This is a genomic window from Nocardia sp. N2S4-5, from assembly GCF_044628355.1.
Lineage (GTDB): Bacteria > Actinomycetota > Actinomycetes > Mycobacteriales > Mycobacteriaceae > Nocardia > Nocardia wallacei_B.
Genome location: NZ_JBIUPM010000001.1, coordinates 4,720,285 through 5,175,411, shown reverse-complemented (window position 1 = coordinate 5,175,411; position 455,127 = coordinate 4,720,285). Strand labels below are relative to the sequence as shown.

Genomic DNA, 455,127 nt, shown 5'->3' with positions numbered 1-455,127 from the left:
GATCCGGGCGATGGATTCGGTGCAGCGCCTGATCGCCGACGGCCGTCCGTCGACGGGACTGGCGCCGACGTTGCTCGCGCAGGGCATCGGAGTCGTGGTGCTGCGCAACGATCTCGACCCCGAGACCTCGCGGTCGACCCGGCCGATGCTCGCGCACCAGGCCGTCGAGCACTCGCCCGGTCTCACCAAGGTGGCCGAGTTCGGCAGCGACATCGAGGTCGGGCACGGGGACGGGCTGGTCGCCGACGGCGATCTGCGACCGGCGTATCCGGCTGTCGAGATCTACCGGGTCGAGGCCACGCGGCCCGGGATGCCCGCGGAGGTGCGCAGCGGACCCGGTGCGCCCCCGGCGTTTCCGGGCGCGTACAGCGTGCCGCTGGATTCGGTGCCCGTCGTGCAGGGCGGCCCCGAAGCGCTCGAGCGACTGCGCCGCGGTGAGTCGCGGATTCCCACGTTGCTGGCGTCGGACGCCGCGCGGGCCGGTTTGTCCGGTGGTGCGGTGACGGTCACCGATACCCCGATGGACCGGGAGGCCGACTTCGGCCGCGTCGACAACCACGACTCGGCGCTGCGCGCGCCCACCGACGCGCGGCGCACCCACAACCTGGTGCCGGACTATCCGGTGCCCGGCGCGGCCCCGGTGGTGGGCGAGTGGTCGGGGGCGACCGTCACCGCCTCCAGTTCCGCCGCCGACGCCACTCAGCTCGGTGGCGCCGCGCCCGGCAGTTCCACCGCGGCGGCGGTCGACGGCGACACATCCACGGCCTGGCTGAGCAACAGCGCCGAACACGCTGTGGGGCAATGGCTTCGGCTCGATCTCGACCGGCCGATCCGCTCCGGGTCGCTCCAGGTGACCACCACTCGGGCCGCGATCGGGGATCCGGTGAAGTGGATCGAGGTGCGCACCAACAACGGGACCGTCGCGGCACGCATCTCCGAACCCGGTGTGCCCGTGTCCGTTTCGCTGCCGCCGGGGCGCACCGACTGGCTGCGCATCATGGCGACCCGCACCGAGGGCGGTACGGCCGGCGGCCAGTTCGGCATCAGCGAGTTCGGGCTCACCGACTACTCGAATCCGGACGTGCCGGTGCCCGTCGACATCCGGCACCGCACCGTGCTGCCGCCGACGCCGGTGGGCGCGCCGGTCGCGGGATGGTCGCTCGGACAGGAATTCCCCGGTCGCAGTGGGTGTTTCGACGCGCCCGACCGGGTGCGGTGCAGCAAGGGGCTGGCGCTGTCCGCGGAGGAACCAGGGGCCTTCCAGCGCACCCTCGACGTTCCGGCGTCGACGGATGTGACGCCGCAGCTGACCGTCCGCACCCGGCAGGGTCCGGCGCTGGAGGCGCTGCTGACCGATCCGGACCGCCCGATCGCCCGCGGCCAGGCCGACGTCGGCGACCTGCGTGGTTCCGCGTTCGCGGCCACCGACGGCGATGTGCGCACCAGTTGGACGGCGCCCGAGGAGACGGTCCGCAACCCCGCCGGGCCGAAACCGACGCTCACCCTCGAGCTACCGCGACCCGAGCTGGTGACGGGTCTCGAGGTGACGCCGTCGCTCGGCGCGCTGCCCGCTCCCCCGACCTCGGTCGCGGTGAATCTCGGTGACGGACCGCAGGTTCGCGAGATCTCCGACGACACCGAGCCCGGCACGCCCGCGACACTGACCCTGCACCCTCGGGTCACCGACCGCATCGAAGTCAGCATCGACGCCTGGAAGTCGGTACTGGACCGCAACGCCCTCGGCTTCACCCAGCAGCAACCCCCGGGCCTCGCCGAAATCTCCGTACTCGGCCCGGACTACCCCCCGCCCGCCCCGCCCGACCGCCCCGTCACCGTCGACTGCGCCCACGGTCCAACCCTGGCGGTAGCGGGCAAAGTCCTCCACACCACCGTCACCGCCACCGCCGACGAACTCCGCTCCGGCGCCCCGGTCCCTGCCCAGGTATGCGCTGTGGACAACGTCGAGCCGGCCCGGGGGGATGATTCCGCGACAGAGGACCACCGCTCGACGGAACCGGGTGGCATGGGAGACCTTGTCGGGGAAGGGGATACCTCGCCGGACTCGGGTGATGTCGCCCTCCCCGGCGGACGGGTGGACGTGGCTGTTGCTCCTACCGATCTGTTCTCGGTCGATGAACTGCTTCTGAATCGGAGTGATGCCGTGCCGCAGGCGGTTTCGGCTGCGCCCGGCACTCGACTGTTGGTTCTTCCGTTGAGTTCGAATGTGGGCTGGCGCGCGCATACCGCCGATGGGCACAGTTTGCGGCCGGTCGTGGCGGATGGGTGGGAACAGGCCTGGCTGGTGCCGCCGGATGCGCGCGGCGCGATCACCGTCGAGTTCCCCACCGACCGCTGGTACCGCCTCGCCATCTTCGGCGGGCTGCTATTACTGCTCCCGCTACTGGCGCTGGCGGTTCCGTGGCGCGGTCGTGGCGCGACACCCGAGGCCGCCGATCGGCCGCCGCGTCCATGGCAGGGCCGGGTGCCGGGCATGGTCGCGCTGACCGCGGCGGTGCTGGTGATCGCCGGCCCGATCGGAATCGCCTTGGCCGCAGCCGGTCTCGTCGCCGGACGATTCGCGAGCGGGATCATGCCTCGCGTACTGGTCGGCGTCGCGGGCGCCGGGACGATGCTGTCGATGGCGGCACTGTCCACCGGCCCCTGGCGCTCGCCCGAGGGCTATCTGGGCGGTTCGGTCTGGGTCCAGCTACCCGCGCTGGCCGCGGTCGTCGCGGTCGGTATCGCCGCACTCCCCCCGCGCCGTCGCGACTGAGCGATCACCCGAAGCGCTGCTTCACCCAACGCCGGACAGGCTCCTCGATCAAGGCGTAACTGGCGGCCGCCAGCGGCAGCGTGAAGGCGACGGTCAACGCGAGTACATGCAGGAAACTGCGCTGGAAGGGGATGAAACCGAAGATCGGGAACACCATGGCGAGCACCGCCAGATGCCAGATGAAGATGCCGTAGGACCAGCGTCCGATCGTGGCCGCCACCCGGCTCTCCAGCAGGCGATGCGGCCGACCGCCCAGGACCAGCGGCGCCAGCAGCCCGAATCCGACGATCGCGCCCAGCCCCATCTTCATCGCGTACTGCCACGGCGCACCGCGTTCCAGCCCCTCCGGCCCGGCCAGATCGGTGGCCGACAAGAGGAAGGCGATCAGCGCCGATGTCCACATGACCCAGCGGTTTCCGGTGATCCGCCGCCACCTCGCCGCCGACGGCCGCACGGCACCGCCCTCGACCAGCTCCGCCAGCAGCATCCCGACCACGAACCACGGCAGGTAGCCGGGCAGCCAGTTGTCGGAGTGGATGGCGTCGGGCGTGGGCACGGGAAGGAAGTTCCATCCCAGACTCAGCACTCCCAGCGCCAGCACCACGGGTATTCGCCAGTGCGCCAACGGCCCTCGCAGTCGCAGCACCGCGAACGCCAGGATCGGCAGCACCAGATAGAAGGCCACCTCTACCGAGAGACTCCACATCTGGGTCAGCCCGTCGGTCAGCGTCAGCGGCACGAAGACTTGCAGCAGTGCGAGATTCGCGCCCCACACCCGCCACCCGGCCGAATGCGCCGCCGACGGCAGCAGGATCAGCACCGCGCACACCACCACCCAGTACGCGGGCAGAATGCGGGCCGCGCGATGCAGGAGATAGCGACGAGCGGACGGAGCCGTCCCGAGCCCGCGCGCTGCCGCGGCGTGTGGCCGCCACAGCAGAAATCCGGACAGCCCGAAGAACACAGCCACCGCCATGTCGAACCGGCCCCACACCCGGCCGAGCACGGGCATGCCCGTCGCCCCGGTCTGGAAGGCGACATGGGTGAGCACCACGCCGAGCGCCGCCAGCCCGCGCATTCCCTCGAGGGCGGGCACGAACGTCCGGCGTCCCGCGGGCGAATCGTGTGCGGCCGCAGGCGTCTCCGATGCCGCTGCCGCCGGGGAGTCGACGGCAGGAGACCCGGTATGCGGTGTCACGGACGTGCTCATCGGGCTCCAGTCTGCCGCCTCCGCGCACGCGGCGATATTCCGCCGTAGGATTCACCAAATTTCGGGCCTCAGCTCGGCAGGCGAACGGACCGGACTGTTAGTGTCGGGGCTCACGAACGCCGCGCGCGGCCGTAGTGTTCCCGGAACGACCTGTTCGACGACGAGGAGAGTTTGCATGGCACTCAGTGCCGGAACCAAGAGGACGGTGGCCTGCCTGCTCGTGGGACTCGGCACGCTGCTGATCGTGGCAGCGCTGCTGGTCCCGACCTACGCCGTCGGCCAGCTGGCCAAGACTCCCCTCGACATCGAGATCACCACCATCGCGAAGAACAAGGCCGACGCGCCCAGCGAGGTCCTCGACTCCAAGTCGCTGACCTCGGGCGACGGCGCCGCGAAGGTCGATCAGAACGTCCGGCTGCTCTCGCAGCGGTTCCTCACCGTCGAGGATCCGTCGGACAAGTCGGAGATGACCATCCAGGCCGGTCAGACCTTGCGCAACATCGACAAGCAGGGCGACACCGGCCTGCTGAGCGCCACCATCGACCGCGTCACCGTGGACCGCAAGACCGGCGAGCCGGTCGACACCGACCCGAACGGTTCGATCGCGTCGACGGTGAACAGCAAGGGCGAGAGTGTCGCGGAGCCGGTGCAGCACACCGGTTTGCAGTACCGGTTCCCGATCGGCACCGAGAAGCAGACCTACCCGTACTTCGACATCAACGCGCGCAAGACCTTCGACCTGAACTTCGTCGAGGAGACCGAGATCAACGATCTGAAGGTCTACCACTTCCAGCAGCAGATCCCGGCCACCGATCTGGCCAAGGTCGCCAACTCGCCGACCAACCGGCTGGCGCTGCCCGCCACCAAGTGGGGCGTCGAGGGCGGCGACCAGACGATCACCATGGACCGGTACTACACCAACACCCGCGACATCTGGGTGGAGCCCGAGACCGGCACCATCATCAAGGGCTCCGAGCAGCTGCACATGTACTACGGCCGCACCGAGAAGCCCGAGGTCACCGCGTTGAAGACCACCCTGGTCTTCGATGACAACACGGTCACGTCGCAGGTCTCCGAGGCGAAGAAGTACATGGACGAGCTGTCGCTGTACCGCCGCATCCTGCCGATCGTGTTCGCCGTCGTGGGCGTGATCGCGCTGATCATCGGTCTGGTGCTGGGCCTGCGGGGTGGCGGTGACTCGGGTCAGCCCGGACGGCTGGTGCAGCGGCGCCGGCCGAACGATCCGGGGCCGGGGGCCGATGTCGCCGACGCTCCGACGCAGCAGATCAATCTCAGCGGGAACCAGTAGGTCCTTCCGCTCACAGGTGGCTCCCCGTGCGAATGCCGGGGAGCCGCTTCGTTTTCCACGCCCGGCGGCTGTGGAATCAGTGGGCGGGATGGGGATCGCGGCTTCGGGCCGCGCGGAGCACGACCGTGACGATCACCGCGGTGGTGATCGCGGCGACCGCGGTGGCCGTGCCGATGAGCGCCGGTAGCGAGCGCGCGAGGGTCAGCATGATCGCGATCTCGACGGCCAGTCCGGCCCAGGTGACGGCGGCGGGCGCGGTGCGGTCGGCCGCGATCGCCGACAGGAGCGCGCCTTGCAGGAGAGCCAGCAGCGCGCCGTCGAGCGCGAACAACCACAGCCAGTTCTCGATCGGCGCGTAGTCCTGCCCGGCGAACAACGGAGCCAGCGGCGCACAGACGGCCGCGCCGATCACAGCCACCACGCCGATCGCCGACAGCACTCCCAGCGCGTCCCGCACCGCGCGAGTGGAATGCCGCGGCTGCGCCATCCGCGGATACAGCACCACCCCCACCGCCTGCGGCAACCAGAACGCGATCTTGGTAGCGATCGCGCCGAACGCGTACCGCCCGGCATCCGCGTCGTCCAGCACAATCCGGGCCACGATCAAATCGGCCGAAGACAACGCCATCAACGCCGCCTGCACCTGCGCGGCCCGCAGCACGGGCAGCACACCACCCCATCCCCCGGACCCGGAGTCCGTGGGCAAGTTCATGTTCACGGCAGCGCGTCTTGCGCCGACGGCGGCGGCCGCCAAGCCCAACGCGGTACCCCACAGGGCGACGGCCGCAGTACTTCCGAGGGCCAAAGCCACCAGCGCCGGGGCGACCCGGGCGATCCCCGCACCCCCGAGAACCATTGCCAGCGAACGAAACCGCCGCCCGCCCTGCAGCACACCCTGTTCCCCCGACAGCAACACCAACATCGGCGCCGCGGCCAACGCACCGGCCGCGGCAACCCAACTCACGTGCAGCACCACCGCGACAACGGGAACCAGCACCGCGGCGATACCCGCCACGATCGCCGCACACCGCCACCCCAGCACCCGTACCACCGCAACCGGCGCACCCCGCACCAACTCCCGCGCCACCACATTCTGCAAAGCCAACGCCGGGACGGCACAGAGCAACTGCACCGCCAGCAGACTCGCGAACTCGCTGTACCCCCCGACCCCGAGCCACCGCCCCGCCAGCAACTGCAACAAATACCCGGCAACATTCGCCGTCATCGCCCCCGCCGTAACCAACGTCAAATCCGCAACCACAGGCAGACGACGTTGACCAAGCATCCCGCCATGCTCCCACCCGCGCCCCACCCCCAACATCCGACCCGTCTTGGCCGACCCCCGCGGCCATACACCACCTGCTCCCTCTGCTCGAGGTCGGCATGCGTCGCCGCGCTCGAGCGGGCGGTGGCGATGCGATTACCGACGCGCACTCGCCGACGCAAGCGCGGCGGGTAAGACCCAGGCGCGCTGGGTATCGACCGGCACGTAGGGTGGCTGAGCGTGATCGCGGGTGGCTGGGTGCGGGGCGGGCGGATCGTGCCCGCTGCCTACAGTCTCGTGCTGGCCCTGATCGTGGCCGGGCCATTGCTCGGGCCTGGCTATCTGTTGCTGCGGGATGCGGTGAGCACGCCGCGGTCGTATCTCACCGATTCGGCGCTCGGGCTGGGGGATGCCGCGCCGCGAGCTGTACCGCAGGACGCGCTGCTGGCCGTGGTATCGACGGTCGTGGATGGCGGTATCGCGGTCAAGGTCATCCTGGTGGCGGCGCTGTGGGCGGCGGGCTGGGGCGCCGCGATCCTGGCCCGCCGACTCCTCCGGGTGTCGACCGCACCCCAGTTGGTCGCGGCGACCGTGGCGATATGGAATCCCTACGTCGCCGAGCGCCTCCTCCAAGGGCACTGGAGTCTGCTGACCGGATACGCCGCCCTTCCCTGGACAGTGCTCGCGGCTCAGCGCATCCGGTGCAGGGCAGATCTCCGCTCCCCTCGAAGCGGCGAGTCCGGCGCCTCCGAGGCCATCTCGACCACCGCACAAGGTCATTCGGACAAGACGACATCTCGTCCCGCTGCACGAAAACTGGTGGTTGAGGGCACTCCCGCGGTTTATGCGTGGCTGGGGTTGGGGGGCTGTCTCGCGGCGGCCGGGTTGACCCCTACGGGAGCGGTGCTTGCGGGGTGTGTGGCGCTTGTTGTGGCCGGGTGGCGAAATGCTGTTGGGGTGCTGGCGATTTGGTGTGTTGCCTCGGCACCGTGGCTGGTGGCGACCGCGTTGTCTGGAGCGGGGGCAGAGCCTTCTGATCCAGCGGGGGTTGCGGCGTTCGCGGCACGGGCCGAGCCCGGGTTGGCGACCGTGGGAAGTCTCGCCGGGCTGGGCGGGATATGGAATTCGGATGCCGTACCTTCCTCGCGCACAACGTTGTTCGCGCTGGTGGGGACGGCCGTGTTGCTCGCGGTGGTCGCCGTGGGTGCACGGCGGGTGGCCGCGGTAGGCGACGCCGGCACTCGGCACGTTCGCCGGGCGCTGTTGCTGGTGGCGGTCGTGGCCGTGGCGCTGCCCGCGCTCGGCGCCACCGGCTGGGGATTGCGCATCGGCGAGTCGCTGGTTACCGGGATTCCCGGTGCCGGATTGCTCAGAGACACACAGAAATACGTCGCCTTGGCGATGCCCGCCTTCGCCCTGTGCGCCGCGGCGGGATGCCGAACCGTCGCCGGCCTGGGGCGGCGTTGGGGCGGCACCCTCGGAACACCCGCGACCGCAACATTTTTCATTGCCGCACTGGTACTCACACTGCCCGACCTCGCCTGGGGTGTCGGGGGCGAGTTGCGCCCGGTGCACTATCCGCCGGGCTGGCAGCGCGTCGCCGGGCTGGTCGACGGGCCGGGCGATGTCGCGGTGCTGCCGGGCGGCATGTTCCGAAAGTTCCCCTACAGCGGGCATGCCCCCGTACTCGATCCGGCCCCGCGCATGCTGCCGCAGGACGTACTGCAAACCGGTGAGCTGCCGGTTCGCGGTCGCGTGGTCAGTGGTGAGGGCGACCGCGCGCACGAGGTCGAGCGGTTACTGCTGCACGGCGGTGCGGCGCCCGACCTGGCCGCCCGCGGAGTCGGATGGGTGCTGGTCGAACGAAACACGCCGGGGCCGCTGGGTGATTCGAAAACCACGCTTGCCCAACTGAATCCGGTCTACGCTGACGCCGATCTGGCTCTCTATCGAGTTCCGGGCGCGATCGATCCCACGACGAACTCCCAAGGCACGCACCGGCATATCGCCGCCGCGGCGCATCTTCTCTGGGCGCTGCTACTCGTCGTCGGACCTGCGCCCCTGGTCGGTCGGCGAATCCTGCGCCGTTTCCGAAATCCCTCGGCCCCGTCGGCGCAGACCCGAACGCGCACGTGAAGCCCGAGCGATGAGCTAATCCGGATCTTCCGAACGCCCGCCGACCAGACCCGACACATATCGCCCGCCGACCGCCGCCGCGAGCACCTCGAACACCCCGTTAGCCGTTTGCTCCCAGGAGAATTCGCGGGCACGAGCACGGGCCTTCTCGCCCATGACGGTGCGGGATTCGGCGGAGTCGAGCAGTTCACCCACCGCCTCCGCCAACTGAGCGGCGTCGTCGACCAGCATGCCGGTGACACCGTCCACCACCGAATCGGTGAGACCGCGCGAGCTGCGATAGCCAACCGTCGGTACGCCGTGCTGAGCGGCCTCGATCACGGCCAGACCCCAGCCCTCCTTGCGCGAGGGCAACACGTGAACCCAAGCGCGAGAGAGCAATTCATGTTTGCGGCATTCGTCCACATGACCGTGGAAGGTCACCGCGTCGGCGATGCCTAGTTCGTGCGCGCGACTCTTCAGGTTGTCGGCCCACCAGCCGTCGCCGACCACATCCAGCCGCAAGCCCGGAAGGGCGGGGCGCAACTCCGCCGCGACGGCCAGCGCGTCCTCGATCTGCTTGTGCGGCACCAGCCGCGACAGCACCACGATGCTCGGATGGGCGGTCCGGCTCCCCGGCGCTCCGGTCGGCGCCTGCCGCGGGATGGGCTCGGCGCCGTTGCGCACCACCGCGATTCGCTCCCGACCCACGCCCAGCCCCGCCAGTTCCTCCGCCGAGGGCAGCGACACCGTCAGATACTGGTTGCGCCGATGCACCCGCGGGGACATCCGCGACTCGATCCACCAGCCGATCCGCCCCACCAGCCGCCCCGCGACCGGCCATTGCTCGCGGTGCCCGTGATGCACGAGCACGACCGACGGCGCGCGGGTCGCGATCCGAGCAAAGAAGGGAATGCCGTTCTGCGTGTCGACCACCGCGTCGGGTCGCACCCCATGCAGCGGTCCGATACCGAACCGCCCCGCCACCATCGCGACCAGCGCCCGCGGATACACGGTGTAGCGCCCTCCGGCCCGGCTGATATCGATCCCGTCGACCCGCTCACGCCGCGGAGCGCCCGAGTAGCGAGCGGTCCGCAATGTCACCTTCACCCCCCGCGCGGCCAGGTGCGCACCGACCTGCTCGAGATACCGCTCGCTCCCCCCGCCCTGCGGATGCCCGGTGTCCCGCCAGCACAGCAGCAACACCTCACGCACGCCCGAGTCCCCCGCCGCGCCCCGATCGACCCCACTGGCGCCACGCCCGCGCCCGGATGCGCCCCGCGCAACCGGATCGAGTTCGCGGGAGCCGGTATCGCGCACGGCACATCTCCAGGTGGTACTCGCTCGGACGTCTGACAGTTCGCTCCACCCTATAGCCCACTCCCAAGATCAGTGCGATCACCAGGGCGACCAGTCCGCACCGCGTCATCCACGCCTCACCGACGTACCGGCGTCCGGCGAGCCGCGCGACCCGATGATGTCGTCGTGGTCGGGAAGTGGGATGGGCGGGTGTTGTGCGAGACTGATCCGCTGTGCGCGGGCTAGTGGGGATGTGGAGTACGGGGGTGCGGTTCGCGCGACGGGCCACCTTGCGGCGATCACTGCGGCTGCTCGGGAGTTTTCGTCATGAGCAGACCGATCCCGCATTGTTCTACGGCGGCATCGCCGTCGACACCGTCGAACTGACGCGAGATTTCTACGCCGATCTGACCGGCCGCGACCTCACCGGCACGACGGTGCTCGACGTGGGCGGCGGACCCGGCTACTTCGCCGACGAGTTCACCGCCGCCGGCGCGCGCTACATCCCGGTGGAACCCGATCCCAGCGAGATGCACGCCGCCGGATTGACCGTGCCGGGCGCGGTGCGCGGCTCCGGGATGGCGCTGCCGTTCCGCGACGACGCCGTGGACATCTGCCTCTCCTCCAACGTGGCCGAGCATGTCCCGCAGCCGTGGCTGATGGCCGACGAGATGCTGCGCGTGACCAAGCCGGGCGGGCTGATGATCTTCTCCTACACGGTCTGGCTGGGCCCGTTCGGCGGACACGAGACCGGCCCCTGGCACTATCTCGGCGGCGAGTACGCCGCACGCCGCTACCGGCGCAGGCACGGCCGCGAGCCGAAGAACCGTTTCGGCCGTTCACTGTTCGTCGTGACCGCCGCCGAGGGCATGCGCTGGGCCGACCAGGCCCGCGACCGGGCGCGGATCATGGCTACCTTCCCGCGTTACCACCCGCATTGGGCTTGGTGGCTGGTCCGGACGCCGGGACTGCGGGAGTTTCTGGTCAGCAACCTCGTCGTGGTCGCGGCGAAGCGCTGAGCCGCTAGTGGGCCGGCCGCCCGCGCCGCCAGAAGCGGCCCGTGCCGGTGTGTGACGGCTCGTTCCACGGTGGCTCCTGCATCGCCAGCCCGACCGTCTCCAGCGGAGTGAGCCCCACCCGGCCGGCCAACGCGCGCACGGCCGAGACCGCTTCGGCCGCCTGTAGCGCCGCGGTGGCCTGCTCCAAGGTCAGTGTTCGGCCCGGGAGGAACGAGACGACCCAGCCCCCTTGGCCGACACACCTCGCCTGATGTGGGGTCTGGTCGCTGGTCATCAATGACCGCCCGACCACTTGCACCGCCATGATTCGGACTCCCCTGCGATTGCATTTGAAAAATCAAACGGGCGAAGCAGATTGCTCTAAGCATGCTCTGCGACCGTCCGGAATGCAATAGTGCGTTCTGCGAAAAGCCAACCGGCAGGTAGGGTTTCGATATTCGGGTGTCTGCTGTGAACTGGCGTGGCGAATGGTGCGCGTCAGTCCTCGGGCATCCGGATCCGCAGCACGGGCTCCGGGCGGCGCCCGGCGCCCCGCGGCACATCCACGACCTCCACCCACCAGCCCGGCGGCAACACGTCCTGCAAACGGCCCGCAGCGCGGTGCAACGGAGTACTCGGGGCGTCCAGCCGAAGACCGGCTACCTCCGGGACAACCATGGCTTCGAACGTCGGATCGATCATGCCCACCACCCACCTCTCCACGTTCAGCCCCGTGCGACCGCGGCGGGGACCCCTCCGCGAGCAACCTCGAGGCTACCGGTGCAGTCGACCAGTCGATATCCGGCAGTCGAAACTGGTCAGTCCTGAGACGTAGAACACATCCAGGATAAAGCAGGCAACCGCGATTACCCCACAACGATTGCGGCACGGCGTACGAAACCGCCCGCCCCGTACGAACGACGGTGCGGGCGGCGGAGTTTCGCGATCGGCCGGGAATTACCCCAGTCGCTGCTTGAGCGCCTCGAACTCGTCGCGCACGCCGGAGGGCAGCTTCTCACCGATGAACTCGAACCATTCCTCGATGAGCGGGATCTCCTTGCGCCACTCGCCGATGTCGACCTTCAGCGCCTCGTCGACGTCGGCCGGGTTCACGTCCAGGCCGTCCAGGTCCATCTGCGCGGCGGTGGGCACGTTGCCGATCGCGGTGGCCTCGGCGTCGGCCTTGCCCTCGATGCGGTTGATGATCCACTCCAGCACGCGCGAGTTCTCGCCGAAGCCCGGCCACAGGAAGCGGCCGTCGTCGCCACGCCGGAACCAGTTGACGTAGAAGATCTTCGGCAGCTTGTTCGCGTCCGCGTTCTTGCCGACGTTGATCCAGTGGTCCAGGTAGTCGCCCACGTGGTAGCCCATGAACGGCAGCATCGCCATCGGGTCGCGGCGCACCGTGCCGACCTTGCCCTCGGCCGCGGCGGTCTGCTCCGAGGACAGCGTCGCGCCCATGAACACGCCGTGCTGCCAGTCGAACGACTCGGTCACCAGCGGCACCGTGGTCTTGCGACGGCCGCCGAACAGGATCGCGGAGATCGGCACGCCCTGCGGGTCGTCCCACTCCGGCGCCAGGATCGGACACTGCGACATCGGCGTGCAGTAGCGCGAATTCGGGTGGGCGGCAAGGGTTTCCGTCTCGCGGAGGTACCAGTCGTTGCCCTTCCAGTCGATCAGATGATCGGGCTCGCCCTCCAGGCCCTCCCACCACACGTCGCCGTTGTCGGTCAGCGCGACGTTGGTGTAGACGGTGTTGCCGGCGTCCATGGTGGCCATGGCGTTCGGGTTGGAGCTGTGGTTGGTGCCCGGCGCGACGCCGAAGAAACCGTATTCCGGGTTGACCGCGTACAGGCGGCCGTCCTCGCCGAATCGCATCCAGGCGATGTCGTCGCCCAGGGTCTCCGCGCGCCAGCCCGGCACGGTCGGCTGGATCATCGCCAGGTTGGTCTTGCCGCAGGCGCTCGGGAAGGCGGCGGCCACGTAGTAGTTCTTGTTCTCGGGCGAGATCAGCTTGAGGATCAGCATGTGCTCGGCCAGCCAGCCCTCGTCGTGCGCCATGGCCGAGGCGATGCGCAGCGAGTAGCACTTCTTGCCCAGCAGCGCATTGCCGCCGTAACCCGAACCGTAGGACCAGATCTCGCGATCCTCCGGGAAGTGGGTGATGTACTTGGTGTCGTTGCACGGCCACGGGACGTCGGCCTGGCCCGGCTCCAGCGGGGCGCCGACCGAGTGCAGCGCCTTCACGAACGGCTTATCGGCGCCCAGCTTCTCCAGCGCCGCCTTGCCCATGCGCGTCATCACCCGCATCGAGACGACCACGTACTCCGAGTCGGTGATCTCCACGCCCAGCTTCGGGTCGGCGGCGCCGAGCGGACCCATGCAGAACGGCACAACGAACATGGTGCGGCCCTTCATCGACCCGCGGTACAGGTCGGTCATGGTCTTGCGCATCTGGGCCGGGTCGACCCAGTTGTTGGTCGGGCCGGCGTCGGCCTCGTCGCGGGAGCAGATGAAGGTGCGCGATTCCACCCGGGCCACATCGGACGGATCGGAGAGCGCGAGGAAGGAGTTGGGGCGCTTGGCCTCATTGAGTTTCTTGAAGGTGCCGGCCTCGACCAGCTGGGTGGTCAGCCGGTCCCACTCCTCATCGGAGCCGTCGGCCCAGACGACGCGGTCCGGCTGAGTGAGTTCTGCGACCTCCTGCACCCAGGCCAGCAGTCCTGCGTGCGCCGTCGGTGCGGTGCCATCGGATCCGTGAAGACCAGGAATGGTCACTGAGGTCATGAAAACTCTCCTGAGACGGGCGGCTCTGAGGGGTGGATTCGAGGGCTGTGGCACAGCCCGCGACGCCGGGGGAGCCACCGTTGGCGGTGGGTACCCGCTCCGGCTTGCCGAAAGCACGCCCCGGCTGGGCGGCGTACAAGGACGAAAGCGGACGCCCAGGTTCCTTGATTAAGAGGTTAACGCGATGTGACCCCAGGTACGGAATGGGGTCGCTCACTCGGTACCCGGTCGAGATGCCCGGCAATCCTCCATATCGGAGGTGTGGACGGACGGATACTGATCGGTAATGCCGCACTTCCGGGGCTCATAGGTGGTCCGGGCCTATTAATAGGCGTCACGGCATCCGTACAGCGTGTGATGCGTCACACACGGGTACGCCGGCGTGGGGAGACCGCCACACGCCCTTTCGCGTCTCCCCGTATCGATCCTTGTTTACTCCGGGAAGGCTTTGTCGATAACGGCCAAGTCGCGTTCGCACGCGGCCACTTGGGCGGGCTGCTGGGCAGAGAGTTCGCGCAACTGTCGTTCCAATTCCGCGACCCGGCGATCGGTTTCCAGCACCCGCACGGTGGTGGCTCGCACCACCTGATCGGTGAGCCGGGATTCGGCCTCCACCAAGGCGGTCGCCACCCGCTGCTCCAGTTGCGCCTTGACGTTCACCAGCGCGTCCGACACCCATTGCCGCAGATGCGCGCGATCGGCGAGGTGGCCGCGCGCCCGGACGACCCAGTACGCCACGCCGCCGCCGAGGGCCAGGGTCACCGGGACGGTCGCGTAGTCGAGTTCGGGTACCAGGGCCAGCGGCGCGACGACCAGCCGTCCGAGCCCGAAACCGGCGGAGGCGCCGAGGGCGATCATCAACGTGTCCTCGAGGCCGCGATGCCGGGGCTCGAGGTCGGGGCCCAGGCGCGGCGGCGGATCCGATCGCGATCGGACGGGCTCACGGGCGGATTCGGCTGCCGGGCCGCCGGACTCCAGCTGGCGGGTCAGTTCCGCCAGGCGCTGCTCGACCACCGCATCCAGCTCGACGGTCAGCTGGTTCACCGACTGCTGCAGGTCGTCCGGGTATGCGCGGGCCGATCGGCGGGCGAGACGTTCGACGTCGGTGCGGGCCGCGGCGTTCAACGCCCGGATCCGGGCGCCCACATCGTGCAGCAGATCCACCCGGGCCAGGTGCAGGCGGTTGCGCAGCGCCGCCATGGCCTGCGCCCGGCCGCCGTCGCGCGCGGCCAGCAGAGTGGCGCGCTCCTCCCGCAACTGCGTCACGGACGCGCCCGAGCGCAGCGTTTCGGCCTGTGCGCGGATACGCCGACGGGTTTCGCCGAGCACTTGGGCGATGATCGCCGCCGCACGACCCTCGCCACCGGCCCCGACGGCCCGGGTCAGATACGCGTGCAGGGCGCCGAGACCCGACCGGTCCAGCAGCGCGGCGTCGCCGGAACCACGGGCGGCCACCGCGAGCCGCGCCGAAACCGCCACCAGGTCCGGGTCCGCGGCGAGCACCGGAACCAGCAGCGCCCGGTTGCGTTCGAAATCCGTACGCCAATCCGGATGAGCGTGAATCCCGTTCATAGCGAACACAATTCGCGTACCTCCGGTCCGCAACCGCCCCACCAGATCCAGCAGCGCGGCCCCGAGCGTGGTACCGGCATCGATCAGGACCAGCGCCACCGGCGGCGGCGCGACCAGCACCGCGGGATCGGTCTGCGGCTCGGACAGGTCGATATGCGGTTCGAACCGCGCGAGCTCGGTCCGTAACAACGTGGTGTTCGTATCAGCGGGCCCGATCAACGCGACCGGCACCGAATGCGCGACCTCCGGCGCCCCCGAAACCGGCACCGACTCCAACAACGCACTCCCCTGCGGATTCCACCGCGCCACCACCGCAGCCACTTCCAACGGCAACACCGGCTCCTCCCCCGCCCCGTCACCAGCGAGAGTCGATGCCCCAGCGGATGCGCCAGTCGACGGCACTGCGGACTCCGCAGGTGCGGAAGTCGATGGCCCAGAGGCTGACGGACTCGACGGCCCAGCATGAGCCGACTGCTCAGCAGCACCACCGGGACGCGGTGCTGCGGCCGGTACAGCCGGTGGCGCAGCTGCCGGCGAATCGGCGGGAGGCGCTGGTGCGGAAGACGAGTCCCCGGGCCGGAGTGTTGGCGGCTGGGGGTCGGGGGGTAGGGCGGCGGGGGGTGCTGGGTGGGTGGGGTCAGAGGCCGGCACTGCTCATTCGCTCCCAGATGCGGACGTAGCCGTTGTGGACTCGGACGGCGGCGCGGCGGGCGGGTGCGGGCATGTCGCTGGCGACGACGGCGCGCCAGCGCTGGGCTCGGGCCAGGGCGTCGTCGGCGTCGGCGGGTTGCGGGGCCGGGTAACCGGTTGCCAGGTGTTGGACGTCGGGGCAGGCCAGGCCGGCTTGCAGGCCGAGCCACAGGGCCTCGTCGCCGGCGAGGTAGTCCTCGATCAGGTCGCGGCCGCGGGTCGCGCTCGCGGAGACGCCCGGTACCGAGCGCGCGGCCAGGCGAGCGAGTTCGTCGAGGAACGCGCCGCCGCGCTGGGCGCCGATCTGCTCGTAGCGCCGATGCAGCAGATCGTGCACCGGATCGATACCGCTGACCGCGTGCAACAGCTGCAGCAGTTCGCGCGGGCCGAGTTCCGGCTCATAGCGCAGGGCCGCCAGCGCGCACGACACCCCGTACAAGCCCCAGCGCTGAAGCACCTCGGTGCGCTCGGCCACGTCGGGACCGGCGGCGGGGGCGGTGAACAGTTCCGGCGACAGGGTGAAGTTCGGATCGGTGTTGGCGGCGTGGCGACGCAGCGTGCGCAGATCGTCGTCGCTCGGCGTTCCGGCTCGGGTGCGCACCGCCAGCGCGGAGACCAGCGGCAGGACCGGCACGCCGAGGCCGTAGGCGATCTGGTCGGCGGTCGTGACGGCTTCGGACCACTGGGAACCGATCGCGTCGGCCTTGTTGAGCACCACGATCGTCCGGTCTCGGGGCAGTTCGGCCAGGATCCGGCGGTCGGCGGCCTGCAGCGACGCCGACACCACATACACCACGAGATCGCCGTCGAGTACGGGATCGGGACGGCCCGGCTCGTCCACCGGTTCGGTCTCCACCGCCGACATCAGCGCCAGCGCCTGCAGCAGCGTCGTCTTGCCCGCGCGGGCGCGGCCGGTCACCTGGATGCGCGGCGGGCGACGCCACTCGCTCGCGGCGGCCACGAGCTGGTCGGCGATCTGCGGATCGTGGCCCGCGCCGACGCGCAGGCCGGCGATCAGCTGATCGAGTTCGGGTGCGGGACCGCCATGATCGTTCACGCGCCCCGATGCGGTGGGTGTCGACACGAGTAACCCCCTTCCGCCGCGCAATTCTGTCAGAAACGGAACCGGTTGTCGGCATCGACCGCCGGGTTCGCCGGGAATGCGCGCGGGCCTCGCGGCCCGGTCCGCGCGCACCGTGTCAGCGCGAGCGGGCGATGCGCGCGTTGACGGTACGAACGACCCAGTTGGGAGCGTATTTCCCGGCCGCCGCAAGGACTTTGGCCTGTGCGCCGATCGAGTAGTGCACCCGCGGCAGCAGGCCGCGTCGCCGGGTGGCGTGCCAGATCCCTTCGGCCACATCGTCGACGGTCAGCCGCACACCCAATGATCGAGTCGATCCGGTCTGGACCCCCGCGAGCATTCCGGTCGCGACGAACAGCGGCCACACCGCCAGCACTCGGATGTCGTGACGACGCCACTCCAGGTCGAGGGCCTCGGTGAGGTTGCGCACCGCGGCCTTGCTCGCGCCGTACGTCGCGAGTTCGGCCTGGCCGTAGATCGCCGAGGCCGAGCACAGGTTCACCACCTGCGCCCCGGGCGTATCCCGCAGGTAGGGGAACGCGGCCTGCGTGCCCGCGATGACGCCGCCCAGATTCACCGCCACGATCCGCTGGTGCGCTGCCGAGTCGATGGTTTCGAACGGTCCCGCGCGCAGCACACCGGCGTTGTTCACCAGAACATCCAAACGACCTGTGCGGGAATGGAATTCGCCCAGCCGCTCGGCCCATTGCGCGCCGTCCGTCACGTCCAGCACCCCGACGTCGACCGTGCCCCCGGCCGCACGAACCTCCCCTGCCAACTCCCGCAGCCCCGCGTCGTCGAGGTCATAGGCGCCGACGTGATACCCGCGCGCAGCGAACAGCAATGCCGTCGCACGCCCGATCCCCGCGGCCGCGCCGGTAACGAAGACCACCGGTTTCTCCATGCGCCGCAGCATATGCGGCCCCGCCCCACCCCCGCCCCGAACAGCCTCCGCAAACCCGCTTCCCGCACCCCATCCCCATTCCCGCACCCATTCCACCGACGCCCGCACCCGCTACACCCCGCACCCGCACCGTTCCGCCCGCACCCGCACCCATTCCGCACACCCGCATCGTTCCGCCCACGTCCGCACCCGTTCCACACACGGCCGCACCTCTCCGCCCACGTCCGCACCCGTTCCACACACGGCCGCACCTCTCCACCCGCGCCCGCGCCCGTTCCGCCCGCACCCGCACCCGCACGGCCGCATCGTTCCGCCCACGTCCGCGCCCGTTCCACACACGGCCGCACCTCTCCACCCGCACCCACTCCACATCCATCCCACGCCCCCATCGGAGCAGCCGACCGATGCTGTGTGTCCACTCACATCGACCCTGGTACGGCTATGGCGGGCAGCGGGCGGCAAACGTATCGTCGCAGTTGGGAAGCCTGTGCGGAAGTCGGGAAGGCCCGCCGCACTGTGATGGTTCCCATTGTGGCACAGCACAATTGGCGGGTCATCCGCTGTTTGTGTGGGCGGTGGTCACCTATTCTGGAACGATCGTCCGCCGGTGTGGCGGCGGGGTCGGCCGACCTCGGGATCGCGCGCGCTCGCCGCCGGCCGTGGGGACAGTGAGGAGAGTGCGATGACCGTCACCGGCGTCGTCGAAAGAGTCGGCGGCATCGCGATACCCGGCGTCGCCACGCTCGCCGGATTCGTCAGGACCATCGGCCGCATCGATGCGGCTCGCCGGGGGACCGGAGTCGGCGGCGACGCGGACATCCGCGAGACCACCCGCCCCCTGCTGCCGTCGCAGGACCCGTTCCGCCACGCACCCGCCGACCTGGCCGACTACGCCCCCGGCACGATCCTGCGCAGCCGCCCGGTGCAGGTCGCGCTGTTCGGCCTCATCCCGCAGCGGGTCCGTGCCTGGCAACTGCTGTACCGCAGCACCGATTTGCACGGCGACCCCGAAGTCGCCGTCACGACGGTGCTGCTGCCCGCCGACGATGACCCGGGCACCACCGAGCGCCCGCTGCTGGCGTTCCAATCGGCCATCGACGCGGTCTGCGAACAATGCGCGCCGTCCTACGCCCTGCGCCGTGGCGCCTTCGTGCCCGGCTCCATCACGCAATTGGAATATCTGCTGGTCGCCAACGCACTGCGGCGCGGCTGGGCGGTGAGCATCGCCGACCACGGCGGCCCGAGCGGACACTTCGGCGCCCCGCGCGAGCCCGGCTACCGTTCGCTCGACGGCATCCGCGCGGCCCAGCGCTTCGCACCCCTCGGCCTGCACACCGGCACGCCGGTCGCGGTGTGGGGCTATTCGGGTGGCGGCATGGCCAGTTCGTGGCTGGTGGAGATGGCACCGACCTACGCGCCCGAACTCGATATCGTCGGCGCAGCGATGGGCGCGCCGGTCGGCGATCCCGGCCAGGTCTTCGTGCGGCTCAACGGCGGCCGCTACGCCGGTTTCCCGGCCATCGTGATCGCGGCGCTGCGGAAGATCTATCCGGTGCTGGGCCGGATCCTCGACGAACACCTCTCCCCCGAGGGGCAGGAGTTGGTCGACCAGGCGGCCCGGCTGACCCCGCTCGCCGCGTTGCGCGCACTGGCCCGGCGCAACGTCTCCGACTACCTGACCCGCCCGCTGGAGGAGATCCTGGCCGAACCGGAAATGCGCGCCGTCTTCGACGACCTGCGCCTGGGCACCGCCGCCCCGCGCTGCCCGGTGCTGGTGACACAGCCGGTGCACGACCGCATCATCCACGCCGACGGCGTCGAGGCCCAGCTCGACCGCTACCGCCGCGGCGGCACCACCGTCATCTACCTCCGCGACCGTCTCAGCGACCATTTCTCGCTGCTGCCGCTCTCCACTCCGCTCAGCCTGAACTGGCTCGCCGACCGGATCGCGGGCGTCCCGGTGACGGACACCACATCGCGGACTGTCTGGTCGGTGCTGGCGACTCCGGCAAGCTGGCGGGGCCTGCTCGAAATGGCAGGTACGGCAACACGAGTCGTCCTCGGCCGGCCGCTGCGCCAGCGGTCCGAGCCCGTCCTGCGCCGCGCCGACACCTTGGCGGCCTGAATGCAGCGCCACAGCCGTCGGTGCGGTCGATTGCTGCGCTAATCATCGAATACTGGACAATGGACGCCGTGAACGACGCCGCGAACCCCAACGCCGGGAGCGACGGGCCCGTGGGCGGCAGCCTGCGCCACGACGAGGGGCCCCGCGGACGGCGCATCGACACAGCCGGGAGCGACGGCCACCCGACCGGCTCGCGCCTGTATCCCCGGGTCACCAGTTTCCGCTCGCGGCGGGGCGCGCTCACCCCGTCCCAGCAGCAGGCGTGGGAGCGGACATGGCCGCGCATCGGCCGCGAGGTGTCCGACGACCCGCTCGACGCCGCCGCCTGGTTCGGCCGCGAGGCGCCGCTGATCGTGGAGATCGGCTGCGGCACGGGCACCGCCACCGCGGCCATGGCACAGGCCGAACCGCAGTTCGACCTGATCGGCATCGAGGTCTACAAGCCGGGCTTGGCGCAGCTGGTGCAGCGTGTCGAGCGCGAGCGCATCGAGAACATCCGGCTGCTGCGCGGCGACGCGGTCGACGTGTTCGAACACATGATTGCCAAAAATTCGCTCACGGGCGTTCGAGTCTTCTTCCCGGATCCGTGGCCCAAGGCGCGGCACCACAAGCGGCGATTGCTCCAGCCGGACACGGTGGCGCTGATCGCCGGCCGCCTGAAGACCGGCGGCGTGTTGCACGTCGCCACCGACCACGCCGGATACGCCGAGCACATCGCCGCGGTGGGTGCCGAAGAACCACAGCTCATCGGCATGAACGAGGCCACCGGCGGGGATCCGGAGCGATTCCGAGCGACCGCGCCGATCGGGTTCGACCGCCCCGTGACCAAGTTCGAAAGCAAGGCACATCGTGCCGGTAGCGCCATCACCGAGCTCATTTGGGGGAAGATCGACTTATGAGCGTGAGCGAGATGGCCCACGAGGTCATGGATGTTGCCGGAATAATGCACGGCACCTCCTCGGAGGGGCACGCGGGCGCACCCGGATCGGGTAATACTTCGGACGTGCGCCGGGTGCTGCTCGTCTGGGACGCCCCGAACCTCGATATGGGCCTGGGCGCGATTCTCGGTGGCCGGCCCACCGCGGCGTACCGGCCGCGCTTCGACGCGCTCGGCAGATGGCTGCTGGCCCGCACCGCCGAGCTGTCGGTGGGCAGCGTGCAGCGCGTCGAGGCGGAGGCGACGGTGTTCACCAACATCGCGCCCGGTACCGCCGACGTGGTCCGCCCGTGGGTGGAGGCGCTGCGCAACGTGGGCTACGCGGTTTTCGCCAAGCCCAAGATCGACGAGGATTCCGACGTCGACAGCGACATGCTGGCGCATATCGAGACGCGCCGCCGCAATGCCGGACTGGCCGGCATCATGGTCGCGTCCGCCGACGGCCAAGCCTTCCGCGAGCCGCTCGAGGAGCTCGCGGCGAGCGGAGTTCCGGTGCAGGTACTGGGATTCCGCGAGCACGCCAGCTGGGCGGTGACGTCCGATATCCTCGAGTTCATCGACCTCGAGGACATCCCGGGTGTGTTCCGCGAACCGCTGCCCCGGGTCTCCCTCGACTCGCTGCCCGAAGAGGGAGCCTGGCTGCAGCCCTTCCGGCCGCTGTCGGCCCTGCTCACCTCCCGCCCCGCTCAAGGAGTCGCTTAGTGTTCACCCGCTGGGGCGACCTGGTCTACAGATTTCGCTTCCTCGTTCTCGCCGCGGTCGTGGCCGCGCTGCTCGCCCTCGGCGGGTTCGGCTTCGGCATCGAGAAACACCTCAGCGCCAGCGGCTGGGACGACCCGACCTCGCAGTCGACGCAGGCCGCGCAGCTGAAGGACGAGGCGTACGGCCGCGACCACACCGGCGACGTGATTCTGCTGTACACCGCGCCGGACGGGAAGACAGTCGACGATCCCGAGTTCAGCCAGAAGATCACCGACAGCCTGATCAACCTGCCGAAGCAATATCCGGATCAGATCGACAAGGTCAACGTCGCGTACTGGCGGGCCACCGGCGGCGCCCAGTGGACGACGACGGGCGTCGCCTCCCCGGACAAGAAGAGCACCTTCGCCACCCTCGCCGTCAAGGGCTCCAACGACACCGAGATGGTGAACAACTTCCGCGAGATCAAGGATGTTTTCGACATCCCCGGCGTGGAGGTCCAGGTCGCGGGCATGCAGGCGGTCTCCGGCACGCTCAACGACACCATGGCGCAGGACCAGAAGCGGATGGAAGTCATCGCCATCCCCGTGGTCGCGGTGCTGTTGTTCTTCATCTTCGGCGGTGTCGTCGCGGCCGCGCTGCCGCTGATCGTCGGCGGTCTGACGGTGCTCGGCGCGAACGGCATCGTCATGGCGATCACGAAGTTCACCGAGGTGAACTCGTTCGTCAGTCCGGTCGTCTCGATGATCGGGCTCGGCCTGGCCATCGATTACGGCCTGTTCATGGTCAGTCGTTTCCGCGAGGAGATGGCCGAGGGGTACACCACCGCCTCGGCGGTTCGGCGCTCGGTGATGACCGCCGGCCGGACGGTCGCGATGTCGGCCACCATGATCATCGCGGCCAGCGCCGGCATGCTGCTGTTCCCGCAGGGCTTCCTCAAGTCGGTCGCGTACGGCACCATCGCGACGGTGCTGCTCGCGGCGCTGACGGCGCTGACCGTGCTGCCCGCACTGCTCGGCATCCTCGGTCGCCGCGTGGACATGCTGGGGCTCAAGTGGTTCCGCAAGACCAAGACCGCCGAGGAGATCGAGAACGGCTTCTGGGGCAAGAGCACGCAGTGGGTGATGAAGCACCCGCTGAAGGTGGCGATCCCGCTGTGCATTCTGTTGCTGCTGTTGATCATTCCGGTCAAGGACCTGAAGTTCGGCGGTATCAGCGAAACCTATCTGCCGCCGGACAATCCGACCCGCGTCGCACAGGAGCAGTTCGACCAGCTGTTCCCGCAGTATCGGTCCAACCCGCTGCAACTGGTCATGGTCACCGACAACCCCAGCGGCATCTACAACATCCTGAAGGAAGCCAACGAGGCGCCGGGGCTGGCGACCAAGTTCAAGACGCCGGATTCGCCGCCGGGCGACTCCAACGTGTGGGCCACGCAGGCGACACTGGTCGATGCCGACACCACGACCGCCGACGAGGCGATCGACTATCTGCGCACGAATATCTCGGTCCCCGACGACATGCAGTTCTTGGTGACCGGGCAGCCGGCCATCCAGAAGGACAGCATCGACGCGCTGCTGTCCCGCATGCCGCTGATGATCGCGCTGGTCGTGCTGGTCACCACGCTGCTGATGTTCCTGACCTTCGGTTCGCTGGTGCTGCCGATCAAGGCCGCGCTGATGAGCGCGCTCGGCCTCGGCTCCACGCTCGGCATCCTGACCTGGATCTTCGTCGACGGGCACGCGGCCGGACTGCTCAATTTCACGCCACAGCCGATCATGTCGCCCGTGCTCGTGTTGATCATCGCGATCATCTACGGCTTGTCGACCGACTATGAGGTTTTCCTACTCTCCCGCATGGTCGAAGCGCGCACGATGGGGGCGAGTACCACCGAGGCGGTCCGGATCGGCACCGCCCAGACCGGCCGCATCATCACCGCGGCCGCGCTGATCCTGCTGGTGGTGACGGGCGCGTTCGCGTTCTCCGACCTGGTGATGATGCAGTACATCGCCTACGGCATGATCGCCGCGCTGTTCATCGACGCGACCGTGCTGCGCATGCTGTTGGTGCCGGCGACCATGAAACTGCTCGGTGACGACTGCTGGTGGGCGCCGAAGTGGATGAAGAAGATCCAGCAGAAGATCGGTCTCGGCGAGCCCATTCTCGACGACGAGCGTCCGGGCACCGACGAGCTGGTCGACCTGGTGAAGACCACTCCGGTCACCGATCCGGTGACGCTGCAGATCCCCGTGCTGGCCGACGGCACTCCGGCCAAACCCGCGCGCAAGAAGAAGCCCAAGCGCGCGCGGTTCATCGGCGGTGTGGACGGCGAAGCGCCGACGCAGCGGCTCGGGGAAATCCGGACCGAGCCGGGGCGGCCGGGGGATACCGGCAATCTCTCCGGTTCTGATGCGGGGCAGGAGGATTCGGGTAGCGGCTCGGCCGGTGCCACCGCATTGCCATCCGACTCCACGCCGCAGTCGTCCGGTGCCAGGTCGCTGCTGAATCTCGGTACCGAGCACGACGATTCGGCCGGAGATGCTCCGGACGAGCGCTCCGCGTCGCCGGATTCGGGTACGACGCAACAGAATCCGACCACGCCGCGACAAGAGAGCCGCGGCCCGCAGCCGGGCCCGTTCGCGCCGCAGACCACTCCGCAGACCAACCTGAAACTACCGCGCGCCATCGAACCCCAGTCGGGCGTAATCGGCGTGACTCCACGCTCCGAGGGCATGCCGACGACCCCCGTCCGTACGCGGCCCTCCGCGCCGACGCCCCCGGACTCGCCCCGATCCTCCACGGAGACAACGCCGTCGAGGCCCGCTGCTCCGACGCCGATTCGGCCGCCGCTTTCCGGGCCGATTCCGGAGCCGCCCTCGGCCTCGGTGCCTTCCGTGTCGACTCCCTCGGTGTCGACGCCCTCCATCTCGACGCCGCAGACGGCGCGGCCCCCGCTGCCGCCACGGACAATCCGGTCGCAGGACCAGACTCGGCCTACCGAACCGGCGAAGCCCGCCGCGCCCGGTGAGCCGACGCAACCCACCGCACCGGTAGGCACCACACCCCGGGTGCTGCCGCCCCAGCCGAACGTAGCGCCGCATCCCGCCAGCCGCGCGCAACTGTTCCAGTCGAGCCCCGGCCACGAGACCGCTTCGCCGACAAAGGATTCCGCGCCGGCCCAAGAGCAGGCGTATCCCGGAACAGAGCAGTCGTTCCCTTCCTCGGAACGGAAGTTCACGGAACCTGAGCAGTCTTCCGGCGCAACGGAAGAGACCTACGGCTCCTCGGTAAACCCTTACGCCGGACCGGAACATCCGTTCCCTGCCTCCGAGCGCAAGTTCACGGCACCCGAGCAGCCTTCCGCAACGCCGGAACTGCCTTACCGCACGTCCGAAAAGCCTTACGCCGCACCTGAACAGTCGCGCGCCTTCGAGCGGAATTTCACCGCGCCTGAACAGGCTTCTCCGATGTCGGAACAGTCCTACGGCGAGTCCGAAGCGGCGGAAGACACCTACGACTCACTCGGAAACGCTTCCGCCCCGGAACAGCCGTACCGGCCAGCAGGGGATCCCTATGGTTCGCCCGAGTCGTCGCACACCACACCCGGGAAGCTGTACCCCGCTCCCGAGCGCACCTACAGCCCGACCGACGGCGCTTACGAAGCATCCGAACAGTCCTACGAGACAACCGAAAAGCCCTACGCCGCACCCCAACAGCCCTACGGCCCGCCCGGCACGTCGTTCGCCGATTCCCACCAGGCCTACAGCGCAACCAGCGAGCCCTACCCGGCCCCCAGCCAGGACTACAACGCGGCCGACGAGCCTTACTCACGCCAGCAGAGCCAAGGCACCAGCGAGCCCTACCCCGCACCTGAACAGGGCTATGGTTCCGCCGCCGAGCCCGACACCGCCACCGAACAGCGCTACGGTGCCGCCGAGCCCGACACCGCCACCGAACAGCGCTACGGTGCCGCCGAGCCCAACAACGCAACCGAACAGCGATACGGCGCCGCCGGCGAACCCAGCCACGCGACCGAGCAGAGCTACAGTCCCTCCGGCGAACCCAACACCGCAGCCGAACAGCATTACGGTGCGTCTGGCGAACCCAACATCGCGTCCGAGCAGAGTTCCGGCGTCTTCGGCGAGTCCCGCACCGCCTTCCAACAGGATCATGGGTCTCCCCGCGAGACCTACTCCGCGCCGGCACAGGACTACGGTGCCTCAGACGAGTCCGAGCATGGGTACCGTTCGGCCGACGAGTCCAGCACCTCGCCTGGGTACGGTGCCTCCAGCGAGGCCTACTCCGCATCCCAGCAGGGATACAGTGCGCCCGGCGCATACACCGCGCCCGAGCAGTCGTATGCGGCTCCCGAGCACCAGGACTACGGTGTGGCGGATCAGTCCCCCAGCGCGCCAGAGCAATCGGCGAACCCGAGCGAAGCGCCGGACGCCCCTGCCGACAACCCGCCGGACGACTCCGAGCGCAACACCATCGAACGCTGGATGGCCGACCTCCGCTCCTCCCGTCGCCGCCCCGAACACCCGGACCCGGACGAGGGCAAGCACTCCGGCGGCGCGGGCCGCACGGTCAGCGTGAACGAATTGCTCCGCCGCCAGAACCGGGACTGACCCCCGCCGCGGTCGCACTACGGGCCGGATATCCCGGCCCACCCGGTAGCGGCCACGACCTCGCGCGCGATATCGATGACGCTCCGCCCATCCGTCGCCACGCGTACGACCCCCGGAGGTACCCGCAAGTCCAGAACCCTTGCGGGCACTTCCGTCCAGGCTCAGCATGCCAGCGGGCGATCACTCCACGCGATCGGTTATCGGTCCGGCCGTGCGATCCCAGCCCGTCACCACACCCAGCCCCCGAGTTCGGGCTCAGCGCGAATCACATTGTGGGTCAAGGCGATTATTTCGATGCTGCTTGCCGTTCGGCCGCGTCGAGGGCCGGAGTGAGGGGCATGAGGGCGGAACGCAAGAGATCAGCGAGCGACCCGGATACCACCACCAGACTGCCGCTCGCGGGCTGAACCCACTGTTCGAGGGCGATGCGGATGGCAGCAGCGACCCCGGCCGCCAGTACGCGAGAGGTGAGGCCGGTGGGGTCGTCGAGGCGGGTGGCTATTACGGCGGTCAGCGGTTCGGTGATCACAGTGGTGGTTCGGAGGAAGGCTTCGCGTAGGGCGGGGGTGCGGGTGATCAGGAGTAGTGCCTCCCGGGCGGTGTCGGCGGGGGCGGTGTACTGCTCCACGATCGCTTCGATGACGGCCTCGGCAAGGGGGACCTCGGGCGGGCGGGCGGCGACGGCTGCCGCGACTCGTTCCTCGCGTTCGGCGGTGACGGCCGCGACGATCGCCTGTTCGCGGCTGGAGAAGTAGTTGTTGTAGGTGCGCGGCGAGACACCGGCCGCCTCGGCGATGTCGTCCACGCGCACATTGTCCGGTCCGCGTTCCATGGCCAGCCGCAGTGCCGCCGCGCGCAGTGCCTCGCGCGTGGCCTGCTTCTTCCGCTCACGCAACCCTGCCACGGACCCAGCTTTCCATGAATTGATGCACGCACGCAAACTTGCGTGCACGCAATTTTTCGTCTTACTCTGATCCCGAACCATCCGCATCAGAAGGGACAGCACACATGCGCGGCAAAGGAATGACCTACGACACCGGCTTCGTGCGCGCGGGCAGGATTTCCAGAACGGACTGGAATCCCGAGACCGTCGCACGCGAACTCACCATCATCCGAGATGACTTGCACTGCAACGCCGTTCAGGTCATCGGCGGCGACCCGGAGCGGCTGGAACTGGCCGCCCGCCACGCCGCCGAACTCGGTCTGGAGGTCTGGTTCTCGCCGTACCCACTGGATCTGACACCCGAGGAGATCCGAGCCTTGTTCATCGACTGCGCGGAGCGAGCAGAACGCCTGCGGCAGCAGGGAACCGAAGTGGTGTTCGTCGCCGGAGTCGAGCTGACCATCATGAACAAGGGCTGGCTACCTGGCGCGAATGTGGATGAGCGCCTGCGCCTCCTGCTGGCCGACCCCGACGGCCGAGCCGAGCGGCTCGCGGGCGTGAGCGCCCGTCTCGACGACTTCTTCGCCACGACCCTGCCCGCCGTGCGAGAACACTTCCGGGGCCGAATCACCTACTGCGCCATACAGTTCGAGCGAATCGACTGGACACCGTTCGACTTCGTATCGCTCGAACTCATTCGCTCCGCCGAAGTCGCCGATCGGTTCCGCGAGGGCGTGCGCGATCTCGTCGCCCAGGGAAAGCCGGTCGCCATCACCGGCTTCGGCACGGCGACCTGGCACGGCGCGGGCGACGTCGCACCACGCAGCATGGAGATCGTCGAATACGACCCCGAGACCGGCGACCCCGTCCGGCTGAACGGCGAGTACACCCGGGACGAGGCCGGGCAGGCCACGTATCTGAGCGAACTACTGGAGATCTTCGACTCCGAGGGCGTCGACAGCACTTTCGTCTTCCTCTTCGCGCTGTACAACTACCCGCACCGCACCGACCCCCGCACCGATCTGGACCTCGCCAGCCTGGGCATCGTGAAGGTCCTCGAGAACAGCCACGGCCACACCTATCCGGACATGAACTGGGAACCCAAGCGGGCCTTCACCACAATCGCCGAGCACTACGGCCGCGAACTACCGGCCATCCACCCGTAGCACCGATGTCAGGCCACGTCTGCAAGGTGGGTTACCCGAGCTGGTCGCGGCGACGGCTCAGGTAGGCAGTCTCCGCGGTGTTGCCCGCCAGCTCGATCGCTTTGTCGTACGCCGCGCGCGACTGCCGACTGCGGCCCAGCCGGCGCAGCAGGTCGGCCCGGGTGGCGTGGTAGGCGTGGTATCCGGCCAGCTTGTCCTCGAGGCGGTCCACGGCGGCCAACGCGACCTCCGGACCGTCCAGCTCAGCGAGGGCGATGGCCCGATTGAGGGCGACGACCGGGGAGGCGTCGAGGCGGACGAGCTGGTCGTAGAGGGCGAGGACCTGCGACCAGTCGGTGTCGCGGACGTCGCGGGCGGAGGTGTGCACGGCGTTGATCGCGGCGAGAATCTGATAGCGGCCGGGAGCCACTCCGGCGGCCAGACGCTCGCGCACCAGCTGGTGCCCTTCGGCGATCAGCGCCTTGTCCCAGGCGCCGCGGTCCTGCTCGTCGAGGGCCACCAGTTCGCCGCGGGCCGAGACCCGGGCGGTGCGGCGGGCCTCGATCAGGAGCATCAGCGCCAGCAGCCCGGCCACCTCACCGTCCTCGGGCAGGAGGGCGCGAATCAGGGAAGTGAGCCGGATCGCCTCGGTGGTCAGGTCCTGCCGTACGGGCTCGGTGTCGGAACCGGTGGCCAGATAGCCCTCGTTGAAGACGAGAAACAGCACGCTGAGCACGCCGGTGACCCGCGCCGGGAGATCCTCGGCGGACGGCATCCGATAGGGGATGCGGGCCGCCGAGATCTTGGCCTTGGCACGCGTGATCCGTTGCCCCACAGTGCTTTCGGTCGCCAGGAAGGCTCGTGCGATCTCGGGGACGGTCAGACCGCCGACCATGCGCAACGTGAGCGCCAGGCGGGCTTCCATTGCCAGCGCCGGGTGGCAGCAGGTGAAGATCAGCCGGAGCCGGTCGTCGTCGATGGCGCCCAGCGGCTCGGGTGGGGTGTCGTCGTACACGATCCGAGCCTCCTTGTGCTTGTCGTCGCGCTTGTTCTCGCGCCGGATCCGGTCGATGGCCTTGCGGTTGGCGGTAGTGGTCAGCCAGGCGCCGGGGTTGGGCGGTACGCCGTCGCCCGGCCATCGCTCGACGGCGGTCGCGAACGCCTCGGCCGTTGCCTCCTCGGCGATATCGAGATCGCCGAAGCGCCTGGTCAGGCTGGCGACCACCCGGGCCCACTCGCCGTGGTGGGCGCGGGTGATCGCCTCCTCGATGTCGTTCACTGAAACGGCCGCACCTCGATCTTGCGATCGCAGACCTTCGACGCCTCGGCGGCGAGCGCGAGCGCCACGTCCAGATCGGGGGCCTCCCACACCCAGACACCGGCGAGGTATTCCTTCGACTCCACGAACGGCCCGTCGCTGAACACCGCCTGCTCGCCGCGGTTATCGATGACCGTGGCCGTATCGGTGTCCGCGAGCCCGCCCGCGAAAACCCAATAGCCCTCGGCCATCAGTCGCTCGTTGAACTCGCTGATCGCGGGCTGCCGGTCCGTGCTGCCGGGATTGCTCTTGTCGTCGATGACGGAAACCAGATACCGCATGTGAAGATCATCTCCTGTTCGTCGAGGTGGTGTGGTCTATCGGTCGGCAACCGCGCCCTGGTCCTTCCGGGGCTGCGGCCCGACACCCTCGGGAATCTTGCCGTGCACGTGCGGGATGTACACGAGCTTCTGCGTCCGGCCGTCGAGCACCGTCGACTCGACCAATTCCAGATCCAACTCCGCTCCGCCGTGCAGCAGGCCCGCTTCGCCGGCGCGGCCCGAGACGGCGGGGAACATGATGACCTCGAGCCGGTCGACGAGGCCGGCGGCGAGCAGCGCGCGGTTCAGCGCGATGCTGCCGTGCGAACGCATCGGAACGTCCGTGGTGCGCTTCAGGCGCTCGATCGCGGTCACCGCGTCCTCGTTGAGAACCGTCGAATTCTGCCATCCGAGCGGCTCCTCGAGCGTGCTGGAGAACACGATCTTCGGCAGTTCGTTCAGGCTCTGGTAATACGGCTCGTCGAACGCGGTCACGAAGTGCCGGAACTGCCGGAACGTCGTCGCGCCGAAGACGAGCACCTGGTCCTGCGCGAAGGTGCGCACCCGGTCCTCGACGACCTCGGGCCCTTCCTTCCCCCAGTATCCGGGCCAGCCCTTCGCCATGCCGTAGCCATCGAGGCTGCAGAAGAAGTCGACAGTGAATGTGGTGCTCATGGTGTTCTCCCTGGTTCGCGCCGCCCCCGCTGGGCGGCCTCACTACTGCTACGAACGCCACCACCCCGATCCGACACCCTGCTCAAATTTTTTTCGAAAAACTTTTCAGCAACTCGCCCTGCCGCCTCCACCATCGTCCGCGCTGAGGTTCGCCCGAGGCGCTCAACGCGTCACCCAGGCACAGCATGGCGTCCGCGTTCGCGTTCTGCGCGCCGTATCCAGAACGTGGAAGGCTTCGTCCGTGTCGTGCCGCCACAGCAGCTGGGCCAGGCCGACCACCGCCTCGGAGCAATGCGGCGACCGCGAGTCCCCAGTGCCCCAGCGGATATCCCAGGGAATCACCGGATTTGGCCACCCTGGTGAACTCGCGGGCGGCGAGATCCGACTCTCCGCTCTGCAGCGCCAGTGCCCCGACCGCCACCAGGGCTATGCAAGCCGGGAGCGGCTTCTACCGATGACGCTTCGCATGCTGTTCGATCGGACCCGAAAGATCTTTTGCGGTCAGCAAAAGCATTGCCAGCGAACGAACCTCATTGAGGTTCAGGTCCTGTGACCATATGCCCCGCGGCGACCTCGTGCCATTCGCCACCTCGATGACGATTCGGCGCGGGTCGGGCCTCGGCATGAACAGCGCGCGTAGTGCCTCGGTGGTGAGCGTCGCGTCGGGATCCTCGAAGGTGAGCGTCAGGGCGTAATCGTCGCTGAGCGCGTACTCGATCTCGGGCTGTTCCTCCGCCAAGCAATCATTCGATCGCCCCACCCGAACCACCAGGCGCACACATTCGATATTCGCCGCCCCGCCGGATCCCTCGAATCCTAGGTGTGAGTGGGGATGCCATACCTCTTCCGGGATTCGCTAGCCGGGGAGGGTGGGGGTGCGGCCGCGGGTGACGGCGGCTCGGATCTCGGCGGCTACCAGTTCGGGTGCCTCGAGCATCGGGACGTGTCCTACGCCGGGAAGTGTTTTCGATTCGATGGGTGGAGTGGCGGTTGGGGCGCTGTGCAATCGCGGTGGTAGTACGTGGTCGTGCTCGCAGTACAGGATGGTGATCGGTACGGAGATCTCGTCCAATTTGGTGAAACCTGTTGTGAGGGTAGGGTCTTCGGCGAGATCTTCGACAATGTCGCAGTAGGCGGGGGCGGTGGCGACGGTGGTGGCGAGGCGGTGTGGCACGGCGGCGGGCCGGTGGGCCAGCAGCGGAATCACCAGGCTGCGGGCCATGGGGCGGGGCCTGCCCGTTCCGACTCCGATCACCGGAGCGAAGGCGCGGTACTTGCCGAGCAGCCGGGAGGCGGTCCGCGCCCCCTCCTCCCACATTCCGCCCGGCGCGATGGCAGTTACCGAGCGGGCCCGGCCGCGCGCCGCCAATTCCAGGGCCAGCCAGCCGCCCAGCGAGTTGCCGACCAGATGTGCTGTGCGCCAGCCTGTTTCGTCCATGGCCTGCTCGACGGCATCGGCCAAGGCGGCGAAGGTGGCGGGGCGGCGCAGCGCGGGGGCGCCCCGATGTCCGGGCAGCGTGAGTGCGAAAACCTCGTGGTCGTCGGACAATTCGTCGAGGACCGCGCCCCACGACTCCCACGTGAGCAGGAGCCCGTGCAACAGCAGCAGCGGTTCGCCCTGTCCAGCACGGTATTGCGGCTCCGGTTCGGTCGTGCCCGCCACGCCATCGGCCATGGCCCGACCTTACCCGCCGGTCAGAAACCCGACATCAGACGCCGCCACTGCGCGCCGAACGGCTGTTTGGCCGTGACGGACCCGAACCGCAGCCGCCCGCTGACGACCAGATGCAACGGCCCGATCGGCGGACCGGTACGCACCTTGTTGTTCGCGCTGGAACCGATGAGGTCCAGGCCGTTGAGATCCACCGTGGCCTCCGCGGGCACGATCAGGTTGAGCGAACTGCAGAAATCGTCCACCCGCAACTCCACCACCTGGGTGGACATGATCGCCTGCGTGAAATCCAAAGTGACGCCGGACAATTGGGTGTTCAGGTAGAGCACCGGCGGCACCTGCCATCGCCCCTTGCGGGTAATGCCCGACAGCCGGGACCGAATCCTGTCGCCGGAGGAGGCTCCCGCCACCGGACGGGCCGCGCCGAACGACGGCGCCTTCGCATGGGGCGGCGGAGCCGGCTGCGGCTGACCCACCATCCGGATACCGGGCAGATCGACCAGCACGGCGTTCAGCTCGCCGCGCGTCTTGGCGGCCAGCGCGGTATCCATCCGCTCGGTGAACTCACCCAGCGACAGCATGCCCAGGCCCACGGCCCGCTGGAGCAGCATCCCGACGTGCTCGCGCTCGGCATCGGACACTCGCAGGTCGCGGTCGCCCACCGCGCCGCCGGGCTCCGGCGCCGATCGCGTCCCAGGAGCCGAAACCGTCTCACCACCCATGCCGTCGAGGGTACCGACGGCGGCGTTCCCGCACATCAGGGCAATCCCTGATGTCGAATACGCCTTCGGGAGCAGCCGCGGTCTACTCCAGGCCCTGCTCGATCGCGTACCGGGTCAGCTCCACCCGGTTGGCCAGCTGGAGTTTGCGCAACGTGGCCTGGACGTGGTTCTCGACGGTGCGGTGACTCAGGCCCAGGCGAGTGGCGATCTGCTTGGCCGACAAGCCCTTGGCGACCATGCGCAGCACCTCGGTCTCGCGGTCGGTCAGCGCCGGGCGGTGCGGTTCGTCGCGGTCGGGGGGCGCGCTGGCGATGCGGCGGTACTCGCCGAGGACCAGGCCGGCCAGGCCCGGCGTGAACACCGCCTGCCCAGCGGCGGTGGCGTGCACCGCCGCGACGAGTTCGGCCACCGAGGCGCTCTTGACCAGGTAACCTGTGGCGCCCGCCTTGATCGCGTCCAGCACGTCGCCGCGTTCGGCCGAGGCGGAGAGCACCAGCACCCGGCTGTGCGGCGATACCCGCAGAATTTCGGTGGTGGCCTGGGCGCCGTTGCCGTCGGGGAGTTGCATGTCCATCAGCACCACCGTGGGGCGCACGGCCGCGGCGCGTCGGGTCGCCGACCCGACACCGTCGGCGGTGGCCGCCACGTGGAATCCGGCCTCGGTGAGATCGCGCGAGACGCCGTCGCGCCACATCGGGTGGTCGTCCACCACCATCACCGAAATACCTTCGGCGGCACCATCTTCCGTTCGTTCGCCAGTGCGGTCCTCGTCCGGCGCAGCGTCTCCGGTCATGATCGTCTCCTTTCCGGCCGGTCGCCCGCACCAGTCCGATCTTTCGCACCGGCCCCGATCCTCCGCACCTCCATACCAGCGCCGGTCGCCCACACCGGTCCGGTCTCCCCCGCCGGCCGTGCCACCGCTACTCGTTGCGGGGGCCGGATATTCGCGCCCTCTACTTCCGCCACGACGGCGCTCACCATCCGGCACCGGCGGTACGGGGCACCCGGAACTCCCATTCCGCGCCCTCGTCCGTGGTGAGCAGTTCCGCCTCGCCGCCGAGAGCCTCGATGCGGCCGACGATGGAGCGCGCCACACCCATTCGACCCTCGGCGGCCGCGTCGGCGAGCCGCCCGGGGGCGATGCCCGGACCGTCGTCACGAATGCTCACCACCAGAGCATCACCCATATCCTCCAGCAGCACATACGCTTTGGCGTCGGTTCCGGCGTGCAGTGCGGTGTTCGACAGTGCAGCCGCCACGGCCGCGGCGATTTCCCGGGCGGTCCATTCGCCGATTCGCACCGGGTCGCCGGGTGTGGAGACGAAGACCGACGGAGACGCCTGCGCGGTCAGCCAAGGGCGCAGATCGACGTGGGTGCTACTGGATTCGGAGCGCGCGCCCTGCTCGGAGATCAAGACCCGCAGGGCCACCTCTTGTTCCCCGGCCCGCTGCGCCAGTTCGGCTGTGCCGCCGCCGATCTCGCTGCCGCGACGCTTGATGTAACTGAGCACTTGGAGCACACCGTCGTGCACCTCCCGCGCCAGCCGCTCGCGCTCCTGCGCCGCCGCCGTCAGTCGCATCGCGGCCTCCAGTTGGCGCTGCGCTCGGCGCGCGGTACTGGCCGCGAGGCCGATCGCCAGCCCGACCGATACCAGCACCGGCGCGGTGGCGTCGTTCCACAGATCCAGTTCCCACTGCTCCCGAACGGCGATACTCACCGCCGAGATCAGCAATCCGGACAGCACACCGCCGACCGGACCCCACCGGATGGCCGCCGACATCACCGCGTTCGCGGCCCACAGCGTGGTGGGCAGCGTCTGGTGCCCGTGATACCAGTCGTAGTCGGCGACCAGCCGGGTCGAGGCCATCAACGCGATCACCACCGCGTGGTCCCCGAGCACCACCGCGGTGTGCCGCCGCGCCGATTCGGGATCGGCCCACTGCGACAACAGGATTGCCGACACCACCGACCAGACCACCAGTACCCCGATGAGCAGCCAGCTCAGCCCGGGCTCCCGATACGAATCCACCGAAGCGATCTGCTGCCCCACCGCATACAACACCGTGACCAGCCGAAACGCCTGCGCCGCCCGCCACAGCGGAGCCGTCGCCGCAGCATCGTCCGCGCGCCCAGCGGCCATCATCGCCCTCCCGCCGCACCGCGCCCGCCCCGGCGCCACGGACGACCGACGCCCGTGAAAACCGTTGCGGCCGCGATAAATTCGGTCCGCGCCAGGGTCGACATCGTCGCCCGCGACTCAGCCGTCGCCCGCATCGTCGGTCTTCTCCCGCTCCTCCGCGGCCGCCGCTCCGGCTCCGCCGCCGGGCGCGGGCAGGGAGTAGCGGCCCTCGTCCGGCGTATCGGGTTCGGCGTGGAACATCGGCTCGTCGGGATCGCCGGTGTTGAGGTCCTGATACAGCTCCTCCGGCGTGTCCGCCAGCAGCGATCGGACGGCCGTGTTGAGTACGGCGACGAACGGCACGGCCAGCAGCCCGCCCGCGATGCCCGCCAGCACCACACCGGCGGTGATCGCCAGCACCACGGCCAGCGGATGGATCCGAACCGCCCGGCCCAGCAGCAGCGGTTGCAGCACATGGCTTTCCAGTTGCATCACCGCGATCGTGATACCGAGCACGATCAGGGCGGTGACCAGACCCTTGGTCATCAGCGCCAGGAACACCGCCACCGAACCGGCCAGCACCGAACCGACGATCGGGATGAACGCGCCGATGAACACCAGCGAGGCCAGCGGCAGCGCCAGCGGCACGTTGAGGATCCCCAGCCCGGCCCCGATACCGATGGCGTCCACGCCCGCCACCACCACGGTGGCCCGCACGAACCCGATCAGCGTCCCGAAGCCCAGCTGCCCGGCTTTGCGCACCCGCTGCCGCTGCTCGGTCGGAATGACCCGGGTGACGAAATGCCAGATCTGATCGCCGCCGTAGAGGAAGAAGATGGTGATGAACAGCGTCAGGAAGATGCCGGTGAGGAATTCCCCGATCGCCGCCGCGGTGGTGAGCGCGCCGCTGGTGAGCGAATCCTGATTGGATTCCAGGGTTTTGATGATGGTGTTGCCCGCGTTGCGGATCTGGTCGTTGCTCAGGTGCATCGGACCGTTGATCAGCCAGTCCTGAATGGTATGGATGCTGGTCTTGAATTCGTCGGTCAACTGCGGCAGGCCGTTGACGAACTGCTCGATGACGAAAGTGAAGACCCCCGCCAGCAACCCGAGCGACCCGATCAGCGCGACGAGCACCGCGACAGAGCGGGGCAGCCCCATCCGCTGCATCCAATCCACCACCGGCGACAGCAGCGCCGCCAGCAACAACGCGATCGCCAGCGGAATCACCACCGTGGTCAGCCGATGCGCCAGATAGGCCACGGCCAGCACCGCGACCAGAATGATCAGCAACCGCCAGGACCATTCGGCGGCCTCCCGCACCAGCGGATGCACCGCCTCCGCGGCGCGCCGAGCGGACCGTTCCCGAACCGCCGCTCCCCCGCCGCCACTCACCGCCGGAGCCGAGGCGCCCCCGGCCGTATCCGCACCGTCGTCGCGGCTGCTCCCCACGTCACTCACGCCGCGAGCCTAACCGCACCGGCCGCTACCGGCACGTGTGCGCGCGGGACCGCACCGGCGCGAAACGCCGGATCGATGGCACGAATTCACCGTCCGGGTGCACGTTCGGCCAAGTACGAGCCTCTACCCCTGTGACAACACCGGATCGATGGAGGAGCGAAGCCGATGAACCTGATGCTCGCCGGCCTGACCGCGGGCCTGGTAGGAAACGCGTCGGCCGTCGCGGCCCTTTGGCTGCGGCTGCGATGGAAGACCTTGCAGCAGAATGGACACCGGATGCACATGGCAGAACTCGCCCGGACTCTGCCGGAGCACAGCCACGTGGATTCACACGACGGTCCTGGTGGTCTGCACACGACCTTGACAGTGGGCCGGGCGAGAGGGCAGCGATGAACGAGCCCGACCCGACCGGCGCCGACTTGCGCGTCCCGGCACGTCCACGCCCGACCGTCGCATACGTCGATGCCGAAGGCCTGGCAGAGTTCGGCGCCTTCTACCGCGAATTCACTCCACCGCTGATGGGATTCCTCATCCTGCAAGGCGCGCGGCCGGCCGACGCAGCCGACATCGTCCAGGAGACGATGGCCAAGGCGTGGCGGGCTTGGTCCACGATCACCTCGCCCAAGGCCTGGGCACGACGGGTCGCCGGGCGCGAGCTGGTCCGCCGCGTCGCCGCGCTCGACGAAGACCTCATTGCCGAACCCGAACAGTCGAGTCTGCTGCCCACGTGCTCCGACATCGACGAATGGATCCAACAGGACGACTATTACCGCGCGCTGACCGCACTCCCACCGCGGCAGCGACAAGTCATGGCCTGGACGATGGAGGGCTACAAACCGGCCGAGATCGCCGCCATATTGCGACTACATCCGGCCACCGTGCGATCGAACTTGTCGAAGGCGCGCCGCGCCATCGCGATTCACCTGAGCGGAGGTGCACAGCGATGACCTCTCGTTCGCAAGGAAACGACCGCTGGCTGACCACCCACCGCCGACGCTTCCTCGACGGACTGGCCGAGCGGCTCGATCTGGACGCCGGTTTGCAGGATGCCCTCCTGACCGAGCGGCACTACGGTCTCCTCGACGACCTGCGCGGCCGACTCGATCTCGAGGCTGGGCTGGCCGCCATCGTGCCCTCGACTCCCCCGTCGATCCCGTCCGGCACCGAGACCCCGGAGATCGGCGGTTCGCTGGAATGGGCCTCGCGCACCCTCGCGACCATGCCGCTGCGGGTCCGCCTGGAACTCCGCGCCTGCTACGCGTTCGAGCTGGGCGCCGTTGCCCGGCATGCGTCCTGGTCCGCCACGGCGGGCTACGTCACCGTGGAGCAATTCTCCGAGATCCGTGCGCAGTTCAACCGGCTCGCCCCGGTCGAGGGCAACGGTGGGGACACACTGTTCGAATTGGGCACGACCGTTGTGGATCCCGATTTCCCCTGCCGACGCGACCAGATCCGGATCTACCTGGTCGAGAGCGGCCGCGATGCCCTCGACCCTCGCAGCGACGATCCCGCCTCGACATTCGACCGGAAAGGACGGAACAACAAGCTGCACGCCGACGGACAGAACCTGATCGCACGTCTGCAAGCAGCCCTGTCAGGGAGGAGGGTGATGCCGAGCAGCGAGACACGCGACGCCGTGAACGATTGGATCCGCGTCGTCGGCGACTTCGCGCGCCGACGGCTCGACGATCTCGAGGATCTGGTCCTCGGGCTCCGCAGTCCGGAACAGCAGCTCGTCCGGCTGCGCAAGTCGCTGGGTGAACTCGCCGATCACTTGGCGTTCCTCGAACAGATGCTGAACGACTTCACCCACGCCGACCTGAGCGACGTCGAGCTGACCGGCATCCACCTCGACGGCGTCCGGTGGTCGATCCGGACCACGCGATGGCCTGAGAACTGGCGCGAGCAGATCGAGCACGACTCCGTCCCGCTGGGCGACGACATCTACGAGATCCATTACGGCACCGGCGCACATCAAGGCCAGGACACGCTGGTGTAGGCAGCGCACCGGGCCGCCGCGGGCACGTGCTCATATTCGCGAAACGCTAGATTGGTCCTCGTGTCGGCGCCCTTGGAAGCGGTCAAACAGACCATGCGAACGCGCTGGCCGCTGTACCTCGCATCGATGCTGGCGGCCAACGCCTTCGGTGCGATTCTGGTGTACGCGTTCATCCAGTACGGCCTGCCCTCGCCGGAGGGTTCGCCTACGGGTGTGCGGCGCACCGGCCTGTTGATTCCGGTGACGGTGTTCGTCGTCGGCGGCGCGCTGAGCGTGACCGCGTCGGCGCTGATGCTGCGCCCGGTGATGCGCTGGCAACTGCGTGGCGGCCCGCCGAGCCGGCAGGAGCAGATGGCCGCGCTGCACGCGCCGCTGCGGCAGGCCATCGTGCATCTGCTGTTGTGGCTGGTCGGCGGCGGCGTGCTGGCGGCGACCATCATCGTCGACACGCCCGAGCTGGCGGGTGCGGTCATCGTCACCGAATGTATGGCCGCCACCATCGTGTTCGGCTTCACCTACATGCTCGGTGAGCGCATCCTGCGCCCGGTCGCCGCGCACGCGCTGTCCACCGGCACCTTCGACCACACCCTCACCCCGGGCGTCGGCACGCGGATGGCGATGACCTGGGGCATGGGGACCTTCGCGCCGACCATCGCGATCGTGCTGCTGTGCGTCACCCAGATCACCTCGCAGGTGCAGTTCTCCGCACGGTCGCTGGCGGTGTCGATTCTGCTGCTGTGCGGCGTGGTGATCATGCAGGCGCTGGCGCTGTCGATGCTGACCGGCTCGAGCATCTCCGATCCGGTGCGCCAGCTTTCACGCGCCATCAACCGCGTCCAGGAAGGTGCGCGCGATGTGCAGGTGGAGGTGTTCGACGGCAGCGAGATCGGCCTGCTGCAGGTCGGCTTCAACCGAATGATGGAGGAGGCCGCCCAGCGCCGCGAACTACAGGAGCTGTTCGGCCAGCACGTCGGCGAGGAGGTGGCCCGGCGCGCGCTCGAGTTCGGCACCGAACTCGGCGGCGAGACCCGGTTCGTCGCGGTGCTGTTCGTGGACATGGTCGGCTCCACCGCGACCGCCGCCGAGCGGCCGCCCACCGAGGTGGTGAGCCTGCTCAACGAGTTCTTCCGGGTCGTCGTCGATGTCGTCGATCGCAACAACGGCTTGATCAACAAATTCGTCGGCGACGCGGCGCTGGCAATTTTCGGCGCACCACTGGATCGCCCGGACGCACCGACGGCCGCCCTCACCGCGGCCCGGGAACTGCGTGAGGCCCTGCGCGAGGTACCGGGCCTGGATATCGGCATCGGGGTGTCCGCGGGCCTGGCCGTGGCCGGAAATATCGGAGCCGCAAATCGTTTCGAATACACCGTGATCGGCGATCCGGTCAACGAGGCTTCCCGCCTGACCGAACTGGCCAAGGAACATCCCGGCCGGGTGCTCGGTTCGGGCAGCGCGCTGTATTTCGCCGATGCGCGGGAGCAGCAATTCTGGGAATCCGGCGACGAGGTGCAGTTGCGCGGCCGACGCCGTAAAACCCGTCTGGCCTGGCCGAAACCGCTGGGCAACCACCTCACCGAGGCCACCGGCGCGGAGGCCGAGCTGCGCCCCGATTCGATAGTGGACTGAACGGTCTGCGTGCGCGGCGCGAAACACGTGCCGAAACCAGGGGGCTGCATCCCAAAAGGACCGTTCGTTAGGCTGACGGACGTGAGGGCCCATGGTGAACTAGCCGGCGACTCCGAGTCGCCCGCCGAGCCGGGCCGCCGGGGGCGGTTCTGGTGGGCGAAATGGGTTCTCGGGGTGGGCCTGTCGGCGCTGCTGATCGCCGAAGGTGTTTATCTCTGGCCCCGTTTGCATGATTCGTGGCGAAATCTGACAGAAATCCATTGGGGCTGGGTCGCGGCCTGCGTCTTCGTGCAGGCAGTGTCGATGAGCGGTTTCGGGCGGATCCAGAAACAGCTGCTCCGGGCCGGTGGCGTGGCGGTGAGCCAGCGCAAATCCGTGGCGGTCGTGTACGGCGCCACCGCGATGTCGGTGACGCTGCCCGCCGGTCAGGTTTTCTCCACCGCCTTCACCTATCGCCAGACCCGGCGCTGGGGCGCGAGCCCGATCGTGGCGTCCTGGCAGCTGGTGATGTCCGGTGTGGTCGCCGCGGCCGGCATGGTGCTGCTCGGGGTGGGCGGGGCCGTGCTGGTGGGCGATCAGGTCGGGCCGTGGAAGCTGGTGCTGCCGGTGGCCGCGGTGATCGCGCTGATCTGGGCGGGCAACTACGTCTCGAACAACCCGGGCACGCTGGAGTCGCTGGTCCGCCGGATCCTGCGCCTGGTCAACCGGATTCGCCACCACGCGCCGGACAGCGGCATGGACAAGGTGCACGAGATCCTGCACCAGCTGGAGTCGGTGGAGTTGGGGCGGCGCGACGGTGGCCTGGTCGCCTGGTGGGCCGTGGTGCACCGGTTCGGTGACGTGGCCTGCCTGGGCGCGGCCTGTTACGCCGTCGGCGCGGAGCCGCGACTGGCCGGATTGCTGATCGCGTTCAGCGTCGGCAAGGCGGTCGGCACCATACCGTTCGCGCCCGGCGGCATCGTCTACGTGGACGCCACCCTGGTCTACAGTCTCACCGCCGCGGCCGGGCTGCCCGCCGCCCAGGCGGTCGCCGCGGCCTTCGTCTATCGGATGGTCAGCTTCATCCTGGTCGCGATCATCGGGTGGATCGTGTTCGCGTTCCTGTTCCGCAAGCCGCAGGCCGAGGACGCGGAGTTCGAGAAGGAGTTCGAGCGCCGCTCGGCCATCCTCGCCGAACAGCGTCTTTTGAACGAGAAGCGCCCGCGCGAGGGCGAGCTTTCCGAGTCCCCGGACAAGGCAACCCCGGCACCGGCCGAGGGCACACCCGCCGAACGCCCCGACGAGGGCTAGTACGTCGGGCGGGAACCTCGGAAGAGAGGCGTCACGCCGTCCCATTACCCTGTCCCGCGTGAGGAAACTGGCTCCGTTCGTGGTCGACCTGTTGCTGGTGATCGTCTTCTGCGCGATCGGGCGGCGCAGCCACGACGAGGCGGTGCTCACCGGGTTGCTGCGCACGCTGTGGCCGTTCGGCGCGGGGCTGATCGTCGGGTGGTTGCTGGCGGCGTGGTTCACCGCTCGCCCCGGAATCGCCGATGCGCCAAGGCGTTTCGATCCGCTACCGCTGTGGCCGACGGGTGTCGTGGTGTGGCTGTCGACGCTGGTGGTCGGCATGCTGCTGCGCGTGGCCAGCGGTCAGGGCACCGCGGTCAGCTTCATCATCGTGGCGGCGACGGTGCTGGCGCTGTTCCTCTTGGGCTGGCGACTGGGTTGGCGAGTGGTGCGCTGACCTCTATGCGCCATCCGGCTCTTTCGTGACACCAGCGCTCCGGCCCGCTTACTTGTCGTCCGGGGCGGCGAGGGCTTGCAGCATGCGGGCCGCCATGCGCGAGGTGGCGTCTCCGCTGTCTACGTTGTCGATGTGGATCGCGAAGGCCAGGTCGCCCATGTTCGCCAGTAACCAGCCACTCGTTCCGGCGGTCGCGGCGTAGGCCGTTACGCCTGCGTATCGGCGTAGCGCGGCCAGCTCGGGGCCGCCGGCGGCATCGTCGGTGAGCATGCGGCGCAATTGTTGCAGCACCGGGTCGGGCAGCGGCGACAGTTCGGCCTCGGTGGTGGCGGGGCGGCCGATCTCGATCATCGGCGGCGCGACCGAACCGCGGGCGATGGTGGACGCGGCGATGGCCATCCCGAACGGACTGGCCAGGATCGGGTCGGCCCCGCCCTGCCGCACCTGCTCCACCCCGCGGCCGCCGATCGGCAACCGGCCCGTCGTCTGTTCCAGGCCCGGCACCTTGAAGCCGATGCCCACCCCGAGCGTGGCCGCCACCTCGGCCGCGTCCTGCACCGAAACATCCTGCGGCGCCTTCTTCTTCGCGATCGCCGCGGCCTGCTTGAACAGCTCGATCATGCCCCCGGCCGGGTAGGCGCCGGTGAACGCGACCGGACCCTGCTCACTGGCGTAGGTGTTCTGCGCGGCGGCCACCACGGCTCCGGTGGAGGGCTGCACGGCCACGATCGAGGCCGCCGTCCCGGCACTCACCACCGCGTCCTCGGCGGCTCGCTGCAACCGTTGATCCAGCGTGGAGGCGATATCCGGACCGGCCGGTCCCTGCTGCCCGGCCAGCTGCGTCACCGCACGCCCGTCGGCCTCGAACAGCTTCACGCCCCAGCCCGCGTGGTTGTCCCGATTCTCCTGCCACACCTTGCGGAAGGCGTCGGTCAGCGGCGAGAAGATCCGGCGATCGGTGACGATCAGCCGCGGCTCCTTCTCCATGACCACGCCGGGAATGGGCGCCATCCGCGGCTCCAGGATCGCGAAATCGTCCTCACGCAACTGCACCGCGACCACCGGTTTGCCCTGCGCCGTTGCCAATTGCTGCATCAGCGACGGTCCGGTGATCAGCGGCGCGACCGGAGCGATGGCGTCGGCCAGCGCGTTGGTGGAGGCCACCGGGTCCGCGGTCTTGGCCGGATCGAGCTTCACCACGTTGATCACCTGTTCGGTCATCAGTGTGTTGCCCGCGTTGTCGTTGACCTTCGGGGCGGGGGCGTCGGTGCGGACGAGCTTGATACTGCGCTGGCTGTCCAGTTGCGGGGCCACCACATTGGGCTCCCAGGAGATGCGCCAGCCGATTGCGAGCTTGCGAATAGTGCCTTGCAGATCGTAGGTCCAGTCCTTGCCGGGCCCGAAGTTCCAGTCGGCCTTCAGGTTGAACATGCCCGAATCGCCGTCGAGGCCGATGTACTGAGCAACCTCGTAATCGGGTTTGCCGGGATTGAGCCCGTCGAACAACTTCTGCAGCGTGGCTTCCGCGCCATTGGGATATGAGGTCAGCTGGGCGGCGCTCTCGGCGTCCCGATCATCCAGCAGTTGAGTGAATTTCTCGACGATGGCTTGGGGGCTGTCCGGCTTGTCGTCCAGGCCGCACGATCCCAGCGCGACCACCAGGGCGACCGCGCCCGCAAGAGCCGCTGCGCCGCGAACGCGAAAGCGGCGGGATCCCCACACATCCATGTCGCCCACTCTTCACTCTTGTCACTCCAGTAACAAGACCAACGGTACCCGAATAAATCTGTCCCGGCGCCGGCTTGGCGCCGCCCGCATTCTCCATGCTCAGAGACCAGAATAGTGCCCGAACCGCGACATCCGGCGCATAGGGCGCCCAATCGTCTGCCGTGTTGATCATGCGTCCGTCTCGCAGCCGTTCTCCGACAGCGGAATTCATCAGGCGTTGCACGGCGTAATCTTGTAATCACTGTTACAACGCATCTAGCGCAAGCGAGGTAAGACCATGAGACACGGACCGCGTGGCCGGGCATTCGGACGTCCCGGCGGTTGGCAACAGGCCGATCTCCCCGACGCCGCCGACGCACCGGACTGGTTCGCCGGGAGGTTGCCGAGCGAGTGGTTCGAGGGCCCGCCGACGATCGAAATCGACCGCGACGAGATCATCGTCATCGGCGAGTTGCCCCTCCCCACCCCCGAATCCGATCAGCCCTCGGATCCCCAACCTGCCGCCGACCAGCCCACCGACCCCCAATCTGCCGCCGCGAAGCAGGCAGGCGACGAGCCGTCCACGACCGCAGTACCCCGCGCCACCTGGGAAGGGCTCGTCGCACGCTTCCGCGAATCCACCCGCCCGGCGCGTATGCAGATCGCGCAGGAGGCCCAGGGCCGCTACGGCCGCAGCGTCGCCTGGGGCGTCTCGGTGCAGGGCGAGCGAATCCTGTTCACCCACTCCGCGGTTCCCGTCATGACCCGCCTGCGCCAGCCGGAACGCAAGGTCCTGGACACCCTGGTGGACGCCGGCGTAGCCCGCTCCCGAGCCGACGCCCTGGCCTGGACGGTCAAACTGGCCGGCCAGCACGCCGAGGAATGGCTCGAGGAATTACGTTCGGCCATGCGCAAGGTCGAGGACCTCCGCGCCGAGGGTCCACGCGGACTTTGAGCCGCGCGGGCTCGAGCGAGAGCTGAGCAAGCTTCACGGCGAGAGCCATGCGGAACGCCCGAGGCAGGCTTGCGCCTCTCGTCAATCGGCACGCCAGCGATCGAGCGCGCGCCTGACGAGAGCACGGGCATCGTCACCGTAGACGGCCTGACGGGAGAGTATCGCGAACGCCTTGGCGTACATCCGCACCTCACGCGGCTGCGTGATGGTCAGCTCCGCAGTCGCGGTTTCCACCTGAACCATGCGTTCGTCATACATGAGGAAGCTGGTTGTCGGACAAAGGAATTTGGCCGCGAGGGGGACAATCCCGATCGAGAGTTTCTTGTTGCTCATGGCTTCCGACAGGTCCTCCAACTGTGCCGTCATAACCGTGGCGTCGGCGACGACTCGATACAAGCATTGCTCGCTGAGAAGGAAAGCGAACCGCTGAGCACTGCCCGGTTCGAGTACGCGCCGGCGCAGCATGCGGGTTTCGACGGCCTGATCGAGGTCGTCGGGTATCTCGCTGAAGTCGATGCAGACTGCCAGCACGCCACGGGCGTACGGTTCGGTTTGCAGCAGACCAGGGATGAGTTCGTTCTCCCAGCCGCGCACCAATCGCGCTGCACCCTCGATCTCCACCGACTGCTGCTGGCGACGGCTCAGGCCGGATGCTGCGATCCGTTGCCATTCGAGATACGCGGCGCGTACGTTGCGAACACTCGCGATCAGATCGGATGCGTGCAGGTTCGCGCCGGTGAGTCGGCACCACGTCTGGATGTCGTCCTCGGAGGGAATCTGATGGCCGCGTTCTATGCGGCTGATCTTCGCCGGATGCCACCCGGCGAGACCGGCGAGCTGCTGGCCGTTCAGCCGAGCGGCTCGCCGGAGTTCTCGAAGGCGGGCACCGAGATCGCGCTTCGCGTCGTTTACTGCTGTCACTGTCGGGTCGCGTACTCGCTCTGGACGTATTCGGCGTGCGGGATGGCCCTCGGCCAAAGCCGGTCGCGGACGACGCGACACCGCTCCACAAGGACGGGATCGCCGGTTACCGCAGTGCCAGCGAACCGGCCACTCGGCTCGAAAATAGTGAACCCGAGCAGGTCGTCGTCGAACAGCCACCAGTCGTCGAGGGTGTATTCGTGGGGCGTTACGAAATGCCTTGGCAACCAACGAATATCCTCGCCTGCCGCGATGTTCGAGTCCGACACAGCACACAGCCAGCGCGTGTAGTCGCTGTTCGGCACCGACACGATCCGCACGCGCTGAACCGCGACACCTCGGCGCACCGTCGTGGCCATGAGTTCGTCCCAGTCCGAATACCATCCGGTATCCGGATCGGGCTCGCCCGCCAGCCACCGCCGCAGCGGCTCAGCCTCCTCCGGTGTGCTGTAGACGTCCTGTGTCTCCAGGTGGAACGCACGCGCCTTCGTATCGCGGAACAACTGGTTGAACTCTTCGTCATGCAGGTACTGCATCTGGCCTCCGTTGGTCGCCGATAGCGACGACGATCGCGATCTCGTGCGCGGGAATCTGCAACTGCTCCAGAGCCTCCCGATCCGACAGAATCTCACCGGACACGAGGAAAGTGCCGTGCCCGGTGTCGTGCAGCAGCGAGCCCAGGCAGGTGTCGGGCTCGAGATATCCGAGGAGTCCGTGCGGGACCTCGATCGTTTGGGGTCTGTCGGTCAGCCAGCCCTGCACGACGTATCGACGCTCGTCATCCGCGATGAAGAGCTTCGGTGACCCGCCTTGCTTCGTATCGGTGCCCACTTCGAGAAGCGGAGTCCGAATTCTGATGGAGGACATCATGAGAATCCGAACCTTCACCGTGACTCTCGCCGCGGTGGGCATGCTGCTGGGAGGTGCCACGTGCCCCTTGGGCGCATCGCCTGTCGCCGAACGTGGTCCTTGCCTGCTCGGACATGTCGACCCATCCGACCCGAACAGCGCGTGCCGCCTCGGCGGTTCGCCGACACCGTCGGAAGCGGACCCGAACGGCCATCCGAGCCTGTCGTGCAGCCGTCTCAATGAGGGACAGAAAGTCGCGACCGAGGACGCCGACGGAGGACAACACCACTGGGTGTGCCGACAGTACAAGGATGCCTGGGGCCACACCTACTACGAGTGGACCGAAATCCTGGCGATGTGACAATGAGCGGAGGAGGTATCGCTATGGCCGACGACATCAGACGGGCCCCCGCGGTCGAGGAACTGCTCGCCGCCGCCGAGCAGATCGCCCGCGACCGCGGGGAGGACTGGGTCGGTGTCGAGCACCTACAGCTCGCGATCCTCGGAGACCCCCACGCCGCACCGGCATTCGAACTGCGGTATCGGATGGGCGTCGACACCGCCGAGTTCGCACGGCGGCTGCACGAGTTCCTCGACGCGCCGATCCCGGGCCCGGACGAGTACCGAGTACGGCCACTGGAGGGCCCAACGAGCGTGCGTCCACCGAAGACCTGAGCAAGGTCGCCGAGCCCTGAGACGGCGAAACGCGTCCCGGTCCGTGACAGGACCGGCACGCCCCGTACGGACGGGGCAGATACGCTCGACATCGACCCGGTCCGCCCCGGCGGGGCGGGTCTCGGCGTACCGACCGATCTGTCGGGCTAGGGTGGCGGGATGGCACCGATCCTTGTGGTCAACGGCCCGAATCTGAACATGCTGGGGACTCGTCAGCCTGAGGTTTACGGGTCGGACACGCTCGACGATGTTGTTGCGCTGTGCCGTAGGACGGCTGCGCGATTCGAGCGTGAGGTCGTGTCGTTTCAGTCCAATTCCGAAGGTGCGCTGATCGATCGCATTCATGCGGCTCGGGGGGCCGAGGGCGGCATCGTGATCAACCCGGGTGGGCTTACCCATACCTCGGTGGCGCTGCGTGATGCCCTGGTGATTCCGGAGGTGCCGATCGTGGAGGTGCATATTTCGAATGTGCACGCCCGTGAAGAGTTCCGGCATCACTCCTACATCTCGCCCATCGCCACCGCCGTGATCGCGGGCATGGGCATCCAGGGATACGCGGCCGCCGTCGAATTCCTCTGCACCACAACGTAACCGGTACGGAGCCTCGCGAGGTCCCGAAATTCCCTTGTTCGCCCCGAGATGTAGTAGATATGCTACATCCCATCTCTAGTGTGCTACGGAGGGTGGGATGACGGTAGGCGACGACGTGGTGCTCGATGTCCAGGGTTTGCGGATGCGGTACGGCAACCGGGATGTCTTGCACGACGTGACTTTTCAGGCCCGCGTGGGTGAGGTGCTGGTACTGCTGGGCCCCAACGGCGCGGGCAAGACCACCACGATCGAGATTCTCGAGGGCTTCCGGATGCGTTCGGCCGGAGAGGTTTCGGTACTGGGCATCGATCCCGCGCACGGCGACGAGGCGTGGCGGGCGCGGCTGGGTGTCGTGCTGCAGTCCTGGCGCGACCACGGCCGCTGGCGCGTGCGGGAGCTGCTGTCCCAGATCGGCGCGTACTACGCGCCGTACTCCACGGCGGCGATCGAAAAACCTTGGGACACCGACGAATTGATCGCGACCGTCGGACTGACCGAACATTCCGACGCCAGAATCAGCAGCCTGTCCGGCGGCCAGCGCCGCCGCCTGGACGTGGCGATCGGCATCGTCGGCCGCCCGGAACTGCTGTTCCTGGACGAGCCCACCGCCGGTTTCGACCCACAGGCCCGCCGCGAATTCCACGACCTCATGCACCGCCTGGCCGACGACGAGCAGACCACCATCATGCTCACCACGCACGACCTCGACGAGGCCGAGAAGCTGGCCGACCGCATCCTGATCCTGGCCGGCGGCCGCATCATCGCGAACGGTTCGGCCGACGAGCTGTCCCGGCGGATCGAGGGTGAGGCCGAGGTGAAGTGGACCCGCGACAACCAGCGGTTCGTCCACACGACGACCGAGTCGACCAAATTCGTCTACGACCTGTTCCAGCAGTACGGCGCGGCGATCGATGAGCTGGAGGTCCGCCGCGCCTCGCTGGAGGACACCTACATGACCCTGGTGCAGCGCTTCGAATCCGGGCAGACCGGCGCCGAGGTCCACACCCTCGAGGAGGTCACCCGATGACACCGATGGCGGCGGCGGTCCGGGCGGGCGCGACCCGCGGACTGATCGAGTTGCGCCAGCTGCACACCAACGGCCAGGACCTGTTCATGCAGTACTTCTGGCCGGTGCTCATGCTGGTGGCGTTGTTCTTCATGCGCGACGGCCAATTCGAGGGAACCGGAATCGGATTGGGTTCGCTGGCGTTGCCGAGCATCCTGGGCCTGCTGGTCGCCTCCACCGGGCTGATGGGCATCTCGCAGTGGCTGACGATGGACCGCGAAGACGGAACCCTGCTGCGCGCCAAGGTAACTCCCAACGGCATGGTCGGCTACCTGATCGGCAAGATCATCACCACCTCGGGCACCGTACTGGTGCAGGTGGCGGTGATGCTGGTGGCGGGGGCGGCCGTCGTGGGCGGAATACGCCTGGACAGCCTCGTCGGCTGGTTCACGCTGATCTGGGTACTGGTACTGGGACTGCTCGCGACGCTGCCGATCGGTGCGATCATCGGTTCGGTGTTCGAGAACCCGCGCGGTGTCGGCTTTGCGTCGATGCCGATCATGGGGCTGGTCGCGGTGTCGGGGATCTTCTATCCCATCACCTCGATGCCGGGCTGGGTGCAAGGGCTCGCGCAGGTGTTCCCGATCTACTGGATGGGCCTCGGCATGCGCTCGGCGCTGCTGCCGGACGAGGCGGCGGTGGTCGAACTCGGGCACTCCTGGCGGCACTGGGAGACCTTCGGCGTCTTCGCCGTCTGGGCCGCGATCGGGCTGGCGATCGCGCCGATCATGCTGCGGCGCATGGCTCGTCGCGAGTCTGGTTCGAGCGTGGCGACGCGTCGCGAGAAGGCGATGCAGCGTGCCTACTGAGGTCATCTACAACCGCATCGCGATGCTGCGCGCCGAGCGCGGCATCTCGCGGCGGCAGCTGGCCGAGGCGCTGGGCGTGCACTACCAGACCATCGGATATCTCGAACGCGGCGAGTACAGCCCGAGCCTCCATCTCGCCCTGCGTATTTCGGAGTTCTTCGGGGTAGCGGTGGAGGTGGTCTTCTCCACCACGCCGTTCCCCCGATTGGGTTCCGAATCCGAATCCGCTTGAGCCGCAACGCCGGAGGGACGCGGGTGTGCGCCGTCAGAGCTTCGCGAGACGGTCCTGTTCCTTCTGGTACGCGCGCCACGCCTGCTGAGTCGGGGTCGGCTTCGTGGTGAGGGCCGCCCAGTCGGTCGAGCGGACGAAGTTCACGACCATCAGCACCGGCACGAAGAAGGCCTGGAAGAAGATCAGGTAGCTGCCACCCTCGAATATGAACGCCAAATATGCCGCGTAGCCGAGGAATCCGGCACCGAAGGCGGCATTGAACCACTGGGCCGTCTCGCTCTGCCCACCCTTGACGACAGCCATCACGATCATGACGATGCCGCTGAACGCGAGCATTCCGACGTACCAATGGAACATGGTCTTCCTTCCGACACCTGGTGCGACCCGCTGTCAGCACCCGATGACCGAAAGGAAATCCCGAAACCCTTGGCAGACGCTTACCGAGCCCTTGCACCGCCGGAATCCCCTTGCAGCAACGGCCCTGATCCGAGGAACCGGATCAGGGCCGTCTGCTGTCGCGAAAACGCTTGCTGTCAGGGACGATCGAACTCGCCGTACCGCACGTCCGCTGTGAAGGCATCCCACTCGCCCGGCGCGAAGACGAGTGCCGGACCGGACGTGTTCTTGCTGTCGCGCACCCCCACCAAACCCTCATCGAGGAACGCGACCTCGACACAATCCTTCGCAGCCGAACTGCGAGTGCTCTTGAACCACTGGGCTTTGGTCAGGTCTACGTTCACTCGGCGAACTCCTTTGCGATCTCCAGGATGAGCGCGCGGCTCTTTGCCTCATCCAGCGCCAGACGCTCGATGTCAGCGCATACTCCACGATACTGCCGAACCTCGTCCGGCTGCTCCAGATACAGATCGCCGAGGAAGCCCTGGACGTAGACCACCGGCGGCATCGTCAGCTCGGCCTTCGGATGTGGCGGGAAGTCCAGTATCACGAACATCCCAACGACAACGGCACGATAGATGCCAGCCGACCAGGGGACCACCCGAATCGAAACGTTGGGAAGCATCCCGATCTCCGCGAGGTGTCGAAGCTGCGCCTCCATGATCGGCGCGCTACCGGCCACGCGACGAAGGACAGTCTCGTCGATAAACGCGTCCATGGTCAGCGGCCTGTCTTTACGGGTAAGCCGATCTTGGCGTTTGGCACCGACCTCCAGAATTCGCTCGAGTTCATCGGTCGGCTTGTTGGGGAACTCGACCCAGCTCAAAGCGCGACGGTAATCCGTTGTGTGGAGAAGTCCTGGCAGTAACGAAGACTGGTACGACGTGATTCGGTCGGCCGCATCCTCCAGACTCAGGAACAGCCCGAACTCCTTCGGGATCGCATCGTCGGCGAAGGCCTGCCACCAGCCGCTCGCCTTGGTCTCCTTGACGAGTTCGGTGATGACCCGTGTTTCCTTCGGGGTCAGTTGGTACAGCTCGCAGAGGTGTTGCATCAGGACCGGGTAGAGGCGGGCGTTCTGGCCGGTCTCGATCTTCCAGAGGGTGGATCTGGCCAGGCCGATCGCGTCGGCGGCGGCCTCGCGGCTGATGCCCGCCTGCTTACGCATGGCCTCGAGGGTGAGGCCGAGCATGCGGCGGGCGATGTTCGTATCGGTTGTCGGTGACATCGAATGGGCCTCCGGGGCGGCTCGTTTGAGAAAACGTGTTTTTACTCGAACAGAAATTCACCGGCTACTGAAACGGAGCCGGATTTCTGCCGAACATTCGTGCCCGAGCATTGCGTAGAAACCTGCGCGGGTGTGTTCTAGATGCACGCCCGACACCGACCGGACGTACCAGATCGCCACTGCAAAAACACTTTTCGGAGGTGCAGAGTGCTCGGAATCCCAGTCACCGATCAGAATGCGTTGCCCCCGGACGAGATAGCAGCCAGCGTACACCCGAACGCCCCTGTGCCGCATCAATTCTCGAACGCGAAACGAAAGAAGTGCGACGAATTCCCCACTGCCCCGGATGAATCACCCGCAGTGGACGAACCATCGCTGCGTACCCTGCGAGAAATACTCGACAAACTGTCGGAGCTGGCACAGCCGGAGCCAGGCACGCTCGACCACGACCGGCCGCCCCGGGAGCGGGATGTGTGAGCGCCGCACCGAAGCCGGGGAATGGCTGGCCGTCTGGCGGCTCGACCATTGGCGCATCCGCGTGCTGCTCGTGTGCGGTCGCGCCGGGGACGAGCGGCCGTTGCTGCGGGCACACGCACCGGCGCACGCGCCGGATCTCGCGGAGGTCCGCGAGAGATTTCCGGACCTGTCCATGCTGTGGAACGCGATCCGGCACGAATACTGGACGGAAACGATTACACCGCAGGCACATTCACAGAGGACGATTTGAACGACACGCCTACCGACGCCGACCGGGTAGACGCGATCACGACGCGCGCCGAACGGGCCGGCTACCACCTCGAGCACACGCCCGGATATTCACACGAATGGCAATTGCTCGACGCCGAGGACGGCACACCGCTCTATTCGTCCACCACCCTCACCCGGATAGAGCAGTGGCTCGACGAATAGCCCGGCGGCCGTGCCTCGGCGTCGGAACCTCATCGACGGGACGGTCAGGCCGTGCCGCCGCGCATGAGTTCGAAGATCGACACCGCGCGACCGGCCTGCTCGCTGGCGGCAATCGCCCTGCGCCAGAAGGCTTGTGCGGTGTGCGAGAGGGTCGCGTCCACGCCGACCTCGGCGCTGGCGTCGATAATGTGCTGCGCGCCGGCGTCCATCATCCGGAACGCGGACTCGTCGCCCCAGCCGCCCGCCTTCGCCGCGGCGGCGTACTCGGCCATGAAGAACGGGAACGCCTCGCTGGAACGCTGTGCGTACGGCAGGAATTGGTCGATGTCGTGGCCGGACCGCTGGATCACCGCCAACGCCTGGTCGAAGGCCAGCATCCACGGATGGAAGATCACGAGCAGGGCCTGGTAGAACACCTGCGCCACACCGTCATCCGCGCCGAGATACTCTTGCGGGCTGAGCGGGCGCAGGAGTTCGGCGTGCCGGTCGAAGACCTCGCGGGGCCCGCTGTAGAAGATGTACGAGGCCGGGTGCGTGATGTTGTCGCCCGCCGACATGAAGCCGCCGGACAGGAACTCCGCGCCGTGCGAGCGCACCCAGGCGGCGCCCGCGCGCGCCTTCTCCGGCGAATCGGAGGACAGGTTGACGATCACCTTGCCCGGCAGGTGGTCGGCGGCCGGGCCGAGCACGTCGTACATGGCGGCGTAGTGGGTCAGGCTGAGGACGATCACGTCGTTCGCGGCGAGCGCCTCGGCGACGGTGGCGGCCCGCTTCGCGCCGAGTTCGGCCATGGCTTCGGCCTTTTCGGGGCTGCGGTTCCACACCGTCACCTCGACGCCGGCCTCCAGGAACTGCCGCACCATGGCCCGGCCCATGGGCCCGAGCCCGACGACGGTGACGGAACGGGTCTGCTGAGACATCTTGCATCCTTCGCTGTGCTGGTCTGGTCGGGTTTCGGCGCCGGTTCCGATGGTCGTCGTCGCAGGTAGGCTCGGGAAGAGCGCACGTCGAGGTCGGGTTGCTTACCTCGAGGTTCGGAAACCGGTCAGGAGGTCGCAGTGGAAACCAGCCGTGACGCAGATCACGATGTGTGCGGGATGTCGATCGCGATCAATGTCGTCGGCGGTAAGTGGAAGCTGCATCTGATGTGGGTGCTCGGCGCGGGGCCGCAGCGGTTCGGTCAGATTCGGCGGATGCTGGACGGGGTGAGCGAGAAGGTGCTCGCGGAGAATCTCCGGCATCTGGAGTCGGCGGGAGTCGTGCACCGCGAGATCTACCCGGAAATTCCACCGCGCGTGGAGTATTCGCTGACTCCGCGCGGGGAGGAACTTCGTCAGGCGCTCGTCCCGCTGGAGATATGGGGCGACAGGCACCGTGATCATGTGTTGGGTTGCGAACTCAACCCTGTGTGAGACGCGCTTGACCTGAAGTGTGGTTCGGGTTTCAGGATGTTGTAGTGACTGACGATGGAATCATCCTGATCGACACGTGGGAACTGCCCGAGGACCGGATCGATGAGTCCGTGGCCCGCTGGCGCGAGCGTGTGGGACTCATCCACACCGCACCCGGTTTCCGGGACGCGCGGATGCACCGCAGGCTCGCCCCGGAGTCTCGGCTCGGGCTGGTCAACGTGGCGCACTGGGACAGTGTCGAGGCGCGGGACGAGGCGCTGTCGAATCCGGCCTTCACCGCCTCGGCGGCCACCACGACGAGCTATGCGACCGTGCACGGCGGGTGGTACCACGTCGCGGCCGAATTCGGCACGGCGGGAAGCGATGACGGCCCCGGCGTCACCTTCATCAATGCCTTCGAGATCGCCGCCGACCATATCGACGAATTCCTCCCGCACTGGCGTACCCGCGCGGAACTGATGAGTGCGGCGCCCGGGTTCCGCGACAACCGCCTGCACCGCGCGGTCGACCCCGACACCCGCTTCCAACTGGTCAACATTGCCCACTGGGACAGCCCCGAGGCCTGGGGCGCAGCGCGCACCAATCCCCGCTTCCAGCAACGCCTCTCCGCCGCCCCGGATTTCGCCACCGCCAACCCAGCCCTGTTCCGGGTAGCGGCCGAGTTCTGAGGCGGCGGGGAAGCACCTCCCTCGTCATCCCGGCATGGTGGGTCGGTGCTGAGTGCGCGTGGAGGGTCAGTGGTTCAGGTAGCGGGTGGCCAGGTCTGCGCCGACGCGTTTCAGCAGCGGGGCGGCTTGGGCGATGGAGCGGGCCGGGTCTGGTTCGAGGTCGGCGAGGGTGAGGGCCGATTCGAAACCGGCTGCGCGTAGGTCGGTTTCGGTGAGGAGGCAGCGGCCCGCCACGGCGATCACCGGGATTCCGGCGGCGCGGGCGGCGGCGCACACGCCCATCGGGGCCTTGCCGTGGAGGGTCTGCTCGTCCAGTGAGCCTTCCCCTGTGACGACCAAATCCGCTCCGCGAATATGGGTTTCGAAATCGATCAGGTCCAGCACGACGTCGATACCGGGGCGTTCCACCGCGCCGAGCACAGCCATCGCGCCGAAGCCCGTACCGCCCGCCGCGCCCGCTCCGGGCCGGTCCGCGCAGTCGGGGTCGATCAGCTTTGCCCAATTGGTCAGGGCCGCTTCGAGAGTCGCCCGCTGGTCGGCGTCTGCACCCTTCTGCGGCGCGAAGACCGATACCGCCCCGTGCGGGCCGAGCAGCGGGTTGTCCACATCGCCGGCCAGGGTGAACGAGGTGTCGGCCAACGCCGGATGCAGGCCGGACCGCTCCACCCGCACTGCCCGTGCCAGCGCCGCACCGCCCGGGACCACCTCGTCTCCGAACGCATCCAGAATCCGCAGGCCGAGCGCCTGCAACAGGCCCGCGCCGCCGTCGCTGGACGCGCTCCCGCCGACGCCGAGCACGATATCGCGCACACCACGATCGAGCGCGTGCGCGATCACCCGACCCAGCCCGAAAGTGCTCGCGCGCAATGGATCCGGCCGCCCGCCGGGAAGCCTCACCAACCCCACCACACTCGCCAACTCGATCACCGCGGTACCACCTCGAACCGCATACACCGAATCCCCCACCACCCCGGTAGGCCCCTCCGCCCGCACCGGCACCCGCTCCCACCCAGCGGCCAGAAACGCATCGACGGTCCCGTCCCCACCATCGGCCACCGGCACCCGCACCACCTCCACCCCCGGCGCCACCCGCCCGATCCCCACAGCCAGCGCCCCGACAACCTCGGGCGCCGCCAACGACCCCTTGAACTTGTCCAACGCCAACACCACCCGCCGCCCACTCGTCATCCCGCCATTCTCCGACGCCAACCACTCCCCCGCCGCCCGAAACGCGCCCGCACCGCTCCCCGGAACAGAGGGCGCATCACGACCACGGCCATGACGTCGAGCTCGTACACAGCAGTACAGCTCTGCCCACCTTCTCCGACGGCAGTTGTTCGAATCTCGAACGGCCCAGCGGCAGTAGCGGACGTTCCTTTACAGGTCAGGCGCTGTCTCGGTGAGCCCACGCGCGGACGGTGGGCGGGGCATACAGCCATCGGCGTTCGTCTGCCAGCTCCGCCCGCGCAGTGGCAATCACCTCTGGTGGAACACCGAGATCGACCAAGGTGTCGTGTGCCTGTACCCAGGTGAGGTTCCACATGCGCGCCATCGGTGAGCCTCCGCGAAACATCGGAATCTCCGCCTCGGCGTGAACATCGACGAGCCCGAGTGCCTCCAGCTGCGCGGGCAGGTTTCGAGCCCACGATTGGCTCGCGCCGGCGATTTCGGTCGAGCGTGCGAAGGCCCGCCAGACTTCGCCGAATGCACCGGGCATTTCCTCGAGTACGCCGAGCCCGTCGCCTTCTTCGAGCAGGAGGACGCCGCCCGGTGCCAGCGCTCGGGCCAAGCGCTCCACGGCGATGTCCCGGTCGGCAATGTGCAGCAGGACGAATCGGGTGTGGACGAAATCGAATGCGCGTTCAGGGATGTCGTCGGCGAAAAGATCGAGCTGGGCGACTTCGCCACCGAGGCCAGGCAGGTCGGCGAGGTGGGCGATACTCCCCGAGTCATAGGCCGCGCCGAGCAGCGCAAGCCGTTCGTCGGCGAAATCCCATTCGTTCGGCAGCGTGTAGTGCCGGTCATCCGGCGAGGAAGGTGGTGAAGACCAGCTCATGCCAAGACGCTAAGCCCGGTGACATGAGCCGAAGGTGGGTTCACCGATCTTATCCAGGCCTCCGGCCTCGGCGGACACAATTCGCGCCGGGACGGCGAAATATGCCGCTACGAAGGGATTTGTGACCGCTCAGGCCGATCGCGGCGGCACCCGCGACCATGACCAGCACGGCGGGCGGGTAGCAGCGTGGTCAGTTCCCTTGCGGTCGTGGTCTTTCCGGCACCGAGGGTCCGTTCAGCCAGACGATCATGGGATCGAGCGTATCGGGCGCGGGGGGACTCCAGGCTCGGTCTCAGCCCACTGCTGTCATTGCCCTCCACGCCTTTCTGGAACGTGAGCGGATCCGGGGTGCGGCGTATTCGATTCGACGGCGTGCCTCGGAGGCGCTGATTCGCAGTAGGTCGCTCAAAAGGTCTGCGGTGTCTCGGTAGCCGGTGTCGGCGGCCAGGCCGCGGCGCTCGGCTTCGGCGACGGCCGCGACCATGGCCGCGCCCAGGCGACGCCGGTGGCGTTCGGTTTCGACGAGGGTGCGCAGCAGGTCGACATCGGCCAGGTCCGACCATCTCCGTGCCGGAGCATCCGGTGCCAATGCAGTCGAATGTGTCTTCACGCGAGGCAGTCTAGCGCACTCTCGAACGTATGTTCGATGTTCAGTTCATCGGGGCCTGGTCGGCGTGGTCGATGGGGACCGTGCCGGTGCGGAGGTAGGTGAGGACGGCCTGGTCTACGGCGGGGTTGTTGCGGCCGAAGGTGCCGTGGTCGCCGCCTTCCACGGTGATGAGGGAGCCGTGCAGGGCGGCGGCCATGGCGGGGCCGCCGTCGTATTCGGTGACCGCGTCGTGGCGGCTCTGCAGGACCAGGGGCGGGGTGGACAGGCCGCGGCCGGCGATGGGCACGGGGGTGGTGACCGGGTCCCAGTCGGCGCAGGCCACGCCGGAGCGGACGAGATCGGCGCGGGCGTCGAGGGCGTTGCCGCCGGAGGCGACGGTGGCCGCGGCCGAGCCGAGCAGTTCGGGGCGGCCCGGCACCGCGTTCTCGTTGCAGGTGACGGCGGAGAAGACGTTGCGGCCCGTGCGGTCGATCGCGGCGACGCCCTCGATCGCGCGCAGTTGCCGGGTGTCGGCGGGGTTCGCGTCGGCGTCGGCCATGGCGCGGGCGAAGGTCGGCCAGAAGGAGCGGGTGTAGGTGGCGACCGCGGTCGCCGCCAGCAGCGGCACCTGCGCCGACATGCCGCCGGAGGCCAAGGTGCGCACCAGGTTCTGCAACTGTCCGATCTGGTCGCGGCCGCCGTTGAAGCCGTCGCGCGCCAGCTGTGCGATCGGCTCGGGCAGCTCGCCCGGCAGGTCGGCGGTCGAGGCCGGGGGCGGGGTCAGGTTGGCGTACCAACCGCCGCCCTGGCCGACCACCAGGCGTACCCAGTTCTCGTACACGCGCAGCGGCGTCGCGCCGAGGTGGTAGTCGCCGTCGTGGGCGGCGATCCAGGCGAACAGGTCGTCGAGGCGCTGCTTGCCCGCCAGCTGCTGCTGCGCGAACTGCTCGTTCCATACCCAGTCGGGATGCACGCTGGAGTCGAGCACCATGCGATCGATGCGCTGAGGGAACAGGGTGGCGTAGACCGCGCCCAGATACGTGCCGTAGGAGGTGCCGAAGAAGTCGATGCGGTCCAGGCCCAGCGCGGCGCGCACGGCGTCCATGTCGCGGGCGGTGTTCTCGGTGGTGACGGTTTCGACGTAGCCGGGCTGCGCGCTGTCGCAGGCGGCCTTGGTGGCCCCGCGATCCTGCGCGCCCGCGGTCCCGCACTCCAGCGGCGTGGCCCAGCGCAGGCCGCGCGGCTGCACCGCGATCCGGTCGTAGTGCTCGCTCAGTTCGGCGGGCAGGTCGGGCGAGCGCCGCGCCCAGTAGTCGAGGGCATCGGCGCCGGGCCCGCCCGGATTGGTGAAGAGGGTGCCGTACCGCTCCCCGGAGGCTCGAATTCGGCTGACGGTCAACTCGATTCGTGGCCCGTCGGCCGCGGCGTAGTCACGCGGCACCGCGATCACCGCGCAGTCCGCGCCGCGATCCGGCGTCACCGCGCCGTCGGGGCAGGCACCGAATACCGGCCGATCGTCGGCGGCGGCGAGACCGACCGGCTGCACCGCCAGGAATGCCGCACACAGCCACGCGACCGAGCGCGCCGTCCGTCGAGTCATCATCCGCGTCTTCTCCCCGATCCGGCCGGCCGACGATCGGCCGCGCTCGCATCCGACGTGAAGCATTCTCGGCGGCCGGGCCGCCGGTCACAACTCGACACTCCCCCGGCGGGAGAAAGCCGATAACCGTCACATTCGGCCACATTGTGCCCGAGACACAGTAGCGTCGAGCCATGTCGACCGATGTGCGCAACAACACGCAGCTCGATCGTTTCGAGATCTACGTCGACGGCGGACTCGCCGGCATCGCGGAATACCAGGACACCGCCGCCGAGCGCGCGTTCGTCCACACCGAGATCTACCCCCGCTACGAGGGCGGTGGCTACGGCCGGGCACTCGTGCAGGGCGCGCTGGACGCGAGCCGCGACGAGGGTTTCGGCATCCTGCCGATGTGCGGGATGGTGCAGCATTTCATCGAGACGCGGCCGGAGTACCAATCGCTGGTGCCGCAGTGGGCACGGGAACGTTTCGGCTTGCAGCGCTGAGCGATTCGGGCCATCAGTAGGCCGCGACCGCCCCGTCGAGCGCCAGCTGGAGTCGGTCGCGAACCACGCGGGCGATCTCGGCGGGCCGCGCGGGCAGTTCGGCCATCGGTACCCCGAAATGGAAGCTGGCCGATTTCACCTCGTCGGCGGTCGGTTCCACGGACGGGTCCGGCCGCGGTCCGTAGCTGAGCCCCAGGCTGACCAACGCGGGCCGGGCACCGAGTTTCATCGCCCGGAACGCGATATGCCCGATCCCGCTCCCGACCGCCTGCACCCGCGTCGGATCGACGTCGTTGCAGGTGCCCTCGGGAAATACCGCGACGCTGTCGCCGCGAGCCATCCGCTCGGCACAGATGTCGATCATGCGCTGCCCCGCCGCGTTCACCGCCCGAATACCGTGGTCCTTCCCGCGGAACACGGGAATCCCGCCCATCATCTCGACCTTGCGACGCTGATCCGGATCGATGAACAACTCGTCTTTCGCCAGCACCCGTGCCCGCCCGATCACCGGCCGCAACCCACTGCGCCACGCCGCGGCCGCCACCGTATAAGGATCCTGCTGCGACAGATGATTGATCGCGATCAGCAACGGCCGCCGCCGAGAGGTCAACTCCCGCAGCCCCTCCCGAGCCCCCACCGCATAACTGATCCGAGGCCGATACCGCCGCGCCAGCAACGCATAAGCACCCATAGCCTGCAACCGATTCTGCCGATGCTCCCGATAGAAGTCATAGACGGCGTCGCAATTGTCCAGAACCACCTCAGGATGCAGCATGCCGAAACCCTAGCGACCCGCACACAGCCCCCCAAAGCACCCTGTGATTTGCATTACACCCAACCCCAACCCCACCACGCCCAACCCAACGCAACCCCGCCCGGTTTTCGGCGCGTCTCGGTTTTCGGGTGCCGTTGCAATGCGACGAAGGAGCCAGCAACGGCACCCGAAAACCGAGACCAAGGGCGCCGAAAACCCGCCGGAGCGAAGCGGAGGCCAAAATTCCAGCCTCGAACTGCAACAAGTAAACCGAGCCATACACCTCCCCGCGGTGCGATGATGTCGTGGTGGCACGCGCAGAGGAACACGGCGACCGCTCCAGACGGGAATCCCGGCACGAGGAACAGACGGTGCGTCCCGGCACGCTGCTGGTCTCGGCTACCGAACTGACCGAGCCGTCGTTCCGGCGCACCGTGGTCTACATCGTGGAACACAACGACGCGGGCAGCCTCGGCGTCATCATCAACCGCCCCAGCGAGACGGCCGTGCAAGACGTGCTGCCACGCTGGGCCGATCTGGCGGCGGCCCCCGGCGCGCTGTACCTCGGCGGCCCGGTGAAAAGAGATGCCGCCCTGTGCCTGGCGACGGTCAAAGTGGGCACCGCCATCGATCGGTCGGCCGGCCTGCGCCGGGTCGACGGTCGCGTAGCGCTGCTGGATCTGGATTCGGACCCCGACGTGATCGGCCCGATGGTCGAGGGCATCCGCATCTTCGCCGGGTACGCCGGGTGGACGTTCGGGCAGCTGGAGGGTGAGCTGGAGCGCGGCGACTGGATCGTGTTGTCGGCGTTGCCGTCGGACCCGATCGCCCGTCGCACGGACCTGTGGGCCCAGGTGCTGCGCCGCCAGCCGTTGCCGCTGTCCCTGCTGGCGACGCATCCGATCGAACTCGAGCGCAACTGAGAACGTATCCCCCTGGTGTGGGCACTACACCCGGATCTTTGATCCGACGATCGACCTGGTGAGCAGATGGCGCGTTCACCCCGCTACCCCAGTGACGGAGCCGATACGCGGCCGTCGCGCAGCCGCGTTCCCGCGCTGCCCGTCGACAACGGTGATCCGGTCCAGGCGGAGTTGCTGCGGGCGCTGTACGACGAGCACGGTGCGGCGCTGTGGCGCTACACCTACAGCCTCGTCCGGGATTCGGGCCGCGCCGAGGACATAGTGCAGGAGACGCTGTTGCGGGCCTGGCAGCGCCCGCACGTACTCGACCAGTCCACGGCGTCGGCGCGGGCCTGGTTGTTCACTGTTGCCCGCAACATGGCGGTGGACGAATATCGCAGCGCGCGGCATCGGCGGGAGTACCGCACCGACAAGCCGCCCGAGCAGGCGACGCCGGACCAGGCGGATCGCGCCCTGGACGGCTGGTTGATCGCCGATGCGCTGGCCCGGCTGAGCATCGACCACCGGGACGTGATCGTGCGCGCCTATTACCGTGGCCTGTCGACACATCAGATCGCGACGGAATTGGCCATACCCGAGGGCACCGTGAAGTCCCGGATGCACTACGGCATGCGGGCGCTGCGTTCGACGCTGACGGAGATGGGGGTGACGAAGTGACGGAGACCGCGCACGCGGCGGAGCCCGAGGGCGACGATTACGCGACGTGGGACGGCCCGTATGTGCTCGGCGCCCTCGGCCGCGACGATCGGCTGGAATACGAGGAGCATCTGGCGGTGTGCCCGTCGTGCCGGGCGGCGGTGGCGGAGCTGGCGGGATTGCCCGGACTGCTCGGCCAGGTGGATTCCGGTGTGGCGATGTCGTTCATCGATCCGATCGCCGGACATCCCGAGCGGTCCGGCGCGGCGGCCCCGGCGCCCGAGATCCCGGAAGCGCCGCCGGTGGCACTGGCCCGGCTGGCTGATCGGACGCGGCGGCAGCGGCGGCGCGGGCGGTTGTTCGCGGTGACGGGCGCGGTGGCCGCGGCCGCCGCCGCGGTGGCCATCACGATCCCGGTGACGGCCTCGCTGAACGAGCGCGCCGAGCCGGCGGTCACGGCCGAGGTGGTGGCCGAGCGCAGCATGGTCGCGGTGGTGCCGTCGCCGATCACGGCCAGTTTCCGGTTGGTCGCGGTGCCGGACGGTACCCGGGTCGAGATGTCGTGCAGTTACGCGCCGTCGGATACCCAGTACACCTGGCAGGGCTCGATGTGGGTGGTGCATGCCGACGGCACCCAGTCGATGATCGCGCAGTGGACCGCCCGGCCCGGCGAGACGGTGGCTCCGGACGGCACCACCGCGGCCCCGCCGGACCAGGTCCGCTCGGTCGAGATACGTTCGGCCGCAACCAATCAGGTGATGCTCAGCGGTACCCTGTAGCGCCGCTGCCGATCACAGCAGGATCAGGCTCACGCACAGGGACGCGACCGCGAGCGCCTGCAGGCCGACCCGGATTCCGAGGATGCTGTCCCATTTCTCCTGCAGCGCACGGGCATCGGCGGGTATGACACCGGACTGCGCGGCCGCCGTCTGGACCGTATTGATCGGCTTGGCGATCCGGACATAGCAGCCGAGCCACACCACCAGCGCGATCAACGCGACGCCCGCCGCGATCGCCGCCGGTACCGCGCCCGCGAGCACGGCGGTCACGATCGTCAGCGCCGTGGCGATCACTCCGCCCGCGCCCGCGAACGGCATCCGGCGGTCGCCGTAGTAGTGGCCCCAGCCCGCGAACTTCGTCATCGTGGCGTCGTCGAAGTGCCGAAAGACCGACCGGGTGATGAGCGCCGCCGACGTGTCGGTGCCGTAGACGATGCCGTTGCCGAGTACGGCGACTACGGCCAGGACCTGGGCTGTGGTGGTGAGCATGTGCTTCTCCTACTCCAAAATCTAGCAGCGCTAGGTGATGGAGATGAGCGTAGCAATGCTTGGCTAGGTTGTCTAGCGATGCTAGATATCCTCGACGGCCCCACCTTCGCCCGGATCGGACGGCACGGTCAGCGCGCACAGGCCGCTGTCCTCCCCTGTCAGGCGACGCCGCTCGCCGTGCATCGGCGATTCGCCGAGCGCGCGGCGGACCGCGGCGTCCGCGGCCCGATCGCCGACCGCGATGCGGGCGCTGCCGTCCGGGAACGTCTTCGCCGCGATACCCGCGCGGGCCAGCTTGGCGGCGACATCGGCGCCCGGCAGATAGAGGAAGTTCGCGCGGCTGCGCGGCACTCGAATTCCGCTGCGCCGCAGTGTGGTCCGCAACAGCTCGCGTTCGGTGGTGATGCGCAGGACCCGCTCACCCAGCTCCATCCGCGCGGCATACGAGGCCGCCACGGCCACCACCGCCGACTCGGGCACGCCGAACGGCAGCTGCAACCGGCGCACCCGGCGCACCAGATCCGGATGGCCGAACGCGTAGCCGATGCGCATCCCGGCCAGCCCGTACGCCTTCGAGAAGGTGCGCAGCACCAGCACATTCGGATAGCGTGCGATCAGTTCCGCGGCATCGAGAATGTCTGTGGCGCCCAGGAATTCGACATAGGCCTCGTCCAGGATCACCGGCACGTCGCGCGGGATACCGAACAGGAAGGCCTTCAGTTCGCTGGCGGAGATCACCGTGCCGGTGGGATTGTGCGGGCGGCACACCGTGACCAAGCCGGTGCGGTCGCCGACCGCACGACCCAGCGCGACCAGATCCTGCCGACCGCGTGAATCCAGCGGTACCGCAACCGATTTGAGTCCTGCCATGTCGGCCAGAATGGGATAGCCGTCGAAAGTCGGTGTCGCGAACACCATCTCGTCGCCACGGCGGGTGAGCGTCTGCATGATCTGCAGCGCCACCCCGGTCGCTCCCGAGCCGACCACCACCTGATCGGTCCGCACGCCGAGATGCTCGGCGATGAGCCGCGGCAACCGGTGCGGCAGGAACTCCGGATACCGGTTCGCCCGCGACAGCGTGCGCTGGACCGCGTCGAGCACCGAAGGCAGTGGCGGGAACGGGTTTTCGCTCAAGGACAGATCGAACCGCACCGACCCCGGCTCGTGCCGCAGCGCCGCGCGCCACTCCGACAGCGCCGAAGGTTCCGCGCGCCGCAACGATATCGATCGACTGCCACTCATCGGGCGGCTCCCCAGCGCACGGCCGCCGCGGCGGCGAAGTCACCGGCGTGTGCGAAGGCCGACAACAGCACCACCGAGCCGTTGCGCAGCCGCCCCGCCCGGTTCTCGGCGTCCAGCGTGACGGGAATGCCCGCGCCGAACAGGTTTCCGCACCGGTCGAAGGTATCGGGGTGGCGCTCGGCGGGGAGCTCGAGCGCATCGTGCCAGTTGCGCAGGAACAGCCGGTTGGGCTGATTGGTGACGAAGGTGTCGATGTCGCGGCCCTTCACTCCGATCCGCTCGCACACCGCCAGTGCCACCTCGGGTACCAGCCGGTTGCCGCGCGCGAACACCTTGGTGATCCGGGATTCGCTGAAGCTGACGCAGCCCTGGCCCTCGCCCGGCTCCCAGTACTTGCGGTCGGAACCCGTGGAGAAGTCCATGTCGCCCGCGAATTCGGGGTAGGTGCGGGCTTCGATGTCCAGGATGGGCGCCGAGTCGTTCTTCAGCAACAGCCCCACACCGCAGCCGTCACCGGGAACCGGCGCCTGGGCCAGCCCGCGAATCTCGGACTGGGTGAACACCGGCCCCGCGGTGTTCTGCACCGTCGCGATCAGCGCGCTACGGGCGTCCGTGGTCTGCAGGATCATCCGGGCCAGCGACATCATGTGGACGAACGCCGCGCAGCCGCCGTTGTGCACGTCGAACACCCAGCCGGGCCGCATGCCGAGCCGCCGCGCCACCTCCGGGCCCGCACCCAGCACCGGGTTGGTCGGCAGCTGGGTATGGGTGATCAGCACATCGATATTCGAGATCGTCTGTGCCCCATGACGTTCCGCCAGCGGGGCGACCGCCTGCTCCACCATGTCCACCGCGGTCTCGTCGCGTCCGGCGTGGTGGCGGGCCTTGGGCGCCCGGAACATCACGTTCTTCGCCATGCGCTCGGAGCGGGAGAACTGCGTGAAGTATTCGGTGCCGACCGGATCGCCGGGCAGGTAGGAGGCCACATCGACCAGGCTGACAGGGGGCAGAGCGGGTGCGGTTGCGGTGGATTCCATCGGCGTGCCTCACTTCATCCAGTCGGGTTTGATCGGCAGCTCGTGGGCGGCCCGGTACTCACAGATCGCCTTGAGGTTGTCGATTTCGAGCTGGTGGCCGGCGGCGAACATCTCCCAGAAGTCGCCGACCCAGACCGGGCGCTTCGGTGGCGCGGCCTCGGGGTAGGGGTTCTCGTCGTAGAACGGGTGGTGGCAATTCGTCCACAGCACTACCGAACCAGGCTTGTTGAACACCACCTGCGCGTCGACCACGCGCATCAGATAAATCATCCACAGGTGCTGTCCCTGGTCCCAGGCGCAGTGGTAGTCGACGGTCATGGCGTCGGGGTTGGCGACGGTGCGGGTGAAGATCTTGGTCTCCGGTCCCAGCCGGTCGTAGGCCAGCCACAGTCCCGGCTCGTCGGTCGCCACGAACCCGCGCAGGCTGTAGGTCCATTCCTCGAGGCTGCGGGTGTCGGCGAGGTATTCGTACACCGCGCGCGGCGGCGCGTCGATGTAGGCCTGCACCGGGCAGTAGTCGCCGAAGATCTGGTCGTGCGGATACACCGACCGCAGCATGTCCATGATGATCGGCGTGGTCGCCTCGCGATCGGAGTTCTCGATACGCAGCACGCCCGGCAGTTCGTGCTCGGGGATATCGGTGAGCGCGGGCAGGGAACTGGTGGTCACGGGTTCCTCCTCGGAGTCGACAGAAACGGGGTGAACGGCGGGATCTCGTCCGGATCGCAGTCGATCGAGACGAACGACGGCCCGGGGGTTTCGAAGCAGTCGCCCAGGACGGCGGCCAGTTCGGCCGGGTCGGCGGGCGAGTAGGAGGGCAACCGCGGGAACATCGCGGCCAGGCCCGCGCCGAGATGGGCGGGGTGAAAGCGATTGAAGCTGTAGCGGTCTCCGTAGTACAGCTGTTCGCGAGTTATGCACATGGCATGTGCGTTGTTGTTGAGAACTATGAAGGTCACCGGCAGCTCGTGCTCGATCGCGGTGTGAATTTCCATGCCGTGCATGAAGAAGGCACCGTCTCCGGCGATCACCACGGTACGGCGTACCCCACCGTCGGGGCGACGCCGCCGCGCGCAGGCCGAGCCGATACCCGCCCCGAAGGCGTATCCCATCCCGCCCATCCCGAGCGCGACGACGAACCGGCCGTCGCGGGGAAGGCGCAGGTGGTGCACCACCGACGCACCCGTGTTTCCGGCATCGGCGAACACATCGGTCCCGTATTCCAGTGCGGTATTGAGGGTTTCGACAATCTCGCGATAGCGCAGGCCGGGACCGGTGGCGGGCGGCACGTCCAGCGCGGTGAGAAGGCTCGGCGGCGACGGAGCCGGGACGGGCGAGGGGGCCGGGGCGTCGGCCGGCGCACCCACGAGTTCGGCGAGGGCGACCCTCAGGTCGGTGGCGGTGGCGTGCAGCGCGTTCGGGTACGGCGGCTCTACGCCCACGCTCGCGACCACCGTCCCCGCGAGCACGTCGTCCAGCCCCGCTCGCGCGGTGACCGGCATCCGGGTGCCGACCAGCAGGCACAGTGCCGAGCGGCGCACGGCGTCGACCAGTTCGGGGTGGCCCATGCTGCCGGATACCCCGCAGAAACCCGGCTCGCTCTGGTCGTAGACGTCCTTGGCGTCCGGGGCCACTCCCACCGCGGCGTCGAGAATCGTTGCCAGCCGGTGTAATTCGACCCTGGCGTCGTCGCGGGCGACCTGGTCTCCGGCGATGATCGTGATCTTGCCGGTCGCCCGCGCCGCTTCCAGCGCCGTCCGCACCCGGTCGAGACCCGCCTCGTCGCGTGCCTGCGCGGGCAGCGGCGGGCGGAACGGCGGGATATCGCCGACGTCTGCCTGCTGCAGATCCTTGGGCAGCAACAGCACCGCGGGACCACCGTGCCGCGCGGCCGTCACGGCCCGGCTCAGGTGCCAGGGCAGCGCCTCGACGGTGTCCACCCGTGCGCAGTAGTGCGATATCTGCTCGAAAAGCCTTGCCGCGTCGAATGTTCCGGCGAGCCCACTGGTGTCCTGGAAGGCGCCGTGACCCTCCAGCACGGTCGGCGGCTGCCCGACCAAGGCCAGCACCGGCACTCGCGAGGCAAACGATTCCGCCAGTCCCGCAACGAGATTCATCGCCCCGCCGCCGGAGGTGGCGCAGACGACGCCGAGCCCTCCGGTGCTGCGCGCGTAGCCGTCGGCCATGGTGGCGGCGGAGAACTCGTGCTTGGCCACCACGCCCGTGATGTCCTGCGGCGTATCGAAGATCGCGTCGTAGAGGTCTTCGATATTGGCGCCGTCCACGCCGAAGATGTGCCGAACTCCCAGCGCCCCTACGGCTTGCACCAGATAGTCCACCGTTCGTGACGGCATCGAGACTCCTTTCGGCCGAGGCACGCGAGCGCCCGATAATCAATGCGCTCTGCCCGAGATACGAGCGGCACCACCCGATGGTTCATGTCTTGCGCCGCGGATCGATCCCTGATCCCGAATCGGACGACCCCTATTGCGCAGCGGCCGGGTGGTCGTTTCCGGAGAAGCCCCGTCTTGTGTGTATGTATACGTCTACGTATAGTGGAGCCATGCCCAACAAGACGGTCTACGTATCCGATGATGATCTTCCCCTGTTCCAGCGCGCGCAGGAGCTGGTCGGCGGCAATCTGTCGGGCGCGATCGTGACGGCGCTGCGCCGGTTCATCGAACTGGAGGAGGGCCGGCAGGAGGGCTTCGAGGAGGTCGTCCTGCGAGTCGGGCACAACGGCGCCCGGCAGGTCCGGTTCTCCGGCGCGCTGCTGGGCGAGATGAGCGACCTGAACGACCAGCACCAGCAGCACATCCGCGTATACCGCAGCCGTAAGGGCAAATTCGTGCTGCACATGCGTACCTCGGCCTGGGAGGACTACCCCACCGAAACCAGCTCCAACTGGATCAAGGACCTGACCAACTGGCGCAAGATGCTCGGCGTCGGCGATCCGGAATGGGGTGAGTTCACCATGGACCTCTACGACTCGGTGACAGATCTGAAGGGGAGGATCCCGAACAAGCTCTATCAGCGCGTGCAGGACATCGTCGAGCATCCGCAGATCGAGGATCTCGACATCTGACATAAGCCCCGCCGGTACGCGAACCGGCTCCCGCACAAGCGAATACGACCTCACACCTTGATCGCCGACATTGCGGTCACGGCGCGGTCGACGCATGCATTGATAAATATCTGTTGATGAGAGGACAGTTATGAAAAACGGATATCCCCCGCCGGCCATATCGGTCACCGGCCTGCGGAAATCCTTCGGGGATCAGGTCGTGCTCGACGGCATCGACCTCACCGTCGGCGAAGGCACGATCTTCTCGCTGCTCGGCCCCAACGGCGCGGGCAAGACGACGACTGTGCAGATCCTGTCGACGCTGCTGCGCGCCGACGGCGGCGAGGTCCGGGTGGGCGGGCACGACGTCGCCGGTGATCCGGATTCGGTGCGCGCGGTCATCGGCGTGACGGGCCAGTTCTCCGCCGTCGACGAACTACTCACCGGACGGGAGAACCTGCTGCTGATGGGCGACCTGAACCATCTGCCGCGCAGCGAGAGCAAGCGCCGCGCCGACGACCTGCTGACGCGATTCGACCTGGTCGAAGCGGCCGACAAGGCGGCGAGCGCCTACTCCGGCGGCATGACCCGGCGGCTGGATCTGGCCATGACGCTGGTCGGCGATCCGCAGGTGATCTTCCTCGACGAACCCACGACCGGGCTCGACCCGCGCAGCCGCCGCGCCATGTGGGAGATCATTCGCGAACTGGTCGCCGGCGGCGTCACCGTCTTCCTCACCACCCAATATCTGGAGGAGGCGGATCAGCTCGCGGATCGGATCGCGGTGCTCGATCACGGCCGCATCGTCGCGCAGGGCACTCCCGAACAGTTGAAGCGGCTGGTCCCCGGCGGGCACATCCGATTGACCTTCGCCGATCGCGCCACCCTGGACATCGCCACGCAGTTGCTCGGCGGCGTGCCACAACCCGAGGACCCGGCGCTCGCGATCCCGGGCGACGGCAGTGTGCGGACGCTGCGCGCGCTGCTGGACCGGCTCGACACCGCCGGGATCGAGCCCGAGGGCCTGGCCGTGCACACCCCCGATCTCGACGACGTATTCCTCGCTCTCACCGGACAATCCGTTCCCGAAAAGGAAATCGCGCAATGAGTACCGCTACCTACGCGCTGGCCGACACGGCCACCATGCTGCGCCGAAACATCGTGCACGCCAAGCGTTATCCGGCCATGACGGTCATGCTGGTCGCCATGCCGGTGGTGCTGCTGCTGATGTTCAACTATGTGTTCGGCGGCGCTCTGGAGAAATCGCTCGGCGCGGGCGAGAAATACATCGACTACATCGCCCCGGGCATGATCCTGATGGTTCCGGCGCTGCTGGTCACCTCCGTCTCGGTGTCGGTGGCGACGGATATGACCAAGGGCATCGTCAACCGCTTCCGCACCATGTCGATGTCGCACTCGTCGATACTCACCGGTGAGGTGCTCGGCACGATGATCCAGGGGTTGCTGGGCGTTGCCCTCATGATCGGCATCGCGCTGCTGCTGGGGTTCCGCCCGAACGCCGACCCGATCGAATGGGTGGTCGCCTTCGGACTGCTCGTGGTGGTGCTTTTCGCGTTCAACTGGCTCGGCGTCGGTTTCGGATTGTCGGCCGCCAGCCCGGAGGGCGCGAGCAACACGCCCACGCCCGTGGTCTATCTGCCGATGCTCGGCAGCGGCCTGGTGCCCACCGACACCATGCCGACGGGCGTGCGCCAATTCGCCGAGTACCAGCCGTTCACCCCGATCACCGAAACCCTGCGCGGCCTGCTCATGGGTAGCGAGATCGGCAACAACGGCCTCATCGCCCTCGCCTGGTGCGCGGGCATCGCGGTGGTCGGATACCTCTGGGCGAAAACCACATTCCGCCGCAAGACGGCCTGAGTCAGCAGATTTCGGCCCGCGCGAGCCAGTGCGGGAAGGCGGTCAGGTCGGGCAGGACGACGTCAGCGCCCGCGGCGCGCAACTCCTCGGCGGTGCACGGGCCCGTGGTCACGCCGACCGAGTACGCGTCGGCAGCCCGGGCGCCGCGGACGTCGCCGATATGGTCGCCGACGTAGATGCTCGCGCCCTCCGCTCGGAGGGCGCGAGCTTTGCCGTCGGCCCACAGGTCGCCGATGACGGCGTCGGCGGCAATGTCGAGGTGCTCGAGGTGCAGTTCGGCGTTGGGCTGGTACTTGGCGGTGACGACGATCGCCCGGCCGCCCGCCGCGTGCACGGCCTCGATCGCCTCCCGCGCCCCCGCCATCGCGGAGGTTCCGGTGACGGCGTGGCTCGGGTACATCTCGCGATACAGGTCCGCCATCGCGGCGACGCGCGCGGCGGGAAACCAGTTCGCGAGTTCGTCCTCGAGCGGTGGGCCCAGACGGGTGACGACCAGATCGCAATCGATGTCGGCGCCGGTGCGCTCGGCCAGCGCCACGTAGCAGGCGCGAATGCCGGGCCGGGAATCGATCAGCGTCATGTCCAGGTCGAAACCGACCGTGAACGGCCGCATCAACTCGCGGGCTGGCAGGCGTCCCGCAGCGAGCAGGCCCCACAGGCCTGGCCGCAGCCACCCGCCTCGGGCGCGAGCCCGGCGATCGCCCCCGCGGCGGCGTTCACTCCCGCACCGAGAACGAACACGGCGATCACCGCGGCCAGCAGCGCGCCGACCATCCCCACCACGCCACCGGCGAACAACGCGATGACGCCACCGGCGGCCAGCAGCACTCCGGCCCCGAAGGAAGTCGGCGCGGCCACCCGATTGGCGATGCGAAAGGACTCCTCCGTGCGCAACGCCTCGTCGGTGTGCACCCCGAAGAAACGATTGCGAGGCAGGGAGCCGGACAGCCCGAGTACCCCGGTGACAACGGCCACCACCGCCAGCACGAACAGGATCAGCGCCACCACGAACACCTCACTCACGCTACCCGGTGTGAAATGGCCGCGGCCGCCCGCGGGCGCATGATGGCCCCTTTTTGGGCTCTGACGTGCGCACGCTCTACGCTGGTTGGCAACGTTCACCCCGGGGATATGGCGACAAGAAGGCAGGATCGTGCAGGACACTCGTGCAACCGACCAAGCCGGTGCGACCGCGACCGGTGACAGCGACGTGCCCGCACACCGCTACAACGCCGACCTGGCCGGACGCATCGAGCGCAAATGGCAGCAGGCCTGGGACGAGCGCGGCACCTTCTTCGCGCCGAACCCGGTGGGTCCGCTGAGCGGCGAGACCCCGGCCGACAAGCTGTTCATCCAGGACATGTTCCCGTATCCGTCGGGTGCGGGCCTGCACGTCGGGCATCCCCTGGGCTACATCGCCACCGACGTGTTCGCCCGCTATCACCGCATGCGCGGCCGCAATGTGCTGCACGCGCTGGGCTACGACGCGTTCGGCCTGCCCGCCGAGCAGTACGCCGTACAGACCGGCGCCCACCCGCGCGTCACCACCGAGGCCAATATCAAGAACATGCGGCGCCAGCTGGACCGGCTGGGTCTGGGCCATGACCGCCGCCGCTCGTTCGCCACCACCGATCCCGAGTTCTACAAGTGGACGCAGTGGATCTTCCTGCGCATCTACAACGCCTGGTACGACACCACCGCGAACAAGGCCCGCCCGATCGCCGAGCTGGCGGCCGAATTCGATTCGGGCGCAAGAGACATCGGCGACGGCCGGGTGTGGTCGGAGCTGTCCGAGACCGAGCGCGGCGCGGTGCTGGACTCCTATCGCCTGGTGTATCAGTCCGATTCGGTGGTCAACTGGTGCCCGGGGCTGGGGACGGTGCTGGCGAATGAGGAGGTCACGGCCGAGGGCCGCAGCGAGCGCGGCAACTTCCCGGTCTTCCGTAAGCGCCTGCGGCAGTGGATGATGCGCATCACCGCCTACTCCGACCGACTGGTCGACGACCTGGACCTGCTGGACTGGCCGGACAACGTGAAGGCCATGCAGCGCAACTGGATCGGCCGGTCGCGCGGCGCGCAGGTCACCTTCACCGCGGCCGACCGCGCCATCGAGGTCTTCACCACGCGGCCCGACACGCTGTTCGGCGCAACGTATGTCGTGCTGGCGCCGGAACACGAGCTGGTCGATCAGCTGGTCGCCGCGCGGTGGCCCGAGGGCGTCGACCCGCGCTGGACCTTCCACGCCGCCACACCCGCGCAAGCCGTCGCGGACTACCGCGAGTCGATCGCCGCGAAGTCGGATCTGGAGCGCCAGGAGAACAAGCAGAAGACCGGCGTCTTCCTGGGCACGTACGCCACCAATCCGGTCGACGGGCGACAGGTGCCGGTATTCATCGCCGACTACGTGCTGAGCGGTTACGGCACCGGCGCCATCATGGCGGTGCCGGGCCACGATCAGCGCGACTGGGAGTTCGCCACGGCGTTCGGGCTGCCGATCGTGGAAGTCGTTGCGGGCGGCGACATCTCGACCGCCGCGTACGCGGGCGAGGGCGCCCTGGTGAACTCCGGCTACCTGAACGGGCTGGAGATCGAGGCCGCCAAGGCGAAGGTCGTCGAGCAGCTGGAGGCCGACGGCCGGGGCCGGGGCACCGTCCAGTACAAGCTGCGCGACTGGCTGTTCGCGCGGCAGCGGTACTGGGGCGAGCCCTTCCCGATCGTCTACGACGAGGACGGCCGGGCGCACGCGCTGCCGGATTCGATGCTGCCGGTGGAGCTGCCCGACGTACAGGATTTCGCCCCGGTCACCTTCGACCCGGACGACGCCGACTCCGAACCGTCCCCGCCGCTGGCCAAGGCCACGGACTGGGTGCATGTCGAACTGGATCTGGGCGACGGCCCCAAGACCTACCGCCGCGACACCAATGTGATGCCGCAGTGGGCGGGCAGCTCCTGGTACCAGCTGCGCTACACCGATCCGACCAATACCGAGACACTGGCCGCGCCGGAGAACGAGCGGTACTGGCTGGGTCCGCGCCCGGCCGAGCACGGCCCGAACGATCCGGGCGGCGTCGACCTGTACGTCGGCGGGGTCGAGCACGCGGTGCTGCACCTGCTGTACGCGCGGTTCTGGCAGAAGGTGCTGTTCGATCTGGGTGACGTGTCCGGGCCGGAGCCGTACCGCCGCCTGTTCAATCAGGGCTACATCCAGGCGTACGCCTACACCGACAAGCGCGGCGCGTATGTGCCCGCCACCGAGGTCGAGGAGCGGCTGGGCAAGTTCTTCTGGACCGACGGCGCCGGCGTCGAGCACGAGGTGTTCCAGGAGTACGGCAAGATCGGCAAATCGCTGAAGAACGCCGTGTCCCCGGACGAGATGTACGACCTGTACGGCGCGGACACCTTCCGCTTCTACGAGATGTCGATGGGCCCGCTGGACACCTCGCGGCCTTGGGCGACAAAGGATGTCGTGGGCGCGCATCGGTTCCTGCAGCGCGTGTGGCGGCTGGTGGTCGACGAGGAATCCGGTGGGGTGCGGGTCACCGAGGGCGAACCGTCGGACGGCACGCTGCGCCTGCTGCACAAGACGATCGATGGCGTCGACGGCGACTATGCCGCGCTGCGGGACAACACCGCCGGGGCCAAGCTGATCGAGCTGACCAATCACCTGACCAAGGAGTATCCGCAGGGTGCGCCGCGGTCGGTGGTGGAACCGCTGGTGCAGATGCTGGCGCCGCTGTCGCCGCATATCGCCGAGGAGCTGTGGGAGCGCCTGGGGCACAGCGTCGCGCTGGCGCACGGCCCGTTCCCGGCCGCGGATCCCGCACTGCTGGTGGAGGATTCGGTCGAGTACCCGATCCAGGTCAACGGCAAGGTCCGCAGCCGCGTCAGCGTCCCGGCCGACGCCGACACCGCGACCGTGGAGACGCTGGCGCTGGCCGACGAGAAGCTGCTGGAGTTCCTGAACGGCAAGCAGCCCCGCAAGGTGATCGTGGTGCCGGGGCGTTTGGTGAACGTGGTCGCCTAGCGGGCGATCGGGCGCAGCACGATCTCCGTCGGATGGGCGTCGCGCGGTGTGTGCACCGCGTTGCGCACCGCCCGCGCCACCGTCTCGGGGGTGAGGAATTCGTTCGGGTCGTAGTCGCGGCCCTCGCCGGCGACGATGGCGCGCTGCATGTCGGTGTCGATGCGGCCGGGGTGGATCGAGGTGACGCGCAGGTCCGGCTCCTCGAGGCGGAGGGCGTCGCCGAAGGCGCGCAGGGCGAACTTGCTGGCCGCGTAGACGCCCCAGCCCGCGTTCGCCCGCAGGCCCGCGCCCGAATTGATCAGCACCACATGGCCTTTCGCCGCGCGCAGCGCCGGGAGCAGCATCCGGGTCAGCTCGGAGACCGCGATCACGTTGGCCTCCAAGGTGTTTCGCCACTGCTCGACCGAGGAGTCGGCGAAGGCGCCCAACTCCGCGATACCGGCGTTGTGTACGAGTACCTCGAGCCGCTCGATCGGCGCGGTCGCGCGCTCGACGGCCGGGTAGTCGGTCAGCTCCACGGGCCATCCGGTGGCACCGGGCAATTCGGCGAGGACGGCGGTCAGCGACTCCGCGGAGCGGGCGCCGAGCAGTAGGTCGTGGGTGGGCGCCAGCTCCCTGGCGATGGCGGCGCCGAGCCCGCGGCTCGCCCCGGTGATCAGCGCTGTCGGTCGGGTTCCCGCGGAGCTGAATACGGCCATGCGACAACCGTAACCGGGTTGGTGCGTAACTCCGTGGACCGCGGCGGCGATGCACAGCATGGCCGCTGTGAGCAAACAGTCACTCCCCGGAGTGGCGACACCTGAGCGGCCGGGTGTATCAATCTCGGCAACCCGGAATCACGAACCGAGGCGGACAGCGTGAGAACTGCCGAACAGCGGCCGGCACCACAGCGGACGGCGGACGGTGCGCCCGCGCAGCGCGCATACCTGAGGGTGACGTCGCAGAATGGGGGGATGAACGGGCCCGGTTTCACCCCGACACAACTGGCGGCCCGAGCCGCGTACCTGCTGCGTGGCAACGACCTGGGCACCATGACCAGCGCCGCTCCGAAGCTGTATCCGCACATGTGGAGCTGGGACGCGGCGTTCGTCGCGGTCGGTTTGGCGCCGCTGAGCGTGGAACGCGCGGTGGTCGAACTCGACACGCTGCTGTCGGCCCAGTGGAAGAACGGGATGATCCCGCACATCGTGTTCGCCAACGGAGTGGACGGCTACTTTCCGGGCCCGGCCCGCTGGGAGTGCCGCCGCCTGGCCGCCAACGCGCCCGACGGCCCGGACACCTCCGGCATCACGCAGCCGCCGGTGCACGCGATCGCCGTGCAGCGCATCCTCGACCACTCCCGCCGGCACGGCCGCACCACCCGCGCGGTCGCCGAGGAATTCCTGAACCGCCGCTGGGTGGATCTGATGCGCTGGCATCGCTGGCTGGCACACGCGCGCGACACCAAGCAGAACGGCCGACTCACCCTGTACCACGGCTGGGAATCGGGGATGGACAATTCGCCGCGCTGGGACCGCGCCTATCAGAATGTGGTGCCCGGCGACCTGACGCCCTACGAGCGCGCCGACATCACCCTGGTCGACGCCTCCCAACGGCCCAGCGACCGCGAATACGACCGCTACATGTGGCTGGTCGAGCAGATGCGCCGGTGTGGATACGACGATTTCCAACTGGCCGCGACGATGAGCTTCGCGGTGGAGGACGTGTTCGTCACCGCCATCTTCGCGCTCGCCTGTGAGGTGCTGGCCAATATCGGCGAGGACTACCGCCTGCCCAATGCCGATGTGCGCGAACTGTACGAATGGTCGGACTACTTCCGCGCCGGCGTCGTCGCCACCACCGACCCGCGCACGGGCGCGGCCCGCGATTACGATGTGCGCCTGGGTCGCTGGATCACCACCGAGACCCTGGCCATGTTCGCGCCGCTGCTGTCCGGCGGTCTGCCCCGCGACGCGGAGCGCAGCCTGTTGCGGTTGTTCGAGGGCCCGCGCTTCTGCGGCCATCCGGATCTGCGCTACGCGCTGCCGCCGTCGACCTCGCCGGTGGCCAAGGACTTTCGCGCCCGCGAATACTGGCGCGGTCCGGTGTGGCCGGTGATGAGCTGGCTGTTCTCCTGGGTGTTCGCCCGCCGCGGCTGGGCGGAGCGGTCGTTCATGCTGCGGGCGGAGGGCCTGCGCCAGGCCAGCGACGGCAGCTTCGCCGAGTACTACGACCCCTTCACCGGCGAGCCGCTGGGCAGCATGCAGCAGTCCTGGACGGCGGCTTCCGTACTCGACTGGCTCGGCTGACTAGTCTCATAACCATGTATCGACGCACCGTGGCTCGTCCGAAAGTTCGTCGCACGCTTCTGGCCCTGCCCGCCTTGGCGGCAGTCGGCATCCTTTCAGCAACTACCGTGTCCGCCGAACCGAGCGGCCCGGACGTGTCGTCCTGGCAGCACATCGACGGCCGGATGATCAACTGGTTCGAGGTGAAGGCCGCAGGCAATCACTTCGCGATGGTGAAGGCCACCGAGGGGCTGAACTACGTCAACCCGTACTTCGTCCCCGACAGCGTGCTGATGCGCGCGGCGGGCGTCGCCCGGGGCACCTACCACTACGCGCATCCGGAACTGCCGCCGGAACCGCAGGCCGCGCTGTACGCGACGGTCGTGCTCGGGCAGAACGGCCCACTGGACCTGCCGCCGGTGCTGGACCTGGAGAATTCCGGCGGCCTGCCGCCGGCCGCGCTGATCGACTGGACCCATCGCTATCTGAATACGGTGCAGGCCCTCACCGGCCGCGCGCCGATCGTCTACACCTATCCGAACTTCTGGCGCACCGCGATGGCCGATACCAACGAGTTCACCGGCTACCCCCTGTGGATCGCCGATTACCGCGGCAACGAGCAGCCCGAGGTGCCCGGCGGCTGGCCCGCCTGGACCTTCTGGCAGACCACCGATTCCGGGCAGATCCCGGGCATCGCGGGCCGCACCGATCTCAATGTCTACAGCGGGGCGCAGGGCGATTTCGCCCGCTTCGCCAATATGCCGTCGTCCGGTAGCGGGTAGTTCCCGTTCAGTGCTCGTCGTAGTGGCCGTTGTGGGCGGCGTGGCGGCAGCCGTCGTGGACGTAGTCCACATGGTCGCCGTGCGGGACGGCCACATGTCCACAGCCTTCGCCGTGCACGTGGTCGTGGCCGCTGTGCTCGCGGTGCCCGGCCGGCTCGCACTCGTCGAAGTGGCCGTCGTGCTCGCGGTGCAGATGGCCGTCGTGCACATAGTCGACGTGGTCGCCGTGGGGCACCGACACGTGTCCGCACCCCGCGCCGTGCACATGGGTGTGATCGGTATGCGTGAGGTGTGCTGTGGTCATCGAGCTGTCCTCTTTCCTGTGGAGTGTCCATACCGAAAGGCATGTGTGACGATAACCACACATTAACAGGTGCGCATTAATCCACAGATCGAGCGACGCGCCCCGGCCTACACGCCGATGGTGCCGCCGTCCTTCCACACCGCTACCACCGACGGTCGCGGCTGCGCGGAACCGCCGTCGGGCCAGTGCGACGCGGGCTTGTCCGCCGAGGCGCCGTCGACCTCGCCCGGATGCTGCACGCAGACCATGACCCGCTTCTCGGTCACCACCGGTCCACAGGTCTCCGCCCCCTTGGGCACGGTGAGGAATTGCTTGGTCTCACCGCGCCGCTCGCCCTCGAGCACCACCGAGAACAGGCCGTCGTTGGATTTCAGCGCGTTGCCGTCGGTGGATATCCACAGGTTGCCGTAGGGGTCGAAGGCCAGGTTGTCCGGGCAGGAAATGGGGCTGACCTTGGTCTTGTCGAAGCCCGCGAAGTAGGTGTCGGCCGCCTGGGGATCGCCGCAGACCAGCAGCAATGACCAGGTGAACGCCGTGCCCCGGTGGTCGTCGGTGAGCTCGAGGATCTGACCGTTCTTGTTCTGGTTGCGCGGGTTCGCCTCGTCCGCGGCGGCCTTGCCCTCGGCGCCGCGGTTGCTGTTGTTGGTGAGGGCCACGTACACCTTGCCCGTCTTCGGGTTCGGCTCGAAGTCCTCGGGGCGGTCCATCTTGGTGGCGCCCACCTTGTCGCCGGCCACCCGGGTGAACACCGCGACCTCCTCGGCGGACATGCCCTCGACCAGCGACGTGCCCTTGCCGTCGGCGGCGGTCTGCAGGATCGGAATCCACCGGCCCTTGCCGGTGAATCCCTTGTCCGACGGCATCTTTCCGCTGCCGTCGACCTGATCCGGGTGATCGCCGGTCAGTTTCGCGACGTAGAGGGTGCCCTCGTCGAGGATCGTCATGTTGTGCTTGCGGGTCGCCGCCGTGCTGCCCTGCTGAATCTTCTTGGCGGAGACGAACTTGTACATGTACTCGAAGCGCTCGTCGTCGCCGGAGTACGCGACCACGGTGCCGTCGGGCGTGACGTAGATGTTGGCGGACTCGTGCTTGAACCGGCCCAGGGCGGTGTGCTTGATCGGCGCCGCGGTCGGGTCCCAGGGGTCGAGTTCGACGATGTAGCCGAAGCGGTTCGACTCGTTGGGTTCCTGCGCCACGTCGAAACGCTTGTCGAAACGCTCCCAGTGCCGGGGCATCTCGCCCTGGCCCGCGCCCGGATGCCCGAGGCCGTAGCGCTTGCCGCGGTCCTGCGCGACCGGGTCGGCCAGCACCCCGGCGAAGTACTGGTTGAAGTTCTCCTCGCCGGACAGCACCGTGCCCCACGGGGTGACTCCGCCGGAGCAATTGTTCAGTGTCCCCAGCACCTTGGTTCCGGTCGGGTCGGTGGAGGTCTTCAGCAGGGCGCTGCCCGCCGCCGGACCGGTCACGGTGAATTCGGTGGTGCCGGTGACGCGCCGATTGTAGCGGCCGAGCACCGGGGTCAGCTTGCCCGACCCCGACTCGCCCTTCACCTCGACGACCGAAAGGCCGTGCGCCGCAAGGCATATCTCGAATTGCTCGCGGGTCGGCGCGTCCGGGACGTAGCCGGTGAACATGTGCGGTTCGGTGGTGTATTCGTGGTTCACCACCAGCAGATAGGAGTCGGACTGCCCCTCGATGGGCAGCAGTGCCGCGAAGTCGTTGTTGTAGCCGAACTGCTCGGCCTGCGCGGCCGCGGTCTGTTTACCGAAGTCGAAGGCCGGCGCGTCCGGGAGCACGGGATCACCCCAGCGGATGACCACCGACTGTTGATAACCGTCGGGGGTCACCACCGCGTCCTGGGTATTGGGCGCCACGGCCGGGAAAGCCGTGCCCGTGCCGGGACTGCTGTTCCCGGCGGGCTTGGGCTCGTCGTCCCCGCAGGCCGCGAGGACCGTGCCCGCCCCCGCGGCCAGCACGACCGCCGCACTGCCCCGCAGCAACCGCCGGCGCGAGATCGACGCGACGATATCGCCGAAGTACTCACCGTCCGAGGTGTTGGGCACCTCGTGGAAACAGGCGTTTCCACACTTGTAGGCGCAGGTGGTCGAGGAGCGCGACGAGCGGCCGTCGTGCGTCACGAACAGAGACAAAGGCTTGAGATTCACAATCGCTCCTCGAATGGTCCGGCGATGCGCACGCTAAACGCATCGCGCGAGCCGCAGGAGACGAACGAGTGAACTTCCGACCAATTAGGCGACCCTCAGATCACAGCACCTGCGAGAGGAACTGCCGCAGCCGCGGGGTCCCGGCGTCGTCGAAAAGCTGCTCCGGCGCACCGGATTCGACCACGGTGCCCTGATCCATGAACACCACGCTGTCGGAAACCGAGCGGGCGAAACCCATCTCGTGCGTGACCACGATCATGGTCATGCCGCCCGCCGCCAGGTCCGCCATCAGCGCCAGCACGCCCTTGACCAGTTCGGGATCCAGCGCCGAGGTCGCCTCGTCGAACAGCATCAGCTCCGGTTTCATCGCCAGTGCCCGCGCGATGGCGACGCGCTGCTGCTGGCCGCCGGACAGATTGCCCGGGCGGGCGTCGGCGCGGGCGGCGAGGCCCACGGTCTCGAGCTGTTCGACCGCCACCGCGCGCGCCGCGTCCTTGGACAGGCCGCGCAGCTTGCGCGGGCCCAGCGCCACGTTGTCCACGACGGTCATGTGCGGGAAGAGGTTGAAATGCTGGAACACCATGCCGATGCGCTGGCGCAGCTTGTCCGGATCCTCGCCGAGCACCGAGACGCCGTCGATGAGCACATCGCCGGAGTCCGGCTCGTGCAAGCGGTTCAGTACGCGCAGCAGCGAGGACTTGCCCGATCCGGACGGGCCGATCACGGTGGTGGTCTTCCCGGCGGCGACATGGATGTCGACGCCGCGCAGCACCTCGTTGCCGCCCAGGGTGAGACGCAGATCGGTACCGGTCAGGGAGGAACTGCTCATGCTCCGCGTCCTTCCGTGACGACGGCCTGTTCGACGGGTTCGGCCGGATTCTCCCGCCGCCCGGTCCGCAGCCTGCGATCGATGTAGTTCACCAGATGGGTCAGCGGAATGGTCAGCAGCAGATAGACCAGACCGGCGGCGACCAGCGGGGACAGGTTGCCGGTCTGCGCGTTGAGGTCGCGCCCGACGGCGAACAGTTCGCGCTGCGAGGCCAGCAGGCCCAGGAAGTAGATCAGCGACGAATCCTTGATCAGCGCGATGAACTGGTTCATCAGCGCGGGCAGCACGCGGCGCACCCCCTGCGGGATCACCACCAGCGTCATCGCCTGCCGGTAGCCGAATCCGATGGCGCGGGCGGCCTCCAGCTGTCCTGCCTCCACCGACTGGATGCCGGACCGGAAGATCTCGCCGATGTAGGCGGCGGCCAGCAGTGCCAGCGCGACCGCGCCGAGCCAGTACGGGTTGTTGCCGGTGAGGTTCTTGACCACCGGCCCGATGCCGAGCCCGATCAGCAGGATGATCACCACCGCGGGCAGGCCGCGGAAGATATCGGTGTAAATCCTTGCGGGCCAGCGCAACCAGCGTGTCCGCGAGATACCGGCGACCGCCAGCAGCATGCCCAGCAGGGTGCCCAGCACGCCCGAAACCAGCGCCAGGATCAGGGTATTCGGCAGACCGGTCTTGACGAGGTCGGGAAAAGCCTTGCGGTACAGCGACCAATCGAAGAACGTGTCGCGCAGTTGCGCGAACGTCGACTTCGGCGCCGACTGCGCGGTGGCGGTGTTCTGGTGCTCGGCGGCGATCTTGTCGAAGTCCGGCAGCTGCGGCAGCGGGGCCGCCTTGGAGCCCGGCTTCCAGCCCGGCGGGAAGGAGCGCGGCGCCCAGTCGGAGTAGAGCCTCGCGTAGGTCCCGTCGGCGATGACCGCGTCCAGGCCCGCGTTGAGGGCGTCGATGAGGGGCTGGTTGTTCTTGCGCACCGCCCAGGCGGTGAAGTTGTCCAGGCTGAAGGTGTTCTGGACGATCGAGGTCGAGTCGTCCGGCTTGACCGCGCCGGTGGCCTGCGCCGACGGCGCCACCCACGCGTCGATCTGCCCGGATTTCAGGTTCGCGTAGGCGGTGTTGTAATCCGGGAACTTCACCGGATCGAGCTTCAAGGTGTTGACGACGTATTCGTCCTGCACCGTGCCCTGCACCACGCCGATCCGGACGCCGGATTTCAGATCCGAGAAGCCCTTGACGGGGCTGCCGTTCTGGACGACCAGCGAGAAGTACCCGAAGTCGTAGCCGTTGGTGAAGCCGACCAGCTGGCGGCGCGCGTCGGTGGTGGTGATGCTCGACGAGCCGGCGTCGAAGCGACCGTTGGCCACCTGAGCCAGCAGGCCCGCGAACTCGGTGCCGGAAAACTCCACCTGCAGGCCGAGTTTCGCGCCGACCGCCTTCAGCAGCTCGTTGTCGAATCCGGTGAATACGCCCTGGCCGTTCACGCAGATACTCGGCGGGGCGTCCGACAGGGTGCCGACGCTCAGCTTGCCCGGTGTGAGCAGACCCAACTTGCCGATGTCGATGCCGTCCAGCGGGACGGTGCGCTCGGTGGTGAACCGGTCGGCGCCCGCCTCGGGACCCGTGGCCAGGTTGGCCGGAGCCGCCGAGGCCGACTCGACACCCGGCGGGGCACACAATCCGCTGCTTGCCGATGAATTGCTGCTATCCGAGCCGCAGGCCGTGAGGAACAGCAGACTCAGCACCGACAACACCGCTAGCAGCGCACGGGATCGCGACACGGACACACGGACCATAGGCGAAAACATTAGCCGGAAACCCTACCCATCAGTCGACCACGCCCCAGTGCAACACCCGCACGGTGAACAGCACCAAACCCAGCGACACCGTCGCCACCACGACCAGCCCGACCACCGCCACCGCCAGCGGCCGCCATCCGCTGCGGCCGAGTTCACGGAAATCGGTGTTGAGACCGACCCCGGCGAAGGTGAGCAGGAACGCCCACTTCGACACATTGCCCAGATTCGCGAGCTGCGGCTTATCGATCCAGTGCACCGTCGCGAGCGCGGACACCGCCAGGAAGCCGAGCACGAACTTGGGGAACTTCGCCCACACGAACGCCGCCTTGGCGCGCAGTCCCGGGGCCAGCGTGTCGGCCTCGCCGCGCGCGGCCCAGTACAGGGCGAAGCCGAGCACCACGAACCCGATCAGCGCGTTGCGGGTCGATTTCACCAGCACCGCCAGCTTGCCCGCGGCGTCGGAGTAGGCGTAGCCGGTGGCGGTGGTCTCGGCGGTGTTGTCCACGGCCAAGCCCGCCCACAGGCCGAACTCGTGATCGGTCAGCCCGAGGCCGTGCCCGATCGCGGGCAGGGTGAACAGCGCCACCGCGCCGAGGGTCAGGATCGCCGCGATCGCGTAACCGACATCGGCGTTGCGGGCCCGGATGGCGCCGCGCGCGGCCACGATCGCCGACACCCCGCAGATCGAAGTGCCCACGGCCAGTAGCGAACCCAGCTTCCCGGACAGGCCCAGCAGCCGGGCGACGGTGAGGATGATCGCGCCTGCCACCGTCATATTGATGAGGATCAGCACGAAGCTGGTGCCGCCGAGTTTCGCGACGTCACCGAGCACGAAGCGGGAACCCAATGCGACGATGCCCACTTTGAGCCAGAACTCGTAGGTACCGATACCCGGCTTGAAGATCCGGGGCACGCCAACGGTATTGGCGATGATCAGCCCGAAAACGATGGCCCACAGCACGTATTCGATGTCGGGAAAACGCCAGTGGTGGTCGTGGGCCAGGTCGTTCACCCAGGTCTGGGTGTACTTGCCGAGCAGACCGACGGCGATCAGCAGGACGATACCCGGCAGATAGGCCAGTGCGCCGCGCAGTGCTCCGGATTCCGCTGCCGGAGTGGAGGTTTCGGTGGTCATCGAGTCACCACGGGAGCTTCGGCAGCATGTCGGCGACGGCGAGCAGCACGACGACCCCCGCGACGATCACCGCCCACCAGTCGACGCCGATCCGCCGCCATACCGAAGCGGACGCCGCCGCATCTTCCGGCGCGGGCGCAGCACCCGGTTCACTCATGGCCGAACTCCCTCATCGCGGCTGATCCCGGTGCATTCCCGCGACCAGCCGCCATGATGAACCGCATCACCTCCCGGGGGAAGTGATGGAATCAGCCCGATTCGATCGCCGAATCAGGCGATGCCGGTGACGGACTCGGGGTTGAATTCGTCGCGCCAGCGGATGGCCTCGACCAGGGTGGAGAGGTCGTAGTCGGGACCGTCGGTGCCCACGGTGAAGGTGGTGGCGCCCGCGGCCACCAGGGCCGGGGCCTTGTCGGCGCCGGGCCAGTCCACCGAGCGCTCGATGTCCTCCGGGTCGGTGCCGACGGCCGCGCAGTGGTCGGCGAGGATCTTCGACTTGCGTTCCAGCACATCGAGATCCGCGAAGGTGTGCCAGATGTCGCCGTACTCGGCGACCAGCCGCAGCGTCTTCTTCTCGCCGCCGCCACCGATGAGGATCGGGATGTCGCGCACCGGCTGCGGATTGAGCTTCTTCAATCGGCTGTCGATGCGGGCCAGGTATTCCTTCAGCAGGTTCAGACGCGTTCCCGCCGTACCGAATTCGTAGCCGTACTCGTCGTAGTCCTTCTCGAACCAGCCCGCGCCGATGCCGAGGATCAGGCGGCCGCCGGAGATGTGGTCCACGGTGCGGGCCATGTCGGCCAGCAGATCCGGATTGCGGTAGCCGCCGCCGGTGACCAGCGCGCCCAGTTCGACCCGTTCGGTCTGCTCGGCGATGGCGCCGAGCATGGTCCAGCACTCGAAGTGCGCACCGTCGGGGTCGCCGTAGAGGGGATAGAAGTGGTCCCAGTTGAACACGATGTCGACGCCCGCATCCTCGGCGCGGAGCACGGCGTCGCGGATCAGTGCGTAGTCGGGGGCGTGCTGGGGCTGTAGTTGAACTCCGATCCGAACGGGTCGGGCCATAGCTCCTCCTCGCGGTGTCGATGCTTCGCAGGCGAGGCTACCCGTCCGGGCAGTAGGATTCCCGACTGCGGCCGCGCCGCACCACCCCTCTACTCGGATCGTCCGGCACGTTCCTGCCGGTGAAGGGATTGATTCACGATGGCCACGGTCACCTTCGACCGCGCGACCCGGCTGTACCCGGGCGCCACCGAACCCGCCGTCGACCAGCTGAACCTCGAGATCGCCGACGGCGAATTCCTGGTCCTGGTCGGTCCGTCCGGTTGCGGCAAGTCCACCTCGCTGCGCATGCTCGCCGGGCTCGAGGACGTCGACGGCGGGCGCATCCTGATCGGCGACAAGGACGTCACCGCGGCCGAGCCCAAGGAACGCGACATCGCGATGGTGTTCCAGAACTACGCGCTCTACCCGCACATGACGGTCGCGGACAACATGGGTTTCGCGCTCAAGATGGCGAAGGTGGCCAAGGCGGAGCGGGACCAGCGGGTGCGCGAGGCGGCCGCGCTGCTCGATCTCGAGCAGTATCTGGACCGCAAGCCCAAGCAGCTGTCCGGCGGCCAGCGCCAGCGGGTGGCGATGGGCCGGGCGATCGTGCGGCAGCCGCAGGTGTTCCTGATGGACGAGCCGCTGTCGAACCTGGACGCCAAGCTCCGCGTGCAGACCCGCACCCAGATCGCGCAGTTGCAGCGGCGCCTCGGCACCACGACCGTCTACGTCACCCACGATCAGGTGGAGGCGATGACCATGGGCGACCGGGTGGCGGTGCTGAAAGACGGTCTGCTGCAACAGTGTGCGACGCCGCGCGACCTGTACCGGGATCCGGCGAATCTGTTCGTCGCGGGGTTCATGGGCTCTCCGGCGATGAACCTGTTCACGCTGCCGATCGAGGACGCGGGGGTGGTGCTGGGCGGTCACACGCTGCCGGTGCCGCGCACGGTCGCCGACGCCGTGCGGGAAACCGTCGTGGTGGGCATCCGGCCGGAGCACTTCGACCTCGCCGGATCCGGTGACGGTATCGCGATGGAGGTCGACGTGGTCGAGGAACTCGGCTCCGACGCCTACATCTACGGCCGCACCCTCGGCGCGGACGGCGCCACGGGCACCGGCGAGACCATCGTGGCGCGGGCGGACTGGCGCAATCCGCCGGCCAAGGGCGAAAAGCTCTCCCTCACAGCGACTTCCGAGCACATCTACTTCTTCGCGCCGGAGGACGGCAGCCGCCTGAACTGACCCTCGAACACGCCCTCGACGCCTCAGAGCGTCGAGGGCATTTCCCGCCTCCGCGCCGCTCGCCACTTCCGGTTGACGCGGATGCGGAGGTTTTCCAAGGGCACCTCGTTGCCCGACGCGCTGCGCACCTCGACGCGCACCGGCTCGCCCGTGGCGTCCTCGAGGCGCTCCAGCGGGGGTTCGCCGTCCTGGAGGTACTGGTCGCCCCACTGCCACAGCGCGAACACGACCGGTAGCAGGTCGCGGCCCTTGGCGGTCAGCACGTATTCGTCGCGGGTGCGCTTGCCGTCCTCGCGATAGGGCTGCTTGCGGAGCAGGCCGGCCTCGGTGAGCTTGCGCAGGGCGGCCGACGCGGCGGCGTCGGTGATACCCACACGGGCGGCGAAGCCGTCGAAACGCGTGGTGCCGTAGATCGTCTCCCGCAGAATCAGCAGCGCCGAGCGGGTGCCGACGATATCGAGCGCCTTGACGATCGAGCAGTCGTCGGGCTTCCACGACCTCAGGTCACGCAAGGGTCCTTCCAGTACAGCCGCCATGAGATCGATCATAGCAATTCTGACTTGTGGCAACTATTGCCAGCTCGTAATCTGACTATAGAACGGTTTAGTTAGAAGATCGTTCGGTGGAGACCGCGGCGTCGCGGCACTCGGAAGGAACCGTCATGAGAGACGCAGTCATCGTCGAGGCAGTGCGCACCCCCATCGGCAAGGGCAAGCCGACCGGCGCCCTGCACGACGTGCATCCGGTGGACCTGCTCGCGCACAGCCTGCGCGAGGTGGTGCGGCGCAGCGGAGTGGATCCGGAGCTGATCGACGACGTGATCGGCGGCGTCGTCACGCAGGTCGGCGAGCAGGCCGTCAATATCACCCGCCGGGCCGCACTGGCCGCCGGCTACCCCGAATCGGTGCCCGCGACCACCGTCGACCGGCAGTGCGGCAGCAGCCAGCAGGCCATCCACTTCGCGGCGCAGGGCGTCATCGCGGGCGCCTACGACGTGGTGGTCGCCGCCGGACTGGAATCGATGAGCCGGATCCCGATGGGCGCGAGCGTGCTCGGCGCCACCGATCTCGACGGGGTCGCCTTCCGCGAGCGCTATCCGGAAGACCTTGTGCCGCAGGGCATCAGCGCCGAGCTGATCGCCGCCCGCTGGGGGATCAGCCGCACCGCCATGGACGAGTTCTCCCTCGCCAGTCACGAAAAGGCCGCTGCCGCAACGAAGAACGGATCGTTCGAGGCGCAGCTCGCCCCCATCGCCGGGCTGACCACCGACGAAGGCATCCGGGTCGGCAGCACCCTGGACACGCTCGCGGGCCTGCGACCGGCCTATTACAGCGAGGCGTACGCAGCCCGATTCCCCGAGATCGGCTGGAATGTCACCGCCGCCAACGCCAGCCAGATCAACGACGGCAGCGCGGCCGTACTCATCACCACCAGCGAGAAGGCCGCGCAGCTCGGCCTCACCCCGCTGGCTCGGCTGCACAGCTTCGCCGTGGCGGGCGACGATCCGCTGCTGATGCTGACCGCCGTCATCCCCGCCACGCGGAAGGTATTGCAGCGGGCCGGTTTACAGCTGTCCGACATCGACCTGTTCGAGATCAACGAGGCGTTCGCGTCGGTGGTGCTGGCGTGGCAGCGCGAGACCGGCGCGGACCTGTCGCGGGTCAACGTGCACGGCGGGGCCATCGCGCTGGGACATCCGCTCGGTGCGTCCGGCGCCCGGCTGGCCACCACCCTCGTGCACGCCATGCGGGAACGCGACGCGCGGTACGGGCTGCAAACCATGTGCGAGGCAGGAGGATTGGCCAACGCCACCGTCTTCGAACGGTTGTGACGCGGGCCGGGCAGCGCGTCGCGTTCAGCCGGTGACCTGTCCGGCCAGCAACAGGCCGGTGACGAACGAGGCGGGCACCAGCAGCAGCGCGAGCGCCGCCCACCACCACATGTACCAGCGCTTGACCGCCGCGACGACCACCATCACCAGTCCGCCGCCGAGGGCCGCCGCGGTGCCGCCCCATGAGACCAGGATGCCCCAGGTGGCGAACTCCTCGCGGCATCCGGTGCCGTAGCCGCACGGGTCGGTGGCCATGACGAAGAACGGGGTGAACGACGCCGCGCACACGCCGACCAGGGCGGCGAGTGAGTACAGGACGATGGCCAGCACCAGATCCCACGTCCGGAGGGGCCGGGGCGCGGGCCGCATCGGCATCGGCATCGGCGGGTAGGCCATCGGGTCGGGGTAGGTCATCATGGTTCCAGCGTGGCCGACCGGCGGCGTTTCGGGATCCGCAGAACTACTCAGTCCGAGAACCGGGCCGAGGAGTTGCGGCTCGGCGCTGGTTAGGCTGCCGGGGTGAGCGATCTGCTGGATCCCGAGTCCGCCTTCGTCTACGCGATTCCGCTGCGGACGCGCTTCCGCGGGATCACGGTGCGGGAGGGGATGCTGGTCGAGGGTCCGCTGGGGTGGGGTGAGTTCTGCCCGTTCCCGGAGTACGACGACCGGGAGGCGGCGAACTGGCTGGCCACCGCGGTCGAGCAGATCACCGAGGGGTGGCCGGCGCCGGTGCGGGAACGAATTCCGGTCAACTGCACGGTGCCCGCGGTCGGGCCCGAGCGGGCGCACGAGATCGTCGTCGGATCGGGCTGCCGCACGGCGAAGGTCAAGGTCGCCGACCATCCCGACGCCCTCGCAGAGGACCTCGAGCGAGTGGCGGCGGTCCGCGACGCCCTCGGGCCCGGCGGGGCCGTGCGGATCGATGCCAACGCCGTGTGGGATGTGGATACGGCGGTCGCACACATCCGTCGAATCGACCGGGCCGCAGGCGGTTTGGAGTACGTCGAACAACCCTGCCGGACCATCGAGGAGCTGGCGGAGGTGCGCCGCCGGGTCGACGTCCGCATCGCCGCCGACGAATCCATCCGCCGCGCCGAGGATCCGCTGCGGGTAGCGGTCGCGGGAGCCGCCGACGTGGCCGTGCTCAAATGCACTCCGCTCGGCGGCGTGCGCCGCGCGCTGCGGGTCGCCGAGGCCGCCGGACTGCCCTGCGTGGTCTCCTCAGCACTGGAGACGAGCGTCGGACTGGCCGCTCAGCTCGCCCTCGCCGCCGCCCTGCCCGAGCTCGACTTCGCCTGTGGGCTGGGCACATTGCGCCTGTTCGACGGCGACGTCACGGCACAGCCTCTGCTCCCCGTCGACGGATTCCTCCCGGTACCGACGGCGCCGCCGCGGCCGGACCCCGAACTGCTGCAACGCTTCCGCCATCCGGACGCGGACCGGGTGCGCTGGTGGCGCGACCGTCTCGACCGCGTCCGCCGCCTATTGCCCTAGCTTCCGGCCGCGGCGGACACAATTCGCGCTGGGACGGCGAAATATGCCGCGACGGAGTGATTCGTGACCGCTCAGACCGAAGGCGATCTCAGCACCAGGAAGCGTGCGGGCGGCAGACCTGCCAGCCGGTACCGTCCGCGTTCGGGACCGCCGTCCAGGTGGAGGCGCCCCTCTCGGTGCCCAGGGCGCGTTCGGGCTGCTGGGGACCGTTGTTGCCCCGGCGATACTCGCGCCGGTTGTCGCGGATCTCGTTCTGGCGGAGCTGATTCGTTTCGAGGTGGTGGTAGCCGCGGGGGTCGATGTGCCGCCAGCCCGTGGTGTCGCGCGGGTCGGCGGGGCCGCGGTCGGAGTGGCCCGCCCGCGCGCCCGGATCGGCGGTGGCGGCGCCGGCGGCGACCACGGAGCCGAGCGCGGCGGCGCCCGCGATCAGGGCCAGTGCGGCCGTCCGGGAAGCGCGGCGACCGGCCGTCGCGCCGGGGTGAGGACTTCGGTCCGTCGCCGGATGTCGCCTCGGAAGTACACGTCGCATTGTCGGCCCCTTTGCCTCGTTGCTGTCGTGCGCCCTGTTCACCTGTACGCCAGAGCCCATCTACGTAGATTAATAGTACGTAGTTCGATCGTACGTACTTCGAACGTAGATCGCTCGTGGTTGTGGCTCGGGCCATAGGGGGAGGAAGGTCAGCCGAGGCGGACGCCGCAGCCCAGCATGGTGGTGCGCAGCAGCAGCGCGGCTTCCGGGCCGATCACGCCGTCCACCAGCTCCACGTAGCGAGAACAGAATTCGGGCCCGTGCGCGGCCGGTTCGGCGCCGCCGGGCTCCAGGTGATGCGCCACCTCGTGCAGGATCACCAGCTCCCGCAGCGCCCACGCGGCGCCGCGGGTGTGCAGCGGCACGGCCAGTACCGCGGTCTCGACCTCATAGTGCGCGGCCGACGCACCCGCCCGGGCCCGGACGGTCAACGGCCGTTGTGACCTTTCCCATTGCGCACGAACCCAATTCAGTGACAAGACACGATCTACGTAGGTCTGCACCGATTCCACCGAGGCGAAGCGCCGCTCGATCGGCAGGGTGAGTTGCGAGCCGTGCAGATCCACCGTCCGGGAGCCGTACTCGTCGGCGCGATCGAACATTCGCCGCACCAGGCCCTCGGCGTCATAGACCTTGGCGCGCTGGGCATCTCGCGCACTCACCAGGCAATCCCCGCCCGCCCGCTCACCCGTCGCCCGAGCCGAGTTGCCCGCGAGCCGCGCCCAATTCGGGCGACGAACCCAGTCGCGCCGCGCGCCCCGCGCGGTCCCCGGCACGTCGGGCGGCGGCGGAGTAGCCCGCCGACTCCTGCGGGCCGCGCCAGGTGCCGCGCGCCTCCGAGGTGCGGGTATAGAAGTCGTGCAGCTCGAGTTCCTTGTCGCGCAGGGCGAGTTCGGTGCCCGGGGCGGTGGTCGGCTCCGCGCGCACCTCGGCCTCCACGTCCGCGCGCACCTCGGCCAGCCGCTTGCCGACCCGGGCGGCGAAGGCCATCTGGAAGTTCAGCCGGGCCGTCACCGCCGCGACCGGGGCCTGCACGCGGCGCTGCACCTTACGGCCCCAACGGTTCTCGACGACGATCTTCTCCACCGTCGCCGACTTGTACCGGCCCGACTTGATGTACTGGTCGGAAGCCCGCACCATCTGCACCAGCAGGCTCGCGTACAGCGCCTCGCAGGTGGCGATGTCGGTGTCGAAACCGTAGGCGTACACCTGCGTGGACGAGCGGGCCACATCGCAGCGCACATCGTTGGCCGCCGCGATCGCCACGAACAACTGCACGTAGGTGCGCAGTCCGCGCTTACCGGCCGCGCCGATCGCAATCACCTTCTGCGTCGGCGTTTTCCGATGCTCACGACCGGCGATATGGGCGCGCGCCACCGTCAGGTCGATCGACGAACGGGTCGCCAGGCGCTGTGCGGCGGCGAGAAACGCCTCGGCCTCGTGCTCGTTGTCGGTCGACTCGGCCTGGCGGAGCAGCCCACCGATCCTTGTGAGCAGTTTGTCGTTTGTCAGCTGGGTCGACATCGAAGCCCAGGATAGAAGAACCGGCCGACACGACTCGCGCCGAACAATGTATCTTGCCTTGTGCAACCGGCTGAGTGTGCTGGCGCTCACGAGCACTCCTCGCTGGCGTTCGGCGTCACTCGTGCACCGGAGCGCGCTGTGTCGATGGTTCGCTCGCAAGCTCGCTCACGTCTCGACCCTGGAGTATCGATGGCTTTGAACAAGGTGTCGTCACGACGCTCGTCCCTGGTGTCACGCGCCGCGCTGGCCGCTGTTTCGGCCGCGCTGCTCACCGCGACCTTCACCAGTGCGTGCTCGAGCGGTGGGGGTAACGACGCCACCAGTCAGAATTTGAGTGGCCGCGGGCCCATCACCTACGTGGAGGGCAAGGACACCACCGAGTCGGGGGCGGTGAAGCAGCTCATCGAGCGCTGGAATGCCACGCACCCCGACGAGAAGGTGACATTCAAGGAACAGTCCAACGACGCCTCCCAGCAGTACGACGACCTGGCCCAGCACATGCGGGCCAAGCAGTCGGACTACGACGTGATGGCGCTGGACGTGCCGTGGACCGCCGAGTTCGCCGCGAAGGGCTGGATCCAGCCGCTGCAGGACTCCTTCGCCATCGACACCGCCATGCTGCTGTCGCCGACGGTCGCCAGCGCCACCTACAAGGGCACGCTCTACGCGGCCCCGCGCAACACCAACGGCGGGCTGCTGTACTACCGCAAGGACCTGGTGCCGAACCCGCCGAAGACCTGGTCGGAGCTGCTGAACGACTGCGGCGCCGCGCGTGACCACCAGATCGGTTGCTACGCCGGGCAATTCGCCCCCTACGAGGGCCTCACCGTGAACTCGGCGGAGGTCATCAACGCCTTCGGCGGCACCTTCGTCGGCCCGGACGGCAAGACCCCGACGGTGAACAGCCCGCAGGCCCGCGCCGGGCTGCAGGTGCTCGTCGACGCCTACAAGAACGGGGAGATCCCGAAGGAGGCCATCTCCTTCAAGGAGCCCGAGAGCCAGAACGCCTTCGCCCAGGGCAAGCTGCTGTTCCTGCGCACCTGGCCGAACTTCTACGGCGTCGCCAACGCCGACTCCTCGGTGGTGAAGGGCAATGTCGGCGTCGCGCCGCTGCCGGGCAAGGACGGCATCGGCGCCTCCACCCTCGGTGGGTACAACGCGGCGATCAGCTCCTACTCCAAGCACAAGGCCACCGCGCTGGACTTCCTGCGCTTCATGATCAGCGAGGACGCCCAGCGCATCGTCGCCGAGGGCGCGTTCCCGCCCGTGCGCCAGTCGATGTACGACGACCCGGCCCTGATCGCGAAGTTCCCCTACCTGCCGGCGCTGAAGGATTCGATCGCCAGCGCGGTGCCGCGCCCGGTCACCCCCTACTATCCTGCGGTGTCGAAAGCCATCCAGGACAACGCTTATGCTGCGTTGACCGGAGCCAAGTCCGTCGACGACGCGATCACCGGCATGCAGAAGGGCATCCAGGCGGCCGGATCGTAGCCGCCGGAGAAGCACCCACCGAGCCAGCCCCGTAGGAGAGAAGAACGTGTCAGATCCTTCGGGAGCGACCGACCTCGCGCCGCCCGCCGCACCGGCGGAACCGACTCCGAGTCGGCGGTCCGGATCCCGAAGTATTCCGGCGCGGCCGTGGTTGTTCGTCGCACCCGTACTCGTGGCGCTGGCCGTCGTCATCGGCTACCCCGTGGTGCGGGCGGTGGTGATGTCCTTCCAGAAGGACTCGGGGCTCAACGACGCCACCGGGATGTTCGAGGACGGCGGGTTCGCCGGGTTCGGCAACTACACGCACTGGCTGCTGCAGCAGTGCACCCTGCCCGGCGGGAGCTACGAGGCCTGCCCCACCGGCAACCTGGGCTCGCAGTTCTGGGCGGCCATCGGCATCACGCTGCTGTTCACGGTGGTGACCGTGGCGCTGGAGGCGACCATCGGGCTCGGCATGGCCGTGGTGATGGGCAAGACCTTCCGCGGCCGGGCGCTGCTGCGGGCGGCCGTGCTGATTCCGTGGGCGATCCCGACCGCCGTCACGGCTCGGCTGTGGGAGTTCATGTTTCAGTACGACGGGGTGGTGAACCGGGTGCTCGGCACCCACATCCTGTGGCAGACGGACCCGTGGTGGTCGCGGTTCGCGGTGATCATCGCCGACGTCTGGAAGACCACGCCGTTCATGGCGCTGCTGATTCTGGCCGGGCTGCAGGTCATTCCGGGCGATGTGTACGAGGCGGCGCGGGTCGACGGCGCCTCGGCCCGGCAGCGCTTCACCCACATCACGTTGCCGCTGCTGAAACCGGCGCTGCTGGTCGCGGTGCTGTTCCGCACGATGGACGCGCTGCGGCTCTACGACCTGCCGGCGATCATGACGCAGGGCAACCCGGCGACGCGGACCATCTCGATCCTGGTGGTCGACCAGGTGCGCCAGGGCCAGAACAGTGCCGCGGCGCTGTCGGTCATCACCTTCCTGTTGATCTTCGCGGTCGCCTTCGTACTGGTGAAGGTGCTGGGCGCCAATGCCGTCGCGACCCAGGAAGAACAGCGGAAGGCGCACTGATGACCACGCTTACCGACGCGCCCACCGGCGCCACCGCCGCCGCCCCCGTGCCGTGGACGAAGCGCCTGCGTTCGGCGCGGGTCTACGTCGGCGCGCTGATCGTGCTGGTGTGGGGGCTGGGACCGTTCTACTGGATGGTGGTCACGGCCTTCCGGGATCCGGCCTACACCTTCGACAACACGCCCTGGCCGACGCACGTCACGCTGGAGAACTTCCGCAACGCGTTCGACACCAGCCGCGGCAACGATTTCGGGCGGGCGGTCACCAACAGCATCATCATCGGCCTCGCCACCGCGGCCATCGCGCTGCTGATCGGGATGCTGGCCGCCTATGCCCTGGCCCGCCTCACGTTCCGGGGCAAGACCCTGGTGGCCGGGCTGGTGCTGAGCGCGTCGATGTTCCCCGTGGTGGTGCTGGTGACGCCGCTGTTCCAGCTGTTCACCGACATCGGCTGGATCGGCCACTACCAGGCGCTGATCATCCCGAACATCTCGTTCGTGCTCCCGCTGACGGTCTACATCCTGGCGTCGTTCTTCGCCGAGCTGCCCTGGGAACTCGAGGAAGCCGCGCGCATCGACGGCGCCTCCCGCTTCCAGGCCTTCCGCCTGATCATGCTCCCGCTGGCCGCGCCCGCCGTATTCACCACCGCCATCCTGGCCTTCATCGCCGCGGTGAACGAATACCTGCTGGCCCGCCTGCTGTCCTCGGACTCCACCGAACCCGTCACCGTCGCCATCGCCCGCTTCTCCGGCAACGACCCCCTGGTCCAGCCCTACGCCGCGATCATGGCCGCCGGCACCATAGTCACGGTCCCCCTCGTCATCATGGTCCTGCTCTTCCAGCGCCGCATCATCTCCGGATTGACCGCAGGCGGCGTCAAGAGCTGACCCCCGCGCGCGCTCTCCCGCCGCAACCACAACGGTTTTCGGCGCGTCTCGGTTTTCGGGTGCCGCTGCAAAGCGACGAAGGAGCCAGCAGCGGCACCCGAAAACCGAGACCAAGGGCGCCGAAAACCCGCGCCGCCGAAGGCGGCGCCAAAAACACAGTAGTCTGTGTTTCGATTGGGGTATTTGCGGTAGTTCGATCGTTGTTGCGGTAGTTCGAGCTTTGTTCGGGTAGGTGTTCGTGCAATAGGTCCGGCATCTCAGGAGATGATCGTGAGTTCGATCCGTAAGCGACGGCACCACGACAATCGGAACGACGCCCCGTACGCCTCGGTCGCCGGATGGAACGATCCATCGAGTGGCACGGCGCGGCGGCAGCGCGAGCAGCAGTACCGGCTCCGGCGGCGGGGGCGGCCGCCCACTCTCGAGACGCCGCAGGACCGGCCGCCGCGCACGCGGGCGCAGCGGGTGCGGCGGCTGCTGCTGGCGCTGTTCGTGATCTTCCTGGTGTTCCCGGCGCTGCTGGCGACGCTGGCGTACTGGAGCGCCGAGATCCCGGATCCGGCGGCGGTGCAGACCAATCAGATCGCCACCATCACCGCCTCCGACGGCACCACGGTGCTCGCGAAAGTGGTTCCGCCGGAAGGCAATCGGACGCCGGTGCCGCTGTCGGACGTACCGCAGCCGGTCCGCGACGCGATGCTCTCGGCCGAGGACCGCAACTTCTACACCAATCCCGGCTACTCGGCCTCGGCGTTCCTGCGCGCGGCCCGCGACAACGTGCTGTCGCGCGACGACGCCGGCGGCGGGTCGACCATCACCCAGCAGTACGTCAAGAACGCCTTCCTCAGCTCCGAACGCACCCTGTCGCGCAAGATGCGAGAGCTGATCATCTCCGCGAAGATGGCGCGGCAGTGGAGCAAGGACGACATCCTCGCCGCCTACCTGAACACCATCTACTACGGCCGCGGCGCGTACGGCATCGCGGCGGCGGCCAAGGCGTATTTCGACAAGCCGGTGCCGGAGCTCACCCCGGCCGAGGGCGCGGTGCTGGCCGCGGTGGTGCGCACGCCGTCGATCCTCGACCCGGAAACCCATCTGCCGCAGCTGAAGTCGCGCTGGAACTACGTGCTCGACGGCATGGTCGAGATGGGCACGCTGCCGGCGGCGGAGCGGGCCGCGCTCCGGTTCCCGGACATCGCGCCGATCACGGTCGCGGCCGACGATGCCGCGCGCGGCCCGGCCGGACTGGTCCGCACCCAGGTGCTGCGCGAGTTGCGCGCGGCCGGGGTGAGCGAGCAGGAGATCAATACCGGGGCGCTGCAGGTGGTGACGACCATCGACGCGCGCGCCCAGCAGTCCGCGGTGGACGCTGTGCGCAACCGGCTCGGACCGCAGCCGCCGGAGTTGCGCGGCGCGGTGGTGTCGATCGATCCGCGTTCGGGTGCGGTGCGCGCCTACTACGGCGGTGACGACGGCGTCGGCTTCGATTTCGCTCAGGCCCCGTTGCAGACGGGTTCGTCGTTCAAGACGTTCGCGGTGCTGGCCGCGTTGCAACAGGGCGTCTCGCTGTCGTATCAGCTCGACAGCGGGCCCGTGACCGTGAACGGTGTCAAGGTCACCAATGTCGAGGGTGAGTCGTGCGGAACCTGTTCGCTCGCCGAGGCTTTCAAGCGCTCGCTGAACACCAGTTTCTATCGGCTCGCCGATGTGGTGGGCCCGCAGGCCATCGCCGATGCCGCGCACCTGGCCGGGATCCCGGACCAGATTCCGGGGGTGCCCGGCAAGACGCTCACCGAGGAGGGCGGCGGCACCCCGACGCCGTCGATCGTGCTGGGCGTCTATTCGGTGCGGCCCATCGATATGGCCTCGGCGTACGCGACGGTCGCGGCGTCGGGGGTCTATCACCGGCCGTACTTCGTGCAGCGCGTCGTCGCCGGTGACGGCCGGGTGCTGCTGGACCGCGGCGCGCCGGGGCAGGGCCGGATGCCGCAGGGCGAACAGCGGCTGCCCAAACACGTGGCCGACGGCGTCACACAGGCGATGCAGCCGATCGCGGCGTATTCGAACCGGCACGATCTGGCGGGGCGGCCGTCGGCGGCCAAGACGGGCACCACACAGCTCGGCGATACCGGCGCCAACAAGGACGCCTGGATGATCGGCTTCACGCCGTCGCTGTCCACGGCGGTGTGGGTGGGAACCGAACAGTCCCAGCCGATCCGCACCTCGCGCGACGCCCCGATCTACGGCTCCGGACTGCCCGCGGACATCTGGAAGCAGACCATGGACGGCGCGCTGGCCGGCAGCCCGGTCGAGCAGTTCCCCACGCCCGGTCCGGCCGCTTCGGCGGGCCCGCTGTTCGGCGGCCCGCCGGCGCCACCGACGGAGGCGCAGGGACCGTTCGATGTGCTCGCGCCGCCGTCGGAGGGGCCGCCGGACCCGGTGATCGTGTTCCCGCCCGCACCCCCCGAGCCGGCGCCCGCACCGCCGGAACCGAGACAGGTCGAGATCTTCCCCGGTTTGAGCATCCCCGTGCCGGGCTGATGCGGAGGACACGCCGCATCGGTTGTGACAAAACGAATCCTCGTTGTGCGACCGTCGGCCAGTCGCCGCCGATAGGGTGGAGCCGGGTGCGAACCCGGTGCGCAGACCGCGTGACCGCCGCCGCGAACGGGCAGGTCTCGCGGAATCGATGACATGGCAAGGATCCGCCCGGATGATCATGGATGGTCCGAAACGATTCCGGATGGGTCGATATCCGACGGCGATGGCAGGATGCAGGAGGATGTGCGCACAGTGAGTAACCAGTCCGGCGTCGGTCCGAGCCGCGCGGGACGGCACACAGCACGAGACATAGGGGCGACACCGGTGGATTTCAATGTCGTTGACCGCCACGAGACGCTGGTGGCGGGGACGGTGCTACGGAGCCCGGCGCTGGCGGTCGAAGGACCGCGGCGGTTGCGGGTGGAGGAGGCGTGGAAGCGCAATCTGGCGCGCCCACTACCCGGCCCGCCGGCGACCGCGTACGTGGACCACGCACCGGAGATCGGATCGTATCTGACCCACATCGTCGGTTATCGCTGCGACAGCCTGGCCGATCTGCAGCCCGGTGACGTGCTGGCCCGGGTGCCGGCCGGCCGGTTCGCGCGGTTCATCCGCACCGGCGACGACCTCGGCGACACCATCGTGTCGGTGTGGCGCGCGGTGTGGGATCTGGAGGCGGCCGGTGCGCTGGTGCGCGCCTACACCGGCGATTTCGAGCACTATCCGGACGTGCGGACGGTCGAGGTGTTCGTCGCCCTGAAGGACGACGGCACGACCGGCGACGGCGACAAGTAGAGGGGGCACATCGTGGACTTCGAGATCGTCACGCTGGACGAGAGCCTGGTGGCCGGCCTCACCGTCCCGCTGGCGGGCCGCGAGGTGACCGCCCGCGACCTGGACCTGGTCAACTTCACCTGGGACCGGTACCTGTGCCGGGAGAAAAGCGTGCCCCGGGTGGCGGCCTACATCGGCCAGCACGACCACGCCGTCGCGGTGCTCGGCTACGCGCTGGATTCGCTGGAGCAGCTCGATGTCGGCGATGTCATGACCCGCATACCGGCCGGGCGCTACGCCAAGTTCGTCGTCTCCGACAAGCCCTACGACCTGCTGCGCACGGCGTGGGCGCAGGTCGCCAAGGCGGAGAGCGCCGGAACCATCACCCGCTCGCACACCGCGGAGGTCGAGCGCTACACCGGGCCGACGTCGGTCGAGGTATACGTCTCGCTGGACTAGTAGGGCGTAAAGCAAAGCCCGGCCGAATCATTCGAGCCGGGCTTTCCCTCGTCGCCGATACCGCTGTCGGCGGAAAAGCGGCTGCTATTCCGCTCCCACGATGAACGTTTCCAGCTCCGTGCGGGCGACGTCGTCGGCCATCTGCTTCGGCGGGGACTTCATCAGGTAGGCCGAGGCCGGGAGGATCGGGCCGCCGAGGCCGCGGTCCTTGGCGATCTTGGCCGCGCGGATGGCGTCGATGATGATGCCCGCCGAGTTCGGCGAGTCCCACACCTCGAGCTTGTACTCCAGGTTCAGCGGCACGTCACCGAAGGCGCGACCCTCCAGCCGCACGTAGGCCCACTTGCGGTCGTCGAGCCAGCCGACGTGGTCGGACGGGCCGATGTGCACGTCGCCCGCGCCCAGCTCCTTCTTGAGGTTGCTGGTGACGGCCTGGGTCTTGGAGATCTTCTTGGACTCCAGCCGCTCCCGCTCGAGCATGTTCTTGAAGTCCATGTTGCCGCCGACGTTCAGCTGCATGGTGCGGTCCAGCTGTACGCCACGATCCTCGAACAGCTTGGCCATCACGCGGTGGGTGATGGTGGCGCCGACCTGGCTCTTGATGTCGTCACCGACGATCGGGACGCCGGCGTCGGCGAACTTCTTCGCCCATACCGGGTCGGAGGCGATGAAGACCGGCAGCGCGTTCACGAACGCGGCGCCGGCGTCGATGGCGCACTGCGCGTAGAACTTGTCGGCCTCCTCGGAACCCACCGGGAGGTAGGACACCAGCACGTCGACCTTCGCGTCCTTCAGCACCTGGACGACATCGACCGCCTCGGCGTCGGACAGCTCGATGGTCTCCGCGTAGTACTTGCCGATGCCGTCCAGCGTCGGGCCGCGCTGCACGCCGACACCGCTCGGCGGCACGTCGGAAATCTTGATGGTGTTGTTCTCGCTGGCGAAGATCGCGTCCGACAGGTCGAATCCGACCTTCTTGGCGTCGACATCGAACGCGGCGACGAACTTCACGTCGCGCACGTGGTAGCGACCGAACTTCACGTGCATGAGGCCGGGGACGGTCGCTTCCGCGTCCGCGTCCTTGTAGTACTGCACGCCCTGGACCAGCGAGGAGGCACAGTTGCCCACGCCCACGATGGCCACGCGAATCTCGGTGTCGGATGCGGCGCTCGCGCCGTGCTCAGCCGTGTTGACATCACTCATGGCCGATATTTCCCTCTTTCTGTGGTGCCGCCTTCATTGACTGCTCCGCTGCAATCAACTCGTTGAGCCAGCGCACTTCGCGCTCGCTTGATTCGAGCCCGAGCTGGTGGAGCTGGCGGGTATAGCGATCCAGGGTTCCGCTGGCCCGTTTGATCGCCTCCCGCAGACCTTCTCGGCGCTCTTCGACCTGCCGTCGTCTGCCCTCGAGGATCCGCATCCGCGCCTCGGCGGGAGTGCGGCTGAAGAAGGCGAGATGAACGCCGAAGCCGTCGTCGGTGTAGTTCTGCGGACCGGTGTCGGCGAGCAGTTCGCTGAACCGCTCGCGACCCGGTGCGGTCAGTTGGTAGACCCGGCGCGCCCGTCGGGTGACCGCGCCGGCGGGACTCTCCTCCGCGATCAACCCGTCGGCCTGCATGCGGCGCAGGGTCGGGTAGAGCGATCCGTAGGAGAAGGCTCGGAACGGTCCCAGCAGGCCCGTCAGCCGCTTGCGCAGCTCGTAGCCGTGCATGGGCGACTCCAGGAGCAGCCCGAGAATCGCCAACTCGAGCACGGGCCTCACCTCCTGACTGTTGTCTGCAGACCTAACCGGTAGATGCGATTCCAAACTATATCGGAGCGATACATTGCGCGATAGGTTTGTGTGCAACGACTCCCCCGCGCGCTCCGCCGGGAGGGCAAACCGAGCGGTCGGACGGTGTTGGAGCCCACCCGTACGCGGGGCGCTCGATCGAACAGCGCGGCAGCGCTTGTCCGGTGTCCCCGCTACTCTGGGATGCGTGCGAATTCAGCGGCAGGTAGTGGACTATGCGCTCCGGCGCCGGTCGCTGCTGGCCGACGTCTATGCGGGCCGGGTGGGCGTCGCCGAGGTGTGCGATGCGAACCCGTATCTGCTGCGGGCGGCGAAGTTCCACGGGCGGGGGAGCGAGGTCACATGTCCCATCTGCAGGAAAGAGCAGTTGACTCTCGTATCGTGGGTCTACGGCGAGGGACTGGGCCCGGTGGCGGGTTCGGCCCGCACGCCCGAGGAGTTGGTCCGGTTGGCCGAGTCCCGCGAGGAGTTCACGGTGCACGTCGTCGAGGTGTGCCGCACCTGCAGCTGGAATCATCTGGTGCAGTCCTACGTACTCGGGCATTCGCCGACGCCTCGTCGCCGGCGTACCGGCACCCGTCGGACCGCCGCCGAGTGATGGGCACCGCCGACTGAAATGCGGAGCACAGGTGTGCCCGCCCGCGATCGATCGCCGGGAGGCGTAGCAGGCAGCGTGCGTAACCGCGTAGGCTCCCGCTTCGATCCCCAATCGAGCAGCGCAACGATCGCAACGAGCTACCCGGACCGTTTCGAGTTATGGAGATCCAGGCTGTGACTTCGCCCCACGACGATGGCCCCCACGGTGAGCGACCCCCACGCGGCACGCAACCGCGGCCCGGCGGCTACCCGCCGCCTCGGCCGTCCGGCCCGCCGCCCGGGCGTCCGCTACCGCCGGTCCGTCCGGGGCAGGGTCCCGGCCCGGCGCCCCGCGGCACGGGTGGTCCGCCGCCCCGCCGCCCCGGACCGCCCCCGCAGGGCGAGCCCCGCGGCCCGCAGCCGCCACGCGGACCGGGCGGCCAGCCACCGCGCCGCCCGGCGCCACCGCCGGGGCCGCGCTCCGGCCCGGTGCCGGTGGACCCGGCCCGCGCCACGCAGAAGATCAGCCGGCCCGACCAGACCACCAAGAAGATCTCGGCGGGCTCGCTGAGTGAGGCTGTCGCCCAGCGCAATCAGCGTTCCGGCACGGCCACCCGACCCCGCCCGGACCGCGAAGGCGGCCGCCCGGCCTCCGGCCCGACCACCGGCGGCCACCGCGCGGCCGACCGCCCCGCACCACCGTCCGGTCCCCCACCCCGCAAGAACGGGGGCAGCGGCGGCTCCGGTCCCGGTGGCCGCCGCCCGCAGGCGAAGAAGAAATCGCCGTGGCGGATCGTGCGGCGCGTGCTCTACGTGCTGGTGGCGCTCGCCATCGTGGTGCCGAGCGCGGTCTTCCTGATCGCGTACACCACGGTGTCGGTACCCCAGCCGGGCGATCTCAAAACCAATCAGGTCGCCTCGATCCTCGCCTCCGACGGCACCTCGGAACTGGCGAAGATCGTGCCGGACGACGGCAACCGCACCGACGTCACCATCGACCAGATCCCGCCGCACGTGCGCAACGCGGTGATCGCCGCCGAGGACCGGGACTTCTACACCAACCCCGGTTTCTCCATCTCCGGTTTCGCCCGCGCCGCGCGCGACAACGTGCTGGGCAAGGAGAGCGCCGGCGGTGGTTCGACGATCACCCAGCAGTACGTCAAGAACTCGATGGTCGGTAATCAGCGCTCACTCAGCCGCAAGATGCGTGAGCTGGTGATCTCGGCCAAGATGGCGCGCCAGTGGAGCAAGGACGACATCCTCGCCGCCTACCTGAACACGATCCCCTTCGGCCGCGGCACCTTCGGCATCGACGCGGCGGCGCACGCCTACTTCGACAAGCCGGTGCAGGAGCTGACCGTCGAAGAGGGCGCGATGCTGGCCGCCACCATCCAGCAGCCCTACGGCCTGGACCCGGAGAACAACCCGAAGGGCGCCGAGGCGCGCTGGAACTACGTCCTCGACGGCATGGTCGGCGCGGGCTCCCTCCCGGCCGCCCAGCGCAAGGGCATGGCGTATCCGCAGGTGCAGCCGTCGACCAAGGCCGGTGAGGAATCGGCCGGTTCCGGTCCCGAGGGCCTGATCAAGCGGCAGGTGCTGGCCGAGCTGTCCGAGGCCGGAATCAGCGACACCCAGCTCAACACCGAGGGCCTGCAGATCACCACCACGATCGACGCGAAGGCACAGCAGGCCGCCGTCGGCGCCGCCCAGAAGAACATGCAGGGCGAGCCCGAGAACCTCCGTACCGCGGTGGTGTCGGTCGATCCCAAGACGGGCGCCGTGCGCGCCTACTACGGCGGCGAGAACGGCCAGGGCTACGACTTCGCCAACGCGGGCCTGATGCCCGGTTCGTCGTTCAAGGTGTTCGGCCTGGCGGCGAATCTGGAACTGGGCAAGCCACTCTCGACGATGTACGACAGCTCGCCGCTGACGGTGAACGGCATCAAGATCACCAACGTCGAGGGCGAGCAGTGCGGCACCTGCACCATCGCCGAGGCGCTCAAGCGGTCGCTGAACACCAGCTTCTACCGCATGGAGCTGGACATGGGCCAGAACTCCGGCCCGCAGAAGATCGCCGCCATGGCACACAAGCTGGGCATCCCGGACACCATCCCGGGCGTGGGCAAGTCGCTGGTCGATCCCGACGGCGGCCCGCCCAACAACGGCATCGTGCTCGGTCAGTACCAGGCCCGGCCGCTGGACATGGCCTCGGCGTACGCCACGCTGGCCGCCTCCGGCGTCTATCACAAGCCGCACTTCGTCTCGAAGGTCGTGACCGCCGACGGGCAGGTCCTGCTCGACCGCGGCGAGGTCGCCGGTGAGCAGCGCGTCCCCGCGGCCATCGCCGACAACGTGACCTCCGCGATGCAGCCGATCGCCGGGTGGTCGCGCAAACACGACCTGACCGGTGGGCGCGCCTCGGCCGCCAAGACCGGTACCGCCCAGCTCGGCGACACCGGCGAGAACCGCGACGCCTGGATGGTCGGCTACACGCCGCAACTGTCGACGGCGGTGTGGGTCGGCACCGAGGAGGGCGAGAAGTTGCGCAACGCCAGCGGCTCCATGATCTACGGCTCCGGCCTGCCGGCGGACATCTGGAAGGACACCATGGACGGCGCCCTGAAGGGCACGCCCAACCTGAACTTCCCGAAGCCGGCGCCGATCGCCGGACAGGCGGGCGTGCCGTCGTGGACGGCGGCCTACACCCCGCCCTCGACGACGCAGGAGTACGTCCCGCCGGTAGTCGTGACCCCCTCGCAGATGGAGATCCTGCCGGGCATCACCATTCCGGTGCCGGGCCTGGCGCCCAACCAGCGCTCGCAGCAACAACAGCAGCAGCAAGGCCAAGGGCAGCAACAGGATCCCGGTGCGGGTCCGCTGCCGGGTCAGCCGGTCGCGCCGTCCGGGGAACCGGGCGCCCCCGAAGGTAATCAGCAGGGGACAGGAAACGGTACGTCGCCGCGGCAACGGTAGCCTCGGACGGCGTGATCGAGCAGCAGCTGGTGCATCCTCCGGCCACCGGAGACGCGAGCCCCGACAACGTCCGTGGCTACGCGTCTCCGGCGCCGGTGGCACCGGATCCGAGATCGGCCGACCGGCGGGACAAGCCGAGCCGGACCGATTCGCTGACCTCGCAGTTGTCCACCGTCATCGGCGGACCGGTCGGTGACCACGCGCTGATCGGCCGCACCCGGTTCTGGACGCCACTGCGGGTGCTGCTGGCGATCGCGGTGGTGTTCCTCGCACTGAGCTGGGCGGGCAAGGCGGGCTGCATCCAGCAGACGTCCGACGGCGAGGGCGGCCTCACCCTGGACTGGAACAACGGCCGCCAGTACGTGGCCATGTGCTATTCGGACACCGTGCCGCTCTACGGCGCCGAGCACCTCGACGAGGGCGCGTTCCCGTACAAGAAGCAGTGGACCGAATTCGGTTCCGACGGCAAGCCGCAGGCCCGGTACATGGAGTATCCGGTGCTGTCGGGTCTCTACCAGTACGCGGCGATGGAGGTCGCCACCGCGTGGGAGCAGTTGCGGTTGCCCGGGGCGCTGCCCGTCGTGGTGTATTTCAACGTCGCCGTGGTCGGTCTGGCGATGGCGTGGCTGGTCACCGTGTGGGCCTCGGCGCGGCTGTCCGGGCGCCGGGTGTGGGACGCGGCGCTGGTGGCGGCGTCGCCGCTGGTGCTGGTGCACGCGTTCACCAATTTCGACGCGCTCGCAACGGCTTTCGCGGCGACGGGTCTGCTGGCCTGGGCGCGGCGGCGGCCGGTGCTGGCGGGCGTGCTGCTCGGCCTCGGCGGCGCGGCGAAGCTGTATCCGCTGCTGCTGCTCGGCCCGATCCTGGTGCTGTGCCTGCGCTGCGACGGGCGGCATCGGCTGATCGGCCTGCGTGAACGACTGCGGCACCGCGCGGGACCGTGGCACGGCCTGCGGGAGTATCTCGCCGACGCGCAACTGAGCCCGCTGCGGTCCGCCGGGCTGGCCATCGGCGCGGCGGCCACCTCCTGGCTGCTGGTGAATGTGCCCATCCTGCTGCCGTTCCCGGACGGGTGGCGAGAGTTCTTCCGGCTCAACACCGAACGCCACGCCGACCCGGATTCGATCTACAACGTCATCACCTCGTTCACCGGTTGGGCGGGCTTCGACGGACCGCTGAAAGCGACGCAGACGCCGACCGTGCTGAACCTGGTGTCGCTGTTGCTGTTCGCGGCCGCCTGCGCCGCCGTCGCCTACATCGGGCTGACCGCGCCGCGCCGACCGCGGGTGGCGCAGTTGATGTTCCTGGTGGTGGCGGCGTTCCTGCTGACCAACAAGGTGTGGAGTCCGCAGTACTCGCTGTGGCTGGTGCCGCTGGCGGTGCTGGCGCTGCCGCATCGCCGAATCCTGTTGGCGTGGATGACGATCGACGCCCTCGTGTGGTTCCCGCGCATGTACTACTACCTGGGCACGGACAAGAAGGGCGTGCCCGAGCAGTGGTTCACCGGCACCGTCGTGCTGCGCGACCTGGCCGCGATCGGCCTGTGCGCGTTGATCGTTCGGCAGATCTATCGCCCGGCGGAGGACCCGGTGCGCGGCGACGGCGTCGACGATCCGGTGGGCGGCGTGCTGGATCGCGCGATCGACCCGCTGCTCCCCTGGTTGCCGTCGATGCTGCGTCCCCGTCCCGCCGCGGTCCCGGCCGCGCGGGGTGGTTCGTGATTTCTCGGGGCAGGTGGACCTGGCCTCGCGCGGGGCTGCTGGAAGGATCATGGTCATGACGACTCTGAGCGACAAGGCCACCACATTCCTCGCCCTGCACCGGCCCGGCGACCCCGCGGTACTGCCGACGGTCTGGGATGCCTGGTCGGCGGGGCTGGTGCAGGAGGCCGGGTTCGCGGCGCTGACCATCGGCAGCCACCCGCTGGCGGATTCGGTCGGCAAGGCCGATCAGGAGGGCATGGACTTCTCCGGCGACGTCCTGCGCCGGGTCGGCGAAATCACCTCGGCCGTAGACATTCCCGTCTCCGTCGACCTGGAATCCGGTTACGGCCAGGAACCGGCGCGGCTGATCGAGGGGCTGCTCGGCGCGGGTGCGGTCGGCTTCAACCTCGAGGACACCGTGCACGCCGAGGGCGGGCGGCTGCGCGCACCACAGGAGCACGCGGACCTGGTCGCCGCGCTGCGCCAGGCCGCCGACGCGACCGGCGTGCACGTGGTGATCAATGCCCGCACCGACCTGTTGCTGCGCCAGATCGGCGACGCCGGGGACCGCCTCGACCGCGCCATCGCCCGGCTGCGCCTGGCCGCCGAGGCCGGCGCCGACGTGCTGTACCCGGTCGGCCGCCACGAGCCCGACGACCAGCGCCGCCTCTGCGCCGAACTGCCCTTGCCGGTCAACGCCATCGGCCTCCCGGACCAGGACGACCCGAAGACCTTCGCCGAACTCGGCGTAGCCCGGATCAGTTTCGGCCCGTTCCTCCAGCGCACCCTCAACACCGAGGTGAACCGGCTGCTGGGGCGCTGGCGGTGAGCCCCTCTCCTACGCGGCAGAGGTGACCGTGCCGTCCCAGGACGGGTAATCGGTGTAGCCCTCGGCGGTGCGGCCGTAGAGGACGTGCTCGCGGATCGGGGCCAGCGGCAGCGCGTGGGTGATCCGGTGCACCAGATCGGGATTGGCGATGAAGGCGCGGCCGAACGAGACCAGGTCGGCGTGGCCCGAACGCAGCGTCTGTTCGGCGGCCGCGGCGGAGGTGGGCGCGCGGTTCTCCCCCACATTGGCGATCAGCGTGCCGTGCCAGCGCGGGCGCAGATCGGCGAGCGCGGGGTAGTCGTCGCTGTCGGTGAGATGCAGGTAGGCCAGCTCGCGGCGGTCGAGTTCGGTGACCAGCAGGCGGTACAGCGGCGCCGGATCCCGTTCGCTCATACCGAATTGCGGATTTCCGGGCGAGAGCCGGATCGCCGTGCGTTGCGAACCCGCCTCCGCCACAACGGCATCGGTGACCTCCAGGGCGAAACGCAGCCGATTGATCGGGGAGCCGCCGTAGTCGTCGTCGCGCAGGTTGGTGTTGTCGGCGAGGAACTGGTGCACCAGATAGCTGTTGGCGGCGTGGATTTCGACACCGTCGAACCCGGCGGCGACGGCGTTGCGCGCGGCCGCCGCGTAATGCTCGACGGCCGTGGCGATCTCGGCCCGCGTCATGGCGCGCGGCACGAGCGATTCGGCCTTTCCGCCGTCGATGAGATGCAGCACGTCCCCGTCCGACACCGCCGACGGACCGGCCGGCAGCGTCCCGTCGATGCGGGCCAGCGGATGTCCCTTGCGCCCACCGTGCATGAGCTGGGCGAAGATTCGGCCGCCGGCCGCGTGCACCGATTCGGTCACCCGTCGCCAGGCCACCACGTGTTCCGGCGTTTGCAGGCCCGGCACCCAGGCCTCGCTCTGCCCGCTGGAATGCGGCCATATCCCCTCGGTGACGATCAGTCCCGCCGTCGCGCGCTGCGTGTAGTAATCCACGACGTCCGACGTGGGCGAGCCGTCGGGATGCGAACGCAGCCTGGTCATGGGGGCCATCACCACCCGGTTCGGCAGGGCACGGTATTCGGTCAGCAGCTTCATGCGCGTACCGTAAAACCTGACATTGATGTCAGGTGCAAGGATTGATTCATGCGAATCGGTGAACTGGCGCACCGGACCGGAGTGAGCGTCCGGTCGCTGCGCTACTACGAGAGCCGCGGCCTGCTGGCCGCCACCCGCACCCCCGGCGGCCAGCGCGACTACCCGGAATCGGCGGTGGACCGGGTGGTCCGCATCCAGGAACTGTTCGCCGCGGGCCTGCACAGCGCCACCATCGCCGAAATGCTGCCCTGCATCCACGACGGCGACGGGACGCCCAGCGCGCTCGCCACCCCGTGGCTGACCGAGACGCTGACCTCCGAGCGCGCCCGCATCGACGCCTGCATCAAGGACATGCATCGCGCCCGGGAGGTCCTCGACGGTGTCATCCGCGCGGCCGAGGGCTCCCCGGCCGACTAAGTCCGGGTGCCGAGTCGCACGGGATCGGCGGCGTCATCGGCTCGCGACAGACTCTGCCGCATACCGGTTTTCGCTTGCGGGCGCGGCGTGCGAGTCCTTCCGACCGGCGCGCCGGGACGCCAGCACCATGCCCAGCACCCCGACCGCGAGACCCGCGATCGTCAAGGGCCGCAACGGTTGTCCGATCAGCAGCCAGGCCATGACGGCGGTGACGGCGGGCGTAGCGAAGAACAGCTTGCCCACCCGGGTGGTGTCCCAGCGGCGCAGCATGGCATTGAGCAGCAGGAACGCGCCCATCGAATTGATCAGCACCATCCAGACCATCGCACCGGCGAAGCGGCCCGGGTCACTGATGTGAAAGTCGTTGTGCAGCACGGCGATCAGTCCCGCGACGGGCACGCTCGCCAGCACGTGCACGGCCGTGGAGCTGCGTGAGTCGATGGTCGGCGTGAAGCGCTTCTGATACACGGTGCCCAGGCTCAGCCCGAGCAGCCCACCGACACACAGCAGCAGCCCCGCGAGCGAGAACGCGGACTGGTCCGCGACGGCCAAAGCCACTCCCACGCCACCGATCCCGAACCCGAGCCACTGCCGCGCGGTGACCGTCTCCCCCAGCACGCGCCCGGCGAACAACGCGATCACCACCGGGTTCAGCCCCTGCACCAGCGAGATCACCGCTGCCGAGACGTGGTCGGCCATCGCGGTGTAGAACGCGCCGAACTGGATCAACTGCATCAGCAGCCCGGCGACGATCGCGTGCCCCAACTGCCTACCGCGCGGCCACCGCGCGCCCACGAACCGCGCGTACAACGCCAGCGCCACCGCGGCCGCGCCGAATCGGACGAACAGCACCAGGAACGGCGGCGCCGCGCCCACGCCGATGATTCCGGCGATGAACGCGCTGCTCCACATCACGACGAAGGCCGCGGGCGCGGCCGTGTCCATCAGACGATTCTGCACCGGACCTCCCGAGGTAACCATCCAGACCGGTTACTACCGTCGCAGTCGCGGACGTAACCTGTCAAGGTGGTTACTATCGGTGGGGTGTTCACCTTCGTCAGCGGCAACCCGGCCTTGGACTTCGCCGGCACGGTCGCCGCCCGGACCACCGATCACCTGGATCGGCTGGTCACCCCGGCGGATCTGGCCCGCTGGCTGATAACCGCCGACCTGCTCGACGCGGTGCCCGACTGCGACGAGGCCGCCCTGCGGCGGGCCGTGGCGGTGCGCGAGGCCGTCTACCGCCTGGCACTGGCCGCGCTGCGGGGCGAGCCGTCCGACGAGTCCGACCGCGCGCTCGTCAACGACACCGCACGCGGCGAGCCGCCGCTGATCGCGCTGCTACCGGACCACACCGTGCGCCGCACCGGCACCGTGGATTCGGCCCTCGCGGCGCTGGCCCGCTCGGCCGTCGAACTGCTCGGCGGCCCCGACCGCGGGCGAATCAAGCAGTGCGGCCGCGACAACTGCACCCGGCTCTACATCAATACCTCGCGCGGCGGCACCCGGCGCTGGTGCGATATGGCCCGCTGCGGCAACCGCGCGAAGAGTGCCGCCTTCCGCGCCCGGCACGGCGGATCGTAGTCAGCGGAATACCGAAACCAGTTCGCCCCGAGGGTAATTGGGCACCGGCACGGGCTCGCGACGGCGACCGCGTGGCTCGGCCCACAGGAAGACGAAGAAGAACACCACGAGCAGCAGGGCCCGTCCCCACACGCCGAACTGCACGACATGCTTCTCGATATCGGCCGGGTCGCCCGACCCCAGGGCATAGAAGTAGCGGAAGACCCCGATCCCGATCGCCGCGTCGGCGAGCAGATACCCGCCCACCGCCGCCCACGGAACCCGCAGCAGCACCAGGAACGGAATCAGCCACAGCGTGTACTGCGGGGAATGCACCTTGTGGAACAGCAGGAATCCACACAGCATCGCGGCGCTGACCCCGACCCACGGGAAGGCCGCGCCCGCGCTGTACCGCTTCCAGCCCAGCCACACCGCCAGCAGGAACGACACCAGCACGAGCACCGGCGACGCCGCCGATACCACCTCCTGGAACGACTCCTCGCTGCCCGGCGCCTCGCCGAACAGGGGTCGCAGTCCCCAGTACCAGATCGAGTTGGTGGTGATATCGGCCTGCCGCAACTGCTGGAAGGTGATCGAGGCGCGCCAGCCCTCGTAACCGGCCAGGGCGAAGGGCAGATTGATCGCGACCACCGTGCCCGCCGCGGCGGCGGCCACCGCGAGCGCGCCGCGCACGTCGTAACCGCCGGGCCGGTCCGCGTCCTGCTCGTCGCCGCCCTGCCCGGCGCCGCGGGTCAGCACGTAGATCAGCAGCGGCAGCACGAAGATGCCGGGATACAGCTTCAGGCAGAAACCGATGCCCAGCAGCACGGCGGCCGCGATCGCGCGGGCCCGCAACGGGTATCGAGTCAGCGCGGTGACCACATAGACGGCCGCCACCGACGTCCACACGACCGGCAGCTCCCAGTTGTGGAACGCGTAGAGCAGCAGCGGCGGGCCCACCGACCACAGCAGCGCGGCCGGACCGGACAGCCGGCCCAGCATCCACGCCGTCGCCAGCGCGAACGGAGCCAGCAGCAGCGCCGAATGCAGCAGGAACACCGCATCGTCGGTGGCGCCCGCCGCGCCGAGCCACATCAGCAATCCACTGAGTACCGGGTATTCCACCGCCCCGCCGGTCAGCGTGCCGTCCGAGGTGATGCCGCCGCTGATGTACGGAAAGACGTGCTCGTTGATGCTGCGGCCGAGCCACAGGAACTGGATGTCGGAGTAGCAGACCTCGGCATCCTTGATCTTGTCGAACATCTCGCTGCGGCCGTCGGCGTCGAACGGGCCGACCGCGCAGCGCGCCTTGTTGAAATAGGCGAACACCAGCATCACGCCGCACAGCAGCGTCGCTGCGACGGCGGCGGCCCGGCCTCCCGGGCGCGCGGTATCCGCTCGGTTCGACATGGGACCACGATATGTGGCGCACCCCGTGCGCGTCCGCATTCCTTTTCGGACGGAGATCGATTTCGTCGGCGAACACCAGCTCATGTAGCCTTGGCGGGTTGCTGACGCGACGACCCTCCTGCCCACGGAACGTCCGTGGGCCGTCCTTAGTCCACAGGAGGTGATGGGTTCCCGTGCGTCAATACGAAGTGATGGTCATTCTCGATCCCAATCTGGATGAGCGCACCGTCGGTCCGAACCTGGACAAGATGCTCAGTGTGATCTCGCAGCAGGGTGGCAAGGTCGACAAGGTCGACATCTGGGGCCGCCGCCGGCTCGCGTACGAGATCGCCAAGCAGAACGAAGGCATCTACGCGGTCGTCGATCTCACCGCCGAGCCCGACACGGTGAGCGAGCTCGATCGCCAGCTGGGGCTGAACGAATCGGTGCTGCGCACCAAGGTGCTGCGCAACAACAAGAAGTAAGCCCCTCTCGGAGAGCGAACCGCACTCGTAGTCGTCGGTGCCTGTCTCTAGGCTCTAGCGCAACACACGAGTGCACGGCGGACTGCACCGAAGAGCAGGAGGAACCATGGCTGGCGACACGGTCATCACCGTCATCGGAAACTTGACGGCCGACCCGGAACTTCGATTCACGCCCGCGGGGGCCGCGGTAGCCAATTTCACCGTGGCATCGACACCCCGCGTGTTCGACCGTAATACCAACGAATGGAAAGACGGCGAGGCGCTTTTCCTGCGCTGCAACATCTGGCGTGAGGCTGCGGAGAATGTCGCCGAGAGCCTGACCCGAGGCTCGCGCGTGATCGTGAGCGGACGGCTCAAGCAGCGCTCCTTCGAAACCCGCGAGGGCGAGAAGCGCACGGTCGTCGAGCTCGAGGTCGACGAGATCGGTCCCTCCCTGCGCTACGCGACCGCGAAGGTCAACAAGACCTCGCGCGGTGGTGGTGGCGGTGGCTTCGGTGGCGGCTCCGGCGGTGGTGGGGGCTACAACAGCGGCGCCAACGGTGGCGGTCGCGGCGGGCAGCAGCAAGGCTCCGCCGGCGGCGAGGACCCGTGGGGCAGCGCTCCCGCAGCCGGCTCCTTCGGGGGCGGCGCAATGGACGACGAACCGCCGTTCTAGAACGGCTTTCATCGGGGCCCACGGGCTCCCAGGCATGACGGAGTAGAAAACAATGGCCAAAGCACCGGCGCGCGAAAAGGTGCTGAAGAAGAAGGCGTGTGCCTTCTGCAAGGAAGCGAAGAGCGGCACCGTCCAGATCGATTACAAGGACACGGCAATGCTGCGGAAGTTCGTGAGCGATCGCGGCAAGATCCGTGCCCGCCGCGTCACCGGCAACTGCGTGCAGCACCAGCGTGATGTCGCCGTCGCGGTCAAGAACAGCCGCGAGGTGGCGCTGCTGCCGTACGTGTCCACGGCTCGCTGAGAGGGAGGCACACGACGATGAAGCTGATTCTGACTGCCGATGTGGACAACCTCGGTGCGCCCGGCGACACCGTGGAGGTCAAGGACGGTTACGGCCGCAACTTCCTGCTGCCGCGCGGCCTGGCCATCCCGGCCACTCGCGGTGCGCAGAAGCAGGTCGAGGGCATCCGCCGGGCGCAGGACGCCCGCCGCGTGCGCGACCTCGACCACGCCAACGAGCTGAAGCAGGCCATCGAGAACCTGGAGTCGGTGTCCCTCGCGGTGAAGACCGCCGGCACCGGCAAGCTGTTCGGCTCGGTCACCCCGTCCGACGTCGCGGGGGCCATCAAGGCCGCCGGCGGCCCGGTCGTGGACAAGCGCAGCATCGAGCTGCCGAAGGCGCACATCAAGAGCACCGGCAAGCACGGTGTCGTGGTGCATCTGCACCCGGATGTGGCGGCCAAGTTCGATCTGCTGGTCGACGCCTCCGAGTAATACCGTTTGTGGGAAACCACCTCCGCGCCGATCGGTGCGGAGGTGGTGTTCCGCTGCGCGGGTGTCTGCGTTTGCTATTCGTTAGCTATTCTTGGGGCGCGCAGGCCTGGGTACGGTCGGCAGATATTCCGTATCGCTTTAACCCCAGTTCGGGATGGTTTGGGGAAAACTCGGCAAACCGACCATTCGCAATGTGATCCACGCCATATCCCGATAGAGCTCTGTTAACCCAACACGCCCGGCCGTTCATCTTGGCCGACACGCCGATGCACTGTTAATCCACAAGTGCACAGGCGCTATAAACGGTTCCTACCTGTGTGGTATCGGATATCCGCGCGCACTTTCCCCAGGTAATACACATGGGCTGCACAACAGCGGGTGAACAGTCCCCAGTTTGTCCACAGGTGGATGCACAGGGCGGTTTGGTAGTCCACAGTTCGGTCCCTTAGGTTCTTCCCGGTGTCGTGATCCCACGCCCCGTACACCGCGATTTCGCGAGCCTCGCAGAACGCTCCATCGGTTTGCTGATCGCCGCCCGCGAACTGCGGCAACCCCCGGCAGCGTCGCCGCGCGGCAATCCGAACGTGTCGGTGCCCGGGCGTACAAAGGGGGCTCGATACTCTCGGTGCCGCGAGCGTGATGAGAGAGGACGGTCGAGTCGGGTGGCAGTCGTCGATGATCGCGGGCACTCGGAGTACTCCGACTCGCAAGGGGAGGATTTCGGCCGCCAGCCGCCGCACGACATGGCGGCCGAGCAGTCGGTGCTCGGCGGCATGCTGCTGTCCAAGGACGCCATCGCCGACGTCGTGGAGGTGGTGCGCCCCGGCGACTTCTACCGCCCCGCCCACCAAGCCGTCTACGACGCCATCCTCGACCTGTACGGCCGCGGCGAACCCGCCGACCCCGTCACCGTGGCCGCCTCGCTCGACCGCCGCGGCGAACTCAAGCGCATCGGCGGCCCCCCCTATCTGGTCACCCTGACGCAGACCGTCCCCACCGCCGCCAACGCCTCCTACTACGCCGAGATCGTCGCGGAGAAGGCGATCCTGCGCCGTTTGGTCGAGGCCGGCACCCGCATCGTCCAGTACGGCTACGCCGGCTCCGACGGCCAAGACGTCGCCGAGGTGGTCGACCGCGCCCAAGCCGAAATCTACGAAGTCACCGAACGCCGCTCCAGCGAGGACTACATGCCGCTGGAGGAACTCCTCCAGCCCACGATGGACGAGATCGACTCCATCGCCAGCCGCGGCGGCATGTCCCTCGGCGTCCCCACCGGCTTCACCGAACTCGACGAGGTAACCAACGGCCTACACCCCGGCCAGATGATCATCGTCGCCGCCCGGCCGGGCGTCGGGAAATCCACGCTGGGAATGGATTTCATGCGGAGTGCTTCGGTGAAGCACGGGTTGGCGAGTGTGATCTTTTCGCTGGAGATGAGTCGGACCGAGATCGTCATGCGGTTGTTGTCGGCGGAGGCTCGGATCAAGCTCGGGGATATGCGGTCCGGGCGGATGAGTGACGACGACTGGACTCGGTTGGCGCGCCGGATGAGTGAGATCAGCGAGGCGCCGCTGTTCGTCGACGATTCGCCGAATATGACGATGATGGAGATTCGTGCGAAGGCGCGGCGGCTCAAACAGCGCCACGATCTACGCCTGGTCGTGGTCGACTACCTCCAGCTGATGACCTCCGGCAAAAAGGTCGAATCCCGCCAGCAGGAAGTCTCCGAATTCTCCCGAAGCCTCAAACTCCTCGCCAAGGAACTAGAGGTCCCCGTCGTAGCGATCTCCCAGCTGAACCGCGGCCCCGAACAACGAACCGACAAGCGCCCCATGGTCTCCGACCTGCGCGAGTCGGGTTGTCTGCCCGCGTCGACGCGGATTCTGCGGGCCGATACCGGTAGCGAGGTCACGCTCGGCGAGTTGATCGCCAGTGGCGAACAGCCTTTGGTGTGGTCGCTGGACGAGCGCATGCGAATGGTCGCCCGCCCGATGGTGAAGGTCTTTCCCAGCGGCCGGAAAGAAGTCTTCCGCCTGCGCCTGGCTTCCGGCCGAGTCGTGGAGGCGACGGGCAACCATCCCTTCCTGACCGTCGACGGCTGGATTTCGCTGGACAAGCTGCGAGTCGACGATCGCTTGGCAACACCCCGCCGGGTGCCCGAACCGGCACACACCGAGCGGATGCCCGAGGCCGAGGTAATTCTGCTGGCCCACATGATCGGCGACGGGTCGTGCGTGAAACGCCAACCGATCCGTTACGCGAGTGTCGGCGGGGCCGACCTGTCCGCCGTCGTCGCGGCGACAACGCATTTCGAAAAATATGTGCCCGCACGAGTATTCGCTCTACCGAACGACCAGGTAGCGCTGTTCCTCCGACACCTGTGGGCGACGGACGGTTCGGTCCGATGGGATGAGAAGGGTCGTCAAGGCCGGATCTACTATGCCTCCACCAGCCGACGTCTCATCGATGACGTCGCGCAGTTGCTGCTTCGGCTCGGTGTGCAAGGTCGAATCAGGCGAGTCACGAAGCCGGGCTACCGGGACTGCTGGCATCTGAGCATCGACGGCGCGGAGAATCAGGCGAACTTCTTACAGGACATCGGTGTACACGGCGCCCGCGGCATACTCGGCGAACAAGTACTGCGGGAACTCGAGTCGATGATCCGCAATACGAACGTCGACACGGTTCCCAAGGAAATCTGGAACAAGGTCCGAGACCTGCTCGCCACGCAGCACATCACGCACCGCGATTTCTCGGCGGCCATGGGGTCCCGTTTCTGCGGCTCTGCCATGTGGAAGAAATCCCCCAGCCGATCCAGACTGGCCCGGGTCGCCGCCGTCCTGGAAGACGCCGAGATCGAGATGTACGCGACGAACGACGTCTTCTGGGATCGGATCGTGGAGATCAGCAGCCTCGGCGAGCAGGACGTATACGACGGAACAGTCCGCGGGACGCACAATTTCGTGGCAGACGGCGTCTCCGTCCACAACAGCCTCGAGCAGGATGCCGACATGGTTATTCTTTTGCATCGGCCCGATGCGTTCGAGCGGGACGATCCTCGGGGTGGTGAGGCGGACTTGATTCTCGGTAAGCATCGAAATGGGCCTACCGCGACCATCACCGTGGCGCATCAGCTGCACCTCAGCCGTTTTGTGGATATGGCGCGCGGGTGAGTGGTTCTGTCGTTGGGCCAGGACGGCTCTCTGGTTCCGTCCGCTGACTGGAGCGGAGGGCTGTCAGTTGGTTGCGATCGGTGTGATGACGGGGATATGAAGCTGTGTTTCGATCGGGGTGTAGAGGTCTATGTGTTGTTCGGTGGTGGTTAGCGAGATTAGTAGTGCGTAGCGCACAGCGGTATCTCGTCTGTCGGGCGATTTGCTGTTCTTCCACCAGCCGCCGACGGGGTATACTGCGATCGAGTTGCATTCGGCGAGTTCGCTTGCCAAGCCGTGCCATTCATCTTGATGCAGCGAACCGAAACAGCGCTGTTGTTCCCCGAGGAGCCATCGGTCGGACTTGGGGCTGGTTCTGGGTGCGCCGTCTTCGTCGGATTGTGCATCTCGATTGATGCGTGCGATGAAATCGCTCCGCTTCTCCAGCGGTCCTTGCAGGTCGAATCGCAAAGAGTGTGATGGGTAGGCGTACCTTCTGCGCCAGCCCCGGCGCGACGCTGAAGGTTCTATGAAGTAGGACAGCGTTATTCGTAGGCGGACATCGGCAGCCGCGATTGCTCGGAGTGCATCGGCGGGCCAGGGCAGGGTATGAAGCCGGAACTGGCGCATGGTGTAGTCGTCGCCCTCGAACGGCACGAATTGGTCCTGGGTGACCATGGTGACAGCGCGATGTGTTGAGTTCAGGACCGCGTCTTCGGTCGGGACGCCCCATCCGTAGCGGCGAAGCAGTTGCAGGCGAGCGTTTTTCAGTTGATCGGCCTTCACCTCCTCACTCATTGCGGACGTCCATTCGGCACAGTGAGGGAGCAGCCCTCGCACGGTTTCGGGCCAGTAGTCGGGATAGCGGCACATGGCGAGAGACGCGAGCCGGGAGGCCTGCGCGGTAGCCGCGCTTGTGGCGTTGGCCGAGGTCAGTGCGCTGTCGTGGGCGTGGCCTGTGGTCCGCAGCGACAACAAGGCGTGTCGTGGTTCGAAGGTCTGTGCTCCGTCGGTGAGGACATTGCCGCCTTCCATGCAGATATCGGGTTTGATCGGCCACTTGCGTTGGTTGAACATCACCGACGTGCGGCTGTGCGGCGACAGCTGCCCGGCGCCCGCCATCACCGTCCAGCCGTCGTATTGTGGATGAGCCGGAGTCGCTGTCAGGTCTGTGTACGCGCCGACAGTCAGGGCATTCCACGCTTGCCCCGGGTCTTCGATCGCCGAGGTGTCGCTATTGACGCGGTGGTCGAGGTCGTACCGGTCGACGTTGCCGGCGGCGACGATGATTAGCCGCGCTGCATCGGGGTCCGGTGCGGAAAGCAGCCGGAATTGCTCGCCGACATGGGTCGAGTCGCTACCGACCGCGAGCGCATCGACCGCGGCCGACCACAGGGTCGGTTCGCCTGGGTTGTCGGGTTGTGTACTGAGTGTGAGGCAGAATACCCGTCGTCTGGGGTTGGTGATCTCGGGAAGCGTAACTGCCTGCACGGTGGCACTGCCGAAGTCGATTGGGGCGATAGCTCTTTCGTGCGGTGCCGGAGCCATTCGGACCGATTCGAGGCGATGCTGAAGTCTGATGACGCTGTTTCCGGTCAAATGTGGTTCCAGGTTTCCGAACAGCGCGAGGCCTGCCATGGACGTGCCATGCCCCGACGGGTGCACGTCTGTTCCGGAGGTGCCGAGGATGGTGTGGTGGTCGTCTTCGGACAGTGAGTCGCGCAGCAGTACGTGGCTCCGTAGCACCCCGGTATCGAGATGACATACTGCGGGCGCGTCATGAGGTGCGGCAGTCACTCGACTTGCCAGGTCCTGCACGTATTCGATGGTCTCGTCGGCAGAGAGGTCTTCGACGGTGTCGATAAACTCGGGTGAGCGGATTTCGGCGAGAGGGATGCGGGTGTAGGTCAACAGTTCGAGTTGTTGCCAGGTGGCTTGTACCCACACCACGACACGGTCGCGGAGAAGGATGGACCGATGGAGGGAACGCAGTCCGTTGGCTTCGACGAACCGGTCCAGGTCTTGCGCATGTTCGGAAGTCGCGTCGAGCCAGATCTCCCACCAGGTGGTTCCGTGCTGCGGGGGTGTGCCTGCTGAGGTCCATAGGTCATCGAGTACGGCACGGCGGATCCTGGAGATGTTTGCCACCAGTTCCCGGTTCTTGGGATTTCCTTGAGACGTTTCGGCGTCGAGGTAGTCCTGAAACAGCTTGAGGAATTGCTGGCGGTAGGCGTCAGCGACCCAGACCGTCGCCTGCTCGGGGGTATCAGGCGTCGCCGGGTGCACCGACAGCAGAATCCATCGTGGCCTGCGCTCCCGGTGGGAGGTTCTGCTGGTCAACGATTCGACCTTCAAGGGGTAGTCGGTGCCGGGGCTGCCTTCCAGCACGACGATTGTTCCCAGTGCCCGCAACTCGACATCGCTGAGGTTCAGCAGGTCGCGTTCGGCGTCGAAGGTCGCGAATGCCTGACCCGCCTCGCTCTTCAGTTTGCGACCGTGACGGCTTCGCCCGACAGACTGTACTTTGGCCTTACCTCCGCCGGAGCGTCGGAAGCGTTCGGATGCAGCGTGCCCGGATATGTAGAGGTGGTCCAGGTACTGGGGTTCGTCAGCCAAGGCTGGCCGTTCGCCGCGCGATGAGAGCAGCGATGATGTCTTCGCGTCCAACCTGCAATTCACGACGCATCAGCACGGCCTTCGCTGCTGACTCGGCGGCTTTCACCAGTTCGGCGTGGCTGAGCCCGGCCGTGTAATCGCCGAGCTTGTTCATCGCCGTCCCTGTCGCGAGCGAGCCAAGGCGAGCGCGGATGACTGCGGCAGCCTGTCGTGAATCGGGTAACGAGTAGGTCAGGACCACGTCGAAACGACGGAATAGAGCCTTGTCGAGGATCGCGCGGTGATTGGTCGCAGCGATGACGATCGACTCTGGACTGGCTTCCTCGAGGAACACGAGAAACGAGTTGAGTATGCGACGTGCTTCCCCCACGTCGTTGCCCGATCGGTCGGCACCCAGCGCGTCGAACTCGTCGAACAGATACACCGCCCGATGCTGAGAAACCGCGTCGAAAACGATTCGCAACTTGCCGGCGGTTTCTCCCATGAACTTTGACAGCAGGCTGTCGAGCCTGACGGTGAACATCGGCAGGGACAACTCGGTAGCGAGCACCGACGCTGTCATCGTCTTCCCGGTGCCTGGGGGGCCTTCGAGCAGCAGGCGGTGAGCTGGCGCAAAGCCATGATCGAGCAGGTTCTTGCGCTGACGTTGTTCTGCGATGACCTGTTTGATCTGGGTGAGCAGATCGTTCGGTGCGATGAGGTCACGGAGATGAACTTCAGGCCGGGACGTCTCGACCAGTTCGGCTAGCTCACCGCGGGACGGCACCAGTTTGGTCACATTGGCCAAAGGCGTCCGCTCGCGGGAGGCGTCGACAGCCTTCTTGATGTCGCCTGCGAGGACGTGATGGCCTCGCCGAGCTTCCCGGGCAGCTATCTGGAGCGCGACCGAGTAGAAGGCGGCGTCGTCGCCGGAGGCATGGCTACGGACCATGGCAGTGATGTGATCGCCTGAGGCAGCCACGCCGTCACCTCCTGCCTCGACGTTTCGTTTACTCTATTGTCCCTCATTGGAGTCGGGCCTCATCTTACGATGCCACGACAGCCAGAAACACAGCCTTCCGCTCGCAGTGGCCTGTCCGGTTCTTCACGCTGACTCCGGCTGGTGTCCGTGGCTGCGGTTCGGGGTCGCCTCAGGCTTTGTCGAGAGGCTCCAGATGCCGAGGAAATGCCACCGTTTTGAGACTGGAGGCGATGGCGGCCGCGTGAGACTGAACGTCAATCCCAGGTCACAGCATCGGGAGATGCCACGACTTTTGAGACCCTACAGTTAAACCGCAATGGCTACCGTTCGGTGAGGCGGCGCATGCGGGTGTTGAGGTATCGCTGTTCGGGGACGCTGGCGGTGAGTTGGGCGGCGCGGCGATAGCTGGCGATGGCCGCGGGGTGGTCGCCGATCATTTCCAGGAGGTGGGCGCGTACCGCGTGGGTGCGGTGGTGGCGGCGCATCGACGGGTTGTCGAGCAGGGGTGCGATCAGGTCCAGGCCTTGCCGGGGGCCGACGGCCATGCCGAGGGCGACGGCTCGGTTGAGGGTCACGATCGGGCCGGGTGCGACGCGGTCGAGCATGGCGTAGAGGATGCTGATCTGCCGCCAGTCGGTGCTCTCCCAGGTGGGGGCCTCCGCGTGCACGGCGGCGATCGCCGCCTGCAACTGGAATCGGCCGACATGGCCGCGCGGCAGCACGCGCTCCAGGATCGCGACGCCTTCCGCGATCAGGTCCCGGTCCCATCGGCTGCGGTCCTGTTCGCCGAGCGGGATCAGGTTGCCGTCCTCGGTGCGGGTCGCCGCTCGGGAACTGGTGAGCAGCATGAGCGCGAGGGCGCCGGCGACCTCGTCGTGATCCGGTATCGCGCAATGTAATTGGCGGGTGAGTCGGATCGCTTCATCGGTCGCGCTCCAATCCACCAGCGCCCCACCGGCCGAACGGGTGTGGCCCTCGGTGAACAGCAGATGGCACACATCGAGCACGGACGCGATGCGCGAGGGCAGTTCGGATCGGCTCGGGAGTTCGAACACCGCACCGGCCGACCGCAGCGTCGACCGGGCCCGGGTGAGACGTTGCGTCATGGTGCGTTCGGGAACGAGGTAGGCGGCGGCGATCTGAGCGGTCCCGAGGCCGCCCACGGCGTGCAGGGTCAGCGCGACCTGCGAGGAACGGCTCAGGCTCGGGTGGCAGCAGAGCACGAACATCCGCAGCACGTCGTCTTCGTCGCCCACCGCCTGGTCCGCCGGCGGCGCGAAGCGCGAGTCGCCGGGCTGTGCGGCGGTCACGGCCTCTTCGCGCCCGGCCCGTGCCCGGTCGGCTCGCAGCCGGTCGATCAATCGGCGCGACGCCACGGTGATCAGCCAGCCGCGCGGATTGGCGGGCTCCCCGTCGCGGGGCCACTGCGCCGTGGCCGCTTCGGCCGCCTCCTGGGCGGCGTCCTCGCAATCGCCGAGGTCGCCGTGCCGGCGCAGCAGGGCGGCGAGGACGTGCGGCGACTCCTGCCGCCACACGTCCTCCACCACGCTCATTGGTCGTCGCCGCCCGGCCACATCGCGGGCCGCAATTCGACGGTTTCACCCGGACCGGCGAATTGCGCGGTGATCTCCTCGGCGCGGGCGTGGTTCTCCACGTCGATCAGGAAGAACCCCGCCAGATGCTCCTTGGCCTCCGAGTACGGACCATCGGTCACCAGCGGTTTCCCGTCGGCCCACCGATACAGCCGCGACGACTCGGGCGCACCGAGGGCCTCGCCCGTCACCAACTCGCCCCTCTCTTGCAGCTCGCCGAGCAACTTCTCGAAATCGGAGTTCACCCGGTCTCGTTCCGCCTGCGACATCGCCTGGTACTCGGGCAGGTAGTCGCCCGTCGGATGTCCCCAGGGTTGCGGATTGGAGTGAATCAGGATCACGTACTTCATCACGGCTCCTTCACGATCGAGGATGCGCCCGGATGACCCATCCTTACCCGAAACGTCGGAGCGCACCTCCCGATGTCGACATCGCCGTCGCGATCGCCTGGACGAGTCGGGTTCGACGTGGGCCGTCAGGTGCTGTGCAGGAACAGTTCCAGTGCGGTCAGTAGTTCGTGGGGTGTGTCCTCGGGGGTGAAGTGGCCGGCGTGCGGGAGTTCGATGACGGGGGCGTCCGGGTAGGCGAGCCGGAAGGCCGGGATGATGTGGCGGGGCAGTAGCGCGGTGTCCCGCATGCCCTCCACGAGAATCGCGGGCTTCGCGCGTAGTGCGGCGACGGCCTGGGGATCGGGCGGGGTCGGCGCGGCGGCGGGGTCCGGGACGACCAGTTGCTGGGGAAAGCGGAGCACGCCTTCGCAGTCGGCGCGGCCGCCGAAATGTTCGGCGTAGGCGCGGATCCAGGTGGGCGTGACGATCTCCGGCCGGGCGATCGTCTGCAAGGCGAGCATGAGGTGGCAGACCGTGGACCCGGCATTGCCCAGAATCTGTTCCAGCGCGCCGGTTTCCTGGGAGGACATGGCCCACCGGAACCACGTGCTCTCGGCGAGGTTGGCGGCCATCAGCTCGTCGTATCCGGGAAAGCCCAGCGGCACAACGGTATTGGTGGCGAACAGGCGCGCTACCCGGTCGGGGTGGCGCAGCGCGAACCCGGCGCCGATGGGACCACCCCAGTCGTGCATGACCAGTGTGATGCCGGTGAGGTCGAGTTCGTCGGCGAGCAGCGCGGTGAGGTTGTCGATGTGCTCGTCGGCGAGATAGCCGCGGCCGGCGGGGGTGGCGCTCTTGCCGAAGCCCATGTGGTCGGGCACGACCACGCGGTGGGTGCCCGACAACGGGCCGATGAGGTGCCGCCACAGGTATCCCCAGGTCGGTTCGCCGTGCAAGAGCACGATCGGTGCACCGTCGCGGGGGCCGACATCGACATAGTGCTGCCGGAATCCGGCCGATTCGGTGAAGCGAGCGGGGAAAGGCCAGGTGCCGTCGAACGTTTCGGTTGCCGCGATCATTCGTTCCTCCGTGGTCGTTTCGGTCGGGACACACGGTAGGAGCGGGTCACTGACAGGTGCTGTCAGTGAAGGGCGCGGATGTTGAAGGAACTGTCGGTGGCGGCCGCCAGACTGGGGTGGTGCGAGCGAGCAGATTGCTGTCGATCGTGTTGTTGTTGCAGGCGCGCGGCCGAATGACGGCCGGACAGCTGGCACGGGAGTTGGAGGTGTCGGACCGGACGGTCTATCGCGACATGGAGGCGTTGAGCGCCGCGGGCATTCCGCTCTACGGCGAGGCCGGGCAGGACGGCGGCTACCGATTGCTGGACGGCTACCAGACCCGCTTGACCGGGATGACCGCCGCGGAAGCCGAGGCCCTGTTCCTGTCCGGACTGCCCGGTCCGGCGGCCGCGCTGGGGCTGGGCGCGGTACTGACCACCGCCCGACGGAAGCTGCTGGCCGCACTGCCGGAGCCGGTACGCGCCCCGGCCGAGCGCATGACGCAGCGATTCCACCTCGACACCGACCGGTGGTATGCCCGCCCGGAGGGTCTCGCACACCTGAACGACGTGGTGGCGGCGGTGTGGACACAGCACCGCCTGCACATCGAATACCTGCGCTGGGCCGAGCCTCGATGCGTGCGGCGCACCCTCGACCCGTACGGCCTGGTCCTCAAGTCCGGCCACTGGTATCTGATCGGCGCCGCCGGAGGGGACATCCGGACCTACCGGGTATCGCAGATCGTCACGCTGCGGGTCCTCGACGACACCTTCGAACGCCCCGCCGAGTTCGACCTCGCGCGGCATTGGCAGGACTCGCTGGGCGAGTTCGACGCCCGACGCCGGCGGGGAACGGCCACCGTGCGGATGTCGGCACATGTGCTGGACCGCCTCGACCATCTGCTCGATCCGGATCTGGTGCGTGCCGCGCGCGATACCGCCCGCCTCGAACGCGACGGGTGGTCCGTTGTGGAGATCCCGCTGGAGACCCTCGAGCACACCGCGGGACTGTTGCTGCGCCTGGGCGCGGAGGCCGAGGTGCTGCACCCGCCCGCCCTGCGGCGGTACCTGGGCGAGGTCGCCGCCGCGTTGGTCCGCACCTATCACCCTGGCCCTGAGGAGCCCGTTCATGTCGAGAGTTGATGCGACAGCCGGCGGACGAACTCGGTGGCCATCACCGCTTGGCCGGAGGTGGAGAAGTGAATCCGGTCGGCGCTCAACAGGTTTGCGCGGTCGTTGAAGGGGTGATCCCACATGTCGATGACCACGGCCTCGTATTCGGCGGCGAGGCGACGGGTCATGGCGTTGATCGCGCGGATGCGCTCGGACCAGTCCGGGAAGGCCGGGACGACGTAGGCGCGGCCGAGAGTGAAGGTCGTCAACAGGGCGCCGGTCCCCGCCGCGAGGTCGTACATGCGGCGCATCGCCTTTTCGATCATGTCGAAGTCCGGGTCGCGGCGCAGGATGTCGTTCGGTCCGCTCGGCAGGTGCAGCAGATCGGGGGCGAATTCGAGCATGCGGTCGAATTGGCCCGCTACGGTCCGGGCGGTGGTGACGCCGTTCTCCGCGGTGTTGAGGTATCGCAGGTCCGGGCGCACCCGTCGCAAGATGTTCGCCACCCGGTCGGACCAGCCCTGGTCGGCGTAGCCGGGCGTGGGGTCGCCGGTACCGGCGGACAGGCTGTCGCCGACCACGCCGAACCGGCGCCACGGGGCGTCGAACAGCAAGGCCGCGGAGGTCAAGGGCGGCAAGCAGAAAGGGTCGGTTTCTTCCGTCGATGTCGACCAGGTCATGATCATTTACCCGAGTTCGTCCGGGGCCTGATGCCGAAGGCCGTTATCGCGCTGACGGCGGCCGCGAGGGCGACAAACCACCAGCCGTGCCGGAAGGCGGTCAGCATCCGGTCGGAGGCGAGCGACCCGACGAGGGCGATCAGAACGGCGACGCCCAGGACATAGCCGAGCTGGCGGGCGGTGTTCACCACCGCACTGCCGGTCGCCGACCGGTCCGGCGGCAGATCGACGGCGGCGGAGGCGATCATGCTCGGCAGCGCGAGACCGATGCCGACACCGGAGATCATCCACCCGGGCAGTACCTCGGCGGCGTACCGCACGGGCATGGCGGCGCTGGTCGATACCAGGAGCACGCCCCCGGCGAACAGCAGATTTCCCACGGCGACAACGGTTCCCACCGGAATTCGCCGGATCAGTCGCTGGCCGACGGCGGCGAAGATCGGCACCATGATCGGCCCCGGGACGATGGCGAGCCCGGTTTCGATGGTGCTGAAGCGGGCCCCGTTCTCCAGCCACATGGCGATGCTGAGGAACCACGCTCCGAACGCGGTGCAGAACGCGAGCACGGTCACGTTGGCCCACAGGAACGTCGGCACCCGGAACAAGTCTGGCGACACCACCGGCTCCGGATGCGACCGCATCCGCAGCACGAACAGGACCAGGCTCGCCCCGGCGACCACGAGCGCGCCGAGCGTCGCCGCGCTGGTCCACGACCATTCGCCGCTCTGCACCAGACCCAGCGACAACGCGCCGATCGCGACGATCAGCAGCGCTACTCCGAGCAGGTCGGGCACCCGCGCCGACACTTGCGGGCGCAGGTCGGGCACCAAACGCAGCGCGGCGATTCCGGCCGCCAGACCGACCGGCAGATTGACCAGGAACACCCAGCGCCAGGACAGCTCCACCAGCGCGCCGCCGACCACGGGTCCGAACGCCGCGGCGAAGGAACTCGTTGTGGCCCAGACCTTTACGGCGCCCGGCACGCGCGCCGGCGGCAGCACCGTGAGCAACAGCCCCAGACTGGCGGGGGTGAGCGCGGCGGCGCCGACCGCCTGCAGCACTCGGAACGCCACCAGCGCCCACAGCGTCGGCGCGACGGCACAGGCCAGGCTGGCCAGCGTGAAAATGGTGAGTCCGACCAGGAATCCGGTTCTGCGTCCCCATCGGTCCGCGAGCCGCCCGGCCGGAATCAGCAGTGCCGCATAGACGATCGCGTACCCGTTGAGGACCCAGCTCAGGTCGGCCAGCGAGGAACCGCGGTAGGACTCGCCGATCGCGGTGAACGCCACGTTCACGACGAATACGTCCAGCATCGCCATGAACGCGGCCGAGCACAGGATCCACACGATCGCGGTCGAATGATCCCGTCCCGGCCGCTGTGCCGTGGGTTGGTCCGTCGCCGCCTCGGCCACTACGTCATCCATCAGGCGTCCCTTCTCGTCCGCGCCGTTCGTCGGCCAGCAAAGCATACGACCGTACGTACTTATAAAGCAACGGGCGATCAGTCGCCGAGAAAACGCACCAGCTCGTCGGTGACGAACCGCGGGTTCTCCTCGACCAGCCAGTGCCCGGCATGCGGGACGTCGACCGCGCGCACGATGGCGGTGATGCGCGGGGCCACGGTGGCCCGGACGGCGTCGAGTTGCCCCTGGGCGGTCATGAGCAGTGTGGGCGCCCGGGTGGGTGCCGCCGCCACGGTGTCGCGGACGTCTCGGTCGAGGGCGCGATACAGCTCGAACCCGCCCGCCAGGGCCTGCGGCGCGCTGTATGTGCGCGCGTACTCGTCGATCTCGGCGGGCGTGAACGGGGATCGGTCGGACGTTCCGCCGAATGCCGTGCCGCCGAAGGAAACCTGTGGATAGAACAGTGCCAGGTAGTCGCGGACGTCGTCGCCCACGACCGCCTCGGGCACGCGGCGCTGCGAGTGAAAGGCGATGTGCCAGCTCATGTTCCGGTATGTGGCGGCATCGACGGCCGGCCCCGGCAGCGGCAGGTCGAAGTAGCCCAGACGCGTTGTGTCCGAAGGGAACCGGCTGGCGTACTGGAACGCCACCGCGGCGCCGAAATCGTGCCCGACGACGGCCGCGTCCCGAATACCGAGCCGCTCGGCGATCAGCGTGTGCACGTACCGCGCGAGCGTGGCCTTGTCGTATCCGGTCGGCGAACCGGTGCTGTCGCCGAGGCCGGGCAGATCGACCGCGTAGACGGTGTGGTGTTCGGCGAGCGCGGGCATGATCGGCCACCAGCCGTACCAGGTCTGCGGCCAGCCGTGCAGCAGCACCACCGGACTGCCGGTGCCACCTGTCACGTAGTGCATGCGCACCCCGTCGACGTCGGTGAACTCGTGCCGAAAAGTGTTCTGGAACTGCGGATCAGCCCGGGTGGCGGCGGCGTAGGGCGCGACCCGTTCCGTAGCCGGTGCGCCGCATGCCGCGGTGCCGATCGCCACCAGAATGGCCACCAGCACGGTGACCGGAGTGCGTGCGGATCGAAGAGGGCGTGGTCGCGTGGTCATCGAGGCTCCTTCTGTCGGATGCGCTCGAGTCTCGCCAGACCCACAGCTATTTGGCACGCAATCTTGCGGTTTCGGCAACTCGCCGACCGCCGCGGATGTCAGCGTGAGCGGCGCAGGCCCGCGACGAGGAGCCCGACCAGTCGGCGAGCGTCGTAGCGCGGGTTGTTGCCCGAGCCCGCGCACAGACCGCCGATGCCGCGCATGAATTCGTACGCGTCCTGCCCGGCCTCGATCTCGCCGGATTCGGCCGCCGCAGTGAGTAATCGGGTGCACACCGGGACGAGCCGATCGAGGAAGTAGGAGTGCAGCGGGTCGAAACACGGGTCGTCGGACTGGAGTACGGCGGCCAACCCCTGCTTCGTGATCACGAAGTCGACGAACAGGTCCACCCAATGTTCCAGCGCCGCATACGCGCTCGCACTGTCGCGCAGCAGAGCGGGGCCGGTCTCCGCGAGGGATTCGACCTGATGCCGGTAGACGGCGACGATCAGGTCGGCTCGCGTCGGGAAGTGACGGTAGATCGTGGCCGTCCCGACACCGGCCCGCGCCGCGATATCGCGGATCGGCGCCTCCACACCCGAGGTGACGAAGACGGCCGCGGCCGCGTCAACGGACGGAGTACGAAACATGTCGACATATCTGCTGGTCCACGGGGCCTGGCACAGCGAGCAGTGCTGGGCTCGGGTGGTGCCGATGCTGGGGGCGGCCGGGCATCGGGTGAGCACGCCGACCCTGACCGGATACGGCGACCGGCGGCATCTGCTCGGCCCCGAGGTCGGGCTGGACACGCACGTCGACGACATCGTCACGCTCATCCTCGAGGAGGATCTCAGCGAGGTGATACTCGTCGGGCACAGCTATGCGGGACTGGTCGTCTCCGCCGTCGCCCACCGGGTTCCGGACCGGATCGCGCATCTGGTGTACCTCGACGCCATGGTTCCCCGGGACGGTGAAACCGCCGTCGACGTGCTGCCCGTCACTCAGGCGATGATCGATCGGGCGCTACGTTCCGGCAGCGGCTGGCGCGTGCCCCCGATGCCCGAGTTGCCGCCGCCCGCAGGGCTTTTCGGCGTCACCGAGCCGGGAGATGTCGCCTGGCTGCGCACCATGCTGTCCGATCAGCCGGTGCGCTGCCTGCAGCAACCGGTGCGGCTGGACAATCCCGCCGCCGACGCCATCGCGCGCACCCACATCCATTGCACCGCAGGCGGTTCGGGCGTGGAGCGCCGTCCAGTGCCCGCGACCCAGCCCAACGGCGCCCCGGCGGTGGTGTGGGAACTGCCGACCGGGCACGATTGCATGATCACCATGCCGGCCGAACTCACCCAGCTGCTGCTGAAGCTCGGCTGACCGGCGGCCCTGTGGTGGCAGAGGCAATGTGTGTCAGGTGTTCTCGGAGGAAGGCGAGGATCTCCGCGCGGGCGGACTTGGCCTGGGGCACCAGGCCGGGGAGGGCGAGGAAGGCGTGCGGGGCGCCGGGGTATTCGGTGCGGCGGGCAGGGGTGCCCGACTCCAGCAGCCGTTCGGCGTAGCGGCGGCCCTGGTCGGCGATCGGGTCGAGGGTGGGAATGACCACGAGGGCGGGCGGCAGGCCGCCGAGGTCGTCGGCATACAGCGGGGACACGGCCCGCGCGTCGGAATCGGCCGGGACGGCCAGGCGGTGGAACAGGCGCATCTTGTCGACCGTCAAAGTCGGGCTGTTCCCGTACTTTTCGAACGAGGGATAGTCGAGCATCGTGTCGGTCAGATCGGTGGCGGGATTGACCAGCACCTGCGCCCGCACGGGCAGGGCGGCGGCCTTGGCGCGCACCGCCACCAGCGCGCTGACCAGCCCGCCGGTGCTCTCACCGGCGATCGCGATCCGGGCCGGGTCGATGCCGAAGTCCGCGGCGTTTCGCACGAGGTGCCGCAGCACGTCCCAGCCGTCGTCGACGACCGCAGTCAGCGGGACGTCCGGCGCGAGCAGGCGGTGTTCGACCGACACCACGACCGCGGGCAGACGCGCGGCGAAATGGCTGTTCGCCCAGTCACATTGGGCCGCCGTGCCGACGAAACCGCCGCCGTGCACATGCAGCACGAGCGGCAGTGCGCCCGGCCCGCCGCGCTTGGGCCGGTACACGCGGATGCGGAGTACGCGATCGGGCAGCGTCACGTCCTCCCACCGGATCGTGACACCACGTGCGGGCAGCCCGGTGACCACCCGGAACAGCCGCGATCCCGCCTTGCGGTTCGCCGCCTCGCGGAAGGTGACCAGTTCCTCGGCCGTCATGTTCAGCCAGTCCGGGTCCTTCTGCAGACGAGACACCCACACGATGCCGCGTGGCATCCGCCCGTCACCGGTCGCGTCGTTCATGAGTCCTCCTCGATCGCCCCGCGCCGACCGGCACACGGGCCGCGCCCACGCGAGTTCCACACATGCCCGCCAGCATGGCCGGACCCGCCGGCCGCCGTCTTGGAGAAATGTTCCCGGCGCGCCGGGTCTACGGGCGCGGGGCGTACTCCGGGGCGGACCAGGCGACCGGGTCGACCTCGAGCCATGGTGCGTGGGCGATGGCCGTGGGGGTCAGCCCCGCGAAGGACATGACCTCTCGGTAGAGGTGGGATTGGTCGGTGTAGCCGCCTTCCGCCGCGACGGTGGCGGGGCTGTGGCCGCCGGCGAGGCGGTGGGCCGCGTGGTCGAAGCGGATCAGTTGGGCGGCGCGCTTGGGGGTCAGACCGACCTGGGACCGGAAGCGGGACCACAGTCGTTTGCGGCTCCAGCCCGTCTCGGCCGCCAGGCGCTCGACCCGAATCCTCCCCTGGCTCAGCGCGATTCGCTGCCAGGCGAAGGCGACCTCCGGGTCGACCGCGCGACCGGCCGCGGCGCGGCGGGTGAGGACGGACTTCGCGAGTGCGAACCGCTCGTCCCACGAGGCGGTCGCGTGCATGCGTTCCTGGATTCGCGCGGCGTCGCCGCCCCACAGGTCCGCGAGCGGCACCACCGAATCACCGAGATCACCGGGGACGCCGAGTATTTCGTGCGCGACCACGGGCGACAGCCGCACCTGCAACAGATCGATGACTCGCCCGGATCCGCGCATGCCGACGGGATGCAGACCGATCACGGCGCTGCCGCGCCGGCGCACACCGCCGGACGCATCGATGAACGACGCGTCGCCGAGATCGAGGAAGATCGTGAGGGCCGGGTACGGCACCACCGGAAGTTCGGCGCGGTCGCTCGCCCGGCCGCGGAACCCGGCCATGCTGATCCCCGCCATGCGGTTCGATCGCGCGGGAACCGCGATATCCAGCACGGCTCCCGCGACGTGAACCGGCTCGACGGGCATGTCGTCATGATACGAGCCGATCAGGCGGCGGGCTCCCACGCGAAACCGTCCGGGTCGACCAGGGAGCCGAGCCCGCCGGCGATGGCGAGACGGTGCGCACCGGCGCCCTCGGCGGAGACGCCCGCGTCCTTGGCGGCGGCGCGACGCCCGTAGAGCGCCAGCTTGACCGCGGACCCCGTGGTGTCGAACTCGACGTACTTGCTGCCGAAGCTCTTTGCCACGGTCAGGCCGTTGTCGAGGTAGAACTGCTTGGTCGCCTTCACCTTCTCGACGCCGAGGAGCAGCACGAACTCGTCGATCTCCCGGGTCGCGGGGCCGGTGTCCTTCTTGGCGGAGGTGGCGATCTTCCAGAGGGTGCCGTCCGGGGCCTGGACGACGGCGCCGTAACCCCAGAAGCTCTTCGTGGCGGGCTTCACCACCGTCGCGCTCGCCGCGGTCGCCGTGCCGACGAAGCTGTCGACGGTGCTCGGCTGCGACACCACGAGCGACAGGACGAAACCCCGGAACCCGGACGTCGGCGCCTCGGAGGCGCGCACGCGCAGTGTGTCGCCGAGGCCGAAGGCGGCGGTATAGAAGGCCGTGGCGGCGGCGGGGTCGGGCGATTCCAGGATGATGGCGTCGATAGCGGCCTGATCAGTGCTGATGTTCATGTCTGCAACGTTAGGCGGCGCATACCCGGCGGCGCTTCTCGATTCCTGACCGGCTGCGCGGGGCGGCGCGTGGCACAGTGCAGACATGTCTCTCGTACCGCAGTTCGAGCTACAGGCGAAGGCCTGCGCCAAGCTCGGGTCGCCGTTGTATGCCCGGTTGCTGAGCGAGATCGCGGCGGATCTCGCGGACGGCGGCGTCTGCGCCCGAGCGCTCTCGGGATACGAGGACATGCCGATGGTCGCGGCCGCACCGCTGCGGTTCCTGGGAGCCGTGCACGGGCTGGTGCTGACCGGGCGGGCGCCCGAACTCGCGGCCTACTATCCGAGCGCCACCGCGCCGGCCCGCGACGACGCGGACGGCGGGGCCTGGCGAGCCTTCCGCGAGGCCGTCGATGCCCATCCGGAGTGGATCCAGGATTGGATGTCGCGGCCGCCGCAGACCAACGAGGTGGGGCGCGCGGTGCCGCTACTGGCCGGACTGCTGGCCGCCGTCGCCGCGACGCCGCTGCCGGTGCGGCTGCTGGAGTTGGGCAGCAGCGCGGGACTCAATCTGCGGGCCGACCACTTCCGCTGGCACAGTGGCGATTTCGGCTGGGGTCCGATGGATTCGCCAGTGGCACTGGATGGTGCGTGGGACGGCCCGGTGCCCGGGTGGCTGGCCGAGGCGGTGCGCCGCTATCCACGCCTCGAGGTGATCGAGCGACGCGGCTGCGACCCGACGCCACTGAACCCGCTCTCTCCCACCGACGCACTGTCGCTACGGTCCTACGTCTGGCCGGACCAGCCCGAGCGCGCGGCCCGGTTGAACGGCGCACTGCTGGTGGCGCAACGGGTTCCGGCCGAGGTCGAGGCCGTGGGCGCGGCGGAGTTCCTGGGCGGTATCGAACCGATGCCGGGCACGCTCACCGTCGTGTGGCATTCGGTTATGCGGCAATATGTTCCGGCGGACGAGTGGGCGAAGGTCACCGCGGAACTCGACCGGCTGGCCGCCACGTCCGGGCCGGACGCGGCGTTCGCGCACATCGCCTTCGAGCCGGTGGCGCGGAGCGGCAGCGGTTTTCCGCTCACCGTCCGGATCGGCACCGGCCCGGCCCGCGTACTCGCCCGCGCCAAACCGCACGGAATCCCGACCTTCGACGCCGCGTGACCACCGCGCCGGTGACCTGTTGTCGCACAGGGAATTCAAGCTCGCTCGTGCAACAGCAGCAGCGAGTAGGCGGCCAGGGTTCCGGAGTCGGTGATCTCGCCGGAGCGAATCATTCGTTCGAGGTCGGCGCGGGCGAACCAGGCCGAGCGCATGTCCTGCTCCTCCGGCTCGCGTTCGGGTTCGCCGGGAGTGAGGTCGGTGGCGAGGTAGACGCGGCCGCGCTGGCGGAGGGTGGCCGGGGCCGCGTTCAGGGGGCCGAGGAGGGTCAGCCGGCCCGCGCGCAGGCCGGTCTCCTCGCGCAGTTCGCGGTGCGCCAGATCGTCCGGGTCCCCGACCGCGCGATCGGGCAGGGTGCCCGCCGGAAATTCCCAGCAGCGTCGTCCCACGGGATATCTGAACTGCTCGACCAGATGAAAGCGCTCGCCGTCGCGCGGCACCACCAGCACGAAATCGGGCCGATCGACGACACCGTAGATGCCGGTGGAGCCGTCGGAACGGCGAATCGTGTCCTCACGCACTTCCATCCAGCGATTGGCGTAAACCGTCTGCGAGCCGAGCGTCTCCATACCCCGGATTGTGCCGCACCCGCCCCTATGCGGTGCTCGAGCGTCGGCCCAGGAGTCAGTGCGCCTTGGACAGGTACTTGACCGTCGGTGGCGTGGCGTATCCCATCCGCCGCAGGAACCACCGCGTCATGGCCAGCCCACGACCCTCCGGCGGCACGCCGCCCATGGCGTCCATGATGCGGTTGATGGCGTGGAACGCGACGCTGATGCGCACCGCCTCCGTGAGCGCCTCGTCGGTGACGCCCGCGATGCGCACCCGCGCCACATCGACCGGGGACACCTCGTCGGGCGCGTCGGCCAGCTTGGCCAGAAAGTCCAGCACCACAACGACTTCGATGCGCTGACCGGACTCCGCGGGCCGCTCCAGCGCCCGGACCACCAGCTCGCGATCCTGGTAGCTCTCGGCGACGACCTGGTGGCAGGCGCGGCAGAACTCGCACTGGTTGCGCGCGGAGGTGAACGTGGCGAACAGTTCCCGTTCGCCGATGCTCCACGCCGAGGGGCCGCGCATCAGATCCTGGAGATAATCGCTGTAGGGAGTGCTGAAATAGCGGTGCCGGTACAGCAGCACCTTGATCACGTCGGGCACCTCGGTGCGGCCGAGAACGCGCATGACGCGCAGGGTCCAGCGGCCCGGCCGGTCGTGGCCGCGATCCACCACATCGAGCCTCATGCCTCGCCGCCCATCGCGCGCAGGGCGGCGCGGAGCCGGCGGTCGGCGGCCCCGACGGCGGCGACCACGGTGGCCTCGAACACCTCGTCCTCGGACCGGTGCTCGGTCAGCGCCGCGACCTGCTTGTCGGTGACGCGGTAGGCGTGCCGGGCCACGGTGTCCACGAAACGCTCGAGATCGGCCGGGACCGTCGCCGACTCGTCCCCGGCGGCCGCCCGGAATATCGATCTGCGGGTCACGGCGGGCAGGGCAGCGGGGGCCGCTTGCAGGTGCTCGACGAAGCTGTCCCAGTGCTCTGCGCGTGAAGCCATGCGCCCATGATGCAACACGGACAAACACCGCGAACCGCGTTCCGGCGGAACATCTTTCGGTGAACGGTCACAATGGTCCGATAACACCGTAATAGCGCAGGCCGCGAGCGGTCCGGCGGTTCGAGCGACCCGGCCGGTCGATGACGGCTATGAGACACCGCCCGGCCGGATTCGTAGACTTCCGGCGGTGACGGAACCGGAAGATGTGCGGCGGACCCGCCGCGGCTACGACGAGGTGGCCGAGCTGTACCACTCGATGTTCGAGCACGCGCTCGCCGCCAGCCCGTTCGACCGGGCGATGCTGGGCGTGTTCGCGGAGCGGGTGGGTGCCGGCGCCGTCGCCGATCTCGGCTGTGGACCGGGCCGGATCACCACACATCTGGCCGCGCTCGGGCTCGACGTGTTCGGTATCGATCTGTCCCCGGAGATGATCCGCCTGGCCCGCGCCGCCCGCCCGGACCTGCGCTACGTGGTCGGTTCGATGGAGAACCTGGCGGTGCCCGACGCCGCGCTGGCCGGAATCGTGTCGTGGTACAGCGTCATTCACACGCCGCCGGTCCGGGTGCCGATCATCGTCGCCGAGTTCCGCCGCGTGCTGACTCCGGGCGGGCAGGTGGTGCTGGCGTTCCAGACCACCGAGGGGGACGACGTGCGGACCCACGACCACAAGGTCGCGCCGAGCTACCTGTGGCCGCCGGACCGGGTCGAGGAACTGCTGGGCGAGGGCGGGTTCCGGACCGTGGCCCGGCTGGTGCGGGAGCCGGACGACGAAGCGCATCCGCAGGCGTACCTGCTGGCGGAGAAGTCGTCGGCGAGTTGATCGCCACGGCCCGCGGCCGCCGTGATATCCAGGGCAGATGCAGCCCACACGTGCCTCCTACGAGGTCGTCGTCGCCGGTGGCGGCCACAACGGGCTGGTCGCGGCGGCCTACCTGGCCCGCGCCGGACGTTCGGTGCTGGTGCTCGAACAGCAGGACCACATCGGCGGCGCGGCCGTGTCCGAGCGGGTGTTCGACGGCGTGGACGCGCGGCTGTCGCGGTACTCGTATCTGGTGAGCCTGCTCCCGCGGCAGCTGATCCGGGAGCTGGGCCTGCGGTTCGAGACGCGCCGGCGGCGGATCTCGTCGTATACGCCGGTGGGCGATACGGGACTGCTGATCGATACCGCCGACGAGTACCGCACGCGGTCGAGCTTTCTGCGAATCACCGGTTCCGAAGCGGACTTTCGGGCTTGGCAGGAGTTCTACGGCCGGACCGGACGGCTCGCGCAACGGGTGTTCCCGACGCTGACCCGGCCGCTGCCGACCCGCGCGGAACTGCAACGACTGGTCGACGATGCCGCCACCTGGGAGGCGATCTTCGAGCGTCCCCTGGGCGAGACGATCGAGGCCGCGTTCGCCGACGACACGGTGCGCGGCGTCGTCCTCACCGACGCGCTGATCGGCACCTTCACCCACGCCCACGACCCCACGCTGCGCCAGAACCGCTGCTTCCTGTACCACGTGATCGGCGGCGGAACCGGCGACTGGGACGTGCCGATCGGCGGGATGGGCGCACTGACCGACGCGCTGGCGGCGGCCGCTCGGGCCGCGGGCGCAGAACTGTGCACCGGCCGCGCGGTCACGGCCGTCGAAACCGACGGTGACACAGCGGAAGTCCGCTTCGACGGCGGCGCGGTCGGGGCGCGGCACGTCTTGGTGAACGCCGCGCCGCGGGAGCTGGCGCGCCTGCTCGGCGAACCCGTGCCGGAGCGGCCGGAGGGCTCCCAACTCAAGATCAACATGCTGCTCCGGCGCCTGCCGCGGCTGCGGGATTCGGTCGACCCCGCCGAGGCGTTCGCCGGAACCTTCCACATCGCCGAGGGATACGGGCAGTTGGATCGGGCCTACCTCGAGGCCGAGAGCGGCCGGTTGCCCTCCGCGCCGCCCGCCGAGATCTACTGCCACACCCTCACCGACCCCTCGATCCTCGCCCCCGAGTTGGCGGCACAGGGCGCGCACACCCTGACGCTGTTCGGTGTGCACACTCCCGCAAGCCTTTTCCTCGACGACCCGGACGAGACCAAGCGGCGACTGGTGACCGCCACCCTGGCACAGCTGGATTCCGTACTCGCCGAACCGATCCGGGACTGCCTCGCGGTGGACGCACAGGGCCGCCCCTGCCTCGAAGCGAAGAGCCCGCTGGACCTGGAACGCGAGATCGGCCTGCCCGGCGGCCACATCTTCCACCGCGACCTGGACTTCCCGTTCCGCGCCGACGACGCCACGGACCCAGCGGCGCGCTGGGGTGTGGCCACGGGTCACCGCAACGTGCTCCTGTGCGGCGCGGGCGCCGTGCGCGGCGGCGGAGTCAGCGGAATCGGCGGGCACAATGCCGCCATGGCGGTATTGGAAAGCTAGCGCGGTGCCGGGTCAGCGGGGGCCGTCGACGTGGGTGGCGGCAGTGCAGCAGTCGACGAAGCTGTGTACCAAGGGATTCGAGTCGGCGACCGCGGGCCATGCGACGCCGACGACCATCGGGCCGATACCCGTCACCGGCCGGTACTCCACGCCCGGCCGGGGGTAGTAGCGCGCCGAGGAGGCCGGGGTGAAGCTGATTCCGAAGCCGTTGCCGATCGCGGTGAGCCACTCGTCGGTGTTGTGCGCGAGCGCACCGACGACCACGGTCTCCGGCGGCCGCGAGTCGGCGCCGATCCAGAAATCGCGCCAGGCACCGCTTTCCGGTGGCGCCGCGACGAACGGCTCCTCCCACAGGTGCTCGAACGCGATCTCCGGGCGGTCGGCCAGGCGGTGGCCGGTGGGCAGCGCGATCCAGCGCGGTTCGGTGAACAGCTCCCGCAGCCGGTAGGAATCCTGGTCGGGGAACGGCAGCCACACCAGTGCGACATCCACGTCGCCGGTCGCCAGTCCCGCGCTCGGCTCGATCCAGCCGAACTGCCGCATATCCACCTGCCAGTCCGGATTGCGCCGCCGGAATTCGGCGACGATCCCGGCGGTGTGCTCGTTCGCCGCGCTGGCGATGAACCCGACCCGCAGCACCCGGGCTGCCCGCGCGGCGCCACCCTTGGCCGCCCGCAGTATCGCGTCCCAGTCGGCCAGCAGCCCCGGAATCCGTTCGGCCAGCACGCGTCCCGCCTCGGTCAGCGTCATCCCGGTGTGCGAGCGCTCGAACAGTTCGACGCCGAGCCTGGTTTCCAACTGCCTGATCTGCTTGGTCAACGCCGGTTGCGACACGTAGAGCCGCCGCGCCGCACGAGTCAGATGACCCTCCTCGGCCACAACGGCGAAGTACCGCAGCAGACGGGTGTCGATGTCCATGGCATCGATCGTGGTCTATCTCACCGGACGACAGGTAGTCCCGCGCCGGGTTCGGAGAGCCACAGCAGCCAGTGGGGGACGATCAGGGCGGCGAACTCCTCGTAACCGGCGGCGCTGGGGTGGTAGCCGTCGCCGGCGGAGACCTCGCGCATCCAGGTTCCGCTGTTGCGCAACGCCTGATGCACGCGGACGTACGAAACGCCTTCGCCGTCACAGGCTTCCGACAACGCGGCATCCAATTGCCCGGTGCGGTCGTTGTGTTCGTCGTCGTCCACCGGCGGCGGCGCGACGACCAGCGTCGGCCAGCCGTGCGCGCGGGCGCCGCGCAGCATGCCGGTCAGGTGGGCCACCGATTGCTCCGTCGGCAGCGGTGACCGGCCGTCGAGCAGCAGGGTGTCGTTGACTCCGAAGGAGAACACGACCCGGCCGTCGACGCCCGCCGGTAATCGGCGCGCGCATTCCGCCTCCCAGCGCTCCGCGATATCCGCGGAACTCTCCCGCCGCACACCGAGGTTGTAGTAGGTCAGCGGCTGACCGGCGCCGGCCGCACGCGCCGCGAGACGGCCCGCCCAACCCAGGCACTGGCGGTCCCCGAGGCCGGCCACCAGCGAGTCACCCACGAAGCAGATACGGACATCTCGAACCACCGTGTGATGGTTTCACGCCGCGCACCGGTTGTCGGGGCAAAGGCCGGAATCCACGCACGACGCGCACGCAATAAGATCGCGGTGGTTTGTCCGGGAGGGAGTACGTATGGCAACGGAGGCGCCGCTACCGCGGTGGTTCATCGATCTACTGGCGCATCGCCGCTGGATCCGCCGGACCCGTCCGTTCCCGCACGTCTATGTCCGTGATGTCTTCACCGAGGTGTTCTACCGGCGGCTGGCCGAGGAATTCGAGCGGGTGCACCGGGAGCCGGGCCGGTTCACGCCGGTCGCCGACGACTACAACGCGACCGGGCTGAGCCTGGCCGCCGTGCGCAACGGCCCCCTGGAGGTCTTCCTGTCCCGGGCGTGGCACGACGTGATCGAGCGGGTCGCGGGCGTGCGGGCCAGCGGCGACGTGGAGGGTTCGCTGCACCACCACGCACCGGACGGCCCGCCCGGCCGACCGCATCACGATCTGGCGCCCGCCTGGTTTCCGGGCACGCCGCCCGGACCGACCGCGGTCGGCCTGCCCGACAGCTCGATCGATCTGCGCACCGGCGCCCGGCCGCCGGGGACGCCGGCCCGGGAGCTGGTGCGCGCGGTCGCGGTGCTGTTCTATCTGAACAATCCGCAGTGGCGGCCCGGCCATGGCGGCGAGACCGGACTGTTCGCCGATATCGGCGCGGCGGATCCGCGAGCCACCCTCGCCGTGCCCCCGCTCGACAATTCGATGGTGGTGTTCGAGTGCACGCCGCGGTCCTGGCACACCTTCCTGGGCGCCAACACCGCCGCCCGCAACAGCGTGGTGATGTGGCTGCACCGGCCCAGGGACGAGGCGGCGCGCCGCTGGGGAGGAGACCGCATTGCCGAGTGGTGACAACCGCCGGGTGTGCCTGCTGACCGGAGCCGGCGGGGTGCTGGGCGACGCCTTCTGCCGCGCCTTCCACACCCGCTACGACATCGTCGCGGTCTGCCGCACCCGGACACCGGCGGCGCCGTCGCAGGAGGAGTGGTTCATCGACCCGCTGGAGCCGTCGAAACCGCTGCCGGACAACGACTCCCGCGTCTTCGTGGTGCGCGCCGACCTGACCCGCGACGGCGAGGTGGAGCGGGTGGTGGACCTGGCGCTGGCGAAGTTCGGCGCGGTGGACCTGCTGGTCAACAACGCCGGGCACGCCCGGATGCAGCCCCGCGGCATCGTCGACGGCGACGCCGCGCTGGACCAGTTCGATCCGCACTTCGCGCTGAATGTCGGTGTGCCGCTGCGGTTGTCGGCTCGGCTGGCGCAGCGCTGCTGGCTGCACAGCGACGCGGACAACCGCGCACGCAATCGCAACATAGTCAACGTGTCGAGCATCTCGGGTTCCCGCGTGTACCCGGGCGGGCAGGCCGTGTACGCAGCGTCGAAGGCGGCGCTGGATCAGCTGACCCGGCACCTCGCCGCCGAGTTCGCCGAGTTCGGGGTGCGGGCGAACGCGATCGCGCCCAACTCCTTCCCGGCGCTGGTGCCGACCGAGCAGGTGGCCGCGGCCGTCGCCGAACTCGACGCGGGCGACATGACCGGCGGGGTCTACAGCGTGGGCGTGCCGGACGCGGCGACCGGACAGCACGCCCGCACGGTGGCCGAGCGACCGGGGTGAACGGGGAAGGCGACGACGACCGGCGCGCTGCCCCGGACGCACCCGGCCGACGGCGTGTTGGCACCGGGCGCCCGGCAACGCTCCTGCATACTCACACCCGAGCCGACCCCGGGACCGCCGCTCCCTCGATCCGAAAGTTCCGATACGACATGCGAGTCGACGGGCGGGAGATCCCCGTCTCCGGCAGCCTGCTGCAACCGCGGATCCGGCGCACCAGCGACATTCTGCGCGTGGTGCTGTCGGCGCTGCTGGTGGCGCTCGTCATCGCCGGCTCGCTGATCACCCGGCCGCGCTGGGAGGCGCTGGAGCGCTCGCTGTCCGACATCGTCGGCTTCCTGACGCCCGAGCAGTCGAACCTGGTCTACCTGCTGTACGGCGTGGCGATCGTCGCGCTGCCGTTCGCGATCCTGGTACGGCTGATCTTCCGGTGGCAGTGGACGCTGCTGTTCGGCTATCTCGCCGCCGGGCTGATCACGGTGGTGCTGCTGTCGATCACCGGCACCGGGATCTCGGCGCCGCAGTGGCATCTGGTCGTGCCCGAACAGCTGGACACGTTCCTGTCGCAGTTCCTCGACGACCCGCGCTGGATCGCCATGCTCACCGCCATGCTGACGGTGGCGAGCCCGTGGCTGCCGGTGTCGTGGCGGCGCTCGTGGTGGGCGCTGCTGCTGGGTTTCGTGCCGCTGCATCTGTTCGTGAGTCTGGTCGTGCCGTCGCGGGCGATGTTCGGCCTCGCGGTCGGCTGGTGCGTCGGCGCGGTGATCGTGCTGCTGGTGGGCACGCCCGCGCTGGAGGTGCCGTTGGACTCGGCGGTGCGGGTCCTGGCCAAACGCGGTTACACCGTCACCGGCTTCACCGTGCTGCGTCCGGCCGGGCCGGGGCCGCTGCAACTGTCGGCCGAGACCGGACCGCAGCATCGGCTCGTCGTGGAGATCTACGGCCAGAACCAGCGCAGCTGGGGCATGTTGCGGCAGCTGCGCCGCTGGCTGACCTTCCGGGCGGGCGAGCGGACGCCGGCCTTCGCCTCGCTGCGGCGCGCGGTCGAGCACCGGGCGCTGATGGGCATCGCGATCGGTGATCTGGGCCTGGCGAGCAACAAGCCGCTCACCGTCGCCGCCCTGGAACGCGGCTGGACGCTGTACGCGCACACGGTGCCGCGCGGAACCACGCTGTCGGCCACCGACAGCGAGGCCGTGCTCACCAATGTCTGGTACGCGCTGCAGAACATGCACCGCGCCCAGATCTCGCACGGCGACCTGCGCGCCGAGGAGATCCGGGTGGTCGAGGGCCGGGTGCTGTTCGGCGGGTTCATGTCCGCCGAATTCGGTTCCTACGAGCCGCGCTTCTCCTCCGACGTGGCGCAACTGCTGCTGTCGACCAGCGCCCTGTTCGGCACCGAACTCGCGGTGCGCACCGCGATTCACGTGCTCGGCGCGGACGCCGTGCTCAATGCCTCACGGCGGCTGACGAAGTCGGCGCTGCCCGCGCACGTGCGCAAGTCGGTGCCCGATCCCGGGCGCCTCATGAAGCAGACCCGCGAACAGGTGCAGCAGCAGACCGGCGAGGACCGCATCGAGGCCGCGCGGATCACGCGGTTCTCGCGGGGGCAGTTCATCCAGCTGGTGTTGCTGATCGCCCTGGTCTACGTCGCCTACCCCTTCATCAGCCAGGTGCCCACGTTCGTCACCGAACTGCGCACGGCGAACTGGTGGTGGGCGCTGCTCGGGCTGACGGTCTCGGTGGGCACTTATATCGGGGCCGCCATGGCCCTGTGGGGTTGCACGTCGGAGTCGGTGAACTTTCCGAAACTGCTGCTCGCGCAGGTGGCCAACACCTTCGCCGCCACCACGACGCCCGCCGGCGTCGGTGGTCTCGCGCTGAACGTGCGGTTCCTGCAACGGAACGGGCTGGGCGCGGTGCGCGCCACCGCGGCCGTGGCGTTGCAGCAGTCGGTACAGGTGATCACGCACGTCGTGCTGCTGCTGTTCTTCAGTGTGGCAGCGGGGGTTTCGGCGAATCTGGGGCACTACGTCCCCAGCGCCACCACGCTGTACCTGGTGGCGGGCGCGCTGCTGGGGCTGGTGGGTATCGCCATGTTCGTGCCGACGGTGCGGCGCTGGCTGCGCACCGAGGTCCGGCCGCAGCTCGCGGAGGTCGTCACCGAGTTGCGCGCCCTCGCGCACAGCCCGACCCGCCTGGCGATGATCGTCGGCGGGTGCGCCGCCATCACGCTCGGCGCGGCCGGGGCGCTGTGGGCCAGCATCGAGGCGTTCGGTGGCAGCGCCACTTTCGTGACCGTGACCGTGGTGACCATGATCGGCGGGACGCTGGCGTCCGCGGCGCCGACGCCCGGTGGGGTCGGCGCCGTGGAGGCCGCGCTGATCGGTTTCCTCGGCGCGTTCGGAATCGACCTGTCGATCGCGGTGCCCGCGGTGCTGCTCTACCGGGTGCTGACCTGCTGGCTGCCGCTGTTCTGCGGATGGCCGATCATGCGCTGGCTCACCGCGAATCAGCTGATCTAGCGGCGGCGGTCGGCGGGGACGCCGAGTTCGTCCAGCGCTTGCTCCGCGGAGAGGCAGCCGGCGGTGGTGAGCCCCAGGTTCGCCAGTGCCGCCTCGTGGGCCTCCGGTGTGGCGGCGGTGACACAGTCCGCGATCGGATGCACCGTGAAACCGAGGTCGGTGCCGTGCCGGGCGGTCTGCTCGACGGTGAGATTCGTTGCGACACCGGTGATCAGCAGCGTGTCCAGGCCGCGGGCGGCCAGCCAGTCCGGCAGCGCGCTGCCGGCCAGGCCGGACAGCTTCTGGTTGTCGAACACCGCACCGCGCTCGGCCTGGTCGGCCATCGCCGGAATGACCTGCGACCCCGGCGCTTCCGGCCGGAACGCGGTCTGCGCCGCGGCCACCGACCGCATGAACCCGGTATTGCGCACCAGCCCGCCCTCACCGACGGGAATGGTGAACCTGGTGAACACGACCGGTAGTCCGGCCTGTTGCGCGGCGGCGTGAAACACGGTCGCGTGGTGCACGACTCCGCTGGTGGCGACGGGTTCGGCCAGCATCGGCCCGAAGAATCCTTCGGACTCGATGACATTGACCTGCCAGTGCAGGGCGAGTACCGCGGTGCGGGCGCTGTCGAGGGGCATGAATCCCATACTGCCCCAACTACATCGCCCGCGGCGGCGGAGCCGTCAGGACGAATACTCTTTGCGCAGTTGCACCTTGACGACCTTGCCGCTGGCATTGCGCGGCAGCTCCGGGACGAGCACCAGGTCCTTGGGGTGCTTGTAGCGGGCCAGGTTCTCGTTGAGGAACGGTGTCAGCTCGTCGAGGGTGAGCGTGTCGTCCGGGTTCGCCAGGGCGACAACGGCGACCGGCACCTCGCCCCACTTCTCGTGCGCGCGGCCGACGACGGCGGCCTCGTGAATCTTCGGGTGCGCGAACAGGACGTTCTCCACCTCGGCGCAGTAGATGTTCTCACCGCCGGAGATGATCATGTCCTTCTTGCGGTCCACCACGTAGACGAAGCCCTCGTCGTCGGTGCGAACCAGGTCGCCCGAGTGGAACCAGCCGCCGGCGAACGCCTCCGCGGTGGCCTCGGGCTTGTTCCAGTAGCCCTGCATGAGAGTCGGTCCGCGATAGACGATCTCGCCGATCTCGCCGGGTGCGACATCGTTCATCTCGTCGTCGACGATGCGGGCCTGGATGGTCGGGATGGGGCGGCCCACCGAGCCCAGCTTGCGCAGCGCGTCGCTGCCCTCCAGCACGCACGTGATCGGTGACATCTCGGTCTGGCCGAACACCGCGACGTTCTGGGCGTCGGGGAAGCACTCGGCCATCGCCCGCAGCACCGTGTCCGACGCGGGCGCCGCACCCCAGCTGAGCATCTTCAGCGCCGTCTTGCGCTGCTTGACCGTGGGCTCCTCGCAGATCAGCTGCCACTGCGCGGGTACGCAGAACGCGGTGGTGGCCTGCTCGGCCTCGACGGCGTCGAGGAACTGGGTCGGGTCGAACGCGCCCAGCGGATGCAGCACGGTCTTGCTGCCGAGCTGGAAAGCCGGTGCGAGACTGCCCAATCCGGCGATGTGGAACAGCGGCGAGGTGCAGAAGCCGACCGACTCCGGGGTGAGATCCATGGCCCGGATACAGGTCAGCGCCTGCGCGGTCAGGTTGGCGTGCGACAGGATCGCGCCCTTCGGGCTGCCGGTGGTGCCCGAGGTGTACATGATCAGGCAGGGCGTGTCCTCCGGAATGTCCAGCGGCACATGGGGTTCGCCCTGCTCCGCCAGCGCGTCGTCGTAGCCGAGCACACCCTCGGCGCTCTGCCCGCCGATCACGACACAGGTCTCGAGCGCCGGGGACTGCGCCATCACACCGGTGGCCAGTGGCTGCAGCACGGCATCGGTGACGACCGCCTTCGCCCCCGAGTCGGCGACGATGTAGGCCACCTCGGGCGGGGTCAGCCGGAAGTTGACCGGCACGGCGATGGCGCCGAGCGCGTTGATCCCGAACACCGCCTCCAGATACTCGGGGTAGTTGAGCGCGAGGATCAGGACGCGATCGCCGAACCCGACCCCTCGGCGGGCCAGCGCATCGGCGAACTTCAGCGAACGCTCGTGCAGCTGCTTCCAGGTGGTGTCCTGCCCCCGGAACCGGATCGCGACGCTGTCCGGGCGCATCAACGCGTGCGTGGCCAGCTGGTTGTTCCAGTGGTTGCGCCGCGACCGGATCGGCTCGTCGAGCGATTGGGCACCGGTGGTCATGCTGTAGTCCTCTCAGGCCGTCGGCTGAACATTTGCGAGAATACCAACTAACTTTTCACCGTGACAAGGGTTACAGAGAGGAATCGGCAGCGTGTTTCTCACCTGATCATACTCCAGTTCAGAGGGCAAATATCTGGAGATGAGGACAGCCTACGCGGCCGACAGGGCATCAGCGTCTGTCAGGCGTTTAGCAAACTGCGACTTACATCGAGGTTGAACTCGGCATCGTACCCGTGCCACCATCGAGCCCAACCGCGAGCGCGTGTGCCCGCGGGCGGACAGCAGGGAGGACAACCGATGTTGCGGACCAGGTTCACCGAGGAATTCGGCATCGAGCATCCGATCGTGCAGGGCGGCATGATGTGGGTCGGCCGGGCCGAACTGGTGGCGGCCGTCGCGAACGCCGGTGGCCTCGGCTTCATCACCGCGCTCACCCAGCCCACCCCCGACGATCTGCGCAACGAGATCGCACGCGCCCGCGAACTCACCGACAAGCCGTTCGGCGTGAACGTGACGATCCTGCCGTCGATCAACCCGCCGCCGTACGAGGAGTACGTCCGGGCGATCGTCGAATCGGGGGTGAAGATCGTCGAGACCGCGGGCAGCAACCCCGAGCCCTTCCTGCCGTACTACAAGGACGCCGGGGTCAAGGTGCTGCACAAGTGCACCAGCGTCCGGCACGCGCTCAAGGCGCAGAAGATCGGCGTGGACGGCGTGTCCATCGACGGCTTCGAATGCGCCGGACATCCGGGTGAGGACGATGTGCCGGGCCTGATCCTGATCCCCGCCGCCGCCAAGGCCCTGGAGATCCCGATCATCGCCTCGGGCGGCATCGCCGATGCCCGCGGGCTGGTGGCGGCGCTGGCGCTGGGCGCGGACGGGGTCAACATGGGCACCCGGTTCCTGTGCACGCAGGAGTCGGCGGTGCACCAGAAGGTGAAGGAGCGGATCGTCGCCCACAGCGAACGCGACACCCAGCTCATCTTCCGCACCATGCACAACACCGCCCGCGTGGCCGACAACGAGATCAGCCGCAAGGTCGTCGAGATCGAAGCGGCCGGCGGCACCTTCGAAGACGTCCGCGACCTGGTCGCCGGCGCCCGCGGCCGACGGGTATTCGAGGAGGGCGATCTCGACGCCGGGATCTGGTCCGCGGGGCAGGTACAGGGGCTCATCGACGACATCCCCACCTGCGCGGAGCTGATCTCCCGCATGGTCGCGGAGGCGGAGGGGCTGATCAACGATCGGCTCGCGTCTTTCGTGGGGTGAGCGGACCACGCCCCTACGCGCGGGCGAGTACCGCGTTGTAGTCGTGGCTGGCGATGACCTCGATGCCCGCGGGTAGCGCGTGCAGGCGCTGGACGGTTTCGAAGGTCTTGTCGCGGTCGGCGTCGAAAAGCCTGCCCGGCATGGGCGCCTTCTCTCGAATCAGCTCGATCTGCACGGTGTTCCAGATGGCGTCGCCGACCAGCAGGACGCGGGTGCCGTCGTCGACCGCGAGCAGCACGCCGATGCTGCCGGGGGTGTGGCCGGGCAGGTCGACCAGGATCACCGCGCCGTCGCCGAACAGGTCGTGGCTGCGGGTGAAGGTGAGCACGGGCGGACCGTCGAGTTCGATATTGCCGATCCGGCGGTCCCGCAGGGGCGCGCGGACCACGCCGTAGGGCGCGGTGTCACCGTTCATCGCCCATTCGTATTCCATTGCGGGAACGCGCAATTCGAGCGACTCCGGCATGTCGAGCAGGCCGGAGATGTGGTCCCAGTGCAGGTGCGTCGCCAGCGCGAAATCGATGTCGTCGCCGGACAGGTCGCGACCGGCCAGCGCGTCGGCGAGGCCGAGCACCGGTTTCTCGGGCGAGACCAACAGGCCGACCGGGAACGGCATACCGGGCAGTACGCGCTTGTGCACGGCCGCGCAGATCGCCGGGTCCACCAGGAACCGGGCCCGCGGATGCTCGATCAGGAAGGCGCCCATCGCCATCGGCAGCGAGCGCAGCGTGCGTAGCCCCTCCGCGACGACGGCGGCCGGCGCCGAGGTGCGGGCCTGCACCAGCGCGGTCAGCGCGACCTTCGCGCGGGCCGGCGGCAGCTCGGCCGCCGTCAGACTCGCGAGGAACACGGGGTCCGGGCGGCGCGGCCGCAACAGGCGACGCGGGGTCGCGAACAACGCGGAACAGCAGTCGGCCAAGGCGTGTGCGGTGGCGGGTCGCCCGGCGGCGAGGTCCGGCTGGATGGTCGGTTGGTCCACAGCGCCACGTTATTCGATCGGCGCGACGCCCCGGAAGCCTCTTCTCCGCAGGGCAAGTTCTCGGCATAATCGCCGGGGGACACCTGACGGCCGGTGATCTCCACCGGATGCGGGAGGGAGCACCCAGATGGGTCACAGCAAGACGATCGAGCCTTACGCGACGCCATGACGGAGCCCCCGCCCAGCCCGTCCACCGCACCCGCCGCAGCGGGCCGGAACGCGGCGCCAGCACCCACCGCCCCTCCCCCACCCACCTCCGCAAGGCCCCGGCAACAACCCCGCACACGCCACGTACCGCGGTGCCGCACTGTCACATTCACCGAGCAACGGCCGGACGGTGACCGGCGGGAAGTGCGGCGTCAGGCTTTGCCGTGCAACGGTTTTCAGCGCTGGGTCGGTGCGCTGTCACGGCGGTGGCCGCTGCGCGGTGGCTGCCCGGTGGTGTCGGATGAGGTATGCGGGGCGTATTGCGGGGCGCTGGGCCGGACGGCTGCCGGGGTGGGGCGATGAGTGGGGTGTTGTTTCTGTTCTCCGGGCCGGGTGGGGAGCAGGGTCGGATGGGGCGGGCGCTGGCGGCGCGGTATCCGGTCTTCGCGCGGACGGTGGATGCCGCGACGGAAGCCGTGGTGCGGGCCGGTGGTCGGCGCGTGTGGACGCCGCGGCACGGGTTCGCGAAGAGTCTGGAGACGGCCGATGCGGTGCAACCGGCGCTGTACGTCTATCAGCTCGCGCTCGCGGAGCTGGTGCGGGCGTGGGGAATTCGTGCCGACGCGGTGGTGGGGCACGGGGCGGGGGAGGTCGCGGCCGCGGTGGTCAGCGGTGCGCTGACACCGGCCGACGGCGCGCGTGTCGTCACCACCCGCGGGCACACCTTGGCGCGGCTGGCGGACCCGGGGGCGGCGGCCGTGGTGGAGGCGGCGGCCGAGGATGTGCGGCGGTTGGTGGAGCCGATGCGGTCGGCGATCTCGATCGCGACGGTGAACGGCCCTCGTTCGGTGGTGGTGACCGGAGTGCCGCGCTACGTCGAGACGCTGGTGCGGCGCGCCCGGCGGCGCGGACTGCCCGCCCGGCTCAGCACCGTCGACCCGCTGACACATGTCCGCACCGACCAGGATGCGCTGCCGGAGTTCGCCTCTCGGCTCGACGGGATGCTGGCGCGCACACCCCGCGTACCCTTCTACTCGACCGTGCGCCGCGGGCACGTCAGCACCGACGCCGACCTCACCGCCGAGTACTGGGCCGAGAACGCCTCGGGTGCGGTGGAATTGGACGCGGCGCTGGCCGCGGCCGCCGCGAACGGCCTGTCGACAGTGGTGGAGATAGCTCCCGACCCGACACTCACCTCCGCCGTCCGCGACAACCCGGCCTTCGCCGACTCGACATACCCCCTCGTGGTCGGCGACAACGAGGCCGAGTCCTTCCTGGAGGCAGTGGCCCGGCTGTACGCGGGCGGTCGGCTGACCGCACCCGCGCGCATCAGCACCGACATTTCTCCGGCCGATTCCCAGACCACCGAGCCCCGCATTCGGAGTGCCGACACCCGAGCCGACGATGGCCGAACCGACATTCGTTCGGCCGACTCGCGCGCCACCGACTCACGGGACGACGATGCTCGCACGGCGGGAGCTTCGTCCGCCTCGGGCTCGGAGGGCATCCGGCCGGTCGACGCTCGCTCCTCCCTCACGGAACCAGCGGCGGGCGAAAGTGCCGAAATGCCAAGGCATTCGGCCGATACGACGGAGGCTCTGCGCGGGGCGGCCGTATACGACCCCACGGTGGCGACCGCTACGGAGTGGGCGGCATCGATTCTCAACGAGGAGTGCTGGGTGCCGGTCGAGCGGTCGGATCGGGGCGTGCCGGCGGATCCGCCGTTCTATCAGGGACTCGTGGTGGGCGAGTCCGCGGCGGCGGCGGGACTCGAGGAGCACTTGAGTCGCCGCATTCCGGCGCTGCGGATCACGCGTGATCCGGTGGACGCCGGGCCGATCGTCGCGTCGATGCTGGCCGATCACGCGGTGCCGACGGCGGTAGCGCTGGTGTGGTCGACGCCGGAACTGCCGGGACCGGTGACCACGGGCGTCGCCGGGGCGCTCGATGTACTGCAGCGACTGCAGGACAGCACGGCGGTCGCGACCTTGACGGTGGTGCTGACCGATCGAGCCTCGCTGACACAGCACGCGATCGCCGGTCTGGTCCGGTCCCTGCAATTGGAGTCGCGAATACCGACCCGGCTGATCTGGACCTCCGACGACGACCCCGCGCCGGTGGCGGATCTCGTGCTGGAACCCGCTGGGCCGCAGGAAGTTCGGATCTTCGAGCATACGGTCACCGCGCGGCGTTTCCGGACCGCGCCCGGTGCTCCCGCGCCGATCGGCGTGCGGCCCGAGGGCACATATGTGGTGACCGGTGGTCTCGGCGCGCTCGGTTCGGTGGCCGCGCGCTGGCTGCTCGACGCCGGCGCCCGCGACCTGGTGGTGCTGACCCGCACGCCGCGCCCGCTGCCGCAGCTCCTCGAAGGTCTGGACGACCGGATCGTCGTGGTCCGCTGCGACGTGACCGATCGCGCCGATCTGGCCAACGCGCTGTTCGACATCCGGGCGTGCGGATCCACCATCCGGGGCGCGGTGCACGCGGCCGGTGTCCGGCGCGACGCCGAATTCGCCACTGTGACACCGACTCTGCTGGCGGAGCTGTTCGAACCCAGAGCCGGTGCGGCCCGCCATCTGATCGATCTCACGGCGGCCGATCCGATCGATTTCGTGCTGCTGTCCTCCTCGGCCACCGGTGCGCTCGGCGCGCCGGGGCAGGCCGCCGACGCCGCCGCGCACGCCGCCCTGGACGCGCTGGCGCGCAACCGCGTCGACGACCGGGTGCGCAGCATCGGCTGGGGCCATTGGATTTCCGGCCCGGTCACTCCCACGACCGACGCGCGCTGGCGCCGGGCCGGTGTGACGCCGTTCGACGTGGCGCGCGGCACCGCCGTGTTGTCCGTCGCACTCGCCCATCGCACGCCGACCCTGCTGGCGCTGGACTACACCCCGACCGGCGATACCTCACCGATGGCAACCAGACTGCGTGACGCGATCCCCCAACGCCCGGCCCACGTCCGCCCCCGCAGCGTGGCCGACGACCTCACCACCCTGCCCGGCCGCCCGCCGGTCGCCTCGCTGAGCGCGGCCCTCGCGGAGAACATTCGCCCTGCGCGCCACCGCGATTCGCCTTGACCGGGTCCAGCCGTAAGGAATGCCTTGGGTATCGCGGAATTATCGGCAAGGCGACATGCGCACAGCGAACCCGATCAGTCCGGATCGCGGCCGAGTAGGCGGTCCGTTTCACGCCGTTCGCGTTTGGTGGGGCGGCCGGAGCCGCGATCGCGGCGGGGCATGGTGGCGAGGATTTCCGGCGCGGGCGGCGGTGGGGACTTGTCGATCAGGCATTGGGCGGCGATGGCCGCACCCACGCGCTTGGCGATGACGCGTTCCACGACGACGATGCGTTCTACGCCGTGCACTCGCACGCGGACTTCGTCGCCGGACTTGATCTGGTGAGCGGGTTTGACCGCGACGCCGTTGACGCGGACATGCCCTGCTCGGCAGGCCGTCGCGGCCGCCGATCGAGTTTTGAACAAGCGCACCGCCCACACCCAGGAATTGATCCGGGCGGTGCCGAGTGTCTGATCCGTCTCTCCGCGCATACGTTCAGAAGATTACGCGCGGGCGGAGCGAGGCAATAGGTCAGGCGACGCGACGCGCGGTGACGATCGTGTCGGGGTTCAGGTGCGAGTACTCGACGGGCTCACCGGCCTGCGGCGCGTGCAGGATCTGACCGTCACCGGCGTACATGGCCACGTGGCCGCCGCCGTTCTGGATGATCAGGTCGCCCGGCTGCAGGTCCTGGAAGGCGACCGGCTTGCCGACGTGCGACTGCTCGAAGCTGGTGCGCGGCAGGTCGATTCCGGCCTGCTTGTAGGCCCACTTCACCAGGCCGGAGCAGTCGAAGCCGTTCGGGCCGTTGCCGCCCCAGACGTACTGGGCGCCGATCTTGCTGCGCGCGGCATCGAGGGCGATGTCGCCGTTGCTGTTCGGCTTCTGCTGGTCGAACAGGCCGCCGAAGCCGGGCGCGGCCGGGCCGGGCGCCATGGCCTGCGGCGCCGCCATGGACTGCTGGAAGCCCTTGATCTCGTCGGCGTGGTCGGCGAGTGCCTGGTTGGCCTGAGCGACCTGCTGGTCGTACTCGGGGCCGAGCGGCACGTCGAAGTTGCCGAAGCCGGGGACGTTGATGGTCGCTGCCTGCGCCGAAATGGCCGGCATAGCACCAGTGGAAGCGGCGACGGCGCCGAAAACCAGCGCACCCTTCACGGAATTCGGGAGCCGAGATTCCCGCTGCAAGCTGTGTTTACCCACCGAGCTGAGTCTCCTGTTTCTTCCTGCCCACCCACCGACCGGGTTAGCTGACGGGTTCGGGCCGGGAAGTTCGGCCCTACCCTTCGACCGTGTGGCCGAAAGGGATTCACCCCACAAACCTGGGTCCCCGGCTCGGTGATCGGGCTGCCCACCCGGCCACCGATTAGGCGGTAACTCGATGGGCCGCCTCGCCTGCGAAGCGACTGACTCCATCGGGTCACGAAGAGATTACGACGAGCGCGCCGTGTTGTCCACCCCACAGCGCAGCGTGTTCGGCAGCGTCCGCGAACCCCCAGGACAGCTTTCGATTTCGCGTATTCGGGCCGGTGATAACGACTCCGCATCACTGCTGGCAAGGGTGTTATCGAACCGAGAAGCGCCGGCGTTACCGTCCCGGACGCGCTCAGTTGTCCGAACCGCCACGCGTCTGCAATGTCCGTTCCAGCGCGCTGATCCGTTCGCGCGCCTCGGCCAGTTCGACCTCCAGCCGTCCCAGCGCCATCACCAGCGGGCCGACGGCGAGATCGGCGACCAGTTGGGGATCGTCGAAGCCCTGCGCGATCGCCGACAGGATGTTGCGGCGGATGTGAGTGGCCACCGGAGCGTTCTCGGGCACGTTCCAGGATTCGACGACCTCGACGACGGTGGGGACGGGTTCCTCCGACATGACTCTCCCTGCGCTGGGACCGGTTTCATGACATTCTCCAGCGTAGGTAGCCGTTCTCGATGCGCGCATGCCGGACGATAGCTATCTCTAGGGCTTTCCGTAGATGCCACGAGAATGTGGTCACGAGAGGCTACGGTGTACGGGCATGGACCCCGTGCGGAATCCGTATGCCCCCGGCGCCGGTCAGCGACCGCCCGAACTCGCCGGACGCGCCAAGCAACTCGACACCTTCGACATCGTGCTCGAGCGCGTCTCGCGCGGACGTCCCGAGCGCAGCGTGATGCTCACCGGACTACGCGGCGTCGGAAAGACGGTCCTGCTCAACCAGCTTCGTTCCATCGCCCGCTCGCGCGGTTGGGGCACCGGCAAATTGGAGGCCCGGCCCGACCAGGAACTGCGCCGGCCGCTGGCCTCCGCGCTGCACATGGCGGTGCGGCAGGTCGCCGTGGCGCACCGCAATCCGGAGATGGTGGACGATTTCCTGGGCATCCTGAAGGCCTTCGCCCTGCGGGCCACGGCCGACAAGGGCATGCGTGAGCGGTGGCAACCCGGCATCGACGTCCCGGCCGTCACCGGGCGCGCGGATTCCGGCGATATCGAGATCGATCTGGTGGAGCTGCTGATGGAGGCCGGTCAGCTGGCGCAGGACAGCGGCGTCGGCATCGCGATCTTCATCGACGAGATGCAGGACCTGGGCCCGGCTGACATCTCCGCGATCTGCGGCGCGTGCCACGAGCTGAGCCAGGAGGCGGCGCCGCTGATCGTGGTGGGCGCGGGCCTGCCGCATCTGCCCGCGGTGCTCTCGGCGTCGAAGAGTTACTCCGAGCGACTGTTCGGCTACCACAAGATCGACCGGTTGGACCGTGAGGCCGCCGACCTGGCCCTGATCGCGCCCGCCGAACGGGAACAGGTGAAGTTCACCGAGTCGGCACTGGATGTGCTGTACCACAAGGCCGATGGCTACCCGTATTTCGTGCAGGCCTACGGCAAGGCGACCTGGGATGTGGCGGCGCAGAGCCCGATCGGCGCCGAGGACGTCGAATTGGCCGCGCCCGCCGCCGAAGAGGAATTGGCGGTCGGCTTCTTCGGCTCCCGGTACGAGCGGGCCACCCCCGCCGAGCGAGAGTACATGCGCGCCATGGCCGATCTGTCCGGCGACGACGGTCCGGTGGCAACGGCGGCGGTCGCCAAGGAGCTGGGTCGCAAGCCCGCCTCGCTGTCACCGGCCCGCGACGGGCTGATCAAGAAGGGATTGATCTACTCCGCCGAGCGCGGCACCATCGGCTTCACGGTTCCGCACTTCGGGCGCTACCTGCGCAGCGTCAGTACCTAGACCGGAATCACGGCAGGTGGACGCAGCGCCCGTCGAAGCCGCCGTCGGATTCCCGGAATACGGGCCAGCGCAATGCCTTCGAGCGCGTTTCCGGCCCGTAGATGCCGTCGACCGCCGCGCCGGATTCGGTCTGCCGATGCTGCACGGCATTGCGGGTCGCGTTGTCGTAGGCGCTGCTCACGGTCAGCGGGATGTGCTGGCACAGCGTGAGCGCCTGCTGCAGGGCGGCCACCGAGTCGCCCTGGTCGCCGACGCCGAGCAGGCACCTGCCGTCGTCGTGATCGGCTGCGCCGCTGGGCAATTGCGCGTACGCGCCGCCGCCGACCGGGACGCGGGCGCGCCAGAAGCAGTGCTTGCTCGTCACCGGTGCGGCACTGCTGTGCGGCGCGCCGGACGACCCGGCGGGCTTATCCGGTTGTGCGACAAGGGCTCCCACGACACCGGCGACGGCCGCCGCGGTGACCGCACCGGCGATCGCCGTCCAGCGCGACCATCGCCGGGCACGGCTCGGAGCCGCCGTGCCGCCCGGCGCCGCACCACCGCGCAGGACCGTGGTCACCGCCGCCGCGAATTCGGTGCAACTCTGGAATCGCGCATCGGGGTCGTCCGCCATGGCCCGCGCGATCACGGCGTCCAGTCCGGGCGGCACCTCGGCCTGGGCGCGGGTCGGGGCGTGCGTGGCGTCGTCGGGCCGGGTGGACCTGGCCTCCGGGCGCGGCGACCGCCCCGCCGGGTGCCCGCCGGTGAGCAGTGCGAGCAGGGTGGCGCCCAGGGAGTAGATGTCGGCGCGCCGATCCGCGGAGCGGCCCGCGAGCACCTCCGGGGCCGCGTACGCGGGAGTGCAGTCCAGCCAACCGGTTTCGGTCACGGTGGCGTCCGCGTCGACGGTGCGGGCCAGCCCGAAATCGACGACCAGGATCCGGTCGCCGTCGTCACCGTCGGCCACCAACAGGTTCGACGGCTTCACGTCGCGGTGCAGCAGGTTCTGATCGTGGGCGTGCTGCAGTCCGCGCGCGGCCGCGCAGACGATGCCCGCGGCGCGTTCGGGGGCCAGCCCGGCGGGCTCGCGGCGGATGAGCTCACCGGCGTCGGTACCGGGCACGTACTGCATCGCTATCCACAGCGCGTCGTCCTCGGCGCCGCGGTTGTACACCGACACCACGTTCGGGTGATCGAGCCGGCACGCCATCTCCGCCTCGCGGCGAAACAGGCTGCGGTAGCGGGGATTAGCGCCCAGTCGCTCGTCCAGCACCTTCAACGCCACCCGCCGCGGCAGTTCGGGATCGTCGGCGAGGTACACCGCGCCCATACCGCCCGCACCGAGGGTCCGCACGATCGTGTAGCCCGCGAATATCTGCCCTGGCCGCAACAACATCCCGCCCTCCGCTGGGAACCGGTCGTCTCACCCGAACACACTGCCAGCACTCCACACCCGGCCGTCCCCTGTCAAGCGGCGGCACGGCGGGTGATGCCGGTTGCCAGGGCTATCTACAGCTATCTAGCAAAGTGCACAGATTGGCATAGAAAGACATCTCCACGTTCTAGGACGGAAACGTTCCTAGTTGATTTCTACCGTTGTTGCCATGAACAGCACGGAGATTCAGCCCTTCCACATCGACATCCCGCAGTCGGACGTCGATGACCTGCGTCGGCGGCTGGCCGAGACCCGCTGGCCCGCAGAGCTTCCCGGCTCCGGCCGCAGTCGGGGCGTGCCTGTCGCCGAGGTCCGCGAGCTGGCCCGGCACTGGGGCACCGCGTTCGACTGGCGCGCACAGGAGCGGCGGCTCAACGAGTTTCCGCAATACCGCACCGAAATCGGCGGTACCGCAGTGCATTTCCTGCACGTGCGCGCCGCGGATCCGGAGGCGCTGCCCCTGGTGCTGAACCACGGGTGGCCGAATTCCATCGCGGAATTCACCGAGCTGATCGGGAGACTGACCGATCCCCACGGCGACGCCGCGGCGCAGGCCTTCCACGTGGTGGTGCCGTCGGTCCCGGGATTCGGCTTCTCCGACGCGCCACACGACACGGGCTGGACCGTCGAGCGCGTCGCCTCGATGTGGGCGCGGCTGATGGCCCGGCTCGGCTACGACCGCTACCTGGTGCAGGGCGGCGACCTCGGCAGCTATGTGGCCACGGCGCTGGCGGAGGCGGCGCCGGAACATGTCGCGGGGCTGTATATCACCGGCGGCCTGGGCTTTCCGACCGAGGCCGACGTGCCGGAGCTGACCGACGCGGAGCGCGCGGCGTACGACGCCATGATGTCGGCGGACTGGGTGAACGGCGTCGACCACCACGCGCTGCTGCGGTCGGCGCCGCAGACCTTCGACTTCGGCTGGAGCGATTCGCCGGCGGCGGCGCTGGCCTGGATGTGGCAGAAGTTCCACGATTTCAGCGCCGCCGGCGCGCTCGCCGACGCGATAGACCGCGACGCCATCCTGACGAATCTGAGCGTCTACTGGTTCACGCGCTCGTTCGGCACCTCGGCATGGCCGTATTACGAGAGCACCGGCTTCGCCTGGCCGCGGGGTTCGGCGGCGGCGCCGACCGGCGTGTACAGCGGCCCGCCCGGCATCCGGCGGCTCGCCGAACGCACCGCGAAGGTCGTGCACTGGCCGGAGGACAACCCGTCGGGCCATCACTTCATCACCATGGACCGACCCGACGCGTACGCCGCCGACCTGCGGAGATTCGTCGCGGCCAGCGGGTAACCGGCCGTCGCGAGGTAAATCTTCCTATATCTAGTCAGATCATTAGATATAGGAAGATTGCCCTACGGCGCCGCCCCCGCGCGGGTCGACGGCAGGAACGGAGTCAACAGGTTCTGCTCGGTGGACGGGCCGAACTGCCATTCGGCGATCCACGGGCCGGTGCCCTCGCTCGGGTCGGACACACCCTCCTCGAGCCATTGGTACCGGCCGTCGAGCACCCCGCGGGCCACCGCGGTGTCGGCCTCGTCGGTGTTGTCCCACAACTCGTCGAACAGGCGCTCGATGCGCAGGCGCGACTGCTTGCAGAAGGTGTCGGCCAGTTCCTCGGCCGCCGCGGCCTCGGCTCCGTCCGCCACGCGCAGCGCCCGCGCCCGGACGCAGGCCGCCGACATCGCGAACAGTTCGGCGCCGATGTCGACGATGCGCCCCAGGAAGCCTTGCCGGTACTCGAGTTTCGCCTGCCAGCGGCCCATGGCGTACATCAGCGACCGGGCCTGCTTGCGCGACATCCGCTCGACGAACCGGACATGCTTGGCCAGCGGCCCGAACTCGGCGTAGGTCGCCGGCACCGACCCCGCGCCGACGGCCAGCTGCGGGAACCACTTGGCGTAGAAGCCGCCCGCGCCGACCGCCGCCTTCGCCTTGGCCTTGAACTCCGCGTTGCGGTCGACCAGGGCGCCGGCGGCGGCCATGTGCGCGTCGGCCATCTCGCGGGCGATCAGCAGCCGCATGATCTCGCTGGACCCCTCGAAGATTCGGTTGATCCGCAGGTCGCGGACCAATTGCTCGGCGGCGACCGCCCGCTCGCCGCGCGCCCGCAGCGACGCCGCCGTCTCGTAACCGCGCCCGCCGCGGATCTGCACCAGCTCGTCGGCGATCCGGCAGCTCATCTCCGAGGCCCACAGCTTGGCCAGCGCGGCCTCGATGCGGATGTCGTTGCGGTCCTCGTCGCACATGGTGCCGGACAGGTCCAGCGCCGCCTCGAGCGCGAAGGTCGTCGCGGCGATGTAGGACAGCTTCGCGCCGACCGCGGCGTGCTCGCCGACCGGGCGGCCCCACTGCACCCGGGCGGCCGACCATTCCCGGGCGATCTTCAGCGACCACTTGGCCGCGGCCGTGCACAGCGCCGGAATCGCGAGGCGGCCCGCGTTGAGCGTGGTGAGCGCGATCTTGAGACCGTCACCCTCGCGACCGATCAAGTTGGCCTTGGGCACTCGCACGTCGTGCATGCGGGTGACACCGTTCTCGATGCCGCGCAGGCCCATGAACGCGTTGCGCCGTTCGACGGTGATGCCGGGGGAGTCGGCCTCGACCACGAACGCGGAGATGCCGCCGCGGCGTCCTTCACCGCGCGGCACCCGGGCCATCACGACGAGCAGTTCCGCGACCACGCCGTTGGTGGTCCACAGCTTGACGCCGTTGAGCAGGTAGGCCTCGCCGTCCTCGGTCGGCGTCGCGGTGGATGCCATGCGGGCCGGATCCGAACCCACATCGGGCTCGGTGAGCAGGAAGGCGCTCACCGCGCCGCGCGCGCAGCGCGGCAGGAATTCGCGCTTCTGCTCCGGCGTGCCCGCCAGCTTCAACGGCTCCGGCACGCCGATCGACTGATGCGCCGACAGCAGCACGCCCAGGCTCGGGTGCGCCGACCCGACGACCATCAGCGCCTTGTTGTACCCGACCTGCGACAGGCCCTGCCCGCCGTACTCCTCGGGAATCTTGAGCCCGAAACAGCCGAGTTCGGCCAGGCCGCGGACGTATTCGGCGGGGATCTTCGCCGTCTCCTCGATCACGTCGCCGTCGATCGTGTCGACGTAGGCGCGCAGCCGGTCCAGATAGGCCGCGGTCTTGGCGCTGTCCTGCGCCGACGGCTGCGGGTACGGGTGGATCAGGTCGAGCCGGAACCGGCCGAGGAACATCTCCTTCGCGAAAGACGGCTTCGCCCAGGTGGTTTCGCGGGATTCTTCGACGAGAGCGCGGGCCTGTTCTTCGGTGGCGTCTACTTTCGCGGTGGCCGTCATGCTGTCCTCCATCGGACGTGATCAGAATCACATTCGAGTGTAGGAGGGTTTGTTACCCGCCGGTAGAGGTGCGAACGGCACCGTTTCGGCATCGTGTACATAACGGCAGGTTCGCGCGGTTAACGCGCTGGAAATCCCTATCGACAACCGGGCAGGAACGGATTTCCCCGGGAGACATGATGTCCACGATCGCACTACGCGCCGCCAACTTCGACGGTCACCATGTCACCGTCTGCGCGGACGACGGCACACCGCTCGCCGCGCGCGTGTTCGGCTCCGATACCGCACCGCTGACCGTCGTCTTCGTGCACGGCCACTGCCTGCGCACCGAATCCTGGTCATTCCTGCGGGAGCAGTTGCGGCGGCAGTGGGGCGAGGGCACCCGCATGGTGTTCTACGACCACCGCGGGCACGGCGAGTCGGGCTCGGCCGATCCGGACACCTACACCATCGATCAGCTCGGCCACGACCTCGACGCCGTACTGCGCACCGTCGCCCCGTCCGGTCCCGTGGTGCTGGTCGGGCATTCGATGGGCGCGATGGTGGTGCTGGCCTACGCCCGGCTGTTCCCGGCGGCGGTGGGCTCCCGCATCGTCGGCATCGGACTGCTGGCCGCGGCGGCCGGCGGCCTGACCACCGTGGGCTTGGCGCGCTTCCTGAACCGGCACGCGGTCAGCTCGCTGCGGGCCGCCGTGCGCCGCGCGCCGCGGCTGATGCAGACGTCGAAGCGGTTGTCCCGCAGGATCTTCGAGCCGATGGTGCGCGAGGCCGGGTTCGGAACGCGCAAGGTGAACCCGCACATGGCCGCGATCGCGACCGCGATGCTCAACGACACGCCGCTGCTGACCATGACCAGCTTCCTCGACTCGCTGATCCGCTTCGACGAGAACGCGACCCTGCGGCTGCTGTCCGATCTGCCGACGCTGGTGCTGGCCGGGTCGGCCGACATCATGATCCCCTTCGCGCACTCGGTGGTGCTGGCCTCCCAGCTCAGCGGCGCCGAACTGGTCCGCCTGGACGGCGCCGGGCACAGCGTGATCCTCGAACGCGCCGAGGAGGTGGCGGCCGCGGTGGCGGCGCTGGTCGAACGGGCCGTCGGCGTCGACCGCGCGGCCTATGCCGCAGCGGGCTGAAACGAACAATTTTCGAATTGGCACGAGCGCTCTCGCCGAAGATCACGTACTGTGTTGTAGATCACGATGTGCGGTCTGTCACACGGGCTCGAGGAGGTTTCGATGACACGCAGCGAGATTGCTGAGCTGCACTTCGCCGTGGGCCAGCTCCGGCAATGCCTGGGCGCACTGCGATCCCACTACGGAGACGCCAACTCCGTGCGGCGACTGGAGAACGACCTCGAGCGCCTCACCATAGACGCGGACGAATTCGAGAAGTCGCCCCCGCCCGAGGTCGCCGAGAGACGCGAGCAAGAGGTCATCTACGTCCCGGACAGCAAGTCCGACGAGGCCGCCTGGATGGGCGCACAGGACGAGGGCCTGGGCTTCCACTCCCGCCCCCGCACCAAGTAGTCGTTCGGAAGCCGCTGTTTCAGGCGCGGTGACGGCCCGAGCGGCGGCTCCGCAGGCCGTGGAATCGCGCTCCCCTGGGGGTATTCGCCGCCGGTGCGGCCGCCGACGACTCGAACAGCATCGCGACCCCGCGGTCAGCCGCCGAGTCCGCGGCGACCAGAGCGTACGCGCCACCGCGCCGGGCCAGCTCGTGCAGCAGGGTGGCCGTCATCCGAGCGCCGGTCGCCGCGCCCGGATCGCCCAGAGCCAGCGCGCCGCCGTTGACGTTCACCGTGTCGAGGTCGTGCCGGCCGAAGTGCCGGGTCAGCGCGAGCACCTCGACCGCCGACCGCTCCGCCACCTCCAGCAGATCGATGTCGTCGAGCGAGAGGCCGTTGCGCGACAACAGCTTCGCGACCGCCGCGGCGACGGCGGGCGTGCTGCCGTCGGTGCCCGCCGCCACCCAGTCGGTCACGTAGGCGAGCGGCTCCAGCCCGAGATCGACCAGCCGGTCCTCGGCCACCAACAGGCAGGCCGCGGCGCCCGCGCCGGGCACGCTGACGGCGGCCGCGGTGAGCACGCCGCCGGGCAGCAGCGGGGCCAGGCTCGTCAGCGCGCGGGTCGACATGTCGGCGCGCGACTGCTCGTCGCGACCCACCAGATGCGGTACGGCGCCTTCGGATCGGTGCCGCAACTCGTCCGGCGCGGCGGCCACCACCGGAACGATCTCGGCGTCGAAGATCCCCTGCCGCCAGGCGCGGGCGGCGCGGCGACGGCTACCCAGCGCGAACTCGTCGGAGTCGGTGCGCTCGAGGTGATACCGCACGGCCAGGCGCTCGGCATGCGCCGGATCGGCGGCGGCGAGCGCGGTTTCGGCGGGAACGGTGTCGTGCACGCCCCCGGCGACCACCACGGCCGCGGTCTCGGCGTGCACCATCGTGGCGGCGACGATCAGGGCGGACAGGCCGTCGCCGGATCCCACCTCGAAACCGGCCAGGGCGGACGGCAATCCGGCCCCGAGCGCGGCGGGGCGGGCGACGCCGGGCGGACCCGCCAGCACCACCTCGTCGACGCGGGCGACGTCGAGTTCCGCGCGACCGACGGCACCGGCGATCGCGGCCGCGGCCAGTCGCCACGGCGGCACGGCCGCCAACGCGCCACCGGCGAACCCGCTCGGCGTGCGCACCGGCGACACGATCGCCGCTCTCCTCATCGACTCTCCTTCTCGCGCCGCGCTGCCGACAGCTAACTGCCACGCGGCGGTGATCGCATCCGCTGACCGGCGACGCCACCGCGCCGAGCGCCCGGCAACCACCGCCGAGACGCGGCCGGGCAGGGGCGGCCGGGCCCGCCGGACACGCAGCCCACCACAGCGTTGTTGCTGGTATGTGACGTCGGGACCAGCGCCGACGCGGTGTGAAACGACCCAATTCCGAACATGCGGTGAAAGGCCCTGTGGTCCAGGACAGTTCGTGAGGGTTGCTTACGGTTCACTGTCGAGACCGCCACGCCACATGATCAGAAAATGTGGCGCAAATCATAGCCGTCCAGGCGGGTCGATATTGCCGGGACCGGGCGCGGGTCATAGCAGGGGTGACGTATGGTGCTCACCATCACATTCGATGCCGGAGGTAACGATGACGTTCCACGGGGTAGATCAGCGAGGCATCCTGCAGTGACCGCAGCACCGACACGCGCACCCGAACCGGGCACGGGGGTCTTCAGCGCAACCCGCGCGGCCATTTCCGACCGGACGCTCCGCACCGACCGATGGTGGATCCCACCACTGATCACGGTAGTAGGGCTGGGCGCGTTCATCATCTACGCGACCGTGAGAGCCTTTGTGCGCTCGGCCTATTGGGTGGCCGACTACCACTATCTGACGCCGTTCTACTCACCCTGCGTGAGCACCTCGTGCGTCGAGGGCTCGGCACACTTCGGGCACTGGGTGGGCGCGCTGCCGGTATGGATCCCGCTCGGGTTCCTGGTGCTGCCGTTCCTGCTGCTGTTCCGCCTGACCTGCTACTACTACCGCAAGGCCTACTACCGGGCGGTGTGGTTCTCGCCGCCGGCCTGCGCGGTGGCCGAGCCGCACGCGAAATACACGGGGGAGACCCGGCTTCCGCTGATCATCCAGAACGCGCACCGCTACTTCTTCTATGTGGCGTGCATCGTCTCGGTGGTCAACACCTACGACGCGATCGTCGCCTTCCACGGCAAGTCCGGCGGCTTCGGGTTCGGGCTGGGCAATCTGGTGCTGCTGCTGAACGTGGTGCTGCTGTGGGCGTACACGCTCTCCTGCCACTCCTGCCGGCACATCGCGGGCGGGCGGCTCAAGCACTTCTCCGCGCATCCGGTCCGGTACTGGTTCTGGACGCAGGTGTCGAAGCTGAACACCCGCCACATGGCGCTGGCCTGGACGACGCTGGGCACGCTGGTGCTCACCGACTTCTACGTCATGCTCGTCGCCAGCGGCACCCTCACGGATCTGCGCTTCGTCGACTGATCCCCGACCTCCCACAACCTCAGCATCTCCCTCTGTCTCCCAGGAGTATTCGGTTCCATGCCTGAAGTCGAACGGCACAAGTACGACGTCGTCGTGATCGGTGCCGGCGGCGCCGGCCTGCGCGCGGTGATCGAGGCGCGTGAGCACGGTCTGTCGGTGGCGGTGGTGTGCAAGTCGCTGTTCGGCAAGGCACACACCGTGATGGCCGAGGGCGGCTGCGCGGCGTCCATGGGCAACGCCAACGAGAAGGACAACTGGCAGACGCACTTCAAGGACACGATGCGCGGCGGCAAGTTCCTCAACAACTGGCGCATGGCCGAACTGCACGCCCAGGAGGCTCCCGACCGGGTGTGGGAACTGGAAACCTATGGGGCGCTGTTCGATCGGACCGCGGACGGGCGAATCAGCCAGCGCAACTTCGGCGGCCACACCTATCCCCGGCTCGCGCACGTCGGCGACCGCACCGGCCTCGAGATCATCCGCACCATGCAGCAGAAGATCGTCTCGCTGCAGCAGGAGGATTTCAAGGCGACCGGCGACTACGAGTCGCGGATCAAGGTGTTCGCCGAGTGCACCATCACCGACCTGCTCAAGGACGGTGACCGGATCTCCGGCGCCTTCGGATACTGGCGGGAATCGGGCCGGTTCATCCTGTTCGAGACCCCCGCGGTGGTGCTGGCGACGGGCGGAATCGGCAAGTCCTACAAGGTGACCTCGAATTCCTGGGAGTACACCGGCGACGGCCACGCGCTGGCGCTGCGGGCCGGGGCGACGCTGATCAACATGGAGTTCCTGCAGTTCCATCCGACCGGCATGGTCTGGCCGCCGAGCGTGAAGGGCATCCTGGTCACCGAGGGCGTGCGCGGCGACGGCGGGGTGCTCAAGAACACCGAGGGCAAGCGCTTCATGTTCGACTACATCCCCGGAGTGTTCAAGGGGCAGTATGCCGAAACCGAAGAAGAAGCCGATCAATGGTTGCGCGACAACGATTCCGCGCGCCGCACCCCCGATCTGCTGCCCCGTGACGAAGTGGCCCGGGCCATCAACGAAGAGGTGAAGGCCGGGCGCGGTACCCCGCACGGCGGCGTCTATCTCGACATCGCCTCGCGACTGCCCGCCGCGGAGATCATGAAGCGGCTGCCGTCCATGCACCACCAGTTCAAGGAGCTGGCGGACGTGGACATCACGAAGGAACCGATGGAGGTCGGGCCGACCTGCCATTACGTGATGGGCGGGATCGAGGTCGACCCGGACACCGGCGCCGCGACCGTCCCGGGCCTGTTCGCCGCGGGCGAATGTTCCGGCGGCATGCACGGCTCCAACCGGCTCGGCGGCAACTCGCTGTCGGACCTGCTGGTCTTCGGCCGCCGGGCCGGGCTGGGCGCTGCCAGTTACGTCGAACAGCTCGGCGGCGAACGTCCGGCCGTCACCGACGGCGACCTGGCCGACGCCGCGAAAACCGCACTGGCGCCGTTCGATCCGCCGGGCACCGGCGCGGGCGAGAACCCGTACACCCTGCACACCGACATGCAGCAGGCGATGAACGACCTGGTCGGCATCATCCGCAAGGAGCACGAACTGCGGGAGGCGATCGAGAAGCTCGGCCAACTGCGCGAGCGCTTCGACAGCGTCACCGTGGAGGGCCACCGGCAGTTCAACCCGGGCTGGCATCTGGCCCTGGATCTGCGGAACATGTTGCTGGTCAGCGAATGTGTCGCGCAGGCGGCGCTGCTGCGCACCGAGAGCCGCGGCGGACACACCCGCGACGACCATCCGCAGATGGACCCGGCCTGGCGGCACCGGCTGCTGGTGTGCCGGGTGGACCCGGACGAGGCCGACCGGACCGTGCCCGCGGTGACGGTGACACCGGCGGACCAGGATCCGATGCGCGACGACCTGCTCGCCCTGTTCGACCTGAACGAACTCGAAAAGTATTACACCTCGGAGGAACTCGCCGCCCATCCCGCGGCCACCACCTCCGCGAAAGGGGATGCGTAGCAATGGGTTACGACGCCCGGTTCCGAGTATGGCGCGGCGACACCGAGGGTGGCGAGCTGCAGGACTTCACCGTCGAGGTGAACGAGGGCGAGGTCGTGCTCGACATCGTCCACCGCTTGCAGGCCACCCAGGCGCCCGATCTGGCGGTGCGGTGGAACTGCAAGGCGGGCAAGTGCGGTTCGTGTTCGGCGGAGGTCAACGGCCGTCCGCGGCTGCTGTGCATGACGCGGATGTCGACCTTCGACACCGACGAGGTGATCACGGTGACCCCGCTGCGCACCTTCCCCGTGATCCGCGATCTGGTGACGGATGTGTCGCTGAACTATCGGAAGGCGCGCGAGATCCCGTCCTTCACGCCGCCGGACGACCTGAAGCCGGGCGAGTACCGCATGCAGCAGCGCGACGTGGAGCGCTCGCAGGAGTTCCGCAAGTGCATCGAATGTTTCCTGTGTCAGAACACCTGTCACGTGGTGCGCGATCACGAGGAGAACAAGGAGGCCTTCGCCGGCCCTCGTTATCTGATGCGCATCGCGGAGCTGGAAATGCATCCGCTGGACGTGGCCGACCGCCGGGATATGGCGCAGGACGAATTCGGCCTCGGTTACTGCAATATCACCAAGTGCTGCACCGAGGTGTGCCCCGAGCACATCAAGATCACCGACAACGCGCTGATCCCGATGAAGGAACGCGTGGCGGATCGGAAATACGATCCGATCGTCTGGCTGGGTAACAAACTGTTCCGTCGTTAGGCCGCAAGGCCTTTCGGGGAACTAAACGCCCGGGCTCGATCGGGGGACCCGGGCGGCGGGAACGGCGGCGCGAGCGTCAGAGTTGGGTCACCACGCCGATGGCGACCACCGCGACCAGCAATCCGACCAATAACGCCGACAGCACGGCCCCGGTCAACATGTACACACCCACCGCGGATACCACGAACAGCATCCCTACGATCAGGCGTTCCACCCAATCGCCGGGGAGCGGTTTGCGGTACCGGGAAGAGGTGTTCCTGAGCCCACGGTCCACAAAATGTCGGATACCCGTTCATTGCGCGGGCAAACATTCATTCGTTGCACAACGGCCGCCGATTCGTGATCATCTTCGCGCTGCTCGCACGCGGTGGAATCGGCGCGGCCGGACAATGCGGAGCGGGCCGTCGCCGGCACTCGGCAACGACCCGCCCGAGAGATGGTCAGGCGCGGCCGATTCCGCTGCCGCGCACGCCGTCGACGAATCCGGCCCACTCGTCGGAACCGAAGATCAACGCCGGGCCGCCGGGATTCTTGCTGTCCCGGACGCCGACGCGCCCGTCGGCCAGGAACGCGACCTCGACGCACTCCTTGCCCGCGCCGCTACGGCTGCTCTTGAACCATCGGGCGCCGACCAACTCACTGCTCATCCTGCGTCCTTTCCGAGCGGGGGCGTGTTCGTGCACACTGCCCTCGACCACTTATGCCGTGTAATCCTTCGCGACCTGCCGCAGCAGGTGCCTACTCGCGGGAACGTCCAGCGCGCAACGCAACAGGCTCTCGTGCGCCCGTCGATACCGCCGCACGTCACCTTGTCTCTCGAGATACAGATCTCCGGTGAAGCCCTCCACGTACACCACGGGCGGCTCCACCGGCTGCCCCTTGCTGTCGGTTCCGAATTCGAGGATCACGAACGGGCCGGTCGAAAGACCCAGGGGGACACCGGCCGCGAAGGGCAGGATGCGCAGCGTGACATTTTCCCTGGTACTCAGGTCGGCCAGGTGCCGTAGCTGCGCCGACATCACCCTTGCACTTCCGACGACGCGGCGCAAGACCGATTCTCCCAGTACGACATCCACCGTCGCGGGCTGAGTTTTGCGAGTGATCAAGGCCTGCCGCTGCAGTCGCAACTGCACGCGGCGCTCCACTTCGGCCTCGCTGTCGTCGGGATAGCCGAGGCCGTTGAGCGCGCGGGCGTACTCGGCGGTCTGTAGCAGGCCCGGCACCAGTTCGGACTGGTAGGAGGTCAGCCGTTGCGCCGAGGCCTCCAAACCCACATAGACGTCGAAGTTTTCGGGGATGAGGTCGCCGTAGGCGTGCCACCAGCTCTTGACGGCGGCCTGCTGGGCCAGGCCCTTGAGGCCCTCGGCGATGTCGTCCGGAATGCCGTATATGCGGCACAGCTCCTGAATGTCTATGGTGCGGATGCGATCTGCCTGGCCCTTCTCGAGCCGCTGCAGCGTGCTGGCGCCCCACTCCATCAGCCGGGCGGCCTCCGCGATGGTCAGCCCGGCCTGAGTTCGCCAGTCCCGCAGGTACCTTCCGAGCTGGCGGCGGGGGAGCGTCGACGACGCGTTCACAGAATTCTCAGACACAGCGCACTCCGTTCTCTCGGATGCCTTTCGTCCACTATGGAGAATCTTGCTCCCCCAGGTGGATTCGCTGCTGGAGATTCGCGCGAATTCCCTATGGATATCCAAATCGGGCTTGGCAACCGTCCAGTTGCGGGATGCTGGAAGTGTGCCAGCGACGGCACAGGATCTGGAATCGCACGCAGGAACGAGGAGTCATGGCTGTACACGTCATCGGGTCGTCGTTGATGACCAGCGACCTAACCCCGCATCGCGCCCGCAGCGTCGGACACGAAAGCTGGGTGGTGTCCTATCTTCCCGGCCGCACCCTCACCGGCACCCAGGCGGTCGCCGCGCTACAGGTTGCCGAAGTGGTGCCGCCGCTGCTCGACGCCGTCGGCGGGCTCGCCGACGAGTTCGGCCTGACCCCACTGGAAGCCGTCGGTATGGCTATTCACCAGCAGCCCTGGGACGACCCGGCGCCACCACCCGGCCGCCGGTCCCGGCAAGCCGTGGCGGGGGCGCCGGGGGTACCGGCATGCAACTGACCAGCCTGCACCTACCGGTCGCCGGATTGCTGCGCTGCGGCGTGGATCCGGGCATCCTCACCGCCGAACAAGCCCACGCCGCAATGCAACTGCACATCGACTGCACCGTGGACACCTGCAAGGTGCGCCGCCGCGCCCGCACCGTACTGGTGGAGCAGGGGCGCTGCGTGCTCGACGAACGGGCCATGCCGTGATCGCCCGGGAGAACGGCCGCACGGTGGTCCGGCTGCCCGAGACGCGCAGCGCCGTCCCCACGCGGCACGCGGCCCGCCGCGCCGCGCGGCCGCCTCGGCACACGCCGGCGCCCGGCCGCCGGGTGCCACGCACGACCGCCCGCGTCGGACCGGCCCGGCATGCCGCGTCCGCCCGGCGCGTGGGGATACGACACCGCCCCGCGCACGCCGGGCTGGACAACTACGACCGCCTGCTGCTGTGGTTCGCCGGGTGGCTGCTCAGCCTCCGGATCGCTCTGGTCGGAGAGCGCCCGATCGACGAAACCTAGTGTGCCGCAGGGCTACCCGGCGACGACGCCCATCAGGGCATCGACGAAGGGCTGACCGCCCATGATCGCGCCGCCGGCCAGCGCGCCGACCAGCAGACCGATCGGACCGGTGAGCCAGCTCAGGAAGAACATGCCGAGCACGGCGCCGATGAGGCCGCCGATCAGCCCGCCGGCGACCATGCCGACGACGTTGTTGTTGAGTTCGCTCACGAGCCGGCTCATCGGATCCACCGGCTGCAGCTCACCGATGTTCGCGCCCTTGGCATCCGGCGTCAGGGCGAGTGTGCGGCCGTCCGCGCTGATCTGCTGGGCCACCGGCAGGCGGTTGCCGCGAACCTCGAAAGTCAGTGGCACCTCGGCGATCACGGCGCCCTCGGCGGAGCGCAGCGCGACCTTGCTGCCGTTGTCGACGGTTTCGAACCGGCCGCCGTCGACGGTGGTGGTGAGCACGCGTTCGTCCTCGGACAGCGTGGAGTGATAGGCGACGCCCTGATCGACGCCCGACGACGTCAGTTCGCGAGTGGGGGCCGATGACGGTGTGGCGTTCACGGTTCCCGCTGTGATGCCCACGGCGACGACAGCCATGAGGGTGGTGGCGGCGAGCCTGCCGAGCTTCATCCTCTGATATCCTTTTTATACTCTTAATTCACACCGAGCCCTGGCGCGCCCGGTCGGCGACATACAGCGCCCGACTCTTGTTGCCGGAGGGTGCGATTGGCGAGATGCCGCGGAGCTTCGTTGCCGAATTGTGACCTTTGTGCGCCTTCGACTCGACGCGCGGCTCCGTTTGGTGTATGCACTACGTGTCTTCGACTTGCACTCTCACACTTCGGATCTCGCCAGTGATGGTTCGAAGCCGACACACTGGAGGATGGCACGTGTCGCGCCGACGCATCCATGCCGGATTCACTTTGGCGGGTTTCGTCATCGCGGCCGCGCTCTCGACGGCATGTCTCGCCGCAGCCGTGTTGTCGCTGATGGGCGACGACGAACCCACCCCCGTGCGGACACAGGCGGCCACCACCGCCACGCCGAGCGCGACCACGCAGGGACAACCGGGGCTCGTGGTCCCGAATCCCGCTGAGTCCTCTACCGAACCGGCGCCCACGGCCGCGCCCGCGGTCAACAAGGACGCCGCGCTGCGCAAGGACCCGGCCGAGATCGAGCTGAACGTCGGTGACTGCGTGGCCTTCGGCGGCGGCGACCCGGCCGTCAGCAAGTCCACCTGTGGCAGCACCGGTTCCAGCTACAAGGTCGTCGACAAGGCCGATCCGGCCAAGCGCTGCCCGGCCGACGTCGACCGGTCCTACACCGCCGCCGAGCCGAACGCCGGCTCGCTGTGCCTCGACATCAACTGGGTGGTCGGCGGCTGCATGGACATGAGCAGCGACACCCCCAAGCCGATCGAGTGCGGCGCCCGCCCCCCGAAGGGCGTGCGCGTGGTGGAGATCAAGCAGGGCACCGCGAACGTCAACGAGTGCTCGACCGGCGATCGCGGCTTCGTGTACAACCAGCGGAAGTTCGTGGTGTGCGTGGCGTCCCTGTGAGGCGCTGAGCTGCCACCGGTTGCGGCGGCGGGGCGTACCCCTATCCTTCTGGGTATCGGGGCGGGTCCGCTTGTCGAGGTTCCTGCACGAGTAGGTGAGAGGAACTTCTATGGTCCGCAGGCTACCCGCGGAGCCCGAGCACCGGCCGGTGGCGCCGGGCAACGAGCGCTGGCCTGTGGCCGAACCGGACGAGGACTGGAACGCCCGCCGCGCCCCGCGGAGCGAACCCGACGACGACTACTGGGATCAGCAGCCCGGTCGCCCGCCCGCACCGCCCGCCGACGACGGCCGCTGGTCGGCCGCGCCCGACGGCCGCTACGCGCCGGAAGCCGAGGCGGGCCAGGATCGCTGGGAGGCCGCGCGGAACCGGCGGCGCGCCCAGGCGCCCGAATCCGAGGACGAGTACTGGGAGGGCCCGCCGAACCGGCGCCGCGCCGATCCCGAGGACGAGGAACGCTGGGACAACACCCAGAGCAGGCGGCGGACGGGACGATTACGGGTCGAGGTTCCGCCGATCGTCAATCCGTACTCGATCATCGCGTTGATCGCGGCGCTGCTCGGGCTGTTTCCGGTGGCGCTGGTGTTCGGGCTCATCTCGTTCGGTCATCCGCGCGGGCGGGCGATGGCCATGTTCGCGCTGCTGATCGGGATTCTCGAGGTCGTGGTCCTCGCCGGGGTGCTGGTGCTGAGCGGAGTGACGGTGCCGCGCACCGTCTTACGTAGCGACCCGACCCCGGCGTCGGCCACCACCGTCGTCACCGTCACGGCCGCACCCACTTCGGCGCCCGCGCTCACCACGACCGTCGCCGCGGCCCCGGCTCCGGTCGCACCGCCCGCCGTCGCCAAGGGGGAGGCGTGCACCCAGGCCGATGCCGGTCGCATCGGCTCGGGGTCCGACGGCGGCACGCTGCTGTGCCTGCGCGGCGGCAGCGGATACCGCTGGGCCGGCCCGTACACGGTGACGACGGCCGTGCACGAGGGCGGAACGAAATGCATCCCCGGCACCGACACCACCGCCCGCACCACCGACGGCCACGCTCTAGTCTGCGAGGGGCGGGGGTCGGGAACCTGGTCGCTGTGGGTCGAGTGACCTGTCGATTCGAGAACGGAGGATGTCGATGGCCGAACGAGTGGCCGTAGTTTCCGGAGCCGCGCGCGGGATCGGCGCGGCGATCGCCACCCGGCTCGCCGCCGACGGCATGCGGGTCGGCGTGCTGGACCTGGACGCCGCGAACTGCGCCGACACCGTGCGGACGATCACCGAGGCCGGCGGCCGGGCCGTCGCGCTCGGGGCGGATGTCTCCGACGAGGCGGCCGTGGCGGCGGCGGTCGAGCAGCTGGAGCGGGAACTGGGCGCGCCGACCGTGGTGGTCAACAACGCCGGGGTGCTGCGTGACAACCTGCTGTTCAAGATGAGCGTCGACGACTGGGACACGGTGCTGGGCGTGCACCTGCGCGGTGCCTTCCTGCTGACCCGGGCGGTCCAGAAATACATGGTGGACGCCAAGTGGGGGCGCATCGTGAACCTGTCGAGCACCTCGGCGCTGGGCAACCGCGGTCAGGCCAACTACTCCGCGGCCAAGGCGGGCATGCAGGGCTTCACCAAGACGCTGGCGTTCGAACTGGGCAAGTTCGGCATCACCGCCAACGCGATCGCGCCCGGCTTCATCGTGACGGATATGACCGCGGCCACCGCGGCCCGCGTCGGCGTCTCCTTCGAGGACTTCCAGCAGGCCAACGCCGCGGCCATCCCGGTGCAGCGGGTGGGCCGCCCGGAGGATATCGCGCACACCGCGTCGTTCCTGGTCAGCGAGGGCGCGGGATTCGTTTCCGGCCAGGTGATCTACGTCGCCGGCGGGCCCAAGGACTGAATCCGGGACGCCCCGCGGGTAGCGTCGCGTGACATGAACCGACGGGCGGTTCGTCGTGTCGTGACGAGCTACGTACTGCTGTTGCCGAGTCTGGTGGGGATGGGCTGCTTCCTGCTGCTGCCGATCGTGGTGGTGGCGTGGCTGAGCCTGCACAGCTGGAACCTGCTGGGGCCCATGGAGTTCGCGGGACTGCGGAACTGGCGGTCGGTGCTGTCGGATCGGGAGTTCGGGCACGCGCTGCTGGTGACGCTGGCACTGACGGCGATCGTGGTGCCGGCGCAGACCGTGCTCGGCTTCGCGGTCGCGGCGCCGCTGGCCCGGCGGCGGGGCGGGGCGGTGCTGCGGGTGGTGTACGCGCTGCCGTGGATGTGCGCGCCGGTCGCGGTGGGCGTGGTGTGGCAGTGGCTGTTCGCGCCGACGGACGGCGCGCTGAACGCGGTGCTGGGGCGGCGGGTGGAATGGCTGTCCGACCCGGCGCTGGCCCTGCCTTCCGTTGCGGCGGTGAGCATCTGGATGAATTTCGGGTACGTGGCGTTGTTCTTCGTGGCCGGGATCCGGGCCATTCCTCGCGACATCCTGGAGGCCGGGGCGCTGGACGGCGCGACGGGCTGGCGGCGGACGCGCTGGCTGGTGCTGCCGCTGCTGCGGCCCACCATGTTCTTCGTCCTGGTCACCGGCGTGCTGACGGCGTTCCAGACCTTCGACACCGTGTACGCCCTGACCGGCGGCGGGCCGGGCGATCGCACCGAGGTGGTGGCGATGCGGATGTTCACCGAGGCGTTCGGCGCGGCGCGGCCGGGGCGGGCGGCGGTGATGGCGCTGGTGGTCTTCGCGGTGATGTTCGCGATCACGCTGGTACAGCACCGCTACTTCCGGAACAGGACCACCTATGAGTACTGAGAACTCGCGTGGGCCGACCGAGGCGATGCGCACCGGCGCCGTCTATCTCGCGTTGTGCGCGGGTGCGCTGCTGACCGTCGCACCGCTGGTGCTCAGTGCGCTCACCGCCGTGAAGACGCCCGGCCGGCTCGCCGCGGACTCGCCGCTCGCGCCGCCGAATCCGGTGACGGCGGACAACTTCCGGACCGTGCTCGATCAGGGCGGGCTGGGCCGGGCCGCGGTAGTGACCGCGCTGGTGACCGTGTTCATCACCGGCGGCCAGCTGATCACCTCGGTCCTCGCGGCATACGCCTTCGCGCGCACCGAGTTCCGGGGCCGCGAGGTGCTGTTCTGGATCTACCTGGGCACCATGATGGTGCCGCCGATGGTCACGCTGATCCCGCTGTATCTGATGTTCGCGAAGCTGGGGTGGCTGAATACGTTCTGGGCGTTGGTGTTGCCGTTCGTGTTCGGGTCGCCCTACGCGATATTCCTGCTGCGCCAGTACTTTCGGACCATTCCCGAAGAATTGCTCGGCGCCGCCCGGCTCGACGGCGCGAATACCGTGGATCTGCTGGTGCACGTGGTGGTGCCGATGAGCCGGCCGATCCTGGCCACCCTGACGCTGATCACGATCGTCACGCAGTGGAACAACTTCATGTGGCCCCTGGTGGCGAGCAGCGGCCCCACCTGGCGGGTGCTGACCGTGGCGACGGCGAATTTGCAGACGCAGTACAACGCGCAGTGGACGCTGGTGCTGGCCGCCACGACGCTGGCGATCGTGCCGCTCGTGGTGCTGTTCCTGGTGTTCCAGCGCCAGGTGTTGCGGTCGATCGCGTGGACGGGGCTGAAATGAAGACCTCCACGCGGGTACTGCTCGGGATCGCGCTGAGCGTGGTGCTGCTGGTCGCGGCGGCGCTGTGGCTGGGGCGCGCCGACGACGGCTCGGGTCGCACCGTGCTCCGGTTGCGCATCTGGGACGAGCAGTTCGTTGCCCCGTATCGGGAGTCCCTGGCCGCCTTCGAGCGCGCCAACCCCGATCTCGAGCTGCGGATCACGGTGGTGCCGTGGGCTTCCTATCAGCAGAAGCTGCGCTTGGACGTGGCCGGTGGCACCGCCGACGACCTGTTCTGGACGAATCAGTACGAGGATTACGCCGACGCGGGGCGACTCGTCGATGTCGGTGCGGCGCTGGGCCCGGACGCGGCGCGGCAGTGGGATCCGGCGGCGGTCACCCAATACACCCGGAGCGGAAAGCTCTGGGCCGTACCGCAATTCGTGGACGGCGGCACGGCGGTCTTCTACAACCGGGAGCTGCTCGCGGCGGCGGGCGTGGAGCCCGCGGAGCTGGACGCGGTGCGCTGGGGGTCCGGCAACGACGATACGTTCCGGCCGCTGCTGCGCCGCCTGTCCGCCGTCGCGCCGTGGGCGTACAACGCGGCCAACGACTTCCAGTCGATCGAACTGCCCTATCTCGGGTCGGCGGGCGGACGGTTCCAGCGCGACGATCGATTCGTGTTCGACAGCCCGCAGGGCGCCGCGGCCTTCACCTACCTGACCCGCCTGGTCGCCGACGGCCTCGCCCCCTCGGCCGCCGATACCGAGACCGACAGCGACTTCGCGAAAAACGCCTTCCTGCAAGGGAAGCTGGCATTGTTCCAGTCCGGGACCTACAACCTGGCGCAGATCGCCCGGCAGGCCCCCTTCGGCTGGGGCATCGCGATGCTGCCGCGCGGGCCGGTCGGCCGGGTGAGCACGAACAACGCCATCGGTGTCGCGGGCAATGCCGCGAGCGCGCATCCCGATGCCGTGCGCCGGGCGCTGGCCTGGCTGGGCGGTGCGGGCAACCGGTATCTCGTGCAGGGCGGCGCTACTGTCCCGGCGGTGGTCGCCGATCAACAGATCTACCGAGACTACTGGGCCGCCAAGGGAATCGACGTGTCGCCGTTCTTCGACGTGCTGGCCGGTCCGCGCATATCCTCCGGCGGAGGCCCGGGTTTCACCGCCGCGCTGGAAGCCATTCAGAACGTGTTCGGCGAGATGTTCCTCGGCCGGATTCCGGTGCCGGAAGCGCTCGCTCGCGCCCGCGCCGCGGCGGAGGCCGCGGTCAGATCCGGCTGATGTCGACCAGTGGGGTGCGGGGCGCGAATTTGGGTTTGCGGGCCTGGCCGGAGATCTCCAGGAGGCGGACGGCTCGATACCGGTGCGGGCGCAGCGGTTCCAGGTATTCGATCATGGCGGCGTCGTCGATCGCGTGGCCGAGCAGGGTCCAGCCGACGATGGCGGCCAGGTGGAAATCGCCCACCGACAACGCGTCCGGATCACCGAAGGCGCGCTGCGCGATCTCGGCGGCCGTCCACACGCCGATCCCGGGGACCGCGCACAGCCGCCGCGCGGCCGCGGCATGGTCCATCGCGGCGGCCTGCTCCAGCTTGTCGGCCATCCGCGCGGCGAGCACGATCGTCTTGGCCCGCTGCGGGTCGACATTGGCGCGGTGATAGGTCCACGACGGCAGGTAGCGCCAGGTCTCGGCGTCCGGGGCCACCCGCATCGGCGCGGGAGTGGGACCGGGAGCCGGGTCGCCGTGCGCCCACACCAGCTTGCGCCAGGACGCCCGCGCCGAGACCGTGTGCACCCGCTGCTCGAGCACCGAGGGCACCAGCGTCTCGAACACCAGGCCGGTGCGCAGCATCCGCAACCCCGGGAAGCGGCGGTGCGCCTCGGCGATCTTCGGGTGTTCCGGCGCGAAGCCGCCGAGGTCCTCGTCGAGGCACAGCATGTGCGGCAGCCGATCGAGGAACTCCGCCGCGCCCGCACCCCACGCCCGGGCCGCCACCGCGCACGGCCCGGCCTGGACCAGCCGGTAGGTGACCGGGCCCGTCGGCATCCGGGACGCGTGCCAGTGCGCTCCGTCCGGGGTCTCCCGATGGCAGGGGTCGCCGGGGCCGCGCCGCAGCGGCGCCACGGTGTGCGCCAGATCGATCGGGCGGTCCGCGGTCACCGTGCGCGCCGCGCCGTCGATCTCCGTTGCCACCGGGACATTGTGGCCCCGGTCCGGTTCCGGTGGCACACCGGGCCCGTCACAGAAAAGTGAGGTGCGCCATATGAGGTTTCGTGACATCCACTACTGGGGATAGCGGCGCACCATGACTGACCAGTAGCTTGTAACGGGACTATCACATACGGCGATCTCGATACCGATTGATCACACAGGCAATCGGTCGGCATATGCCGCGACGGAGGTTTCAATGATCACCAATGTTCTGAATTGGCTACTCAACGCCTGGGGCGGCGTATCCGCCGGCAGCTCCGGCTACCAGATCCCGCCGGGCACCCTGCCGTTCGGCAGCTGAGCCCGCACCACCCGCACCTACCGAAAAGTCATCGCCCCGTGAGGAATTGGGCCAGGTGGCGGCCGGTCCGACCGGCCAGCTGAGCGGCCTGGGTGCGGCAGGAGAATCCGTCGGCGAGGAATGGCGTGGCGGAGTCGGCGGTACGGAGGGCGGGCAGGAGTCCGTTCTCCGCCACCGCCACCGATATGTCGTAATGGCCCGACTGCATGCCGAAGTTTCCGGCAAGTCCACAGCAACCCGTGATTTCGGTGACCTCGGCGCCGGCTCGGCGCAGTATGCGACGGTCGGCGTCGAAACCGGTGACCGCGTGCTGATGACAGTGCGGCTGCACCAAAACTCGCTCTCCGGAGCGGTCGGGCGGCTGCCAGCCGGGCTGCTGTTCGAGGAATTCGGCGAGCGTGCGGACCGCGGCGGCGGTGGCCGCCACGCGCGGATCGCCGGGTAGCAGTTCCACCAGGTCCGAGCGCAGGACCGCGGTGCACGAGGGTTCCAGCCCGACCACGACGCCACCGGCGCGGACGTGCTCGTCGAGGGCGGTCAGCGTGGCGCGCAACCGCTTTCGGGCGCCGTCGAGCTGGCCGGTGCTGATCCAGGTGAGCCCGCAGCAGACCCGGCGGCGGGGAATTCGCACCCGATGGCCCAGCGATTCGATCAGTTGCACAGCGGCCCAGGCGATCTCGGGTTCGAACGCGTCGGTGAAGGTGTCGATCCACAACATCACCTCCGGTGTGCCGTGGGCACTCGGCGCGTCGCTGGTCTCGGCGGTCCGTTCCGCCCACATCGCACGAAAGCTCTTGTCCGCCAACCGCGGCACTTCGCGGCGCGGATCGATGCCGACCGCGCGCAGGCCCGGACGGCGGAGCGGCCCGAGTCCGCTCACGGCATTGAACAGGCGCGGCATGCGGGTGCCCAGCGCCAGCCAGCTCGGCATCCGGCCCAGGACATAGTGATCGAGCGGACGCGGGCGGTGCCGGTAGCGGCGGTGCAGCACCTCGGATTTGTAGGTGGCCATATCGACCCCGGCCGGGCAGTCCGAACCGCAGGCCTTGCAGGACAGGCACAGGTCCAGCGACTCCGCGACCGCGGCCGACCGCCAGTCCAGTGCGCCGCGCACGACCTCCTGGAGTACTCGGGCCCGGCCCCGGGTGCTGTCCTTCTCGTCGGCGGTCGCCAGATACGACGGGCACATGAAGCCGCCGGTGGCTCGGGTGTCCGCGCGGCACTTGCCGATTCCGACGCAGCGATGGACGGCGGCGCCAAGCTCGCCGTCCGCGAGGAAGGCGAAACCGCCCCGCGGGGGAACCGGCGGCACGCCCGTCACGCGCAGGTCCGCGTCGATCGGCTCGGGCCGCACCAGCACGCCGGGGTTGAGGACGCCGTCCGGGTCGAACAGCGCCTTGAATTCGGCGAACGCGGCCAGCGCGGCGGGAGAGTACATGCGCGCCAGCAGTTCCGAGCGCGCTCGTCCGTCGCCGTGTTCCCCCGACAGCGAGCCGCCGAAACGCACCACCCGGTCGGCGGCGTCCTCGAGGAAGGCCCGGAACCGTTGCGGCGCATCGGCGATCGGCAGATCCAGGCGCACGTGGATGCAGCCGTCGCCGATGTGCCCGTACAGCAGGCCGTCCACCCCGTGCGCGCGCTGCAACTCCTCGAAGTCACGCAGGTAGTCGCCGAGCCGCTCGGGCGGCACCGCGGCGTCCTCCCAGCCCGGCCACGCCGGATTGCCGTCCGGGGTGCGCCCGGCCAGTCCCGCGCCGTCGGCCCGGATTCGCCACAGTCGCGCCGCCTCTTCCTGATTCGTGACGATCCGGCTGTCCAGCGCGTTCGCTGCCGCGCACAGCGCCGTGGCCCGGTCCCGCGCCTCGTCGGCGGTGTCACCGGCGAATTCGACGAACAGCCAGCCGCCGCCGGCCGGTAACTCGGGGACCCGGCCGCGGTGCGCGCGCACGACGTCGACCAGCTTCGCGTCGATGCCCTCCACGGCGATCGGCGCGCCCGCCATGACCGCGCCGACATCGTCCGCGGCCGTGGGCATGTCGGGGTAGCCGAGGACCACGAGCACGGTGGCCCGCGGCACCGGCACCAGCGCGACGGTGGCCTCCAGCAGCAGGCCGCAGGTGCCCTCGGTGCCGACGAACGCCTTGGCGGCCGACGAAACTCGTTCCGGCAGTAGATGTTCCAGCGCGTAGCCGGAGGCCTGCCGCTCGAATCTGCCGAATTCGGTGCGGATCAGCGCAAGCCGGGCACGTCCGAACTCGGCGAGGCCGGGCACCGCCGCCAGGCCGTCGGCCAGTGTCCGCTCGGCGCCGGCGCCGTCGAGAATCCGCAAGGCGCGCACGGTGTCCGAGGTCCGGCCCCAGGCGACCGCGTGCGGCCCGCAGGCGTTGTTGCCGATCATCCCGCCCAGCGTGCAGCGGTTCTGAGTGGACGGGTCGGGGCCGAACCGCAGGCCGTGCGCCGCGCCGCGCCGTTGCAGCGCCGCCAGCACGACTCCCGGTTGTACTCGCGCCCAGCGGTTCTCGGCATCGACCTCGAGCACGGCGTGCATGTGTCTGCTGAAGTCGAGGACCAGTCCGGCGCCGATGGCGTTGCCCGCCACCGAGGTGCCCGCACCGCGCGCGGTGACCGGCAGCCCCTCGGCACGGGCGAACTCCAGCGCCGCCGCCACGTCCTCGTCGCGGCGGGGATACACCACGGCGGCGGGGAGCACGCGGTAGTTCGAGGCGTCGGAGGAGTACTCCGCCCGGCGGCGTTCGGAGTCGTCGACCTCGCCGCCGATCCGGTCGCGCAGCGCCTGCACCCACGAGTCGGTCATATCGCCACACTATTCCCGGGGCGCGCGCGGCGGCCGGTCCTGCGGCGCGAGCCCGTTTTGCCTGTTTCGGTCGTGGCCTACGCTGCTGTTCCGGCCTCGGGCGTCTATCGAGAGCGGGAGAGCGGAGGATCGATGTCGAGCGAGAACGCGCCGAGCGGCCGGAAACGGGACGCGGCCGCGACCCGGGCGGCCATCCTGACGGCCGCCCAGGAGCTGTTCGCCGAGCGCGGGTACGAGCGCGCCACGGTGCGCGACATCGCGGCGCGCGCCGGGGTGAACCAGGCCCTGCTGTTCCGCTACTTCGGCAGCAAGGACGACCTGTTCCGCGCCGCGATCGCCGACCGCGGGCGGCGGGTGCTGGCGGATGGGCCGGTCGACGGGCTGCTGGCGCGGTTGCTGGCGCGCTCCCTGACCCCGGCCGATACGACGACACAGGGGTACTGGTTGCAGGCCGCGTTGCGCTCCGGCGGACACGATGAGGGCGCTTCGGCCATCCGCCGGGAACTGGGCGAGGAGTACATCCGGGCGCTGTCCGAACTCACCGACGAACCCGACGGCGCGCTGCGCGCCGACCTGCTGCTGTCCTGGCTGTTGGGCATCGGGCTGATGCGGTCCGTGCACCGCCGCGAGCCGCTGGCCAGTGCCGATCCGGCCGATGTCGCCCGGCACGTGCTGCGCGCCGCGCACGCGCTGCTGCCCGGCGTGGATACGAATTTCCCACCGGCGTAAGGGGATTGGCACCGTTGACGCGGAATGTGAGATCCCTTACCTTAGGTAAGTAAGCGAGCGCTTACATCGGTGGGCGACCCACCGGCGTCGGGAAGGGAGAACGCATGACCGTGCCGACCGAGGTCCGCCGATACCCGTTCGGTGAGCCCGTCCGTCTCGACATGCATCCGCTGATGACGAAACTTCAGCGGGAGGAACCGGTTTCGCGCATCCGGCTGCCCTACGGCGGCGAGGGCTGGCTGGTCACCCGCTACGACGACGTCAAACTGGTGCTCGCCGACCGGCGGTTCAGCCGCGCCGCCGCCGCGGACCGCGAGGACGTCCCGCGCACCACGCCGGTGCCGGCCCGCTCGGATTCGCTGCTCAGCATGGATCCGCCCGAACACAGCAGGCTGCGCAAGCTGGTCGTGAAGGCGTTCACCGGCCGCCGGGTCGAGCAGCTGCGCCCGCGCACGCACGAGATCGTGACGGAGCGGCTGGCGGCGCTGGAACGGTCCGGCGCACCGGCCGACCTGGTCCAGCACTTCGCGTTGCCGCTGCCGGTCACCGTGATCTGCGAGATGCTCGGCGTGCCGCCGCGCGATCAGCACCGGTTCCGCGACTTCTCCGACATGATGCTGTCCACCACCGCCTACACCCGCGAGCAGATCACCGCCGGGCGCCTCGGATTCGAGGAGTATCTCGCCGAACTGATCGGACAGCGGCGCGCGCGGCCGACCGACGATCTGCTCGGCGCGCTGGTCACCGCCCGCGACAATGACGACCGGCTCAGCGAGAAGGAGCTGGTCAATCTGGGTATCACGCTGTTGATCGCGGGGCACGAGACGACCGCCAACCAGATCGCCAACTTCGTCTATCTGCTGCTCACCGAGCGGCGGTACTGGGAACTGCTGCAGGTCCGGCCGGATCTGCTGCCCGGCGCGGTCGAGGAACTGCTGCGCTTCGTGCAGTTGGGGGCGGGCGGCGCGTCGCCCCGGATCGCCACCGAGGACGTGCGGCTCGGCGAGGTGACCGTGCGGGCGGGCGAGGCGGTGTTCGTCAATACCCCGACGGCCAATCGCGACGAGTCCGTGTTCGACCGCGCCGACGAGCTGGACCTCACCCGCGCGCACAATCCACACGTGGCCTTCGGGTACGGCGCGCACCACTGCCTCGGCGCGCAGCTGGCGCGGCTGGAGTTGCAGATCGCGATCGGCGCTCTGCTGCAACACTTTCCGACATTGCGGCTGGCGGTGCCGAGCGAGGCGGTGCCGTGGAAGTCCGGCCTGCTGGTGCGCGGCCCCAAGTCCCTCCCCGTCGCCTGGTAGGGCGAGCCCCACTCTGCGGGCATCACATCCCGCTCCCCGCACACCCTCCGGTGCACACCCATCCCCTCCCCGCCCTCCTCGCTGCGCGCTCCGCAGCTACCCGCCGCCCGCACGTTCGCTGTGCGCTCCACTGCTATCCGCAGCCCGCCCTCCTTGCTGTGCGCCACAGCTACTCGCAGCCCGCCCTCCTCGCTGTGCGCTCCGCTGCTACCTCCTGCCCGCCCTCCTCGCTGTGCGCTCCGCTGCTTCCCGGTGCCCGCACGTTCGCTGTGCGCGAACTTCTGTGCGGGCGGGAAGGGTTGCTCTCAACCAATGTTGAGGTCTTAGTGTCGGTGCCCTCGGGTTGAATGGCCGGAGTGGAAGGAGTGGCCGGATGAGTATCGAGTCGGAGGCGTGGGGTCAGCTCTATCGGCAGGCGCACGCGCCGCAGGAACGGCGCGCGCTCAGCCGCGCCACGGCTCGGCGGATTCTGCGTTTCGCGGGGCCGCACCGGCCGCTGCTGATCGGGTTCCTGGTGTTCAGCGTGGTGTCGGCCGTGTTGTCGGTGGCCAACCCGGTGCTCGCCGGGCAGGTGGTCGACAAGATCGTCGGGCAGGCGGCCCCGGGTTCGGTGGCGCTGCTGGCGGCGGTGATCGGCGCGGTCGCGGTGGTCGACGCCGCGCTCGGCATCGTGATCCGGTGGCTGTCCTCCCGCATAGGTGAAGGCCTGATCCTGGACCTGCGCACGGCGGTGTTCGACCACGTCCAGCGGCTGCCCATCGCCTTCTTCACCCGCACCCGCACGGGCGCACTGGTCAGCCGCCTCAACAACGACGTGATCGGCGCCCAGCGGGCCTTCAGCACCACGCTGTCGGGCGTCGTCACCAATGTGGTGACACTGCTGCTCACGCTGGCGGTCATGGTGCGGCTGTCCTGGCAGATCACCCTGCTGGCGCTGGTCCTGTTGCCGCTGTTCATGATTCCCGCGCGACGCATGGGGGTCCGGGTGGCCGCGATCCAGCGCGAGGCCGCGCAGCTCAACGCCGCGATGAGCACCCAGATGACCGAGCGGTTCTCCGCCCCGGGCGCCACGCTGGTGAAACTGTTCGGCCGCCCGCACCAGGAGTCGGCCGAGTTCGCGACGCGGGCGGGCCGGGTGCGCGATATCGGCGTCCGCACCGCCATGCTGCAAACCGTCTTCGTCACCGCGCTGACGCTGGTGTCGGCACTGGCCGTGGCGCTGGTGTACGGGCTCGGCGGCTGGTACGCCCTGCGCGGACAGCTCGACGCCGGTTCGGTGGTGGCGCTGTCGCTGCTGCTGACCCGCCTGTACACCCCGCTCACCGCGCTGGCCAGTGCCCGGGTCGACATCATGTCGGCGCTGGTGAGTTTCGAGCGCGTATTCGAGGTGCTGGACCTGAAACCGCTGATCGAGGACGCTCCCGACGCGACATCGGTTCCGGCGGGCCCCGTCTCGGTGGAGTTCGAGGACGTGCACTTCGGCTATCCCTCGGCGGACAAGGTGTCGCTGGCCTCGCTCGAGGATGTCGCGACCCTCGACGGCCGCGGCGGAGTCGAGGTGCTGCACGGGATTTCGCTGCGCGCCGAACCGGGGCAGACGATCGCGCTGGTCGGCTCGTCCGGCGCCGGGAAATCCACGATCGCCCAGCTGGTTTCGCGGCTGTACGACGTCGACTCCGGCGCGGTCCGCCTGAACGGCAGCGATGTGCGCGGGCTGACGGCCCGCTCCGTGCACGACACGGTCGGCCTGGTCACCCAGGACGGTCACCTGTTCCACGACACCATCCGCGCCAACCTGCTGCTGGCGCGCCCGGAGGCGGCCGAGAGCGAGCTGTGGGACGCGTTGCGCCGGGCCCGGCTCCACGATCTGGTGGCCACACTGCCGGACGGGCTGGACACGGTGGTCGGCGAGCGCGGCTACCGGCTCTCGGGCGGCGAGCGCCAGCGCCTGACGATCGCGCGCCTGCTGTTGAAGCAGCCGCGGGTGGTGATCCTGGACGAGGCCACCGCCTCGCTGGACTCGACCTCGGAGGCGGCCGTGCAGGAAGCGCTGACGGAGGCGCTGGACGGCAAGACGGCGCTGGTGATCGCCCACCGCCTGTCCACCGTCCGCAATGCCGACCAGATCCTGGTCCTGGAGGACGGCCGCATCGTCGAGCGCGGTACCCACGCCACCCTGCTCGCCGCCGGCGGCCGCTACAGCGAGCTCTACCGCACCCAGTTCGCCGACGACCCGGAACCGGTGGCCGCCTAGGGCTGTCGAGGCCGCGTGCCCGGCGAACACGACCGCTGCGAGCGAAGACCGGCCACCCCGTCGAAAGACGGGGTGGCCGGTCTTCGCTCGAAATCTGTTGGGAGAAGGGGTCTCCAGCCGGAGTCAGGCTTCGGCCGCGGCGGGCTCGCGTTCCGATAGCGCACTCGCGCCGCCGGATTCCTTGCGGGCCAAGGCATTCGACCAGCCGACCACTCCCAGCGCCGCTACCCCCAGCACCGCGCCGATCCACGCCACCGCCGGGTAGCCCATGCCCGCTCCGATGGCCAGGCCGCCGAGCCAGGGACCGGCGGTGATGCCGACATTGAACGACGAGACATTACCCGCGGCGCCCAGCGTCGACGCGGCCGGAGCCAGCGTGAACACCCGGCTGTTCAGTACCGGGTTGACCCCGAAACCGAAGGCGCCCAACAGGAATACCAGCACCACGACCGGCACGACGAAGTGCGCGGTGAGCGCGAGCAGCACCGAGGTCAGGGTCAGGCCCGTGACACCGACCACCAGCGTCCGCGACGGATGCGCGTCGGCGGTGCGGCCGCCGAGGACGATGCCGATCACGCCGCCGAGGCCGTAGACGGCCAGCACGACCGGAACCCAGCCCTCGGCCAGTCCGGTCGTCTCGGTCAGCATCGCGCCCAGGTAGCCGAAGGACACCAGCAGGGCGGAGGTGGCCAGCATGGTGGTGCCGTAGAGCAGCCACACCGGCGCGGTGGCCAAGGCGCGCAACTCTTCCCGGATCCGCGGCACCTCGGTGCGGCGCGCATCGGGCACCTCGAGGAGCACGCCCACCATGGCGAGCGCCGTCAGCACCGCGACCGCCCAGAACGCCGCGCGCCAGCCCAGATGCTGTCCGATGAAGGTGCCCGCGGGAAGTCCGGCGATGGTGGCGACCGTGAGGCCACCGGCGACGACGCTCATCGCCTTGCCGCGCGCGTTGCCCGGCACCAGGCCGACGGCGGTCGCGGCGGCCACCGACCAGAACCCGGCATAGACGAACGCCGCCACGGCGCGCGTGCCGAACAGCACCCAGTAGTCGGAGGTCAGCGCGCCCACGACATGCGCGGCGAGGAATACCGCGAGGAAGGCGAGCAGGGCGGTGCGCCGCGGCCACCGCTGCGTCGCGACGGCCAGGACGGGCGCCCCCACCAGCATGCCCAGCGCGAAGGCGGAGATCAGCAGTCCGGCCTGTGGCACGGAAACCCCGAGGTCGCTCGACATTTCGGTGAGCAGTCCCGCGAGCATCAGCTCCGAGGTGCCCTGGGCGAAGATGGACAGCCCCAGGATATAGACGGCCAACGGCATGGCAACCGGCCTCCCTTTCTTTTTGGATCATTCAGTTCAAAATAAGGGCGCGCGAAAGCGCCCGGCTCCCATCGGATTTCAGCCTGCCGGACGGCGACCTACCGTGGCATCACAGACAGCTCAGCGCGACATTCGCGATGGCCTCCAGCGTCGGGCGGTCCGCGCCGCCCCGCGCCGACACCCGCATGCCGCCGATCGTCGCGACCACGAAATGCGCGAGATCGGTTGCGCTGCGGGCATTGTCGATCTCACCGGCGCGCTGCCCGGCCTCGATCATGGCGGTGATCGCCGTCATCCGGCGCTCCAGGTCGGCCCGCAGCAGCTTCGTCACTTCCGGATCGCGCCCGCCGAGTTCGACGGTCGCGTGCACGACCAGACATCCCAGTGGGTCGTCCGCCGGGGCGTCGACGATTTTCCACAGCAGTGACCGCACCTTGTCCCGCACCGTCCCGGGCTGGTCGACCAGGGCGAAGGTGTCGGAGTTCTTGCTCGCCATGTACTGCCGCAGCGCTCGCTCGTACAGCTCGTGCTTGCCCGCGAAAGTGTTGTAGATGCTGCTGCGGCCCAATCCCGTCGCGGCGCACAGGTCCTGCGTGGAGGTGCCTTCGTAACCGGCCTCCCAGAACGCGCGCATCGCCGCGTCCACCGCGCGCTCCTCGTCGAATTGCCTGGGTCGTGCCATACGAGGAGGGTAGCAGTTTTAGATAGATCAGTCCAAAACTGTCAGAACTCCCCGGCGACGCCGAGCACCGTGCGGCCCGAATGGCGTCCCGCGCGGATCGCGTCGAGGACCTCGGCGGCCCGGGTCACCGGCGCGTAGTTCTCGTAGTCCGAAAGATGCCGCGGTTTCAGGTCTTTGCCCAGGCGAGCCCACAGTTCGCGACGCTGGTCGATGGGGAACTGCACCGAATCGATGCCCAGCAGCGCGACGCCGCGCAGGATGAAGGGCATGACGGTGGTGGGCAGTCCCGTGCCGCCGGTCAGGCCGCTCACCGCCGCGGTGCCGCCGTAGCGGATCGTGCTCAGCACGTGCGCGAGCGATTTGCCGCCGACGCTGTCGACCGCGCCCGCCCACTGCGCCTTGGCCAGCGGCCGCGGCTTCGCGTCCGGATCCTCCGGCAGCCGTCCGATCACGGACTTCGCGCCGAGGGCGGCCAGCCGCTCGCCCGCATCGGCCTTGCCGGTCGAGGCCACCACCTCGAAGCCGAGGCCGGCCAGGATGTCCACCGCCACGGTGCCGACGCCGCCGGTCGCGCCGGTGACCAGCACCGGGCCCGCGTCGGGTGTCAGGCCGCGGTCGAGCAGGGCCTGGACGCTCAGTGCGGCGGTGAAGCCCGCGGTGCCGAGGGCCGCGGCCTCCCGGGTGGTCAGCCCGTCCAGCTTCACCACCCACTCGGCGGGGACACGGGCGTATTCGGCGAAGCCGCCGTTGTGTGCGACGCCGATGTCGTAGCCGTGCGCGATCACCTGATCGCCCGGTGCGAAGGCGGGATCCTCGGAGGCGACCACCTCGCCGGTCACGTCGATGCCGGGGATGATCGGGTAGCCGCGCACGACGCCGCCGCCCGGGGTGACGGCCAGCCCGTCCTTGAAGTTGGCACTGGAGAAGTGCACCTTGATCGTCACCGTGCCGGGACCGAGGAAATCGTCGCCGACCTCCTCGCGCACCAGTTCCACGCCGCCGTCGGTCTCGTGTGCCACCATCGCCCAGAACTGCATGGGTCCGAGGATAGAGGGTCCGCGCGCCTCAGCGGTCGTAGGACGCGACGCCGACCGGCCCCGCGCCGACGCAGAGGTCGAGTCCTGGTGTGCGCGAGGCGATCCGGAGCGCGGACCCGCCGCCGACCAGCCGGACGAACACCGTGTGCAGGCCCGCCCGGATCGGCACGGAGACGACGCGGCCGTGCTCCATGCCCGCGACGACGCGGCCGTCCCGGTTCGCGAAATAGTTCAGCTGGGCGGTCCAGCCGTTGTCGAGCATGGGCCCGTCGAGGGCGAGTTCCACCGATGCCTCGCCCTCGATGCGGTATCCGCAGCCGGGCTCCGGACCCGGCCGGATGCCGCGATTCCACCACACCTGCGCCGGGACGATCTCGCCGCTGTCGGTGATCATTCGCAACTGCGGCGTCGAGTCGGCGAACGCATCGGGGGCGACGGGCGCCAGCACTCGGCTGGCCAGGTTCTGCGGATACGCCAGCGGCGTCAGCACCGCCCACGGCACCTCCTGGTCCAGCAGCGCAGGCCCACCCTCGGCAAGATCCGCCCGCACGGTGGTGAGATAGGTCCGCGCCGGGCTGACCGCCCACGATCTCGTGAAGGTCCCCGTCGACCACAAACTGCTCGCCACGAAAGCGATCGTCAAAGCCACGACGCCCACCCGAGCCCGGGCACGCCATATCGTCCGGCGGGCGCTCGCCGAATCGTCGGTATGGAGGGGCGCCGCGCCGGCCTCGGGACCGCTATCCGTCGGCTCGGTGGCGGTGCGGCGGGTCCGGGGGTGGGCACGGAGTAGCAGGGCAGCGGCGGCGGCGAGGACGACCGCGACGTCGGCGAGGTAGCGCAGGGACTGCATGAGTTCGGCGGCGGTGTTCGGGCCGCCTCGGATCAGGGCGATCGGGAGTTGGGCGGCTATTACGTAGGCGGCCAACAGGATCCAGACCGGGATTACTCGCGCGCGGATCCGGATCGAGAGCAGGACCGCGCCGCCGAGGGCGATCCACGACAGCACGACGGCCCAGCCCGGCGGCACGGCCCACGGCGTGGACGGCAGCCACCGGGCCCACGACCACGGTCCGCCCAGCAGGGTCGGCACGATGCCCAGTGAGGTGGCGCTGTGCAGCAGGTCCCGCAGATTCGCGGGGTCGCCGCGGACGGCGGAGGTGTCGAGCACCGCGAAATACGCGGCCGCCCAGCAAGTCAGCACCACCGCCGAACCCGCCCACAGCGGGGCGGCGCGCCGGACCACCGCCCGCATCGCCCCGGACCGGTGGTCGATATGACCGGCCAGCGCGGCCACGGCGAACGCGACGAACGGGATCACCACGCATTTCTCGAAGAACAGCAGACCGGCGGCGAAGACGGCGATGCCCGTGAGCGCGTAGCGCCGCCGTCCGGTGCGGACCAGCAGCACCGCGTCGCCGATCACCCAGGCCAGCGCCGCCTGCAGCGGCAAGGCGTTCAGCGCGGCCGCCCACCAGGCGAACGACGGCAGTGTCAGCGGGCAGAAGAGGTAGAAGACCAACGGCAGCAGGATGATCCAGCGGGCATTGCGCCACCCCGGAGCGCTGGACGCCCCGGTCCGGCCCGTATCGAGCACGATCAGCATCCGGAGCACCGCCACCGACGCCGCCGCTTGCAGCACCAGCAGCGAGACCACCGGCCCGGCCCAGTCCAGCGGGGCCACCGCCGTGACCACCCAGGCGACGACGAAGGCCAGCGGCATGAAATGCCCGTCGTGGCTGTGCAGCAACAGGTCCGAGGACAGCAGCGGTTCCGTCCCGGCGCGGCCGACAAGAATGAGGTCGTCCCAGTAGAAGAATCCGCTGCCCGCCACCCAGCCGCGCACGCCCAGTTGCGCCACGACGAGAACGGCCGCGACCGCGATCGGCGACACGTGCCGGACGGCCGCCGTCCCGCGCCGGACAGACCCGTACTCCGGTGCCACGGCCGGAGCGACGCTCATGGCCACCCACCGTAGTGCGTCCGAATCCCCGTCACAGCCGGGCGGCGACCCCGGAAGCGCTTGATGTGCCGCCGTCGAGTTCAGTCGAAGCTTGGGGTGCGCTTGTTCAGGAAGGCGTCGATACCCTCCTGGCCGTCGGGGGAGTCGGCGCAGGTGGAGATGAAGGCGGACTCGCGGGCGAGTTGTTCCTCCAGGTTGTGGCTGGAGCTGACCAGTAGCAGCTTCTTCACGTTGGCGTTGGCGTGCTTGGGGCCCGCGGCGAATCGCTCGGCCAGTTCCGCTGTCGCCGTGGGGAGTTCGTCGTCGGGGACCACGCGGTGCACCAGGCCCCAGTCCAGCGCTTCCCCGGCGGAGAGAGCGCGGTTGGTGAGCATCAGATCCTGGGTGCGGCGCAGCCCGATCAGACGCGGCAGATAGTAGGAGGCGCCACCGTCGGGGCTGAGGCCGGCGCGGGTGTAGGCCATGGTGAACGAGGCCGACTCGCCCGCGATCACCAGATCGCCGGTGACGGCCAGGCTGAACCCGGCTCCGGCGGCGACACCGTTCACGGCGGTGATCAGCAGCGCGTCCATGCGCGCCAACGAGGAGATCGCCTGGTGCAGATCGTCGGCCAGCCCCTTGACGTACGCCCCGGCGCCACCGCCCTGCGCGGCCATCGCCTTCAGATCACCGCCGGCGGAGAAGAACTTGCCCGCGCCGGTCAGCGTGACCACCTTGAGCGCCGGGTCGTCGGCACACAGGCTCGCCAGCTGCGCCAGCTCCTTGCCGAGCACGTGGTCGATGCCGTTGGCCGAGGTCGGCCTGTTCAGGGTGATCCGGGCGATACTGCCGCTCTGTTCGAACCGCAGGGTCTGGTACTCGGTCATGCGCTGCCTTCCATGAAGTGTCCTGCTGTCTGATCTTGCCGCACGCATACGGTTCGAAACCGCGCCCGGGCTCGATCCGTTCGGATCGGCGGGGCGGCCTCACTGCGGGACCAGTTCGAGGCGAACACCTAGCAACCGGATCGGACGATCGAGCTCGAACCGGTCCAGCACCTCCCGGGCGACTTGCACGATCTCGTCCACATCGGTGGTGGGAGCGGGCAGCTTGCGCTGTTTGGTGCGGGTGTAGAAAGTGTTGCTACGCACCGTGACTCCGACGCGATGGGTGACGCGCCCGGCCGCCGCCATCTCCTCGGCGACCTCCGCGGCGAGCCGCTCGACCTGGGCCCCGATCTCGGCGCGATCGGTGAGATCCCGCGGAAAGGTCTCGGACTTGCTGCGGCCCACCGGAATTCGCGGTTCGGTAACCACATCGGTGTCACCGGCGCCCTGGCCGAGCAGCCACAGATACGGCCCGGTGGACGGCCCGAACTCGGCGGCCAGCACCGCGCGATCGGCCGCGGCCAGCTGCGCCACCGTCTCGATGTCCAAGTCCGCCAGCCGTTTCGCGATGCGGGCGCCGATGCCCCAGAGCGCGCTGGTCGGGCGGTGTGCCATCAGTTCGGTCCAGTTGTCGGCGGTGAGCCGGAAGACACCCGTCGGCGAACCGGCCGGGGCCCCCGCGCCCGGATCGCCCTTGCCGACGGACTTGGCGAAGCCGGTGGCGAGCTTGGCCCGGAGCTTGTTGTCGCCGATGCCGATCGAGCAGGTCAGGTCCAGGGTGGCGACCGCGGCGCGGATCTCGGCGGCCAGCCGCTCCGGGTCGTCGACGTCGGCGGCCAGGAACGCCTCGTCCCAGCCGAGCACCTCGACCCGCCCCGGGAAGGTCCGCAGCAGCGACATGACCTCCTCCGACGCCTCCTCGTAGGTGGCCATGTCCAGCGGCAGGAAGACGGCCTCGGGACATTTGCGGGCCGCCGTGCGCAACGCCATCCCCGCCCGCACCCCGAATGCCCGAGCCGGGTAGGACGCGCAGGTCACCACCTTGCGCGGTTCGTCGGGATCGCCGTTGCCACCCACGATGACCGGCCGTCCGCGCAGTTCCGGGTGGCGGCGGAATTCCACCGCGGCCTGGAACTGGTCGAGATCCACGTGCAGCAGCCATCGAGGCATGAAAACAGTCTGCCCGGTCCGTAGGTATTGCACTATCCGTGATTACCGAACTAAATTCTGTTTGTGAAGATTCGAGATCGGTTGCTGCTGGCGGCCGAGCGGCAGTTCGCGGAGAACGGGGCGCTCGACGCCACCCTCACGCAGATCCGCGATGCCGCCGGGGCCAGCGTGGGGGCGCTGTACCACCACTTCCCGGACAAGTCGGAGCTGTATCGGCAGGTGTGGGCGCACGCGCTGGCCGATTACCAGCGCCATTTCTGGGCGGCGGTCGGCGTCAGCGCCGACGCCCGGGCCGGGGTGACCGCCGGGGTGGTCGAGCATCTGCGCTGGGTGACCGAGAACCAGTACCGCGCGAAGGTGCTGACCTCGGCCCGGCCACCGGGTGTGCGCGAGAGCGACAGCAACCGCGAGTTCCTGCGCGATGTGGCCCGCTGGTGGCGCACCCACGCCGGCTACGGCGCGGTGCGTGACCTCGAATTCGATCTGCTCTACGCGCTGTGGCTGGGCCCGGCGCAGGAGTACTCCCGGCACTGGCTGGGCGGCGAGATCCGCACGGCCCCCGCCGAGGTGGCGCCCGAGCTGGCCCGCGCGGCCTGGCAGGCGCTGCGCGCACCCCGACCCGACGACGAACCCGGAGCCGACCGATGACGACCGCCCTCGATATCGACACCGCCCGCGCGGTGCTCGCCGCCCAGCCGTTCAGCCGCCTGGTCGGCGCCGAGATCACCGCCTACGACGAGAACGGGATCACCCTGGTGATTCCGCTCCGCCCGGACCACGGCCAGCAATTCGGATACGTGCACGGCGGCGTGCTCGCCTACGCCGCCGACAACGCGCTGACCTACGCCGCCGCGCTCGCCCTCGGCCCGAACGTGCTCACCGGCGGCTTCACCATCACCTATCTGCGCCCGGCGAGCGGTGTCCGGCTGCGCGCGCAGGCGCAGTGCACCGGCGCCACCCGGCGGCAGGCGGTGTGCCGGTGCGAGATCTTCGCCGAGACCGAGGACGGCGAATCGGTGCTGGTCGCCGTCGCCCAGGGCACCACGCGCGCGGTGGAACGAGAACTGTCCGGCGGCAACTGAATTCCCGCACCCCGGCCGTCGCCGGCGTGCCGGTGGCGTACGCCACGATTCGGCCCCCGGCAACCGGGGCATGTAGAGATCCGACCGAGTAGTTAGGTTGGGAACTCGGCAACGGACATGCGACAGGTCGGGGAACGAAGTGATAGCAGGTGAGTGAGGAAAAAATCGAATACGGCCCGCGGCCGGCCGAGCTGTCGCACCTGCGCATCACCCTGTTCGCGCTCGCCGGCACCGCCGTGCTGGCGGTCGTGCTGGTGTTCACGATGGTCGACCCGTGGCTGGACAGGGCGGGCATCCTGGACGGCGGGCTCGACGCCCACATCTATCGCGACGGCGCCTGGCGGATCCTGCACGGCCATCCGCTCTACACGGAGTCCACGTTCTTCGGCCTGCTCTACACCTACACGCCGTTCTCCACGCTGGCGTTCATCCCCATCGCCCTGTTTCCCTGGGGCTGGGTCACCAATACGTGGATGGGGATCAATCTCGCGGTGCTGTTCGCCTGCATCGTGCTGAGCTGGCGGATGCTCGGTTACCGCTTCGACCGGCGGCTCGCGGCGATCAGCGCGCTGCTGGCGCTGACCCTCGTGTTCATCGAACCGGTGCGGACCACGCTGTACTACGGGCAGATCAACCTCATGCTGATGGCGCTGGTGCTGTGGGACTTCTCGCGCGGCGACCGCAGCCGATTGCGCGGGATCGGCGTCGGTGTGGCGGCCGGGATCAAGCTGGTTCCGCTCTATTTCGTGGTGCAGTTCGTGGCGATGCGGCAGTGGCGCTCGGCCCTCACGGCGGCGGGCACGTTCCTGGGCACCATCGTGCTGTCGGGGCTGGTGCTGCCCGGAGATTCGCGGCAGTACTGGACGTCGACGTTCTTCCAGTCCAACCGGATCGGCGAGGACGCGCATCCGGCGAACCAGTCCATTCGCGGCGCGATCGCGCATCTGCTCGGTACGCATTGGGCGCCGATGTGGCTGTGGATCCTGGTGGCGGGCGGTGTCGCGCTGCTGAGCCTGGCCGTCACGGCGGCCCTGCACCGGCACGGTGAACGGCTGCTCGCCGTCACCGTGGCGGGGATGACGGCGTGCGCGATCTCGCCGTTCGCGTGGGGACATCACTGGGTGTGGTTCGTGCCGCTGCTGGTCTATCTGGCGCATCGGGCGCAGACGCGGCCGGTGTGGTGGATCGCCGCCGTGGCCCTGGTGCTCTCGATCGGGGCGTGGACCTATCAGTGGAGCCCCACCTGGGTCAGCGTCGGGATATTCCTGCTGCCGCCGTGGTGGACGATCGCGCCGGTGCTGATGAACGCCTACGTCCTGATCTACGCGGTGGTGCTGGCCGGGTCGGGGGTGTTGCTGTGGCGGCTGCGGCGCGAGAAGCGCAGTGCCGCAGCGGCTTCCGTCGAGACCGTGGTCCCGGCGCCCGAGGTGGTGGCCGTCCCGCAGGGGACGGATGTCGCTTAGGTCAGCGTGAAAAGGGGCCGTGCACTCTCGTGCACGGCCCCTTTTCGGTTTCCGGACCGGTGATCAGGCGGAGGCGGCCAGCGGCCGATCGTAGGCCGGTTCGGCGACCGGCTCGATGGCGTAGGCCAGGATCTCCGCCACGTCGGCGACGGGCCGGACATCCAGCGCCGCCAGCACTTCCGCCGGGACCTCGTCCAGATCCGGCTCGTTGCGGGCCGGGATGAACACGGTCTTCAGCCCGGCGCGCTGGGCGGCCAGCAGCTTCTGCTTTACGCCGCCGATCGGCAGCACCCGGCCGTTCAGCGTGACCTCGCCGGTCATGCCGACATCGCCACGCACCTGCCGGTCCAGCGCCAGCGACACCAGGGCCGTGACCATGGTGACGCCCGCCGACGGACCGTCCTTGGGCACCGCGCCCGCGGGGAAGTGGATGTGGATGTTGCGGTCCAGCATCTTCGGCTCGATGCCGATCTCCTCCAGGTGCGAGCGCACATAGGTCAGGGCGATCTGCGCGGACTCCTTCATGACGTCGCCCAGCTGTCCGGTCAGGGTGAGCGCGCGCTCGCCCTCGGCGGCGTTGGCCTCGATGTAGAGGACGTCGCCGCCCGCGCCCGTCACCGCCAGGCCCGTCGCCACGCCCGGGACCGCGGTGCGTTCCACCGAGTCCGGGATGAACCGGGGGCGGCCCAGGTAGTCCTTCAAGTCGCCGAGACCGATGGTGAGTGGCTCGGAAGGCGAAGGGACAGCGGGTGTTTCGGCTTCGACCAGTGCGTCGTAGCCCAATTCCGGGTCGTAGCCGAGGGTTTCGCCGCCCGACAGCCGAGTCGCCGCCTTGCGCAAGGCCTTCGCGATCAACCGCTCCATCTGTCGTACGCCCGCCTCGCGGGTGTAGTTCGCGGCGATTTCGCGCAGTGCCTCGTCGGTGATGGTCACCTCGTCGGCGGTCAGCGCGTTGCGTTCCAGCTGCCGGGGCACCAGGAAGTCGCGGGCGATGGCCACCTTGTCGTCCTCGGTGTAGCCGTCAACGGTGATCAGCTCCATGCGGTCCAGCAGCGGGCCGGGGATCGTCTCCATGACGTTCGCGGTCGCGATGAACAGCACGTCGGACAGGTCCAGATCCAGATCGAGGTAGTGGTCGCGGAACGTGTGGTTCTGCGCCGGGTCCAGCACCTCCAGCAGCGCGGCCGCCGGGTCGCCCCGGAAGTCGGCGCCGACCTTGTCGATCTCGTCCAGCAGGACAACGGGATTCATCGAACCCGCCTCCTTGACCGCCCGCACGATGCGGCCGGGCAGCGCCCCGACGTAGGTGCGCCGGTGCCCGCGGATCTCCGCCTCGTCGCGCACACCGCCCAGGGCGACGCGCACGAATTTGCGGCCCAGCGCCCGCGCCACGCTCTCCCCGAGCGAGGTCTTGCCGACACCGGGCGGGCCGGTCAGCACCAGCACCGCGCCGGAACCGCGACCGCCCACGACCTCCAGGCCGCGCGCCGCCCGCCGGGCCCGTACCGCCAGGTACTCGACCATGCGATCCTTGACCTCGTCCAGACCGTGGTGATCGGCGTCCAGCACCGCGCGGGCGGCCGAGATGTCGGTCGAGTCCTCGGTTTTCACCGTCCACGGCAGTTCCAGGACGGTGTCCAGCCAGGTGCGGATCCAGCCCGCCTCCGGGCTCTGGTCGCTGCCGCGCTCGAGCCGGTCGACCTCGCGCAGCGCGGCCTCGCGGACCTTGTCGGGCAGGTCGGCGGTCTCGACCCGGGTGCGGTAGTCGTCCGCGCCGTCGGGCTCGTTCTCGCCCAGCTCCTTGCGAATCGCGTTGAGCTGCTGGCGCAATAGGAACTCGCGCTGGGACTTCTCCATCCCCTCGCGCACGTCCTCACTGATCTTCTCGGTGACCTCGACCTCGGCGATGTGGTCCTTGGTCCAGCCGATCAACGTGTTCAGGCGGGCGGCGACGTCCGGGGTGTCGAGCAGTTCGCGCTTCTGCTCGTCGGTCAGGTAGGGCGCGTAGCCGGCGGTGTCGGCCAGCGCGGAGGGGTCGGTCAGCCGGTTCACCGCGTCGATGACCTGCCACGCCTCGCGGCGCTGCAGTACGGACACGACCAGCTTCTTGTATTCGGCCGCAAGCTCTTTCGTGCGGCCGTCGGGCGCGGCGGTCTCGACCGGTTCGGCCTCGACCCAGAGCGCGGCGCCCGGACCGGTCACGCCGTGCCCGATCTTCGCGCGCTGCTCGGCCTTCAGCACGGCGGCGGGTGCGCCACCGCGCATCCGGCCGACCTGCTCGATGGTCGCGACCACGCCGTAGGCGGCGTAGCCCTCGGACAGGCGCGGCGCGAGCAACACGGAATCCAGGTTCGCGGCCCGCGCCGCGTCGATGGCGGCCTGCGCCGACTCGTCCAGCTCGATCGGCACGACCATGCCCGGCAGCACGACCGGATCGGTCAGGAACAGCACCGGTAGGCGTTGTGGGGTAGTCACAGTTTCAGCCCCTTCCAGAGTTGAGCGTCACCTACTCAACCTCATACCCCCCGTCCTTGTTCCGACCTGCTGTTCGCCCCCGGCGAACGCCGGTCCGAAAAATATTCGAAACTTTTTCGCCGGGGCTGTCGAGAACGCCCGAACGGCTCCGTCCCAGGGGTACGAGCAGCCGAACGGGCCTCGACGACACCGACGAAGGAGCGACCATCATGCAGCAGAACGAGATCACCGCGATCCTGAACCGACCGATCAGCCAGGAGCTGCTGGCCCGCGATCTGCTCCGGATGGCCTACGTGGCCAAGGACGGCACGCCCCGCAATATTCCGATCGCCTTCGTCTGGAACGGCTCCCGGATCGTCGTCTGCACCACGAAGAATGCCCCGAAGCTGGCTTCGCTGCGGCACAATCCCGAGGTCGCGTTGACCATCGACACCGAGGTGCATCCGCCGCAGATCCTGCTCCTCCGCGGTCGCGTGGAAGAACTGGATGTGGTGGACGGCATCCCCGAGGAGTACCTGCAGATGAACGGCAGCTACGAGATGACGCCCGAGCAGCGGGTGGTGTGGGAGGCCGAGGTCCGCTCGCTCTACGACGGCATGGTCCGGATCGTCATCACCCCGACCTGGGCCAAGCTCATCGACTTCGAGACCACGCTGCCCAGCGCGGTCGAGGAACTGGTCCAGCGGCGGGCCGAACGCCAGCACGCCTGAGACCGACCGAAACCTGAGACCGACCGAAATAGCCCACAGCGAACCGAGGAGAACATCATGGCCAAGTACCTGCTGCTCAAGCACTACCGGGGCGCCCCGGCACCGACCAACGAGGTGCCGATGGACCAGTGGACGCCGGAGGAGGTCACGGCCCACATGCGATACATGGAGGACTTCATCAAGCGACTCGAGGGCACCGGCGAGTTCGTCGACAGTCAGGCGCTGGCCCCGCAGGGCGCGTTCGTGCGCTCCGACGGCGCGGGCCGACCGCCGGTCACCGACGGCCCGTTCGCGGAGACCAAGGATCTGATCGCCGGATGGGTGACCATCGACGTCGAGACCTACGAGCGGGCGCTCGAACTGGCCGGGGAGCTGTCGGCGGCCCCGGGCGCGGGCGGGCGGCCGATCCAGGAGTGGCTCGAGGTACGACCGTTCTTCTCCGAGTTGCCCACGGTCACCGAGTGAACGAGGCACTGCTGCGGGAACTCGTGCCCGCGGTGATCGGCGTCCTCGTCCGCCGCGGGGCCGACTTCGCCGCGGCCGAGGACGCCGTGCAGGAGGCGCTGATCCGGGCATTGGAAACGTGGCCGGACGATCCGCCGCGCGATGCGAAGGGGTGGCTCGTCGCGGTCGCGTGGCGCAAGTTCCTCGACGCGAACCGCGCCGAAACATCCCGGCGCGGAAGGGAACTCGCCGTGGAGGACGAGCCCCCGGCAGGTCCGGTGCCCGCCACGGACGACACGCTGTGGCTGTACTTCCTGTGCGCGCACCCCGCCCTGCCCGCGGGGTCGGCCGTCGCGTTGACCTTGCGCGCGGTCGGCGGTCTCACGACGCGGCAGATCGCCACGGCCTATCTCGTCCCCGAAGCGACCATGGCGCAACGGATCAGCCGGGCCAAGCGGCGCATCGCGGACCTGCCGCTCGACCGGCCCGGCGACCTCGCGACGGTGCTGCGCGTGCTCTACCTCGTCTTCAACGAGGGCTACGGCGGGGACGTCGACCTGGCGGCCGAGGCCATCCGGCTCACCCGCCAGCTCGCGGCCACGACCGACGAGCCCGAGGTGTCGGGGCTGCTCGCGCTGATGCTGCTGCACCACGCGCGCCGGGCGTCGCGCACCGCGCCCGACGGCCGCCTGGTGCCGCTCGCCGAACAGGACCGAACCCGTTGGGACACCGGCCTGATCGCCGAGGGCGTGCTGATTCTGCAGGCCGCGCTGGCCCGCGACCGGCTGGGCGAATACCAGGCCCAGGCCGCCGTCGCCGCCCTGCACGCCGACGCCCCGAGCACCGCCGAGACGGACTGGGTGCAGATCGTGGAGTGGTACGACGAACTGCTCCGGCTGACCGACAGCCCGGTGGTCCGCCTGAACCGCGCGGTAGCGGTCGGCGAGGCCGACGGTCCCCGGGCCGGACTCGCCGCCCTCGCCGAACTCGACCCGGACCTGCCCCGCCACACCGCCGCCCGCGCCTACCTCCACGAACGCGCCGGCGACCTCGAACAGGCCGCCGCCCTGTACGCCGAGGCGGCCCGAGCCGCCACCACACTCCCCGAACACGCCCACCTCACCCGCGAAGCGGCCCGCGTCCACCACCTGCTGAGCCCCTGATCCCAGCGCTGTCCGTTTCGTTCAAGACCGAGGTGGGACGGGTCTGGTCGACTGGGCGCATGACTCCTCGTATCAATGCCATCACTCTCGGGGTGAGCGATCTCGAGCGGGCGCTCGCGTTCTATCGCGACGGGCTGGGGCTGGACACTGCCGGGATCATCGGGACGGAATTCGAACGGGGTGCGGGGGCGCCCGGTGGGGCGGTGGCCATGTTCACGCTCGACAACGGGGTTCTGCTGTCACTGTACGCGCGGACCGATCTCGCGCTGGACGCCGAGATCGAGGTGGCGCGCGTGGCCGGGTCGCCGATCAGTCTGGGGTGGTTCGTCGAGAATCGGGCGGACGTGGACCGCGTGCTGGAACAGGCGGAGCGCGCCGGGGGCACGATCGTACGGGCGGGAGCGGAACGGCCGTGGGGCATCTATGCCGGGTATTTCGCGGATCCGGACGAGCACCTGTGGGAGGTCGTGTACTTCCTGGCGGGGTGAGGTGTTGAATCGGGTGCGGACGGAAATGTCCAGCGCCGCACACGGGTACGGCGACCGACGACCACCGCGAGGAGCCGATGATGCTGGCAGGACGCCTTCACCTGGGACCGGAACGTCGACTGGAGCTGGCGGAGGTCCCGGTGCCGGAGCCGGGGCCCGATCATGTGCTGATCAAGGTCGAGGCGGCGGGCGTGTGCCTGTCCGACGTGCACCTCATCGACGGAACGCTGACACCGCTGTTCCTCAACGGCGACACGGTCACGCTGGGCCACGAGGTGGCGGGCACCGTCCACACCCTCGGGCCGGGCGTGACCGGGCCGAAGGTCGGCGACCGGGTGTTGTTGCAGGCCGGTGAGCAGCGCAACGGCGCGGTCTACACGCGCGGCGTCGACTACGACGGCGGCTGGGCCGAATACGCGCTGGCCCGCACCGACACGCTGGTGCCGATTCCCGACGATCTGCCGTTCGAGCAGGCCTGCTTCATCCCCGACGCGGTGTCCACGCCGTGGGCCGCGATCACCACCACCGCGGAGGTCCGGCCCGCCGAACCGGTCGGCGTCTGGGGCGTGGGCGGGCTCGGCGCGCACGCGATCCAGTTGCTTCGCCTGGTCGGCGCGGCCCCGATCATCGCGGTGGATCCGCTCCCGGCCGCGCGGCAACGCGCCCTGGAATTCGGGGCCGACCTGGCCTTCGATCCCGCCGAGCCGGATCTGCGCACCAAGATCTACGCCGCCACCCACGGCACCGGCCTGGCCGCGGCATTCGACTTCGCGGGCGTCGCGGCGGTGCGTGAGCAGGCGGTGGTGTGCCTGGGTCCCGGCGGGCGGTTGGTGCTGGTCGGGCTGACCGACAAGCCGATCACCGTCACCGGCGGCACCGCGTTCAGCTTCTTCGGGCAGCAGTTGCGCGGGCACTACGGCTCGTCGCCGGAGCACGTCGATCAGCTGGTGCGGTTGCAGAGCCTGCACCGCATCGATTTCGCCCGCTCGGTGAGCGCCGTGGTGCCGCTGGCGGACGCCGAGAAGGCCGTGCACGCGCTGGAAGCCAAGCAGGGCAACCCGATCCGCATCGTGCTGAAGCCGTAGCGGCCACTCGTGCCCGCCTGTCCGGTTTCGGGATAGGCTCGTCCGAAATCTCCGTACGGCTCTAGGGGGACCCAGACGATGACGACACTCGCGGCTGGAGTGTTCATCGACTGGGAGCAGTTGACCGGCCAGTCGAAGTTCGTCGTGGATCTGGTGACGTTCCCGGTCTTCAGCGCGATCGCCGGTTGGCTCACCAACTGGACCGGCGTGCTGATGCTGTTCTGGCCGGTCTTTTTCCGCGGCATCCGGATTCCCGGTCTGCCCCTGCTGTATCCGTACTTCCCGCGCCGGGTGCAGGTGCTGCCGACGTTCTCCGGCGACGGGAAACGGCTGGGCTTCCAGGGGTTCATTCCGGCCCGCGCGGAGAAGATGGCCAGCATCTGCGTCGACATGGCCATCATGCGGATCGGCAGTCCGCGGGATTTCATCCACGAACTCGACCTGGAGGGGATCGCCGACTACATCGCCGAGGTGGCCCGCAAGCAGGTGCGGGCGATCGTGGACGAGGTGATGTACCGGGAGAATCCGGAGCTGTGGCGTGCGGTGCCGCGCTCGGCCCGGCAGATCCTCTACCAGCGGGTGGAGCGAGAGCTGCCGGCGCTGACCCGCCGCGGTTTCGAGCGGCTGGGCGACAATGTCGATCAGCTCATCGACATCAAGAGCTTCGTGATCCGCTACCTGCAGACCAATCCGTTCATCCTCAAGGACCTCACCACCACGATCGCGGCGCCCGAACTGCGCTTCATGGTGCGCATCGGGCTGCTGGGCGCGCCGTTCGGGCTGCTGTTGGCGCTGTATCTGCAGGTGCACCACGACATTCCGGTGATCGGCTGGATTCCGGCGTGGCTGATCATCCTGGCGGCGGCCGCGGCGATCGGCGTGACCGTCAATGTCTTCGCGATCAAGATGGTGTTCGAGCCCGGCGATCCGCAGCCGCGCTACCGATATCTGTGGAAGCAGGCGCTGCTGGCCAAGCGGCAGCCGCAGGCCGCGGCGGACCTCGCCCACATCCTGGCCTATCAGGTGCTGACGCTCCCCAACCTGGCGAACGAGCTGCTCGACGGGCCCAACGGCGACAAGACCCGCCAGCTCATCGAGCGTCTCATCGCCGACGAGATCTACCGCCAGCTCGGCCCCACCACGTCGGTGGTGCGGGCGGCGTTCGGTCGCCGCCAGTTCGACAACCTGAAGGTGGGCGCGGCCGGTGCGGCGGTCGGCCTGGCGCCGAGCCTGGTCGAGGACGAGGCGTTCGCGCTGGAGCAGGCCGAGAAGATCGACGAGTTCGCCGCCCGCAAACTGCAGGAACTCACGCCGGGCGAGTTCATGGAGATGTTCTACGCGTCGGTGGAGCAGGACGCTTGGCTGCTGTACCTGCACGGCGCACTGCTCGGTTTGGCCGTCGGCGGCGTGCACCTGGTGTTGTTCGGCTGGTGAGGCAATAACAAGCACGCGCGCTTGCATTTTTCGAGCCCGATTGCGATGCTGAGGCGCGTGAACGAGGACCGACCGCGCACGACGGGTTCCGCCGACCTCGAGGCCCTGCTCGCCGACTTCGACGCCGAATGCGCGGAACTCGACGCGCTGGTCGCACCGCTGCCCGAGGCGCGGTGGGCCGACCCGACGCCCGCGCCCGGCTGGACCATCGCCCATCAGATCGCGCACCTGACCTGGACCGACGAGGTCGCGACGGTGTCGGCGACCGATGCCGCGGCCTTCGCCGAGCTGGTCCGCGCCGCCGAGCCGAAGGCCTTCACCTTCGTCGACGAGGCCGCCGAGGAGGCCGCCGCGACACCGCCGCCGGCCCTGCTCGAGCGCTGGCGCCGCGGCCGCGCGGCGCTCACCGACGCGCTGCGCGCCGTGCCCGCCGGGACCAAACTGCCCTGGTTCGGGCCGCCGATGAGCACGGCGTCGATGGTCAGCGCCCGGCTCATGGAGACCTGGGCGCACGGTCAGGACGTGGCCGACGCGCTGGGTGTGCGCCGCACCGCGACCGCGCGGCTGCGCAATATCGCCCATATCGGCGTGCGCACCAGGAACTTCGCCTATCTGGTGCACGGGCGGACCGCGCCCAGCGCGGAGTTCCGCATAGATCTGGCCGGACCGGGCGGGGAGACGTGGAGCTGGGGCCCGGCGGACGCCGCCCAGCGAGTTTCCGGCACCGCCCTGGATTTCTGTCTGCTGGTGACGCAACGCCGCCACCGCGACGACCTGACGCTGACGACCGTCGGGGCCGAGGCCGCCGAATGGTTGACCATCGCGCAGGCCTTCGCCGGGCCCGCCGGATCGGGCCGTGCCGCAGGGCAATTCGCGTAAGGCCGGTCCGAAGGCGGGGTCGCGGGGCGGTTGCGGCACGCTGGGAGCTGGCGGGCGCCGACTTTGGGTGCGCCGTGCCTGTGCCGACCGGACGCCATTGGCCGGAGGTAAGAGTTGGCAGTCGAAGCAAGCGCTCCGCCAGCTAGATGACTGTTTACCCAGGCGTTCTCGACTGGAAACGCCTGCCACACAAAGTAGTCGGATTTCTCCCGATATCGGGATTTTGCCCTTCGACGCCGGAGATTGCCGGGTCAGCGGGCGGAAATTGCACTCCGAAGGACGCATGTGCGGCGGATGGTGTTGTGATCTTGACCGCACCCGCCCGATGAGGTACTGCACGGCACAGTAGCCTGGACATGCGTACGACTTTCAACGGTGTGGGTCGACGCCCGTAGCGGGGAACAAGGGGAACGGAAAGGACGCACCGTGATGTCGCAACACCCAGCTACGCAACGTCGCAGCAGTCGGCAACCGGCCCAGATCTTCCAGCACACCGCCATCGTCTTCGCCGGCATGGCCTCCATCGGATTGACCGTCGCCGCCGGCACCTACATCGTCAATCAGATCGCCGAGTCCACCCGGCCGCCCGCCGCCGCACTTCCCGCGCCCGCGGCCGCGCCGCCCGCCGGGACGCCGGAATCCGCGCCCGCCCGCGAATTCCCGCGCGGCACAGCGGTTTCCGGTCTCGTGGGCTTGGTGGCCGAGAGCCGCCCGCTCCCGGCACAGCCGGTCGCGCCGCCGCCCGCCGCGGAGCCGGACCGCGTGCTCGATCGGGCCGTGGCGCCCGCCGTGCCCGCGCAGGCGCCGGTGCGGCGGCCCGGAATGGGCGGGCAGTTGCCGCTGCCCGGCAATACCTACGTCGGCGCGAATGTCGCCACCGGCCAACCGGATTCGGTCTCGATGACCGTGGACACGAATGTGTTCACGGTTTTCGCCGACCGTCTCGGCGACGGTTCGCGGCGCACCACGAACGAAATCACCCGGCTGCGTACGGATCTCGACACCAAGAGCGGCGAAGTGACCTTCGCCGTGTCGGATCCGCGGCTCGGTCAGCACGACGTGCGGTGGCAGCGGCACGCCCGCCCCGCCATCGTGCCGGAGGGTGACAACGAGACGGCCTGAAGCAGTCGGCCCCGCCCGGTCTTGTGTGAGACTGCTGGCGTGTACGACTACTGCGTGATCGGCGGCGGCATCGTCGGAGTGGCGACCGCACACCGGATCCTCGAGCGGCGGCCGGGCGCGAGCCTGCTGCTGGTCGAGAAGGCAACGGCGCTCGCCGCACACCAGACCGGCCACAACAGCGGGGTGATCCACTCCGGGATCTACTACGAGCCGGGCAGTCTCAAGGCGCGCTACTGCCGCCGGGGTGCGCGGTGGACGAAGGAATTCGCTGCCGCGCACGGCATTCCGCACCGGGTGTGCGGAAAGTTGCTGGTCGCCACCGATGCCGCCGAACACGAGCGCATGCTGGCGCTGTACGAGCGGTCGGTGACCAACGGCGTCGAGGTGGAACGGATCGACGCCGCCGAACTGGCGCGGCGGGAGCCGCATGTCACCGGTGTCGGCGCGCTGTACGTACCCGACACCGGCATCGTCGACTACACCCGCGTGACCGAGGTGCTGGCCGAGCGGGTGCGCGCCGCGGGCGGCGAGATCGTGCTCGGCGCCGAGATCACCGCGATCGACGAGAACACCGACGCGGTAACGGTTTCCGGCCCCGCCGGTACCTGGCGGACCCGCCGCCTGGTGGTGTGCGCCGGACTCCAGGCCGACCGCATGGCGCGGCTGGCCGGATTGCCGATCGCCCTACGGATCGTGCCGTTCCGCGGCGAGTACTACCAGCTGCCGCCGGAGCGCTCGGATCTGGTGCGCACGCTCATCTATCCGATTCCGGACCCCGAATTGCCGTTCCTCGGCGTGCATCTGAGCCCGACCGTCGACGGCGCGCTGACCGTAGGCCCGAACGCGGTCCTGGGCCTGGCCCGCGAGGGCTATCGCAAGGGCAGCCTCGATCTGCGCGATGCCCGAGAAGTGCTGGGCTACCGGGGTTTTCACCGCGTCGCGGCCGGTAATGTGCGCACCGGACTGCGGGAACTGCGCAATTCGCTGTTCCGGCGCGGCTATCTGGCGCAGTGCCGAAAATACTGTCCGGAGCTGACCCTCGCCGATCTACTGCCGCGCGAGGCGGGCATTCGCGCACAGGCGGTGCTGCCGGACGGCACACTGGCACACGACTTCCTGATCGAACGCACCCCGCGTTCGGTGCACGTGCTCAACGCGCCGTCTCCGGCGGCCACGTCGGCGCTGCCGATCGCCGACCACATCGCCGATCGATTGGACGATTGATCGGTCATCCCCGGTTTGCCGATAACCGTCCAATAAAGAGGACTCCTGTAGTACTTTTGTCGGCAGCCGTGGAACAGGGAGCAGCCTATGGGCCACATCAGGTACGCGAGCGATGTCGGTGCGCCGGTGGAGGTCGCGTTCACGTACACGGACAACCACGTGTACGTGCCGGACTGGATGTTCGGCGTCGCGGCCTTCGAGCCGGTCGGCGAGACCGGCCACGGGCCCGAGGCGCTGTTCACCGCCACCGTCCGCCTGGGCCTATGGCGTTCCGCGGTCGAGTGTGTCATCAGCGAGTACCGCCACAACGCGGTCATCGGGTACACGCTGCGCAGGCGCCGGCCGGGGAAGGTGGCGCCTGCGCTGGGCACCCTGACGCTGCGTTTCGATCCGCTCGGCTACGGACGGTCCGTACTGACCTCGGAGGCCGACTACCGTCCGGCCCGCGGCGTGACCGGGCGCTCGAGCGCGCGGCTGATCGACGCCGCGGTCCGTACGGCGGTCCGGCGCAGCGAATCGCAATTACGCAGGGAGATAGAGCAATTCCACGATACCGATCTTGTCGGTCGGATTGCGTAGGGTACCGGTCATGATCATCGTGAGCACGGACGGATCCTGCCTGCGCAATCCGGGCGGCGCCATCGGCTGGGCCTGGGTCGATCATCAGGGCACCACGGCCAGCGGCGGCGCGGCCAGTGGTACCAATCAGGTGGCCGAGCTACGTGCGGTACTGGAGGCGATCGTCGCGCACCCCGGGCCCGAGCCGTTGCTCATCGAGAGCGATTCGCTGTACGCGATCAAGTGCGCGTCCGAATGGATCTCGGGCTGGCGGCTCAACGGCTGGCGCACCTCGACGGGCGGCGCGGTCAAGAATGTCGAGCTGGTACAGCACATCGACCACCACATCGCCTCCCGGCCGGGCCCGGTCCGGTTCCGCTGGGTCCGCGGGCACGTCGGCAACTACTTCAACGAGCAGGCCGACAAGCTCGCGGGCGAGGCCGCGCGGGCGGCCGCGGCGACACCGGATGCCGCCGCGTCCGGCATCTCCGACCTGCCCCCGCTGGTGCCGGTCGGCGCGGTGGCGGCGCCACCCGCACCGGTGGCGCCGAAGCCGGCCGCGCCCGAGCGGCCCGAGCCGTCGGAATCGCTCACACTGTTCTGAAAAACGAAGGGGTCCCACCGGATTTCCGGTGGGACCCCGTAACGATCGATCTAGCCGCCCGGCTGGGGTGCGGGCTGCTGCCCGCCGGTGCCCGGCGCCGGCTGGTCACCGCCCGGCGCGGGGACCGGGCCCATGTCGTTCATCATCGGCGACTGGAAGCCGGAGGCCAGCCACTTGTCGCCCTTCTTCTCCATGGTCGCCACCACACCGATGGTGATGTGCTGCGGCTGCGGCGACGCCGCCTTGGACTGGTTCTGCGTGATGAGCATGATCACGGTGGCCTTGTCCTCGTCACCGCTTTCCCACGCGCAGTGGATCTCGTCGATCCCCGAGCGCGCCTGCGCCTGGGTGGTGATGTCCTTCAGCGCGGAGGAGGCGGCCTCGAACTGTGTCGCCCAGTCGCCGGTGGACCGGTCCTTCACGCGCTTGACGTAGTCGTCGAAGTTCTTCGCGTCGTAGGTGCCGACCTGGCGGCCGAAATCGCAGGCGGCCGCGGTCGATTCGTCTCGCGCGTCCAGCTGTCCGCCCCGGTCGCTCGCCTGCAGAGCGAACACCACCACGGCGGTGATCGCCGCGACCAGTAGCACGCCCGCGGCGAAGGCCGCGACGATCGGCAACCAGCTGGGGCGACCACTGCCGCCACTGCCGCCGGACGGCGCGGCCGCGGTGGCCGCCGCGGCCTTCGGCTGGCTCAGCTTCACCGTCGGCTCGTCCGCGGCGGCGGGCTTGCTCTCCGCGCCCTTGGTCTCGGCAGGTTTAGTCTCCGCGGCCTTGCTCTCCGCAGGCTTGTCCTCGGCAGGCTTACTCGCGGCCGCCTTGTCCTCCGCCCCGCCGGATTCTAATTTAGCCGTCACGTCCGCGTCGGTGCTGTCTTGCGGCCGAGCATCGTCGGCCTTCGCCTCGGCGTCGGTATTCGTGTCGTCCTTGGCAGCGTCTTCATCGGACATGAACTGATGCGTCACTTTCCCGGCGTGCTGGGCACACCGCGTAGCCGGATCGGCCCGAATACGTCCGGACCGACGGATTCTGTCAGCGAGTATGCCCGCACCGGCGGTGTTGCCGCCGGGCCGGGTGCACTCACCGCACCGGGGGCAGGGTCCTCTCGTTCGGATCGGCTCCCGCCGGCATCTGGGCACCGTTGTTGGGCACATCGGGCCGCGGCGCGTTCGCCGAACCGCGGATCTGCTGGTCCGGCGGCGGGTTGGTGCAGTAGTTGTACTTCGGCAACGAGCCGTCCTGAATCACGTAGGGAGCGGTCGGCTTGTTGTTGTACTCGCAGAACGGGCGCGGCCAGATATCCAGAATGGTGTAGAACTCGTTGTCGTGCGCCGGGACGCCGATCGCCGACGCGCCGGTGACCAGCGACGGGAACAGCGCCCGCAGCGCCGGGACCCGCAGCTGCGCCGCCTTGGTGATGGCCGCGAAGTTGGTCGCCAGGCTGGTGATCGGATCCGCGGTCTTGTCCAGCACGGCCCCCAGCTGTTGCATCTGGCCGGGCGCGGTGTCGAGCACCTTGCGCAATTCGTCGTTGGCGCCGTTGAACTGGTTGAACAGCGTCTGCGAATTGGCGGTCAGGGTGCTCAGGTCCGGTTGCGCGTTGGAGGTCGTCGCCGCGATCGTGCGCAGGTTCGCCAGCAGGTTCGTGGTCTGCGGCAGCAGGTTGTCCAGACCGGCGGTGACCAGGCTGAGCGCATCGATCATGCTGCGCATCTGGTCGGGCCCGCCGGACAGGGCGACGTCGAGTTCGTTCAGGATCGTGGTGAAGCGATCCGGGTCGATCTGGTCGAAGAACGCGCTGGCGTTGTCGAGCACCGACCACACCGGGGTCGGGGTGGTGACCTTCTGCGGGTCGTACTTGATGGTCGCGCCGTTGGCCAGGAACGGTCCCTGATCGGTCTCCGGCCGGAAGTCGATGTACTGCTCACCGGCGCCGGACAGGGCCTGCACCGCCACGCGGGTGTCGACCGGGATGCGGTAGCGGCTGTCGATCTCGGCCTCGGCGGAGATCGCCGCGCCGTGGTCGGACAGCTTGATGTCGTTCACCTTGCCGACGCGGTAGCCGCGCAGCGTCACATCGTTGCCCGGCTGCAGCCCGCCCGAGCGATCCAGCGCCACCGTGACCACGTAGGTCTGCCGCACCGGATTCACCCGCATCACGCTGATCAGCAGGTACGTCGCCCCGACCAGGAACACGACGACCAGGCCCACGCTCGACAGCAGCAATTTGTGCTGCTTCAGCCAGCTCACCGGTGGCCTCCCACTCGTCCCTGGACGATCTGCAATACCTGAATGAGGCTGCCCACCATGTCCTGTGCGTCGCGCAGGTCGTAGAACTTGCTGTGCGCCGGATCGGTGATCAGGCCGATGTCGAGCTGCGTGAGGGTCGCGGCGACGGCGAGGACGTTGCCCTTGAAGGACGCGTCCACCGCCGGGCGGATCTCGTGCATGGCGTCCAGCAGCGGACCGAAGTCGGTGCGGGTCTGTGCCAGCGCGCTCATCAAGTTGTGCACGTTGTCGAGCAGGCTCGACAGCTGCTCGGTGGACGTGTTCGCGTAGTCGCCCAGCGCCGCGCTGGTGGTCGAGACCTTGGTCAGCAGGTCACCGATCTGCTTGTTGTTCTCGGCGATGGTGCCGATCATCGACGGCAGCGTGTCGGCGACCTGACCCAGCTCGTTGTGCCGCGCCTCGATGGTGTCGGCGAGCGCGCCGAAGCCGCTGAGGGTCGAGTCGATGCGCTCGCTGTTGCTGTGCAGTGTCGTTGTCACACTGGTCATCTGGCGCAGCAGGTTGGCCAGCTGATCCGAGCGGCCGCCGACCACCGAATCCAGTTCCGAGGTGAGCTTGGTCAGCGACGCGATACCGCCGCCGTTGAACAGCATCGAGACCGACAGCAGCAGTTCCTCGACGGTGGCGCCGGCGGAGGTCTGCTCCAGGGTGAACGTGTCGCCGTCCTGCAGCATCGCCGTGCCCGGTTCGGACTTGGGCTTGGACACCGCGACGAAGACGTCACCAAGCGGCGTGGCCTGGCGCAGTTCGGCGGTCGACCCCTTCGGCAGTTCGATGTCCTTGCGCAGCGTCAGGTCGACGACGGCCTGGAAGTTCTTGGTCTCGATGCGGGTGACCACCCCGATGTCCGAACCGCCGATCTTGACCTTCGCCTGATCGGGCAGGTTGAGCGCGTTGGTGAACACCGCGTGCAGCGTGTAGGTGTCGCCCTGCAGGCCCGGCTTGGGCAGCGGCACCTTCTCCACCGTCAGCCCGCAGCCCGCCGTGGCCAGCACACCGACCGACGCCGCCAGCGCCACCACCGCGTGTCGTGCCCGTCGGGACAGGTGAGGAATCATTTCGTCATTCCCATCAGTGCCGCGGTCAATCCGAGGTCGGGACCGAGATCTTCGACCTTCCCGGTCCGGCAGCCGTCCGCGCGCATCTGGATGCGCTCGCAGAACACGCTGATGATCTCGCCCGTCAGGGCGGTGCCGAGCACACCGCGCAGCCGGATGAAGCCGCGCTGGCGGTCCATCGTCCGATCGATGTTCTGCAGCAGCAGCGGCGCGACATCGACGACCTCGGTGACACCGGCGGCGTTGGCGCGCAACTGATCGGTGACCGCGGTCAGCCCGGACAGGCTGGACGCCAGCTGGTCCTGGTACTGGGTGAACGCACCGCTGGTGTTGTTCAGGAAGTCGTTCATCTGGGTGAGCGTGGCCTGCAGGCCGGGGGACTGCTCGGCGAGCAGCGAGGTCATCTGCGTGACCTGGTTGCTGAAGTCGCGCACCGACTGATCGTTCTCCGACAGCATGGTCGTCAGCTCGTTGAGCTTGACGATGATGCTCGCGACCGCGTCCTTGTTGTCGACGCCGACCTTCAACGCGCCGGACAGGGCGTTGAGGGTGTCGCGGATCTTGGCGCCCTGCCCGTTGACCATGTCGTAGAGCAGGGTGCCCGACAGCGGACCCTCCGCGGCGCCCGGCGCGGGCTTGAGCGCGTCGGCGAACTGATCGATGGTCTTGATCATCGTGTCCAGCTCGACCGGCGTGCGGGTCTGCTCGACGGTCAGGTGCGACTTGTCGGGCAGCGTCGGCCCACCGGTGTAGCGCGGGGTGAGTTCGATGTGCCGATCGGTGACGATGGACGGCGAGATCAGTGCGGCCGTAAGGTCTTTCGGCAGTTTCACATCGCTCTTGACGACCATGTGGACCTCGACGAACTGCCCCTTGGGCACGATCTTGTCCACCTTGCCGACCTCGAGGCCGAGCACCGTGATCGGGTTGCCCTCGAACATGCCCGCGATATTGCGGAAGTCCGCGGTGATGTGCTGTGTCGTGCCGACCGCGTCCTGGACATCGGTCGGCACGACCGAACAACTGCCGATCGCCAGCGCCGCCACACCGAGCACCGCCACCTTCGCGGCCCGCATCACTGTCATCCCTGGCACCCCTCGTGAATTCGCGCGAAGCACAACCAGTTGTCCGGGAACAGCCACGGCAGGCCGACCTCGCCGTAGGGGCCGTTACCGAGCGCGTTGTTCAGCCCGCGGATGCCCACCGGCATGATCTGCAGCAACCGGTCCAGGTTGTCCTTGTTCTTCTGCAAGCCCTCGGCCATGGTGTTCAGCTGCTCGATGGTCGGGCCGAGCTGATTGTCGTTCTCGGCGCCGATCTCCTGCAGCTGCTTGGTCAGCGACGCGATGTTGTCGAGCAGCTGGCGCAGCAGGGTCTGCCGTTCCATCACCCGGCTCGCGATCGCCTGGCCCTGGGTGATCACCAGCAGCACGCTGTTGCGGTTGTCGCCGAGGATCGTGGTGACCCGGTCGAGATCCTTCAGCAGCTGGTCGACCTGGTCGCGGCGATCGTTGATGGTCTTGGCCAGCGCGCCGACGCTGTCGAGCGCCTGCGCGGTCAGCTGCGGCTGCCCGTTGATCTGGTCGCCGATCACCTGGAACGACTCGGCCAGCTTCTTGGTGTCGAGCGCTTCGAACTTCGGCGTGCCGATCTGCACCACGTCGGCCAGGTCGTAGGGAACCTGGGTGTTGTTCTTCGGGATTCGCTTGCCCTTCAGACCGGAGCCGTCGCCCGGATCCAGGTTGATGTAGCGAGCGCCGAGCAGGGTGGCCATCTTGATCGAGGCCTTGGCGTCCGGGCCCAGCTTCACATCGTTGTTCACCTGCAGGGTGAGCAGCACGTGGTCGCCCTCGAGTTCGGCGCCGGACACATTGCCCACGGACACGCCGGACACGTTGACCTTGTCACCGACCCGCACACCGGCGGTCTGGGCGAATTCCGCCTTGATGTCCTGGGTGCCGACGCCCAGCTTCTTGTAACCGCTGGAGGCGATCAGCAGCACCACGATGAGCACCGCGCCGAGCACACCCAGCCAGAAGTAGCGATTGTTGTCGAACCGGTTCTTGAGCTTGGTCATCATGGCCGGCACACCGCCGATTGCGAGTGGCCGCCGATCTGGGTGAGCAGACCGCGGGGGAGCAGGATGTTGTAGAGCGAGACGTCCAGGCTGCAGATGTAGGCCGACGCGTAGGCGCCGTTCTGCGTGAACTTACCGAGATCGGCCATGATGTTCGGCATGTCCACGGCGGCCTGGTCGAGCTTGGCGCCGTTCTCGATCAGCAGGGTCAGCGCGTCGGTGGTGGAGCGCTGCGCCTGCGCCAGCTTCGGCTGGACCTGTCCGACCATGTTCACCAATCCCGTAGTGGCGTCGGCGATCTGCACCGTCGACTGCTGCAGTGACTGGCCCTGGTCGTACAGCCCGCCGATGAGCGCGCGGGTCTGGGTCACCAATGTCTCCAATTCGTCGCCCCGTGTGGCCAGGCCCTGCATCGTCGCCGAGAGGTTCGTGATGACGTCGGCGAGGATGGCGTCGCGGCGCTGGAAGTCGCCCGCCAGCGCGGCCGCCTGGGTGAGGAAGGTGCTCAGCGACACCCCGTCACCCTGCAGGGCCTGGATGAACGTGGTGGACAGGTTGTTCACCTGCTCCGGCTGCAGCACCTGGAACAGCGGCTGAAAGCCGTTGAGCAGACCCGAGATGTCGAAGGACGGCTCGGTCTGGTCCAGCGGGATCGAACCCTTGTTCCGCAGCGGCGAGGCGTCGCCCTTGCTGCCGGGCGCGAGCGCCACGTAGCGCTGCCCGATCAGGTTCTGATACCGCACCAGGGCCTTGGTGTTGCCGAACAGCGTCTGGTTGTCCTGCACCACGAAGGTGACCTTGGCCTTGTGCTGACCGTCGAGCTCGATCTTCTCTACCTTGCCGACCCGCACCCCGGCCATCCGGACATCGTCGTTGACCCGCAGTCCGAGCACATCGCTGAAGGTCGCGGAGTAGGTCTTGGTGGAACCGGAGACGTTGCGCGCCAATGTATTCCATACCAGAACCGTCACCAGGACCGACACGATCGCGAAGATCCCGAAGCCGATCAGCGGCTTGCGAATGCTCATCGGGCTGCACCGCTTTCGGTGACTTGCAAGGTTCCACCCCTCAGGATCGAGCTCAGCAGCAGGTATTCGGCGGTGGTGGGTTTGCGGCCCAGCAGGGCCGTGACAGCGGCGTCACCGGTGTACGAACCGGCGATCGGCGCGGCGGCCGGATGGGTCGCCGTGGCCGCCGGGTCGTCGGCCGGTTCGGCGGCGGGCTGTGGCTGCACCGGGGCGGGCGCGGGCGCCGGGGCGGCGCCCGGAAGGAACTGCTGGAACAGCCCGCCCAGCGGCGTGCCCGCGAACGGGTTGAGCGGCTGCGGACCCGTGGGCTGCGCCGTCTGCTCGGGGTTCAGGCCCGGCAGGGCGGGCAGGCCCGGCATCGGGACCGCGGGCGGCAGGCCATGCGCGGCGTCCAGCGCGCGCGGCTTCATCGACTCCGGCAGCGGCGGCAGTTCGGCCACCTCGGGCGCGGTGTAGCAGCTGGGCGCCGCCATCCCGCCGTAGCGCGGGCAGTCCGACCGGTCGTAGGGCTTGTACGGGGTGAACGTGATGCCCAGGTTCCACACCATCTGCCGCTGCGGACCCCAGTGGAAGGTGGTGTTCAGCTGGCGGACCGAACGGTTGAGGCTGGCGATGGCCTGCGGGATGGCCGCCGGGTCGGAGGCCAGCGCACCGAACATGTCGCTGGTGCCGGCGGTGATCGACTTGCCGAGGTCGGGGTTGCGCGCGAACAGCGCGTTGACCTTGTCGACGGTGCCGGATGTGCCGGCGAGCAGATCGGCCAGCTGCTGGCGCTTGTCGGAGATGGTCTGCGCGGTCTTCACCGAATCGGCCAGCACCCCGACCAGTTCCGGCGCCGACTGGTTGAGCGCGTGGAAGGAAGAGGAGAAGTCGTTCAGGGTCTGGTCGACGTTCGGCACCGCGCCGCGCACCTGGGTCAGCCAGTTGTCCAGCCGCTCGACCGTCGAGCCGGGCACCCGGGAGCCGCCCTCGAGTGAATAGGACAGGGTGCTCAGCACGCGGCCCAGCTGCACCGGGTCGATCTTGTCGAGAATGGCGCGGACCGTGGTGAGGGTGTCCTGCAGGGCGATGGTGCCCTCGCTGCGGTCCTCCGGGATCTGCGAACCGGCGTGCAGGGAGCCTTCGTCGGGGCCGTTGTAGACCAGTTCGACGGAGGTGACCGCGAACAGGTTGCTGGGCACCACGCGGGCGGTGACGTTGGCCGGAATCTGGTCGATGTACTCCGGCTTCATCTCCAGGTTCACTTGCTGCAGTTCGCCTTTGGCGGCCACCGAGACTTCCTTGACCGCGCCCACCAGCACGCCGCGAAACTTCACGTCGGCGTTCTCGGGCAGGCCGTCACCGGTGGTGGTCATGTTGGCGGTCACCTTGACGACCGAATGCAGGATCTTGCCCTGGTAGCGCGCCATCAGGAAGACCAGAATCAGCGCGAAGACGGTCAGCCCGCAGGCGCCGGCGATGAGCAATTGCCGCATCGTCGGTCCGCGGCCACTCGGATCGATGATCATCTGCTGCCCCCTACCCCGAGATCCTGATGCCCGGGTTGATGCCCCAGACCGCCAAGGTGATGAACAGGTCGGCGAATACGACCGCGATGATGCACAACTTGATGGCGCGACCGGCCGCGACACCCACGCCCTCCGGGCCGCCGGAGGCGAAGAACCCGTAGTAGCACTGGATGAACGTCGTGATCGCCACGAATACGATCGCTTTCAGCAACGACCACAGCACGTCGTGCGGGATCAGGAACTGATAGAAGTAGTGCTGGAAGGTGCCGGTGGCGGTGCCGCCGATCAGCTGCACGGTCAGCGAGCAGGTGATGTAGGCGAACGGCAGGGCCAGGCAGTACAGCGGGATGATCGCGATCATCGCCGCGATCATGCGGGTGCTGACCAGATACGGCAGCGGCCGGATCGCCTGCGACTCCAGCGCGTCGATCTCCTCGGAGATGCGCATGGCGCCCAGCTGCGCGGTGAATCGACAGCCCGCCTGCGAGGCGAACGCCACCGTGGCGAGCATCGGCCCGAGTTCGCGCGTGGTGGCGAAGGCCGAGACCGCGCCGGTGATCGGACCGAGCCCGAGCAGGTTCAGCGAGTTGTAGCCCTGGATGCCGACGGTCATGCCGCCGAACGCGCTGAGGATCAGCACCACGCCGATGGTGCCGCCGCCGACGACGATATTTCCGTTGCCCCAGGTGACATCCGAGAGCAGGCGCCAGACTTCCTTCGGATAGTGCTTGAGCGCCAACGGCATCGAGCCGATCGACCGCAGGAAGAAGAACACCTGGTGACCGATGCGCGCCAGCCAGTCGCGCGGCGCGGTGGCCGACGACCGGATCCGCTGAAATGGCCGCAGTAGCGGCGGTACATAGGTTGACGACACCAGCTCAGACCATCTGTGAGGGGAACAGGGTGTTGTAGATCTGCGTGATGATCAGATTCACACCGAACAACATCACCGAGGACAGCACCACGGCCGTATTCACCGCATTGGCGACACCACCGGGGCCGCCGCGGGCGTTCAGCCCGGAATCGCACGCGATGATCGCGGCGAGCAGGCCGAAGATGAGGGACTTCAGCAGCGCGGCAATCAGATCCGCGACCACGGCGAAGGAGGAGAACGTACCGATATAGGAGCCCGGCGTGCCGTTCTGGGCGAAGACGTTGAAGACATAGCCGGTGAGGAAACCGACGAACACGACGAAGCCGCACAGCAGCACCGACACCAGCATGGCCGCGCCCAGCCGCGGGGCGACCAGCCGCCGCAGCGGGTCGACGCCCATCACCCGCATCGCGTCGATCTCCTCGCGGATGGTGCGCGAGCCCAGATCAGCACAGATGGCCGAGCCGACGGCGCCCGCGATCATCAGCGAGGTGACCAGCGGCGCGCCCTGCTGGATGATGCCCAGGCCGTTCGCGGCGCCGATGAACGAGGTCGCGCCGACCTGTCCTGCCACGGAGCCGACCTGGATGGAGACGATGACGCCGATCGGGATGGCGACGAGCAGGGTGGGGGCGGCGGCGACGCTCGCCATGAACGCGCACTGCCGCACGAACTCACCGAAGGGGAACCGGCGCCGGAAGATACTCACGAACAACTCGGCCACGGCGGCGATGCCCATGGTGATCTGGCGACCGAAGGTCTCCAGTGAGCGCTTGGGATGGTCCTGCCAGTACGTCTTGGTCCAGTCGACCGCCCCGCTCATCCGTGACTCCGCCGGCGGACTGTTGGTGAACTGCACTGACTAACCCCTCTCGACGCCGGTTACCTGCCCCGGCGACTGTTTGCTTGACGCACCTTACTACGGAGTTAGGAGAAACACACCATAATGTGTGGCTGGTGTCATAGACGCAGATCACGCCACTATGCGGGCTGTGATCCGTGACATGAAGTTGTGTTGGGCCACAATGGACACGGCATTTTTCTAGAACGAGTTACAGTTTCCTGAACCGATGCCCAACTTCCCTCCTCGTGTAATTTCCCGGAGTGAATTAATCGTAATTAGCGGCTCGACTCGAATCCTTCGCAAAGGCTATCCGCGACGCGGCGTGCTGTGCCGTCATCGTCGCCGGGGTGTCGCGACACGCGACGCGCCGGTCGACGAGGGCGAACCGAGGAGACCGCCGACCCCCGCCGTAACGGCGCGAACCGGGCTGTCGATCCGGGTATCGAGGCGGCAGTACGGAGCGCGCCCGGGCACGAATACTGACAGGATGTAGTACTACATGGCTGATATCGTGCGGACTTCCGACGTCTGGAGGGACATGTTCAACAAACTCGCCAGGGTGGCTCAGGCCGCCTTCGCCGTCGCCGTGGGTACGGCACTGCTCGGGACGGGGGCGGGCGTCGCGCACGCGGACCCCGGGCCGGTGATCGGCGGTGGTTCGGGAATCATCATCGACAATCAGTTCGAGTGCACGGTCACCACCATCGGCCACGACGCGGCGGGGCGCCTGGTCGGCCTGACGGCCGGACACTGTGGCGAGGCGGGCTCGAAGGTGTGGGCCGAGCAGGATCGCGGCGCCGGGGAGATCGGCACCTTCGCCTACTCCAATCACGATCTGGATTACGCCGTTATCGAATTCAACAGCAAGGTCGTTCCGGTCAACCGGATCGGCAATGTCACCATCGGCGCCGTCGGAGCGCCCGCGCAGTTCCCGATGATCGCCTGCAAGGAGGGCCGCACCACCGGCAACACCTGCGGCATCACCTGGGGTGACATCTTCCAGACCGACGAGACGTGGACCCAGATGTGCGTCGTGGAGGGCGATTCCGGCGCACCCGTGGTCATCGGCAACACCCTGGTGGCCATGGTGAACGCCTACCTGGCGGTGGCCTGCTTCGGGCCCGAGGTCGGCACCAACATGAGCGCGATCATGGCCGACATGAACAACCGCGGCCGCACCGGCGCGGGCTACGCGCCGATCTGATCGGAAGTCGTACGGCGATCCGCGGGGCGGTGAGGATTCCTCACCGCCCCGCGGCGCGTCCGGAGCGCTCCGGCTGCACGGCCGGACCGGTCACGCCGCAGTGCGGCAGGCAATCGACCGTGGCCGCCGCCTCCGGCCGCGCGCGCCGCGGCGTCCCGAGCAGCACCCCCGCCAGCACGGCGCCCGCGACCAGCAGTCCGGCGCAGATCCGCATCGCCACCGTGAAGCCGTGGTCGATCGCCGACACGTCCCCGATCGATCCGGAGATCCCCGCCAGGCCCGGCAGGGCCGCCACGGCGAGCAACTGCGCGGTGCGGGCCACGGCATTGTTGACCCCCGAGGCGATCCCCGCCTCGCCCGCCGGCACCGCACCCAGCACGGCGCCCGTCAGCGGCGCGACCAGCGCCGAGAGCCCGAGGCCGAAGATCACGACGCCGGGCAGCACATCGCGCACATACCCGGCGGCGGTCGCCGAATCCGGGCCGATGCGCAAGAGCAGTAGGACGCCGACCGCGGCCAGCAGCGGCCCGGCGGTCATCGGCAGCCGCGGCCCGTGCTGCTGCGCCCACCGCCCGGCCCGCGCCGAGAGCGCCAGCATCAGCACCGTGATCGGCAGGGTGGCCACGCCGGAGAACAAGGGGGAGTACCCGGCGACCTGCTGCAGTTGCAGCACCAGCAGGAAGAAGACGCCACCGAGAGCGGCGTAGACGGCCAGCGTCACCAGGTTGGCCGCGGTGAAGACACGGCCGGACCGCGGATCACGGGCTCGCGCCGGATCCGACCCCACGGCCGCACCCGTGAACAGCGCCGGCGGCACCAGCGGGTGATCACTACGCAGTTCGATCAGCACGAAGACGCCCAGCAGCGCCAGCCCCGCCACGCTCAGCCAGGGCATGGCCTGGATCAGCCCGAAGGTCAGCGCCCCCAGCCCGGCCGCCACCACCAGCGCGCCCGGCATGTCCAGCCGGTCCGGGGCGTCCGGGTCGCGGCTCTCCGGGACATGCCGCATCGACACGGCCACTACGATCGCGGCCAGCGGCAGATTGATAAGGAATATGGACCGCCAGCCCGCGACCTCGATCAGCCACCCGCCGAGGAACGGTCCGAGCGCGCTGGCGATGCCACCGAACCCCGACCACAATCCGATCGCCGCGCCCTGATCCCGCTCATCGATGGAGGAGGAGATCAACGCCAGGCTGCCCGGCGTCAACAGCGCACCGGCCACGCCCTGCACGATCCGCGCGAGCACCAGCATCTGGATGTTCACGGCCGCACCGCACAGCACCGAGGCGGCCGCGAAAGCGACTGTGCCCCAGACGAACATCCGCCGCCGCCCGAGCCGGTCGCCCAGTGCGCCGCCGAGCAGGATGAACGAGGCCAGCGTCAGCGTGTAACCGCTCAGTGTCCACTGCAATCCGGAGACGCCGGTGTGCAGCGACGCGCCGATCCGCGGCAGGGCGATGTTCACGACCGTCGCGTCCAGCGCCGCCACCGACGACCCGAGCACGGTGGCCAGCACGATCCAGCGGCCCGTCGTCGAGCTCAGCCGCGGCAACTCCGTCGTACTCACCGGCCCAGGCTACGGCTCCCGGGCCCGGCCGGCTCAGAGATCCTGCACGCAGACCACGAATCGGCGCTGGTCGTAGACGAATCCGCCGTCGTCGTGCGGGCAGGCGTCGACGCTGTCGGTGTTCCGCAGGATGCTCAGCACGCGCACGCCCTCGACGGCCGGGGCGCCGCAGTCGATGCGCTTGGTGACGCCGCCGCCGATGTCCATGCAGCCGCCGACCACCCAGTCCCGGTCCAGGCACAGCGCGCCGGTCTCGCGGCCGCGCAGTTCCTCGTAGTAGGCGTTGTCGGTGTCGGACGCGCATTGCTCGGAGGTCGGCGCCTTGCCGACCACCTTGTAATTGGACTCGCGGCTGCCGCACGCCGCCTTGGCGATGGTCGCCTCCTCGTTGGTGCCGCCCAGATTCACGCAGTCCCCGATCTCGGCGTGAAAATCGACATGGCCGCCGGTGGTCGGGACGGTGGTGGGAACGGCCCGGCCGGAGGTGGGCGCGGGCCGTGACGTGGCCGTCGCGGTCCGGGAGCCGGGGCCCGACGCCGTCGGGTGACCGCTGATGTCCGCGCCGCACGCGGTGAGACCGGCGGCGGCGACAACGACCGACGCGGCGAGCAGTATTCGCCTCGGAGACCACGAATGTGCCATCGAAACCTTCCCCGAGTCGTCCTGCTTCGAACTCGCACCCGGGATTCGAAGTCGCCGTTTCTGGCGTCATGCTAACCGGCCGAGGAGCACGGCCTGGCGCGCGAGTCGGATTCGGCGTTCCAGCAAACGATCTGGGTATGGTGGGGGTGGTCGGCCCGAAGGGAGTTCACCGTGAAGCTGATCAGCGCAATCGCTTGCTCGGCGGCCGCGGTCGGGGCCTGCGTCGGAGGTGTCGGAGCGGCCTCGGCAACCGACGTGCATTGCGACTCCGCCGCAGGTGGTGACATCACGGTCGTCGACGGGCGCACGGCCTGCCGGGCGGCGGCCGACGATTCCGGGCACGCCCGCGCCGCCGGGTTCGACGGAGTCGGCTACGCGAAGGCGGCCGCGGGCGCGACCGCGCTGGGGGTGGGCGCGTCCGGCGGCATCGGGGCCAGTGAGGGCGTCAGCGGCATGCCCGTGGCGATCGGCCTGGGCCCGGACGCCTACGCCTACACCTCGATCGGCGCCGTGCCGGACAACGGCCGGCTCGCGGTCACCCTGGCGATGAACGGTTCTCGCGCACAGCTGGATTCGCAGCAGCACGCGATCGCCTGCCTGGGATCGGCGGCGCTGGTGTGGGATTCGCGGAGCGGCGCCGCATGCCTGGCGACACCCGTGGGCCTCTGGCACACCGCCGCCGCCGCGCTACCCTGACCTTTCCGGGCCCGCCGTAGCGCGCGGCGGGCCGTGCACGACAACGGCCGCGCGGGCGGCGGTGACAGGAGGGCGGTCATGGTCGCGGGAACGCCCGAGGCGCCGGACGACGAACTGCCGCCCACCGAGTCGGCCGGGCAGATGGTGATCGATCCGCGCTTCGTCTCCGTGGTGCACCGGTTCTTCCGGATGTTCGGCCGTCCCGCCCGCGGCGGCGGCGCGTTCGCCGTGTACCTGCACGGACGTCCCGTGGTGGACGTGTGGGCCGGGTACTCCGCACCGAATCTGCGCTGGCAGCGGGACACCGTGGCGCTGAGCTTCTCCACCGGCAAGGGTGTCGCGTCGACCGTGCTGCACCGCCTGGCCGAGCGCGGGCTGATCGATTACGAGGCGGCGGTGGCCGACTACTGGCCGGAGTTCGCCGCCCACGGCAAGGACACCATCACGGTCCGGGATGTGCTGTCGCACCGGGCCGGACTGCATCGGGTGCGCGGTCTCGCCACCGACCCCGACGGCATTCTCGACTACGACGCCATGGTGGCCGCCCTGGCCGACGGCGTCCCCGATCCGCGGCGGCTGCAGACCTCCGGATATCACGCGGTCACCTTCGGCTGGCTGGTCGCCGAACTCGTACAGCGGGTGACCGGCGACGATTTCACCGAGGTGCTGCGCCGGGAGATCGCCGAACCGCTGCGCACCCCGGAATTCTGGTATCGGGTGCCGCCCGCCGAGCGGCATCGCATCGCCCGCACGTTCCCGCGGCTGAACGTGCCGGGGATGCGATGGGACACCGCCTCCTCGTGGATCGCCCGCGCCCGCGTGCTGGCCGCCGTCGCCGAGGCCGGTATGCCCGCCGGACTGGACCTGCTGGTGGTGGACCCGCGCGTGCACGATGCGGTGATTCCCGGGTTCAACGGCGTGTTCACGGCGCGGGCCCTGGCCCGCATGTACGGCGCGCTGGCCTACGACGGCCGCCTCGCACCGGACGCCCCGGCGCACGATCTCGCCGAGACGCCGCTGCTGCGGCCGGAGACGATCGAGACGATCAACCGGGTGCAGCGCACCGGCCACCGCGACTACGTGCTCGGTGTGCAGGTGCCCTTCACCCTGGGCTACCACCGGCCGCCCGTGCTCTCCCGGCATCCACCGCGGAAGGCCTTCGGCCACTACGGCGTCGGTGGCTCCGGCGCGTTCGCCGATCCCGAGCTGGGCATGTCGGTCGCCTTCGTCACCAACCGCCTCGGCAACTCGGTGACCACGATCGGCGACGGCCGGATGTCCCGGCTGGCCGGACTGGCGCGTGCCGCCGTACTGCGCGACCGCGGCTGACGGCGTCGTGCCGCCGGCGCGGGCATTCGAACCAGCCGGCGTCGTCGGTCGTGTCGACACACATGAACGCACGATCGATGGACACGCCGCCACGGGTACCGCGGCTGACGTTGTTCCACGCGGTGTGGGCCGGAATTGATTTCGAACGGTATTTCCGGTGGCGGCGAAATCGCGAGGGCGATCCGTTCTTCGTCCGATTTCCCGGATTCGGCGCGGTGCTGTTCACCGGAACGAGTGCGGGCGCCACGGAATTGTTCCGCGCGCCGCGCGAGATATTGACGCCGCCGCAACCGAATCCCATTGAACCGCTGGTCGGTTCGGCCTCATTGATTCTGGCCCGCGCGCAGCGGCACCGGCGGGAAAGGACGCTGCTCGCTCCCGCGTTTCATCGAGACCGAATTCGCCGGTACGGCAACACCGTTCGCGACGCGGTGCTGGACGAGATGGACGGGGCGGGGAGCACGCCGCCGTGGCGGCCGGGCGCGCGGATCGACGGCCGTGCGGCGGCGCGGGCGATCACCCTGCGGGTGATCCTGGCGGCGGTGTTCGGCGTGGACGACCCGGCCCGCCGCGCGGAGTACGTCGCCGCGATCGCCGCGTTTCTGACGGCGTTCACCGGACCGCTGATGCTCGTCCCGGCCCTGCGCCGCGGGGCATTCGGCCACGCGCCGTGGGACCGGTTCCGTGCCGCGCAGGACCGGCTCGACGGCCTGATCGACGCCGATATCGCACAGCGGCGGGCCACCGGCGCGACCGGGACCGACATCCTGGGCACGCTGCTGACGGCCACCTACGCCGACGGCGCCGCCCTCTCCGACGACGACCTGCGCGATCACCTGCGCACCATGCTCGTCGCCGGTCACGAGACCACCGCCACCAGCCTGGTCTGGGCGCTGTTCCGGCTGCATCGGCAGCCGGAGACGCTGCGGCGGCTGCGGGGCGAACTGGCCGCGGCCGGCGATCTCGGCCCCGACGAGCTGGCGCGGCTGCCATACCTGGACGCGGTCTGCCAGGAGACGCTCCGCTTGCATCCCCCGGTTCCGATCGTGTTGCGCCGGTTGACCGAGCCGTTCACGCTGCGCGGGGTGACGCTGGCCGCCGGGGACACGATGGGCCTGGCCCTGCCGCTGCTGCACTCCGACCCGGCGGTCTGGTCGGAGCCGGAGCGGTTCCGGCCGGAGCGTTTTCTCGCGCGCCACTACGGTCCGTTCGAGTTCGCGCCCTACGGCGGCGGGCACCGCCGCTGCCTCGGCGCCCCGCTCGCCGACTACGAACTCCGCATCGTGCTCGCGACGCTGCTGAGCCAGGTGGTTCCGGCGCTGTCGCCGAGGTATGCGCGCGGCCGAATTCCGCTGGCCGTGCCGCACAACATCGCCACCGGTCCACATGCGGGCATCACCTTCGACATCGTGTCGGCATGTCCGCGATCCGCCAGTCGAAAGTGATTTGCATCACAATGACGTTTGCTGGAGTATCGGTCCGGTTCGCACCCGCGGACCCCCACCGCGGTCCGACTCGCCGACCCGAACGGCGCATACACCCCGGCCGGGGAACCGGTCGGCGCGGGAGTGACGCAGCGCACAAAGTTTGATCGGTCTTCATAACCGCCAGAAGGCAATTGGCGTGTGACGGCGTGGGATGTAGTAATGGATGCCGGGTTGGGGTCCCGCTTCACGGTCGACCGTGGAGCCCACGCACCACAGATCTTCCTGCTCGCGTATCCGCGTGCGAAATGAGGATGGAGAGGACGAACGGCTGTGCGCACCACTTCCAGTCGGAGACCCGGACGGGGCACGGCGACCCGAGCGACCCGGATCGGCGTGCTATCGCTGGCCGCGGCCGCCGCCGGAGCGATCGCCTTCGCGCCCGCGTCCGCCGCGCCGCTGTGGCCGGGCGGCCCCGAGGTACCCGGCGCGCCCGCCGCGGTGCCGCAGCCGCAGCCCGAGCCGGGCGCCGCGCCGCTGAAGAACCCGCCGGCGCTGCCGCCGGCCAACTTCGCCGCGCCCAACATCGGTCCCGGTGACGGCGACGTCGTCGGCGTGGCCCAGCCGGTCGTCATCAACTTCAAGGAGCCGGTCGGCGACCACGCCGCCGCCGAGAAGGCCATCCGCATCACCTCGTCCAACCCGACCCAGGGCCACTTCTACTGGTACGGCGACAAGCAGGTGCGGTGGCGGCCGGAGAACTTCTGGCCCGCCAACTCCGACATCACCGTCGAGGCGGGCGGCACCAAGGTGGCGTACAAGGTCGGCGACGAGGTCATCACGACCGCGGACGACGCCACCCACACCATCACCGTCACCCGCAACGGCGAGGTGATCCGGGAGATGCCGACCTCGATGGGCAAGCCCAAGCACGAGACGCCCAACGGCACCTACTACGTGGGCGAGAAGAACCGGAAGATGATCATGGACTCCTCCACCTACGGGGTCGCGACCACCGATCCGGAGGGTTACAAGCTCGAGGTCGAGTACGCCACCCGCCTGTCCAACAGCGGCATCTTCGTGCACTCGGCCCCGTGGTCGGTGCCGCAGCAGGGTGTTTCGGACACCAGCCACGGCTGCCTCAACGTCAGCCCGGCCGACGCCCAGTGGTTCTTCGAGAACGCGCAGAAGGGCGACCCGGTGATCGTGCAGAACTCCACCGGCACCCTCAGCGCCAGCGACGGCATGGGCGACTGGAACTGACCCCTCGCTGACGCATCGTCATACGGCCCCGGACGGATTTCGTCCGGGGCCGTAGCGTTTTCGCCCGGCGACGCGCACCGACAGTTCCCTGGCCGGGCATCGGCAATTAACCGGGCGGTCGCCCGCGACCGTCACACTGCCGCGGTGGGATCCAGGCCCGGACGAGTGCGCCCATGGACCGACTACGCGCTGTTCGTGGTGCTCGTGGCGCCGAACCTGGCGCTGCTCGGGTTGTTCGCGTACCGGCCGCTGCTGGACAACATCCGGCTGTCGTTCACCGACCGGACTCTCGCCGAACCGGTAGCCCACTACATCGGCGTCGAGAACTATCGGGAGTGGTGGAGCCGGGACGATACCTGGCAGATCGTCACCAACACAATCGTTTTCGCCCTCGCGGCCGTTCTCGGCAGCCTGGCACTGGGACTCGGACTGGCACTGCTGCTGAATCGGAAGCTGTTCGGCCGCAGCGTCGTTCGCGCCGCGGTCTTCGCGCCGTTCGTGATCTCCGGGGCCGCCGTGGGCGTGGCGTTCCAGTTCCTGTTCGATCCCACCTTCGGCCTGATCCAGGACGTGCTGCACCGGCTGGGCGTGTCGAATGTGCCGGATTTCTACCAGAATTCGCACTGGGCGATGTGCATGGTGACGGTCACCTACATCTGGAAGAACCTCGGCTACACCTTTGTCATCTACCTGGCGGCTTTGCAAGGGGTGCGGCGAGAGTTGCTGGAGGCCGCCGCGATCGACGGCGCGGGCCGCTGGGCGAGGCTCACCCACGTGCTGCTCCCGCAGTTGCGGCCGACCACGTTCTTCCTGTCGATCACCGTGCTGCTCAACTCGTTACAGGTTTTCGACCTCGTCCATGTGCTGACCCGCGGCGGTCCGCTGGGCACCGGCACCACCACCATGGCCTACCAGGTGTACCTGGAGTCCTTCCGCAATTCCCGGGCGGGGTACGGCGCCGCGGTGGCGACCGTTCTGTTCGTGGTGCTGCTGATCGTGGCGCTCATCCAGGTACGGGCCATGGACCGGGGTGACCGATGACCGCCGACGCCTTCCGGCGCAGACAGCGCGCGGCCACGCTGCTCGGCTACGCCGCGATGGCGTGCGTGCTGATCATCGTCGGCGTGCCGCTGTTCTGGGTGCTGACCACCTCGTTCGAGGCCCGGCCGGACATCTACACCCGACCGGCGGTGTGGTGGCCGCGCATCTGGCAGCCGGGCAACTACACCGAGGCCGCGACCACGCTGCCGTTCGGGACGTTCCTGCGCAATTCGCTGATCGTCACCGCCGTCGTCGCCGCCGTGAAGTTCGTGCTCGGCGTGTGCGGCGCCTACAGCCTGGTGTTCCTGCGCTTTCCCGGCAAGACCCCGATCTTCCTGCTGATCCTCGCCGCGCTGCTGGTGCCCGACGAGGTCACGGTCATCTCCAACTACGCCCTGGTCGACCAGTGGGGCTTGCGAAATACCTTGCCGGGCATCATCGTTCCGCTGTGCGGCGTCGCCTTCGGCATCTTCCTGCTGCGCAATCACTTCCGGTCGCTGCCCGCGGAGGTGATCGACGCGGCCCGCATGGACGGCGCCGGCCGCTGGCAGCTGCTCACCCGGGTGGTGCTCCCGATGTCCGGGCCGACCCTGGTGACTTTCGCCGTGGTCACAGTCGTCACCGAGTGGAACGAGTACCTCTGGCCGCTCCTGATGGCCGATGACGCCGGGGTTGCCACTCTCCCGGTGGGCCTGACCCTTCTGCAGAGCACCGAGAATCCGTCGTTCACCAACTGGGGACCGGTGATGGCGGGGACAGTGCTCACGATGCTGCCGATTCTGGTGGTCTTTCTGATCCTGCAGCGACACATGATCAAAGGCCTGACCCTCGGCCTGACCCGGCCGACACCGAGGCCGGACGACCGATGAGTCTGCGTGGGCGCGATCGTCTGTATCCGAGAACGATGAACCGCGCGATCGACGTTGCCGAGATCGCGGCTCGGTCCCGCAGCCGGTCGGTCCGGCTCGAACTGGAGGAACACCTTTGTCGGATGTCATGTCCCGTGCGGACCTCTGGGCCATGGCCCACGCCGAACGCGCCGCCCTGGCCGATGATCTCGCCGACCTGGACGACCGGCAGTGGGCACAACCGTCGCTGTGCGGGGAGTGGGTGGTCGAAGAGGTCGTCGCCCACCTCACCGCGGCGGCGAGCGTCGGCCGGTTGCGCTGGCTGGTCAGTGTTCTGGGTGCTCGTTTCGACTTCGACCTGCACAACAGCCGACGCCTCGCCGAGCACCGCGGTGCCACCCCGGCCGAAACCCTCGAGCGGTTCCGAGCGGTCGTCACGAGCACCGCGGCCGCATCCAGCCACACGACGGCCTGGCTGGGCGAAGTCGTCGTCCACGCCCAGGACATCCGGCGGCCGCTGGGCCTGCCGCGCACACCGACCGTCGCGGCCGCCACCGCGGTGGCCCGCTTCTACGCCTCCCGAAACTTCACCGTGTCCAGCCGCAGCGCGATCGAGGGCCTGCGGCTGGAGGCGACCGACGGACCCTTCGCGGCGGGGAGCGGGCCGTCGGTCCACGGCACGACGATCGCGCTGACCATGGCCATGGCCGGCAGGCTCGCCTACTGCGACGACCTCACCGGCCCCGGCGTACCCACGCTGCGCGCGCGGTGTGCTCAGTCGGACGCCGCCTGACCACCAGCGACGTCGACAGGGGACGGATCTACCAGATCCGCACGCGCTCGGTCGGATCCAGATACAGGGCGTCGCCCTCGGTGACCTCGAACGCCTCGTGGAAGCCGTCCAGGTTGCGGACCACGCCGTTGCAACGGAACTCCGGCGGCGAGTGCGGGTCGACGGCCAAGCGGCGGATCGCCTCCTCCTTGCGGGCCTTGGTGCGCCACACCTGCGCCCAGCCGAAGAACACTCGCTGCAGCCCGGTGAGACCGTCGACGACCGGCGGCTCGGCGCCGTCCAGCGCGATCTTGTAGGCCTGCAGTGCGATCGACAGGCCGCCGAGATCGCCGATGTTCTCGCCGATCGTGAATTCGCCGTTCACCGTGTGGTTGTCGGGCAGTTCGGCGGGGGAGAACCCGCTGTACTGGTCGATCAGGGCCTTGGTGCGCTTGGCGAATTCGGCGCGGTCGGCGTCGGTCCACCAGTCGATCATGTTGCCGTCGCCGTCGTACTTGCTGCCCTGATCGTCGAAGCCGTGCCCGATCTCGTGGCCGATGACCGCGCCGATCCCGCCGTAGTTGGCGGCGTCGTCGGCGTTCATGTCGAAGAACGGCGGTTGCAGGATCGCGGCGGGGAAGACGATCTCGTTCATCCCCGGGTTGTAGTAGGCGTTGACGGTCTGCGGCGTCATGAACCATTCGTCGCGATCGACCGGACCGCCGAGCTTGTTCAGGTCGCGGTCGTGTTCGGCGGCGTAGCCGCGGCGATAGTTGCCGATCAGATCGGCCGGGTCGATCCGCACGGCCGAGTAGTCGCGCCAGCGATCCGGGTAGCCGATCTTGGGGGTGAACTTCTCCAGCTTGGCCAGCGCGGCCTGCCGGGTGTCGGGTCCCATCCAGTCCAGCTGGGTGATGTTGCGGCGGTAGGCCTCGATCAGGTTGGCCACCAGCTCCTGCATGCGCTGCTTGGCCTCCGGCGGGAAATGCTCGGCGACATACAACTTTCCGACCGCCTCGCCGAGCAGATCCTGCACCAGCGACACGCCCCGCTTCCAGCGCTCGCGGTTCTCCTGCGCGCCGGTGAGGGTGCGGCCGTAGAAGTCGAAATTCTCCTCGACCAGCTCGGGCGTCAGATACGCCGCCCGCGCGCGCAGCACCCGCCAGGTGGCCCACGCGCGCCACTCCGCGAGCGACTCCGAGGCCCACAGCCGGGCGAAGGTGCGCGCGTAATCCGGTTGGCGCACCACGATTTCGGCGAACAGCTCCGGACCGGAACGGTCCACACCCTCGGCCGTCGCGGAAGCCCATGCGGCCCAGTCGAATTCCGGGTTCTCCGCGGTGAACGCGTCGAAAGTGGTGAGGTTGTAACTCAATTCGGCGTCACGGCGGCGGACCACGTCCCAGTGCCCGGCCGCCAGCTTGCGCTCCAGTTCGAAGACCCGCTGCGGGTCGTGGTCGACGCCGGCGAGGGCGAACATGCGGCCGATGTGCTCGACGTACCGCGTGCGGATCTCGGCGTAGTCGTCGCCGCGGTAGTACGACTCGTCGGGCAGGCCGATGCCGGACTGGGTGGCATGGACGAGATAGCGCTGCGAGTCCTTGTCGTCGGTGTCGACGTAGAAGCCCAGCGCGCCGCCGACGCCGGTGCGCTGCAATCGGCCCAGCAGCGCCGCGAACGCACCGCGGTCGGTGACGTCGCGAATCTCGGCCAATTCGCCGGCGATCGGGGTGAGACCGGCGGCCGCCACGGCCTCCTCGTCCATGAAGCTGTTGTAGAGGTCGCCGATCTTGCGCTCGACGCTGCCGGGCGCGGCATCCGAGGCGGCGGCGTTCTGGATGATGGTCTGCACGTCGAGTTCCGCCTGGTCGTACAGCGTGCGGAAGGCGCCGTCCACCGCGCGATCGGCCGGGATCTCGTAGGTCTCCAGCCACTTGCCGTTGACGTGTGCGAACAGGTCGTCCTGCACCCGTACAGCGTCGTCGCGATAGGACAGATCGATTCCGGAGGGGGTCGTCACGTCGGCAGTCACGATCTCCAGTATGCCGATCCGCGCGAGCGGGCGCCCCCGCCGGACGGGTTACACCGGTACCCGGTCGAACTCACCGGCGCGGGCCCCGGCGACGAACGCCTCCCACTCGCCCGGCGTGTAGGTGAGGGTGCGGCGCCCGCGGCTCAGCGTGGTGGCCCCGTCGGCGGCCGTGCGCGCGATCAGCTCCGTGGCCGGTGGCCCGCTGCCCGCCACGGCGTCGAGGAAGACCATCCACTCGATCGCGGTGACGGTGATGACGGGCTCGTCCTCGGGGCGATGCGCCGGATCGCGGCGGAACTTGCTGTCCCGGATCAGTACCGCGTCGCCGTCGAACCGGACCTCCACGCACTGGTTGCCGTTGTTGGTACGGCTCGAGGTGAACCAGCCGGTGGCCTCGGGCCGATACCTGGCGGTGGTTGGCATGGGCAGGATCTTACACTCGGGCATGCTTCCTGATCAGGGCCAATGACTCAGTGCGACTGAGGGATTGGTCGAGCGCCCGGGCATAGGCGAACGCCAGGTCACGCACCTGTTCCGGGTTCTCGACCGCGCCGCCGAACACCGCGCTCTCCGCCCACGCGAACGTCGGCAGGGAGGCGCCGGCGAAGTCGAGCAGGTGGAAGCTGGAGCCGCCCAGAATCGCGCCCGCGGGGGCGCTGAACGGGATCACCCGCAATTCCACCGTGTCGAGGTCCTCCAGCAGATCCAGCAGATACTCCAGCTGGCCCCGCAGCACCGCTGCGCCGCCGATCTGCTGCAGCAGCGTCGCCTCACTCACCACCGCGGTCAGGCGCGCCCGCTCCGGACCGCGCAGCCGCTGTTGTCTGCGCATCCGGACCCCGACCAACTGTTCCACCAGCACCGGCCGGATCATGACGTCCGCGCTGATCAGCGCCCGCGCGTAGGCCTCGGTCTGGAGCAGGCCGGGCACGACCAGGCTGTCGTAGCTGCGGATGCTGTCCGCGCCGTACTCCATGCCGTAGTAGCGCTGCAGCTCCGGGCCGATCACGGCCGACGCCTTGGCCCACCACCCGCGATCCTTGCTCGCCGTCAGCAGCGACAGCAGTTCGTCGCGGTCGTGATTCCCCACTTCCAGCAGGTCCAGCACCGGGCCGATGGTGGTCAGGGTCAGGACCCGGCGGCCCTTCTCCACATGCGACCAGTTGGCGGGGGTGAAACCGACCCGTTTGGCGAAGGTGGCCGAATCGAAGCCACGTTGCTCGCGCAGCTCACGCAGGCGCAGCACCAATTCCCAGCGGGCGACCGTAGGCGACAGCGGAGCCATGGCAGGTGATGCTACGCCGCGACGTCCGACAATATGTGACTATTGTCATTTTAATTGCGCGGAACACCTGGTCTCTCAACGGGTCGGCGCCGGCGTGACGCTCAACTTGTTCTCCAGGGTGTCCCGGAAGTCGTCCTCGCACTGCTGCACCTTGGACTGGTCACCGCCGGCGTCCCTGATGCAGTCCATATAGTCGCGCCCGCCGTTGTCGACGAAGAAGCTGTAGCCGACGATCGCCTCGGCGACAGCACCGGCCAGGGCCAGCACGCCCAGCACGATGCCCGCGACGGCCATGCCGAATCCGCCCGCCGTGCCGCGCCGCGCCTTGACCGCCGCGATGATGCCGAACAGCAGCGCGAACGGACCGAGGATCACCGCGCCGAAGAAGATGAGCAGCCCGAGGACCGCGAGGATGCCGAGCACCAGCGACGTGATCGCCAGGCCCCTACGCTGCGGCGATTCCTGCCAATACTGCTGCTGGCCCGGGTAATTGCCCGGCGGCGGCGGATAATTGCCGGACGGCGGCGGGGGGTATTGGCCGGGCGGGGGCGGGTACTGACCGGGCGGGGGATACTGCTGACCGGACGGCGGGTGCTCCGACATGGCTGTCCTCTCGTTCGCCCAGGCGCGGTGCCAGGTTCGGGCGCTCTGAAATGTTATTGGGCGCCGAGCCGCGCGTGCATCTCCCACACCAGAACCTCCGACGGCGAGTTCGCCACGACGCGCTGACCGCCGCTGCGGGTCATCCGCACCGCATCGCCCTCGTAGAGGGTTCCGACGCCCTCCATCTCGATCTCACCGCGCGCCACGAACAAGTGAAGATAGGGGGCCTCCGGGACGGTCACCGGCGCGCCGTCCGCGGCGCCCGGCATGCGCGCGACATGCAGCGCGGAATGGCTGCTGTTGATCGCGATGGCGGTGCGGTCGCGGTATTGCGGCAGGCCCGAGGCCACCGTGACCAGCTCGCCGCCGGCCAATTCGGCGTCGATCTCCAATTGCTGATAGCCGGGATTCAGTCCGGGCTCGTCCGGCACGACCCACATCTGCACGAAATGCACCGGCTCGACGTGCTCGTCGGTACCGCCCTGGGCCGGCGCCAGCCGCCAGGAATCGTTCTTCTCCGAATGCAGAATTCCGGTGCCCGCGCTCATGCGCTGCGCCAGCCCCGGATAGATGATGCCGCTGTGCCCCAGCGAATCCTGATGCACCAGATTTCCGCTCAGTACCCAGGTGACGATCTCCATATCCCGATGGGGGTGGGTATCGAATCCCCGGCCCGGCGAAACAATGTCTTCGTTATTCACCAGCAACAGGCCGTGGTGGGTGTTTTCCGGGTCGTAATGCTCGCCGAAGGAGAAAGAATGCTTCGAATCCAGCCACGCCACACGGGTTTTCATTCGGTCGCCGCCGCGGTGGACGTCGATGTGCGGTGTCGTGAGTGTGGACATCGTGGTCCTCCTCTCCGGCCGAGCACCCATCACCTTTCAGGGTAAGAGCACATTACGAACCAGTCCCTGAATTCCCAGTAAATTCTACCGTGCGAGCCCCGGACATCGGGGCCCGTGACGCCACGGCCACCACGATAAGCTCCCCGGCGGCACCGCGCCCGATGGCAAATACAGGGCGCTCGGTACCGCCGCCGGATACGCACCGCGGCGCGCCGGCCGTGCGCGGCCGACCGTATCATGGTGTGCCGCAACCCGAACCGGAGGTGATTCGCGAATGCGACCCGAGGTGTTCGCGGGCATCGAACACATACTCCGGCAGCGGTCCCGCGCGCCGGGCCGCGACCGCGATCGGGTGGCGATGCCGGTCCGCCGCGACCGGAAGCCGCTGGTGGTACGGCGTGTCGCCGGTGACCGCGGATGACCGGCCACCTGACCTCGAGCCCGGACGGTCCGCCCGCACCGAACCCACCGCACCGGTTCGCCGTCGCGCGCACGGCGCTGACCGCCATCGCCCGCAGCCCCGGCATGCTCCGGCTGGCGCTGGTCCGTTTCGCCGGGCAGTTCGGCGACGGGATGTTCCAGGCGGCGCTGTCGGGCGCGATCCTGTTCAATCCGGAACGCGCCACCGATCCGCTGGCCATCGCGGCCGGATTCACCGTGCTGCTGCTGCCGTATTCGGTGATCGGGCCCTACGCCGGGGCGCTGCTGGACCGCTGGGACCGCCGGCTGGTGCTCCTGGTGGCGAATCTGGTGCGCGGCGTGCTGATCCTGGTGACGGCCGCCGGTCTGCTCGCCGGGATCACCGACACCCCGTTGCTGCTGCTCGCGCTGGCGGTGATCGGGATCAGCCGTTTCGTGCTGGCCGGAGTGAGTGCCGCGCTGCCGCGCGTGCTGGCGCAACAGTGGCTGGTCCCGATGAATTCGGTGCTGGCGACGGCGGCCTCGGGCTGCGCGGGCGCGGGCGCCGCGGCCGCCGTCGCGATCATCGGCGGCCTCGGCGCGGGCGACTTCGGCTCCGCCGTGGCGGTGGCCGTCGCCGCCGCCGGATCGGTCGTCGGTGCGCTGGCCGCGTACGGGTTCGGGCGCCGCGCGCTGGGCCCGGAGCGTGCGGAGTCCGCAGCGCGCAGTTCGGTGCGCGCCGTGGCGACCGGACTGCGCACCGGCGCGCGAGCGGTGTGGGAGTCGCGCGAATGCACCACCGCGATGATCGGCATCGGCACGCATCGCATCGTGTTCGGCGCCAACACCCTGCTGATGGTGCTGGTGCTGCGCCGCACACCCGCCGAAGGCGTGTCGCTGAGCAGCGGGCTGGTCGGGTTCGGGGTGGCCATCGCGGCCGCGGCCTCCGGGATGCTCGCCGCCGCCGTGATCGCACCGGTGCTGATCCCGCGGCTGGGGCGGCCGCGGACCGTGGCCGCGGGCCTGGCCACGGCCCTGCTGGTGCAGTTACTACTGGTCACGCCGATCACGGTCGCCACCGGCGCCGCCGAGCGGCACGCCCATCACCTGCTGCTGGCCGGCGCTTTCCTCCTGGGGTTGGCCGGGCAGACCATCAAGCTGACCGGCGACGCCACCTTGCAGATCGATATCGACGACGCCCGGCGCGGGCAGGTATTCGCCCTGCAGGACACCGTTTTCAACATCACCTTCGTGCTCGCGATCGCGGTCACGGCGTTGCTGATCCCCGACGACGGGCGGTCGCCGGGGGTGGTGCTGGCCGGTGCGGCGATCTACGGGCTGGCCATCGCCGCCGTCACGGTCAATACCCGGCGGCACACGCTCACTCGCTGACCTGGCGGATCTGCTCGTCCCAGACTCCCAGCCCGGCGGGATCGGTGAAGTAGGCGTCGAGCACGCCGTCGTCGTCGAGGTCCAGCGCGGACACGTCGGCGAAACCGTCGCCGTCCGAATCCCACAGCGCGTCGTCGATCGCGCCGTCGCCGTCGAAATCCAGCGCGACGCCGTCGAACACGCCGGTCCCCGACAGGTCCAGATCCGCCGGAGACGACCAGGTGTGGCGAACGCCGTCGCCGTTGCCGAACACGTACGCGATGTCGGTCATGACAATTCCGACGCACTCGAATCGATACGGGTTCCCCGCCGTGCCGTACTGCGTACGGGCAAATCGGTCGGTTAAATTGAACGGGCTGTGTTCGGCCCTAGTGACGATGGCGGCCGATTGTGCGATGTCACCGCAGCGCGGCCGGTACCAAGGAGAATTGATACTGCATGGGAAAAGGCACTGCGCCTGCGCTTTTCGGTGTCCTGCTGACCGCTGTCGGGCTGTCCGCGCCCGCCGCGGCGGCACCGGCGCCTTGGGCGCCGCCGCCGGTGAACGCCTGCGGTGAAACGGGATTCGACCCGCTGGCGCGCGAACCCGACCCGAACGCACCGCCGCCGCCACTGCTGCCGCCGCTACCGCCCACCATCGACATCCCGGTGCCGGTCCCGGAAATCGTGCCGGTGCCCGTGCCCGGACCACAGCCGGACAACACCCGCATCGAACCGGCGCCGCTGCCGCCGGATCCGTGCGGCAACCCGTGCCCCGACATCCGCGACAGTCCCAAGCCCGAGCCCGAAAAGCCCAAGGAGCCCAACGGTTCCAAGCCGCAGACCGCGCCGGAGCTGGAGCCGGAACCCGAACCGGCGCCACCGCCACAGCCCGAGCCGCAGTCCGGTTCGGGGTCGGGGTCGTCGGATTCGGGATCGGGATCGTCGGGTTCCGGGTCGAACTCCGGGCCGTTCAACCTGCCGCGCATCCAGATCAAGCCGGAACCGGAACCGATTCCGGTCCCCGTGCCCGGCGGCGAGCCGCCCGCACCGCAGACCCCGCCGCCGCCGGTCGTGCACCCGGCCGAGCCCGGTCCGATCGTGGCGCCGGTGGCGCCCCGGCAGGTGGAGTCGACGACGCTGGTGAACCAGGTGACCGGCCACGGCTCGGACAATCGCACCGATATGCGCTGGCAGGTCGACGGCACCGACCTGGGCATCCTGTGGGAGACCAAGCCGGGCGAGGTCGCGGTGCTGTTCGGCGACACCTTCGGCAAGGGCTGGGCGCCGGGCGGCGCCGGTGGCGCGGGCGCGGACTGGCGCAGCAACGTCATGGGTTACAGCACCGAGCGGGACCTGTCCAAGGGGCTGGTCATCGAGAACATGGTGCAGGACAGCCGTTGCCACGCCGCCGAACTGCTGGACAGCCGCAAAATCAAGAATTACGAGACCACGGTCATCCCCACCTCCGGTTTCGCGCTCGGCGGCCGGCAGTACATGAGCTACATGTCGGTCAATCACTGGGACCGCATCCCCGGTATGTGGTGGACCAACAACGGCGGGCTGGCCTACTCCGACGACAACGGCCGCACCTGGGTCAAGGACCAGTACGCCAAGTGGGACAACATGTTCGGCCTGAATCGCTTCCAGGTCGCCACCATGGTCCCGCACGGCGACTACGTGTACATGTTCGGCACTCCGAACGGCCGCATCGGCGTCATCGGCCTGGCGCGGGTGCGCCGGGACGAGGTGCTCAACAAGTCGGCCTACCAGTACTGGGTCGACGGCTCCTGGGCGCCGGCGGCCGAGAATTACGCCACCCCGCTGCTGCCCGGTATCGCGGGTGAGATCTCGGTGCGCTACGACGAGTCCAGCGGCCAGTGGCAGATGGTGTACCTGGATCCGGCGCGGGGCTCGATCGTGCTGCGGACCGCGGCCGAACCGCAGGGCGCCTGGACCGATGGCGTACCGCTGGTGAGCACCGCCGATTATCCGAAGGCGTACGGCGGCTTCATCCATCCGTGGTCGTCGGGGCGCGATCTGTACTACACGATCTCGGCGTGGGACAGCTACAACGTGTACCTCATGCACACGACCCTGGACGAACCCCGCTGAGCCATCGGAAGTTTCGCCTCCGCCGAGCGGTTGTCCGGCTGACACAAATGCGTCGATGACGTCAATACGCTTCGCGGGACGGGCGGTCAGCGCGGATAGACCTGGACCTCGGTGGCCTTCACGGCGAAGTACACCTCGAGGTCCGGCGCGAGTCGCAGTTCCGCCGCGGCGGCGGGCGTCAGATCGGCGGCCGGGCCGGGATCGCCGTCCGCGCGCTCCCCGGCCTGTACCCGGATGATGCCGCCGCGATCGGTGAGTTCCGCGACGCGCACCCGAAACACGTTGCGCGGGCTGCCGGTCGGCGGTTCCCGGTGGACGGCGACAGCCGAGGGGGAGAAGACGGCCGCGGCCTCGACACCGGGCCGCCAAGGATCCCCGCACCGGCCGTGCACGACATCCGCGCCGCACCGCACGGCGCGCAGCGGATGCGGGTCGTCGGCCTCCCGGTCTCGGCCCACGTCGGCGTCACCGGCCGCCGGGTCCGGGAACGGCACGGGCTCGGCGGTGTCGATCGCGGTGCCGATCATCAGGTTCACACCGGCGATGCGAGCGGCGAAGGCGCTGCGCGGCCGGGACAGCACCGCCGCGACCGGACCCTGTTCGACGATCCGGCCCGCCTCCAGGACGACCACCCGGTCGGCCAGTGTCAGCGCATCGACGATGTCGTGGGTGACCAGAATCGTGCTGGGGGCGTGGGTGTCCCGAGGTTGCCGGAGCACGCGGCGTAAGAGGGTGCGCATGGCCGGGGCCGCGGTCACGTCGAGTGCGGCCATCGGTTCATCCAGGAGTAGTACGCGCGGCTCGACGGCCAGGGCCCGCGCCAACGCCACCCGCTGCGCCTGTCCGCCGGAGAGTTCCCTGGGCCGCCGCTCGGTCAGCGCGGCGGCGTCGACCGCACCGAGCCACCGGCGAGCCACCGCCGCGGACCGCGCGCGCCCACCGCGGCTGCGCGGACCGAATGCCACATTCGCCGCGGCCGTCAGATGTGGGAACAGCAGGGGATCCTGTGCCAGCAGCGATATCTCGCGTCGATGCGGTGGCACAGCGACCCCGGACGCGACATCGGTCAATGTCTTTCCCGCCAGGCGGACATGCCCACCGTCCGGCGCCACCAGCCCCGCCACCACCTCCAGGACGGTCGATTTGCCCGCGCCGTTCGGACCCAGCACCGCCACGACCTCGCCGGGCTCAACCGAGAACTCCACGTCCAGCCCACGTTCGGCGACTCGGGCCGAAACCTCCAGTCCCGCACCATCGCCGGTGTTCATCGACCCGCCGCCGAACCGCCCCAGCGCCACAGCCCGCCCGCCCACTCCCGGCCCTCGGGCACGCCGACACGGCGGTACGCCACCAGCACGATCAGCACGGCGATCAAGACCAGCAGCAGGGAAAGTGCCACGGCCGCATCGGGATCGGCCTCGCGTTGCAGATAGATCTCGAGCGGCAGCGTGCGGGTGCGGCCCTGCAGGCTGCCCGCGAAGGTGAGCGTGGCGCCGAATTCGCCCAGGGCACGGGCGAAGGCCAGCACCGCGCCGGAGATCAGCGCGGGACGCAGCAGGGGCAGCGTGATCCGCCACCACACCGTGGTGGGCGCCGCGCCGAGCGTCGCCGCGATCCGCTCGTACCGATCACCGGCCGTGCGCATCGCTCCCTCGAGCGTGATCACCAGGAACGGCAGCGCCACGAAGGCCTGCGCCAGCACGACCGCGGTGGTACTGAACGCGATCCGGATATCGGCCGCCTCCAGATGCCGGCCGAGCATCCCGTACCGGCCGAACAGATACAGCAACGCCAACCCACCGACCACCGGAGGTAACACCAAGGGCAGCAACACCATTGCCCGCAGCACCGGCAGCACCCGCCACCGCGCGCGGGCAAGCAGCACCGCCATCGGCACCCCGGCCACCACGCACAGCGCCGTACTCGCCAGCGCCGTCCGCACACTCAGCGACAGCGCGTCCCGCGAGGCGGGCGACGACACCAGTCCGAAGAACCCCGACCAATCCACCGCCCCGGCCAACGCCACCAAAGGCGCTGCCACGAAGGCGAACCCGAGCAACGCGGGCACCAACAGCCACCCCGGCACCGCGAGCCCGGGACCACGCAGCACCCCGCGAACAACCCGCACGGTTCGCCGCCGAACCACACGACGTAAGGCCACGTGGCGGCGCTGCCCGGACCGGGGAGTTCGGGGAGGCGGGGTGTCGGCGGTCGGGCTCACGGTGTTCCGAAACCGGCCTTCGACAATGCCGCGCGGCCCTGTGGTCCGGTGACGAGGCTCTCGAATTGCTGCGCGAGGTCGGCGTGTGTCGAATCGGCCACCGCGGCAATGGGATAGGAGTTCACCGCGCCAGCGGATTCGGGGAAGGGGACCTGCTCGACCTTGTCGCCCGCACCGGCGGCGTCGGTGACATAGACCAGCCCGGCGTCGGCCTCGCCGGAGGTCACCTTGGCCAGCACGTCGGTCACCGCCGATTCCTCACTCACCGGAGCGGTCGGCACGTTTGCCGCGGTGGTCACCTTCTTCGTCGCCGAACCGCACGGCACCTGCGGCGCGCACACCACCAGACGCAGCCCCGGCCGGGCCAGGTCCGCCAGCGACGCAATGTGTTTCGGATTTCCCGGCGGGGTGACGATGGTCAGCACGTTGGTGGCGAACAGCTGTGGCTGCTCGGTGATCCGCCCGCTGCGCACGGCCTTGTCCATATTGGCGGTATCGGCGGAGGCGAAGACATCGGCGGGCGCACCCTGATCGAGCTGCGCCGCCAGGTCCGACGAACCGGCGAAGGAGAAGGTCACCTTCGTCTCCGGATGAGCGGCCTCGAACTCCGCGCCCAGCTCGGTAAAGACCTTGTTGAGCGAGGCGGCGGCGAAAACCGTCACGGTCGTGGTGTCGGAATCGGACGAACCACACCCGGCAGCCACCACCGTCAGCGCCACCGCGCCCAGTACGCCGACCGCGCCGCGCCACCCGCGCCGCATCAGCCGCGATCCGTGGGCGTCTCGACGACGACCGTGGTCGCCTTCACGCTCGCCACCGCCACGCTGCCCGGCTCCAGCCCGAGCGCCCGTACCGACTCGCTGCTCATCAGCGACACCACCGTGAACGGCCCGCATTGCATCTCCACCTGTGCCATCACCCCGTCGGCCAGCACGCGCGTGACCAGTCCGGGCAACCGATTGCGTGCCGAACTGGCACTACCCAGCCGCGTCCGCGGCGTCCGCGCGTGTTCGACGGCCAGGGCCGCCAGCTCGCCGCCGTCGATGGTCAATCGACCCGACTCGTCCTTGCGCGCGGCGAGCGCGCCGGTGTCGATCCACCGGCGGACCGTGTCGTCGCTGACGCCGAGCAGCTCGGCGGCGTCGCGGATACGGAGACTGGGCACGTCAGCAGCATAGGTCCGAATAATCGGACCAACAACGGCCGATCATCCGAAAATGCGGACTCGAGAGCGGTTGTTTTCGGAGACGTCACCGACGACGGGGTCGTGTTGTCACCCGTGCCCAGTACTCTCGAAGCAATCATGGCCACCTATTTCGACCCCAAGACCTGGTCGCCGTTGCGCGCCGTGGATGTCCGCAGACGCCTGCTCGACCCGGGTCTGCTGGATCAGGTCGCCGATCTGGGCGCGGGCACCGTCACCGCGTTGCTGCCGGACGTGCTGATGACGCTGCTCAGCGAGGGCATCCTGAGCCAGTTCGGCGGCCGGGAGGTCAACGCCACCCTGCTCGGCCACGAGATGACGGCCACGCTGGACACGCTGAAGGCCCGCCGTCGCGGCGCCCACTTCCAGACCAAGACGGTGCTGACCGATCTGCGCTGGAACGGTCATCCGATCGAGGAGATGACCGTGATCGCGCACGGCGTGCGGCTGATTCCGGGCATGCCGACCAAGGTGCGCACCACGCATCTCGACGTCACCGGCACCGTGACCACCGCGGCGCTGGTCGGCTGGCTCAACGACGGGCGGCTGGACTGGCGGCTCGGGGTCGACCCGCACACCGGCCTGTTCACGGCCCGGCACCGGCGCCGCAATATCCGCGCCCTGGTGGATGCGTCGGTCGGGGAGAACCTGGTCGCCATCGCGGTGCACCGGGCGAGCTGGTTCGGTGTCCGCGTTCCCCGCCGGTGGATCAGGATCGCACCGGTGCCGCTGACCGAGTTGCCGAAGCACATCACCGTCGTGCGCGCCGACCGGGACGGCGACCGCGTGCGTTTCCGCATCGATATCCCGGAGATCACCGGCTCGTTCGATCTGGCCCAGATTCGTTCGGCCATCGTGGCGGGCACCACGCTGATCGTCTTCTAGGGCGCGCCCGCTTTCCACCATTCCAGCAGCGCCGCCTCGGCGTCGTCACGCGAGAGCGGCCCGCGGTCCAGCCGCAGTTCCTTCAGATACCGCCAGGCCCGGCCCACCTGCGGCCCCGGTTCCAGGCCGAGTAGTTCCATGATCGCGTTGCCGTCCAGGTCGGGCCGGACACGATTCAGGTTCTCCTCCTGTTGCAGGTGCTCGATGCGCTTTTCCAGGTCGTCGTAGGTGGACTGGAGTTGCGCGGCGCGGCGCTTGTTGCGCGTGGTGCAGTCGGCGCGGACCAGTTTGTGCAGCCGCGGCAGCAGCTCACCGGCGTCGGTGACGTAGCGCCGCACCGCCGAATCCGTCCATTGCCCCTTGCCGTAGCCGTGGAAACGCAGGTGCAGATAGACGAGCCGGGCCACGTCCTCGGTGAACTGCTTGGGGTACTTCAGGGTTCGCATCCGCTTGCGCACCATCTTGGCCCCCACCACCTCGTGATGGTGGAAGCTCACGCCGCCGCCGGGCTCGTTGCGCTTGGTGGGCGGCTTGCCGATGTCGTGCAGCAGCGCCGCCCAGCGCAGGACCAGGTCCGGATCGCCCTCCTCCTGGTCGATGGCCTGGCGCAGCACGGTCAGCGAGTGCTGGTAGACGTCCTTGTGCTGGTGGTGTTCATCGATCTCGAGCCGCATGGCCGGTACTTCCGGCAGCACGCGTTCGGCCAGCCCGGTCTCGCACATCACGTCGATGCCCTCGAGCGGGTGCTCGGCGCCGATCAGCTTGTCCAGCTCGGTGCGCACCCGCTCGGCGGTGATGCGATCGATCTCGTCGGCCATCACGGCGATCGCCGCCCGCACCCGGGGCGCGAGCTCGAAACCCAGCTGCGCCACGAACCGCGCGGCCCGCAGCATCCGCAGCGGATCGTCGTTGAACGAATCCTCCGGCGCCGCAGGCGTATCCAGCACACCCGCCAGCAGCGCGTCCATACCGTCGAGCGGGTCGACGAATTCCAGCTCGCCCGCGGCGCCGATGCGCACGGCCATCGCGTTCACGGTGAAGTCCCGCCGCACCAGATCGCCCTCGAGCGTGTCCCCGAAGGTCACCTCCGGATTGCGCGACACCCGGTCGTAGCTGTCACTGCGGAACGTCGTGATCTCCAGCTGCCACCCGGCCTTGGACGCACTCACCGTCCCGAACGCCAAACCCCCCGTGTCCCACAGGTTGTCGGCCCACCCCCGCAAGATCTCCTGCACGGTCTCCGGCCGAGCGTCGGTGGTGAAGTCCAGATCCGTCCCGAGCCGCCCCAGCACCGCATCCCGCACCGTCCCCCCACCAGGTACAACTGATGCCCCCGCGCCCCGAACATCTCCCCCAGCGGCGTAAGCACATCCGCCAGCCGCCCCACCGTGATCGCCGCCGACGCCAGCAAACGAGTACGACGATCCCCATTCGGATCAGACACTGTTGCATCCTCGGATATCGGCGAAACCACGAAAACGCAGCTTAGTTGGTAGCGAAAGACCCCCACGCAACCCCGCCCGGGTTTGCGGCGCGGCTCGGTTTTCGGCGGTCTCCGCGCAAGCGACGAAGGAGCAAGCGGAGGCCGCCGAAAACCGAGCCACAGGGCGCCGCAAACCCCGCGACGCCGAAGGCGGCGCAATTAGACCCAGCTAGACTGACGCAGTGTCTCCGGCCGATCGCGCGAACAGTCGACGTCGCCAGCCCCGGCGCCGCGGTTCGGCCGGCAATGCGGCGGACCCCCGCAGGGGCAAACCACGCATGCGCACGGTCCGGGAAACCTCCGCGGGCGGCTTGGTCGTCGACGGTCTGGACGGCCCGGGTGACCAGCGCTGCGCGGCACTGATCGGGCGCACCGACCGGCGGGGTCGGTTACTGTGGTCGCTGCCGAAAGGACATATCGAGGAGGGCGAGACCGCCGAGCAGACGGCCGTGCGCGAGGTCCAGGAGGAGACCGGCATCAACGGGGTGGTCGTCGCCGAGCTGGGCAGTATCGACTACTGGTTCGTCACCGACGGTCGCCGGGTACACAAGACCGTGCATCACTATCTGATGAGGTCGGTGGGCGGTGAGCTGTCCGATGCCGACGTCGAGGTCACCAAGGTGGCGTGGGTGCCGTTGAGTGAACTCGACACCCGGCTCGCCTATGCCGACGAGCGCCGGCTGGCGGAGGTCGCGAACCGCCTGATCGACCGGATGGAGAACGGCAGACAATGACGCGTGCGGGCAACAATCGACGCCGTTGGGTGCCGATGCTCATCGCGCTGGCGCTGGGGGTGCTCGCCGCACCGTCGACCGGGCCGGCGGGGGCGCAGCCGTCGGACAGCGGCGGCTCGGCGACCGCGGCGCCGAAGTTCGTCAAGCTGACTCTCGATTCGGTGGCGCCGAATACCGTGACCACGAGCAGTGATTCGGTATTGACGGTGACCGGGACGGTCACCAATATCGGCGACCGCGCCGTCGACGACGTGAGTGTGCGCATCCAGCGCGCGGGCGCCATCACCGCGCCCAGCGGGCTGCGTTCGACGTTGCGGCTGGATCAGATCAACTATGACCTCGTCGGCCCGTTCCAGGATGTCACCGAGCGGTTGAGTCCGGGTCAGCGCAAGCAGTTCACGCTGCGAGTCGGGGTGCGGGAGGGCACCGGCGGCAGTAGCGCCGCACCGATCACGTCCTCGCTGGATATCACCGACCCCGGGGTGTATCCGCTGTTGTTGAACGTCAACGGCGAACCGGCGTACGGCAACCAGGCCCGGCTCGACGACGCCCGTTTCCTGCTGCCCGTGGTGGGGTTGCCGCCGACCTCGACCGACACGAAAGACGGCGGGGCACAGGCGGTTCCGCCGACGACCGACGCACCGGTGGCGACCACGATGGTGTGGCCGCTGGCCGATCGTCCGCGGCGGGTCGGCGGCATTCCCGGCTCGGTCGACGGCGAGGATCTGCTGACCGACGACGAATTGGCCGGCGAGCTGGCGCCGGGCGGGCGGCTGGATCAGCTGCTGTCCGCGCTGGAGTCGACGCTGCGCCCGGATTCGGCGCGCGATCCGGCGCGGTCGGGGCCGGGCCTCACGGGCGCGATCTGCCTGGCCGTCGATCCCGATCTGCTGCTGACGGTGTCCGACATGATCGATGGCTACCGGGTGCTGGCGAGCCCGTCGGATCCGGACGGCCCGACGCGCGACGGCGCCGGTTCCGGCGCCGCCCAGTCCTGGCTGGACCGGCTGCGCACGCTGGCGCCGTCGATGTGCACGGTCGCGCTGCCGTTCGCGCAGGTCGATATCGGCGCGCTGGCCGCGGTGCACGATCCCGAACTGACCACCCGCGCGATCGAGGCGCCGGCCGACATCGTGGATTCGCTGCTGTCGGTGAAATCGGTGCGCGGGGTGAGCCTGCCGGCCTCGGGCAGTCTCGACGGCGACGGCGCGACCCTGCTCGCCGGGCATGGCTACAACACCGCGGTGCTCGCCGACAACGCCGTGGCACCGGCCGGATCGCTCGACACCGCAACGGGTTCGGAGTTGTCGCGCTCCGAGAGCGCGCGGGTCCGCAGCACCGCGTCGGTGACCGCGGAGACCGACGTGCCGAGTCCGGAACTCGTTCGCCTGCCGGGCATTACGGCACCGACGAGCGGCCCGGCCGCGACGCAGGCCGAAGGCGGCCTGCGGGCAGTCACATTCGACACCTGGTCGGCCACCGCGCTCGCCGCGGTCGGCTCCAACCCGCCGACGCCGCCGTTCACTCCCGACGGCGTGCGCTACGAGGTGACCAACGACTCCCGGGCGGCCCGTTTGCAGGACGCGCTCGGCGCGGTGTCGTGGTCGGCCCTGAACCCGCAGGCCGAGCGGCCACGGTCGGTGCTGTTCATGCCGCCGCAGCAGTGGGGCGCCGGTCGCGACGAGGCGACCGCCCTGCTCGGCCAGCTGGATCTGCTGTTCCGCGGCGGGCTCGCGACGCCGCGCTCGTTCCAGGACGTGCTGGCGCTGCCGCCGGATCCGCAGCCGTTCGAGGTGCACTACCGTGCCGGGGCCGCCGCGGCCGCGGTACCCGACCAGTTCATCGCGCCGATTCAGGAGCAGGCGCGGCGCATCACCGATCTGATGGGCGCGCTGGTCGAGGTGCCGCAGCAGGAGCCGACGCCGCGCACCTTCGTCACGCCGCTGCGCAACGATCTGGTGCGGGCGCTGACCATGTCGGACCGGACCGCGACCGGCACCCAGGCCGATACCGCCGCGCAGCGCCGCGTCGACCAGGTCACCCGCACGATGGACAATCTCTATCGCTCGGTCACCGTGCTGCCGCCGGGCGGCGTGTACACGCTCGCCTCCGAGCAGAGTCCGCTGTTGCTGGTGGCGCGCAACGAACTTCCGGTGGCGATCCGGATCCGGTTCCGGATCGGCGCGCCCGCCGAGACGAACATCACCGACATCGGCGAGCAGCAATTGCCGGCGGAGGGGACTCGGTCGTTCCAGATCCCCACGCAGGTGAGCGACAGCCGTAATCTGGTGATCCCGATCTTCATTACCACACCGGACGGCATCCCGCTCGGCAACGCCACGTCGGTCTCGGTGCGGTCCAACGCATACGGTCAAGCGTTGGCGATAATTACCGCATGTGCCGGTGCACTGCTGTTCCTGTTGGCCGGTCGCCGTCTGTGGCGCCGGTTCCGGGGAAAGCCCGATCCGGCCGACGAGGGGTTGGACCCGGGGAAGCGGCGCAGGCTGAACCGATACCTGCGCGCGCGGAAGCGGGTGCTGCAGCGACAGGAGGGACCATGAGCGACGCCGGCTCGGACTACCCGAGCACCGCCGCACGGGGCATTCCGTCGCATCCTCGGCCGGGTGCCGTTCGACGGCTACCCGCGCGGGTCCCGTCGACCCTGGGGGCGCGGTGAGTGAATACGACAACCGCCCTCGCGCAACAGGTCCCGCCGACGACGACCCGCCGCCCCGGCGCGCGCCCGCGGCGCCGTGGGAGCGCAACCGGCCGCACCCGGCCCCGCCGGCCGACGGCCCACCGGCCGATCCGCGACATCCCGGTCGGCCGGCTCCGCGCCGTCCGGTGCCGCTGAGCGGTCCGATCCCGCCGGTCCCCCCGGGCCAGAACCCGCAGCTGCCGCCCAGCGGTCCGATGCGGCGAGTCCCGCCGAACGACCAGGCGCGCCGCGTGCCCCCGGGCAACCCCGCACGCCCGGCGCCGCCACCCAACGGACCCAACGGCCGGATCCCCCCGAACGGCCCGTCGCGCCGAATACCGCCCCCCGACGGCCGCCCAGCCGGACAACAACCGCCGCACGACGGCCGACCCGTCCCACAGCAGCCACCTCACGACGGTCGCCCAGCCACACAACAACCTCCGCACGACGGACGACCCGCCGCGCAACAACCACCTCAGGATGGCCGCGCCGCCGCACAGCAGCCGCCTCACGACGGACGTCCCGCGGCGCAACAGCCATCTCAGGATGGCCGCGCTACCGCACAGCAGCCGCCTTACGACGGACGTCCCGCGATGCAACAGCCATCTCAGGATGGCCGCGCTGCCACGCAACAACCGCCTCTCGACGGACGACGTCCCGCCGCGCATCAGCCGACGCCCGACGGCCGTCCTGTCGCGCCGCAATCGGGGCAGCCGCCGCGCCGGAACATGCCGCCGGGCTCGGGACGTCCTGTGCCGCCGCCCGGTCGGCGGCCGCAACCGGTCGACCCGATCGACGGACCCACCCACAAGATCCCGCGACGGGACCTACCGGCCGACGCCCGGCACGCGGACGCCCGGCACCTCGAATCCGGACACGCCGATCCGCGACACCCCGACTACGAACACGCCGATCTACGGCATCCCGGCTCCGGGCGCCCCGACACCCGGCACCCGGCCGCCCGGCATCCCGACGCACGTCCGCCGGTCCGGCGCTCGTCCGCGCCGCCGGATCGCGAGGCCCGGCCCGCCCGCTCGGCTCCGCCGCGCACCGCGCCGCAGCCGGTCGCGCGGCGGGAGAGTTCCAACAGCCGTCTGGTCCGCGATTCCGGTTCCATCGCGATCGCCACGTTGATCAGCCGGATCACCGGTTTCGGCAAGCAGTTGCTGCTGGTGACCGTGCTCGGTCCGGCGATCGCCAGCGCCTTCGCGTCGGCGAGCCTGATGCCGAACATGATCGCCGAGCTGGTGCTCGGCGCGGTGCTGACGGCGATCGTGGTGCCGACCCTGGTCCGCGCGGAACAGGAGGACGCCGACGGGGGCGCGGCCTTCGTCCGCCGCCTGGTCACCGCGGCGGCCACCATCCTGCTGTTCGCGACGGTGCTCGCCGTGGCGGCCGCGCCGATTCTGGCGACGCACGTGTTCGTCTCGTCGGACGGCAAGGTGAACACCACGCTCACCACGGCGCTGACATATCTGCTGTTGCCCGCGATCCTGTTCTACGGTCTGTCGGCCCTGCTGACGGCCGTGCTCAACACCCGAGGCGCGTTCAAGCCGGGCGCCTGGGCGCCGGTTATGAACAACATCGTCGTGCTGGTGGTGCTGGCGCTCTACGCCCTCTCGCCGGGCGAGATCACCCTCGACCCGGTGCGGATGAGCGATCCGAAGCTGCTGCTGCTGGGCGTCGGCGTGACACTCGGCGTCATCACGCAGGCCGTGAGCCTGCTACCCGCCATCCGCCGAAACAATATCGACCTGCGCCCGCTGTGGGGACTCGACGCCCGGCTCAAGCAGTTCGGCGCGATGGCCGCCGCGATCATCATCTACGTGCTGATCAGCCAGGTCGGCATGATCATCGCCAACAACATCTCCTCGCACGCCGACGCCGCCGGTCCGACCATCTACCAGAACGCCTGGCTGCTACTGCAATTGCCGTACGGCGTTCTCGGCGTCACCCTGCTCACCGCGATCATGCCGCGGCTGAGCCGCAATGCCGCCGCCGACGACACGCCGGCCGTGGTGGACGACCTGTCCGTGGCGACCCGCCTGACCATGATCGCCCTGATCCCGGTCGTCACCTTCCTGACGATGGCCGGTCCGCAGGTCGGCGAGGCGCTGTTCGGCTACGCGCGTTTCGCCGAGGACGCCGAGCGGCTCGGACAGGCGGTCAGCTGGTCGGCGTTCACGCTCATTCCGTACGCGCTGGTGCTGATCCATCTGCGGGTGTTCTACGCCCGCGAGCAGGTGTGGACGCCGACCTGGATCGTCCTCGGCATCACCACGGTCAAGGTGCTGTTCTCGGCGCTGGCGCCGATGATCGCGAGTTCGGCCGAGCAGGTCGTGATCGTGCTGGGCGTCGCGACCGGCCTCGGGTACGCGGTCGGCGCCGTGATCGGCGGTTACCTGCTCCACCAGAGTCTGGGCGATCTGCGGATGGCCAATGTCGGACGCACCGTGACCCGCGTGGTGCTGGCCTCGGTGGCCGGCGCCGCGGTGGCGCTGATCGTCGATCAGGTGATCGGCCTGTCGAACCTGCATCACGGCATCGGCGCGCTGTTCCGCGTGGCCGTGGACGCCATCGTCATGTTCGGCATCGCCTTCGGGCTGATGCGTCTGGCGGGCATCCCGGAGATCGTGGCCATCACCGTCGCGATCTCGCGGCGACTCGGCCTCACGCCGCCCGCCCCGGACCTCGGTTTGGAAGACGGCGACGCGGATATGCACGACACCACGGTGCTGCCGCGGCCCGATTTCGACGCGCCCTACTACTACCGGTACGACCCATATCTGGACAGCCAGCAGACCATGGTCCTACCTGTTATCCGGCCAGGGGCCGTTGACCGCACCGGCGGGAGTGAGTTCCCGTACCCTGTTCCGCAGAGAAACGCAAACGCCGGTACCGGCACCCGCGGGGCCGGCGAGGCCGGTACCCGTGCGGAGTCGGAGGCCGGTCGAGTCGGCGACGTCCCCGGTGCGACGCCGACTTATCGAACTTCGACACACCAGGGCGAAGGAGGCACGAGGGTGAGCGACGACGCGGCGGGCGGCGTCCCGGCCGCCGACCCTGCCGATCCGGCAGGCGCAGTGCGCACCGACGATGTCCCGCCCGGGCAGGCCCCGGCCGGTCGCGCTGCGGACCCCGGCGACGCCGAGCGAGCCGCGGCCCAGCCGCCCGATGCGGAGTCGGAGGTATCGGAGGTAGGCGGCGAGCAGTCGCTGCCGCCGCGCGACCCCGCCTACGACACCGGCATGATGGCCCCGGTCGGCTCTCCCGAGATGCCGCCGATGCGGGTCGAGCCGCCGTCGCGGCGCGCTCAGCGCGGTCCGAAGCTGATGCCGGGCGCCTCGGTGGCCGGTGGCCGCTACCGCCTGCTCGCCGACCACGGCGGGGCCCGCGGCCTGCGGTTCTGGCAGGCGCTGGATGTGAAGCTGGACCGCGAGGTCGCGCTGACCTTCGTCGACGCCGATCAGACGGCGTCCGACAACTCCGGTCACGACGGACCGCAGGCCATCCTGTCCCGCACGCTGCGTCTGGGGCGGATCAATTCGCCCGGTCTGGCGCGCGTGCTCGACGTGGTCCGCGGCAGTTCCGGCGGCATCGTGGTGGCCGAGTGGACGCCCGGCCGGTCGCTGCGCGAGATGGCCGAAACGCGACCGTCGCCGATCGGCGCCGCGCGCTCGATCCGCGCCCTGGCCGCCGCGGCCGAACTCGCCCACCGCGGCGGTGGCTCGCTATCCATCGACCATCCCGACCGGGTCCGGATCAGCGCCTCCGGCGACGCCGTGCTGGCCTTCCCGGGCACGCTGTCCGATGCCGACGCCCAGTCCGACGTCCGCGGTCTCGGCGCGATGCTGTACGCCCTGATCACCGCTCGCTGGCCGATCCGCTCCGGCGGTGTCAGCGGCGCGGCGGCCACGGTCGGCGGGCTGCGGCTGGCCGATTTCGGGGCCGACGGCACCCCGGTGGAGCCGCGCCAGATTCGCCCCGAGACCCCCTTCGAGATCTCCGCGGTCGCGGTGCGCTCGCTGGAGTCGAACAAGGGCGTGCGCACGGCGGCCACCGTCCAGCACGTGCTGGAGCAGGCCTCGGTGGTGGATCAGAAGACCGATTTCATCCCGGTGCTGCGGCTGGGTCAGCGGGCGACGAGCGCGCCGGACGAGTCGCTGGCCGATCCGGAACTGCTCGCCGCGGAGAAGGAGCGGTCGCAGCGGATGATGTGGATCCTCGTCGGGCTCGGCGTCCTCGCGGCGCTGGTGGTCGGCGTCATCATCTGGTGGCTGCTGAGCATCTTCGCGCCCGGCGACGCCGAGGCGCCGCTCAACGAGCAGCGCAAACTCGGGCTCACCACCGCCAGTGTGGCGCCGGTGAATCCGAGTGCGGGCGCGCCGGAGGCGCCGGCGGCGCCGGGCGGCACCGTCCCGGTGCGGCCCACCGCGGCGACGGTGTTCTCACCCGAGGGCACGCCGGACAGTCCGGCGGCCGTCAACTCGGTGCTGGACGGTAACCCGACCAGCGTCTGGCACACCGACCAGTACTTCCAGCAGTTCCCCGCACTGAAGAAGGGCATCGGGGTCATGACCACCCTCGGCAGCCCCAGCAAGCTGAACCAGGTGGTCATCGATTCGCCCAGCCCCGGCACGGTGGTGGAGGTCCGCACCTCGCCGACCGCCACGCCCACGCTGGACCAGACGCAGCTGATCGGCCAGGCCACCCTGGCCGACGGCGCCACCGAGATCCCGCTGCGCGACGGCCAGCCGGCCCGCTACGTGTTGATCTGGATCACCAGCCTGGCCAACTCCGGCGGCCAGTTCCAGACGTCGATCGCTGACATCCGCTACGAGGCGACTCCCTGACGACCGCCGCCGTCGCATTTCCCGCTCTGCTTGCTGCTCATCTCAGACAGCCGATATGATTCACACCGCGCTCTCAGCAGGGGAGCTTCCCGGGATCTGGTTTCCTCGGTCCTGGACGACGCGGAATTTGTGGTGATGCCTCGCCCGTGGGCGCGGTGCCGCAGTGAGCCGGCATGGGCATCGTGAGCGCTGATCCGAGGGGTTTGTGTTGTCGTTTGATGCGGTCGAGCGCTCCAACGGGGGGATGTCCGAGTCATCTGCCGTCCGGCGCCGGCCGCTCGATCTCGACGAGGCCACCGACCGCGAGTTGCTCGGCGCGCACGTGGACGGCAACCGCGACGCCTTCCGAGTGCTGTTCCGCCGCCACTACAACCATCTCTGGCAGCTCGCGCTGCGCACCTGCCGCACGCCCGAGGACGCCGCCGACTGCCTCCAGGACGCCCTGCTGTCGGCCCACCGCAACGCCGCCCGCTTTCGCGGTGACGCGGAGGTCCGCAGCTGGCTGCACCGCATCGTGGTCAACGCCTGCCTGGACCGGATGCGCCGCAACAAGGCTCGCTACAGCGTCTCGCTGTCGGAGGAGGGGATGCCCGAGCCCGCGGTCGAGCGCGACGACATGGCGCACCGCGAGATCTCTATGGTGGTCGACGCCGCGCTGTTCCGATTGCCCGACGACCAGCGCGCCGCACTTGTCGCGATAGACATGGAAGGGTATACCGTGGCGGAAGCCGCGCAGTTGCTGGGCGTCGCCGAGGGCACCATCAAGAGCCGGTGCTCCCGCGGGCGCAAGCGGCTGCAGCAAGAGTTGGAATTCCTGCATGATCCGGGGAACCGGACGTAGTCGAGATGCGTCATTACTAGAGACGAACGAAAACCCTTTACCCGGCCGCAGCAGGCCCGACCCGGAGAGGCGATGGACGACAAGGGCGAAGCCGACCGGCGACGCCGGCCCGGGTCGCGAGTCGGTGAGGAAGAGACAGGAGGCGCGATGGCAGCCCGCCCGGTGCCGCAGCCGCCTTTCTCGACCGACCTGCTGGCCGACCTCCATGCCGACAATGTCTCCCCGGAGCTGTCCGAGCAGCTGTGGCCCCAGGTTCGCGAGGATCCGGAGTCGCTGCGCTTCCTGCGCTCGCTCGACGATGTCACCGCGGAACTGCAAGCGCTGGGCCAGGATTCGCGCATCCTGCACGAGATGCCGCCCGATGTCACCGCCCGCCTGGACAGTCTGCTCGACGATCTCTCCCGCGGCGAGCAACCCGGCGAGCCCGCCTCCGCCGAGCAATTGGCCACCGTGCACCCGCTGCCCCCGCGCCGAGTATCGGCCGATCCCGCGGACACGCCGTCGACGCGCCCCATGCCCGCGCTGTCCGACGAGCACGCGCCCGAGCAGTCCGAACCGCTCGAGCCGATCCGACTCGACGCCCGGCGTTCGCGGCGCTGGCAATGGCTCACCGCGGCGGCCGCGGCCGTGGCGGTCCTGGCGGGCACCCTGATCGCGATCGATGCGGTCCGCGGCCCCGACCAGGCCCCGAAAGCGTTGCCCACCAACGAAACACCGCCCCCGCTCGACGAGGACCTCCCCACCGCGACACTGCTGAGCGCCATCGGCCGCAACGATGTGACGGGCCCGCTGGCCGTCCCGGGCGCCATGACGGGCTGCATCGCCGCGGCCGGATACGAACGGCCCGTGCTGGGCTCGATGAACGTGACCTTCCGCGGCGCTCCGGCGGTAGTGATCATCCTCACCGGCCCGCAGCCGCCCAAGATCACCGCCCTGGTCGTCGGAACGGGTTGCGGCCCTGGAGATGCGCAGCTGCTCGATCAGCGCGACATCGGCTGAGGCGGGGCAGGGAACAACAGCGTTTAGGCTGTTGTTGATCCACAAGCCTGCTGACACACTCCTCGGAAGGGCCCCATGAACACCCCTGTTCGCGATCTGATCATCGTCGGCTCCGGCCCCGCCGGCTACACCGCCGCGGTCTACGCGGCCCGGGCCGAACTCGAACCGTTGCTGTTCGAAGGCACCCAGTTCGGCGGCGCCCTGATGACGACCACCGAGGTGGAGAACTTCCCCGGCTTCCGCGACGGCATCATGGGCCCCGACCTGATGGAGGAGATGCGCGAGCAGGCCAAACGCTTCGGCGCCGATATCCGCACCGAGGACGTCGACGCGATCGACCTGTCCGGCCCGATCAAGTCCGTCACCGTCGGCGGCGAGACCTACCAGGCCTACGCGATCATCCTGGCCATGGGTTCGGCGGCCCGCTACCTGAATGTGCCGGGGGAGCAGGAGCTGCTCGGCCGCGGCGTGAGCGCCTGCGCCACCTGTGACGGCTTCTTCTTCAAGGGCCAGGACATCGTGGTCGTCGGTGGCGGCGATTCGGCCATGGAAGAGGCGACGTTCCTCACCAAGTTCGCCGCCAGCGTCACCATCGTGCACCGCCGCGAGGAGTTCCGCGCCTCGCGCATCATGCTGGACCGCGCCAAGACGAACGAGAAGATCCGCTTCGTCACCAATGCCGAAGTCACCCGGGTGCACGGCGATACCAGCGTGACCAGCCTCACCCTGCGCGACACCAAGACCGGCGAGACCTCCGAGCTGGCCGCGACCGGCCTGTTCGTCGCCATCGGCCACGATCCGCGCAGCGAACTGGTGCGCGGCCAGGTCGACCTGGACGGCGAGGGCTACGTGCTGGTGCGTGAGCCTACGACGGCCACCTCGGTCGAGGGCGTATTCGCCGTCGGCGACCTGGTCGACCACACCTACCGCCAGGCCATCACCGCCGCCGGCACTGGCTGCCGGGCGGCCATCGATGCCGAGCGCTGGCTCGCCGACAAGGGCGACATCACCTCCAACACCCTGGATCACGCCGGTCAGCCGGTCGAAGTCTCCGCCAACTGATCACTCTCGTCATCGCAAGCCCGAGGAGTACCACCATGTCCGACACCGCCACCAAGACCGTCACCGACGCCACGTTCCAGCAGGACGTGCTGGGCAGCGACAAGCCGGTCCTCGTCGATTTCTGGGCGTCCTGGTGCGGTCCGTGCAAGATGGTCGCCCCCGTGCTGGAGGAGATCGCCGCCTCCCACGGCGACAAGCTCACCATCGCCAAGGTGGACGCCGACGCCAACCCGACCACCGCGAAAGACTACAACATCCTGTCGCTGCCCACGCTGATCCTGTTCTCCGGCGGACAGGAGACCAAGCGCATCGTCGGCGCCAAGGGCAAGGCCGCGCTGCTGCGCGAACTCGAGGGCGTCATCTGACGACGTAGGCCGGTTTCGGAGGCGGTATTCACCCGCGGTGCGGGCGTCCGCCTTCGAGCACCGGCACCGGCGCTGTAGTATTTCGGCGCTGACAACAGCTTTCGGTAGTTGCACAGGGCTACCGTCTCCGGGCCCGGACGCACTGTCGGGGGTTAGGATCTCTGCACTCGGAGGATTGCTGAAATTCGGTCCGGGTCTGAGACAATCGAGCGACGCTCCGGTCGTGCGAGGGTGTGAGCCGTCGTATGAGTGGGTACCCGGATTGGCGGAAGGAAAGGGCTCTCACGCATGCACCGACTTCGTCACGGCGATAGTGGACCAGCCGTCGCTGAGGTTCGGAGCACTCTGGCAAGTCTCGGATTTCTACACATTCGCCCCCACGGGACCGACCGGTCCGACGGAAACGGCGAGTACTGGAAGGATTCCGACGCCACCTTCGATCACGATCTCGATTCCGCGATTCGCGCCTTCCAGCAACATCGCGGGCTGCTCGTGGACGGCGTCGTCGGCCCGGCCACATACCGGGCGTTGAAGGAAGCCTCCTACCGCCTCGGCGCGCGCACGCTGATCTATCAGTTGTCGGCGCCGCTGTACGGTGACGACGTGGCCACGCTGCAGCGCCGTCTGCAGGATCTCGGCTTCTATGTGCACCGGGTAGACGGCTATTTCGGCCCGCACACCCACGACGGCCTCACCGCGTTCCAGCGCGAGATCGGCCTGTCCGCCGACGGCATCTGCGGTCCGGACACGCTGCGCTCACTGGATCTGCTGGGCGCCCGCGTCACCGGCGGCAACCCGCACCGCATCGCGGAGGAGGAGGTCGTGCACCGGGCGGGCCCGCAGCTGACCGGCAAGCGGATCGTCATCGATCCCGGAATGGGCGGGCCCGACAAGGGTTTCGCGGTTCCCACAGAGTTCGGCGACGTCTACGAGTCGGAGATCCTGTGGGATCTGGCCAGTCGCCTGGAGGGCCGGATGGCGGCCACCGGCATGGAGACCTTTTTGTCCCGGCCGTGGGGCGCCAACCCCTCCGATGCCGAACGTGCCGAAACCTCCAACACTTTCGACGCCGACCTGATGATCTCGCTGCGTTGCGCGAACAATCCCAGCCCGCTCGCCAACGGCATCGCCAGCTTCCACTTCGGCAATTCGCACGGCTCGGTGTCGATGATCGGGCAGGTGCTGGCCGGCTTCATCCAGCGCGAGATCGTGGCCCGCACCTCGCTGCAGGACTGCCGGACGCATCCGCGCACCTGGGATCTGCTGCGGCTGACCAAGATGCCGACGGTCCAGGTCGACATCGGTTATCTCACCAACGAATACGACGCGGCGGTGCTGGCCAATCCGCGCATGCGCGACGTGATCGCCGAGGCGATCCTGATCTCGGTCAAGCGCCTGTACCTGCTGGGCCAGGACGATCAGCCCACGGGCACATACACTTTCGCCGAACTGCTGGCCGAGGAGCTGGCCGCGGCCGACCGGATGTAGCCGGCCGCGGCTCGTCTCAGGGGCAGCCCACCCGCGACTTCGACTCCACCGACGCGGCCGCCAGCAGCTGATCCAGCGCCCGCTCCACGTCTTCTTTCCAGAAGTGATCGCTGTCGAGCTCCAGGCGCAGCCGCGGGAAGCGGTGATGCTGTGCCACCACGGTGAATCCGACGTCCTCCAGGAAGTCGGCGTCGATCATGCAGCTCTCGGGGGAGCACCCGGAATCGGATCGCCGCCGCGGCGACGACGGCACGCCCTGCGCCGGAGAGTCGATCCGCTCCAGCAGGAACATGGACGTGACCGATCGCGTGGACATCGCTGTCGCGGACGGGTCCTGGCGAATACCGAATGCCTCGATGGCCCGCACGCCGCGGCGCACCAGATCGTCGACCACCGCCTTGATCAACCTGGTCGCGATGTCGTTGTGCTGATAGGGCGGTTCGGACCGCAGCGTGGTCAGCAGCACGGCGTCCGGGCTGACCGGCGACGTCGGGAACAACGTCGCCCGCGGCACCGCGCTCGGCGGCGAGTACAGCGCGCAACCGGCGGGCCGGTCGTCGACCAATGCGATCTGACCGCACGAGCCCCAATCGAGCAGCACGGTGGACAACCAGGCCTCCTTCTCGAAGACCGGGTCGCTGAATTCACGAGAGTCCGCCGCCACGGCGGGATCGAGCTCCCAGAACACGCACCGCCGGGCGTGTGCGGGCAGCTTGTCGAGTCCGCCGAGGGTAAGTGCGGTAACGCTGGTCGACACCGCTCTACTCAGCCTCCAGCTTTCCGATTCATCCACACTCACGCCGCATCAATATCTTCTCGCCAGCAAGAATAAGCGATCAAAGCGAACCGCCTCATTTCCGATAGCTGTGCTGTCATCAGGATTGCAGCGCGGCGCCCGCGAAGGGCGCCGTCACAGTGACGTTTCGCTGCCAGGGTCCGGTATCTCCGCTGATCGCGCGGTTTTCGGCCGTGACACCCCGTCGTCCTAGCTCTGCTGCTCCATCATTTTCACGATGCGTTCCAGATCGGCGAGATCGCCGAACTCGACGACGATCTTGCCCTTCTTCTTGCCCATGCTCACCGTGACGCGGGTGTCGAAGGAATCGGCGAGCCGCTCGGCCAACCGCTCCAGACCGGGCATCTGCACGGGCTTGCGGTCGGCGGGGCGCCGCTCCTTCTCCTCATCGGGGTACCGGTTGGCGAGGGTGACCGCCTCCTCGGTGGCCCGGACCGAGAGTCCTTCGGCGACAATCCGTTCCGCCAGCTTCTCCTGCGCCTCAGCGCCGGACTCCAGCCCGAGGAGGGCACGGGCGTGCCCGGCGGACAGCACGCCCGCCGCGACCCGCCGCTGCACCGGGATCGGCAACTTCAGCAGGCGGATCATATTCGTGACGACCGGCCGGGATCGGCCGATCCGGTTCGCCAGTTCCTCGTGGGTGACGCCGAACTCTTCCAGCAGCTGCTGATACGCGGCCGCCTCTTCGAGCGGATTCAGTTGCACCCGATGGATGTTCTCCAGCAGGGCGTCGCGCAGCATCGCGTCGTCGGTGGTCTCGCGGACGATGGCCGGAATGGTCTCCAGCTTCGCGTCCTGGCAGGCGCGCCAGCGGCGCTCGCCCATGACGATCTGGTAGCGCGGGGTAGGGGAGGACTCCAACTGGCGCACCACGATCGGCTGCATGAGGCCGAATTCGCGCACCGAATGGATCAGTTCCTCGAGCGCGTCTTCCTCGAAGACCTGGCGCGGCTGCTTGGGATTGGGCTCGATCTGGTCCGGCGGAATCTCCCGATAGACGGCTCCGGCGTCGGATCCGCCGGCCGGGTCGGGAACCCGGTGCAGATACGCCGAGGCCGGATGCGGACCGATCGGGTCCAAGCCGATGACGGCATTCGCGGCGGCGCTGCCGAGCCCCTGGACGTCGGTCGGCCCGGTCGGGATGAGCGCGGCCAGCCCGCGCCCCAGTCCACCCTTCTTCGCCTGACTCATCGGCTTACCGACCCCTTTCCTCGTTCACTCCACCAGCCGTGCCCACCACAGCGCTCCGGGCGGCCATCTCCCGCCCGGCATCCAGATAGCTCATCGCACCACGGGAACCCGGATCGTAATCCAGCACCGTCATGCCGTAGCCGGGCGCCTCGGAAACCTTCACGCTCCGGGGAATCACCGACCGCAGCACCACGTCGCCGAAGTGCCCGCGCACCTCCTCGGCGACCTGATCGGCGAGCTTGGTCCGCCCGTCATACATCGTGAGGACGACGGTCGACACATGCAGTTCCGGATTCAGATGCGCCTGCACCAGACTGATATTGCGGATCAGCTGACCCACGCCCTCCAGCGCGTAGTACTCGCACTGGATCGGGATCAGCACCTCCTTGGCGGCCACGAGCGCGTTCACGGTGAGCAAGCCCAGCGACGGCGGGCAGTCGATCATCACGTAATCGATGTCGTAGCCCGCCAGGTTCGCCTCCTGGATCGCGGCCTTCAGCCGGCCCTCGCGGGCCACCATGGACACGAGTTCGATCTCGGCACCGGCCAGGTCGATGGTCGCCGGAATGCACAGCAGCCGTTCGTTGTGCGGGCTGCGCTGGATCGCCTGATGCACGGTCGCCTCGCCGATGAGCAGCTCGTAGCTGGAGGGCACCCCGGAGTGGTGTTCGACGCCCATCGCCGTGCTGGCATTGCCCTGCGGGTCGAGATCGATGACCAGCACGGTCATCCCCTGTAGCGCCAGCGCCGCGGCGAGATTCACGGCGGTCGTGGTCTTGCCGACACCACCCTTCTGGTTCGCGATGGTGATGATGCGTTGTTCGCGCGGCTTGGGGATGGTCATCGAACCAGGATGCAGTACTTGACTAGCGCGCTGCGCCTCAGCGGCTATGGGCGTGTCGGCGGAGATGCTTCCGAACGGGGCCTGGTCCAGATCGAAGCCAGTTCCGTCCAGCATTCCGGGCACCCGCGACGTTGTTTCCCGTGAAACATTCGCTGGACCGTTCGACATACAGGCTCCTAACCCCGAGAACTTCAGACACGTGCCCAAGCAGCATCGATGCCGCGTCGGCTCGAGCAAACGAAGCGCGGCACAGCGGAATCGAGACCGATGCCCATCCTGGCGAGCCTGTCGGGCACCGCGAATCTGTGCTCACGCTCGATGACACCTAGCTTGCCAGCACCGGACCCAATACGGAAGTTGAACCGCTGCGATCACACCGCGACACGCAAAGTTTCTTACTCGGAAGACGTTTCACACCCCATCGCGCGGCCCGAGCGCGCCCGAGACGACCGAAAAGCTTGCTCCCCAAGTCCGTACACACCTGAGGATGGCGCGGGGCTCAGGGAGGCATGGCGGTTCACGAAGGAGGAGTCGGCGTCATGTTTCACATGAAACACGAACCAGCACAGAGCCCGGCGCGACCCATGTTTCACATGAAACAAGGAGTGCGAGCGAAACGGTGTGTGCCGAGCCGTCTTCCGACTGACAGGCGATGAAGCACTCGCCGACGACCCGCGTGCACCGAATCCGCACCGGGCCAGTCTCTCGCGCACAGCATCCGCACCACCGGTCCGTCCTTGACGAGGGAACCAACCCTCGCTCGCGATTCGTCAATGAGCCCAGCCATGTTTCATGTGAAACCAAGGACGGCGGCGAGCCACCCGGATGCCAACTGCCGAGCAGACGTACCGCAGGGTGACTCGACGCAGAGCAACCGCCGCAGAGCAACCGCCGCAGAGTGACTCGACGCAGAACGACCGCCGTAAAGCGACTTATCGCCGAGTGGCCCTACCCGACGAAACCCGACAACCGCACAATGATTCACGTGAAACAACGCCCATGCGCCAGCGCGCCGACAGCCCGATCGCCAGGCACTGAGTGTGGAGTTCACCGTCGGCGCTTGGCCTGATTCCGTTCAGCCCTGCGCTCGGCCCGGGGGAGACGCTCGACGCTCAGCACGACCGTCGGCAGATCGACGATCCCCGCGCCGCACTCGAGCACCTGCGCGTTGCCGCCGCCCGCACGAGCCAGATCATCGCGATCGCGTTCGAGTTCCTCCGCCGCGCTCGATCCCTTGAGCGCGAGCATGCGGCCCCGGTCGTGCACCAACGGCAGCGACCACTTGGCGAGCTTGGCGAGCGGAGCGACCGCGCGCGAGGTGACGACGTCCGCCCCGCCGGCCACCTTCCGCACATCGGGTTGTTCGGCCCGGCCACGCACGACGGTCACGTTCAGTCCCGCCGACTCGATGAATTCGGCGAGGAAGATGGTCCGGCGCAGCAGCGGCTCGACCAAGGTGATTCGCAGATCGGGCCGCGCGATCGCGAGCGGAATTCCGGGCAGGCCCGCGCCGCTGCCGATATCGACGACCGCCGCGGACGCGGGGATCAGTTCGCCCAGCACGGCACAGTTGAGTATGTGCCGATCCCACAGCCGCGGCACCTCGCGCGGGCCGATCAGGCCGCGCTCCACACCGGCGGTCGCCAGCGCCGCACAGTAGCGCCGAGCCAGCGGCAGTCGATCCCCGAAGACCCGCTCCGCCGCGGCGGGCGGTTCCGGCTCCGCGCCCGGGGGAGGGGAGTACTCCGGGTCGGTCACACCGTTTCCTCGTTCCACGTGAAACATCCTTCCGGATTCGGCGTCGGATCGAGAACCCGACCCCGCACAAGGGTAGGGCCCCCGGTTCCGCGAACCGGGGGCCCTACACATTCCATTGCCACTAGGACGGCAGCACGACCACGTGCCGGTTCGGCTCGACGCCCTCGCTCTCGCTGGCGACGCCGTCGATCTCCGCCACCGCGTCGTGCACGATCTTGCGCTCGAACGGCGTCATGGCGGGCAGCGACTCCGGCTCACCCGAATCCAGCACGCGCTGCGCCGCATCGGTGCCGAGCGAACTCAACTCCTCCCGGCGCTGCGCACGCCAGCCGGCGACGTCCAGCATCAGCCGACTGCGCACACCGGTCGCCTGCTGCACCGCCAGGCGGGTCAGCTCCTGCAGCGCGTCCAGCACCTCGCCGCGGCGGCCCACCAACTTGGACAGATCCCGGCCGCCGTCGATGCTCACCACCGCGCGGTCGCCCTCGACATCCAGATCGATATCGCCGTCGAAGTCGAGGACGTCCAGCAGTTGCTCGAGGTAGTCACCGGCGATCTCGCCCTCCTCGATGAGCGCTTCCTCGGCGTCGGTCGCACCCTCCGCCGCGTCGTCCGCGACGGGCTCCGACTCGTCGGTCGTGGGCTCGTCCGCGATCGTTGTGCTGTTTGCGCTGAGGGCCACGGTGGCGTCCCCTCCGTCGGTTTCAACAGTCATGTGTGTCGTTTCCTTCAATCTGCGTCATCCGTCGTGTCCGGCGGTCACCCGCCGGGAAGCTGTGTCCGGCGACGCCGTCCGCATCCGTCACTCCCGTCCGACGGGGTGCGCTAACGACGTCGCTTCTGATTCGGGCGGCCGCGGTTTCCGGATCGCTTCCGATTGCCTTGTCCGCCTTGCTTGGACGAAGCTGTCGCCTTTCCCGGCTTGGTCGCGCCCGAACCGTTGCGCGTCGCGGGCGGCGTTTCGGTCTCGCCCTCGACCACGGGCGCGTCGGCGGCCGCGTCCGCCGGAGCGGTCGGCTGCTTCTTCTTCGGCTTGGCGCCCGGCTTCGGAGCATTGGCGGTCTGGCGCTCCTTGGCCTCCAGCTTCTTCTGCTCCTCTTCCTTCTCCATCCGGCCGAAGACGAGGTGCTGCTGCCCGTAGGTCCAGATGTTGTTGGCGACCCAGTAGAGCAGGATGGCGATGGGCAGGAACGGACCACCGACGATCACGCCGAGCGGGAACACCCACAGCGCCAGCTTGTTCATGATCGCGGCCTGCGGGTTGGCCGCGGCCTCCGCGCTCTGCCGCGCGACGGACGCCCGCGCGTTGAAGTGGGTCGCCAGGCCCGCGATGATCATCAGTGGCACCGCGACGTACACCAGGTTCGCCAGATGCGGGATGCCGCCGTAGTCGGCGAACGCCTCCAACTGCGCCTTGGGCGAGGTGATCGCCGCGGAGATGGGCGCCCCGAAAATGCGGGCCCGCAGGAACGACTGCACATCGTCGGCGTTGAAGACGTAGTTCGCCGTGTGCGCGTTGTCGTAGGCGGACATGTTCCCGCCGCCGCCGAAGCCACCGATACTGCCGCCGGTCCGGTTGAACGATCGCAACACGTGGTACAGACCGATGAAGACCGGCACCTGCGCCAGCACCGGCAGACAGCCCATCAGGGGATTGAAGCCGTGGTCCTTCTGGAGCTTCTGCATCTCGAGCGCCATCTTCTGGCGGTCGTTCTTGTACTTCTTCTGCAGCTCCTTGATCTGGGGCTGCAACTCCTGCATCTGCTTGGTCGTGCGGACCTGCTTGACGAACGGCTTGTAGAGCACCAGCCGCAGGGTGAACACCAGGAACACCACCGCCAGCGCCCAGGCGAGGCCATTGTCCTTGCCCAGGGCGAACCCGAAGACGCGGTGCCAGAACCACAAGATCCAGGACACCGGATAGTAGATGAAATCGAGCACGGCTCTATGCACTCCCGTCGGTCGTGTCGCCGGTCACCGAGGGCGGCGACCCCTTACAAGTCTGCTGCGCGGCCGGCTGATCGGCGGCTGCCCCTTTCCGTTTCGGCTCCGGAACGGGGTCCCACCCACCAGGGTGCCAGGGCGCACATTTGACCAATCGCACGGCCGTCAATCCGAGGCCGACGAACAGGCCCCGGGTGCGCAACGCCGTCACCGCGTACTCGCTACAGGTGGGAGTGAATCGACACACCGGCATACGGGTGGGGGAGACGTAGGTCCGGTACAGCTCGATGACGAAGATCAGCACATCGGACGGCAGCCGGGCGACCCGCCTCATGACGACCTGCCCGAGTCGTCCGGGTCCGCGCCGTCCGGAAGGAACTTGCGCAGCGCCGCGCGCAACTGCCGGTCGAGTTCGGCCGAGGAGGCGGCCGCGGCGCCGGGCAGCGCCCGGATCACGATGTCCGCCTCCGCCGGTAGCTCGGCGGCCAGCGGGGCGCAGATATGACGCAGGCGGCGGGCCACGCGGTGACGTACCACCGCGGTGCCCACCGCCTTGCTGACGATCAATCCGAAGCGCGGACCACCACGGCGGATCGCCGGGCCGGGCAGATCACCCTCCGCGGCAGTCCACTCCGGGGTCGGCAGTAATGCGTGCACGACCAGGTCGCGTCTCCCGATTCGTCGGCCACGCCGCACCGTCCGGGAGAAATCGGCACGATGATGCAGCCGATACGGCTCAGGCAACACCCGAGTGTCCGAGCGCGTATCGGATGACGTGGTACGGCGAACCGAACGGCGAACGGGACATGACGCCGATACCGGTGCCGATGAATCAGGCCGTGAGCTGGGAGCGGCCCTTGCGACGGCGCGCCGTCACGATCGCGCGGCCCGCACGGGTCCGCATCCGGAGGCGGAAGCCGTGGACCCGCGCACGACGACGGTTGTTCGGCTGGAACGTCCGCTTGCCCTTGGCCACGGTCAACACTCCTCGAGTTGGTGGGCGCCCCTCGGCGCCCGAAGCTTGTCGGTGAAACTCTTGTCGCGATGAGTGACCAGGTCCTCATCGGCGCAATACCCATCGCGGACCGGGCAGCACGCAGCCGCCACCGCGTCAATGGGTGACTGTACGAGAGTACTTACCGGGTCGGGCCAGGTCAAACCGGGGTCCGTGACCCCGGCCGGGCCACTGACCTCGGCCGATAGGTCGCCGTACCCAATCGCCGACCGACTCGGCAGCGGTACCGCGGTGACCAACGACACGGCCGTGAACGGGCCTTGCCGCCGTCTCGACACACCCACTAGGGTACTTAGCCAGAAGGTAGCTGTAGAAGTGCTGGTCGAGGCGCTGACCTGGGGGACACGGCAGCGCGACTCACATCCCTGCGGTTCTCCACATCTGTGGATAATTGTGTGGAAAGACCCCTGGAGTGGCATATTCGTATGGCCGACGGCCACGCCGACACTCGCGCTGCGGGGGGATCCGCGGGTGGTGTCCGACCGTCTGCTCCTATCTACCTATTCCGGGGAGGAAACGTACGTGGACGACGAGCAGAACGCGTTGACCGCCGTCTGGCCAGAGGTGGTCGCCGAGCTCACCACCGGTTCCGCAGACGGTGCCATCCCGCCGGTGACCAACGCCCAGAAAGCATGGTTGGGCCTGGTCAAGCCGCTGACGGTGGCCCAGGGGTTCGCTCTGCTCTCGGTCCCGTCCTCGCTCGCCCAGGAGGCTATCGAACGCGATCTGCGCGAACCGATCCTGCGCTCGCTGGCCCGTCGGCTGGGCCCGCAGGTGGAGGGACTCGGCGTCCGGATCGCCGCGCCGGCCAATCCGCCGGGTGATCGTCCCGCCGGTCCGCCCCGCCACGCCAGGCTCACCTCCCGGCCGGAGCGGGTCCGCGAGACGCCCCGGGAACCTGTGGGTTATCCACCGCAACCGGAGTATCCGGCGGCGTCCGAATACCCGACTCCGCGCTATCTCTCCCCAGGTGACTATCCCGCGCGGCCCGACTATCCCCAGCCCCAGTTCCCCGGTCGGCCGGTGGCCGGAGAATTGCCGGACGATCCCGCCCCGGAGCGTCACGCCCCGCCGCGGCGGGAGATGGACCTGCCGCCCGCCCCCGTCGGCGGCCCCCGGTCCGCGGACCAGGACTCCCTTTTCGCCTCGGACCAGGACGACCCGCCGCCCCGCCGCCCCGTCCCCGCCGAGGAGCGGCCCGACGACGAACCGGTCGTCAACGTGCGCAACTCGTGGCCCACCTACTTCAACAAGTCCCCCGAGCCGACCTCGACGGCCCCGGCCAACTCGGCCGCGAGCCTGAACGCGAAGTACACCTTCGAGACGTTCGTCATCGGCGCCTCCAACCGCTTCGCGCACGCCGCCGCGGTCGCCATCGCCGAGGCGCCGGCCCGGGCGTACAACCCCCTGTTCGTCTGGGGCGCCTCCGGATTGGGGAAGACCCACCTCCTACACGCCGCCGGGCACTACGCCCAGCGGCTGTTCCCCGGCATGCGGGTCAAATACGTCTCGACCGAGGAATTCACCAACGACTTCATCAACAGCCTGCGCGACGACCGCAAGGTGGCATTCAAGCGCCGCTACCGTGAGACCGACATTCTGCTGGTCGACGACATCCAGTTCATCGAGGGCAAGGAAGGCATCCAGGAGGAGTTCTTCCACACCTTCAACACGCTGCACAATGCGAACAAGCAGATCGTGGTGTCCTCCGACCGGCCGCCCAAGCAGCTCGCCACGCTGGAGGAGCGGCTGCGCACCCGGTTCGAGTGGGGCCTGATCACCGACGTGCAGCCGCCCGAACTGGAGACCCGCATCGCCATCCTGCGCAAGAAGGCGCGGATGGATCGGCTGGACGTGCCGCACGACGTGCTGGAACTCATCGCCAGCCGAGTGGAGCGCAATATCCGCGAGCTGGAGGGCGCGCTGATCCGCGTGACGGCGTTCGCCTCGCTCAACGGGCAGCCGCTGGACCTGTCGCTGGCCGAGGTGGTGCTGCGGGATCTGATGCCCGACACCACCACCATCGAGATCACCGCGTCCACGATCATGGCCGTGACCGCAGAGTACTTCAACACCACACTCGAAGAACTCACCGGTCCCGGCAAGGCGCGGCCGCTGGCGCAGGCCCGGCAGATCGCGATGTACCTGTGCCGCGAGCTCACCGACCTGTCGCTGCCGAAGATCGGCCAGGCCTTCGGCCGCGACCACACCACGGTCATGTACGCGGAGAAAAAGGTCCGCAAGGAGATGACCGAGCGCCGTCGCGTGTACGACCAGGTTCAAGAACTAACAGCCCGGATCAAGCAGCGCTCCCGCTGATTTACTCCCCAACGCCGATCCACCCGTTCACCTGGGTGGATCGGCTTTTTCGTGCTGTGGATTCCTCGAGGAATCCTTGGGGAGTCCTCGAGGAATCCCATGGTTCTCCACCGGTTTACGCACAGTTCGGCGGCAGGGGTGTTGACAGAGCCACCCACAGCCATCGGTGCACAGTTCACACAGGCGGATCCGTCCACCGGCACGGACCTGCGTCGATGCCGAGTTGTCCTTGTGGATTCCTCGAGGAGTCCCTGTCAGCTCCTCGAGGAATCCTCGAGTTGTCCACTACTTTGCGCACACATGTGCACAAACCCGGCATAGGCATGGAACAACTCGAGGACGACTCGAGGACGGGCGTGGGACAGATTCGTAACCTCCACAGCGCCTCCCCGTTCATCCTCGAGTCACCCGCCGGACATCCCCATGGCGGCACGCGCTCCGAGCAGCGGATTCGCGGGGAGTCCACAGAATCCACAGCGCCTACTACTACTTCAGTTCTTCTCCTTCAATAACTTCTTTCAAAACAGGGTGTGTGGAAACTCGGTTCGGGACGTGACGGTGCGGCGGCGAGTTCGACGGCACTCGAACGAATGGCAGGGAGAAGATCGGCGCCCGGACACGAGGCGACGCACCGGGGGAGGGGTGCCGTAGTCAATCGCCGCGCTCGCGGGTACGGTTTGTTGTCGGTCGCCTGTGCCAGACTTCGAAGTCGGGGTGGCCGTTCCAGAACACCCCTGCATGAGCCGGCGCTGAGCCGAACGGATCACGACCGATCGAGACTGGGAGAGGACATACCGGGCGATGGAGCTTGCAAGCATGAAGTTTCGGGTCGCTCGCGAGGATTTCGCGGAATCCGTCGCCTGGGTGGCCCGTAGTCTGCCGTCGCGCCCACCGGTTCCGGTGCTGGGCGGCGTCCTGCTCGTCGCGGGCGAGGACGGGCTGACGGTCTCGGGGTTCGACTACGAGGTCTCCGCGCAGATGCGAGTGGCCGCCGAGGTGGCGGGTCCTGGGCAGGTGCTGGTCTCCGGCCGCCTGCTGGCCGACATCACCAAGGCGCTGTCCAACAAGCCGGTGGACGTCTCGGTGGACGGCACCCGCGTGCTGATCGCCTGCGGCAGCGCCAAATTCTCGCTGCCGACCATGCCGGTCGAGGACTATCCACAGCTGCCCGAACTGCCCCCGCAGACCGGCGAGCTGGGTGTCGATGTCTTCTCCGGGGCGGTCGGCCAGGTCGCCGTCGCCGCCGGCCGGGACGACACGCTGCCGATGCTCACCGGCATCCGGGTCGAGATCGACGGCTCGAAGGTCGTACTCGCGGCCACCGACCGCTTCCGCCTCGCGGTGCGGCACCTGGAATGGCAGCCGGGCCGCGACGACGTCGAGACGGCCGTCCTGGTGCCCGCACGCACGCTCTCGGAGTCCGCGAAGACGCTGGGCCCCTCCGACTCTCCGGTGCAGCTGGCCTTCGGCACGGGCACCGACGGACTGCTGGGCATCGTCAACGGCGGCCGCCGCACCACCACCCGCCTGCTCGACGCGGAATTCCCCAAGTTCCGCCAGTTGCTCCCCAAGGAGCACACCTCGATCGCGACCCTGCAGGTGAGCGTGCTGATCGAGGCCATCAAGCGCGTCGCCCTGGTGGCCGAGCGCGGCGCCCAGGTCCGGCTGGAGTTCTCCGAGCAGGGGCTGCTGCTGTCGGCCGGCGGCGACGACGCGGGCCGCGCCGAGGAGTGGCTCGAGGCCGAGTTCCGTGGCGAGCCGCTGACCATCGCGTTCAACCCCGGCTACCTCAACGACGGTCTGTCTGCGCTGCATTCGGACCGGGTGACCTTCGGGTTCACCACCCCCAGCCGTCCCACGGTGCTGTGCCCGACCGGTGAGGAGGAGCCGGAGGTACTCGACTCGGGCGCGTTCGCCGCACTCGCCGGCAACTACACCTACCTGCTGATGCCGGTTCGCCTGCCGGGCTGAGTCCCGGCGGCCCGCGGTCGCGGCCGGGACTTGTGAACAATGTTGATAACTCTGTGAAAAACTCTGGGCGCGACCACAACTCGGGCCCCGCGCCGGGTTCTCCACAGGGACGACCCGCGGGGACGGTGAACTGAGCGATGCACGTCCGGGCCTTGAGCCTGCGGGACTTTCGCTCCTGGGAGCAGGCCGAACTCGAACTGCCCGTCGGCCGAACGGTTTTCCTGGGCTCCAACGGCAACGGCAAGACGAACCTGGTCGAAGCGCTCGGCTACCTCGCGACCCTGGGTTCGCACCGGGTATCCACAGACGCGCCCCTGATCCGCCTGGGGGCGCAGCGCTCTCGGATCGGCGCGACCGTGGTGAACTCCGGGCGCGAGCTCCGTATCGATATCGAACTCAATCAGGGCTCGGCCAATCGCGCGCAGATCAATCGCTCGCCGGTGCGGCGCACCCGGGAGATCCTGGGAATCCTCCAGACGGTGTTGTTCGCCCCGGAGGATCTGGCGCTGGTGCGCGGCGACCCGTCCGAGCGGCGGCGCTTCCTCGACGAGCTGTGCACCGCACAGCTGCCGCGTCTCGCGGGTGTGCGCTCGGACTACGACCGGGTGCTCCGGCAACGTTCGGCACTGTTGAAAACCGCGGGCCGCCAAGCCCGCTCGCGGTCGGGCACGCCCGCCGAGCTGAGCACGCTGGACGTCTGGGACGGCCATCTCGCCGCGCACGGCGCCGAACTGCTGGCGCAGCGCCTGCGATTGGTGCACGAACTCCACCCCTACCTGGCGCGGGCGTACGGCTCGATCGCCCCGGAATCGCGTCCGGCCGCCATCCGCTACCGGAGTTCGCACCTGCCGCCGGAATTACTGGCGCCCGAGCGGATTCCGCAATCCGACGACGCCGCGGTGCTGGAGTCGGTCCTGCTGCGCGAGCTGGCGGCCGCGCGGGCCAAGGAACTGGAGCGCGGCGTCTGTCTCGTCGGCCCGCACCGCGACGACCTGGAACTGATGCTCGGCTCGGCGCCGGCCAAAGGCTTTGCCAGCCATGGGGAATCATGGTCCTTCGCCCTGGCGCTGCGATTAGCCGCCTTCGAGCTGCTGCGCAGCGTCGGCACCGACCCGGTCCTGCTCCTCGACGACGTCTTCGCCGAACTGGATCGCCGCCGCCGCGCCGCCCTCGCCGCCGTCGCCACCACGGCCGAACAGGTACTCATCACCGCGGCCGTCCCCGAGGACGTCCCGCCCGAACTCGAGGCCACCCCCGTGCGTATCGAAACCACGGGCGAGGCCGACCAGCGCACCTCCCAACTCGGCCGTCCGTAACGACGAGATCCGTGGATATCCTCCGCGGCCGGTAGCCATGGCGGACCGGCTGAGGAGGTCGCCACGCGAGTATCCGGTCCGGACAGGCGGTTCTCCTTTGTGGCCTGCGGTGCACGTCGGTGGATCGGTCACGGTCGGCGTGGCGTAGTTCCAAGTCGATTAATCTGCGTAGCAGGAGTTCTGTTTCCTGGGGGTGATAATCGCCTGGCATTTACGATCCGTAATGATGTCTGCCTTTTTGCGGGCGCCGAGTAAAAATCCCTCAACATCCAGGAGAGTCGTCATGACCGAAAACCTGCACTCATCGGAACAACTGGCCGAGGCCGCGAATGCGGCGAAAACTATGGAGGCGATGATCGGTCGTCTCACGTATGACAGCGCATTCGCCGCGGATCTCGCCAACAACCCGTTCCGGACCATCGAGAAGGCCGGATTGGTGATGGACAAGGAGGGAGTGGAGATTCTGATGACCGCCGAGCCCGAGCGGTTCGACAAGATCTGCGAGACCCTGTTCGATCTCGTCGATTCGGACTTCCTGCACAAGATCGTGTCGCCTTCGTGTGACCAACCCGGACTCGAGCCGGCGTTCATGGAGCACCGCGGCGTCGCCGTCCAGGCGTAGCCGGTAGATATTTACTGATCCGCCACTCACAACGGGGGTTGGAATGGCTCGTGTTGCGCTTGTCAATCTTGCAAGTCTGCCGATGCCCGGGAACGAACCGATATTTCCGATCGGCTTGCGATGTATCCAGAATGCATTGGACCGGGCCGGGCATACGACGCGTCTGATCGACTTCGTCGAGGATCCGGACGCCTCCGCGGACCTTTCCTGGGCGAGCGAGCCCTGGGATGTCGTCGGATTCACGATTCGCAACATCGATCCGATCGACCTCGCGTGTGGCGGGCACGTCGAGCACTACGCTCGGTTCGTTCATCGGGTATGCGATGCGACCGGGGACCGAACTCCACTACTGGTAGGCGGAGGCCCAGGGTATAGCCTGTTCGCGGACGAGCTGCTCCGGCGGCTGGGGTTCGATGCCGGAGTGGTCGGCCCCGGCGAACAGGTTATGCTCGACATCGTTGCCGACCCCGAGCGATACCGGGGAAAGCGCAAGAATATTCCGGGGCGTCGCTACGACGGTTTCACCACAGAACTGCTCCGACATCCGGCCGCATTGATGGCCGCCTATGCCGCGACCGACGATCCGATGATCGGCGTCGAAACCCGCCGGAAGACCTGTTATCAAGGTTGTGTGTACTGCCCGTACGCCTACATCAGCGGCGATAATGCGGGCGATCTCAAGCCGGTGGACCTGATCGCTGCCGAGCTACAGGAAATTTACGACTCCGGAATCAGGCGGGTATTCTTCACGGACGGCATCTTCAATGCCGAGATCCGGTATGCGAAGGAAGTCGCGCGCACGATCGCCGACCTGCGCCTTCCGGGCCTCCGATGGTCGGCATATTTCACCCCGAAGCCGTTCGACGATGAATTCGCACAGATCCTCGCTTCGAGTGGGGTCGACTATATCGTCATATCTCCCGACAGTCTCGACGACCGGATGATGAAGACATTGGGGAAGAGTTTCGATATCCGGCACGTGGACCGGTGTATCGATCGGTGTCGGCGGCACGGTCTGGATCTGCGTGTCAATATCGTGTTCGGGGGCCCCGGAGAGAATGTGGACAGTGTTCGCGCCTCCGCGGAGTACGCGAATCGAAAGCTGCGCACCGGCGAATTGATCATGCACGTCGGATACCGGGTGCTGCCCGAGACCGCCCTCGCCAGACAGCTCGCGATGACCGAGGACGACCTGCTGGATCCCACCTTCTATCCCTTCGACGAAAACCTGTTCTCGTGGGTCGTCGAATTTCTCGACAAGCGTTTCATCCCGACCGGCGTCCTGTTGAATCTCATGGCGGGCAAGACCGCGAGCCGGCGGATGACGAAGGTTCCCGTCCCGGCCGGGCCGACCAACAGCAACGTGGTCGATCTGCCCTTCCTGGCGCTTCGCAACAGCCCGCGCGCGGCCTCGCAGGTGGGCGGTGAAACGGCTTGAGTACCGTCCTCGTGCGCCGGTTGCGGCCGTCCGACGCCCCGGCGATCACTCGCCTCATCGGGGCGGCTGCCTACAGCCCGCGGACATTGGCCCGCGAGCTCGCGTCCGGCACCGACTACCTGTGGATGGGCACCGTCGATCAGGACGGCACGTTGTGCGCGGTGCACCGAGCCATGCGGTGGGGAAACCACCTGCTGCTCAAGGGCATCGTCGTGCGCGAAGACCGGCGTGGCGGCGGGACGGCCCTGGAACTGGTCTTCGGCCTGCGCGAGGAGGCCCGCGTCGCGGGCTTCGCCGGCCTGGTCGCCTGGGCCGAGCCGCATCAGCCCGAGTCGGTCCTGGCGCGGCGATTGCGATTGCGGATCGCCGGACCGCTCCTGCACAGGTTCGAGGTCCCGGCCGCGGCGGCGACGGAACCCGAGCCGGACGACGCGCCGCCGCCCCCGGACAGTGGCTCGATCGGATTCGAGAGCGACTCACCCAGCACGGCACATCCGTTGCTGCCCTGTGTGCTCGACACCGACGTGCAGCCGCTCCGACAGCGGGACCAGAGCATCCTGCACTGGGTCGCCGACCGGCACAGGCTCGTTGTCAGCGGCTATCCGTACGCCTCCGTCGCGGATCTCCCGGAGTTCGTCCGTGCCGTGGAGACGGTGACGCGAGCACGAAGTCTGCGAAGTATCGAAATACCGCTGCCCGCCGCGGATTTGGCGACAGCGCTGGCACTCACCCGCACCGGGGCGCGCCGGCTGAGTCGTACCCCGGTCCGGGTCGCCCGCCTCGACTTCGATGTCTCACGCGTACCCGAGCAGCCGTCCGACGATCTCAGCGGACGGGTGAGCCGGCGATGATGCCGCATGAAGCACGGTCGCTGTGCCTGTCGGCCGAAAAGGACGCGGCGGTACGCCATTTCCGCCACCGCGGAATCGACGCGCACGACCTCGCCCGCCTGTTGCGCCGCCGCGAGCCGCTGCCGCCACGGCTCGTCCCCACCGAGATCGAGGTGGAGGACGGCGCCGGCGGCACGGGAACGGTCGCGGTTCATGTGCCGTCGCGGACTACATCGCGCCGCGATCTCGGCGCCCTGATCGTCCTGCACGGCGCGGGCGGCAGCGGCGACCGGATCCTTCCCGCGTTCGCGGCGCTCGGCGAACGCCTGTCGATGGCCGTTCTGTGCCCGACGGCGACTTCGCTTCCGCCCGGCGCGGCGAATCTCGATCTGGCCGGGCTGTTCGGCAAACGCTTCACCCTGCCCCGATGGGACCTCGCCGCGCCGGGGTTGCCGATGGCGGCATTGCGGTGGGCGCGCGCCGAACTCGACGTCGACCCCGACCGATGCGTGCTGGCCGGCGTATCCATGGGCGGCTTGGCAGCATGGAATCTCGGCCTGCGCTACTGGGACCAGTTCGCGGCGGCCGTGCCGCTCAACGGCGCTCTCTCGGTGTGGGAATCATTCGGCACCGACCGCCGGACCAGGGCCTTGCTCGAGAACGCGCTGGCGCTCCCGCTGTTCGTCGTGCACGGCGGCCGAGACGAGCAGATCCCACCCCGATCCGACCGCGAATCCGTCGCGGAGTTGCGGCGCCTCGGCCACTCGTGCGTGGAGTACGCCGAGGTGCCCGACGGCGAGCATCAGCTCTCCACACTGGGCCTGGCGGCGTCCGAAACGCTGCACGAGCGACTGGCGGCCTGGTTGCGGATGCGGCGGCGGCGCAGTCAACCCTCGGAGCTGCGGCATCGCGCCGACGCCGACCATCACGGCCGTGCGCATTGGGTTCGGCTGCATGGCATCTCGGGCCGAGCGCAGGCCGAGGTGCGTGCGCGCCGGACGGCACACCACCGGCTCGACGTCGAGGTCCGCGGCGCGGATTACGTGACGGTCGACCTCACCGGTCGGTGGTTCGAGCCCGGTGCGGAGGTGACCGTCTCGGTGAACGGCACCGATACGGTGGTCCGCTTCGAACCCGACCTGGAAACGGTGATCGGCACCTACCGCGAATCGGCCGATTCGGGGATCTTCGCCGAGCAGTCGATCTCCCTCCCGGTCCGCAGATCCGACGGCGCATACATCGCGAGCGAAATGGGGAGCCACCGATGCTGACTCGATCCGAGATTCGTGCCGCATTGCGGGCCACGGGCACCGCACAGCGGGAGTTGTTCGCCGAGGCTCGCCGGCTGCGCGCACTGCACTTCGGAGACACCGTAATCCTGCGCGGGGTTGTCGAAATTACCAATGTATGCAGGGTGAATTGCCGGTATTGCCCCATGCGCCGGGAAAATACTCTGGACAACGACCGCTACTTCATGAGTTCCGACGAGATCGTCGAACGAGTCGGTGCGATCCACGCGGCAGGAATCGATATCGTCCTCCTCCAGGGTGGCGAGACAACGAAGAACATCTCCATTCTGGAGAAGGCGATACCGGCGATTCAAGATATGTACTCGAACCGGGTCGAGGTGCTTCTCAACCTCGGAAATATGCGCCGTGACCAGTACGAACGACTCAGGCGGGCCGGTGCGACCAGCTACATCCTGAAGCATGAGACGAGTGACCCGGCGCTCCATCAATTGATGCGCGAGGATTCCCTGCAGCAACGGTTGCGCTGCTTCGACGATCTCCTCGATCTCGGCTACCGGGTCGGCACCGGAATCATCTCGGACCTACCCGGGCAGACGCTGGAAAGTATTGTCGACGACATCGAATTGGCGCACGCGATGGGCGCGCACATGTGCAGCGTGAGCCCGTTCGTGCCCGCGCCTCGCACGCCTCTGGAATCGGCGCCGAGCGGCTCGGTCGATCTGGCTTTGAATATATTGGCCTGCTTGCGGATCTGCTGCCCCGATATCCTGATCCCCTCGGTCAGCGCACTCGAGAAGAACAGCTCGGGCGGCCAGGCTCAGGGCCTGATGGCCGGTGCGAACGTCATGACGGTGAATTTCACCGGCGAGCTCGAATCGCAACCGTTACCTGATCTACGGGCAGGACAGGTTCGTCGTCAAACTGCAGCACGTGCGCGACCTGGTTCGGTCCAGTGGCCTCGAGACTCGCGGATCGGTCTTCCTCGAACCGGTCGATTCCGTGCCCGGTCCGGGAAGCAACCGGCAATGAGCCCGATGCCGGGCGTATCCACGGACTTCGGCAGGTTCTGGCTCGGGCAGACCCTGTCGGTTTTCGGTGCGCGGATCGGTGGCCTCGCGCTGTCGGTGACGGCGGTGGACGTTCTGGGCGCGAGCAGCGGCGAGGTCGGTATCCTGACCGCGGCATCGACCGCGGCCACCCTGATCCTCGGTCTCCCCGCCGGGGCCTGGGTGGACCGAATGCGCAAACGCGGCCTCATGGTGCTGTGTTCGTCGGTCCGGACCGTGCTGATGCTGGTGATCCCGGTGCTGTGGTGGTCCGGGCACCTGACCATCGAGGTCATGTACGTCGTAGCGGTGACCGTCGGGATCGCGGCGCTGTTCTTCGATATCGCTTATCTGTCCTACATTCCGCTCCTGGTACCGGCGGACCGGATCGCGACGGCCAACTCCCGGCTGGAAGCCTCCGCACAGGTGTCCATCCTCGGTGGGCCCGGACTCGCGGGGATGCTGATGCGGGTGCTGAGCGCGCCCGCCGTGCTGCTCGTGGATGCCGCCTCGTACCTCGTGAGCGTGTTCGCGCTGTTGACCATCGGGGACCGGGAAGTCCGTGCGCCGCGGCGAGATCGGGCGAGACCTCGCTTGGGAGCGGATATCGCGTCGGGTTTGCGATTCGTCCTGAAAGAGCCTGTGATGCGACGCCTCGCGGTGTCGGTCGGGGTCTCCAACTTCTTCGCGACCATCGTCACGACGCTGATACCCCTGCTGGTGCTGCGCGTGCTCGGCTTCGACGGCCTCATGCTGGGCGTCATCATGATGGCGGGCGCGGCCGGCGGTGTCCTCGGCGCGCTGCTCGTTCCCGCCCTACAGCGCCGGTTCCGCGACGGTCGGGTGATGGCGGGCGGATTGCTGGTCGCGGCGGGCTGTTCCGCGTTCGGCCCGCTCGCCGCGCTGAACGGTTCGCACGGTTCGGCCGTGGCGGTCACCCTGCTGCTGGTCGGCGAATTCGGGACGGGATTGGGAGCGGTGTCGTTCCGCGTGCCGCAGCTGTCGGTACGGCAGCAGCGCTGCCCGCGGGAGATGCAGGGCCGGATGAATGCCACCCTGCGCTATGTCGTGCGCGCGTCGATGCCCTTCGCGGCGCTGACGGCGGGCTGGCTGGGCACCGCGGTGGGCATCGTCCCGGCGCTGTGGATCGGCGTCGTCGGTGCGGTCGTGACCGTTTTGCCGATCGTCGGCATCGACCGACTCCTCTCCGTGCCCGCGGTCCATTTGATCGAGCCGGGAAAGGCACCCGTATGACCGCGCTACGCCGCCGTGACCTGGCCATGCGAATTCTGGGACACCGGCCGTTAGTCAACGGCGCGCCGCTGGACGAGCGCAGTACCGACCTGCGGGACATGATGCGAACCGTCGGGGATGCCGGTGTGCGTCCCGATGACCTGGTCGCACTGGGCGGGCTCGAGGGCCGCGAGTTCGTGATCGCGGTGCTTGCCCTCTGGTCCTGCGAAGCGATACCGGTCCCCGACGCCGCACGCGACGCCGCGACGGCCGGAGCGCACAGCGCGTGGCTCGTCACCGGCGATCTGGCGATTCGCCGCGGGCGGGCGTCCCACCGCGCGCCGAGGCTGAGCTCGACCGCCGTGGTACACACCACCTCGGGTAGCACCGGACGGCCGAAATTCGTTCGGCGTGGGATAGCCAGTGTGCTGCTCGAGGCGGCGGGTTATCGCGAAAGTCTGGGCCTCGGGCCGGAAGACCGTGTCGCCGTGCCGATCCCGCCGGCGCACTCCCTGGGATGGGGAACACTGACGAGTGCGTTGCTGAGCGGATCCGCTGTCGAGATCAGGCCGTTCGTCCGGCCGAGTAGCCTGGCCGGCTCAATCGACGCCGGTTCGGTGTCGGTGGTCGTGATGACGCCGCCGATTGCCCGACTCCTGGTCGACACCCGCCGGACCGGAACGGCCACGCCGAGAACGGCGCTGGTGGGTGCGGGTCCGGTGAGCGACGGGCTCGACCGGTCCTTCCGCATGCGCTTCGGGCGAGAGTTGTTGCGCGGCTACGGGTCCACCGAAACCGGCGGCACGTTCGTCGGCACGACCGGTATCGGAGCGCCGCTGTCCGGGGTGCGGATCGCGGCGCCGCCACGCGGGTCGGAAGGCGAACTGCTGCTCGAAATCGCGGCCCCGGTCGAGGGATATCTCGATGAGCAGGCACCGGCGGGCGTGTGGAACACGGGGGATGTGGTCCGGCACGAGGAGGACGGCACAGTGCGATTCGTGGAGCGTGCGGCGGGCGGTCTGCGGTTGAACGGCCGGTTTGTCGACGTCCGGGCGGTCCGGGAGGCGGTGACCGGCGTGCCCGGCGTGGCCGACCTGCACCTGCTCGCGCTGGCACGTCCGGACGACCCGGAGATCCAGGACTTCTACGCCTTCGTAGCCGGCGCTGCGAGCACCGACGAGGTGCTGGAGAGCCTGACCGAACGTGCACCCGGCGAGCCGATTCCGCGTGTCGTCCGATGCGACCGCATTCCTCGGACCGTTATCGGCAAGCCGGATCGCAGGGCGATGATCGAAATGATCGGAGAGGGGGATGCGCATGACGGAGAAGGCATCCGATAGCGCCCGGACCGGGGCATACGAATTGCTGGTGGCTACCCATGTGTTTCGAGTGATGTCGAAATACGACACCCGGGTGGCGAGTGCCGAGGAATTGGTTTCCGATGCGGACCTGCGCACCCGGGACCTGGCCGTACTGGGGCTGGGATCGCTCGACTGGATGGCACTGGCGACCGCGCTGGAGCAGGCGACCGATCGAGAACTTCCGGATCGGGTGCTGGTCGATCCGCAACAACGGTGCATTGCCGGTTGGGCCGCAGCGCTCGCGACGGCCGAACGAATCGGAACGGGAGGGAATTCATGAGAGAGACTCAGCGTGGCGACAGATTCGTCGTCATCGATGATTTTCTGGATCCGGCGGAGCTGACGGCCGCCCGGCGGATGCTGCACCGGGCATCCTTCGAGTCGATCGAGAGCGTGGTCTCCCCGGCCGACGATGGGCGGGCATTTCGTTCGAGAGGAACGTATTTCGGTCCGGAACTGGGCCGCCCGGACGTACGTGGCGGCCGGCCCGCGGTATACGAAAAGCTGGGCGGGGTGGTGCATTCCGAGCCCGGCCTGTACGGCCGCGCCGAGCGGGATTGGGACCGAGTGTCGTTCGCCTTCTGGAAGTATCCGGCGGGCAGCCGACTCGGCTGGCACAACGATGCGGGCCAGGGGCGGTGGGGGGAATTCGTCCTGTTCCTGCACGAGCGCTGGCCGGCGTCCTGGGGCGGTGAGTTGTTGTTGCTGGACGTGGACGCCGAAAGCCTGGTCCGGCCGGACGACGCCGCGCCCGACAACCTGTTGCGGCGGATGGAGGTGTTGGTCGAACGATGCCCCTCGAACCCCGTCGCCATCGTCCCGAAACCGAATCGGCTGGTGCTCGTGCGTACGGGGACGATTCACACGATCTCCCGGGTCGACCCGGTCGCCGGTGACAACCTGCGCTGCACGTTGACCGGATTCGTCTCCGCTCACGGCGAGCGCGAGACGAACCGGCACGGTGGCCGGCGCATGGTGACCGAGGTATTGGCAGGATCGGCGACCAGGTGAGGTAGCGATGCAACCGTGGGTTCTGAGTGGTCCGGAACAGTTGAAGAGCTGGTCCGACCGATACGACGTGGATCGAGCCGACCTCGCCCGGCTGTGGCAGGGGCTCGAGATAACAGCCTGCGGTGAGATCCCGCGGCACGTGCCCGCCGGGCAACTTCCGACCGTCTATGTTCCGGGACTGTCGGCTGTTCCCTGGTGGGAACGCGAGGCGTTTCCCTGGCTGTCCGGACTGGAGAGCGCCGCGCCGGCGATTACCGCGGAGTTCGAGGCGCTGGGCGGTGTGGCGGGAGCCGGTACCGTGCGATCACCCTCGACGGGTTCGGTCGACCGGGGCAGTTGGTCGGCCAGATATCTCTACAACGTCGGCCGTCCCCAGGCCCGGCACCTTCGTTCGTGCCCCCGGACCGTCGCGGCGCTCGGCCCGATCCCGGGTGCACTGGGCTGCGGCATGTGTTATTTCTCCATCGCTGGTCCGCAGACGCACATCACCGCGCACACCGGATATACGAACGCGCATCTCAGATGTCATCTGAGCCTGGTCGTGCCGCCCGGCTGTGCGATCCGCGTCGGCCGGGAGGTGCGGGAGTGGGAAGAACGCACGGCATTCGTGTTCGACGATTCATTCGAGCACGAGGTCTGGAACAACAGTGACTCCGCGCGGGCCGTCCTACTCTTCGATATCTGGCATCCTGACCTCACCGCGATCGAACGAGCCGCGCTCGGACACCTGATGGATGTCTGGCGACGCCAGATCTACCGGACCTACTGGGCCGGTGCGCTGGCCGGGTCGACGGCCGCGACGATGTCACGTGACACCAGCCGTGGACGCGCCCGGCACTCTGTCCCGAACGGATAGCCTTTCCCGCGAAGGAAGTACCGAACAGGACGAGTGAAGGGAGCCCCCGATGGCGGATGGTGCCGACCGCGACGCCGCGCCCGCCGGTGAACCGGAGGGTGAGCTGCACGGAGTCGATCTGGCCCGCCGGGCGCTCGAGGAGGCGCGAGCCGCCGCGCGGGCGAGCGGCAAGGCGGTCGGTCAGGGGCGCGCGTCGCCGCGCAAAGGCGGTGTCCGGGCGCTGCGCCGCCGCTCGGGATGGTCGGGGGCCGGGCCCGATCAGCGCGATCCGCAGCCGCTGTCCGCGCTGGCGGGCGCGCTGGCCAAGAGCCGCGGCTGGTCCGCCAAGGTCGCCGAGGGCATGGTGTTCGGGCGCTGGGCGAGCGTGGTCGGCGAGGACGTGGCCGCGCACGCGAACCCGGTATCGCTCACCGACGGCGTCTTGAGCATCCAGGCGGAATCCACCGCCTGGGCGACTCAGCTACGCATGCTGCAGGCCCAGATCCTGGCGAAGATCTCCGCGGCTGTCGGGCCGGGTGCGGTCACGTCGCTGAAGATCAGCGGACCGGCGGCGCCGAGCTGGCGAAAGGGTGAACGGCACATCAAGGGTCGAGGCCCGCGCGATACCTACGGGTGAGGTTTCACGTGGAACCAGTTCGGCCAGCGCGGTTTTCGTCGTCCGGCACGGCGATCGCCGGAAGATCGCCAGCACGTTTCCGCAAACTTCGTACCGCGCCACTCGTCGAGCCGCTGAGGCCCACCGGAGCGGTGAAACCTATAACCGGACTCGGCGGCGATCGATTTCACGCACTCACGACGCTCTCAGGGGTGTCATAGGTGCATCCTGGGCCGGGTGTACCAGTAGGATGGTGGAGTAACTAGCGGCGATACCTTCGGCGCGTTCCGGGCAAGCCCGCGCGAAGATCCGTAATTCTCGAGCAGTTCGTGGTCTCGAGTAGATGTCTATCGGGTCTCGCGTGTGCTGTCCGACGCTGTGCCGAGGGATCAGCAAGTAAGGAGAGCTACCGAGCAGTGGCTGCCAACGACTCCAACGCAAGCGGCTCTACCAGGGCGAAAGCGGGCAATCAGGACTACGGTGCCTCCAACATCACGGTCCTCGAGGGCCTCGAGGCGGTTCGCAAGCGTCCCGGTATGTACATCGGCTCCACGGGTGAGCGCGGTCTGCACCACCTCGCCTGGGAGGTAGTGGACAACTCGGTCGACGAGGCGATGGCCGGCTACGCCACGCGAGTGGACGTCACTCTGCTGGCCGATGGCGGCGTCGAGGTGCGCGACGACGGCCGCGGTATTCCGGTGGAGATGCACGAGCAGGGCATCCCGACCGTCGAGGTCGTCATGACCCAGCTGCACGCCGGCGGCAAGTTCGACTCCGACGCCTACGCGGTGTCCGGTGGTCTGCACGGCGTGGGTCTGTCGGTGGTGAACGCGCTGTCCACCCGGTTCGAGATGGAGATCGACCGCGACGGCCACCAGTGGAGCCAGGAGTACAAGGACGCCAAGCCCGGCAAGCTGATCCAGGGCCCGCCCACCAAGCGGACGGGTACCACGCAGCGGTTCTGGCCGGACCCGGACATCTTCGAGACGACGACCTTCAACTTCGAGACGGTGGCGCGACGGCTCCAGGAGATGGCCTTCCTCAACAAGGGCCTCACCATCACGCTGACCGACCAGCGGGTCAGCGACTCCGAGGTCACCGAGGAGATTGTCAGCGATACCGCCGACGCTCCCAAGCTCAACGCGGAGGTGGCCGCCGAGCAGGCCACCCACAAGGTGAAGACCCGGACGTACTACTACCCCGGCGGGCTCGAGGACTTCGTCAAGCACATCAACCGCACCAAGCAGCCCATCCACAACACGGTCGTCTCGTTCACCGGCAAGGGCACCGGCCACGAACTCGAGGTGGCCATGCAGTGGAACTCGGGCTACTCCGAGTCTGTGCACACCTTCGCCAACACCATCAACACGCATGAGGGCGGCACCCACGAGGAGGGCTTCCGCGCGGCGCTCACCTCGGTGGTGAACAAGTACGCCAAGGACAAGAAGCTCATCAAGGACAAGGACGGCAACCTCACGGGTGACGACATCCGCGAGGGCCTGGCCGCCATCGTGAGCGTGAAGGTCTCCGACCCGCAGTTCGAGGGCCAGACCAAGACCAAGCTCGGCAACACCGAGGTCAAGTCGTTCGTGCAGCGCGCCTGCAACGAGCACCTGGCGCACTGGCTGGAGGCCAACCCGGCCGACGCGAAGACGATCGTGCAGAAGGCGGTGTCCTCGGCGCAGGCCCGGATGGCCGCGCGCAAGGCACGGGAGCTGGTGCGCCGCAAGAGCGCGACCGATCTGGGCGGGCTGCCCGGCAAGCTGGCCGACTGCCGCTCGAAGGATCCGCGCCTGTCGGAGATCTACATCGTCGAGGGTGACTCCGCCGGCGGCTCGGCCAAGTCCGGCCGCGACTCGATGTACCAGGCGATCCTGCCGATCCGAGGCAAGATCATCAACGTCGAGAAGTCGCGCATCGACAAGGTCCTCAAGAACAACGAGGTCCAGTCGATCATCACGGCCTTCGGCACCGGTATCCACGACGAGTTCGACCTCTCGAAGCTGCGGTACCACAAGGTCATCCTGATGGCCGACGCCGACGTGGACGGCCAGCACATCACCACGCTGCTGCTGACGCTGCTGTTCCGGTTCATGCGCCCGCTGGTCGAGCAAGGGCACGTCTACCTGTCCTGCCCGCCGCTGTACAAGCTGAAGTGGCAGCGCAGCGAGCCCGAGTTCGCGTACTCCGACCGGGAACGTGACGCGTTGATGGAGCAGGGCCTGGCCGCCGGGAAGAAGATCAACAAGGACGACGGCGTGCAGCGCTACAAGGGTCTCGGTGAGATGAACCCGAAGGAGCTGTGGGAGACCACGATGGATCCGGCCACCCGGCTGTTGCGCCTGGTGACGCTGGACGACGCGGCCGCCGCGGACGAGCTGTTCAGCATCCTGATGGGTGAGGACGTCGAGGCCCGGCGCAGTTTCATCACCCGTAACGCCAAGGACGTCCGCTTCCTCGATCTGTAGGCCCCGCCGCCGTCCCGGTCCGCCGGGACGGCGAATGACGTGCGCCCGCAAAGACTTCCAACGGAGACGATTCCATGACCGAGACCACCCTGCCCCCCGAAGGCGGCGACCGCATCGAACCGGTCGACATCCAGCAGGAGATGCAGAACAGCTACATCGATTACGCGATGAGCGTGATCGTGGGCCGCGCGCTGCCCGAGGTGCGCGACGGCCTCAAGCCGGTGCACCGCCGGATCCTGTACGCGATGCACGACAACGGCTACCGCCCCGACCGCGGTTACGTGAAGTCGGCGCGCCCGGTCGCCGAAACCATGGGTAACTACCACCCGCACGGCGACTCGGCGATCTACGACACCCTGGTCCGCATGGCGCAGCCGTGGTCGATGCGCTACCCGCTCATCGATCCCCAGGGCAACTTCGGCTCGCGCGGCAACGACGGCCCGGCCGCCATGCGCTACACCGAGTGCCGGCTCACCCCGCTGGCCATGGAGATGCTGCGGGAGATCGACGAGGAGACCGTCGACTTCACGCCGAACTACGACGGCCGCTCGATGGAGCCGGTGGTTCTCCCCAGCCGTGTCCCCAACCTGTTGATCAATGGTTCAGGTGGCATCGCGGTCGGTATGGCCACCAACATCCCGCCGCACAACCTGCGCGAGGTGGCCGAGGCGATCTACTGGGCGCTGGACAATCACGAGGCCGACGAGGAGTCCACGCTCGCGGCGTGCATGGAGTTCGTCAAGGGCCCGGACTTCCCGACCAGCGGCCTGATCGTCGGCGGCCAGGGCATCCAGGACGCCTACAAGACCGGGCGCGGCTCGATCCGCATGCGCGGCGTGGTGGAGATCGAGGAGGACAACCGCGGTCGCACCACCATCGTCATCACCGAGTTGCCGTACCAGGTCAACACCGACAACTTCGTGAACTCGATCGCGGAGCAGGTGAAGGACGGCAAGATCGCGGGCATCTCCGATGTCCACGACGAGTCCTCCGACCGCGCGGGCCTGCGCATCGTGGTCACGGTCAAGCGCGACGCGGTCGCCAAGGTCGTGCTGAACAACCTGTACAAGCACACCCAGCTGCAGACCAGCTTCGGCGCCAACATGCTGTCCATCGTCGACGGTGTGCCGCGCACCCTGCGGCTGGATCAGATGATCCGGTTCTACGTCGCCCATCAACTGGACGTCATCATCCGGCGCACCCGCTACCGGCTGCGCAAGGCCGAGGAGCGCGCCCACATCCTGCGCGGTCTGGTCAAGGCGCTCGACGCGTTGGACGAGGTGATCGCTCTGATCCGGCGCTCGGCCGACACCGAGACCGCGCGCACGGGCCTGATGCAGCTGCTCGACATCGACGAGATCCAGGCGACCGCGATCCTGGACATGCAGTTGCGCCGGCTGTCCGCCCTGGAACGCCAGAAGATCGTCGACGAACTGACCAAGATCGAGGCCGAGATCGCCGACCTCAAGGACATTCTCGAGAAGCCCGAGCGGCAGCGCGCGATCGTCCGCGACGAGCTGAAGGAGATCGTCGACAAGCACGGTGACGACCGGCGCACCCGGATCATCGCCGCCGACGGCGATGTCAACGACGAGGACCTGATCGCCCGCGAGGACGTGGTCGTCACCATCACCGAGACCGGCTACGCCAAGCGCACCAAGACCGACCTGTACCGCAGCCAGAAGCGCGGCGGCAAGGGCGTGATGGGCGCCGGCCTCAAGCAGGACGACCTGGTCAAGCACTTCTTCGTCACCTCGACCCACGACTGGCTGCTGTTCTTCACCAACCTCGGCCGGGTGTACCGGGTCAAGGCCTACGAGCTGCCCGAGGCCAGCCGCATCGCGCGCGGCCAGCACGTGGCCAACCTGCTGGCCTTCCAGCCGGAGGAGAAGATCGCCCAGGTCATCCAGATCAAGACCTACGAGGACGCGCCCTACCTGGTGCTCGCGACCAAGAACGGCCTGGTCAAGAAGTCGAAGCTGACCGATTTCGACTCCAACCGCAGCGGCGGCATCGTCGCGGTGAATCTGCGCGACCGCGACGAATTGGTCGGCGCCGCACTGTGTTCGGCCGACGACGACCTGCTGCTGGTGTCGGCGCACGGCCAGTCGATCCGCTTCGCCGCCAACGACGAGGTGCTGCGCCCGATGGGCCGCGCCACCTCCGGCGTGCAGGGCATGCGCTTCAACACCGACGACTGGCTGCTGTCGCTGAACGTGGTCCGCGACGACACGTATCTGCTGGTGGCGACGTCGGGCGGCTATGCCAAGCGCACGGCGATCGAGGAGTACACGGCGCAGGGCCGCGGCGGTAAAGGCGTATTGACCATCCAGTACGACCCGAAACGTGGCACCCTGGTGGGCGCGCTCATTGTCGACGACGATGACGAGATCTACGCCATCACATCCGGCGGCGGTGTCATCCGGACGGCGGCCAACCAGGTGCGGCGGGCCGGCCGACAGACCAAGGGCGTGCGATTGATGAACCTCGGCGAGGGCGATACGTTGCTTGCCATAGCCCGAAACGCCGATGAGCCCGATCAGGTTTCCAGTGAAGAGGAGGCCGACGGTCTTGACAAGCAGTAGGTTCGGTTAGCAGTTAGTTTTTACAGGCAGCGGCACGAAGGATCTAAGGAATCCCAATTGACCACTCCGAATCAGCCGAACGACGAGCGGCACCACGCCAACGGTGTGACCGAGCGAATCGCGCCGTCCCCGATTCCGCCGCGGCCGATTCCGCGGCCGGGGTCGACGGGAGACAACGGTTCGGGTGGCGCACCCGAACGGTCCGACCAGCAGGCCGAGGCGGGTAAGTCGCAGGCGTCCGCCGAGGGCGGTGATGCCTCGCGGTTCGAGGATGGCTGGTCGCAGCTGCCACAGCGGGAACCGCAGTCGAATCTGCACCGGCCGGGTCAGCCTCCGGTGGCGGGGCGGCCGCCGACGGCCCCGGTCGGGCTCGGCGGCGGTCTCACCAACGCCCGCACCACGGCCGACCTGGCGGCCAAGGCGGCCCGCAAGGAGGCCGCCATGGTGAAGTCGGTCGGCATCGACGGGCCGACGCGCAGCATCTCCCGACCGGAACTGGTCAAGGACATGCCGGACCTGTCGGAGCTGCGGCATCCGCTACCGCCGAACCAGGCCGCACCGGTCGGCGCGCATCCGCAGCCCGTCGCGGTGTCGCCCGCGGTGCCCGCCGCGGTGGCCGCGGCCGCGGGCGGTGATCCACTGCGTGCGACCGTGCAGATCCGCCACATCGACCCGTGGTCGACACTGAAGATCTCGTTGGTGATCAGCGTGTCGATGTTCTTCGTGTGGATGCTGGCGGTCGGCTTCCTGTACATCGTGCTGTCCGGCATGGGTGTGTGGGACCGCCTGAACAGCAGCTTCACCGACATCATGTCGAACGGCAGCTCGTCGTCCTCGGCTCTGATCGACGCCGGCACGGTGTTCGGCTACGCCGCGGTGATCGGCTTGATCAACGTGGTGCTGCTGACGGCCCTGTCCACGGTCGGGGTATTCATCTACAACCAGTGCACGGACCTGGTGGGCGGCGTTCAGGTCACCCTCGCCGATCCGGACTAGATCCGTCCCGCGAACGGCCGGTGCCCACTCGGGCGCCGGCCGTTTCCGTTCCCGGCCTCCAGCCCTCCTACCAGCCGTTTTGGTTGTTGCAGGCCGATTCGGGTAGTCTTTGCTCTCGGTTCGGAGACACGGTCCGAGAGCCGATACGGGTCTATAGCTCAGGCGGTTAGAGCGCTTCGCTGATAACGAAGAGGTCGGAGGTTCAAGTCCTCCTAGACCCACTTCCCGGACATCGCGGTCGGGTGGAATTCGAGAACCCAGGGGCCATAGCTCAATTGGCAGAGCACTGCCTTTGCAAGGCAGGGGTTAGGGGTTCGATTCCCCTTGGCTCCACCTTTCGACTCCGCAAGTCATCGACTTGCGGAGTCTTGTTTTCCTTACCTTTCTTCGTAGGTGGCCGAGCCCGCATCCAGTGGGTGTCGAATCACCTGGGAGTGGCGGGTATGGCTTTCATGTTTTTGCTGAGGTTCATGGCCGAGGAGGATTGGCCGCCCGCCGCTCCACGACGACCCGACTGCTGATTGAGAAACGCGAACCGATCGCTGTGTAAGGACACGACAGCGTGGTCGTCGGCCATCCGAACAACCAGTGCGAACCTGATGGAGGTGGTTGTGCCGCAACAACTGTGGGTGGGAATCGACGCGGGAAAGACGGCGCATCACTGCGTGGTGATCGACACCGACGGCACACGACGGTTCTCGCGGCGGGTCGGCAACGACGAGACCGAGCTGACCGGGTTGATCGACCAGGTCACGACACTGGCCGACGGCGCGGACCCGACGTGGGCGATCGACCTCAACCACGGCGGCGCGGCCCTGTTGATCACGTTGCTGCTGACTCGGGACCAGCGGCTGCTCTACATCCCCGGCCGGGTCGTGCACCACGCCGCCGGCAGCTACCGGGGCAACGGCAAGACCGACGCCAAGGACGCCGCGATCATCGCCGACCAAGCCCGCATGCGCCGTGACCTGCAACCGTTGCGTGCCGGTGACGAGATCGCGGTCGAGCTGCGCATCCTCACCGCGCACCGCACCGACCTGTCGTGCGACCGAACCCGGGCGATCAACCGGCTGCGCGCTGCTCTGGGCGAGTATTTCCCCGCGCTGGAACGCGCTTTCGACTACAGCAAGTCCCGCGCCGCGCTCATCCTGCTCACCGGCTACAACACCCCCGACGGACTGCGTGGGCTCGGCCGTGACGCACTGACGCAGTGGCTGCGAGACCACAAGGCCCGCAACGCAGCCACGGTCGCGGCCACCGCTGTCGCCGCTGCCGATGCCCAGCACACGCGAGTGCCCGGACAGCAGGTCGCCGCGGCCATGGTGGCGCGGCTGGCGAAGGAGGTGATGCGGCTCGATGACGAGATCGGTGACACCGAAACCGTGATCGAGCAGCGATTTCGCCGCCACCGCCACGCCCGGATCATCCTGAGCATGCCCGGCTTCGGGATCCTGCTCGGCGCGGAGTTCCTCGCCGCCACCGGCGGCGACATGGCCGTGTTCGCCAGCGCCGACCGGCTCGCCGGCGTCGCCGGCCTGGCACCAGTGCCCCGCGATTCCGGGCAGGTCAGCGGCAACCTCAAACGCCCCCGCCGCTACGACCGCCGCCTGCTGCGCGCATGCTTCCTGGCCGCCATGGTCGCCACCCGGCACGACCCAGCCTCGCGCGCCTACTACAACCGGAAGAAGACCGAAGGCAAACGCCACGTCCAAGCCGTGCTCGCACTGGCCCGCCGACGCCTCAACGTGCTGTGGGCAATGCTGCGAACCGGAACCCTCTACCAAGCCCCCGCACCGGCGACAGCCACCGCCTGACCACATCAGCGGTCCCCACACCACTTCGAGTCACTTGACAACTTCATTGAGAATCCTCCTCCGTTAGGTGGTGGCGAGGTGGAGGTGGGTTTCTATATCGGTGGGGGATCCGGTGTAGGCCCGACATGATCGGGCGACCGTAGGCGTCCTGGCAGCGCACCGCCGCGGCGTTCAACCCCACGTCCAGCACACCGTGCGCGACGCCGAACAGCACCGCGGCAAGTCCCGCGGTATTCAGTCCGGCGGATTCCTGGACGGCCGGAATCCGCGTACCCCAGACGGCCATCACGACGCCTAGTCCGGCGAAGTAACCCGTCAACAAAACACGACCGCGCGCTGAGGCGTCGGGTAATTCTCGCGCGCGGTCCGAGACCTGCGCGACGGTGCTGATCATGAGTGCTCCATCGAAGGGGAATGACGAATTACGCCTCCCCGCTACGAAGGAGGCGCACGAATGGAGGGGAATCGAAGGGAACGTTGCGTGGGTCAGAGGCGCCGAGTTGCCCGAATGTGTTGAGCCGCAGCATCGCTGACTCCGCGAGGGTGGCGATTCGACGGCTTCCAGTAGGCTGGGCGCCATGAAACTTCTCCTCACATTCGGTGTCGTGATCGCGGTTGTCGTCGCTGTCAGCAAGTTCCGCCAGCGCAACGATTCGGATACGTGGCACGAGGTGACGACCCGCTAGGTCGTCCGGGGCGCTCAGGCTCCACTGCCGCCCGGCCGGTCAGGCGATCGCGACCGGCCGGGCGTGGTCGTCGAGGGGGAGTGGGCCGTCGACGACGGCGTTCACCGACAGTTCGGTGACCGTGATCGCGCCGCCGTGGTTGTCCAGGAAGGCGACGTCGGAGGCATCGCGGCCGGTGGCGATGCGGACCAGACCGGCGCGCGGGGCGAGGTAGGACGGGTCGTGGGCCCACCAGGCGCCGTCCACGTAAGCCTCTGCGACGCAATGGAAGTCCATCGGGACGCAGCCCGGCGCGTAGACCGAGGCGACCCGGGCGGGCACGCCGATCGCCCGCAGTAGCGCGACGACCAGGTGGGCGTAATCGCGGCAGACGCCCCGGCCGGACAGCAGGGTGTGCACCGCGCCGTCGCTGGGACTGCTGCTGCCCGCGACGTAGCGAACGCGGCGGCCCACCCACTCGGCGACCCGGCGGGGAACATCCGGATCGCCTGCGCCGTAACCGAATTCGGTGGCCGCGTAGGCGAGCAGCCGGTCGGACTCGGCGAATCGGCTCGGTCGCAGATATACCGCGCGGTCGTAGTCGGACCCGGGTTCGGGGTGGGCGGACCCCCATACCGACGCGTGGTAGCGCGCCCGCAAAGTGCCTGTGGGCGAATCGAATACGTGGATGCGGGTGCCGTGCGGACCGTGCACCTCGCGGGCGTCGATGTGCTCGCCGTCGAGCGTGAATTCGAGCGTCTCGCTCAGTTCGACACCGGGTTGCCGCGCGACCGCGATCTGGAATTCCACCGCGGTGGGCGCATGCACTTCGACGTCCAGACGAGCGGAGACGTCGCGTTTCATCGCTCCATTGTGAGCCCGCTCGGTCCCCGGTGCGCGCGCCGACCGGCGGGCGTGTCCGACTCCTCGGCGCTCACCCGCTGCCGAGGGCGGCGAGGACCGTGTCGACGCTCTGCTCGGCCAGGCGCTCGGTGAGCGGCAGGTGACCGAACAGGACGCGGTAGTACAGGGGAGCGGCCAGCGCGTCGAGAACGAAATCCAGATCCGTGTCCGGGTCGACCTCGCCCCGGGCGATCGCGGAACGCAGTGCGGCGGCGGTGGTTTCGCGGCGCGGATCGAAGACCCGCCGGCGGAACTCCGCGGCCAGCTCCGGGTCGGATGCCAGATCGGCGACGAGGGCCGGAAGCGCGCGGCCCAGGGCGGTCCCGGCCAGCGCCCGGACCAGCGTCGACATTCCCGTGACGAGATCGCTTCGGAGATCGCCGGTGTCGGGCGTCGGCGTGACGCCGAGCTGCCGGGCCACGGCCTCGACCACGAGGTGACGCTTCGACGGCCAGCGCCGGTACACCGCCGGACGGTGCACCCCGGCCCGGGTCGCCACCGCGCCCATCGTGAATTCCCGGTACCCGACCGCACCGAGCAGCTCGACCGTCGCGGTGAGGATCGCGTCGTCGATGCGGGTGTTTCGGGTCCGGACCATGCGCCGAACTCTAGAAGACCGGCCGCGGCACCAGGACGACCCGCCAGCCGTCGGGATCCTCGAAGGTCAGCGCGCCGACTCCGGCCCAGTACGGGTTCTCCGCCTCGACCGGCTCGTGCCCGGCCGCGGCGAGCCGCTCGACCACCTCGTACATCTTCGCGTCGCCGTGGAAGTAGAGGACGAGGAGATTGTCCGTGGTCGGCGCCGGCCCCGGGCTGCCGTCGATGTGCGTGGTGAATTCCAGGTGGTACGCCGTGCCGGGCAGTCCGAGCATCACGCCGTCGTATCCGGCGTGCCCCTCGAATCGGTAGAGCACCGGCAACCCGATGACCTTCGTGTAGAACTCCTCGATCCGGTCGAGCTGGTCGGTGGGCCGGGCCACCCGCACCTGGGCCACCTCGAGACCGGTCGGCCATTCCGTTGTCGTCATGATTAAACGGTACACAATGTACCGATATGCGGCCAGGTGTCAGCGGACGGCGGTCAGCTTGTCGGGGTTGAGCACCAACCGCACCGTCCGGATCCGGTTGTCCGCATCGATGTCCAGGGACAGCACGGCATACGGCTCGGCGCCGGTCCGCAGCACCGCGCCGGGACCGCCGTTGACCTCGGTGAGGTGGCGGTCGAGCGGGTCGGGCCAGGCCCAGGTGACCGAGCACAGGTAACCGGCGACCGCGGTCAGGCCGTGCAGCGGCGTGCGCGGCGTCTCGGACCGGCCGTCGGCGTCCGCGCAGAAGACGACGTCGGGTGCGAGCAGGCGGGTGAGCGCGGTGAGATCGCCGCCGGCCGCGGCGACGAGGAAGCGTTCGGTCAGTTCGCGGTGCGCGTGCGGGCTCGGCCGGTGCCGCGGCCGCCGGGCGTCGACGTGGCGGCGGGCCCGGTAGCCGAGTTGGCGGGTGGCGCGTTCGGTGCGCCCGAGCACCTCGGCGATCTCGGCGTGCTCGAAACCGAACACCTCGTGCAGCACGAAGACGACGCGTTCGGCGGGATCCAGTGCCTCCAGCACGACCAGCAGCGCCATCGATACCGATTCGGCCCGTTCGGCATCCGCGTCGGGGCCGGTGAGCAGCGGCTCGGGCAGCCACGGACCGATGTAGGTCTCCCGCCGCGCCTTCGCCTTCCGCAGCTGGTCGATGGCCAACCGGGAGACCAGCCGGAACAGGTAGGCCCGCGGCTGTGTCACGGTGTCGTGGTCGACGCCGCGCCAGCGCAGCCACGCCTCCTGCACCACGTCCTCGGCCTCGGCGCGGCTGCCCAGCATGCGATAGGCCGCCGCGAACAGTTCCGGCCGGTGCTGTTCGAACTCCACGCTCATACCTCTTCGACGTCGTGGGCCGGTCGTGCGTCACGCGCGTGACGCGAACCGCGTGAGATCCGTCCGATGACTGGAACCCGACCGAGAGGACCAGATTTCCATGACCGTCGACAACGAGCTGTCCCGCGCCGAGGCCAACCGCCGGACCGTGCTGGAGCTGTACCGCCGATTCGACGCCGGTGACCTGGACGGCGCATTCGCGCTGGTGCACGAGGACTTCGTCACGCACAATCCGCGGGTGCCGCACGACCCGGCGGCGAGCACCGGCAAACAGGCCTTCCGAGACTTCTTCGGCACTCCGGCCGGGCGGGCGCTGGCCGCGGCGCGACAGGAGGTGATGCGCGTCGTCGCCGATGACGACCTGGTCGCCGTGCACATCCGGCTCACCGTGGGCGAGGCCGTCAACGCGGTGGTCGACCTGCTGCGGCTGCGCGACGGAGTGATCGTCGAGCACTGGGATGTGGTGCAGCCGGTGCCCGACCGGCTGCCACATCCGCACGGAATGCTCTGAGCGCCAAGGGCTTCCGGTGCGCCCGCTATGCCGGGTACACCTCGGCGGCCCACGCCCCGGCGGCCGCGGTCGCACGGGCGTAGTCCGCGAAGTCCTTGGGTTTGCGGCCCAGGATGCGTTCCACGCCGTCGGTCGTGGCCGAGTTGCGGCCGTCCAGCACGGTGCCGAAGAGGTAGTCGAGGAGGCTGATCTCCTCGGCGGGCACCTCGTAGGTCGCCAGTGCCGCAACGAAATCCGTGCGGCTGATGGGGATGTAGGCGATCTCGCGACCGGACGCCCGGGCGATCTCGCCGACCGCCTCGGCGAAGGTGAGGGCCCGGGGTCCGGTGAGTTCGTACACGGCGCCGATGTGCCGGTCGTCGGTCAGCGCGGCGACCGCGGCCGCCGCGATGTCGTCCGCGTCGATGAACGGTTCGGGCACGTCACCGGCGGGCAGCGCCACCTCGCCCGACTGGACGAAATCGGCGAATCCGCCCTCGCTGAAGTTCTGCGCGAACCAACTGCACCGCAGGACGGTCGTTTCCAGGCCGGAGTCCCGCACGATCTGTTCGCACTCCGCGGCCTCCGGCTCGCCGCGCCCGGACAGCAGCACCAGCCGCCGGACGCCGTTGTCCCGGGCGGCGGCGGTCAGCGCGTTGATCGCCTCGGGGGCGCCGGGCGCGGCGAGATCCGGCTGGTAGGCGATGTAGACGGCCGACACACCGGCGAGCGCGGCGGACCAGGTGGTGCGGTCGTTCCAGTCGAAAGGCGGTTGCGCGGAACGGGATCCGAGCCGTACCGGAATCGAGCGCTCGCGCAGTTGCGCGGCCACCCGGCTGCCGGTCTTGCCGGTGCCGCCGAGAACGAGGACTGTGTTGTTCGAGTTCGTCATGTACCAAGTACATCGCCGATGGCGTGGACGCGACATGGCCGAGAAGCGCGGGAACATTCGCGAGCGTCTGATGTGAGAAATCACTACCCGGCAAACGCGTAGCGGGCCGCACCGTAAGGTCGAGTCATGGCCTCCGCGGAGTTGTCGAAACTGGTGCAGTCGGTCGTGGAGCCGTACCTGCTGGACGGCCCGCGCCGCTATACCCGCGAGGATGTCTCGCGGCAGTCGGGCGTGCCGCCGGAACTGACCCGCAGGCTGTGGATATCGCTCGGCTTCCCGGCCAATCCCGACGACGACGCGATCGAGTACACCGACGCGGATGTCCAGGCGGTCAACAACTTTCAGGGCCTGGCGGCGCTGGCCTCGACCGATCTGCGGCAGCAGTCGGGGGCCGCGCGCACCCTGGGGCAGGCGATGGCGCGGCTGGCCGAATGGCAGGTTGACCTGGTGGCCGAGGAGATCGTGGACCGGATCCGGGCCATCACCGCCGCTGACCCCACCGCGGACGAGGTCACGGTCGCGCAGGAGGCGACCGAGGAGGTCGTGTCGAGCCTGCAGGAATTGCAGGCCTACGCGTGGCGCCGGCACCTGGCGGCCGCCCTCGCCCGCTCGCTCGACGGCGACGGCAGCGGCGGCGACACGCTGCGGGAGGTGGCCGTCGGTTTCGCCGACATGGTCGGTTACACCCGGCTGACCAGGCACCTCGACCCGGACGAGCTGACCCGGCTGCTGGAATCGTTCGAGACGATCACCACCGACGCGATCACCGCGCACGGCGGCTGGGTCATCAAGAACGTGGGCGACGAGGTGATGTTCGCCGCCGAGTCGGCGGTGGTGGCGGCCCGCATCGCGCTGGCCGTCCAGGACGCGACGATGTCCGCCGGAACCACGCCGGAACTGCGGGTCGGTCTGGCCTACGGCGAAGTGCTGCAACGGTTCGGGGATCTGTACGGCTCGGTGGTCAACACCGCGGCCCGGCTGACCGGCGTGGCCCGGCCCGGCACGGTACTCATCGACGACGGCGCCGCCGCGCAGCTGGCCGGGGAGCGGGAATTCGCGCTGCGGCATCTACGCAGTGTGCGAGTGCGTGGCTTCAATCGGCTGCGCTCGCACGTGCTGCGGCGGGCTTGATCCCCAGCGACGTTCGCTGAAAGTGCCCGGGAATTAGGAGCGGGCCTCGGCGAAGGGGGGGAGTTAGCCGAGGCCCGCGTAGGGTCGGCCCGGGGGGAGGGGCCGACCTGAACGATCCTACGCGACGATCCCCGATTGTGTGTGTATGAGGGCTGCCACTTTCGGAAAGTTTTTCGGAGGTACTCGGATGGGGTAGTCCGACGTGGTGTGCGGGGGTCGGCATCGTGGTACCTCGGTGGACTCGAAGCCGTTGGGCGGCAATCGGTTACGTGGCCCTCAAGGCGGCCGTCGAAGCAGCGATCGAGGGGCCCCGAGCGCCCGTTTTCACCCCTCTGTACGTCCGATAAGGGGGCGACGTTCCGGATTGCGTGGATTCGCGGCGTGTCGATTGGGAGACCCACGATCGAGGCGAGTACCGGGAGGCGCTCCGGAACGAGTAGCGCACTACTCGCGATCCGTTCCGCGCGCTGGGCGACGATCGTATCGGCCGCATCCCGCCGGCACCCCCGAGCACCGCCGGATCCCGGGATGCGGCCTCCTGCTGTCCGCGTCGTGCCAGGTAGGGGTTGGTGCGGCGGGGACGGCCTCAATCGAATGAACTTGTCGGTGCCGTGGGCAATACTGGGCAGCAGTGTCGATCAGGTCACTGCACAATCCATTACCAAAGGCAGGAGCATCATGCCCGACGCCATCATCGCCGAGGGTCTGGTCAAGACATATGGGCGGCTGACCGCCCTCGACGGACTCGACCTCACGGTACCCGAGGGTACGGTCACCGCCCTGCTGGGTCCCAACGGCGCCGGCAAGACGACGACCGTCCGGGTACTCACCACCTTGCTCATCCCCGACGCCGGGCGCGCCACCGTGGCCGGTATCGACGTACTGCGCGCGCCGCAGCGGCTGCGTGCGCACATCGGCGCCTCCGGCCAGTACGCGGCGGTCGACGAATACCTCACCGGCTTCGAGAATCTGGAGATGGTCGGGCGGCTGTACCACATGGGCGTGCAGCGCAGTAAGGACCGCGCCCGCGAACTGCTCGAGCGGTTCCGGCTCAGCGACGCCGCCGACCGGCCCGTGAAGGGCTACTCCGGCGGCATGCGCCGCCGCCTCGACCTGGCGGGTGCGCTGGTCGCCAATCCTCCCGTCCTGTTCCTGGACGAGCCGACCACGGGCCTGGACCCGCGGGCCCGTCTCGACCTCTGGGATGTCATCGAGGAACTGGTGGCCGGCGGCACCACGCTGCTGCTGACCACGCAGTACATGGAGGAGGCCGACCGATTGGCCGATGCCATCGCGGTCATCGACCGCGGCAAGGTCATCGCCCGCGGCACCGCCGACGAACTCAAGACCATGGTCGGCGGCGACCGCATCGAACTGACCGTCGACCACGCCGACAGCCTCGCGGTCGCACAACAGGCCCTGTCCGCGCTCGCGGTCGGGGAGATCCATCTCGAGCCCGGGCTACGACGCATCACGGTGCCCGTCAGCGAGGGATCGCAGGCCCTGGTCGATGCCATCGGGCGGCTGGCCGAGCACAAGGTCCAGATTCACGACGTCGGGCTGCGGCGCCCCTCGCTCGACGATGTGTTCCTCACTCTCACCGGCCACGAGGCGGAAGAAATGATCAGCGAGAACGGCCACGCCGACGGTAAGGGCGCCGCCGAGCGAGTCGACGCGACGAAGGGACAGCAGAGATGAGCACGGCCGTAGCCATCGCCGATCAGCCGACGTTCGGCACACGCATGTCGATGGTGGTCAGCGACAGCCTGACGATCACCAAGCGCAATGTCATCAAGATCAGGCGAGTACCCGACGTCCTGATCTTCTCGACGCTGTCGCCGATCATGTTCGTGCTGCTGTTCGCCTACATCTTCGGCACGGCGATCGAGGTGCCGGGGTTGTCGGGCGGGTACCGGGAGTTCCTGATCGCGGGCATCTTCGCGCAGACCTCGGTCTTCGGCGCGACGTTCACCGGCCTGAGCCTGGCCGAGGATATGCAGAAGGGGATCATCGACCGGTTCCGGTCGCTGCCGATGGCCTCGGTGGCCGTGCTGATCGGCCGCACCGCCGCCGATGTCGTGATCAATGTGGTGAGCCTGGTCGTGATGTCGCTGACCGGCCTCATCGTCGGCTGGCGGATCCGCGGGTCGCTGCTGGACGCGGTCCTGGCCTATGTGCTGCTGTTGCTGTTCGCCTATGCGATCTCGTGGATCATGGCCGTGGTCGGCCTGATCGTGCGGGCGCCCGAGGTGTTCAACAACGCCAGCTTCATGGTCATCTTCCCGCTGACGTTCCTCGCCAATACCTTTGTGCCGCTGGACAAGTTGCCCGGGCCGTTGCAGGTGTTCGCCGAGTGGAATCCCGTGTCTGCGGTCACCCAGGCCACCCGCGAGCTGTTCGGCAACACCAGCCCGGCGGTTCCGACGCCGGACGCCTGGCCGATGCAGCATCCGGTGCTGACCACGCTGATCTGGGTGGTGGCCATCCTGGTGGTGTTCGTGCCGCTGGCGGTGCGGCAGTTCAAGCGCTCGGTCAGCCGCTGAGTTGCCGGCCACTGTGACCAGCCTTTCCTGCGCGAAGCGGGTGGCTGTGCCACAGTGGTCGCATGCAGTTGGGGAGCTCTGGGAAGTCCGGTCGGTTGCGCAACCGGCTCATCGTCGCCGCCCTCGTCGGATTCGCGGGCAGTGCCGCCTGGCTGGCGGCGCGCCGCCGTCCGCAGCTGCCCGCACCCGCCGCCGAGCCGCCGCGCCTGGGCTACTCCACCAACGGATCCGCGCCGGAGGAAGCGGCGCGCTTGCCGTAGCCGGCTCCGGCACGGCCCGAAGGCAGTGGGATACAACTCGATTCGCCGCGTACATGGCACGATGTTCGGCGTGACCTCACCGAATCAGACCGCCGTGGCCACGCTGCACACCAATCACGGCGACATCAAGATCTCGCTCTTCGGTAACCATGCCCCGAAAACGGTGCGCAACTTCGTCGGCCTCGCCGACGGCTCGGCGCCGTACACGACGGAGAACGCCGCGGGCGGCAAGTCCGGGCCGTTCTACGACGGCAGCACCTTCCACCGCGTGATCGATGGCTTCATGATTCAGGGCGGCGACCCGGCCGGCACCGGCCGCGGTGGGCCGGGGTACGAATTCGGCGACGAATTCCATCCCGAGCTGCGTTTCGATCGCCCGTATCTGCTGGCGATGGCCAACGCCGGGCCGGGCACCAACGGTTCGCAGTTCTTCATCACGCTCGGCCCGCAGCCGCATCTCAACCGCCGCCACACCATTTTCGGTGAGGTGGTGGACCCGGATTCGCGCAAGGTGGTCGACACCATCGGCGCCACGGCGACCGACCGCAACGACCGCCCCAAGGATCCGGTGGTCGTCTCCTCCATCACCATCGACTGAATCTCGACGGAGTTTCGTGAATCCCCAACCGCCCGCACCGACCTGCTACCGCCATCCCGATCGCGCCACCGGCCTGGCCTGCACCCGGTGCGGCCGGTCGGCCTGCCCGGAATGCCTGCGCCCGGCCTCGGTCGGCCAGCACTGCGTGGACTGCCTGCGGCAGGGACAGGCGGACCTGCGCCCGGTGCGCACCGTGGCGGGCGCGCCCGCGACGCAACGGGCGGTCCCGTACGTGACCTACCTGCTGATCGCCTTGAATGTCGCGATCTTCGCGATCACCGCGGCGCAGGCGAACAACGTCGCGGACAACCAGCGCTCGCAGTTGTTCTTCGACTGGGTGCTGGCGCCGCCGGCGGTGGCCGACGGGCAGTGGGTGCGGGTGCTCGGGTCCGGATTCCTCCACTACGGCCCGATTCACCTGCTGGTCAACATGTTCGCGCTGTACATCCTGGGTCGCGACTGTGAAATGGTGCTCGGCCGCCTGCGGTTCGTCACGGTCTACCTGGCGTCGCTGCTGGGTGGTTCGGCGGCGGTCATGTGGCTGGCCCAGGACACCTCGACGGCCGGGGCCTCCGGAGCGATCTACGGCCTGTTCGGCGCGATGACCGTGATCCTGCTGCGGCTGCGGCAGAGTCCGGTGCAGATGCTGGTACTGATCGCGGTCAACGTGCTGATCAGCGTGTCGCTGCCGGGCATCTCGCTGTGGGGGCACCTCGGCGGCCTCGCCGCGGGCACCCTGGCCACGGGCGGCATTCTGTTCCTGCCGCAATGGCTGCGCGCCAAGACCCCGCAGGCCGCCCGCGCCGTCGGCTGGACGGCGTCGGCCGGTGTCGCGGTGATCGCGCTGCTGCTCATCGTCGCCGCGGCGGCGGAGCTGGCCTGAGTCGTTCGCCGCGTGCGTTATTCGCCGCGGGTCAGGCCGTGCACGATCATCGCGTCCAGCACGTCCTGGGGGTGAGTGCCCAGATCCCAGCGGCCGAAGATCAGCAACCGGTCGTGCCCGTCCTGCTGGACGTCGAGTTCCAGATTGGGCACTTTGCGGCCGAGCCGCCGGAAGCCCACCACCCGGGCCCGCAGGATCCGCTCCGGCGGATACACGACCGGTCCGAGCAGCCCGCGGACGATCAGCGCGGGCGGGGTTCCGGGGACGACGGTCAGCCGCGGCCGCTGGCGCAATCCCAGTGCGGTCAGCCCGAGCAACAGCACCGCGGCGATCCCGACAAGCAACCGGCTCGGCGCGTCACCGGTCAGGACGGCGGCGGCGATGAGCGCCACTCCGCCGAGCGCTGTCACCGCGAGCGCGGCCGGGGGAGTGGACCAGGTGAGACGGGACGTCGAGTCGGATGCGGTCACGGTCCCCAATCGCTCCTCGAGTTGTCCACAGATCTATCCACAAGTGTGCATGAACTACATCGGTGTAGTGCTGGTCAGCGCCACCGCATCGTCATGATCAGGCCGATCACCATGAGGCCGAAGCCGATCAGGAAGTTCCATGCGTTGAGGTTGGCCATCCACTCGATCTTGTCGTTGGCCAGGTAATACACCAGCAGCCACACCAACCCGGCCAGCATGAAACCGAGCATGATGGAGACGTACCAGACCGGTGACGGGCCGCCCTTCACCTTCACCGGAGTACGGCTGGCGGGGTTGATCGTGTAATCGGTCTTCTTGCGGCGGACCTTCGACTTGGGCATGACGTCCTCGTATTCGGCGTACAGGTCGTACCGGCGGGGTAGGCAGCCGAGCATGTCGGCTACGCCGCGCACGCCCCGCCGGTCTGGGTAAAGGCTATCCCAGCTGGGTATACCCGGGCGTTCCGGACTGTTGTCGGCGCACCGCCCGGGTATTCCCGCGACGCCGATCGGGCGGCCACGTACCCTCGAACCATGCGCGTACTGGTCGTCGACAATTACGACAGCTTCGTCTTCAACCTGGTCCAATACCTGGGCCAGCTGGGCGCCGAGGCGACGGTCTGGCGCAACGACGACCCGCAACTGGATGACACCGACGAGGTTGTCACCCGCTTCGACGGGGTGCTGATCAGTCCCGGCCCCGGCACTCCCGACCGGGCCGGGAAGAGTATCGATCTGGTGCACGCGTGCGTCGCGCATCGGGTTCCGCTGCTGGGCGTCTGTCTCGGGCACCAGGCCATCGGCGCCGCGTTCGGCGCGACCGTGACCCGGGCGCCGGAACTGCTGCACGGCAAGACCAGTGCGGTATTCCACATCGGCGCGGGCGTGCTGGCCGGACTGCCGGACCCGTTCACCGCGACCCGGTACCACTCGCTGACCGTTCTCGAGGAGACGCTGCCCGCCGATATCGAGGTCCTCGGCCGCACCGAGAGCGGCATCGTCATGGCGATGCGGCACCGCACCCTGCCGGTCCACGGCGTGCAGTTCCACCCGGAGTCGGTGCTCACCCAGGGCGGGCACCGGATGCTGGCGAACTGGCTGGAAGTCTGCGGCGAGCGCCCGGCGGAGCACCTGGTCGAGCAGTTGGAGGCGGAGGTCGCGGCGCTGGTATGAGCGCCAGGCCGTATGTGCTGCTGTCGGTGGCCGTGAGTATCGATGGCTACCTCGACGACGCGGGCCCCGAGCGGCTGCTGCTGTCCAACCCCGAGGATTTCGATCGGGTCGACGCCGTGCGCGCCGACTGCGACGCGATCCTGGTCGGCGCCGAAACCCTGCGCCGGGACGACCCGCGGCTGCTGGTCCGCAGTGATACTCGCCGTGCCCATCGCATCGCGGCGGGGAAACCGGAGTGCCCGATGAAGATCGCCGTCACCGCGGGCGGCGAACTGGATCCGAGCCTGCGCTTCTTCCACACCGGAGGCGTCAAGCTGGTCTACACCACCGACCGCGGCGCCGCGCGGAGCGCCGGACGGCTCGCCGGCCTGGCCGAGGTCGTATCCCTCGGTGGCGGTATCGATTTCGGCGCACTGCTCGACGACCTGGGCAGGCGCGGCGTGGGGCGATTGATGGTGGAGGGCGGCGGCCGGATCCACACCGCCTTCCTGGCCGGTGATCTCGCCGACGAACTGCTGATGGCCGTGGCGCCGGTGCTGGTGGGCGATTCCCGAGCGCCGCGATTTCTGCGTCCGGCCGACTTCCCCGGCGGACCGCGGCGCAGAATGGAATTGGCGGACGTCGGCCGCGTGGGTGATGTCGCGCTGCTGCGCTATCTGCCGAGATACGCCGAGCCCCGAACCGACGGAGAGCCGCACGACATGGAAACACCACAGTGACATCGCATTTCGCGGAGCCGGGCACGGAAGGCCGTAAGTCCCACCGGTTCTGGATGCATCACGCGATCGGCCTGGCCCGGCTCTGCCCGCCCAGTTCGACCGCCTTCTCGGTCGGGGCGGTGGTGGTCGACGCCGGGGGAGTCGAACTGGCGCACGGCTATTCGCGCGAAACCGACGCCAAGGTGCATGCCGAGGAGTCCGCGCTGAACAAGCTCGGCGACGACTCCCGCCTGACCCGGGCCACCCTCTACAGCACCCTGGAGCCGTGCTCGCGGCGCGCGTCCCCCGACCGCGCGCCGTGCACCGACCGCATCCTGGCGGCGGGTCTCGCGCGGGTCGTCATCGCCTGGCGCGAACCCGCCACGTTCGTCGACAACTGCGTGGGCGTGGAAAAACTCCGCGACCAGGGCATCGAGGTGATCGAACTCCCCGACCTGGCCGCCGAGGCCATGTCGATGAACCGCCACCTCGACCTCACCTGATCGGCCGCCGGGAGATCACGGTGGCGCGATCACACCCGTCGCGATCGTGATGGTGGCGTTCTTGGGGATCGAGGAACCGGGCGCGGGTTGCTGACTGAGGATGTGGCCGATGCTCGGCGGATCGAAGGTGCCCTGGGTGGTCTGGTTGATCTGGCCGACGCCGCCGGTCCAGCCGGCCGTGCGCAGCCTGTCCACCGCCTGCGAGGGCGTGAGGCCAACGAGGGGCGGCATCGTGATCTGATCGCTGGAGACCTGCACCGTGATGGTGGAACCCTTGTCCGCCGAGGTGTTTCCGGCGGGGTCGGTGGAGAGCACCTCGCCGCTGGGACGCGAGGACGGCACCTTCTGAACGACCACCTTGAAACCACCGGGGTTCTCGAGGTTCGCCTGCGCCACATCGATCTGCTGGCCGACCACATCGGGCACGCGTACCTGCTCGGGCCCCTTGCCCAGGGTGATCGTGACCAGACCCTCGGCCTCGGCCCTGGCGTCGGCCTGCGGGCTCTGCCTGATCACCTTGTCCTTGTCCTCGGGACTCGACCAGTCCCGCTGGATATCCGGATTCAGCCGCAGATTGCCGGACGAGAGCAGCTGCTCGGCCTCCTGCTGGGTGCGTTTCGCCAGGTTCGGTACCGGAATGATCTCCGGACCGGTCGAGACCTGCACCGTCACGGTGCTGCCCTTCGGCGCCCGGGAACCGCCGAGCGGCTGGGTCGAGATGACATTGCCGACAGCGACCTTGCCGTTGGGTTTCGGCTGCGTGTTGACCGAGAATCCGGCCCGCTGCAACTCGTCCTGCGCCACCTGCGCCGGCTTGTTCGCCAGATCGGGGATGGCCACCTGGTCCGGCTTGCTGCCGGGACCGATCAGGAACCAGAACAACGCGAACAGGGCCGCGATACCGGCCAGCACCGCACCCGCGATCATCGCGGTGCGGCGCGGGTCGCGGGGCTCGTCGTATTCGGGTTCGTCGACATCCTCGCGTTCGACGGTGCGGTAGCCGCGCGCCGACGCGTCCATGCTGCCGAGGATGGTGGTGCGGTCCTCGTCGGTCATCACCATCGGGGCGTGCGGTTTCTGGCCGCCCAGCACCCGGATCAGGTCGGCGCGCATCTCCGCGGCGGTCTGATAGCGGTTGGCCGGATTCTTGGCCATCGCCTTCAGCACGACCGAATCCAGCTCGCGCGGCACCCCGGTATGCACCAGGGACGGCAGCCGCGGGTCCTCGCGCACGTGCTGATAGGCGACCGCGACCGGCGAGTCGCCGGTGAAAGGCGGTTCCCCGGTGAGGATTTCGTAGAGCACGCAGCCGACGGAGTAGACATCGGAGCGGGCGTCGACCTGCTCGCCGCGGGCCTGCTCGGGCGAAAGATATTGCGCTGTACCGATCACCGCGGCGGTCTGCGTCATCGGGTTGGAGCTGTCGGCGATCGCGCGCGCGATGCCGAAGTCCATGACCTTCACCGCGCCCTGCCGGTTGATCATGATGTTGGCCGGCTTCATGTCGCGGTGCACGATGCCGTTCTTGTGGCTGAAATCCAGTGCGGCACAGACGTCGGCGATGACTTCCATCGCGCGCCGCGGCGGCAGCGGGCCCTTGCCGCGCACGATATCGCGCAGCGTGTCGCCGTCGACGTACTCCATCACGATGTAGGGCAGCGGCCCGCCGTCGACCTCGGCCTCGCCGGTGTCGTAGACCGCGACGATGGCCGGATGGTTCAGCGCGGCCGCGTTCTGCGCCTCGCGCTTGAATCGGAGATAGAAGGTGGGGTCGCGGGCCAGGTCCGCGCGCAGCACCTTGATCGCGACATCGCGCCCCAGGCGATTGTCGCGGGCCTTGTGTACCTCCGACATTCCGCCGAACCCGATGATCTCGCCCAGCTCGTAGCGCTCGGAGAGATTCTTCGGGGTCGTCATGGCAGTCCTTGCGGTGCGGTGGCCGGGGAACTACTGCTGTCGTCGGTCTGGTTCTCGGTGGTGCCGCGGGGTTCGCGCCCGGTGGTGCCGTGCGTGCCGTTCCTGCCGTAATTGCCATCGACACCCGGAATATTCGGCAATGGTATTTCGAATGTGGTCCGGGGTACGCGACCCGTGGTCGTCGGCGCGGTGGTCGTCGGCCGCTGCTGGGTGGAGCTGGGCGGCTGGGTGGTCGTGGTCGTCGGCGGTGGCGTCGTGGTGGGCGGCTCGGTCGTGGTGGTGACCGGCGGCGGCTGGTAATAGGTGGTCGTCGGCGCCTCGGTGGTGGTCGTCGGCACCGGTGGCGGCGGTGCGACGACCGATGTCGGCGACTTCGGCGTCACCGACGATTCCGGCGGCTTGCCGCTGAGCAGGACCCACGCGGCGATGCCGCCGATCAGCAGCGCGCCGACACCCAGACCGGCGAGGGCCTTCTGTCCGTTGCTGAACCGCGACCCGTCCTCGTCGCCCGGCGGAACCGTGCCGGTCCGTCCGGCCATGACCGCGGTGCCGGGCGGTTGTGCTTGCGCCCGACCGGAATTCGCGTAGCGGACGGTGGCGTCGTCGTAGTCGCCGCGCGGCAGCACCGTGGTCGGGCCGGGCGGCAGCACGCGCGCCGCGCCGGACTGCGGCGTGGCGAGCCCGGCGGTGCGCGGCGGCGGGGGACGGCGGCCGGACCGGACCGCGGCCACGGCGTCGGCGAACTCGCCGCCGCTGCTGTACCGCCGATTCGGCTCCTTGGCCATGGTGATCTCGATGAGTTCGCGCACGTTCGGCGGCAGATCCGCGGGCATCGGCGGCGGTGACTCGCGCACGTGCTTCATCGCGACGGTGAGCGCGCCGTCGCCGGTGAACGGCCGCTGGCCCGACAGCGCCTCGTACCCGACCACGCCGAGCGAGTACACGTCGCTGGCCGAGGTGGCGTCCTCGCCGGTAGCTTGCTCGGGCGCGATGTACTGGGCGGTGCCCATCACCATGCCGGTCTTGGTGACCGGCGAGGCGTCGACCGCCTTGGCGATGCCGAAGTCGGTGATCTTCACCTGACCGGTCGGCGTGACCAGGATGTTGCCGGGTTTGACGTCGCGGTGCACGACGCCGGCGGCGTGTGCCACCTCCAGCGCGCGGCCGGTCTGCTCCAGCATGTCCAGGCCCTGCGCCACCGACAGCCGGTTGAGCCGGTTCAGCACGGCGTTGAGCGGTTCGCCCTGCACGAGTTCCATGACCAGATAGGCGGTTTCGCCGCCCTGCGGGTCGAAGGTCTCGCCGTAGTCGTAGATGCCGGCGATGCCCGGATGGTTCAGTTGCGCGGTGGTCTTCGCCTCCGTGCGGAACCGGTGCCGGAAGGTCGGATCCGCGGAGAACTCCGCCTTGAGCACCTTCACCGCGACGCGCCGGTCCAGCCTGGTGTCCAGGGCCTCCCACACCTGTCCCATGCCACCGGTGGCGATCAGCCGTTGCAGTCGGTAGCGGTCCGCGATCATCGCACCGTTGTTCAGCATTGCAGCCCCCGTAGGCTCCGTCTAATTGCGCCTGACCAGGGGCCCTGCGTGGTGACGCAGGCCGCTGCCGGGCCTCGATTGTTCAGGCGTGAAAGCACGTTCATGTGGGTCAGCCCCCCTGCAGTCCGGCGTCGAGTACCGCACGGGCCACGGGTGCGGCGACCGATCCGCCGGTGGCCGCGAGCGCGCGATCGCCGCCGTTCTCCACGATGACCGCGATCGCGATCTTCGGGTTCTGGGCCGGCGCGAAGGCCGTGTACCAGGCGTGCGGCGGGGTGCTGCGCGGGTTGCTGCCGTGTTCGGCGGTGCCGGTCTTGGACGCGATCTGATAGGGGCGTGACTGGTTCCCTCCGGCCGTGTTCTTCTCCGAGGCGATCATCAGATTGGTCAGCTCGGTCGCGACCGGTGCGCTGATCGCCTGCCCGACCGAGACCGGCTTGGTCTTGGACAGCTCGCTGAGATCCGGGCCCTGCAGCTGATCGACCAGGTGCGGTTCCATCCGTACCCCGCCGTTGGCGACGGTCGCCGCGATCACCGCGTCGTCCAGCGGAGTGAGGGCCACGTCGCGCTGCCCGATGCTGCTCTGCGCCAGCGACGGATTGTCCGGGATGGCGCCGACGGTGCTGTCGGCCCACTGGATCGGGATGCCCGCGTGCGGCCCGATGCCGAACGCGGCCGCCTCGTCCTTCAGCTTCGCCGCGCCGACCTTCATGCCGATCTCGGCGAACGCGGTGTTGCAGGACAGCCGGAACGCGTCGTACAGCGAGGCCGTGGCGCCGCCGCCGCAGGTGGAACCGTTGTAGTTCTCCAGCGTGGTGCTGGTGCCCGGCAGCGTGATGTTCGGCGCCGCGGTGAACTGGTCCTCGGGCTTGATCCCCATCGACAGCGCGGCCGCGGTCGTCACGATCTTGAACGTCGATCCGGGCGGATAGGTCTGCGAGACAGCGCGATTGAGCATCGGCTGATCCTCGTCGGAGGACAGCGCCTCCCACGTCTGGGTGCTCTTGGCGCCGTCGTGGCCGGACAGCTGGTTGGGGTCGTAACTCGGGGTGGACACCATGGTCAGGATGCGCCCGGTGCTGGGCTCGATCGCCACCACCGATCCCGTGTAGCCCTTGCTGGTCAGCTGCTCGTAGGCGACCTGCTGCATCGCCGGGTTGATGGTGGTGACCACGTTGCCGCCGCGCGGGTCGCGGCCGGAGATCATGTCGACCAGCCGACGCCCGAACAGCGCGCTGTCGGAGCCGTTGAGCACCGAGTCCTCGGCGCGTTCGAGTCCGGTGCTGCCGTACTGCATCGAATAGAAGCCGGTGACCGGGGCGTAGGCGGCCGGATCGGTGGGGTAGGTGCGCAGGTACTTGTAGCGGTCGTCGGTCGCGATCGAGCTGGCCAGCACGGCGCCCGCGCCGGAGATCTGGCCGCGCTGGCGGGAGTACTCGTCCAGCAGCACCCGCGAGTTGCGCGGATCGTTGCGCAGGCTGTCGGCCTTGATCACCTGCACATAGGTGGCGTTGGCCAGCAGCGCGACGATCATGACCATCACGGCGATGGCGACGCGGCGCAGGGGGGTGTTCACACCGCTTCTCCTCTCGACCGGATGAGTTCCGTCTGCGCGTCGGCGATCGGCGCCGGTTGATCCTTCCGGCGGGCGGGGGCCGGGGCCCGGGCGGCGTCGGAGATCTTCACCAGCAGCGCGACCAGCGCGTAGTTGGCCAGCAGCGAGGATCCGCCGTAGGAGACGAACGGGGTGGTGAGACCGGTCAGCGGGATGAGCTTGGTGACACCGCCGACGACGACGAAGACCTGCACCGCGATGGTGAACGCCAGCCCCGCGGCCAGCAGCTTGCCGAAGCTGTCGCGCACCGCCAGCGCCGTGCGCAGGCCGCGGACCACGAAGATCGCGAACAGCATCAGCACGGCGGCCAGCCCGATGAGGCCCAGCTCCTCGCCGATGGTCGCGACGACGAAGTCGGTCTTGGCGAACGGCACCTGCGAGGGCCGTCCGCTGCCCAGCCCGGTCCCCGCGAGCCCGCCCGTGGCCAGGCCGAACAGCGACTGCGAGATCTGATAACCGGTGTTGTTGTAGTCGGCGAACGGATGCAGCCAGGTCGCGACGCGCACCCGCACGTGCCCGAAGGCGTTGTAGGCGATGAAGAATCCGAGCGCGAGCAGCAGGCTGCCGACGATCACCCAGCCCACCCGCTCGGTGGCGATGTACAGCAGCGCCAGGACCGTCGCGAAGATCAGCAGCGAGGTGCCCAGGTCCTTCTCGAACACGAGCACCAGCAGGCACACCAGCCAGACCGCGAGGATGGGCCCGAGGTCGCGCCCGCGCGGCAGTTCCATCCCGAGGAAGCGGCGGCCCGCGGCGGTGAACAGTTCGCGCTTGGCGACCAGCACCGAGGCGAAGAAGATGATCAGCAGGATCTTCGCGAATTCGCCCGGCTGCATGCTGAATCCGGGCAGCCGGATCCAGATCTTGGCGCCGTTGGTCTCCGACAACGCGCTGGGCAGCAGCGCCGGAATGACGAGCGCGACCAATCCGAGCAGGCCCAGGGTGTAGCTGTAGCGCGCGAGAGTGCGGTAGTCGCGCAGCAGTATCAGCAGTCCGACGAACAGCGCGATGCCGAACGCCGTCCACAACACCTGCTGGTTGGCGTCGGGCGAGGGCATCGGCCAGGAGTTGTAGGCGGCGGTCTGCTCGTCGGCGAGATCCAGGCGATGGATCAGCACCAGCCCGACGCCGTTGAGCAGCGCCACGATCGGCAGCAGCAGCGGATCGGCGAACGGCGCGAACCGTCGCACGGCCAGATGCGCCACACCGAACAGCGCGAAGTAGGCCAGGCCGAGCTTGGCCAGATCCCAGGTGACTTCCTGATCCTGGCTGGCCTCCACCAGCACCAGCGCCACGGTGGTGATCACCACCGCGCCCGCCAGCAGCAACGCCTCGACGTTACGCCGCGTCGTCGGTGGTGGCGCGGGAGCGAAGCCGCCCGGTGGGCTGGGGAAAGCCCCAGCCGACGGCGGTGCCGGTGCGGACATCAGTCCGCCTTCCTGCAGTTCTCCCCCGGAGTCTGCGGGGCCGGCGCGGAGGCGGTCGGCGGGACCGGCTGTTGAGCGGGAGCGTTGGTGGGTCCCGGCTCGACCGGGGTCGGCGTCGGGGTGGCGCCGTTCTCGCCCGGCGCGGGCGCCGGAACGGGCGTGGGCACGGGCACCGGCGTCTTGACGCAGGCCGGGAGCAGTTCCGCGGTGGTGAGCTTCTCGAGCTGGCGCTGGGCATCGGCGAAGGTGCCCGGCTGCAGGCCGTTGTTCACGACCTTGTCGCGGCCGGTCTGCTTGAGGTCGGCGACCTGCAGCTGCTTGCAGCCGGAGGGGAAGTTGTTGCCGGGACGCAGCAGGCTGAGCCGGCCGTCCCGGTCGATGCAGGCGAGCTGGTCCACATCACGGATCGAGTAACCCAGCACCGAGCCGGGGAGCCCGCGCATGATCACCACGCTGCCGGCGTCGGTGCCGACGTAGTAATTGCTGCGAATCATCTTGTAGCCCACCACGAGACCGATCACCACGGCGAGGAGCAATGCCAGCGACAACACGATCCAGCGCAGCTTGTGGCTCTTGCGCGGCGCGGGCGGCTCGGCGGCCACGGGGGCGCGGCGGGGCGCGGCGCGCGGCGGGCGCATCGCCGCGGCGCGTCCGGCGGCGGTGTTCGGGGGCGGGACGTCCTCGTCCTCGCCGGAGGCGGCGCCGGCCACGATCGGATGACTCTGGCCGTAGTCCAAGTCGATGACATCGGCGACCACAACGGTGACGTTGTCCGGTCCGCCGCTGCGCAGCGCCAGCTCGATGAGCCGGTCGGCCGCCTCGTCGGTGTTGCCCTCGCGCAGCGTGTTGGCCATCGTCTCGTCGCTGACCACATCCGACAGGCCGTCCGAGCACAGCAGGTAGCGGTCGCCGGCGCGGGCCTCCCGCATCGTCAGCGTGGGCTCGATCTCGTTGCCCGTGAGCGCGCGCATGATCAGCGACCGCTGCGGATGGGTGTGCGCCTGCTCCGGCGTGATGCGGCCCTCGTCGACCAGCGACTGCACGAAGGTGTCGTCGCGGGTGATCTGGGCGAGTTCGCCGCCGCGCAGCATGTAGGCGCGGGAGTCGCCGATGTGGGCCAGGCCGAGTTTCTTGCCCGCGAACAGGATTGCGGTGAGCGTGGTGCCCATGCCGTCCAGTTCGGGTTCTTCCTCGACCTGATCGGCGATGGCGGCGTTGCCCTCGCGCACCGCGCGGTCGAGCTTGCCGAGTAGGTCGTCACCGGGTTCGTCGTCGTCCAGGTGGGCCAGCGCGGCGATCATCAACTGGGAGGCGACCTCGCCCGCGGCGTGCCCACCCATGCCGTCGGCCAATGCGAGCAGGCGCGCGCCGGCGTAGACGGAATCTTCGTTGTTGGCCCTGACGAGACCACGGTCGCTGCGCGCTGCGTAGCGGAGAACAAGAGTCACGATCGCAGCTCGATCACTGTCTTACCGACACGGACAGGGGTACCGAGTGGAACTCGGACCGGGGTGGTGACCTTCGCTCGATCGAGGTAGGTCCCGTTGGTTGAGCCTAGGTCTTCGACGTACCAGTCGTCGCCGCGCGGCGAGAGTCGCGCATGCCTGGTCGACGCGTAGTCGTCGGTCAGCACGAGTGTGGAGTCGTCGGCACGCCCGATCAGCACCGGTTGGGTGCCTAGCGTGATACGCGTGCCTGCGAGTGAACCCTGAGTCACCACGAGATGTCTGGCGCCCTTCTGGCCGCGACTGAAGGATGGCAGCACCGCGGAACCGCGTGCGGCCCGGGGCTGGATCCGGATGCCGGATGCCGCATAGATATCGCTGCGCAGGGTGCGGAGCACCGCCCAGACGAACAACCACAACAGCAGCAGGAACCCCGCACGGGTCAATTGCAGGATCAGTCCCTGCACGGCGTTCCACCTCCTGTTCGACCGGTGCCGTTGGTACGGTTCGACCCCCAACCGGCGTGCTGGTCAGCACGGCCCGGCTGCCGAGCGAATGGTGGCAGCATAATAGGGTCGACGACCGGTTGCGATCACGATACGGCCGAGGACTTCTCGTGCCCCACCGTGACCTGCACCGGCGAGCTTACGGGATCAGACGATTCGGATCAGGATCTCCGAATGCCCGGCGCGGATCACATCACCGTCGGCCAGTTGCCAATCCTGCACGGGAGACCCGTTGACCAGCGTCCCGTTGGTCGATCCGAGGTCGGACAGCATCGCGACCTGGCCGTCCCAGCGGACCTCGATGTGGCGTCGGGAGACCCCGGTGTCGGGCAGCCGGAAGTGCGCGTCCTGGCCGCGGCCGATGATGTTGCTGCCTTCCCGTAGCTGGTAGGTCCGGCCGCTGCCGTCGTCGAGTTGCAGCGTGGCCGAGTAGCCCGAACCGCTGCGCGGCGGCTGCTGGGGCTGCGCCGGAGCGGCGCCGTACGCGCCCTGCTGGCCGTAGCCCGGCTCGGCGTAGCCCGGCTGCTGGCCGTAGGCGGCCTGGTCGTACCCGGGCTGTTCGGCGTAGCCCTGTTCGTATCCGGCCGGCGCCTGGCCGTAGCCCTGGCCCGCGTAGCCCTGCTCGTATGCGGCGGGGGCCTGACCGTAGGCCTGCTGTGCCTGGCCGTAGTCCTGGTTCGGGTAGCCCTGCTGGCCGTAACCCTGGTCGTAGCCCTGATCGGCGTAGCCCTGGTCGTACCCGCCCTGCTGGCCGTAGCCCTGGTCGGCGTAACCCTGCTGGGCGTAGCCGCCCTGCTCGTACCCGGCCTGCTGGCCGTAGGCCGGATCGGCGTAGCCCGGCTGGCCGTAGCTGCCGCCACCCTGCTGGTAGTCGTAGCCGTTCTGATAGTCGCCGTAGGCCTGCTGCGACTCGGGCGCTGCGGCGTAGTCGCTCGCGGCGGGGTACTGCCCACCGCCGCGGCCGTAGTCGTAGTTCCCCGGACCGGGGCGGCCACCGGGCGGCGCGTACCCGCGGTTGCGTGGATCGGACTCCGCGGGCTCACGGCTGGGGTCGTAGCCTGAGTTCTGCGTCATGGGGCCAGCTCCTGGTTGCGGGTTTGCGGTTCGTTGTGCGGGTTGTCCAGGCCGGTCGGGCGGCCGTCGGTCCGGCTTGTCCCGGCGGCCCGCGTCCGGGTCGACCCGGCCGCGCGTTCTGAACTGCCCGGTGTGCAGCGTAGGGGATGCCTGGAATTCGACGTGCACTTCGCCGTAGGTCTGCCAGCCCTGCTCACGGATGTAGTCCTGCAGATGTTTGGCGAAGGCACGGCTGGTGAGCTCGTGATCGGCGTCGAGTTCTCGCAGGTCCGACGTGTTGATGGTGATCACGTAGCTGTTGGGAGCCAGCAGATGCCCGCCGTCGAGTTCGGTGACCCGATCGGTGGCCTCGCGCTGCAGCGCCGCCTCCACTTCCTGCGGCACGACGCTGCCACCGAAGACGCGGGCGAAGGCGTCGCCGACAGCGCCCTGCAGGCGGCGTTCGAAGCGTGACACGATCCCCATCCCGGCCTCCCTTCGGTGTTGCGCTCGTCCTGTCCTCTGTCGCAGATCCCGTCTGTCATCAATCCGCGACACGCCAATAGGGCGTGTCGTCGGACGGACACGGTCCCTGCATGATATCCACGATCGTCCACACCTGTAACTCTCGGCGGCCTGCCGGAGTTCCCCCACCGCAACAGGGTGACCACATATTCGTTGACCAGGCGATTTCATATGCACAACGGGTGCGTGATAACGTTTCCGAGTCGCTCGGGCGAGTGGCGGAATGGCAGACGCGCTGGCTTCAGGTGCCAGTGTCCTTCGGGACGTGGGGGTTCAAGTCCCCCTTCGCCCACCAGGCATCGAGGGCCCGGATCATCCGATCCGGGCCCTCGATTTTTTTCGTCCGGACCCGTCTCGCCCGGATCGTAGCGGGTGTACGAGATATCACAGTCTCGGCTCGCCCGCCGGGCGTGCCGCGCGGGTTTCCGTCAACCCCGGTTTCGAACTCACAGTGCCAGCAGGACCACCGCGAGAGCGGCGGCGAGCAGCCCGGCCCACTGGGCGCGGGTGAGGCGCTCGTGCAGCACGGTGATGCCCAGCAGCACCGGGATCACCGGATACAGGGAGGACAGGGCGACCGCGACGACCGGCAGCTGGCGGTGGGTGGCGTCGAGATAGGCCGCCAGCGCCAGCGCGGCGGTCGCACCCGCGAGCGCGGCCAGGCACAGCGGGCGGACGGCGGCCGTGACCGCCGCGCGGGTCCAGAACACCAGGGGGACAAGGGCGCACACGGCCGCGACCCGGCCCGACGCCACCGGCCAGAACCCCGACACCGGATCGGCGTGTGCCAGCGCCAGATATTGGATCGCGATACCGACTCCGGCGAGCAGGCCGTCGAGCACGGCCGCGCGGGATGCGGTCGGCGCGCTGTCGGGCGTGCGCGACACCAGCCACAGGGCGGGCAGCGCCACGACGATGCCGACGCCCGCGGCCAGGGTCGGGCGTTGTCCCTCGGCCACCACACCGAACAGCACCGGCAGCCCCATCCCGGTCAGGGTGCTGGTGGGCACCACCGTGCTCATCGTGCCGCGGCCGAGCCCGCGGAACAGCGCGGCCATCCCGGCGGCGGTGCCCAGCCCGGACAGCGCGCCCCAGGCCAGGTCCGTCGCACGCGGCGCGCCCGTGCCGGTCGCGGCGGCGAGTAATAGGGCCACCAGCAGCCCGACCGTCTGGCCGAGTATCGCGGTGACGGCGAAATGTATTCGGCGCGAGGCGATTCCGCCGACATAGTCGGACAGCCCGTACAGGACCGCGGAGGCCAGCGCGGTCAGCCACGCCATCGCGCTCACTCCGCCCTATCGCGCGCGGCCTGTCCGACGGGACAGACCCGCTCGTGCGTGCACGCCCGCCGGTCGCAGAGCCGGCAGAGCAGGTCGGCGTCCGGTATCTCGTCGTAGATCCTGGTCAGCAGCGTGCCGAGGATCCGTTCGAGATGCGCCCGGTCCGGCTCGTCGAGTGCGCCGGTCAGGGTCTCCAGCCAGCGCACGCGTTCGCGCAGAACCGTTGCGGCGCCGCGGCGCCCGGCCGTCGTCAGGGCGATGGTGCGGACGCGCCCGGTCCTGGTGCGGCGCACCAGACCGGCGTTTTCCAGCGAGTCGAGGGTGCGGGTGGCGGCCGACTGGGTCAGGCCCAGGCAGCGACCCAGGTCGGTGACGCCCATCGGACCGGCCTGGAGCAGGACGACCAGCGCCGCCGTCGCGCTGGGGTTCGTCTTCGTCCGCGCGGTGACATCGCGAATCATCTTGTCGCTGACCGCCAGCGCGGTGGCGCCCAGCAGATTCGCCAACCGTTCTATATGCATGACTCATGCATTCCCACGGAGCCGTGCGGTAATCACGGCCGTCCGGATCGGATCAGTTCTGATCGACCTGTGCCGACAGCGGGACTCCGGTGTGGAAGAAATGGATCAGCCGCTCGATGCGGACGCAGTGCTCGGCGCAGCGTTCGTAGTGATGCGCCACCAACGCGAGATCGACGGCCATGGCGCTGCCGTGCTGCCATTCCGCCGCCGAAATGGCGTGCAGCACTTGCTGTTGCAGCGTGGTAAGCCGGGCGTGGGAGTCCTCGGAACCGCGATCCGCCGACAGATCGGTGTCGGTGATGGCGCGGCCCGCGGTGGCGGCGAGGTCGGTGACGATATCCCCGATCGCGCCGAGCAGCCGCAGAATGTCCGGGGGCGCTACGGGTTCCGGGTAGCGGTGCACCACGCTGTCGGCGATGCGACTGGTCAGCCAGCTCATCCGGGACAGGTCGTCGGCGATCTGCATCGCGGTGACCACGTGTCTGAGGTCGCGGGCGACCGGGGCCTCCAGGGCGAGCAGGATCACCGCCCGGTTCTCGCATCCCCCGTGCAGGGCCTGCAGCTGCTCGTCGATGGCGAGGACCTCGTACGCGGCGGTCAGATTGGCTTCGGCCACCGCGACGGCGACGCGTTCGGTGGCCTCGTGCGCCAAGGCCGACAGGCGGGCCAGCTCGTCGGTGAGCGCTGCCAGCTCGGAGGAGAATTTCGTCCGCACGGGCTTATCTTCTCCGGTCGCCGCCGTACGTGCCAGCAGTTCGGTCACGAAACCCGTTGTCGCTACCGGCAACCCGGCGTCCGTTCGCGGTGTGGGGCGCCGGAATCCTTGCGGGTGAACATGATCGGGGCGGGGCACGTGTCAATGGGTCATGACAGGACCGAAGGGTCTCCGACGAGCGCGACTGTGGGTCGAGGCGGGGCTTTCGCGTGGCCGCGAACTCGCTCTGTGCCGGGTGTCGGCGGTTATGGAGGTGTGATCTTCGCCGCACTCTCGACGCCACTGTTCGGCCGGTGAAGTGCGTTCGAGGAGGTTGCGGGTCGCGCCGTATCAGTACCGCTGTGTCGCCGAGGCGGCATCGAGCTGGTGCGGGCTCATGAAAACAGTGTCAATACAGTACGCAGCTCAAGTATTCCGCCGAGATAACAAACTTCGGGTCTGTTTAATGTGTCGGCAATTTGCCGGTCATCGACCGTTTGATGGGCATCCATCGAGATAGGAGCGATTCCGGAGACTCTATCGGATCGTGCCCGCTGGCACAGCAAACGCGCGATACGGACCTTATGGACGTGACCGAACGGCCGTTCCGGACAGACGGGAGGGACCGGATGGTTTGGTGGCGGCCACTATTTCGACCCCCGAGCCCACGGGACGCTACAGATTTGCGACACCGGGCGTGGCGCGCCTCCGAGCCACTGTTTCCGGTCCGTTACTTATACGCCCGGGTGTCGAGTGGCTGGTTGCATAGCGATAACGATTGTGTAGAGTTGACGGTAACGCTGGCCGCAGCTGAGCTGGACTCGCTGCGGCCAGTGGATCTCAAATCCCCCGCCATGATCATGGTCGGCGGTCACCCTCCCCGCAACCGAATTTCGGCTTATCGGTCGGTCGTGCGCCGATCGGTAGCTGCCGTACCCGTCGCCGCCCGGCGACCGGCGGTGCACACGTACCCGAGGAAACAGAGTTCGGCCACCGCGCCGATAGCGATCCGGATCGGCGCGGGCAGGCCGCTCGGTGTCACGAAGCCCTCGATGAGACCCGAGACCAGCAGCACGACCACCAGACCCAGCGCGATGGTCGCGGTCGCGCGCCCCTGTCGGGCGAGCGCCTGCGCGCGGCTGAGCCGGCCCGGATCTATCAGCGTCCAACCGAGTTTCAGCCCGGCGCCCCCGGCCACGAAGACCGCGGTCAGCTCGAGCATGCCGTGCGGCAGGATGAAGCCGAAGAAGGCGTCGATGCGCCCGGCGTCGCCCATCAACCCGGCGGAGATGCCGAGATTCAGGGCATTCATGAACAACACGTAGGCCGCGGGCAGGATCAACAGCCCGGTGAACAGCGCGACCGCCGCCACCCACGCGTTGTTGGTCCACACCTGGGCGGCGAAGGCGTCGTGCGGATGCTCGGAGTAATAGGTCTCGAAGCGGCCGCCCGGTCCGGTCAGGACATCGGTATCGGCCGGAATGTCCAGGGTCTTGCGCGCGGCGGCCGAACCGGACACCCAGATACCGAGGCCCGTCGACACCGCGAGGAATACCGCCGTCACGCCCGCCCACCACGGCCAGGCGCGATAGACCGCCGCGGGGAAGCCGTGGGTGAAGAACAGGCCCACCTCGCGCCACACGTCGGCGCGGGTGCCCAGCGCCCGGCCGCGCGCCCGCGCCAGCAGCGCGCCGAGTCCGCGGATCAGTTCCGGATCGGGGGAGTGCGACTGCAGCCGCGCCAGTTGTTGCGAGGTGCGGCGGTACAGGCGCACCAGCTCGTCGGCCTCGGCGCCGGACAACTTGCGCTGCCGGGTCAGCTGATCGAGTCGATCCCACGATCGCCTGTGCGCGTAGGCGTACGCGTCCACGTCCATCGGTGCCCTCCCGCGGTTCCCTCGAGAGGCTAGTCTGTCTGCAGCATGGCCGTTTTCACTACCGGCGAGGCCGTCGCCCTGGACCTGCCGATCGCGCGCATCCCGACCCGGGCCGCGGCATTCCTCATCGATGTGGTGCTGCAGCTGGTGGTGGGGTGGCTGATCGTGCTCGCGGTGTCGGCGGCGGTGGTGTGGTCGCGGCCGGATCCGGCGTGGCTGGATGTCGCCATGCTGGTGATCATCGTGTCGGTGCTGGCCGGTTATCCGATCGCGTGCGAGACGCTGCTGCGCGGTCGTACCGTCGGCAAGCTGGCGCTCGGACTGCGGGTGGTGCGCGGTGACGGCGGGCCGATCGATTTCCGCCACGCCCTGACCCGCGGCCTCGCGGGGGCCATCGTCGACTTCTGGGCGCTGGGTGGTTTCGGGGCGGTCGCGGTGGTCACCTCGCTGTGCTCCCCGCGGGCCCGCCGGGTCGGCGACGTGCTCGCCGGCACCGTCGTCGTGCACGACCGCATCCGGCTTCCGTTGCCCGCCTTGGCCCTCGCGCCGCCGTGGTTGCAGGGCTGGGCGCAGCGGCTGGACCTGTCCGCGCTGACCGAGGAGCTGGCGCTACCGGCCCGGCAGTACCTGACCCGCGCCCGGACGCTGACGCCGGAGGCCCACCACGCACTCGGCCACGCCTTGGTCGTCGCCGTCTGCGCGCAACTGCGAGTGCCGCCCCCGCCCGGCTACCCACCGCTGCACATCCTGGGCGCGGTCATCGCCGAACGCCAACGCCGGACCCTCACACCCACACCGGCGCAGTCCGTCTCGAACATCGGGTGGTCCCGCACCGCATAGCTCCCGGGGACGGGTCCTGTCGGGTGGGGGACTAGCTTGCTCCCGAGCGCTTGAGTTCCAGGTATTCGTCCGCTAGGGCTTCCGGGAGATGGTCGGGGGAGGCGGTGACGACGGCTACTCCCATGCGTCGCAGGGATTCTCGGGTCAGGGCGCGTTCGGCGAGGAGGGTTTCGGCGGCGGCCGCGGTGTAGATGTCGGTGAGGGTGTCGCGGCGCACCGCGGCGGCGGCGACGTCCGGGTCGGTGACCGAGACGATGAGCACGCGGTGGCGCTGGGTCAGGACCGGGAGGACCGGGCGGAGGTTCTCTTCCACCATCGCACCGTCGAGGCTGGTGAACCATACGATCAGGCTGCGGCGGCGGGAACGGTGCACGGCGGTGCGGACCAGACCGGTGGTGTCGGTGTCGACCAGCGCCGGGACGACGCCCGAGAGCGCGTGCATCAGCTTGGGCTGCAACCTCTTTCCGCCGGAGCCGAACACCTCGGCCCGTACCCGCCGGTCGTAGGCCAGCAGGTCGACGGTGTCACCGGCCGCCGCGGCGAGCCCGCCCAGCAGCAGCGCGGCCTCGATGCTCACGTCCAGCCGGGTGCCGTCGCCGACGCGACCGGCGCTGAGGCGCCCGGTGTCCACGATCAGCAGCAGCCGCCGGTGCCGCTCCGGCCGCCAGGTGCGCACCAGCACGTCGGCGGCGCGCGCGGTCGCCCGCCAGTCGATCGCGCGCACGTCGTCGCCGGGGACGTACTCGCGGAACGAGTCGAACTCGGAACCTTGCCCGCGGGCGTTGACGACCGTGCTGCCCTCCAGCAGATGCAGTTCGGCGACCTTCGCCGCGAGCGCGCCCTCGCTGCGGAACGGTGGCAGTGCGCGCAGCCGCGCCGGCACGTCGCGGCGGACCTGCCGCCCGGCCAGACCGAGCGGGCCGAACAGCCGCAGGGTGACCGGACCGGCCACCCGATCACCGCGGTACTCGGGACGCAGCGTGGTGGCGAGCCGGGTCTTGCTGTTCGGCGGCAATCGCAGCACGTGACCGTGGTGCGAGGCGTGCGCGCTGCCGGGCCAGTCGTCCCACAGCCGCCCGCGCACCGTGCGGGGCCCGCGATTGACGACCTCGAGTTCGATCGTCGTCGCGCGACCCGACCGGACCGTGGTGAGCGGGGCGCGCGACAGCTCCAGGCCCGTAATGCCGCCGAGCGCAACGAGATCGGCGATGACCAGAGCCACGAGCACAGCGGTCGCCGACAACACTCCCCACCACAACGGCAGCGCGGCCATCACCACCGCCGCCGCGACCGCGGCGAGGGCGGCCAGCCGTCCCGTGACGACCATCGGCTACACCGGGACCGGCACCGAGAGCAGCAGCGACGACAGCACACTCTCCGTGGTCGCGCCGTCCAGCTCGGCCTCCGGACGCAATTGCAACCGATGCCGCAATACCGGCACCGCAACGGTTTTCACGTGGTCGGGGGTGACGAACTCACGCCCGGTCAGCCACGCGAACGCGCGTGCGGCGGCCAGCAGGGCGGTGGCGCCGCGCGTCGAGGCGCCGTGCCGCACCGCGGCCGCGGCCCGGGTGGCGCGGCACAGATCGACGATGTAGGCCAGCACCTCGGGATCGACCCGCACACCCGAGACCGCGTTGCGGGCCGCCGCGATGTGATCGGGCCCGGCGACCGGCCGCAGGCCCGCGGCGGTCAGGTCGCGTGGATCGAATCCCGCCGCGTGGCGCTGCAGCACCCGGAACTCGTCGTCGCGGCCGGGCAGTTCGATGTCGACCTTGAACAGGAATCGGTCCAGTTGCGCCTCCGGCAGGGGGTAGGTGCCCTCCTGCTCGATCGGGTTCTGGGTGGCGACCACCACGAACGGGTCCGGCAGCGGCTGCGGTTTGCCGTCGACCGAGACCTGCCGTTCCTCCATCGATTCCAGCAGTGCCGACTGGGTTTTCGGCGGCGTCCGGTTGATCTCGTCGGCCAGCAGCAGATTGGTGAACACCGGGCCGCGCCGGAAGGTGAACTCGGCCGAATGCGGATCGTAGATCTGTGAACCGGTGACGTCACCGGGCATCAGGTCCGGAGTGAACTGCACCCGGGCGTGATCCAGATCGAGCCCCGTCGCCAGCGCTCGCACCAGCAGCGTCTTCGCCACGCCCGGAACGCCTTCCAGCAGCACGTGCCCGCGGCACAGCAGCGCCAGCACCAGGAACATCACGGCCTGATCGTTGCCGACGACGGCCTTGCCGATCTCGGTGCGCAGCGCGCCGAACGCCTGCAGGGCCTGCTCGGCGGTCGGGGTGTGGTCGGTGTCCGCTGTGGTCATTCGATCTCCGTCATCCGATCTCCGATTCGATTCGTCGCAGTTGCGCGGCAACCTGGCGCAGGGTGTCGTCGTCGTGCACCGGGCCGAACAGGGTGGCGCCGACATGGTCCGCCGGTGTGCGTGTGCGCGTGGCGATGGCCGTCACCAGGTGATTGACGGGCGCCTCCGGCGTCAGGCCCAGGGCGGGCCGGACGCGGCGCAGCGTCGCCGCGCGCAGCAGGGCGGCGACGTGGTCGCGATCGCCCGACTTGCGGTACAGCGCCGCCTGTCCGCCGAGCAGCTCGTTCGCCGCCACCTGGACCGGGCGCGGCTCGGCGACCAGCGCACCGCGCCGACGACCCCGCCACCACACCACGATCACGCCGCAGAGCAGCCATTGCAGGCCGCCGTAGGCCAGCCAGTCCGGCAGGCGCCCGAAGATCGAATCCGAGCCTTCGCCGAAATCCGGTGGGGGCGGGGTGTATCCGTCCGGGTCCGGTGGGGGTGGCGGGATCTCCGGCGCCGGGGGTGCGGTCGGTGCGGCCGACAGGTGGATCAGTACATAGACGAGCAGCGCCAGAACGAGCGCGGCAACCAGCACGGCCCAGAATCGTGGATCGCGAATGAGCTGTGGCAGTGGCGGAATGCGCAGTGAGCGCCGGGTCGGCGCGGTGGTCTCCACCGGTTCGGGCGGTGGCGGCGGGGCCAGGGAGAAGACGTCGGCCTGTGCGAGCCGCAGGTACTCGTCCGCGGTCGCGGCCCGGCCGCCGTATACGACCTCGTCGAAACCGTGTGCCGCCGTGGGTAGTTCGGCGGCGCGGTCGGGTATCGCGGTGACGGCGGCCGTGGCGGTCTCCTGCGCGGTGCGCGATCGCCGGACCTCCAGTACGCCACCCTGTTCCAGGCCGCGGACCACCGCGCGGTAGCGCTCTCGCAGCGCGGTGTCGTAATCGTGCTGTCCCGCGGCGGTTTCCGCGGCGACGCGATGGTCGGCGGCCGGGCCCAGGCGCGGCGGCGCGGGGGCGGGCGCGACCGGTGGCCGGTCGTGGTCCGGCCGGTCGGTCATCGGGTGACCGCCCGGGGCGCGTTGTCCAGGGGGCGAGTTCGATCGTCGTCGGGTATTCGGATGTCCCAGCCGTCGCGGCGGCATCGCCGGTCGACGTAGCCGACCACGTCGGCCGCCGACTCCACCACCTCGGTGAGTGCCGCGACGAGCAGTACCGTCGCGGTGATCAGCACGATCGCCGCCCAGCGGTGGGTGCCGGAGATCTCCGTGACGAACAGCGTGAGCCCCGCCAGCGGCACGACCAGCACCAGCAGCAGGCCGCGCAGGCACAGCCACAGTCCGGCCAACCGCCATTCCGCGCCCGCGGCAAGCGTTTTCGCCCGTGCGATGGTGTCGCGGTACCGCATCGGGTGCTCGAACAGCACCGGGGTGGACAGGCAACGTCGCGACCGCAACCACCCCAGCCAGGCCAGCGCGGGCAGCATGGTGAGAATCAGCACCGCGCCCAGGATCGCTACGCCCAGGCCGATCAGTGTGGTCATGATCCGGTAGCGCAGCAGCGGTCCCGCCGCCGCGCCGAGCCGCCGCAGCGTCTCGCGCCAGGTGATCGGCCGCCGGTGCACGCTCGCCAGGACGACCGGGACGGTCACCCCGCGCGTGAACGAGCGCAGCAGCCAGGCGAAGCACACTGTGGAAAGCACTGCGGCCCAGGCGGTCCCGGCATCGGAGCCGTCGGTGGCCACCGACCCGGCGGCCGTGATCGCCGCGACCGCGCCCGCGGCCGGCACGAAGGCGACACCGACCAGCCCCGCCAGCAACCGCACGTGCGCCTGCATCGCGGCGAACGGCAGATCCAGGTTCTCGCGGAACGACAGCGGCCGGATCGGCACGGCCTCACCGATTTCCCAGTCGTCATGGGTAGTCCCCGGCGAGCCCGCCGAACCTCCCGACCCGGCCCCGATCGGCGCGGCGCCGGACACGCCCGGACCCGGCACAGGACCGGCCCCCTCGGCCGCAGCGGACAACACGCGCCCGAGTTTATCCGTGGTGACCCGCCGCGCACGCCTTCCGAGCCGAGGGACCCGCGATCCCCACGCAACCTGGACCGAATCCGCTGCGGCGGATGGCCGGACCGGCCGGCCCGCCTACCGCGGATGCGGCGGTCGTCGCATCGTGCGGCTTTGTCGGCTGACAATGCTCCGAAGCCGGATGTCCGGGTGCGTAGCGGTCAGGGTTGGAGGAGGCGGGTGACGACGGCGCGGTAGCGGGCGGGGTCTATCGGGGGGAGGCCGAGGAGGGCGCGTAGGTAGACGCCGTCGCCGACGAGGCGGACGATGTCGGCGCGTACCGGATCCTCGATTTCGTTGTCCAGGCCCGTGCTCCAGCTGTCGAGGACCTCGATGAGGGCGCGCTGCACCTCGTCGTCGCGCTCGTCGTGGGCGGCGTCGACCGTGCGCATGGCGGCCACCATGGAGCGGTACAGCGCCAGTTCCAGGGCGTCGGTGTCGTTGTCGGCGCTCGGTGTCTGCAGGTACCACTCGGTGACCGACTTGCCTTGGGCCGCAGCGGTGTCCAGTTGCTCGGTCGTGCGCTCGCCCAACCGGCGCACGAGCCCGGCCAGCAGCGCGTCCTTGCTCTTGAAGTGGTAGAGCAGCCCGCCCTTGGAGACGCCGGCGGCGGCCGCCACGTTCTCCAGCGTCACCTGGGACATGCCCTTGTCCAGCAACAGCGATTCGAGCGCGTCGAGAATCCGATCGCGGGTGGTAGTTGTCACGTCCGCGACTGTACCGTCCGGACGGTTATCTCTGATACTGTACCGTCCGGACGGTAAGAAAATCGACCATGGAGTAAGGATCATGAACACCCACGACGGCACCGCGCTCCCGCACCGGGCCGCCGCCCGCGACTGGGCCGGGCTCGGCGTTCTGGTGCTCGCGCTGCTGCTCATCTCGGTGGACGCGACCGTGCTGGACATCGCCGTCCCCGCGATCAGCGCTCATCTGGCCCCGACCACGCCGCAGCTGCTGTGGATCATCGACGTGTACTCGTTCGTGCTGGCGGGTCTGCTGGTCACGATGGGCGTGCTCGGTGACCGCATCGGTCGTCGTCGGCTGTTGCTGCTCGGCGCGGCGGGATTCGGCGTGGCCTCGGTGCTCGCCGCGTGGTCGGTGAGCCCGGAGATGCTGATCGCCGCCCGCGTGCTGCAGGGCGTCGCCGGCGCCACGCTGATGCCGGCGACCCTGGGCCTGATCCGGGCGATGTTCACCGACGCGCGGCAGCGCACCACCGCGATCGCGGTCTGGAGTGCGGCCGCGACCGGCGGTGCGGCCTTGGGCCCGGTGCTGGGTGGCTGGCTGCTCGAGCACTTCTGGTGGGGCTCGGTGTTCCTGATCAACGTGCCGGTCATGTTGGTGCTGGTGGCGCTGGGACCGCTGCTCGTGCCGGAGTCGAAGGACCCGAATCCGGGCCGGTTCGACCTGGCCAGCGCGGGATTGTCGATGCTGGCGCTGGTGCCGGTGGTGTACGCGGTCAAGGAGACCGCCGCGCACGGCGCGCGCCCGGTCGTGCTGGGCGTCGCGGCGGCCGGTGTGCTCGCCGGCGTGCTGTTCGTGCGCAGGCAGCGCCGTCTCGCCGATCCGATGCTGGATCTCGGGCTGTTCGCGCTGCCGCGCTTCCGTACGGCGGTGCTGACCAGCCTGCTCGCGGTGTTCGCGCTCGCCGGTGTGCTGTTCTTCGGTTCGCAGTATCTGCAGCTGGTGCAGGGCCGCTCGCCCCTGGACGCCGGATTGCACCTGATGCCGGGGATGCTCGCCAGTATGGTGTCGGCGCTGATGTCGGCGTGGCTGGTGCGGGTGTGGCAGCCGGGCCGGGTGCTCGCGGGCGCGCTGGTGGTGGCCGCCCTCGGCGCGGCGCTGTTCGTCGGGCTGAGTGCGGATCCGGCGGCGGGGGTCACCGCGTTCGTCGTGGGCTTCCTGCTGATCGGCGCGGGTGTCGGTGTGGCGCTGACGGTGTCGTCGGATCTGGTGGTCGGGTCCGCCCCGGCCGAACGCGCCGGTGCGGCGGCCGCCGTCTCGGAGACGGCGTACGAGGCCGGTATCGCGCTCGGTGTCGCGGCGCTCGGCAGCGTGGTGATGTCGGTGTTCCGGCACGGCGTGGACGTGTCGCGGGTGCCCGCGGCGCAGCTGTCGGCCGCGCGGGAGTCGCTCGGCGGCGCGGTGGACACCGCGAGCGGGCTGCCCGACGAGGCCGCCGCGGCCCTGCTGAATTCGGCGCGCGAGTCGTTCGTCGCCGGAATCCATTGGGCCGCACTCGCGACCGCGGTGATCCTGCTGGTGGCGGCGGTCGTCGCGTACCGCATGCCCACCGCGCGGGCCGCCGGCACGCGCGAGTCGCGCGGCCGGGCGGATGTCACTGTTCGGGCATGAGCGTCGTCGGACGCTTCGCCACGCAGGTCGATCGTGCCTTACCTGCGGTTCGAGGTGGATGCCATCGCCGTCCGCGGCTGACCGGTCACCGTGCCGGTCGGCCGGAAACCGTTGGGACCAGGCGGTTTACATGTTCTACGTGAAACATTCGGCAAACCGGCCGGGGCGGGGCGGTCAGTTCTTGTCGGCGGCGGGAGGCAATTGCCGGGGCCCGCGGTATTCCAGTTCGGGGTTGCCTGTGCGCGATGACAGGGCGTCCTGCCGGTCGGTCGTGCCCAGGCTGTAGGCCGGGGACGACTGGGCGGTGGACAGCGCGGCATGACGAGGGTCCTGCGCGTCGACCACCTGCTGGGCATACTGCGGCGTCCCCGGAGCGCCGGACTCGTCGGAGTGCACGGTGACCTTGCGGGTGCGCCGCAGCGTGAAGGTGATCTCCTCGGCCTCCTCGAAGACCTGCCGGACCGTGCGCAACGGGTGCGTGGCGGTATCCACGGCGCTGGTGACGAAGGACGGCACCAGCGGGCGGATCCACCGGGCCGCGGTATCGCTGAACGGCACGGTGCCGATCACCGGAAGTTCCAGTCCGCCACGGCTTTTCTCCGGCGCCCGGTCCCCGGACTCGGCCGGTGCGAGCGCATCGGACGTGCGCTGGGCGGGCAGATTGCGCGGTGGTGTCACATTCCCCTCCTGGGGCGCGGGGTCGGTCGATTCGGCGGCGGGGAGTGCCGCGAGCGATTCGAAATCGGCGACCGCCCGGCGCGCGGGTTCGGTGACACCGAGCTCGAAATTGCCGATGGCGGCGATGATGCGCCTGCGCTGCTGTTCGCGGTCGATGGCGGTGTCGGCGTGCGCGGTCAGCCGGGCGGCGGCCAATTCCTGGTCCGCACGCAGGTTTTCGGCCTCGGTGCGTACCTCGGCGCGCTTCACCGCGATGGCGGCCGCGGCGTGCTGCTCGGCCCGGTCGGCCACGGCTCGCGCCGCGATGCGCCGCTCGAACGACGTTTCCCCGCGCCACCAGCGCAGCAGCAGCGGCAGCAGGGCCAGCGCCACGGCCACCAGGATGGTTGCCAGGCGCAGCAGCAGACCACCGGCGTGACCGGTGGTGTAGTCGTGCATGGCCAGCCAGCGCGCGCCGAGCCCGCGGTCCCCGGTGTCGAAGGCGTCGGAGCGGGCGCTGTCCAGCGCCCGCTGCCGCTCCGTGACCCGCGCGTCGAGCGGCTGCACCCGCGCCTGCGCCGCGGCCAGCCGCGCCCGAGCGTCGGTGAGCATGTCCTCGGCGGTCTGCGATTCGGGCCCGCGGCCCGGCACACCGGTGATCTTCGTCTGCGGGCACTCCGGTGTCGGGTTGTATTCGCAGCGGGCGATCACCAGCGACTGCTCGATATCGCCCTGCGCCTTGGCGACGGCCTGATCCAGGCCGGCCCGTTCCGTGCGCGCCTGCTCCAGTTCGGTGCGGGTGGCCACTACGGCGGGCGCGGATTCGCCCTCGCGCCTTGCCTTTTCGTCCAGCACCCGGTTCACGGTGCCGGCCAGCAGCACGGTGCTCGCCAACTCGGCGACCACCACACCGGCCAGCACGGCGACCGCGACGCGACCGATCAGTTCGCCGGCCCCGCGGCGCGGCGCGGTCACCGTGGCCAGCGCCCGCGCGCCGAACGCGACCAGCGGCAGCACGATCAGCGCCGCGAACACCACGAGGAGCGGTGGCCAGTGCGCCGCCACGGTGGCCGCCGTCACCGCCGCGGTGGAAACCACGGCGAACAGCAGTACCGCGACGCCGCCGACCGCGTAGCCGCCGTGTTCGTGCCGGTCGACGACCTCCGCTCCGGCGCCGCCGAACCAGGTCGGTACCGCTGCCGCGGCCCGACCGAAGGTACGGTTACCGGAATCGGGCTGGTCAGGGACGCGGGGGTCGGTCATGGGAGCTCACATTCCTCTGGGTCCCAGGCGTTTCCGAGGCTCGCCGAAATTGTCGCGCATTCGTGGTCTCAGCGTGACAGGCTGGGGCGAGTTCTACCGAGCACGGCACCGGGGATGTGGTCAGCCTCACAGATCATCCGCGCGGCGAGGGCGCGAATCCCCGGGAACGACAGGATGTTTCGGCCGGGAAGCGGTTCCCGGGCCCACGGACCAGGAGGTGGTCGGGATGCGCGGCACTGTTTTCGCGCTGGCTGTGGCGTTGTCGCTCGGAGTGGTCTCGGTCGATGCGCTGCCGGTGACGGGGGAGCGGACGCTGCCGGTGGCCGCGGCCGAGGTCCCGACAGCCGCGCCGGATCCACTCGTGAACCTGGTGCTCGAGCGCCTGAACACAGCCGACGCGGTGGCCGCCGCCAAGTGGTCGACCGCCACCCGCACCGGGCAGCCGCCCGTGATCGACGACCCGGCGCGGGAGGCGGAGGTCTACGACTCGATGGCCACCGCGGGCGCCCGGCTCGACCTGCCCGAATCGTGGGTGCGGCAGGTTTTCCAGGGTCAGATCGAGGCCAACAAACTCGTGCAGCGCGGCCTGCACGCCGAGTGGCGTTTCCAGCCGGGCGCCGCGCCCGCCACCGCTCCCGACCTCGCCGCGGTGCGTCCGGTGATCGACCGGGTGAACGGCGAGATCCTCGGACAGCTGGCGGCCGTGCGGGCGACGCTGTCCGGCCCGGCCTGCGCCCAGCGGTTGGCGGCGGCCGTCGCCCCGGTGGTGACCTCGGGTGAGGTCGACGTCCTGCACGCCGCGGCACTCGCCCGCGCGTCCGCCGCATTGTGCCGCTGACCTGCGCTCGAGTCCCCTCGGCCGAGGGTGTGAGAAACCACACTGAACAATGTTTGCTGAAACTGTGCTGAACTACACATCAAGGAAACGAAGCCGTACGGTCTGAACGCAGCCGTCAGCCCGCTGCCTGCGTATCCGGAACGTCTCCGCGGGGTGTCCGGGAAGTTAGCCGTCTTACAATCGGTTTGTCCGTACCGGGCCGTGGGAATTCTCTGTTGATGCAGGTAAGAGGGCATCTTGCGGCGTACGTGCAGGCTCGGCGAGCGGACCGGCGCGACGATGGCGAACAGTGGCATACACGACTCAGTGATCATCCAACCCTGCTTTACACTGGAGAACGCGCAGGTAGTGGAGGACCGATGAAGAAGCCCAGGTAGACGCCGTTATTAGCACAACCTAAGTTGGTTGGGCTCAGGTCCTGACTTATCGTTTGCTCTTATGTCGGGCACGAAATGTCCGACTACATCGCCCGATTCGGCCACAAGCCGTGACGACAGCCCAACGGGCGATAACGGCGCGGCGGCATGGAACACGTCAGAGTTCCGTTACCGCCGAGCACCCGGCTACGACATCGAAGCGGGTAGGACAACTGGAGAGTTGACTGCACGGGATGACCATCAGCGCCGCTGGTCTCCGAAACGTCCGGGCGCAGTCTAGACGGAGGCGTTCGACGAAGGCCCGATTTCATCGAAGGCCTGATTTTCTTGAAGGCAGAGGCATGACGCAACTTCCTGGCCACCGGCCCGCGGGGCGCACTGGGTCGCACCGCAACCCGGGACCCACCGGTCTCTACGACCCGGCGTACGAACACGACGCCTGTGGTGTCGCGTTCGTCGTCGACATGCACGGCCGCCGCAGCCGCGACATCGTCGACAAGGCGATCACGGCGCTGCTGAACCTGGAGCACCGCGGCGCCGCGGGCGCCGAGCCCAACTCGGGCGACGGCGCGGGCATCCTGATCCAGGTCCCGGACAAGTTCTTCCGTGCCGTAGTGGACTTCGAGCTGCCCGCCGTGGGCTCCTACGCCACCGGTATCGCCTTCCTGCCGCAGGCCCGCCGGGAGGCGGCCCGCGCGCGCTACCACGTCGAGAAGATCGTCAAGGAAGAGGGCCTGGCCGTCCTCGGCTGGCGCGAGGTGCCCATCGACGAGTCGTCGCTGGGCGCGCTGGCACGCGACGCCATGCCGACCTTCCGGCAGCTGTTCATCGCCTCGCCGCCCGAGGGGGCCGAGCAGCTGACGGGCATGGACCTGGAGCGCCGCGCCTACGTGGTGCGCAAGCGCGTCGAGCACGAACTCGGCAAGCAGGGTCCCGGCGAAGGCGCGGTCGGCCGCGAGACCGTGTACTTCCCGAGCCTGTCCGGGCAGACCTTCATCTACAAGGGCATGTTCACCACGCCGCAGCTGCGCGCGTTCTACCTGGATCTGCAGGACGACCGGGTGGAATCGGCGCTCGGCATCGTGCACTCCCGCTTCTCCACCAACACCTTCCCGTCCTGGCCGCTGGCGCACCCGTTCCGGCGCGTCGCGCACAACGGTGAGATCAACACCGTCACCGGCAACGAGAACTGGATGCGGGCCCGCGAGGCCCTGCTGAACTCCGACGCGTTCGGCACCGACCACGAGGGCCGCAACCGCCTGGAGAAGATCTTCCCGGTGTGTACCCCGGGCGCCTCGGACACCGCGCGCTTCGACGAGGTGCTGGAACTGCTGCACCTCGGCGGCCGCAGCCTGCCGCACGCCGTGCTGATGATGATCCCCGAGGCCTGGGAGCGGGCCGAGTCGATGGATCCGGCCCGGCGCGCGTTCTACCGCTATCACTCGTTCCTGATGGAGCCGTGGGACGGCCCGGCCTCGGTGTGCTTCTCCGACGGCACCGTCATCGGCGCCGTGCTCGACCGCAACGGCCTGCGCCCCTCGCGCGTCTGGGTGACCGACGACGGCCTGGTCGTGATGGCCTCCGAGGTCGGCGTGCTGGACATCGAGCCGTCCAAGGTGATCAAGAAGGTCCGCCTGCAGCCGGGCCGGATGTTCCTGGTCGACACCTCGCAGGGCCGCATCATCGGCGACGAGGAGATCAAGACCCAGCTCGCCGGCGAGCACCCGTACCAGGAATGGCTGGACGACGGCCCGACCAAGCTGTCGGACCTGCCCGACCGCCCGCACGTGCACATGTCGCACGACCGCGTCCTGATCCGGCAGCAGATCTTCGGATACACCACCGAGGAACTGAGCCTGCTGATCTCGCCGATGGCCAAGACCGGCGGCGAGGCGCTCGGCTCGATGGGCACCGACACCCCGATCGCGGTGCTGTCGGCCCGGCCGCGGCTGCTGTTCGACTACTTCTCGCAGCTGTTCGCGCAGGTCACCAACCCGCCGCTGGACGCCATCCGCGAGGAGATCGTCACCAGCCTGCGCAGCATGATCGGCCCGGAGGCCGACCTGCTGCACCCCAGCCCGGACTCCTGTCGCCAGATCACGCTGACCTCGCCGATTCTGGACAACGACGAGCTGTCCAAGCTCGTCCACATCAACGACGACGGCTCGCATCCCGGGCTGCGCTCGGTCGTGGTGCACGGCCTGTACCCGGTGAAGAAGGGCGGCAAGGGCCTGCGCAAGGCGCTGCAGGCGATCAACGAGCAGGTGTCGACCGCCATCGACGGCGGCGCGCGCATCATCGTGCTGTCCGACCGGGAGTCCAACGAGAAGCTGGCGCCGATCCCGTCGCTGCTGCTCACCGCGTCGGTGCACCACCACCTCGTCCGCGAGCGCACCCGCACCAAGGTCGGGCTGGTCGTGGAGGCCGGTGACGCCCGCGAGGTGCACCACATGGCCATGCTGGTCGGCTTCGGCGCGGCCGCGATCAACCCGTACATGGCCTTCGAGTCGATCGAGGACATGCTCGAGCGCAACGCGCTCCAGATGCCCGGCAGCACCGGCGATCTGGCCGTCGACTACGACACCGCGGTCAAGAACTACATCAAGGGCGCCGGCAAGGGCGTGCTGAAGGTGATGTCCAAGATGGGCATCTCCACCATCGCCTCCTACCGCGGCGCGCAGCTGTTCCAGGTCGTCGGCCTGTCGCAGGAGCTGTGCGATCAGTACTTCACCGGGCTGAACTCGCCGCTGAACGGCATCGGCCTGGACGAGATCGCCGGCGAGGTCGCGGCCCGGCACCGGGTGGCGTTCCTGGAGAACCGCAACGAGCGCGCGCACCGCGAACTCGAGGTGGGCGGCGAGTACCAGTGGCGGCGCGAGGGCGAGTACCACCTGTTCAACCCGGACACGGTGTTCAAGCTGCAGCACGCCACCCGCACCGGGCAGTACAAGATCTTCAAGGAGTACACCCGGCTGGTCGACGACCAGTCCGAGCGGCTGGCCTCGCTGCGCGGCCTGTTCAAGTTCAAGTCCGAAGGCCGCCATGCCATCCCGATCGAGGAGGTGGAGTCGGCCCGCGATATCGCCAAGCGGTTCTCCACCGGCGCGATGAGCTACGGCTCGATCTCCGCCGAGGCGCACGAGACCCTCGCGATCGCGATGAACCGGCTCGGCGGCCGCTCGAACTCGGGCGAGGGCGGCGAGTCCCCGGCCCGCTTCGAGCCGGAGGAGAACGGCGACTGGCGGCGCAGCGCGATCAAGCAGGTGGCCTCCGGCCGCTTCGGCGTGACCGCGCACTACCTGACCAACTGCACCGACATCCAGATCAAGATGGCGCAGGGCGCCAAGCCCGGTGAGGGCGGCCAGCTCCCGGCGCACAAGGTGTACCCGTGGGTCGCCGAGGTGCGGCACTCGACGCCGGGCGTCGGCCTGATCTCCCCGCCGCCGCACCACGACATTTACTCGATCGAGGATCTCGCCCAGCTGATCCACGACCTGAAGAACGCGAACCCGCAGGCGCGGATTCACGTGAAACTGGTCGCCGAGCCGGGCGTCGGCACGGTCGCCGCGGGCGTCTCCAAGGCGCACGCCGACGTGGTGCTCATCTCCGGTCACGACGGCGGCACCGGCGCCTCGCCGCTTACCTCGCTCAAGCACGCGGGCGGTCCGTGGGAACTCGGCCTCGCCGAGACCCAGCAGACGCTGCTGCTCAACGGCCTGCGCGACCGCATCGTGGTGCAGGTCGACGGTCAGATGAAGACCGGCCGCGACGTCATGATCGCCGCGCTGCTCGGCGCCGAGGAGTACGGCTTCGCGACCGCGCCGCTGGTGGTGTCGGGCTGCATCATGATGCGCGTGTGCCACCTCGACACCTGTCCGGTGGGCGTGGCGACGCAGAATCCCGTGCTGCGCCAGCGCTTCTCGGGCAAGCCGGAGTTCGTCGAGAACTTCATGCTGTTCATTGCCGAGGAGGTGCGCGAGTTGCTGGCCTCGCTGGGCTTCCGCACCCTGGACGAGGCCATCGGCCGGGTCGACCTGCTCGACACCACGCAGGCCAAGGAGCACTGGAAGGCGGCCAAGCTGGACCTGTCGCCGATCCTCGACGATGTCGAGACGGCGTTCATGTACCAGGACCGCCGCCGCACCAAGGAGCAGGACCACGGCCTGGACAAGGCGCTGGACAACCAGCTCATCGCCCAGTCCGCCGACGCGCTGGAGCGCGGCAAGCCGGTCAAGTTCGAAACCAAGATCACGAACGTGAACCGCACCGTCGGCACCATGCTCGGCCACGAGGTGACCAAGCTCTACGGCGGCGCGGGCCTGCCCGACGACACCATCGACATCACCTTCACCGGTTCGGCGGGCAACAGCTTCGGCGCGTTCGTCCCGGCGGGCATCACGCTGCGGGTGTTCGGCGACGCGAACGACTATGTCGGCAAGGGTCTTTCGGGCGGCCACCTGGTGGTGCGGCCCCCGCTGAACGCCCCGGCGGCGTTCGTCGCCGAGGAGAACATCATCGCGGGCAACGTGATCCTGTTCGGCGCCACCAACGGCCAGGCGTTCATCCGCGGTGTGGTCGGGGAGCGGTTCGCGGTGCGCAACTCGGGCGCCACGGCGGTCGTGGAGGGCGTGGGCGACCACGGCTGTGAGTACATGACCGGTGGCCGGGTGGTCATCCTCGGCGAGACCGGGCGCAACTTCGGCGCCGGTATGTCGGGCGGCATCGCCTTCGTCTACGACCCGGAGGGCAAGTTCGGCGATCATCTCAACGCCGAGCAGGCCGACGCGGTCGAGGCGCTGTCGGGCGACGACTTCACGTGGCTGCGCGACATCATCACCCGGCACCGCGACGAGACCGGATCGGCCGTCGCGGAGCGGATTCTGGGTGACTGGTCGCAGCAGGTGAACCACTTCGTGAAGGTTATGCCGCGCGACTACAAGAAGGTACTGCTGGCTATCTCCGAGGCTGAGAAGGCCGGCCGGAATGTAGATGAAGCAATCATGGAGGCCGCCCGTGGCTGAGATGAGACGCACCGGATTTGTTGGGTGCGCCGGACAGGCGCGGAGGTCAGAGGCCGTTCATGGGTGACGCACAAGGATTTCTGAAGCACACGAAGCGGGAGCTGCCCGAGCGGCGGCCGGTTCCGTTGCGGCTGATGGACTGGAAAGAGGTCTACAAGGAGGGTTTCCCGCACGAGACCCTGCAGACCCAGGCCAGCCGCTGCATGGACTGCGGAATCCCGTTCTGCCACAACGGGTGCCCGCTGGGCAACCTGATTCCCGAGTGGAACGACCTGGTGTACCGGGGCAATTGGCGCGAGGGCATCGATCGCCTGCACGCCACCAACAACTTCCCGGAGTTCACCGGGCGGCTGTGCCCGGCGCCGTGCGAGTCGTCGTGCGTGCTCGGCATCAATCAGGACCCGGTGACCATCAAGCAGGTCGAGGTCGAACTCATCGAGAACGCCTTCGACGAGGGCTGGGTGGCCCCGGTGTACCCGACCCGGCTGACCGGTAAGAAGGTCGCCGTGGTGGGTTCGGGTCCGGCCGGTCTGGCCGCGGCCCAGCAGCTCACCCGGGCCGGGCACACGGTGACGGTGTTCGAGCGCGACGACCGCATCGGCGGCCTGCTGCGCTACGGCATCCCGGAATTCAAGATGGAGAAGCGCTTCATCGACCGCCGCCTGGCGCAGATGGAGGCCGAGGGCACCGTCTTCAAGGCCGGTGTGAACGTGGGCGTGGACATCACCGCCGCGCAGCTGCGCGAGAAGTTCGACGCGGTGGTGCTCGCCGGCGGTTCGACCATCGCCCGCGATCTGCCGATCCCGGGCCGCGATCTGGACGGCATCCATCAGGCGATGGAGTTCCTGCCGCTGTCCAACCGCGTGCAGCTGGGCGACCCGATCACCGATGAGGACGGGCTGCCGCCCATCAACGCCAGGGGTAAGAAGGTCGTCATCATCGGCGGCGGCGACACCGGCGCCGACTGCCTGGGCACCTCCCACCGGCAGGGCGCCGCCAGCGTGCACCAGTTCGAGATCATGCCGCGGCCGCCGGAGGAGCGCGCCGATTCCACGCCGTGGCCGACCTATCCGCTGATGTACCGGGTTTCCTCGGCGCACGAAGAGGGCGGCGAGCGGGTGTACTCGGTGAACACCGAGCGCTTCGTCGGCCAGGAGGGCAAGGTCACCGCTCTCCAGGCGCACGAGGTGCAGATGGTCAACGGCCGCTTCGAGAAGATCGAGGGCTCCGACTTCACCCTCGAGGCCGATCTGGTGCTGCTGGCCATGGGCTTCACCGGGCCGCAGAAGCCGGGCCTGCTCGAGGACCTGGGCGTCGGCTACGACCAGCGCGGCAATGTCAAGCGTGACAACGAGTTCCAGACCACCGTTCCCGGCGTGTTCGCCGCCGGTGACATGGGCCGCGGCCAGTCGCTGATCGTGTGGGCCATCGCCGAGGGGCGGGCCGCCGCGTCGGCGGTGGACAAGTTCCTCGAGGGCGACACGGCGCTGCCCTCGCCGATCGCGCCGACGACGGTCGCCCAGCGCTGACGAAGTATCGGGAGAAGTGCCCGCGGGTCGTGGCCCGCGGGCACTTTCGTTTCTGTGCCGCGGGCGAATTCGACGGAAATCGGACGTGTTGGTGTGGCCGAATGGCACTTTGGGTAAGCGCCCCTTATTCTTAGCAGCGGTTAGCCCGGTGTTCACCGATTGGAAATACGGTGGGGCCACCATGATCGGCGAAGATAAGTCGAAATGTCCCCGTGCCGGGGCAGGCTTGAACTGGAGCGGTATGCGGTTGAAGAAGTTGGTCGCGGCTGCGGGGGCAGCGGCAGCGGTGTTGTCTGGTGTCATGGTGTCCGGCGCCGTGCTCGGAACCGGCTCCGCCGCAGCGGATCCCGGTTGCCCGGGCCTGTACGTGGTCGCCATCCCGGGTACCTGGGAGACCGGTGAACACAAGCCCGAGGACATGACGGGTCCCGGCATGCTGGCCGGGGTGACGCGCGGTCTGCCGAGTAACACCGACGTCGACTACGTCTCCTATTCGGCGACGGCCTTCCCCTGGGAGGGCGACATCTACGGCGCCTCCAAGAAGCAGGCCATCGACGGCGCGCGCGGGCTGATCCACGACATGGCCGGGCGTTGCGCCGCCACCAGGTACGCGATCGTCGGCTACAGCCAGGGCGCCGACGCGGCGGGCGATCTCGCCGCCGAGATCGGCACCGGCCTCGGCGTGGTGTCCCCGGACCGGATCGCGGGCGTCGGGCTGATCTCCGACCCGCGGCGTTCGCCGGCCGATGTGCAGGTGGGGCCGATCGTCGGCGGCGCCGGCGCGAGCGGGCCGCGGCTGGGCGGGTTCGGTTTCGTCAGCGACCGGGTCCGGACCATCTGCGCCGAGGGCGACCTGTACTGCGCGACCGCCGACAACGACTTCGTCACTCGCTTCGCCGGTTTCCTGGCGCAGGCGTCCGGCGCCAACGCGGCGAACATGTGGCGCTACCAGCTGGAGGCGGGCTCGATCATCGGCGACCTGATGGCGCACGGTGGCATTCCGACCCTGCAGGCGCAGCTGTCCGAGGATTCGAACAAGCAGCGTGTGACGCAGCTCGAGGACTTCTACGGGTCCGGCGCGCACACCTCCTACGGCAACTACCGGGTCGGTGGCGGCCAGACCGCCGTCACCTGGATGCACAACTGGATCGCCGGAATGGCGTGAGCGTGGCCCGGCAACGGGTTTCGTGAACTTCGAGGGCCGCTCCCCATGGGAGCGGCCCTCGCTCGTCCGCGAGTGGCCGCGCACAAACCGTCGCCGGGATGACTTTAGGTGGCGATCACAACTAGCCCGCCGAGCCTGTGGAGGGAAGCTGCACTCCCGGGAACGGGTTCTGGTTCGGGGCATCGGGTCGTCGGTTGTCGCCGTCGTCGCCGCGGCGGTCGTCGCCGCGGTGGTCACCGTCGTTGCGATGGTCCTGGTCGCCCGGCGGGCGCTGGCCGTCCGGTTGCCAGGCGATCGAGGTGGCGCTCGCGTCCGCGTCGGTGGTGGCGGCGAAGGCCGGGACTGCGACGGCCGTCAGGGAGACGGCGGCCAGGGCGCCCGCGGCGGCGACGCGGATCACCCGGCGGCGAGCGCGGGTCGGCTTGGTGGACGAGGTATTCGCGGTGTTCGACAACGCAATCTCTTTCTGTCGGAAGATGAATCGCCGCGGTCGGCGTTCACGCTTCCCATAGAAGTCGCGGAGGCTGGGACGGGAATGCGATCCGCCTGGCAACCGTCTGGGAACGGACAGCGTTCGCGCCCGCCGACACGACCCGCTGGCCGACAACGCACGAAGGGCCACTCCGTGGCGGAGTGGCCCTCGTCTCGGGAACTGTGCGGTGGTCAGCCGAAGGAGCCGGTGGGCGGCAGCTGCGGGCCGTCGGGGCCGGGGTGGAACGGGCCGGGACCACCACCCGGACCCGGCCAGCCGGGACCTTCGCCCGGTCCGTGGTGGCGGTGGTGATGGCCGTCGCCGTGGTGCTGCGGCCAATCGACGTCGCCGGCCGCGGGCGCGTCGGCGAAGGCCGGAACCGCCACCGCGGCGATCGGCACCGCGGCCAGCGCACCGGCGACGGCGACCCGGGCGACGGCGCGCCGGGAACGGGTTGACTTCCTGGTTGAGAGCAACGGAATGCCTTTCTCTAGGAACATGAGCCGCCACGAGCGCACGGCCCACGAGATCCCATCGAACGGGTCGTTGCTGAGACCGGAATCCGACCCGACTGGCAGTTTCCTGGGAGTTTCAGGCCCCGCCGGCGAGATTGCGCGGCAACAGGTCCCAGACGTGCCCGTTCTCGTTGACGGTCGCCGCGGTCCGGGTGCCCGTGCGCGAGTACAGGATTCGGGTGATCGAGCAGTAGTCGATCGGGAAGGTCAGCGGGCGCGCCAGGCCCAGCACGTCCTGCAGCAGCACATTGATCACGCCGCCGTGCGCGAAGACGACCACCGTGTCGGAGCGGTCGGCGGCCGAGACGAGCCGATCGACCGATCCCAGCACCCGGCCGATGAACGCCGGGCCGTCGATCTGCTCGGGCAGATACCCGGATTTGATGCGGTCGTAGGTGGCCCGGAACTCCCGGCGCGCGTCCTCGATCGGGATGTACACGGGCAGGTCGCGGTCGTACTCGGCGAGGTCGTCGATGGTCTCGACCGCGAGTCCCAGCTTCTCCGCCGTCGGAGCGGCCGTCGCCCGGGCGCGGCGCTGCGGACTGCTGACCACGCGGGTGACGCGGTGCGGGCCGCCCTCCATCCGGGCCAGCACGTCCGGCACCCGCGCCGCCTGCTCGGCGCCCAACTCCGTGAGCCCCGGATCGGCCGGGCCGGACGTGGTGAACACCCGCTCCGGCTGGGCATGACGTACGAGAACAAGCTGCACCCGTCCTACTCTGCCGTACCGGGCGGGCAGCGGGCACGGCGGCTCAGCCCCGCGGTTTCACCAGGGGGAAGGGCAGGGTTTCGCGGATGCTGCGGCCGGTGATCAGCATGACCACCCGGTCCACGCCGACGCCGAGACCACCGGTCGGGGGCATGGCGAATTCCAGCGCCTGCAGGAATTCCTCGTCCAGTTCCATCGCCTCGGGGTCGCCGCCGGCGGCAAGCAGCGACTGCTCGGTGAGGCGGCGGCGCTGTTCGATCGGATTGGTCAGCTCGCTGTAGGCGGTGCCCAGTTCCACGCCCCAGGCCACCAGGTCCCAGCGTTCGGCCACGCCCGGGATGGCACGGTGGGCGCGGGTCAGCGGCGACACCGAGGTGGGGAAGTCGATGTAGAACGTGGGTTCCTCGGTGCGGTCCTCGACCAGGTGTTCGTACATCTCCAGCACGATCTGCCCGGCGTCCCAGCCGAATTGGTACGGCACGTCGGCCTTGTCACACAGCGTGCGCAGCCGTTCCACCTCGGTGTCGGGGCCGATCGTCTCGCCGATGGCCGCCGAGATGGCGCCGTGCACGGTCTTGACCGGCCAGTCGCCGGAGATGTCCACCTCGGTCAGGGCGCCGTCCGGCCCCGGCCGCAGCGCGACGCATTTCCCGTTGGCGGCCACCGCCGCCTCCTGGATCAGCTGGCGGCAGGCGTGCATCATCCGCTCGTAATCGCTGTGCGCCTCATAGGCTTCCAGGATCGTGAACTCCGGGTTGTGGCTGTAGTCCACGCCCTCGTTGCGGAACACCCGGCCCAGCTCGAACACCTTCTCCATGCCGCCGACGCACAGCCGCTTCAGGTAGAGCTCCGGCGCGATGCGCAGATACAGGTCGAGGTCGTAGGCGTTGATGTGGGTGGTGAACGGCGTGGCATTGGCGCCGCCGTGCACCTGCTGCAGCACCGGCGTCTCCACCTCGAGAAAACCCCAGCCGTGCAACGTGTCCCGCAGCGACCGCACCACCGCGCTGCGCTTGGCCAGCACCTCGCGGGCCTCGGTGTTGACCGCCATGTCGACGTAGCGCCGCCGCACCCGCGCCTCGGGATCGGCGAGGCCCTTCCACTTGTCCGGCAGCGGATGCAGGCACTTGCCGATCATCCGCCAGTCCTGGGCCAGCAGCGACAGCTCGCCGCGGCGGCTGTGCCCGACCTGGCCGCTGACCTCGATCAGGTCGCCGAGATCGAAGTACTCGTCGAAATCGGTGGCCCGGTCGGCGCCCACCCGGCCGCGATCGATGACCAGCTGGATGTCGTCGGACCAGTCGCGTAGCACCGCGAAGATCACCCCGCCGTAGTCGCGAATCCGTAACAGCCGCCCGCACACTCGCACCGTGGTGCCCTTGGGCGAGCGCCGGGCCGCGGCCACGGTGTGGGTCGGGGGATAGGCGACCGGATAGGCGTCCACGCCCGCGGTCTCCAGCCGCCGCACCTTGTCCATCCGGACCCGCACCTGTTCGGGCCGCCGCGCGGCCTGCTCGAGTTCGGCGGGCGGGAGCTCGGGCGGGCTGCCGTCGGCGTGCAGGCCGGTGACCATCGGCGGCACCGCCGAATGTAAGCCGGTGTGCGCCATGGCATCCGGTTGCTTGCCGAAGCGCGGCAGGAAGCCCTCGGCCAGCGCGCTGGCCATCGCGACGCGGGGCAGTTGGCGGCGGTCCTCGAACAGGAAGAACCGCGGCACCCACTGCGGCTGGTATTTCACGTTGGACCGGTACAGCGCCTCCAGTTGCCACCAGCGCGAGAAGAACATCAGCACACTGCGCCACAGCCGCAGCACGGGCCCGGCCCCGATCCGCCCGCCCTCCTCGAACACCGAGCGGAAGACCGCGAAATTCAGCGACACCCGGGTGATGCCGTACTGCCCGGAGCTGAGGGCCAGCTGCGAGATCATCAGTTCCATGACCCCGTTGGGGCCCTTGGGATCACGTCGCATCACATCCAGCGACACCCCCGTGCGCCCCCACGGCACCAGCGACAGCAATCCCCACACCCGGCCCTGCTTGTCCACCGCCTCGACCAGCAGGCAACAGCCGTCCAGCGGATCGCCGAGGCGACCCAGCGCCATCGAGAAGCCGCGTTCGGTCTCGGTGTCGCGCCAGGCGTCGGCGCGCGAGATCATCTGCTCGGTCTCGTCGGGGGTGAGTTCGCCGTGGCGGCGGATGCGCACCGAGAAGCCCTGCTTGAGCAGCCGGTTTCCGGCCTGGCGGACCTGCTTCAGCTCCGGTCCGGCCAGCGAGAACGAGCGGGTGTCGAGGATGGCCTCGTCGCCCAGGCGCAGGGCCGAGAGACCCGCGCGCCGGTAGGCGGTGGCGCCCTGTTCGCTCGCGCCCATGACCGCGGGCGCCCAGCCGTACTGGTCGGCCAGCCGCAGCCAGGCGTCGATCGCCTGCGGCCAGGCCTCGCGCACCCCGATCGGATCGCCGGAGGCCAGGCAGACGCCCAACTCCACGCGATAGGTGAGCGCCGCCTTGCCGCTCGGCGCGAACACCACCGCCTTGTCGCGGCGGGTGGCGAAGTAGCCGAGCGAATCCTCCACGTCCGAACGTTCCAGCAGCCCGCGCAGCGCCGACTCGTCCGGTCCGGTCATGGCGTTCTCGGCCCGCTGCGAACGGAACAGCACGACGACCGCGGCCATCAGGGCGAGGAAACCGAAGAAGCCGAGCAGCAGGTTGACCAGGTGCGGCGGATGACCGTCGAAATTGTCGTTGCTGACCAGGATCGTCGCCGTCACCCGGGAGATCGCCCACAGCGGGCGTTCGGCGCCTCGCGGCAGGTTGCCCGGGAACAGTTCCACCAGTCCCCAGCCGACCAGGCATCCGATCGCCAGCCCACCGGCCAGCACGCCGAGCGCCCGCCACGCCGCGCCGCGCCGCACGTGGGTGTAGAACTCCGACCACGCGGCGATCAGCAGGCCGATCACCAGGGCGTGCACCACGAGCGCGACGAGATCGTGAATATTGCCCTCGTCGGCGAATTCGAGCGCGTTGGCCAGCGCCAGCAGCGCCATGTAGACGACCAGCAGCCACCACGCGACGCGCTTGCGGCTGGCGGTGGCGCCGGCCAGCAGGCCGACGATCAGCGCCCACACCAGGCTGGTGTCGGGGGCGTCGAAGTAGTAGGCGTCGAGGTAGCGCCGCGGGACCTGGGTGATGAAGCGCAGGCCGGGGGAGATACTCCACAATCCGCACAGGACGGCGAACACGCCCAGGACGAGACCGACGATGTGGGGCACCTCGCGCAACCGCCCGTGCCCGCGATGCGGCACCTCCGGCGACCGCGGTCTGTGCTCGGTGTCCTGGTGTTGCCGGTCCTGCGTCGAAGTCACCGAATCAGTGTGAATGTTGTCCGCGCTCGTGCACAGAACGTAGCCGGGCATGTCCGTGCCGTGAGCCCGGGATGCGTCACACCGGATCGGAAAGGTAATGATGTATGCATGTCGGATCCAGTCGATGTACCGATCGATGACGAAGTCATTCGGCTCGGGCAGTTTCTCAAGCTGGCCAATCTCATCAATACCGGCTCGGAGGCGAAGACGGTCATAGCCTCCGGCCTGGTTCGCGTCAACGACGAGGTCGAGTTACGTCGCGGGCGTCAGTTGCACGCGGGCGACGTGGTCGCGCTGGCGGGACACGAGGCCCGCGTGGTCAACCCCTGACGCAACTACGACAGTGGCGCAGTTGCGCTCACGGCTCGGCCCGGACCACGATGCCGTCGGCATCGCTGTAGAGCATCTCGCCGGGCACGAAGGTGACGCCGCCGAACTCGACCGGTACGTCGCGCTCGCCCGAACCGGTCTGGGTGCTCTTGCGCGGGTTGGTGCCCAGTGCCTTGACGCCGATGTCGAGGGTGCGCAGGATCGCGGAGTCGCGCACCGCGCCGTGGACGACGACGCCGGACCAGCCGTTGTCCACGCCGCGACCGGCGATGATGTCGCCGACCAGCGCGGTGTGCACACTGGCGCCGCCGTCGACCACCAGCACCCGGCCCGCGCCGGGTTCGCTCAGCGTCTGCTTGACCAGCAGGTTGTCCTGGAAGCATCGAATGGTGACGATGCGCCCGGCGAAGGCCTCGCGGCCGCCGAACTGCGTGAACTGGGTATCGCAGCTGCGAATGTCGGGGCCGATCTCGTCGGCCAGGTCGGCTGTCGCGACATGGTGTGCTGATTCGGTCACGGATGCCAGCTTGCCACGTTACGCGGTCACGGCCAGGGAGGCCGCCAGCCCGAACACCACCGCCATCGCCACCACCTCGAAAATCGCTCGGCGCAGCGAGGATTCGGCGGTCATGCGGTGGTCACCGGCGAGTGGCACCCAGCGGCGGCGCCACCACCAGCCCAGCGCCAGCAGTCCGGCCAGCAGCGCCGTCTTGGCCAGCAGGACGCGGCCGTAGCCGGTGTCGAGCAGCGGGCTCAGCCCGCCCAGCCGGACCAGGCCGTTACACACGCCGGTCACCGTCACCACCGCCAGTGCGGGCAGTGCCCACGCCGAGTAGCGCGGCAGTACCACCGCCCACTCGCCGCGGGTGCGGGTCACCAGCGCCAGCGCCAGCAGCAGCCCGAACCAGACCGCCGCGGCCAGCGCGTGGCCCGCGGCCAGCACCGAGCCGAACGCCTGCTGCGACATGTGCCCGGTGATCGGGCGCAGCACCAGCGCGACCGCCGCGAACACAACCACCAGATCGGCGGTGGCGTGCCGCGGCCGCCGATAGGCCAGGGTGCAGTAGCCGGTGATCGAGCAGGTGCCGATCAGGATCGCGATGCCGACCTGTCCGCCGCTGATGTGCGCGAGATAGTCGCCGAACTGCCCGATCCGCAATCGCAGCACCGGGACGCCCACCACCTGCGCGGCCTCGCACGCGAGCACCGCGAATTCCGTTGCGGCCCAGAGCCCGCCGATTCCGGCCGCGAGCCGCCACGGCGGCCGCAGCCGGTCGTGCAGCCGGGGCAGGGCGGCCAGGCCGAGAACCACCGCGCCGGCGCAGTCGGCCAGCGCGCGCACCGGCGCCTCGGACTGCACCGGATCCGGTGCGGCCAGCGCCCACGCCAGTGCCGCGCCGAGCAGCGCCGCGGGAACGACCAGCAGCAGCGCCGCCCGCAGGGCGGTCGAACTGCCGCCGGTCGTCTTGCTCACTGCTGTCTGCGGGCGCTCCCGCGGCCGAGCAGCAGCACCGCCAGCACCCCGCCCAGGATCACGACCGCGGCGACGATGAACACCCACACCGGAATTCCGCCGGACTCGCCGTCGCCGGACTCGCTCGCCGCACCCGCCTTCGCGCCGGGAGTGCCGTTGCCGGGCGTGGTCAGGGTGAAGGTCCGGGTGCCGCTGACCGGGTGGCCGTCGGCGGAGGTGACCCGGTACGCGATCGTGTACTGCCCGACCGGTCCCAGCTCGCCCACCGCGACGCTGACGGCGGGTCCGCTCACCTCGGGTTGTCCCTTGTCCCAGCGATTTCCGTCCGGCCCGACGACCGTCAGCGACGGGAAACTCGGCTGTAGATTCTCGTTGAAGGTGAGGGAGACGCGGGCCGGTCCGGCGGCGAGCTGCGCGCCGTCGGCCGGATCGGTGGCGATCACCGCGGAATGCGCGGCGGCCGGACCGGCGCTCAGTGCGGCCAGGCCGCCCAACAGCAGGGCGGCCACGACGCCGGTGAGCAGCCGCCGGATCACGACCGCCGGCCTCGGAGCAGGGCGCCCAGCCCGAGCAGCGCGCCGACCGCGCCGAGGGCGAGGCCGATGCCGCCGAGCCAGCGTGCCGTGTCGTCGGTCTCGTGCTCATCGTCGTCGCTGTCGCCCGCCGCGACGCCGTGCGCGTCACCGGAACCGCCCGCGGCGAGGGTGATCTCGGGGGCGGGGTGTTCCGGCTCGGCGCCGTCGGGGCCCATCGGCTGGTTCCACTCGACGACCTTGCCGTCGCTGTAGGTCTGGGCGGCGGGGAAGCTCACCGTGTTCTGCGCGGGCAGCGGTCCGACGGCGAGCACGAAGCGCTGGAACTGGGTGGCGTTCACGCCGGGATTACCGGGGTCGGCGGTCCAGGTGACGGCCACGATCTGGTTCTGGTCGTTCTTGTCGATCCGGGTGCTCCAGCCCGGCAGCGGTTCGGTGCGTGCCGAACTCAGGCCCGGCAGCTTGACGGTCAGGCCGGTGGTGGCCGCGGTCGCCGATTCGGTCGGGACCCGGAAGGTGACGACGGCGTAGCCGCCCTGCTTGGCGCCGGGCGCGTCGGCCGTGACGTGTGCGGCCGCGGTGCCGGTGGCCAGCAGGGCCAGTCCGGTGGCGGCGCCGGCCGCGACGAGGGCGCGCGAGATCCGCGAGAGTGTGGACATGCGAAAGACTTTCTCGGTGAGGGAATGAGTGTCGGCTGGTCAGGCCCACACCGGCGGCGCGCGCGCACCGATCGCGCCGGGACGGAGAAAGCGATACGTCCGGGTCGTCGCGCCGGGCCAGCGGGCCGCGCGGGCCACGGGCGGCGGGCACGGCACGCTCGTGCTGCTCCGGACGGCTTGCGAGACAGCGCGATACAGCCGCTCGGCGGCGGCGATCAGCACCGCGCACAGCAGCGCCGCGAGCACGTGCGCGAGCAGCATCCAGCTCGACGGCAAGGGGATCTCGCCGCCGAAAAAGTCCGCGGCAGGGGAGTTTTCGCGGGTTGCCGCACCGTGGTCGTGACCGACGGCCGCGGTGAGCGCCACGTGCCCGGCGAGCTGCCCGCCCACCAGCATGGCGAAAAGCCATGCGCGAGCGCGAGTTCCGGCCGTCCGCCGAACTCCGGTGAGCGTGCCGATCACCGCCGCCGCGAGCACCAGCAGCATCGACGAGGTCGACCCCGGATAGCCGCCCCCGGCGGCCCCGTGCGCGGCCACCGCCAGCACCGCGACGGCCGCACCGGTCAGCGTGCCGCGAATCCGGCCCGTGGGTGCGGAACCCACCGGCCGGGGTGGAGGCGGACCGGGGTGGAGCATGGGAGGGGTCGGAGTCAGCGAACGCCGAGGCGGGCGAGGACGTCGGCCTCGATGCCGGACAGTTCGTGGGAGATGGAGGTGTGCACGGCGCGGCGGCGCTGGGGCGGCATCTGTTCGGCGGTGCGGACGGCGGCGGTCAGGCTCTCCAGGCGATCGCGGGTGGCGGTGACGAACTTTCCGGCGTCGTCATCGTCCTTGCCCTTGGCCGCGATCTTGTCGAGTGCCGCTTCGGCATTGGCGACGCGGGCCTGCAGTTTCGCGCCGTGCCCGCTGAAGTCGGTGAGCTGATCGAGTCCGATGCCCAGCCGGTGCGCCCGGCGGGTGTCGAGCTGCCCGCGGACGAATGTCGCGGCGCGATAGGCCAACGGGGCCAGCACCGGGATCAGCACTCGGGCCACACCCAGATACTTCTTGACCTGACCGGCCGACAGCAGGTCGCGCTCGGCCTTCTCGGCTTTCTTCAACGCGGCCTTCTCTTCTGCCTTCAGCGTCGCGATCTGCTGTTTGGCGACATCGCGCTGGGCGCGGATCTCGGCGCGGTTGCGCTTGCGTTCGTTGCGGGCGCCGAGCTTGGCCTCCAGGGCGGCCTTGTGCTTGAGGGCTTTCGCCTCGGCCTTGCGGTCCGCCCGCCCCTTGCGCTTGGTGAACAACCCCATCCGAAGGCCCTCCATGTAGTAATGCCGGTCCGCACAGGCAGCCACTACCTGCCGTGTCTTTCGATGCACACACAGTTTGCGCCAACCCTAACCGGTCGGTGTGACCGCCTGCGAGGGCACGCGGCGCCCGATCGCCGAGCGCCGGTTCGAGACCGCGCGTGCGGTGCGGTTCGCGAGGGTGTCGGGGGTCTGGACCATACTGCTTACGTGTATTCGGGCAGCGGCGATCGGAACGGTCGCGATGACGACGGCGGGAGCGCCGAGCGGCGGGGGGCCGCGGTGCCCGGGGCGCGGGCGGTCGCGCCGGGCGTGGAGCGGGAAACACGTTCCGCCGCAAGCCCTGTCGAAAGACAGCGGGTGGCCTACGTCGACGCGCGGGCGCTGATCGGTTGCCGGCACCGGTTGCTGCTGGAGGCCACTCATCCCGAGGTGCTGACGGGCGTGGCCGAGGACGCGGGAATCAAGCAGCGCCGCGAGGCGGCGGTGGCGCATCGCGCACACGTGCGCGACACCCTGGTGTCGGCCGATCCCGACGGCTGGGTCGTCATCGATCCCACGCTCCCGGCCGCCGAGCGCGCCGCGGCCACCCTGCGCGCCTGTGCCGAGGGCGCGAGGCGCATCTGGGGCGCGCTGCTGCCGCAGGAGCCGGAGACCGGTCGGCGCGGCGGCTCGGAGATCCTGCTGCGCGATACCGACCGCGGCGGCTACATCCCGGTGATCGTGGTGAACCACAAGGTCACCGACCCACGCCAGCCCGACCCGGCCGACCACCACCCGCTGACCTCGGACCTGTACCGCTGGGATCCCCAGCCGGACCGGCACGTCCGGGTCCGCACCCAGCCGCGCGACCAGCAGCGGCTGGCCCATCTCTACCGCATGCTCCAGCGCCACGGCCTGGCCGGCCCGGCTCTGGTCGGCGGCGCGATCGGCTACCACTTCGACCGCATCCTGGTGCACGAGCTGGGCCCGCTGCTCGACGAGTACGACCGCCGCTACGCCGACCGCATCGGGGTGGTGCGCGGCGAGCTGCCGACGATCCCGTCCAAGGTGCCCGAATGCCGCCGCTGCCCCTGGTGGAGCCGTTCCGCCGCGCCCGAGATTCCCAGCTGCGAGCGCTGGTTGACCGAGCATCGCGATGTCAGCCTGGTCGCGCCCGGCTCGCGCGCCGAACTGCTGCGCCGCCACGGCGTGCAGACCATCGAGGATCTGGCGAGCTGGACGGGCGACGACCCGGACGACTGGCAGCACGAGCCCTTCGCCGAGACGGTGGTCACCGCGCGCGCCTGGATCTCCGGCGCCCCGCTGGTCCGCCGCTTCGAACAGGTGCGCGTGCAGCGCGCCGACGTGGAGGTCGACGTCGACCTGGAGAGCTTCCAGGAATACGGCGCCTACCTGTGGGGCACGCTGCTCGACGGCGTGTACCGCCCGTTCGTCACCTGGGACCCGCTGCCCACGACCGACGAGGCCCGCTCGTTCGCCGAGTTCTGGGCCTGGCTGATGGGCGTGCGCGCCGAGGCCGCGGTGGCGGGGAAAACCTTTGCGGCGTATTGCTATTCGCGCACCGCCGAGGACAAGTGGCTCTACGAGTCGGCCCGCCGGTTCGCGGGCATGCCGGGCGTGCCGACCGAGCACCAGGTGCGCGATTTCGTCGACGGCCCGCAGTGGGTCGACATGTTCCAGGCCGTCTCCGAACAGTTCATCTGCCCGAACGGCAAGGGCCTGAAGAAGATCGCCCCCGTGGCCGGGTTCTCCTGGCGCGATCCGGAGGCCGGCGGCGAGGCGTCGATGAGCTGGTACCGGCACGCGGTCGGCTACGACGGCGAGCCCGACCTCACCCAGCGCACCCGCCTGCTCGAATACAACGAGGACGACGTGCGCGCCACCCTCGCGCTGCGCGAGTGGATGTCGCCGCGCCGCCCCGGCGCGCGGAGCGCCGAGACCGAGGTCCCGGCCATGATCGACTTCCGGGGACCCAGCCCCGTGCCATCGACCGCGCGGCCGTCGTAATATCTGGTCGTGACTGAGCACGTCGAACAGCTGGAGTTTCAGGCCGAGACTCATCAGCTCCTGGAACTGATGATCCACTCGGTCTACTCGAACAAAGACACTTTCCTCCGCGAATTGATCTCGAACGCCTCCGATGCGCTGGACAAGCTGCGCCTGGAGTCGTTCCGGGACAAGGATCTCGAGGTGGACACCTCGGATCTACACGTCGAACTGGAGGTCGACCAGGAGAACCGGATCCTGACTGTCCGCGACAACGGCATCGGCATGTCGCGGGCCGAGGTGGTGGACCTGATCGGCACTCTGGCCAAGTCGGGCACCGCCGAGATGCGCCGGCAACTGCTGGAGGCCAAGAAGTCGCAGACCGAGGCCGAGGAACTGATCGGCCAGTTCGGTATCGGCTTCTACTCGACCTTCATGGTGGCCGACAAGGTCATCCTGACCACCCGCCGCGCCGGCGAGACGACCGCCACCCGGTGGGAGTCCGCCGCGGGCAGCTCCACCTACACCATCGAAACCCTGGACGAGGCGCCGCCGGGTACCGCGGTGTCGCTGCACCTCAAGCCGGCCGACGAAGAGGATCACCTCTTCGACTACACCCAGGAGTGGAAGCTCCGCGACATCGTCAAGAAGTACTCCGATTTCATCGCCTGGCCGATCCGCATGCAGGTGGAGCGGACCGTCACCGAGGGTGAGGGCGAGGACAAGCAGGAGAAGACGATCCTCGAGGAGCAGACGCTCAACTCGCAGAAGGCGCTGTGGACACGGCCCAAGAGCGAGGTCTCCGAGGAGGAGTACAAGGAGTTCTACAAGCACGTCTCGCACGCCTGGGACGATCCGCTGGAGACCATCCCGCTCAAGGCCGAGGGCACCTTCGAATATCAAGCGCTGCTGTTCATTCCGTCGCACGCGCCGTTCGATCTGTTCCAGCGTGACCACCAGCGCGGCGTGCAGCTCTACGTCCGCCGCGTATTCATCATGGACAACTGCGAAGAGCTGATGCCGGAGTATCTGCGCTTCGTCAAGGGCGTGGTGGACGCGCAGGATCTGTCGCTCAACGTCTCGCGCGAGATCCTGCAGCAGGACCGGCAGATCCAGATGATCCGCAAGCGCCTGGTGCGCAAGGTGCTGTCGACCATCAAGGAGATGCAGTCCGCCGCGTCCGAGAAATCCGAGGACGAGTCGAAGTACGCGACCTTCTGGAAGGAGTTCGGCCGCGTCCTCAAGGAGGGCCTGCTGTCGGACTTCGACAACCGCGAGACCATTCTGCGGGTCTCCTCCTTCGCCTCCACGCATTCTGACGAGCAGCCGACCACGCTCGCGGAGTACGTGGAGCGCATGCGGGACGGCCAGGACGCCATCTACTACATGACCGGCGAGTCCCGGCAGCAGATCGAGAACTCGCCGCACATGGAGGCCTTCAAGGCCAAGGGGCTCGAGGTGCTGGTTCTCACCGATCCGGTCGACGAGATGTGGGTCGGCTCGGTGCCGGAGTTCGACGGGAAGAAGTTCCAGTCCATCGCCAAGGGCGAGGTGGATCTGGAGAGCGAGGAGGAGAAGAAGGCCTCCGAGCAGCTGCGCGAACAGCAGGAGAAGGACTTCGGCGACGTACTGAAGTGGATGCAGGAGACGCTCAGCGACAGTGTGAAGGAGGTGCGGCTGTCGAGCCGCCTGACCACCTCACCGGCGTGCGTCGTGGGTGACGTCTTCGACTTCACCCCGCAGCTGGAGCGCATGTACCGGGCATCGGGCCAGGCGCTGCCGGAGACGAAGCGCATCCTGGAACTCAATCCGGGTCATCCGCTGGTCACGGGTCTGCGCGACGCGTACGGCGAGCACGGATCCGATGCCGACAAGTCCGCCGATCTCGCTCAGACCGCCGAATTGCTGTACGGCACGGCGGTTTTGGCCGAGGGCGGCGAGCTGAAGGATCCGGCGCACTTCGCTCAGGTGCTGGCCGAGCGGCTCACCCGCTCGCTGTAAACCGACCGACCGATCCGCTCGGGGCGGCTGTGATCCTGGTCATGGCCGCCCCGGCACCGGAACCTTTTCGGTGCCGATGCGTTACTGTAGATGGTCGCATCTTTTGTGTGTTCGTGTTCATCATGCTCGCGCGGAGCATTGTGCGGGCGTCGCTTCTCCTTGCCAGGCAAGTTGCAAGTCGCCGTCTGGATGCGACCCGGACGCCGCAGCCGCGGCGCCGGCAACAACCCTTTCAGGAGAAGAAAATGGTTCAGGGAACCGTGAAGTGGTTCAACGCGGAGAAGGGCTACGGCTTCATCGCGCACGAGGGCGGCCCGGACGTGTTCGTCCACTACTCGGAGATCGAGGGCAGCGGCTACCGCGGCCTCGACGAGGGCCAGCAGGTGAGCTTCGAGATCACCCAGGGCAAGAAGGGCCCCCAGGCCTCCGGCGTCCGCGCCCTGTAAGCGCAGACCACCACATCAAAGCCCACACCGATAACGGTGTGGGCTTTGTGCTGTGAACCGGTGTGGGCCTTGTGCTGTCGAGCGGCGTGAGCCTTTGGGCTGTCCGCTCGGCTCGCGGAGCACCGCCGTGTGTACCTCATCATGGAGGTATGAATGTGCTCGATTCGGTGGGGGCGAGCCTGGTGCACGTGGCTCGTCGAGATTTCTTCTGGATGGCCTGGAACTCCGTGCTGGCGTGGATCCCGGTGGCCTTGGCGCTGCTCGTGTTCCGCACCGGCCGCGGGGCCGGGACGGCGGCGCGGTCGCCGTTCTGGTGGGCGGGTCTGGTGCTGTTCGTGCTGTTCCTGCCCAACGCGCCGTACGTGGTGACCGATCTGGTGCACCTGCGCTACGACATCCACGCGGTCGGCGACGGGCCCGTGGTGACGACCGTGCTGCCGCTGTACACGGTGTTCATCGTCTGCGGCTTCCTGGCCTACTATCTGGCCCTGGCCGAGGTCGGCCGTTTTCTGGACGCGAGCGGGCTCGGCCGTTATCGGCTGCCCGTCACGCTCGGCCTGCACCTGTCGTGCGCGGTCGGCGTGTTCCTCGGCCGGTGGGCCCGGCTCAACAGCTGGGAGCCGGTGGTGCAGCCGCACACCACCTTCGACCGCATCCTGCTGGCCCTCAGCTGGTCCTGGGCTCCCGCCGCGATCGTGGTGCTGTTCCTGGTCAACGCCGTCGGCCACTTCGTGACGAAGGCCGTCGCCGAGGCCACCATCGACAGCACCCGCCGTGTTCTGGTCCGTTTGCGCCCGGCCTCGGACGCTTCCTGACAGCCGGGCGCGGTCCGCGGCCTCGCGTCAGCGCGGCGCCATGCGCAGGGCGCCGTCCATGCGGAAGACCTCGCCGTTGAGGTAGTCGTGTTCGACGATGTATTGCGCCAGCTGCGCGTACTCGTCGGGGCGGCCCAGGCGCGAGGGGAACGGCACGCCCGCCTCCAGGCCCTTGCGGTACTCCTCGGTGACACCGGCCAGCATCGGGGTGTCGATGATGCCGGGGGCGATGGTGTCCACCCGGATGCCGAACTGCGCCAGGTCGCGGGCGGCCGGGATGGTCATGCCCGCCACGCCGCCCTTGGACGCCGAATAGGCGATCTGGCCGACCTGGCCCTCGAAGGCCGCCACCGACGCGGTGTTGATGACGACGCCGCGCTGGCCGTACTCGTCGACCGGCTCGGTCTTGGCGATGGCGTCGGCGGCCAGTCGCATCACGTTGAAGGTGCCGAGCAGGTTCACCGTGATGACCGTGCGGAACAGCTCCAGATCGTGCGGGCCGTTCTTGGACAGGATCCGGCCGGCCCAGCCGACGCCGGCGCAGTTCACGACGATGCGCGGCGGCACGCCGGACTCGACGACCGTGGCGACGGCGGCGGCCACCTCGTCGCCGCTGGTGACATCGGTCGGAATCAGGGTGACGCCCGGCGGCACGCTGTCGCCGGCGCGCTCGATGGACTGCTGCAGGTCCAGCCCGAATACGGTGGCCCCCAGGTCGGCGAAGCGCGCGGCGGTCGCGGCGCCCAGGCCGGACGCAGCTCCGGTGACGATTGCGGCGGATCCCGAAATCTCCACGGTGTTTTGGTCCTCTCGTTTGTGACGGCCCTCGCTGGCCTTCCGTCAACAAGCACCATAACCGGCGTTCCGGGCGATTCGGCCGGGGGCCGCCGCCGAACCGTTTGTGAACAGGGGTGTTCCCCGGTGCTACCGTCGTCGGTATGCCAGAGTCGGCCAGCACCGTTCGTCAGCTGCCCCGCGGCCGTCACGGCCTGCCCCGGGCGACGGTGGTCGCGGCGCAGCGCGACCGCATCCTGACCGCGATGGCCGACGCGATGGCCGAGAACGGTTACGTGGGAACGTCGGTGGCCGCGATCATCAAACGGGCCGGGGTGTCCCGGGAGACCTTCTACGAGCAGTTCCGTTCCAAGGAGGACTGTTTCGAGGCGGCCTACGAGCGGGCGGTCCGGCTGTTGCTGGACCGTCTTGCGGAAGCGGCTGGGGCGCTGCGGGATTCGGCCTCGGGGCTGGAGGGGCGGATGCGCGTGCTGCTCACCGCGTATCTCGACGGCCTGACGAGCGAGCCCGCCTACGCGCGGCTGTATCTCGTCGAGGTGTATGCCGTGGGCCCGCAGGCGGTCGCGCGCCGCGCCCTGCTGCAGGAGTCGTTCGTCGAGATGCTGGCCGAGACGCTCGACGCCCGGACCGAGCCGCAGCGTTTCGCGTGTCAGGCCCTGGTGTCCGCGCTGAGCGCCATGGTGACGACTCGCATCGCCGCCGACGACACGGCCGGGCTGCACGCACTGCGCGAACCGATGCTGGAACTGGTGCGCCGCAGCGGCGACCTGTTCGGCGCGGCCCCCGCCGCGGCCACCCAGCCTGGTCTTGTCCCGGGCTGAGTAGCGCCCTCACCCGTCGCTGTCGAGCGGTGTGCTTACGGCGTGCTCATCGATGGGTGTCGAGATGGTCGGGTGTGCTCTCCGCAGCGGTGCGCGCGGTGGTCCGGGCGAGTCCCCACAGCACCGCACCGGCTACCGCGGGTGCGATCGCCGCGAGGGCCAGTTCGGGGGCCCGGCCCAGGTCCGGCGCCAGCGCGGACAGCAGGGTGGCGGTGCCGATGTAGAGGAACAGCAGGCCCGATCCGATCGCGATCAGTCGTTCGGGCAGATGCTTGCCGACGGTGATGCCGATCGCGATGGCGAGCGCTCCGGCGGCGACCATGCCGAGCACCGACCCGGTCCACACCGCGAGCCAGCTGTGGTTGGACGACAGCGCGACGGTGGCGAACATGGTCCGGTCGCCGAGTTCGGCGAGCAGGAAGGCCGAGACCACGACGAAGAAGGCCCGTCCCGGTGGTTGCGCCGCGGTCTCGGGCGCCACCTCCGACTCGTCGCCGGCGGTGTGGGCCTCGCGCAGCGTCCACAGGCCGACGGCCAGCAGGATGACACCGGTGCAGATCGCGATCAGCTCGGTGGGCAGCGCGGCGCCGAGGAAATGCCCGACGCCGGTGGCGATCAGGTTCACCGCGACGCTCGCGACGGCGATGCCGGACAGCACGATCCACCACCGGTAGCGCAGGGCGAAGGTCAGCGCCATCAGCTGCGATTTGTCGCCGAGTTCGGCGACGAACAGCACGCCGAAGCTCAGCAATATCGTGGCGATCATGAAACGGCTCCCAGGTCTCCGGCCTGCCGGCCGAAGACGGAGCGCGCCCTCAGCCGACAACGCATCCGAATGCTCGGTTGGTCTTGTCGTCGGCCGAAGGTCTCGCCCACCGGCACGGAGCCGGTTCACGTGCCCGGACCCGACGCGATATCCGCCGCGGGTCAGTATGTCGATCACGTGATTCGGGGCTACTCCCCTTCGCTGTCCAGAAGCCTACCCTGAGTTACCGGGGCGCGCCAACATCCTTTCGTCGAAATCGCAATGCGCGCAATAAGTTTGGCGATCCACGCCGAACTTTTCGGGTACCCGTCCCCGGTCGGCAGGGGACCCGTCCGGGGGCGGCAGCCGACCCGATTCAGGCGGCGAGCAGCATGGCCAGCACGGCGGTGTCGGGGTCGCTGTTCGGGTCGACGCCGACTCGGCTCACCATGGTGGTGACCGTGCCGTCGAGTTCCGTCTCCACCCACGCGGCGCGATGTTCCAGACCCAGATGCGGGACGCCGGGCAGCAGTACGCAACCCGAAGCCGCCGCCGCGCACTCCGGCAGGGACGGCCTGGTCTCCGACGGCGGGTGCAGCATGATCAGCGCGGGCGGCGCGTGCTCGGCGAATCGGCCGGGCTCGACGGCCTCGTCGCCCAGCACCGGACCCTCGGCCAGCACCAGGCCGACGGTGCCCGGATCCGGGTCGTCGGGCAGATCCTCGCGGGCGCCGAAGACCGTCGAGGTGGACAGCAGGCCGGGCAGGCTGGCGACCCGCACGGCGAGCACGAGCAGCTGTGCCCACTCCTTGGTGGTGTCGGGCCAGCGGCCGCCGATGAGAAAACCCCGTAGCAGGCCCTGCGCCTGGAAGGGCGTGACCAGTACCTGATCGTTACTGCGCATGGATGCCTCCCGGGGTGCTCACCGAGCCTGTTCATTGCTTGGTGAGTACCCGAGAATGACGCAAACAATGTCTGGCACACAAGTACCAGAGAGTGCCAAATGCCTGGTAACAGGCCTGAAACACGAAGCGGGCCCGCGAACCGTCCGGTTCGCGGGCCCGCTCGCGCGGGGATCAGCCGAAGATGAGGCCCTTGCCCTGCGCGACGGCCTTGGCGAAGCGCTCCTGCACGTCGGCCCAGTTGACGACGTTCCAGAAGGCCTTCACGTAGTCGGCCTTGACGTTCTTGTACTGCAGGTAGAAGGCGTGCTCCCACATGTCGACCTGCAGCAGCGGGATGATGCCCAGCGGCACGTTGGCCTGCTGGTCGTACAGCTGGAACGTCAGCAGCTTCTGGCCGAGGGTGTCGTAACCCAGCACCGCCCAGCCGGAGCCCTGCAGGCCGTTGGCGGCGGCGGTGAACTGCGCGCGGAACTTGTCGAACGAACCGAACTGGTCGTCGATGGCGGCGGCCAGTTCCCCGACCGGCTTGTCGCCGCCGTTGGGGGAGAGGTTCTTCCACCAGATCGAGTGGTTGACGTGCCCACCCAGGTGGAAGGCCAGGTTCTTCTCGTGCAGGAAGATCGCGCCGTGATCCTCGGCTTCGCGGGCGGCTTCCAGCTTCTCCAGCGCGGTGTTCACACCGGCAACGTAGGTCGCGTGGTGCTTGGAGTGGTGCAGCTCGTTGATCTGCCCGGAGATGTGCGGCTCCAGGGCGCCGTAGTCGTAATCCAGATCTGGCAGCGTGTACTCAGCCACGATGTCCCTTCCTCATGATGTCGGGCCGTGTGCGCTCGTAAGGTCTCGAGCGCACCCAACCATCATTCGTACACCCGCTCCGTTGCAACCGGGTTCCATGCCCCCGGATTCCAATTGCGCCGTGCGAGTGCGGCGTCGCTACATCGGCGGTGCGACATTCGGCAGCATGGTGCGGGGGTCGCAGGCGTCGTGCGCCTTCCACCAGCGCTGCCCGCCCGCGACGAAATCGGCGGCGGTCAGCGGACGGCCGTCGGCGGTCTCGACCACCAGGCCCTCGAACCACACCCGGACGTCGAGTTCGCGCGGATCGATGCCCTCCTGCTGGGAGAATTCCAGGACGTGCCCGGCCGGGCGGTCGCTGACCGTGGTGTCGAAGCTGAGCAACTCGCGCCACAGCGACCAGCCGCTGTCGTCGACATCGATGAAATCCCAGCCGTGCAGGGCGCCACCGCCGAAAGCGGCGATGGCCTCGCCGAGGGTGTCCAGGGTGAGCGGAAAGATCTTGGGCTCCAGATCGTCCCACTCCTGTTTGCGCAGCGACGCGGCGACGCGGCTGACACCGGTCAGGGTCAGGAACACCCGTCGGTCCGTGGCCGGCTGGCCGTCGAGCGGCAGCGTCAGCACCTCCAGCTCGAGTCGCAACCGGGCGGCCGCGACGTCGACCGCGGCGCCGAGGCAGGTGGCCTCGGCCAGTGCGGTGTTCAGTCCGGTCGCGTCCAATTCGTCGAGTAACCCCCTGCTCGCGTCCATGGCACAAGGCTACCGACCGGCCCGCTCGCAGCCCGGGATTTCGGTTTTCTCGCCGGTGTTGTCGTTTTTTCGAATCGATGGGAACCGGACGGCCGGACACTCCGTCCAAGTAGTTGTCGGTATCCCGCCGCGGAGCTCGAATATGTACTCGACCTGCGGCGTGGTCCCGCCTCGGCGGCGGGTGACCGCTCCGGGATGAGGAGGGGAGTCTCGGATCGGTCACCCGCGTGTTCGTATCGGGCGGGGTTTCCCGGCGGTCGCTCGGCAGGCTTCCCTCAACCTGTGGATCAGGTTGTGGATTATGTGGATAACTGGGAGCGCGAGAGGCTACGCCGGACCGGAACAGACCGCGCGTTCGGTACGGCCTCCGGTGGGAAGGACCATGGAACTCCGCGTCTGTCGGGCGGTCGTGGCAGGATCGAGACCGTGACGAGCCCCGAAGTCCCGTCGGTGCCGGTCGATGAGGTACCCGCCGAGCCCGGCAGTGCGGCCATCCTGCTCGACGTCCGCGAGGACGACGAGTGGCAACTCGGGCATGCGCCCGGCGCCGTGCACATTCCGATGGCCGATGTGCCCGCCCGGGTGGACGAGCTGGACTACGACTCCGAGATCTACGTCGTCTGCCGGCAGGGCGGCCGGTCGATCCAGGTGGTGCAGTATCTGACCCACGTCGGGTTCGACGCGTTCCACGTCGTCGGCGGCATGGTGGCCTGGCAGCGGTCCGGCCGCCCGTTGGCGACCGAGGGCGGCGACGAGGCGAAGATCTACTGAGGTGGCTCTACTGATGTGTCCGAGGAGAGGGGGATGCGCCCGGTGAGTACCGTCGTGCAGCCCTGTGCCCGCTGCGGCGCGCGGTGGGCCGTGCAGGGCAGGCCGAACCACTGGTGCCCGCGCTGTCGCGGCGTGCTGCTGTCCCCGGCGCCGGTCGACGCACCCGCCGAGCGCCGCAACTATCGCTGGGTGGCGCGGCCGCCGGGCCGTCAGCCCCGCGACGGCCGCCCGGCTCGCCCCGCCCGGCCCACTACTCCGGCGACTCCGCGCTACCGCGAGACACCGCGCTGGGGGCTGCGCGACGAACCGCCCCGCCCGGCTCCGGCCGCGGGCGGCAGGCTCGCCGCCTTCATCGAACGCCGCGATCGCCTGCTGATCACGACGGCCGTCGTGTTCGGTCTCGCCGCGATGGCCGAGTTCGTCCGCTATCTGATCCTGCTGCACAACCGCACCCGGCTGATCCATCCGGCGGCGCTGCTGCTGTCCGACCTCGCGGTCTACGTGACGGCCTGCCTCGCGCTGCTGTTCGCGCTGGCGGCCGCGATCGGGTCGATCGGCTGGCTGGTGCACGCGCGCCGATCCGCGTACGCCGGGGTCGGGCGGCGCGACCCGCGATCGCCGCGAATCCTGTGGGGCGGCAGCCTGATTCCCGTGGTCAACCTGGTGTTGCCGGGCGTCTTCCTGACCGAACTGGCCCGCCTGCGGGGCGACGATCCCCGGCTCCCGCGCGCGGTCCGGATCTGGTGGTGCGTATGGGTGCTCAACGGTCTGCTGGTGGCGGGCGCGCTGCTCTGGCGCACCGCGGACTCGCTGCAGGGCCAGGCCGACGGTGTGGCGTTCACCGCGTGGACCGATCTGGCGGCCGCCGCGGTCGCCGTGCTCTCGCTGTGGCTGGTGCGTCTGCTCGAGGGTTGTGACCTGCGCGGTCGCGTCCGGCTGCCGAAGCGCTGGGTGGCGTCGGTGGGTCCGGTCGTGCCGGTCATCGAGCCGGTGCACCCGGCCGCGGAATCCGCTGAGCGCGCGCCGGATCCGGTGGTCGGAGACAATGAGCACGAGGAGGTCATGGCCAAGTGAGCCGAGACAGTCGCGCGCCCTTCGTGGTGGCGCACCGCGGTGCCTCGGGTACGCGTCCCGAGCACACCCTGGCGGCCTATGAACTCGCGCTGCAGGAGGGTGCCGACGGTGTGGAATGCGATGTGCGGCTGACCCGCGACGGGCATCTGGTGTGCGTGCACGACCGCACGGTGGACCGGACCTCCTCGGGCACCGGTCTGGTCAGCGAGATGAGCCTGGACGAATTGCGGGAGCTGGACTTCGGCGCGGGCGGCGCCGAGGCCGGTGTGCTCACCCTCGGCGAGCTGATCTCGCTGGTTCTGGATTGGCGCAGCCGTCCCACCAAGCTGTTCATCGAGACCAAGCACCCGGTCCGCTACGGCGCGCTGGTGGAGGCGAAGGTGCTGGCCGAGTTGCAGCGCTTCGGCATCGCGACGCCCGCCTCGGCGGATCATTCACGCGCCGTGGTGATGTCGTTCGCGGCCACCGCCGTGTGGCGGATCCGGCGTTCCGCGCCGCTGCTGCCCACCGTCTTGCTGGGCGAGTCGTCGCGGTATCTCGGCGGCAGCGCCGCGACCACGGTGGGCGCCACCGCGGTCGGGCCCTCGGTGCGGACCCTGCGCGACCATCCCGAACTGGTCGACAAGGCCGCCGCCGCCGGGCGCGCCACCTACTGCTGGACCGTCGACGACCCCGCCGACGTCAAGCTGTGCGCCGAACTCGGCGTCAGCTGGATCGCCACCAACCACCCGGGCCGCACCAAGGCCGTGCTCGCCACAGTGTGAGCGGCCGCGCCCGAACGGGCGTGCCCCTGCCGGTGGACGCGCTCCGACACGGTAGGTTCACCGTTCGTGGGTAAGAGCAAGCGCAACAGTCCCAAGCCCGGCGGTAACCGGGCCCAGCGTCTGGCCGAGCGCCGCGCGGCGCAGGAGCAGGCGGCGCAGGTCCCGACGCGCCCGTTCGCCGGCCTCGCGGCCGAATGCGATCTCGTCGCGCTACGGGAGTTCGTGCCGTCGGCGACCGCGACGCTGAAGCTGTCCCCGGACGTATCGGCGGAGCGGCCCGTTACCCTCGCCACCGTGCTGCCCGGCGCGGTCGCCGCGCTGGTGCGCGCCGGTGACGAGCCGACCGGTTTCGTCGCGGCCCAGGTGCAGTTCCAGTCCGACGACCCGGCCGCCGACCTGGCCGCCGCGGTGTTGTGGACGCAGAGTGCCGAGCCCGGCGCGTCGCTGCCGGCCGCCGCCGAATCCGAGACCTCGGCCCCGGCGCTGACCGAGGTGCTGGATCCGGGTGCGAGCCTGGATCTGACCGTGCACCAGAATTTCGACTGGTGGGTGCCCGCGGGCGTGACGCCCGATCCGCAGGTCGCGGCGACCATCGAGCAGGCGAACCAGGCGATCATGCCGTCGGACCGGCTGGAATTGGGCGCCGACGCGGTCGGCGCGGCCTGGTGGGTCGACGCCGGCGAGAAGGCGCATCTGCGCTGGGTCCGCCCCGAGGACGAGGACGCGCTGATGCTCGCGCTGGCCCGGGTACACGCGGCCGGTGGTCTGCAGCTGGGCGAGGGTTCGCGGTTCGCGGGATCGTTCCGTACCCACGGATTGCTCGTCCCGGTATTCGATCTGGACCCGGAGCGGCACGCGAACGAATGGGTCGCCCCGGCCGCAGAATTCGGTGCGCGGCTGGCGCAGGCCCTCGCCTCCGACACGCCGCTGACATCGGACGAGCGGCGTTCCCGCGACGGACTGCGGTCGCGTCAAGTCACCTTGCGATAGCGCACCACAGCGAAAAGCTCGGCCCCGCAGCGGTTTGCGGGGCCGAGCGTCGCTCACCCGGTGGCTTGAGTCAGACGGAGCCGCCCGCCACGTGCGGTGCGCCCGACGCGTCGCTCGGGCTGCTCATCTCCCGGGCGACGAAATTCTCCAGATCGAACAGGTTGGCACCGGCGCGGTCGGTCACGGTCAGCAGCGTCGTCATCCGCGCGACCTCCTCGACCTGCTCCTTGAGGAACCACTGCATGAACTGCTCGCCCAGGTAGTCGCCCTCTTCGCGGGCGGTGCCGGCCAACTGCACGACCTGCTCGGTGACCGTCTTCTCCTGCTGCAGCGCCAGTTCGATCGGCTCGCGCACGTTCTCGAATTTCGACTTCGCGCCGTCGACACCGGACAGTTCGATGCTCATGTCCCGATCGAGGAAGTACTGCGCGATCATCAACGCGTGATTGCGTTCCTCGACGGCCTGCTTGTAGAAGTACTTCGCCAATACGGGAAGGTCGGCATTGTCGAACCACACGGCGATTGCGATGTACTGGTGCTCGGCATTGAATTCGTGCCGAATCTGATCGTGCAGCAGGTTGTGGAACTTGCTGCGAGGGGGCTCGGGGTGAGTGGACATGAGCACGACATTAATGCTGGTCATCGTGCTTGTCATCCAAGTACACCCTTATTGAGCCCGACCTAATTGAGGCAAGTATTGCCTAATCAATTACGGCTCGTGCCCGCCATTTTCGGCGCCGCCGGATCGGGTTTCGCGGAAATTCGCAGCTCGCGCACGACGAACTCCTCGACATCGAACATGTTGCCCTGTGCGCGATCACACACCGCGAGCAGCGTCGTGATCCGGGCGACCTCGTCCAGTTGATCCTGGAGGAACCACCGGATGAATTGCTCGCCCACGTAATCGCCGGTCTCCCACGCGGTGCGGGTCAGCACATTCACCCGGGCGGTGAGCCACTCTTCCCGCCGGACCATGAATTCGATCGCCGCCCGCGCGGATTCGAACTCCGGCACGATCTCGTCCAGGCCCCCGACGCGGACCGGATGATCGCGGTCCAGCAGATATTGGATCATCCGCATCGCGTGCGCGTGTTTGTCCTCGGCGCCGCGATAGCAGACGCCCGCCAGCCGGGGGAGCCGCTGCGTGTCCAGATAAACCGCGGCGGCCAGATACTGCCGCGCCGCGGTGAATTCGTGCCGGATCTGATCCTGCAGCAAATCCGGGAACGGCCGTTCGTCGTCCGGGGTGTGACCGTCACTCGGCATGCGCCCGAGGTTACCGGGTGAGCAGATCCTCGGGGACCGGCTTGTCCGCGGCCAACGCGTCGAAGAACCGGCCCGCTCGCTCCTTGTCCCACAGCAGCACATTGCCGCTGCCGGACACGTCGTCGAAGCCCCCGATCGGGACGGTCGTCGACACCGTGCCGGAGCGCAGCGCCCAGCCCAGCCGGGCCAGATCCCAGAGATGGTCGCCGTCGTCGACCCGCAGCGAGTCGGCCAGGCCGCGGGCCAGCGGCCACAGCCGCAACGGGTTGATCAGGGTGCCGGTGCTGGTCGCCTTGTGCAGCAGCGCCGACAGGAACAGCTGCTGGTTCTGCATGCGGTCCAGGTCGGCGCGCGGGGTGGCGCGGGTGCGCACGAAGCCGAGCGCCTCCGGACCGGACAGGTGCTGGCAGCCCGCCGGCAGGTCGATCCCGGCCAGCGGGTCGTCGATGGCGTAGGGCAGGCACATGTCGATGCCGCCGACCGCGTCCACCATGCCCGCGAAGCCGCCGAAGCCGATCTCGGCGAAATGGTCGATGTGCAGGCCGGTCACGGTCTCGACGGTCTGCGCGAGCAGCTTCGGGCCGCCCGCGGAGAAGGCCGCGTTCAGCTTGTCCCGGCCGATGCCGGGGATCGGCACGTAGGAGTCGCGGGGCAGGCTGACGATCGTCGCGGCGCCGGATTTCGGGACGTGCACCAGGATGATCGTGTCGCTGCGGTCGCCGCCGGCGTCGGAGGTGCTGCCGGTGGACAGCGCGCTCTCCTGGTCGGCGGTGAGGCCCAGGCGACTGTCCGAGCCGGTCAGCAGCCAGTTCGTGCCGGGGGTGTCGCCGACGCGGTCGGAATAGTCGGCGAGCACGTCGATGCGGTGCAGCGAGCTGTCCAGATAGAGGATGCCCGCGATCGGGGCGATGACGATGATCAGCAGCAGCACCAGCAGCCAGCGGCCCCAATGCCGTTTGCGGCGCACCCGCGGTTCGCGGGGCGGGCGATCCCGGCGCCGGGCCGGGGCGGCCGGAGGCGGCGGCGGGGGAGGTTCGCGATACGGCTCCGGTCGTTGCGTGGGCGCGTGTGCGGGCACGTCGGGCCGCCGCCCGCCGGGACGGTAGCGCGGGGGCGGCGGGTTGCCGCCGGGCGGCGCCTGTGACCAGGCCAGCGGCTGGTCCGGCCGGCCGTCGCGGCGCAGCACCTGAGTGGGTTCGATCGGTGGTCGCCGAGGCGGTTCGCCGCCGGGGCGCCGCCGGTCTCCCGGGGGCGGTCCGGGGCGTCCGGGGCCTGGCGGCGGCACCCGGCGCGACCGCGCGTATTGCTGGGGGTCGTCGCCGTTCATCATCGAGATGCTACTGATCCGCCGCGCCCGCGGGTTCATCTCGAGTCGATGACGATTCTCACGGTGCGTGTCGAGCGGTCACGGCAGCCACGAAACATGGTCGTGCAGAAGCGCGTAACCGATATAGGCGACGGTGTCGATGGTGGCGTGCGCGAGCACCAGCGGCCACAACCGGTTCGCGCGCTGCCAGTATTTGCCGAAAACCAGGCCCATCACGAGATTTCCGAGGCCGCCGCCGAGCCCCTGGTACAGGTGGTAGCTGCCACGCAGGAGCGCCGACGCCGCCAGCGATCGATTCTCCGTCCAGCCCAGCCTCCGCAGCCGCGTGATGAGATAGGCCACCACCAGCACCTCCTCGGCCACCGCGTTCGCCACGGCCGACAGCACCAGCACCGGCAGCCGCCACCAGTGTTCGCCCAGCGAACTCGGCACGATGGTCACGCTCATCCCCAGCGCGTGCGCGATCAGATAGAGCCCCAGTCCCGGCAGCCCGATGATCGCCGCCAGCACCAGGCCCGGAACCACGTCCCCCCGCAAGCGAATTCGCGCCAGCCCGAGCAAGCGCGGACCGATTCCGCTGCGCCACAACAGATACAGGCCGAGCGCGCCCCAGCCCAGCAGGCGCAGCACGCCGAGCAGCTGGAACAGCAGATCGATGGTCGACTGCGCCGCCCGCGACGGATTGAGCGCCACCGTCTGCCCGCCGACGCCGCCGGGGGCCAGCGCGCTCTCGAGCAGCGACAGCGCGGCGTTCGCGCCGCTGAGCCCGAACGTGACCACCAGGACGATCGCGATCTCGATCCGGAGGGCCGTGCGTTCCCGGCCGGTCGCGGGTTCGCGCCGAGCGGGTACGGAATCAGCGGAGGACACCATGCCCGCCAATGTAGGTGGGCGCGAGCGCGCCTATATGCGGCGCATGCCGTTCAGGAACGGGCAGCCCGCGAGGATCCGGACGGCCCGGCTCAGCGCCTGCACGTCGTCGGCCGGGGCCTCGAAAGGCAGTCGCACGTCGTGGTCGCCGTCCGTGCTCTCCACGCGCAGCGTGACGCCGTACCGATCGATCGCCAGCGGGTGCACCGCGCCGCCCCGCAACCGGACCGGCAGGTGCCGGGCGAGTTGCGCGACGACGTCGGCGTGGTCCGCGTCCATGTGTTGCAGCCAAGCCGATTCCAGCTCCCAGAACGGGTCGGGCCGGGCCGAACGCAGCTCGTCCAGGCAGGCGGCGGCGGCACCGCTGGAATCGGCCACCACCGCCGAATCGACCACCACGCGCAGCAGCGTGGTGGTGTGCCCGACGTCCAGCAGGGCCGGATGCGGGTGGTCCTTGGCCACCTCGCCAGCCAGGGCGCGCTGGGCGTACTGCGGCACCGCGCGGACCCGGCCGCGCAGCCACACCAGCGACCGCACCGGCTCGCGCAGCGGCAGCGGGGCCATATCGGTCAGTTCCAGTACGGCGGGCGAGCCGAGTGGGCCCCACGCCGCGGGCACCGCGGACGAGTCGATGGGCACGGCGATGACGGCGTCGCCGCAGGCACGCAGGTGGTGCACGGTCGTCGGAACCGGGTCGGCGCCGGGCAGGGCGAGTACCGCCTGTTCGGCGTGTGCGCTGGCACTGCGCACCCGTTCGGCCGTGGACGGTGCGGCGGTCGTGGTCGTGCGGGGCATGCTGTCCTCCCAGATGTCCGAACCCGGCGCTATATTAGGTAAACCTAAGCTAAGTGACTGCGGAAGGTTGTGCAAGCGTTGCGATCGCTACGGTGGAAACTGTGCCGCACGAATCGAGTTCCGCCGCCGAGCCGGTTTTGGTGCCTCTGACCGTTCCCGGCGCCGCGAGAGCGAGCCTGGTGGACGGTCTCGTCCGCGCCACCGCCGCGGTGCCGGAGGCTCCGCTACTCGACGGCAACGCTCCCGACGAGCAGGTGGCCGCGTTCCTGGTCGGCGCGGCTCACACCGAGATCGGCTTCGTGGCCCGCACCTCGTCGGCCGAGCGGGCCCTCGCGATCGTCGCGGCCACCGCCGCCGCGCTGTGCGGCGAGGACATCCGAGCAGCTCTGCGCGAACCGGATATCGGTTTCCTGCGCGGGTTGAAACCGCCGGCCGTGCGGGCGTTGCGCGAGGTGCTGCTGGCGGTCGAGTCGGACGCTCCGGACGACGTGGAGCGGGGCCTCGGCGTCCTGGCCACCTGACTTCCCACAAAATCCGAGCGTGTCCCCGACGCCCAGTAATGTCGTATCCGTGCCGCGTATCGCGTATTTCGGGCCGTCGGGAACATTCACCGAGATGGCCCTCGCCCAGTTCGAGTCCGCGAACCTGTTCGACGGACCGGTCGAGCGCGTCCCCGCGCCCAGTCAGGGTGCCGCGCTGGAACTGATCCGGTCCGGCGCGGTCGAGGGCGCGGTGGTGCCGATCGAGAGTTCGGTCGAGGGTTCGATCTCGGCGACGCTGGACGCGCTGGCCGTCGGCCCGCGGCTGCAGATCGTGGCCGAGACCGAACTGGACGTGGCCTTCACGATCGTCGCCCGCGACGGCATCGCCCTGGACGAGGTCCGCACGATCGCCGCGTATCCGGTGGCCGCCGCACAGGTGCGGATATGGCTCGCGGAGCATCTGCCGGCCGCCCGCCTGTACACCTCGGCCTCCAATGCCGCCGCCGCGGAGGATGTCGTGAACGGTCACGCCGAGGCGGCCGTCTCCACCACGCTGGCCGGGGAGCGCCTGGGCCTGGCGGTGCTGGCCGCCGGGGTGGCCGACCACGACCAGGCGGTGACCAGGTTCGCCCTCGTGACGCCCCCGTGCCCGGCGCCGCCGCGCACGGGCGCCGACCGGACCTCGCTGGTGGTGCTGGAGCTGGTCAACGAGCCAGGTGCGCTGATGCGGGTGTTCGCCGAATTCGCCACCCGCGGAGTCGATCTGACCCGCATCGAATCCCGGCCCACCCGCACCGGAATGGGCAGCTACCGCTTCTACCTCGACTGTGTCGGCCATATCGACGACACCGCCGTCGCGGAGGCGCTCAAGGCGCTGCATCGCACGGCCGGCCGGATCCGCTACCTGGGTTCGTGGCCCGCCAACTCGCCGAGCGGCACCCCGCCGCCGCCCGACGAATCGGCGACGGCCTGGCTGGAGGACTTGCGAAAGGGGGCAGCGGACCTGTGACGGCCACCGCGGACACCGGCGAACCGAACCGAGCCGGCAAGCTGATTCTGGTGCGGCACGGCGAGACCGAGGGCAATGTCGCGAAAGTACTCGATACCCGGGTGCCGGGGCTGCCGCTGACCGAACGCGGTGTGGCGCAGGCGAAGTCGTTCGGCGCGAGCCTGCCGGTGCCGCCGCGCCGGTTGTTCAGCTCGCCGGCGCTGCGCGCCCGCCAGACCGCCGGTCACATCGAATCGGTGACGGGGGTGCCGGCGGAGGTGCTCGACGGCGTGTACGAGGTGCAGGTCGGTGACCTCGAGGGCGCGAATTCCGATGCGGCGCATCGGCTTTTCCAGGAGGTGTACCACCGCTGGCACCACGGCGAGCTGGAGGTGCGGCTCCCCGGCGGAGAGACCGGCCAGGAGGTACTGGACCGGTACCTGCTCGTGCTGGAACACCTGCGCCTGACCTATCTGACGCCCGGTGACCTGCGCGAGGAAGGTGACATCCTGCTCGTGAGTCACGGCGCCGCAATGCGTTTGGCCGGACGGGTGCTCGGGAACGTGGCACCGCCGTTCGCGACGAACAATCACCTCGACAACACCGAGACGATCGAACTGGTCCCGAACTACGCGTCCGGCGGCGACGGAGATCCCTTCTCGGGCTGGGAATGTGTGCGGTGGGGCCGCTACACCCCGCCGTTCGAAACGGATATCGAACCGACCGCCGACGATCCGATGGGTTAGGTGCCGAGCGGCGAGGTGCTGCCGTGCGGGAAGTCCGCGCGCAGCGGCATCGAATCGATCAAGTCCTGCACGGCGATTCGCAACCGGGCCGAGGTGCCGGAACTCAGCGACGACCACTTCACGTCGTCTTCGGACATGCTGGCGGTCGCGATGAAGCGGCCGTGCCGGGTGTTGAAGACCGAGATGTGGTTGGGCGTGAAATCGCGGGTGCCGTCGCCGTAGATGACGCCGATGATCTCCGCGGCGGACTCGATGTCCACCAGGGCGGCCGCCAGCGTGGGCGCGTCCTGGTCGGGCTTGCCGATCTTCGCGAGGCGCTCCGCCGTGGCGGCGCTGTCGCCGGTGTCGCCGAGGATCGGGGCGAGTTCCTCGGTCGGCGCGTTCATGCCGTACAGCTCGAGCGGGACCGCCGGGCCCAGCGCGGCGATGACCGTGCCCGGCAGGTCGGGGCCCGCCTCGTCGATGACGTAGGTGTTCTGCCCGCGCAGGGCGACGACCTCGAGATCGTCACCCTTCGCGATGCACAGCCGGTTCACGGTGTCGGCAACGATCCAGCGCATCTCCAGCGCCCAGTGTGGCCGGTTCAGCGCGCCCATGCGCTCCGCGAGTTCGGGGAGCACCTCCTCGCCGAGCAGCAGTTCGCGCTCGGCGAGCGACCGGGCCGCGGCGGTCATGGCCTCGGCGTAGGTGACCTCGTTGTCGTAGTACCGATTGGCGGCCAGTACGACCGGGATATCGGCGAGTTCCAGCTGCTGCTGGAGAAACCGGAACTCGTCGAACGACAGCACGACCGCGTCCAATGTGGACGGTCCGTGCCCAGCCCCGAGCACCGTCACCTAGCGCTCTCCGCGGCGGAATCGGCTCCGATGACCCCGGGCGCGATGAGGCCGCCCTGGCCGAAGTGATCCCCCCGCAGATAATCGTTGCCCTTGTCCGCCGACTCGTCCTCGTCGTCGGATGCCTGGTGGCCGAGCAGCGGATTGCCGCCGACGCCCGTCGAGCGTCCCGCCGCGGGCGTGCCCAGCTGACCCGGAGTCACCGGCTCGGCGGTCGCCGCGCCCGCCGCGCCACCGGCCGAACCGCCGCCGATGGCGCCGCTCGAACCCCAGCCCTCGGGCAGCTTGAGCGAGCCGGCGTTATTGCCGATACCGACGCTGGAGCCACCGGTCAGCGACACCGTGCGCGTGGCCGCCGCGGCGCCGCCGGCCACACCGGCCGCGCCCATCGACGACATCATCGGAGTCGCGAAACTCGGGACGCCGGAACCGGCGTGCACGGCCGAGGTGATCGCGGTGCCCGCGACGTTGCCCGCGGTGCTCACGCCGCTGACGGCCATGGACGCCGCCGACTGCGCGGCCTGCGTGGCGGCGCTCACCACGGCCGGGTTGCTCGCGGCGGCCTGCGCCGCGGCGATGGTGGCCTGTAGCGGGTCGCTCGGGGAGGCCTGCAGCGTCGCGCCCTGGGCGGCCTGCCCGCCCTCGACGGCCGACCCGGCGCCCGGGACGATCGGGGGCGGCTGCAGGAACTCGCCCGGCGCCGTCACGATCGCCGTCGTCGCGGCCTCGTAGGTCTCCATCACCAGCGCGGCGCGGGTGTCCATCGCAAAGCGGGCGGCCTCCGCCGCGGCGAAGCTGCCGGTCGCGATCCCGGGCGGGGTGTGCGCGGCGACCACGGCGGCGTTGGTGGCCGTGATCTCCGGCGGGCTCGGCATCGCCAGCGCCGCGACCGCGTAGGCCGTCGCGTTGCCGGCCGCCTTGGCGCCCATCGTGGCGGCCATGGCGGTCTGCTGACCGGCCCAGCCGAGGAAGCCCGTCAGCTTGCCCAGCGCGGCGAGACCGCCGAGGCCCTCCATGCCGACGCCGAGTTCCGCCATCGTGCGGGCGACGGTGACGCCGGCCTCGGCCCAGACGGCGGACAGCGCGCCCCATGCCGTGCCGGCGGCGGAGATCGGAATGGCGTGCGCGCCGCCGTGCAGTGTGGCGCAATTGATTTCGGCCGGGCGAGCTTCCCAGATAGCCCCGGTAATCCCTGCAACCATGGTCGTTACTCCCCTGTGTATGGCTCGAGATCGCTGTGGTGGTAGTGGAATCCGGAGCTAGGCTTGGATGGCGGCGCCGACGGCGGCGACGCTGGCGGCCTGGACGGTGTCGTCGGCCAGGAAGCTGGCGCATTGCATGCGCAGCGTGTGTGCGGCGTGGTGCAGTTCGAGTGCCCCCTGGGCGACCGCGCCGTCGTGAGTTGCCGCGGCGTGGTTGAAGTGTCCCGCGGCGAGCAGGGAGACCTCTTCACAGCCGGAAGGAAGCACATGGGTCGCCGGGCCGCTGAGCGTGGACGCCGCGACGAGGCGTTCGGCGAGCAGATCGAGTTCTGCCGCGGCTGCGAGCATCAGTTCGGGTGAGATGAGTACGTGGCCAACCATGACTCGAACTCCTTCTAGTGGCGGCTGTGCGACAGTCGGGCCGGCATCCGCCTGCCCTTCGGTGGAACCACGAGAATTCCCCCTACGAGTTGATTGGACGCGACGGCCCGCGCTGCGGTTCCCTCTAGTCCAAAGTTTATTCGGCCTGACCCGCTTCGCGGGTCAAGACTAGCCCCATCCCAGCTCATGCAGGCGGTCTTCGTCAATGCCGAAGTAGTGGGCAATCTCATGAATGACGGTGACGGCGACCTCCTCGACCACCTCCGCCGCGCTACCGCAAACATCGAGCAGCGCCTCGCGGTAGATGGTGACGGTGTCGGGCAGGGCGCCGCCGTACTGGCTGTCGACGCGTTCGGTCAGGGCGATGCCGTGGTAAAGGCCGAGCAGCCCTGGGTCTTCCGGGTTGCGCGGTTCGATCAGCACCACGACGTTGTCGATGGCGCGGGCCAGCTCGGGCGGGATCAGATCGAGCGCCTCGCCGACCAGTTCCTCGAACCGCTCGTCGGACATCGAGACCGGCATATCAGTGCTTCCCCACGGAGATTCGCCTACCGGGGCGGAGCGGGCGCGGGGGCGGCGCCGGGCAGCGGCGTCGGTGTGGAGCGGCCGTCGGTGGGCGGCGGTACCGGGGCCTGGCCGTCGATCAGGACGTCGCCGCGGGCGGTGCCGGTGATGGTCGAGAAGCCGTCCTGAGAACCCTTGCCCACCAGGCAGTTCAGCTTGTGACTGCCGACCAGCCAGCTGCGGGTGTCGAGGTTGTCCCAGAAGATGGTGAGGGTCTTGTTGATCAGCGCGTCCTGCCCGCCGAGATAGTCGCCGGCGGCGTGGGCGCACTCGTCCTGCATGTACTTGTCCTGGTCGGCGTTGTTCGGCGGTCCGCCGCTGAAGTGCGCGCCCAGGTCCACCACCGACATCACCTCGTAGGCATGCGGTTTGGCGCAGTCGACCGGTTCGTTGGTGGGCAGGCTCTGGTTGATGCCGATGCAGGTGCCGGACTCGAAGGTGCGGGACTGGTCGCTGTCGCGGATCTTGCCGACGGCCTGCTGGGTGGCGTTGCCGGTGGCGCTGACCAGTTGTAGCCCGCAGCGGATGGTGCGATCGCCGTTGCGCCAGCCCGGTTCTCCCGGATTGATCATCCCGACGACGAACCGGCCGCGCGGATCGAGCCGCCCGCCCAGATAGGCGGCCGCGGCGGGCGCGCAGTGCTCGTCGCGCAGCTCGGCGAAGCGCAGCGAGTCGGGGAAGCGGGAGCCGGGGCCGAATTCGCGGCCGGGGTACCGGCTCAGGTCGATGTCGGCGGTGACCTCGAACAGATGCTTGTCGCCGCAGTTGACCTTGTTCAGGTCCAGCGTCTTGGCGTTGGTCCAGGACAGGCAGTCGCCCGGGTGCGCGCTGCCGAACGCGCTGCCGGCCCGCCCGCCGAGTTGCGGGGAGGCCGGGTTGTGCGCCTCCAGCCCGTGCGAACTGCGGAAGCCGGAGATGAACAGCGTCACCAGCGCGGCCACCACCGCGCCCACCGCCACCGCCAGCAGGCCCCAGCGCAGTTTGTGCGCGGGCAGATGCATCCGGCCGACCGCGGCGAGCGCGGGCGAGCGTCGCTTCGGCGCCCGCCGCCGGCCGGAGTGACCGGGGGTGGCGGCCGGTTCGGCTTCGGGTTCGGGCGCGTGGGGCGCATCATCGGTGGACATCGCGCTCCATCATGACAGCGCCCGTTCGGCCTCGCCACGACCCTCCCGCGGGCGGGTCCCGTGGTGCCGCGCCCCGTGCCAGGTTCTAGGCTGGCTACCCATGATCGACCTCCGATTCCTGCGCGAAGATCCGGATGCGGTGCGCGCCTCCCAGCGGGCTCGCGGCGAGGATCCGGCGCTGGTGGATGCTCTGCTCGAGGCCGACGCCGCCCGCCGCGCCGCGGTCGCGACCGCCGACAATCTGCGCGCCGAGCACAAGGCGATGGGCAAGAAGGTCGGCAAGGCCGCCGCCGACGAGCGGCCCGCGCTGCTCGCGTACGCGCAGGAGCTGGCCGCCAAGGTGAAGGAGGCCGAAGCCGCCGAGCACGCCGCCGACGCCGAGCTGGACGCCGCCCAGCGCGCCCTGTCGAACGTCGTGCAGGACGGCGCGCCGGCCGGTGGCGAGGACGACTACGTCCTGCTCGAAACGGTCGGCACGCCAACCGAATTCGACTTCGACGTCAAGGATCATCTCGAGCTGGGTGAGGCGCTCGGCGTGATCGATATGGAGCGCGGCGCGAAGGTCTCGGGCTCGCGGTTCTACTTCCTCACCGGCTACGGCGCGCTGCTGCAGCTGGGCCTGTTGCAGCTGGCGGCGCAGCGGGCGGTGGCCAACGGCTTCACCATGATGATCCCGCCGGTGCTGGTGCGCCCGGAGATCATGGCGGGCACCGGATTCCTGGGTCAGCACGCCGCGGAGATCTATCACCTCGAGGAGGACGACCTGTACCTGGTCGGCACCTCGGAGGTGCCGCTGGCGGGCTACCACTCCGGCGAGATCCTCGACCTCGGCGCCGGTCCCAAGCGCTACGCGGGCTGGTCGTCGTGTTTCCGGCGCGAGGCCGGCAGCTACGGCAAGGACACCCGCGGCATCATCCGGGTGCACCAGTTCGACAAGGTCGAGATGTTCGTCTACTGCAAGCCGGAGGACGCCGACGCCGAGCACCGGCGGCTGCTGGGCTGGGAGCGCGACATGCTGGCCGCCATCGAGGTGCCCTACCGGGTGATCGATGTGGCCGCCGGCGATCTGGGCAGCTCGGCGGCGCGCAAATTCGACTGCGAGGCATGGGTACCGAGCCAGCGCGCCTATCGCGAGCTGACGTCGACCTCGAACTGCACCACCTTCCAGGCCCGCCGATTGTCGGTGCGCTACCGCGACGACAAGGGCAAGCCGCAGATCGCGGCCACCCTGAACGGGACCCTGGCGACCACCCGCTGGATCGTCGCGCTGCTGGAAAACCATCAGCAAGCCGACGGATCGGTGCGGGTACCGGCGGCGCTGGTGCCGTTCGTCGGCCGCGAAATTCTGGAACCATTGCGTTAACCAAGAATTCGCGGGAACGGGCTTACTGCCGCACGTGCGGCGGCACGTGCGTTGCGAACACGTGAATCGGCGACTTTGCCGGTCGATTCCTGCGGATGTGACTACTGCATGGGACAACTGTGTCTAGGCTAGGCAGCGTGCGAGGAATCGGGTCTCGCGGCGATACCCGCACGCGGGTGCGGACGGCATCGGCGCTTGCGACGGCAATGGTGATGGCTCGGACCACCGGAGCGTTCTACGTGATGGGTGGGGTGCTGGGCCTGCTCATCACTGTCATCGCACCGGGTGACGAGGGGAATCGGCCACTGGTCGGCATCGCGGCGGCGATCGCGCTGGTGCTCGGGGTCAGTCTGCTCATCTGGGGTCCGCGGCTGCCGCATTCGATCCACCACGCCTATGTCGCGATGGCCACGGTGCTGGTCACCGTTGCGGTGCACTGGTTCCCGAATACGGTCGGCGGTATCAGCCTGGCCGCGTTCTATGTCTTCGTCGCCTGCGATGCCGCGATCTTCTTCGCCTGGCAGTGGGTTGCCGCGCATGTGCTGTTCGCCGTCGTGCTGTGTCTGTGGGCGGTGCCCTCGCGCGGCCTGCCGTGGTGGTCGGGAATGATCCCGGCGGGTGTGACCGTGGGCGCGGGCATCGTGGTCGGAATCCTGACCCGGATGGCGTCCGACGCCGACATCGACGTGCTCACCGGGCTGCTCAACCGCCGCGGGTTCGACCGCGCCCTCAACGCCGCCATCGCGCACGCCACCCGCAGCGGGCAGGGCCTGGCGCTGGTGCTGGTGGACCTGGACCGGTTCCAGAAGATCAACGACCATCTCGGCCACCGCGCCGGTGACGCCGTGCTGCAACGGGTCTCCGACACCTGGCAGAAGCTGCTTCAGCCGGATCAGCGGCTGGCCCGCTACGGCGGCGACGCCTTCGCGCTGCTGCTGCCCAACACCACCGAGCAGGCCGCGATCCTGCTCACCGAGCAGCTGCGCGCGGCCGTGACCACGGGATGTTCGGCGGGTGTCACCTCCTGGCAGCCGGGCGAATCAGGATCGCTGCTGGTCAGCCGCGCCGATGTCGGTCTGTACCGGGCCAAGCAGGCCGGGCGCAACCGCACGGTGCTGGAGTCGTCGCGGCAGCTGCCGCTGGCGGTCGAGCTGCGCGAGGCCATCGACAAGGGTGCGCTGGACGTGCACTACCAGCCGATCGTCAGCCTGACCGAGGGCGGCGGCAAGGCCGTAGGGGTGGAAGCGCTGCTGCGCTGGTCGTCGAATGCCCAGCCGGATGTCACCACCGAGGGGCTGATCCGGGTCGCCGAGGAATACGACCTGATCTCCGACCTGGACGAGCTGGTGCTGCGGCGCGCCTGCTCCGACGCCGCCCGCCTGCAGGAGACCTTCGCCCAGCTCGACCTGACCCTGAACGTCAATGTCAGCGGGCTGGAACTGGCCGAAACCGATTACGCCGACCGGGTTTCCGGCATCCTGACCGATACCGGCTGGCCCGCCGACCAGCTCGTCCTGGAGGTCACCGAGAGCGAGCTGGCCGCCGAATCCCAGACCGCCATCGCCAATCTGCACACCCTGCGCGAGCGCGGCGTGCGGATCGCGATCGACGATTTCGGCACCGGGTACTCCTCGCTGAGCCGCCTGGCGACCATTCCGAGCGACATCCTGAAGGTCGATCAGTCCTTCGTCGCCGCCATCCGCTCCGATACGCCCGCCCCGCCGCTGCTGGGAGTCATTGCGGCGCTGAGCAAGTCGCTGGATCTGCAGGTGATCGCCGAGGGTGTGGAGACGGAGTACCAGGCGGCCGTGCTCACCGAGCTGGGCTTCGCGCTCGCCCAGGGCTACCACTACAGCGATTCGCACCCGGTGTCCGAACTGATCGACGACCTGAACGAACGGCGCGGCCTGGTCGGCGCCGGCGCGGATCGCGAATTCTCCACCAACGGGTGGGTTCCGGTCGACAATCCGTACGACACCGGGACCCTCGGCCAGAACTGAGCCGGGTGCGCAGGGAATGGGGGATCGCGGCCGGACTGTGCATCGGTGCGGGGGTGGCGGTACAGGGTCGGTTGAACGGGGCGCTCGGGGAGCAGTTGCGCGATGGGGTGGCCGCGGCGGTGATCAGCTTCGGTTCCGGGCTGCTCGCGCTGGGCGTGGTGTTCGCGGCGAGCGGCCGATTGCGGGCGGGGGTGGGGCGGGTGTGGCGGGCCGTCGCCGAGGGCGGCCTGCGGTGGTGGCAGTTGCTGGGCGGGGTGTGCGGGGCGTTCTTCGTTGCGTGCCAAGGGCTTACGGTGGCGGCGATCGGGGTGGCGGCGTTCACGGTGGCGACGGTGGCCGGGCAGTTGGTGAGCAGCCTGGTGGTGGATCGGCTGGGGCTCGGCCCGAGCGGGCGGACGCCGGTGACCGCGCCGCGCGCCGCCGGGGCGATGCTGGCCTTGGCGGCGGTGTCCGTGGCGGCCGTCGGTGGCTCCGGTGCCGAGCATCCGGCGTCGGCCGCCGGTGACCTGCTGCGGAACGTGCCTCCGGTCGCGTTGATCGGGCTGCCCGCGCTGTCCGGTATCGGGCTGGCCTGGCAGCAGGCGATGAACGGGCGGATCGGCGTGGTGGGCGGTCCCTACTCGGCGACGCTGGTCAACTTCGCCACCGGTGTGGTGGCGTTGGTCGCGGTCGAATCGCTCGTGCTGGCCCGGACCGGATGGCCGGACCGATTCCCGACGACGCCGTGGCTGTATCTCGGCGGCGTCATCGGTGTCGTGTTTATCGCGCTCGCGGCCTTGGCGGTGCGCTGGATCGGGGTGCTGCTGCTCGGCCTCACCTCGGTGGCCGGGCAACTTCTCGCGGCCGTCGTCCTGGATCTCGCGCTGCCCACCGGTTCCGGACTGTCCGCCGCGACCCTCGTGGGCAGCGCACTCACCCTCCTCGCGGTCGGCGTCGCGGCGCGTCGTCCCACCACGGGAGCATGATGTCCGGAGACCGACGACAGGAGAGGAACGGTATGCGCGAACTGGGTGTCGCGGTGATCGGGTACGGGTTGGCCGGGTCGGTGTTCCACGCGCCGCTGATCGCCGCCGAGCCGCGGCTGCGGGTGGCCGCGGTGGTGACCTCGTCGGCAGATCGAGCCGAGCAGGCGCGTGGCGAACATCCGGGTGTCCGGGTGGCGCCGCGGGCCGACGAGCTGTTCGCCGACCCGGACGGCATCGACCTCGTCGTGGTGGCGACGCCCAACCGCACCCACGCGCCGCTCGCGACGCAGGCGCTGGCGGCCGGTCTGCCGGTGGTCGTGGACAAGCCCTTCGCCCTCACCGCCGCCGAGGGCGAGCGGCTGATCGCCGCCGCGGAACAGGCCGGGAGGCCGCTGACCGTATTCCAGAACCGCCGCTGGGACAGCGACTTTCGCACCGTCCGCCGATTGATCGCGGACGGCGAGCTGGGCACGGTGCGGCGCTTCGAGTCCCGCTTCGAACGGTGGCGACCGGTGTCCAAGGGCGGCTGGCGCGAGGTGGGCGGCGTGGCCGACGGCGCGGGCATCCTCTACGACCTCGGCAGTCACCTGGTCGATCAGGCGCTGACCCTGTTCGGCCCGGTCACCGACGTGTACTGCGAACTGGATTCCCGGCGGCCGGACGTGCCCACCGACGACGACGCCTTCCTGGCGCTGACCCATGCGTCGGGCGTGCGGTCACACCTGTGGATGAGTGCCGTGGCGCCGCAACTCGGCCCCCGGTTCCGCGTCCTCGGCTCGGACAGCGGCTACGTGACCTACGGCCTCGATCCGCAGGAGGACGCACTGCGCTCGGGCCGCCGCCCGGACGACGGAAAGCCGTGGGGCACGGTCGAACCCGAGCGGTGGGGGCTGCTGGGCACCGACGGTGACACCCGCCCGACGCCCACGGAACCCGGCGACTATCGCGCCTTCTACGCCGCCGTGGCCGCCGCCCTGCTCGACGACGCCCCGGTGCCGGTCGACCCACACGATGCGGTCGCCACCCTGCGCATACTCGAAAAAGCCCGCGCGTTCGCCGGACGGCGGCCCTAGCCTCGCACACGTGACAGGGCGGCGCGAAAGATGTTGCGCTGTCCCGGTTTCGCGCTCAGACCAGTTTGCGTGAGCGCAGCTCGTGGCCCTTGGAGGTCTTGCAGCGGCCTGTCTCCAGATCCCACTGCCAGCCGTGCAGATTGCAGGTCAGCGTATTGCCTTCCACCACACCGAACTTCGACAGGTCGGCCTTCAGGTGCGGGCAGCGACGCTGCACCTCCCAGCCGGCGATCTCGCACGACGCCGAATCGTCGTGCGCCTCGGCGAACCAGCCGTCGGCGTAGGCGATGCGCTCGTCGGTGAGGCATTTGAAGAAGGTGTACAGGTACTCGTTGTACCCGCCGATGCGCCAGGCCTGGAACCGCGTGGAGAGGAAGATGGTGTTCACCCAGTCCGGCTCGCCGTCGCGCAGCACGGTGCGCACCAGCTGCGGTTCGATGCGGAACCCGTAGCGGTACTTGCCTTCTCCGTCGATCGGCCCGCGCACCACCCGCTTGGGGAAGTCCAGCACCACGGTCTCGTCGCCGAGCACCAGGCCGACGGGGTAGCCGATGCCGTCGCAGATCAGGTCGCTCTGCGCCATGATCGGCTCGAACAGCTCCTTCAGCCGCGGCAGCAGCGGGCCGTCATCCGTTGCCCAGGTGGCCTTCTCGGCCGCCAGCACCGGGGCCAGTCGCTGGGCCATCCGCTCGATGTACCCGGCCTTGTCGTCGTAGATCTCGCCCGGATCGACCGGGTGGGTGAGGTTCAGTTCGGCGCCGCGCACGTCGGCGGTCGAGCCCGGGATCATCAGCACCCCACCGGCATTGCCGTGGATGCGCATCTGCTCCAGGAACACCATCTGGTCGGGGAAGATGTTGCCCTCGTCGCCGCGGTCGTCGTTGAGGTAGCGCAGTTCCGGGTCGAGGAACACCGGCGGCCCCGCGGACGGCACCACCCAGGTCGCCCCGACCTGCTCGATGTAGCTGCGCGCCCGGTCCATCCCGCGCTGGCGCTTCTGCTTGCCGAAGTTCGACTTGGTGCGATTCGGGATGTCGTAGACCATCGGGTACCAGATGGCGCCCGAGTACTGCAGCAGGTGGATGTCGATGTGCCCGAACTGCTCGTGCAGCACGTCCATGTCCACCGGCCGGGCGTCGTTCATGTTGAAGCACACCGTCTCACCGTCGGCGACCACCAGACCGGAGTCGCCGATCGGCCCGTCGGCGGGCGCGCGCAGCGCGATGATCATCACATCGAGGTCGCCGCCCGGACCGTGCACCGTGTGCTTGACCGAGTCCTCGGTCTCGAAGAACTTGTGGAAGCCCAGTTTCTCCAGTTCCCGCCGCAGATCCGGCACCGGGTAGTCCGGCAGCAGGACGGTCGCGTCCTTGTTGACGTGGTCGATCAGATTCCGCGCGTCGAAGTGGTCGCGGTGCAGGTGCGAGACGTACAGGAAATCGCAGTCGCCCAGCTCGTCCCAGTCCAGCCCGGTGTTGTCGGGAAACGGGAACCACGAACCGAAATACGCCGGGTTGACCCACGGATCGCAGAGGATCGTCCCGGCCGCGGTGCGGATGTGAAATCCGGCGTGTCCGACGCTGGTGATCTGCACGAAGAAAGTCCCTCCTGAACCGTTACCAGCCAACCAGGGTAGCCGTTAGGAGGAGACGTCGCCGACGCAGTAACCCTGGTCCGTCGCCTTCACGGTGAATGTCCGTTCCTGCTGGGCGCCCGTGCTGTCGGTGACCGGCGCCGACACGGTCAGATAGCCGGTGCGCAGCTGCTCGGAGGTGATCGAGTCGTCGACGAAGGACTTCACTCCGGTGAGTTTGTTCGGGTTGGTGGCCAGCGGCGGCGTCGCGGCCCGGCCGGTGCCGGTGGGATCCCAGTTCGCCGCGCAGACCAGCGGGTGGGTCGCCTCCCGGTCGGCCGGGTCGAGCGGAGTGCCCGCGGCGCGGGCCAGATAGCGCCGGACGGTGTGGCGGGCATCGGCATCGGTGAAGCCGATCTCGGTGCCGGACGGGAACACCCGCGGGCAGGCGTAGCCGGTGTCGATATCGGAGCGTTGCGCGACGACGGTGACGGCGGACCGGCTCGCGGTGGTGGCGGGACTCTTCCAGACGAGGGCGGTGCCGTCGTCGACGCCCGGTTCGGCGAGTGCCGCCAGGATCGCCTGCTTGTCGGCGTACATCGTTTCCACATTGCGCGGGGCCATGGTCCAGCACTTGTCCACCAGCCGGGCCTGCGGCAGCTCCTGCAGATCGATCGCCCAATGGGTGAGGGCGTCCGCGGCGGCGGAGTCGGCGGTCTCCAGCGAGACGGTGACCGCGGTCTCGCCCGCGGCGGGCACCACCGGCTGCGCGGCGGCCGGTGCCGCGGCCGCGGTCTCGCCGTCGTCGTAGTCGGTGCCCTCGATCCCGACGCGCGAATCACATCCGGTCGCCGCGGCGACGGCCAGCGCGGCGAGGCCCGCGAGTAGCGCTCCCCGGCCTGCCCGGCGGCGTCGTTCCCGCGATGCTGGTCGGGGGCATTTCACTGCGGTGAACCTCTTTCCTGTGCGTGCGCCGGGAGCGTCGTCTGTGACAGGGACTACGCTAGCGGAATTGTGGAACCCGTCTACCGGACGATCATCGGCCTGGCCCGGACCGTCTTCTTCGCACAGGGACTGAAGTTCGAGGTCAGCGGGGATGAACACATCCCCGCGACCGGTGGCGCGGTCATCGCGATCAACCACACCGGGTACATGGACTTCACCTACGCCGGGCTGCCCGCGCGGACGCCGAAGCGCTACATCCGTTTCATGGCGAAGAAGGAGGTCTTCGACGACAAGATCTCCGGTCCGATCATGCGCGCGCTCAAGCATATTCCGGTGGACCGGACGGCGGGGGCGGATTCCTATCAAGCCGCGGTGGAGTATCTGCGGCGGGGCGAACTGGTGGGCGTGTATCCCGAGGCGACCATCAGCCGCAGTTTCGAGATCAAGGAGTTCAAGTCGGGCGCGGCCCGGATGGCGATCGAGGCCGACGTGCCGATCGTCCCGATGGTGATCTGGGGCGCGCAGCGGGTCTGGACCAAGGGACATCCGAAGCGGCTGGGGCGGACCAACACTCCGATCTCGATCGCCGTCGGCGAGCCCATCCGGCCGCCCGCCGTCACCGACGGCGACATCGCCGCGGCCGCCGCGGAGCTGACCGGCACGCTGCGCACCACCATGCAGCAGCTGCTGGCGCGATTACAACAGAACTATGTGCACGAACCAGGGGCATACTGGGTCCCTGCCCGGCTCGGCGGCAGTGCCCCGACGCTGGCCGAGGCCGACGCGATGGATGCCGCGGAGGCCGCGGAGAAGGCCGCGCGCCGGGCGGCCGCGGACGACGCCGTGGAGTAGGACCGGCGGCAGTAGGTACAGGGAGTTTCGACAATATGGCGCGGGAACCGGTCTTCGATGTGCTCACCGGCTTGGTCCGGACGCTGTTCCGGGCGCAGGGGCTGCGCATCGATATCGCTGGGCAGCAGCACCTTCCGCGCTCGGGCGGCGCGGTGCTCGCCGTGAACCACACGGCCTATCTGGATTTCATGGAGGTCGGCCTGGTCGGCCGCGAATCGGGCCGCAATGTCCGGTACATGATGAAGGCCGAACTCGAGCGCGGCATCGTGGGCTGGCTGATGAAGCACTGCAAGGCGATCGGCGTGGACCGCAGCGCCGGCGCGGAATCCTTCGCGCGGGCCGTGGCGGCGCTGCGCGACGGTGAGATCGTGGTGGTCTACCCGGAGGCGACCATCAGCCGCAGCTTCGAACTGAAGGAGTTCAAGTCGGGCGCGGCCCGCATGGCGATCGAGGCGGAGGTGCCGATCGTCCCGATGGTGATCTGGGGCGCGCAGCGGGTCTGGACCAAGGACATGCCCAGACGGCTCGGCCGCCACCGCTTCCCGATCAATATCCGCCTCGGCGAACCGATCCCCGCGCACGAGCCCGTCGACGACCTCACCGCCGAGTTGCGTTCGCGCATGCGAGAACTGCTCGACCGGGCCCAGCAGTCCTACGACATGCCCGCGGGCGCGCGCTGGGTGCCCGCCCGCCTCGGCGGCAGCGCCCCGACCCCCGAGCAGGCCGCCGTGCTGGACCAGCGGGAACTGGAACGCCGGAGGGCGAAGAAGGCGACGCGCGAAGCTTGACAGCGCCGCTGGGTCACGCCGGTTCCGCACCGAGAAGCAGTGCGGCCCCGGCGATTCCGATGCCGGTCGCGATCCGGAACGCGGTCGGGAAGCCGCCGGTCGCCGAGCCCGCGACGAGCGCCGCGCCCAACTGGCTACCCAGCGCACCGCCGACCGTCCGGGACACCGTGTTGATCCCGTTGGCCGTGGCCGCCCGGCCCGGATCGACGACGCGATGCAACTGCGAGGGCAGCGCCGTCATCACCAGGCCCGTGCCGAGGCCGATCGGCAGCGCGCACACCGCCGCCTGCCACATCGTCCCGTGCGCCACGGCGAGCAGCGCGGCGCCCGCGGCGACCAGCAGCAGCCCCGCGGCCAGCGGCAGGCGCGGTCCGCGGCGCGCGATCACCCTTCCCGCCACCGCCCCGGCGGGCAGCACCACCAGCGTCGACGGCAGCATCACCAGCCCGGCCGCCGTGACCGATCCGCCGAAACCGCCCGCCGCCGAGGGTGTTTCGACCAGCTTGGGCACCAGCACGTAGTACATGAACTGCATCGCGCCCAGTGTGAGCGCCGCGAGATGGGCCACGCCGATCGGCCGATGCAGCACCAGGTCCATATCGATGAGCGGCTGCCGCGAACGCCGCTCGACCCACCCGAACACGAGCAGGAGCAGCACGCCACCGGCGGCGAGCGTCAGCGTCGGCACGGACAGCCATCCGCCGGTCGGCCCGACGGTCAGCGCCAGCAGGACGCCGCACAGTCCGCCCGCCAGCAGCGTGGTGCCCGCCGGGTCGAGCCGCCCGGCGCCGGTGCCCGGACCATCCGGCACATACCGCTGGGTCAGCACGAGCGCCGCCGTGATCAGCCCGGCGCCGACAACGAAAAGCCAACGCCACGAGGCATGGTCGACGATCAGCCCGCCGCACACCAGCGCGATGCCCGCCGCCCCGCCCACCAGGCCGGACAGCAGACCCAGCCCGGCGTGCACGCGCTCGGGCGGCAGGATGTCCGGCACCGAGCCGAACGCCAGCGGCAGCACCGCGAGGCTGATGCCCTGTCCCGCGCGCGCCGCGATCAGGACGCCGATGTGCGGGGCGAGCATCGCCGCGACGGTCGCGGCGAGATAGAGCGCCAGCACGACGAGCAGCGTCCGCCGCCGCCCGTACCGGTCGCCGAGCCCGCTCACCAGCGGCGTGAGAATGGCACTGGCGAGCAGCGGCGCACTCATCACGGCCCAGGTCGCGGCGGTCGTGGTGGTGTGCAGCGCCGCTTGGAGCACGCCGATCGCCGGTACCAGCATGGTCTGCATCAGGCCGTAGGACAGCACGCCGAGCGCCAGCGCGAGCATGGCGGCGCGGTGCGTCGGCGCGGACGTGGTGGTCGGGGTTCGGGTGGGTGCGGCCGCGCCCCGCCGCCGGGTCCATGTCGCCTCCGCCTAGGCTCGGCGGCACGGCTGAAGGGAGTGAGGTGCGCGCACAACCGCTGACCCGGGACGCCATCGTCGCCGCCGCGCGCCGGGTGGCCGACGCGGAGGGCTTGGCCGCGCTGACGCTGCGGCGGCTGGCGCAGGAACTGAACACCGGCCAGGCCTCGCTGTATCGGCACATCACCGACCGGCGCGAACTGCTGGCGCTGTTGAACGAGGATCTGGCGCAGGCGTTTCCGGTCGTGCGGACCGGCCGGCCTCGGGAGCGGATCCTGCGCCTGTGGCTGGGATCGCATCGGGTACTGCTCGACCACCCCTGGGCGGGCCGGGTGATCATCGAGGCCACGTCGGTGACGGCCACCGCCCTGCCGTTCGCCGATGCCACGCTGGACGCCCTGCTGGCGGCGGGCCTGACCCCGGACGTCGCGGCGCGCACCTACCGCGCCGTCTGGCATCTGCTGCTCGGCTACGTGGTCAACGAGCACCCGCTGGGGCATCCGGGCTTCGACATCGATGCCGGGCGGTATCCGGCTCTCGTCACCGCGCGACCCCATCTGGCCGCCGCCGACGCACCCGCCGAGTTCGAGTGGGCGCTGCGGCGGTTGCTCGACGCCGTGCTGGGTCCCGACGCCGAAACCGATTGAACGCCAGCGGATTCGTAGTTTCGAAACGGGAATTGCAAACGCACTATTGCATTTTGGGCCCCCGGCGGGCGTGCCCATCCGTGCCTCGGGAGACATTCTGTCTCAGTCACGGAATTCGAGGGCGCGAATATGTCCATGTGATTGAAGATTCAGCCGCCGAGAATGTTTCCGGAGCGAAAGAGTGGCCGCTTCGCCGAATTGCGAACTTCTTTTGGTGCGTGCCCGGAAAGTCGGTAGCGTCGAGCGCATGACGCGCTATGTGATGCCGGCGGAAACCGCTCCGCACGCCCGAACCTGGCTGGCATGGCCGGCCAAGGAATCGGTGTGGGAAGAGCTGCTACCGCTGGTGCGCGCCGACATCGTGCGACTGGCCCGCGCGATCGCCGCACACGAGCCGGTGACCCTGCTGGCCCGGCGCGAGCAGGTCGACGAGGCGCGCCGGGCATGCGGTACGACAGTGGAGGTGGTCCCCGCGCCACTGGACGATCTGTGGATTCGCGACACCGGGCCGATATTCGTCACCGGTCCGGACGGACCGGCCGGAATCGATTTCAACTTCAACGGCTGGGGACAGAAGTCCGAATACCACATGGACGCGAAGGTCGCGCGAAAACTGCTCGAGCACGCGGGTATTCCGCGAGTGGTCGCGCCGATCGTCGCCGAGGGCGGCGCACTGGAGGTGGACGGCGAAGGGACCCTGCTCACCACGGAGAGCGCGCTGGTCAACCCGAACCGCAATCCCGGATTCGCGCACGAGGAGATCGAAAAGGCGCTGCACGAAATGCTCGGCGTCACCAAAGTCGTATGGCTGCAGGGTGTCGCGGGCGAGGATGTCACGGATTGTCACGTCGACGCCGTCGCCCGTTTCGCCGAGCCGGGCGTGGTGCTGGTGGATTGGCCGGTGCACCCGGATCCGGGCGACGTCTTCGCCCGCGCCGCGGTGCGGGCCCGCGAGATCCTGCGCGAGGCCACCGACGCCGCGGGCCGCCGCTTCGAGATCATCGAACTGCCGCAACCGGATGCGACCGCACTGACCGGCGACCGCGGCCCCGACTTCCTGTACTCCTACGTCAATTTCTACGTCGGCAACGAGGCCGTCTATATGCCCGCCTACGGTGACCGCCGCGGCGACGACCGTGCCGCCGGGATCCTGGCCGACGCGTTCCCCGGCCGGGAGGTGGTGCCGGTGGAGTACAACGCGGTCGTCGAGGGCGGCGGCGGCATCCACTGCTCCACGCAGCAGCAACCCGCGGTGTGATCGAAAAGAAGGGTCAGCTCGGATCCGAGCCCCGGATCGCCCCGAGCCACGTCACGACGGCCGCGGCCACCGTGGTCGCGCCGAGGAACGCGACGAAACCGCCGCCCGCCACATAGACCCACAGCAGTCCGGCGAAGGGCGCGGCGATGGCCGACTGGGCATCGAGCAGCAGCCGCCGGCCGAACCGGGCCGACTGTTCGGCGCGCGCCGGGCCGTCCGGATCCGGTCGCGTGGGATTGTCCGCCAAGCGGCCCGGCGGCTCCGAATCCCGCGGCGGGCCGGACGGATACAGGCGCAGACTCCCGATACGCAAGGCCCCGCTGCCGCATCGGGCCGTCGCCGCCTGGAGCGTGACCAGCGCCGGATCGAAATAGACCGGCAGCCACCGGGTCCGGCCGTCCGCCGCCAACTCCAGCCAGGAACGGCTGACCAGCCGGTGCTGCTGGCGGACCCGCCTGCAGTCCGCGATACCGGGGGCGAGGCCGCGCACCGGCAGGACCGCGAACGCGACGGCGAGCCGCACCGCCGTGTACCCCAGCACGACGAATCCCACCGCCGCCAGCATGCTCAGCTGCTCGGAATCGGCGAACGGCGCCCAGGCGAGGCAGGTCACCAGGGCGCCGATCGTGGTCAGAACCGGATAGGCCAGGGGATGGCCCGAGCCGGAAATCACTTCAGGAAGCCGACTTTCGTCCAGTTGTAGGTCGCCAGGCCGCGGGCGCCGTAGTTGGCGAGGTTGGCGCGCACCGCCACGATGCCCGGCGTCTGCAGCAGCGGGAGCGAGTGCCCCTCCTCGAAGATCTTGCGGTCCACCTGATTGGCCAGCTCGATGGCCTTGGCCGGATCCAGTTCGGAGACCGTCTTCTCGATGAGATCGTTCAGCTCGGGAGAGCCGATGCGCCCGTAGTTGCCCTGCAGGTCGTTCGGGTTGTAGCCCCAGATCTGGAACAGGTTGGTCAAGGGGAACGGGTCGCCGACCCACGACCACTGCGCGACATCGAAATCACCGGGCTGGATGAAGTCGGTGAAATATCCGGTGCCCGGCTTGGTGTCGATAGTGAGTTTCACGCCGATGCGGGCGAGGTTCTGCTGCATGATCTGCGCCATCTGTACCCAGACATCCTGGTTGTACATGACGTCGCGGATCTCCAGTTTCCGGCCGTCCTTCTCCCGCACGTCGCCGTTGAGTTTCCAGCCCGCCTCGTCGAGTTCGCGGGCGGCGGCGTCGGGGTCGTAGCCGAGGCTGTTGTCCTGATAACCCTTCTGGCCCTCGAGATAGATGTGGTTGTTCAGCGGTTTGGGGTCGGTGACCAGGCCGTTGTCGATGGCCGTGGCGATGCCCTGCCTATCGATGGCCTTCGAAACAGCCACGCGCACCTTGGGATCGGAAAGGATGGACCCGGGCGCGCCGTTGAAGGTCAGGTGCGACCACTGATTGGCCGGTGCGCGGCGAATGGTGACGTCGGGAATGCCCTGCACGGTCTTCAGCTCGTCGCGGCTCCCTATTCCGGCCGCGTCCAGTTCGTTGTTCTGCAGGGCGGGCAGGTCGGCGGCGCTGTCCAGCAAGCTCCACGTGATCGTGTCGAGTTTCGGTTTGTCCCCCCACCACAAAGGGTTGCGGCCGAGCACGATACGTCCCTGCCCGCGGTCCGTGGACTGGACGAGGAAAGGCCCGGCAGTGAGCGTGATGTTGTCGACGAGACTCTTGTTGAACGACTCGGGTGTGGCGGTCACCGACTTCGGAAACAGGAAGCTGTTACCGGCGAACTGCCCGCGCCAGTCGGCGAAGGGTTTGTTGAACGTGAGGACGGCCTGCCGGTCGTCGACGCCGCGCTCCACCTTCTCCACCCGGTCGAAGCCCTGGTTGGCCACGATCAGGAACGCCTTGTCGCGCCCGCTCAGTGCGTTGGCCTGCGAGGCGATGTCTTCCCAGGTGATCGGGGTGCCGTCGCTCCACACCGCCTTCGGGTTGATGGTGTAGGTAACCTGCTGCGGCTCGGCGTTGGTGAGTTCGACGCTGGTGAAGTAGTCGGTGTCGAGACTGGCCTCGCCCGCGGCGTCGATGCGGAAGGCCTGCGGCATCGTCGGGCGTTCGATACTCGTGACATCGTTGTCGCTGTCGATCTGCAGGTTGTTCCAGTTCTTCGGGTAGCCCGAGAACGGCAGCCGCAGATTCCCCCCGTCCCGCAACTCGCTCACATCGTGCGGGTTGATGTCGTTGGTGAGGCCGATCGCGGACGTGCCACCCCCCGAATCATCCGAGCCCGCACACCCGGACAAGACCAATCCGATCGCGACCGCGGGGACCGCTATCCGGACAACTGTCGAACGAATCCGCATGGACCGCTCCTTCCGTCGGGGCCGGTGCATCACTTCGTGAAGCCGATCTTGGTGTAGTCGTAGGAGGCCATTCCGGGCGCCCCGAAATTGGCGATATCGGCGCGCACGCCGTAATTCCCCGGATCCTGGGTCAGCGGCAGCGAGAAGCCCTCCTCGAAGACCGCCCGATCCACCTCGTTCGCCAGTTCGATCGCTCGCTGCGGATCGAGTTCCGACAGGGTCTTGTCGATCAGCTCGTTCAGTTCCGGGGAACCGATGCGGCCGAAGTTTCCCTGCACGTCGTCGGGGTGGTAGGCGTAGATCTGCGCCACCCCGCTGAGCGGGAAAGCGTCACCCTGCCATTGGAATTGGGCCAGATCGAAGTCGCCCGGGATGAAGACGTCGGAGAAGATGTTCTGGCCGGGGCGCGCGTCGATGGTCAGCTTCACGCCGATGCGCGCGAGATTCTGCTGGATGATCTGCGCGACCTTCACCCAGACGTCGTTGTTGTACATGACATCCCGGATCTCGAGGCGGCGGCCGTCCTTGACGCGCACGTCACCCTCCAGCCGCCAGCCCAGCGCGTCGAGTTCGCGCGCGGCCGCGTCCGGATCGAAGGGCGGGTTGTTGTCCCGGTAACCCTGCTGGCCGCGCACGTAGATGTGATTGCCGAGCGGCTTCGGGTCGTTCTCCAGCCCGTTGGAGACGGCGTTCACGATGGTCTGCCGGTCGATGGCCTTCGAGATCGCCACGCGCAGTTTCGGATCCGACAGGATGGCGCCCGGCGAGCCGTTGAAGGTGAGATGCCGCCACAGGGTTCCGGGCGCGTGCCGGATGGTCAGCCCGGCGGCGGTGCGCACGGTCGCCAGGTCGGAGATCGAGAACAGCTGGGCCGCATCGAGTTCGTTGTTCTGCAGGGCGGCCGGCCACGCGGCCTGGTCGAGCACGCTGACCGTGATGGTGTCCAGCTTCGGTGTCTCGCCCCACCATTTCGGATTGCGCTCCAGCACGATCCGGCCCTGGGTGCGGTCGGTCGACCGCACCCTGAACGGACCGGCCGTCTCGGTGATGTGGTCGACCAGGCCGTGGTTGAACGACTCCGGATTCCCGGTCACCGACTTCGGGAAGAGCATCGAGTTACCGGCGAACTGCCCCTGCCATTCCGCGTAGTGCTGCTTGAAGGTGATGATCGCCTGCCGGTCGTCGACGCCGCGCTCGACCTTCTCCACCCGGTCGAACCCGCTGGTCACCGCGATCAGGTACCGCTTGTCGCGGCCGCTGAGCGCGTTGGCCTGCGCGGCGATGTCCTCCCAGGTGATCGGGGTGCCGTCGCTCCACACCGCTTTCGGGTTGATGGTGTAGGTGACCTGCTGCGGCTCGGTGCCGGTCAATCGCACATCGGTGAAGTAGTCCGGATCCACCGACAGCCGACCGCCCGCGTCGGTGATGAACGCGCGCGGCATCATCGGCCACACGATGCGGGCGATCTCCAGATTGTTGCCGTCGTTGGACAGGGTGTTCCAGTTGGGCGGGAACTCCGTGGTCGCCAGCCGCAGGTTGCCGCCGTCGCGGAGGGCTTCGCGCGGTTGCGGATTGATGTCGTTGCTCGTGCCCAGCGCGACGTCGCCGCCGGGAACCGTCTGGTTCCCGGCCGAGCAGCCCGTCAGGCCGGCCGTCGCGACGACCGCCAGGGCGACGGCACACGCCGTCAGCGACCTGATCCTCATAGCGTCTCTCCTACCCAGCGACGACCGGAACGGGAACCGCGTCGATGAGCGCGCGGGTGTATTCGTGCTGCGGCGCCTCGAAGATCTGCTCCGCGGGACCGGATTCCACGATCTTGCCGCGATACATGACCGCGATGTCGTGGGCCAGGTTGCGCACCACCGAAAGATCATGGGAGACGAACAGATACGACAGCCCCCGCTCGGCCTGCAACTCCCGCAACAGATTCAGCACACCGGCCTGGATGGAGACGTCCAGCGAGGACACCGGCTCGTCGAGCACCAGCAGTTCGGGGTCCAGCGCCAGGGCGCGCGCGATGTTGATGCGCTGCTTCTGGCCGCCGGAGAAGTCGGGGGGATAGCGGTCGGCGTGCTCGGGGCTGAGGCCGACCTGTTTCAGCAGTTCCGGAACCCGCTTGCGCACCTCGTCGCGAGACCGGCCGTCGACGCGCAGCGGTTCCGCGAGCGTGTCGAAGATCGGCAGCCGCGGATCCAGCGAGCCCGAGGGGTCCTGGAAGACGATCTGCATCTTGCGCCGGATCTCGCGCCGGCGGGCCTTGGTCAAGGTCGCGACGTCACTGCCGAGCACCTCGATGCTCCCGGCCTCGGGCGCCACCAGATCCATGATCTGGGTCAGGGTGGTGGACTTCCCGGAGCCGGACTCGCCGACCAGCGCGAAGGTGCGCCCGCCGCGCACCTCGAAACCGATGCCGTCGACCGCTCGAACCTCACCCTTGCGGCGTTTGAAGAACACGCCGGAGGTGATGGGGAAGGTTTTCGTCAGCTCCGAAACCCGCAGCACCACACGGGCATCCACCGGCGGCTCGGCCTCGGGCTCGGCCACCTCGCGGCGGTAGGCGGTGAACAAGTCCTCGGTGCCGACCTCGCCGGTGCGGATGCACGCGGCGCGATGCCCCGGTGCGGTCTCCAGCAGCGGCGGCTCGGCGGTGCGGCAGTCGTCGATCGAGACCGGGCAGCGCGGGGCGAACGGGCACCCGGGCGGCAGCGCGTGCATGGTGGGCGGCGCGCCGGTGATGGGGATGAGCGCGGTGCGGGCCGGGCCGTCGATGCGCGGGATGGAACCCAGCAGACCGACCGTGTAGGGCATTCGGGGCGCGTGGAAAAGGTCGGTGGCGGTACTGGTCTCGACGATCCGGCCGGCGTACATGACCGCCACGCGGTCGGCCAGGGTGGCGGCGATCCCCATGTCGTGGGTGATCATCACGACACCCGCGCCGGTGATGTCGCGGGCCTTGCGCAGCAGGTTCAGGATCTGCTTCTGCACCGTGACGTCCAGCGCCGTGGTGGGTTCGTCGCAGATGATCAGTTCCGGGTCGTTGGCGATCGCCATCGCGATCACCACGCGCTGGCGCATGCCGCCGGAGAATTCGTGCGGGAACGCCTTGGCCCGCGCCTCCGGTTCGGGAATGCCGACCAGGTCCAGCAGTTCCACGGCCCGCGCCGCGGCCTGCTGCCTGCTCAACTTCTTGTGTGCCAGCAGGGCTTCCGCGATCTGGTCGCCCACCCGATACACCGGCGTCAGCGCGGAGAGCGGGTCCTGGAAGACCATGCTGATCCGGCTGCCGCGCAGCGTCGACAGCCGCCGGTCGGTCATCCCCAGCAATTCCTTGCCGCGCAGCCGGATCGAGCCGCGCACCCGCGCCTGCTCGGGCAGCAGGCCCATCACCGCCAGCGAGGACACCGACTTGCCCGAACCGGATTCGCCGACGATGGCCAGCACCTCGCCGTCGGAGACCGTGTAGTTCACCCCGCGCACCGCGTCGATCCGCCCCTCCTCACCGGGGAACGACACGTGCAGGTCCGAGACCTCCAGCAGCGGCGCGGTCATGCGGCCTCTCCTTCCGGCGCGGTGCCCCGGTCGGACTTCTTCCGCCGCGCCCGCGCCCGCTTGGCGGTGGGGTCGAAGGCATCGCGCAGCCCGTCGCCGACCAGGTTGGCGCACAGCACGGTGATGATGAGCAGCCCACCGGCGAACATGAACAGCCACGGATAGGTGAGCGCGGACTTCGTCCCGGACGCGATCAGCGAGCCCAGTGACACGTCCGGCGGCTGCACGCCGAAGCCGAGGAAGCTCAGGCCCGTTTCGGACATGATCGCCACACCGATCGCCAGCGTGGTGTCGATGATCAGAATGGACGCGATGTTCGGGACGATGTGGGTGGTGATCACGGTCCAAGTCGAGGCGCCCATGTACCGTGCGGCGCGGACGAATTCGCGTTCCTTCAGGCTCAGCGTCAGCCCGCGCACGATGCGGGCGCTGATCATCCAGCTGAACAGGGCGAGCAGCACGATCAGCAGCAGGATCGAGCCGCTGCCCTTCATCCGCGGGGCGAAGATCGCGATGACGATGAAACTCGGCACCACCAGCAGCAGATCCACCAGCCACATGACGGCCCGGTCGGTCCAGCCGCCGAGCAGCCCCGCCACCGATCCGGCGGTGGCGGCGATGATGCTCGAGATGAACGCGACGCTGAACCCGATCAGCAGCGACTTCTGCAAACCGCGCAGCGTCTGCGCCAGCACGTCCTGACCGATCTGGTTGGTGCCGAACGGATGATCCGGGCTGGGCGGCTGCAGCAGCGCCGTGTAGTCCAATTCCTGGTAGTCGTAGGGCAGTACGGGAGGCAGCGCGAAGGCCAGCACCAGCATCAGCAGCAGGACGATCGCGCCGCCGACGGCGGGCTTGTTGCGGCGGAACCTGCGCCACACCAGTTTCCGGCGACCGGCGGCCTGGGGCTCGGGCGCGCCCTGAATGATCATTTCGGCTTCGGTCATGCTCCCACCCGCACCCGTGGATCGAGGATTGCGTAGGCGATATCGGACAGCAGGCCCGACACCAGCACCACCAATCCGGCGAACGCCGTGACGGTCACCACGACGTAGAGGTCCTGCGCGTTGATCCCGTCGACCAGCCATTCGCCGACGCCGTGCCAGCCGAAGATCTTCTCGGTGAAGGTCGCGCCGGTGATCAGCGCGCCGAGGCTGTAGGCGAACAGCGTCGCCATCGGGATCAACGCGGTGCGCAGGCCGTGCTTGTACAGCGCGCGGCTGCGGGTGAGGCCCTTGGCGCGGGCGGTGCGGATGAAATCGCTCTGCAGCACGTCCAGCATGGCGTTGCGCTGGTAGCGGCTGTAACTGGCCATGGCGGCGAGCGCTAGGCCGAGGGTGGGGACCACCATGTGCTGGACGCGATCGACGAATTGGTTCCACAGCCCGTGCACGGCGTTCGCGGAGGTCTCGCCGGTATAGAGGAAGATCTGCTGACCGGTGGCCGTATTGATCTCCAGCGCACCGTATTTCAGCAGGGTGGCGAGCAGGAACACCGGTGTGCTGAGCACCAGCAGGGAGACGATCGTGGTGAAGTAGTCGCTGAACCGGTACTGCCGGATCGCCCCGGCCGCGCCGATCAGCACGCCCAGCACGGTGCCGAGCACCGAGCCGATCACCAGCAACCGCAGGCTGACTCCCACCCGGCGGCCCAGTTCCGCGCTCACCGGCTGACCCGCCAGCGTGGTTCCGAAGTCGCCGTGGGTGATGCCGCTGACCCAGGTGACATAGCGCTGCGGGATCGGTTCGTCGAGGTGCAGTTCGGCGGCCTTCGCGTCGATCACCGACTGCGGCGGGCGCGGATTGCGCTGCTCGAGGCTGTCCAGCGGGCGGAAGGTCAGTGATGCCAGGGTGAAGGTCAGAAAGGTCGCCAGCACCAGCAGCACGACATAATTGAGCGCGCGTCGTAGCAGAAAGCCGGTCATCGGTCCCCTCGGGTCGGTTGCTAGGCCTGATCATAAGGACAGCTGGCGATCATGGCGTGTCGAGGACAGCCGTGACATGCGTGGATCGTCAGCACATCGTGCACCAGTGTCGCGCGTACCGGCGGTGGTTCGGCAGCCGTGGTAAGGGGGCTGATCTTACGGCCGGGGTGCGGGTTCGGGCAGGATGGAAGAGGTGACGCGTCTGCACCTGCCCAAACCCAAGATGGTGGCCACCGATGTCGATGGCACGCTCATCGATGAGCGTGAGCAGGTCACCCCGCGCACGCGAGCCGCGGTCGCGGCGCTCATCGCCGACGGAGTGCAGTTCGTACTCGCCACCGGCCGCCCGCCGCGCTGGATCGATCCGGTCGTCGAGGGGCTCGGATACGCGCCGCTGTGCGTGTGCGGCAACGGCGCGGTGATCTACGACAGCGCGTCCGATCGCATCCTGCACACCAGCGTTCTCGATATGGCGAGCCTGGCCGCGATCGCCGAGTTGGCCGAGCGGGTGCTGCCCGGTTGCGGCCTGGCCGCCGAACGGGTCGGCGCGAGCGCGCACGACGCGGCCACCCCGCAGTTCGTGAGTTCGCCGGAGTACGAGCACGCTTGGCTGAACCCGGACGACACCCAGGTGGCCCGGCGCGAGGTGCTCGCCGCGCCCGCCATCAAGATGCTGATCCGGCTGCCCGGCGCGGCCAGCGCGGACATGCGGGCAGCGCTGGAACCGGAACTGTCCGGGCGCGCCGACATCACCTACTCCACCAACAACGGACTGATCGAGCTGTCGGCGCCGGGTGTCACCAAGGCCTCCGGACTGGCAATGGTGGCGCAGCGCTTGGGCGTTCAGCACGCCACCATGGTCGCCTTCGGCGATATGCCCAACGATGTTCCGATGCTGCGCATGGCCGGGCACGGCGTCGCGATGGCCAACGCGCACCCCGAGGCCCGCGCCGCCGCCGACGAGGTCACCGCCACCAATTCGGCCGACGGCGTAGCGCGAGTCCTGGAACGCTGGTGGGCCGCCTGATCGCACCTCGATCAGGCCACCTGTCCGAGCACGATGTCGGCCACCCGCTCGACGGGGACGGTCGTGACCACCTCGAGCGTGGCCGCCTTCCGTAGCAGCGGTTCGACGGTCTCGAGGTATTCCAGCGTCTCCGCGAGTTCGGCCGGATCCTTGCCGTACGGATTGCCGGTGCGCGTGGCCAGACGTTCGACCAGGATTTCGGCGGGCGCGCTGAGCAGGACGATGTGGTCGAAGCGCGAATAGAACTCGGTCTGGTTGCGCGTCGTGTCCTGGACGAACAGCACACCGGGGGCATCCGGCGCGGCGGACAGCAGCGCGTCGATCCGGTCGGTGCGCCAGAGTCGTTCGCCCGCAATCGTTTCGTGGTAGTCGCCGTAGTCGGTGTCGACCGTGCGGTGGCCACGCCGGGCGAGTTCGTCCAGCAGCGATGTCTTGCCTACTCCGGACATGCCGGTGATCAGCACGTTGGTCACGGTGAAAGCCTATGGCGGGCTCTCGATTTCAGGTCGTCGGGGCCGGTGGCGGAGCTATGGGGCCGGTGGGGTCGCCGGGTCGTACTCCGGCGCGGGGATCGGGTTCCCTGTCTGCTGGGTGTCGTTGTAGGTCTTCAGCAGCGTGGTGACGATGCCTGTCACCTGGTTCAGGATCAGGGAGCCGTTCTCGAAATCCGAGCGCAGGCCGTCCGGGACCGGGTAGGCGTTGCGCAGCGGCAGGCCCAGCAGGCCGGTGTCGGCGCCGAGTTGGACGAAGCGGTCCAGGATGTGGCCGACCACCTCGATCACAGTGCCGTCCGGAGCGGCGTAGACGTAGCCGTTGACGAATTTCGCGTACTGGCCGCCGTTCGCGGTCGGCTGCGGTTCGGAGGCCGCGGCGCCCAGATGTCCGTCGGGCCCGCCCTGTTCGGCCCAGTACCGGGCGACGAGGTTCTCCTCGACCATGCCGAGCACCCGGCCGGTCAGGTCGGCCAGTGCCGCGAGATCGGTGCCGGGGCGCTGTGCGCCGGGCGCGGTGTTGTTGCCCGCGCGGGTGGCCAGCGGTGTGCCGCTGCCCGCGGCGATCTCGCGGATGCGGTCCATCAGCGCGTACGCGGCATCGCCCGGACAGGTGGTGTTGCCGACGTCGCGGTGGGCGAACACCGTGGGCAACTGCACCGCCTCGCCCTGGGCGTACGGCGTGAATTCGGTGCCCTCGGAGTACATCGTGGTCTTGCTCAGCGGGTTCAGGCCGCCGACTTTCGCGCGCCACCCGATGAACTGCCCGGCCGCCTGGATCGCGGCGTCGGTGGGCGGCTCGGTCTCGAAATCGCCCATCAGCGCGACGCCGGAGGTGTTCTCGTTGAACCCGCCCGCGTGCGCGCCCTGCACCGGCCGGTCCAGGCCGCCGGAATGACCTTCGAAGATCTGCCCGTACTTGTCGACCAGGGCGTGGTAGCCGATGTCGCACCAGCCCAGGGTCTTCGCGTGGTAGGCGTAGATGGCCCGGACGATCCCGGCCGATTCGGCCTTGGAGTAATCGTTGCGGCCCGCGGTGTGGTGCACGGTGATGCCGCCGAGGCCGTCGTCGTAGGTCGGTTCCTCGCAGCGGATCAATTCGTCGGCGCCCCACTGGGCCCGGCTGATCACCTTGGGTCCGCCGCCCGAGAGCGGGGCGGCCACGCGGGTCAGATTGTCGTCGGCCACGCCGCGACCCGGATCGATCAGTACCGCCGACAGCGTCGAGGCGGCCAGCTGGGCGGGGTCGCCGGAGCGCGCGGGCACGGCGCCGGGCGTCGGCGCGGCCGCCTTGCGGGTGGTGAGCACCTGGACCGAGTTGGTCTTGCCGACGTAGATCGGTTCGGTGCCGGTCCGGCCCGGCGGCGTGTGGTCGTCGGCGCGCGTGTCGACCTGTTCGGTGGAGAACCACGGCCCCCAGTTGCCGTCGGAAGTCTTCGCCCGCACCAATGCCTTGGTGCCGCTCAGGTTTTCGGCGGTCAGCGCGACCATGCTGAACGGTGTCTCACGACTGAGTTCCTTGACCTCCGCCCCGACCCGGTCGGCGAGTTCGGGCGCGACCGCGCCGGGAGCCAGCGCCGGGGAATGTGGGTCCGCACCGGGTGCGAGCGCTGGGTCGGAGGCCGCAGCGGGAGCGTTCGGGTCCCCGGGTGGGGGTGCTGAGTCGGTGGCCGGGGCAGGGGCGTTCGGGTCCCCGCCGGGCGGGAGTGCTGGGTCGGTGGCTGGGGCAGCGGCGTTCGGGTTGGCACCGGATGGGGATGCTGGGTCGGTGGCCGGGGCGGGGGCGCTCGAGTCAGCACCGGGTGAGGGCTCCGGGGCGTTCGGGTCGGCACCGGGTGGGAGGGACGCATCGGTGTCGGGGGTGGGTTCCTCGAGTGGGGCCGCGATGAAACCGGGTGCGCCGCTGGGCTTTTGGGACGGGGTGGGCTGTGCCGTCGTGGTCTGGGACGGACCGAACTGAGGCAGGGGGATCTCGCTGGGTAGCTGCACGCCCGGCGGTGCGGGTAGGCCCGGCGGCACCGGAACCGCGCGGGGCAGCGGCAGTTTGCGCAGATCCGACAGGCGCAGGTCGGGCAGGTCGAGGCCGGTGAGTTCGCGCAGCGGCAGGACGACGTCCGGCGCGGAGGCCAGCGCCACCTCGGCGAGTTGCGCTGGGATCGCCGCGAGATTGCTTTCGTTTGCCGAGTGATAGTCGGGCGTGTCGCGCAGGACGAGACCCGCGAGCGGCGCGGTGACCACCAGGGTGGCCACCACCGGAAGAATGTACGGGCGTTTCGGTCTGCGGTACGGCACGAGCCTCTCCCCTTCAGGTAGAACCGTTGACCGTCAACTGCGGAGCAGGGTTGATTCCTGACGGAACAATGGTCACACTAGTCACAATCTTCACAAATCTAAACCTTCAGTTGAGGATTAGAGGTCGATAGCTCGAATGTAGCTTCCAAATAGCCGCACAGTGGGCAGGACATGCCGAACGGAACCGACCGGCAGGGGCCGCCCGCGAAACCCGTGGGAGTGCACATGGCAAGCGCGAGACGACGGTGGGTCGCGGTACAGCGACAGGGCGAGTTGTCGCGCCGCCGCCGACGGCGACACGCCGTGGGAGCGGGACTGGTCGCGCTGACCCTGACAGGCGGTGCGGTCGTGCTGACCGGGACGTGGCCCGGCGGACCCGCGCCGTACCGGCCGCTGGCCGGCGTCGGGCACGGCCGCGGCATGAGTCAGGTCGGCGCGTTCGACCAAGCGCTGGCCGGTGCAGCGGCCGAGGACATCCTGGCGCACTACTACCCGGGCGCCGTCCTCGGAACGATCGCGCCGACCGCCGTGGGTGTCCGGTTGACGGCCGACGACAACGAGACCCTCGACGTCTTCTCCGACGCCGGGCTGACGGTCGCCGATCGGCGGGTCGTCGCCGGTCAGGCCGCGCATCTCACCCCGATGCCCGACGGCGGCGCGAATGTCGTGATCACGGCCGGTTGCGACGGCGACGTGATCTGGCAGGGGGCCACCGCCGACCCGTGGGCCTACCCGGTCGTGCCCGGCAACGACCGCCCGGCGGCCGAGCACCTGAAGGTGTGCGGCGGCGGCACGTATCGCGGCGCCCTCGGCGTCACCCTCGAGAACGGCGACGCCCGCACGGTCAACCAGGTCGACGTCGACGACTACCTGATGGGCGTGGTCCCGGCCGAGATGCAGGCCGACTGGGCCGACCAGGGCGGCGCGGAAGCCTTGCGCGCGCAGGCGATCGCGGCCCGCTCCTACGCTCTGGCCGAGCAGCGCTATCCCTACGCCCAGACCTGCGACATCACCGATTGCCAGGTCTATCCCGGCACCGAGAAGGAGGATCCGCGGGCGGCCGAAGCGGTCCGCGCGACCTCCGGCCGAGTGTTGTTGCGCGACGGGCGAATTCTGCGCACCGAGTACTCGGCGGCCCCGGGCGGCGGGCAGCCCATCGACATCGACACCCTCGAGGTCGGCCCGAGTCCCGACGAACTGGCTCCCGCCCCCGCCCCGCCGCCTCGCGACGACTACGGCCAGCAGGCCGTGCGCGGCAACAGCGTCATCGACGTCAAGTACGCCGAGACCGGCGGTTCGGCCGGACCGCTCGGCGCGGCACGCGGCCCGGAGTCGTTGCTGCCCGGCCGAATCGGGACATATCGCATGTTCGACAACGGCGTCATCATCGCCACCCCGGTCCTGGGAGCTCGCGTCGTCGACTTCGACACCCTGCTCCAAGTCGCGCCGGAGATGGCGACTACCCCCGGCCCCCGGTCCGACGCCGCCCCCGGCAGCGGCGCGATCCCCAGCGGCACAGCCCCACCCAACACCGCCTCGACCCCTACGCCGCGCCCGACGGTCCTGCCGGACGAAGCGGTGCAACTACCGCAGCACACCGGGGCCGTTCCCGAGAACCCCCAATTCTCCACGGAACCTGACGATTTCAGTGCCGGTTCCGAGTATTCGCAGCCGTCCGCCGAAGGCGCGGAGGGTGAGACCCCACCGTCGGATCCCGAACGGGCTTGACCTTGACGTAGCGTCAACTTGCAAGCTGGAAGTGTCGACGCGGACGAGAGGAAAAGCGGTGGTCAGGGCGGGGTCCGGAGGGAAGGGCCGGGGTGAGTGGTCCATTCAGGAACTGGCGAAGGCCGCCGGTACCACCAGCCGGACATTGCGCCACTACGGCGAACTGGGGCTGTTGCCGCCCAGCCGGATCGGGACCAACGGATACCGCTACTACGACCAGGACTCCCTCGTGCGGTTGCAACGCATCCTGTTGCTGCGGGAACTCGGCCTCGGCCTGCCGGTCATCGCCGAAGTGCTTGCGGGGGAACAGGATGCGGCGGCCGCGCTGCGGGCGCATCTGGATCTGCTGCGCCAGGAGCAGGACCGGATCGCCCGGCTGATCGCGTCGGTGCACACCACATTGCGCAAGACGGAAGCAGGTGAGCCACTCATGGCGGACGAGGTATTCGACGGTTTCGACCACACGCAGTACAAGGACGAGGTGATCGAACGCTGGGGGAAGGACGCCTACGAGCAGGGCGACCGCTGGTGGCGGTCGCTCGGCGAGGCGGAGAAGCAGGAGTTCCTGCGGACGCAGATCGATATCGCCGCCGATTACGGCAAGGCGCATCGCGCGGGTCTCGCGCCCGGCAGCGCCGAGGTGCTGGCCATCACGCAGCGCCACTACGACTGGGTGACGATCGGCTGGCAGGGCAAGTGCCCGAACCGGGACTACTTCACCAACCTCGGTGAAATGTACGTCGCCGACCCACGTTTCGGCGTCAACTACGACAAGCACGGCCCCGGCACGGCCGAGTTCGTCCGCGACGCCATGCGCGCCTACGCCGAAACCCACCTGTCGTAAGCGGATTCGGGGCCGGTCGGCGTTTCGAAACGCCGACCGGCACCCGGTACAGTCCGAGTGCAGAAGGGGGGAAATACGTTGCACCAGCCATACGGCCACCAGGAGTACCCGGCTCACGGCTATCCGCCGCCGGAATATCCGGCCTACGGTCATCCATCGCCCGCGGGTTATCCGGGTTACGGCTATCCACAGCCGATGTACCAACCACCGGCGAGCGGCGGTGCCGCGATCACGGCGGGCATTCTCGCGATTCTGCTCGCCCTGTTCGGCGTATTCGGAGTAATCGCCTCGGCCAGCGTGGGCTACGACCAGTACCACAACGACGCGGCGAGCGAGGAGGTCCGCGACCTGTTCTACCTCTCGGCCGCGGTCGAGGGCGGCATCGTCCTGCTGTTGCTGCTCGGCGGCATTCTGCTGATGAACCGCAAGAATGCCGGACGGGTCATCCTGATCATTCTCGCCACCCTCGGCCTGCTGGGCGGCTTCGCCGGCACGATCGCCGGAATCCTGTCTCCGGTCCCGGTCAGCGCCGTTCCGGGTGTGATCGGCGTACTCGTCGCCGTCCTCATACTGGCCCTCACCCTGGCGGGCTCCACCAAGCGCTGGTGTGCGGAGGGCCGCCGACCGCCCTACCCGTACTACTGACGAGGACCTGTCATGGCATATCCGTACGGTCCGCCCGGTTATGGGTACATGCAGCCGAAAGCCGGTGGGGGACGGCCATTACCGGCGGGATTCTGGCCTTGCTGCAAGGGTTGTTACTCGGTTATGTGGCGGTGGCGTTCGCTTTGTCGTTTCGCGATATCGACTCGTTGGCGGCGGTGGGAACGTTCGTCTCGGTGGCGGGCACGATCAGCGGGTTCAACCTGGTCGGGTCGATCATGCTGTTCTGCCGGCGCGCGGCGGGGCGGATGCTGGTCATCGCGGCCGCGACGCTGTCCATCATCAGCATCACGGGCGTCGCACTCGGCGCGGTGTTCGTCAGCGGCATGGAGAAGGCCGATGTGGCGCCCGCCAGCATCTTCGTGTCGATCGTCTTCGCGATCGAGTTGCTCACCCTGTGTCTCGCGGCGGCGGGTTCGACCGGACGGTGGATCGCGGCGCGGCGGGCGGCCGGGTATCCGCCGGCGTCGCCCTATCCGTATTACTGACGGGCGGGCAGACGCCGCCGGGGCGGACGGCTACGCTGGGCACCCGTGACCGTCGCATCCCCCTTCGATCTCATCGTCGTCGGCTCCGGCTTCTTCGGGCTGACCATTGCCGAACGTGCCGCCAACCTGCTCGGCAAGCGGGTGCTGGTGGTCGAACGTCGTTACCATCTCGGCGGCAACGCCTACTCGGAAGCCGATCCGGAAACCGGCATCGAGGTACACAAATACGGGGCCCACCTGTTCCACACGTCGAACAAGCGGGTCTGGGATTACGTCAACCAATTCACCGAATTCACCGGCTACCAGCACCGCGTGTTCGCGATGCACAAGGGTCAGGCCTACCAGTTCCCGATGGGGCTGGGCCTGATCTCGCAGTTCTACGGCCGCTACTTCACCCCCGACGAGGCCCGCGCGCTGATCGCGAAAGAGGCCGCGGAGATCGACACCAAGGACGCGAGCAATCTGGAGGAGAAGGCGATCTCGCTGATCGGCCGCCCCCTCTACGAGGCCTTCATCCGCGGCTACAACGCCAAGCAGTGGCAGACCGACCCGAAGAACCTGCCGGCCAGCACCATCACCCGTCTGCCGGTGCGCTACACCTTCGACAACCGCTATTTCAACGACACCTACGAGGGTCTGCCCAAGGACGGCTACACCGCCTGGCTGGCCCGGATGGCCGAATCCGACCTCATCGAGGTGCGGCTGGACACCGACTGGTTCGAGGTGCGCGAGGAACTGCGCGCGCAGAGCCCGGACGCGCCGGTCGTCTACACCGGCCCGCTGGACCGCTACTTCGACTACGCCGAGGGCGAACTGGGCTGGCGCACCATCGATTTCGAGACCGAGGTGCTGGAAACCGGTGACTTCCAAGGCACTTCGGTCATGAACTACAACGACGAGGACGCGCCCTACACCCGCATCATCGAGCCGCGGCACTTCCACCCCGAGCGCGACTGGTACCCGGACGACAAGACGGTGATCCAGCGCGAGTTCTCGCGCTTCGCGCAGACCGGCGACGAGCCGTACTACCCGATCAACACCCCGGAGGACCGGCAGAAGGTGCTGGCCTACCGCGACCGCGCCAAGGCCGAAACCGCCTCCGCGAAGGTGGTTTTCGGCGGCCGCCTGGGCACCTATCAGTACCTGGACATGCACATGGCGATCGGCAGCGCGCTCAGCATGTTCGACAACGTGCTGCGGCCGCATCTGGAGTCCGGCGCGCCTCTGGTGGACGAGGTCGCGGAATGACGACCACCCTGGAAGAGATGACGACAACCACCGAGACCCGCGCGAAATCCCTGCTGCAGCGCATCATCCTGCCGCGGCCGGGCGAACCACTGGACGTGCGCACCCTCTATCTCGAGGAGTCGGAGACCAACGCCCGGCGCGCGCACGCGACTACGCGCACGTCGCTGTCGATCGGCGCCGAATCCGAGGTGTCGTTCTGCACCTACTTCAACGCCGTGCCGGCCAGCTACTGGCGGCGCTGGACGGTGCTGCAGTCCGTCGTGCTGCGCCTGGAGCTGTCCGGGCACGGCCGGGTGGACGTGTACCGGTCCAAGGCGGACGGTTCCCGAATCCACGTGCAGGGCAACGAGTTCGCCACCAAGGGTGCGGACGACGTCGCCACCATCGAGTTCGAGGTGGACCTGGGCCCGTTCGAGGACGGCGGCTGGATCTGGTTCGACATCACCACCGACTCGCACGTCGACCTGCGCAGCGGCGGCTGGTACGCGCCGGTGGAGGCGCCGGGCGAGGGCAGCATCGCGGTCGGCATGCCCACCTTCAACCGGCCCACCGACTGCGTGAAAACCCTTGCGGCCCTGGGCTCCGACCCGCTGGTGCTGGCGAAGATCAAGGCCGTCATCATCCCCGACCAGGGCAACCGCAAGGCCGTCGACGAGCCGGGCTTCGCCGAGGCCGCGGCGGTGCTGGGCGACCGGCTGGCCATTCACGACCAGCCCAACCTCGGCGGCTCCGGCGGCTACAGCCGGGTCATGTACGAGGCGCTGAAGACCACCGACGCCCAGTACATCGTCTACATGGACGACGACATCGAGATCGAGCCGGACTGCATCCTGCGCGCGCTGGCCTTCGCCCGCTTCGCCCGTACGCCCACCCTGGTCGGCGGCCAGATGCTGAACCTGCAGGAGCGTTCGCACCTGCACACCATGGGCGAGGTCGTGGACCGCGGCATCTGGATGTGGACCGCGGCGCCGAATGTCGAGTACGACCACGACTTCTCCAAGTACCCGCTGCGCGACCGCGACAACTCCAAGCTGCTGCACCGGCGCATCGACGTCGATTTCAACGGCTGGTGGACCTGCGTGATCCCGCGCGTGGTCGCCGAGGAGATCGGCCAGCCGCTGCCGCTGTTCCTGAAGTGGGACGACGTCGAATACGGCCTGCGCGCCCGCGCCGCCGGGTATCCGACGGTCACCCTGCCCGGCGCCGCGGTGTGGCACATGGCCTGGAGCGACAAGGACGACGCCATCGACTGGCAGGCGTACTTCCACCTGCGCAACCGGCTCGTGGTGGCGGCCCTGCACCTGGGCAACGACGGTCGCCCGATGATCGTCAACACGGTCAAGGCGACGCTGAAACACCTGCTGTGCCTGGAGTATTCGACGGTCGCCATCCAGAACCAGGCGATCCGCGACTTCCTGGCGGGACCGGACCGGCTGTTCCAGCTGTTGCCCAGTGCGCTGGGCGACGTGGCGCGGCTGCGCAAGGACTTCCCGGACGCGGTCACCCTGCCCTCCTCCACCGCGCTGCCGCTGCCCAGCGGCGCCGATGTGGGCGCGGTGGGCGAGCCGGGCAACCCGATCGCCAAGATCGTCCGCCTGGGCAAGGGCGTGCTGCACAACCTGCGTCCGGCCAAGTCGGAACACCACGACCGCCCGCAGCTCAACGTCCCGACGCTGGACGCCCGCTGGTTCCTGCTCTCGCAGGTCGACGGCGTCACGGTCACCACCGCCGACGGCCGCGGCGTGGTCTACCGCAAGCGCGACCCGCGGCAGGCGTGGGGACTGTTCAAGGAGGCGATCGCGCTGCGCCGGGAGCTGGCCGGTCGCTTCCCGGCTCTGCGCGAGCAGTATCGTGCCGCACATCCGCGGTTGACCAGCACGGCGGCCTGGGAGAACGCGTTCGGCATCGGCGGCGACACAGGGAGCGAGAAATGACAGCGGCGGTACCCGAGTCGGCCGACGCGCCGCACCTGCACGTCGTGCCCGAGCCCGTCGCCTCGCCCGCCGAGGTCAAGATCATCAACGCGGTGCAGGGCACCATCGGCCGGAACCCGGCCGTGGTCAGGGCGGCCCGCGGGCTGTCGCACTTCGGCGAGCACTCGCTGGGCTGGGTGGGCATCGGCGCCGCCGGCGCCTTGCTGGACAAGCCGCGCCGGCGGCAGTGGGCCGGGGTCGCGGTCGGCGCCTTCGGGGCGCACGCCGCGTCGGTGATCATCAAGCGAATCGTCCGCCGCCCGCGCCCGCACGATCCGTCGGTGCAGGTCAACGTGTCGACGCCGAGCAAACTCAGCTTCCCGTCGTCGCACGCGACCTCCACGACCGCGGCGGCGGTATTGCTCGGCAGACTGACCGGGCTACCCTTGCCTGCGGTGCTCGTGCCGCCGATGCTGCTGTCCCGGATCGTGCTCGGGGTGCACTACCCCTCGGATGTGCTCGCCGGGTCCGCGCTGGGTGCCGCGTCCGCAGCCGCCGTGCTCGCCGCCGAAAAGAGAACCCGTGACCGCACAGGAAAGAACCCTCGTTGATATGAGTGAAGAGCCGACCAGCGTCGACCTGGACGAGGCCGTCATCAAAGGTCCGCCGAAGACCCTGGCCGGCGGCCTCGTCAAGGCGATGCGGCCGCGCCAGTGGGTGAAGAACGTCCTGGTGCTGGCGGCTCCGCTGGCGGCGGGCAAGGACGCGGTCTCGAGTGTCTCGGTACTGGGACACGTCGGGATCGCCTTCGTGGTGTTCTGTCTGGCGGCCTCGGGGATCTACCTGATCAACGACGCGAAGGACGTGGAGGCCGACCGGGCGCACCCGACCAAGCGCTACCGGCCGATCGCGGCCGGTGTGGTTCCGGTCAATCTCGCCTACATGCTGGCGGTCGTGCTGCTGGTCGGTTCGGTCGCGATATCGTTCGCGGCGTCCTGGCATCTGGCCGTGGTGATGGCGGTCTACATCGGCATCCAGCTGGCCTACTGCTTCGGTCTCAAGCACCAGGCGGTGCTCGACATCTCCATCGTGTCGTCGGGCTTCCTGCTGCGCGCGGTCGCCGGTGGCGCCGCGGCGAGTATCGAACTGTCGCAGTGGTTCCTGCTGATCATGGCGTTCGGCTCGCTGTTCATGGCGGCCGGAAAGCGGTACGCGGAGTTGAAGATCGCGCTCGACACGGGCGCGAAGATCCGCAAGTCGCTGCAGTACTACACGCCCACCTACCTACGCTTCATCTGGACGTTGTCGGCGACCGCGGTCGTCGTGTTCTACGGCCTGTGGGCATTTCAGCAACAGCAGTACAAGGACACCCAGTGGTATGCGATCTCGATGATTCCGTTTACGATCGCAATCCTGCGTTACGCGGTCGACGTCGATGGCGGCGAGGCCGGTGAACCCGAAGAGATCGCGCTGGGGGACCGCATATTGCAGCTCCTGGCCATCGCCTGGATCGGAGCGGTAGGTGTCGCTGTCTATCTCGCCTGACGAGAGGCTGGGAGAGGGAGAAGAGCGCGAAGAGGGTCCGCCGACCAGCACGCTGGCGGTCGGCGAGGGAGAGCGGGAGGCGAGCGCCTCCCGCTTCGCGCGACTGTCCCGAGCCGTCTTCGTCGGTGGGGTAGTCCTCACCGTGGTCCTGTTCGCGGCCGGCGCCTGGCAACGGCGCTGGATCGCCGACGACGGACTCATCGTGTTGCGTACCGTGCGCAACCTGCTGGCCGGCAACGGGCCGGTCTTCAACGCGGGCGAGCGGGTGGAGACCAACACCAGCGCCGCGTGGACCTACGTCGTCTGGTTCTTCAGCTGGGTCACCCAGGCTCGACTGGAGTACGTGGTACTCGGTGTCGCGCTGGGGCTCTCGCTGCTGGCGGTCGTGTTCGCCATGCTCGGCTCGGCCCGCCTGTGGGGCGGCGCCTCGGGGCAGCTGCTGCTGCCGGCGGGCGCGCTGGTCTATGTGGCCGTGCCGCCGGCCCGCGATTACGCCAGCTCCGGGCTGGAGAACTGCCTGGTCATCTTCTGGCTGGGCGTGCTGTGGTACCTGCTGATGCGCTGGAGCCAGGCCGAGAGGCCCGGTCTCGCAAGCGTTTTCGGCCTCGTCTTCTGGGCAGGTCTGTCGTGGCTGGTGCGTCCCGAGATCACGGTGTTGGGCGGTCTGGCTCTGCTGCTGGTCTTCTGCGCGCCGATGCCGCGAACCCGGTTGCGGCCGATCTGGATTCGGGCGCTGCTGGTCGTGGTCGGCGGCGCGGTGCCGCTCGGCTACCAGATCTGGCGAATGGGCTACTACGGCCTGCCCTATCCGAACACCGCGGTCGCCAAGGAGGCCGGCGGCGCCAAGTGGGGACAGGGCTTCGTCTACCTGTGGGACCTGGTCGGCCCGTACTTCCTCTGGGTGCCGCTGCTGGTGCTCGCGGCGATCGCCGTCTTCTACCTGAGGTCCCGGCGCGGTTCGTCCCCGGCGACCGGGCGCGACTCGGGCGACACCACCCGGCTGCGTGCCGTGCAGCAGCGGCTGCGCACGCCCGGCGCGGTGGTCGCGCTGATGCTCGTCGGCGGGCTGCTGCTGGTGGTGTTCAACATCCGGGTCGGCGGCGACTTCATGCACGGCCGCATGTTGCTGCCGCAGCTGTTCATCCTGCTGCTGCCCGTCTCGATGCTGCCGGTGAAGCTGCCCGGCGAGGCCGTCGCGGAGCGGGGCGTGCGCGGTCTGGCGCGCTGGTCGTTCGCGCTGCCGCTGGCGGCCTGGGCGGTGACGATGGGCTGGGCGATCTTCGCCGCCGATACCGTCGCCAACACCTCCGGCAGCCAGCTCAGCGCCACCGGCATCGTGGACGAGCGGATCTACTACGTGCTCAACAGCGGCCACGACCATCCGGTGCTGGCCGAGGATTACCTGGACTACCCGCGGATGCGCGCGATGGTGGAGGCGATCGAGAGCACTCCGGACGGCGGGCTGCTGATCAATTCGCCGTCGTTCATGATGTGGTACGTCGCGCCGCCGCCGCTGCCGATCCCCGAGGGCGGCTACGGGCACACCGTCTACTTCCTGAACCTGGGAATGACGAGTATGAACGTTCCGCTGGATGTGCGGGTGATCGATCAGGAGGGCCTGGCCTACCCCCTGGCCGCGCACACCGACCGGCTCGTGGACGGCCGCATCGGCCACGACAAGAACCTCTACCCGGACTGGGTGGTCGTCGACACCGGCATGGTCGACCGGCATCCGTGGATGCCGTGGTTCATGGACGACAAGTGGGTGATCCAGGCCCGGACCGCGCTGAGCTGCCCCGCCACCCAGGATCTGCTGGCGTCCTACCGCGCGCCCCTGTCCGTCGACCGCTTCAAGCACAACATCATCCAGGCCCTGCACTTCTCGAAGTACCGTATCGAGCGGGTGCCGAAGTACGAGATCCAACGCTGCGGCCTGGTGGACCCGATTCCGCCCGTGGTACCTAACTAACCGGTACCGATAACACAGTTGTTTTGGCCACTCTGTCTCGATTTGGTAACGCCGGGGCGGTACCGAAGCGATAGGCTCCCTGAGTACGTCCGTCGCGGGCGCGTGGTGGCATGCGTTGCGGCGGGGGATCCGCAAGAAGCGGCCGAGCCCGGCCGCACAAGGGAAAGGCCGAACAGAATATGCGAGGCGTGACTGTGCGTTGGGCGCAGGAAAGACGTCGGAGACGGTCGCAGCGGCAGGGTTCACGGCGAACCGGCTGGGCGAAGCGGTCCGCGCTGGGCGTCGCCCTGGCAACGCTGCTGCCGTTCGGGGTGTCGGTGGCAGGCGCCGGCACCGCGTCCGCGGCGTTCGACCCGTCCGGTATCGACTTCTGGGTCGATTCTCCGACCATGGGCCCGATCAAGAACCGAGTCTTCCGTGCCGCCGACGGCAATACGAGCCGCGTGGTCTATGCCCTCGACGGCATGCGCGCCCGGCAGGACATCAGCGGCTGGGAGATCGAGACCAATATCGCCGCCGAACTCACCAAGGCCAACATCAATGTCGTGATGCCGGTCGGTGGTCAGTCCAGCTTCTACGCCGACTGGAACGCGGCCAGCTCCTTCCTGGGGCTGCCGCCGATCTCCGGTTCGTCGTCGGGCTCGGCCTCGGGTTCGGGTGCGACGCAGGTGCTGGCCGACGGCCCCGGCAAGAGCTACCGCTACGAGTGGGAGACCTTCCTGACCCGCGACCTGCGCAACGCGCTGCGGGACCGGCTGGGCTTCAGCTCGAGCCGCAACGGGGCGTTCGGCCTGTCGATGGGCGGCAGCGCGGCCCTGACCCTGGCCGCCTACCACCCGGAGCAGTTCAGCTTCGCCGGGTCCTACTCCGGTTACCTCAACGTGTCCGCGCCTGGGATGAGGGAGGCGTTGCGCGTCGCGATGATCGACGCCGGTGGCTACAACATCGACTCGATGGCGCCGCCGTGGGGCCCGCAGTGGTTGCGGATGGATCCGTTCGTGTTCGCGCCGCGGTTGAAGGCCAACAACACCCGCCTGTGGATCTCGGCCGGTAGCGGCCTGCCCGGTCCGGTGGACGGCCCCAACTTCAACACGGTCAACGCGATGGGCCTGGAGGCGCTGGCGCTGGCCAACACCCGGGCGTTCCAGGTGCGCATGATGACCCTGGGCGCCGGCAACGTCACCTACGACTTCCCGGCCGTGGGTGTGCACAACTGGCGCTACTGGGAGAGCGAGGTCTACCGCATGCTGCCCGACCTCTCGGCCAATATCGGCTGATCCCGGCCCGCTTCGAAACCCCCACGGCAACTTCGGTCGCCGTGGGGTTTTTCGTGTCCGCGCCCTTGTTCTCACCCCCGTGCTGAAAATTTGCTGCCGCAACCGGCGTGGGTTCGGCCGATCGCATCGATGGATTACCGTGTGTCGCGGGTCACTGTTTGATTCATTTCCGAGTTGAATCACTTTATTGCAACACCGGATCGCCGATACTCGATTCGTAACGCGGTACCAGCAGTACAGCGACGTCCTAGGTACGTCGACGGTTTGTCTGTGTTGTCCGAAGATGAGGGCCGGGCGCGTAGCGAGGATGCGAGCGCGCTCCGTTCTCGAGCGAAAGGTCGAACTCGATGCGATTTGCGCGGAGGAAGCCGAAGCCCGACGGAGTGCGTGGTTCGTGGCTGAAGCGATCGGTGTTGGGCATGGCACTGGCGATGACGCTGCCACTGGGCGTGTCCGTGGTGGGGAGCGGCGCGACCGCGACGGCGGCGTTCGATCCGTCGGGATTCGACTTCTGGGTCGACTCACCGGTGATGGGCCCGATCAAGTCGCGGATCTTCCGCGCCAAGGACGGCAATACCGACCGCGTCGTCTACGCCCTCGACGGCATGCGGGCGCCGCAGACCCTCAACGGCTGGGAGATCGAGACCAACGTCGCCCAGGTGCTGACCGACTGGAACATCAACGTCGTGATGCCGGTGGGCGGGCAGTCCAGCTTCTACGCCGACTGGAACGCGCCCAGCTCGTTCTTCGGCATCGGCCCGACCGGCTTCGGCTCCTCCAGCGGCTCGGGCGCCACCGAGACCTTCCTGGACGGCCCGGGCAAGAGCTACCGCTACGACTGGGAGACCTTCCTGACCTCCCAGCTGCGCAGCGCCCTGCGCGACCGGCTCGGCTTCCGCGCCGATCGCAACGGTGCGTTCGGCCTGTCCATGGGCGGCAGCGCGGCGCTGACCCTGGCGGCCTACCACCCCGACCAGTTCAGCTTCGCCGGATCCTTCTCCGGCTACCTGAACATCTCCGCTCCCGGTATGCGCGAGGCGATCCGCGCCGCCATGATCGACGCCGGCGGCTACAACGTCGATGCCATGGCGCCGCCGTGGGGCCCGCAGTGGTTGCGGATGGATCCGTTCGTGTTCGCGCCGCAGCTGATCGCCAACGGCACCCGGCTGTGGATCGCCGCGGGCAGTGGCGTTCCGTCGCAGCAGGATTGGGCGCTGCCGCCCGGCGCCGCCGCCGACCACATCATTCGCGGCGCGCCACTGGAGGCGATGGCGCTGGCCAACACTCGTGCCTTCCAGGTCCGGATGATGACGCTGGGCGCGCAGAACGCGGTCTATTCGTTCCCGGATGTCGGTGTGCACGACTGGTTCAACTGGCAGGACGAGGCGTATCGGATGATTCCGGATCTGTCGGCCAACATCGGCTGACGGGCGCGCCGCGTTTCCCGCGGCAAATTGATGGTTTACGTCACGATTCGGTCTCGGGGCGCGTTTCCCGGGCCGTGGTTCCGAATGTCTGCCGATAGAAGAAGTTCGGGGAAAACAACGCCGAAACCTGCACTCACCACGAGAAGCATTCGGCGGCGATTGTCGCTCGTCATGCATCTCGGGTGCGGTCCAGACGGGGCCGCACGGGCGAAAGGTCGGTTCGATGCGGTCAGTGCGATTGTGCGGAACGGTTGCCGGTGTGCGGGATTCGGCCCGATGGCGCGGACCGGGCGCGAGTATTCGGCGCCTGGTCCGGGGGCTCGCGGGAGTGGCGCTGGCCGTGGCGATTCCGGCGGCGATGACGGTCGCCGTCGCGCCCGGCCCGGCGGCGGCCGCGTACAACCCCGACGGTTTCGATTTTTGGGTCGATTCCGGCATGGGCCCGATCAAGAACCGCGTTTTCCGTGCGGCGGACGGCAATACCGATCGGGTGGTGTACGCGCTCGACGGCCTGCGGGCCCGTAACGATCTGTCCGGCTGGGAGATCGACACCGACATTTCCCGGGTGCTGCCGCAGTGGAACATCAATGTGGTGATGCCGATCGGCGGGCAGTCCAGCTTCTACAGCGACTGGGCGACGCCGAGCAATACCAACGGCCAGACCGTGCGCTATGCCTGGGAAACGTTCCTGACCCGGGATCTGCGCAACGCGCTGCACGAACGGCTGGGTTTCAAGCCCGTCGGCAACGGGGTGTTCGGGCTTTCCATGGGCGGCAGCGCCGCGCTCGCGCTTGCGGCCTATCACCCCGATCAATTCCGTTACGCCGCTTCCTATTCGGGCTACCTGAATCCTTCCGGGCCGGGTATGCGGGAGGCGCTGCGCGCGGCGATGCTGGATGCCGGGGGCTTCAACATCGACGCCATGTGGGGCCCGCCGTGGGACGCGCGCTGGCAGCGCAACGACCCCACCTTTTTCGCGCCGCTGTTGCGGCAGAACGGCACCCGGCTGTGGATTTCCTCGGGCAACGGCCTGCCCGGCCCGCACGATGCCGTGCGCAGTCCGATCGACGCGTACCACCTGACCAATGCGGAAGTGCTGGAGACGGTCGCCCTGGCCAACACCCGGGCGTTCCAGGACAGCCTCGGCGCGGCCAATGCGGTTTTCGACTACACCCCCGTCGGAGTCCACTTCTGGCACTACTGGACCGACGAGGTCTACAAGATGCTGCCGGACCTCAGCGCCAATCTCGGATGATGAACTTCCCGGCGAAAGCCGGGACCGCCGTGGGATTTTCGGTTGGGGCGACAATCACCGGCCGGACGCGATAGGGTCTCCGCACCATTACGAAACGTGCACGGGCGGATTTCGGTCACGCGGTTCGTTCCATCTTGCTAACGGTTGGGCGGTCGAATATCGTCCAGCGAGCGCAAGTGTGACCAGTTCGTGGACGCGCCGTCGCTCAGGTCGGAGGTCGGGATCCGGAATGAGCGCAACAACCGCAGACTACAGCAGCAGAAAGAGAGCAAGATCCATGCGTTTCGGCAGATCCGCCGCGCCGGCGTCCGATTCGACGCTCGCGTCGGAGACGGTCCAGCCAGGACGGCGAAATGCTCAGTTCGGTTGGCGCGCACGGCTGTTCGCCGCCGGCGCAGCGGCCCTGGCTCTCCCGCTCGCGGCAGCCGCCGCGACCCCGACGGTCGCGTTGGCGAACCCGGTTGTGGCCCCGGTGCATCGCACCCCGGCCGGTGGCTACGAAGAGCTGATGGTCCCGTCGAGCATGGGCCCGGTCAAGGTGCAGGTGCAGTGGGCGCGCAACGGCGGTAACGCCGCCATGCTGCTGCTCGACGGCCTGCGCGCCCGCGACGACCGCAACGCCTGGTCCTTCGAGACCAACGCGCAGCAGCAGTTCGGCAACGACGACATCACCCTGGTGATGCCGGTCGGCGGCCAGTCCAGCTGGTACGCGGACTGGCAGGCCCCCAGCAACACCAACGGCCAGAAGTTCACCTACAAGTGGGAGACCTTCCTCACTCAGGAGCTGCCCACCTTCCTCGCCGACTACGGCGTCTCGCGCAACAACTGGGCCGTCGGCGGTCTGTCCATGAGCGGCCCGGCCGCGCTGCGCCTGGCGGCCTTCCACCGCGACCAGTTCAAGTACGCGGCCGCGTTCTCGGGCCCGCTGAACTGGAACGCGCCCGGCATGCGTGAGGCGATCCGCGTCATGATGCTCGACGCCGGCCGCTTCAACGTGGACTCGATGGCCGCGCCGTGGAGCCCGCAGTGGCTGCGCTCGGACCCGATGGTCTTCGCCCCGCAGCTGCGTGGCCTGCCGATGTTCATCTCCTCCGGCAGCGGCCTGCCCGGCCCGCACGACAGCCCGGGTTCGGCGGTCGGCCTGTTCAACACCGGCAACGCGATGGCCCTCGAGGCGATCTCGATGGTGAGCAGCCGTTCCTTCCAGTCCCGGCTGAACTCGCTGGGCATCCCGGCCACCTACGATTTCCCGGCCAGCGGCACGCACTCCTGGAAGTACTGGGAAGACGAGCTGTGGAAGGCGCGTCCGGGCATCCTGGCCGCACTGAACGCCGGATAACCGGCACGACATACCGCCTCGGGGCGTCGCGTGGTTCGACCACGCGGCGCCCCAGCGCATTTCGGGGGTAAGTCGACCGGTTTCCGCGCGTCGCGCGCGGTTACCCGCCCGCCGCGAGGTACAACACTCCTGTGGCAGGTGTGGCAAATTTCCGGCGGGGGCGAGCCAGGCGCGCTCTGACGCGGCTGAGCTGCAAAAAGCTGGGAGCCCTTACCGCCGTCGCGCTGTTGCCGCTGACCGCAAGCTATTCCGCCGCGATCGCTACCGCGCAGCCCGAGGTCGCCCCGGCGGCCGTGGCCGGAGCGAGTGTGCAGAAGGCGGTGTGGCTCACCGATCGGCGGGTGTCGCTGTGGGTGGACTCGCCGTCCATGGGTACGCCGGTCCAGGTCCAGTTGCTGCTGGCGCGGGACTGGAACGTCCGGCCGGACGCGCGCTTTCCGCTGCTGTTCATGCTCGACGGCCTGCGCGCCACCGAGGACGAGAGTGGCTGGACCAAGGACGCGCAGGCGGTCGACTTCTACGCCGACAAGAACGTCACCGTGGTGCTGCCGATCGGCGGCCAGTCCAGCTTCTACTCCGACTGGGCGCAGCCGAACAACGGCAAGAACTACAAGTGGGAAACCTTCCTCACCAAGGAGCTGCCGCCGCTGCTGGAGAGCCAGTGGCGGGCCACGAATGCCCGTGGCGTGGCCGGACTCTCGATGGGCGGCACGGCCGCCATGTTCCTGGCGGGCCGCAATCCGGGCTGGGTCCGGTACGCCGCCTCGTACTCGGGCTTCCTGACCACCACCACGCTGGGCATGCCGCAGGCGATCATGTTCGCCATGCGCGACGCCGGCGGCTTCGACGCCGACGCCATGTGGGGTCCGCCGGGCGACCCCGAATGGGCCGCCCACGACCCGTACGCGCTGGCCGACAAGCTGAAGGGCGTCAGCCTCTACGTCTCGGCCGGTAGCGGCACCACCGGCGCCTTCGACAGCCCGAGCCCGGACCTGCCCGCGATCAGCACCAACTACGCCGGTATGGGCCTGGAGATCCTGTCCCGGCTGACCAGCCAGAATTTCGTGGGGAAGCTGAACAAGCTGTCGATCCCGGTGCAGGTGAGTTACCGGGCCTCCGGCACACACACCTGGCCCTACTGGGATTTCGAGATGCGCCAGTCCTGGCCGCAGGCGGCGGCCGCGCTGGGGGCCGACACCGCCGCGACGGAATGTGGTGCGGGCGGCGCGATCGCGGCCGTGGCACAGGCGAACGGCTGGCTGGGCGGCTGCGTGACGCCCGAATACCAGGTGCCCGGCGGCACGGCACAGGACTTCAAGGGCGGCAGGGTGTTCTGGTCGTCGTCGACCGGGGCGCATGCGGCGGCCGGGATGATCGGCGGCGCCTATCAGGCCGCGGCCGGGCCGGGCGGGCCACTGGGTCTGCCCGTCGGCGACGATCAGGGCCTGCCCGACGGCCGCGGCCGATTCCAGTCCTTCCAGAACGGCTCGGTGTACTGGACGCCCCAGACCGGCGCCCAGATGGTGCGCGGCGCGATGCTGCAGGAGTGGGGCGCACAGGGCTTCGAAGGCGGTCCCGCCGGTTACCCCACGGGCCCCGAACAGCCCACCCCGAACCAGCGCGGCGCGGTGCAGGGCTTCGAGAACAGTCCGATGTACTTCAGCGACAAGACCGGAGCCCATCGCGTCCAGGGCCTGATCCTCGGCAAGTACGCGCAACTGGGCTTCGAGAACAGTCCGCTGGGCTTCCCCGTCGCCGAGGAGCAGCCGCTGAAGGATCTCGGCCGCGTCAGCGCGTTCGAGGGCGGCAACATCTACTGGAGCCCGCTCTCGGGTTCCTGGGCGGTACGCAACGGCCTGATCATGGAGGCGTGGGGCCGCCAGGGCTTCGAGAACGGCCGCCTCGGCTACCCCACCAGCGACGAGTTCCCGGTACCGGGAGGCATCCAACAGAACTTCCAAACCGGCTTCATAGTCGTCCGCGACGGCAAGCCGGAAATACACGGCCTCTGAGCAGACCTGAATACCTGTTCCGGATGTACACCGGTAAGTTCGCGGCCCGGCTCGATTCTGGACTGACGGAGCGGGGGAGCGAAGCGGAGGAGCGGAGGAGGGAAGAATCGAGCCTCAAGGGCCGCGAACCGCGGAGCGAAGCGGAGCAAAATACAAGTAGCCTGGACCGCGTCCCGTTGGCTTGCACAGATCGAGGAAACGAAATTCATGTTGCGGACCCGTGGAAAGGTAACCGGCGTCGTGGTGTCGCTCGCCGCCGTCGGCCTGCTCGCTGCCTGCGGCGACAACGATTCGACCGCGTCGAGCACGCCGACGCTGAAGACCTCGGCCACGACCGCGACCGCCGGTCCCACCATCCCCTCGGTGGTACAGGTGCCGCCGGAGGAGGGCGCCCCGCCCGCCGCGCCGACCACCGGTGCGATGGAGCGGCCCGAACCGGTGGAACCCTCGGTCGCCGCGGGCAATACGTCCGAGCTGTCGGCCAAGGACCAGGCGCTGATCGAGGAACTGAAGAAGCGCGGCCTGAGCCCCACCCCGGACATCGCGGTGACCACGGCGAGCTTCGTCTGCCAGGGCAAGGCATCGGGCCTGCCCGATGACCAGATCACCACCTACGTGAACGCGATGGCCGGTTCCGACCCGGCGTTCGACCCGCAGAAGATGCCCGTCGAACAGGCCGGCCGGATCTACGTCGACACCGCGAACCAGACCTACTGCAACAAGTGAACGCACGACGCTCGGGCTATCCGGGAGGCAGCGGCCGCGGTCGTCGCCGTCGTCCCGGCTGCCTGCTGTTCCTGGTGGGCATCGTCGTGCTGGTGGTCGTGGTGCTGCTGCTGTGGTACCTGCTGGCCGGTCCGCTGCGGCTGCCGAAGCCGACGCCGCCGAAGCCGGGCCCGCCGACCAGCCAGCCGGCCTCCTGCCCGGACGTCCAGTTGCTGTCGATTCCGGGGACGTGGGAGTCCAACAGCAACGACGATCCGCACCACCCGAGCGCCAATCCGATCTCGTTGATGCTCAACGTCAGCAACCCGATGCGCGAGCGGTTCCCGGACAGCCGGTTGGACGTTTACACCGTCCCTTACGTCGCGCAATTCTCCAATCCGATCGCGATCCCGCCGGACGGCCAGCAGTCCTACAACAACAGCCGCTCGGAGGGCGCCGGGCGGGCTCTCGACGAACTCTCATCGATGGCGAAAAGCTGCCCGCTCACCAGTTATGTGATCGCCGGTTTCTCGCAGGGCGCGGTGATCGGCGGCGACATCGCCGCGCAGATCGGCGCGGGCAAGGGTCCCGTTCCGGCCGACCGCGTGCTCGGCGTGATGCTGATCGCCGACGGCCGCCGCGATTTCGGGCCGGGCCAGGCCGCCGCGGTCGGGCCGAGTCCGCCGGGCGTGGGCGCGGAGGTCGCGCTGCAGGGCCTCAACGTCCCGGGCATCAAGATGACCGGATCGCGCCCGGGCGGCTTCGGCGAACTCGCGGATCGGACCTACACCATCTGCGCGCCGGGCGATTTGATCTGCGACGCTCCGAAGCAGGCGCTGAACCCGTTCAATATGATCCCGAGCCTGATGACGCTGGTCAGAGCCGTCGGAAACCCGGTGCACGCCCTGTACAACACCTTCCAGGTGGACGAGAACGGCACCACGGCCACGCAGTGGACGGCGAATTGGGCGGCAGACCTGATCGAGGGCGCTCCGTACCCGCCCCATTCGTGACTGTTAACAGGGGTCAACCCCGAGGCCCCCAAGGTTTCGTGGGCACGCTGTAAAGTGCAGCGATGATCGCGACGCCGGAGCCGCTTCCTCTCGGATCGGCCCGGCGTCGTAGCCATTCCGGACAGCCAGGAGCATGAGGTAAATGACAGAAGCCGCCACCACGGCGAGCCGCACACCGGCCGCCACGGCGAGCCGTGCATCGGCTGCTGCCGAGGTGACTGCGCTGGGTACGCCGCCGCGCGAGTTCCGGTTCGCGGCCGCCGGCGAGGGCAACCAGCAGGAGGGCGGGGCGCGCAAGTTCGTCAAGCTGGCGCAGCAGGCCGAGGAGTACGGCTACGACTCGTTCGCGGTGCCCGACCACCTCGGCCCGCAGGTCGGCCCGATCGCGGCGCTGGGCGCGCTGGCGGTGGCCACCGAGCGGATCCGCATCGGAACGTCGGTGCTGGCCAACGGCTTCCGGCATCCGGTGGTGCTGGCCAAGGACGCCGCCACCATCGACGTGCTGTCCAAGGGCCGGCTGGAACTGGGCGTGGGCGCCGGCTGGATCAAGAGCGAGTTCGAGGCCGCCGGCATCCCCTACGAGTCGCCGGGAGTGCGGCTGGAGAAGCTGGACGAGACGCTGACCATCCTGGACGTGCTGTTACGCGGCCAGGAATGTCACTTCGAGGGCAAGCACTACCAGGTGCGCGGCATCAAGGGCACGCCGCGGCCGCGGCAGGGCCCGCGCCCGCCGCTGGTGACCGGTGGCGGCGGGCCGAAGATGCTGCGGCTGGCCGCCAAGCACGCCGACATCATCTCGGTGGTGCCGCGGACCACGAAGGAAGGCAAGGGCCTGCTGTCGGGCATCACCCTCGACAAGACCGTCGAGAAGGTGAACCTGATCAAGCAGGCGGCCGGCGATCGGTTCGCGGATATCGAACTGAACTGGACCATCACCGCCGTGGTGATCACCGACGACCGCGAGCGCACGGCAGAAATGGCATTGTCCGCAATCGAGAAGGGCCTACACCCCGACCTCGAAGTGGACGTACAGCTTTCGGTCGAAGACATACTCACCTCGCCCTATGTGGCGATCGGCACATTCGAGGAGATAGCGGAGCAGATTCGTAACGTGCGCAAACTCACCTCGATGTCTTATGTCGGAGTGTTTCCGACTCAGATGGATGCCTTCGCGCCGGTGATCCCGTTGCTACGGGAGGCGTGACCGAGTCATGTTCACTCGCACCAGGGACCGCGCCGGGGCCTGCTCTGTAACATGTCCCTGGTTTGAGTACATCTAGCCGATAGGTGGTCACCGCGCAGACCGCCGGAAAAGCTGCAGGCATGCTCTTGCACCACAGAGCGCCCGCGGGCGTAAGAGAGTCGGGGCCTCACAGGTAACAGCGGCCATGATGCCGTGCTGCGTGTGCCTCGGAGGAGAAGGAATGACGGACGAGACTTTCGACGACTACCTGGACGAATCCGGGAATATCAGCATTCCCGAGGGGCGCACTCTGGTCGATTACGTCGAGAAGCACACCCGCAACGACGCGAACACGCTTGCCTATCGCTACATCGACTACTCCCGTGAGCGCGACGGCGAGTACCAGGACCTGACCTGGAAGGAATTCGGCATCCGCCTGCGTGCGGTCGCCGCGCGCCTGCAACAGGTCACGAAGCCCGGTGACCGGGTCGCGATCCTGGCGCCGCAGGGGCTGGACTACGTGGTGTCGTTCTTCGCCGCCATCTATGCCGGCACCATCGCGGTCCCGCTGTTCGACCCGGACGAGCCCGGCCACACCGATCGGCTGCACGCGGTACTCGGCGACTGCAAGCCCTCGGCCATCCTCACGGCGAGCTCCTCCGCCGCGGGCGTGCGCCAGTTCTTCCGTCCGCTGCCGGCCGCGCAGCGCCCGCGCGTCATCGCGGTGGACGCGGTGCCCGATTCGCTCGGTGAGGCCTGGGCCTACCCCGACATCACCGTGGACAACATCGCCTATCTGCAGTACACCTCGGGGTCGACGCGGACCCCGGCCGGTGTCGAGATCACCCACCGCGCGGTGGGCACCAACCTGCTGCAGATGATCAACGCCATCAACCTGGACTGGAATTCGCGCGGCGTGACCTGGCTGCCGCTGTTCCACGACATGGGCCTGCTGTGCGTGATCCTGCCCGCCATCGGCGGCAAGTTCATCACGATCATGTCGCCCAGCGCCTTCGTCCGGCGTCCGGGCCGCTGGATCAAGGAGCTGGCCGCGGTCTCCGACGGCGCCGGAACCTTCGCCGCCGCACCGAATTTCGCCTTCGAGCACGCGGCCGCTCGCGGCCTGCCGAAGAACGGCGAGACGCTGGACCTGTCCAACGTCATCGGCCTGATCAACGGCAGCGAGCCGGTCACCACCTCCTCGATGAAGAAATTCAACGAGGCGTTCGCCCCCTACGGCCTGCCGAAGACGGCCATCAAGCCCTGCTACGGCATGGCCGAGGCCACGCTGTTCGTCTCCGCGACCCGGGCCGAGGACGAGGCCAAGGTCATCTACGTGGACCGCGACGAGCTGAACGCCGGCCGGATCGTCAAGGTCGAACAGGGCACCGCCAACGCCATCGCGCAGGTCAGCTGCGGGTACGTCGCGTTGTCGCAGTGGGCGGCCATCGTCGACGCGGAGACGGTCGACGACCCCGCCGGCCCGCGCGAGCAGCCCGAGGGCCAGGTCGGTGAGATCTGGTTGCACGGCAACAACATCGGCATCGGGTACTGGGGCCGGGACGACGAGACCCGCAAGACCTTCAAGAACCTGCTGCCCAACCGCCTGCCCGAGGGCAGCAAGGCCGAGGGCACCCCCGCCGACGCGACCTGGATGCGCACCGGCGACTACGGCGTCTACATCGATGGCGAGCTGTACATCACCGGCCGGGTCAAGGACCTGGTGATCGTCGACGGCCGCAATCACTACCCGCAGGATCTGGAGTACTCGGCGCAGGAGGCCAGTAAGCTGCTGCGCCCCGGCTTCGTGGCGGCGTTCTCGGTACCGGCCAACCAGCTCCCGGCCGAGGTGTTCGAGGCCGACAGCCATTCGGGCATCAAGTACGACGCCGACGATGCCTCCGAGCAACTGGTGGTCGTCGCCGAGCGTGGTCCGGGCGCGCACAAGGCCGATCCGGCGCCGATCGCCGACGCGGTGCGCGCGGCGATCTCGCAGCGGCACGGCGTCACCGTGCGCGACGTGCTGCTGGTGCCGGCCGGTTCGATCCCGCGGACCTCGAGCGGCAAGATCGCCCGCCGCGCCTGCCGGGCCGCGTACCTGGAGGGCACCCTGCGGGGCGGCTACACGCAACAGGCCTTCCCGGACGCCCCCGAGGAAGAGTGAGCGACATCCGCGCTTGCGATACTGGCTGTCGATCCCTGCCCACCCGACACCCCCACCCAGGTAGCTTGAGGAATTGATGGCTGACAACGAGGGCACTCAGACGACCGACGCCGTTTCGCCCGAGAGCGATGCGGTCAGCGACGACACCCGGGCCGCCGCACCGGCCACCGAGATGTCGGTGGCCGAGCTGCGAGAGTGGTTGCGGCGCTGGGTCGCCGACGCCACCGGCCAGCCGATCGAGCAGATCACGGTGGACCGGCCGATGGAGGAGTTCGGGCTGGCCTCGCGCGACGCCCTCGCCCTCGGTGGCGACATCGAGGAACTCACCGGGGTGATGCTGAGCGCCACGGTCGTGTACCAGCACCCGACCATCGGCTCACTGGCCGAGGTGATCGCGGCCGGCGGCGTGCCCGAGGAGCCCGCGGAATCGACCGACGACTCCTTCTATACCGCCGGTTACCAGCCGGGGGAGGCGCACGACATCGCCATCGTCGGCCTGTCGACCCGGCTGCCGGGTGCGGGCAGCACGCCGGAGTCGACGTGGGAGTTCCTCATCAATCGCGGGGACGGGATCCGGGAGTTGCCGTCGGGCCGGTGGTCGGAGTTCACCGCCGAGCCGCAGATGGCCGCGGCCGTCGAGCAGGCGAACACCCGCGGCGGCTACCTCGACCAGGACGTGGTCAAGGGGTTCGACGCCGAGTTCTTCGCGATGTCGCCGATCGAGGTCGAGCGCGTCGACCCGCAGCAGCGCCTGATGATGGAGCTGACCTGGGAAGCGTTGGAGCACGCCCGGATTCCCGCCAGTGATCTGAAGGGGCAGCCGGTCGGCGTGTTCATCGGCTCGTCGGGGAACGACTTCATGTTCCTGGCCGCGATGGCGGCGGGCGCCCCGGTCGACGCGAACACTCCGGCGACGGCCGCGGCCTACGGGATCACCGGCAGCGTCTCGTCCATCATCCCCAACCGGGTGTCCTATTTCTTCGACTTCCGGGGTCCGTCGGTCTCCGTGGATTCCGCGTGCTCGTCGACCTTGGTCGCGGTGCACGAGGCGGTGCAGGCGTTGCGCAGCGGCGATGCCGACGTGGCGCTCGCCGGCGGCGTGAATATGATCCTGGCCCCGTTCGCGACCCTGGGTTTCGACGGTGCGGGCGCGGTGGCGAAGGACGGCCACATCAAGGCGTTCTCGTCGGACGCCGACGGCATGGTCCGCTCCGAGGGCGGCGGCATGGTGGTGCTCAAGCGCCTGGCCGACGCCGAGCGCGACGGTGACCGAATCCTGGCCGTGGTCAAGGGTTCCGCGGTCAACAACGACGGCCGCTCCAACGGTCTGCTGGCGCCGAATCCGGATGCCCAGGCCGAGGTGCTGCGCCGCGCCTACCGGGACGCCGGAATCCTCCCGTCGTCGGTCGATTACGTCGAGGCGCACGGCACCGGCACGTTGCTCGGCGATCCCATCGAGGCGGACGCGCTGGCGCGTGTCATCGGGCGTGGACGCGAGGGCGATAAGCCCGCGCTGCTCGGATCGGTCAAGACCAACTTCGGGCACCTGGAGTCGGGCGCGGGGGCCGCGAGCCTGGCCAAGATCGTCATGTCGTTGCAGCACAACGTGATTCCGCCGAATATCGGATTCGCCGGGCCCAACCCCTACATCCCGTTCGAGCAGGCGCATCTGAAGGTCATCGATGAGCCGACCGAATTCCCGCGCTACAGCGGGCGGGCGACCATCGGCGTCTCCGGCTTCGGGTTCGGCGGCACCAACGCGCACGTGGTCATCCAGGAGTATGTGCCCGCCGCGGCGGAGACCCCGGCATCGTCCGCCGATCTGGACAACGAGGACACCGGGATCGTCGCGGACGCCGAGGCCGTGCTCGCGGCCGCCGAGGCCGAGTCGGCGGACGGGACACCGGTGGCCGAGGGGCCGACCATCGCCGAGAGCGCCGGACTGACGGCGGACCCGACGCCGGAGTGGACCGCCGAGCGCACCGAACCGCTGCCGGTGATCCTGGCCGTGTCCGCGTACCTGCCCTCGCGGCGGCGACGGGCCGCGGCCGACCTGGCCGACTGGCTGGAATCCGAAGCGGGACAAGCGGCCTCGCTCGAGTCCGTGGCGCGCTCGCTGGCCAAGCGCAACCACGGCCGCTCGCGCGGCGTCGTGCTGGCCAAGACCCACGATGAGGCCGTCGCGGGGCTGCGCGCCATCGCCGAGGGCAAGCCGGGGCCGGGCGTGTTCACCGCCGACGCCCCCGCTGCCAAGGGCGCCATGTGGGTACTGTCCGGTTTCGGGTCGCACCACCGCAAGATGGGCAAGCAGCTCTACCTGGAGAATTCGATCTTCGCCCGCGCCGTCGACGAGGTCGACGAACTGGTGCAGGACGAGGCCGGTTACTCGGTCCGGGAGATGATGCTCGACGACGCGCAGGACTGGGACGTCGGCACGTCGCAGGTCGGCGTGTTCGCCATTCAGCTCGGCCTGGCCGCGCTGCTGCGGGCGCACGGGGCCGAGCCGGAGGGCGTGGTCGGCCACTCCCAGGGCGAGGCCGCGGGGTCCTACATCTCCGGCGGCATGAACCTCGAGGACGCCGTGCGGGTGATCTGCGCGCGGTCGCGGCTGATGGGCGAGGGCGAGCAGATGCTCACCGAGGCCGACGTCCGCAATATGGCGCTGGTCGAGTACAGCGCCGAGGACATCGAGAAGGTGCTCGCCGACTACCCGGACCTCGAGGTCGCGGTGTACGCCGCGCCCACCAACACCGTGATCGGCGGGCCGCCGGACCAGGTGCATGCCGTCGTGGCGCGGGCCGAATCGGAGGGCAAGTTCGCCCGGGTGCTGCAGACTCGCGGCGCCGGACACACCTCGCAGATGGATCCGCTGCTGGGCGAGCTGGCGGCCGAGCTGGCCGGTATCGAGCCCACCAAGCTGACCGCCGACCTGTACTCGACCGTGCACAAGGCCACCGTGTACCGCGCGGGCTCGGACCCGGTGCACGACGTGGACTACTGGGTCACCAACATGCGGCACCCGGTGTACTTCACCAACGCCGTGCGGCAGGCCGTCGACACCGGCATCACCACCTATCTGGAACTCGCGCCGAATTCCGTTGCGCTGATGCAGGTGCTGGGTACGACCTTCGCGGCCGGGGTGCACAACGCGGCGCTCATCCCCACGCTCAAGCGCAAGGAGGACGAGGCCGCGGGCATCATCTCGGCGCTGGCGCAGCTGTACGTGCAGGGGCATCGGGTCGATCTGTCGTCGCTGCTGCCCGCCGGTGATTTCGCCGACATTCCGCGAACGGCTTTCCTGCGCAAGGAATATTGGCCGACGGTCACCATCGCCTCCGGCGGGGGGACCGGGCGGGTGCCGGGTTCGCACGTGGCGCTGCCGGACGGACGGCACGCCTGGGAGGTGTCGGCGGCGGCCGTCACCGACCTGTCCGGGCTGGTGAGTTCCGCTGCGGCGCAGGTGCTTTCGGGCGTGGCGGTCGGGGCGACCGTCGCGCATTCGCCGCTGCCCGCGTCCGGGAACCTGACCACCACGCTCACCCCGCACCTCGGCGGCGCCTCGGTGCAGGTGCACGGGGAGCAGGACGGCGCCTTCCGGTTGTTGTTCGAGGCCGTGGTGACGGGGGCGTCGCGCGCGTCCTCCGGTCGTCCCGGCACGTCCCCGTCGGGCTCTGTCGGCGCGTCCCCCTCAGGAATTCCCGGCGCGTCCACCTCGGAAGTTCCCGGCGCGTCCACCTCGGAAGTTCCCGGCACGTCCACCTCGGAAATTCCCGGCACGTCTTTCGCCGGGAACGGCGGCGGCACAGCCGATCTCGTGGTCGCCGAGACCATCGGCGACAGGTGGAACCCCAGCGGCGCCCAGACCGTGGAGCAGCGGCTGGCGATCATCGTCGCCGAGTCCATGGGCTACGCCGTGGAGGACCTGCCGATGGAGATCCCGCTCATGGAGCTGGGTCTGGACTCGCTGATGGCCATGCGCATCAAGAACCGGGTCGAGTACGAGTTCGACATCCCGCAGCTGCAGGTCGCGGCCGTGCGCGACGCCAGCCTCAACGAGGTCGCCAAGGTGCTGCGCTACGCCATCGAGCACCGCGACGAGGTCGCCGCGATCGCCGAACAGCAAGCGGCCGAGGGCGGTTCGCTGGCCGTCGACGACAACTTCGTCGCCGCCGCGCGGGCCGCCATGGAGTCCGGTGCGGACCCGGCCGCCGTCGTGAAGGACAAGCTGGCCGAGAGCGCGCCCGAAAAGCCGGAGCCCGCGACCGCGCAGACTCCCGTGCAGCCGTCGCTGTTCGGCGAGGAGTCGGCCGAGGACAACGTGCCCCCGCGCGATGCCGCCGAGCGGCTGACCTACGCGACCTGGGCCACGATCACCGGCAAGTCGCCGGGCGGCGTCTTCGACACCCTGCCGATCCTGGACCAGGACACCGCCGAGAAGCTGGCGGCGCGGCTGTCCGAGCGGGTCGGCGCGGAGCTCGACGTCGAGGACGTGCTCGACTGCGAGACCATCGAGCAGCTCGCCGACATCGTGCGGCAGCACCAGGACAGCGCCGGGGATGTCGACGGCTTCGTGCGCACCCTGCGCGGGCGCACCGCGGGCTCGGATGCCGTGCCCGTCTTCGTGTTCCATCCCTCGGGCGGCAACACGCTGGTCTACGAGCCGCTGCTGAAGCGCCTGCCCGGCGACACGCCGATGTACGGCTTCGAGCGCGTCGAGGGTTCGATGGAAGATCGTGCGCGCCAGTACATTCCGAAGATCCGGGAACTCCAGCCCGGCGGGCCCTACGTCTTCTACGGCTGGTCGCTGGGAGCCGTCTTCTCGCTCCAGGTCGCGCAGCTGATGCGGGCCGAGGGCGACGACGTCCGGCTGGTGGGGCTGATCGATCTCGCGCTGCCCGTCGAGCCCGAGGACGGCAGCCCCGAGGGGCGGCGCGCCCGCGTCGAGCGTTTCCAGGAGTTCGCGAAGAAGACCTACGGCATCGAGGGCGAGCTGGACGACGACATGCTGCGCGAGCTGGCGGACGCGTCCGACGCGGAGCAGTACAAGATCATCACCGATCTGCTGAAGTTCGCCGACGTGAAGATCCCCGGCGGCGTGATCGAGCATCAGCGCACGTCCTGGCTCGACAGCCGGGAACTCGAGAAGGCGCAGCCGTCGCACTACGACGGTGACGTGGTGCTGTACCTCGCCGACCGCTATCACGACGGCATGATCGAACTCGAGCCCCGCTTCGCCGAACGGCAGCCCAATGGTGGCTGGGACGACTACCTCCCGGCACTGGAAATCATCCGCATCCCGGGTGATCATCTCCAGATCATCGACGAGCCGCGCATCGCCACCATCGGTGCCGACCTGACGCAGAAATTGGCTGCGATCGCGAAAGGAATCTAGTGAGTACGACCGCCGAGAAGCTTGCCGACCTGCGGAAGAAGCTCGAAGCTCGCGCAGGAGCCGGCAGGTGAGGCGGGGGTGGCCAAGCGGGCGCGCAAGGGCATCCCGAGCGCGCGCGATCGGATCAACATGCTGGTCGATCCGGGCACCTTCGTGGAAATCGGTGCGCTGGTTCGCAATCCGAGCATCAAGGACGCGCTGTACGGCGACGGCGTGGTCATCGGGCACGGTCTCGTCGAGGGCCGTCCGGTGGCGGTGTTCTCGCACGACCAGACCGTGTACGGCGGGTCGGTCGGTGAGATGTTCGGCCGCAAGGTCTGCACGATCATGGAGTTCGCGGCCAAGGTGGGCTGCCCCGTGGTCGGCATCCAGGATTCCGGCGGCGCGCGCGTGCAGGAGGCGGTCAGCTCGCTGGCCTGGTACGCCAATATCGCGCTGAAGGTGGAGCCGCTGTCGGGCATGGTGCCGCAGATCTCGCTGATCCTGGGCAGCTGTGCGGGCGGGGCGGTGTACCAGCCGATCAACACCGATGTCGTGGTCGCCACCGAAGAGGCGTACATGTTCGTCACCGGGCCGAAGGTGATCCGCGAGGTCACCGGCGAGGACGTCAGCCTGGAGGAACTCGGCGGCGCTCGCAGCCAGGCCGAATACGGCAATATCCACCACGTCGCCAAGGACGAGAAGGCCGCCTTCGACTGGGTGCGTCAGTATCTGGGCTACATGCCGACGAGCTGCCAGGAGGAGCCGCCGGTGGTGAACCCGGGCATGGAGCCCGAGGTCACCGATTCCGACCTGGAACTGAACTCGATCGTGCCGGATTCCGACAATGCCGGTTACGACATGCACGACATCCTGCTGCGCATCTTCGACGACGGCGAATTCCACGAGGTCGGCGCGCAGGCGGGGCTGAACATCATCACCGGATTCGCCCGGGTGGACGGTCGTTCGGTCGGCGTGGTCGCCAATCAGCCGATGGTCTCCGCCGGTGCGCTGGACGCCCGCGCGTCGGACAAGGCCTCGCATTTCGTGCGGTTGTGCGACGCGTTCGAGATCCCGCTGGTGCTGGTGGTGGATACGCCCGGTTTTCTGCCCGGTGTGGAGCAGGAGAAGATCGGTGTCATCAAGCGCGGCGGCCGGTTCCTGTTCGCGTTCGTCGAGGCGTCGGTGCCGAAGGTGACCGTGGTGATCCGCAAGGCCTACGGCGGCGGGTACGCGGTGATGGGCTCCAAGCAGCTCGGCGCGGACGTGAACCTGGCGTGGCCGACGGCCCGCATCGCGGTGATGGGCGCCGAGAGCGCGGTCAGCCTGATCGGGCGCAAGCAGATCGAGGCCGCGCCGGAGGACCAGCGCGAGGTCGTCCGGCAGCAGATGATCGACTTCTACAACGCCACCATGGCCAACCCGTGGGTCGCCGCCGAACGCGGCTTCATCGACGCGGTCATCGAACCCGCCACCACCCGCCTGGAAATCCGCCGCGCCCTGCACCTGCTCCGCGACAAGAAGCTGCAACGCAACCCGCGCAAACACCACCTGCTGCCGTTGTAGGTCGGCGCGACACCCCCATGCCGGGCGAGGTCTGCCCGGACCGGTGAAATCCCGTGGAACGGCAGGTGGACGGGGTGTCTTTTGCGGAATCGGCCGGTGAATCACCGCAGGTATGAGAGCCTTCAGCTATGGGAAGCTCACCGAAAGCCGTACTGCAGGGTGGACCGGCCGACCTGCCACAGCGCATCGTGCCGATCACCCCACCGGGCATCGAACTGCGAATCCAGTTCAACGGTGGCTACGAGCGCTTCAAGGTGACCCCACGCTGGGAGGACACCACCGAGGGCAACCTGCCGGTCTACGAGTGGACGGGCCGGCTCGAACGGTGAGAGCACAGGGCGGGCGGCGCATGGGTTGCGCCGCCCGCCCTTGGTTTCGATCCGATCAGAACACTCGGAGTTGGCCCGGGGACCAGAAGCCCGAGCGGGTGGTGGTGCCGGTGGTTATTTCGGCCGGGGCGGCCTTGTAGTACTGGTCGTAGCGTTCCAGCGAACCCCAGTCGCGGGCCCAGTCGTTCTTCATGTAGGTCGGGATGGTGACCGACTTGGCGAGCATCTGTGAGAAGCCAAGGGGGCCACCGAATTCCTCGGCCTGCCAGGTGTCGGTGGAGCTGACCGCGAGCGGGCGGTCCGGCAGGATGCGGTAGTTCGGCACCTCGGCGACGCCGTCGCGGTGGTCGAACGGGCGCTGGCACGGGAACTGCAGGCCCACCGCCCAGTCCAGCAGCACCGGCTGCTCGGTGCCGATGACGTCGTCGAGCGTCTGCAGCTTGGGCACGCGCGGCGCGGTGAACGCCAGCCACTGGTCGCCGATCAGGATCGGGTCGTTGGCGACGATGCGCACCGTGTCGGCCTCGGGCGAGATCTGGTCCAGCGGCACCCGCAGGTTGCGCCACGACGGGAACGGGCCGATGTCGCGCGGCAGGTAGCTGCCCAGCTTGCTGACCGAGCCGTCGGCCTGCTTCTTGCCGTACTCCACGGTCAGCGACTGGCCGTACTTGACCGCGCCGGTGTCGTCGACCGACAGGATGCGCCCGGCCGCCGAGATCACCACCAGCGGCGAATCATCCGAGCGCGCGGGCAGCTGATACCAGCTGGAGGTCAGGTGCGCGGGCTGCTGCACGCCCTCCTGGTAGCTGCCCATCACCGGGGTGGTCGCCGGGTCGAGGCCGAACGGCAGCGCCACGGTGCTGCCGTTCACCCCGGCCTGCTGGGTGGTGCCGCCACCGGTGCCGGCGTTCTGGCCCTCGGCGAACACCGCGCCCACCGACTGTGTGGAGGTGTTGCCGGTGCCCGGCTTCACCTCGACCGTGTCGGCCTTCAGATCGGTCGGAACACCGTTGGGGGAGAAGCCCACCGGGTCGCCACCGGCGAGCGCGTCGCCGTCCTTGGGCGGATGCGCCGGATCGACGATCGGCTGCAGGTTGCCGCTGTTGACGTTCTGCTCGACCAGAATGTCGTCGGCCAGGCCGCAGGTCGCGCCGCCCACCGCACCGACGTTCGAGCGCGCCAGCGAGTACGCCGGGTACTGCCCGACCGCGCCCTTCACCAGCGAGAAGACCTCGAACAGCACCATCACGGCCGCGACCACGGTCAGCGGAACGGCGGCGAACTTGCGAATTCGCCTGCCCCGCGCGGTTTTCGGGCTCGCCGGCGGTTTGGCGTAGCCCTCGCGCAGCGACTGCCAGCCGACCAGCGCCAGCGCCAAGCCGAACAGCACCAGCATGATGGTGTTGGACTCGATGCCCTTCAGCGACACGGTCTTGTCGAACCACGGCACCCCGAAGCTGGACACGTACCAGTAGCCGTTGATGCCCGAGAACGACAGCGCCAGCGCGAACAGCAGGGCGGCCAGGAAGATGGACCGGTTCTTCCGGGAGCGCAGCGCCGACGCCGACACCGCGACCGCGGTCACCGCGCCCAGCGCACCGGCGATGCCCGCGTAGGCGCCGAAGTGGTGGGTCCACTTCGTCGGGTTGAACATCATGAAGAAGATCGTCCCGAACACGATGCCCATCAGCCGCCACGTCGGTCCGCTGGCGATGCCCGGTACCCGCCGGCGGCGCAGCAGCACCATCATCGTGGTGAACAGGCACAGCAGCATCACCAGGAAGGCGAAGCGGCGGGCCAGCGAGCCGTCCACGGTCTCGACGAACAGGTAGTAGTAGCGCAGATAGTCCTCGTACCAGGCCAGATTGGGCCCGGCGAGCTGCCGGACGCGGTTGGCCTCCTGGATCGCGGCGAAGGTCTGGTCGCTGTAGACGACGGTGAGCACCAGGAAGCCCGCGGCCGCGATCGGCGACAGCAATATCAGCGTCGAGGTCCAGCGTTTCGAGGCCCAGCCCGAACCCGCGCCCGCCGCCAGTTCGCGGCGGCGGCGCACCACGATCCACACCAGTGGCCGGATACCGGCGAGCAGGGCCGCCACGCACATCAGGCCGGTCGGCGCGGCCGCCAGCGTGAACGCCGCGACCAGGACGGCTATGGCGGCGGGCAGCAGCCGGGAGGTCGCGATGGCCCGCTCGATCGACACCCAGGTCAGCAGCGCGCCCAGCGCGACGATCGGTTCGGAGCGCAAGCCGTTGTCGTAGGGCAGCCAGAAGGCCAGGAAGACCAGCCCGCCGGTCCACAGCGCGACCTTCGAGGTGCGCACGCCGCGTCCCAGCCGGGGCACCACCTCGCGGCTGATCACCATCCAGCACAGGATTCCGCAGAGCAGCGCCGGGATCCGCACCCACACGCTGGCCGTGGAGATCTGCGCGAACGCCTGGATCACGTAGTAGTACCAGCCGAACGGCGCCTCGGGCACGCCGTACCAGCGGAAGTAGTTGGCGAGGTAACCGGCGTGCGGGGCCACCCGCACCATGCTGAGGATGTAGCCGTCGTCGGAGGTGTTGGCGCCGACGAAATGCCACAGCAGCAGGGCGCCGCCGATCGCGCCGTCCGCCCAGGTCGGCTTCAGCCAGTGCGCGGGCAGGAAACGGCGGTGGCCGCGGCCGTCACCGGTGTCCAGGCGAGCCAGCGCGCCCAGCGCGATCAGCGTGCACAGCACGGCCGCGATCATCGCCACCAGTTTGGTGAGGGTCGGGGTGGTGGTGAACCGGGAGTCGACGGTCATGTGGAACGACAGTCCGTCCGGCGTCGCGCCCTTCAGGTCGGTGAACACGCCGACCACCTGGGGCCGCAGATCGCCGCCGAGGGTGCCGTCGATCGGCGCCGTCACCGTCTCGGTGGCCCCGGGCGCACCGCCCTGGACCGGCTGCTCGACCTGCCTGGTCGCCCCCTCGAACGACGCGTAGGTGCGGTCGTGATCGGAGTTGATCACGATCGACGAGCAGCCGCTCAACTCCGACCGCTGCGCCGAGGCCACCACCGCGTTGCGGTCCACGACGTCGACCGAGGTCTCCGACACCCGGACGAACATCGCCTCCAGCGAGGCGCGGTCGCCCTGCGGCGGCGCGGTGGCCAGCAGCATGCCGCCCTGCGGTGGCAGCTGGTCCACCAGCGAACAGGGAATGGTGGCGTTCAGGTCCACCGGAACCTGCGACATCAGCGGCGCCTGCACGCTGCCGAGGGTGCCGCCCTGCGGCCAGTCCACCGCGGAGGTGGTCTGATTCACCGGCAGGAACGGGGCGGCGATCGCGAACAGCGCGCCCAGCACCCCGGCGACCAGCGCGACCAGGCGCGCGGTGCGGAAATCGCGGGGTGTCGCCACGGGGGTGGGGGGCGACGGTTTCGTCAAGACAGCAGTTGCGGCGTCGGGCACGGTTGGTGATGTTATCTGCCCACGCTGAGAGTGACCGTGTTCACGCCGATCCTCGAGGCATCCGTCCAACTTCCACCCATCGGCTACCGGGCGCGGATGGGGACGTCTTCGGCTCGGCCCGAACGGGTTTCGACGGTCACGCCGATCGTCGCGGGGGTCGCGGACGGGACATACGGCGTGAGCCGCTCCAGGGAGCCCCAGTCGCGGTCCCAGTCGTCGTTCAGATAGCCGGGCACGGTCTGGGCCTCGGCCAGCAGGCCGGTCCAGCCGAGCGGGCCGCCGCCGATGTCGTCCTGCCACGCGTTGGAGGCGTCGGAGCCGACCCGGTCGGGCAGGATGCGCCAGCGCGGCGCCTCGGCGACGCCGTCCTTGTGATCGAACGGGCGCTGGCAGGGGAAGGCGAGCCCGACGTGCCAGTCCTCCAGCACCGGGTCCTCGCGGCCCACCACGGTGTCCAGCGTGGCCAGCTTCGGCAGCCGGGGCGGGGTGACGGCGAGCCACTGCCGCGGGGTGAGGTCGTTGGCGACCGCGACGAGGCGCACCGCGTTGGTGCCGTCGGGAATCCGGTCCAGCGGCACGCGCATGTTGCGCCACGAGGGCGCGCCGCCGATATCGAGCGGCTGGAACGAGCCGAGCGGCTGTTCGGAACCGTCGTCGGCGCGGTGCGCGAACTCCACGCGCAGATCCTGCCCGTAGGTGACCACGCCGTCCTTGTTCACCGACTTGATCCGCCCGGCCGCGCTCACGGTCAGCAGGCGGTAGGCGGGATCGTCGCGGGCGGCGTCGAGGTCGAGCCGGTACCACTGCGAGGTCAGGTGGGCCTGCTGCTTGTCGCCGGTGGTGTAGTTGCCCAATACCGGGGTGCGGGCCGGGTCGAGCCCGAACGGCAGCTTCACCGTGCTGCCGTTGATGCCCGCCCGGTCGGTGCTGCCGCCGCCGGTGCCCGATCCGGTGGTGTTGGTGGTTTTGTTCTCGGACTTGGTGTCGACCGAGTTGGCGCCGCCGCTGACGGTCTCCTCGGCGTCGGCGGTCAGGTCGCGCGCCACGCCGTCGGGGGTGAAGCCGACGTTCTCCGCGGCCAGGCCGTCCGCCGCCGCGCCGGTATAGGGCTGCAGCAGCGAGTCCGCGGTGTTCGTCTCGACCAGCACGTCGTCGGCGAGCGAGCACGAATCGCCGCCCAGCGCACGCAGATTCGCCTTGGTGATCGAGTAGGCCGGGTACTGCGTGACGGCCGCCTTGCCGAGCGAGGCCACCTCGAACAGCACCATGGCTGCGGCGGCGATGGTCAGCGGCTGCACGGCGAACTTGTCGAACCGCTTGCGCCCGTCCGCCTTTCGGTACGGCTCGCGGTAATACTGCCACGCGGCCAGCAGCAGGCACAGCACCGCGAGGCCGAGGAACATCGTCGAGAAGCCCTTGCCCGCCAGCAGCGGCGCCTTGTCCCACCACGGGATTCCGTAGCTGGACACGTACCACCAGCCGTTCGAACCGGTGAAAGTGATTGCGAGCAGGAAGAATACGGCGGCGGCGAACAGCGAGCGGTTGTACGCCGCGCGAATCCCGTTGACGCCCACCGCGACCGCCGTGAGCGCGGCGAGCGAACCGGCCAGACCGGCGTAGACCCCGAAGTGGTGGGTCCACTTGGTCGGCGTGAACATCATCAGCAGCAGCGACATGAACACGATGCCCAGGATGCGCGCCGACGGCCCGCGCGAGGTGCCCGGAATCCGCCCGCTCTTGCGCAGCATCACCAGCACACACACGCCCAGGCACAGCACCATGCCGAGAATCCCGAAGCGCCGCGCCAGCGACCCGTCGGGCGACAGCATCAGCAGCGAGTCCCAGCGGGTGCGCTCGTCGAACCAGGCCACGTTCGGCCCGATGATCTTGCGCACCCGGGTGGCCTCCATGACCGAGGCGAGCGTCTGATCCGCGAAAACCACGACCAGCACCAGGGTTCCGGCGGCGACGCCGGGGGCCAGCAGCGCGCCGTAGCGCAGTATCGCCGAGGCGAACGTCCCGCGTCCGGCCCGCTTGTCCGGCGTCGCGTCGTCGGAATCCATGCGCCCGCGGGCCCGTTTGATGATCAGTTGCAGCACCGGGCGAGATCCGGCGATCAGCGCGGCGATGCAGATCAGGCCCGTCGGCCCCGCGGCCAGCGAGAAGGCGGCGATGAGCACGGCGATCGCGGCGGGCAGCAGCCGCCCGGTCGCGATGGCGCGCTCGATCGAGCACCAGGTCAGCAGCGCGCCCAGCGCGATCAACGGTTCCGGGCGCAGGCCGTTGTCGTAGGGCAGCCAGGCGACCAGGAACACCAGGCCCGCCGTCCAGCGCGCGATATTGTCGCGGCGCACGCGGGCGCCCAAGCGCGGCAGCACTTCCCGGCTGATCACCAGCCAGCACACGATGCCGGCGATCAGCGACGGCAGCCGCATCCACCAGCTGGCATCGCTGATCCGGGTCATCCAGGCCAGTACCTCGTACGGCCAGCCGAACGGCGCCTCGGCCACCCCGAACCAGCGGTAGTAGTTGGCCATATAGCCCGAATGCCGGGACGCCCGAGCCATGTTCAGGATGTAGCCGTCGTCGGAGGTGTTGGCGCCGATCACGTGCCACAGCAGCAGCGTGCCCAGCACCACCCCGTCGGCGATCTTGAAACGCCACCAGTGCGCGGGCAGGAAACGGCGGGGCCGGCGGCCGTCGGCGGTGTCGATCAGGTGCAGGCAGATCAGCGCGACGAGGGTGAGTACGACCGCGGCGATGATCGCGGCCAGTTTCAGTGGGCTCGGGGTGGAGGAGAAGCGGGAGTCGATGTCCGCGTGCAGGTGCGCGTCACCCAGCCGCGCTCGATCCAGATCGGTGTAGACGCCGACCACCTGCGGGCGGATGTCGCCGGACACCGAGTTGCGGAACGGGGTGCCGTCGGCGCGCGTGACGCCCGTGAATTCGGTGTCGGTGGCGCCCGCGGTGGAGTGCACGGTCAGCGCCGTGCAGCCGCCGATCTCATCGATCGGCGCGGACAGCAGCGGGATGTCGCGCTGGAGCACCGACAGCCGCCGGGCGCCGGCGTCGTCGGTCACCTTGGCCAGCAAGCCTTTCGCGCTCGCTCCGGGCGCGTCGGCGGGCACCGTGGACAGCACCGTGCCGCTCGGCAGTTCGCGGAATGCCGCGCACGGAATGTTCGCCTGCAGATCCAGCGGGACGTAGGACACCAGCGGCGCGTCCACGTTCACCGACTGCGGCTGCGGCCAGTCGAGCGTGGCGCGGTCCTCCCGCACCGGCAGCAGGGGTGCGAGCACCGCGCAGAGCGCGGCGAGCACACCCGATACGAGGGCGATCAGGCGAACCGGGGAAAACGCTGGGGAGTCTGCGCGCACGGTGCCTGATGCTAGCCACCCCCGCCGTTCTCCGGTCAGACCAGCCCGCGCACGTCCCACACCCACACGCCGTCGACGTAGCGGCCGGGGAAGCCGAGGAGCTGGTCGAGGGTGGCGTGGATGGCCCGGCCGTGCTCGACCGGAGGCAGCACGATCACGTCGGCCTTCCAGAAGTTCAGGTCGGCCAGGGCGTGTTCGCGGGTGGTGTCATCGATCTCGGGGACCCGGTCGGTCTGCTGGGCCTGTGCCATCAGCAGCGCGGTCGGGCGGATGTCGGGGCCGTACCGGCCCTTCTTGTCCGGGGCCGGGCCGACGAAATACCCACCGGCGAGCGGGAATTGCAGACCCGAGTCGACCTGCCAGCGCAGAGCGCGCGCGTCGACGGTGGACGGCGGCGGCGCGATGACCACCGAACCGCTGCTGACGTAGTCGCGAACCGTGCCGTCGGTGAAGAACGCCGGGGTGGGGGTGCGCTCGGTGACGGGCAGGATGGTCGGCACCAGCGGCACCAGCACCAGGGTCAGCGCACCGAACCAGATGAGCGGCCGCGGATCACCGAGCGACTCGCGCGCGTAGGCGATCGCGCGTTCGGTGCCGAGCGCCAGGATCACGGCGATGGCCGGCACGGCGGCCATGCTGAACCTGGTCTCCAGCACCGTGTTCAGCAGCGGTACCTGCTCCAGCCACTTCCAGGGCAGGCTCACGCCGAGCGGCCGCTTGCCGATCGTCGCCATCACGCCCAGCGACAGCACCGTGAACACCACGATCACCGCCGTGGCCGCCCGCGCCGCGCGGTAGTGGTTGAACGGCTCCACGCGCGGGCCGCGCCGCCACAGCAGCACCACCGTGACGGCCAGCAGCGCCAGCAGCGGCCAGCCGAAGTAGGAGTTGTCCTCGGTCGGGTTGATACCGACGTTCTGGCCCGGCGCGAACATGCCGCCCAGGGATTCCGCCGGGAACTGCACCAGCGCCTTCAGGTCGTTGCCGGTCGGGCCGTGATCGATGGACCGGTAACTCTGCGGGCCGAAGAACTGCCACCACAGCGGAATCGCCGTGAGCGCCAGCGTGATCAGGGCCGCGAGCCCCACCGTGGGCGCTACCCGGCGCACCACCAGCAGCCCGGTGCGCGGCCGGTGCAGGTAGTAGACGAGGGTGAACAGGCCGAACGCCAGCGCGAAGATCAGCAGCGGCTCCTCGCCCAGCGCGATCTGCAACGCCACCAGCAGGCCCAGCGTCACCGCCGCACGGACCCGCCGCGCCGGGCCCGGCGCGGGTTCGGTCGTCGCGCGCCGAGCTTGGCGGATGAGGACGAGCGCGATCACCGGCAGCAGCGCGAGCAGCACGAAATTCGGGTGGGCGTTGGCGTGCGAGATCATCGCCGGGGCGAATCCGCAGAACACACCGCCCACGGCCGCCGCGAACCGCGAGCGCACCAGTTCCCGGGAGAACAGCCAGTACCAGGCGAAGGCGGTGGCGGCCAGGCCCGCGGTGAGCACCAGCACGTAGGTGGTGGTCGGCCCGAACAGCATGGTGACGGGGGTCAGCGGGACGCCGACACCGAACATGGCGGTGTTGGCCATCATGTTCACCCCGGCCGGGAAGTTCTGCAGGGTGGTGCCGAGCGGACTCTCCAGGTGAGCGACCGAATGCGCGGTCACCGCGAAGAACCACTCCCACATGGACTGGTCCTGGCCGCTCTTGATCAGGTAGCCGTTGTCGGTGTCGCGCCACTGGCCGGACAGCACGATCACGGCGAAGAGCAGGTACGTCGTCCCGATCAGCAGATCGGTGCGCGAGGACCGCAGCCGCCGGACGAGTCCGGCGCGGCGGGAATCGGTGGCGGTGCCGAGCGTCGCCGCCCCGCCGGCGTGGGCCGGCGGGTCCAGGACAACGGTCGCGGCTCCCCCGATCGCTTCGGTTCGTCGTGATCCGATTCCCCGCCGGGTACCACAGGTACAACTCCCTCTTGCTGGACAAACTCAGCGGCCCACGCTACCGCCGTTTCCTGAGAGAGCGCGCGCCGAAGCGGGAGTTATCCACAGAAAATGAGGTATTCCACAGTCTTATCCACAGGTTTGGCGGGTTGTTCACATCAATGGCGGACGATAAGCGTGAACGGGCCGATGTTCGTCACCTGGAAATGCGGGTCCTCGAACAGCGTCTTGGGGAAGGACACCGTGTACCGCCGCACGTTGGGATCGTTCGGATAGACGTCCTCGGCGAGTCGCAGCGTGTACTTGTCGCCGCTGCCGCGGAACAGGAAGGCGTCCGGCGCCCGCCACGGGGTGTGCTCGAGGGCGTCGAGCAGTTCGGCGGGGGACTGCAGCCCGCTCCAGCGCTTGATCTCGGCCGCCCGCGCCGCGAAATCGGCCAGCGGATTCGCGTAGTGCGAGGTGAGGCCCTGGAAGCCGTAGTACGGGTAGTAGGCCAGGAAGCTGGTGTCGGCGGTGAGTACCACCGACTCGTCGCGTGGCCGACCGGTCTGCGTGGTGAGCGCGGCGTCGATCTCGCGGTAGTACGACACCGCCGACGGGCTGCGCTGGTCGGCGCGTTCACCATTGCCGTCGGTGTCGGTGTAGGCGGTGGTGATCTCGCTGTTCAGAATGCTGGGGATGCTCTGGGCGAAGGCCAGCGCGCCGATCACCGCGACCGCCACGGCGGCGGGCCGGAACCGCCGCGGTTCGTTGATCGCCTGGTAGATCGCTCGCGCGCCCTCGACGAAGCCGAAGGTTCCGGCCGCGGCCAGCAGTGTCTGCAGGATCGGTTCGAGCCGGAAGGACAGCCCGGTGAATCCGGCCGCGGTCACGGTCAGCGACGCCAGCGACCACAGATAGATCGCCACCACCGAGATCCCGAGGGCCTGGGCCCGGCGCGAACTCGCCGCCCGCGCCACCAGCCAGACCGTGCCGATCAGGCACAACGCGCCGAGCAGCGGCTCGCCGAAGTCGAACATCGGGAACGACAGCCGGGCCCCCGACTCCGGCAGATAATGCAGCGCGGTCCCCGATCCCGACCGCGCCCCCGTGAGCGCCTTCGCCAGCCACGGCCCCCAGGTGATCAGCGCCAGCGCGGCCGTGATCACGCCCATCACGACGAGCCGGGCCAAGATCGGCCCCAGCAGCCGCAGCGCGCCCGGCCCGGCCGCAACCGCCCGCGGCCGGTGCACCGCGTCCGCGCGCCGCTGCCACAGCAGCGCACACCACGCGACCACCGCCATCAATACCACCGTGAACACCGCGACACCGGCGAACAGTTGGTAGAACATCGCCGAAACGCCGAGGAACAACCCGGCCCCGACCGCCGCCCCCCATCCACCCGCGGTCTTCGCGGTAGCGCCCGCACCAGCGGCACCGGCACCCGACTCGGCCGCACCGATCGGCCCTGAAGCCTCGCCGGTCGACGCGACAGCCACGGCACTGTCTGTCGCGGCCACATTTTCCTCGGCCGGTGCGCCGGATGCCGCGACAGCCGGGCCGGTCGTGGCGTACTCCGCCGGGCGGTACAGCGCTCCCCAGGCCAGCAGCATGGCAGGGGCGAACAGGACTACCAGGACTGCGCTGTAGGCCTCGGGCGACGCGAACGCCAGCGTCACGGCGGTCGTCGCGGCCGCTACCGCCACGGCCCAGTCGGCGCGAATCAGCCTGGACCACAACACCATTGCCAGCGCCGCCGCCACCGCCAGCGCGGCGATCGCGTAGGGCTTGAACGTCTCCCACCCGGACATGCCGAGCAGGTTCGCCACCCGCCCGCCGATCCAGAACCACCCGGCGGGGTAGTACGGCGGCAGATCGATGTAGGTCATGTCGTGCAGCGCCGCGGTGTCGGTCAGCCGCGTCAGGTATTCGGTCCGGAACTCCTGGTCCACCGAGATCCCGAACAGATACAGCTTGGTGGCCGCCAGCGGCATCCCCAGCGTCACCGTCACGAACCCCGAAATGCCCACCCAGGACAGCACTTTCGCCAGCCACGACCACCGCCGCAGCCGCACCAGCACCACCGCCGCGACCAGCAGCGCCACCGCCGCCACCTGCCCGACCGTGGTCAGCGCCCGAGTCACATTGGAGGAATTGAAGGCCGGCCACTGCACGGTCCCGAACGCCACCAGCCCCACGGCCGCCACCGCCCCCGCGACCACCGCCGCGAGCCCCGCCTCCCCAAGACCCCCACCGACCTGCCGGAAAAGTACCCGCACGCTGCCTCCGGTTCCTCAATCGCCTGCACTGACCGCGAGCCGAGCGTCACTCTAGTCAGAGAAGGACGAACCGTCCGCACCGCCGATGCCGGACAGGTCACCGATGCCGTGCCAGTGTTTCCTCACCCGGCAACAGTTCGAGCGCATCGCAATGCTTCGGCACGACTTGCCTGAAATGCCGGTGGTCGAGAGTCGCAACCCTGGTAATCCGCAGTCGTTCTGCGACGGCGATAACCGCGGCGTCTACCGCACCGAGCGGAAAACCACCGTACTGCAGAACAAGTTCGGCGACGCGCGCGTAGTCGCCCGGGCATAGCGGCTCGACCCGCAGTTCCTCGTCGGCCAGTGCCCGCAGAAACTTCGCTTCGGGCCGCGGCCCGAGTTTTCCGAGCATGTAGCAGACCTCGGTGACGACCAGGTCAGGAACGATCAGCGGACCGGGCTCCCGGGTGAGTGCTGACACACATGCCACATGTTCGCTGTCGTTCTTGTTGGCGATGGCCAGCAAGGGGCCGGTATCGCAGAGGATCACCCCCGGCCGCCGAGCTCGCGGCGAAGAACCTCCTGCGAGCTGGAGGCGAAGTCGGGGTCGGCCTCGGCGGTGCCTGCGAACGAGAGGCGGGGCTTGGGACCCGCCTCCTCGTCCGTCCGCCCGACCGTCCGGCCATGGCTGGCGACCAGCCGCAGCACGACGGGACGGAGTTCCTGCCGCTCCTCCTCGGTCAGCAAGCCGACGAGTTCGCGCAGGTCCATGTTGTCGAAGGCTGCGGTCATGGCCTCAGGATACCGTTCACGCCAAGCCGTTCGTCCTCGAAAATCCGGCGGTCAGAGGGGGAGGCGGCGGAAGATCGGGCGGGGGACGTGGCGGAGGATCATCATGACCCAGCGGAAAGTGCCTGGGGCCCAGGCTATTTCCCTGCCTTTTTGGGAGGCGGCGACCGCCAGGGCGGCTACCTCCTCCTTGTTGACGGTGAGGGGGGCCTCGTCGACGTGGGCGGAGAACTTGGTGCGGACCTGGCCTGGGCGGATCACCGTCACGCGGGGGCCGAAGGGGCGCAGGGCCTCGCCCAGGCCGAGGTAGAAGCCGTCCAGGCCGGCCTTGGTGGAGCCGTAGACGAAGTTGGCGCGCTTCACGCGCTCACCGGCGACCGAGGACATGACGACGATCCGCCCGTAGCCCTGCGACTTCATCTTCTCGCCGACCAGCACCCCGACCGATACCGACGCGGTGTAGTTGACCTCGGCGACCCGCACGGCCTTCTGCTGGTTCTGCCACAGCTCCTCGGCGTCGCCGTCCAGCGCGAACGCCACGATCGCGACATCGATATCCCCGTCGGCCCAAGCCTGTTCGACGACCTTGGGGTGACTGCCGGTGTCGAGCGCGTCGAAGTCGATCACCTCGACCTTCGAGGCGCCGGCCGCCTCCAGCTGCGCCACCGAGTCCGCGCGCAGCGGATCGTCGGGCAGGGCGGCGAGCACGATCCGGGCAGGTCCCTTCTTCAGGTATTCCGCGCAGATCGCCAGGCCGATCTCGGAGGTGCCGCCCAGCAGCAGAATGTTCTGGGGGTTACCTACGGCATTGATCATTTGGTGCACTCACCGCTCACTGCAGCTCCAGCCTTCTCGCCATATCGGACATGAAAACGCCTGTGGGATCGACACTTCGGCGGGTCTTGATCCACTCGTCGATCCGGGGATACATCTTGTGGAAGGACTCCGCGGTGGTGCGGGAATCCTTGCCGGTGTAGAGCCGCCCGCCGAATTCCAGGACGCGCCGGTCCAATTCGGTGACGAACTCGTTGAGCCCCGCCTTGATCGGGAAGTCCACGCAGATGTTCCAGCCCGGCATGGGGAAGCTCAGCGGCGCCTGGTTACCCGGGCCGAACAACTTGAAAACATTGAGGAACGAGTAGAACCCGGAGCCCTGGATGTCGCGGATGATGCTCTTGAATTCCTCGACGGCCTCCGGCGGCACCACGAACTGGTACTGGAGGAAACCGTTCGAGCCGTAGCCGCGGTTCCATTCACCCAGCATGTCCAGCGGGTGATAGAACTGCGTCAGGTTCTGCACCTTGCCGCGGTAGGACCCCGACTTGCGGTACCAGAGTTCGCCGATCGGCGTGAAGGTGTACTTGTTGGCCAGGCCGTTCGGGAAGACATCGGGCAGCGTGAGGAAGGTCTTGCCGTTGAACTTCAGCGGATCCTTCCGCAGCTTCTTCGGCAATTCGTCCAGCTTCGCCAGATTGCCGCGCGAGATCGCGGCCCGGCCCAGCTTGGGCTCCGGGCTGATCGCGTCGAACCAGGCCGAGCTGTATTCGTAGCGATCCTCCGAGCCGTCGCTGTGGAAGGCGATGGTCTCCTCGAGCGTCGCGGTGACATCGCCGTCGGCGATGAAGTACGCGGTCTCGGTCGGCGTCATCTCGATGGTGGCCCGCAGGATGATGCCGGTGAGCCCGCACCCGCCGACGGTCGCCCAGAACAGTTTCGCGTTCCGCTTCGGCGTGATGTGGTGCACCGTGCCGTCGGCGGTGAGCAGTTCCATCGACCGCACGTGATTGCCGAAGCTGCCCGCGCTGTGGTGGTTCTTGCCGTGGATGTCGGAGCCGATCGCGCCGCCGACGGTGACCTGCCGGGTGCCCGGCAGCACCGGGACCCACAGGCCGAACGGCAGCGCCGCCTTCATCAGCTGATCCAGGTTCACCCCGGCGTCGACATCGACCAGATGGGTGTCGCGATCGATGCGGTGGATCTTGTTCATCGCGGTCATGTCGACGACCAGGCCGCCGGCATTCTGCGCGTTGTCGCCGTAGGAGCGGCCGAGCCCGCGGGCGATCACGCCGCGGCGCAGGTGGGCGGGCTTGTCGGCGTTGTCCTGCGCGACCATCGCCACCGCCCGTGCGATCACTTCCGGATCGCCGGTCGAGAGCACTTCGGCGGAGGTGGGCGCGGTGCGGCCCCATCCCGTCAGCCGGCGGGTGCTGGTCGGCAGGTCGTAGCGTTCGGACGACCCTGAGCTGTCATTCTGTGACGCAGCGCCGTCGCCCGCAGTTTTCGCAGGACCCGCGGCGGTGGAGGTCTGAGCTTTCGTGGACATCGGCATAGAGGCTACAGGTATGACCGGACATCGGTCCCGGTGTCACGAGCGTCGCGGGGCAACCCGCTACGCTCGTGCGCGTGACCGCGGAACCCCATCTGCCACTGCCACCCGAGTTGCCTCTGGTCGACGAACCCGGCGGCACGAGTGTCGATCTGAGGACTCAGATCATCCGCTTCGCGCTGTCCGGCGGGTTCTCCGCGATCATCGACTTCGGGCTGTACACGCTGCTGTTGCAGGTGGTGGGGTTGCCGGTGGCGGCGGCGAAGTCGATCAGTTTCATCGCCGGGACCACGACGGCCTATTTGATCAATCGCCGCTGGACCTTCCAGGCGGCGCCGAGCCGAGCGCGCTTCCTGGCCGTGGTCGTGCTGTACGCGTTGACCTTCGCCGTGCAGGTCGGCATCAATCAGGTGCTCTACCACGTGCTGCCGGACGAATGGTGGCGTATCTGGCTGGCCTTCATCGTCGCGCAGGGCACGGCCACGGTGATCAATTTCGTCGTCCAGCGCCTGGTGATCTTCAAGCTCCGGTGAGGCGAACCCGCCGATCCCGGAGAAGCACCATTGCGGCCGGGACCGGCGGATTCGATATTCGGCGACGGGGGCTCGGGTCACGGGCGTCGCGCCGAAGCTGTTGTCACCGAAGAATGCGCCGGGCGCGGCGGTGCCGCAAGACACGAAACATGGTTAGCTGCAACGATACTGGCGTGGCGAAGCGGCCCGGTGGCCCGCTTTCGGCTGCGGGCGAGGACAATTCGCAATATTGCGTTGGCAATTTCGCGCAGCGCGCCCGATCTTGACCGGTGTGTAATCCCCCTTGCCGGAGGCGGACCGGTCAGACCGGGGTCAAAGTCACCGGCACTCCGTTGAACACGGCGTTGCCGGAGGGGACGTCGACGATCGAATCATCGGTCAGCACATTGGCATTCACTCCGGCGTGCGCGCGGGCGACCGATTGCGCGCTGTCGGAGTGGCCCCAGCCGTGCGGCAGGCTCACCACGCCCGGCATGATCTCCTCGGTCGGCTCGACCGGCACGGTGAGGATGCCCGCCGCCGATTTCACCACCGCCTCGGCGCCCAGGCCCAGCCGCCGCACATCGTCGGGGTGGACGTGCAGCGTGCAGGTGTTGGACCCGCCGACCAGGCTCGGCACGTTGTGCATCCAGCTGTTGTTGGAGCGCAGCTGGCGACGCCCGATCAGCACCATGCCCGCGGCCTGCTCGGTGAGCCGGGCGCGCAGCCGCTCGACATCGTCCAGCAGCGGGCGCGGGGCCAGCTCGACCCGCTTCGAGGCGGTACGGAGCACGCCCGGCAGCCGCGGTCGCAGCGGACCCAGGTCGAGGCCGTGCGGATGGTCCAGCAGCACTTGCAGATTCAGCCCGCCGGACACCCCCGTCTGCTCGACGGGCCGCGCCTGCGGATTCCACTCGCCGTACGGGCCTAGCCGCAGCATCATGTCGATGCGCTGTTCGGTGCTGTTGTCGCCGAGCAGCTCGGCGCGGCGTTCGAGCAGGCCGGCCTTGTGCAGGGTGCCGGCGATGATCAGCTCGTCCACCGCGGCGAGCGGGTCGCGGCCGGGCTCGGGCTGCTGACCGGACGCCGCGATCGCCAGCCGCGCCAGGATCTCCGACTCGGAGGGCCGGTCGTCCAGCGGCAGCAGCGGTCGTGAGTAGCGCGCGTAATCGCGCACGGCGAAGTTCAGGAGCGCGAAATCGTAGTGCGGCGATTGCAGGGTGCGCGGCGGCGGCAGGATCACATCGGCATGACGGGTGGTCTCGTTCAGGTAGCGGTCCACGCTGACCATGAACTCCAGTTCGCCCAGCGCCGCACCGAGCCGCGCGCCGCTGGGCGCCGACAGCACCGGATTGCCCGCGACCGTCACCAGCGCCCGCACCCGGCCCTCGCCCGGCGTGCGGATCTCGTCAGCCAGCGTGGCGATCGGGAACTCGCCCATGGTCTCCGGCGCCTGCCGCACCCGACTGGTCCAGCGGCCCAGCCGGAACGGCCGGGTGCGCACGATGCCGAGCGCGGCGGCGGTGGCGAACATGGCCCCGCCCGGCCGATCCAGATTGCCGGTGAGCACATTGAGCACGTCCACCAGCCACTGCGTGAGGGTGCCGAACTCGGCCGTGCAGGTGCCGATGCGGGCGTAGACGGCGGCCGTCGGCGCGGCGGCCAGCTCACGGGCCAGCCGCACGATGGTCTCCGCGGGGATACCGGTGCGCTCGGCGACCCGCTCCGGCGGAAAGGCCGTGGCGGCGGTGCGCACCTCGTCGATTCCCTCGGCCTCGACCCGGACGGTCGTCAGGTTCTCCGCGAACAGCGTGTGCACGATCGCGAAGAGCAGGTACGCGTCGCTGCCCGGCCGGATGAACAGGTGCTCATCGGCCAGCTTCGCCGTGCGGGTACGGCGCGGGTCGACCACCACGAGCCGCCCGCCGCGTGTGCGCAGCGCCTTCAACCGGCCCGGGTAGTCCGGCGCGGTGCACAGCGATCCGTTCGACTCCAGCGGATTGGCGCCGAGCACGAGCAGATACTCGGTGCGGTCGAGATCGGGCACCGGGACCGTCAGCGGGTCGCCGAACATCAGCCCGCTGGCCACCTGCTTGGGCATCTGGTCGGCGGTGCTGGCGGAATAGACGTTGCGAGTGCTCAGTGCGCGGATGAGCGGGGGCAGATACAACGCTCCCGCGACGGTGTGGGCATTCGGATTGCCGAGGTACAGGGCCGTGGCCTGATGGCCGTGGGCGGCGACGAGGGCGGGCAGCCGCTCGGCGATCAGGTCGAACGCCTCCTCCCAGGAGGCCGCGCGCCAGGTGCCGGTGGCGCGGTCGCGAATCATCGGCTCGCTCAGCCGTTCCGGGTCTTCGTCGAGGCGGCCGAGGCTGGCGCCCTTCGGACAGATGAAGCCGCGGCTGAACGGATCCTCCCGGTCGCCCCGTACGCCGACCACCCGATCCTCGGCGGACAGGGTGATCTCGAGCCCGCAGACCGCCTCGCACAGCGGGCAGGTGCGGAGCAGGGTGCGGTTACCGTCCGTGACGCGCGTCATAGCACCATCATCACCCGGCCCACCGACAAGTGCGATCCGGATACCACGAAAACCGCGAGAGCCGTTGGGCCCTCGCGGGTTCGGGTCGTATGCGATTGTGCGGCGCGGCGGCGCCGGCGGGCTAGCTGGCGATCCGTGTGACCTGCGACTTGCGGCCCGAGCGGGCGGACCGGACGGCCGCGGCGATCGCGACCACCGGCGGCAGCCAGCGGGCCTCGCCCGGCGCGACGCCCCAGCCGGCCGCACCGGCGGCCGACAGCTGGGTCGGCGGGAGCGGGATGCCCGCACCGTCGGTGTAGACGGTGGCGCCGGCCTCGCGCAGCGCCTCGAGCGCCATCTCGGCCTTGCGGACGCCGGTCACCAGGTGGATCTCGCGGCGCTCGGCGCCCGGAATCTCGATCACCGGCCCGGTGAGGTTGTTCGCCCGCAGGAACCGGCGCACGGTCGCCGCGAGTTCGCCGGTCACTTCGATGCCCGATACGTCCTCGTCGGTGATCAGGCAGATGCCGTTGGCCGTTTCGGCGACCGTCCAACCGCGCCGGATGTAGTCCTGCGCGCTGGCGGCCAAGGTAGCCGCCGAGACGGAAGTCGGAAACGTCGTACGCACTGTCTTCTCCATTCCCCGGGTAAAACTAGGTCCTGCGTTGGTGTTCATGGGACGTATCGGGCCACATAGGACGCCGTGTTACAGGTCTGCGAAACTTTTTTGCCCGCCGTCGAATTCATCACAGGTTCACCATTTGATTCCGCCTCGCTATCGAGTCCACCGCGGTGGCGGGGCGCCGCCGGGCCGAGCACCACGGTCGTGTCCGTACCTGTGAATCGAAGCTGTTGTGGCTGAAAGTTTCCCAACAGAACTCTTGTGGCCCACCCGTTGCCCGCGGCCGGTGGCCGGGAGAGGATCGGGCCATGACCGACGAGCCGCTCGGGCCGCCCGCGGACCCCGCGGACGACTACGAGGCAGAACCCCGATTCCTCGCGTGGAAGGAGTCCACCGGCCGAAGGTTGTCACGTCATGTGGGTGACGACCCAGCCGACGAGCGCCCGGCCGAGCCGTTCCGCAGCCCCGGCGCGTTCCTCGCGTGGGCGCTCGCCGCTCTGCGCGCCCTGCTGGACCTGCAGTTCCACCGATCGGCGACGCGCACGCTGCTGCCGCTGGCCTACCTGCTCGGCCTGGCCTTCGCCGGCGGCGTGCCGATCGTGCTCACGGTGTTGCTGTGGCACGTATCGATGCCGCTGGGGCTGGTGTTCGCGGTGGTGGTGGCGGTGCCGCTGGGGCTGACGATCGCCGCGTCGGTGCGGTTGGCCCTGGAATTCCTGGTGAACGCCGCGCGGCTGGCCGATCGCGTCGAGCACATCAACGATCTCGCCGACGACCTGTTCCAGGCGCTGTCGGAGATGGCGGAACCGGTCAACCAACTCTCCGAAGACGTTCGCGCCGTGCAGTTCTGGCGGTTCCGCCGGCGCCCGCCCCGGAAATAGTTCCGAAATTCGGGTCCATAGGCGGTATCCGAGAGTCGTTGGCCTGTGCAACAATCCGAGTCGCGTGTCCAATTCGGCCGGGACGCTCGGTGACGTTCCACGCCCTTCGGCGGGTTCGCGTCGAGCGGTAGGATCGGCACGATACGGAGGGGGAAGGCATGGCTTTACCGCACGGGATCACCGGGTCGACGATGCCCAGGCGGCAGCTGGGGCGGCAGCTTCGCGACCTGCGCAACCGTGCCCGCATGACGACTCGGGTGGCGGCCCAGCGGCTGGAGTGGTCGGAGGCCAAGATCTGGCGCATCGAGACCGGCCAGACCTCGCTGCGCGGCCTCGATGTCGAGGCCATGTGCAAGATCTACGGGGCACCGGCCGAGCTGGTCGAACCGCTGACCGCGCTGGCCCGGGAGACCAAGTCGCGCGGCTGGTGGGCCGAATACGGCGATGTGATCCCCGAGGGTTTCGATGTGTACATCGGCCTCGAGGAGGCCGCCGACCGCCTCTCGACCTTCGAGAACGATCTGGTGCCCGGCCTGCTACAGACCGAGGACTACGCCCGTGCGGTGCTGTCCGCGGCGCGGCCGGACATGCCCGGTTCGGAACTGGAGCGGCGGGTGGCGCTGCGGGTGGCCCGGCAGAACGTGCTGACCCGCCCGCGCTCGCCGGTCCGGCTGGTGGCGGTGCTCGCCGAGTCGCTGCTGTGGCACCGGATCGGTGGCGCCGACGTGCACGCCGCCCAACTCGACCACCTGCGCCGGATGTCGGAGCGGCCCAACGTCGATCTCCGGGTGGTGCCCAACGACTGCGGCTACCACGACGGTATGGAGACGGGTCGCTTCATGCTGCTCGAATTTCCCGAGCCCGCAAGCGATCTGAGCGAGCCGCCGGTGGTGTACATCGAAAACTTCACCGGCTCCACATATCTCGACAAGGAGGCCGAAATCGCGCGCTACCGTGCGGCTTTCGGCGGTATCCGGACCGCGTCCGTGGACGCCCGCGCGGCCATCGAGGAGGCCCTGGCCGCGTTCTGAGCGGTCAGCGCAGGGTGTGCGTGAGCACGTCGCGGTGGGTGGGCGCGGCGGCGGCGTGCAGGGCCCGGCCCTTGTCGGTCAGGCAGACGAAGATCGCGCGCCGGTCGTCGGTGCACATGCTGCGGCTCACCAGGCCGTCGCGCTCGAGCCGGGCCACCGCCCGCGACAGGGCGCTCTGGCTGAGGTAGATGTCGCCGGCCAGGTCGCTCATGCGGTAGGTCTCGCAGTGGGCGTCGACCAGGCGGTCCAGCGTCTCGAACTCGCTGAGCCCGATCCGGTGGCGGCTCTGTAGCTCTTTCTCCAGCGCACAGGAGACGGCGGCGTGCTGGTCCAGCAGATCGCGCCATTTGCTCACCAGTCCGGCTGGTACTGCCTGATCCAGCGACTCCACACCGGGCCGGTCGACTGACGCTGTCGACGGCTTTGACATGGGGTCATCCTAGTGCCCGACCTCAAATCATGCAACTACATTAAATGCTTGCGCATTAGATGCGCATGCATGTACTGTCCCAACTCATGACTTCCACGGCAACACTCCCGGCCGCCGCCCAGGCGGCCACCCGGTGGCCGGCACGCATGTGGGGAATGCTGATCACCCTGTGCATCGTGCTGTTCCTCGACGGTCTCGACGTGTCGATGATCGGTGTCGCACTGCCGTCCATCGGCTCCGAACTCGGTCTGACCACCTCGACCCTGCAGTGGCTGGTCAGCGGTTACGTGCTCGGCTACGGCGGCCTGCTGCTGCTCGGCGGGCGCACCGCGGACCTGCTCGGGCGGCGCAAGGTCTTCCTGATCGCGCTGGCCGTGTTCGCGGTGGCCTCGCTGGCGGGCGGCCTGGTCAGCTCCGCCGCGCTGCTGATCCTGACTCGTTTCGTGAAGGGCCTGGCCGCGGCGTTCACCGCGCCCACCGGCCTGTCGATCATCACCACCAACTTCGCAGAGGGCCCGGCCCGCAACAAGGCGCTGTCCATCTACACCGTGTTCGGTGCGGGCGGCTACTCGATGGGCCTGGTGTTCGGTGGTCTGATGACCGGACTCGGCTGGCGCTGGACGTTCTTCCTGCCGGTGCCGATCGCCATCGCCGCGCTGGTCGCCGCCGCGTTCCTGGTGCCCAAGGACCGGCCGGCCGAGGACGGCGGGCACGACCTGCTGGGTGCGCTGTTCTCCACCGCCGCCATGCTGCTGCTGGTCTTCACGGTCGTCTCGGCGCCCGAGGCGGGCTGGGCCTCGGCCCGTACCGTCGGCTCGTTCGCCGCGGTGGTGGCGCTGTTCGTGGCGTTCGTCGCGGTGGAGAACCGGGTGCGGCACCCGCTGATCCGGCTCGGCATCCTGCGCAAGGTGTCGCTGGTGCGGGCGAGCCTGGTCATCGTCGCCCTGGCCGGTTCCTACTTCAGCTGGCAGTTCATCGTGACCCTGTTCCTGCAGGACACCCTGGGCTGGTCGGCGCTGGAGCTGGCGATGGGGCTGCTGCCGGTGGGTCTGCTGGTCGCGCTGTCGTCGGTGTTCTCCGACAAGATCGTCGACCGGTTCGGCACCGGCCCGATCATCGCGGTCACCATGGTCGTGATGAGCATCGGCTACCTGCTGTTCCTGCGACTGGACACCACGCCCTCGTATCTCGCGGTGATCCTGCCCGCGGTGCTGCTGATCGGTATCGGCTGGATCGGCTTCCCCGCCATCAACATTCAGGCCACCAACGGCATCGATGACGCGGAACAGGGCCTGGCGGCGGGCGTGCTGCAGACCTCGATGCAGGTCGGCGCGGCCATCGTGCTGGCGATCAACACCGCGATCATCTCCTCCGGCGCGCACACCGACACGTCGCCCGGCGCGGTGCTCGACGCCTACCGACCCGGCCTGATCTTCGCCGGTGTGGTCTGCATCGTCGGCGCGCTGGTGGCGCTGACCCACTTCCTGCCCAAGCGATCGGCCCCCGCGCCGGTGTCCGACTCGGAGCGGGAGCTGGAGCTGGCTGCCTGATCATCCGGCACGGGAGTCCGAAACCGCGGTGGGCGAACATGATTCGCCCACCGCGGTTCGTGTCGTCGGCAGTAGAAACTAGGCGCGCAGGCTTCGCAACCGCGGCGCCGCGGCGTCTTTCGGGGAGCGCACGAACGTCAGCGGTCTGCCGTCGCGGCCGACGGTCGGCCAGCCGATACCCAGCTCCGGGTCGAAAGCGTCCAGATCCCGGTCGAATTCGGGGGAGTACTCCAGTGAGCACAGGTAGGTGACCGTGGAGTCGTCCTCCAGTGACAGCAGCGCGTGGCCCAGTCCCTCGGACAGGAACACCGAGCGCCGGTGCACGTCATCGATCAGGACGGCGTCCCAGGTGGCGAAGGTCGGGGAGCCGGGGCGCAGATCCACCACCACGTCCAGGAAGGCCCCGCGCACGCAGGTCACGTACTTGGCCTGGCCGGGCGGGTCCTCGGTGTAGTGGATGCCGCGCAGCACCCCGGCCGCCGAGGTCGAGGTGTTGACCTGCAACAGCTCGAACGGCCGCCCGACCGCCTTCTCGAATTCGGAGGCCTTGAACGATTCGGTGAACACTCCGCGGTCGTCGCCGCGCAGCGTGGGGGTGAACTCCCAGGCGCCCGGCACCGAGAGTTCCCGGATCCGCATACTCATCGGTGCTCGTCTCCGCCCGGCCGCCGGACGTGTTCCATGCCGTCCTGCTCCCACCCGCGGCCGTGCTCGATCAGTTCGAGCAGATACTTCCCGTAGCCCGAGCGCGCCAGCGGCTCGGCCAGCCGGCACAACTGCTCGTCGTCGATGAAGCCCAGCCGCCAGGCCACTTCCTCGGGCACCCCGATCTTGAGACCCTGCCGCTCCTCGATCGTCCGGACGTAGTTGGAGGCGTCGAGCAGCGAGTCGAAGGTGCCGGTGTCCAGCCAGGCCGTGCCGCGGGCCAGCACCTCCACCGACAGCCGCCCCTGTTCCAGATAGGTGCGGTTGATGTCGGTGATCTCGTACTCGCCGCGCTGGGAGGGACGCAGGTCGCGGGCGATCTCCACGACGTCGTTGTCGTAGAAGTACAGACCCGGGATGGCGTAATTGGACCGAGGCAGCTTCGGCTTCTCCTCGATGGAAATCGCCTTGCCGTCGGCGAATTCGACGACGCCGTACGCACTCGGGTCCGACACCCGGTAGGCGAAGACCGCGCCGCCGTCCAGACCGTCGAAGCGGCGCAGCCGGGTGCCCAGTCCGGGACCGTGGAAGATGTTGTCCCCCAGCACCAGTGCCGCCGCCTCGGTGCCGATGTGGTCGGCGCCCAGCACGAACGCGCGCGCCAGGCCGTCGGGTTCGGGCTGCACCACGTAGCCGATCGACAGGCCGAACTGCGAGCCGTCGCCGAGCAGCCGCCGGAACGCGTCGGCGTCCTCGGGAGTGGTGATGACCAGGATGTCGCGGATCCCGGCCAGCATCAGCGTCGACAGCGGGTAGTACACCATCGGCTTGTCGTACACGGGAACCAGCTGCTTGCTCACTCCGCGCGTGATCGGATGCAGCCGTGACCCGGTGCCACCGGCCAGAATGATTCCGCGCATGTCACAGCAGTCTGCCATTCGCGCCGCGTCCGGGCTCGACGAGGTTCCGACTCGACCGCGAATTGATCACAGGCGGTTTAGCCGAGTCCCGCTGGGGCGACAAATTGTTGCGTAGGTCACGTTGTCAGCGCCGACAGCTCGCCGCCGGACCACGGTTGTGACGGCTCGGTGCGCCCGGAGTGAAGTAGGTGCGCCATGGTGGCGATTCCGATCGGCGAATCTCTCAGCGAGCCGGGCGTCGTGGTGAATCCCGGCGGCGGCAGCCTGCCGTCCCGCGCGCTGCGCCTGGCCTGTCTCGGCGTGGTGCGGCCGGTCGTCCGGCACTATCCGATCACTCCGCTGACCATGCCGCTGGCGAGCGCGGTGGTCGACGGTCTGGCCCGGCTGCGCCCCATGCCGTCCGGGGTGGAGCGAGAACAGGTGCGGCTCAGCGGTTTCCGGATGGAGATCCTGCGCCCGGCCGGTGCGCGGCGCGCGCTGCGCGACGGCGTGATGATGTATCTGCACGGCGGCGGCTTCTTCCTCTGCGGGCTGGACACGCATCGTCCGGTCGCCGCCGCGCTGGCCCGGCGCACCGGGCTGTCGGTGCTGAACGTGGATTACCGGCAGCTGCCCGCCACGCGCATCCCGGATTCGGTCGAGGACTGTCTCACTGCCTACCGGTGGCTGCTGCGGCACGGCGTCGATCCGGCGCGGATCGTCTTCGCGGGCGATTCGGCCGGTGGGTTCCTCACCTTCGCGACGGCGCTGCGCGCGGTCGAGGTCGGCCTGCCGGCGCCGGCCGGTCTGGTCGGACTGTCCCCGGCGCTCGATCTGGATTGCGCGGCCAAGCGCGACTACCTGAATATCGCCCGCGACCCGTACATCCCGCTGTCGGCGATGGAGCAGATGGTCCGCTACGGCGCCGACGGCGAATGCTCCGCGCTCTCCCCGGTGAACGGCGCGCTCGCGGGCCTGCCGCCCGCGCTCCTGATCGTCGGCGAGGACGAATTACTGCGCTACGACTGCGAACTCATGGCCCGGCGGCTGACCGCGGCCGGCGTGCCGAACTCGCTCGAGCTGTGGCGCGGCCAGGTGCACGCGTTCATGAGCATCCTGCCGAACCTGCCGGAGAGCCGGTCCGCGCTCGGCCGGGTGGCGCGTTTCGCGCGGGCCCGGGTGGAGAGCGGCCGCGTCGCGCGCACCGCGTGAACGACAGCACCCCCGCCCGGCGTTGACAGGGCGGGGGTGCTGGGGGAACCGAACGGTTCCTACCGGATCACTTGGCCGGCGGAACGAACGGCTGGTTGATGGTGGTGAAGTACTGCGCCGCAGCGGCAATCGCCACCGGAGCCGTGATCAGCAGCTGCCCGGCCAGGGTGCCCAGCGCGCCGATGGCGATGATGCCACCGAGGCAGCCGATGGCCGCGGCCGGAATGAACGCGCCGAACAGGCCGATGATCGCGGCCGAGGCCACGGTCGCGCCGGCGATGCCACCGAGCACGCAGCCGATGGCGCCGCCGCCGATGCCGCCGACCAGGGTGCCGATGGCGGCACCGGTAGAGATGGTGTCCTTCAGCCGGGTGAAGGCGGCCAGCTCACGGTCGTACGGGGTCTTCCAGGGGGCCGAGTCCTCGAACGGAAGCGCGACGGGCTGGTAGCTCGCGTGCTCCAGATCGAACTGCGGGGTCAGGGTGGCGGTGTTACCCGAGATGTCGGCAGCAATCGGGAACACGTAGTCGTCGACACGGAACGACAGGTCGGTGCCGGCCAGGGTGGTTCCGTTGGCGGCCTTGATCTTGAAGACACCGTTCTCGTCGACCAGGGAACCGGAGTCCGTCGAGATGATCGTGCTGGTCTCGGTGGTGGTGGCCTTGTAGTTGACCGCGCCCTCATCGGCGGTCGGCTGCGCGTTCACGGTGCCCGCGGTCACGCCGATTGCGGCGATCAGCATGGCCGACGTCGCGGCGAATTTCCTCATCAGCATTTCTGTGGAACCTCGATACAGAGTGGTTCGGGGGGACACGAGAATCGAAATGGAACGCAGCTAACGCGCGGTGAACCTGTCGTGACCGTTCATTCAAATTCTGTTCACCATCGGGTTCTTGCGTATCGTAAGGTTGTGGAAACATGCAGTGTGAGTGCGGTTTTCGAGCGGAAATAGAATCGACGAGCGCCGGCCGTAACGGCCGGTTTGTGATGAAGGTCACACGACTCGAGTGACGTAGGTAACCGAATCGTTATTTGCATCCCGTAATAATCGGCGACCGGTGTCCGAAATGCCCGACCGTCCGGTATGAACAGTTGACATCAATTGTCGCGCGAACGGTCCTCGGCCGCATCTCGGACCCGGCCGTGATCCCGCCCCGGCCGTGGCCGATAGTGTTGACGATCGTGCGATTGCTCGTAACCGGGGGCGCCGGGTTCATCGGCGCCAACTTCGTCCACCAGACCCTCGCCGAGCGGCCCGACACCCGGGTCGTGGTGCTCGACAAGCTCACCTACGCCGGTAACCGGGCGTCGCTGGCGCCCGTCGCCGACCGCATCGACTTCGTGCACGGTGACATCGCGGATCTGGAGCTGGTCGATCGGCTCGTCGGCGGGGTGGACGCGGTGGTGCACTTCGCCGCCGAGTCACACAACGACAACTCGCTCACGCAGCCGTGGCCGTTCGTGCAGACCAATATCGTCGGGACCTATTCGCTGCTGCAGGCGGTGCGTCGGCACGACGTGCGCTACCACCACATTTCCACCGACGAGGTCTACGGCGATCTCGACGCCGCGGCCCCGGCCTTCGACGAGTCGACCCCGTACAACCCGTCCAGCCCGTATTCGGCCACCAAGGCCTCCAGCGACATGCTGGTGCGAGCCTGGGTGCGTTCGTTCGGCGTCCGCGCGACGATTTCCAACTGCAGCAACAACTACGGCCCCTATCAGCATGTGGAGAAGTTCATCCCGCGGCAGATCACCAATCTCATCGACGGGGTGCGGCCGCGGTTGTACGGCGCCGGTCACCAGGTGCGCGACTGGATTCACGTACACGACCACAACAGTGCGGTGTGGTCGATTCTGGACCGCGGCCGGACCGGGCAGACGTATCTCATCGGCGCCGACGGCGAATTGGACAACAAGGCCGTGGTCCGCTTGATTCTCGCCGAATTCGGCCGCGATCCGGACGATTTCGACCATGTCACCGATCGGCCCGGCCACGACCAGCGCTACGCCATCGATGCCCGCCTGCTCCGCGCCGAACTCGGCTGGGAGCCCCGGTTTTCCGATTTCCGCGCGGGGCTGGCCGACACCATTCGCTGGTATCGCGAGCACGAGGACTGGTGGCGGCCGCAGAAGAACCTCACCGAGCAGGCGTACGCGGCCGCCGGGGAAAAGGTGCTGTAGTTCGCTCAGCCCCAGACCATGAAGTCGTACTTGGCGACCGCGGCGGCGAGCGAAACGATCGTGGCCGCCACGATCGCGATCGCCGGACCCTTCGCGGGCGTCATCGCCCGAACATCGGTCAGCCGCAGCGGCATCCACCGCAGCAGCACCGCGAAGGCGACGATGGCCAGCGGCACGAAATAACGGCCCTGCACGCCGTCGACGAGGTAATAGCCGACGGGCGCGAACGACATGTACAGCGTCACGTAGATCATCGCGATGCTGGCCAGCACGGTGAGCGCGACGACCCAGGTGCGCAGCCGGTCCGCGGTCATCCGCTCGGCGATTCCCAGTCCCACCGCGAACGCCAGCAGGCAGGCCAGAATCGAAATCGCCGGCACGTCGATGTAGGCGAATCCGAGTTCCCCGAAGAATTGGGTGAACCAGCGCTGATCGCGGAACCAGATGCTCTCGACGAAGGTGTTCAGGAAATCCCCGGGGTGGCCGAGAATCTCTTTCAGCTGATCACCGGGCCGGACCGAATGCCATTGCGCCGGTGGCCGCATCAGGCCCATGCCCTCGCCCGTCGGCGCGGCGATTTTCATCCACACCGCGAAAGCGCCGGCGCCCACCGCCGCGCAAACCCACGGAATCCAGCGCCGCCAGCTCGAAAAGCCGTACTGCCGAGCCGGAATCAGCACCGTCAGCATGGCCAGCAGCACATACGTCGGCTTGCACAGCGGCAGCGCCACGGTGGCGGCGAGGGCGACGGCGACCTCCGCGCGGGACAACCGGGCGCCCAGGAACAGTCCCTTGACCAGCAGGCACGACACCAGGATCGCCAGCGCGTTGGTCAGCGTGTCGGCGGTGACCGTCCCGGCTTGGAACAGCGCGATCGGCAGCACCGCGACGGCGAAAGCCAGCCACTGCACCCGGAACGCGCGCAGCACCCACAGCGCGAACCCGACCACGGCCAGATAGGCGATCAAGCCCGCCAGCCGGGTCAGCAGCACCAGCCCGCCCACGTCGAGATCGAGCGCCTCCGCTAGCCGGATGCCCACGGCCGCAGGCACATACGGGACCGGCGAGTAGGCGGCGGTATTGGTGAACCAGATCGGTTTGGTGGCCTCGGTGGTCACCGGGGCCGACTCCAGCAGCCGGTAGGAGACGCGGGCGGCGGCCATCGGTTCCGGCTCGGCCGGGCGGCGGTTGTAGTCGTAGAAGGCGTAGCCCATCAGCCCGTCGACGCTGAGCGGGACCTCGCCGCCGTAGGCGACGCCGCGGTCGTCGGGGACGCGCTGCGGCAGGAAGCCGCCGTGCGCGACCTGGTAGGCCCGGCCGAACTGGGTGATCTCGTCGTGGCCCCAGAACGACGGCGTCACCGTCGCCCACGCGACCCCGAAAATTCCGGCGACGACGAGGAATGCGGCCGTGGCCGCGCCCAGCCGCCGCTGCACCCAGCCGCCGGCCCGGCGCAGCGGAGCCGGTCTGGCAGGCGTCTCCGCCGCCTCGCTCTCGGCCTCGTCCTCGGCAGTCCGCTCGACGGTCTGCGGACGGGCGTCGGTCGTCATCGGCGGCCCTCGCCGATCCGCTCACCGGCCTCCGTGCCGACCGCCGAGTACCTCAGGTACATCAGGCGGGCGGCCTCGTGCCGGGAGCGGCGGATGCCGTCCAGGATCAGGCCCGCGGTCCAGGCCAGGCTGCCCAGCAGCAGCAGCGTGAAGCCGAGGAACAGCGTCGGGAACCGCGGCACCTCGTGAATCTCGTAGAACTCGATGACGATCGGGGTGATCAGGATGATCGAGATCGCCCACGCCAGGGTGCCGAACAGGCCGTAGAACGCCACCGGCCGCTCGTGCCGGGCCAGCCCGACGATCAGGGCCAGGATCTTGAAGCCGTCGTGATACGTGCGCAGCTTGCTCTCGCTGCCCGCGGGCCGATCGCGGAAGCCGACCGGCACCTGGGTCTGCGGCACCCGCAGGTGCAGCGAGTGCACGGTCAGCTCGGTCTCGATCTCGAACTCGCGCGACACGGCCGGGAAGCTCTTCACGAACCGGCGGGAGAACACCCGATAGCCGGAGAGCATGTCCTCGACGTTCTCGCCGAATACCTTGCCGACCACGCCGTTGAGGACCTTGTTACCGGCCTCATGCCCCGCGCGGTAGGCGTTCTCGCCCTCGTTCTGCTTGCGCACGCCCAGCACGTGATCGTAGGGCCCGTCCAGCAGGGTCTTGATCATCAGCGGCGCGGCGGAGGCGTCGTAGGTGTCGTCGCCGTCGATCATCAGATAGACGTCGGCCTCGATATCGGCGAACGCTCGCCGTACGACGTTGCCCTTGCCCTTGGTGTGCTCGGTGCGCACGATCGCACCGGCGGCGCGGGCACGGTCGGCGGTGCCGTCCGTGCTCAGGTTGTCGTAGACGTAGACGACGATGCCCGGCACGGCGGCCTTGAGGTCGGCGACGACCTTGGCCACCGCGGCCTCCTCGTTGTGGCAGGGCACCACTGCGGCGATACGAAGCTCGGTGGGGTCCACCCCGTCAGTCCCTCATTTGTGAAATCGGACGGTGAAATACGGAACACCGGGAGGGTACAGGGGAGCCGCCCGGACGCGCCCGGTAACCCTCGGTGTGTATCCAGGATGCGGTACCGTCCCCGAAGTGACCAGCAGTGAAACCGCGACCGATCCGGCCGCTCGGACCGGCGCGTCCCTGATCACCAAGGTGCTCGCCGCGCTGCGCCGGGGCGGGGCGTTTCTCGTCGTCGGCGCGATCGGTTTCCTCGTCGACGCGGGCACCTACAACCTGCTGGTCTTCTGGGGCGGCGAGGGCGTGCTGTACCACGCGCCGCTGCCCGCCAAGATCATCGCCATCGTGGTGGCGACCGTGGTCACCTACTTCGGCAACAAGTGGTGGACCTTCGCGGACAAGAAGGGCGGCAGCCCGGGGCGCGAATATCTGCTCTACGCGCTGTTCAACGTGGTAGCGATCGGCTTGCAACTGGGCTGCCTCGGTTTCTCGCGGTACATACTGGATCTGTCGACACCGCTGTCGGACAACATCTCCGGTACTTTGATCGGCCAGATCGTCGCGGTGGTATTCCGCTATTGGGCATACGACAAATTCGTGTTCACCGGCGCGCGGGCGGGCCGATCCGACATCGGCGCGTGAGATGGAGATAATGGTTCCGCTCTGGCGAACACGAGATCACAAAAAGGGACTGTAAATATGGACCAGTCGGCTGGGCAGGCCGTGACCGCATCCGAGAACGACCGGCTGATCGCCGACTCCGCGCCCGCCGCGTTGCGGGCCGATCACCGGGCTCCGGAACGGCTGGTGCTACAGCGGGGCATCTTCGCCGGTCCCGCCCCGAAGATCAGCGCCGAGATGTACGCGGTCACCAAGGGCAAGGCCACGCGGGAACGGATGACGCTGCGGCTGGAGAAGGGCGCCGCCGCGCACACCAACACCTATTTCGGCCGGTTCGCCGCCAGCTATTGGCAGCGCTGGACCACGGTCACCGAGGTCGAGGTTGCCATGACCCTGACCGTGGGCGACCGCGCGCGCGTCCGGCTGGCGGCCTCCGATATCGCCGGGCACCGGCGCATCATCGACACCGCCGACGTCCGCACGCCCGCCCGGCGCAACGGCCAGGGCCCGGACGAGGGTGTCGCCGGACAGCGCGTCGTGTTGCGCGCGCCGCTGGACCAGTACGTCGACGGCGGCGCCCTGTGGCTCGAATTCGATGCTGTCGGTGGCGAATTGGGCATCGGCGAGCTGGAGTGGTCGGCGGCGGCGCCCGAGCGGGTGCGACCCGTGGCGATCGCCATCTGCACGTTCAACCGGGCGCAGGACTGCGCGCACACCGTCGCGGCGCTGGCGTCGGATCCGACCGTGCTGGCCGCCATCGACGCGGTGTACGTGGTGGATCAGGGCACCGATCTGGTCGAGGATCGGCCGCTGTACCAGGAGACCAAGCCGCGCTTCGGTGACAAGCTGCGTTACCTGCGTCAGCCGAATCTCGGTGGCGCGGGCGGTTTTACCCGCGGCCTGTACGAGGTGTCGGCGGCCAACGAGCACGCCGACGTCATCCTGATGGACGACGACATCCTCTGCGAACCGGAAACGGTGTTGCGGCTCAACGCTTTCGCCAATCTGACGACCGAGCCGACACTGGTCGGCGCGCAGATGCTGTTCCTGCTCAACCCCGACTACCTGAACGTCGGCGCGGAGGAGACGGATCTGCCGATCCTGCGGCACGGCCAGAAGGTCGCCAAGGCGCTGCGCAACACCAGCATGCTCAAGCGCAATCAGGAGCGGCGCGTCGACGCGGGGTACAACGCCTGGTGGACCTGCCTCATCCCGTCCGAGGTGGTGCAGAGCATCGGGTTGCCGATCCCGATCTTCTTCCAATGGGACGACGTCGAATACGGTTTGCGCGCTCGCGAACACGGTTTCGTCACCGTGACCCTGCCGAATGCGGCGGTGTGGCACGCCGACTTCTACTGGAAGGATTTCGACGACTGGGCGCGCTACTTCTCCTCGCGCAATTCGCTCATCGTCTCGGCGCTGCACACCCGGTTGGATCCGAAACTCGTCACCCGCAGGCTTTTCCGTGAGATCTCGGAGTATCTGGTCGGTATGCAATACGGGCTGGCGCACACGACCCTGCAGGGCATCGAGGATTTCCTGAAGGGTCCGCGGGCGCTGCAGGACGGCGGTCAGGCCGCCCTCGCCGCCGCGCGCACCAGCCGCGGTGAATACGGCGAGACGGTGAAGCATCCCGCGGCCACCGCGCCGATCCGCAATGCCGATATCGAGGTGCGGCGGGCGAGCGGCGAGCCGAGCCGTCCGGTGCTGGTGCTGATCAAGCGGGCCATCCAGCAGTGGACCGGCCGCGTCCAGCCGGGTCTGAAGGCCGTCACCCGCGAGGACGCGCACTGGTGGCACATCGGCCTGTTCGACCATGTGATGGTGACCGACGCGTCGCAGTCCGGCGTGCGAATCCGGCGGCGCGACAAGGCCAAGGCCCGCGCCCTGTTGCTGCGCACGGTCCGGGTGCTGCGCCGCCTGCGCCGCGAACTGCCCGCCGTGTCCGAGCAGTACCGCGCGGCCATGCCCGAACTCACCAGCCGCGAGAACTGGGAACGCCTCTACGGCATCTGAATTCGACGGTGTCGTCAGCCGCCCGGACTCGAGACGAGCAGGGTGCGGGCGGCGGCGGCGACGTCGGATTCCAGCCAGTCGGGGAGGTCGCCCTGGCGGGCGTGGCGGCGGAGGGTGGCATTGGGCAGGTCGACCACGGCGCGGGTGAGCCGGTCGATCGAGCGCGGGTCGTCATCGCCGAACAGGTCCCGGGTCAGGCGCCGGACGTGCTCGATCAGGGGTGAGTTCATGCGGGCCAGGCGGTCGCGCAGTTCGGTCTCGGGTGCGCCGTCGAGCAGGTCTCCCGGCCGCAGATGCAGGAGCAGTTTGGCGTCGTCGGGCAGGGCGCGCGCGAATTCGATGGTGGCAACGGCCATTCCGACGGCGGCCTCCAACGGATCCGGGTCCGCCGCGGCCGCCAGCGCCCGCGCCTGAAACCGTTCCAGCGCGCGGATCCAGGTCGCGACGAGCACCCCGTTGCGATTGCCGAAGCGGTGATACAGCGTGCCCACGGGCGCGCCGCTGGCCGCCGCGATGGCGGCGACGCTGGCCGCGCGCGGGCCGTCGCGCAGGACCAGGCTGCGCGCTGCGTCGAGGATCACGTCGGTGTCGTGCTTGCGGGGTGGCGCCATGTACTAGTACGTTCCTTCTATATGGAGCGTTTGCCCTATATCGATCAGCATTCCAGAATAGTCACCGCCGATGCGGAACATACCTGGGCCGCGCTGCTGCGGTCGTTCTGCTCGGATCCGGCCGACCTCAGCACGGTGCCCAGGGGTTTCGAGCTCGACGAGGCGGATGCGCCGCGTCGTCTGGCGCTGCGCGGCGACCACCCGTTCTCACGGTATGCGCTGGTCTTCTCGCTGTCCGAGACCACGCCGGGGCGCACCACGCTCACGGCCGAGACGCGCGCTGTGTTTCCCGGCGTGGCGGGCCGCGTCTACAAGGCACTTGTCATCGGCAGCGGCGGTCATCGGTTGGTGGTCCGGCGGATGCTGCGCCGGATCGCCGCGTCGGCCGAACGCGGCCGGACGGCGGCGGCTGCGGACTGAGGCGGCAGCGCCACCGGCCCGGCCGATGCCCGGCTGAGCCTCAGCGGCCGGCCGAGCCGGTCGGCGCCGGCGGCGGGTTGTTGTCGACGACCGCGCTCCGGTAGTCGATGCTCACCACGGTGTTCGGAATGGTCCGCCCCGGTTCGAAGACCGGCGGCTGCGGCTCCCAGCCGCCGGGCTTGAACACCGGCGGCCGCTGCTCGACTTTCCCGTCGGGACCGACCGTCGGCGGTTGGTGCTCCCACGTCCCCGGCGTCCGCCGCGGCGGCTGCTCCCGCCACTCCCCATGCTCCACCGTGGGCGCGCACTCGACATTCACCCGCGCCTCCGGAACATGCGGCGCAACATATTTCGTCACTTTCACCGCCATGCCGTCCGAGCACAGCGCGACACCTTCGACCCGATAGGTGTCGTCGGTGTCGTTACGGCAGACGAACCCCTCACAAGAGACCCCCGCCGCCAACTCCTCCGCCCCCGCCTGAGGCGCGAGTACCCCGATCGCTCCACCGACGACTACCGCGACGCCGAGCCCGATCGCCAACCGCTGACCCATGTAAGTATCAACTCCGTTCGACAACCCGACCCGAACTCCAATGTACCGACAAATCGGCCGTCCAGTTTGTGACGGGATCGGGCACGGCGGAGTCTGGGAAACCTTGTCTGTCAGCGGGTTCGACCGCCTGCGCCCGTCAGAGGAACAGGTCGGTGGTGAGAGGTTCGTCGCCAGGGGTCACGCGGTACTTGTCCAGGTCGGTGATTCCGTGGGCGGCGAGGACTTCGTCGTCGAGGAAGAAGTTGCCGGTGGTGTCTTTCGCCGGGGAGGTGAGGACGAGATAGGCGGAGTCGGCGTAGATGTCGGGGGTACGGGAGGTGCGGACCATTTCCTCGCCGCCGAGCAGGTTCTGCACGGCCGCGGTGGCGATGGTGGTGCGGGGCCACAGCGAGTTGACGCCGATGCCGTACTTGCGCAGCTCCTCCGCCAAACCCAGAGTGGTGAGCGACATTCCGTACTTCGCGATGGTGTAGCCCAGCGACTGGCCCGCCCACTTCGGGTCCAGGTTCAGCGGCGGGGACAGGGTCAGGATGTGCGGGTTGCGGCCGGCCTGCGCGGATTCCTTCAGCGCCGGAATGCTCAGCTTGGACAGCAGGAAACTGCCGCGGCAGTTGATGTCCTGCATCAGGTCGTACTTCTTCATCGCCAGCGTCTCGGTCGGCGAGAGGTCGATCGCCGAGGCATTGTTGACGACCAGGTCGATGCCGCCGAACCGGCCGATGGTCTGCTGCACGGCCTGCGCGACCGCATCGTCGTCACGCACGTCGCCGACGAACTTCAGCACCGTGCCCCCGGCCTGCTCGAGTTCCGCGGCCGCGGTGTGGATGGTGCCGGGCAACTTCGGATGCGGCTGGTCGGTCTTCGCGATCAAAGTGATGTTCGCCCCGTCGCCCGCGGCTCGCTTGGCGATCTCCAGCCCGATGCCGCGGCTGCCGCCCGACATGATCAGGGTCCGGCCCGCCAGCGGCTTGCCTGCTTCCGTCATTCGCCTGCTCCAATCTGTCGCCCCCGACTCGATGATCTCGAGTAGACGACGGCCGGGGGAGGGATCTGCCCGATTCGGAGATTAAGCGACCACTCATCACTATGCAACTAGTTGCATAGTGAGGTGGAGGGTATCCGCCGGCACACGAATGCGGCAGTGTCGCGGTATTTCGCGGTGAGGGCCGCATTCGTGGCGCGGCGCGATCCCGAGCGGACCCGGTGGGCGTCGTGTCCTATGCGGTGAACGTCACACCTGCCCGAGCCCGCTCGGTCCGCGGCGGCGATCGGCGGCCTCGCGCCGCACTGAAGGCGTCACGCGCCGAGCCGGACGCCGCCGACCGTCGTCAGCCGGAATGGCGTTTGCGGTATTCCCAGCGTTGTGACTTGGTTGCGTTCTTCCAGGCTCGCTGGCGTTCGGCGCGGAGGCGGGCGTCGGTGCGGGAGGCCAGCCACTCGTTTTCGCGTTGCAATTTCAGGTAGCTGTCGAAGCGGCGTTGTGGGAGTGCGCCGGATTCCAGGGCGGACCGGATCGCGCAGCCGGGCTCGCGTTGGTGGGAGCAGTCGGCGAAACGGCAGTCGGCGGCGAGGGTTTCGATATCGCTGAACGTGCGGCCCAGGCCCGCGGCCGCATCCCACAGCCCGACCGAGCGGAGACCCGGGGTGTCGATGAGGGTGCCGCCGCCCGGTAGGGGGCGCAACTCGCGGTGCACGGTCGTGTGCCGTCCGCGCTTGTCGGCGGCGCGAACATCGTTGGTGGCGAACACTTCCGCGCCGAGTAGCGCGTTCGCCAGCGTGGACTTGCCCGCGCCGGAGGGACCGATCAACGCGACGGTGCCCGAGAGCACGGCGGTGAGCACGTCCATGCCCATACCCGTGGTCGCGCTGACGGCCAGCGTGGTCGCCCCCGGCGCGACCGCGCGCACCTCGTCCAGCGGAACGTCTACGGCCAGATCGGTTTTCGTCAGCACCACCACCGGTTGCGCACCGGATTCCCAGGCCAGGGCCAGCAGTCGCTCGATGCGGCCCAGGTCGACGTCGCCGTCGGCGGCCGTGCACACGAGCACCGTATCGACGTTCGCGGCCAGTACCTGGGCCTCCGAACGCCCGGAGACGGTAGCGCGCACGATCGCCGTGCGCCGGGGAAGTCGTTGCCGCACAACGAGTTCGGTGTCCACAGCGACCCAGTCGCCGGTACACAGGCCCTCGACGTTGGTATCCGCCCGCGGGCAGCGCGCACGCGCGAGCCCTTCGGGTGTCGCGACGTCGCACTCGCTGCGATCCATCCGGATCACGCGGGCCGGGACCCAGCCGGTGTCGAGCAGTCGTGTATACGCGGCGGAAACGGCCGGATTCCAGCCGTAAGAAGTCAGACGGTCGTAATCGACCATGATGGAGAGTCGTCCTTCGTCGGGCACTGCGCCCGGCGTGGGCTCAGTGCATCGGGGAGAGGGTGGAAGCGCATGCGGCGGCGCGGCTTTCGATATCCGGCCGCTGCCCGACCGCGACAATCCGATAGTTGACGTTCACGCTTCCACCTCCTCGACCCTTTCGACGTTGTGTCCGTTGTGGACTGGTACAACGATGACAGGCGCCCCGGACGGGGCGCAACATATTTTCCGAGACTGTTCTTCCGACCGCGCCTACAGCGCCGCGATCATCACGATGTTGAGCAGGACGATGAGCGCCACGAGGCCCCACATCACGTAGATGAAGGCGATACCGGGCGTGGACTGCGGCACCGGCCCGATGGCCCCGCGGATGAACGCGATCGCCGGTGACCGGTAGTAGACGCGGGTGCTCATGCCCTCGGTCACCGGCACCACGGCGTCGGCCGGGCCCATGTCCCACATCCAGCGGGTGGCGACCCGGAGGTGATGCTGGCCCGGCCCGATCGGGATGTGCGTGGCGCCCCAGCGCGCCATCGGCACCTGCTGCCCGTTCACGAGAATCTTCGGCCCGGTCAGCGCCAGCATGAAGGCCATCGGGAAGTAGGAGCTGTCCACCACGATGCCGGGCGGGCCCGGTTCGGGCTGGAACTGCGGCTGCCCGGGGCCGTAGGGCCCTTGCGGCGCACCGTAATTCGGCTGGGCATACGGATTCGGTTGCCCGCCATAGGGATTGGCCGGAGCGCCCGGAAACTGTTGTCCGGGAACGGGTGCGCCGTATCCGGGCTGGGGTGCGCCGTAACCCGGCTGCGGCGGCGCACCGTACGGCGGCAGCGCGGGATAACCGGGCTGCGGGAACTGCGGCGCACCGGGCTGCGGAATCTGCGGGGACGACGCGCTGTGCGGTTGCGGCGCACCATATCCCGGCTGCGGCACCTGCGGCGACGACGCGCTGTGCGGCTGCGGGATCTGCGGTGCGGACCCACCGTGCCCGGCCTGCGGGAGCTGCGGCGACGAGGCGCTGTGCGGCTGTTGCGCCCCGCGCTGCGGGAGCTGCGGCGCACCGTAGGCGCCACCGCCGTTCTGCGGCTGGGGAACTCCGGGATACGGCGGTTGCCCGTTCTGCTGCCAGGGATTGTGCCCGTTCGGTGGCTGCCCGCCGTAGGGGTTGCTCACAGCCGTACCTCCATATTCGAAAACGCTGATCTAACCGGGTTTGTGGAACTGCTCGCGCCGCCCCAGGCGTCGCAGTCGCAGCCATTCTTTCAGACCGGCCGGATCTTTTTGCTGCACAAGGAAGAACCAGGAAAATCGAGCCCATTCCTGCGGCAGCAGTTTCCGCATCCCGGGCTGTGCCATGAGGTAGCCACGGTTGCGATAGGTGAAGTAGCGCTTGACCGGGTCGTCCGGGTACTGGGTGTGCATCCGCCCGCCCAGAATCGGCTTGAACTCGGCGGATCCGTTGGGATGCAGGTATGCGGCCCGCAGACAGGTGCCGAACGGCAGTCCCGACCGCACCAGGCGGCGATGGATCTCCACCTCGTCCCCGCGCACGAACAGCCGCAGATCCGGAACGCCGATCACGTCGACGGCCCGCGCCGAGATCAGGGCGCCGTTGAACAGCGAGGCGATGCCGGGCAGGAAGTCGTCGTCGCCGAGTTCGGAACGCAGTCGCCGCCACACCACGCCGCGGCGCAGCGGGAAGGCCAGCCGATCGGGATCGTCGATGTCGGCCACCACCGGCGACACCTCCGCGAGCCCGTGCCGCTGGGCGCAGCCGATCAGCGTCTCGAGCACCTCCGGGCCCTCCGGCCGCCCGTCGTCGTCGGCCAGCCAGACCCAGTCCGCGCCGAGCGACAGCGCGTGCAGGATGCCCAGTGCGAAACCACCGGCGCCGCCGAGGTTGTGCTCCGAACCCAGGTAGGTCGCCGGCACCGGCTGCTCCCGCACCAGCTCGCCCACCTCGGGCTCGTTGGCGTTGTCCACCACGATCAGGTGATCGACCGGGCGTGTCTGCGCGCCCAGCACTTTCAACGATTCGGCCAGCAACTCGCGGCGCTTGTGCGTGACGACCACCGCGACGATGCGGTCCCCGCCCGGTGCCGGTTCGGACCGCGCTGCCTCGGCGGCGGCCGCCTGATCACTCATGTGGGATTCCGCTCCAGTTCCCGTTCTCGTTCCAGCTCGCGCAGAATTTGGGCGACATGATCACCGGCATCGGGCCCCTCGTAGGCCCGCACCACTTCCTCGATTCCGCCGCGCATCCGCATCTGCCCGTGATCGATCCAGATCGCGGTGTCGCACAGTTGCGCCAGGAATTCGTTGGAATGGCTGCAAAATACCAGGATTCCGGAGCGAGCGACGAGATCGCGCAGGCGATTTCGCGCCTTCTTCATGAACTCGGCGTCCACCGCGCCGATGCCCTCGTCCAGCAACAGGATCTCGGGATCGATCGACGTCACCACGCCCATCGCCAGACGGACCCGCATACCGGCCGAATAGGTGCGCAGCGGCATGTTGAGATATTCGCCGAGTTCGGTGAACTCGGCGATCTCGTCGACCTTGGCCATCATCTGCTTACGGCTCTGCCCGAGAAACAGCCCGCGAATGACGATGTTCTCGTAACCGGAGATCTCCGGGTCCATGCCGACGCCGAGATCGAAAACCGGTGCCACCCGGCCGGTTACGCGCGCGCTGCCGCGAGTCGGTTCGTAGATTCCCGAAAGCAGCCGCAGCAGTGTCGATTTGCCGGCGCCGTTATGGCCCACCAGGCCCACCCGGTCGCCCTCCTGGAACGACACGGTGATGTCGCGCAGCGCCTCGACGACCACCACGTCGGACTTGTTGCGCCCGATGGAACCACCGGCCTTGCCGAGGAACGCCTTCTTCAAAGATCGTGATTTGGCGTCGAAGATCGGAAACTCCACCCAGGCGTTCCGGGTTTCGATACTCACATCGGACATGTCGCCTTCACACCCAGTAGGGGACGCGGGATCGGAACTGCTTCAGAGCCAAGATTGCCACCACCCAGCCGACGACGGTGAATGTGAGCACCACCAGCCAGCTGCGCAACGCGATCGGATCGCCCAGCGCCGGTGCGCGCACGATCTCGAGATAGTGGAACGTCGGGATCAATTCGACCAGCCGGGCCCGCTCGCTCACCGTGCCGCCTTGCGCGTGCAGCACTTTCGCCGACCACATGACGGGGGTCAGCACGAACAGCATGCGGGTGAGGCTGCCGAGAATGGGCGCGATGTCGCGGTAGCGAGTGCTGAAGATGCCGAACACGATCGACACCCACATCGCGTTGAGGAACAACAGCACGATGGCGGGCAGCACGAGCAGCACCGACCAGTTCAGATCGCGCCACACGCTGAATCCGACCAGCATCACCGCGTAGATGACGAGGTTGTGCGCGAAGAACAGGAACTGCCGCCACACCATGCGGTAGATGTGCACGCT

At 68.9% G+C, this 455,127-nt stretch carries 414 protein-coding genes, 3 tRNA genes, 2 pseudogenes and 1 riboswitch (2 of these 420 cut by a window edge); of the genes and pseudogenes, 207 read left to right on the top strand and 212 right to left on the bottom strand.

The window, feature by feature from the left end; translation table 11 throughout:
- Positions 1-2,773, top strand: partial view of an alpha-(1->3)-arabinofuranosyltransferase gene (locus tag ACFMRZ_RS23710; protein WP_400180800.1) — the 3' portion only. 1,541 nt of this gene lie to the left of the window's left edge; only the last 2,773 of its 4,314 coding nucleotides appear in the window; its start codon lies off the left edge, out of view; the stop codon is at positions 2,771-2,773.
- A gap of 4 nt (positions 2,774-2,777) precedes the next feature.
- Here ACFMRZ_RS23710 and ACFMRZ_RS23705 read toward each other — a convergent pair whose 3' ends face one another.
- Positions 2,778-3,983 carry an acyltransferase family protein gene (locus tag ACFMRZ_RS23705; protein ID WP_400180799.1) on the bottom strand — a complete coding sequence of 402 codons (1,206 nt, stop codon included), beginning with the start codon at positions 3,981-3,983 and terminating at the stop codon, positions 2,778-2,780.
- 175 nt (positions 3,984-4,158) lie between these two features.
- Here ACFMRZ_RS23705 and ACFMRZ_RS23700 point away from each other — a divergent pair, with 175 nt between their 5' ends.
- Entirely contained in the window at positions 4,159-5,292 is a 1,134-nt protein-coding gene (locus ACFMRZ_RS23700) for a DUF3068 domain-containing protein (protein ID WP_280274570.1), read from the top strand.
- Positions 5,293-5,368: 76 nt separating this feature from the next.
- Here ACFMRZ_RS23700 and ACFMRZ_RS23695 read toward each other — a convergent pair whose 3' ends face one another.
- Positions 5,369-6,517: a polysaccharide biosynthesis protein gene (locus tag ACFMRZ_RS23695; RefSeq protein WP_400180798.1), complete on the bottom strand. Its 1,149-nt coding sequence runs from the start codon at positions 6,515-6,517 to the stop codon at positions 5,369-5,371.
- Positions 6,518-6,796: 279 nt separating this feature from the next.
- Here ACFMRZ_RS23695 and ACFMRZ_RS23690 point away from each other — a divergent pair, with 279 nt between their 5' ends.
- Complete coding sequence (locus ACFMRZ_RS23690; protein ID WP_400180797.1) at positions 6,797-8,692, top strand: hypothetical protein; 1,896 nt, start codon at positions 6,797-6,799, stop codon at positions 8,690-8,692.
- 15 nt (positions 8,693-8,707) lie between these two features.
- Here the strand turns inward: ACFMRZ_RS23690 and ACFMRZ_RS23685 are convergent, their stop codons facing one another.
- Positions 8,708-9,886: a glycosyltransferase family 4 protein gene (locus tag ACFMRZ_RS23685; RefSeq protein ID WP_400182956.1), complete on the bottom strand. Its 1,179-nt coding sequence runs from the start codon at positions 9,884-9,886 to the stop codon at positions 8,708-8,710.
- 350 nt (positions 9,887-10,236) lie between these two features.
- Between ACFMRZ_RS23685 and ACFMRZ_RS23680 the strand changes: the two genes are divergently transcribed.
- Complete coding sequence (locus ACFMRZ_RS23680) at positions 10,237-10,989, top strand: methyltransferase domain-containing protein (protein ID WP_400180796.1); 753 nt, start codon at positions 10,237-10,239, stop codon at positions 10,987-10,989.
- A gap of 4 nt (positions 10,990-10,993) precedes the next feature.
- Here the strand turns inward: ACFMRZ_RS23680 and ACFMRZ_RS23675 are convergent, their stop codons facing one another.
- From ACFMRZ_RS23675 to ACFMRZ_RS23650, 6 genes are all read right to left on the bottom strand, one after another.
- The gene (locus ACFMRZ_RS23675; RefSeq protein ID WP_280274124.1) at positions 10,994-11,293 is read right to left on the bottom strand and encodes a hypothetical protein; all 300 of its coding nucleotides are present in this window, start codon (positions 11,291-11,293) and stop codon (positions 10,994-10,996) included.
- A 173-nt stretch (positions 11,294-11,466) separates the two neighbouring features.
- Positions 11,467-11,670 (bottom strand): hypothetical protein, encoded by a 204-nt coding sequence (locus ACFMRZ_RS23670; protein ID WP_400180795.1) that lies wholly within the window; start codon positions 11,668-11,670, stop codon positions 11,467-11,469.
- A gap of 255 nt (positions 11,671-11,925) precedes the next feature.
- On the bottom strand, positions 11,926-13,758 hold the full coding sequence (locus ACFMRZ_RS23665) for a phosphoenolpyruvate carboxykinase (GTP) (RefSeq protein WP_400180794.1): 1,833 nt from the start codon (positions 13,756-13,758) through the stop codon (positions 11,926-11,928).
- Between the two features lie 432 nt (positions 13,759-14,190).
- Positions 14,191-15,666 (bottom strand): hypothetical protein, encoded by a 1,476-nt coding sequence (locus ACFMRZ_RS23660; RefSeq protein WP_400180793.1) that lies wholly within the window; start codon positions 15,664-15,666, stop codon positions 14,191-14,193.
- A gap of 301 nt (positions 15,667-15,967) precedes the next feature.
- The gene (locus ACFMRZ_RS23655; protein WP_400180792.1) at positions 15,968-17,104 is read right to left on the bottom strand and encodes a GTPase domain-containing protein; all 1,137 of its coding nucleotides are present in this window, start codon (positions 17,102-17,104) and stop codon (positions 15,968-15,970) included.
- Between the two features lie 115 nt (positions 17,105-17,219).
- Positions 17,220-18,005, bottom strand: coding sequence for an SDR family oxidoreductase (locus tag ACFMRZ_RS23650; RefSeq protein WP_400180791.1), 786 nt, complete (start codon positions 18,003-18,005; stop codon positions 17,220-17,222).
- A 682-nt stretch (positions 18,006-18,687) separates the two neighbouring features.
- On the opposite strand from ACFMRZ_RS23650, the gene ACFMRZ_RS23645 reads away from it, so the two are divergent.
- From ACFMRZ_RS23645 to ACFMRZ_RS23630, 4 genes are read left to right on the top strand one after another with little or no spacing between them, the layout of a single operon-like run.
- Positions 18,688-20,130 (top strand): lipase family protein, encoded by a 1,443-nt coding sequence (locus tag ACFMRZ_RS23645; RefSeq protein ID WP_400180790.1) that lies wholly within the window; start codon positions 18,688-18,690, stop codon positions 20,128-20,130.
- 59 nt (positions 20,131-20,189) lie between these two features.
- Entirely contained in the window at positions 20,190-21,029 is an 840-nt protein-coding gene (gene trmB / locus ACFMRZ_RS23640) for a tRNA (guanosine(46)-N7)-methyltransferase TrmB (RefSeq protein ID WP_400180789.1), read from the top strand.
- Positions 21,026-21,769, top strand: a complete 744-nt coding sequence (locus ACFMRZ_RS23635; protein WP_280274117.1) for an NYN domain-containing protein — start codon at positions 21,026-21,028, stop codon at positions 21,767-21,769. Before trmB ends, ACFMRZ_RS23635 begins: the two co-directional genes overlap by 4 nt.
- Positions 21,769-26,394: an MMPL family transporter gene (locus ACFMRZ_RS23630; protein WP_400180788.1), complete on the top strand. Its 4,626-nt coding sequence runs from the start codon at positions 21,769-21,771 to the stop codon at positions 26,392-26,394. The genes ACFMRZ_RS23635 and ACFMRZ_RS23630 overlap by 1 nt, the downstream gene beginning before the upstream one ends.
- Positions 26,395-26,680: 286 nt before the next feature.
- Here the strand turns inward: ACFMRZ_RS23630 and ACFMRZ_RS23625 are convergent, their stop codons facing one another.
- Positions 26,681-27,298: a TetR/AcrR family transcriptional regulator gene (locus ACFMRZ_RS23625; RefSeq protein WP_400180787.1), complete on the bottom strand. Its 618-nt coding sequence runs from the start codon at positions 27,296-27,298 to the stop codon at positions 26,681-26,683.
- 104 nt (positions 27,299-27,402) lie between these two features.
- On the opposite strand from ACFMRZ_RS23625, the gene ACFMRZ_RS23620 reads away from it, so the two are divergent.
- Positions 27,403-28,443: a hypothetical protein gene (locus tag ACFMRZ_RS23620; RefSeq protein ID WP_400180786.1), complete on the top strand. Its 1,041-nt coding sequence runs from the start codon at positions 27,403-27,405 to the stop codon at positions 28,441-28,443.
- A 31-nt stretch (positions 28,444-28,474) separates the two neighbouring features.
- Here ACFMRZ_RS23620 and ACFMRZ_RS23615 read toward each other — a convergent pair whose 3' ends face one another.
- The 9 genes from ACFMRZ_RS23615 to ACFMRZ_RS23575 form a co-directional block, all read right to left on the bottom strand.
- Positions 28,475-29,701, bottom strand: coding sequence for an RNA polymerase sigma factor (locus ACFMRZ_RS23615; protein WP_400180785.1), 1,227 nt, complete (start codon positions 29,699-29,701; stop codon positions 28,475-28,477).
- Positions 29,698-30,021, bottom strand: coding sequence for a YciI family protein (locus ACFMRZ_RS23610; protein ID WP_280274112.1), 324 nt, complete (start codon positions 30,019-30,021; stop codon positions 29,698-29,700). The genes ACFMRZ_RS23615 and ACFMRZ_RS23610 overlap by 4 nt, the downstream gene beginning before the upstream one ends.
- Before the next feature lie 36 nt (positions 30,022-30,057).
- Positions 30,058-30,675 carry a dihydrofolate reductase family protein gene (locus tag ACFMRZ_RS23605; RefSeq protein ID WP_400180784.1) on the bottom strand — a complete coding sequence of 206 codons (618 nt, stop codon included), beginning with the start codon at positions 30,673-30,675 and terminating at the stop codon, positions 30,058-30,060.
- A 448-nt stretch (positions 30,676-31,123) separates the two neighbouring features.
- On the bottom strand, positions 31,124-31,414 hold the full coding sequence (locus ACFMRZ_RS23600; RefSeq protein WP_400180783.1) for a hypothetical protein: 291 nt from the start codon (positions 31,412-31,414) through the stop codon (positions 31,124-31,126).
- A 117-nt stretch (positions 31,415-31,531) separates the two neighbouring features.
- Positions 31,532-32,350, bottom strand: a complete 819-nt coding sequence (locus ACFMRZ_RS23595; RefSeq protein ID WP_400180782.1) for an alpha/beta fold hydrolase — start codon at positions 32,348-32,350, stop codon at positions 31,532-31,534.
- A 20-nt stretch (positions 32,351-32,370) separates the two neighbouring features.
- The gene (locus ACFMRZ_RS23590; RefSeq protein WP_400180781.1) at positions 32,371-33,069 is read right to left on the bottom strand and encodes a DUF1707 domain-containing protein; all 699 of its coding nucleotides are present in this window, start codon (positions 33,067-33,069) and stop codon (positions 32,371-32,373) included.
- Between the two features lie 82 nt (positions 33,070-33,151).
- Positions 33,152-33,784 carry a response regulator gene (locus tag ACFMRZ_RS23585; RefSeq protein ID WP_400182955.1) on the bottom strand — a complete coding sequence of 211 codons (633 nt, stop codon included), beginning with the start codon at positions 33,782-33,784 and terminating at the stop codon, positions 33,152-33,154.
- Between the two features lie 259 nt (positions 33,785-34,043).
- Entirely contained in the window at positions 34,044-35,210 is a 1,167-nt protein-coding gene (gene macS / locus ACFMRZ_RS23580) for a MacS family sensor histidine kinase (protein ID WP_400180780.1), read from the bottom strand.
- A gap of 117 nt (positions 35,211-35,327) precedes the next feature.
- On the bottom strand, positions 35,328-36,584 hold the full coding sequence (locus ACFMRZ_RS23575) for an AI-2E family transporter (protein WP_400182954.1): 1,257 nt from the start codon (positions 36,582-36,584) through the stop codon (positions 35,328-35,330).
- 455 nt (positions 36,585-37,039) lie between these two features.
- Between ACFMRZ_RS23575 and ACFMRZ_RS23570 the strand changes: the two genes are divergently transcribed.
- From ACFMRZ_RS23570 to ACFMRZ_RS23550, 5 genes are all read left to right on the top strand, one after another.
- Positions 37,040-37,597 carry an RNA polymerase sigma factor gene (locus ACFMRZ_RS23570; RefSeq protein WP_400180777.1) on the top strand — a complete coding sequence of 186 codons (558 nt, stop codon included), beginning with the start codon at positions 37,040-37,042 and terminating at the stop codon, positions 37,595-37,597.
- Positions 37,594-38,649 carry a hypothetical protein gene (locus ACFMRZ_RS23565; protein ID WP_400180776.1) on the top strand — a complete coding sequence of 352 codons (1,056 nt, stop codon included), beginning with the start codon at positions 37,594-37,596 and terminating at the stop codon, positions 38,647-38,649. The genes ACFMRZ_RS23570 and ACFMRZ_RS23565 overlap by 4 nt, the downstream gene beginning before the upstream one ends.
- 93 nt (positions 38,650-38,742) lie before the next feature.
- On the top strand, positions 38,743-40,278 hold the full coding sequence (locus tag ACFMRZ_RS23560) for an adenylate/guanylate cyclase domain-containing protein (protein ID WP_400182953.1): 1,536 nt from the start codon (positions 38,743-38,745) through the stop codon (positions 40,276-40,278).
- 81 nt (positions 40,279-40,359) lie between these two features.
- The gene (locus tag ACFMRZ_RS23555; protein WP_400180775.1) at positions 40,360-41,568 is read left to right on the top strand and encodes a YbhN family protein; all 1,209 of its coding nucleotides are present in this window, start codon (positions 40,360-40,362) and stop codon (positions 41,566-41,568) included.
- Between the two features lie 58 nt (positions 41,569-41,626).
- The gene (locus ACFMRZ_RS23550; RefSeq protein WP_400180774.1) at positions 41,627-42,004 is read left to right on the top strand and encodes a DUF3054 domain-containing protein; all 378 of its coding nucleotides are present in this window, start codon (positions 41,627-41,629) and stop codon (positions 42,002-42,004) included.
- A gap of 48 nt (positions 42,005-42,052) precedes the next feature.
- Here the strand turns inward: ACFMRZ_RS23550 and ACFMRZ_RS23545 are convergent, their stop codons facing one another.
- Positions 42,053-43,732 carry an NTF2-like N-terminal transpeptidase domain-containing protein gene (locus ACFMRZ_RS23545; protein WP_400180773.1) on the bottom strand — a complete coding sequence of 560 codons (1,680 nt, stop codon included), beginning with the start codon at positions 43,730-43,732 and terminating at the stop codon, positions 42,053-42,055.
- Positions 43,733-44,009: 277 nt separating this feature from the next.
- Between ACFMRZ_RS23545 and ACFMRZ_RS23540 the strand changes: the two genes are divergently transcribed.
- The gene (locus ACFMRZ_RS23540) at positions 44,010-44,666 is read left to right on the top strand and encodes a hypothetical protein (protein ID WP_400180772.1); all 657 of its coding nucleotides are present in this window, start codon (positions 44,010-44,012) and stop codon (positions 44,664-44,666) included.
- Positions 44,667-44,747: 81 nt separating this feature from the next.
- Here ACFMRZ_RS23540 and ACFMRZ_RS23535 read toward each other — a convergent pair whose 3' ends face one another.
- The 3 genes from ACFMRZ_RS23535 to ACFMRZ_RS23525 are packed head-to-tail and all read right to left on the bottom strand — an operon-like array spanning position 44,748 to position 46,457.
- The gene (locus ACFMRZ_RS23535; RefSeq protein ID WP_400180771.1) at positions 44,748-45,587 is read right to left on the bottom strand and encodes a helix-turn-helix domain-containing protein; all 840 of its coding nucleotides are present in this window, start codon (positions 45,585-45,587) and stop codon (positions 44,748-44,750) included.
- Entirely contained in the window at positions 45,584-46,123 is a 540-nt protein-coding gene (locus tag ACFMRZ_RS23530) for a DUF6879 family protein (protein WP_400180770.1), read from the bottom strand. Before ACFMRZ_RS23530 ends, ACFMRZ_RS23535 begins: the two co-directional genes overlap by 4 nt.
- Positions 46,107-46,457 carry a hypothetical protein gene (locus tag ACFMRZ_RS23525; RefSeq protein ID WP_400180769.1) on the bottom strand — a complete coding sequence of 117 codons (351 nt, stop codon included), beginning with the start codon at positions 46,455-46,457 and terminating at the stop codon, positions 46,107-46,109. The genes ACFMRZ_RS23530 and ACFMRZ_RS23525 overlap by 17 nt, the downstream gene beginning before the upstream one ends.
- On the opposite strand from ACFMRZ_RS23525, the gene ACFMRZ_RS23520 reads away from it, so the two are divergent.
- The 6 genes from ACFMRZ_RS23520 (at position 46,444) to ACFMRZ_RS23495 (ending at position 49,809) form a co-directional block, all read left to right on the top strand.
- Positions 46,444-46,797 carry a hypothetical protein gene (locus tag ACFMRZ_RS23520; protein WP_400180768.1) on the top strand — a complete coding sequence of 118 codons (354 nt, stop codon included), beginning with the start codon at positions 46,444-46,446 and terminating at the stop codon, positions 46,795-46,797. The two genes, ACFMRZ_RS23525 and ACFMRZ_RS23520, sit on opposite strands and share 14 nt — an antisense overlap.
- Positions 46,798-46,820: 23 nt before the next feature.
- Positions 46,821-47,111, top strand: a complete 291-nt coding sequence (locus ACFMRZ_RS23515) for a hypothetical protein (protein ID WP_400180767.1) — start codon at positions 46,821-46,823, stop codon at positions 47,109-47,111.
- Positions 47,112-47,270: 159 nt separating this feature from the next.
- Complete coding sequence (gene aroQ / locus ACFMRZ_RS23510) at positions 47,271-47,702, top strand: type II 3-dehydroquinate dehydratase (RefSeq protein WP_280274094.1); 432 nt, start codon at positions 47,271-47,273, stop codon at positions 47,700-47,702.
- A 97-nt stretch (positions 47,703-47,799) separates the two neighbouring features.
- Positions 47,800-48,729: an ABC transporter ATP-binding protein gene (locus tag ACFMRZ_RS23505; protein ID WP_400180766.1), complete on the top strand. Its 930-nt coding sequence runs from the start codon at positions 47,800-47,802 to the stop codon at positions 48,727-48,729.
- Positions 48,726-49,577: an ABC transporter permease gene (locus ACFMRZ_RS23500; RefSeq protein ID WP_280274092.1), complete on the top strand. Its 852-nt coding sequence runs from the start codon at positions 48,726-48,728 to the stop codon at positions 49,575-49,577. Before ACFMRZ_RS23505 ends, ACFMRZ_RS23500 begins: the two co-directional genes overlap by 4 nt.
- Positions 49,567-49,809: a helix-turn-helix transcriptional regulator gene (locus ACFMRZ_RS23495; protein ID WP_280274091.1), complete on the top strand. Its 243-nt coding sequence runs from the start codon at positions 49,567-49,569 to the stop codon at positions 49,807-49,809. Before ACFMRZ_RS23500 ends, ACFMRZ_RS23495 begins: the two co-directional genes overlap by 11 nt.
- A gap of 33 nt (positions 49,810-49,842) precedes the next feature.
- Here ACFMRZ_RS23495 and ACFMRZ_RS23490 read toward each other — a convergent pair whose 3' ends face one another.
- The 3 genes from ACFMRZ_RS23490 to ACFMRZ_RS23480 form a co-directional block, all read right to left on the bottom strand.
- Complete coding sequence (locus tag ACFMRZ_RS23490; protein WP_400180765.1) at positions 49,843-50,166, bottom strand: hypothetical protein; 324 nt, start codon at positions 50,164-50,166, stop codon at positions 49,843-49,845.
- A 176-nt stretch (positions 50,167-50,342) separates the two neighbouring features.
- Positions 50,343-50,549: a DUF397 domain-containing protein gene (locus tag ACFMRZ_RS23485; RefSeq protein ID WP_400180764.1), complete on the bottom strand. Its 207-nt coding sequence runs from the start codon at positions 50,547-50,549 to the stop codon at positions 50,343-50,345.
- A complete protein-coding gene (locus ACFMRZ_RS23480) occupies positions 50,546-51,433 on the bottom strand; it encodes a helix-turn-helix domain-containing protein (protein ID WP_400180763.1) in 888 nt (295 codons plus the stop codon). The genes ACFMRZ_RS23485 and ACFMRZ_RS23480 overlap by 4 nt, the downstream gene beginning before the upstream one ends.
- Positions 51,434-51,902: 469 nt before the next feature.
- Here ACFMRZ_RS23480 and ACFMRZ_RS23475 point away from each other — a divergent pair, with 469 nt between their 5' ends.
- Together ACFMRZ_RS23475 and ACFMRZ_RS23470 are read left to right on the top strand one after the other, a co-directional pair.
- Positions 51,903-52,160, top strand: coding sequence for a hypothetical protein (locus ACFMRZ_RS23475; RefSeq protein WP_400180762.1), 258 nt, complete (start codon positions 51,903-51,905; stop codon positions 52,158-52,160).
- On the top strand, positions 52,157-52,342 hold the full coding sequence (locus ACFMRZ_RS23470; RefSeq protein WP_280274086.1) for a hypothetical protein: 186 nt from the start codon (positions 52,157-52,159) through the stop codon (positions 52,340-52,342). Before ACFMRZ_RS23475 ends, ACFMRZ_RS23470 begins: the two co-directional genes overlap by 4 nt.
- Before the next feature lie 44 nt (positions 52,343-52,386).
- Here ACFMRZ_RS23470 and ACFMRZ_RS23465 read toward each other — a convergent pair whose 3' ends face one another.
- On the bottom strand, positions 52,387-53,262 hold the full coding sequence (locus ACFMRZ_RS23465; protein WP_400180761.1) for an NAD(P)-dependent oxidoreductase: 876 nt from the start codon (positions 53,260-53,262) through the stop codon (positions 52,387-52,389).
- 177 nt (positions 53,263-53,439) lie between these two features.
- On the opposite strand from ACFMRZ_RS23465, the gene ACFMRZ_RS23460 reads away from it, so the two are divergent.
- Positions 53,440-53,754, top strand: coding sequence for a winged helix-turn-helix transcriptional regulator (locus tag ACFMRZ_RS23460; RefSeq protein ID WP_400182952.1), 315 nt, complete (start codon positions 53,440-53,442; stop codon positions 53,752-53,754).
- A 44-nt stretch (positions 53,755-53,798) separates the two neighbouring features.
- On the top strand, positions 53,799-54,422 hold the full coding sequence (locus ACFMRZ_RS23455) for an antibiotic biosynthesis monooxygenase family protein (protein ID WP_400180760.1): 624 nt from the start codon (positions 53,799-53,801) through the stop codon (positions 54,420-54,422).
- Positions 54,423-54,488: 66 nt separating this feature from the next.
- Here ACFMRZ_RS23455 and ACFMRZ_RS23450 read toward each other — a convergent pair whose 3' ends face one another.
- From ACFMRZ_RS23450 to ACFMRZ_RS23435, 4 genes are all read right to left on the bottom strand, one after another.
- Positions 54,489-55,610 carry a glycerate kinase gene (locus ACFMRZ_RS23450; RefSeq protein ID WP_400180758.1) on the bottom strand — a complete coding sequence of 374 codons (1,122 nt, stop codon included), beginning with the start codon at positions 55,608-55,610 and terminating at the stop codon, positions 54,489-54,491.
- Positions 55,611-55,806: 196 nt separating this feature from the next.
- Entirely contained in the window at positions 55,807-56,478 is a 672-nt protein-coding gene (locus ACFMRZ_RS23445) for a methyltransferase (RefSeq protein ID WP_400180757.1), read from the bottom strand.
- Positions 56,479-56,770: 292 nt separating this feature from the next.
- Positions 56,771-57,088 carry a DUF222 domain-containing protein gene (locus ACFMRZ_RS23440; RefSeq protein WP_280274080.1) on the bottom strand — a complete coding sequence of 106 codons (318 nt, stop codon included), beginning with the start codon at positions 57,086-57,088 and terminating at the stop codon, positions 56,771-56,773.
- Between the two features lie 40 nt (positions 57,089-57,128).
- Positions 57,129-58,670: an alpha/beta hydrolase gene (locus tag ACFMRZ_RS23435; RefSeq protein WP_280274079.1), complete on the bottom strand. Its 1,542-nt coding sequence runs from the start codon at positions 58,668-58,670 to the stop codon at positions 57,129-57,131.
- A 170-nt stretch (positions 58,671-58,840) separates the two neighbouring features.
- Here ACFMRZ_RS23435 and ACFMRZ_RS23430 point away from each other — a divergent pair, with 170 nt between their 5' ends.
- A complete protein-coding gene (locus ACFMRZ_RS23430) occupies positions 58,841-59,152 on the top strand; it encodes a GNAT family N-acetyltransferase (RefSeq protein ID WP_280274078.1) in 312 nt (103 codons plus the stop codon).
- A 13-nt stretch (positions 59,153-59,165) separates the two neighbouring features.
- Here ACFMRZ_RS23430 and ACFMRZ_RS23425 read toward each other — a convergent pair whose 3' ends face one another.
- Positions 59,166-59,927, bottom strand: coding sequence for a 1-acyl-sn-glycerol-3-phosphate acyltransferase (locus tag ACFMRZ_RS23425; RefSeq protein WP_280274077.1), 762 nt, complete (start codon positions 59,925-59,927; stop codon positions 59,166-59,168).
- Between the two features lie 287 nt (positions 59,928-60,214).
- Between ACFMRZ_RS23425 and ACFMRZ_RS23420 the strand changes: the two genes are divergently transcribed.
- The 3 genes from ACFMRZ_RS23420 to ACFMRZ_RS23410 all read left to right on the top strand — a co-directional run bounded on the left by ACFMRZ_RS23420 (position 60,215) and on the right by ACFMRZ_RS23410 (position 62,244).
- Positions 60,215-60,829, top strand: coding sequence for a YqgE/AlgH family protein (locus ACFMRZ_RS23420; RefSeq protein ID WP_280369953.1), 615 nt, complete (start codon positions 60,215-60,217; stop codon positions 60,827-60,829).
- A 66-nt stretch (positions 60,830-60,895) separates the two neighbouring features.
- A complete protein-coding gene (locus tag ACFMRZ_RS23415) occupies positions 60,896-61,486 on the top strand; it encodes a sigma-70 family RNA polymerase sigma factor (protein ID WP_400180756.1) in 591 nt (196 codons plus the stop codon).
- Entirely contained in the window at positions 61,483-62,244 is a 762-nt protein-coding gene (locus tag ACFMRZ_RS23410; RefSeq protein WP_400180755.1) for an anti-sigma factor family protein, read from the top strand. Before ACFMRZ_RS23415 ends, ACFMRZ_RS23410 begins: the two co-directional genes overlap by 4 nt.
- Before the next feature lie 12 nt (positions 62,245-62,256).
- Here the strand turns inward: ACFMRZ_RS23410 and ACFMRZ_RS23405 are convergent, their stop codons facing one another.
- The 5 genes from ACFMRZ_RS23405 to ACFMRZ_RS23385 all read right to left on the bottom strand — a co-directional run bounded on the left by ACFMRZ_RS23405 (position 62,257) and on the right by ACFMRZ_RS23385 (position 67,366).
- Positions 62,257-62,733 carry a DUF1772 domain-containing protein gene (locus ACFMRZ_RS23405; protein WP_400180754.1) on the bottom strand — a complete coding sequence of 159 codons (477 nt, stop codon included), beginning with the start codon at positions 62,731-62,733 and terminating at the stop codon, positions 62,257-62,259.
- A gap of 81 nt (positions 62,734-62,814) precedes the next feature.
- On the bottom strand, positions 62,815-63,975 hold the full coding sequence (locus ACFMRZ_RS23400) for an aminotransferase class I/II-fold pyridoxal phosphate-dependent enzyme (RefSeq protein WP_400180753.1): 1,161 nt from the start codon (positions 63,973-63,975) through the stop codon (positions 62,815-62,817).
- Entirely contained in the window at positions 63,972-65,012 is a 1,041-nt protein-coding gene (locus ACFMRZ_RS23395; RefSeq protein ID WP_400180752.1) for a 3-oxoacyl-ACP synthase III family protein, read from the bottom strand. Before ACFMRZ_RS23395 ends, ACFMRZ_RS23400 begins: the two co-directional genes overlap by 4 nt.
- Positions 65,013-65,021: 9 nt before the next feature.
- Positions 65,022-65,681: an SRPBCC family protein gene (locus ACFMRZ_RS23390; RefSeq protein WP_280362215.1), complete on the bottom strand. Its 660-nt coding sequence runs from the start codon at positions 65,679-65,681 to the stop codon at positions 65,022-65,024.
- On the bottom strand, positions 65,678-67,366 hold the full coding sequence (locus ACFMRZ_RS23385; RefSeq protein ID WP_400180751.1) for a thiamine pyrophosphate-binding protein: 1,689 nt from the start codon (positions 67,364-67,366) through the stop codon (positions 65,678-65,680). Before ACFMRZ_RS23385 ends, ACFMRZ_RS23390 begins: the two co-directional genes overlap by 4 nt.
- A gap of 209 nt (positions 67,367-67,575) precedes the next feature.
- Between ACFMRZ_RS23385 and ACFMRZ_RS23380 the strand changes: the two genes are divergently transcribed.
- From ACFMRZ_RS23380 to ACFMRZ_RS23370, 3 genes are all read left to right on the top strand, one after another.
- Complete coding sequence (locus tag ACFMRZ_RS23380) at positions 67,576-68,097, top strand: EXLDI protein (RefSeq protein WP_400180750.1); 522 nt, start codon at positions 67,576-67,578, stop codon at positions 68,095-68,097.
- A 130-nt stretch (positions 68,098-68,227) separates the two neighbouring features.
- Positions 68,228-69,184: an ATP-binding cassette domain-containing protein gene (locus tag ACFMRZ_RS23375; protein WP_280275390.1), complete on the top strand. Its 957-nt coding sequence runs from the start codon at positions 68,228-68,230 to the stop codon at positions 69,182-69,184.
- Positions 69,181-69,957, top strand: a complete 777-nt coding sequence (locus ACFMRZ_RS23370; RefSeq protein ID WP_280362208.1) for an ABC transporter permease — start codon at positions 69,181-69,183, stop codon at positions 69,955-69,957. Before ACFMRZ_RS23375 ends, ACFMRZ_RS23370 begins: the two co-directional genes overlap by 4 nt.
- 1 nt (position 69,958) lies before the next feature.
- Here ACFMRZ_RS23370 and ACFMRZ_RS23365 read toward each other — a convergent pair whose 3' ends face one another.
- Both ACFMRZ_RS23365 and ACFMRZ_RS23360 read right to left on the bottom strand, forming a co-directional pair.
- The gene (locus ACFMRZ_RS23365) at positions 69,959-70,570 is read right to left on the bottom strand and encodes an HAD family hydrolase (RefSeq protein WP_400180749.1); all 612 of its coding nucleotides are present in this window, start codon (positions 70,568-70,570) and stop codon (positions 69,959-69,961) included.
- Complete coding sequence (locus ACFMRZ_RS23360; RefSeq protein ID WP_400180748.1) at positions 70,570-70,980, bottom strand: SdpI family protein; 411 nt, start codon at positions 70,978-70,980, stop codon at positions 70,570-70,572. The genes ACFMRZ_RS23365 and ACFMRZ_RS23360 overlap by 1 nt, the downstream gene beginning before the upstream one ends.
- 130 nt (positions 70,981-71,110) lie before the next feature.
- Here ACFMRZ_RS23360 and leuS point away from each other — a divergent pair, with 130 nt between their 5' ends.
- On the top strand, positions 71,111-73,981 hold the full coding sequence (gene leuS, locus ACFMRZ_RS23355; RefSeq protein ID WP_400180747.1) for a leucine--tRNA ligase: 2,871 nt from the start codon (positions 71,111-71,113) through the stop codon (positions 73,979-73,981).
- Here leuS and ACFMRZ_RS23350 read toward each other — a convergent pair.
- Entirely contained in the window at positions 73,978-74,679 is a 702-nt protein-coding gene (locus ACFMRZ_RS23350) for an SDR family oxidoreductase (protein WP_400180746.1), read from the bottom strand. The two genes, leuS and ACFMRZ_RS23350, sit on opposite strands and share 4 nt — an antisense overlap.
- Before the next feature lie 255 nt (positions 74,680-74,934).
- Between ACFMRZ_RS23350 and ACFMRZ_RS23345 the strand changes: the two genes are divergently transcribed.
- Both ACFMRZ_RS23345 and ACFMRZ_RS23340 read left to right on the top strand, forming a co-directional pair.
- The gene (locus tag ACFMRZ_RS23345; RefSeq protein ID WP_280275395.1) at positions 74,935-76,269 is read left to right on the top strand and encodes an MGH1-like glycoside hydrolase domain-containing protein; all 1,335 of its coding nucleotides are present in this window, start codon (positions 74,935-74,937) and stop codon (positions 76,267-76,269) included.
- A gap of 14 nt (positions 76,270-76,283) precedes the next feature.
- Positions 76,284-77,030 (top strand): glycoside hydrolase family 25 protein, encoded by a 747-nt coding sequence (locus tag ACFMRZ_RS23340; RefSeq protein ID WP_400180745.1) that lies wholly within the window; start codon positions 76,284-76,286, stop codon positions 77,028-77,030.
- A 7-nt stretch (positions 77,031-77,037) separates the two neighbouring features.
- Here ACFMRZ_RS23340 and ACFMRZ_RS23335 read toward each other — a convergent pair whose 3' ends face one another.
- The 7 genes from ACFMRZ_RS23335 to ACFMRZ_RS23305 all read right to left on the bottom strand — a co-directional run bounded on the left by ACFMRZ_RS23335 (position 77,038) and on the right by ACFMRZ_RS23305 (position 84,327).
- Positions 77,038-77,334, bottom strand: coding sequence for a hypothetical protein (locus tag ACFMRZ_RS23335; RefSeq protein ID WP_400180744.1), 297 nt, complete (start codon positions 77,332-77,334; stop codon positions 77,038-77,040).
- A 107-nt stretch (positions 77,335-77,441) separates the two neighbouring features.
- Complete coding sequence (locus tag ACFMRZ_RS23330) at positions 77,442-79,499, bottom strand: PhoX family protein (protein ID WP_400180743.1); 2,058 nt, start codon at positions 79,497-79,499, stop codon at positions 77,442-77,444.
- A 100-nt stretch (positions 79,500-79,599) separates the two neighbouring features.
- Positions 79,600-80,328 (bottom strand): amino acid ABC transporter ATP-binding protein, encoded by a 729-nt coding sequence (locus ACFMRZ_RS23325; RefSeq protein ID WP_400180742.1) that lies wholly within the window; start codon positions 80,326-80,328, stop codon positions 79,600-79,602.
- Positions 80,325-82,136, bottom strand: a complete 1,812-nt coding sequence (locus ACFMRZ_RS23320; RefSeq protein ID WP_400180741.1) for an ABC transporter substrate-binding protein/permease — start codon at positions 82,134-82,136, stop codon at positions 80,325-80,327. The genes ACFMRZ_RS23325 and ACFMRZ_RS23320 overlap by 4 nt, the downstream gene beginning before the upstream one ends.
- Positions 82,137-82,155: 19 nt before the next feature.
- Positions 82,156-83,262: a YeiH family protein gene (locus tag ACFMRZ_RS23315; RefSeq protein ID WP_400180740.1), complete on the bottom strand. Its 1,107-nt coding sequence runs from the start codon at positions 83,260-83,262 to the stop codon at positions 82,156-82,158.
- A gap of 4 nt (positions 83,263-83,266) precedes the next feature.
- On the bottom strand, positions 83,267-83,419 hold the full coding sequence (locus ACFMRZ_RS23310; protein ID WP_400180739.1) for a hypothetical protein: 153 nt from the start codon (positions 83,417-83,419) through the stop codon (positions 83,267-83,269).
- Positions 83,420-83,532: 113 nt separating this feature from the next.
- Complete coding sequence (locus ACFMRZ_RS23305) at positions 83,533-84,327, bottom strand: LLM class F420-dependent oxidoreductase (RefSeq protein ID WP_280275403.1); 795 nt, start codon at positions 84,325-84,327, stop codon at positions 83,533-83,535.
- A 138-nt stretch (positions 84,328-84,465) separates the two neighbouring features.
- Here ACFMRZ_RS23305 and ACFMRZ_RS23300 point away from each other — a divergent pair, with 138 nt between their 5' ends.
- Complete coding sequence (locus tag ACFMRZ_RS23300; protein WP_280362191.1) at positions 84,466-85,554, top strand: sn-glycerol-3-phosphate ABC transporter ATP-binding protein UgpC; 1,089 nt, start codon at positions 84,466-84,468, stop codon at positions 85,552-85,554.
- A gap of 23 nt (positions 85,555-85,577) precedes the next feature.
- Here ACFMRZ_RS23300 and ACFMRZ_RS23295 read toward each other — a convergent pair whose 3' ends face one another.
- Positions 85,578-86,090, bottom strand: coding sequence for a winged helix-turn-helix transcriptional regulator (locus ACFMRZ_RS23295; protein ID WP_400180738.1), 513 nt, complete (start codon positions 86,088-86,090; stop codon positions 85,578-85,580).
- Between the two features lie 125 nt (positions 86,091-86,215).
- On the opposite strand from ACFMRZ_RS23295, the gene ACFMRZ_RS23290 reads away from it, so the two are divergent.
- Entirely contained in the window at positions 86,216-87,385 is a 1,170-nt protein-coding gene (locus ACFMRZ_RS23290; RefSeq protein ID WP_400180737.1) for a thiolase family protein, read from the top strand.
- Positions 87,386-87,409: 24 nt separating this feature from the next.
- Here ACFMRZ_RS23290 and ACFMRZ_RS23285 read toward each other — a convergent pair whose 3' ends face one another.
- On the bottom strand, positions 87,410-87,802 hold the full coding sequence (locus tag ACFMRZ_RS23285; RefSeq protein ID WP_400180736.1) for a hypothetical protein: 393 nt from the start codon (positions 87,800-87,802) through the stop codon (positions 87,410-87,412).
- Positions 87,803-87,904: 102 nt separating this feature from the next.
- Here ACFMRZ_RS23285 and ACFMRZ_RS23280 point away from each other — a divergent pair, with 102 nt between their 5' ends.
- Positions 87,905-88,879, top strand: coding sequence for an o-succinylbenzoate synthase (locus tag ACFMRZ_RS23280; protein WP_400180735.1), 975 nt, complete (start codon positions 87,905-87,907; stop codon positions 88,877-88,879).
- Positions 88,880-88,967: 88 nt separating this feature from the next.
- On the opposite strand, the gene ACFMRZ_RS23275 is transcribed toward ACFMRZ_RS23280, so the two are convergent.
- The 3 genes from ACFMRZ_RS23275 to ACFMRZ_RS23265 all read right to left on the bottom strand — a co-directional run bounded on the left by ACFMRZ_RS23275 (position 88,968) and on the right by ACFMRZ_RS23265 (position 90,920).
- A complete protein-coding gene (locus ACFMRZ_RS23275; RefSeq protein ID WP_400180734.1) occupies positions 88,968-89,408 on the bottom strand; it encodes a hypothetical protein in 441 nt (146 codons plus the stop codon).
- A 149-nt stretch (positions 89,409-89,557) separates the two neighbouring features.
- Positions 89,558-90,070: a TIGR04338 family metallohydrolase gene (locus ACFMRZ_RS23270; RefSeq protein ID WP_400180733.1), complete on the bottom strand. Its 513-nt coding sequence runs from the start codon at positions 90,068-90,070 to the stop codon at positions 89,558-89,560.
- 22 nt (positions 90,071-90,092) lie between these two features.
- Positions 90,093-90,920 (bottom strand): DUF2786 domain-containing protein, encoded by an 828-nt coding sequence (locus ACFMRZ_RS23265; RefSeq protein WP_280275419.1) that lies wholly within the window; start codon positions 90,918-90,920, stop codon positions 90,093-90,095.
- Between the two features lie 201 nt (positions 90,921-91,121).
- Between ACFMRZ_RS23265 and ACFMRZ_RS23260 the strand changes: the two genes are divergently transcribed.
- The 6 genes from ACFMRZ_RS23260 to ACFMRZ_RS23235 all read left to right on the top strand — a co-directional run bounded on the left by ACFMRZ_RS23260 (position 91,122) and on the right by ACFMRZ_RS23235 (position 98,147).
- Positions 91,122-92,423, top strand: coding sequence for an ABC transporter substrate-binding protein (locus ACFMRZ_RS23260; RefSeq protein WP_400180732.1), 1,302 nt, complete (start codon positions 91,122-91,124; stop codon positions 92,421-92,423).
- A 133-nt stretch (positions 92,424-92,556) separates the two neighbouring features.
- Positions 92,557-93,486 carry a carbohydrate ABC transporter permease gene (locus tag ACFMRZ_RS23255; RefSeq protein ID WP_400182951.1) on the top strand — a complete coding sequence of 310 codons (930 nt, stop codon included), beginning with the start codon at positions 92,557-92,559 and terminating at the stop codon, positions 93,484-93,486.
- Complete coding sequence (locus ACFMRZ_RS23250) at positions 93,486-94,373, top strand: carbohydrate ABC transporter permease (RefSeq protein WP_280275412.1); 888 nt, start codon at positions 93,486-93,488, stop codon at positions 94,371-94,373. The genes ACFMRZ_RS23255 and ACFMRZ_RS23250 overlap by 1 nt, the downstream gene beginning before the upstream one ends.
- A gap of 264 nt (positions 94,374-94,637) precedes the next feature.
- Positions 94,638-96,914, top strand: a complete 2,277-nt coding sequence (locus tag ACFMRZ_RS23245; RefSeq protein ID WP_400180731.1) for a transglycosylase domain-containing protein — start codon at positions 94,638-94,640, stop codon at positions 96,912-96,914.
- Positions 96,915-97,238: 324 nt separating this feature from the next.
- The gene (locus tag ACFMRZ_RS23240; protein WP_400180730.1) at positions 97,239-97,709 is read left to right on the top strand and encodes a GyrI-like domain-containing protein; all 471 of its coding nucleotides are present in this window, start codon (positions 97,239-97,241) and stop codon (positions 97,707-97,709) included.
- A 12-nt stretch (positions 97,710-97,721) separates the two neighbouring features.
- Positions 97,722-98,147: a GyrI-like domain-containing protein gene (locus ACFMRZ_RS23235; protein ID WP_187685859.1), complete on the top strand. Its 426-nt coding sequence runs from the start codon at positions 97,722-97,724 to the stop codon at positions 98,145-98,147.
- An 84-nt stretch (positions 98,148-98,231) separates the two neighbouring features.
- Here the strand turns inward: ACFMRZ_RS23235 and ACFMRZ_RS23230 are convergent, their stop codons facing one another.
- Together ACFMRZ_RS23230 and ACFMRZ_RS23225 are read right to left on the bottom strand one after the other, a co-directional pair.
- Positions 98,232-99,350 (bottom strand): inositol-3-phosphate synthase, encoded by a 1,119-nt coding sequence (locus ACFMRZ_RS23230; RefSeq protein ID WP_280275415.1) that lies wholly within the window; start codon positions 99,348-99,350, stop codon positions 98,232-98,234.
- On the bottom strand, positions 99,343-99,900 hold the full coding sequence (locus ACFMRZ_RS23225) for a PadR family transcriptional regulator (protein WP_280275416.1): 558 nt from the start codon (positions 99,898-99,900) through the stop codon (positions 99,343-99,345). The genes ACFMRZ_RS23230 and ACFMRZ_RS23225 overlap by 8 nt, the downstream gene beginning before the upstream one ends.
- 226 nt (positions 99,901-100,126) lie before the next feature.
- Here ACFMRZ_RS23225 and ACFMRZ_RS23220 point away from each other — a divergent pair, with 226 nt between their 5' ends.
- The 4 genes from ACFMRZ_RS23220 (at position 100,127) to ACFMRZ_RS23205 (ending at position 106,020) form a co-directional block, all read left to right on the top strand.
- A complete protein-coding gene (locus ACFMRZ_RS23220) occupies positions 100,127-100,537 on the top strand; it encodes a DUF5318 domain-containing protein (RefSeq protein WP_400180729.1) in 411 nt (136 codons plus the stop codon).
- Positions 100,538-101,004: 467 nt separating this feature from the next.
- Positions 101,005-103,488 (top strand): transglycosylase domain-containing protein, encoded by a 2,484-nt coding sequence (locus ACFMRZ_RS23215; RefSeq protein ID WP_400180728.1) that lies wholly within the window; start codon positions 101,005-101,007, stop codon positions 103,486-103,488.
- 29 nt (positions 103,489-103,517) lie between these two features.
- The gene (locus ACFMRZ_RS23210) at positions 103,518-105,209 is read left to right on the top strand and encodes a glycosyltransferase family 87 protein (protein ID WP_400182950.1); all 1,692 of its coding nucleotides are present in this window, start codon (positions 103,518-103,520) and stop codon (positions 105,207-105,209) included.
- Between the two features lie 55 nt (positions 105,210-105,264).
- Entirely contained in the window at positions 105,265-106,020 is a 756-nt protein-coding gene (locus ACFMRZ_RS23205; RefSeq protein WP_400180727.1) for an isocitrate lyase/phosphoenolpyruvate mutase family protein, read from the top strand.
- Between the two features lie 9 nt (positions 106,021-106,029).
- Here ACFMRZ_RS23205 and ACFMRZ_RS23200 read toward each other — a convergent pair whose 3' ends face one another.
- Positions 106,030-107,106: an alkene reductase gene (locus tag ACFMRZ_RS23200; RefSeq protein WP_400180726.1), complete on the bottom strand. Its 1,077-nt coding sequence runs from the start codon at positions 107,104-107,106 to the stop codon at positions 106,030-106,032.
- A gap of 48 nt (positions 107,107-107,154) precedes the next feature.
- Between ACFMRZ_RS23200 and ACFMRZ_RS23195 the strand changes: the two genes are divergently transcribed.
- Entirely contained in the window at positions 107,155-107,523 is a 369-nt protein-coding gene (locus tag ACFMRZ_RS23195) for a MerR family transcriptional regulator (RefSeq protein ID WP_400180725.1), read from the top strand.
- 33 nt (positions 107,524-107,556) lie between these two features.
- Here the strand turns inward: ACFMRZ_RS23195 and ACFMRZ_RS23190 are convergent, their stop codons facing one another.
- Entirely contained in the window at positions 107,557-108,483 is a 927-nt protein-coding gene (locus tag ACFMRZ_RS23190; RefSeq protein WP_400180724.1) for a DMT family transporter, read from the bottom strand.
- Between the two features lie 66 nt (positions 108,484-108,549).
- Here ACFMRZ_RS23190 and ACFMRZ_RS23185 point away from each other — a divergent pair, with 66 nt between their 5' ends.
- On the top strand, positions 108,550-109,107 hold the full coding sequence (locus ACFMRZ_RS23185) for a CGNR zinc finger domain-containing protein (protein WP_400180723.1): 558 nt from the start codon (positions 108,550-108,552) through the stop codon (positions 109,105-109,107).
- Here ACFMRZ_RS23185 and ACFMRZ_RS23180 read toward each other — a convergent pair whose 3' ends face one another.
- Positions 109,108-110,421 carry a hypothetical protein gene (locus ACFMRZ_RS23180; protein ID WP_400182949.1) on the bottom strand — a complete coding sequence of 438 codons (1,314 nt, stop codon included), beginning with the start codon at positions 110,419-110,421 and terminating at the stop codon, positions 109,108-109,110.
- Between the two features lie 248 nt (positions 110,422-110,669).
- Between ACFMRZ_RS23180 and rpsF the strand changes: the two genes are divergently transcribed.
- The 5 genes from rpsF (at position 110,670) to ACFMRZ_RS23155 (ending at position 115,565) form a co-directional block, all read left to right on the top strand.
- The gene (gene rpsF / locus ACFMRZ_RS23175; protein WP_280272231.1) at positions 110,670-110,960 is read left to right on the top strand and encodes a 30S ribosomal protein S6; all 291 of its coding nucleotides are present in this window, start codon (positions 110,670-110,672) and stop codon (positions 110,958-110,960) included.
- Between the two features lie 106 nt (positions 110,961-111,066).
- Positions 111,067-111,615: a single-stranded DNA-binding protein gene (locus ACFMRZ_RS23170; RefSeq protein WP_280272232.1), complete on the top strand. Its 549-nt coding sequence runs from the start codon at positions 111,067-111,069 to the stop codon at positions 111,613-111,615.
- A gap of 52 nt (positions 111,616-111,667) precedes the next feature.
- A complete protein-coding gene (gene rpsR, locus ACFMRZ_RS23165; RefSeq protein WP_187685871.1) occupies positions 111,668-111,919 on the top strand; it encodes a 30S ribosomal protein S18 in 252 nt (83 codons plus the stop codon).
- A gap of 17 nt (positions 111,920-111,936) precedes the next feature.
- Entirely contained in the window at positions 111,937-112,392 is a 456-nt protein-coding gene (rplI, locus tag ACFMRZ_RS23160) for a 50S ribosomal protein L9 (RefSeq protein WP_280272233.1), read from the top strand.
- Positions 112,393-113,054: 662 nt separating this feature from the next.
- Positions 113,055-115,565 (top strand): replicative DNA helicase, encoded by a 2,511-nt coding sequence (locus tag ACFMRZ_RS23155; protein WP_400180722.1) that lies wholly within the window; start codon positions 113,055-113,057, stop codon positions 115,563-115,565.
- Positions 115,566-115,628: 63 nt separating this feature from the next.
- On the opposite strand, the gene ACFMRZ_RS23150 is transcribed toward ACFMRZ_RS23155, so the two are convergent.
- The 5 genes from ACFMRZ_RS23150 to ACFMRZ_RS23130 form a co-directional block, all read right to left on the bottom strand.
- Entirely contained in the window at positions 115,629-118,160 is a 2,532-nt protein-coding gene (locus ACFMRZ_RS23150; protein ID WP_400182948.1) for a S8 family peptidase, read from the bottom strand.
- Positions 118,153-119,121: an AAA family ATPase gene (locus tag ACFMRZ_RS23145; protein ID WP_400180721.1), complete on the bottom strand. Its 969-nt coding sequence runs from the start codon at positions 119,119-119,121 to the stop codon at positions 118,153-118,155. Before ACFMRZ_RS23145 ends, ACFMRZ_RS23150 begins: the two co-directional genes overlap by 8 nt.
- Positions 119,122-119,441: 320 nt before the next feature.
- Positions 119,442-120,674 carry an RNA polymerase sigma factor gene (locus ACFMRZ_RS23140; protein WP_400180720.1) on the bottom strand — a complete coding sequence of 411 codons (1,233 nt, stop codon included), beginning with the start codon at positions 120,672-120,674 and terminating at the stop codon, positions 119,442-119,444.
- Positions 120,671-121,063, bottom strand: coding sequence for a YciI family protein (locus ACFMRZ_RS23135; protein WP_280272238.1), 393 nt, complete (start codon positions 121,061-121,063; stop codon positions 120,671-120,673). The genes ACFMRZ_RS23140 and ACFMRZ_RS23135 overlap by 4 nt, the downstream gene beginning before the upstream one ends.
- A gap of 125 nt (positions 121,064-121,188) precedes the next feature.
- Positions 121,189-122,121, bottom strand: coding sequence for an alpha/beta fold hydrolase (locus ACFMRZ_RS23130; RefSeq protein WP_400180719.1), 933 nt, complete (start codon positions 122,119-122,121; stop codon positions 121,189-121,191).
- 119 nt (positions 122,122-122,240) lie between these two features.
- Here ACFMRZ_RS23130 and ACFMRZ_RS23125 point away from each other — a divergent pair, with 119 nt between their 5' ends.
- Positions 122,241-123,242: a helix-turn-helix transcriptional regulator gene (locus ACFMRZ_RS23125; protein WP_400180718.1), complete on the top strand. Its 1,002-nt coding sequence runs from the start codon at positions 122,241-122,243 to the stop codon at positions 123,240-123,242.
- Here the strand turns inward: ACFMRZ_RS23125 and ACFMRZ_RS23120 are convergent.
- The 4 genes from ACFMRZ_RS23120 to ACFMRZ_RS23105 all read right to left on the bottom strand — a co-directional run bounded on the left by ACFMRZ_RS23120 (position 123,227) and on the right by ACFMRZ_RS23105 (position 127,036).
- Complete coding sequence (locus ACFMRZ_RS23120; RefSeq protein ID WP_400180717.1) at positions 123,227-123,850, bottom strand: SGNH/GDSL hydrolase family protein; 624 nt, start codon at positions 123,848-123,850, stop codon at positions 123,227-123,229. The genes ACFMRZ_RS23125 and ACFMRZ_RS23120 overlap by 16 nt on opposite strands.
- Positions 123,851-123,894: 44 nt before the next feature.
- On the bottom strand, positions 123,895-125,316 hold the full coding sequence (locus ACFMRZ_RS23115; RefSeq protein WP_400180716.1) for an MFS transporter: 1,422 nt from the start codon (positions 125,314-125,316) through the stop codon (positions 123,895-123,897).
- 77 nt (positions 125,317-125,393) lie between these two features.
- Positions 125,394-126,407, bottom strand: coding sequence for an alpha/beta fold hydrolase (locus ACFMRZ_RS23110; protein ID WP_400180715.1), 1,014 nt, complete (start codon positions 126,405-126,407; stop codon positions 125,394-125,396).
- 98 nt (positions 126,408-126,505) lie between these two features.
- Positions 126,506-127,036, bottom strand: a complete 531-nt coding sequence (locus ACFMRZ_RS23105) for a TetR/AcrR family transcriptional regulator (RefSeq protein WP_400180714.1) — start codon at positions 127,034-127,036, stop codon at positions 126,506-126,508.
- Between ACFMRZ_RS23105 and ACFMRZ_RS23100 the strand changes: the two genes are divergently transcribed.
- Entirely contained in the window at positions 127,035-127,757 is a 723-nt protein-coding gene (locus ACFMRZ_RS23100; protein WP_400180713.1) for an alpha/beta fold hydrolase, read from the top strand. The genes ACFMRZ_RS23105 and ACFMRZ_RS23100 overlap by 2 nt on opposite strands.
- Here ACFMRZ_RS23100 and ACFMRZ_RS23095 read toward each other — a convergent pair.
- From ACFMRZ_RS23095 to ACFMRZ_RS23085, 3 genes are all read right to left on the bottom strand, one after another.
- A complete protein-coding gene (locus tag ACFMRZ_RS23095; RefSeq protein ID WP_400180712.1) occupies positions 127,729-128,760 on the bottom strand; it encodes an alpha/beta hydrolase in 1,032 nt (343 codons plus the stop codon). The two genes, ACFMRZ_RS23100 and ACFMRZ_RS23095, sit on opposite strands and share 29 nt — an antisense overlap.
- Positions 128,761-128,887: 127 nt before the next feature.
- A complete protein-coding gene (locus tag ACFMRZ_RS23090) occupies positions 128,888-129,733 on the bottom strand; it encodes a helix-turn-helix domain-containing protein (protein ID WP_400180711.1) in 846 nt (281 codons plus the stop codon).
- Between the two features lie 20 nt (positions 129,734-129,753).
- On the bottom strand, positions 129,754-130,383 hold the full coding sequence (locus ACFMRZ_RS23085; RefSeq protein ID WP_400180710.1) for a glyoxalase: 630 nt from the start codon (positions 130,381-130,383) through the stop codon (positions 129,754-129,756).
- An 85-nt stretch (positions 130,384-130,468) separates the two neighbouring features.
- On the opposite strand from ACFMRZ_RS23085, the gene ACFMRZ_RS23080 reads away from it, so the two are divergent.
- Positions 130,469-131,530, top strand: a complete 1,062-nt coding sequence (locus ACFMRZ_RS23080; protein WP_400180709.1) for a DUF2332 domain-containing protein — start codon at positions 130,469-130,471, stop codon at positions 131,528-131,530.
- Positions 131,531-131,565: 35 nt separating this feature from the next.
- Here the strand turns inward: ACFMRZ_RS23080 and ACFMRZ_RS23075 are convergent, their stop codons facing one another.
- Genes ACFMRZ_RS23075 through ACFMRZ_RS23065 form a run of 3 tightly spaced genes read right to left on the bottom strand, consistent with a single transcriptional unit; the run spans position 131,566 to position 133,080 of the window.
- Positions 131,566-132,096: an NUDIX domain-containing protein gene (locus ACFMRZ_RS23075; protein WP_400180708.1), complete on the bottom strand. Its 531-nt coding sequence runs from the start codon at positions 132,094-132,096 to the stop codon at positions 131,566-131,568.
- Between the two features lie 55 nt (positions 132,097-132,151).
- Complete coding sequence (locus ACFMRZ_RS23070) at positions 132,152-132,769, bottom strand: hypothetical protein (protein WP_280272251.1); 618 nt, start codon at positions 132,767-132,769, stop codon at positions 132,152-132,154.
- A complete protein-coding gene (locus tag ACFMRZ_RS23065) occupies positions 132,766-133,080 on the bottom strand; it encodes a hypothetical protein (RefSeq protein ID WP_400180707.1) in 315 nt (104 codons plus the stop codon). Before ACFMRZ_RS23065 ends, ACFMRZ_RS23070 begins: the two co-directional genes overlap by 4 nt.
- 187 nt (positions 133,081-133,267) lie before the next feature.
- On the opposite strand from ACFMRZ_RS23065, the gene ACFMRZ_RS23060 reads away from it, so the two are divergent.
- Both ACFMRZ_RS23060 and ACFMRZ_RS23055 read left to right on the top strand, forming a co-directional pair.
- Complete coding sequence (locus ACFMRZ_RS23060; RefSeq protein ID WP_400180706.1) at positions 133,268-133,900, top strand: class I SAM-dependent methyltransferase; 633 nt, start codon at positions 133,268-133,270, stop codon at positions 133,898-133,900.
- A gap of 37 nt (positions 133,901-133,937) precedes the next feature.
- Positions 133,938-135,479, top strand: a complete 1,542-nt coding sequence (locus ACFMRZ_RS23055) for a phytoene desaturase family protein (RefSeq protein WP_400180705.1) — start codon at positions 133,938-133,940, stop codon at positions 135,477-135,479.
- 12 nt (positions 135,480-135,491) lie between these two features.
- Here the strand turns inward: ACFMRZ_RS23055 and ACFMRZ_RS23050 are convergent, their stop codons facing one another.
- Both ACFMRZ_RS23050 and ACFMRZ_RS23045 read right to left on the bottom strand, forming a co-directional pair.
- Positions 135,492-136,397, bottom strand: coding sequence for a LysR family transcriptional regulator (locus ACFMRZ_RS23050; protein ID WP_400180704.1), 906 nt, complete (start codon positions 136,395-136,397; stop codon positions 135,492-135,494).
- A 20-nt stretch (positions 136,398-136,417) separates the two neighbouring features.
- Positions 136,418-137,044, bottom strand: a complete 627-nt coding sequence (locus ACFMRZ_RS23045; protein ID WP_280272256.1) for a GDSL-type esterase/lipase family protein — start codon at positions 137,042-137,044, stop codon at positions 136,418-136,420.
- A 106-nt stretch (positions 137,045-137,150) separates the two neighbouring features.
- Between ACFMRZ_RS23045 and ACFMRZ_RS23040 the strand changes: the two genes are divergently transcribed.
- The 3 genes from ACFMRZ_RS23040 to ACFMRZ_RS23030 all read left to right on the top strand — a co-directional run bounded on the left by ACFMRZ_RS23040 (position 137,151) and on the right by ACFMRZ_RS23030 (position 141,206).
- Positions 137,151-137,921, top strand: coding sequence for a 2OG-Fe(II) oxygenase (locus tag ACFMRZ_RS23040; protein ID WP_400180703.1), 771 nt, complete (start codon positions 137,151-137,153; stop codon positions 137,919-137,921).
- Positions 137,908-138,684, top strand: a complete 777-nt coding sequence (locus tag ACFMRZ_RS23035; RefSeq protein WP_400180702.1) for an SDR family NAD(P)-dependent oxidoreductase — start codon at positions 137,908-137,910, stop codon at positions 138,682-138,684. The genes ACFMRZ_RS23040 and ACFMRZ_RS23035 overlap by 14 nt, the downstream gene beginning before the upstream one ends.
- 149 nt (positions 138,685-138,833) lie before the next feature.
- Entirely contained in the window at positions 138,834-141,206 is a 2,373-nt protein-coding gene (locus ACFMRZ_RS23030) for a lysylphosphatidylglycerol synthase transmembrane domain-containing protein (protein WP_280366502.1), read from the top strand.
- On the opposite strand, the gene ACFMRZ_RS23025 is transcribed toward ACFMRZ_RS23030, so the two are convergent.
- Together ACFMRZ_RS23025 and fadD5 are read right to left on the bottom strand one after the other, a co-directional pair.
- Positions 141,203-141,829 carry a cysteine hydrolase gene (locus ACFMRZ_RS23025; protein WP_280366504.1) on the bottom strand — a complete coding sequence of 209 codons (627 nt, stop codon included), beginning with the start codon at positions 141,827-141,829 and terminating at the stop codon, positions 141,203-141,205. The two genes, ACFMRZ_RS23030 and ACFMRZ_RS23025, sit on opposite strands and share 4 nt — an antisense overlap.
- Before the next feature lie 45 nt (positions 141,830-141,874).
- A complete protein-coding gene (gene fadD5, locus ACFMRZ_RS23020) occupies positions 141,875-143,446 on the bottom strand; it encodes a fatty-acid--CoA ligase FadD5 (protein WP_400180701.1) in 1,572 nt (523 codons plus the stop codon).
- A 297-nt stretch (positions 143,447-143,743) separates the two neighbouring features.
- On the opposite strand from fadD5, the gene ACFMRZ_RS23015 reads away from it, so the two are divergent.
- On the top strand, positions 143,744-144,715 hold the full coding sequence (locus ACFMRZ_RS23015) for an NAD(P)H-dependent flavin oxidoreductase (protein WP_400180700.1): 972 nt from the start codon (positions 143,744-143,746) through the stop codon (positions 144,713-144,715).
- A 13-nt stretch (positions 144,716-144,728) separates the two neighbouring features.
- On the opposite strand, the gene ACFMRZ_RS23010 is transcribed toward ACFMRZ_RS23015, so the two are convergent.
- Positions 144,729-145,694: an MBL fold metallo-hydrolase gene (locus tag ACFMRZ_RS23010; protein ID WP_400180699.1), complete on the bottom strand. Its 966-nt coding sequence runs from the start codon at positions 145,692-145,694 to the stop codon at positions 144,729-144,731.
- 506 nt (positions 145,695-146,200) lie between these two features.
- Between ACFMRZ_RS23010 and ACFMRZ_RS23005 the strand changes: the two genes are divergently transcribed.
- Entirely contained in the window at positions 146,201-148,918 is a 2,718-nt protein-coding gene (locus ACFMRZ_RS23005; RefSeq protein WP_400180698.1) for an SDR family NAD(P)-dependent oxidoreductase, read from the top strand.
- Between the two features lie 74 nt (positions 148,919-148,992).
- Here the strand turns inward: ACFMRZ_RS23005 and ACFMRZ_RS23000 are convergent, their stop codons facing one another.
- From ACFMRZ_RS23000 to ACFMRZ_RS22990, 3 genes are all read right to left on the bottom strand, one after another.
- On the bottom strand, positions 148,993-149,388 hold the full coding sequence (locus ACFMRZ_RS23000) for an RNA-binding S4 domain-containing protein (RefSeq protein ID WP_400180697.1): 396 nt from the start codon (positions 149,386-149,388) through the stop codon (positions 148,993-148,995).
- 40 nt (positions 149,389-149,428) lie between these two features.
- Positions 149,429-150,004, bottom strand: coding sequence for a C40 family peptidase (locus tag ACFMRZ_RS22995; protein ID WP_280272266.1), 576 nt, complete (start codon positions 150,002-150,004; stop codon positions 149,429-149,431).
- A 110-nt stretch (positions 150,005-150,114) separates the two neighbouring features.
- Positions 150,115-150,277: riboswitch (cyclic di-AMP (ydaO/yuaA leader) on the bottom strand.
- Between the two features lie 223 nt (positions 150,278-150,500).
- Complete coding sequence (locus ACFMRZ_RS22990) at positions 150,501-150,764, bottom strand: hypothetical protein (RefSeq protein WP_280272267.1); 264 nt, start codon at positions 150,762-150,764, stop codon at positions 150,501-150,503.
- Between the two features lie 145 nt (positions 150,765-150,909).
- Here ACFMRZ_RS22990 and ACFMRZ_RS22985 point away from each other — a divergent pair, with 145 nt between their 5' ends.
- On the top strand, positions 150,910-152,097 hold the full coding sequence (locus ACFMRZ_RS22985; RefSeq protein WP_280272268.1) for an AAA family ATPase: 1,188 nt from the start codon (positions 150,910-150,912) through the stop codon (positions 152,095-152,097).
- 7 nt (positions 152,098-152,104) lie between these two features.
- Here the strand turns inward: ACFMRZ_RS22985 and ACFMRZ_RS22980 are convergent, their stop codons facing one another.
- Positions 152,105-153,472: a protein kinase gene (locus ACFMRZ_RS22980; RefSeq protein WP_400180696.1), complete on the bottom strand. Its 1,368-nt coding sequence runs from the start codon at positions 153,470-153,472 to the stop codon at positions 152,105-152,107.
- A 208-nt stretch (positions 153,473-153,680) separates the two neighbouring features.
- Here ACFMRZ_RS22980 and ACFMRZ_RS22975 point away from each other — a divergent pair, with 208 nt between their 5' ends.
- Entirely contained in the window at positions 153,681-154,808 is a 1,128-nt protein-coding gene (locus ACFMRZ_RS22975) for an epoxide hydrolase family protein (protein WP_400180695.1), read from the top strand.
- A 62-nt stretch (positions 154,809-154,870) separates the two neighbouring features.
- On the opposite strand, the gene ACFMRZ_RS22970 is transcribed toward ACFMRZ_RS22975, so the two are convergent.
- Positions 154,871-156,826 (bottom strand): acyl-CoA dehydrogenase family protein, encoded by a 1,956-nt coding sequence (locus ACFMRZ_RS22970; RefSeq protein ID WP_400180694.1) that lies wholly within the window; start codon positions 156,824-156,826, stop codon positions 154,871-154,873.
- Between the two features lie 176 nt (positions 156,827-157,002).
- Between ACFMRZ_RS22970 and ACFMRZ_RS22965 the strand changes: the two genes are divergently transcribed.
- Together ACFMRZ_RS22965 and ACFMRZ_RS22960 are read left to right on the top strand one after the other, a co-directional pair.
- A complete protein-coding gene (locus ACFMRZ_RS22965) occupies positions 157,003-157,959 on the top strand; it encodes an alpha/beta fold hydrolase (RefSeq protein WP_400180693.1) in 957 nt (318 codons plus the stop codon).
- 102 nt (positions 157,960-158,061) lie between these two features.
- Positions 158,062-158,352 carry a hypothetical protein gene (locus tag ACFMRZ_RS22960; protein ID WP_280272273.1) on the top strand — a complete coding sequence of 97 codons (291 nt, stop codon included), beginning with the start codon at positions 158,062-158,064 and terminating at the stop codon, positions 158,350-158,352.
- A gap of 19 nt (positions 158,353-158,371) precedes the next feature.
- On the opposite strand, the gene ACFMRZ_RS22955 is transcribed toward ACFMRZ_RS22960, so the two are convergent.
- Entirely contained in the window at positions 158,372-159,544 is a 1,173-nt protein-coding gene (locus tag ACFMRZ_RS22955) for an acetyl-CoA acetyltransferase (RefSeq protein WP_400180692.1), read from the bottom strand.
- A 462-nt stretch (positions 159,545-160,006) separates the two neighbouring features.
- On the opposite strand from ACFMRZ_RS22955, the gene ACFMRZ_RS22950 reads away from it, so the two are divergent.
- Genes ACFMRZ_RS22950 through ACFMRZ_RS22940 form a run of 3 tightly spaced genes read left to right on the top strand, consistent with a single transcriptional unit; the run spans position 160,007 to position 163,584 of the window.
- Positions 160,007-160,837: a hypothetical protein gene (locus ACFMRZ_RS22950; RefSeq protein ID WP_280366529.1), complete on the top strand. Its 831-nt coding sequence runs from the start codon at positions 160,007-160,009 to the stop codon at positions 160,835-160,837.
- Between the two features lie 57 nt (positions 160,838-160,894).
- Positions 160,895-162,835 carry a fumarate reductase/succinate dehydrogenase flavoprotein subunit gene (locus ACFMRZ_RS22945; protein WP_400180691.1) on the top strand — a complete coding sequence of 647 codons (1,941 nt, stop codon included), beginning with the start codon at positions 160,895-160,897 and terminating at the stop codon, positions 162,833-162,835.
- A 2-nt stretch (positions 162,836-162,837) separates the two neighbouring features.
- Positions 162,838-163,584, top strand: coding sequence for a succinate dehydrogenase/fumarate reductase iron-sulfur subunit (locus ACFMRZ_RS22940; protein WP_280272277.1), 747 nt, complete (start codon positions 162,838-162,840; stop codon positions 163,582-163,584).
- 76 nt (positions 163,585-163,660) lie between these two features.
- Here ACFMRZ_RS22940 and ACFMRZ_RS22935 read toward each other — a convergent pair whose 3' ends face one another.
- The 3 genes from ACFMRZ_RS22935 to ACFMRZ_RS22925 all read right to left on the bottom strand — a co-directional run bounded on the left by ACFMRZ_RS22935 (position 163,661) and on the right by ACFMRZ_RS22925 (position 165,176).
- Positions 163,661-163,798, bottom strand: a complete 138-nt coding sequence (locus tag ACFMRZ_RS22935; protein WP_280272278.1) for a hypothetical protein — start codon at positions 163,796-163,798, stop codon at positions 163,661-163,663.
- Positions 163,799-164,024: 226 nt separating this feature from the next.
- Positions 164,025-164,231, bottom strand: coding sequence for a DUF397 domain-containing protein (locus ACFMRZ_RS22930; protein ID WP_280272279.1), 207 nt, complete (start codon positions 164,229-164,231; stop codon positions 164,025-164,027).
- Positions 164,232-164,282: 51 nt separating this feature from the next.
- Positions 164,283-165,176 carry a helix-turn-helix transcriptional regulator gene (locus tag ACFMRZ_RS22925; protein ID WP_280366534.1) on the bottom strand — a complete coding sequence of 298 codons (894 nt, stop codon included), beginning with the start codon at positions 165,174-165,176 and terminating at the stop codon, positions 164,283-164,285.
- 194 nt (positions 165,177-165,370) lie between these two features.
- On the opposite strand from ACFMRZ_RS22925, the gene ACFMRZ_RS22920 reads away from it, so the two are divergent.
- Genes ACFMRZ_RS22920 through ACFMRZ_RS22910 form a run of 3 tightly spaced genes read left to right on the top strand, consistent with a single transcriptional unit; the run spans position 165,371 to position 166,202 of the window.
- A complete protein-coding gene (locus ACFMRZ_RS22920; RefSeq protein ID WP_400180690.1) occupies positions 165,371-165,700 on the top strand; it encodes a hypothetical protein in 330 nt (109 codons plus the stop codon).
- Entirely contained in the window at positions 165,691-165,894 is a 204-nt protein-coding gene (locus ACFMRZ_RS22915; protein ID WP_280272282.1) for a hypothetical protein, read from the top strand. Before ACFMRZ_RS22920 ends, ACFMRZ_RS22915 begins: the two co-directional genes overlap by 10 nt.
- Positions 165,891-166,202 (top strand): hypothetical protein, encoded by a 312-nt coding sequence (locus ACFMRZ_RS22910; RefSeq protein ID WP_400180689.1) that lies wholly within the window; start codon positions 165,891-165,893, stop codon positions 166,200-166,202. The genes ACFMRZ_RS22915 and ACFMRZ_RS22910 overlap by 4 nt, the downstream gene beginning before the upstream one ends.
- 12 nt (positions 166,203-166,214) lie before the next feature.
- Here the strand turns inward: ACFMRZ_RS22910 and ACFMRZ_RS22905 are convergent, their stop codons facing one another.
- Positions 166,215-166,820: a hypothetical protein gene (locus ACFMRZ_RS22905; protein WP_280272284.1), complete on the bottom strand. Its 606-nt coding sequence runs from the start codon at positions 166,818-166,820 to the stop codon at positions 166,215-166,217.
- Between the two features lie 260 nt (positions 166,821-167,080).
- Here ACFMRZ_RS22905 and ACFMRZ_RS22900 point away from each other — a divergent pair, with 260 nt between their 5' ends.
- The 6 genes from ACFMRZ_RS22900 (at position 167,081) to ACFMRZ_RS22875 (ending at position 172,620) form a co-directional block, all read left to right on the top strand.
- Positions 167,081-167,749, top strand: coding sequence for a hypothetical protein (locus ACFMRZ_RS22900; protein ID WP_280272285.1), 669 nt, complete (start codon positions 167,081-167,083; stop codon positions 167,747-167,749).
- Between the two features lie 109 nt (positions 167,750-167,858).
- Positions 167,859-168,839: a DUF4190 domain-containing protein gene (locus ACFMRZ_RS22895; RefSeq protein ID WP_400180688.1), complete on the top strand. Its 981-nt coding sequence runs from the start codon at positions 167,859-167,861 to the stop codon at positions 168,837-168,839.
- Positions 168,840-168,867: 28 nt separating this feature from the next.
- Entirely contained in the window at positions 168,868-169,620 is a 753-nt protein-coding gene (gene fabG / locus ACFMRZ_RS22890; RefSeq protein WP_400180687.1) for a 3-oxoacyl-ACP reductase FabG, read from the top strand.
- 33 nt (positions 169,621-169,653) lie between these two features.
- Positions 169,654-170,520: a carbohydrate ABC transporter permease gene (locus ACFMRZ_RS22885; RefSeq protein WP_400180686.1), complete on the top strand. Its 867-nt coding sequence runs from the start codon at positions 169,654-169,656 to the stop codon at positions 170,518-170,520.
- A complete protein-coding gene (locus ACFMRZ_RS22880; protein ID WP_400180685.1) occupies positions 170,510-171,355 on the top strand; it encodes a carbohydrate ABC transporter permease in 846 nt (281 codons plus the stop codon). Before ACFMRZ_RS22885 ends, ACFMRZ_RS22880 begins: the two co-directional genes overlap by 11 nt.
- On the top strand, positions 171,352-172,620 hold the full coding sequence (locus ACFMRZ_RS22875; RefSeq protein WP_400180684.1) for an ABC transporter substrate-binding protein: 1,269 nt from the start codon (positions 171,352-171,354) through the stop codon (positions 172,618-172,620). The genes ACFMRZ_RS22880 and ACFMRZ_RS22875 overlap by 4 nt, the downstream gene beginning before the upstream one ends.
- Here ACFMRZ_RS22875 and ACFMRZ_RS22870 read toward each other — a convergent pair.
- Together ACFMRZ_RS22870 and ACFMRZ_RS22865 are read right to left on the bottom strand one after the other, a co-directional pair.
- Positions 172,607-173,533, bottom strand: a complete 927-nt coding sequence (locus ACFMRZ_RS22870) for a DNA-3-methyladenine glycosylase family protein (protein WP_400180683.1) — start codon at positions 173,531-173,533, stop codon at positions 172,607-172,609. The two genes, ACFMRZ_RS22875 and ACFMRZ_RS22870, sit on opposite strands and share 14 nt — an antisense overlap.
- A 347-nt stretch (positions 173,534-173,880) precedes the next feature.
- Entirely contained in the window at positions 173,881-176,667 is a 2,787-nt protein-coding gene (locus tag ACFMRZ_RS22865; RefSeq protein WP_400180682.1) for an FAD-binding and (Fe-S)-binding domain-containing protein, read from the bottom strand.
- 132 nt (positions 176,668-176,799) lie between these two features.
- Between ACFMRZ_RS22865 and ACFMRZ_RS22860 the strand changes: the two genes are divergently transcribed.
- From ACFMRZ_RS22860 to ACFMRZ_RS22850, 3 genes are all read left to right on the top strand, one after another.
- Positions 176,800-177,396, top strand: coding sequence for a TetR family transcriptional regulator (locus ACFMRZ_RS22860; RefSeq protein WP_400180681.1), 597 nt, complete (start codon positions 176,800-176,802; stop codon positions 177,394-177,396).
- Between the two features lie 104 nt (positions 177,397-177,500).
- Positions 177,501-178,703, top strand: a complete 1,203-nt coding sequence (locus tag ACFMRZ_RS22855) for a cytochrome P450 (protein ID WP_400180680.1) — start codon at positions 177,501-177,503, stop codon at positions 178,701-178,703.
- 373 nt (positions 178,704-179,076) lie between these two features.
- Positions 179,077-180,957 (top strand): ABC transporter ATP-binding protein, encoded by a 1,881-nt coding sequence (locus tag ACFMRZ_RS22850; protein WP_400180679.1) that lies wholly within the window; start codon positions 179,077-179,079, stop codon positions 180,955-180,957.
- 123 nt (positions 180,958-181,080) lie between these two features.
- Here the strand turns inward: ACFMRZ_RS22850 and ACFMRZ_RS22845 are convergent, their stop codons facing one another.
- The 6 genes from ACFMRZ_RS22845 to ACFMRZ_RS22820 form a co-directional block, all read right to left on the bottom strand.
- On the bottom strand, positions 181,081-182,277 hold the full coding sequence (locus ACFMRZ_RS22845) for a Cmx/CmrA family chloramphenicol efflux MFS transporter (RefSeq protein WP_400180678.1): 1,197 nt from the start codon (positions 182,275-182,277) through the stop codon (positions 181,081-181,083).
- 109 nt (positions 182,278-182,386) lie between these two features.
- Positions 182,387-182,959, bottom strand: a complete 573-nt coding sequence (locus tag ACFMRZ_RS22840) for a TetR/AcrR family transcriptional regulator (protein WP_400180677.1) — start codon at positions 182,957-182,959, stop codon at positions 182,387-182,389.
- Between the two features lie 41 nt (positions 182,960-183,000).
- Positions 183,001-183,996 carry an oxidoreductase gene (locus ACFMRZ_RS22835; RefSeq protein WP_400180676.1) on the bottom strand — a complete coding sequence of 332 codons (996 nt, stop codon included), beginning with the start codon at positions 183,994-183,996 and terminating at the stop codon, positions 183,001-183,003.
- 28 nt (positions 183,997-184,024) lie between these two features.
- Positions 184,025-185,959: a hypothetical protein gene (locus ACFMRZ_RS22830; RefSeq protein WP_400180675.1), complete on the bottom strand. Its 1,935-nt coding sequence runs from the start codon at positions 185,957-185,959 to the stop codon at positions 184,025-184,027.
- A gap of 80 nt (positions 185,960-186,039) precedes the next feature.
- The gene (locus tag ACFMRZ_RS22825; protein ID WP_400180674.1) at positions 186,040-186,825 is read right to left on the bottom strand and encodes an enoyl-CoA hydratase/isomerase family protein; all 786 of its coding nucleotides are present in this window, start codon (positions 186,823-186,825) and stop codon (positions 186,040-186,042) included.
- A 99-nt stretch (positions 186,826-186,924) separates the two neighbouring features.
- A complete protein-coding gene (locus ACFMRZ_RS22820; protein ID WP_400180673.1) occupies positions 186,925-187,995 on the bottom strand; it encodes a DNA polymerase IV in 1,071 nt (356 codons plus the stop codon).
- Between the two features lie 63 nt (positions 187,996-188,058).
- On the opposite strand from ACFMRZ_RS22820, the gene ACFMRZ_RS22815 reads away from it, so the two are divergent.
- From ACFMRZ_RS22815 to ACFMRZ_RS22805, 3 genes are all read left to right on the top strand, one after another.
- The gene (locus tag ACFMRZ_RS22815; RefSeq protein WP_400180672.1) at positions 188,059-188,643 is read left to right on the top strand and encodes a TetR/AcrR family transcriptional regulator; all 585 of its coding nucleotides are present in this window, start codon (positions 188,059-188,061) and stop codon (positions 188,641-188,643) included.
- A complete protein-coding gene (locus ACFMRZ_RS22810; RefSeq protein ID WP_280367913.1) occupies positions 188,640-189,077 on the top strand; it encodes a PaaI family thioesterase in 438 nt (145 codons plus the stop codon). Before ACFMRZ_RS22815 ends, ACFMRZ_RS22810 begins: the two co-directional genes overlap by 4 nt.
- Before the next feature lie 149 nt (positions 189,078-189,226).
- Complete coding sequence (locus ACFMRZ_RS22805; RefSeq protein WP_400180671.1) at positions 189,227-190,540, top strand: glycosyltransferase 87 family protein; 1,314 nt, start codon at positions 189,227-189,229, stop codon at positions 190,538-190,540.
- A 63-nt stretch (positions 190,541-190,603) separates the two neighbouring features.
- On the opposite strand, the gene lon is transcribed toward ACFMRZ_RS22805, so the two are convergent.
- Positions 190,604-192,955, bottom strand: a complete 2,352-nt coding sequence (lon, locus tag ACFMRZ_RS22800) for an endopeptidase La (protein WP_400182947.1) — start codon at positions 192,953-192,955, stop codon at positions 190,604-190,606.
- A 269-nt stretch (positions 192,956-193,224) separates the two neighbouring features.
- On the opposite strand from lon, the gene ACFMRZ_RS22795 reads away from it, so the two are divergent.
- The 11 genes from ACFMRZ_RS22795 (at position 193,225) to ACFMRZ_RS22745 (ending at position 202,726) form a co-directional block, all read left to right on the top strand.
- Positions 193,225-193,725 carry a pyridoxamine 5'-phosphate oxidase family protein gene (locus ACFMRZ_RS22795; RefSeq protein WP_280273307.1) on the top strand — a complete coding sequence of 167 codons (501 nt, stop codon included), beginning with the start codon at positions 193,225-193,227 and terminating at the stop codon, positions 193,723-193,725.
- Positions 193,726-193,782: 57 nt separating this feature from the next.
- The gene (locus ACFMRZ_RS22790) at positions 193,783-194,190 is read left to right on the top strand and encodes a YciI family protein (RefSeq protein WP_280273306.1); all 408 of its coding nucleotides are present in this window, start codon (positions 193,783-193,785) and stop codon (positions 194,188-194,190) included.
- Positions 194,187-195,332 carry an RNA polymerase sigma factor gene (locus ACFMRZ_RS22785; RefSeq protein WP_400180670.1) on the top strand — a complete coding sequence of 382 codons (1,146 nt, stop codon included), beginning with the start codon at positions 194,187-194,189 and terminating at the stop codon, positions 195,330-195,332. Before ACFMRZ_RS22790 ends, ACFMRZ_RS22785 begins: the two co-directional genes overlap by 4 nt.
- Positions 195,333-195,391: 59 nt before the next feature.
- Positions 195,392-195,820, top strand: coding sequence for a VOC family protein (locus tag ACFMRZ_RS22780; protein WP_400180669.1), 429 nt, complete (start codon positions 195,392-195,394; stop codon positions 195,818-195,820).
- Positions 195,821-195,900: 80 nt separating this feature from the next.
- Positions 195,901-196,905 carry a zinc-binding dehydrogenase gene (locus tag ACFMRZ_RS22775; protein ID WP_400180668.1) on the top strand — a complete coding sequence of 335 codons (1,005 nt, stop codon included), beginning with the start codon at positions 195,901-195,903 and terminating at the stop codon, positions 196,903-196,905.
- A 78-nt stretch (positions 196,906-196,983) separates the two neighbouring features.
- Positions 196,984-198,339, top strand: coding sequence for a hypothetical protein (locus tag ACFMRZ_RS22770; RefSeq protein ID WP_400180667.1), 1,356 nt, complete (start codon positions 196,984-196,986; stop codon positions 198,337-198,339).
- Between the two features lie 57 nt (positions 198,340-198,396).
- Positions 198,397-199,218 carry a TIGR03084 family metal-binding protein gene (locus tag ACFMRZ_RS22765; protein WP_400180666.1) on the top strand — a complete coding sequence of 274 codons (822 nt, stop codon included), beginning with the start codon at positions 198,397-198,399 and terminating at the stop codon, positions 199,216-199,218.
- 429 nt (positions 199,219-199,647) lie between these two features.
- A complete protein-coding gene (locus tag ACFMRZ_RS22760; RefSeq protein ID WP_400180665.1) occupies positions 199,648-200,340 on the top strand; it encodes a hypothetical protein in 693 nt (230 codons plus the stop codon).
- A 39-nt stretch (positions 200,341-200,379) separates the two neighbouring features.
- The gene (gene lhgO, locus ACFMRZ_RS22755; RefSeq protein ID WP_400180664.1) at positions 200,380-201,564 is read left to right on the top strand and encodes an L-2-hydroxyglutarate oxidase; all 1,185 of its coding nucleotides are present in this window, start codon (positions 200,380-200,382) and stop codon (positions 201,562-201,564) included.
- An 87-nt stretch (positions 201,565-201,651) separates the two neighbouring features.
- On the top strand, positions 201,652-202,143 hold the full coding sequence (locus ACFMRZ_RS22750; RefSeq protein WP_280273299.1) for an SRPBCC family protein: 492 nt from the start codon (positions 201,652-201,654) through the stop codon (positions 202,141-202,143).
- Between the two features lie 10 nt (positions 202,144-202,153).
- Entirely contained in the window at positions 202,154-202,726 is a 573-nt protein-coding gene (locus ACFMRZ_RS22745) for a ribonuclease H (RefSeq protein WP_400180663.1), read from the top strand.
- A 50-nt stretch (positions 202,727-202,776) separates the two neighbouring features.
- Here ACFMRZ_RS22745 and ACFMRZ_RS22740 read toward each other — a convergent pair whose 3' ends face one another.
- From ACFMRZ_RS22740 to ACFMRZ_RS22700, 9 genes are all read right to left on the bottom strand, one after another.
- Positions 202,777-203,673: a hypothetical protein gene (locus ACFMRZ_RS22740; RefSeq protein ID WP_400180662.1), complete on the bottom strand. Its 897-nt coding sequence runs from the start codon at positions 203,671-203,673 to the stop codon at positions 202,777-202,779.
- A gap of 130 nt (positions 203,674-203,803) precedes the next feature.
- Positions 203,804-204,973, bottom strand: coding sequence for an MlaD family protein (locus ACFMRZ_RS22735; RefSeq protein ID WP_342213840.1), 1,170 nt, complete (start codon positions 204,971-204,973; stop codon positions 203,804-203,806).
- Positions 204,970-206,070: an MCE family protein gene (locus tag ACFMRZ_RS22730; RefSeq protein WP_400180661.1), complete on the bottom strand. Its 1,101-nt coding sequence runs from the start codon at positions 206,068-206,070 to the stop codon at positions 204,970-204,972. Before ACFMRZ_RS22730 ends, ACFMRZ_RS22735 begins: the two co-directional genes overlap by 4 nt.
- Positions 206,067-207,155, bottom strand: a complete 1,089-nt coding sequence (locus ACFMRZ_RS22725) for an MCE family protein (RefSeq protein WP_400180660.1) — start codon at positions 207,153-207,155, stop codon at positions 206,067-206,069. The genes ACFMRZ_RS22730 and ACFMRZ_RS22725 overlap by 4 nt, the downstream gene beginning before the upstream one ends.
- Complete coding sequence (locus tag ACFMRZ_RS22720) at positions 207,152-208,147, bottom strand: MCE family protein (protein WP_280270168.1); 996 nt, start codon at positions 208,145-208,147, stop codon at positions 207,152-207,154. Before ACFMRZ_RS22720 ends, ACFMRZ_RS22725 begins: the two co-directional genes overlap by 4 nt.
- Positions 208,147-209,175 (bottom strand): MCE family protein, encoded by a 1,029-nt coding sequence (locus ACFMRZ_RS22715; protein ID WP_280270164.1) that lies wholly within the window; start codon positions 209,173-209,175, stop codon positions 208,147-208,149. Before ACFMRZ_RS22715 ends, ACFMRZ_RS22720 begins: the two co-directional genes overlap by 1 nt.
- Complete coding sequence (locus tag ACFMRZ_RS22710; protein WP_400180659.1) at positions 209,172-210,683, bottom strand: MCE family protein; 1,512 nt, start codon at positions 210,681-210,683, stop codon at positions 209,172-209,174. Before ACFMRZ_RS22710 ends, ACFMRZ_RS22715 begins: the two co-directional genes overlap by 4 nt.
- Positions 210,684-210,693: 10 nt before the next feature.
- A complete protein-coding gene (locus ACFMRZ_RS22705; protein ID WP_280270166.1) occupies positions 210,694-211,557 on the bottom strand; it encodes an ABC transporter permease in 864 nt (287 codons plus the stop codon).
- Between the two features lie 4 nt (positions 211,558-211,561).
- The gene (locus tag ACFMRZ_RS22700; protein ID WP_400180658.1) at positions 211,562-212,380 is read right to left on the bottom strand and encodes an MlaE family ABC transporter permease; all 819 of its coding nucleotides are present in this window, start codon (positions 212,378-212,380) and stop codon (positions 211,562-211,564) included.
- Positions 212,381-212,939: 559 nt separating this feature from the next.
- On the opposite strand from ACFMRZ_RS22700, the gene ACFMRZ_RS22695 reads away from it, so the two are divergent.
- The gene (locus ACFMRZ_RS22695; protein WP_400182946.1) at positions 212,940-213,605 is read left to right on the top strand and encodes a serine protease; all 666 of its coding nucleotides are present in this window, start codon (positions 212,940-212,942) and stop codon (positions 213,603-213,605) included.
- A gap of 40 nt (positions 213,606-213,645) precedes the next feature.
- Here ACFMRZ_RS22695 and ACFMRZ_RS22690 read toward each other — a convergent pair whose 3' ends face one another.
- Together ACFMRZ_RS22690 and ACFMRZ_RS22685 are read right to left on the bottom strand one after the other, a co-directional pair.
- Positions 213,646-215,175 (bottom strand): MFS transporter, encoded by a 1,530-nt coding sequence (locus ACFMRZ_RS22690; protein ID WP_400180657.1) that lies wholly within the window; start codon positions 215,173-215,175, stop codon positions 213,646-213,648.
- Between the two features lie 33 nt (positions 215,176-215,208).
- Entirely contained in the window at positions 215,209-215,817 is a 609-nt protein-coding gene (locus ACFMRZ_RS22685) for a hypothetical protein (protein WP_280274273.1), read from the bottom strand.
- 171 nt (positions 215,818-215,988) lie between these two features.
- Here ACFMRZ_RS22685 and ACFMRZ_RS22680 point away from each other — a divergent pair, with 171 nt between their 5' ends.
- From ACFMRZ_RS22680 to ACFMRZ_RS22650, 7 genes are all read left to right on the top strand, one after another.
- Positions 215,989-216,513, top strand: coding sequence for a DUF6764 family protein (locus ACFMRZ_RS22680; RefSeq protein ID WP_400180656.1), 525 nt, complete (start codon positions 215,989-215,991; stop codon positions 216,511-216,513).
- A gap of 78 nt (positions 216,514-216,591) precedes the next feature.
- A complete protein-coding gene (locus ACFMRZ_RS22675) occupies positions 216,592-217,842 on the top strand; it encodes a serine hydrolase domain-containing protein (protein WP_400180655.1) in 1,251 nt (416 codons plus the stop codon).
- Between the two features lie 62 nt (positions 217,843-217,904).
- Complete coding sequence (locus ACFMRZ_RS22670; RefSeq protein ID WP_400180654.1) at positions 217,905-219,287, top strand: cytochrome P450; 1,383 nt, start codon at positions 217,905-217,907, stop codon at positions 219,285-219,287.
- A gap of 369 nt (positions 219,288-219,656) precedes the next feature.
- A complete protein-coding gene (locus ACFMRZ_RS22665; protein WP_400182945.1) occupies positions 219,657-220,529 on the top strand; it encodes an Ig-like domain-containing protein in 873 nt (290 codons plus the stop codon).
- Positions 220,530-220,673: 144 nt separating this feature from the next.
- Positions 220,674-221,570 carry a carbohydrate ABC transporter permease gene (locus ACFMRZ_RS22660; RefSeq protein WP_400180653.1) on the top strand — a complete coding sequence of 299 codons (897 nt, stop codon included), beginning with the start codon at positions 220,674-220,676 and terminating at the stop codon, positions 221,568-221,570.
- On the top strand, positions 221,567-222,439 hold the full coding sequence (locus ACFMRZ_RS22655; protein ID WP_400180652.1) for a carbohydrate ABC transporter permease: 873 nt from the start codon (positions 221,567-221,569) through the stop codon (positions 222,437-222,439). Before ACFMRZ_RS22660 ends, ACFMRZ_RS22655 begins: the two co-directional genes overlap by 4 nt.
- A 151-nt stretch (positions 222,440-222,590) precedes the next feature.
- Positions 222,591-223,211: a maleylpyruvate isomerase family mycothiol-dependent enzyme gene (locus ACFMRZ_RS22650; RefSeq protein WP_400182944.1), complete on the top strand. Its 621-nt coding sequence runs from the start codon at positions 222,591-222,593 to the stop codon at positions 223,209-223,211.
- A 28-nt stretch (positions 223,212-223,239) separates the two neighbouring features.
- Here ACFMRZ_RS22650 and ACFMRZ_RS22645 read toward each other — a convergent pair whose 3' ends face one another.
- The 5 genes from ACFMRZ_RS22645 to ACFMRZ_RS22625 form a co-directional block, all read right to left on the bottom strand.
- The gene (locus ACFMRZ_RS22645; RefSeq protein ID WP_400180651.1) at positions 223,240-225,222 is read right to left on the bottom strand and encodes a M13 family metallopeptidase; all 1,983 of its coding nucleotides are present in this window, start codon (positions 225,220-225,222) and stop codon (positions 223,240-223,242) included.
- A gap of 48 nt (positions 225,223-225,270) precedes the next feature.
- On the bottom strand, positions 225,271-225,645 hold the full coding sequence (locus tag ACFMRZ_RS22640; RefSeq protein ID WP_400180650.1) for a DUF397 domain-containing protein: 375 nt from the start codon (positions 225,643-225,645) through the stop codon (positions 225,271-225,273).
- A gap of 10 nt (positions 225,646-225,655) precedes the next feature.
- Positions 225,656-226,507, bottom strand: coding sequence for a helix-turn-helix transcriptional regulator (locus ACFMRZ_RS22635; protein WP_280276984.1), 852 nt, complete (start codon positions 226,505-226,507; stop codon positions 225,656-225,658).
- Positions 226,508-226,582: 75 nt separating this feature from the next.
- Positions 226,583-227,110 (bottom strand): DUF4190 domain-containing protein, encoded by a 528-nt coding sequence (locus ACFMRZ_RS22630; protein WP_400180649.1) that lies wholly within the window; start codon positions 227,108-227,110, stop codon positions 226,583-226,585.
- 53 nt (positions 227,111-227,163) lie between these two features.
- Positions 227,164-227,955 (bottom strand): pirin-like bicupin family protein, encoded by a 792-nt coding sequence (locus ACFMRZ_RS22625; RefSeq protein WP_280276982.1) that lies wholly within the window; start codon positions 227,953-227,955, stop codon positions 227,164-227,166.
- A gap of 274 nt (positions 227,956-228,229) precedes the next feature.
- On the opposite strand from ACFMRZ_RS22625, the gene ACFMRZ_RS22620 reads away from it, so the two are divergent.
- Both ACFMRZ_RS22620 and ACFMRZ_RS22615 read left to right on the top strand, forming a co-directional pair.
- Entirely contained in the window at positions 228,230-228,376 is a 147-nt protein-coding gene (locus ACFMRZ_RS22620) for a hypothetical protein (RefSeq protein ID WP_400180648.1), read from the top strand.
- The gene (locus ACFMRZ_RS22615; protein WP_400180647.1) at positions 228,373-229,746 is read left to right on the top strand and encodes a hypothetical protein; all 1,374 of its coding nucleotides are present in this window, start codon (positions 228,373-228,375) and stop codon (positions 229,744-229,746) included. The genes ACFMRZ_RS22620 and ACFMRZ_RS22615 overlap by 4 nt, the downstream gene beginning before the upstream one ends.
- On the opposite strand, the gene ACFMRZ_RS22610 is transcribed toward ACFMRZ_RS22615, so the two are convergent.
- On the bottom strand, positions 229,736-230,017 hold the full coding sequence (locus tag ACFMRZ_RS22610; protein WP_400180646.1) for a hypothetical protein: 282 nt from the start codon (positions 230,015-230,017) through the stop codon (positions 229,736-229,738). The two genes, ACFMRZ_RS22615 and ACFMRZ_RS22610, sit on opposite strands and share 11 nt — an antisense overlap.
- Before the next feature lie 167 nt (positions 230,018-230,184).
- Here ACFMRZ_RS22610 and ACFMRZ_RS22605 point away from each other — a divergent pair, with 167 nt between their 5' ends.
- Positions 230,185-231,840: a DUF4185 domain-containing protein gene (locus tag ACFMRZ_RS22605; RefSeq protein ID WP_400180645.1), complete on the top strand. Its 1,656-nt coding sequence runs from the start codon at positions 230,185-230,187 to the stop codon at positions 231,838-231,840.
- Between the two features lie 86 nt (positions 231,841-231,926).
- Here the strand turns inward: ACFMRZ_RS22605 and ACFMRZ_RS22600 are convergent, their stop codons facing one another.
- From ACFMRZ_RS22600 to ACFMRZ_RS22585, 4 genes are all read right to left on the bottom strand, one after another.
- The gene (locus tag ACFMRZ_RS22600; protein ID WP_400180644.1) at positions 231,927-233,108 is read right to left on the bottom strand and encodes a sulfate/molybdate ABC transporter ATP-binding protein; all 1,182 of its coding nucleotides are present in this window, start codon (positions 233,106-233,108) and stop codon (positions 231,927-231,929) included.
- A complete protein-coding gene (locus ACFMRZ_RS22595) occupies positions 233,105-233,926 on the bottom strand; it encodes an ABC transporter permease (protein ID WP_400182943.1) in 822 nt (273 codons plus the stop codon). Before ACFMRZ_RS22595 ends, ACFMRZ_RS22600 begins: the two co-directional genes overlap by 4 nt.
- A gap of 131 nt (positions 233,927-234,057) precedes the next feature.
- A complete protein-coding gene (gene modA / locus ACFMRZ_RS22590) occupies positions 234,058-234,822 on the bottom strand; it encodes a molybdate ABC transporter substrate-binding protein (RefSeq protein WP_400180643.1) in 765 nt (254 codons plus the stop codon).
- Entirely contained in the window at positions 234,822-235,226 is a 405-nt protein-coding gene (locus ACFMRZ_RS22585) for a helix-turn-helix transcriptional regulator (protein ID WP_280276975.1), read from the bottom strand. Before ACFMRZ_RS22585 ends, modA begins: the two co-directional genes overlap by 1 nt.
- A gap of 138 nt (positions 235,227-235,364) precedes the next feature.
- On the opposite strand from ACFMRZ_RS22585, the gene ACFMRZ_RS22580 reads away from it, so the two are divergent.
- Complete coding sequence (locus ACFMRZ_RS22580) at positions 235,365-236,150, top strand: hypothetical protein (RefSeq protein WP_400180642.1); 786 nt, start codon at positions 235,365-235,367, stop codon at positions 236,148-236,150.
- Here the strand turns inward: ACFMRZ_RS22580 and ACFMRZ_RS22575 are convergent.
- Positions 236,147-237,594 (bottom strand): annotated as a pseudogene (locus ACFMRZ_RS22575) (CCA tRNA nucleotidyltransferase). The gene ACFMRZ_RS22580 and the pseudogene ACFMRZ_RS22575 sit on opposite strands and share 4 nt — an antisense overlap.
- Before the next feature lie 221 nt (positions 237,595-237,815).
- On the opposite strand from ACFMRZ_RS22575, the gene ACFMRZ_RS22570 reads away from it, so the two are divergent.
- The 8 genes from ACFMRZ_RS22570 (at position 237,816) to ACFMRZ_RS22535 (ending at position 250,673) form a co-directional block, all read left to right on the top strand.
- Positions 237,816-238,367 (top strand): NUDIX hydrolase, encoded by a 552-nt coding sequence (locus tag ACFMRZ_RS22570; protein WP_280271660.1) that lies wholly within the window; start codon positions 237,816-237,818, stop codon positions 238,365-238,367.
- Complete coding sequence (locus ACFMRZ_RS22565; RefSeq protein ID WP_400180641.1) at positions 238,364-240,928, top strand: hypothetical protein; 2,565 nt, start codon at positions 238,364-238,366, stop codon at positions 240,926-240,928. Before ACFMRZ_RS22570 ends, ACFMRZ_RS22565 begins: the two co-directional genes overlap by 4 nt.
- Positions 240,929-241,793: 865 nt before the next feature.
- Positions 241,794-245,918 carry a lipid II flippase MurJ gene (locus ACFMRZ_RS22560; protein ID WP_400182942.1) on the top strand — a complete coding sequence of 1,375 codons (4,125 nt, stop codon included), beginning with the start codon at positions 241,794-241,796 and terminating at the stop codon, positions 245,916-245,918.
- Between the two features lie 244 nt (positions 245,919-246,162).
- A complete protein-coding gene (sigM, locus tag ACFMRZ_RS22555; RefSeq protein WP_400180640.1) occupies positions 246,163-246,759 on the top strand; it encodes an RNA polymerase sigma factor SigM in 597 nt (198 codons plus the stop codon).
- 147 nt (positions 246,760-246,906) lie between these two features.
- Complete coding sequence (locus tag ACFMRZ_RS22550) at positions 246,907-247,758, top strand: hypothetical protein (RefSeq protein ID WP_400180639.1); 852 nt, start codon at positions 246,907-246,909, stop codon at positions 247,756-247,758.
- A 75-nt stretch (positions 247,759-247,833) separates the two neighbouring features.
- Positions 247,834-248,820 carry a thioredoxin-disulfide reductase gene (gene trxB, locus ACFMRZ_RS22545; protein WP_280271665.1) on the top strand — a complete coding sequence of 329 codons (987 nt, stop codon included), beginning with the start codon at positions 247,834-247,836 and terminating at the stop codon, positions 248,818-248,820.
- A gap of 35 nt (positions 248,821-248,855) precedes the next feature.
- On the top strand, positions 248,856-249,185 hold the full coding sequence (gene trxA, locus ACFMRZ_RS22540; protein WP_280271666.1) for a thioredoxin: 330 nt from the start codon (positions 248,856-248,858) through the stop codon (positions 249,183-249,185).
- Between the two features lie 288 nt (positions 249,186-249,473).
- Positions 249,474-250,673 (top strand): peptidoglycan-binding protein, encoded by a 1,200-nt coding sequence (locus tag ACFMRZ_RS22535; RefSeq protein WP_400180638.1) that lies wholly within the window; start codon positions 249,474-249,476, stop codon positions 250,671-250,673.
- Positions 250,674-250,689: 16 nt separating this feature from the next.
- On the opposite strand, the gene ACFMRZ_RS22530 is transcribed toward ACFMRZ_RS22535, so the two are convergent.
- The 9 genes from ACFMRZ_RS22530 to rpmH all read right to left on the bottom strand — a co-directional run bounded on the left by ACFMRZ_RS22530 (position 250,690) and on the right by rpmH (position 258,182).
- Entirely contained in the window at positions 250,690-251,430 is a 741-nt protein-coding gene (locus ACFMRZ_RS22530; RefSeq protein ID WP_280271668.1) for a GNAT family N-acetyltransferase, read from the bottom strand.
- 228 nt (positions 251,431-251,658) lie between these two features.
- Positions 251,659-252,660, bottom strand: coding sequence for a ParB/RepB/Spo0J family partition protein (locus ACFMRZ_RS22525; protein ID WP_280271669.1), 1,002 nt, complete (start codon positions 252,658-252,660; stop codon positions 251,659-251,661).
- 4 nt (positions 252,661-252,664) lie between these two features.
- Positions 252,665-253,672, bottom strand: coding sequence for a ParA family protein (locus ACFMRZ_RS22520; protein ID WP_400180637.1), 1,008 nt, complete (start codon positions 253,670-253,672; stop codon positions 252,665-252,667).
- 879 nt (positions 253,673-254,551) lie between these two features.
- On the bottom strand, positions 254,552-255,289 hold the full coding sequence (gene rsmG, locus ACFMRZ_RS22515; RefSeq protein WP_400180636.1) for a 16S rRNA (guanine(527)-N(7))-methyltransferase RsmG: 738 nt from the start codon (positions 255,287-255,289) through the stop codon (positions 254,552-254,554).
- Between the two features lie 94 nt (positions 255,290-255,383).
- Positions 255,384-255,977, bottom strand: coding sequence for a protein jag (locus tag ACFMRZ_RS22510; protein WP_280362522.1), 594 nt, complete (start codon positions 255,975-255,977; stop codon positions 255,384-255,386).
- A gap of 110 nt (positions 255,978-256,087) precedes the next feature.
- Positions 256,088-257,203, bottom strand: coding sequence for a membrane protein insertase YidC (yidC, locus tag ACFMRZ_RS22505; protein WP_280271673.1), 1,116 nt, complete (start codon positions 257,201-257,203; stop codon positions 256,088-256,090).
- A gap of 4 nt (positions 257,204-257,207) precedes the next feature.
- A complete protein-coding gene (gene yidD / locus ACFMRZ_RS22500) occupies positions 257,208-257,540 on the bottom strand; it encodes a membrane protein insertion efficiency factor YidD (RefSeq protein ID WP_280271674.1) in 333 nt (110 codons plus the stop codon).
- Complete coding sequence (gene rnpA, locus ACFMRZ_RS22495) at positions 257,537-257,953, bottom strand: ribonuclease P protein component (RefSeq protein WP_400180635.1); 417 nt, start codon at positions 257,951-257,953, stop codon at positions 257,537-257,539. Before rnpA ends, yidD begins: the two co-directional genes overlap by 4 nt.
- 85 nt (positions 257,954-258,038) lie before the next feature.
- Positions 258,039-258,182 carry a 50S ribosomal protein L34 gene (rpmH, locus tag ACFMRZ_RS22490; RefSeq protein ID WP_280271697.1) on the bottom strand — a complete coding sequence of 48 codons (144 nt, stop codon included), beginning with the start codon at positions 258,180-258,182 and terminating at the stop codon, positions 258,039-258,041.
- A 561-nt stretch (positions 258,183-258,743) separates the two neighbouring features.
- Here rpmH and dnaA point away from each other — a divergent pair.
- From dnaA to ACFMRZ_RS22395, 19 genes are all read left to right on the top strand, one after another.
- Positions 258,744-260,540 (top strand): chromosomal replication initiator protein DnaA, encoded by a 1,797-nt coding sequence (gene dnaA / locus ACFMRZ_RS22485; protein ID WP_400180634.1) that lies wholly within the window; start codon positions 258,744-258,746, stop codon positions 260,538-260,540.
- Between the two features lie 801 nt (positions 260,541-261,341).
- On the top strand, positions 261,342-262,511 hold the full coding sequence (gene dnaN, locus ACFMRZ_RS22480; RefSeq protein ID WP_400180633.1) for a DNA polymerase III subunit beta: 1,170 nt from the start codon (positions 261,342-261,344) through the stop codon (positions 262,509-262,511).
- A 137-nt stretch (positions 262,512-262,648) separates the two neighbouring features.
- Positions 262,649-263,827, top strand: coding sequence for a DNA replication/repair protein RecF (gene recF / locus ACFMRZ_RS22475; protein ID WP_400180632.1), 1,179 nt, complete (start codon positions 262,649-262,651; stop codon positions 263,825-263,827).
- A 283-nt stretch (positions 263,828-264,110) separates the two neighbouring features.
- Complete coding sequence (locus tag ACFMRZ_RS22470) at positions 264,111-264,449, top strand: hypothetical protein (protein WP_400180631.1); 339 nt, start codon at positions 264,111-264,113, stop codon at positions 264,447-264,449.
- A gap of 43 nt (positions 264,450-264,492) precedes the next feature.
- The gene (locus ACFMRZ_RS22465) at positions 264,493-265,887 is read left to right on the top strand and encodes a B12-binding domain-containing radical SAM protein (RefSeq protein WP_400180630.1); all 1,395 of its coding nucleotides are present in this window, start codon (positions 264,493-264,495) and stop codon (positions 265,885-265,887) included.
- Entirely contained in the window at positions 265,884-266,738 is an 855-nt protein-coding gene (locus ACFMRZ_RS22460; protein WP_400180629.1) for a hypothetical protein, read from the top strand. Before ACFMRZ_RS22465 ends, ACFMRZ_RS22460 begins: the two co-directional genes overlap by 4 nt.
- Complete coding sequence (locus ACFMRZ_RS22455) at positions 266,735-267,988, top strand: alpha/beta hydrolase-fold protein (protein ID WP_400180628.1); 1,254 nt, start codon at positions 266,735-266,737, stop codon at positions 267,986-267,988. Before ACFMRZ_RS22460 ends, ACFMRZ_RS22455 begins: the two co-directional genes overlap by 4 nt.
- Entirely contained in the window at positions 267,982-270,267 is a 2,286-nt protein-coding gene (locus ACFMRZ_RS22450; RefSeq protein ID WP_400180627.1) for an MFS transporter, read from the top strand. Before ACFMRZ_RS22455 ends, ACFMRZ_RS22450 begins: the two co-directional genes overlap by 7 nt.
- The gene (locus ACFMRZ_RS22445; protein WP_400180626.1) at positions 270,264-271,586 is read left to right on the top strand and encodes an AMP-binding protein; all 1,323 of its coding nucleotides are present in this window, start codon (positions 270,264-270,266) and stop codon (positions 271,584-271,586) included. Before ACFMRZ_RS22450 ends, ACFMRZ_RS22445 begins: the two co-directional genes overlap by 4 nt.
- Entirely contained in the window at positions 271,564-271,887 is a 324-nt protein-coding gene (locus ACFMRZ_RS22440) for a phosphopantetheine-binding protein (RefSeq protein ID WP_400180625.1), read from the top strand. The genes ACFMRZ_RS22445 and ACFMRZ_RS22440 overlap by 23 nt, the downstream gene beginning before the upstream one ends.
- Positions 271,884-272,618: a 2OG-Fe(II) oxygenase family protein gene (locus ACFMRZ_RS22435; protein WP_400180624.1), complete on the top strand. Its 735-nt coding sequence runs from the start codon at positions 271,884-271,886 to the stop codon at positions 272,616-272,618. Before ACFMRZ_RS22440 ends, ACFMRZ_RS22435 begins: the two co-directional genes overlap by 4 nt.
- A gap of 7 nt (positions 272,619-272,625) precedes the next feature.
- Entirely contained in the window at positions 272,626-273,474 is an 849-nt protein-coding gene (locus ACFMRZ_RS22430) for an aspartyl/asparaginyl beta-hydroxylase domain-containing protein (RefSeq protein WP_400180623.1), read from the top strand.
- A gap of 49 nt (positions 273,475-273,523) precedes the next feature.
- Positions 273,524-274,090 (top strand): DUF721 family protein, encoded by a 567-nt coding sequence (locus ACFMRZ_RS22425; protein ID WP_400180622.1) that lies wholly within the window; start codon positions 273,524-273,526, stop codon positions 274,088-274,090.
- Between the two features lie 395 nt (positions 274,091-274,485).
- Positions 274,486-276,537, top strand: a complete 2,052-nt coding sequence (gene gyrB / locus ACFMRZ_RS22420; protein ID WP_400180621.1) for a DNA topoisomerase (ATP-hydrolyzing) subunit B — start codon at positions 274,486-274,488, stop codon at positions 276,535-276,537.
- A gap of 74 nt (positions 276,538-276,611) precedes the next feature.
- Complete coding sequence (gene gyrA / locus ACFMRZ_RS22415) at positions 276,612-279,122, top strand: DNA gyrase subunit A (protein ID WP_400180620.1); 2,511 nt, start codon at positions 276,612-276,614, stop codon at positions 279,120-279,122.
- A gap of 57 nt (positions 279,123-279,179) precedes the next feature.
- The gene (locus ACFMRZ_RS22410; RefSeq protein ID WP_280271691.1) at positions 279,180-280,118 is read left to right on the top strand and encodes a DUF3566 domain-containing protein; all 939 of its coding nucleotides are present in this window, start codon (positions 279,180-279,182) and stop codon (positions 280,116-280,118) included.
- Between the two features lie 147 nt (positions 280,119-280,265).
- Positions 280,266-280,339 (top strand) — tRNA-Ile (locus tag ACFMRZ_RS22405).
- A 39-nt stretch (positions 280,340-280,378) separates the two neighbouring features.
- A tRNA-Ala gene (locus ACFMRZ_RS22400) sits at positions 280,379-280,451 on the top strand.
- A 278-nt stretch (positions 280,452-280,729) separates the two neighbouring features.
- A complete protein-coding gene (locus ACFMRZ_RS22395) occupies positions 280,730-281,932 on the top strand; it encodes an IS110 family transposase (RefSeq protein WP_400177378.1) in 1,203 nt (400 codons plus the stop codon).
- Positions 281,933-281,975: 43 nt separating this feature from the next.
- Here the strand turns inward: ACFMRZ_RS22395 and ACFMRZ_RS22390 are convergent, their stop codons facing one another.
- On the bottom strand, positions 281,976-282,326 hold the full coding sequence (locus ACFMRZ_RS22390; RefSeq protein WP_400180619.1) for a hypothetical protein: 351 nt from the start codon (positions 282,324-282,326) through the stop codon (positions 281,976-281,978).
- Positions 282,327-282,510: 184 nt separating this feature from the next.
- Between ACFMRZ_RS22390 and ACFMRZ_RS22385 the strand changes: the two genes are divergently transcribed.
- Entirely contained in the window at positions 282,511-282,618 is a 108-nt protein-coding gene (locus ACFMRZ_RS22385; RefSeq protein WP_280271692.1) for a DLW-39 family protein, read from the top strand.
- A 39-nt stretch (positions 282,619-282,657) separates the two neighbouring features.
- Here ACFMRZ_RS22385 and ACFMRZ_RS22380 read toward each other — a convergent pair whose 3' ends face one another.
- The 4 genes from ACFMRZ_RS22380 to sigJ form a co-directional block, all read right to left on the bottom strand.
- The gene (locus ACFMRZ_RS22380; RefSeq protein ID WP_400180618.1) at positions 282,658-283,461 is read right to left on the bottom strand and encodes a transglutaminase family protein; all 804 of its coding nucleotides are present in this window, start codon (positions 283,459-283,461) and stop codon (positions 282,658-282,660) included.
- A gap of 70 nt (positions 283,462-283,531) precedes the next feature.
- Positions 283,532-284,098, bottom strand: a complete 567-nt coding sequence (locus ACFMRZ_RS22375; RefSeq protein ID WP_400180617.1) for a TetR/AcrR family transcriptional regulator — start codon at positions 284,096-284,098, stop codon at positions 283,532-283,534.
- Between the two features lie 10 nt (positions 284,099-284,108).
- Entirely contained in the window at positions 284,109-284,528 is a 420-nt protein-coding gene (locus ACFMRZ_RS22370; protein ID WP_280271695.1) for a VOC family protein, read from the bottom strand.
- Positions 284,529-284,567: 39 nt separating this feature from the next.
- On the bottom strand, positions 284,568-285,407 hold the full coding sequence (sigJ, locus tag ACFMRZ_RS22365; protein WP_400180616.1) for an RNA polymerase sigma factor SigJ: 840 nt from the start codon (positions 285,405-285,407) through the stop codon (positions 284,568-284,570).
- Between the two features lie 106 nt (positions 285,408-285,513).
- On the opposite strand from sigJ, the gene ACFMRZ_RS22360 reads away from it, so the two are divergent.
- Positions 285,514-285,924 (top strand): nuclear transport factor 2 family protein, encoded by a 411-nt coding sequence (locus tag ACFMRZ_RS22360; RefSeq protein ID WP_400180615.1) that lies wholly within the window; start codon positions 285,514-285,516, stop codon positions 285,922-285,924.
- 25 nt (positions 285,925-285,949) lie between these two features.
- Here ACFMRZ_RS22360 and ACFMRZ_RS22355 read toward each other — a convergent pair whose 3' ends face one another.
- On the bottom strand, positions 285,950-286,795 hold the full coding sequence (locus tag ACFMRZ_RS22355; protein ID WP_400180614.1) for an NAD(P)H-binding protein: 846 nt from the start codon (positions 286,793-286,795) through the stop codon (positions 285,950-285,952).
- A gap of 126 nt (positions 286,796-286,921) precedes the next feature.
- Between ACFMRZ_RS22355 and ACFMRZ_RS22350 the strand changes: the two genes are divergently transcribed.
- The 6 genes from ACFMRZ_RS22350 (at position 286,922) to ACFMRZ_RS22325 (ending at position 292,210) form a co-directional block, all read left to right on the top strand.
- Positions 286,922-287,926, top strand: a complete 1,005-nt coding sequence (locus ACFMRZ_RS22350) for an adenylate/guanylate cyclase domain-containing protein (RefSeq protein WP_400180613.1) — start codon at positions 286,922-286,924, stop codon at positions 287,924-287,926.
- A 678-nt stretch (positions 287,927-288,604) separates the two neighbouring features.
- Entirely contained in the window at positions 288,605-289,624 is a 1,020-nt protein-coding gene (locus ACFMRZ_RS22345; RefSeq protein ID WP_280272407.1) for an ATP-binding cassette domain-containing protein, read from the top strand.
- Positions 289,621-290,469 (top strand): ABC transporter permease, encoded by an 849-nt coding sequence (locus tag ACFMRZ_RS22340; protein WP_280272408.1) that lies wholly within the window; start codon positions 289,621-289,623, stop codon positions 290,467-290,469. The genes ACFMRZ_RS22345 and ACFMRZ_RS22340 overlap by 4 nt, the downstream gene beginning before the upstream one ends.
- 62 nt (positions 290,470-290,531) lie before the next feature.
- Entirely contained in the window at positions 290,532-290,729 is a 198-nt protein-coding gene (locus tag ACFMRZ_RS22335) for a hypothetical protein (RefSeq protein WP_280272409.1), read from the top strand.
- Between the two features lie 70 nt (positions 290,730-290,799).
- On the top strand, positions 290,800-291,327 hold the full coding sequence (locus tag ACFMRZ_RS22330) for a peptidylprolyl isomerase (RefSeq protein WP_400180612.1): 528 nt from the start codon (positions 290,800-290,802) through the stop codon (positions 291,325-291,327).
- 16 nt (positions 291,328-291,343) lie between these two features.
- Positions 291,344-292,210 carry a rhomboid family intramembrane serine protease gene (locus ACFMRZ_RS22325; protein ID WP_400180611.1) on the top strand — a complete coding sequence of 289 codons (867 nt, stop codon included), beginning with the start codon at positions 291,344-291,346 and terminating at the stop codon, positions 292,208-292,210.
- A gap of 17 nt (positions 292,211-292,227) precedes the next feature.
- Here ACFMRZ_RS22325 and ACFMRZ_RS22320 read toward each other — a convergent pair whose 3' ends face one another.
- Positions 292,228-292,680, bottom strand: coding sequence for a PH domain-containing protein (locus ACFMRZ_RS22320; RefSeq protein ID WP_280272412.1), 453 nt, complete (start codon positions 292,678-292,680; stop codon positions 292,228-292,230).
- A gap of 74 nt (positions 292,681-292,754) precedes the next feature.
- Positions 292,755-293,021, bottom strand: coding sequence for a cell division protein CrgA (gene crgA / locus ACFMRZ_RS22315; protein WP_280272437.1), 267 nt, complete (start codon positions 293,019-293,021; stop codon positions 292,755-292,757).
- A 192-nt stretch (positions 293,022-293,213) separates the two neighbouring features.
- Between crgA and ACFMRZ_RS22310 the strand changes: the two genes are divergently transcribed.
- The 3 genes from ACFMRZ_RS22310 to ACFMRZ_RS22300 are packed head-to-tail and all read left to right on the top strand — an operon-like array spanning position 293,214 to position 295,053.
- Complete coding sequence (locus ACFMRZ_RS22310; RefSeq protein ID WP_280272413.1) at positions 293,214-293,852, top strand: aminodeoxychorismate/anthranilate synthase component II; 639 nt, start codon at positions 293,214-293,216, stop codon at positions 293,850-293,852.
- Complete coding sequence (locus tag ACFMRZ_RS22305) at positions 293,849-294,571, top strand: RibD family protein (RefSeq protein ID WP_400180610.1); 723 nt, start codon at positions 293,849-293,851, stop codon at positions 294,569-294,571. Before ACFMRZ_RS22310 ends, ACFMRZ_RS22305 begins: the two co-directional genes overlap by 4 nt.
- Positions 294,568-295,053: a deaminase gene (locus ACFMRZ_RS22300; RefSeq protein WP_280272415.1), complete on the top strand. Its 486-nt coding sequence runs from the start codon at positions 294,568-294,570 to the stop codon at positions 295,051-295,053. The genes ACFMRZ_RS22305 and ACFMRZ_RS22300 overlap by 4 nt, the downstream gene beginning before the upstream one ends.
- A 15-nt stretch (positions 295,054-295,068) precedes the next feature.
- On the opposite strand, the gene pknB is transcribed toward ACFMRZ_RS22300, so the two are convergent.
- The 7 genes from pknB to ACFMRZ_RS22265 form a co-directional block, all read right to left on the bottom strand.
- Positions 295,069-296,970, bottom strand: coding sequence for a Stk1 family PASTA domain-containing Ser/Thr kinase (pknB, locus tag ACFMRZ_RS22295; protein WP_400180609.1), 1,902 nt, complete (start codon positions 296,968-296,970; stop codon positions 295,069-295,071).
- Complete coding sequence (locus ACFMRZ_RS22290; RefSeq protein WP_280272417.1) at positions 296,967-298,508, bottom strand: protein kinase; 1,542 nt, start codon at positions 298,506-298,508, stop codon at positions 296,967-296,969. Before ACFMRZ_RS22290 ends, pknB begins: the two co-directional genes overlap by 4 nt.
- 109 nt (positions 298,509-298,617) lie before the next feature.
- Positions 298,618-300,084: a penicillin-binding protein 2 gene (locus ACFMRZ_RS22285; RefSeq protein WP_280367745.1), complete on the bottom strand. Its 1,467-nt coding sequence runs from the start codon at positions 300,082-300,084 to the stop codon at positions 298,618-298,620.
- Positions 300,081-301,550, bottom strand: a complete 1,470-nt coding sequence (locus ACFMRZ_RS22280; RefSeq protein WP_400180608.1) for an FtsW/RodA/SpoVE family cell cycle protein — start codon at positions 301,548-301,550, stop codon at positions 300,081-300,083. Before ACFMRZ_RS22280 ends, ACFMRZ_RS22285 begins: the two co-directional genes overlap by 4 nt.
- Complete coding sequence (locus ACFMRZ_RS22275; RefSeq protein ID WP_280367752.1) at positions 301,550-302,998, bottom strand: protein phosphatase 2C domain-containing protein; 1,449 nt, start codon at positions 302,996-302,998, stop codon at positions 301,550-301,552. Before ACFMRZ_RS22275 ends, ACFMRZ_RS22280 begins: the two co-directional genes overlap by 1 nt.
- Positions 302,995-303,462: an FHA domain-containing protein gene (locus ACFMRZ_RS22270; protein ID WP_187686012.1), complete on the bottom strand. Its 468-nt coding sequence runs from the start codon at positions 303,460-303,462 to the stop codon at positions 302,995-302,997. Before ACFMRZ_RS22270 ends, ACFMRZ_RS22275 begins: the two co-directional genes overlap by 4 nt.
- Before the next feature lie 186 nt (positions 303,463-303,648).
- Complete coding sequence (locus ACFMRZ_RS22265) at positions 303,649-305,040, bottom strand: FhaA domain-containing protein (protein WP_400180607.1); 1,392 nt, start codon at positions 305,038-305,040, stop codon at positions 303,649-303,651.
- A 248-nt stretch (positions 305,041-305,288) separates the two neighbouring features.
- Between ACFMRZ_RS22265 and ACFMRZ_RS22260 the strand changes: the two genes are divergently transcribed.
- Positions 305,289-305,374 (top strand) — tRNA-Leu (locus ACFMRZ_RS22260).
- Between the two features lie 151 nt (positions 305,375-305,525).
- Here ACFMRZ_RS22260 and ACFMRZ_RS22255 read toward each other — a convergent pair.
- The 4 genes from ACFMRZ_RS22255 to ACFMRZ_RS22240 all read right to left on the bottom strand — a co-directional run bounded on the left by ACFMRZ_RS22255 (position 305,526) and on the right by ACFMRZ_RS22240 (position 309,450).
- On the bottom strand, positions 305,526-306,359 hold the full coding sequence (locus ACFMRZ_RS22255) for an EamA family transporter (RefSeq protein ID WP_400180606.1): 834 nt from the start codon (positions 306,357-306,359) through the stop codon (positions 305,526-305,528).
- Between the two features lie 5 nt (positions 306,360-306,364).
- Complete coding sequence (locus ACFMRZ_RS22250; RefSeq protein WP_400180605.1) at positions 306,365-306,880, bottom strand: MarR family winged helix-turn-helix transcriptional regulator; 516 nt, start codon at positions 306,878-306,880, stop codon at positions 306,365-306,367.
- A gap of 52 nt (positions 306,881-306,932) precedes the next feature.
- Positions 306,933-307,643: a phosphate signaling complex PhoU family protein gene (locus tag ACFMRZ_RS22245; protein ID WP_400180604.1), complete on the bottom strand. Its 711-nt coding sequence runs from the start codon at positions 307,641-307,643 to the stop codon at positions 306,933-306,935.
- Positions 307,644-308,472: 829 nt separating this feature from the next.
- Entirely contained in the window at positions 308,473-309,450 is a 978-nt protein-coding gene (locus ACFMRZ_RS22240) for a stage II sporulation protein M (RefSeq protein ID WP_280272425.1), read from the bottom strand.
- Between the two features lie 45 nt (positions 309,451-309,495).
- Here ACFMRZ_RS22240 and ACFMRZ_RS22235 point away from each other — a divergent pair, with 45 nt between their 5' ends.
- Positions 309,496-310,290 (top strand): RDD family protein, encoded by a 795-nt coding sequence (locus tag ACFMRZ_RS22235; protein WP_400180603.1) that lies wholly within the window; start codon positions 309,496-309,498, stop codon positions 310,288-310,290.
- A gap of 31 nt (positions 310,291-310,321) precedes the next feature.
- On the opposite strand, the gene ACFMRZ_RS22230 is transcribed toward ACFMRZ_RS22235, so the two are convergent.
- The 5 genes from ACFMRZ_RS22230 to ACFMRZ_RS22210 form a co-directional block, all read right to left on the bottom strand.
- Complete coding sequence (locus ACFMRZ_RS22230) at positions 310,322-311,617, bottom strand: DUF58 domain-containing protein (protein ID WP_400180602.1); 1,296 nt, start codon at positions 311,615-311,617, stop codon at positions 310,322-310,324.
- A 3-nt stretch (positions 311,618-311,620) separates the two neighbouring features.
- On the bottom strand, positions 311,621-312,604 hold the full coding sequence (locus tag ACFMRZ_RS22225; RefSeq protein ID WP_280272428.1) for an AAA family ATPase: 984 nt from the start codon (positions 312,602-312,604) through the stop codon (positions 311,621-311,623).
- A gap of 10 nt (positions 312,605-312,614) precedes the next feature.
- On the bottom strand, positions 312,615-313,649 hold the full coding sequence (locus tag ACFMRZ_RS22220) for a DUF4129 domain-containing protein (protein WP_400180601.1): 1,035 nt from the start codon (positions 313,647-313,649) through the stop codon (positions 312,615-312,617).
- Positions 313,646-314,617 (bottom strand): hypothetical protein, encoded by a 972-nt coding sequence (locus tag ACFMRZ_RS22215; protein ID WP_400180600.1) that lies wholly within the window; start codon positions 314,615-314,617, stop codon positions 313,646-313,648. Before ACFMRZ_RS22215 ends, ACFMRZ_RS22220 begins: the two co-directional genes overlap by 4 nt.
- Before the next feature lie 200 nt (positions 314,618-314,817).
- Entirely contained in the window at positions 314,818-315,363 is a 546-nt protein-coding gene (locus ACFMRZ_RS22210) for a TetR/AcrR family transcriptional regulator (protein WP_400180599.1), read from the bottom strand.
- An 82-nt stretch (positions 315,364-315,445) separates the two neighbouring features.
- Between ACFMRZ_RS22210 and ACFMRZ_RS22205 the strand changes: the two genes are divergently transcribed.
- Positions 315,446-317,014 (top strand): MFS transporter, encoded by a 1,569-nt coding sequence (locus tag ACFMRZ_RS22205; protein WP_400180598.1) that lies wholly within the window; start codon positions 315,446-315,448, stop codon positions 317,012-317,014.
- Between the two features lie 174 nt (positions 317,015-317,188).
- On the opposite strand, the gene ACFMRZ_RS22200 is transcribed toward ACFMRZ_RS22205, so the two are convergent.
- Positions 317,189-318,934, bottom strand: coding sequence for a DUF4407 domain-containing protein (locus ACFMRZ_RS22200; protein ID WP_400180597.1), 1,746 nt, complete (start codon positions 318,932-318,934; stop codon positions 317,189-317,191).
- Between the two features lie 226 nt (positions 318,935-319,160).
- Between ACFMRZ_RS22200 and aroQ (ACFMRZ_RS22195) the strand changes: the two genes are divergently transcribed.
- The 4 genes from aroQ (ACFMRZ_RS22195) to ACFMRZ_RS22180 all read left to right on the top strand — a co-directional run bounded on the left by aroQ (ACFMRZ_RS22195) (position 319,161) and on the right by ACFMRZ_RS22180 (position 327,864).
- Positions 319,161-319,772: a gamma subclass chorismate mutase AroQ gene (gene aroQ / locus ACFMRZ_RS22195; protein WP_400180596.1), complete on the top strand. Its 612-nt coding sequence runs from the start codon at positions 319,161-319,163 to the stop codon at positions 319,770-319,772.
- A gap of 718 nt (positions 319,773-320,490) precedes the next feature.
- Positions 320,491-325,170: a glutamate synthase large subunit gene (gene gltB / locus ACFMRZ_RS22190; RefSeq protein WP_400180595.1), complete on the top strand. Its 4,680-nt coding sequence runs from the start codon at positions 320,491-320,493 to the stop codon at positions 325,168-325,170.
- 59 nt (positions 325,171-325,229) lie between these two features.
- Positions 325,230-326,699, top strand: a complete 1,470-nt coding sequence (locus tag ACFMRZ_RS22185; RefSeq protein ID WP_400180594.1) for a glutamate synthase subunit beta — start codon at positions 325,230-325,232, stop codon at positions 326,697-326,699.
- A 241-nt stretch (positions 326,700-326,940) separates the two neighbouring features.
- Entirely contained in the window at positions 326,941-327,864 is a 924-nt protein-coding gene (locus ACFMRZ_RS22180) for a cutinase family protein (RefSeq protein WP_280271599.1), read from the top strand.
- Between the two features lie 121 nt (positions 327,865-327,985).
- Here the strand turns inward: ACFMRZ_RS22180 and ACFMRZ_RS22175 are convergent, their stop codons facing one another.
- From ACFMRZ_RS22175 to lysX, 4 genes are all read right to left on the bottom strand, one after another.
- Positions 327,986-328,318 (bottom strand): hypothetical protein, encoded by a 333-nt coding sequence (locus ACFMRZ_RS22175; protein WP_400180593.1) that lies wholly within the window; start codon positions 328,316-328,318, stop codon positions 327,986-327,988.
- Positions 328,319-328,527: 209 nt separating this feature from the next.
- Positions 328,528-328,812 carry a hypothetical protein gene (locus tag ACFMRZ_RS22170; protein ID WP_400180592.1) on the bottom strand — a complete coding sequence of 95 codons (285 nt, stop codon included), beginning with the start codon at positions 328,810-328,812 and terminating at the stop codon, positions 328,528-328,530.
- A 115-nt stretch (positions 328,813-328,927) separates the two neighbouring features.
- Entirely contained in the window at positions 328,928-329,560 is a 633-nt protein-coding gene (locus ACFMRZ_RS22165) for a histidine phosphatase family protein (protein ID WP_400180591.1), read from the bottom strand.
- 43 nt (positions 329,561-329,603) lie between these two features.
- Positions 329,604-332,921 carry a bifunctional lysylphosphatidylglycerol synthetase/lysine--tRNA ligase LysX gene (gene lysX / locus ACFMRZ_RS22160; RefSeq protein ID WP_400180590.1) on the bottom strand — a complete coding sequence of 1,106 codons (3,318 nt, stop codon included), beginning with the start codon at positions 332,919-332,921 and terminating at the stop codon, positions 329,604-329,606.
- A gap of 108 nt (positions 332,922-333,029) precedes the next feature.
- On the opposite strand from lysX, the gene ACFMRZ_RS22155 reads away from it, so the two are divergent.
- Positions 333,030-333,251 (top strand): RNA-binding S4 domain-containing protein, encoded by a 222-nt coding sequence (locus ACFMRZ_RS22155; protein WP_400180589.1) that lies wholly within the window; start codon positions 333,030-333,032, stop codon positions 333,249-333,251.
- Positions 333,252-333,279: 28 nt separating this feature from the next.
- On the opposite strand, the gene rraA is transcribed toward ACFMRZ_RS22155, so the two are convergent.
- Genes rraA through ACFMRZ_RS22125 form a run of 6 tightly spaced genes read right to left on the bottom strand, consistent with a single transcriptional unit; the run spans position 333,280 to position 337,209 of the window.
- Positions 333,280-333,768: a ribonuclease E activity regulator RraA gene (gene rraA, locus ACFMRZ_RS22150; RefSeq protein WP_400180588.1), complete on the bottom strand. Its 489-nt coding sequence runs from the start codon at positions 333,766-333,768 to the stop codon at positions 333,280-333,282.
- Positions 333,769-333,786: 18 nt separating this feature from the next.
- Positions 333,787-334,725, bottom strand: coding sequence for a CopD family protein (locus ACFMRZ_RS22145; protein WP_400180587.1), 939 nt, complete (start codon positions 334,723-334,725; stop codon positions 333,787-333,789).
- Entirely contained in the window at positions 334,722-335,258 is a 537-nt protein-coding gene (locus ACFMRZ_RS22140; RefSeq protein ID WP_400182941.1) for a copper resistance protein CopC, read from the bottom strand. The genes ACFMRZ_RS22145 and ACFMRZ_RS22140 overlap by 4 nt, the downstream gene beginning before the upstream one ends.
- On the bottom strand, positions 335,258-335,917 hold the full coding sequence (locus ACFMRZ_RS22135) for a YcnI family protein (RefSeq protein WP_400180586.1): 660 nt from the start codon (positions 335,915-335,917) through the stop codon (positions 335,258-335,260). Before ACFMRZ_RS22135 ends, ACFMRZ_RS22140 begins: the two co-directional genes overlap by 1 nt.
- 39 nt (positions 335,918-335,956) lie before the next feature.
- A complete protein-coding gene (locus tag ACFMRZ_RS22130) occupies positions 335,957-336,520 on the bottom strand; it encodes a hypothetical protein (RefSeq protein ID WP_400180585.1) in 564 nt (187 codons plus the stop codon).
- A 47-nt stretch (positions 336,521-336,567) separates the two neighbouring features.
- The gene (locus tag ACFMRZ_RS22125) at positions 336,568-337,209 is read right to left on the bottom strand and encodes a DUF6474 family protein (RefSeq protein WP_400180584.1); all 642 of its coding nucleotides are present in this window, start codon (positions 337,207-337,209) and stop codon (positions 336,568-336,570) included.
- Between the two features lie 207 nt (positions 337,210-337,416).
- Here ACFMRZ_RS22125 and ACFMRZ_RS22120 point away from each other — a divergent pair, with 207 nt between their 5' ends.
- From ACFMRZ_RS22120 to ACFMRZ_RS22105, 4 genes are all read left to right on the top strand, one after another.
- Positions 337,417-339,216 carry a TM0106 family RecB-like putative nuclease gene (locus tag ACFMRZ_RS22120; protein WP_400180583.1) on the top strand — a complete coding sequence of 600 codons (1,800 nt, stop codon included), beginning with the start codon at positions 337,417-337,419 and terminating at the stop codon, positions 339,214-339,216.
- A 9-nt stretch (positions 339,217-339,225) separates the two neighbouring features.
- The gene (gene htpG / locus ACFMRZ_RS22115; RefSeq protein ID WP_400180582.1) at positions 339,226-341,196 is read left to right on the top strand and encodes a molecular chaperone HtpG; all 1,971 of its coding nucleotides are present in this window, start codon (positions 339,226-339,228) and stop codon (positions 341,194-341,196) included.
- Positions 341,197-341,441: 245 nt separating this feature from the next.
- Positions 341,442-341,642: a cold-shock protein gene (locus tag ACFMRZ_RS22110; RefSeq protein ID WP_024801330.1), complete on the top strand. Its 201-nt coding sequence runs from the start codon at positions 341,442-341,444 to the stop codon at positions 341,640-341,642.
- A gap of 149 nt (positions 341,643-341,791) precedes the next feature.
- Positions 341,792-342,457, top strand: a complete 666-nt coding sequence (locus ACFMRZ_RS22105) for a DUF1361 domain-containing protein (RefSeq protein ID WP_400180581.1) — start codon at positions 341,792-341,794, stop codon at positions 342,455-342,457.
- Between the two features lie 27 nt (positions 342,458-342,484).
- Here the strand turns inward: ACFMRZ_RS22105 and ACFMRZ_RS22100 are convergent, their stop codons facing one another.
- Positions 342,485-343,252, bottom strand: a complete 768-nt coding sequence (locus tag ACFMRZ_RS22100; protein ID WP_400180580.1) for an SDR family NAD(P)-dependent oxidoreductase — start codon at positions 343,250-343,252, stop codon at positions 342,485-342,487.
- 143 nt (positions 343,253-343,395) lie between these two features.
- On the opposite strand from ACFMRZ_RS22100, the gene ACFMRZ_RS22095 reads away from it, so the two are divergent.
- Complete coding sequence (locus ACFMRZ_RS22095) at positions 343,396-344,073, top strand: TetR/AcrR family transcriptional regulator (protein ID WP_400180579.1); 678 nt, start codon at positions 343,396-343,398, stop codon at positions 344,071-344,073.
- 46 nt (positions 344,074-344,119) lie between these two features.
- Here the strand turns inward: ACFMRZ_RS22095 and ACFMRZ_RS22090 are convergent, their stop codons facing one another.
- The 4 genes from ACFMRZ_RS22090 to ACFMRZ_RS22075 all read right to left on the bottom strand — a co-directional run bounded on the left by ACFMRZ_RS22090 (position 344,120) and on the right by ACFMRZ_RS22075 (position 347,268).
- Positions 344,120-344,839: a TMEM165/GDT1 family protein gene (locus ACFMRZ_RS22090; protein ID WP_400180578.1), complete on the bottom strand. Its 720-nt coding sequence runs from the start codon at positions 344,837-344,839 to the stop codon at positions 344,120-344,122.
- Positions 344,840-345,194: 355 nt separating this feature from the next.
- The gene (locus ACFMRZ_RS22085; RefSeq protein WP_280274904.1) at positions 345,195-345,722 is read right to left on the bottom strand and encodes a peptidase; all 528 of its coding nucleotides are present in this window, start codon (positions 345,720-345,722) and stop codon (positions 345,195-345,197) included.
- Between the two features lie 172 nt (positions 345,723-345,894).
- A complete protein-coding gene (locus tag ACFMRZ_RS22080) occupies positions 345,895-346,518 on the bottom strand; it encodes a superoxide dismutase (protein ID WP_280275482.1) in 624 nt (207 codons plus the stop codon).
- A 138-nt stretch (positions 346,519-346,656) separates the two neighbouring features.
- Positions 346,657-347,268, bottom strand: a complete 612-nt coding sequence (locus ACFMRZ_RS22075; protein ID WP_280275483.1) for a hypothetical protein — start codon at positions 347,266-347,268, stop codon at positions 346,657-346,659.
- A gap of 426 nt (positions 347,269-347,694) precedes the next feature.
- Between ACFMRZ_RS22075 and ACFMRZ_RS22070 the strand changes: the two genes are divergently transcribed.
- From ACFMRZ_RS22070 to ACFMRZ_RS22055, 4 genes are all read left to right on the top strand, one after another.
- Entirely contained in the window at positions 347,695-348,039 is a 345-nt protein-coding gene (locus ACFMRZ_RS22070; protein ID WP_280275484.1) for a rhodanese-like domain-containing protein, read from the top strand.
- Positions 348,040-348,072: 33 nt separating this feature from the next.
- Entirely contained in the window at positions 348,073-349,113 is a 1,041-nt protein-coding gene (locus ACFMRZ_RS22065; protein WP_400180577.1) for a DUF4328 domain-containing protein, read from the top strand.
- Positions 349,110-349,877 (top strand): glycerophosphodiester phosphodiesterase, encoded by a 768-nt coding sequence (locus ACFMRZ_RS22060; RefSeq protein WP_280275486.1) that lies wholly within the window; start codon positions 349,110-349,112, stop codon positions 349,875-349,877. The genes ACFMRZ_RS22065 and ACFMRZ_RS22060 overlap by 4 nt, the downstream gene beginning before the upstream one ends.
- 66 nt (positions 349,878-349,943) lie before the next feature.
- Positions 349,944-350,867 carry a DUF5926 family protein gene (locus tag ACFMRZ_RS22055; protein WP_400180576.1) on the top strand — a complete coding sequence of 308 codons (924 nt, stop codon included), beginning with the start codon at positions 349,944-349,946 and terminating at the stop codon, positions 350,865-350,867.
- A 70-nt stretch (positions 350,868-350,937) separates the two neighbouring features.
- On the opposite strand, the gene ACFMRZ_RS22050 is transcribed toward ACFMRZ_RS22055, so the two are convergent.
- The 5 genes from ACFMRZ_RS22050 to ACFMRZ_RS22030 all read right to left on the bottom strand — a co-directional run bounded on the left by ACFMRZ_RS22050 (position 350,938) and on the right by ACFMRZ_RS22030 (position 355,125).
- Complete coding sequence (locus tag ACFMRZ_RS22050) at positions 350,938-351,486, bottom strand: ferritin (RefSeq protein WP_280275497.1); 549 nt, start codon at positions 351,484-351,486, stop codon at positions 350,938-350,940.
- 86 nt (positions 351,487-351,572) lie between these two features.
- The gene (locus tag ACFMRZ_RS22045; RefSeq protein ID WP_400180575.1) at positions 351,573-352,133 is read right to left on the bottom strand and encodes a ferritin; all 561 of its coding nucleotides are present in this window, start codon (positions 352,131-352,133) and stop codon (positions 351,573-351,575) included.
- 10 nt (positions 352,134-352,143) lie between these two features.
- Positions 352,144-353,460: an LCP family protein gene (locus tag ACFMRZ_RS22040; protein WP_400180574.1), complete on the bottom strand. Its 1,317-nt coding sequence runs from the start codon at positions 353,458-353,460 to the stop codon at positions 352,144-352,146.
- A gap of 78 nt (positions 353,461-353,538) precedes the next feature.
- Positions 353,539-354,333, bottom strand: coding sequence for a CPBP family intramembrane glutamic endopeptidase (locus tag ACFMRZ_RS22035; protein WP_400180573.1), 795 nt, complete (start codon positions 354,331-354,333; stop codon positions 353,539-353,541).
- 30 nt (positions 354,334-354,363) lie between these two features.
- Positions 354,364-355,125, bottom strand: coding sequence for a DUF2470 domain-containing protein (locus ACFMRZ_RS22030; protein ID WP_280275491.1), 762 nt, complete (start codon positions 355,123-355,125; stop codon positions 354,364-354,366).
- A gap of 101 nt (positions 355,126-355,226) precedes the next feature.
- On the opposite strand from ACFMRZ_RS22030, the gene ACFMRZ_RS22025 reads away from it, so the two are divergent.
- Genes ACFMRZ_RS22025 through ACFMRZ_RS22015 form a run of 3 tightly spaced genes read left to right on the top strand, consistent with a single transcriptional unit; the run spans position 355,227 to position 357,341 of the window.
- Positions 355,227-355,646 carry a hypothetical protein gene (locus ACFMRZ_RS22025; protein ID WP_400180572.1) on the top strand — a complete coding sequence of 140 codons (420 nt, stop codon included), beginning with the start codon at positions 355,227-355,229 and terminating at the stop codon, positions 355,644-355,646.
- Between the two features lie 49 nt (positions 355,647-355,695).
- Positions 355,696-356,616 carry a prephenate dehydratase gene (gene pheA, locus ACFMRZ_RS22020; RefSeq protein ID WP_280368466.1) on the top strand — a complete coding sequence of 307 codons (921 nt, stop codon included), beginning with the start codon at positions 355,696-355,698 and terminating at the stop codon, positions 356,614-356,616.
- Positions 356,613-357,341 (top strand): histidine phosphatase family protein, encoded by a 729-nt coding sequence (locus ACFMRZ_RS22015; RefSeq protein ID WP_400180571.1) that lies wholly within the window; start codon positions 356,613-356,615, stop codon positions 357,339-357,341. Before pheA ends, ACFMRZ_RS22015 begins: the two co-directional genes overlap by 4 nt.
- Here ACFMRZ_RS22015 and ACFMRZ_RS22010 read toward each other — a convergent pair.
- The 5 genes from ACFMRZ_RS22010 to ACFMRZ_RS21990 form a co-directional block, all read right to left on the bottom strand.
- Positions 357,338-358,177 carry an ESX secretion-associated protein EspG gene (locus ACFMRZ_RS22010; RefSeq protein WP_400180570.1) on the bottom strand — a complete coding sequence of 280 codons (840 nt, stop codon included), beginning with the start codon at positions 358,175-358,177 and terminating at the stop codon, positions 357,338-357,340. The genes ACFMRZ_RS22015 and ACFMRZ_RS22010 overlap by 4 nt on opposite strands.
- The gene (locus tag ACFMRZ_RS22005) at positions 358,174-359,379 is read right to left on the bottom strand and encodes a PPE domain-containing protein (RefSeq protein ID WP_400180569.1); all 1,206 of its coding nucleotides are present in this window, start codon (positions 359,377-359,379) and stop codon (positions 358,174-358,176) included. Before ACFMRZ_RS22005 ends, ACFMRZ_RS22010 begins: the two co-directional genes overlap by 4 nt.
- 57 nt (positions 359,380-359,436) lie before the next feature.
- Positions 359,437-359,760 (bottom strand): PE domain-containing protein, encoded by a 324-nt coding sequence (locus ACFMRZ_RS22000; RefSeq protein WP_400180568.1) that lies wholly within the window; start codon positions 359,758-359,760, stop codon positions 359,437-359,439.
- A 168-nt stretch (positions 359,761-359,928) separates the two neighbouring features.
- A complete protein-coding gene (locus tag ACFMRZ_RS21995) occupies positions 359,929-360,282 on the bottom strand; it encodes a metallopeptidase family protein (protein WP_280272307.1) in 354 nt (117 codons plus the stop codon).
- A 26-nt stretch (positions 360,283-360,308) separates the two neighbouring features.
- Complete coding sequence (locus ACFMRZ_RS21990; RefSeq protein ID WP_280272308.1) at positions 360,309-361,448, bottom strand: septum formation family protein; 1,140 nt, start codon at positions 361,446-361,448, stop codon at positions 360,309-360,311.
- A 100-nt stretch (positions 361,449-361,548) separates the two neighbouring features.
- Between ACFMRZ_RS21990 and serS the strand changes: the two genes are divergently transcribed.
- The 4 genes from serS to ACFMRZ_RS21970 all read left to right on the top strand — a co-directional run bounded on the left by serS (position 361,549) and on the right by ACFMRZ_RS21970 (position 366,849).
- Positions 361,549-362,811, top strand: a complete 1,263-nt coding sequence (gene serS, locus ACFMRZ_RS21985; RefSeq protein ID WP_280368452.1) for a serine--tRNA ligase — start codon at positions 361,549-361,551, stop codon at positions 362,809-362,811.
- 212 nt (positions 362,812-363,023) lie between these two features.
- Entirely contained in the window at positions 363,024-364,811 is a 1,788-nt protein-coding gene (locus tag ACFMRZ_RS21980; protein WP_400180567.1) for a putative bifunctional diguanylate cyclase/phosphodiesterase, read from the top strand.
- Between the two features lie 5 nt (positions 364,812-364,816).
- Positions 364,817-365,776 carry a DMT family transporter gene (locus ACFMRZ_RS21975; RefSeq protein WP_400180566.1) on the top strand — a complete coding sequence of 320 codons (960 nt, stop codon included), beginning with the start codon at positions 364,817-364,819 and terminating at the stop codon, positions 365,774-365,776.
- A 32-nt stretch (positions 365,777-365,808) separates the two neighbouring features.
- Complete coding sequence (locus ACFMRZ_RS21970; protein WP_400180565.1) at positions 365,809-366,849, top strand: Gfo/Idh/MocA family oxidoreductase; 1,041 nt, start codon at positions 365,809-365,811, stop codon at positions 366,847-366,849.
- 55 nt (positions 366,850-366,904) lie between these two features.
- Here ACFMRZ_RS21970 and ACFMRZ_RS21965 read toward each other — a convergent pair whose 3' ends face one another.
- Positions 366,905-368,443, bottom strand: a complete 1,539-nt coding sequence (locus ACFMRZ_RS21965; RefSeq protein ID WP_400180564.1) for a Rieske 2Fe-2S domain-containing protein — start codon at positions 368,441-368,443, stop codon at positions 366,905-366,907.
- A gap of 45 nt (positions 368,444-368,488) precedes the next feature.
- On the bottom strand, positions 368,489-369,367 hold the full coding sequence (locus ACFMRZ_RS21960) for a hypothetical protein (RefSeq protein WP_400180563.1): 879 nt from the start codon (positions 369,365-369,367) through the stop codon (positions 368,489-368,491).
- Between the two features lie 69 nt (positions 369,368-369,436).
- Between ACFMRZ_RS21960 and ACFMRZ_RS21955 the strand changes: the two genes are divergently transcribed.
- Both ACFMRZ_RS21955 and ACFMRZ_RS21950 read left to right on the top strand, forming a co-directional pair.
- Entirely contained in the window at positions 369,437-370,219 is a 783-nt protein-coding gene (locus ACFMRZ_RS21955) for a lysophospholipid acyltransferase family protein (protein ID WP_400180562.1), read from the top strand.
- Positions 370,220-370,254: 35 nt separating this feature from the next.
- The gene (locus ACFMRZ_RS21950; protein ID WP_400180561.1) at positions 370,255-371,007 is read left to right on the top strand and encodes a lysophospholipid acyltransferase family protein; all 753 of its coding nucleotides are present in this window, start codon (positions 370,255-370,257) and stop codon (positions 371,005-371,007) included.
- A 13-nt stretch (positions 371,008-371,020) separates the two neighbouring features.
- Here the strand turns inward: ACFMRZ_RS21950 and ACFMRZ_RS21945 are convergent, their stop codons facing one another.
- On the bottom strand, positions 371,021-372,337 hold the full coding sequence (locus ACFMRZ_RS21945; protein WP_400180560.1) for an MFS transporter: 1,317 nt from the start codon (positions 372,335-372,337) through the stop codon (positions 371,021-371,023).
- Positions 372,338-372,456: 119 nt separating this feature from the next.
- Here ACFMRZ_RS21945 and ACFMRZ_RS21940 point away from each other — a divergent pair, with 119 nt between their 5' ends.
- Both ACFMRZ_RS21940 and ACFMRZ_RS21935 read left to right on the top strand, forming a co-directional pair.
- A complete protein-coding gene (locus tag ACFMRZ_RS21940; RefSeq protein ID WP_400180559.1) occupies positions 372,457-373,059 on the top strand; it encodes a TetR/AcrR family transcriptional regulator in 603 nt (200 codons plus the stop codon).
- Positions 373,060-373,306: 247 nt separating this feature from the next.
- A complete protein-coding gene (locus ACFMRZ_RS21935) occupies positions 373,307-374,317 on the top strand; it encodes an agmatine deiminase family protein (protein ID WP_280368427.1) in 1,011 nt (336 codons plus the stop codon).
- Positions 374,318-374,330: 13 nt separating this feature from the next.
- On the opposite strand, the gene ACFMRZ_RS21930 is transcribed toward ACFMRZ_RS21935, so the two are convergent.
- From ACFMRZ_RS21930 to ACFMRZ_RS21905, 6 genes are read right to left on the bottom strand one after another with little or no spacing between them, the layout of a single operon-like run.
- The gene (locus ACFMRZ_RS21930) at positions 374,331-374,930 is read right to left on the bottom strand and encodes a hypothetical protein (protein WP_400182940.1); all 600 of its coding nucleotides are present in this window, start codon (positions 374,928-374,930) and stop codon (positions 374,331-374,333) included.
- 56 nt (positions 374,931-374,986) lie between these two features.
- Positions 374,987-376,657, bottom strand: a complete 1,671-nt coding sequence (locus tag ACFMRZ_RS21925) for an ABC transporter family substrate-binding protein (protein WP_400180558.1) — start codon at positions 376,655-376,657, stop codon at positions 374,987-374,989.
- Between the two features lie 29 nt (positions 376,658-376,686).
- Positions 376,687-378,363, bottom strand: coding sequence for an ABC transporter family substrate-binding protein (locus ACFMRZ_RS21920; RefSeq protein WP_400180557.1), 1,677 nt, complete (start codon positions 378,361-378,363; stop codon positions 376,687-376,689).
- Between the two features lie 10 nt (positions 378,364-378,373).
- A complete protein-coding gene (locus ACFMRZ_RS21915) occupies positions 378,374-380,209 on the bottom strand; it encodes an ABC transporter ATP-binding protein (protein WP_400180556.1) in 1,836 nt (611 codons plus the stop codon).
- Positions 380,206-381,156 carry an ABC transporter permease gene (locus ACFMRZ_RS21910; RefSeq protein ID WP_400180555.1) on the bottom strand — a complete coding sequence of 317 codons (951 nt, stop codon included), beginning with the start codon at positions 381,154-381,156 and terminating at the stop codon, positions 380,206-380,208. Before ACFMRZ_RS21910 ends, ACFMRZ_RS21915 begins: the two co-directional genes overlap by 4 nt.
- Entirely contained in the window at positions 381,153-382,133 is a 981-nt protein-coding gene (locus ACFMRZ_RS21905) for an ABC transporter permease (RefSeq protein WP_400180554.1), read from the bottom strand. Before ACFMRZ_RS21905 ends, ACFMRZ_RS21910 begins: the two co-directional genes overlap by 4 nt.
- Before the next feature lie 184 nt (positions 382,134-382,317).
- On the opposite strand from ACFMRZ_RS21905, the gene ACFMRZ_RS21900 reads away from it, so the two are divergent.
- Positions 382,318-383,160 carry an HAD family hydrolase gene (locus ACFMRZ_RS21900; protein ID WP_280368417.1) on the top strand — a complete coding sequence of 281 codons (843 nt, stop codon included), beginning with the start codon at positions 382,318-382,320 and terminating at the stop codon, positions 383,158-383,160.
- A gap of 11 nt (positions 383,161-383,171) precedes the next feature.
- Here the strand turns inward: ACFMRZ_RS21900 and ACFMRZ_RS21895 are convergent, their stop codons facing one another.
- Positions 383,172-383,633 carry an AAA family ATPase gene (locus ACFMRZ_RS21895; protein WP_400180553.1) on the bottom strand — a complete coding sequence of 154 codons (462 nt, stop codon included), beginning with the start codon at positions 383,631-383,633 and terminating at the stop codon, positions 383,172-383,174.
- A gap of 54 nt (positions 383,634-383,687) precedes the next feature.
- Positions 383,688-385,943 carry an N-acetylmuramoyl-L-alanine amidase gene (locus ACFMRZ_RS21890; protein ID WP_400180552.1) on the bottom strand — a complete coding sequence of 752 codons (2,256 nt, stop codon included), beginning with the start codon at positions 385,941-385,943 and terminating at the stop codon, positions 383,688-383,690.
- A gap of 225 nt (positions 385,944-386,168) precedes the next feature.
- On the opposite strand from ACFMRZ_RS21890, the gene ACFMRZ_RS21885 reads away from it, so the two are divergent.
- The 21 genes and pseudogenes from ACFMRZ_RS21885 to ACFMRZ_RS21785 all read left to right on the top strand — a co-directional run bounded on the left by ACFMRZ_RS21885 (position 386,169) and on the right by ACFMRZ_RS21785 (position 415,982).
- Entirely contained in the window at positions 386,169-387,671 is a 1,503-nt protein-coding gene (locus ACFMRZ_RS21885) for a SpoIID/LytB domain-containing protein (RefSeq protein WP_400180551.1), read from the top strand.
- A gap of 58 nt (positions 387,672-387,729) precedes the next feature.
- Complete coding sequence (locus ACFMRZ_RS21880; RefSeq protein ID WP_400180550.1) at positions 387,730-388,515, top strand: MerR family transcriptional regulator; 786 nt, start codon at positions 387,730-387,732, stop codon at positions 388,513-388,515.
- 78 nt (positions 388,516-388,593) lie between these two features.
- The gene (locus ACFMRZ_RS21875; RefSeq protein WP_400180549.1) at positions 388,594-389,160 is read left to right on the top strand and encodes a hypothetical protein; all 567 of its coding nucleotides are present in this window, start codon (positions 388,594-388,596) and stop codon (positions 389,158-389,160) included.
- A 98-nt stretch (positions 389,161-389,258) separates the two neighbouring features.
- Entirely contained in the window at positions 389,259-389,666 is a 408-nt protein-coding gene (locus ACFMRZ_RS21870; protein ID WP_400180548.1) for a hypothetical protein, read from the top strand.
- A gap of 45 nt (positions 389,667-389,711) precedes the next feature.
- Positions 389,712-390,914, top strand: coding sequence for a UDP-galactopyranose mutase (gene glf / locus ACFMRZ_RS21865; RefSeq protein ID WP_280272332.1), 1,203 nt, complete (start codon positions 389,712-389,714; stop codon positions 390,912-390,914).
- Positions 390,915-390,931: 17 nt separating this feature from the next.
- A complete protein-coding gene (locus ACFMRZ_RS21860) occupies positions 390,932-392,848 on the top strand; it encodes a glycosyltransferase (RefSeq protein ID WP_400180547.1) in 1,917 nt (638 codons plus the stop codon).
- Positions 392,845-393,438, top strand: coding sequence for a phosphatase PAP2 family protein (locus ACFMRZ_RS21855; RefSeq protein WP_400180546.1), 594 nt, complete (start codon positions 392,845-392,847; stop codon positions 393,436-393,438). Before ACFMRZ_RS21860 ends, ACFMRZ_RS21855 begins: the two co-directional genes overlap by 4 nt.
- Before the next feature lies 1 nt (position 393,439).
- On the top strand, positions 393,440-394,372 hold the full coding sequence (locus ACFMRZ_RS21850; protein ID WP_280272335.1) for a decaprenyl-phosphate phosphoribosyltransferase: 933 nt from the start codon (positions 393,440-393,442) through the stop codon (positions 394,370-394,372).
- Positions 394,373-394,424: 52 nt separating this feature from the next.
- Positions 394,425-396,341, top strand: coding sequence for a flagellar motor control protein ZomB (gene zomB / locus ACFMRZ_RS21845; RefSeq protein ID WP_400182939.1), 1,917 nt, complete (start codon positions 394,425-394,427; stop codon positions 396,339-396,341).
- 188 nt (positions 396,342-396,529) lie between these two features.
- A complete protein-coding gene (locus tag ACFMRZ_RS21840; RefSeq protein WP_400180545.1) occupies positions 396,530-397,618 on the top strand; it encodes an alpha/beta hydrolase in 1,089 nt (362 codons plus the stop codon).
- Between the two features lie 347 nt (positions 397,619-397,965).
- Positions 397,966-399,045 (top strand): alpha/beta hydrolase, encoded by a 1,080-nt coding sequence (locus tag ACFMRZ_RS21835; protein ID WP_400180544.1) that lies wholly within the window; start codon positions 397,966-397,968, stop codon positions 399,043-399,045.
- Between the two features lie 358 nt (positions 399,046-399,403).
- A complete protein-coding gene (locus ACFMRZ_RS21830; protein ID WP_400182938.1) occupies positions 399,404-400,300 on the top strand; it encodes an alpha/beta hydrolase in 897 nt (298 codons plus the stop codon).
- 277 nt (positions 400,301-400,577) lie between these two features.
- Positions 400,578-401,639, top strand: coding sequence for an alpha/beta hydrolase family protein (locus tag ACFMRZ_RS21825; RefSeq protein ID WP_280272338.1), 1,062 nt, complete (start codon positions 400,578-400,580; stop codon positions 401,637-401,639).
- A gap of 176 nt (positions 401,640-401,815) precedes the next feature.
- Positions 401,816-403,651, top strand: coding sequence for an alpha/beta hydrolase-fold protein (locus tag ACFMRZ_RS21820; protein WP_400182937.1), 1,836 nt, complete (start codon positions 401,816-401,818; stop codon positions 403,649-403,651).
- 207 nt (positions 403,652-403,858) lie between these two features.
- A complete protein-coding gene (locus ACFMRZ_RS21815) occupies positions 403,859-404,377 on the top strand; it encodes a DUF732 domain-containing protein (protein WP_400180543.1) in 519 nt (172 codons plus the stop codon).
- On the top strand, positions 404,374-405,369 hold the full coding sequence (locus ACFMRZ_RS21810; RefSeq protein ID WP_400180542.1) for a cutinase family protein: 996 nt from the start codon (positions 404,374-404,376) through the stop codon (positions 405,367-405,369). The genes ACFMRZ_RS21815 and ACFMRZ_RS21810 overlap by 4 nt, the downstream gene beginning before the upstream one ends.
- 142 nt (positions 405,370-405,511) lie before the next feature.
- Entirely contained in the window at positions 405,512-406,573 is a 1,062-nt protein-coding gene (locus ACFMRZ_RS21805) for an LLM class F420-dependent oxidoreductase (protein ID WP_280271161.1), read from the top strand.
- A 220-nt stretch (positions 406,574-406,793) separates the two neighbouring features.
- Entirely contained in the window at positions 406,794-408,716 is a 1,923-nt protein-coding gene (fadD32, locus tag ACFMRZ_RS21800) for a long-chain-fatty-acid--AMP ligase FadD32 (RefSeq protein ID WP_280271160.1), read from the top strand.
- 76 nt (positions 408,717-408,792) lie between these two features.
- Positions 408,793-414,108, top strand: a complete 5,316-nt coding sequence (gene pks13, locus ACFMRZ_RS21795) for a polyketide synthase Pks13 (protein ID WP_400180541.1) — start codon at positions 408,793-408,795, stop codon at positions 414,106-414,108.
- Positions 414,108-415,653 (top strand): annotated as a pseudogene (locus ACFMRZ_RS21790) (acyl-CoA carboxylase subunit beta). Before pks13 ends, ACFMRZ_RS21790 begins: the two are co-directional and overlap by 1 nt.
- 128 nt (positions 415,654-415,781) lie before the next feature.
- Positions 415,782-415,982, top strand: coding sequence for a DUF5988 family protein (locus ACFMRZ_RS21785; protein ID WP_280271157.1), 201 nt, complete (start codon positions 415,782-415,784; stop codon positions 415,980-415,982).
- A gap of 55 nt (positions 415,983-416,037) precedes the next feature.
- Here ACFMRZ_RS21785 and ACFMRZ_RS21780 read toward each other — a convergent pair whose 3' ends face one another.
- The 8 genes from ACFMRZ_RS21780 to ACFMRZ_RS21745 all read right to left on the bottom strand — a co-directional run bounded on the left by ACFMRZ_RS21780 (position 416,038) and on the right by ACFMRZ_RS21745 (position 430,081).
- Positions 416,038-419,418: an arabinosyltransferase domain-containing protein gene (locus ACFMRZ_RS21780; RefSeq protein ID WP_400180540.1), complete on the bottom strand. Its 3,381-nt coding sequence runs from the start codon at positions 419,416-419,418 to the stop codon at positions 416,038-416,040.
- Positions 419,419-419,501: 83 nt separating this feature from the next.
- Positions 419,502-422,795, bottom strand: a complete 3,294-nt coding sequence (locus tag ACFMRZ_RS21775; protein ID WP_400180539.1) for an arabinosyltransferase domain-containing protein — start codon at positions 422,793-422,795, stop codon at positions 419,502-419,504.
- Positions 422,796-422,830: 35 nt separating this feature from the next.
- Complete coding sequence (locus ACFMRZ_RS21770; RefSeq protein WP_400182936.1) at positions 422,831-424,681, bottom strand: glycosyl transferase; 1,851 nt, start codon at positions 424,679-424,681, stop codon at positions 422,831-422,833.
- 206 nt (positions 424,682-424,887) lie between these two features.
- Complete coding sequence (locus tag ACFMRZ_RS21765; protein WP_400180538.1) at positions 424,888-426,987, bottom strand: arabinofuranosyltransferase; 2,100 nt, start codon at positions 426,985-426,987, stop codon at positions 424,888-424,890.
- A gap of 97 nt (positions 426,988-427,084) precedes the next feature.
- Positions 427,085-427,519 (bottom strand): type II toxin-antitoxin system VapC family toxin, encoded by a 435-nt coding sequence (locus ACFMRZ_RS21760; protein ID WP_400180537.1) that lies wholly within the window; start codon positions 427,517-427,519, stop codon positions 427,085-427,087.
- Positions 427,516-427,761: a hypothetical protein gene (locus tag ACFMRZ_RS21755; RefSeq protein ID WP_400180536.1), complete on the bottom strand. Its 246-nt coding sequence runs from the start codon at positions 427,759-427,761 to the stop codon at positions 427,516-427,518. Before ACFMRZ_RS21755 ends, ACFMRZ_RS21760 begins: the two co-directional genes overlap by 4 nt.
- A gap of 51 nt (positions 427,762-427,812) precedes the next feature.
- A complete protein-coding gene (locus ACFMRZ_RS21750) occupies positions 427,813-428,574 on the bottom strand; it encodes a decaprenylphospho-beta-D-erythro-pentofuranosid-2-ulose 2-reductase (protein ID WP_400180535.1) in 762 nt (253 codons plus the stop codon).
- Positions 428,575-428,590: 16 nt separating this feature from the next.
- Positions 428,591-430,081, bottom strand: a complete 1,491-nt coding sequence (locus ACFMRZ_RS21745) for an FAD-binding protein (protein WP_400180534.1) — start codon at positions 430,079-430,081, stop codon at positions 428,591-428,593.
- Between the two features lie 80 nt (positions 430,082-430,161).
- Here ACFMRZ_RS21745 and ACFMRZ_RS21740 point away from each other — a divergent pair, with 80 nt between their 5' ends.
- The gene (locus tag ACFMRZ_RS21740; protein ID WP_400180533.1) at positions 430,162-430,617 is read left to right on the top strand and encodes a GtrA family protein; all 456 of its coding nucleotides are present in this window, start codon (positions 430,162-430,164) and stop codon (positions 430,615-430,617) included.
- 301 nt (positions 430,618-430,918) lie between these two features.
- Here the strand turns inward: ACFMRZ_RS21740 and ACFMRZ_RS21735 are convergent, their stop codons facing one another.
- Complete coding sequence (locus ACFMRZ_RS21735; RefSeq protein ID WP_400180532.1) at positions 430,919-433,135, bottom strand: molybdopterin-dependent oxidoreductase; 2,217 nt, start codon at positions 433,133-433,135, stop codon at positions 430,919-430,921.
- Positions 433,136-433,256: 121 nt separating this feature from the next.
- The gene (locus tag ACFMRZ_RS21730; protein ID WP_280273113.1) at positions 433,257-433,754 is read right to left on the bottom strand and encodes a hypothetical protein; all 498 of its coding nucleotides are present in this window, start codon (positions 433,752-433,754) and stop codon (positions 433,257-433,259) included.
- Between the two features lie 290 nt (positions 433,755-434,044).
- Here ACFMRZ_RS21730 and ACFMRZ_RS21725 point away from each other — a divergent pair, with 290 nt between their 5' ends.
- Both ACFMRZ_RS21725 and ACFMRZ_RS21720 read left to right on the top strand, forming a co-directional pair.
- A complete protein-coding gene (locus ACFMRZ_RS21725) occupies positions 434,045-434,617 on the top strand; it encodes a DUF4282 domain-containing protein (RefSeq protein WP_280273114.1) in 573 nt (190 codons plus the stop codon).
- A 158-nt stretch (positions 434,618-434,775) separates the two neighbouring features.
- Positions 434,776-435,648, top strand: a complete 873-nt coding sequence (locus ACFMRZ_RS21720; protein ID WP_400180531.1) for a helix-turn-helix domain-containing protein — start codon at positions 434,776-434,778, stop codon at positions 435,646-435,648.
- A 4-nt stretch (positions 435,649-435,652) separates the two neighbouring features.
- Here the strand turns inward: ACFMRZ_RS21720 and ACFMRZ_RS21715 are convergent, their stop codons facing one another.
- The gene (locus tag ACFMRZ_RS21715) at positions 435,653-436,078 is read right to left on the bottom strand and encodes a MarR family winged helix-turn-helix transcriptional regulator (RefSeq protein ID WP_400180530.1); all 426 of its coding nucleotides are present in this window, start codon (positions 436,076-436,078) and stop codon (positions 435,653-435,655) included.
- Positions 436,079-436,164: 86 nt separating this feature from the next.
- Here ACFMRZ_RS21715 and ACFMRZ_RS21710 point away from each other — a divergent pair, with 86 nt between their 5' ends.
- A complete protein-coding gene (locus ACFMRZ_RS21710) occupies positions 436,165-437,628 on the top strand; it encodes an MFS transporter (protein WP_400180529.1) in 1,464 nt (487 codons plus the stop codon).
- Positions 437,629-437,706: 78 nt separating this feature from the next.
- Here the strand turns inward: ACFMRZ_RS21710 and ACFMRZ_RS21705 are convergent, their stop codons facing one another.
- On the bottom strand, positions 437,707-438,267 hold the full coding sequence (locus tag ACFMRZ_RS21705) for a dTDP-4-dehydrorhamnose 3,5-epimerase (protein ID WP_280369071.1): 561 nt from the start codon (positions 438,265-438,267) through the stop codon (positions 437,707-437,709).
- Positions 438,268-438,269: 2 nt separating this feature from the next.
- Complete coding sequence (gene rfbA / locus ACFMRZ_RS21700; protein WP_280274366.1) at positions 438,270-439,193, bottom strand: glucose-1-phosphate thymidylyltransferase RfbA; 924 nt, start codon at positions 439,191-439,193, stop codon at positions 438,270-438,272.
- A gap of 195 nt (positions 439,194-439,388) precedes the next feature.
- Between rfbA and ACFMRZ_RS21695 the strand changes: the two genes are divergently transcribed.
- Positions 439,389-440,384 (top strand): alpha/beta hydrolase, encoded by a 996-nt coding sequence (locus ACFMRZ_RS21695; RefSeq protein ID WP_400180528.1) that lies wholly within the window; start codon positions 439,389-439,391, stop codon positions 440,382-440,384.
- A gap of 67 nt (positions 440,385-440,451) precedes the next feature.
- On the opposite strand, the gene ACFMRZ_RS21690 is transcribed toward ACFMRZ_RS21695, so the two are convergent.
- Positions 440,452-441,159 carry a hypothetical protein gene (locus ACFMRZ_RS21690; protein ID WP_400180527.1) on the bottom strand — a complete coding sequence of 236 codons (708 nt, stop codon included), beginning with the start codon at positions 441,157-441,159 and terminating at the stop codon, positions 440,452-440,454.
- A 407-nt stretch (positions 441,160-441,566) separates the two neighbouring features.
- Here ACFMRZ_RS21690 and rfbB point away from each other — a divergent pair, with 407 nt between their 5' ends.
- Positions 441,567-442,568 carry a dTDP-glucose 4,6-dehydratase gene (gene rfbB, locus ACFMRZ_RS21685; protein WP_400180526.1) on the top strand — a complete coding sequence of 334 codons (1,002 nt, stop codon included), beginning with the start codon at positions 441,567-441,569 and terminating at the stop codon, positions 442,566-442,568.
- Positions 442,569-442,573: 5 nt separating this feature from the next.
- Here the strand turns inward: rfbB and ACFMRZ_RS21680 are convergent, their stop codons facing one another.
- Both ACFMRZ_RS21680 and ACFMRZ_RS21675 read right to left on the bottom strand, forming a co-directional pair.
- Positions 442,574-444,118 carry a DUF2142 domain-containing protein gene (locus tag ACFMRZ_RS21680; protein WP_400180525.1) on the bottom strand — a complete coding sequence of 515 codons (1,545 nt, stop codon included), beginning with the start codon at positions 444,116-444,118 and terminating at the stop codon, positions 442,574-442,576.
- A complete protein-coding gene (locus tag ACFMRZ_RS21675) occupies positions 444,115-445,083 on the bottom strand; it encodes a glycosyltransferase (RefSeq protein WP_280274371.1) in 969 nt (322 codons plus the stop codon). Before ACFMRZ_RS21675 ends, ACFMRZ_RS21680 begins: the two co-directional genes overlap by 4 nt.
- 124 nt (positions 445,084-445,207) lie before the next feature.
- On the opposite strand from ACFMRZ_RS21675, the gene ACFMRZ_RS21670 reads away from it, so the two are divergent.
- Together ACFMRZ_RS21670 and ACFMRZ_RS21665 are read left to right on the top strand one after the other, a co-directional pair.
- Positions 445,208-445,717 carry a GtrA family protein gene (locus ACFMRZ_RS21670; RefSeq protein WP_280274372.1) on the top strand — a complete coding sequence of 170 codons (510 nt, stop codon included), beginning with the start codon at positions 445,208-445,210 and terminating at the stop codon, positions 445,715-445,717.
- A 57-nt stretch (positions 445,718-445,774) separates the two neighbouring features.
- Positions 445,775-447,712 carry a glycosyltransferase gene (locus ACFMRZ_RS21665; RefSeq protein WP_400180524.1) on the top strand — a complete coding sequence of 646 codons (1,938 nt, stop codon included), beginning with the start codon at positions 445,775-445,777 and terminating at the stop codon, positions 447,710-447,712.
- Positions 447,713-447,726: 14 nt separating this feature from the next.
- On the opposite strand, the gene ACFMRZ_RS21660 is transcribed toward ACFMRZ_RS21665, so the two are convergent.
- Entirely contained in the window at positions 447,727-448,323 is a 597-nt protein-coding gene (locus tag ACFMRZ_RS21660; RefSeq protein WP_400180523.1) for a TetR/AcrR family transcriptional regulator, read from the bottom strand.
- A gap of 21 nt (positions 448,324-448,344) precedes the next feature.
- Between ACFMRZ_RS21660 and ACFMRZ_RS21655 the strand changes: the two genes are divergently transcribed.
- Complete coding sequence (locus ACFMRZ_RS21655; RefSeq protein WP_400180522.1) at positions 448,345-448,743, top strand: hypothetical protein; 399 nt, start codon at positions 448,345-448,347, stop codon at positions 448,741-448,743.
- A gap of 40 nt (positions 448,744-448,783) precedes the next feature.
- On the opposite strand, the gene ACFMRZ_RS21650 is transcribed toward ACFMRZ_RS21655, so the two are convergent.
- The 7 genes from ACFMRZ_RS21650 to ACFMRZ_RS21620 form a co-directional block, all read right to left on the bottom strand.
- Positions 448,784-449,296 carry a hypothetical protein gene (locus ACFMRZ_RS21650; RefSeq protein ID WP_400180521.1) on the bottom strand — a complete coding sequence of 171 codons (513 nt, stop codon included), beginning with the start codon at positions 449,294-449,296 and terminating at the stop codon, positions 448,784-448,786.
- Between the two features lie 136 nt (positions 449,297-449,432).
- Positions 449,433-450,281 carry an NAD(P)-dependent oxidoreductase gene (locus ACFMRZ_RS21645; RefSeq protein WP_280274376.1) on the bottom strand — a complete coding sequence of 283 codons (849 nt, stop codon included), beginning with the start codon at positions 450,279-450,281 and terminating at the stop codon, positions 449,433-449,435.
- A gap of 343 nt (positions 450,282-450,624) precedes the next feature.
- Positions 450,625-451,668, bottom strand: a complete 1,044-nt coding sequence (gene rsgA / locus ACFMRZ_RS21640; RefSeq protein WP_400180520.1) for a ribosome small subunit-dependent GTPase A — start codon at positions 451,666-451,668, stop codon at positions 450,625-450,627.
- 252 nt (positions 451,669-451,920) lie between these two features.
- The gene (locus tag ACFMRZ_RS21635; protein ID WP_400180519.1) at positions 451,921-452,841 is read right to left on the bottom strand and encodes a hypothetical protein; all 921 of its coding nucleotides are present in this window, start codon (positions 452,839-452,841) and stop codon (positions 451,921-451,923) included.
- A 30-nt stretch (positions 452,842-452,871) separates the two neighbouring features.
- Positions 452,872-453,813 (bottom strand): glycosyltransferase, encoded by a 942-nt coding sequence (locus ACFMRZ_RS21630; RefSeq protein ID WP_400180518.1) that lies wholly within the window; start codon positions 453,811-453,813, stop codon positions 452,872-452,874.
- Positions 453,810-454,628, bottom strand: a complete 819-nt coding sequence (locus tag ACFMRZ_RS21625; protein ID WP_280274380.1) for an ABC transporter ATP-binding protein — start codon at positions 454,626-454,628, stop codon at positions 453,810-453,812. The genes ACFMRZ_RS21630 and ACFMRZ_RS21625 overlap by 4 nt, the downstream gene beginning before the upstream one ends.
- Positions 454,629-454,635: 7 nt before the next feature.
- Positions 454,636-455,127: the 3' portion of an ABC transporter permease gene (locus ACFMRZ_RS21620; RefSeq protein ID WP_280274446.1), read on the bottom strand. It continues 336 nt past the right edge of the window; the window shows 492 of its 828 coding nt (coding positions 337-828); its start codon lies off the right edge, out of view — the gene reads right to left on this strand; the stop codon is at positions 454,636-454,638.

Bases quoted from the DNA above. Each gene is read 5' to 3' on its own strand.
- ACFMRZ_RS23705 (WP_400180799.1), bottom strand. From the start codon at position 3,983: ATGAGCACGTCCGTGACACCGCATACCGGGTCTCCTGCCGTCGACTCC.
- ACFMRZ_RS23700 (WP_280274570.1), top strand. From the start codon at position 4,159: ATGGCACTCAGTGCCGGAACCAAGAGGACGGTGGCCTGCCTGCTCGTG.
- ACFMRZ_RS23695 (WP_400180798.1), bottom strand. From the start codon at position 6,517: ATGACGGCGAATGTTGCCGGGTATTTGTTGCAGTTGCTGGCGGGGCGG.
- ACFMRZ_RS23675 (WP_280274124.1), bottom strand. From the start codon at position 11,293: ATGGCGGTGCAAGTGGTCGGGCGGTCATTGATGACCAGCGACCAGACC.
- ACFMRZ_RS23670 (WP_400180795.1), bottom strand. From the start codon at position 11,670: ATGATCGATCCGACGTTCGAAGCCATGGTTGTCCCGGAGGTAGCCGGT.
- ACFMRZ_RS23665 (WP_400180794.1), bottom strand. From the start codon at position 13,758: ATGACCTCAGTGACCATTCCTGGTCTTCACGGATCCGATGGCACCGCA.
- ACFMRZ_RS23650 (WP_400180791.1), bottom strand. From the start codon at position 18,005: ATGGAGAAACCGGTGGTCTTCGTTACCGGCGCGGCCGCGGGGATCGGG.
- ACFMRZ_RS23645 (WP_400180790.1), top strand. From the start codon at position 18,688: ATGACCGTCACCGGCGTCGTCGAAAGAGTCGGCGGCATCGCGATACCC.
- trmB (WP_400180789.1), top strand. From the start codon at position 20,190: ATGGACGCCGTGAACGACGCCGCGAACCCCAACGCCGGGAGCGACGGG.
- ACFMRZ_RS23635 (WP_280274117.1), top strand. From the start codon at position 21,026: ATGAGCGTGAGCGAGATGGCCCACGAGGTCATGGATGTTGCCGGAATA.
- ACFMRZ_RS23620 (WP_400180786.1), top strand. From the start codon at position 27,403: ATGCGCGGCAAAGGAATGACCTACGACACCGGCTTCGTGCGCGCGGGC.
- ACFMRZ_RS23610 (WP_280274112.1), bottom strand. From the start codon at position 30,021: ATGCGGTATCTGGTTTCCGTCATCGACGACAAGAGCAATCCCGGCAGC.
- ACFMRZ_RS23605 (WP_400180784.1), bottom strand. From the start codon at position 30,675: ATGAGCACCACATTCACTGTCGACTTCTTCTGCAGCCTCGATGGCTAC.
- ACFMRZ_RS23595 (WP_400180782.1), bottom strand. From the start codon at position 32,350: ATGGCCGATGGCGTGGCGGGCACGACCGAACCGGAGCCGCAATACCGT.
- ACFMRZ_RS23590 (WP_400180781.1), bottom strand. From the start codon at position 33,069: ATGGGTGGTGAGACGGTTTCGGCTCCTGGGACGCGATCGGCGCCGGAG.
- ACFMRZ_RS23585 (WP_400182955.1), bottom strand. From the start codon at position 33,784: ATGGTGGTGGACGACCACCCGATGTGGCGCGACGGCGTCTCGCGCGAT.
- macS (WP_400180780.1), bottom strand. From the start codon at position 35,210: ATGGCCGCTGGGCGCGCGGACGATGCTGCGGCGACGGCTCCGCTGTGG.
- ACFMRZ_RS23570 (WP_400180777.1), top strand. From the start codon at position 37,040: ATGAACGAGCCCGACCCGACCGGCGCCGACTTGCGCGTCCCGGCACGT.
- ACFMRZ_RS23565 (WP_400180776.1), top strand. From the start codon at position 37,594: ATGACCTCTCGTTCGCAAGGAAACGACCGCTGGCTGACCACCCACCGC.
- ACFMRZ_RS23560 (WP_400182953.1), top strand. From the start codon at position 38,743: ATGCGAACGCGCTGGCCGCTGTACCTCGCATCGATGCTGGCGGCCAAC.
- ACFMRZ_RS23545 (WP_400180773.1), bottom strand. From the start codon at position 43,732: ATGGATGTGTGGGGATCCCGCCGCTTTCGCGTTCGCGGCGCAGCGGCT.
- ACFMRZ_RS23540 (WP_400180772.1), top strand. From the start codon at position 44,010: ATGAGACACGGACCGCGTGGCCGGGCATTCGGACGTCCCGGCGGTTGG.
- ACFMRZ_RS23530 (WP_400180770.1), bottom strand. From the start codon at position 46,123: ATGCAGTACCTGCATGACGAAGAGTTCAACCAGTTGTTCCGCGATACG.
- ACFMRZ_RS23520 (WP_400180768.1), top strand. From the start codon at position 46,444: ATGGAGGACATCATGAGAATCCGAACCTTCACCGTGACTCTCGCCGCG.
- ACFMRZ_RS23525 (WP_400180769.1), bottom strand. From the start codon at position 46,457: ATGATGTCCTCCATCAGAATTCGGACTCCGCTTCTCGAAGTGGGCACC.
- ACFMRZ_RS23515 (WP_400180767.1), top strand. From the start codon at position 46,821: ATGGCCGACGACATCAGACGGGCCCCCGCGGTCGAGGAACTGCTCGCC.
- aroQ (WP_280274094.1), top strand. From the start codon at position 47,271: ATGGCACCGATCCTTGTGGTCAACGGCCCGAATCTGAACATGCTGGGG.
- ACFMRZ_RS23505 (WP_400180766.1), top strand. From the start codon at position 47,800: ATGACGGTAGGCGACGACGTGGTGCTCGATGTCCAGGGTTTGCGGATG.
- ACFMRZ_RS23500 (WP_280274092.1), top strand. From the start codon at position 48,726: ATGACACCGATGGCGGCGGCGGTCCGGGCGGGCGCGACCCGCGGACTG.
- ACFMRZ_RS23490 (WP_400180765.1), bottom strand. From the start codon at position 50,166: ATGTTCCATTGGTACGTCGGAATGCTCGCGTTCAGCGGCATCGTCATG.
- ACFMRZ_RS23480 (WP_400180763.1), bottom strand. From the start codon at position 51,433: ATGTCACCGACAACCGATACGAACATCGCCCGCCGCATGCTCGGCCTC.
- ACFMRZ_RS23475 (WP_400180762.1), top strand. From the start codon at position 51,903: ATGTGTGAGCGCCGCACCGAAGCCGGGGAATGGCTGGCCGTCTGGCGG.
- ACFMRZ_RS23465 (WP_400180761.1), bottom strand. From the start codon at position 53,262: ATGTCTCAGCAGACCCGTTCCGTCACCGTCGTCGGGCTCGGGCCCATG.
- ACFMRZ_RS23460 (WP_400182952.1), top strand. From the start codon at position 53,440: ATGTCGATCGCGATCAATGTCGTCGGCGGTAAGTGGAAGCTGCATCTG.
- ACFMRZ_RS23450 (WP_400180758.1), bottom strand. From the start codon at position 55,610: ATGACGAGTGGGCGGCGGGTGGTGTTGGCGTTGGACAAGTTCAAGGGG.
- ACFMRZ_RS23445 (WP_400180757.1), bottom strand. From the start codon at position 56,478: ATGAGCTGGTCTTCACCACCTTCCTCGCCGGATGACCGGCACTACACG.
- ACFMRZ_RS23435 (WP_280274079.1), bottom strand. From the start codon at position 58,670: ATGATGACTCGACGGACGGCGCGCTCGGTCGCGTGGCTGTGTGCGGCA.
- ACFMRZ_RS23430 (WP_280274078.1), top strand. From the start codon at position 58,841: ATGTCGACCGATGTGCGCAACAACACGCAGCTCGATCGTTTCGAGATC.
- ACFMRZ_RS23425 (WP_280274077.1), bottom strand. From the start codon at position 59,927: ATGCTGCATCCTGAGGTGGTTCTGGACAATTGCGACGCCGTCTATGAC.
- ACFMRZ_RS23415 (WP_400180756.1), top strand. From the start codon at position 60,896: ATGGCGCGTTCACCCCGCTACCCCAGTGACGGAGCCGATACGCGGCCG.
- ACFMRZ_RS23405 (WP_400180754.1), bottom strand. From the start codon at position 62,733: ATGCTCACCACCACAGCCCAGGTCCTGGCCGTAGTCGCCGTACTCGGC.
- ACFMRZ_RS23400 (WP_400180753.1), bottom strand. From the start codon at position 63,975: ATGAGTGGCAGTCGATCGATATCGTTGCGGCGCGCGGAACCTTCGGCG.
- ACFMRZ_RS23395 (WP_400180752.1), bottom strand. From the start codon at position 65,012: ATGGAATCCACCGCAACCGCACCCGCTCTGCCCCCTGTCAGCCTGGTC.
- ACFMRZ_RS23385 (WP_400180751.1), bottom strand. From the start codon at position 67,366: ATGCCGTCACGAACGGTGGACTATCTGGTGCAAGCCGTAGGGGCGCTG.
- ACFMRZ_RS23380 (WP_400180750.1), top strand. From the start codon at position 67,576: ATGCCCAACAAGACGGTCTACGTATCCGATGATGATCTTCCCCTGTTC.
- ACFMRZ_RS23375 (WP_280275390.1), top strand. From the start codon at position 68,228: ATGAAAAACGGATATCCCCCGCCGGCCATATCGGTCACCGGCCTGCGG.
- ACFMRZ_RS23370 (WP_280362208.1), top strand. From the start codon at position 69,181: ATGAGTACCGCTACCTACGCGCTGGCCGACACGGCCACCATGCTGCGC.
- ACFMRZ_RS23365 (WP_400180749.1), bottom strand. From the start codon at position 70,570: ATGCGGCCGTTCACGGTCGGTTTCGACCTGGACATGACGCTGATCGAT.
- ACFMRZ_RS23350 (WP_400180746.1), bottom strand. From the start codon at position 74,679: ATGGCCGTATTCAGCTCCGCGGGAACCCGACCGACAGCGCTGATCACC.
- ACFMRZ_RS23345 (WP_280275395.1), top strand. From the start codon at position 74,935: ATGAACGGGCCCGGTTTCACCCCGACACAACTGGCGGCCCGAGCCGCG.
- ACFMRZ_RS23340 (WP_400180745.1), top strand. From the start codon at position 76,284: ATGTATCGACGCACCGTGGCTCGTCCGAAAGTTCGTCGCACGCTTCTG.
- ACFMRZ_RS23335 (WP_400180744.1), bottom strand. From the start codon at position 77,334: ATGACCACAGCACACCTCACGCATACCGATCACACCCATGTGCACGGC.
- ACFMRZ_RS23325 (WP_400180742.1), bottom strand. From the start codon at position 80,328: ATGAGCAGTTCCTCCCTGACCGGTACCGATCTGCGTCTCACCCTGGGC.
- ACFMRZ_RS23320 (WP_400180741.1), bottom strand. From the start codon at position 82,136: ATGTTTTCGCCTATGGTCCGTGTGTCCGTGTCGCGATCCCGTGCGCTG.
- ACFMRZ_RS23315 (WP_400180740.1), bottom strand. From the start codon at position 83,262: ATGACCACCGAAACCTCCACTCCGGCAGCGGAATCCGGAGCACTGCGC.
- ACFMRZ_RS23310 (WP_400180739.1), bottom strand. From the start codon at position 83,419: ATGAGTGAACCGGGTGCTGCGCCCGCGCCGGAAGATGCGGCGGCGTCC.
- ACFMRZ_RS23305 (WP_280275403.1), bottom strand. From the start codon at position 84,327: ATGGCCCGACCCGTTCGGATCGGAGTTCAACTACAGCCCCAGCACGCC.
- ACFMRZ_RS23300 (WP_280362191.1), top strand. From the start codon at position 84,466: ATGGCCACGGTCACCTTCGACCGCGCGACCCGGCTGTACCCGGGCGCC.
- ACFMRZ_RS23295 (WP_400180738.1), bottom strand. From the start codon at position 86,090: ATGGCGGCTGTACTGGAAGGACCCTTGCGTGACCTGAGGTCGTGGAAG.
- ACFMRZ_RS23290 (WP_400180737.1), top strand. From the start codon at position 86,216: ATGAGAGACGCAGTCATCGTCGAGGCAGTGCGCACCCCCATCGGCAAG.
- ACFMRZ_RS23285 (WP_400180736.1), bottom strand. From the start codon at position 87,802: ATGATGACCTACCCCGACCCGATGGCCTACCCGCCGATGCCGATGCCG.
- ACFMRZ_RS23275 (WP_400180734.1), bottom strand. From the start codon at position 89,408: ATGCGACGTGTACTTCCGAGGCGACATCCGGCGACGGACCGAAGTCCT.
- ACFMRZ_RS23260 (WP_400180732.1), top strand. From the start codon at position 91,122: ATGGCTTTGAACAAGGTGTCGTCACGACGCTCGTCCCTGGTGTCACGC.
- ACFMRZ_RS23250 (WP_280275412.1), top strand. From the start codon at position 93,486: ATGACCACGCTTACCGACGCGCCCACCGGCGCCACCGCCGCCGCCCCC.
- ACFMRZ_RS23245 (WP_400180731.1), top strand. From the start codon at position 94,638: ATGATCGTGAGTTCGATCCGTAAGCGACGGCACCACGACAATCGGAAC.
- ACFMRZ_RS23230 (WP_280275415.1), bottom strand. From the start codon at position 99,350: ATGAGTGATGTCAACACGGCTGAGCACGGCGCGAGCGCCGCATCCGAC.
- ACFMRZ_RS23205 (WP_400180727.1), top strand. From the start codon at position 105,265: ATGACGACTCTGAGCGACAAGGCCACCACATTCCTCGCCCTGCACCGG.
- ACFMRZ_RS23200 (WP_400180726.1), bottom strand. From the start codon at position 107,106: ATGAAGCTGCTGACCGAATACCGTGCCCTGCCGAACCGGGTGGTGATG.
- ACFMRZ_RS23195 (WP_400180725.1), top strand. From the start codon at position 107,155: ATGCGAATCGGTGAACTGGCGCACCGGACCGGAGTGAGCGTCCGGTCG.
- ACFMRZ_RS23180 (WP_400182949.1), bottom strand. From the start codon at position 110,421: ATGCTGGTGTTCGCCTATTTCAACAAGGCGCGCTGCGCGGTCGGCCCG.
- ACFMRZ_RS23170 (WP_280272232.1), top strand. From the start codon at position 111,067: ATGGCTGGCGACACGGTCATCACCGTCATCGGAAACTTGACGGCCGAC.
- rpsR (WP_187685871.1), top strand. From the start codon at position 111,668: ATGGCCAAAGCACCGGCGCGCGAAAAGGTGCTGAAGAAGAAGGCGTGT.
- rplI (WP_280272233.1), top strand. From the start codon at position 111,937: ATGAAGCTGATTCTGACTGCCGATGTGGACAACCTCGGTGCGCCCGGC.
- ACFMRZ_RS23140 (WP_400180720.1), bottom strand. From the start codon at position 120,674: ATGAGCGTGGTGGAGGACGTGTGGCGGCAGGAGTCGCCGCACGTCCTC.
- ACFMRZ_RS23135 (WP_280272238.1), bottom strand. From the start codon at position 121,063: ATGAAGTACGTGATCCTGATTCACTCCAATCCGCAACCCTGGGGACAT.
- ACFMRZ_RS23130 (WP_400180719.1), bottom strand. From the start codon at position 122,121: ATGATCGCGGCAACCGAAACGTTCGACGGCACCTGGCCTTTCCCCGCT.
- ACFMRZ_RS23115 (WP_400180716.1), bottom strand. From the start codon at position 125,316: ATGGATGACGTAGTGGCCGAGGCGGCGACGGACCAACCCACGGCACAG.
- ACFMRZ_RS23110 (WP_400180715.1), bottom strand. From the start codon at position 126,407: ATGACCACGCGACCACGCCCTCTTCGATCCGCACGCACTCCGGTCACC.
- ACFMRZ_RS23100 (WP_400180713.1), top strand. From the start codon at position 127,035: ATGTCGACATATCTGCTGGTCCACGGGGCCTGGCACAGCGAGCAGTGC.
- ACFMRZ_RS23105 (WP_400180714.1), bottom strand. From the start codon at position 127,036: ATGTTTCGTACTCCGTCCGTTGACGCGGCCGCGGCCGTCTTCGTCACC.
- ACFMRZ_RS23095 (WP_400180712.1), bottom strand. From the start codon at position 128,760: ATGAACGACGCGACCGGTGACGGGCGGATGCCACGCGGCATCGTGTGG.
- ACFMRZ_RS23090 (WP_400180711.1), bottom strand. From the start codon at position 129,733: ATGCCCGTCGAGCCGGTTCACGTCGCGGGAGCCGTGCTGGATATCGCG.
- ACFMRZ_RS23085 (WP_400180710.1), bottom strand. From the start codon at position 130,383: ATGAACATCAGCACTGATCAGGCCGCTATCGACGCCATCATCCTGGAA.
- ACFMRZ_RS23080 (WP_400180709.1), top strand. From the start codon at position 130,469: ATGTCTCTCGTACCGCAGTTCGAGCTACAGGCGAAGGCCTGCGCCAAG.
- ACFMRZ_RS23075 (WP_400180708.1), bottom strand. From the start codon at position 132,096: ATGGAGACGCTCGGCTCGCAGACGGTTTACGCCAATCGCTGGATGGAA.
- ACFMRZ_RS23070 (WP_280272251.1), bottom strand. From the start codon at position 132,769: ATGAGGCTCGATGTGGTGGATCGCGGCCACGACCGGCCGGGCCGCTGG.
- ACFMRZ_RS23065 (WP_400180707.1), bottom strand. From the start codon at position 133,080: ATGGCTTCACGCGCAGAGCACTGGGACAGCTTCGTCGAGCACCTGCAA.
- ACFMRZ_RS23055 (WP_400180705.1), top strand. From the start codon at position 133,938: ATGCAGCCCACACGTGCCTCCTACGAGGTCGTCGTCGCCGGTGGCGGC.
- ACFMRZ_RS23050 (WP_400180704.1), bottom strand. From the start codon at position 136,397: ATGGACATCGACACCCGTCTGCTGCGGTACTTCGCCGTTGTGGCCGAG.
- ACFMRZ_RS23040 (WP_400180703.1), top strand. From the start codon at position 137,151: ATGGCAACGGAGGCGCCGCTACCGCGGTGGTTCATCGATCTACTGGCG.
- ACFMRZ_RS23030 (WP_280366502.1), top strand. From the start codon at position 138,834: ATGCGAGTCGACGGGCGGGAGATCCCCGTCTCCGGCAGCCTGCTGCAA.
- ACFMRZ_RS23025 (WP_280366504.1), bottom strand. From the start codon at position 141,829: ATGCCCCTCGACAGCGCCCGCACCGCGGTACTCGCCCTGCACTGGCAG.
- fadD5 (WP_400180701.1), bottom strand. From the start codon at position 143,446: ATGACCACCGGTGCCCAATCGCTCGACGAGCCGATCCGGTCGCGGCGC.
- ACFMRZ_RS23015 (WP_400180700.1), top strand. From the start codon at position 143,744: ATGTTGCGGACCAGGTTCACCGAGGAATTCGGCATCGAGCATCCGATC.
- ACFMRZ_RS23005 (WP_400180698.1), top strand. From the start codon at position 146,201: ATGAGTGGGGTGTTGTTTCTGTTCTCCGGGCCGGGTGGGGAGCAGGGT.
- ACFMRZ_RS23000 (WP_400180697.1), bottom strand. From the start codon at position 149,388: ATGCGCGGAGAGACGGATCAGACACTCGGCACCGCCCGGATCAATTCC.
- ACFMRZ_RS22995 (WP_280272266.1), bottom strand. From the start codon at position 150,004: ATGCCGGCCATTTCGGCGCAGGCAGCGACCATCAACGTCCCCGGCTTC.
- ACFMRZ_RS22990 (WP_280272267.1), bottom strand. From the start codon at position 150,764: ATGTCGGAGGAACCCGTCCCCACCGTCGTCGAGGTCGTCGAATCCTGG.
- ACFMRZ_RS22985 (WP_280272268.1), top strand. From the start codon at position 150,910: ATGGACCCCGTGCGGAATCCGTATGCCCCCGGCGCCGGTCAGCGACCG.
- ACFMRZ_RS22980 (WP_400180696.1), bottom strand. From the start codon at position 153,472: ATGTTGTTGCGGCCAGGGCAGATATTCGCGGGCTACACGATCGTGCGG.
- ACFMRZ_RS22975 (WP_400180695.1), top strand. From the start codon at position 153,681: ATGAACAGCACGGAGATTCAGCCCTTCCACATCGACATCCCGCAGTCG.
- ACFMRZ_RS22970 (WP_400180694.1), bottom strand. From the start codon at position 156,826: ATGACGGCCACCGCGAAAGTAGACGCCACCGAAGAACAGGCCCGCGCT.
- ACFMRZ_RS22965 (WP_400180693.1), top strand. From the start codon at position 157,003: ATGATGTCCACGATCGCACTACGCGCCGCCAACTTCGACGGTCACCAT.
- ACFMRZ_RS22960 (WP_280272273.1), top strand. From the start codon at position 158,062: ATGACACGCAGCGAGATTGCTGAGCTGCACTTCGCCGTGGGCCAGCTC.
- ACFMRZ_RS22955 (WP_400180692.1), bottom strand. From the start codon at position 159,544: ATGAGGAGAGCGGCGATCGTGTCGCCGGTGCGCACGCCGAGCGGGTTC.
- ACFMRZ_RS22945 (WP_400180691.1), top strand. From the start codon at position 160,895: ATGCCTGAAGTCGAACGGCACAAGTACGACGTCGTCGTGATCGGTGCC.
- ACFMRZ_RS22940 (WP_280272277.1), top strand. From the start codon at position 162,838: ATGGGTTACGACGCCCGGTTCCGAGTATGGCGCGGCGACACCGAGGGT.
- ACFMRZ_RS22930 (WP_280272279.1), bottom strand. From the start codon at position 164,231: ATGAGCAGTGAGTTGGTCGGCGCCCGATGGTTCAAGAGCAGCCGTAGC.
- ACFMRZ_RS22920 (WP_400180690.1), top strand. From the start codon at position 165,371: ATGGCTGTACACGTCATCGGGTCGTCGTTGATGACCAGCGACCTAACC.
- ACFMRZ_RS22915 (WP_280272282.1), top strand. From the start codon at position 165,691: ATGCAACTGACCAGCCTGCACCTACCGGTCGCCGGATTGCTGCGCTGC.
- ACFMRZ_RS22905 (WP_280272284.1), bottom strand. From the start codon at position 166,820: ATGAAGCTCGGCAGGCTCGCCGCCACCACCCTCATGGCTGTCGTCGCC.
- ACFMRZ_RS22895 (WP_400180688.1), top strand. From the start codon at position 167,859: ATGGTCCGCAGGCTACCCGCGGAGCCCGAGCACCGGCCGGTGGCGCCG.
- fabG (WP_400180687.1), top strand. From the start codon at position 168,868: ATGGCCGAACGAGTGGCCGTAGTTTCCGGAGCCGCGCGCGGGATCGGC.
- ACFMRZ_RS22885 (WP_400180686.1), top strand. From the start codon at position 169,654: ATGAACCGACGGGCGGTTCGTCGTGTCGTGACGAGCTACGTACTGCTG.
- ACFMRZ_RS22880 (WP_400180685.1), top strand. From the start codon at position 170,510: ATGAGTACTGAGAACTCGCGTGGGCCGACCGAGGCGATGCGCACCGGC.
- ACFMRZ_RS22875 (WP_400180684.1), top strand. From the start codon at position 171,352: ATGAAGACCTCCACGCGGGTACTGCTCGGGATCGCGCTGAGCGTGGTG.
- ACFMRZ_RS22865 (WP_400180682.1), bottom strand. From the start codon at position 176,667: ATGACCGACTCGTGGGTGCAGGCGCTGCGCGACCGGATCGGCGGCGAG.
- ACFMRZ_RS22860 (WP_400180681.1), top strand. From the start codon at position 176,800: ATGTCGAGCGAGAACGCGCCGAGCGGCCGGAAACGGGACGCGGCCGCG.
- ACFMRZ_RS22855 (WP_400180680.1), top strand. From the start codon at position 177,501: ATGACCGTGCCGACCGAGGTCCGCCGATACCCGTTCGGTGAGCCCGTC.
- ACFMRZ_RS22850 (WP_400180679.1), top strand. From the start codon at position 179,077: ATGAGTATCGAGTCGGAGGCGTGGGGTCAGCTCTATCGGCAGGCGCAC.
- ACFMRZ_RS22845 (WP_400180678.1), bottom strand. From the start codon at position 182,277: ATGCCGTTGGCCGTCTATATCCTGGGGCTGTCCATCTTCGCCCAGGGC.
- ACFMRZ_RS22840 (WP_400180677.1), bottom strand. From the start codon at position 182,959: ATGGCACGACCCAGGCAATTCGACGAGGAGCGCGCGGTGGACGCGGCG.
- ACFMRZ_RS22835 (WP_400180676.1), bottom strand. From the start codon at position 183,996: ATGCAGTTCTGGGCGATGGTGGCACACGAGACCGACGGCGGCGTGGAA.
- ACFMRZ_RS22830 (WP_400180675.1), bottom strand. From the start codon at position 185,959: ATGAGCGTCGCTCCGGCCGTGGCACCGGAGTACGGGTCTGTCCGGCGC.
- ACFMRZ_RS22825 (WP_400180674.1), bottom strand. From the start codon at position 186,825: ATGACCGAGTACCAGACCCTGCGGTTCGAACAGAGCGGCAGTATCGCC.
- ACFMRZ_RS22820 (WP_400180673.1), bottom strand. From the start codon at position 187,995: ATGCCTCGATGGCTGCTGCACGTGGATCTCGACCAGTTCCAGGCCGCG.
- ACFMRZ_RS22810 (WP_280367913.1), top strand. From the start codon at position 188,640: ATGACGACCGCCCTCGATATCGACACCGCCCGCGCGGTGCTCGCCGCC.
- lon (WP_400182947.1), bottom strand. From the start codon at position 192,955: ATGGTCGTGCCGATCGAGCTGGACGAGTCGGCGCAGGCCGCCATCGAC.
- ACFMRZ_RS22795 (WP_280273307.1), top strand. From the start codon at position 193,225: ATGCAGCAGAACGAGATCACCGCGATCCTGAACCGACCGATCAGCCAG.
- ACFMRZ_RS22790 (WP_280273306.1), top strand. From the start codon at position 193,783: ATGGCCAAGTACCTGCTGCTCAAGCACTACCGGGGCGCCCCGGCACCG.
- ACFMRZ_RS22780 (WP_400180669.1), top strand. From the start codon at position 195,392: ATGACTCCTCGTATCAATGCCATCACTCTCGGGGTGAGCGATCTCGAG.
- ACFMRZ_RS22775 (WP_400180668.1), top strand. From the start codon at position 195,901: ATGCTGGCAGGACGCCTTCACCTGGGACCGGAACGTCGACTGGAGCTG.
- ACFMRZ_RS22770 (WP_400180667.1), top strand. From the start codon at position 196,984: ATGACGACACTCGCGGCTGGAGTGTTCATCGACTGGGAGCAGTTGACC.
- ACFMRZ_RS22760 (WP_400180665.1), top strand. From the start codon at position 199,648: ATGTCGCAACACCCAGCTACGCAACGTCGCAGCAGTCGGCAACCGGCC.
- ACFMRZ_RS22750 (WP_280273299.1), top strand. From the start codon at position 201,652: ATGGGCCACATCAGGTACGCGAGCGATGTCGGTGCGCCGGTGGAGGTC.
- ACFMRZ_RS22745 (WP_400180663.1), top strand. From the start codon at position 202,154: ATGATCATCGTGAGCACGGACGGATCCTGCCTGCGCAATCCGGGCGGC.
- ACFMRZ_RS22740 (WP_400180662.1), bottom strand. From the start codon at position 203,673: ATGTCCGATGAAGACGCTGCCAAGGACGACACGAATACCGACGCCGAG.
- ACFMRZ_RS22730 (WP_400180661.1), bottom strand. From the start codon at position 206,070: ATGATTCCTCACCTGTCCCGACGGGCACGACACGCGGTGGTGGCGCTG.
- ACFMRZ_RS22725 (WP_400180660.1), bottom strand. From the start codon at position 207,155: ATGACAGTGATGCGGGCCGCGAAGGTGGCGGTGCTCGGTGTGGCGGCG.
- ACFMRZ_RS22720 (WP_280270168.1), bottom strand. From the start codon at position 208,147: ATGACCAAGCTCAAGAACCGGTTCGACAACAATCGCTACTTCTGGCTG.
- ACFMRZ_RS22715 (WP_280270164.1), bottom strand. From the start codon at position 209,175: ATGAGCATTCGCAAGCCGCTGATCGGCTTCGGGATCTTCGCGATCGTG.
- ACFMRZ_RS22710 (WP_400180659.1), bottom strand. From the start codon at position 210,683: ATGATCATCGATCCGAGTGGCCGCGGACCGACGATGCGGCAATTGCTC.
- ACFMRZ_RS22700 (WP_400180658.1), bottom strand. From the start codon at position 212,380: ATGAGCGGGGCGGTCGACTGGACCAAGACGTACTGGCAGGACCATCCC.
- ACFMRZ_RS22695 (WP_400182946.1), top strand. From the start codon at position 212,940: ATGTTCAACAAACTCGCCAGGGTGGCTCAGGCCGCCTTCGCCGTCGCC.
- ACFMRZ_RS22685 (WP_280274273.1), bottom strand. From the start codon at position 215,817: ATGGCACATTCGTGGTCTCCGAGGCGAATACTGCTCGCCGCGTCGGTC.
- ACFMRZ_RS22675 (WP_400180655.1), top strand. From the start codon at position 216,592: ATGGTCGCGGGAACGCCCGAGGCGCCGGACGACGAACTGCCGCCCACC.
- ACFMRZ_RS22670 (WP_400180654.1), top strand. From the start codon at position 217,905: ATGAACGCACGATCGATGGACACGCCGCCACGGGTACCGCGGCTGACG.
- ACFMRZ_RS22655 (WP_400180652.1), top strand. From the start codon at position 221,567: ATGACCGCCGACGCCTTCCGGCGCAGACAGCGCGCGGCCACGCTGCTC.
- ACFMRZ_RS22650 (WP_400182944.1), top strand. From the start codon at position 222,591: ATGGCCCACGCCGAACGCGCCGCCCTGGCCGATGATCTCGCCGACCTG.
- ACFMRZ_RS22640 (WP_400180650.1), bottom strand. From the start codon at position 225,645: ATGCCAACCACCGCCAGGTATCGGCCCGAGGCCACCGGCTGGTTCACC.
- ACFMRZ_RS22635 (WP_280276984.1), bottom strand. From the start codon at position 226,507: ATGGCTCCGCTGTCGCCTACGGTCGCCCGCTGGGAATTGGTGCTGCGC.
- ACFMRZ_RS22630 (WP_400180649.1), bottom strand. From the start codon at position 227,110: ATGTCGGAGCACCCGCCGTCCGGTCAGCAGTATCCCCCGCCCGGTCAG.
- ACFMRZ_RS22625 (WP_280276982.1), bottom strand. From the start codon at position 227,955: ATGTCCACACTCACGACACCGCACATCGACGTCCACCGCGGCGGCGAC.
- ACFMRZ_RS22620 (WP_400180648.1), top strand. From the start codon at position 228,230: ATGCGACCCGAGGTGTTCGCGGGCATCGAACACATACTCCGGCAGCGG.
- ACFMRZ_RS22615 (WP_400180647.1), top strand. From the start codon at position 228,373: ATGACCGGCCACCTGACCTCGAGCCCGGACGGTCCGCCCGCACCGAAC.
- ACFMRZ_RS22610 (WP_400180646.1), bottom strand. From the start codon at position 230,017: ATGACCGACATCGCGTACGTGTTCGGCAACGGCGACGGCGTTCGCCAC.
- ACFMRZ_RS22605 (WP_400180645.1), top strand. From the start codon at position 230,185: ATGGGAAAAGGCACTGCGCCTGCGCTTTTCGGTGTCCTGCTGACCGCT.
- ACFMRZ_RS22600 (WP_400180644.1), bottom strand. From the start codon at position 233,108: ATGAACACCGGCGATGGTGCGGGACTGGAGGTTTCGGCCCGAGTCGCC.
- modA (WP_400180643.1), bottom strand. From the start codon at position 234,822: ATGCGGCGCGGGTGGCGCGGCGCGGTCGGCGTACTGGGCGCGGTGGCG.
- ACFMRZ_RS22580 (WP_400180642.1), top strand. From the start codon at position 235,365: ATGGCCACCTATTTCGACCCCAAGACCTGGTCGCCGTTGCGCGCCGTG.
- ACFMRZ_RS22565 (WP_400180641.1), top strand. From the start codon at position 238,364: ATGACGCGTGCGGGCAACAATCGACGCCGTTGGGTGCCGATGCTCATC.
- ACFMRZ_RS22560 (WP_400182942.1), top strand. From the start codon at position 241,794: ATGCCGCCGGGCTCGGGACGTCCTGTGCCGCCGCCCGGTCGGCGGCCG.
- sigM (WP_400180640.1), top strand. From the start codon at position 246,163: ATGTCCGAGTCATCTGCCGTCCGGCGCCGGCCGCTCGATCTCGACGAG.
- ACFMRZ_RS22550 (WP_400180639.1), top strand. From the start codon at position 246,907: ATGGCAGCCCGCCCGGTGCCGCAGCCGCCTTTCTCGACCGACCTGCTG.
- trxB (WP_280271665.1), top strand. From the start codon at position 247,834: ATGAACACCCCTGTTCGCGATCTGATCATCGTCGGCTCCGGCCCCGCC.
- trxA (WP_280271666.1), top strand. From the start codon at position 248,856: ATGTCCGACACCGCCACCAAGACCGTCACCGACGCCACGTTCCAGCAG.
- ACFMRZ_RS22535 (WP_400180638.1), top strand. From the start codon at position 249,474: ATGCACCGACTTCGTCACGGCGATAGTGGACCAGCCGTCGCTGAGGTT.
- ACFMRZ_RS22525 (WP_280271669.1), bottom strand. From the start codon at position 252,660: ATGAGTCAGGCGAAGAAGGGTGGACTGGGGCGCGGGCTGGCCGCGCTC.
- ACFMRZ_RS22520 (WP_400180637.1), bottom strand. From the start codon at position 253,672: ATGTCGAACGGTCCAGCGAATGTTTCACGGGAAACAACGTCGCGGGTG.
- rsmG (WP_400180636.1), bottom strand. From the start codon at position 255,289: ATGTTTCACGTGGAACGAGGAAACGGTGTGACCGACCCGGAGTACTCC.
- ACFMRZ_RS22510 (WP_280362522.1), bottom strand. From the start codon at position 255,977: ATGACTGTTGAAACCGACGGAGGGGACGCCACCGTGGCCCTCAGCGCA.
- yidD (WP_280271674.1), bottom strand. From the start codon at position 257,540: ATGAGGCGGGTCGCCCGGCTGCCGTCCGATGTGCTGATCTTCGTCATC.
- dnaN (WP_400180633.1), top strand. From the start codon at position 261,342: ATGGAGCTTGCAAGCATGAAGTTTCGGGTCGCTCGCGAGGATTTCGCG.
- recF (WP_400180632.1), top strand. From the start codon at position 262,649: ATGCACGTCCGGGCCTTGAGCCTGCGGGACTTTCGCTCCTGGGAGCAG.
- ACFMRZ_RS22470 (WP_400180631.1), top strand. From the start codon at position 264,111: ATGACCGAAAACCTGCACTCATCGGAACAACTGGCCGAGGCCGCGAAT.
- ACFMRZ_RS22465 (WP_400180630.1), top strand. From the start codon at position 264,493: ATGGCTCGTGTTGCGCTTGTCAATCTTGCAAGTCTGCCGATGCCCGGG.
- ACFMRZ_RS22455 (WP_400180628.1), top strand. From the start codon at position 266,735: ATGATGCCGCATGAAGCACGGTCGCTGTGCCTGTCGGCCGAAAAGGAC.
- ACFMRZ_RS22450 (WP_400180627.1), top strand. From the start codon at position 267,982: ATGCTGACTCGATCCGAGATTCGTGCCGCATTGCGGGCCACGGGCACC.
- ACFMRZ_RS22445 (WP_400180626.1), top strand. From the start codon at position 270,264: ATGACCGCGCTACGCCGCCGTGACCTGGCCATGCGAATTCTGGGACAC.
- ACFMRZ_RS22440 (WP_400180625.1), top strand. From the start codon at position 271,564: ATGACGGAGAAGGCATCCGATAGCGCCCGGACCGGGGCATACGAATTG.
- ACFMRZ_RS22435 (WP_400180624.1), top strand. From the start codon at position 271,884: ATGAGAGAGACTCAGCGTGGCGACAGATTCGTCGTCATCGATGATTTT.
- ACFMRZ_RS22430 (WP_400180623.1), top strand. From the start codon at position 272,626: ATGCAACCGTGGGTTCTGAGTGGTCCGGAACAGTTGAAGAGCTGGTCC.
- ACFMRZ_RS22425 (WP_400180622.1), top strand. From the start codon at position 273,524: ATGGCGGATGGTGCCGACCGCGACGCCGCGCCCGCCGGTGAACCGGAG.
- gyrA (WP_400180620.1), top strand. From the start codon at position 276,612: ATGACCGAGACCACCCTGCCCCCCGAAGGCGGCGACCGCATCGAACCG.
- ACFMRZ_RS22390 (WP_400180619.1), bottom strand. From the start codon at position 282,326: ATGATCAGCACCGTCGCGCAGGTCTCGGACCGCGCGCGAGAATTACCC.
- ACFMRZ_RS22385 (WP_280271692.1), top strand. From the start codon at position 282,511: ATGAAACTTCTCCTCACATTCGGTGTCGTGATCGCGGTTGTCGTCGCT.
- ACFMRZ_RS22380 (WP_400180618.1), bottom strand. From the start codon at position 283,461: ATGAAACGCGACGTCTCCGCTCGTCTGGACGTCGAAGTGCATGCGCCC.
- ACFMRZ_RS22375 (WP_400180617.1), bottom strand. From the start codon at position 284,098: ATGGTCCGGACCCGAAACACCCGCATCGACGACGCGATCCTCACCGCG.
- ACFMRZ_RS22370 (WP_280271695.1), bottom strand. From the start codon at position 284,528: ATGACGACAACGGAATGGCCGACCGGTCTCGAGGTGGCCCAGGTGCGG.
- ACFMRZ_RS22360 (WP_400180615.1), top strand. From the start codon at position 285,514: ATGACCGTCGACAACGAGCTGTCCCGCGCCGAGGCCAACCGCCGGACC.
- ACFMRZ_RS22355 (WP_400180614.1), bottom strand. From the start codon at position 286,795: ATGACGAACTCGAACAACACAGTCCTCGTTCTCGGCGGCACCGGCAAG.
- ACFMRZ_RS22350 (WP_400180613.1), top strand. From the start codon at position 286,922: ATGGCCTCCGCGGAGTTGTCGAAACTGGTGCAGTCGGTCGTGGAGCCG.
- ACFMRZ_RS22345 (WP_280272407.1), top strand. From the start codon at position 288,605: ATGCCCGACGCCATCATCGCCGAGGGTCTGGTCAAGACATATGGGCGG.
- ACFMRZ_RS22340 (WP_280272408.1), top strand. From the start codon at position 289,621: ATGAGCACGGCCGTAGCCATCGCCGATCAGCCGACGTTCGGCACACGC.
- ACFMRZ_RS22335 (WP_280272409.1), top strand. From the start codon at position 290,532: ATGCAGTTGGGGAGCTCTGGGAAGTCCGGTCGGTTGCGCAACCGGCTC.
- crgA (WP_280272437.1), bottom strand. From the start codon at position 293,021: ATGCCCAAGTCGAAGGTCCGCCGCAAGAAGACCGATTACACGATCAAC.
- ACFMRZ_RS22310 (WP_280272413.1), top strand. From the start codon at position 293,214: ATGCGCGTACTGGTCGTCGACAATTACGACAGCTTCGTCTTCAACCTG.
- ACFMRZ_RS22305 (WP_400180610.1), top strand. From the start codon at position 293,849: ATGAGCGCCAGGCCGTATGTGCTGCTGTCGGTGGCCGTGAGTATCGAT.
- pknB (WP_400180609.1), bottom strand. From the start codon at position 296,970: ATGACGACCCCGAAGAATCTCTCCGAGCGCTACGAGCTGGGCGAGATC.
- ACFMRZ_RS22290 (WP_280272417.1), bottom strand. From the start codon at position 298,508: ATGCTGAACAACGGTGCGATGATCGCGGACCGCTACCGACTGCAACGG.
- ACFMRZ_RS22280 (WP_400180608.1), bottom strand. From the start codon at position 301,550: ATGTCCGCACCGGCACCGCCGTCGGCTGGGGCTTTCCCCAGCCCACCG.
- ACFMRZ_RS22265 (WP_400180607.1), bottom strand. From the start codon at position 305,040: ATGGGGATCGTGTCACGCTTCGAACGCCGCCTGCAGGGCGCTGTCGGC.
- ACFMRZ_RS22255 (WP_400180606.1), bottom strand. From the start codon at position 306,359: ATGGCGTGGCTGACCGCGCTGGCCTCCGCGGTCCTGTACGGGCTGTCC.
- ACFMRZ_RS22250 (WP_400180605.1), bottom strand. From the start codon at position 306,880: ATGCATATAGAACGGTTGGCGAATCTGCTGGGCGCCACCGCGCTGGCG.
- ACFMRZ_RS22240 (WP_280272425.1), bottom strand. From the start codon at position 309,450: ATGGACGTGGACGCGTACGCCTACGCGCACAGGCGATCGTGGGATCGA.
- ACFMRZ_RS22235 (WP_400180603.1), top strand. From the start codon at position 309,496: ATGGCCGTTTTCACTACCGGCGAGGCCGTCGCCCTGGACCTGCCGATC.
- ACFMRZ_RS22230 (WP_400180602.1), bottom strand. From the start codon at position 311,617: ATGGTCGTCACGGGACGGCTGGCCGCCCTCGCCGCGGTCGCGGCGGCG.
- ACFMRZ_RS22225 (WP_280272428.1), bottom strand. From the start codon at position 312,604: ATGACCACAGCGGACACCGACCACACCCCGACCGCCGAGCAGGCCCTG.
- ACFMRZ_RS22220 (WP_400180601.1), bottom strand. From the start codon at position 313,649: ATGACCGACCGGCCGGACCACGACCGGCCACCGGTCGCGCCCGCCCCC.
- ACFMRZ_RS22205 (WP_400180598.1), top strand. From the start codon at position 315,446: ATGAACACCCACGACGGCACCGCGCTCCCGCACCGGGCCGCCGCCCGC.
- ACFMRZ_RS22200 (WP_400180597.1), bottom strand. From the start codon at position 318,934: ATGACCGACCCCCGCGTCCCTGACCAGCCCGATTCCGGTAACCGTACC.
- aroQ (WP_400180596.1), top strand. From the start codon at position 319,161: ATGCGCGGCACTGTTTTCGCGCTGGCTGTGGCGTTGTCGCTCGGAGTG.
- gltB (WP_400180595.1), top strand. From the start codon at position 320,491: ATGACGCAACTTCCTGGCCACCGGCCCGCGGGGCGCACTGGGTCGCAC.
- ACFMRZ_RS22185 (WP_400180594.1), top strand. From the start codon at position 325,230: ATGGGTGACGCACAAGGATTTCTGAAGCACACGAAGCGGGAGCTGCCC.
- ACFMRZ_RS22180 (WP_280271599.1), top strand. From the start codon at position 326,941: ATGCGGTTGAAGAAGTTGGTCGCGGCTGCGGGGGCAGCGGCAGCGGTG.
- ACFMRZ_RS22155 (WP_400180589.1), top strand. From the start codon at position 333,030: ATGTCGGATCCAGTCGATGTACCGATCGATGACGAAGTCATTCGGCTC.
- ACFMRZ_RS22135 (WP_400180586.1), bottom strand. From the start codon at position 335,917: ATGTCCACACTCTCGCGGATCTCGCGCGCCCTCGTCGCGGCCGGCGCC.
- ACFMRZ_RS22125 (WP_400180584.1), bottom strand. From the start codon at position 337,209: ATGGGGTTGTTCACCAAGCGCAAGGGGCGGGCGGACCGCAAGGCCGAG.
- ACFMRZ_RS22110 (WP_024801330.1), top strand. From the start codon at position 341,442: ATGGTTCAGGGAACCGTGAAGTGGTTCAACGCGGAGAAGGGCTACGGC.
- ACFMRZ_RS22105 (WP_400180581.1), top strand. From the start codon at position 341,792: ATGAATGTGCTCGATTCGGTGGGGGCGAGCCTGGTGCACGTGGCTCGT.
- ACFMRZ_RS22095 (WP_400180579.1), top strand. From the start codon at position 343,396: ATGCCAGAGTCGGCCAGCACCGTTCGTCAGCTGCCCCGCGGCCGTCAC.
- ACFMRZ_RS22090 (WP_400180578.1), bottom strand. From the start codon at position 344,839: ATGATCGCCACGATATTGCTGAGCTTCGGCGTGCTGTTCGTCGCCGAA.
- ACFMRZ_RS22085 (WP_280274904.1), bottom strand. From the start codon at position 345,722: ATGCGCAGTAACGATCAGGTACTGGTCACGCCCTTCCAGGCGCAGGGC.
- ACFMRZ_RS22075 (WP_280275483.1), bottom strand. From the start codon at position 347,268: ATGGACGCGAGCAGGGGGTTACTCGACGAATTGGACGCGACCGGACTG.
- ACFMRZ_RS22065 (WP_400180577.1), top strand. From the start codon at position 348,073: ATGCGCCCGGTGAGTACCGTCGTGCAGCCCTGTGCCCGCTGCGGCGCG.
- ACFMRZ_RS22050 (WP_280275497.1), bottom strand. From the start codon at position 351,486: ATGTCCACTCACCCCGAGCCCCCTCGCAGCAAGTTCCACAACCTGCTG.
- ACFMRZ_RS22045 (WP_400180575.1), bottom strand. From the start codon at position 352,133: ATGCCGAGTGACGGTCACACCCCGGACGACGAACGGCCGTTCCCGGAT.
- ACFMRZ_RS22040 (WP_400180574.1), bottom strand. From the start codon at position 353,460: ATGAACGGCGACGACCCCCAGCAATACGCGCGGTCGCGCCGGGTGCCG.
- ACFMRZ_RS22035 (WP_400180573.1), bottom strand. From the start codon at position 354,333: ATGGTGTCCTCCGCTGATTCCGTACCCGCTCGGCGCGAACCCGCGACC.
- ACFMRZ_RS22030 (WP_280275491.1), bottom strand. From the start codon at position 355,125: ATGCCCCGCACGACCACGACCGCCGCACCGTCCACGGCCGAACGGGTG.
- ACFMRZ_RS22005 (WP_400180569.1), bottom strand. From the start codon at position 359,379: ATGGTTGCAGGGATTACCGGGGCTATCTGGGAAGCTCGCCCGGCCGAA.
- ACFMRZ_RS22000 (WP_400180568.1), bottom strand. From the start codon at position 359,760: ATGGTTGGCCACGTACTCATCTCACCCGAACTGATGCTCGCAGCCGCG.
- ACFMRZ_RS21995 (WP_280272307.1), bottom strand. From the start codon at position 360,282: ATGCCGGTCTCGATGTCCGACGAGCGGTTCGAGGAACTGGTCGGCGAG.
- ACFMRZ_RS21990 (WP_280272308.1), bottom strand. From the start codon at position 361,448: ATGTCCACCGATGATGCGCCCCACGCGCCCGAACCCGAAGCCGAACCG.
- serS (WP_280368452.1), top strand. From the start codon at position 361,549: ATGATCGACCTCCGATTCCTGCGCGAAGATCCGGATGCGGTGCGCGCC.
- ACFMRZ_RS21980 (WP_400180567.1), top strand. From the start codon at position 363,024: ATGGCTCGGACCACCGGAGCGTTCTACGTGATGGGTGGGGTGCTGGGC.
- ACFMRZ_RS21970 (WP_400180565.1), top strand. From the start codon at position 365,809: ATGCGCGAACTGGGTGTCGCGGTGATCGGGTACGGGTTGGCCGGGTCG.
- ACFMRZ_RS21950 (WP_400180561.1), top strand. From the start codon at position 370,255: ATGGCGCGGGAACCGGTCTTCGATGTGCTCACCGGCTTGGTCCGGACG.
- ACFMRZ_RS21945 (WP_400180560.1), bottom strand. From the start codon at position 372,337: ATGCTCGCGCTGGCGCTCGGCGTGCTGTCCTACGGCCTGATGCAGACC.
- ACFMRZ_RS21935 (WP_280368427.1), top strand. From the start codon at position 373,307: ATGACGCGCTATGTGATGCCGGCGGAAACCGCTCCGCACGCCCGAACC.
- ACFMRZ_RS21925 (WP_400180558.1), bottom strand. From the start codon at position 376,657: ATGCGGATTCGTTCGACAGTTGTCCGGATAGCGGTCCCCGCGGTCGCG.
- ACFMRZ_RS21920 (WP_400180557.1), bottom strand. From the start codon at position 378,363: ATGAGGATCAGGTCGCTGACGGCGTGTGCCGTCGCCCTGGCGGTCGTC.
- ACFMRZ_RS21915 (WP_400180556.1), bottom strand. From the start codon at position 380,209: ATGACCGCGCCGCTGCTGGAGGTCTCGGACCTGCACGTGTCGTTCCCC.
- ACFMRZ_RS21910 (WP_400180555.1), bottom strand. From the start codon at position 381,156: ATGACCGAAGCCGAAATGATCATTCAGGGCGCGCCCGAGCCCCAGGCC.
- ACFMRZ_RS21905 (WP_400180554.1), bottom strand. From the start codon at position 382,133: ATGACCGGCTTTCTGCTACGACGCGCGCTCAATTATGTCGTGCTGCTG.
- ACFMRZ_RS21900 (WP_280368417.1), top strand. From the start codon at position 382,318: ATGGAAGAGGTGACGCGTCTGCACCTGCCCAAACCCAAGATGGTGGCC.
- ACFMRZ_RS21885 (WP_400180551.1), top strand. From the start codon at position 386,169: ATGGCAAGCGCGAGACGACGGTGGGTCGCGGTACAGCGACAGGGCGAG.
- ACFMRZ_RS21860 (WP_400180547.1), top strand. From the start codon at position 390,932: ATGACGACAACCACCGAGACCCGCGCGAAATCCCTGCTGCAGCGCATC.
- ACFMRZ_RS21855 (WP_400180546.1), top strand. From the start codon at position 392,845: ATGACAGCGGCGGTACCCGAGTCGGCCGACGCGCCGCACCTGCACGTC.
- ACFMRZ_RS21850 (WP_280272335.1), top strand. From the start codon at position 393,440: ATGAGTGAAGAGCCGACCAGCGTCGACCTGGACGAGGCCGTCATCAAA.
- ACFMRZ_RS21835 (WP_400180544.1), top strand. From the start codon at position 397,966: ATGCGATTTGCGCGGAGGAAGCCGAAGCCCGACGGAGTGCGTGGTTCG.
- ACFMRZ_RS21830 (WP_400182938.1), top strand. From the start codon at position 399,404: ATGACGGTCGCCGTCGCGCCCGGCCCGGCGGCGGCCGCGTACAACCCC.
- ACFMRZ_RS21825 (WP_280272338.1), top strand. From the start codon at position 400,578: ATGCGTTTCGGCAGATCCGCCGCGCCGGCGTCCGATTCGACGCTCGCG.
- ACFMRZ_RS21815 (WP_400180543.1), top strand. From the start codon at position 403,859: ATGTTGCGGACCCGTGGAAAGGTAACCGGCGTCGTGGTGTCGCTCGCC.
- ACFMRZ_RS21805 (WP_280271161.1), top strand. From the start codon at position 405,512: ATGACAGAAGCCGCCACCACGGCGAGCCGCACACCGGCCGCCACGGCG.
- fadD32 (WP_280271160.1), top strand. From the start codon at position 406,794: ATGACGGACGAGACTTTCGACGACTACCTGGACGAATCCGGGAATATC.
- pks13 (WP_400180541.1), top strand. From the start codon at position 408,793: ATGGCTGACAACGAGGGCACTCAGACGACCGACGCCGTTTCGCCCGAG.
- ACFMRZ_RS21785 (WP_280271157.1), top strand. From the start codon at position 415,782: ATGGGAAGCTCACCGAAAGCCGTACTGCAGGGTGGACCGGCCGACCTG.
- ACFMRZ_RS21755 (WP_400180536.1), bottom strand. From the start codon at position 427,761: ATGACCGCAGCCTTCGACAACATGGACCTGCGCGAACTCGTCGGCTTG.
- ACFMRZ_RS21750 (WP_400180535.1), bottom strand. From the start codon at position 428,574: ATGATCAATGCCGTAGGTAACCCCCAGAACATTCTGCTGCTGGGCGGC.
- ACFMRZ_RS21745 (WP_400180534.1), bottom strand. From the start codon at position 430,081: ATGTCCACGAAAGCTCAGACCTCCACCGCCGCGGGTCCTGCGAAAACT.
- ACFMRZ_RS21735 (WP_400180532.1), bottom strand. From the start codon at position 433,135: ATGACGCGCGTCACGGACGGTAACCGCACCCTGCTCCGCACCTGCCCG.
- ACFMRZ_RS21730 (WP_280273113.1), bottom strand. From the start codon at position 433,754: ATGGAGAAGACAGTGCGTACGACGTTTCCGACTTCCGTCTCGGCGGCT.
- ACFMRZ_RS21725 (WP_280273114.1), top strand. From the start codon at position 434,045: ATGACCGACGAGCCGCTCGGGCCGCCCGCGGACCCCGCGGACGACTAC.
- ACFMRZ_RS21720 (WP_400180531.1), top strand. From the start codon at position 434,776: ATGGCTTTACCGCACGGGATCACCGGGTCGACGATGCCCAGGCGGCAG.
- ACFMRZ_RS21715 (WP_400180530.1), bottom strand. From the start codon at position 436,078: ATGTCAAAGCCGTCGACAGCGTCAGTCGACCGGCCCGGTGTGGAGTCG.
- ACFMRZ_RS21710 (WP_400180529.1), top strand. From the start codon at position 436,165: ATGACTTCCACGGCAACACTCCCGGCCGCCGCCCAGGCGGCCACCCGG.
- ACFMRZ_RS21705 (WP_280369071.1), bottom strand. From the start codon at position 438,267: ATGCGGATCCGGGAACTCTCGGTGCCGGGCGCCTGGGAGTTCACCCCC.
- rfbA (WP_280274366.1), bottom strand. From the start codon at position 439,193: ATGCGCGGAATCATTCTGGCCGGTGGCACCGGGTCACGGCTGCATCCG.
- ACFMRZ_RS21695 (WP_400180528.1), top strand. From the start codon at position 439,389: ATGGTGGCGATTCCGATCGGCGAATCTCTCAGCGAGCCGGGCGTCGTG.
- ACFMRZ_RS21690 (WP_400180527.1), bottom strand. From the start codon at position 441,159: ATGCTGATGAGGAAATTCGCCGCGACGTCGGCCATGCTGATCGCCGCA.
- ACFMRZ_RS21680 (WP_400180525.1), bottom strand. From the start codon at position 444,118: ATGACGACCGACGCCCGTCCGCAGACCGTCGAGCGGACTGCCGAGGAC.
- ACFMRZ_RS21665 (WP_400180524.1), top strand. From the start codon at position 445,775: ATGGACCAGTCGGCTGGGCAGGCCGTGACCGCATCCGAGAACGACCGG.
- ACFMRZ_RS21660 (WP_400180523.1), bottom strand. From the start codon at position 448,323: ATGGCGCCACCCCGCAAGCACGACACCGACGTGATCCTCGACGCAGCG.
- ACFMRZ_RS21655 (WP_400180522.1), top strand. From the start codon at position 448,345: ATGGAGCGTTTGCCCTATATCGATCAGCATTCCAGAATAGTCACCGCC.
- ACFMRZ_RS21650 (WP_400180521.1), bottom strand. From the start codon at position 449,296: ATGGGTCAGCGGTTGGCGATCGGGCTCGGCGTCGCGGTAGTCGTCGGT.
- ACFMRZ_RS21645 (WP_280274376.1), bottom strand. From the start codon at position 450,281: ATGACGGAAGCAGGCAAGCCGCTGGCGGGCCGGACCCTGATCATGTCG.
- rsgA (WP_400180520.1), bottom strand. From the start codon at position 451,668: ATGGTCGATTACGACCGTCTGACTTCTTACGGCTGGAATCCGGCCGTT.
- ACFMRZ_RS21630 (WP_400180518.1), bottom strand. From the start codon at position 453,813: ATGAGTGATCAGGCGGCCGCCGCCGAGGCAGCGCGGTCCGAACCGGCA.
- ACFMRZ_RS21625 (WP_280274380.1), bottom strand. From the start codon at position 454,628: ATGTCCGATGTGAGTATCGAAACCCGGAACGCCTGGGTGGAGTTTCCG.